429 protein-coding genes, 3 tRNA genes and 2 other RNA genes (1 of these 434 cut by a window edge) are annotated in these 454,006 nt (G+C 47.1%); 246 read left to right on the top strand and 188 right to left on the bottom strand.

Going from position 1 to position 454,006, the window contains the following annotated elements; translation table 11 throughout:
- Positions 1 to 67: the start of a TetR/AcrR family transcriptional regulator gene (locus tag ACFQS8_RS10865; RefSeq protein WP_382167357.1), read on the bottom strand. It extends 578 nt beyond the left edge of the window; the window shows 67 of its 645 coding nt (coding positions 1–67); the start codon lies at positions 65 to 67; its stop codon lies off the left edge, out of view.
- A gap of 336 nt (positions 68 to 403) precedes the next feature.
- Between ACFQS8_RS10865 and ACFQS8_RS10860 the strand changes: the two genes are divergently transcribed.
- From ACFQS8_RS10860 to ACFQS8_RS10845, 4 genes are all read left to right on the top strand, one after another.
- Positions 404 to 1,096: a response regulator transcription factor gene (locus tag ACFQS8_RS10860; RefSeq protein ID WP_382167356.1), complete on the top strand. Its 693-nt coding sequence runs from the start codon at positions 404 to 406 to the stop codon at positions 1,094 to 1,096.
- Positions 1,097 to 1,177: 81 nt separating this feature from the next.
- Positions 1,178 to 2,803, top strand: coding sequence for a stimulus-sensing domain-containing protein (locus ACFQS8_RS10855; protein ID WP_382167355.1), 1,626 nt, complete (start codon positions 1,178 to 1,180; stop codon positions 2,801 to 2,803).
- 78 nt (positions 2,804 to 2,881) lie between these two features.
- On the top strand, positions 2,882 to 3,286 hold the full coding sequence (locus ACFQS8_RS10850) for a PTS sugar transporter subunit IIA (protein WP_382167354.1): 405 nt from the start codon (positions 2,882 to 2,884) through the stop codon (positions 3,284 to 3,286).
- Positions 3,283 to 3,561, top strand: coding sequence for an HPr family phosphocarrier protein (locus tag ACFQS8_RS10845; RefSeq protein WP_382167353.1), 279 nt, complete (start codon positions 3,283 to 3,285; stop codon positions 3,559 to 3,561). The genes ACFQS8_RS10850 and ACFQS8_RS10845 overlap by 4 nt, the downstream gene beginning before the upstream one ends.
- 38 nt (positions 3,562 to 3,599) lie before the next feature.
- On the opposite strand, the gene ACFQS8_RS10840 is transcribed toward ACFQS8_RS10845, so the two are convergent.
- A complete protein-coding gene (locus ACFQS8_RS10840) occupies positions 3,600 to 4,313 on the bottom strand; it encodes a hypothetical protein (protein ID WP_382167352.1) in 714 nt (237 codons plus the stop codon).
- 245 nt (positions 4,314 to 4,558) lie between these two features.
- Between ACFQS8_RS10840 and ahcY the strand changes: the two genes are divergently transcribed.
- The 3 genes from ahcY to ACFQS8_RS10825 all read left to right on the top strand — a co-directional run bounded on the left by ahcY (position 4,559) and on the right by ACFQS8_RS10825 (position 9,202).
- On the top strand, positions 4,559 to 5,956 hold the full coding sequence (gene ahcY, locus ACFQS8_RS10835) for an adenosylhomocysteinase (protein WP_382167351.1): 1,398 nt from the start codon (positions 4,559 to 4,561) through the stop codon (positions 5,954 to 5,956).
- Positions 5,957 to 6,243: 287 nt separating this feature from the next.
- The gene (locus ACFQS8_RS10830; RefSeq protein WP_382167350.1) at positions 6,244 to 6,537 is read left to right on the top strand and encodes a hypothetical protein; all 294 of its coding nucleotides are present in this window, start codon (positions 6,244 to 6,246) and stop codon (positions 6,535 to 6,537) included.
- A gap of 208 nt (positions 6,538 to 6,745) precedes the next feature.
- Positions 6,746 to 9,202, top strand: coding sequence for a sensor histidine kinase (locus ACFQS8_RS10825; protein WP_382167349.1), 2,457 nt, complete (start codon positions 6,746 to 6,748; stop codon positions 9,200 to 9,202).
- A gap of 90 nt (positions 9,203 to 9,292) precedes the next feature.
- Here ACFQS8_RS10825 and ACFQS8_RS10820 read toward each other — a convergent pair whose 3' ends face one another.
- Positions 9,293 to 12,076, bottom strand: a complete 2,784-nt coding sequence (locus ACFQS8_RS10820) for a WD40 repeat domain-containing protein (protein ID WP_382167348.1) — start codon at positions 12,074 to 12,076, stop codon at positions 9,293 to 9,295.
- Positions 12,077 to 12,311: 235 nt separating this feature from the next.
- Here ACFQS8_RS10820 and ACFQS8_RS10815 point away from each other — a divergent pair, with 235 nt between their 5' ends.
- Complete coding sequence (locus ACFQS8_RS10815) at positions 12,312 to 13,502, top strand: hypothetical protein (protein WP_382167347.1); 1,191 nt, start codon at positions 12,312 to 12,314, stop codon at positions 13,500 to 13,502.
- Here the strand turns inward: ACFQS8_RS10815 and ACFQS8_RS10810 are convergent.
- From ACFQS8_RS10810 to ACFQS8_RS10795, 4 genes are read right to left on the bottom strand one after another with little or no spacing between them, the layout of a single operon-like run.
- Positions 13,484 to 13,999 carry a GNAT family N-acetyltransferase gene (locus tag ACFQS8_RS10810; protein WP_382167346.1) on the bottom strand — a complete coding sequence of 172 codons (516 nt, stop codon included), beginning with the start codon at positions 13,997 to 13,999 and terminating at the stop codon, positions 13,484 to 13,486. The genes ACFQS8_RS10815 and ACFQS8_RS10810 overlap by 19 nt on opposite strands.
- Positions 13,996 to 15,084, bottom strand: a complete 1,089-nt coding sequence (locus ACFQS8_RS10805; RefSeq protein WP_382167345.1) for an N-acetylneuraminate synthase family protein — start codon at positions 15,082 to 15,084, stop codon at positions 13,996 to 13,998. The genes ACFQS8_RS10810 and ACFQS8_RS10805 overlap by 4 nt, the downstream gene beginning before the upstream one ends.
- Positions 15,085 to 15,927, bottom strand: a complete 843-nt coding sequence (locus ACFQS8_RS10800; protein ID WP_382167344.1) for an SDR family oxidoreductase — start codon at positions 15,925 to 15,927, stop codon at positions 15,085 to 15,087.
- A 4-nt stretch (positions 15,928 to 15,931) separates the two neighbouring features.
- Positions 15,932 to 16,717, bottom strand: coding sequence for a cytidylyltransferase domain-containing protein (locus tag ACFQS8_RS10795; RefSeq protein ID WP_382167343.1), 786 nt, complete (start codon positions 16,715 to 16,717; stop codon positions 15,932 to 15,934).
- A 181-nt stretch (positions 16,718 to 16,898) separates the two neighbouring features.
- Here ACFQS8_RS10795 and pseB point away from each other — a divergent pair, with 181 nt between their 5' ends.
- Entirely contained in the window at positions 16,899 to 18,056 is a 1,158-nt protein-coding gene (pseB, locus tag ACFQS8_RS10790; protein WP_382167342.1) for a UDP-N-acetylglucosamine 4,6-dehydratase (inverting), read from the top strand.
- Positions 18,057 to 18,066: 10 nt separating this feature from the next.
- Here pseB and ACFQS8_RS10785 read toward each other — a convergent pair whose 3' ends face one another.
- The 4 genes from ACFQS8_RS10785 to ACFQS8_RS10770 form a co-directional block, all read right to left on the bottom strand.
- Positions 18,067 to 18,222: a DUF2218 domain-containing protein gene (locus ACFQS8_RS10785; protein WP_382168600.1), complete on the bottom strand. Its 156-nt coding sequence runs from the start codon at positions 18,220 to 18,222 to the stop codon at positions 18,067 to 18,069.
- A 168-nt stretch (positions 18,223 to 18,390) separates the two neighbouring features.
- Positions 18,391 to 19,050 (bottom strand): MarC family protein, encoded by a 660-nt coding sequence (locus tag ACFQS8_RS10780; protein ID WP_382167341.1) that lies wholly within the window; start codon positions 19,048 to 19,050, stop codon positions 18,391 to 18,393.
- A 186-nt stretch (positions 19,051 to 19,236) separates the two neighbouring features.
- On the bottom strand, positions 19,237 to 23,793 hold the full coding sequence (gltB, locus tag ACFQS8_RS10775) for a glutamate synthase large subunit (protein ID WP_382167340.1): 4,557 nt from the start codon (positions 23,791 to 23,793) through the stop codon (positions 19,237 to 19,239).
- A gap of 99 nt (positions 23,794 to 23,892) precedes the next feature.
- Positions 23,893 to 25,341, bottom strand: coding sequence for an NAD(P)-dependent oxidoreductase (locus ACFQS8_RS10770; protein ID WP_382167339.1), 1,449 nt, complete (start codon positions 25,339 to 25,341; stop codon positions 23,893 to 23,895).
- Positions 25,342 to 25,644: 303 nt separating this feature from the next.
- Between ACFQS8_RS10770 and ACFQS8_RS10765 the strand changes: the two genes are divergently transcribed.
- Positions 25,645 to 26,493, top strand: a complete 849-nt coding sequence (locus tag ACFQS8_RS10765; protein ID WP_382167338.1) for an undecaprenyl-diphosphate phosphatase — start codon at positions 25,645 to 25,647, stop codon at positions 26,491 to 26,493.
- An 88-nt stretch (positions 26,494 to 26,581) separates the two neighbouring features.
- Here the strand turns inward: ACFQS8_RS10765 and ACFQS8_RS10760 are convergent, their stop codons facing one another.
- On the bottom strand, positions 26,582 to 27,586 hold the full coding sequence (locus ACFQS8_RS10760) for a complex I NDUFA9 subunit family protein (RefSeq protein ID WP_382167337.1): 1,005 nt from the start codon (positions 27,584 to 27,586) through the stop codon (positions 26,582 to 26,584).
- Between the two features lie 437 nt (positions 27,587 to 28,023).
- On the opposite strand from ACFQS8_RS10760, the gene ACFQS8_RS10755 reads away from it, so the two are divergent.
- Complete coding sequence (locus tag ACFQS8_RS10755) at positions 28,024 to 28,500, top strand: response regulator (RefSeq protein ID WP_382167336.1); 477 nt, start codon at positions 28,024 to 28,026, stop codon at positions 28,498 to 28,500.
- A gap of 25 nt (positions 28,501 to 28,525) precedes the next feature.
- On the opposite strand, the gene ACFQS8_RS10750 is transcribed toward ACFQS8_RS10755, so the two are convergent.
- The 3 genes from ACFQS8_RS10750 to ACFQS8_RS10740 form a co-directional block, all read right to left on the bottom strand.
- Entirely contained in the window at positions 28,526 to 29,746 is a 1,221-nt protein-coding gene (locus ACFQS8_RS10750; RefSeq protein ID WP_382167335.1) for an EAL domain-containing response regulator, read from the bottom strand.
- A 75-nt stretch (positions 29,747 to 29,821) separates the two neighbouring features.
- On the bottom strand, positions 29,822 to 31,156 hold the full coding sequence (locus tag ACFQS8_RS10745) for a pilus assembly protein TadG-related protein (protein WP_382167334.1): 1,335 nt from the start codon (positions 31,154 to 31,156) through the stop codon (positions 29,822 to 29,824).
- A 131-nt stretch (positions 31,157 to 31,287) separates the two neighbouring features.
- On the bottom strand, positions 31,288 to 32,658 hold the full coding sequence (locus tag ACFQS8_RS10740) for a pilus assembly protein TadG-related protein (RefSeq protein ID WP_382167333.1): 1,371 nt from the start codon (positions 32,656 to 32,658) through the stop codon (positions 31,288 to 31,290).
- A 156-nt stretch (positions 32,659 to 32,814) separates the two neighbouring features.
- Between ACFQS8_RS10740 and ACFQS8_RS10735 the strand changes: the two genes are divergently transcribed.
- Positions 32,815 to 35,649 (top strand): hybrid sensor histidine kinase/response regulator, encoded by a 2,835-nt coding sequence (locus tag ACFQS8_RS10735; RefSeq protein WP_382167332.1) that lies wholly within the window; start codon positions 32,815 to 32,817, stop codon positions 35,647 to 35,649.
- 5 nt (positions 35,650 to 35,654) lie between these two features.
- On the opposite strand, the gene ACFQS8_RS10730 is transcribed toward ACFQS8_RS10735, so the two are convergent.
- From ACFQS8_RS10730 to ACFQS8_RS10715, 4 genes are all read right to left on the bottom strand, one after another.
- Positions 35,655 to 36,851 (bottom strand): OpgC family protein, encoded by a 1,197-nt coding sequence (locus tag ACFQS8_RS10730; RefSeq protein ID WP_382167331.1) that lies wholly within the window; start codon positions 36,849 to 36,851, stop codon positions 35,655 to 35,657.
- The gene (gene mdoH, locus ACFQS8_RS10725) at positions 36,844 to 38,682 is read right to left on the bottom strand and encodes a glucans biosynthesis glucosyltransferase MdoH (RefSeq protein ID WP_382167330.1); all 1,839 of its coding nucleotides are present in this window, start codon (positions 38,680 to 38,682) and stop codon (positions 36,844 to 36,846) included. The genes ACFQS8_RS10730 and mdoH overlap by 8 nt, the downstream gene beginning before the upstream one ends.
- Before the next feature lie 89 nt (positions 38,683 to 38,771).
- The gene (locus ACFQS8_RS10720) at positions 38,772 to 38,930 is read right to left on the bottom strand and encodes a hypothetical protein (RefSeq protein WP_382167329.1); all 159 of its coding nucleotides are present in this window, start codon (positions 38,928 to 38,930) and stop codon (positions 38,772 to 38,774) included.
- Positions 38,914 to 40,563, bottom strand: a complete 1,650-nt coding sequence (locus ACFQS8_RS10715; RefSeq protein ID WP_382167328.1) for an OpgD/OpgG family glucan biosynthesis protein — start codon at positions 40,561 to 40,563, stop codon at positions 38,914 to 38,916. Before ACFQS8_RS10715 ends, ACFQS8_RS10720 begins: the two co-directional genes overlap by 17 nt.
- 626 nt (positions 40,564 to 41,189) lie before the next feature.
- Between ACFQS8_RS10715 and ACFQS8_RS10710 the strand changes: the two genes are divergently transcribed.
- The 11 genes from ACFQS8_RS10710 to ACFQS8_RS10660 all read left to right on the top strand — a co-directional run bounded on the left by ACFQS8_RS10710 (position 41,190) and on the right by ACFQS8_RS10660 (position 51,013).
- Entirely contained in the window at positions 41,190 to 42,254 is a 1,065-nt protein-coding gene (locus ACFQS8_RS10710) for a LacI family DNA-binding transcriptional regulator (RefSeq protein WP_382167327.1), read from the top strand.
- 156 nt (positions 42,255 to 42,410) lie between these two features.
- Entirely contained in the window at positions 42,411 to 43,025 is a 615-nt protein-coding gene (locus ACFQS8_RS10705; protein WP_382167326.1) for a ribonuclease D, read from the top strand.
- 103 nt (positions 43,026 to 43,128) lie between these two features.
- The gene (lptC, locus tag ACFQS8_RS10700; RefSeq protein ID WP_382167325.1) at positions 43,129 to 43,767 is read left to right on the top strand and encodes an LPS export ABC transporter periplasmic protein LptC; all 639 of its coding nucleotides are present in this window, start codon (positions 43,129 to 43,131) and stop codon (positions 43,765 to 43,767) included.
- Positions 43,768 to 43,829: 62 nt separating this feature from the next.
- Positions 43,830 to 44,366 (top strand): lipopolysaccharide transport periplasmic protein LptA, encoded by a 537-nt coding sequence (lptA, locus tag ACFQS8_RS10695; RefSeq protein ID WP_382167324.1) that lies wholly within the window; start codon positions 43,830 to 43,832, stop codon positions 44,364 to 44,366.
- Between the two features lie 64 nt (positions 44,367 to 44,430).
- A complete protein-coding gene (gene lptB / locus ACFQS8_RS10690) occupies positions 44,431 to 45,201 on the top strand; it encodes an LPS export ABC transporter ATP-binding protein (RefSeq protein ID WP_382167323.1) in 771 nt (256 codons plus the stop codon).
- A 9-nt stretch (positions 45,202 to 45,210) separates the two neighbouring features.
- The gene (gene rpoN, locus ACFQS8_RS10685) at positions 45,211 to 46,728 is read left to right on the top strand and encodes an RNA polymerase factor sigma-54 (protein ID WP_382167322.1); all 1,518 of its coding nucleotides are present in this window, start codon (positions 45,211 to 45,213) and stop codon (positions 46,726 to 46,728) included.
- Between the two features lie 139 nt (positions 46,729 to 46,867).
- Positions 46,868 to 47,443 carry a ribosome hibernation-promoting factor, HPF/YfiA family gene (hpf, locus tag ACFQS8_RS10680; RefSeq protein ID WP_382167321.1) on the top strand — a complete coding sequence of 192 codons (576 nt, stop codon included), beginning with the start codon at positions 46,868 to 46,870 and terminating at the stop codon, positions 47,441 to 47,443.
- 60 nt (positions 47,444 to 47,503) lie between these two features.
- Positions 47,504 to 47,977, top strand: a complete 474-nt coding sequence (locus tag ACFQS8_RS10675) for a PTS sugar transporter subunit IIA (RefSeq protein WP_382167320.1) — start codon at positions 47,504 to 47,506, stop codon at positions 47,975 to 47,977.
- Between the two features lie 121 nt (positions 47,978 to 48,098).
- Positions 48,099 to 48,884: a hypothetical protein gene (locus tag ACFQS8_RS10670; RefSeq protein ID WP_382167319.1), complete on the top strand. Its 786-nt coding sequence runs from the start codon at positions 48,099 to 48,101 to the stop codon at positions 48,882 to 48,884.
- 72 nt (positions 48,885 to 48,956) lie between these two features.
- Entirely contained in the window at positions 48,957 to 50,060 is a 1,104-nt protein-coding gene (gene hisC / locus ACFQS8_RS10665) for a histidinol-phosphate transaminase (protein WP_382167318.1), read from the top strand.
- Positions 50,057 to 51,013, top strand: coding sequence for a prephenate/arogenate dehydrogenase family protein (locus ACFQS8_RS10660; RefSeq protein ID WP_382167317.1), 957 nt, complete (start codon positions 50,057 to 50,059; stop codon positions 51,011 to 51,013). The genes hisC and ACFQS8_RS10660 overlap by 4 nt, the downstream gene beginning before the upstream one ends.
- A gap of 12 nt (positions 51,014 to 51,025) precedes the next feature.
- Here the strand turns inward: ACFQS8_RS10660 and ACFQS8_RS10655 are convergent, their stop codons facing one another.
- The 5 genes from ACFQS8_RS10655 to ACFQS8_RS10635 form a co-directional block, all read right to left on the bottom strand.
- Positions 51,026 to 52,075 (bottom strand): DUF2125 domain-containing protein, encoded by a 1,050-nt coding sequence (locus ACFQS8_RS10655; protein WP_382167316.1) that lies wholly within the window; start codon positions 52,073 to 52,075, stop codon positions 51,026 to 51,028.
- Positions 52,075 to 52,833: a lysophospholipid acyltransferase family protein gene (locus ACFQS8_RS10650; protein ID WP_382167315.1), complete on the bottom strand. Its 759-nt coding sequence runs from the start codon at positions 52,831 to 52,833 to the stop codon at positions 52,075 to 52,077. The genes ACFQS8_RS10655 and ACFQS8_RS10650 overlap by 1 nt, the downstream gene beginning before the upstream one ends.
- Positions 52,834 to 52,979: 146 nt before the next feature.
- Positions 52,980 to 53,567: a YdcF family protein gene (locus ACFQS8_RS10645; RefSeq protein WP_382167314.1), complete on the bottom strand. Its 588-nt coding sequence runs from the start codon at positions 53,565 to 53,567 to the stop codon at positions 52,980 to 52,982.
- Between the two features lie 18 nt (positions 53,568 to 53,585).
- Complete coding sequence (locus ACFQS8_RS10640; protein WP_382167313.1) at positions 53,586 to 54,449, bottom strand: cell division protein FtsX; 864 nt, start codon at positions 54,447 to 54,449, stop codon at positions 53,586 to 53,588.
- Complete coding sequence (locus ACFQS8_RS10635) at positions 54,450 to 55,163, bottom strand: cell division ATP-binding protein FtsE (RefSeq protein WP_382167312.1); 714 nt, start codon at positions 55,161 to 55,163, stop codon at positions 54,450 to 54,452.
- An 84-nt stretch (positions 55,164 to 55,247) separates the two neighbouring features.
- Between ACFQS8_RS10635 and ACFQS8_RS10630 the strand changes: the two genes are divergently transcribed.
- A complete protein-coding gene (locus ACFQS8_RS10630; protein ID WP_382167311.1) occupies positions 55,248 to 56,117 on the top strand; it encodes an MJ0042-type zinc finger domain-containing protein in 870 nt (289 codons plus the stop codon).
- Positions 56,104 to 56,640, top strand: coding sequence for a phosphoribosyltransferase (locus ACFQS8_RS10625; protein ID WP_382167310.1), 537 nt, complete (start codon positions 56,104 to 56,106; stop codon positions 56,638 to 56,640). The genes ACFQS8_RS10630 and ACFQS8_RS10625 overlap by 14 nt, the downstream gene beginning before the upstream one ends.
- 42 nt (positions 56,641 to 56,682) lie before the next feature.
- Here the strand turns inward: ACFQS8_RS10625 and ACFQS8_RS10620 are convergent, their stop codons facing one another.
- From ACFQS8_RS10620 to argH, 4 genes are all read right to left on the bottom strand, one after another.
- Positions 56,683 to 59,328 (bottom strand): DUF4175 domain-containing protein, encoded by a 2,646-nt coding sequence (locus tag ACFQS8_RS10620; protein ID WP_382167309.1) that lies wholly within the window; start codon positions 59,326 to 59,328, stop codon positions 56,683 to 56,685.
- A gap of 39 nt (positions 59,329 to 59,367) precedes the next feature.
- The gene (gene lysA / locus ACFQS8_RS10615; RefSeq protein WP_382167308.1) at positions 59,368 to 60,633 is read right to left on the bottom strand and encodes a diaminopimelate decarboxylase; all 1,266 of its coding nucleotides are present in this window, start codon (positions 60,631 to 60,633) and stop codon (positions 59,368 to 59,370) included.
- A 92-nt stretch (positions 60,634 to 60,725) separates the two neighbouring features.
- Positions 60,726 to 60,935 carry an LPS translocon maturation chaperone LptM gene (gene lptM, locus ACFQS8_RS10610; RefSeq protein WP_382167307.1) on the bottom strand — a complete coding sequence of 70 codons (210 nt, stop codon included), beginning with the start codon at positions 60,933 to 60,935 and terminating at the stop codon, positions 60,726 to 60,728.
- Positions 60,932 to 62,359: an argininosuccinate lyase gene (gene argH / locus ACFQS8_RS10605; RefSeq protein WP_382167306.1), complete on the bottom strand. Its 1,428-nt coding sequence runs from the start codon at positions 62,357 to 62,359 to the stop codon at positions 60,932 to 60,934. Before argH ends, lptM begins: the two co-directional genes overlap by 4 nt.
- Before the next feature lie 39 nt (positions 62,360 to 62,398).
- Here argH and ACFQS8_RS10600 point away from each other — a divergent pair, with 39 nt between their 5' ends.
- Positions 62,399 to 62,992, top strand: a complete 594-nt coding sequence (locus tag ACFQS8_RS10600; protein ID WP_382167305.1) for a TlpA family protein disulfide reductase — start codon at positions 62,399 to 62,401, stop codon at positions 62,990 to 62,992.
- A 70-nt stretch (positions 62,993 to 63,062) separates the two neighbouring features.
- Here ACFQS8_RS10600 and ACFQS8_RS10595 read toward each other — a convergent pair whose 3' ends face one another.
- The 3 genes from ACFQS8_RS10595 to ACFQS8_RS10585 all read right to left on the bottom strand — a co-directional run bounded on the left by ACFQS8_RS10595 (position 63,063) and on the right by ACFQS8_RS10585 (position 67,922).
- Positions 63,063 to 64,619 (bottom strand): TadE/TadG family type IV pilus assembly protein, encoded by a 1,557-nt coding sequence (locus ACFQS8_RS10595; RefSeq protein WP_382167304.1) that lies wholly within the window; start codon positions 64,617 to 64,619, stop codon positions 63,063 to 63,065.
- A gap of 162 nt (positions 64,620 to 64,781) precedes the next feature.
- Complete coding sequence (locus ACFQS8_RS10590; RefSeq protein ID WP_382167303.1) at positions 64,782 to 66,941, bottom strand: pilus assembly protein TadG-related protein; 2,160 nt, start codon at positions 66,939 to 66,941, stop codon at positions 64,782 to 64,784.
- Between the two features lie 102 nt (positions 66,942 to 67,043).
- Positions 67,044 to 67,922, bottom strand: coding sequence for a 3-hydroxybutyryl-CoA dehydrogenase (locus ACFQS8_RS10585; protein ID WP_382167302.1), 879 nt, complete (start codon positions 67,920 to 67,922; stop codon positions 67,044 to 67,046).
- A 328-nt stretch (positions 67,923 to 68,250) separates the two neighbouring features.
- Between ACFQS8_RS10585 and ACFQS8_RS10580 the strand changes: the two genes are divergently transcribed.
- A complete protein-coding gene (locus tag ACFQS8_RS10580) occupies positions 68,251 to 68,727 on the top strand; it encodes a hemerythrin domain-containing protein (protein WP_382167301.1) in 477 nt (158 codons plus the stop codon).
- Positions 68,728 to 68,800: 73 nt separating this feature from the next.
- On the opposite strand, the gene ACFQS8_RS10575 is transcribed toward ACFQS8_RS10580, so the two are convergent.
- From ACFQS8_RS10575 to ACFQS8_RS10560, 4 genes are all read right to left on the bottom strand, one after another.
- A complete protein-coding gene (locus ACFQS8_RS10575) occupies positions 68,801 to 69,727 on the bottom strand; it encodes an electron transfer flavoprotein subunit alpha/FixB family protein (RefSeq protein ID WP_382167300.1) in 927 nt (308 codons plus the stop codon).
- A complete protein-coding gene (locus ACFQS8_RS10570; RefSeq protein ID WP_382167299.1) occupies positions 69,727 to 70,473 on the bottom strand; it encodes an electron transfer flavoprotein subunit beta/FixA family protein in 747 nt (248 codons plus the stop codon). Before ACFQS8_RS10570 ends, ACFQS8_RS10575 begins: the two co-directional genes overlap by 1 nt.
- A gap of 144 nt (positions 70,474 to 70,617) precedes the next feature.
- A complete protein-coding gene (locus ACFQS8_RS10565; RefSeq protein WP_382167298.1) occupies positions 70,618 to 71,208 on the bottom strand; it encodes a cob(I)yrinic acid a,c-diamide adenosyltransferase in 591 nt (196 codons plus the stop codon).
- Between the two features lie 67 nt (positions 71,209 to 71,275).
- The gene (locus ACFQS8_RS10560) at positions 71,276 to 71,479 is read right to left on the bottom strand and encodes a twin transmembrane helix small protein (RefSeq protein ID WP_382167297.1); all 204 of its coding nucleotides are present in this window, start codon (positions 71,477 to 71,479) and stop codon (positions 71,276 to 71,278) included.
- Between the two features lie 275 nt (positions 71,480 to 71,754).
- On the opposite strand from ACFQS8_RS10560, the gene ACFQS8_RS10555 reads away from it, so the two are divergent.
- Together ACFQS8_RS10555 and ACFQS8_RS10550 are read left to right on the top strand one after the other, a co-directional pair.
- Positions 71,755 to 73,053, top strand: coding sequence for an ammonium transporter (locus tag ACFQS8_RS10555; protein WP_382168598.1), 1,299 nt, complete (start codon positions 71,755 to 71,757; stop codon positions 73,051 to 73,053).
- A gap of 130 nt (positions 73,054 to 73,183) precedes the next feature.
- Positions 73,184 to 74,917: a PQQ-dependent sugar dehydrogenase gene (locus ACFQS8_RS10550; RefSeq protein ID WP_382167296.1), complete on the top strand. Its 1,734-nt coding sequence runs from the start codon at positions 73,184 to 73,186 to the stop codon at positions 74,915 to 74,917.
- Between the two features lie 10 nt (positions 74,918 to 74,927).
- Here ACFQS8_RS10550 and ACFQS8_RS10545 read toward each other — a convergent pair whose 3' ends face one another.
- From ACFQS8_RS10545 to ACFQS8_RS10525, 5 genes are all read right to left on the bottom strand, one after another.
- The gene (locus ACFQS8_RS10545; RefSeq protein ID WP_382167295.1) at positions 74,928 to 76,679 is read right to left on the bottom strand and encodes an acyl-CoA dehydrogenase family protein; all 1,752 of its coding nucleotides are present in this window, start codon (positions 76,677 to 76,679) and stop codon (positions 74,928 to 74,930) included.
- A gap of 175 nt (positions 76,680 to 76,854) precedes the next feature.
- Positions 76,855 to 77,145 carry a hypothetical protein gene (locus ACFQS8_RS10540; RefSeq protein ID WP_382167294.1) on the bottom strand — a complete coding sequence of 97 codons (291 nt, stop codon included), beginning with the start codon at positions 77,143 to 77,145 and terminating at the stop codon, positions 76,855 to 76,857.
- Positions 77,146 to 77,379: 234 nt separating this feature from the next.
- Positions 77,380 to 78,252 (bottom strand): TerC family protein, encoded by an 873-nt coding sequence (locus ACFQS8_RS10535; RefSeq protein ID WP_382167293.1) that lies wholly within the window; start codon positions 78,250 to 78,252, stop codon positions 77,380 to 77,382.
- Positions 78,253 to 78,400: 148 nt separating this feature from the next.
- Positions 78,401 to 81,124, bottom strand: coding sequence for a midas domain-containing protein (locus ACFQS8_RS10530; protein WP_382167292.1), 2,724 nt, complete (start codon positions 81,122 to 81,124; stop codon positions 78,401 to 78,403).
- A 225-nt stretch (positions 81,125 to 81,349) separates the two neighbouring features.
- Positions 81,350 to 83,317, bottom strand: a complete 1,968-nt coding sequence (locus tag ACFQS8_RS10525) for a DUF885 domain-containing protein (protein ID WP_382167291.1) — start codon at positions 83,315 to 83,317, stop codon at positions 81,350 to 81,352.
- A 202-nt stretch (positions 83,318 to 83,519) separates the two neighbouring features.
- Between ACFQS8_RS10525 and fliQ the strand changes: the two genes are divergently transcribed.
- The 6 genes from fliQ to alaS all read left to right on the top strand — a co-directional run bounded on the left by fliQ (position 83,520) and on the right by alaS (position 92,559).
- Positions 83,520 to 83,783, top strand: a complete 264-nt coding sequence (fliQ, locus tag ACFQS8_RS10520) for a flagellar biosynthesis protein FliQ (RefSeq protein WP_382167290.1) — start codon at positions 83,520 to 83,522, stop codon at positions 83,781 to 83,783.
- Positions 83,784 to 83,788: 5 nt separating this feature from the next.
- Positions 83,789 to 84,544: a flagellar biosynthetic protein FliR gene (fliR, locus tag ACFQS8_RS10515; RefSeq protein WP_382167289.1), complete on the top strand. Its 756-nt coding sequence runs from the start codon at positions 83,789 to 83,791 to the stop codon at positions 84,542 to 84,544.
- 11 nt (positions 84,545 to 84,555) lie between these two features.
- Positions 84,556 to 85,620 carry a flagellar biosynthesis protein FlhB gene (gene flhB, locus ACFQS8_RS10510; protein WP_382167288.1) on the top strand — a complete coding sequence of 355 codons (1,065 nt, stop codon included), beginning with the start codon at positions 84,556 to 84,558 and terminating at the stop codon, positions 85,618 to 85,620.
- Positions 85,621 to 85,708: 88 nt separating this feature from the next.
- On the top strand, positions 85,709 to 88,330 hold the full coding sequence (locus ACFQS8_RS10505) for an ATP-binding protein (RefSeq protein ID WP_382167287.1): 2,622 nt from the start codon (positions 85,709 to 85,711) through the stop codon (positions 88,328 to 88,330).
- A gap of 228 nt (positions 88,331 to 88,558) precedes the next feature.
- A complete protein-coding gene (recA, locus tag ACFQS8_RS10500; RefSeq protein ID WP_382167286.1) occupies positions 88,559 to 89,653 on the top strand; it encodes a recombinase RecA in 1,095 nt (364 codons plus the stop codon).
- A gap of 215 nt (positions 89,654 to 89,868) precedes the next feature.
- On the top strand, positions 89,869 to 92,559 hold the full coding sequence (alaS, locus tag ACFQS8_RS10495) for an alanine--tRNA ligase (protein ID WP_382167285.1): 2,691 nt from the start codon (positions 89,869 to 89,871) through the stop codon (positions 92,557 to 92,559).
- Here the strand turns inward: alaS and ACFQS8_RS10490 are convergent.
- Genes ACFQS8_RS10490 through ACFQS8_RS10480 form a run of 3 tightly spaced genes read right to left on the bottom strand, consistent with a single transcriptional unit; the run spans position 92,556 to position 94,621 of the window.
- Complete coding sequence (locus ACFQS8_RS10490) at positions 92,556 to 93,299, bottom strand: pseudouridine synthase (protein WP_382167284.1); 744 nt, start codon at positions 93,297 to 93,299, stop codon at positions 92,556 to 92,558. The genes alaS and ACFQS8_RS10490 overlap by 4 nt on opposite strands.
- A complete protein-coding gene (locus tag ACFQS8_RS10485; RefSeq protein WP_382167283.1) occupies positions 93,296 to 94,222 on the bottom strand; it encodes a class I SAM-dependent methyltransferase in 927 nt (308 codons plus the stop codon). The genes ACFQS8_RS10490 and ACFQS8_RS10485 overlap by 4 nt, the downstream gene beginning before the upstream one ends.
- A gap of 21 nt (positions 94,223 to 94,243) precedes the next feature.
- Positions 94,244 to 94,621 (bottom strand): nuclear transport factor 2 family protein, encoded by a 378-nt coding sequence (locus ACFQS8_RS10480; RefSeq protein ID WP_382167282.1) that lies wholly within the window; start codon positions 94,619 to 94,621, stop codon positions 94,244 to 94,246.
- A gap of 147 nt (positions 94,622 to 94,768) precedes the next feature.
- Here ACFQS8_RS10480 and ACFQS8_RS10475 point away from each other — a divergent pair, with 147 nt between their 5' ends.
- Together ACFQS8_RS10475 and rarD are read left to right on the top strand one after the other, a co-directional pair.
- A complete protein-coding gene (locus tag ACFQS8_RS10475; protein WP_382167281.1) occupies positions 94,769 to 95,821 on the top strand; it encodes an aspartate-semialdehyde dehydrogenase in 1,053 nt (350 codons plus the stop codon).
- A 163-nt stretch (positions 95,822 to 95,984) separates the two neighbouring features.
- Entirely contained in the window at positions 95,985 to 96,890 is a 906-nt protein-coding gene (rarD, locus tag ACFQS8_RS10470) for an EamA family transporter RarD (protein WP_382167280.1), read from the top strand.
- A 250-nt stretch (positions 96,891 to 97,140) separates the two neighbouring features.
- Here rarD and ACFQS8_RS10465 read toward each other — a convergent pair whose 3' ends face one another.
- The 3 genes from ACFQS8_RS10465 to ACFQS8_RS10455 form a co-directional block, all read right to left on the bottom strand.
- Positions 97,141 to 98,322: a serine hydrolase domain-containing protein gene (locus ACFQS8_RS10465; protein ID WP_382167279.1), complete on the bottom strand. Its 1,182-nt coding sequence runs from the start codon at positions 98,320 to 98,322 to the stop codon at positions 97,141 to 97,143.
- Positions 98,323 to 98,422: 100 nt separating this feature from the next.
- Positions 98,423 to 99,298 carry a bifunctional hydroxymethylpyrimidine kinase/phosphomethylpyrimidine kinase gene (locus ACFQS8_RS10460; RefSeq protein WP_382167278.1) on the bottom strand — a complete coding sequence of 292 codons (876 nt, stop codon included), beginning with the start codon at positions 99,296 to 99,298 and terminating at the stop codon, positions 98,423 to 98,425.
- Entirely contained in the window at positions 99,295 to 99,771 is a 477-nt protein-coding gene (locus tag ACFQS8_RS10455) for a GNAT family N-acetyltransferase (protein ID WP_382167277.1), read from the bottom strand. Before ACFQS8_RS10455 ends, ACFQS8_RS10460 begins: the two co-directional genes overlap by 4 nt.
- A 150-nt stretch (positions 99,772 to 99,921) precedes the next feature.
- On the opposite strand from ACFQS8_RS10455, the gene ACFQS8_RS10450 reads away from it, so the two are divergent.
- The 5 genes from ACFQS8_RS10450 (at position 99,922) to ACFQS8_RS10430 (ending at position 103,534) form a co-directional block, all read left to right on the top strand.
- Complete coding sequence (locus tag ACFQS8_RS10450; protein WP_382167276.1) at positions 99,922 to 100,824, top strand: HpcH/HpaI aldolase/citrate lyase family protein; 903 nt, start codon at positions 99,922 to 99,924, stop codon at positions 100,822 to 100,824.
- Positions 100,825 to 100,915: 91 nt separating this feature from the next.
- Positions 100,916 to 101,263: an ArsC/Spx/MgsR family protein gene (locus tag ACFQS8_RS10445; RefSeq protein ID WP_382167275.1), complete on the top strand. Its 348-nt coding sequence runs from the start codon at positions 100,916 to 100,918 to the stop codon at positions 101,261 to 101,263.
- A gap of 78 nt (positions 101,264 to 101,341) precedes the next feature.
- Positions 101,342 to 102,439, top strand: coding sequence for a MaoC family dehydratase (locus tag ACFQS8_RS10440; RefSeq protein WP_382168596.1), 1,098 nt, complete (start codon positions 101,342 to 101,344; stop codon positions 102,437 to 102,439).
- 88 nt (positions 102,440 to 102,527) lie between these two features.
- On the top strand, positions 102,528 to 102,947 hold the full coding sequence (locus tag ACFQS8_RS10435) for a hypothetical protein (protein ID WP_382167274.1): 420 nt from the start codon (positions 102,528 to 102,530) through the stop codon (positions 102,945 to 102,947).
- 2 nt (positions 102,948 to 102,949) lie between these two features.
- Positions 102,950 to 103,534: a thymidine kinase gene (locus ACFQS8_RS10430; RefSeq protein ID WP_382167273.1), complete on the top strand. Its 585-nt coding sequence runs from the start codon at positions 102,950 to 102,952 to the stop codon at positions 103,532 to 103,534.
- 16 nt (positions 103,535 to 103,550) lie between these two features.
- On the opposite strand, the gene ACFQS8_RS10425 is transcribed toward ACFQS8_RS10430, so the two are convergent.
- Positions 103,551 to 104,213, bottom strand: coding sequence for a hypothetical protein (locus tag ACFQS8_RS10425; RefSeq protein WP_382167272.1), 663 nt, complete (start codon positions 104,211 to 104,213; stop codon positions 103,551 to 103,553).
- Positions 104,214 to 104,239: 26 nt separating this feature from the next.
- The gene (locus ACFQS8_RS10420; RefSeq protein WP_382167271.1) at positions 104,240 to 105,160 is read right to left on the bottom strand and encodes a tetratricopeptide repeat protein; all 921 of its coding nucleotides are present in this window, start codon (positions 105,158 to 105,160) and stop codon (positions 104,240 to 104,242) included.
- A 191-nt stretch (positions 105,161 to 105,351) separates the two neighbouring features.
- Between ACFQS8_RS10420 and ACFQS8_RS10415 the strand changes: the two genes are divergently transcribed.
- The 3 genes from ACFQS8_RS10415 (at position 105,352) to ACFQS8_RS10405 (ending at position 110,155) form a co-directional block, all read left to right on the top strand.
- On the top strand, positions 105,352 to 105,768 hold the full coding sequence (locus tag ACFQS8_RS10415; RefSeq protein ID WP_382167270.1) for a VanZ family protein: 417 nt from the start codon (positions 105,352 to 105,354) through the stop codon (positions 105,766 to 105,768).
- Between the two features lie 125 nt (positions 105,769 to 105,893).
- Positions 105,894 to 107,234, top strand: a complete 1,341-nt coding sequence (locus ACFQS8_RS10410; RefSeq protein WP_382167269.1) for a hypothetical protein — start codon at positions 105,894 to 105,896, stop codon at positions 107,232 to 107,234.
- The gene (locus tag ACFQS8_RS10405) at positions 107,234 to 110,155 is read left to right on the top strand and encodes a polysaccharide biosynthesis protein (RefSeq protein ID WP_382167268.1); all 2,922 of its coding nucleotides are present in this window, start codon (positions 107,234 to 107,236) and stop codon (positions 110,153 to 110,155) included. Before ACFQS8_RS10410 ends, ACFQS8_RS10405 begins: the two co-directional genes overlap by 1 nt.
- Before the next feature lie 37 nt (positions 110,156 to 110,192).
- On the opposite strand, the gene ACFQS8_RS10400 is transcribed toward ACFQS8_RS10405, so the two are convergent.
- The 4 genes from ACFQS8_RS10400 to ccrA form a co-directional block, all read right to left on the bottom strand.
- Positions 110,193 to 110,268 (bottom strand) — tRNA-Arg (locus ACFQS8_RS10400).
- Between the two features lie 93 nt (positions 110,269 to 110,361).
- Positions 110,362 to 110,895, bottom strand: a complete 534-nt coding sequence (locus ACFQS8_RS10395) for a peroxiredoxin-like family protein (protein WP_382167267.1) — start codon at positions 110,893 to 110,895, stop codon at positions 110,362 to 110,364.
- Positions 110,896 to 110,985: 90 nt separating this feature from the next.
- Positions 110,986 to 112,110, bottom strand: a complete 1,125-nt coding sequence (locus tag ACFQS8_RS10390) for a Rieske 2Fe-2S domain-containing protein (RefSeq protein ID WP_382167266.1) — start codon at positions 112,108 to 112,110, stop codon at positions 110,986 to 110,988.
- Between the two features lie 121 nt (positions 112,111 to 112,231).
- Positions 112,232 to 113,473, bottom strand: coding sequence for a crotonyl-CoA carboxylase/reductase (gene ccrA / locus ACFQS8_RS10385; RefSeq protein ID WP_382167265.1), 1,242 nt, complete (start codon positions 113,471 to 113,473; stop codon positions 112,232 to 112,234).
- 225 nt (positions 113,474 to 113,698) lie between these two features.
- Between ccrA and ACFQS8_RS10380 the strand changes: the two genes are divergently transcribed.
- Complete coding sequence (locus ACFQS8_RS10380) at positions 113,699 to 114,298, top strand: hypothetical protein (protein ID WP_382167264.1); 600 nt, start codon at positions 113,699 to 113,701, stop codon at positions 114,296 to 114,298.
- A gap of 43 nt (positions 114,299 to 114,341) precedes the next feature.
- On the opposite strand, the gene ACFQS8_RS10375 is transcribed toward ACFQS8_RS10380, so the two are convergent.
- Positions 114,342 to 114,668 carry a SemiSWEET family sugar transporter gene (locus ACFQS8_RS10375; RefSeq protein WP_382167263.1) on the bottom strand — a complete coding sequence of 109 codons (327 nt, stop codon included), beginning with the start codon at positions 114,666 to 114,668 and terminating at the stop codon, positions 114,342 to 114,344.
- A gap of 219 nt (positions 114,669 to 114,887) precedes the next feature.
- Between ACFQS8_RS10375 and ACFQS8_RS10370 the strand changes: the two genes are divergently transcribed.
- Positions 114,888 to 116,873, top strand: coding sequence for a methylmalonyl-CoA mutase family protein (locus ACFQS8_RS10370; protein WP_382167262.1), 1,986 nt, complete (start codon positions 114,888 to 114,890; stop codon positions 116,871 to 116,873).
- Positions 116,874 to 116,876: 3 nt separating this feature from the next.
- Here ACFQS8_RS10370 and ACFQS8_RS10365 read toward each other — a convergent pair whose 3' ends face one another.
- A complete protein-coding gene (locus ACFQS8_RS10365; protein WP_382167261.1) occupies positions 116,877 to 117,779 on the bottom strand; it encodes a DMT family transporter in 903 nt (300 codons plus the stop codon).
- Between the two features lie 285 nt (positions 117,780 to 118,064).
- On the opposite strand from ACFQS8_RS10365, the gene ACFQS8_RS10360 reads away from it, so the two are divergent.
- Complete coding sequence (locus ACFQS8_RS10360) at positions 118,065 to 118,685, top strand: HNH endonuclease (RefSeq protein ID WP_382167260.1); 621 nt, start codon at positions 118,065 to 118,067, stop codon at positions 118,683 to 118,685.
- Between the two features lie 18 nt (positions 118,686 to 118,703).
- Here ACFQS8_RS10360 and ACFQS8_RS10355 read toward each other — a convergent pair whose 3' ends face one another.
- From ACFQS8_RS10355 to ACFQS8_RS10345, 3 genes are all read right to left on the bottom strand, one after another.
- Entirely contained in the window at positions 118,704 to 119,246 is a 543-nt protein-coding gene (locus ACFQS8_RS10355; protein ID WP_382167259.1) for a demethoxyubiquinone hydroxylase family protein, read from the bottom strand.
- Positions 119,247 to 119,262: 16 nt separating this feature from the next.
- Complete coding sequence (locus tag ACFQS8_RS10350) at positions 119,263 to 119,760, bottom strand: disulfide bond formation protein B (protein WP_382167258.1); 498 nt, start codon at positions 119,758 to 119,760, stop codon at positions 119,263 to 119,265.
- 73 nt (positions 119,761 to 119,833) lie between these two features.
- Complete coding sequence (locus tag ACFQS8_RS10345; protein WP_382167257.1) at positions 119,834 to 120,478, bottom strand: exopolysaccharide biosynthesis protein; 645 nt, start codon at positions 120,476 to 120,478, stop codon at positions 119,834 to 119,836.
- 199 nt (positions 120,479 to 120,677) lie between these two features.
- On the opposite strand from ACFQS8_RS10345, the gene ACFQS8_RS10340 reads away from it, so the two are divergent.
- Positions 120,678 to 120,762 (top strand) — tRNA-Leu (locus ACFQS8_RS10340).
- Between the two features lie 49 nt (positions 120,763 to 120,811).
- On the opposite strand, the gene ACFQS8_RS10335 is transcribed toward ACFQS8_RS10340, so the two are convergent.
- A complete protein-coding gene (locus tag ACFQS8_RS10335) occupies positions 120,812 to 121,543 on the bottom strand; it encodes a homoserine O-acetyltransferase/O-succinyltransferase family protein (RefSeq protein WP_382167256.1) in 732 nt (243 codons plus the stop codon).
- A 248-nt stretch (positions 121,544 to 121,791) separates the two neighbouring features.
- On the opposite strand from ACFQS8_RS10335, the gene sdhC reads away from it, so the two are divergent.
- From sdhC to ACFQS8_RS10305, 6 genes are all read left to right on the top strand, one after another.
- Positions 121,792 to 122,202 (top strand): succinate dehydrogenase, cytochrome b556 subunit, encoded by a 411-nt coding sequence (gene sdhC / locus ACFQS8_RS10330; protein ID WP_382167255.1) that lies wholly within the window; start codon positions 121,792 to 121,794, stop codon positions 122,200 to 122,202.
- 12 nt (positions 122,203 to 122,214) lie between these two features.
- Positions 122,215 to 122,616 carry a succinate dehydrogenase, hydrophobic membrane anchor protein gene (gene sdhD, locus ACFQS8_RS10325; RefSeq protein WP_382167254.1) on the top strand — a complete coding sequence of 134 codons (402 nt, stop codon included), beginning with the start codon at positions 122,215 to 122,217 and terminating at the stop codon, positions 122,614 to 122,616.
- A 51-nt stretch (positions 122,617 to 122,667) separates the two neighbouring features.
- Entirely contained in the window at positions 122,668 to 124,458 is a 1,791-nt protein-coding gene (gene sdhA / locus ACFQS8_RS10320; RefSeq protein WP_382167253.1) for a succinate dehydrogenase flavoprotein subunit, read from the top strand.
- 184 nt (positions 124,459 to 124,642) lie between these two features.
- Positions 124,643 to 125,416 (top strand): suppressor of fused domain protein, encoded by a 774-nt coding sequence (locus tag ACFQS8_RS10315; protein WP_382167252.1) that lies wholly within the window; start codon positions 124,643 to 124,645, stop codon positions 125,414 to 125,416.
- Positions 125,417 to 125,586: 170 nt separating this feature from the next.
- Positions 125,587 to 126,372: a succinate dehydrogenase iron-sulfur subunit gene (locus tag ACFQS8_RS10310; RefSeq protein ID WP_382167251.1), complete on the top strand. Its 786-nt coding sequence runs from the start codon at positions 125,587 to 125,589 to the stop codon at positions 126,370 to 126,372.
- 146 nt (positions 126,373 to 126,518) lie between these two features.
- Positions 126,519 to 127,199, top strand: a complete 681-nt coding sequence (locus tag ACFQS8_RS10305) for a DUF937 domain-containing protein (RefSeq protein ID WP_382167250.1) — start codon at positions 126,519 to 126,521, stop codon at positions 127,197 to 127,199.
- 56 nt (positions 127,200 to 127,255) lie between these two features.
- Here the strand turns inward: ACFQS8_RS10305 and ACFQS8_RS10300 are convergent, their stop codons facing one another.
- Positions 127,256 to 128,353, bottom strand: a complete 1,098-nt coding sequence (locus ACFQS8_RS10300; protein ID WP_382167249.1) for a class I SAM-dependent methyltransferase — start codon at positions 128,351 to 128,353, stop codon at positions 127,256 to 127,258.
- A 2-nt stretch (positions 128,354 to 128,355) separates the two neighbouring features.
- Positions 128,356 to 129,309, bottom strand: coding sequence for a prolipoprotein diacylglyceryl transferase (gene lgt, locus ACFQS8_RS10295; protein ID WP_382167248.1), 954 nt, complete (start codon positions 129,307 to 129,309; stop codon positions 128,356 to 128,358).
- Positions 129,310 to 129,433: 124 nt separating this feature from the next.
- On the opposite strand from lgt, the gene ACFQS8_RS10290 reads away from it, so the two are divergent.
- The 3 genes from ACFQS8_RS10290 (at position 129,434) to proC (ending at position 131,181) form a co-directional block, all read left to right on the top strand.
- Positions 129,434 to 129,682 (top strand): accessory factor UbiK family protein, encoded by a 249-nt coding sequence (locus ACFQS8_RS10290; protein WP_382167247.1) that lies wholly within the window; start codon positions 129,434 to 129,436, stop codon positions 129,680 to 129,682.
- Between the two features lie 121 nt (positions 129,683 to 129,803).
- The gene (locus tag ACFQS8_RS10285) at positions 129,804 to 130,307 is read left to right on the top strand and encodes a type III secretion system chaperone family protein (protein ID WP_382167246.1); all 504 of its coding nucleotides are present in this window, start codon (positions 129,804 to 129,806) and stop codon (positions 130,305 to 130,307) included.
- A gap of 40 nt (positions 130,308 to 130,347) precedes the next feature.
- Positions 130,348 to 131,181, top strand: coding sequence for a pyrroline-5-carboxylate reductase (gene proC, locus ACFQS8_RS10280; protein WP_382167245.1), 834 nt, complete (start codon positions 130,348 to 130,350; stop codon positions 131,179 to 131,181).
- Positions 131,182 to 131,183: 2 nt separating this feature from the next.
- On the opposite strand, the gene ACFQS8_RS10275 is transcribed toward proC, so the two are convergent.
- The 3 genes from ACFQS8_RS10275 to ACFQS8_RS10265 are packed head-to-tail and all read right to left on the bottom strand — an operon-like array spanning position 131,184 to position 133,715.
- Positions 131,184 to 132,512, bottom strand: a complete 1,329-nt coding sequence (locus tag ACFQS8_RS10275) for an ATP-binding protein (RefSeq protein WP_382167244.1) — start codon at positions 132,510 to 132,512, stop codon at positions 131,184 to 131,186.
- Between the two features lie 31 nt (positions 132,513 to 132,543).
- The gene (locus ACFQS8_RS10270; RefSeq protein ID WP_382167243.1) at positions 132,544 to 133,218 is read right to left on the bottom strand and encodes a response regulator; all 675 of its coding nucleotides are present in this window, start codon (positions 133,216 to 133,218) and stop codon (positions 132,544 to 132,546) included.
- Positions 133,215 to 133,715, bottom strand: a complete 501-nt coding sequence (locus tag ACFQS8_RS10265) for a MarR family winged helix-turn-helix transcriptional regulator (RefSeq protein WP_382167242.1) — start codon at positions 133,713 to 133,715, stop codon at positions 133,215 to 133,217. The genes ACFQS8_RS10270 and ACFQS8_RS10265 overlap by 4 nt, the downstream gene beginning before the upstream one ends.
- A gap of 100 nt (positions 133,716 to 133,815) precedes the next feature.
- Between ACFQS8_RS10265 and ACFQS8_RS10260 the strand changes: the two genes are divergently transcribed.
- The 4 genes from ACFQS8_RS10260 (at position 133,816) to ACFQS8_RS10245 (ending at position 137,188) form a co-directional block, all read left to right on the top strand.
- On the top strand, positions 133,816 to 134,697 hold the full coding sequence (locus tag ACFQS8_RS10260) for a branched-chain amino acid aminotransferase (RefSeq protein ID WP_382167241.1): 882 nt from the start codon (positions 133,816 to 133,818) through the stop codon (positions 134,695 to 134,697).
- Positions 134,698 to 135,028: 331 nt separating this feature from the next.
- Positions 135,029 to 136,036: a calcium/sodium antiporter gene (locus tag ACFQS8_RS10255; RefSeq protein WP_382167240.1), complete on the top strand. Its 1,008-nt coding sequence runs from the start codon at positions 135,029 to 135,031 to the stop codon at positions 136,034 to 136,036.
- Entirely contained in the window at positions 136,036 to 136,797 is a 762-nt protein-coding gene (locus ACFQS8_RS10250) for an SDR family oxidoreductase (RefSeq protein ID WP_382167239.1), read from the top strand. Before ACFQS8_RS10255 ends, ACFQS8_RS10250 begins: the two co-directional genes overlap by 1 nt.
- A gap of 4 nt (positions 136,798 to 136,801) precedes the next feature.
- Entirely contained in the window at positions 136,802 to 137,188 is a 387-nt protein-coding gene (locus tag ACFQS8_RS10245; RefSeq protein WP_382167238.1) for a dihydroneopterin aldolase, read from the top strand.
- A 3-nt stretch (positions 137,189 to 137,191) separates the two neighbouring features.
- Here ACFQS8_RS10245 and ACFQS8_RS10240 read toward each other — a convergent pair whose 3' ends face one another.
- Positions 137,192 to 137,725 (bottom strand): SixA phosphatase family protein, encoded by a 534-nt coding sequence (locus tag ACFQS8_RS10240; protein WP_382167237.1) that lies wholly within the window; start codon positions 137,723 to 137,725, stop codon positions 137,192 to 137,194.
- Positions 137,726 to 137,945: 220 nt separating this feature from the next.
- Here ACFQS8_RS10240 and ACFQS8_RS10235 point away from each other — a divergent pair, with 220 nt between their 5' ends.
- Together ACFQS8_RS10235 and ACFQS8_RS10230 are read left to right on the top strand one after the other, a co-directional pair.
- A complete protein-coding gene (locus tag ACFQS8_RS10235) occupies positions 137,946 to 139,526 on the top strand; it encodes an FMN-binding glutamate synthase family protein (protein ID WP_382167236.1) in 1,581 nt (526 codons plus the stop codon).
- A gap of 20 nt (positions 139,527 to 139,546) precedes the next feature.
- The gene (locus tag ACFQS8_RS10230) at positions 139,547 to 140,476 is read left to right on the top strand and encodes a lipoprotein N-acyltransferase Lnb domain-containing protein (RefSeq protein WP_382167235.1); all 930 of its coding nucleotides are present in this window, start codon (positions 139,547 to 139,549) and stop codon (positions 140,474 to 140,476) included.
- Positions 140,477 to 140,491: 15 nt separating this feature from the next.
- Here the strand turns inward: ACFQS8_RS10230 and bfr are convergent, their stop codons facing one another.
- Both bfr and ACFQS8_RS10220 read right to left on the bottom strand, forming a co-directional pair.
- Positions 140,492 to 140,971 (bottom strand): bacterioferritin, encoded by a 480-nt coding sequence (gene bfr, locus ACFQS8_RS10225; protein ID WP_382167234.1) that lies wholly within the window; start codon positions 140,969 to 140,971, stop codon positions 140,492 to 140,494.
- A gap of 142 nt (positions 140,972 to 141,113) precedes the next feature.
- Positions 141,114 to 141,308 (bottom strand): (2Fe-2S)-binding protein, encoded by a 195-nt coding sequence (locus tag ACFQS8_RS10220; RefSeq protein ID WP_382167233.1) that lies wholly within the window; start codon positions 141,306 to 141,308, stop codon positions 141,114 to 141,116.
- 143 nt (positions 141,309 to 141,451) lie between these two features.
- On the opposite strand from ACFQS8_RS10220, the gene ACFQS8_RS10215 reads away from it, so the two are divergent.
- Together ACFQS8_RS10215 and ACFQS8_RS10210 are read left to right on the top strand one after the other, a co-directional pair.
- Positions 141,452 to 142,537 (top strand): CFI-box-CTERM domain-containing protein, encoded by a 1,086-nt coding sequence (locus ACFQS8_RS10215; RefSeq protein ID WP_382167232.1) that lies wholly within the window; start codon positions 141,452 to 141,454, stop codon positions 142,535 to 142,537.
- Between the two features lie 199 nt (positions 142,538 to 142,736).
- On the top strand, positions 142,737 to 144,356 hold the full coding sequence (locus ACFQS8_RS10210) for a lysine--tRNA ligase (protein ID WP_382167231.1): 1,620 nt from the start codon (positions 142,737 to 142,739) through the stop codon (positions 144,354 to 144,356).
- A gap of 57 nt (positions 144,357 to 144,413) precedes the next feature.
- On the opposite strand, the gene ACFQS8_RS10205 is transcribed toward ACFQS8_RS10210, so the two are convergent.
- The 10 genes from ACFQS8_RS10205 to ACFQS8_RS10160 form a co-directional block, all read right to left on the bottom strand.
- Positions 144,414 to 145,034 (bottom strand): S24 family peptidase, encoded by a 621-nt coding sequence (locus ACFQS8_RS10205; protein WP_382167230.1) that lies wholly within the window; start codon positions 145,032 to 145,034, stop codon positions 144,414 to 144,416.
- Positions 145,035 to 145,120: 86 nt separating this feature from the next.
- Entirely contained in the window at positions 145,121 to 145,873 is a 753-nt protein-coding gene (locus tag ACFQS8_RS10200; protein ID WP_382167229.1) for a hypothetical protein, read from the bottom strand.
- Positions 145,874 to 145,887: 14 nt separating this feature from the next.
- Entirely contained in the window at positions 145,888 to 146,166 is a 279-nt protein-coding gene (locus tag ACFQS8_RS10195; RefSeq protein WP_382167228.1) for a hypothetical protein, read from the bottom strand.
- A 329-nt stretch (positions 146,167 to 146,495) separates the two neighbouring features.
- A complete protein-coding gene (locus ACFQS8_RS10190; RefSeq protein ID WP_382167227.1) occupies positions 146,496 to 147,245 on the bottom strand; it encodes a sulfite exporter TauE/SafE family protein in 750 nt (249 codons plus the stop codon).
- A 60-nt stretch (positions 147,246 to 147,305) separates the two neighbouring features.
- A complete protein-coding gene (locus tag ACFQS8_RS10185) occupies positions 147,306 to 147,824 on the bottom strand; it encodes a hypothetical protein (protein WP_382167226.1) in 519 nt (172 codons plus the stop codon).
- A gap of 219 nt (positions 147,825 to 148,043) precedes the next feature.
- Positions 148,044 to 148,568, bottom strand: a complete 525-nt coding sequence (locus tag ACFQS8_RS10180; protein WP_382167225.1) for a hypothetical protein — start codon at positions 148,566 to 148,568, stop codon at positions 148,044 to 148,046.
- Between the two features lie 64 nt (positions 148,569 to 148,632).
- Positions 148,633 to 150,810 carry a M13 family metallopeptidase gene (locus ACFQS8_RS10175; protein ID WP_382167224.1) on the bottom strand — a complete coding sequence of 726 codons (2,178 nt, stop codon included), beginning with the start codon at positions 150,808 to 150,810 and terminating at the stop codon, positions 148,633 to 148,635.
- 99 nt (positions 150,811 to 150,909) lie between these two features.
- Positions 150,910 to 154,122, bottom strand: coding sequence for an efflux RND transporter permease subunit (locus ACFQS8_RS10170; protein ID WP_382167223.1), 3,213 nt, complete (start codon positions 154,120 to 154,122; stop codon positions 150,910 to 150,912).
- The gene (locus tag ACFQS8_RS10165; RefSeq protein WP_382167222.1) at positions 154,122 to 155,609 is read right to left on the bottom strand and encodes an efflux RND transporter periplasmic adaptor subunit; all 1,488 of its coding nucleotides are present in this window, start codon (positions 155,607 to 155,609) and stop codon (positions 154,122 to 154,124) included. The genes ACFQS8_RS10170 and ACFQS8_RS10165 overlap by 1 nt, the downstream gene beginning before the upstream one ends.
- 4 nt (positions 155,610 to 155,613) lie before the next feature.
- Positions 155,614 to 157,032 (bottom strand): efflux transporter outer membrane subunit, encoded by a 1,419-nt coding sequence (locus ACFQS8_RS10160; RefSeq protein WP_382167221.1) that lies wholly within the window; start codon positions 157,030 to 157,032, stop codon positions 155,614 to 155,616.
- Between the two features lie 322 nt (positions 157,033 to 157,354).
- Between ACFQS8_RS10160 and ACFQS8_RS10155 the strand changes: the two genes are divergently transcribed.
- The 3 genes from ACFQS8_RS10155 (at position 157,355) to phoB (ending at position 160,382) form a co-directional block, all read left to right on the top strand.
- Positions 157,355 to 158,764, top strand: coding sequence for a sensor histidine kinase (locus ACFQS8_RS10155; RefSeq protein ID WP_382167220.1), 1,410 nt, complete (start codon positions 157,355 to 157,357; stop codon positions 158,762 to 158,764).
- 198 nt (positions 158,765 to 158,962) lie between these two features.
- Complete coding sequence (phoU, locus tag ACFQS8_RS10150) at positions 158,963 to 159,646, top strand: phosphate signaling complex protein PhoU (RefSeq protein WP_382167219.1); 684 nt, start codon at positions 158,963 to 158,965, stop codon at positions 159,644 to 159,646.
- Positions 159,636 to 160,382 (top strand): phosphate regulon transcriptional regulator PhoB, encoded by a 747-nt coding sequence (gene phoB, locus ACFQS8_RS10145; protein ID WP_382167218.1) that lies wholly within the window; start codon positions 159,636 to 159,638, stop codon positions 160,380 to 160,382. The genes phoU and phoB overlap by 11 nt, the downstream gene beginning before the upstream one ends.
- A 110-nt stretch (positions 160,383 to 160,492) precedes the next feature.
- Here phoB and ACFQS8_RS10140 read toward each other — a convergent pair whose 3' ends face one another.
- Positions 160,493 to 161,038 carry a GcrA family cell cycle regulator gene (locus tag ACFQS8_RS10140; protein ID WP_382167217.1) on the bottom strand — a complete coding sequence of 182 codons (546 nt, stop codon included), beginning with the start codon at positions 161,036 to 161,038 and terminating at the stop codon, positions 160,493 to 160,495.
- Positions 161,039 to 161,297: 259 nt separating this feature from the next.
- On the opposite strand from ACFQS8_RS10140, the gene ACFQS8_RS10135 reads away from it, so the two are divergent.
- The 5 genes from ACFQS8_RS10135 (at position 161,298) to hslO (ending at position 166,544) form a co-directional block, all read left to right on the top strand.
- The gene (locus ACFQS8_RS10135) at positions 161,298 to 162,158 is read left to right on the top strand and encodes an ABC transporter permease (protein ID WP_382167216.1); all 861 of its coding nucleotides are present in this window, start codon (positions 161,298 to 161,300) and stop codon (positions 162,156 to 162,158) included.
- 97 nt (positions 162,159 to 162,255) lie between these two features.
- On the top strand, positions 162,256 to 163,455 hold the full coding sequence (locus tag ACFQS8_RS10130) for an aspartate aminotransferase family protein (RefSeq protein WP_382167215.1): 1,200 nt from the start codon (positions 162,256 to 162,258) through the stop codon (positions 163,453 to 163,455).
- Positions 163,452 to 164,378, top strand: coding sequence for an ornithine carbamoyltransferase (gene argF, locus ACFQS8_RS10125; RefSeq protein WP_382167214.1), 927 nt, complete (start codon positions 163,452 to 163,454; stop codon positions 164,376 to 164,378). Before ACFQS8_RS10130 ends, argF begins: the two co-directional genes overlap by 4 nt.
- 165 nt (positions 164,379 to 164,543) lie before the next feature.
- Positions 164,544 to 165,533 (top strand): cysteine synthase A, encoded by a 990-nt coding sequence (cysK, locus tag ACFQS8_RS10120; RefSeq protein WP_382167213.1) that lies wholly within the window; start codon positions 164,544 to 164,546, stop codon positions 165,531 to 165,533.
- 66 nt (positions 165,534 to 165,599) lie between these two features.
- A complete protein-coding gene (gene hslO, locus ACFQS8_RS10115) occupies positions 165,600 to 166,544 on the top strand; it encodes an Hsp33 family molecular chaperone HslO (RefSeq protein WP_382167212.1) in 945 nt (314 codons plus the stop codon).
- Here the strand turns inward: hslO and ACFQS8_RS10110 are convergent, their stop codons facing one another.
- The 3 genes from ACFQS8_RS10110 to metZ all read right to left on the bottom strand — a co-directional run bounded on the left by ACFQS8_RS10110 (position 166,545) and on the right by metZ (position 169,730).
- Complete coding sequence (locus ACFQS8_RS10110; RefSeq protein WP_382167211.1) at positions 166,545 to 168,005, bottom strand: TrkH family potassium uptake protein; 1,461 nt, start codon at positions 168,003 to 168,005, stop codon at positions 166,545 to 166,547. It lies immediately after the preceding gene.
- Positions 168,006 to 168,014: 9 nt separating this feature from the next.
- A complete protein-coding gene (apaG, locus tag ACFQS8_RS10105) occupies positions 168,015 to 168,422 on the bottom strand; it encodes a Co2+/Mg2+ efflux protein ApaG (RefSeq protein WP_382167210.1) in 408 nt (135 codons plus the stop codon).
- Between the two features lie 102 nt (positions 168,423 to 168,524).
- Positions 168,525 to 169,730, bottom strand: a complete 1,206-nt coding sequence (gene metZ / locus ACFQS8_RS10100; protein WP_382167209.1) for an O-succinylhomoserine sulfhydrylase — start codon at positions 169,728 to 169,730, stop codon at positions 168,525 to 168,527.
- A gap of 63 nt (positions 169,731 to 169,793) precedes the next feature.
- Between metZ and ACFQS8_RS10095 the strand changes: the two genes are divergently transcribed.
- Positions 169,794 to 170,831 (top strand): 2'-deoxycytidine 5'-triphosphate deaminase, encoded by a 1,038-nt coding sequence (locus ACFQS8_RS10095; protein WP_382167208.1) that lies wholly within the window; start codon positions 169,794 to 169,796, stop codon positions 170,829 to 170,831.
- Positions 170,832 to 170,837: 6 nt separating this feature from the next.
- Here the strand turns inward: ACFQS8_RS10095 and ACFQS8_RS10090 are convergent, their stop codons facing one another.
- Positions 170,838 to 171,782, bottom strand: coding sequence for a radical SAM protein (locus ACFQS8_RS10090; RefSeq protein ID WP_382167207.1), 945 nt, complete (start codon positions 171,780 to 171,782; stop codon positions 170,838 to 170,840).
- A gap of 84 nt (positions 171,783 to 171,866) precedes the next feature.
- On the opposite strand from ACFQS8_RS10090, the gene ACFQS8_RS10085 reads away from it, so the two are divergent.
- On the top strand, positions 171,867 to 172,280 hold the full coding sequence (locus tag ACFQS8_RS10085) for a MarR family winged helix-turn-helix transcriptional regulator (protein ID WP_382167206.1): 414 nt from the start codon (positions 171,867 to 171,869) through the stop codon (positions 172,278 to 172,280).
- 2 nt (positions 172,281 to 172,282) lie between these two features.
- Here the strand turns inward: ACFQS8_RS10085 and ACFQS8_RS10080 are convergent, their stop codons facing one another.
- Positions 172,283 to 172,789, bottom strand: a complete 507-nt coding sequence (locus tag ACFQS8_RS10080; protein WP_382167205.1) for an SPOR domain-containing protein — start codon at positions 172,787 to 172,789, stop codon at positions 172,283 to 172,285.
- A gap of 157 nt (positions 172,790 to 172,946) precedes the next feature.
- Here ACFQS8_RS10080 and ACFQS8_RS10075 point away from each other — a divergent pair, with 157 nt between their 5' ends.
- Positions 172,947 to 173,441 carry a GAF domain-containing protein gene (locus tag ACFQS8_RS10075; RefSeq protein ID WP_382167203.1) on the top strand — a complete coding sequence of 165 codons (495 nt, stop codon included), beginning with the start codon at positions 172,947 to 172,949 and terminating at the stop codon, positions 173,439 to 173,441.
- Positions 173,417 to 174,550: a YqiA/YcfP family alpha/beta fold hydrolase gene (locus tag ACFQS8_RS10070; RefSeq protein WP_382167202.1), complete on the top strand. Its 1,134-nt coding sequence runs from the start codon at positions 173,417 to 173,419 to the stop codon at positions 174,548 to 174,550. Before ACFQS8_RS10075 ends, ACFQS8_RS10070 begins: the two co-directional genes overlap by 25 nt.
- A 280-nt stretch (positions 174,551 to 174,830) precedes the next feature.
- Here the strand turns inward: ACFQS8_RS10070 and ACFQS8_RS10065 are convergent, their stop codons facing one another.
- Positions 174,831 to 177,161 carry a S9 family peptidase gene (locus tag ACFQS8_RS10065; protein WP_382167201.1) on the bottom strand — a complete coding sequence of 777 codons (2,331 nt, stop codon included), beginning with the start codon at positions 177,159 to 177,161 and terminating at the stop codon, positions 174,831 to 174,833.
- Between the two features lie 194 nt (positions 177,162 to 177,355).
- Here ACFQS8_RS10065 and ACFQS8_RS10060 point away from each other — a divergent pair, with 194 nt between their 5' ends.
- A complete protein-coding gene (locus ACFQS8_RS10060; RefSeq protein ID WP_382167199.1) occupies positions 177,356 to 177,811 on the top strand; it encodes a TlpA family protein disulfide reductase in 456 nt (151 codons plus the stop codon).
- 16 nt (positions 177,812 to 177,827) lie between these two features.
- Here ACFQS8_RS10060 and ACFQS8_RS10055 read toward each other — a convergent pair whose 3' ends face one another.
- Positions 177,828 to 178,256 (bottom strand): hypothetical protein, encoded by a 429-nt coding sequence (locus tag ACFQS8_RS10055; protein WP_382167198.1) that lies wholly within the window; start codon positions 178,254 to 178,256, stop codon positions 177,828 to 177,830.
- Between the two features lie 232 nt (positions 178,257 to 178,488).
- Between ACFQS8_RS10055 and ettA the strand changes: the two genes are divergently transcribed.
- Positions 178,489 to 180,153: an energy-dependent translational throttle protein EttA gene (gene ettA / locus ACFQS8_RS10050; RefSeq protein ID WP_382167197.1), complete on the top strand. Its 1,665-nt coding sequence runs from the start codon at positions 178,489 to 178,491 to the stop codon at positions 180,151 to 180,153.
- Between the two features lie 62 nt (positions 180,154 to 180,215).
- Here ettA and ACFQS8_RS10045 read toward each other — a convergent pair whose 3' ends face one another.
- Positions 180,216 to 180,710 carry a hypothetical protein gene (locus ACFQS8_RS10045; protein WP_382167196.1) on the bottom strand — a complete coding sequence of 165 codons (495 nt, stop codon included), beginning with the start codon at positions 180,708 to 180,710 and terminating at the stop codon, positions 180,216 to 180,218.
- The gene (locus tag ACFQS8_RS10040; protein ID WP_382167195.1) at positions 180,707 to 182,452 is read right to left on the bottom strand and encodes a cation:proton antiporter domain-containing protein; all 1,746 of its coding nucleotides are present in this window, start codon (positions 182,450 to 182,452) and stop codon (positions 180,707 to 180,709) included. Before ACFQS8_RS10040 ends, ACFQS8_RS10045 begins: the two co-directional genes overlap by 4 nt.
- 363 nt (positions 182,453 to 182,815) lie before the next feature.
- Here ACFQS8_RS10040 and ACFQS8_RS10035 point away from each other — a divergent pair, with 363 nt between their 5' ends.
- Positions 182,816 to 183,676 (top strand): response regulator, encoded by an 861-nt coding sequence (locus ACFQS8_RS10035; RefSeq protein WP_382167194.1) that lies wholly within the window; start codon positions 182,816 to 182,818, stop codon positions 183,674 to 183,676.
- A gap of 86 nt (positions 183,677 to 183,762) precedes the next feature.
- On the opposite strand, the gene ACFQS8_RS10030 is transcribed toward ACFQS8_RS10035, so the two are convergent.
- Entirely contained in the window at positions 183,763 to 184,428 is a 666-nt protein-coding gene (locus ACFQS8_RS10030) for an MlaC/ttg2D family ABC transporter substrate-binding protein (protein ID WP_382167193.1), read from the bottom strand.
- A 36-nt stretch (positions 184,429 to 184,464) separates the two neighbouring features.
- A complete protein-coding gene (locus ACFQS8_RS10025; protein WP_382167192.1) occupies positions 184,465 to 185,205 on the bottom strand; it encodes an MlaA family lipoprotein in 741 nt (246 codons plus the stop codon).
- Between the two features lie 232 nt (positions 185,206 to 185,437).
- Here ACFQS8_RS10025 and ACFQS8_RS10020 point away from each other — a divergent pair, with 232 nt between their 5' ends.
- From ACFQS8_RS10020 to ACFQS8_RS09900, 25 genes are all read left to right on the top strand, one after another.
- Entirely contained in the window at positions 185,438 to 186,451 is a 1,014-nt protein-coding gene (locus ACFQS8_RS10020; RefSeq protein WP_382167191.1) for an ArsR/SmtB family transcription factor, read from the top strand.
- Positions 186,448 to 187,317: a methylenetetrahydrofolate reductase [NAD(P)H] gene (gene metF / locus ACFQS8_RS10015; protein ID WP_382167190.1), complete on the top strand. Its 870-nt coding sequence runs from the start codon at positions 186,448 to 186,450 to the stop codon at positions 187,315 to 187,317. Before ACFQS8_RS10020 ends, metF begins: the two co-directional genes overlap by 4 nt.
- Positions 187,314 to 188,366, top strand: coding sequence for a homocysteine S-methyltransferase family protein (locus tag ACFQS8_RS10010; protein ID WP_382167189.1), 1,053 nt, complete (start codon positions 187,314 to 187,316; stop codon positions 188,364 to 188,366). Before metF ends, ACFQS8_RS10010 begins: the two co-directional genes overlap by 4 nt.
- Positions 188,367 to 188,375: 9 nt before the next feature.
- Positions 188,376 to 188,663, top strand: a complete 288-nt coding sequence (locus ACFQS8_RS10005; RefSeq protein ID WP_382167188.1) for a hypothetical protein — start codon at positions 188,376 to 188,378, stop codon at positions 188,661 to 188,663.
- Positions 188,660 to 191,314, top strand: coding sequence for a methionine synthase (gene metH / locus ACFQS8_RS10000; protein WP_382167187.1), 2,655 nt, complete (start codon positions 188,660 to 188,662; stop codon positions 191,312 to 191,314). The genes ACFQS8_RS10005 and metH overlap by 4 nt, the downstream gene beginning before the upstream one ends.
- A 196-nt stretch (positions 191,315 to 191,510) precedes the next feature.
- Positions 191,511 to 192,098 (top strand): hypothetical protein, encoded by a 588-nt coding sequence (locus ACFQS8_RS09995; protein WP_382167186.1) that lies wholly within the window; start codon positions 191,511 to 191,513, stop codon positions 192,096 to 192,098.
- A 99-nt stretch (positions 192,099 to 192,197) separates the two neighbouring features.
- A complete protein-coding gene (locus ACFQS8_RS09990) occupies positions 192,198 to 192,692 on the top strand; it encodes a YybH family protein (RefSeq protein WP_382167184.1) in 495 nt (164 codons plus the stop codon).
- Positions 192,693 to 192,840: 148 nt separating this feature from the next.
- Positions 192,841 to 193,119, top strand: a complete 279-nt coding sequence (locus ACFQS8_RS09985) for a putative quinol monooxygenase (RefSeq protein WP_382167183.1) — start codon at positions 192,841 to 192,843, stop codon at positions 193,117 to 193,119.
- A 9-nt stretch (positions 193,120 to 193,128) separates the two neighbouring features.
- Complete coding sequence (locus ACFQS8_RS09980) at positions 193,129 to 194,037, top strand: ion transporter (protein WP_382167182.1); 909 nt, start codon at positions 193,129 to 193,131, stop codon at positions 194,035 to 194,037.
- Positions 194,038 to 194,097: 60 nt separating this feature from the next.
- Entirely contained in the window at positions 194,098 to 194,877 is a 780-nt protein-coding gene (locus ACFQS8_RS09975; RefSeq protein ID WP_382167181.1) for a TerB family tellurite resistance protein, read from the top strand.
- 54 nt (positions 194,878 to 194,931) lie between these two features.
- On the top strand, positions 194,932 to 195,303 hold the full coding sequence (locus ACFQS8_RS09970) for a hypothetical protein (protein ID WP_382167180.1): 372 nt from the start codon (positions 194,932 to 194,934) through the stop codon (positions 195,301 to 195,303).
- A gap of 34 nt (positions 195,304 to 195,337) precedes the next feature.
- The gene (locus tag ACFQS8_RS09965; RefSeq protein WP_382167178.1) at positions 195,338 to 196,033 is read left to right on the top strand and encodes an N-acetylmuramoyl-L-alanine amidase; all 696 of its coding nucleotides are present in this window, start codon (positions 195,338 to 195,340) and stop codon (positions 196,031 to 196,033) included.
- Positions 196,034 to 196,073: 40 nt separating this feature from the next.
- An RNA gene (gene rnpB, locus ACFQS8_RS09960) (RNase P RNA component class A) lies at positions 196,074 to 196,464 on the top strand.
- Between the two features lie 551 nt (positions 196,465 to 197,015).
- A complete protein-coding gene (locus tag ACFQS8_RS09955) occupies positions 197,016 to 197,498 on the top strand; it encodes a division/cell wall cluster transcriptional repressor MraZ (protein WP_382167177.1) in 483 nt (160 codons plus the stop codon).
- Positions 197,495 to 198,502: a 16S rRNA (cytosine(1402)-N(4))-methyltransferase RsmH gene (gene rsmH / locus ACFQS8_RS09950; protein WP_382167176.1), complete on the top strand. Its 1,008-nt coding sequence runs from the start codon at positions 197,495 to 197,497 to the stop codon at positions 198,500 to 198,502. The genes ACFQS8_RS09955 and rsmH overlap by 4 nt, the downstream gene beginning before the upstream one ends.
- On the top strand, positions 198,499 to 198,834 hold the full coding sequence (ftsL, locus tag ACFQS8_RS09945) for a cell division protein FtsL (RefSeq protein ID WP_382167175.1): 336 nt from the start codon (positions 198,499 to 198,501) through the stop codon (positions 198,832 to 198,834). Before rsmH ends, ftsL begins: the two co-directional genes overlap by 4 nt.
- Positions 198,831 to 200,510, top strand: a complete 1,680-nt coding sequence (locus ACFQS8_RS09940) for a peptidoglycan D,D-transpeptidase FtsI family protein (RefSeq protein ID WP_382167174.1) — start codon at positions 198,831 to 198,833, stop codon at positions 200,508 to 200,510. Before ftsL ends, ACFQS8_RS09940 begins: the two co-directional genes overlap by 4 nt.
- A complete protein-coding gene (locus ACFQS8_RS09935) occupies positions 200,507 to 201,955 on the top strand; it encodes a UDP-N-acetylmuramoyl-L-alanyl-D-glutamate--2,6-diaminopimelate ligase (protein ID WP_382167173.1) in 1,449 nt (482 codons plus the stop codon). Before ACFQS8_RS09940 ends, ACFQS8_RS09935 begins: the two co-directional genes overlap by 4 nt.
- Positions 201,956 to 203,392, top strand: a complete 1,437-nt coding sequence (locus ACFQS8_RS09930) for a UDP-N-acetylmuramoyl-tripeptide--D-alanyl-D-alanine ligase (RefSeq protein ID WP_382167172.1) — start codon at positions 201,956 to 201,958, stop codon at positions 203,390 to 203,392.
- Entirely contained in the window at positions 203,393 to 204,595 is a 1,203-nt protein-coding gene (gene mraY, locus ACFQS8_RS09925) for a phospho-N-acetylmuramoyl-pentapeptide-transferase (protein WP_382167171.1), read from the top strand. It abuts the gene before it with no gap.
- Positions 204,596 to 204,602: 7 nt separating this feature from the next.
- A complete protein-coding gene (gene murD, locus ACFQS8_RS09920; RefSeq protein WP_382167170.1) occupies positions 204,603 to 206,021 on the top strand; it encodes a UDP-N-acetylmuramoyl-L-alanine--D-glutamate ligase in 1,419 nt (472 codons plus the stop codon).
- Positions 206,022 to 206,053: 32 nt separating this feature from the next.
- Positions 206,054 to 207,190 carry an FtsW/RodA/SpoVE family cell cycle protein gene (locus ACFQS8_RS09915; RefSeq protein ID WP_382167169.1) on the top strand — a complete coding sequence of 379 codons (1,137 nt, stop codon included), beginning with the start codon at positions 206,054 to 206,056 and terminating at the stop codon, positions 207,188 to 207,190.
- On the top strand, positions 207,190 to 208,305 hold the full coding sequence (murG, locus tag ACFQS8_RS09910) for an undecaprenyldiphospho-muramoylpentapeptide beta-N-acetylglucosaminyltransferase (RefSeq protein WP_382167168.1): 1,116 nt from the start codon (positions 207,190 to 207,192) through the stop codon (positions 208,303 to 208,305). Before ACFQS8_RS09915 ends, murG begins: the two co-directional genes overlap by 1 nt.
- Positions 208,306 to 208,372: 67 nt before the next feature.
- Positions 208,373 to 209,797 (top strand): UDP-N-acetylmuramate--L-alanine ligase, encoded by a 1,425-nt coding sequence (murC, locus tag ACFQS8_RS09905; protein ID WP_382167167.1) that lies wholly within the window; start codon positions 208,373 to 208,375, stop codon positions 209,795 to 209,797.
- 142 nt (positions 209,798 to 209,939) lie between these two features.
- Positions 209,940 to 210,875: a hypothetical protein gene (locus ACFQS8_RS09900; RefSeq protein WP_382167166.1), complete on the top strand. Its 936-nt coding sequence runs from the start codon at positions 209,940 to 209,942 to the stop codon at positions 210,873 to 210,875.
- Between the two features lie 11 nt (positions 210,876 to 210,886).
- Here ACFQS8_RS09900 and ACFQS8_RS09895 read toward each other — a convergent pair whose 3' ends face one another.
- Positions 210,887 to 211,336 carry a hypothetical protein gene (locus tag ACFQS8_RS09895; protein ID WP_382167165.1) on the bottom strand — a complete coding sequence of 150 codons (450 nt, stop codon included), beginning with the start codon at positions 211,334 to 211,336 and terminating at the stop codon, positions 210,887 to 210,889.
- A gap of 176 nt (positions 211,337 to 211,512) precedes the next feature.
- Here ACFQS8_RS09895 and ACFQS8_RS09890 point away from each other — a divergent pair, with 176 nt between their 5' ends.
- Positions 211,513 to 212,073: a carboxymuconolactone decarboxylase family protein gene (locus tag ACFQS8_RS09890; RefSeq protein ID WP_382167164.1), complete on the top strand. Its 561-nt coding sequence runs from the start codon at positions 211,513 to 211,515 to the stop codon at positions 212,071 to 212,073.
- Between the two features lie 79 nt (positions 212,074 to 212,152).
- Here the strand turns inward: ACFQS8_RS09890 and ACFQS8_RS09885 are convergent, their stop codons facing one another.
- The gene (locus ACFQS8_RS09885) at positions 212,153 to 212,563 is read right to left on the bottom strand and encodes a hypothetical protein (protein ID WP_382167163.1); all 411 of its coding nucleotides are present in this window, start codon (positions 212,561 to 212,563) and stop codon (positions 212,153 to 212,155) included.
- Positions 212,564 to 212,737: 174 nt separating this feature from the next.
- Here ACFQS8_RS09885 and murB point away from each other — a divergent pair, with 174 nt between their 5' ends.
- A complete protein-coding gene (gene murB, locus ACFQS8_RS09880; protein WP_382167162.1) occupies positions 212,738 to 213,655 on the top strand; it encodes a UDP-N-acetylmuramate dehydrogenase in 918 nt (305 codons plus the stop codon).
- Between the two features lie 25 nt (positions 213,656 to 213,680).
- Here the strand turns inward: murB and ACFQS8_RS09875 are convergent, their stop codons facing one another.
- From ACFQS8_RS09875 to ACFQS8_RS09865, 3 genes are all read right to left on the bottom strand, one after another.
- Entirely contained in the window at positions 213,681 to 214,166 is a 486-nt protein-coding gene (locus ACFQS8_RS09875) for a glyoxalase superfamily protein (protein WP_382167161.1), read from the bottom strand.
- A gap of 213 nt (positions 214,167 to 214,379) precedes the next feature.
- On the bottom strand, positions 214,380 to 216,377 hold the full coding sequence (locus ACFQS8_RS09870) for a TonB-dependent receptor (protein ID WP_382167160.1): 1,998 nt from the start codon (positions 216,375 to 216,377) through the stop codon (positions 214,380 to 214,382).
- A 201-nt stretch (positions 216,378 to 216,578) separates the two neighbouring features.
- On the bottom strand, positions 216,579 to 218,630 hold the full coding sequence (locus ACFQS8_RS09865) for a TonB-dependent receptor plug domain-containing protein (RefSeq protein ID WP_382167159.1): 2,052 nt from the start codon (positions 218,628 to 218,630) through the stop codon (positions 216,579 to 216,581).
- Between the two features lie 413 nt (positions 218,631 to 219,043).
- On the opposite strand from ACFQS8_RS09865, the gene ACFQS8_RS09860 reads away from it, so the two are divergent.
- The 8 genes from ACFQS8_RS09860 (at position 219,044) to ligA (ending at position 230,088) form a co-directional block, all read left to right on the top strand.
- Positions 219,044 to 219,952, top strand: a complete 909-nt coding sequence (locus ACFQS8_RS09860) for a D-alanine--D-alanine ligase (protein WP_382167158.1) — start codon at positions 219,044 to 219,046, stop codon at positions 219,950 to 219,952.
- Complete coding sequence (locus ACFQS8_RS09855) at positions 219,940 to 220,821, top strand: cell division protein FtsQ/DivIB (RefSeq protein WP_382167157.1); 882 nt, start codon at positions 219,940 to 219,942, stop codon at positions 220,819 to 220,821. Before ACFQS8_RS09860 ends, ACFQS8_RS09855 begins: the two co-directional genes overlap by 13 nt.
- Positions 220,822 to 220,824: 3 nt before the next feature.
- Positions 220,825 to 222,120: a cell division protein FtsA gene (ftsA, locus tag ACFQS8_RS09850; RefSeq protein WP_382167156.1), complete on the top strand. Its 1,296-nt coding sequence runs from the start codon at positions 220,825 to 220,827 to the stop codon at positions 222,118 to 222,120.
- A 206-nt stretch (positions 222,121 to 222,326) separates the two neighbouring features.
- Positions 222,327 to 223,739: a cell division protein FtsZ gene (gene ftsZ, locus ACFQS8_RS09845; RefSeq protein ID WP_382167155.1), complete on the top strand. Its 1,413-nt coding sequence runs from the start codon at positions 222,327 to 222,329 to the stop codon at positions 223,737 to 223,739.
- A gap of 214 nt (positions 223,740 to 223,953) precedes the next feature.
- Positions 223,954 to 224,913 (top strand): UDP-3-O-acyl-N-acetylglucosamine deacetylase, encoded by a 960-nt coding sequence (gene lpxC / locus ACFQS8_RS09840; protein WP_382167154.1) that lies wholly within the window; start codon positions 223,954 to 223,956, stop codon positions 224,911 to 224,913.
- A gap of 165 nt (positions 224,914 to 225,078) precedes the next feature.
- The gene (locus ACFQS8_RS09835) at positions 225,079 to 225,891 is read left to right on the top strand and encodes an outer membrane protein assembly factor BamD (protein ID WP_382167153.1); all 813 of its coding nucleotides are present in this window, start codon (positions 225,079 to 225,081) and stop codon (positions 225,889 to 225,891) included.
- Between the two features lie 72 nt (positions 225,892 to 225,963).
- A complete protein-coding gene (gene recN / locus ACFQS8_RS09830) occupies positions 225,964 to 227,685 on the top strand; it encodes a DNA repair protein RecN (protein WP_382167152.1) in 1,722 nt (573 codons plus the stop codon).
- 21 nt (positions 227,686 to 227,706) lie between these two features.
- Positions 227,707 to 230,088, top strand: coding sequence for an NAD-dependent DNA ligase LigA (gene ligA, locus ACFQS8_RS09825; RefSeq protein WP_382167150.1), 2,382 nt, complete (start codon positions 227,707 to 227,709; stop codon positions 230,086 to 230,088).
- A 65-nt stretch (positions 230,089 to 230,153) separates the two neighbouring features.
- Here ligA and ACFQS8_RS09820 read toward each other — a convergent pair whose 3' ends face one another.
- The gene (locus ACFQS8_RS09820) at positions 230,154 to 231,965 is read right to left on the bottom strand and encodes an aminopeptidase P family protein (protein WP_382167149.1); all 1,812 of its coding nucleotides are present in this window, start codon (positions 231,963 to 231,965) and stop codon (positions 230,154 to 230,156) included.
- Positions 231,966 to 231,983: 18 nt separating this feature from the next.
- Positions 231,984 to 232,925 (bottom strand): 50S ribosomal protein L11 methyltransferase, encoded by a 942-nt coding sequence (locus ACFQS8_RS09815; RefSeq protein WP_382167148.1) that lies wholly within the window; start codon positions 232,923 to 232,925, stop codon positions 231,984 to 231,986.
- 165 nt (positions 232,926 to 233,090) lie between these two features.
- On the opposite strand from ACFQS8_RS09815, the gene ACFQS8_RS09810 reads away from it, so the two are divergent.
- Positions 233,091 to 233,309 carry a hypothetical protein gene (locus ACFQS8_RS09810; protein WP_382167147.1) on the top strand — a complete coding sequence of 73 codons (219 nt, stop codon included), beginning with the start codon at positions 233,091 to 233,093 and terminating at the stop codon, positions 233,307 to 233,309.
- A gap of 417 nt (positions 233,310 to 233,726) precedes the next feature.
- Positions 233,727 to 234,149, top strand: a complete 423-nt coding sequence (locus ACFQS8_RS09805; RefSeq protein ID WP_382167146.1) for a YkgJ family cysteine cluster protein — start codon at positions 233,727 to 233,729, stop codon at positions 234,147 to 234,149.
- Between the two features lie 50 nt (positions 234,150 to 234,199).
- Here ACFQS8_RS09805 and ACFQS8_RS09800 read toward each other — a convergent pair whose 3' ends face one another.
- The 3 genes from ACFQS8_RS09800 to ACFQS8_RS09790 all read right to left on the bottom strand — a co-directional run bounded on the left by ACFQS8_RS09800 (position 234,200) and on the right by ACFQS8_RS09790 (position 239,072).
- Entirely contained in the window at positions 234,200 to 234,727 is a 528-nt protein-coding gene (locus ACFQS8_RS09800) for an REP-associated tyrosine transposase (RefSeq protein ID WP_382167145.1), read from the bottom strand.
- A 1,048-nt stretch (positions 234,728 to 235,775) separates the two neighbouring features.
- A complete protein-coding gene (locus ACFQS8_RS09795; RefSeq protein WP_382167144.1) occupies positions 235,776 to 236,681 on the bottom strand; it encodes a hypothetical protein in 906 nt (301 codons plus the stop codon).
- Positions 236,682 to 236,702: 21 nt separating this feature from the next.
- Positions 236,703 to 239,072: an ATP-dependent helicase gene (locus ACFQS8_RS09790; protein WP_382167143.1), complete on the bottom strand. Its 2,370-nt coding sequence runs from the start codon at positions 239,070 to 239,072 to the stop codon at positions 236,703 to 236,705.
- Between the two features lie 200 nt (positions 239,073 to 239,272).
- On the opposite strand from ACFQS8_RS09790, the gene ACFQS8_RS09785 reads away from it, so the two are divergent.
- On the top strand, positions 239,273 to 240,178 hold the full coding sequence (locus ACFQS8_RS09785) for a sialate O-acetylesterase (protein ID WP_382167142.1): 906 nt from the start codon (positions 239,273 to 239,275) through the stop codon (positions 240,176 to 240,178).
- Here ACFQS8_RS09785 and ACFQS8_RS09780 read toward each other — a convergent pair.
- Both ACFQS8_RS09780 and ACFQS8_RS09775 read right to left on the bottom strand, forming a co-directional pair.
- Positions 240,172 to 241,560 carry a chloride channel protein gene (locus ACFQS8_RS09780; RefSeq protein WP_382167141.1) on the bottom strand — a complete coding sequence of 463 codons (1,389 nt, stop codon included), beginning with the start codon at positions 241,558 to 241,560 and terminating at the stop codon, positions 240,172 to 240,174. The two genes, ACFQS8_RS09785 and ACFQS8_RS09780, sit on opposite strands and share 7 nt — an antisense overlap.
- Positions 241,561 to 241,703: 143 nt before the next feature.
- A complete protein-coding gene (locus tag ACFQS8_RS09775) occupies positions 241,704 to 242,822 on the bottom strand; it encodes an NADH:flavin oxidoreductase (protein ID WP_382167140.1) in 1,119 nt (372 codons plus the stop codon).
- Between the two features lie 206 nt (positions 242,823 to 243,028).
- Here ACFQS8_RS09775 and ACFQS8_RS09770 point away from each other — a divergent pair, with 206 nt between their 5' ends.
- Complete coding sequence (locus ACFQS8_RS09770; RefSeq protein WP_382167139.1) at positions 243,029 to 244,219, top strand: hypothetical protein; 1,191 nt, start codon at positions 243,029 to 243,031, stop codon at positions 244,217 to 244,219.
- A gap of 31 nt (positions 244,220 to 244,250) precedes the next feature.
- Here the strand turns inward: ACFQS8_RS09770 and ACFQS8_RS09765 are convergent, their stop codons facing one another.
- Positions 244,251 to 244,436 carry a DUF4169 family protein gene (locus tag ACFQS8_RS09765; RefSeq protein ID WP_382167138.1) on the bottom strand — a complete coding sequence of 62 codons (186 nt, stop codon included), beginning with the start codon at positions 244,434 to 244,436 and terminating at the stop codon, positions 244,251 to 244,253.
- Positions 244,437 to 244,496: 60 nt separating this feature from the next.
- Here ACFQS8_RS09765 and ACFQS8_RS09760 point away from each other — a divergent pair, with 60 nt between their 5' ends.
- A complete protein-coding gene (locus ACFQS8_RS09760; RefSeq protein WP_382167137.1) occupies positions 244,497 to 244,835 on the top strand; it encodes a hypothetical protein in 339 nt (112 codons plus the stop codon).
- A gap of 33 nt (positions 244,836 to 244,868) precedes the next feature.
- Here ACFQS8_RS09760 and ACFQS8_RS09755 read toward each other — a convergent pair whose 3' ends face one another.
- The 3 genes from ACFQS8_RS09755 to ogt all read right to left on the bottom strand — a co-directional run bounded on the left by ACFQS8_RS09755 (position 244,869) and on the right by ogt (position 247,663).
- The gene (locus ACFQS8_RS09755) at positions 244,869 to 245,162 is read right to left on the bottom strand and encodes an aspartate decarboxylase (RefSeq protein WP_382167136.1); all 294 of its coding nucleotides are present in this window, start codon (positions 245,160 to 245,162) and stop codon (positions 244,869 to 244,871) included.
- Between the two features lie 75 nt (positions 245,163 to 245,237).
- Complete coding sequence (locus tag ACFQS8_RS09750; RefSeq protein ID WP_382167135.1) at positions 245,238 to 247,013, bottom strand: acyl-CoA dehydrogenase; 1,776 nt, start codon at positions 247,011 to 247,013, stop codon at positions 245,238 to 245,240.
- Positions 247,014 to 247,129: 116 nt separating this feature from the next.
- Positions 247,130 to 247,663, bottom strand: coding sequence for a methylated-DNA--[protein]-cysteine S-methyltransferase (ogt, locus tag ACFQS8_RS09745; protein ID WP_382167134.1), 534 nt, complete (start codon positions 247,661 to 247,663; stop codon positions 247,130 to 247,132).
- Between the two features lie 147 nt (positions 247,664 to 247,810).
- Between ogt and ACFQS8_RS09740 the strand changes: the two genes are divergently transcribed.
- Complete coding sequence (locus ACFQS8_RS09740; RefSeq protein WP_382167133.1) at positions 247,811 to 249,295, top strand: AlkA N-terminal domain-containing protein; 1,485 nt, start codon at positions 247,811 to 247,813, stop codon at positions 249,293 to 249,295.
- Here the strand turns inward: ACFQS8_RS09740 and ACFQS8_RS09735 are convergent.
- The 3 genes from ACFQS8_RS09735 to fumC all read right to left on the bottom strand — a co-directional run bounded on the left by ACFQS8_RS09735 (position 249,292) and on the right by fumC (position 252,525).
- Complete coding sequence (locus tag ACFQS8_RS09735) at positions 249,292 to 249,843, bottom strand: hypothetical protein (protein WP_382167132.1); 552 nt, start codon at positions 249,841 to 249,843, stop codon at positions 249,292 to 249,294. The two genes, ACFQS8_RS09740 and ACFQS8_RS09735, sit on opposite strands and share 4 nt — an antisense overlap.
- Positions 249,844 to 249,925: 82 nt before the next feature.
- Positions 249,926 to 250,939: a lipid A deacylase LpxR family protein gene (locus tag ACFQS8_RS09730; RefSeq protein WP_382167131.1), complete on the bottom strand. Its 1,014-nt coding sequence runs from the start codon at positions 250,937 to 250,939 to the stop codon at positions 249,926 to 249,928.
- Positions 250,940 to 251,124: 185 nt separating this feature from the next.
- On the bottom strand, positions 251,125 to 252,525 hold the full coding sequence (gene fumC, locus ACFQS8_RS09725) for a class II fumarate hydratase (protein WP_382167130.1): 1,401 nt from the start codon (positions 252,523 to 252,525) through the stop codon (positions 251,125 to 251,127).
- 306 nt (positions 252,526 to 252,831) lie between these two features.
- Here fumC and ACFQS8_RS09720 point away from each other — a divergent pair, with 306 nt between their 5' ends.
- From ACFQS8_RS09720 to ACFQS8_RS09710, 3 genes are all read left to right on the top strand, one after another.
- Positions 252,832 to 253,464 (top strand): PA2169 family four-helix-bundle protein, encoded by a 633-nt coding sequence (locus tag ACFQS8_RS09720; RefSeq protein ID WP_382167129.1) that lies wholly within the window; start codon positions 252,832 to 252,834, stop codon positions 253,462 to 253,464.
- Between the two features lie 138 nt (positions 253,465 to 253,602).
- Complete coding sequence (locus tag ACFQS8_RS09715; protein WP_382167128.1) at positions 253,603 to 254,955, top strand: hypothetical protein; 1,353 nt, start codon at positions 253,603 to 253,605, stop codon at positions 254,953 to 254,955.
- A gap of 124 nt (positions 254,956 to 255,079) precedes the next feature.
- Positions 255,080 to 255,763 (top strand): PA2169 family four-helix-bundle protein, encoded by a 684-nt coding sequence (locus ACFQS8_RS09710; protein WP_382167127.1) that lies wholly within the window; start codon positions 255,080 to 255,082, stop codon positions 255,761 to 255,763.
- Between the two features lie 84 nt (positions 255,764 to 255,847).
- Here ACFQS8_RS09710 and ACFQS8_RS09705 read toward each other — a convergent pair whose 3' ends face one another.
- From ACFQS8_RS09705 to ACFQS8_RS09665, 9 genes are all read right to left on the bottom strand, one after another.
- A complete protein-coding gene (locus ACFQS8_RS09705; protein WP_382167126.1) occupies positions 255,848 to 256,270 on the bottom strand; it encodes a DM13 domain-containing protein in 423 nt (140 codons plus the stop codon).
- 124 nt (positions 256,271 to 256,394) lie between these two features.
- Positions 256,395 to 256,856, bottom strand: coding sequence for an OsmC family protein (locus tag ACFQS8_RS09700; RefSeq protein ID WP_382167125.1), 462 nt, complete (start codon positions 256,854 to 256,856; stop codon positions 256,395 to 256,397).
- Positions 256,857 to 256,943: 87 nt separating this feature from the next.
- A complete protein-coding gene (locus ACFQS8_RS09695; RefSeq protein ID WP_382167124.1) occupies positions 256,944 to 257,291 on the bottom strand; it encodes a DUF2853 family protein in 348 nt (115 codons plus the stop codon).
- A 127-nt stretch (positions 257,292 to 257,418) separates the two neighbouring features.
- Positions 257,419 to 257,829, bottom strand: coding sequence for a hypothetical protein (locus ACFQS8_RS09690; protein ID WP_382167123.1), 411 nt, complete (start codon positions 257,827 to 257,829; stop codon positions 257,419 to 257,421).
- 127 nt (positions 257,830 to 257,956) lie between these two features.
- Positions 257,957 to 258,577 (bottom strand): TIGR02466 family protein, encoded by a 621-nt coding sequence (locus tag ACFQS8_RS09685; protein WP_382167122.1) that lies wholly within the window; start codon positions 258,575 to 258,577, stop codon positions 257,957 to 257,959.
- Positions 258,578 to 258,585: 8 nt separating this feature from the next.
- Positions 258,586 to 259,101 carry an SspB family protein gene (locus ACFQS8_RS09680; protein ID WP_382167121.1) on the bottom strand — a complete coding sequence of 172 codons (516 nt, stop codon included), beginning with the start codon at positions 259,099 to 259,101 and terminating at the stop codon, positions 258,586 to 258,588.
- A gap of 309 nt (positions 259,102 to 259,410) precedes the next feature.
- Positions 259,411 to 260,694, bottom strand: a complete 1,284-nt coding sequence (locus tag ACFQS8_RS09675; protein WP_382167120.1) for an O-acetylhomoserine aminocarboxypropyltransferase/cysteine synthase family protein — start codon at positions 260,692 to 260,694, stop codon at positions 259,411 to 259,413.
- 120 nt (positions 260,695 to 260,814) lie between these two features.
- Positions 260,815 to 261,198, bottom strand: a complete 384-nt coding sequence (gloA2, locus tag ACFQS8_RS09670) for an SMU1112c/YaeR family gloxylase I-like metalloprotein (protein WP_382167119.1) — start codon at positions 261,196 to 261,198, stop codon at positions 260,815 to 260,817.
- Positions 261,199 to 261,332: 134 nt separating this feature from the next.
- Positions 261,333 to 263,606: a TonB-dependent receptor domain-containing protein gene (locus ACFQS8_RS09665; protein WP_382167118.1), complete on the bottom strand. Its 2,274-nt coding sequence runs from the start codon at positions 263,604 to 263,606 to the stop codon at positions 261,333 to 261,335.
- Between the two features lie 274 nt (positions 263,607 to 263,880).
- Between ACFQS8_RS09665 and ACFQS8_RS09660 the strand changes: the two genes are divergently transcribed.
- Complete coding sequence (locus ACFQS8_RS09660; RefSeq protein ID WP_382167117.1) at positions 263,881 to 264,117, top strand: DUF2061 domain-containing protein; 237 nt, start codon at positions 263,881 to 263,883, stop codon at positions 264,115 to 264,117.
- 40 nt (positions 264,118 to 264,157) lie between these two features.
- Here the strand turns inward: ACFQS8_RS09660 and ssrA are convergent.
- Positions 264,158 to 264,516, bottom strand: a transfer-messenger RNA (tmRNA) gene (gene ssrA / locus ACFQS8_RS09655).
- 391 nt (positions 264,517 to 264,907) lie between these two features.
- Here ssrA and ACFQS8_RS09650 point away from each other — a divergent pair.
- The 5 genes from ACFQS8_RS09650 (at position 264,908) to ACFQS8_RS09630 (ending at position 268,307) form a co-directional block, all read left to right on the top strand.
- Positions 264,908 to 265,114: a hypothetical protein gene (locus tag ACFQS8_RS09650; protein WP_382167116.1), complete on the top strand. Its 207-nt coding sequence runs from the start codon at positions 264,908 to 264,910 to the stop codon at positions 265,112 to 265,114.
- A gap of 168 nt (positions 265,115 to 265,282) precedes the next feature.
- Positions 265,283 to 265,987 (top strand): GNAT family N-acetyltransferase, encoded by a 705-nt coding sequence (locus tag ACFQS8_RS09645; protein ID WP_382167115.1) that lies wholly within the window; start codon positions 265,283 to 265,285, stop codon positions 265,985 to 265,987.
- A complete protein-coding gene (locus tag ACFQS8_RS09640) occupies positions 265,962 to 266,675 on the top strand; it encodes a dienelactone hydrolase family protein (RefSeq protein WP_382167114.1) in 714 nt (237 codons plus the stop codon). The genes ACFQS8_RS09645 and ACFQS8_RS09640 overlap by 26 nt, the downstream gene beginning before the upstream one ends.
- A 91-nt stretch (positions 266,676 to 266,766) precedes the next feature.
- Positions 266,767 to 267,561: a thymidylate synthase gene (locus ACFQS8_RS09635; protein ID WP_382167113.1), complete on the top strand. Its 795-nt coding sequence runs from the start codon at positions 266,767 to 266,769 to the stop codon at positions 267,559 to 267,561.
- Positions 267,562 to 267,827: 266 nt separating this feature from the next.
- Positions 267,828 to 268,307 carry a hypothetical protein gene (locus ACFQS8_RS09630; protein ID WP_382167112.1) on the top strand — a complete coding sequence of 160 codons (480 nt, stop codon included), beginning with the start codon at positions 267,828 to 267,830 and terminating at the stop codon, positions 268,305 to 268,307.
- 99 nt (positions 268,308 to 268,406) lie between these two features.
- Here the strand turns inward: ACFQS8_RS09630 and ACFQS8_RS09625 are convergent, their stop codons facing one another.
- The gene (locus tag ACFQS8_RS09625; RefSeq protein ID WP_382167110.1) at positions 268,407 to 269,042 is read right to left on the bottom strand and encodes a VUT family protein; all 636 of its coding nucleotides are present in this window, start codon (positions 269,040 to 269,042) and stop codon (positions 268,407 to 268,409) included.
- A gap of 191 nt (positions 269,043 to 269,233) precedes the next feature.
- Between ACFQS8_RS09625 and ACFQS8_RS09620 the strand changes: the two genes are divergently transcribed.
- A complete protein-coding gene (locus ACFQS8_RS09620) occupies positions 269,234 to 269,734 on the top strand; it encodes a dihydrofolate reductase (RefSeq protein ID WP_382168594.1) in 501 nt (166 codons plus the stop codon).
- Positions 269,735 to 269,774: 40 nt separating this feature from the next.
- Positions 269,775 to 271,022: a DUF4189 domain-containing protein gene (locus ACFQS8_RS09615; protein ID WP_382167109.1), complete on the top strand. Its 1,248-nt coding sequence runs from the start codon at positions 269,775 to 269,777 to the stop codon at positions 271,020 to 271,022.
- 61 nt (positions 271,023 to 271,083) lie between these two features.
- Here ACFQS8_RS09615 and ACFQS8_RS09610 read toward each other — a convergent pair whose 3' ends face one another.
- On the bottom strand, positions 271,084 to 271,929 hold the full coding sequence (locus ACFQS8_RS09610) for a hypothetical protein (protein ID WP_382167108.1): 846 nt from the start codon (positions 271,927 to 271,929) through the stop codon (positions 271,084 to 271,086).
- Between the two features lie 191 nt (positions 271,930 to 272,120).
- Entirely contained in the window at positions 272,121 to 273,356 is a 1,236-nt protein-coding gene (locus ACFQS8_RS09605; RefSeq protein ID WP_382167107.1) for an Mrp/NBP35 family ATP-binding protein, read from the bottom strand.
- A 78-nt stretch (positions 273,357 to 273,434) separates the two neighbouring features.
- Between ACFQS8_RS09605 and hflK the strand changes: the two genes are divergently transcribed.
- From hflK to ACFQS8_RS09580, 5 genes are all read left to right on the top strand, one after another.
- Positions 273,435 to 274,535 carry an FtsH protease activity modulator HflK gene (gene hflK / locus ACFQS8_RS09600; RefSeq protein ID WP_382167106.1) on the top strand — a complete coding sequence of 367 codons (1,101 nt, stop codon included), beginning with the start codon at positions 273,435 to 273,437 and terminating at the stop codon, positions 274,533 to 274,535.
- Positions 274,535 to 275,482 (top strand): protease modulator HflC, encoded by a 948-nt coding sequence (hflC, locus tag ACFQS8_RS09595; protein ID WP_382167105.1) that lies wholly within the window; start codon positions 274,535 to 274,537, stop codon positions 275,480 to 275,482. The genes hflK and hflC overlap by 1 nt, the downstream gene beginning before the upstream one ends.
- A 207-nt stretch (positions 275,483 to 275,689) precedes the next feature.
- Entirely contained in the window at positions 275,690 to 277,183 is a 1,494-nt protein-coding gene (locus ACFQS8_RS09590) for a Do family serine endopeptidase (RefSeq protein WP_382167104.1), read from the top strand.
- Positions 277,184 to 277,259: 76 nt separating this feature from the next.
- Positions 277,260 to 277,583 (top strand): winged helix-turn-helix transcriptional regulator, encoded by a 324-nt coding sequence (locus tag ACFQS8_RS09585; RefSeq protein WP_382167103.1) that lies wholly within the window; start codon positions 277,260 to 277,262, stop codon positions 277,581 to 277,583.
- Between the two features lie 49 nt (positions 277,584 to 277,632).
- On the top strand, positions 277,633 to 279,054 hold the full coding sequence (locus ACFQS8_RS09580; RefSeq protein WP_382167102.1) for an alanine/glycine:cation symporter family protein: 1,422 nt from the start codon (positions 277,633 to 277,635) through the stop codon (positions 279,052 to 279,054).
- Positions 279,055 to 279,065: 11 nt separating this feature from the next.
- Here the strand turns inward: ACFQS8_RS09580 and serB are convergent, their stop codons facing one another.
- Positions 279,066 to 279,953 (bottom strand): phosphoserine phosphatase SerB, encoded by an 888-nt coding sequence (gene serB / locus ACFQS8_RS09575; protein WP_382167101.1) that lies wholly within the window; start codon positions 279,951 to 279,953, stop codon positions 279,066 to 279,068.
- A 58-nt stretch (positions 279,954 to 280,011) separates the two neighbouring features.
- Between serB and miaA the strand changes: the two genes are divergently transcribed.
- From miaA to ACFQS8_RS09545, 6 genes are all read left to right on the top strand, one after another.
- Positions 280,012 to 280,947 (top strand): tRNA (adenosine(37)-N6)-dimethylallyltransferase MiaA, encoded by a 936-nt coding sequence (gene miaA / locus ACFQS8_RS09570; RefSeq protein WP_382167100.1) that lies wholly within the window; start codon positions 280,012 to 280,014, stop codon positions 280,945 to 280,947.
- A gap of 216 nt (positions 280,948 to 281,163) precedes the next feature.
- Positions 281,164 to 282,951, top strand: a complete 1,788-nt coding sequence (locus tag ACFQS8_RS09565; protein WP_382167099.1) for an acetolactate synthase 3 large subunit — start codon at positions 281,164 to 281,166, stop codon at positions 282,949 to 282,951.
- A 23-nt stretch (positions 282,952 to 282,974) separates the two neighbouring features.
- Positions 282,975 to 283,559, top strand: coding sequence for an acetolactate synthase small subunit (gene ilvN / locus ACFQS8_RS09560; RefSeq protein WP_382167098.1), 585 nt, complete (start codon positions 282,975 to 282,977; stop codon positions 283,557 to 283,559).
- A 3-nt stretch (positions 283,560 to 283,562) separates the two neighbouring features.
- Positions 283,563 to 284,687 carry a WecB/TagA/CpsF family glycosyltransferase gene (locus tag ACFQS8_RS09555; RefSeq protein ID WP_382167097.1) on the top strand — a complete coding sequence of 375 codons (1,125 nt, stop codon included), beginning with the start codon at positions 283,563 to 283,565 and terminating at the stop codon, positions 284,685 to 284,687.
- A gap of 29 nt (positions 284,688 to 284,716) precedes the next feature.
- Positions 284,717 to 285,736: a ketol-acid reductoisomerase gene (gene ilvC, locus ACFQS8_RS09550; protein WP_382167096.1), complete on the top strand. Its 1,020-nt coding sequence runs from the start codon at positions 284,717 to 284,719 to the stop codon at positions 285,734 to 285,736.
- A gap of 182 nt (positions 285,737 to 285,918) precedes the next feature.
- Positions 285,919 to 286,155, top strand: a complete 237-nt coding sequence (locus ACFQS8_RS09545) for a hypothetical protein (protein ID WP_382167095.1) — start codon at positions 285,919 to 285,921, stop codon at positions 286,153 to 286,155.
- A gap of 25 nt (positions 286,156 to 286,180) precedes the next feature.
- Here the strand turns inward: ACFQS8_RS09545 and ACFQS8_RS09540 are convergent, their stop codons facing one another.
- Positions 286,181 to 286,735, bottom strand: coding sequence for a hypothetical protein (locus tag ACFQS8_RS09540; RefSeq protein ID WP_382167094.1), 555 nt, complete (start codon positions 286,733 to 286,735; stop codon positions 286,181 to 286,183).
- Between the two features lie 282 nt (positions 286,736 to 287,017).
- Between ACFQS8_RS09540 and ACFQS8_RS09535 the strand changes: the two genes are divergently transcribed.
- The 5 genes from ACFQS8_RS09535 to ACFQS8_RS09515 all read left to right on the top strand — a co-directional run bounded on the left by ACFQS8_RS09535 (position 287,018) and on the right by ACFQS8_RS09515 (position 291,883).
- A complete protein-coding gene (locus ACFQS8_RS09535) occupies positions 287,018 to 287,713 on the top strand; it encodes a rhomboid family intramembrane serine protease (protein WP_382167093.1) in 696 nt (231 codons plus the stop codon).
- Between the two features lie 131 nt (positions 287,714 to 287,844).
- Positions 287,845 to 288,297, top strand: coding sequence for a DUF3617 domain-containing protein (locus tag ACFQS8_RS09530; protein ID WP_382167092.1), 453 nt, complete (start codon positions 287,845 to 287,847; stop codon positions 288,295 to 288,297).
- 125 nt (positions 288,298 to 288,422) lie between these two features.
- Positions 288,423 to 289,163: a TVP38/TMEM64 family protein gene (locus tag ACFQS8_RS09525; RefSeq protein WP_382167091.1), complete on the top strand. Its 741-nt coding sequence runs from the start codon at positions 288,423 to 288,425 to the stop codon at positions 289,161 to 289,163.
- Positions 289,164 to 289,453: 290 nt separating this feature from the next.
- The gene (locus tag ACFQS8_RS09520; RefSeq protein WP_382167090.1) at positions 289,454 to 290,995 is read left to right on the top strand and encodes a 2-isopropylmalate synthase; all 1,542 of its coding nucleotides are present in this window, start codon (positions 289,454 to 289,456) and stop codon (positions 290,993 to 290,995) included.
- A 219-nt stretch (positions 290,996 to 291,214) separates the two neighbouring features.
- Entirely contained in the window at positions 291,215 to 291,883 is a 669-nt protein-coding gene (locus tag ACFQS8_RS09515; protein ID WP_382167089.1) for a YiaD family glycine zipper/OmpA-like lipoprotein, read from the top strand.
- 68 nt (positions 291,884 to 291,951) lie between these two features.
- Here ACFQS8_RS09515 and ACFQS8_RS09510 read toward each other — a convergent pair whose 3' ends face one another.
- Positions 291,952 to 293,178, bottom strand: a complete 1,227-nt coding sequence (locus tag ACFQS8_RS09510) for an MFS transporter (RefSeq protein WP_382167088.1) — start codon at positions 293,176 to 293,178, stop codon at positions 291,952 to 291,954.
- A 405-nt stretch (positions 293,179 to 293,583) separates the two neighbouring features.
- Here ACFQS8_RS09510 and ACFQS8_RS09505 point away from each other — a divergent pair, with 405 nt between their 5' ends.
- The 6 genes from ACFQS8_RS09505 to ACFQS8_RS09480 all read left to right on the top strand — a co-directional run bounded on the left by ACFQS8_RS09505 (position 293,584) and on the right by ACFQS8_RS09480 (position 300,757).
- On the top strand, positions 293,584 to 294,624 hold the full coding sequence (locus ACFQS8_RS09505; RefSeq protein WP_382167087.1) for a rod shape-determining protein: 1,041 nt from the start codon (positions 293,584 to 293,586) through the stop codon (positions 294,622 to 294,624).
- A gap of 83 nt (positions 294,625 to 294,707) precedes the next feature.
- Positions 294,708 to 295,652 carry a rod shape-determining protein MreC gene (gene mreC / locus ACFQS8_RS09500; RefSeq protein ID WP_382167086.1) on the top strand — a complete coding sequence of 315 codons (945 nt, stop codon included), beginning with the start codon at positions 294,708 to 294,710 and terminating at the stop codon, positions 295,650 to 295,652.
- On the top strand, positions 295,649 to 296,155 hold the full coding sequence (locus ACFQS8_RS09495; protein WP_382167085.1) for a hypothetical protein: 507 nt from the start codon (positions 295,649 to 295,651) through the stop codon (positions 296,153 to 296,155). Before mreC ends, ACFQS8_RS09495 begins: the two co-directional genes overlap by 4 nt.
- A complete protein-coding gene (gene mrdA, locus ACFQS8_RS09490; protein ID WP_382167084.1) occupies positions 296,152 to 298,119 on the top strand; it encodes a penicillin-binding protein 2 in 1,968 nt (655 codons plus the stop codon). Before ACFQS8_RS09495 ends, mrdA begins: the two co-directional genes overlap by 4 nt.
- Before the next feature lie 3 nt (positions 298,120 to 298,122).
- Positions 298,123 to 299,262 carry a rod shape-determining protein RodA gene (rodA, locus tag ACFQS8_RS09485; protein ID WP_382167083.1) on the top strand — a complete coding sequence of 380 codons (1,140 nt, stop codon included), beginning with the start codon at positions 298,123 to 298,125 and terminating at the stop codon, positions 299,260 to 299,262.
- A 91-nt stretch (positions 299,263 to 299,353) separates the two neighbouring features.
- Positions 299,354 to 300,757, top strand: coding sequence for a sodium-dependent transporter (locus tag ACFQS8_RS09480; RefSeq protein ID WP_382167082.1), 1,404 nt, complete (start codon positions 299,354 to 299,356; stop codon positions 300,755 to 300,757).
- A gap of 77 nt (positions 300,758 to 300,834) precedes the next feature.
- On the opposite strand, the gene pip is transcribed toward ACFQS8_RS09480, so the two are convergent.
- On the bottom strand, positions 300,835 to 301,812 hold the full coding sequence (gene pip, locus ACFQS8_RS09475; RefSeq protein WP_382167081.1) for a prolyl aminopeptidase: 978 nt from the start codon (positions 301,810 to 301,812) through the stop codon (positions 300,835 to 300,837).
- Between the two features lie 126 nt (positions 301,813 to 301,938).
- Between pip and ACFQS8_RS09470 the strand changes: the two genes are divergently transcribed.
- From ACFQS8_RS09470 to ACFQS8_RS09445, 6 genes are all read left to right on the top strand, one after another.
- Positions 301,939 to 302,574: a hypothetical protein gene (locus ACFQS8_RS09470; RefSeq protein ID WP_382167080.1), complete on the top strand. Its 636-nt coding sequence runs from the start codon at positions 301,939 to 301,941 to the stop codon at positions 302,572 to 302,574.
- A 74-nt stretch (positions 302,575 to 302,648) separates the two neighbouring features.
- Positions 302,649 to 303,812, top strand: a complete 1,164-nt coding sequence (locus ACFQS8_RS09465) for an MFS transporter (RefSeq protein ID WP_382167079.1) — start codon at positions 302,649 to 302,651, stop codon at positions 303,810 to 303,812.
- 65 nt (positions 303,813 to 303,877) lie between these two features.
- Positions 303,878 to 305,020: an MlaE family ABC transporter permease gene (locus tag ACFQS8_RS09460; protein ID WP_382167078.1), complete on the top strand. Its 1,143-nt coding sequence runs from the start codon at positions 303,878 to 303,880 to the stop codon at positions 305,018 to 305,020.
- Positions 305,017 to 305,802, top strand: a complete 786-nt coding sequence (locus ACFQS8_RS09455; RefSeq protein WP_382167077.1) for an ABC transporter ATP-binding protein — start codon at positions 305,017 to 305,019, stop codon at positions 305,800 to 305,802. Before ACFQS8_RS09460 ends, ACFQS8_RS09455 begins: the two co-directional genes overlap by 4 nt.
- Before the next feature lie 14 nt (positions 305,803 to 305,816).
- Positions 305,817 to 306,761: an MlaD family protein gene (locus tag ACFQS8_RS09450; RefSeq protein WP_382167076.1), complete on the top strand. Its 945-nt coding sequence runs from the start codon at positions 305,817 to 305,819 to the stop codon at positions 306,759 to 306,761.
- Between the two features lie 15 nt (positions 306,762 to 306,776).
- A complete protein-coding gene (locus tag ACFQS8_RS09445; RefSeq protein ID WP_382167075.1) occupies positions 306,777 to 307,547 on the top strand; it encodes an ABC-type transport auxiliary lipoprotein family protein in 771 nt (256 codons plus the stop codon).
- A gap of 83 nt (positions 307,548 to 307,630) precedes the next feature.
- Here the strand turns inward: ACFQS8_RS09445 and ACFQS8_RS09440 are convergent, their stop codons facing one another.
- Entirely contained in the window at positions 307,631 to 309,592 is a 1,962-nt protein-coding gene (locus ACFQS8_RS09440) for a coiled-coil domain-containing protein (RefSeq protein WP_382167074.1), read from the bottom strand.
- A 176-nt stretch (positions 309,593 to 309,768) separates the two neighbouring features.
- On the bottom strand, positions 309,769 to 309,906 hold the full coding sequence (locus ACFQS8_RS09435) for a hypothetical protein (protein ID WP_382167073.1): 138 nt from the start codon (positions 309,904 to 309,906) through the stop codon (positions 309,769 to 309,771).
- Between the two features lie 304 nt (positions 309,907 to 310,210).
- On the opposite strand from ACFQS8_RS09435, the gene ACFQS8_RS09430 reads away from it, so the two are divergent.
- Positions 310,211 to 310,582, top strand: a complete 372-nt coding sequence (locus ACFQS8_RS09430) for an Hpt domain-containing protein (RefSeq protein ID WP_382167072.1) — start codon at positions 310,211 to 310,213, stop codon at positions 310,580 to 310,582.
- Here ACFQS8_RS09430 and ACFQS8_RS09425 read toward each other — a convergent pair.
- From ACFQS8_RS09425 to gcvA, 3 genes are all read right to left on the bottom strand, one after another.
- The gene (locus tag ACFQS8_RS09425; RefSeq protein ID WP_382168593.1) at positions 310,546 to 310,833 is read right to left on the bottom strand and encodes a chorismate mutase; all 288 of its coding nucleotides are present in this window, start codon (positions 310,831 to 310,833) and stop codon (positions 310,546 to 310,548) included. The genes ACFQS8_RS09430 and ACFQS8_RS09425 overlap by 37 nt on opposite strands.
- 236 nt (positions 310,834 to 311,069) lie before the next feature.
- Positions 311,070 to 314,660, bottom strand: coding sequence for a hypothetical protein (locus tag ACFQS8_RS09420; RefSeq protein WP_382167071.1), 3,591 nt, complete (start codon positions 314,658 to 314,660; stop codon positions 311,070 to 311,072).
- Between the two features lie 151 nt (positions 314,661 to 314,811).
- The gene (gene gcvA, locus ACFQS8_RS09415; protein ID WP_382167070.1) at positions 314,812 to 315,753 is read right to left on the bottom strand and encodes a transcriptional regulator GcvA; all 942 of its coding nucleotides are present in this window, start codon (positions 315,751 to 315,753) and stop codon (positions 314,812 to 314,814) included.
- A gap of 169 nt (positions 315,754 to 315,922) precedes the next feature.
- Here gcvA and cobA point away from each other — a divergent pair, with 169 nt between their 5' ends.
- The 7 genes from cobA to ACFQS8_RS09380 all read left to right on the top strand — a co-directional run bounded on the left by cobA (position 315,923) and on the right by ACFQS8_RS09380 (position 321,604).
- Positions 315,923 to 316,780 (top strand): uroporphyrinogen-III C-methyltransferase, encoded by an 858-nt coding sequence (cobA, locus tag ACFQS8_RS09410; protein ID WP_382167069.1) that lies wholly within the window; start codon positions 315,923 to 315,925, stop codon positions 316,778 to 316,780.
- Positions 316,780 to 317,100, top strand: coding sequence for a DUF2849 domain-containing protein (locus ACFQS8_RS09405; RefSeq protein WP_382167068.1), 321 nt, complete (start codon positions 316,780 to 316,782; stop codon positions 317,098 to 317,100). Before cobA ends, ACFQS8_RS09405 begins: the two co-directional genes overlap by 1 nt.
- The gene (locus ACFQS8_RS09400) at positions 317,100 to 317,750 is read left to right on the top strand and encodes a glutathione S-transferase family protein (protein ID WP_382168591.1); all 651 of its coding nucleotides are present in this window, start codon (positions 317,100 to 317,102) and stop codon (positions 317,748 to 317,750) included. Before ACFQS8_RS09405 ends, ACFQS8_RS09400 begins: the two co-directional genes overlap by 1 nt.
- Positions 317,751 to 317,752: 2 nt before the next feature.
- The gene (locus ACFQS8_RS09395) at positions 317,753 to 319,408 is read left to right on the top strand and encodes a nitrite/sulfite reductase (RefSeq protein WP_382167067.1); all 1,656 of its coding nucleotides are present in this window, start codon (positions 317,753 to 317,755) and stop codon (positions 319,406 to 319,408) included.
- Entirely contained in the window at positions 319,395 to 319,910 is a 516-nt protein-coding gene (locus ACFQS8_RS09390) for a DUF934 domain-containing protein (protein ID WP_382167066.1), read from the top strand. The genes ACFQS8_RS09395 and ACFQS8_RS09390 overlap by 14 nt, the downstream gene beginning before the upstream one ends.
- Before the next feature lie 23 nt (positions 319,911 to 319,933).
- On the top strand, positions 319,934 to 320,677 hold the full coding sequence (locus ACFQS8_RS09385; protein ID WP_382167065.1) for a phosphoadenylyl-sulfate reductase: 744 nt from the start codon (positions 319,934 to 319,936) through the stop codon (positions 320,675 to 320,677).
- Positions 320,678 to 320,878: 201 nt separating this feature from the next.
- Complete coding sequence (locus ACFQS8_RS09380) at positions 320,879 to 321,604, top strand: hypothetical protein (protein WP_382167064.1); 726 nt, start codon at positions 320,879 to 320,881, stop codon at positions 321,602 to 321,604.
- Between the two features lie 92 nt (positions 321,605 to 321,696).
- Here ACFQS8_RS09380 and ACFQS8_RS09375 read toward each other — a convergent pair whose 3' ends face one another.
- On the bottom strand, positions 321,697 to 322,113 hold the full coding sequence (locus ACFQS8_RS09375; RefSeq protein ID WP_382167063.1) for a TerB family tellurite resistance protein: 417 nt from the start codon (positions 322,111 to 322,113) through the stop codon (positions 321,697 to 321,699).
- Positions 322,114 to 322,350: 237 nt separating this feature from the next.
- Between ACFQS8_RS09375 and ACFQS8_RS09370 the strand changes: the two genes are divergently transcribed.
- The 7 genes from ACFQS8_RS09370 to rimM all read left to right on the top strand — a co-directional run bounded on the left by ACFQS8_RS09370 (position 322,351) and on the right by rimM (position 327,319).
- A complete protein-coding gene (locus ACFQS8_RS09370) occupies positions 322,351 to 323,100 on the top strand; it encodes a helix-turn-helix transcriptional regulator (RefSeq protein ID WP_382167062.1) in 750 nt (249 codons plus the stop codon).
- 443 nt (positions 323,101 to 323,543) lie between these two features.
- Positions 323,544 to 325,046, top strand: coding sequence for a signal recognition particle protein (ffh, locus tag ACFQS8_RS09365; RefSeq protein WP_382167061.1), 1,503 nt, complete (start codon positions 323,544 to 323,546; stop codon positions 325,044 to 325,046).
- Positions 325,046 to 325,354 (top strand): hypothetical protein, encoded by a 309-nt coding sequence (locus tag ACFQS8_RS09360; protein ID WP_382167060.1) that lies wholly within the window; start codon positions 325,046 to 325,048, stop codon positions 325,352 to 325,354. The genes ffh and ACFQS8_RS09360 overlap by 1 nt, the downstream gene beginning before the upstream one ends.
- Complete coding sequence (locus ACFQS8_RS09355) at positions 325,347 to 325,646, top strand: chorismate mutase (RefSeq protein WP_382167059.1); 300 nt, start codon at positions 325,347 to 325,349, stop codon at positions 325,644 to 325,646. Before ACFQS8_RS09360 ends, ACFQS8_RS09355 begins: the two co-directional genes overlap by 8 nt.
- 57 nt (positions 325,647 to 325,703) lie before the next feature.
- Positions 325,704 to 326,129: a 30S ribosomal protein S16 gene (rpsP, locus tag ACFQS8_RS09350; protein WP_382167058.1), complete on the top strand. Its 426-nt coding sequence runs from the start codon at positions 325,704 to 325,706 to the stop codon at positions 326,127 to 326,129.
- 90 nt (positions 326,130 to 326,219) lie between these two features.
- Positions 326,220 to 326,738 carry a GNAT family N-acetyltransferase gene (locus ACFQS8_RS09345; RefSeq protein WP_382167057.1) on the top strand — a complete coding sequence of 173 codons (519 nt, stop codon included), beginning with the start codon at positions 326,220 to 326,222 and terminating at the stop codon, positions 326,736 to 326,738.
- Positions 326,735 to 327,319 carry a ribosome maturation factor RimM gene (rimM, locus tag ACFQS8_RS09340; protein WP_382167056.1) on the top strand — a complete coding sequence of 195 codons (585 nt, stop codon included), beginning with the start codon at positions 326,735 to 326,737 and terminating at the stop codon, positions 327,317 to 327,319. The genes ACFQS8_RS09345 and rimM overlap by 4 nt, the downstream gene beginning before the upstream one ends.
- Before the next feature lie 4 nt (positions 327,320 to 327,323).
- On the opposite strand, the gene ACFQS8_RS09335 is transcribed toward rimM, so the two are convergent.
- From ACFQS8_RS09335 to ACFQS8_RS09325, 3 genes are all read right to left on the bottom strand, one after another.
- A complete protein-coding gene (locus tag ACFQS8_RS09335; protein WP_382167055.1) occupies positions 327,324 to 329,024 on the bottom strand; it encodes a hypothetical protein in 1,701 nt (566 codons plus the stop codon).
- 13 nt (positions 329,025 to 329,037) lie between these two features.
- The gene (locus ACFQS8_RS09330) at positions 329,038 to 329,793 is read right to left on the bottom strand and encodes a glycosyltransferase family 2 protein (RefSeq protein WP_382167054.1); all 756 of its coding nucleotides are present in this window, start codon (positions 329,791 to 329,793) and stop codon (positions 329,038 to 329,040) included.
- A 153-nt stretch (positions 329,794 to 329,946) separates the two neighbouring features.
- The gene (locus ACFQS8_RS09325) at positions 329,947 to 331,719 is read right to left on the bottom strand and encodes a toll/interleukin-1 receptor domain-containing protein (RefSeq protein ID WP_382167053.1); all 1,773 of its coding nucleotides are present in this window, start codon (positions 331,717 to 331,719) and stop codon (positions 329,947 to 329,949) included.
- Between the two features lie 341 nt (positions 331,720 to 332,060).
- On the opposite strand from ACFQS8_RS09325, the gene trmD reads away from it, so the two are divergent.
- The 3 genes from trmD (at position 332,061) to ACFQS8_RS09310 (ending at position 334,966) form a co-directional block, all read left to right on the top strand.
- On the top strand, positions 332,061 to 332,777 hold the full coding sequence (trmD, locus tag ACFQS8_RS09320) for a tRNA (guanosine(37)-N1)-methyltransferase TrmD (protein WP_382167051.1): 717 nt from the start codon (positions 332,061 to 332,063) through the stop codon (positions 332,775 to 332,777).
- An 11-nt stretch (positions 332,778 to 332,788) separates the two neighbouring features.
- Entirely contained in the window at positions 332,789 to 333,190 is a 402-nt protein-coding gene (rplS, locus tag ACFQS8_RS09315) for a 50S ribosomal protein L19 (RefSeq protein ID WP_382167049.1), read from the top strand.
- A gap of 159 nt (positions 333,191 to 333,349) precedes the next feature.
- Positions 333,350 to 334,966: an AbgT family transporter gene (locus tag ACFQS8_RS09310; protein WP_382167048.1), complete on the top strand. Its 1,617-nt coding sequence runs from the start codon at positions 333,350 to 333,352 to the stop codon at positions 334,964 to 334,966.
- 37 nt (positions 334,967 to 335,003) lie between these two features.
- Here the strand turns inward: ACFQS8_RS09310 and ACFQS8_RS09305 are convergent, their stop codons facing one another.
- Genes ACFQS8_RS09305 through ACFQS8_RS09295 form a run of 3 tightly spaced genes read right to left on the bottom strand, consistent with a single transcriptional unit; the run spans position 335,004 to position 336,897 of the window.
- Positions 335,004 to 335,456 (bottom strand): flagellar basal-body protein FlbY, encoded by a 453-nt coding sequence (locus tag ACFQS8_RS09305; protein ID WP_382167047.1) that lies wholly within the window; start codon positions 335,454 to 335,456, stop codon positions 335,004 to 335,006.
- 2 nt (positions 335,457 to 335,458) lie between these two features.
- Complete coding sequence (locus tag ACFQS8_RS09300; RefSeq protein WP_382167046.1) at positions 335,459 to 335,785, bottom strand: rod-binding protein; 327 nt, start codon at positions 335,783 to 335,785, stop codon at positions 335,459 to 335,461.
- A 2-nt stretch (positions 335,786 to 335,787) separates the two neighbouring features.
- Positions 335,788 to 336,897, bottom strand: a complete 1,110-nt coding sequence (locus tag ACFQS8_RS09295) for a flagellar basal body P-ring protein FlgI (RefSeq protein WP_382167045.1) — start codon at positions 336,895 to 336,897, stop codon at positions 335,788 to 335,790.
- 209 nt (positions 336,898 to 337,106) lie between these two features.
- Between ACFQS8_RS09295 and ACFQS8_RS09290 the strand changes: the two genes are divergently transcribed.
- Both ACFQS8_RS09290 and dksA read left to right on the top strand, forming a co-directional pair.
- A complete protein-coding gene (locus ACFQS8_RS09290) occupies positions 337,107 to 337,556 on the top strand; it encodes a flagellar assembly protein FliX (protein WP_382167044.1) in 450 nt (149 codons plus the stop codon).
- Positions 337,557 to 337,692: 136 nt separating this feature from the next.
- Complete coding sequence (gene dksA / locus ACFQS8_RS09285) at positions 337,693 to 338,106, top strand: RNA polymerase-binding protein DksA (RefSeq protein ID WP_382167043.1); 414 nt, start codon at positions 337,693 to 337,695, stop codon at positions 338,104 to 338,106.
- 81 nt (positions 338,107 to 338,187) lie between these two features.
- On the opposite strand, the gene flgH is transcribed toward dksA, so the two are convergent.
- From flgH to flgF, 4 genes are read right to left on the bottom strand one after another with little or no spacing between them, the layout of a single operon-like run.
- The gene (gene flgH, locus ACFQS8_RS09280; protein WP_382167042.1) at positions 338,188 to 338,937 is read right to left on the bottom strand and encodes a flagellar basal body L-ring protein FlgH; all 750 of its coding nucleotides are present in this window, start codon (positions 338,935 to 338,937) and stop codon (positions 338,188 to 338,190) included.
- 35 nt (positions 338,938 to 338,972) lie between these two features.
- Entirely contained in the window at positions 338,973 to 339,722 is a 750-nt protein-coding gene (gene flgA / locus ACFQS8_RS09275) for a flagellar basal body P-ring formation chaperone FlgA (protein WP_382167041.1), read from the bottom strand.
- Positions 339,723 to 339,745: 23 nt separating this feature from the next.
- On the bottom strand, positions 339,746 to 340,531 hold the full coding sequence (flgG, locus tag ACFQS8_RS09270; RefSeq protein ID WP_382167040.1) for a flagellar basal-body rod protein FlgG: 786 nt from the start codon (positions 340,529 to 340,531) through the stop codon (positions 339,746 to 339,748).
- Positions 340,532 to 340,589: 58 nt separating this feature from the next.
- Entirely contained in the window at positions 340,590 to 341,357 is a 768-nt protein-coding gene (gene flgF, locus ACFQS8_RS09265) for a flagellar basal-body rod protein FlgF (protein WP_382167039.1), read from the bottom strand.
- A gap of 302 nt (positions 341,358 to 341,659) precedes the next feature.
- On the opposite strand from flgF, the gene ACFQS8_RS09260 reads away from it, so the two are divergent.
- Genes ACFQS8_RS09260 through ACFQS8_RS09240 form a run of 5 tightly spaced genes read left to right on the top strand, consistent with a single transcriptional unit; the run spans position 341,660 to position 348,109 of the window.
- The gene (locus ACFQS8_RS09260; RefSeq protein ID WP_382167038.1) at positions 341,660 to 342,334 is read left to right on the top strand and encodes a flagellar basal body-associated FliL family protein; all 675 of its coding nucleotides are present in this window, start codon (positions 341,660 to 341,662) and stop codon (positions 342,332 to 342,334) included.
- 12 nt (positions 342,335 to 342,346) lie between these two features.
- Positions 342,347 to 343,474 (top strand): flagellar motor switch protein FliM, encoded by a 1,128-nt coding sequence (fliM, locus tag ACFQS8_RS09255; protein WP_382167037.1) that lies wholly within the window; start codon positions 342,347 to 342,349, stop codon positions 343,472 to 343,474.
- Positions 343,471 to 343,788 (top strand): DUF6468 domain-containing protein, encoded by a 318-nt coding sequence (locus ACFQS8_RS09250; RefSeq protein ID WP_382167036.1) that lies wholly within the window; start codon positions 343,471 to 343,473, stop codon positions 343,786 to 343,788. The genes fliM and ACFQS8_RS09250 overlap by 4 nt, the downstream gene beginning before the upstream one ends.
- A gap of 12 nt (positions 343,789 to 343,800) precedes the next feature.
- Positions 343,801 to 344,532, top strand: coding sequence for a MotE family protein (locus ACFQS8_RS09245; RefSeq protein WP_382167035.1), 732 nt, complete (start codon positions 343,801 to 343,803; stop codon positions 344,530 to 344,532).
- Entirely contained in the window at positions 344,507 to 348,109 is a 3,603-nt protein-coding gene (locus tag ACFQS8_RS09240) for a tetratricopeptide repeat protein (RefSeq protein WP_382167034.1), read from the top strand. The genes ACFQS8_RS09245 and ACFQS8_RS09240 overlap by 26 nt, the downstream gene beginning before the upstream one ends.
- A gap of 26 nt (positions 348,110 to 348,135) precedes the next feature.
- Here ACFQS8_RS09240 and ACFQS8_RS09235 read toward each other — a convergent pair whose 3' ends face one another.
- On the bottom strand, positions 348,136 to 348,432 hold the full coding sequence (locus ACFQS8_RS09235; RefSeq protein WP_382167033.1) for a hypothetical protein: 297 nt from the start codon (positions 348,430 to 348,432) through the stop codon (positions 348,136 to 348,138).
- Positions 348,433 to 348,582: 150 nt separating this feature from the next.
- On the opposite strand from ACFQS8_RS09235, the gene ACFQS8_RS09230 reads away from it, so the two are divergent.
- A complete protein-coding gene (locus ACFQS8_RS09230) occupies positions 348,583 to 350,034 on the top strand; it encodes a catalase (protein ID WP_382167032.1) in 1,452 nt (483 codons plus the stop codon).
- A gap of 66 nt (positions 350,035 to 350,100) precedes the next feature.
- Here the strand turns inward: ACFQS8_RS09230 and ACFQS8_RS09225 are convergent, their stop codons facing one another.
- The 3 genes from ACFQS8_RS09225 to ttcA all read right to left on the bottom strand — a co-directional run bounded on the left by ACFQS8_RS09225 (position 350,101) and on the right by ttcA (position 352,747).
- A complete protein-coding gene (locus ACFQS8_RS09225; protein WP_382167031.1) occupies positions 350,101 to 350,571 on the bottom strand; it encodes a hypothetical protein in 471 nt (156 codons plus the stop codon).
- Between the two features lie 558 nt (positions 350,572 to 351,129).
- Entirely contained in the window at positions 351,130 to 351,786 is a 657-nt protein-coding gene (locus ACFQS8_RS09220) for a hypothetical protein (RefSeq protein ID WP_382167030.1), read from the bottom strand.
- An 82-nt stretch (positions 351,787 to 351,868) separates the two neighbouring features.
- Positions 351,869 to 352,747: a tRNA 2-thiocytidine(32) synthetase TtcA gene (gene ttcA / locus ACFQS8_RS09215; RefSeq protein ID WP_382168589.1), complete on the bottom strand. Its 879-nt coding sequence runs from the start codon at positions 352,745 to 352,747 to the stop codon at positions 351,869 to 351,871.
- A 427-nt stretch (positions 352,748 to 353,174) separates the two neighbouring features.
- Between ttcA and ACFQS8_RS09210 the strand changes: the two genes are divergently transcribed.
- Positions 353,175 to 353,531 carry a hypothetical protein gene (locus ACFQS8_RS09210; protein WP_382167029.1) on the top strand — a complete coding sequence of 119 codons (357 nt, stop codon included), beginning with the start codon at positions 353,175 to 353,177 and terminating at the stop codon, positions 353,529 to 353,531.
- Between the two features lie 257 nt (positions 353,532 to 353,788).
- Positions 353,789 to 355,249 (top strand): M20/M25/M40 family metallo-hydrolase, encoded by a 1,461-nt coding sequence (locus tag ACFQS8_RS09205; RefSeq protein WP_382167028.1) that lies wholly within the window; start codon positions 353,789 to 353,791, stop codon positions 355,247 to 355,249.
- Positions 355,250 to 355,314: 65 nt separating this feature from the next.
- On the opposite strand, the gene ACFQS8_RS09200 is transcribed toward ACFQS8_RS09205, so the two are convergent.
- On the bottom strand, positions 355,315 to 356,199 hold the full coding sequence (locus tag ACFQS8_RS09200) for a LysR family transcriptional regulator (RefSeq protein WP_382168587.1): 885 nt from the start codon (positions 356,197 to 356,199) through the stop codon (positions 355,315 to 355,317).
- Between the two features lie 129 nt (positions 356,200 to 356,328).
- Here ACFQS8_RS09200 and ACFQS8_RS09195 point away from each other — a divergent pair, with 129 nt between their 5' ends.
- Together ACFQS8_RS09195 and putP are read left to right on the top strand one after the other, a co-directional pair.
- Complete coding sequence (locus ACFQS8_RS09195; RefSeq protein ID WP_382167027.1) at positions 356,329 to 356,844, top strand: lactoylglutathione lyase family protein; 516 nt, start codon at positions 356,329 to 356,331, stop codon at positions 356,842 to 356,844.
- A 291-nt stretch (positions 356,845 to 357,135) separates the two neighbouring features.
- Entirely contained in the window at positions 357,136 to 358,620 is a 1,485-nt protein-coding gene (gene putP, locus ACFQS8_RS09190; protein ID WP_382168585.1) for a sodium/proline symporter PutP, read from the top strand.
- A gap of 54 nt (positions 358,621 to 358,674) precedes the next feature.
- Here putP and fliP read toward each other — a convergent pair whose 3' ends face one another.
- Together fliP and ACFQS8_RS09180 are read right to left on the bottom strand one after the other, a co-directional pair.
- Positions 358,675 to 359,376 carry a flagellar type III secretion system pore protein FliP gene (gene fliP / locus ACFQS8_RS09185; protein ID WP_382168583.1) on the bottom strand — a complete coding sequence of 234 codons (702 nt, stop codon included), beginning with the start codon at positions 359,374 to 359,376 and terminating at the stop codon, positions 358,675 to 358,677.
- A 65-nt stretch (positions 359,377 to 359,441) separates the two neighbouring features.
- Positions 359,442 to 359,825, bottom strand: coding sequence for a FliO/MopB family protein (locus ACFQS8_RS09180; protein ID WP_382167026.1), 384 nt, complete (start codon positions 359,823 to 359,825; stop codon positions 359,442 to 359,444).
- Positions 359,826 to 360,063: 238 nt separating this feature from the next.
- Here ACFQS8_RS09180 and flgB point away from each other — a divergent pair, with 238 nt between their 5' ends.
- The 4 genes from flgB to ACFQS8_RS09160 are packed head-to-tail and all read left to right on the top strand — an operon-like array spanning position 360,064 to position 361,851.
- Positions 360,064 to 360,501, top strand: coding sequence for a flagellar basal body rod protein FlgB (flgB, locus tag ACFQS8_RS09175; protein WP_382167025.1), 438 nt, complete (start codon positions 360,064 to 360,066; stop codon positions 360,499 to 360,501).
- Between the two features lie 17 nt (positions 360,502 to 360,518).
- Entirely contained in the window at positions 360,519 to 360,935 is a 417-nt protein-coding gene (gene flgC, locus ACFQS8_RS09170) for a flagellar basal body rod protein FlgC (RefSeq protein WP_382167024.1), read from the top strand.
- A gap of 14 nt (positions 360,936 to 360,949) precedes the next feature.
- Positions 360,950 to 361,264, top strand: coding sequence for a flagellar hook-basal body complex protein FliE (gene fliE, locus ACFQS8_RS09165; protein WP_382167023.1), 315 nt, complete (start codon positions 360,950 to 360,952; stop codon positions 361,262 to 361,264).
- 8 nt (positions 361,265 to 361,272) lie between these two features.
- Positions 361,273 to 361,851, top strand: coding sequence for a uracil-DNA glycosylase family protein (locus ACFQS8_RS09160; RefSeq protein ID WP_382167022.1), 579 nt, complete (start codon positions 361,273 to 361,275; stop codon positions 361,849 to 361,851).
- On the opposite strand, the gene ACFQS8_RS09155 is transcribed toward ACFQS8_RS09160, so the two are convergent.
- Positions 361,848 to 362,861, bottom strand: a complete 1,014-nt coding sequence (locus tag ACFQS8_RS09155; protein ID WP_382167021.1) for a TIGR00341 family protein — start codon at positions 362,859 to 362,861, stop codon at positions 361,848 to 361,850. The genes ACFQS8_RS09160 and ACFQS8_RS09155 overlap by 4 nt on opposite strands.
- Positions 362,862 to 362,948: 87 nt before the next feature.
- Positions 362,949 to 364,232 (bottom strand): adenosylmethionine--8-amino-7-oxononanoate transaminase, encoded by a 1,284-nt coding sequence (locus tag ACFQS8_RS09150; protein ID WP_382167020.1) that lies wholly within the window; start codon positions 364,230 to 364,232, stop codon positions 362,949 to 362,951.
- A 105-nt stretch (positions 364,233 to 364,337) separates the two neighbouring features.
- Here ACFQS8_RS09150 and ACFQS8_RS09145 point away from each other — a divergent pair, with 105 nt between their 5' ends.
- From ACFQS8_RS09145 to ACFQS8_RS09135, 3 genes are all read left to right on the top strand, one after another.
- Positions 364,338 to 365,462: an aminotransferase class I/II-fold pyridoxal phosphate-dependent enzyme gene (locus ACFQS8_RS09145; RefSeq protein ID WP_382167019.1), complete on the top strand. Its 1,125-nt coding sequence runs from the start codon at positions 364,338 to 364,340 to the stop codon at positions 365,460 to 365,462.
- An 18-nt stretch (positions 365,463 to 365,480) separates the two neighbouring features.
- A complete protein-coding gene (gene bioD, locus ACFQS8_RS09140; RefSeq protein ID WP_382167018.1) occupies positions 365,481 to 366,101 on the top strand; it encodes a dethiobiotin synthase in 621 nt (206 codons plus the stop codon).
- Between the two features lie 76 nt (positions 366,102 to 366,177).
- Complete coding sequence (locus ACFQS8_RS09135) at positions 366,178 to 366,645, top strand: DUF1203 domain-containing protein (RefSeq protein WP_382167017.1); 468 nt, start codon at positions 366,178 to 366,180, stop codon at positions 366,643 to 366,645.
- Between the two features lie 102 nt (positions 366,646 to 366,747).
- Here ACFQS8_RS09135 and ACFQS8_RS09130 read toward each other — a convergent pair whose 3' ends face one another.
- The 3 genes from ACFQS8_RS09130 to ACFQS8_RS09120 all read right to left on the bottom strand — a co-directional run bounded on the left by ACFQS8_RS09130 (position 366,748) and on the right by ACFQS8_RS09120 (position 368,335).
- Positions 366,748 to 367,119, bottom strand: coding sequence for a hypothetical protein (locus tag ACFQS8_RS09130; protein WP_382167016.1), 372 nt, complete (start codon positions 367,117 to 367,119; stop codon positions 366,748 to 366,750).
- Between the two features lie 95 nt (positions 367,120 to 367,214).
- Entirely contained in the window at positions 367,215 to 367,667 is a 453-nt protein-coding gene (locus ACFQS8_RS09125) for a group III truncated hemoglobin (protein ID WP_382167015.1), read from the bottom strand.
- Positions 367,668 to 367,759: 92 nt separating this feature from the next.
- Entirely contained in the window at positions 367,760 to 368,335 is a 576-nt protein-coding gene (locus ACFQS8_RS09120) for an NADPH-dependent FMN reductase (RefSeq protein WP_382167014.1), read from the bottom strand.
- 373 nt (positions 368,336 to 368,708) lie between these two features.
- On the opposite strand from ACFQS8_RS09120, the gene ACFQS8_RS09115 reads away from it, so the two are divergent.
- The 4 genes from ACFQS8_RS09115 (at position 368,709) to ACFQS8_RS09100 (ending at position 372,336) form a co-directional block, all read left to right on the top strand.
- On the top strand, positions 368,709 to 369,449 hold the full coding sequence (locus ACFQS8_RS09115) for a DUF481 domain-containing protein (protein WP_382167013.1): 741 nt from the start codon (positions 368,709 to 368,711) through the stop codon (positions 369,447 to 369,449).
- A gap of 422 nt (positions 369,450 to 369,871) precedes the next feature.
- Entirely contained in the window at positions 369,872 to 370,615 is a 744-nt protein-coding gene (locus ACFQS8_RS09110; RefSeq protein ID WP_382167012.1) for a sulfite exporter TauE/SafE family protein, read from the top strand.
- A 52-nt stretch (positions 370,616 to 370,667) separates the two neighbouring features.
- Complete coding sequence (locus ACFQS8_RS09105) at positions 370,668 to 370,976, top strand: ArsR/SmtB family transcription factor (RefSeq protein ID WP_382167011.1); 309 nt, start codon at positions 370,668 to 370,670, stop codon at positions 370,974 to 370,976.
- A gap of 10 nt (positions 370,977 to 370,986) precedes the next feature.
- Complete coding sequence (locus tag ACFQS8_RS09100) at positions 370,987 to 372,336, top strand: pyridoxal phosphate-dependent decarboxylase family protein (protein ID WP_382167010.1); 1,350 nt, start codon at positions 370,987 to 370,989, stop codon at positions 372,334 to 372,336.
- Positions 372,337 to 372,351: 15 nt separating this feature from the next.
- Here the strand turns inward: ACFQS8_RS09100 and ACFQS8_RS09095 are convergent, their stop codons facing one another.
- Positions 372,352 to 372,879 (bottom strand): SRPBCC family protein, encoded by a 528-nt coding sequence (locus tag ACFQS8_RS09095; RefSeq protein ID WP_382167009.1) that lies wholly within the window; start codon positions 372,877 to 372,879, stop codon positions 372,352 to 372,354.
- 169 nt (positions 372,880 to 373,048) lie between these two features.
- On the opposite strand from ACFQS8_RS09095, the gene ACFQS8_RS09090 reads away from it, so the two are divergent.
- The 4 genes from ACFQS8_RS09090 to ACFQS8_RS09075 all read left to right on the top strand — a co-directional run bounded on the left by ACFQS8_RS09090 (position 373,049) and on the right by ACFQS8_RS09075 (position 378,286).
- Positions 373,049 to 373,960: a polysaccharide lyase family 7 protein gene (locus tag ACFQS8_RS09090; protein WP_382167008.1), complete on the top strand. Its 912-nt coding sequence runs from the start codon at positions 373,049 to 373,051 to the stop codon at positions 373,958 to 373,960.
- A 77-nt stretch (positions 373,961 to 374,037) separates the two neighbouring features.
- Complete coding sequence (locus ACFQS8_RS09085) at positions 374,038 to 374,967, top strand: 3-keto-disaccharide hydrolase (RefSeq protein WP_382167007.1); 930 nt, start codon at positions 374,038 to 374,040, stop codon at positions 374,965 to 374,967.
- Positions 374,968 to 375,086: 119 nt separating this feature from the next.
- A complete protein-coding gene (locus tag ACFQS8_RS09080) occupies positions 375,087 to 377,162 on the top strand; it encodes a TonB-dependent receptor domain-containing protein (RefSeq protein WP_382167006.1) in 2,076 nt (691 codons plus the stop codon).
- Between the two features lie 17 nt (positions 377,163 to 377,179).
- Positions 377,180 to 378,286, top strand: a complete 1,107-nt coding sequence (locus tag ACFQS8_RS09075; protein WP_382167005.1) for a PepSY-associated TM helix domain-containing protein — start codon at positions 377,180 to 377,182, stop codon at positions 378,284 to 378,286.
- A 47-nt stretch (positions 378,287 to 378,333) separates the two neighbouring features.
- Here the strand turns inward: ACFQS8_RS09075 and ACFQS8_RS09070 are convergent, their stop codons facing one another.
- Complete coding sequence (locus ACFQS8_RS09070) at positions 378,334 to 380,340, bottom strand: ABC-F family ATP-binding cassette domain-containing protein (RefSeq protein ID WP_382167004.1); 2,007 nt, start codon at positions 380,338 to 380,340, stop codon at positions 378,334 to 378,336.
- Positions 380,341 to 380,885: 545 nt separating this feature from the next.
- Between ACFQS8_RS09070 and ACFQS8_RS09065 the strand changes: the two genes are divergently transcribed.
- From ACFQS8_RS09065 to ACFQS8_RS09055, 3 genes are all read left to right on the top strand, one after another.
- A complete protein-coding gene (locus ACFQS8_RS09065) occupies positions 380,886 to 381,332 on the top strand; it encodes a GNAT family N-acetyltransferase (RefSeq protein ID WP_382167003.1) in 447 nt (148 codons plus the stop codon).
- Positions 381,329 to 382,792 (top strand): RimK family protein, encoded by a 1,464-nt coding sequence (locus ACFQS8_RS09060; RefSeq protein ID WP_382167002.1) that lies wholly within the window; start codon positions 381,329 to 381,331, stop codon positions 382,790 to 382,792. The genes ACFQS8_RS09065 and ACFQS8_RS09060 overlap by 4 nt, the downstream gene beginning before the upstream one ends.
- Positions 382,793 to 382,865: 73 nt before the next feature.
- Complete coding sequence (locus ACFQS8_RS09055) at positions 382,866 to 383,726, top strand: twin-arginine translocation signal domain-containing protein (RefSeq protein ID WP_382167001.1); 861 nt, start codon at positions 382,866 to 382,868, stop codon at positions 383,724 to 383,726.
- A gap of 83 nt (positions 383,727 to 383,809) precedes the next feature.
- Here the strand turns inward: ACFQS8_RS09055 and ACFQS8_RS09050 are convergent, their stop codons facing one another.
- The 3 genes from ACFQS8_RS09050 to ACFQS8_RS09040 all read right to left on the bottom strand — a co-directional run bounded on the left by ACFQS8_RS09050 (position 383,810) and on the right by ACFQS8_RS09040 (position 385,932).
- Positions 383,810 to 384,145, bottom strand: a complete 336-nt coding sequence (locus ACFQS8_RS09050) for a 5-carboxymethyl-2-hydroxymuconate Delta-isomerase (RefSeq protein ID WP_382167000.1) — start codon at positions 384,143 to 384,145, stop codon at positions 383,810 to 383,812.
- A gap of 120 nt (positions 384,146 to 384,265) precedes the next feature.
- Positions 384,266 to 384,604: a 5-carboxymethyl-2-hydroxymuconate Delta-isomerase gene (locus ACFQS8_RS09045; RefSeq protein ID WP_382166999.1), complete on the bottom strand. Its 339-nt coding sequence runs from the start codon at positions 384,602 to 384,604 to the stop codon at positions 384,266 to 384,268.
- A 104-nt stretch (positions 384,605 to 384,708) separates the two neighbouring features.
- The gene (locus ACFQS8_RS09040; RefSeq protein ID WP_382166998.1) at positions 384,709 to 385,932 is read right to left on the bottom strand and encodes an NADP-dependent isocitrate dehydrogenase; all 1,224 of its coding nucleotides are present in this window, start codon (positions 385,930 to 385,932) and stop codon (positions 384,709 to 384,711) included.
- A 257-nt stretch (positions 385,933 to 386,189) separates the two neighbouring features.
- Between ACFQS8_RS09040 and ACFQS8_RS09035 the strand changes: the two genes are divergently transcribed.
- The 3 genes from ACFQS8_RS09035 (at position 386,190) to ACFQS8_RS09025 (ending at position 388,723) form a co-directional block, all read left to right on the top strand.
- A complete protein-coding gene (locus ACFQS8_RS09035; RefSeq protein ID WP_382166997.1) occupies positions 386,190 to 387,203 on the top strand; it encodes a GIN domain-containing protein in 1,014 nt (337 codons plus the stop codon).
- Between the two features lie 54 nt (positions 387,204 to 387,257).
- Positions 387,258 to 387,881, top strand: coding sequence for a class I SAM-dependent methyltransferase (locus tag ACFQS8_RS09030; RefSeq protein WP_382166996.1), 624 nt, complete (start codon positions 387,258 to 387,260; stop codon positions 387,879 to 387,881).
- 83 nt (positions 387,882 to 387,964) lie between these two features.
- Positions 387,965 to 388,723 (top strand): RNA methyltransferase, encoded by a 759-nt coding sequence (locus ACFQS8_RS09025; RefSeq protein ID WP_382166995.1) that lies wholly within the window; start codon positions 387,965 to 387,967, stop codon positions 388,721 to 388,723.
- Here the strand turns inward: ACFQS8_RS09025 and ACFQS8_RS09020 are convergent.
- Positions 388,720 to 389,175: a methyltransferase family protein gene (locus ACFQS8_RS09020; protein ID WP_382166994.1), complete on the bottom strand. Its 456-nt coding sequence runs from the start codon at positions 389,173 to 389,175 to the stop codon at positions 388,720 to 388,722. The two genes, ACFQS8_RS09025 and ACFQS8_RS09020, sit on opposite strands and share 4 nt — an antisense overlap.
- 104 nt (positions 389,176 to 389,279) lie before the next feature.
- On the opposite strand from ACFQS8_RS09020, the gene ACFQS8_RS09015 reads away from it, so the two are divergent.
- Positions 389,280 to 390,686 (top strand): L-serine ammonia-lyase, encoded by a 1,407-nt coding sequence (locus ACFQS8_RS09015; RefSeq protein ID WP_382166992.1) that lies wholly within the window; start codon positions 389,280 to 389,282, stop codon positions 390,684 to 390,686.
- Here ACFQS8_RS09015 and ACFQS8_RS09010 read toward each other — a convergent pair.
- A complete protein-coding gene (locus ACFQS8_RS09010; RefSeq protein ID WP_382166991.1) occupies positions 390,634 to 391,398 on the bottom strand; it encodes a helix-turn-helix transcriptional regulator in 765 nt (254 codons plus the stop codon). The two genes, ACFQS8_RS09015 and ACFQS8_RS09010, sit on opposite strands and share 53 nt — an antisense overlap.
- A gap of 67 nt (positions 391,399 to 391,465) precedes the next feature.
- On the opposite strand from ACFQS8_RS09010, the gene ACFQS8_RS09005 reads away from it, so the two are divergent.
- Positions 391,466 to 392,224, top strand: a complete 759-nt coding sequence (locus tag ACFQS8_RS09005; RefSeq protein WP_382166990.1) for a glutathione S-transferase family protein — start codon at positions 391,466 to 391,468, stop codon at positions 392,222 to 392,224.
- Between the two features lie 62 nt (positions 392,225 to 392,286).
- On the opposite strand, the gene ACFQS8_RS09000 is transcribed toward ACFQS8_RS09005, so the two are convergent.
- Positions 392,287 to 392,979, bottom strand: coding sequence for a hypothetical protein (locus tag ACFQS8_RS09000; protein ID WP_382166989.1), 693 nt, complete (start codon positions 392,977 to 392,979; stop codon positions 392,287 to 392,289).
- Between the two features lie 265 nt (positions 392,980 to 393,244).
- Here ACFQS8_RS09000 and rpsD point away from each other — a divergent pair, with 265 nt between their 5' ends.
- From rpsD to ACFQS8_RS08985, 3 genes are all read left to right on the top strand, one after another.
- Positions 393,245 to 393,862: a 30S ribosomal protein S4 gene (gene rpsD / locus ACFQS8_RS08995; RefSeq protein ID WP_382166988.1), complete on the top strand. Its 618-nt coding sequence runs from the start codon at positions 393,245 to 393,247 to the stop codon at positions 393,860 to 393,862.
- A 135-nt stretch (positions 393,863 to 393,997) separates the two neighbouring features.
- The gene (locus ACFQS8_RS08990; protein ID WP_382166987.1) at positions 393,998 to 394,828 is read left to right on the top strand and encodes a PPK2 family polyphosphate kinase; all 831 of its coding nucleotides are present in this window, start codon (positions 393,998 to 394,000) and stop codon (positions 394,826 to 394,828) included.
- 76 nt (positions 394,829 to 394,904) lie between these two features.
- A complete protein-coding gene (locus ACFQS8_RS08985) occupies positions 394,905 to 395,267 on the top strand; it encodes a hypothetical protein (protein WP_382166986.1) in 363 nt (120 codons plus the stop codon).
- 64 nt (positions 395,268 to 395,331) lie between these two features.
- Here ACFQS8_RS08985 and ACFQS8_RS08980 read toward each other — a convergent pair whose 3' ends face one another.
- From ACFQS8_RS08980 to ACFQS8_RS08955, 6 genes are all read right to left on the bottom strand, one after another.
- Positions 395,332 to 397,692, bottom strand: coding sequence for a DUF4332 domain-containing protein (locus ACFQS8_RS08980; protein WP_382166985.1), 2,361 nt, complete (start codon positions 397,690 to 397,692; stop codon positions 395,332 to 395,334).
- A 364-nt stretch (positions 397,693 to 398,056) separates the two neighbouring features.
- Entirely contained in the window at positions 398,057 to 399,403 is a 1,347-nt protein-coding gene (gene rimO, locus ACFQS8_RS08975) for a 30S ribosomal protein S12 methylthiotransferase RimO (RefSeq protein WP_382166984.1), read from the bottom strand.
- 282 nt (positions 399,404 to 399,685) lie between these two features.
- Positions 399,686 to 400,048 carry a hypothetical protein gene (locus ACFQS8_RS08970; RefSeq protein WP_382166983.1) on the bottom strand — a complete coding sequence of 121 codons (363 nt, stop codon included), beginning with the start codon at positions 400,046 to 400,048 and terminating at the stop codon, positions 399,686 to 399,688.
- 264 nt (positions 400,049 to 400,312) lie between these two features.
- Complete coding sequence (gene grxD, locus ACFQS8_RS08965) at positions 400,313 to 400,645, bottom strand: Grx4 family monothiol glutaredoxin (protein ID WP_382166982.1); 333 nt, start codon at positions 400,643 to 400,645, stop codon at positions 400,313 to 400,315.
- Positions 400,646 to 400,705: 60 nt separating this feature from the next.
- Entirely contained in the window at positions 400,706 to 401,584 is an 879-nt protein-coding gene (locus tag ACFQS8_RS08960) for an aldo/keto reductase (protein ID WP_382166981.1), read from the bottom strand.
- A 38-nt stretch (positions 401,585 to 401,622) separates the two neighbouring features.
- On the bottom strand, positions 401,623 to 401,865 hold the full coding sequence (locus ACFQS8_RS08955) for a BolA/IbaG family iron-sulfur metabolism protein (RefSeq protein ID WP_382166980.1): 243 nt from the start codon (positions 401,863 to 401,865) through the stop codon (positions 401,623 to 401,625).
- Positions 401,866 to 402,063: 198 nt separating this feature from the next.
- Between ACFQS8_RS08955 and bla the strand changes: the two genes are divergently transcribed.
- The gene (gene bla / locus ACFQS8_RS08950) at positions 402,064 to 402,981 is read left to right on the top strand and encodes a class A beta-lactamase (protein ID WP_382166979.1); all 918 of its coding nucleotides are present in this window, start codon (positions 402,064 to 402,066) and stop codon (positions 402,979 to 402,981) included.
- 54 nt (positions 402,982 to 403,035) lie between these two features.
- On the opposite strand, the gene ACFQS8_RS08945 is transcribed toward bla, so the two are convergent.
- Positions 403,036 to 404,892, bottom strand: coding sequence for a M2 family metallopeptidase (locus ACFQS8_RS08945; protein WP_382166978.1), 1,857 nt, complete (start codon positions 404,890 to 404,892; stop codon positions 403,036 to 403,038).
- Positions 404,893 to 405,218: 326 nt separating this feature from the next.
- On the opposite strand from ACFQS8_RS08945, the gene ACFQS8_RS08940 reads away from it, so the two are divergent.
- Complete coding sequence (locus ACFQS8_RS08940) at positions 405,219 to 405,734, top strand: DUF1993 domain-containing protein (RefSeq protein ID WP_382166977.1); 516 nt, start codon at positions 405,219 to 405,221, stop codon at positions 405,732 to 405,734.
- Positions 405,735 to 405,818: 84 nt separating this feature from the next.
- On the opposite strand, the gene purL is transcribed toward ACFQS8_RS08940, so the two are convergent.
- A complete protein-coding gene (purL, locus tag ACFQS8_RS08935) occupies positions 405,819 to 408,029 on the bottom strand; it encodes a phosphoribosylformylglycinamidine synthase subunit PurL (RefSeq protein WP_382168582.1) in 2,211 nt (736 codons plus the stop codon).
- Between the two features lie 219 nt (positions 408,030 to 408,248).
- Between purL and ACFQS8_RS08930 the strand changes: the two genes are divergently transcribed.
- A complete protein-coding gene (locus ACFQS8_RS08930) occupies positions 408,249 to 408,638 on the top strand; it encodes a BRCT domain-containing protein (protein ID WP_382166976.1) in 390 nt (129 codons plus the stop codon).
- Between the two features lie 16 nt (positions 408,639 to 408,654).
- Here the strand turns inward: ACFQS8_RS08930 and ACFQS8_RS08925 are convergent, their stop codons facing one another.
- The 4 genes from ACFQS8_RS08925 to purC all read right to left on the bottom strand — a co-directional run bounded on the left by ACFQS8_RS08925 (position 408,655) and on the right by purC (position 411,083).
- Positions 408,655 to 409,263: a hypothetical protein gene (locus tag ACFQS8_RS08925; protein WP_382166975.1), complete on the bottom strand. Its 609-nt coding sequence runs from the start codon at positions 409,261 to 409,263 to the stop codon at positions 408,655 to 408,657.
- A 47-nt stretch (positions 409,264 to 409,310) separates the two neighbouring features.
- Positions 409,311 to 409,991 (bottom strand): phosphoribosylformylglycinamidine synthase subunit PurQ, encoded by a 681-nt coding sequence (gene purQ / locus ACFQS8_RS08920; protein WP_382166974.1) that lies wholly within the window; start codon positions 409,989 to 409,991, stop codon positions 409,311 to 409,313.
- A 76-nt stretch (positions 409,992 to 410,067) separates the two neighbouring features.
- Positions 410,068 to 410,310 carry a phosphoribosylformylglycinamidine synthase subunit PurS gene (purS, locus tag ACFQS8_RS08915; RefSeq protein ID WP_382166973.1) on the bottom strand — a complete coding sequence of 81 codons (243 nt, stop codon included), beginning with the start codon at positions 410,308 to 410,310 and terminating at the stop codon, positions 410,068 to 410,070.
- Positions 410,310 to 411,083, bottom strand: coding sequence for a phosphoribosylaminoimidazolesuccinocarboxamide synthase (purC, locus tag ACFQS8_RS08910; RefSeq protein WP_382168580.1), 774 nt, complete (start codon positions 411,081 to 411,083; stop codon positions 410,310 to 410,312). The genes purS and purC overlap by 1 nt, the downstream gene beginning before the upstream one ends.
- 280 nt (positions 411,084 to 411,363) lie before the next feature.
- On the opposite strand from purC, the gene ACFQS8_RS08905 reads away from it, so the two are divergent.
- Positions 411,364 to 411,690: a DUF1476 domain-containing protein gene (locus tag ACFQS8_RS08905; RefSeq protein ID WP_382166972.1), complete on the top strand. Its 327-nt coding sequence runs from the start codon at positions 411,364 to 411,366 to the stop codon at positions 411,688 to 411,690.
- A gap of 80 nt (positions 411,691 to 411,770) precedes the next feature.
- Here the strand turns inward: ACFQS8_RS08905 and ACFQS8_RS08900 are convergent, their stop codons facing one another.
- Positions 411,771 to 412,226, bottom strand: a complete 456-nt coding sequence (locus ACFQS8_RS08900) for a TlpA family protein disulfide reductase (protein ID WP_382166971.1) — start codon at positions 412,224 to 412,226, stop codon at positions 411,771 to 411,773.
- A gap of 285 nt (positions 412,227 to 412,511) precedes the next feature.
- Here ACFQS8_RS08900 and ACFQS8_RS08895 point away from each other — a divergent pair, with 285 nt between their 5' ends.
- Entirely contained in the window at positions 412,512 to 412,820 is a 309-nt protein-coding gene (locus ACFQS8_RS08895; RefSeq protein WP_382166970.1) for an ATPase inhibitor subunit zeta, read from the top strand.
- 23 nt (positions 412,821 to 412,843) lie between these two features.
- Here ACFQS8_RS08895 and ACFQS8_RS08890 read toward each other — a convergent pair whose 3' ends face one another.
- Both ACFQS8_RS08890 and purB read right to left on the bottom strand, forming a co-directional pair.
- The gene (locus tag ACFQS8_RS08890; RefSeq protein ID WP_382166969.1) at positions 412,844 to 413,335 is read right to left on the bottom strand and encodes a thioredoxin family protein; all 492 of its coding nucleotides are present in this window, start codon (positions 413,333 to 413,335) and stop codon (positions 412,844 to 412,846) included.
- A 212-nt stretch (positions 413,336 to 413,547) separates the two neighbouring features.
- Entirely contained in the window at positions 413,548 to 414,852 is a 1,305-nt protein-coding gene (purB, locus tag ACFQS8_RS08885) for an adenylosuccinate lyase (protein WP_382166968.1), read from the bottom strand.
- A gap of 362 nt (positions 414,853 to 415,214) precedes the next feature.
- On the opposite strand from purB, the gene ACFQS8_RS08880 reads away from it, so the two are divergent.
- Positions 415,215 to 416,186 (top strand): peptidoglycan-binding domain-containing protein, encoded by a 972-nt coding sequence (locus ACFQS8_RS08880; RefSeq protein ID WP_382166967.1) that lies wholly within the window; start codon positions 415,215 to 415,217, stop codon positions 416,184 to 416,186.
- Between the two features lie 114 nt (positions 416,187 to 416,300).
- Here ACFQS8_RS08880 and radC read toward each other — a convergent pair whose 3' ends face one another.
- A complete protein-coding gene (radC, locus tag ACFQS8_RS08875; RefSeq protein ID WP_382166966.1) occupies positions 416,301 to 417,110 on the bottom strand; it encodes a RadC family protein in 810 nt (269 codons plus the stop codon).
- Positions 417,111 to 417,137: 27 nt separating this feature from the next.
- Complete coding sequence (map, locus tag ACFQS8_RS08870; protein ID WP_382166965.1) at positions 417,138 to 417,977, bottom strand: type I methionyl aminopeptidase; 840 nt, start codon at positions 417,975 to 417,977, stop codon at positions 417,138 to 417,140.
- Positions 417,978 to 418,185: 208 nt separating this feature from the next.
- On the opposite strand from map, the gene ACFQS8_RS08865 reads away from it, so the two are divergent.
- The 16 genes from ACFQS8_RS08865 (at position 418,186) to ACFQS8_RS08790 (ending at position 434,906) form a co-directional block, all read left to right on the top strand.
- A complete protein-coding gene (locus tag ACFQS8_RS08865; RefSeq protein WP_382166964.1) occupies positions 418,186 to 418,962 on the top strand; it encodes a competence/damage-inducible protein A in 777 nt (258 codons plus the stop codon).
- A 312-nt stretch (positions 418,963 to 419,274) separates the two neighbouring features.
- A tRNA-Leu gene (locus ACFQS8_RS08860) sits at positions 419,275 to 419,361 on the top strand.
- A 186-nt stretch (positions 419,362 to 419,547) separates the two neighbouring features.
- Positions 419,548 to 420,738 carry a tyrosine-type recombinase/integrase gene (locus ACFQS8_RS08855; protein WP_382166963.1) on the top strand — a complete coding sequence of 397 codons (1,191 nt, stop codon included), beginning with the start codon at positions 419,548 to 419,550 and terminating at the stop codon, positions 420,736 to 420,738.
- A 115-nt stretch (positions 420,739 to 420,853) separates the two neighbouring features.
- Positions 420,854 to 421,687: a hypothetical protein gene (locus ACFQS8_RS08850; protein ID WP_382166962.1), complete on the top strand. Its 834-nt coding sequence runs from the start codon at positions 420,854 to 420,856 to the stop codon at positions 421,685 to 421,687.
- 114 nt (positions 421,688 to 421,801) lie between these two features.
- Positions 421,802 to 422,011 (top strand): helix-turn-helix transcriptional regulator, encoded by a 210-nt coding sequence (locus ACFQS8_RS08845; RefSeq protein ID WP_382166961.1) that lies wholly within the window; start codon positions 421,802 to 421,804, stop codon positions 422,009 to 422,011.
- Between the two features lie 21 nt (positions 422,012 to 422,032).
- Positions 422,033 to 422,437, top strand: coding sequence for a helix-turn-helix domain-containing protein (locus tag ACFQS8_RS08840; protein WP_382166960.1), 405 nt, complete (start codon positions 422,033 to 422,035; stop codon positions 422,435 to 422,437).
- Positions 422,438 to 422,626: 189 nt separating this feature from the next.
- On the top strand, positions 422,627 to 423,211 hold the full coding sequence (locus ACFQS8_RS08835; RefSeq protein ID WP_382166959.1) for a hypothetical protein: 585 nt from the start codon (positions 422,627 to 422,629) through the stop codon (positions 423,209 to 423,211).
- Between the two features lie 106 nt (positions 423,212 to 423,317).
- Positions 423,318 to 424,871: a class I SAM-dependent DNA methyltransferase gene (locus ACFQS8_RS08830; RefSeq protein ID WP_382166958.1), complete on the top strand. Its 1,554-nt coding sequence runs from the start codon at positions 423,318 to 423,320 to the stop codon at positions 424,869 to 424,871.
- Positions 424,868 to 426,196: a restriction endonuclease subunit S gene (locus ACFQS8_RS08825; protein WP_382166957.1), complete on the top strand. Its 1,329-nt coding sequence runs from the start codon at positions 424,868 to 424,870 to the stop codon at positions 426,194 to 426,196. The genes ACFQS8_RS08830 and ACFQS8_RS08825 overlap by 4 nt, the downstream gene beginning before the upstream one ends.
- Positions 426,193 to 427,077: a DUF6615 family protein gene (locus ACFQS8_RS08820; protein ID WP_382166956.1), complete on the top strand. Its 885-nt coding sequence runs from the start codon at positions 426,193 to 426,195 to the stop codon at positions 427,075 to 427,077. The genes ACFQS8_RS08825 and ACFQS8_RS08820 overlap by 4 nt, the downstream gene beginning before the upstream one ends.
- A gap of 5 nt (positions 427,078 to 427,082) precedes the next feature.
- Positions 427,083 to 430,253, top strand: a complete 3,171-nt coding sequence (locus ACFQS8_RS08815; protein WP_382168578.1) for a type I restriction endonuclease subunit R — start codon at positions 427,083 to 427,085, stop codon at positions 430,251 to 430,253.
- Between the two features lie 183 nt (positions 430,254 to 430,436).
- Complete coding sequence (locus ACFQS8_RS08810) at positions 430,437 to 430,883, top strand: hypothetical protein (protein ID WP_382166955.1); 447 nt, start codon at positions 430,437 to 430,439, stop codon at positions 430,881 to 430,883.
- Entirely contained in the window at positions 430,874 to 431,569 is a 696-nt protein-coding gene (locus tag ACFQS8_RS08805; RefSeq protein WP_382166954.1) for an HTTM domain-containing protein, read from the top strand. Before ACFQS8_RS08810 ends, ACFQS8_RS08805 begins: the two co-directional genes overlap by 10 nt.
- A gap of 105 nt (positions 431,570 to 431,674) precedes the next feature.
- Positions 431,675 to 433,066 carry a M28 family peptidase gene (locus tag ACFQS8_RS08800; RefSeq protein WP_382166953.1) on the top strand — a complete coding sequence of 464 codons (1,392 nt, stop codon included), beginning with the start codon at positions 431,675 to 431,677 and terminating at the stop codon, positions 433,064 to 433,066.
- An 82-nt stretch (positions 433,067 to 433,148) separates the two neighbouring features.
- Positions 433,149 to 433,547, top strand: a complete 399-nt coding sequence (locus tag ACFQS8_RS08795; protein ID WP_382166952.1) for a hypothetical protein — start codon at positions 433,149 to 433,151, stop codon at positions 433,545 to 433,547.
- Between the two features lie 111 nt (positions 433,548 to 433,658).
- A complete protein-coding gene (locus tag ACFQS8_RS08790; protein ID WP_382166951.1) occupies positions 433,659 to 434,906 on the top strand; it encodes a PepSY-associated TM helix domain-containing protein in 1,248 nt (415 codons plus the stop codon).
- Positions 434,907 to 435,024: 118 nt separating this feature from the next.
- Here ACFQS8_RS08790 and ald read toward each other — a convergent pair whose 3' ends face one another.
- From ald to ACFQS8_RS08775, 3 genes are all read right to left on the bottom strand, one after another.
- Positions 435,025 to 436,137: an alanine dehydrogenase gene (gene ald, locus ACFQS8_RS08785; RefSeq protein ID WP_382166950.1), complete on the bottom strand. Its 1,113-nt coding sequence runs from the start codon at positions 436,135 to 436,137 to the stop codon at positions 435,025 to 435,027.
- A gap of 267 nt (positions 436,138 to 436,404) precedes the next feature.
- A complete protein-coding gene (locus ACFQS8_RS08780; protein ID WP_382166949.1) occupies positions 436,405 to 437,061 on the bottom strand; it encodes a TorF family putative porin in 657 nt (218 codons plus the stop codon).
- Between the two features lie 321 nt (positions 437,062 to 437,382).
- Positions 437,383 to 438,015 (bottom strand): nitroreductase family protein, encoded by a 633-nt coding sequence (locus ACFQS8_RS08775; RefSeq protein WP_382166948.1) that lies wholly within the window; start codon positions 438,013 to 438,015, stop codon positions 437,383 to 437,385.
- A gap of 119 nt (positions 438,016 to 438,134) precedes the next feature.
- Here ACFQS8_RS08775 and ACFQS8_RS08770 point away from each other — a divergent pair, with 119 nt between their 5' ends.
- The 3 genes from ACFQS8_RS08770 to ACFQS8_RS08760 all read left to right on the top strand — a co-directional run bounded on the left by ACFQS8_RS08770 (position 438,135) and on the right by ACFQS8_RS08760 (position 439,998).
- A complete protein-coding gene (locus ACFQS8_RS08770) occupies positions 438,135 to 438,770 on the top strand; it encodes an NUDIX domain-containing protein (protein ID WP_382166947.1) in 636 nt (211 codons plus the stop codon).
- A 64-nt stretch (positions 438,771 to 438,834) separates the two neighbouring features.
- Positions 438,835 to 439,671 (top strand): serine O-acetyltransferase, encoded by an 837-nt coding sequence (cysE, locus tag ACFQS8_RS08765; RefSeq protein WP_382166946.1) that lies wholly within the window; start codon positions 438,835 to 438,837, stop codon positions 439,669 to 439,671.
- 123 nt (positions 439,672 to 439,794) lie between these two features.
- Positions 439,795 to 439,998 carry a DUF3126 family protein gene (locus ACFQS8_RS08760; protein WP_382166945.1) on the top strand — a complete coding sequence of 68 codons (204 nt, stop codon included), beginning with the start codon at positions 439,795 to 439,797 and terminating at the stop codon, positions 439,996 to 439,998.
- Positions 439,999 to 440,078: 80 nt separating this feature from the next.
- On the opposite strand, the gene ACFQS8_RS08755 is transcribed toward ACFQS8_RS08760, so the two are convergent.
- Positions 440,079 to 443,012, bottom strand: a complete 2,934-nt coding sequence (locus ACFQS8_RS08755; protein WP_417462173.1) for a M16 family metallopeptidase — start codon at positions 443,010 to 443,012, stop codon at positions 440,079 to 440,081.
- A gap of 263 nt (positions 443,013 to 443,275) precedes the next feature.
- Between ACFQS8_RS08755 and ACFQS8_RS08750 the strand changes: the two genes are divergently transcribed.
- Positions 443,276 to 443,884: a hypothetical protein gene (locus ACFQS8_RS08750; RefSeq protein ID WP_382166943.1), complete on the top strand. Its 609-nt coding sequence runs from the start codon at positions 443,276 to 443,278 to the stop codon at positions 443,882 to 443,884.
- A 190-nt stretch (positions 443,885 to 444,074) separates the two neighbouring features.
- Here ACFQS8_RS08750 and ACFQS8_RS08745 read toward each other — a convergent pair whose 3' ends face one another.
- Positions 444,075 to 444,911 carry a PhoH family protein gene (locus tag ACFQS8_RS08745; protein WP_382166942.1) on the bottom strand — a complete coding sequence of 279 codons (837 nt, stop codon included), beginning with the start codon at positions 444,909 to 444,911 and terminating at the stop codon, positions 444,075 to 444,077.
- A 375-nt stretch (positions 444,912 to 445,286) separates the two neighbouring features.
- Between ACFQS8_RS08745 and ACFQS8_RS08740 the strand changes: the two genes are divergently transcribed.
- Positions 445,287 to 445,814, top strand: coding sequence for a gamma carbonic anhydrase family protein (locus ACFQS8_RS08740; RefSeq protein WP_382166941.1), 528 nt, complete (start codon positions 445,287 to 445,289; stop codon positions 445,812 to 445,814).
- A 4-nt stretch (positions 445,815 to 445,818) separates the two neighbouring features.
- Here the strand turns inward: ACFQS8_RS08740 and ACFQS8_RS08735 are convergent, their stop codons facing one another.
- The 3 genes from ACFQS8_RS08735 to ACFQS8_RS08725 form a co-directional block, all read right to left on the bottom strand.
- Positions 445,819 to 446,409, bottom strand: a complete 591-nt coding sequence (locus tag ACFQS8_RS08735) for a hypothetical protein (protein ID WP_382166940.1) — start codon at positions 446,407 to 446,409, stop codon at positions 445,819 to 445,821.
- Between the two features lie 59 nt (positions 446,410 to 446,468).
- On the bottom strand, positions 446,469 to 447,053 hold the full coding sequence (locus tag ACFQS8_RS08730) for a pilus assembly protein PilZ (RefSeq protein ID WP_382166939.1): 585 nt from the start codon (positions 447,051 to 447,053) through the stop codon (positions 446,469 to 446,471).
- A 199-nt stretch (positions 447,054 to 447,252) separates the two neighbouring features.
- Positions 447,253 to 447,786, bottom strand: a complete 534-nt coding sequence (locus ACFQS8_RS08725; RefSeq protein ID WP_382166938.1) for a PAS domain-containing protein — start codon at positions 447,784 to 447,786, stop codon at positions 447,253 to 447,255.
- A 202-nt stretch (positions 447,787 to 447,988) separates the two neighbouring features.
- Here ACFQS8_RS08725 and ACFQS8_RS08720 point away from each other — a divergent pair, with 202 nt between their 5' ends.
- Positions 447,989 to 448,891, top strand: coding sequence for a hypothetical protein (locus ACFQS8_RS08720; protein WP_382166937.1), 903 nt, complete (start codon positions 447,989 to 447,991; stop codon positions 448,889 to 448,891).
- A gap of 189 nt (positions 448,892 to 449,080) precedes the next feature.
- Here ACFQS8_RS08720 and hfaD read toward each other — a convergent pair whose 3' ends face one another.
- The 3 genes from hfaD to hfaA form a co-directional block, all read right to left on the bottom strand.
- Positions 449,081 to 450,337 carry a holdfast anchor protein HfaD gene (gene hfaD / locus ACFQS8_RS08715; protein WP_382166936.1) on the bottom strand — a complete coding sequence of 419 codons (1,257 nt, stop codon included), beginning with the start codon at positions 450,335 to 450,337 and terminating at the stop codon, positions 449,081 to 449,083.
- Positions 450,338 to 450,406: 69 nt separating this feature from the next.
- Complete coding sequence (gene hfaB / locus ACFQS8_RS08710; RefSeq protein ID WP_382166935.1) at positions 450,407 to 451,432, bottom strand: holdfast anchoring protein HfaB; 1,026 nt, start codon at positions 451,430 to 451,432, stop codon at positions 450,407 to 450,409.
- Positions 451,425 to 451,922 carry a holdfast anchoring protein HfaA gene (gene hfaA, locus ACFQS8_RS08705; RefSeq protein ID WP_382166934.1) on the bottom strand — a complete coding sequence of 166 codons (498 nt, stop codon included), beginning with the start codon at positions 451,920 to 451,922 and terminating at the stop codon, positions 451,425 to 451,427. Before hfaA ends, hfaB begins: the two co-directional genes overlap by 8 nt.
- A gap of 438 nt (positions 451,923 to 452,360) precedes the next feature.
- Between hfaA and ACFQS8_RS08700 the strand changes: the two genes are divergently transcribed.
- Positions 452,361 to 453,203 carry an SHOCT domain-containing protein gene (locus ACFQS8_RS08700; protein ID WP_382166933.1) on the top strand — a complete coding sequence of 281 codons (843 nt, stop codon included), beginning with the start codon at positions 452,361 to 452,363 and terminating at the stop codon, positions 453,201 to 453,203.
- Positions 453,204 to 454,006 lie beyond the last annotated feature (803 nt).

The raw sequence follows: 454,006 nt of genomic DNA, 5'->3' as shown, positions 1-454,006 counted from the left end.
TGGCGGCTTCCAGTAGGCGTGTTTTTGCGCTTTTGCGTTCGGGCTTTGCTTGTGTTTTCGTGCTCATACCAAATAATACCGACTGGTTGGTATGTGTCAAGGAGGCATTATTTGGAGAATAGGAATTTGTAAGTTAAAAATTTGAGAAATGGGAATTGGCTCGAGTTGGAATAGGAGACGAACCATAATTGGCGCTTGTGTGGAATGCGGACCAGATTTGTTCTGAGAAGGGGGGGATTAATAAAAAATACGCACTTCGCGAGAACTCGCCGCACTCTGTCTCAAATCGCCTAAATAAAACCTTATATGCGTCAGGACTTGGCCCAATTGAAGCATGCGTTATAGTATGTGAAACTGATTTGCATTTTGACTCGGAAAAGCAGTCAAAAATAAGGGGACACCCATGACAACCATCGCATTGGTCGATGACGACGAAAACATTGTTGAAAGCCTGAAACTGTTCTTTGAAGCAGAGGGTTATAATGTCCGCGCTTACCATGATGGCGAATCTGCGCTTCAGGGTTTGGCGGAGAACCCACCGGAATTGGCTATCCTTGATGTGAAAATGCCAAAAATGGATGGTATGGAATTGCTGCGCCGTTTGCGTCAGACATCTAACCTGCCTGCGATTTTCTTGACATCTAAGGATGATGAGATTGACGAAGTGGTTGGCTTTAACATTGGAGCGGATGATTTTATTCGTAAGCCATGTTCTATGCGCCTGCTGTCTGAGCGCGTGAAAGCAGTATTGCGCCGTTCGCGTGGTGCCGGCGTTGTGGAAGAGGGTGATAAGAAACCTATCGTTCGCGGATCACTGACGCTGGACCCTAACCGCCATGCGTGTGCATGGAAGGGTGAGGTTGTGCGTCTTACTGTGACGGAGTTTTTGATCCTTCAAGCGCTGTCTTCCCGTCCGGGGTATGTGAAGAGCCGCGATCAATTGATGGATGCAGCTTATGATGACCAAGTGTATGTGGATGATCGCACGATAGACAGTCACATCAAGCGTTTGCGTAAGAAATTCCGCGACCAAGACGAAGAATTCGATTCGATTGAGACGCTATATGGCGTTGGGTATCGTTATAAAGAAGCTTAAATCTTCAACATTTGACTTTGTGCCTCTCGTTAGAAGGGGAGGCGCAGAACAAAGCGCTTGTGAAGTTGAGGATGTGCAATCATGGAGATAGTTGAAAGAGGAAATCTCTTGCAGTCTATCCTGCGCACCGGACGTTCGCTTGTTCGGTCGCGGATTGCGCGGCTTATTCTTGCGTCCAATCTGGCGGGGTTGATGATCCTGATTGCAGGCGCGCTTTTTGTGAACGAAATCCGTGCGGGTTTGGTGCAGGCACGCACTGAATCGTTGGAATCTCAAGCTCTTACATATGAGTCCGTTCTCTCTCTAACAGCGACATCAGGTACGCCGCGCCCCTCTTTGAATGAGGCGCTTTCGCGGGCATTGTTGAAACGACTGCAGGTGCCGGCCAATACGCGGGTGCGGCTGTATTCATCCAATATGGAGCTTATCGCCGATAGCTTTTTGCTGGGCGAATTTATCACTACAGCGGAATTGCCCGAATTAAAGCAACCAAGTTTGCTAGATAAATGGGCCGTTGGGATTTCCAGCAGTGTGTCGGGCATGGTGGGCCACCTTGGTGGAGACACGAATATAAATGCAGCGCGCACATTAGAAGAAGAGTTATCAATTGCTTTGTCGGGCAAGAATGCTGCCGCGCAACGTTTTTCCGAACGCGGGCAAAGGCTCATTTCAGTGTCTGTTCCGGTGCAACATGTGTCTGCGGTTGTAGGTGTGTTGACTGTTGAAGCGAGTGATATTGAAGATATTATCCATGCAGAACGCGCAGCGCTCACACCGATTATTTCTGTAGCTGTGTTGATGTCCTTGGTGACGTCATTTTTGCTTACGGCGGGTATTGCGCGTCCATTGCGCCGTTTGTCGATTGCGGCAGATCGTGTGCGTTCGGGTCAATCGCAGCGTTTGGACTTTCCTGGGATTACCAATCGCAAAGATGAAATCGGTGATTTGGCGAAGGCACTCCAAGGCATGACAGATGCCTTGCATGACCGGATTGAGCTGAATGAACGCTTTGCGGCGGACGTGGCGCATGAGTTGAAAAACCCGCTTACATCTATTCGTTCGGCTGTGGAAACATCTCAAGCGGTGAATGATCCAGTCGTGCGAGAGAAAATGCGTAATGTTATTGCGCGCGATGTGGTGCGGTTGGATCGTTTGATCACGGATATTTCTAATGCATCGCGATTGGAAGCTGAGATTGCGCGAGAAAAAGCAACTCAAGTGGATTTGCAGCGCTTGCTAGATGACCTTGTCTCTATCTGGAAAGATACACGCAAGGATGGTCAGCCGCATGTCAAATTGAGAACGGATACGTTTCTGGGTGACTTGGTTGTAAAGGGACGAGAAGGTCCAATAGCGCAAGTTATTCGAAACCTAGTTGAAAATGCGCGCTCGTTTTCACCGCCTGACGGTGAGGTGACAATTACCGCAACCCGCGAAGCTGACGCTGTCTCATTAGTATTTGATGACAATGGGCCGGGCGTTCCTGAAGACAAATTGCTGACGATTTTTGACCGTTTCTATTCAGATCGCCCCAAAGGAACGCAGTTTGGAAACAATTCAGGACTCGGACTATCGATAGTGAAACAGATTGTTGAAACCCATCATGGCGAAGTATATGTGCAAAATCGCCGTAGCAGCCATGCATCTGACGAAAAGGGTGAGGTATTGGGGGCACAGTTTGTGGTTCGTTTGCCTGTGTTTGGCTAATTGAATACATTTTCACCTTGACCCCGCGTAGATTCAGTCGTCCAATTTCCGTTCGATAAGAATTTTGGAGATTACCGGATGATTGGTGTGGTCGTTGTGACCCATGGTGGGCTAGCTAAAGAGTTTGTAGCTGCGACAGAACATGTCTTCGGGGCTCAAGAAGCATTTGAGGCCATTTGTATTGATGCAGATGATGACATGGAAGCGCGGCGTCAAGAAATAATTGATATGGCAGAGACGTGTAATTCTGGCAAAGGTGTCATAATTTTCACCGACATGTTTGGTGGAACGCCGTCTAATTTGGCAATATCTGTTATGGCACAGTCTAAGGTTGAAGTCATTGCCGGCGTGAATTTGCCGATGTTGATTAAGGTTGCCGAAGTGCGCAAAGATCGTCCTATGGATGAGGTGGCGCTGGCGGTTCAGGATGCTGGCCGAAAATATATCTCTATTGCATCAGTGGTTCTTCAAAAAACAGCATGACAGAAACGCTCACAAAATCCGTAACGATTTGCAATAAGAAGGGCCTACATGCGCGAGCATCTGCAGCGCTTGCAAAAGAAGCCCTTAAACATAAAGCCCAAATTAAAGTGACGCATGAGGGGGAGGAAGCCTCTGGAATTGCAGTCATGGATTTGCTGATGTTGACAGCGTATAAGGGGTGTGTTGTTGAGGTGCATTCCAAGGGTGAAGATGCTGAAATAGCTTTGGATGCGATTGTCGAACTTATCGAAAACCGTTTTGGAGAAAGCGAATAAACCGCTCTCCTGCTTTTAATATCATTGAAAATTAAGCGCTAATTGTGGCTTTTAGGCTGCTCTTCATCTCGTAAGGGGTGGCTGTCTTTGCTGCCCTTTTGAGCTTTGCCGTTTGGGTTGATCAGCATGCTTGCAAACTGGATTTCTGTCTCGTCGGATGTCATATAGGAATTTGCAAGACGGATGAGCCCAGCTTTAAATTCTTCCAGAGTCACTTGGCGGTCGATATTTGTGTCGAAGGTCACAGCATTTGCGAGAGGACCATCATGAGAGCCAACGGCTTCAGCCCAATCTTGTTGTTCAAAGATAGATAATGTGCCGTTTTTACTTGTATCTGCGCGTGCAAAAGCTGCTTCAGCATTAGCTTCTATCTCTGCAATGGTGACGCTTAAAGAGTGATCATCATCAAAACTGGCAAATAAAAGAGCGGCTGGTTTGGCAATGCGAATGCCGCGCAAATCACGGCCACGCCCCACAACACGCTGAGGAATAAGCTCTACTGAACCAGTGCTAGCCTCAGGAGGTGGGGGGTCAGGTGCTTCGATTGTGTCATTTGTATCTTGCGTTTCAGCTTGTGCCGTTTCAACGGTTTCTGGTGGCGCAATACGGTCTGGTTCAGTCTGGAGGACTTGATCTTGTAGGGGCGCGTCAGGTGCCGCTTGCGCAACTGCCATGCGAGTGCTGTCCAACATGAGTGTAGAGAGCGCTGCTAGACTAGCAGTGAATAAAGCAGTTTTAGATACAGTTTTCATGTGTTCTCCAAGCGAACTGACTTTCTACTCTACAATGTTGGCATGGATTGAGGCAATTAAAAGACCTAAAATAAAACTTCAGTCCAAATAGATGACTTAAGCATATAAAGAAATCTTTATATCATTTGCGATTTTTTGTCGTTGCTGGTATAGGCATGAGCATCACAACACACTCGATCTTGTTTGATTGCTTTTTTAAAAGTGCAATTAAGGCGGATCGACAAAGACACTTAGGAAAAGCACGCATGGCTTTCACAGATTATTTGGTCAAAGATATTTCTCTTGCAGAATATGGACGCAAGGAATTGGACATCGCTGAAACCGAAATGCCAGGATTGATGGCTATTCGTGAAGAATTCAAAGATGCACAGCCGCTTAAAGGCGCGCGTATCGCTGGTTCTTTGCACATGACAATTCAAACTGCCGTTCTAATGGAAACATTGACTGCACTTGGCGCAGAAATCCGTTGGGCTTCATGTAACATTTACTCAACTCAGAACCACGCTGCTGCGGCGATGGCTGCTGCTGAAATTCCTGTGTTTGCTGTTAAAGGCCAAACACTTGAAGAGCACTGGGATTATCAGGACCGTATTTTCTTCTTTAAAGAAGGTACTGCCAACATGATCCTTGATGATGGTGGCGACGCGACTTTGTATGTTCTTCTTGGCGCACGTGTTGAAGCGGGTGAAACTGAGCTTCTTGAAAACCCGCAAACGGAAGAAGAAGAAGCCGTTTTCGCACAAGTTAAAAAGCGTTTGGCTGCGTCTCCTGGTTGGTTCACGAAACAACGTGATGCGATCAAAGGTGTTTCTGAAGAAACAACAACAGGTGTGCACCGTCTGTATGAATTGATGGAAAAAGGCCTGCTGCCTTTCCCAGCAATCAACGTGAATGACAGTGTGACTAAATCCAAATTCGACAACAAATACGGTTGTAAAGAATCACTTGTGGACGGTATCCGCCGCGCAACTGACACAATGATGGCTGGTAAAACAGCTGTTGTGTGTGGCTATGGTGATGTGGGTAAAGGTTCTGCAGCATCTCTACAAGGTGCTGGTGCACGCGTTAAAGTTACTGAAATCGACCCAATTTGTGCGCTTCAAGCGGCTATGGATGGGTTTGAAGTCACGACTTTGGAAGATGCTGTATCGTCTGCTGATATCTTCGTTACAACAACAGGTAACAAAGACATTATCCGCATCGAACACATGCGCGAAATGAAAGACATGGCGATTGTGGGTAACATTGGTCACTTCGACAATGAAATTCAGGTTGCTGCACTTAAAAACTTGAAAATGACAAACATTAAAGACCAAGTTGATATGTACGAAATGCCATCTGGTAACCGTATGATCCTCTTGTCTCAAGGACGTTTGTTGAACCTTGGTAATGCGACAGGGCACCCATCATTCGTGATGTCTGCATCTTTCACAAACCAAGTGCTTGCTCAAATTGAGTTGTGGACGAAAGGCGACCAGTACAAAAACGAAGTGTACATTTTGCCAAAACACCTTGATGAGAAAGTTGCTCGCCTACACCTAGAAAAAATTGGTGTGAAGCTTACTCAACTTTCAAAAGACCAAGCAGATTACATCGGTGTGAAACCTGAAGGTCCTTACAAGCCAGAGCACTACCGCTACTAGGGCTAGTGTCATAATTTAAAGCGATAAAAACCAATCCTGCAAATGCGGGGTTGGTTTTTGTTTTTTGGGGGCTGCGCATTGCTTCTGCGAAATTGGCGAAAGGTATGTTAGGGTAGAGCAAGACCACTATTTAGTTTCGTTTTTTCTTCTCGGATTGATTTTAGTTGGTGCCAATGACCAAATTTTATATCGCAATGATATTGTTATATGGGGGTGTCCTTTTAGCCGGACTGAGTGGACATTCCTTGTGGACTATCCCAATATTTTCAGGGATTTTTCTACTCTATATGCATCGTTCCCGTCCCTTGTTGCTGCAGAATGCCATAGGTGTTTTAGGAACGTGGAGCGTGCAGCTTATATTGGTGGCAATTGTCTATAGCGTAGGGTGGGGCGTTGGTCTTCTCATACCGGCCGATATGCAAATCTCGTTTTTTATACCTATTTTGTTGTCTGCATCTGCCATTGCTTATGCTTATATCGCTAATCTTCCCACGGCTGCTGATTTTGAAGAATTGAATGCATTTCTTGATGAAGCAATAGATGACATTGAAGCTATAAATTTAAACAAGGACGAAGATTAGTCCGGGTGAAAATCAGTTTGGTTTCGACGCTGAACTTTGTGCCAATTGTCTCCCGCGCGCGATGAAATAATTTTATAAGCTGCGCGTACAGTATTTTGTTCATATCCATTAACGGTGTATTAAGCCAAAATACGCCATTCCGGAGGGTGGAATAATCCTTTATTAGGGTTATGTTGGGTTTGGTTAACAAGCAAAGAGCGAGTGTCACATGGAAAACGGTATGTTCCAAGTTTTCTCGGCTATGGTATTTGGCGCGGCAGGAATTGCCATCGCTGCATTACTATGGGCGCTACGCATTTCAGATGGGGCACGGGGTGCCGCTAAGAAATATCGTGAACGCGCGCGCGAGCTTGAAGAAAAACTTGCCCGTTCAGACAGTGTTTTCGGGGCGCATCCAGGTGTTGTGCTTGTTTGGGAAGAAGATGAGATACTCGAAGGATCTTGGGGAAAACCAGGGGTTTACGGCTCACACGTCGCTTTGGCAGCAGTGCTTAACTTTACCGATGACTCCATGTCGGCAGACCCTGCGGTGCGTTTGCTTGAAGGTCTGGGTGATTTAGAGGCACGTGATGGGGCAGGGCGAGATGCGACCCTGCGTGAGCGTTTGATGCAGCTTCGCACAGAAGGCGCACCTTTCTCGCTAACGATTATCGGTCCCAATGGTCGCTTCCTTGAAGCTGACGGACGAACAGCAGGTGGTCGTGCTGTGCTTTGGGTTTCTGATTCGACGATTAAAGGACTTGAAGAATCAGGGGCGCGGGGACGTTTGGAAGAAGCGCGTCAAATTATTGCACGTGACCCGACTGCGTTTCTTGAAATGTTGGGCAAGGCCCCATTCATTGCGTGGCGTCTATCTGGCGCTGGACGTTTGCAATGGGTGAATGATGCATATCTAAAAGCGGTTGAAGGAAAAAACCTAGATCACGTTCTGGATCGTCAGATCATGTTGGATCAGGAAATTTCTGCGCAAGCGCAAGCGGTTTTAAACGACAAGGCAGAGTCGCGCAAAACACGTTATATTGTGATTGATGGTGAACGCCGCGCTATGCGTGTATTGATGTTCCCGCTTTCCGGTGGTGTGGCGGGTATGGCTTTTGATGTTTCCGATGAGGAAACAGCCCGCGAGACATTGGACCGTCACCAACGTGCGCATGATGATACACTGAACCACGTCTCTGATGCGGTGGCGATTTTTGGTGCGGACCGTAAATTGACCTTCCACAACAAGCATTTTGAAGAATTGTGGGATTTGGCACCAAGATTTCTTTTAGAGAAGCCATCTCATGGAGAGTTTCTTGACCGTTTGCGCGAGAGCAAGCTTTTACCTGCACAACAGAAATATGCAGATTGGCGCGCTAAAGAGCTGGCCTATGATACAGGCGGAAACCGTCGTTCAATTGATGAAAATATGTGGATGTTGCCTGACGGGCGTACATTGCAAGTGACACGTCAGAAACACCCTCTAGGCGGCATTCTATTGCTGTTTAAAGATATTTCAGACGAATTGACGCTCAAAGCGAATTACAACGCGCTGATCAACCAGCAAAAAGCGACATTGGATAAATTGAATGAAGCTGTTGCTGTGTATGGCAGTGATGGCAGTTTGAAACTGCGCAATGCCTCATTTGAGGAGCTATGGCAGCTTGATCCAAAACTATTGAAGAACACGCCTGACTTTGATGTCGTGGCTGATCTTTGTAGTCCGCTTTTCCATGATAAATCTGTCTGGTCTGCAATTAAAGGGCGTGTGACAAACCCAACGCCAGAAGCGCGCCAGCAATTTCGTGGTGAGATGAAGCGCTCTGATGGGTCGATAGTGACCTTCCTGACGCAACCTTTGCCCGATGGTGCGACATTGATCGCGTTTGTGGATGTGACGGCTGCGCGCCGTGTTGAAGGTGCTTTACGTGAACGTGCAGAGGCTTTCCAAGCGGCTGACCGTCTCAAGACAGAGTTTGTGCAGAACGTATCCTATCAGTTGCGGTCACCGCTAACGACAATTTTGGGCTATGCTGAATTCCTTGATTCTGGAAAACAGGGCACGCTGAATGAGCATCAGAAAGAGCATGTCTCTTCTATTCTGCAAGCCTCAGATCACTTGTCTCGTTTGATCGAAAATATCCTTGATCTTGCAACAATTGAAGCAGGACGTATGGATCTAGACCTTAAAGACCTAGACCTGAAAACACTGATTGATCAAAGCGTAGAAATGGTTGTGGCGAATGCTGCCGATACTAAAGTTTCGATCAAGGTTGATTGTCCAGCATCTATTGGCGGTATGCATGCGGATGAGCGCCGGATTAAGCAGATTTTGTTTAACCTGCTGACGAATGCGCTGCGCTTTACAGCTCCGGGTGATACAATACGTGTGAAAGCTGAAAAGGCTGAGGGCGTTATACGTTTGCAGGTCACGGATACAGGTAAAGGTCTGGCGTATGATCAACAGACCGAAGCATTCGATGCGTTTACAAGCGGAGATAATCGCGGTGCTGGTTTAGGCTTGGCCTTGGTGCGTTCTTTTGTGGAACTACATGGTGGCTGGGTCGCTATCAAATCAAAGCCGAACAAGGGTGCGACAGTGATTTGTTGCTTGCCTGAAGTAGCGTCGCCTAAGAATATGCCGCCAACATTGGAATTAGTGAGCACAAATGTTGCTGCTCAATAGGGCGTTGAAATAACATCGTTAAAACAAGAAAACGGCCCTCAATTTGAAGGCCGTTTTTTTGTGTCTACTTATTGTGTGAAGGGATGAAGATTAAGCGGTTGTGCTGCCGCCTTGAAGGCGTGTGAGGCCAGCTTGTAAATTTGCAAGTTGGGCTGTTTGGTATGCCGTAGCTTGCGTGCTTTTACCCTTTGTCCCGCCATTTTCTAGGGAAAGAAGTGTCGGGTCTTTGATCGCATATCTATATGCCTTACGCAGACCGCGCATTGCTGTGTCTAGCATTGTGGCTAGGCTTTCTTTCTCTTTATCTGTGGTGTCTTTGTTTAGAGTGATTTCTGGTTTCAAGCCAAGTGTGACGAGTGGAGGTGCGTCTGAGGACGAATCTTCATCCGAGTTGACGTCCAGTGCATACAGAACACCTTGGGGAAGGCCGAGGGATTCAAGCAAATCTTGGCCATTGCTTCCTTTTGAAAGTGTGATTTTCACATTTTCGTTTGGCGTAATACGCAGAGTTTGACCATCTGACCCACGGCGCGCTTCGGCCTTTCCATCTAGCACGAGAGCCGCATTGATTTTGAAGGTGAGGGCGCGATAGGTGTCACCGGCTTCAATTTCAATTTTCTTTTTGGAGCCGTCATTGACGGAAATATAGAAGTGATCTCCGGGGCGTGCTGTTGTGCGGTCGGTGACATAGCTAGTGTCACCCGTCGACAATGTACCGTTGGGAAGGCCAAATGCATCCAGATCACTGGCACCATTGGCAGAAAAAGCCATGCCAGCGCTGGAAGATGTGCCATTGCGTCCACTCAATGTTGAGGACCAGTTTTCGCTTCCTGTAGCCGCATTAATAGACGTGACAATTGTGTTTGTTTCATCTGTCGCGATAGACGTCGCGCCAAAACTTTCCCTAGCGGTCCCTGAGAGAAAGACTGTGCCGTTAGAAACTGTAATGCTGGAAGCTGTTTGAGCGTTATCGCCGCCAAATGCAGAATACCACCCTTCGGTCACATTTGTGCCGGCGACATCAAGCTTTATTGCGAAAGCATCTGGGTCAGGCTGCACATTGCCGGAAAAGACGCCTGCTGTACGCCCATCATAGCGTGTTTCACCCGCAGCATAGAGGGAACCATTGTCCCAATCAATTGAGCTGATTGTTCCATCACCTAAAGAGTGAGACCAGTCTGACGCAGTAAATTCAGCACCTGAAACGCTCTGCACAACGGCTTGGTTGTCTGTTTTGGTTGCGACAATCGCTATATCATTGTCATCAATTGTAATTGCTGTGACGGCGTCTTGTTCTGCAGTTCCCCATTGGTTGATCCACATGCGTTGACCAAGGATATCGAGCTTTTCAACATAGGCGTCTTGTTGGCCAGCATTTACTTGCCCGTCCATACTGCCATTTGTTTTTCCGCCCACATACAAGGCACCTGTGGAGTCAAAGGCAAGGGCGGTGACTTCGTCATTATATCGCGTGCCTTGTTGGCGTGTAGATGTCTCAATGCCAGCGGCGCTGAACATCATAACAAAGCCGTCTTTTTCGCCACCAGTTGCAGAGCTTGTGAGGTCGGTATTAGTTGCGCCGCCAATAGCAACACGTCCATCTGCTGCAACGGCCAGAGATGATCCTGTGATTTCACCCGTATTACCGATCATGCGTGACCAGACTTCGCGGCCCGTACTGTCGTATTTTGTGAGAACAAGGTCTTCATCAGAGCGTAGAATTTGCCCGTTAATGCTGCCTTTGGTTTCTGCAAGTGCATATACTGAGCCGTCCGGACCAGCTGCCGTGGCTATGAATTTAGTATCATTGTGCTGAGCTTTTTGAACAGTTTCAGGCACTGTTCCATCTTTATCAGCTAAGAATTTTGCCGCGATGTTTTCATTATCTACCATCGTATCTTCGGCAGATAAAAGTGCAGTGAGTGAACGTGTTGGCGACCCGCTTGCGAGGTCTGTCCATTTAGATAATTGCGCTGTTTGAGCATCAGTCGATCCAGATGCGCCCACAACATATAAAGCGGGTTGGGCAGAGGCAGAGGCTGAAAAAGTGAGCTGTTCACTTTGAGAACCAGAAATTTTCATTCCCCAATCATCGCCGGGTATAACGCCAACTGAATCTGGGGTTCCTATTTTTTGTGGGGCGAAACGTGTTGATCCACCCACAGCTTCTATTTGAGCGTTTATGAGGTCTGTCACGTTCGTCAGGGTGCGCTCATTGTCAGCCAAGCTGGAAAGGTCAACGGTCAGATTGTCTGTCGTGTTTGTACGTTTCAGAGTGATATCAAAACCTGAAAGACCTGCCCATGCCGCAACAGGTTCATCCACGCCGCCTTCATGCAGCATTTTGGTTGTGAAATCATAGGATGTACGCGCAATTGCAACTTCAGAACTTGCAGAGCTGAGGCGCTCTCCTTGAAGGATTGTTGAGGCTTTAATATCGACGTTTCCAAGGAATTCAGAAATTTCAGCTAAGCCCTCATTTAGCCGTTTTTCTGCACGATCATAATAGTGTTCTGGAAGGTCACCCTCTTTGATGGCAGTTGCGAGCGTATGCAGCTTTTCTAATGCTTCATAAGCAACAAAAAGTTTGGGTGAGTCTTCGCTAGATGATTGCGCTTTTCGCAAATCCGATGCTGATATCAGCGAGCCGGATTTTAAGGTGCTATAGGCAATTTTTAAAATGTCGTCTTTGGAAATTTCGTCATTCCAAGGCGGTGTACCAGCAGCTTTTTCTGCTTTAACTTCACTTGAGGAGGCCGAGGTTTGTTGGGTGTTTGTAGCTGCAAAAGTAGACCCGACCAACCGTTGGTTGATCTTGGCATTCATGTAGTCACCCACAAGGCCAAAGTTAATTTGAATAGGTTGCAACGACATTACGATTCATCCATTGACGAAACCCACAGGAATTTCCTATCAGGCAGTACTTCACCCTTGAATATAATCGATTGTCGTGACGAAATAGCTAACAGGAATGATTTGATTTCCATTCAGTCATTTGCCATGATTAATTTTTGTCCACGTGCTGAGTGTCAGGTTGCATATGCGTCATAGAAGAAAGCGACCGCCACCCTTTGCTTGGTTAAGCGCTGCGCTATTCTGGGCGTTATTGGTGCTAACCCCGTTACTGGCTGCGCGTACTGTTTCAGAGACATTTAGCCGACATGGTATGGACTTTGACGTGTCCGCTGCATCTGTTGCAGCCACACGTGATACCATAGATCGCCGTTTTGAATCCCTCATGGCCGGGCAAGAATCGCGTAAGGCAACTTGGTCGCGTTTGGTTTCAGAGCAAGTACGCGGCGGATATCTAAAAACGGCACGTGGATTACTGCTTGCAGCGCCGAGTATGTTGGATGCACAAAACTCAGCGGCGCTTCTTGCGTCCGTGGATGTGCAGGGGCTTGCAGGTGATGATGCAATAGAGGCTGCAGCCTTAAATTATCTTGATGAAGATGTACGCTATGCCTATGAGCACGCTGTGTCACCTTTGCGTGCTATGTGGCGTGCGGCGATTGCTCAACCAGAGGCGGGTGCGAGCCCTGAAGAAGCTGAAACATCTGAGAATCTTCCTCCTTCAGCTGGATTGAATGTGTTGGGGGATGAACGTGACCTTGCCATGCAGGCCGCACGGTGGGTGCGTGGACAAAATATAGATACATTTGCATTTGCGCTGTCTGGTGTGGGTTTGAGCGCTTTAGGCGATAGCGAGCGGGCGGGGGCCTCTATTGTTCGCGCCGCCGACAAAGCAGGTAAGCTTAATCCAGATTTGAAACGGCATATTGAACGTCGATTGTTCAATGTGGCCCCTCCAGAGCGGCTGAAACGCGATTTGACGGTTCGGTTTTCTGGAGCGCTTGGCATTGCAGCGCAAGGTGATGTGGTTCTGGATATTATTCGCGGAGATATTGACCAAAGAGAGTTGGCCGACTTTGAAGAGCAATTGCGTTTTATTCGTGAAATCTCATTGAAGACATCTGCGCCAGCAACGATACGTATTCTGTCTTATGCCCGCAATGATTTGGATTTGCAGCGCGCAAGACTGTTAACCGAAGCAGGCGGCGATAAAGCGCTGGCTTTGATGGCAATGGAAGGGGCAACAGCCCTAACAGCGGCGCAAACACCTGTGCGCTGGACAACACGTTTACGGGTTATGCTGTCATTTCTCGTTGGGATGGGTTTGTCATTGCTATGGTTGACAGCAGATACGTTTATTCGGTCTATGCGTCGGGGACGTTCTGTACGCCGCAGCGCTGTATACGGCCTTGATGAGCGCGAATGGGATTATGACAAAAGGCCGTAAAACAGGCTGTCGACCCATTTTCCTTCTGTGAAATGCGTTTCTTTATGTGTGCCTTCCAGCTTGAATCCGAGGGAGGGTAAGAATTTTTGTTTTGGCAAATCTATAGAATAAATCTCCGCCCAGATGCGATGTAGGTTTAATTCTTCAAACCCGTATTTGATAAGAAGTTTACCTGCGTCTGAGGCGAATTTTTCGTCTATATAGAGATCATCAATTCCCAAATAGATTGAAAAATCCGCATTGCGGTTGATTGGGTCTATATAACACAATCCACACGCGCCCATCAGAGCGTTGTCATGATTGCGTTCTATGGCAAACATCCGCACACGGGGGTCATGCAGGACGCTATTTTCAAACCATTTTTGTTGCATTTCGGGAGATATTTCACGGTATTCACGGAAATAACGACGCATTTGAGGTTTGTTACGCCATTGGCGCAAAGGCTCTAAATCGCTTTCTTGAATGGCGCGTAGAGAGACGTGCTTTCCAACAATCATGCTTTGGCCGCCTTTGTGTTTTCTGGAGTGAGTGCATCTCCAAAGACCATGTCTTTTTTCAAGCTTCTGCCAATAAGTTGGTCGAGGGCATGAGGCTCATAGGCATTGGGCGGAGCGGGACGTAGCGCTTCAATATCGTTTGCGGTGAGGACATGGCCTTTGGGAAGGTCTTGTTTCAGGCGCAGACATCGGCGCTGGACAATAATACTATCGCCTTCATTAGGCTCAACCCGCTTAACGCCATCGCCCAGTGCGGCTTCCAATTCGCGAGTGCGATCCACCATATCGCGCCATGTCGTTGGTGTCATGGAAAAGCCGTGGTCAGGACCCTCACGGTTATTATCGTCTGTGAAATGCTTTTCAATGGCACGAGCACCCAACGCGACTGCACCCAGTACAGCGGCATGTCCGGGTGTGTGGTCAGAAAGGCCAAGCGGCAATCCGGGGAAGGCCGTTGCAAATGCTTTAAGGACATTCAAATTCACATTTGAAAAATTGTCATGGCTGCCGGTGTAGTTAGTATTGCATTGCATGAGGCAAAGCTCGCGGTTCTCAGCGAGAACTGCTTCTGCGGCGCGAATAGATTCTTCCATATCTGATGCGCCTGTTGCGACAAACATGGGTTTATTACGTTTGGCGACTTCAGATATAAATTGAGGCCAGCTCACATCGCCTGAACCAATTTTCCATGCTCCACATAAAGGGTCATTCATCTCAATGGCTTCGACATCATAGGGCGTGGTCATATAATGAATGCCAGCCATTTTGCATTCTTCGGCTAGGATAGGGGTCCAAGCGCGCGGCAGGTGAAATTCGTCGAAAATTTCATAAACAGATTTCTTCCATTTTGATTGATGCGCCATTTGGCCGCCAAGCTGTTTAAAGCCGCGATCTGAAACAATGTCCTTGGCAAGAAAATGCTGGAATTTAGCACATTCTGCCCCCGCTTCTTTTGCTTGCCATATCAAAGCTTTTGCGCGCTCTAAATCCCCATCATGAGATGCAGCAATATCGGCGATGAAGTAAGTTGGTTGATCGAGTGCGATTTCGCGATCATAAATTTTGAAATGGTTGTTATAGCGCATTTATAGAGCCTCGTTCGCGAGTGCATGGGCGGTTTGTTCAAGGGTTGGCAAATGATAGCCAAGTTGTTTTTCAGCTTTTGACACATCCAGCCCCAAACACATGGCGCGCGCCACGTTGAGCTTATGGCCGGAACCTTCTTCGACCCAGTCTGGATTTATGTTCAGTGCTTTTGCGACAGCATAGATGAAATCACCTTTAGAGGAGACTTCACGGGAGGCCACGTTGAAAATTCCAGTGGCTTTGCTTGCTGCAAGGTCAAGAGAGATCTGCGCCATATCATTGACGTGTAGCGGTGATGCATAAAAATCCATAAACAAAGTCATAGGAGATCTGTTTAAAAGACTTTCTTTAACCCAGCGGCCATGGCCCTTTTTCGCACCAATAATATTGGTACGCAGAATAAGAGCATTGGGCGAGGTTAGCGCTAATTGTTCGGCTAAATATTTAGTGCGGGCATATTCGTTGACTAAACGGACTGTAGCTGTCTCTGATTGAGGCTTATTTCCGCCTTCTACAAAATAATGATCCGTAGAGACCTGAAGAAGCGGACGCTGATGCTTTGCGCTCCATGCAGCTAAAGAAGAAAGGGGGCGCGTATTTATAAGATAAGCGTTAGCGGGATCACTTTCACACTTATCGACATAAATATTGGCTGCACAATTTATAATGCCATCTGGATTGATGTCTTCAAGCACTTTGGCCAAAACATCATCATCTGTGAGGTCAAAGTTCACATCGGCTTGTGAGCGGGCTGCAGCAATTGCTTCATCACCGCGTGCCCGAAGTTGAGAGACAAAGCAGGGGCCAAGCAGCCCAGTTGCGCCGAGTATGAGCCAACGCATCTGCCTAAGCTACCATTTCCATAGATACAGGGGAGGTTTCAAAATGTGCGCGCTCAGATAATGCCAGCCTGTTTACATCAATGTGCTTTTTATTGATGTCTTGAATATCAGGGCGCATGAAACATAAGCGGGCATATTCTGCAGCACTCGCGATAGATGCGCGTTCTCCCATTGCTTCATATAAGGCTTGCATGAAGAGGAGGTCCTCTTTGTAATCTAAGGTCCAGCGCAAGCTTGAAAGTGGCTCACCTGGCCCTTGTAGAGATGCACGTCGGATGTTTTTCATCGTGCGGATGTAGGGCGTGACGTGTTCGCGGTCATATTGGCTTTGGGCGTTAGCGTCTGCCTCATACAAGTGTTCAGCAGGGAATACATCGCAGTCTAATCCATGCGGAAAACGCGCTGGCATATTATTGCAAGCATATCCAACATCTGAACTTTTAAGGAGGCGGGCAACGGCACCACATATTTTGGGGTCAATCATCGGACAATCAGATGTCACGCGCATAACGCTCGTTGCGTTGACTTCGCGAGCGGCTTTTGCATATCGCGAAAGCACATCATTTTCGGAACCACGAACAACGCGATATCCCCAACGTTTGGCTGCATCTGCGATGATGTCGTTTTCAGCAGTGTCCGGAACAGCGCACACCACGATATTTGACTGTTCGATGAGATTGCAGCGGTCCAAACACCTTTTTAGCGCGGGAACGCCACCAAGATTTTCTAAGATTTTGCCAGGTAATCTACTCGAATTCCAACGCGCTTGAACAATAATAGCGAGTGTCATGATGTCCTCGGAGGCCTGTAAAGCGGCACATTCTGGGTAGGATACCCCTAATGAGTGGCTTTGATGAGTTGATTTAAACTAACTCAAAGCGCGTAAACCAATGCTTAAGCCTCAGGTGAGAGTTTAGGCGTTAACAAGGCCTTTATTGTTTGTATCAAATCTGTTGGATCGAGTGCATCTCATGACTAAATCATTCTTCCGGGACTTTATGGACCCAGCACCTAATCTGGATGGTAAAACTATTTTGGTGACAGGTGGAACGGGAAGTTTTGGTAAGGAATTTGTCAAGATCGTTTCCCAACGCTGGAGCCCCAAAAAGCTGATCGTATTCTCTCGTGATGAGTTGAAACAATATGAGATGGCCCAGCAATTTCCACAGGCTGACTATCCTTTTATGCGCTATTTCATTGGTGACGTCCGTGACCAAGCGCGTTTGGAAATGGCGATGCGTGGCGTGGACTATGTGATCCATGCAGCCGCGCTTAAGCATGTGCCGATTGCTGAATACAACCCGATGGAGTGTATCCGTACCAATGTATTTGGTGCTGAAAATGTCGTGAATGCATCCATCAAAGCGGGCGTGAAGACGGTTGTTGCACTTTCGACGGATAAAGCTGCCAACCCAATCAACCTTTATGGCGCATCTAAACTTGCTGCGGATAAGGTCTTTGTGGCTGCTAATAATCTTTCTGGTGCAGATGGTACGAAATTCTCAGTAGTGCGTTATGGAAATGTGCTTGGTTCACGCGGGTCGGTGGTGCCGTTCTTTCGCAAATTGATTAGTGAAGGCGTAGACCATTTACCCATTACTGATCAACGCATGACACGGTTTTGGATTACGCTGGAGCAGGGTGTAAATTTCGTGCTCTCCAGCTTAGAGCAAACTCATGGCGGCGAGATATTTGTCCCGAAAATTCCATCCTCCACGATAGGCACTTTGGCATCTGCAATTGCACCTGAAATGCCTCAAAAAGAAGTGGGCATTCGTCCGGGTGAAAAGCTTCATGAAATCATGGTGCCTGAAGATGATGGGCGTTCAACAGTCGAGATCGCTGACCGCTATGTCATCTTACCTGCTGGCCACACGCGACGCTTCAGTGATTGGGCCGACAAGGGCGCAACACCAGTATCTGAAGGTTTTGCTTATTCTTCAGATCAAAATGATGAAGTGCTAGATGAAATGTCTGTATTGGAAATGTTGAGCCTAACATTCCCCGGTGAAAGCTTGAAAACAATGGCGACAACTATGCGCCGCCGAGATGGTGATGCACCAGCTCCACTTGCGGACACAGATTTGGCTGTAACGACACCAAAGCGCAAAGCCCGCAAGCGAAGCTAAACATCAGCAATTAGCTTGTCGTTTTATCATTCCAATTAGAGCTCAATGGGGCTTCGCGAAAAGCGAAGCGATCCAGATGGCTTTGCGCGACATTTTTTAAACCTTCAAGCTGCGCAGGTTCGCTCGCGTTTATCTCACAGATAAGCTGTGCATCCTGCGCGCGCATGCTCAATACACCATCGCCCCTCCAATTTATCCACGGATCTTTGCAGGGAAGGTGACGCGTGCTTTCTCACTGACATGCTCTACGTCGAGATTGTGCGAGCAATGCTAGCATAATTGCAGCATGTATTTGCTGATGGGATAGCTGATTGGCTTACGGCAGAAGCCGCCTTTAGTGCATGCCTGCTAGGCCAAATGCGCCCTTGATACCATCAATCAATAATTGAACTGATAGTGCCGCTAAGATCACACCGAAAATACGTGTAATACCACCTGACACACTATCACCCATTATGCGAATGATTGGCGCAGCCGCGAGAAATACAAGACAGCACAATGCAAGGTTTGCAATAATGGCACCAATAACAATACCTTGCTCTACCACATTCCCGTTTGCATTTTGCATATAGAGCATAGCCGTAGCGATCGAACCGGGCCCGGCAAGCATGGGAATACCGAGCGGAAAGACAGAAACATCATCTAATTCTGTGTGATCTTCTTCTTCTAGGAAAGCTTCAGCGCGCGTTTCACGGCGTTCAGTGCGCTTTTCAAACACCATATCTAACGCGATCAAGAATAACAAAATACCGCCAGCAGCGCGAAACGCATCAATTGAGATATGCAAAGCGCCCAATAGCCAAGCGCCACCAAAAGCAAAACCAATAATAATGATAGCAGCGACCAAGGTCGATTTAATCGCCATTTTGCGAGCAAATTTTGGTCCGCCACCTGACGTCAAAGACGCAAATACGGGCGCGACACCAGGAGGGTCGATCAAGACGAAAAAGGTCACAAACGTGGCGAGGGCAAGGTTTAAAAGTTCATTGGTCATCATTTGCGCATATAGGGGCAAATGCTTAATGGCAACACCCAATCAATCGTGTGGGCGGCAAATTATTATTTCAAATTATATCTATCCTAGAAATTTATAGCGTGTTGGCTTTTGCATTTTGATGAAAATAAAGCGCCGAGTTGCCTCGGCGCTTATGTATTTTCACAAGTGATAAATCAGAAAATTTTATTCTGCTGCTGTAGCGGAAGCTGATTCATCCAAAGGAATTTCCAAGCGTGATAGAAGTTCTTTTGGAACAACTTGCTTGAAGTGTTGCAATTCAGCCTGCCAGTTGGAAAGCAGCGTGCTAGCAAATTGCGAGCGAGTTACTTCCACATGCGCTTCGATCAAGGATTTCAAATCCGCTTCCCAGTGCTTAGATTTGATAGTGTCCCATACGATTGAGTCGGGGTTGGCCATAATGTCGAACTTATCGTTCGGGTCATAGATATATGCCATTCCGCCAGTCATACCTGCACCGAAATTGTCTCCAATAGGTCCAAGAATCGCGACTTTACCGCCTGTCATATATTCACATCCATTGGAGCCACATCCTTCAATAACGGCAGTGGCACCGGAGTTACGAACTGCGAAACGTTCCGCTGCTTGTCCAGCTGCATAAAGGTTCCCAGACGTTGCACCATATAGACATGTATTCCCGATAATTGTGTTTTCGTGTGCGAGGAAACGTGCGCCTGATGATGGACGCAAGATGATTGTCGCACCTGAAAGACCTTTACCTACATAGTCATTGGCATCCCCAATAACTTCAAGGGTGAGACCTTTCACACAGAAAGCACCCAATGATTGCCCCGCAGATCCATCTAGCGTGACCCATAGGCGGCCATCTGGAAGGGGATCATCTGTACCAAATTTGCGAACGATTGCAGAGGAAGAACGCGTACCTATAGCGCGCTGAACGTTGCGAACTTTATAGTCCACTTGCATCTTCTCGCCTTTTTCAAAGAAAGCAGCTGCATCACGTAAGATTTCAGCATCCAATGAATCAGGAACGTCGTTGCGAAGTGTTGGCTTGTATTCAATTTTCTGATCGGCATCCGCACGAATAAGAAGCGGGTTTAGGTCGAGATCATCAAGGAATTCTGATCCACGTGACACCTGTGAAAGCAGATCAGTACGACCAATAACTTCATCAAGTGTTGCAAACCCTAATTCAGCCAGAACATCACGCACTTCTTCAGCGATGTGTGTCATGAGGTTTACCACTTTATATGGCTTACCTGTAAACTTATCACGTAGATCATCGCGCTGTGTACACACACCAACCGGACATGTGTTTGAGTGACATTGGCGCACCATGATACACCCCATTGCAACCAAGGATGCGGTTCCAATACCGTATTCTTCAGCACCCAGCATCGCGGCCATAACAATGTCGCGACCTGTACGTAGACCACCATCAGTCCGCAGAGTGACTTGGTCACGCAAATTGTTGAGCGTGAGCACTTGGTGTGCTTCAGCCAGTCCCATTTCCCATGGTAGACCAGCGAATTTGACGGATGTTAGCGGGCTTGCACCTGTACCACCGACATTTCCTGCAATCAGAATGATGTCAGCTTTGGCTTTTGCCACACCAGCCGCAATTGTACCCACACCTGAACGTGCCACAAGCTTCACACAGACACGTAGTTCTGGGTTGATTTGCTTAAGGTCGTAGATCAATTGTGCGAGATCTTCGATAGAATAGATGTCGTGGTGCGGTGGCGGAGAAATGAGCGTTACACCGGGTGTTGAGTGACGGTTTTTCGCAATAAATTCCGTAACTTTGAAGCCGGGCAATTGTCCGCCTTCACCTGGTTTTGCACCTTGAGCAACTTTGATTTCAACTTCGCGACATTGGTTGAGGTATTCAGCTGTTACCCCAAAACGACCAGATGCAACCTGCTTAATCGCAGAGTTCATATTGTCGCCATTTGCCATTGGTTTATAGCGCTCACGTACCTCGCCGCCTTCACCAGACACAGATTTTGCGCCAATGCGGTTCATCGCAACGTTGAGTGTTCCGTGTGCTTCAGGGCTAAGGGCACCTAGAGACATGCCCGGTGTGACGAAACGTTTGCGGATTTCGTTCACCGATTGAACTTCTTCTTGGCCCAATGGTTTGTTGGGTGAGCGGAAATCCATAAGGTCACGCAATTGAAGCGGGTGTTCGCGGGCTTCTTTTTTCAGAGCTTCAGAATATTTCTTCCACTCAGCATAACTACCTGTGTCACATGCTTTTTGTAGTTGGTGAATAAGGTCACCTGTCAAAGCGTGGCGATCGCCTGAGCGACGGATGCGGTAAAAACCACCCACAGGAAGAGAAATAACTTGTGAGTCCCAAGCTTTTTCGTGCAGCCCACGTGCTTTTTTCGCAAGGCCGTTCAAACCAATACCAGAAATTTTAGACGTCATTCCTGGGAAGTAGTTGTCTACAAGCGCGCGAGACAGACCCAAAGCTTCAAAGTTATATCCGCCGCGATATGAAGATATCACAGAGATACCCATTTTAGACATGATCTTTAATAGACCTGCATCAATGGCTTTCTTGTAGTTTTGACAGGCTTGCTCAAGTGTCAAACCTTCAATGAGGCCACGTGCGTGACGGTCTGCAATTGTTTCCATCGCAAGATAGGCATTCACACATGTTGCACCCACACCGATCAATACAGCGTGATAGTGTGTGTCGAGACATTCAGCAGCACGTACTGTTAGAGAACAGAATGAGCGAAGTTCTTTCTTGACGAGGTGTGAGTGTACAGCACCCACGGCCAAGATCATCGGAATACCTGCACGCTCAGCGTTTTGGAACTCGTCGGTTAGAACAATGTGCTCTTTACCTTGTGAGACGGCATCTTCTGCGGCCTGACAGATTTGGTTCAATGCTTCTTGAAGCGTTGTTCCTGCGTGAGCTGTTGTTTCTGCGTCAAACGTACAATCAACAATGGATACGCCATCGCCTAGCACTTCAAGCAAATTGTTATACATGCCTGTGGTGAGAACAGGGCTTTCCAACAAGAACACATTTGATTGTGCTTCATCATCAGCAAGGATGTTGCCGAGGTTTTTAAAGCGCGTTTTCAAACTCATCACACGGTCTTCGCGCAACGGGTCAATTGGCGGGTTGGTCACCTGAGAGAAGTTCTGACGGAAATAGTGTGACAGTGGACGGTAGTGCTCAGATAGCACCGCGATTGGGCTGTCATCACCCATTGAACCGATCGCTTCTTTTCCATCTTCCATCATTGGCGATAGGAGAAGCTCTGTTTCTTCCATCGAGAAACCAGCGGCTGTTTGGCGGCAAAGCAATTCAGAGCGACTAAATGTTTGCGGCTCTTTGCCTTCAGTAATGCGCTCATCCAGTTCGATGACGTTTTCTAGCCACTCATCATATGGGTGTTGTGCAGCGAGTGCATCAATCACTTCACGGTGTGTGTAGAATTTACCTTCGTCGATATCCACAGCGATCATGCCGCCTGGACCCACGCGGCCACGGCGGTCAATGCTGTCTGGATCAAGAGGACACATGCCTGTTTCGGAACCAACAGCGAGAACGCCATCGGATGTCAAAGCATAACGCATCGGGCGCAGACCAGAGCGGTCCAACCCAGCAACCGCCCAACGACCATCAAAGGCACAGACAGCAGCAGGGCCATCCCATGGCTCCATCACAGCGTTAGCATAGGCATACAAGCCTTGGTGCGCAGCAGGCATAACGTCTTCACGTTTTGACCAAGCGGCGGGGATAAGAAGTGTTTTTGCCATTGTCGCTTTGCGGCCTGCGCGCACGATCAATTCAAAAGCAGCATCCAGCGCCGCAGAATCGGAAGATCCTTGCGGAATAATTGGCTTAATGTCGTTTTCATGCCCACCGAATGTCTCCGATACCATGCGGATTTCGTGGGATTTCATCCAATTGACGTTACCGTTAATCGTGTTGATCTCACCGTTGTGGGCTAACATCCGGAAGGGTTGCGCCAACCACCATTGCGGGAATGTGTTTGTGGAGTAACGTTGGTGGTAAATTGCAACAGAAGAGACAAAACGCTCATCTTGAAGGTCTGGGTAGAAAATATCGATATCTTCAGCGAGGAACATACCTTTATAAATCAAAGCTTTGGCTGAGAAAGAACAGATGTAAAAGCTAGGTATGCCAGCTTCTCTCACGCGCTTCTCAATACGGCGGCGACAGATGTAAAGTATGCGTTCGAGCTCTGCCTCGTCACGGCCTGTTGGGTCGCAGAACATGATCTGCGCTATCTCTGGTCTGGTCGCGTCTGCCTTTTGTCCTATGACTGAAGTGTCGATGGGAACTTGGCGCCATCCATAGATGTGGAAGCCGAAACCAACAACTTCAGTTTCAACAATTGTTCGCGCGCGTTCTTGTGCAGAAAGGTCTTCACGCGGCAAAAAGATTTGTCCGACGCAGATCGGTTGGTCTTTGTTTGGTGCGTGACCTGTTTTAGTAATTTTGTCGTGGAAGAAAGCTTGTGGCACATCCAAACGGATACCAGCACCATCTCCGGTTTTTCCATCAGCATCTACAGCACCGCGGTGCCAAACGTTTTTAAGGGCTTTGATACCCATTTCAACGATTTTACGCTTTGGCACACCATCCATTTGGACCACAAGGCCCACACCACATGCATCATGTTCATCTGCTGGGTTATAGGCGTGTGCATCCATTAAAGCCTGACGTTTGGCTTCATAATCGGCTTTGTAATTATTGTTCTCGTCGGTCATCTTTTTCACCTTGCTTGGTGCGGGAAGGGGAAGCTGTAAGCGACACCCTTCCGAGAATTCTGATTTCAAATACTAACTCGTATTGCGGTCTATAAAGCTTTATTCGGCGGCGATCTGGTTTGCTGCTTTTTGAGCTTTCATATAAGCGTGCATGTGCTCAGCAGCGTCGCGTCCATCTTTAACGGCCCAGACAACTAAGGACGCACCGCGCATAATGTCTCCTGCTGCAAACACACCATCAATTGAAGTCATTAAATTGGCGTGGTTGACTTTAAGAGCGCCCCAGCGGTTTACGACAAGGTCTTCTTCGTTGAAGAGTTTTGGAAGGTCTTCTGGGCTGAAGCCAAGTGCTTTAATCACCATGTCCGCTTTTACTTCGTACTCAGACCCTTCAATCGGCTCTGGTGAGCGACGACCGGATGCATCTGGTAGGCCCAGTTTCATGCGCGTTGCAGTCACTGATTTTACGTCACCTGATTTTTTGGCTACCACTGCTGTTGGCGCTGAAAGCCAGTCAAACTTTACGCCTTCTTCTTCAGCATTGCGCACTTCGCGTTGCGACCCCGGCATGTTGTCGCGGTCACGGCGATACATACATGTTACTGCTTTAGCGCCTTGACGGATGGCAGTACGTACACAGTCCATCGCAGTATCACCACCACCGATCACAACAACGCGCTTACCGTTTGCGTTTAGTTCGCCGCTTTCAAAACGGTCGACTTTATCGCCAAGGCTGAGCTTGTTTGATGTGATCAAGAAATCGAGAGCAGCATGCACGCCATGGGTCTCTTCGCCCGGCATGTTAAGATCGCGTGCTTTATAAACACCCGTTGCGATTAACATAGAGTCGTGTTTCTGGCGAAGTTCTTGGAGAGAAACAGTCACGCCGACATCTGTATTATATACAAATTCAACACCTGAATCTTTTAGGTATTGCTCACGGCGAAGCACGATTTCTTTTTCAAGCTTGAAGCCTGGAATACCGTATATAAGTAGCCCGCCTGCGCGGTCATAACGGTCATAAATCGTAACCTGATAGCCGAGGCGGCGAAGTTGTTCTGCAGCTGCAAAACCCGCAGGCCCAGCACCAATAATTCCAACAGATTGGTCGCGCTCTTTAGGTGGCTTAACTGGTTGAACCCAGCCATTTTCAAACGCAGTGTCTGTGATGTATTTTTCAACGGAACCGATGGTTACTGTACCGTGGCCCGATTGCTCAATTGTACAACTGCCTTCACAAAGACGGTCTTGTGGGCAGATGCGCCCACATATTTCAGGCATGTTGTTTGTAGAAGAGGACATCAGGTAGGCTTCTTCTAGCCTTCCTTCTGCTGTGAGCTTTAGCCAGTCCGGGATATTGTTGCCAAGAGGGCAGTGTTGCTGACAAAACGGCACACCACATTGAGAGCAACGTGAGGCTTGCTCATTTGCTTTTGCATCAATGTATTCCGCATAGATTTCGTGGAAATCTTGCTTGCGGTTTTTAGCGTCGCGCTTTTCGGGCATCTCTTTTTCAATAGAGACGAACTTCAGCATTTTCTCTGGCATGGCTGAACTCTTTATTCTTGGTTTTATTTGAATGGCAGTGTCATAATGCCTAAAAACCAGAGCTGCAAGTATCAAAATGACATATGAGAACCATATGGATTTTAAAAACGCAAACTATGCCGCACAGTGAGAGTTTTTGAGAAGGGTTCGCAAAATATTAAAAACCATATGGATCCAATTAAAACTTGGCTAGAAGTTTGCTTCTTATCATGGTGTAAACGCTTGGCTTATAGAGAAGGTGCTGGAATGGGGCATTTTGAGCATATGGCGCGCCATAATATTACTTATAAGGTTGGGATTTAGATGTCTTACTTACAGCTGGCTTTAATCGCTTTGGTGCAGGGCATAACCGAATGGTTGCCTATATCTTCATCTGCGCATGTTTTGCTTGCAGCGGATTATTTTGGATTGGATGGTCCTGAAGAATTGCTGATAAATGCAATGGCGCATCTGGGGACATTGGGTGCGATTTTAATATATTTCTGGCGCGATTTCGTGCGGGCCACTGTGGGAAGTGTAGAGCTGGTAACTGCACCAGCCACCAAGAAACCATTATCAGAAGGCGCTCATTTAGCTTTGATGATTATAGTTGCAACACCTGTTGCTTTGGCAATTGCTGCGGGATGGGAAATGCTGGCAAGTGATGTAATGAAAGATGGGATGCGCAATGCTTATGTTGTGGCGGGATCTACTATCTTTTTTGGGATTTTGCTGTGGATTGCAGATGTAAAAGGTAAAACCCACCGAAAAGAGAAGGATATGACAATCAAAGATGCGTTTTTGATTGGTATTACCCAGCCTATTGCTGCTCTTATACCTGGGACAAGTCGTTCTGGTATTACAATGACTGCTGCGCGTGCGCTTGGCTTTAGTCGTGATGAGGCGGCGCGGTTCTCAATGCTTATAGGTGCGCCCATGCTGGCGGCTGTTGGTGCCTATGCGTTCTTGGAGTTGTCTAAGGCTGGTGGCAATACGGGTGATGCGACCTTGCTGCATGGTTTATATGTGGCTGGCTTGTCCTTTGTGTCTGGTATTGTGTCTATCGCGCTATTGATGGCGATTTTGAAAAAGATGAGCTTTTTGCCCTTCGTACTTTATCGCTTTGCGCTTGGGGGTGCATTGCTGCTGATGGCACCTCACTTAATGAGCTAAAGGTGAGGCGTTGTGTTTAAAATTTTGGCCAAAGAAAAAACGGGACCGATTGGCCCCGTTTTTTTGTGATCTTTAAGAATGGGTAGATTTAGATATCTACGCGAGACACATCATCTTTTACTTTTACGTGGAACTGACCATATTCGCGGTAACGCCACACGTAAGTTGGAACAATCACCTCTATTGTTTCAAGATTGGTGACACCAAGATCAGCGATTGTGCCGTAATTTTTATCTTTCTCCAGACCAACAATATTGTCAGACTTTAGCAAACGGACCTGATCGCCAGTAAGTGGCGGTGCGTGGAAAGGCCAAAGTTTGAACAAGAGGTCAATTGTCATGCCCTTTAATTCCGCAAGGAAGAAAGGAACTGGGATAAGCAATTTTGGACGGTCAACTGCATCGGTGATAAATTCGAGCAATTGCTTAAATGTGTAAGTGCTTGGGCCGCCGATTTCATATGTGCGCCCCTGCGTATCTTCGGAGGCGAGGGCACCAATGATTGCGTCTGCAAGGTCACCCACAAAAACGGGTTGGAATTGTGTTTTGCCGCCGCCAATAAGAGGTAGGAAGGGCAAGAAGCGAGAAAAGTTGGCAAATTTGTTGAAGAAATCGTCTTCCGGTCCAAACACAATTGAGGGACGTAGGATGGTCGCTGTTGGAACTTTTGCTTTTACAGCGTCTTCCGCTTCTGCTTTTGTGCGGGCGTAATCAGATTTTGAATTTAGGTCTGCACCGATGGCGGACATTTGAACAAATTGTTTGATACCAGCTTGCGCTGCATATTCCGCAATGTTTTGCGCACCGAGTGCTTGGGTGCCGTCAAATGTTTGGCGACCCTTTTCGGATAAAAGACCTACAAGGTTTAGAACGGCGTCTGCGCCATCCAGCGCGCGCACGATAGAAGGGCGGTTGCGTACATTGGCTTGGATAATTTGCACTTGGCCAACTTCACCAGATAACCGCATGTCACCTGCATTCATCGGGTTGCGCACAGCGACGCGAACACGCCATCCTGCTTTGCACAGCGCTCGCACTGCATAACGACCTATAAAGCCTGATCCGCCAAATACTGTGATGAGTTTGCCTGACATGACACTTTGTCCTGTGTTTCATTCGCCTGCTGAGTATAGACGAGTGTGTGCTTAATCAAAATTTGCAGCTTATGTCCATGCAGTTTGGCATGAAAGAGTGTCGCGTTTTGATGAATGGTGCATTTTTATCAATCGATAGTCTCAATATCCAGTTTATATCAAGCAGAAAAAACGAATCACTTGCTACTTAAATGCGAGATCTAAATCCATAAATTGAGTTTCTGAGAAATGTGCGCGTTAACGGGTTGTAAGTAAAATATTTAGAATTCTTAACGCAAAACGGCAAAAACGAGCGTATCTTAACGCAAATGCCTGTGAATATTAATTGTATATTAACTAGAATTTATAGATAGTAAAATTATTGAAGCAAATTGAAGGTGTTTTCTAACCGATTTTAACGAGTGCGTTAAGAACGGATACAATTGGGGAGACTAATCATGGCTATAAGTCTGCAAAGTATTGACTATGATTCTGTGTTCACAGAAGAACCAAAACTTACGCCTGTATCTCAGACTATACGCAGAGTTGCGATCGTGGACGATTGCCGCGTTGATTATCAATTATTGAAATTGCAGCTTGAGAAAGCTGAAGATCATCTACACATTGAGTATTATTCTACACTCGCTGAATTTTTGGACGAAGCGACTTCGTCTCCGGATGCTGTTATTTTGGACCGTCACTTGCCAGAAACGGGTTTGAGTGAAGGGCGCATACGCGAGATACGAGCACGTCACAAAAATTGCGGTGTGATTATTCATACAGGTGTGATGACTCCATCTCTACGCTCGACTGCGAGCCATGAAGGTGCAATTGCTGTAATTGAAAAAGGGACTTTGGATGCCGCAGCTATTGAGTTGTTGATTGAGACAGCTGCTGTGCTTGGTCCGCAAATTCACCTTCCCGGTGAGAGATAAACGAATATCTTATTACAAGAACTGATTAAGCGACGGCTTTTGCGCTCGCTGTTTTTTGGCGTTGCTCCACTTTGCCCATCCATGCGTTGAAGTAGGTGGCATTCATTGGGCGTGCTACAAGATAACCTTGAACTTCATCTGCGCCTAACTTGCGAATATAGTGCAAGCATTCTTTGGTTTCGACACCTTCTGCCACAACACGAAGATCGAGTTGTTTGGCCATTTTTAAAGCAGTTTCAACTGCAATTTTACTAAAAGAATTTGTAACCACGTCTTTGACGAAAGATTGATCAATCTTCAGTTCGTTAAATGGATAGAGACGTAATTGTTCGATAGATGCCGCACCGGTTCCAAAATCATCAAGGGATAAACGAAACCCTTTAAGGCGGAAACGGGACAGGACATCCAGTAATTCAGCCCCATAGGACATGACTTTATTCTCTGTCACTTCAAGTGTGATGAGGCGACGGTCGATGGAGCGGCTTTTAAAAATACGTTCTAGGCGGTCGGGCAACTGAATGTCTGCCAAGCTCATCGGGCTGAGATTGATTGACGCTTTAAGGTGTCGCCCAGCTTTTTGCCAAATATGTAAATCTTCAGCAACTTGTTCGGCAAGGTCTTCGGTTGCGCGCGTGATCCCGCCATAAGTTTCGGCTGCATCTAGGAAAGCCATAGGCGGTTGGTGTTCACCCGCATCATTCAGGACACGAGCGAGAACTTCTACGCTTTCGATGGATTTTGAGATCAAACTAAGCTTGGGCTGGTAGAAAGGGTTGAAGCGGCGTTCATCAATGTATTGGTTGACGCGTTTTCCTGACCATCTTTCTAGGCTGGCACCACCATAGGTAGGGCGCTCTTTTGCTTGGGGCGCAGACGTTAGAACTTTGTTGAGCGTTTCTGCTGTTATGGGTTTTTTGATTGTGCCCAATACATTTATTTTTTGAATTTTTGCGAGACGCGTGACTGTTTCTAGAATGTCCAAGTCTTCGCTGGAAACAATGACCAATGATCCGTGATAATTGAGTTTACCAAGTTCACGAATGAGGGTGATGCCGTCCATGTTTGGCATATTCAAGTCGCAGAATATGATATCTATTTGGTGTATAGAGCGTCCAAGGACTTCAAGCGCATGAAACCCATCATGCGCGATTTCAATGTCTTCAATGCCGCTTGCACGGATAAGGTCCTGTACCACAATATGGAATACAGGATCGTCATCGACAATCAGGGCGTGTTTAAAGTTCATTGAGTCTCTCACCATCTTCTCTAGGGAGAATACCTTAAAAGCTTCTAGCAAAGACTAATAACTATCGGAAAAATGTTACCTTTTAAGCCTGATTGTTACATCTTGTTTGCCGACACCTTCAGGTAGTGGGACATCTGAGAGGTGATAATCCGTGCGGATTACGAGATTGGGCCCATTTTCTAATTGGAAAGAATTTGCAATGATTACAGTGTATTCTGATTGGTCAGATACGGGGTTGTCACCATCAATTAGGAAATCGCCATACGGCATATAAACAGTGCCGACCATGACACGCATGTCATTGCTTTGAATATTATGCTTTTCAGCTTTTACTTCTGGGGTGTCTGTGACGTTTTTTTCTTTAATTTTTTCAGCCTTGGCTTTGGGATCAAGCTCTTCATAAAAAAGCAATCCGGCCATTGGTCCATCCGAAGGGGCGTGCAGTTCGATTGTCGATTCTTTCTTAAAACGAATTTTTGCACCCTCTGCCAATAAAAAACCCACACCATCAGCGATGAGCGTGCCGCCATTATCTACTTTTAGCTCGCCGCCTTTAATTACATAGACGCCCGGTTCTAGTTTTGCCTCTGCGCCCTCAATCTTTAGGCCGCCGCAATAGACACCAGGTTGAAGCGTGCGCGATCCTGAATCTTCATCGATAAGGATGCCTTTGCTCTTTCCATCCACGCAATCGTCAGGGTCGTAAGCAGGAGGCGTTCTATCGCGTAGAGGGTCACCAATTTGCGGGCAATCGGTCACGACGGTGCCGCCAAGTGTTGCAGGATCACCGTCTAGGCCGCCTGCAATACAAACAAAGTCCATGTTGATTTTGGCTTTGTCTTTGACTTTAACAGATTTTTTGTGGGTGGAGTTTGAATAGACTTGGCAATTTTCAGCAGTGAGCCTTGATTTGTCTTTCAAATCTATTGTGGCTTCTCTGTAATTTGAGAGGCTGACTATACAAATATTCCCGCCACCGGAGACTTCGGCCACAGCACGCGCGGAGATGCGTGAGGAAGATGGGTCACGTTTAAGAAGATTGGAGGAGGAGGAGGGCGCAGATACGTGCACTGTGATTGTACCTGCTGTCATATCCAAACTTGCTTTTGTTGTAGCAGTTTGGCCCGTCCAGTTCGCGTTTACATAGCTAGAGGCTGCAGATTGCACACGGTTTGGATTGGCTGCGGAGACTGCCATCTCACGTGCTGCTGCAAGGGCTGCTGCATCCGTTACGGATTGAAGCTCTTTGTGGCTGGATGTTTTGCTTGATACATCAATCGCTAAAGCGATAACGGCGACAACACCGAGAATCATAAAGGCTGATGTGACAGCAACGTTTCCGCTATTTGAGATTTTAAATGAAGATAGAGTATTTGAAATTTGTTCCAATGCTCTGTGAAGGATACCCAATTTCAAATCCTCAGTTTTCAAGTTTATGATCTAAATTAGGTTTTATCTCATAAACTTGAATATTTGCGGAATGAAGAGCCGTTGAATTTAGGGTGCGTATTAATTATCTGTAGGCTGACGAATGCTTCATCTTAACTTTTAAGTCTTATTTTGACATCTCTAGGTCCAACGCCATCAGGAACGGGCACATCGGTTAGGTGGTAGTCTGTGTGAATAACGAGATTAGACCCATTCATTAATTCAAAAGCGTTGGCAATGATTACGGTGTATTCAGACTCATCCGCAATAGGGGCATCGCCATCAATGATGAGATTGCTGTAAGGCATATAGATGGTTCCCACCAAGACACCTGCATTATCGCTTGTAATGCGATGAGATTTTCCAAGAACTGTGCCCACGGTCTTGTTTTGAACGTCACTTAGAAGTGATCCAAGCTTGCCAAGCCCAAGGCTTTCATCGAGTCCATCCGTCAAGCCACCAATTCCACCATCATAAAAGAGTATACCCGCCATTGGACCATCACGTGGGGCGCGTAGTGAAATCTGTGATTCTTTTGAAAAGTTGATCGTTGAAAGGGCACCTGAAAGGTAAAATCCAACACCGTCCCCTTCAACGCTTCCTGTGCTATTAACAACGAGTGGCCCATTTAGAATGACATATTCACCCGGTTCAAATTCAACATTGGCACCATTGATAATCAAGCCACCGCAATAAACGCCAGGTTTTAATGTGATATCTTTGCCGGGATTCACATTATAGCCTTTTGAAAGTCCGCCGACGCAGTCAGCAATACCAAAAGGTGGAGGAGGACGGTCACGCAATGGATCTGTGATGCGGGGACAGCTTGTGATGACATCGCCACCTAAAGTTAGCGGATCACCTTTGAGGCCGCCATTTATGCATACAAAGTCCATTTTGACTTGTGCATAATCTTGCACAATCATTGAGTATTTATCGTTTGAATTTGAGTAGACTTGGCAGTTCGTTGCAGTAATTCTTGACTTGCCCTTTAAATCGAGTGTGCCTTGGTCTTGGTTGGATAGTCCGATCAAGCAGACATTACCGCCGCCGGAGACTTCTGCAACAGCCATCGCGGAGATGGTCTCTTTTGTCGGATCGCGTTTGAGGAGTGAGATAGTAGAGGAAGTTGCCGATACATTTACCGTGATCGTACTTTCCTTGGTGTTAAGAGACGCTTTTGTTGTAGCTGTTGAGCCAGTCCAGTTTGCATCGATATAGCTGGAGGCAACAGATTGAACGCGCACTTGATCGGCTGCTGAAACAGCCATTTCGCGCGCTGCGGCTAACGCTGCTGCATCCGCAACGGCTTGTAATTCGCGGTGGCTAGATGTTTTTCCAGAAATATCAACTGTGGTTGCGATGAGTGCGATTAGTGCTCCAAAGATAAGAGAGGATGTGACAGCGACATTACCCCCATTTGCTTTGCCGTATCTCAGGAAAGCAGTTTGCATAGATTTAATCGTGTCAAAAAATCGGTTCACTTTAGATTCTTAACGTCCCTAACGTTTAAACATGACGATAAATTAACATACGAGGTTGAATATTTAACAAATCGGGTGCTGCGGTTTCGTTGTGATACCTTTATGAATTAGAAACCATAAACGGGCAGTAATATGAGGCATCCATGGAGCCTCTAAATGCAGTCGTCACAGTCACTAAGTTATTTCAAAACAATACGTTTTCGATTGTCCCTATTGATTGGAACAATTATTTTCATCAGTGTTTTGTGCGTATCCGGCTTTTCCAGTTGGCGTGAATTCCATCGCCAAGTTGATGCAAAGCGTGTGTATGTAGAGGGATCGGCGCAAGGGTTTGCAGCCGCGATTGTGGAGCCTCTGCTTGAGGAGGATCGCGCAGGCGTCATGCATGCTTTGCGGGGCATTCGGAATCTGCCGGGAATTGAATTTGCTGATGTAAAAAATGCAGATGGACGTTCTTTTGTATCAATCGGCGCAGGCGCGAGCCTGAAGGGACGCGATGGCGACCCCAACACAATGACAACAATGGAGCTCTTGAAAGCGGATTATCTAAGAGTGAGTACCCCGCTTGTGCAATCAGGCAAAGAGGTGGGATCTATTCACCTTCTAACCGATATTACAGAGTTTCGGAAAAACTTGATTTCTGATCTGCTTTTCATCGTGCAAGTGATGGTATCGGTGATGGTCATTAGTATTCTGGTCTCTCAAATCGCTATAGGCCAATTAATCTCTCCCATCGCTAAGCTTGCTAAGCTCATGAAAGACATTGGTGAGACAAGCGAATTTGGGACGAAGGAAAGTGAAACTCAGCCTCTGGTGAGCCGCCAAGATGAAACGGGACAATTAGCGATCGCCTTCACGGATATGATGGGGAAGATTAAGGATCGCGATACGAAACTCGCTGATCATCGTGCTTCACTAGAGCGGACAGTGGAAGAGCGCACGCATGATTTTCGTGTGGCAAAGGAAGACGCTGAGGCAGCGAATGCCGCTAAGTCTGACTTTTTGGCGACGATGAGCCATGAGATACGTACACCGATGAATGGTCTGCTTGTGATGGCGGAGATGTTATCTGCGGCCAATCTTTCTATGCGCCATAGACGTTATGCTGAAATTATCTCGCGGTCGGGTAAAAGCCTGCTGACCATCATCAATGATATTTTGGACCTGTCCAAGATTGAAAGCGGCAAGCTTGATTTGGAGACGGCACCTTTCGAACCAGACGCGATGGTGGAGGATATTTCGACGCTTTTCTGGGAAAAAGCGCGCTCAAAGAATGTAGAGATCACTACTTATGTATCGCCCAATACGCCTATGCGTATTTTAGGGGATGTCACACGATTGAATCAGGTGATTACAAACCTTGTAAACAATGCATTGAAGTTTACCGAAACGGGCGGTGTGGAAATTCGTGTCGATGCCAAGTTGAGCAAGGATGGCAAAGTGGCTCGACTACGTATTGATGTGACGGACACAGGAATTGGTATCCCAGCAGATCGCTTGGATCAGATATTTGAAGCTTTCTCTCAAGCTGATCAAAGTACGACACGTAAATTTGGTGGAACAGGGCTTGGTCTTGCTGTGTGTAAACGCCTTATGCACGCGATGGGCGGAGACGTGAAGGTTGCATCTGTTGAGGGGAAGGGAAGTTGCTTTACTGCAATGGCTGATTTCCCTGTTGAAGCACCTTATTCATTCGCAAAAATTGACGATCCATCAGCTCTGACAGTCATGATATTGATGGAAGAGAATAAAAAAGGCGAACTGGTGTCGCGGCTTGCATCAAGGGCATTGGCCAAAAGTTTTCAAGATTATGGGGTGGCTTCTAAAGTTTTGCCAGCTTCCCAATTGGATATCAGTAATGTTGAAAAGCAAACCTTACTGATTGCAGCATCATCTTCCATTAAAACGCTAGCTCAATCGCGTAAGAGCGCGTCTTTGCCATCGGACCTAAACTGGGTGTGTTTATCTGATGTGGGTGACATGCAGGCTGACACTTTGGTGAAAGAGGGAGTCGTTGTTGATATTCTGCCTCAGCCCACTGGTCGTCGGATGATTGGGGATCTTGTAGACCGCGCTTTGAGAGGTAAGTTCCGTGGACTTGATGCGCTGAATGCAAATAATGCAGCGCAGGCACATGTTCAGTTTGAAGGCGTTCATGTGCTGGCGGCAGATGATAATGCAGTCAATCGCGAAGTGTTGCGTGAAGCGCTTTCAACATTGGGCGTTACTGTGGATTTTGCGGAAGATGGGCAAGAGGCCTTGGAGATGGTGCAGGGAGATGTGCAAACACAGCGCTATGACCTTGTATTTATGGATGGCTCCATGCCTGTCATGGATGGATTTGAAGCTACAAGGCGTATTCGCGCCGACGAAGAGAATGCGGATCGTCGCCTACCGATTGTGGGGCTTACAGCGCAGGTGCAAGGGCTTGGTGCGGATCATTGGAAAGAGGTGGGCATGGATGAGTGCTTGCATAAACCTTTCACGATTGAGCGCTTGGTGTCGACATTATCTAACTTTGTAAAACCGCCTGCCACAGGTGGCCAACCGGGTGAAACAAGCGCCGTGGAAAAGGCGGATGAAGTGGATGTTTCTCAGATTGGAGACGCTGACATTTTTGATGCTTCTACGCTGGATATGTTTGAAAAACTATCAGCGTCTTCAGGCAGTAATTTGCGAGATAAGGTTTGGCGTATGTTTGTATCTACAGCGCCCACTTCATTGGAGATGTTGCAGAGTTTGGCTGCTGATGAGACGCTTGATTATAATGAGATTGCAAGCGCAGCTCATGCATTTAAATCCATGTGTTTAAGCGCTGGTGCCAAAAGAGCAGCGGATTATTTGCTCGTATTAGAGAAAACATCAAAGTCAGGTAGTGTGCCTAACTTATTGGATTTGATGAATAATATCACAGAAACGTTGAGCCTCACCATGGATGAAATGCAAATAGCATTGGATCAAAATGATGAGAGTGGTGATATAGCTGTTTAAACCAATTAACGAATTAAACCATCATGAATAGGAGCTGGTTTGGCATTTTTAAGTGCACGGTCAGCACCCCTTTTGCGGTTTCCACTGGCATATACAGCGACATAATATTGAACCGCAATCCCGATACTAAACAGGATGATATCGATCAGGAGTGTCGGTGTAATTATCTGTCTGAAGCACTGTAGGAGTATGGAAAGAACCGTACCAACAGCAAACACAGGTAATCCGTGTTTGCCCATAAGCTCTAATCCATTCCATAGGCGTGATGTCGCTATCCAGCTAGGCCATTTGGTATTGATGATCAAATACGCCATTGAGAGCACGTGCAAGAGGCGTGGCAGGGATAGGTAAGATTTATTGAAGTCTTTGAAAATACGCGGTAATTCGTCGTTAAACGGTAGTGCGCCCATGTGCATTTGTATCCAGTAAAATGAGAATAACGTGTAGGCTAGCGCAAGGATGTAGAGCACAGGATGGAAGGGGGCGATCTGCTTCCCTGTACGTGTGCTCATGCCGCCGACGATACCGATCACAAAGATAAATTGCCACGCAAACGGATTAAGAAACCAGCGTCCATCATGGGGCCAGTTTGGCATGTTTATATAGATGCCATTGTAAAATAGTATATGTAATGCAAACCAAACAAAAGCTGATAAGCCTATGAGAAGCCAGTGGTTTTTTACACCTAGCCACAAAAATGCGGGTGCCATCATGATGAGCAGCATATAGAGCGGAAGAATGTTCACATACCCGATTTGGTAGGTGAGAAGAGGCACGCCGATAGAGGCTAAAATGGGGTGCTCTATAAGGGGCTGTAGCGATACGGCGCGTATCATTTTTTGCGTGTCGAAAAAGCCAATAGAAATAGCCAAGATTGCAAAACATGCAGCAATAACAAGAAGGTGGGACCAATATAGTTTGAAAGCGCGCGCCCACATTTTCTTTGCGCCATTCATAAACTCGCCGCGCTGGAAAGTGCCTGTATAGGCTAGGCCAACGGCAATACCGGACATGAGCACAAATGCTTCTGCGGCATCTGAGAAACCCCAATTTCGGGAAGTGAATTTTTCAAATGCATTACCCGGTACATGGTTGATGAAAATCGTGAGAATAGCAAAGCCACGAAAGACATCGAGCCGGCGATCGCGCGATGCTTTGGGGGTGTTTTTTGGCGAGTGAGCAGCCCCAGAGGTATTAGGCATGTGTGGTGCTGTCTATGCTGTGGTCTGGGTCTGAGCCTTGTGTGCTATCGTTCTGCTTTGCATCTGTTGCATCGCTGAGTATCGCGTTCGCGCGCCATTGTTGTAAAATGGTTTCTTGGATCTGCATAATGTGCATTGGGGCGTATTCTGTTGGGGTCCAAAATGCGCCGACGGCTGATGCAAACTTTCCAGTCGATCGAGTTGATGTGATGGTAATGAGAACCGGCGCAAGGATTTGCGGAATTGCAATCGGCATGAACCAATATACAAGTTGCGGCGCTAAAAACCAACATGCTGCCATTATGGCGATACCTGTCAGTGATATCCACCAAGAGGCAAGAAAGCTTTCTTTTAATCCCACGGTATCTGCATCACGGTTTGATGCTGGCCAACCGCCATCTCTGCCTGAAACTATTTCTAGGAAAGCACGTGTTTGAAACATCAACATGATGGGGGCAAACATGGACGACCAAATAATCTCAATCGTCGTACTCCAGAGCGCCGTGAGTGTGCCACCAAAATCTTTGTTTTCGCCCGTGAGCAAACCACGCAGCACGATAAGGAATTTGGGGCCGATGAGCAAAACAAGGACACCTATAATAAGGGTGAGCGCTTGTGTTTCTGCGGAGACAGGGAAGACGGGCCGTTGACCTGGGTTGGGGAAGTAATTGGTCGTTGTCTCCACCAATGTTGGAGCAAGAATGGAGGCAATGATAAACAATGCCCAAAGCGGTGAAGCTAAATAAGCCATGATACCCTGCATGAAGGTAAATCGACACCATAGCGTGAGGCCGGGCGCACCAACGAGGCGAGTATGCTGGAGGTTACCCTGACACCAGCGACGGTCGCGCTTGGCAAAGTCGATTATATTCTCGGGGCCTTCTTCAAATGAGCCTTGAATTTCAGGGTCAACTATGACGGTCCAACCAGCGCGAGATAAAAGTGCTGCTTCCACATAATCATGACTAAGAATGTGACCACCAAAAGGAGGTTTACCCTTTAGGGCTGGTAGACCACAGCTTGTGGCAAATGCATGTGTGCGCACAATTGCATTATGTCCCCAAAACGGGCCTTCCTCGCCTTGTGTGCTGGCGAGCCCGCGCGCAAATGAAGGAGAGAAATAGTTAGCAGCAAATTGTATTGCACGGCCAAACCATGTGCGTGCGCGGATAACTTTAGGTAGGGTTTGTAGAAGTCCAATGTTTTCATTCGCTTCCATACGCTGCACCATATGCACAAGCGTTTCGCCTTCCATGAGGCTGTCTGCATCAAGAATGATGAGATATTCATAAGCAGCACCAGATGTGCGAATGAAGTCTTCAATATTTCCGGCTTTTTTTCCCGTATTCACCTCGCGGCGGCGATAGAAAATGTTGGATTTGTCACCCCATTCATTTGCAAGTTTTTCAAACCATTCCTCTTCCAGAGAAATGATGTCGCTTTTATTTGTGTCAGAAAGGATAGCAAAATCAAAATGGTCTGAAGCATTCGTAAGGCTTAATGAATGCACCATTGCGGCGACATGAGAAAATGTGCGTGATGGATCTTCATTATAAACAGGAACGAGTATCGCTGTACGGCGCGCCTCTGAAATGGGCGGCAGGGGCTGTTCTGGGTTTTTAAGTGGATCCGGTCGGTCGGAGAATAGGCCACCTATCGCCATTGAGCCGCCCCACGCTATCCAAGCGGATGTGATAGCGAGCAGAAAGATTCGAATATAATCGAGAAAATCTATGCCATCAGCGAAAAACACTTCGGCTGAAAGCCGCGTTGCTGCGATAGCAATGATCAACGCGTAAGCAAGGGAGATGAAGCGACTAATAAAAAGCATAGGCTTACCTTACAGTTCCATGCCGCTAAGGGAAACTAGCTAGCTCGGGATGGAACTGAAATAGATGAATTTTGTCGCTTAGGCACGCATTATTTTGCGGCGAGGCGAGCCATAAATGGCAAAACTGAAGTCGTACGACGTGTGCGACGACGCTCAAGCGATTGAGCAGGCATAGCCAAAGGTGCGTTTGGTAGGCCACGCATTGTTGATTTTGATACAGAGTTAGATTTTTCAGTGACGTTTTTCATCGCCAGTTCTCCATTGGTAAAGCCAGATTTCGGACAGACGTTCACCCTTATTTTCAAGGTAAGCGTTCATTTCCATTGGTTTGTCCGAGTTTGTTTTTGCGTCGAGGACTAAGCGCCACACATTTGAATCGCCTATGCGGGACAAAGAAGTGTGTACGAGGTCACCACGACTTATGTTGATGACAGACTTTACGTCTGCGTCTTCTGGAAGGTTCTCAAGTTGTCCTCCTTCAAAATCTACAACAAATTTACGTAACGGGTTTTTGCCTACAGTTCCCGATACACCACCCATGCCGCCACGCAGGCCAATTACACGAGCGAATGTCTTTTTAGTATCTGTTTTTTCAGGCGAAATTGTGTCTGAAACGCCCATTTGCGTTACATCTTGTTCATGATCAGGGCGCTCAATATCACCCCATGATAGGCGGTATGAGTATTCGCGAAACTCTCCCGCTTTAGGGGCGTCTGATGGCGTCCAGAAGGCAACAATATTATCGTTGATTTCCAATTCAGTTGGGATTTCCACCAGAGAAACAGTCCCTTTTCCCCATTCGCCAACAGGCTCTACAAGAAGAGATGGACGGCGCTCATAATGGGCTTCTGCATCTTGATATTGGTTGAAATCACGATTGCGCTGCATAAGTCCGAAAGCTTTTACATTGTTCTCAGCAAAGTAAGAGTTTGCCAAAGTTTGCGGATTGTTGAGGCTGCGCCACAATTCATCACCATTGGCACGGATGATTTTTAGACCATCACTATCATGAACACGTCCGCGGTAATCATCAAAGCGGTGGTTTGAATCAGAATAGAGATACATGCTTGTCAGGGGGGCGACACCTAAACGCGCAACATCTTTGCGGAAATATAAGCGTGCTGTCACATCCATAGTTGTGTCTTCGCCGGGTGTGATTACGAATTTATATGCACCCGTCACAGATTTACTGTCCAAAGCTGCGTAGACTGTGATGTCTTGGGCGTCTTTAGTTGGTTTTTCGATGTAAAAATCTGAAAAGCGTGGAAATTCTTCACCAGCAGCAGTCGCTGTGTTTACGGCAAGTCCACGTGCTGAAAGACCATATAGGCTGCCTTTACCAAGCGCACGGAAATAGCTTGCTCCAATGAAGGATACAAGTTCATCTTTGTAATCTGCCGAATTTAGAGGTGAGGCTAAACGAAAGCCAGCAACGCCTGGCATAACGAAATCTTCAAAATCAGCTGGGTCTAATGGCTCGCGATAAATGAAGTCATCTGAGCTAAAGCCAACAGGCTTTACCTTTTCGTTTGTGACTTCATAGATGCGAACTGTTTCCCAGAAAATCCCACCAAGGTGGAAGGCTTGCATCTCAAATGGAGATTGATCCTTCCAATAAGCTTTCTCAGGGTCATGACGGATGGCGCGGTGCTCATCATATGTCATGCTACTTAGAATTTCTGGAAGTTCATCACGTGATGGCGCTTCATAAGGCGCTTTGGCGCGCGCTTCCATGACTTCTGATAAAAGGTCAAACGAAAATGGAGCGTCCGCATTTGCTACCATGTCACGCGCAGCATCAGGCGCAGAACTAGCTGGCATGCAGGCGAACAATGATAAGATCATCCAAGAAATGAAGAGGGTAATGGACGGGCGGGACATTAACGTATTGTTAACCTTTTGTTTCCCCTAGGGGCGTTGTTTGGGTATGTCGATTTAAGACGACGTTGCGAAAAGCGGTAGAGAGTTGAAACTGATTGTTAAACTCGCGAATAGGATAATCTGCTGGATGAACGCACTAGCGATCGAGATGTTCCATTGAGCGATGAAGGGTCTGTGTTCAGAGTATCAAAATAAGCTGGGTTAAGATTGATCCCGTGAAGATTCGGCGTCCTCCTGTTAACGATGAGCTCTTATTACTCAAATCCAGAAAAGTTTCATGTGAAAAATCAGTAAGCTATCGTTTAAACTTAACCTTAACGCCTTAAAAGCCGCGTATTGCTTGAGATTCTGGCAGTTATGAAAAATTTGTAAGCATTGCGAATCTCTGGCCGTTGGGGTGATTCCCCCACAAAAGTGACCCTCGCAAGTGAGAAGCGGCGCGTTTTTGTGACTTTTGTGAGTGGTTAGACGCGGTGAAAGTGCTAAAATACTGGTGTGACAGTGGGTTAGCTAGAAGATTTGCGGCTTAGTGCTTGTGATTTAAGTTAGTCTCAGCCATTTTCTTATTTTAGCAGATGGTAGCTTCGCGAATCGCTTATGCGCGTGGAGATTGACAGGAAAAAGTTTTGGGTTCGGACAGAGCGCGATCAAAATCTATAACATTGTCTGACGTTGCAAAGGATGCAGGCGTCTCACCGATGACTGTTTCTCGGGTGATTAATGGCGAAGCGAGTGTGCGGGAATCAACGCGTATCTCGGTCCAAGAATCAATCCGGAAGCTTAAATATCGACCAAATATCGGAGCGCGGCGGCTGGCGGGTGCTAAAGTAGCGCGCATCTGCCTGCTTTATGGAAATCCCTCTAGTTCCTATTTGGGCGAGTTATTATTGGGTGCAGTAGAGATGGCTGGGCGGCTTGGGCACCAGCTTGTCGTGATACGCGCAGGGAAAGACTTTTCTGCTGAAACGCTTGCTCAACAGTATGGAGCGCTGTGGGATGGGATTATCTTGCCATCTCCCATGGGAGATGAAGCAGAGACGCGGGCCGTTATTGAGCGTGAGAAAATTCCAGCAGTATTTACGACGGGGCGTGTAAGTTCCCCCCGAAAGAAATTAGCGCATGCGTTTGAGATCGGTATTGATAATAGAGCGGCAGCCAAAACGCTGACTCAAAGATTGATAGCCCTCGGGCATGTACATATTGGTTACATCAAAGGACGCAAAGACCATGCGGGTACGGCGCTGCGGTATCAGGGGTTTTGCGAGGCGATGGATGAGGCGGGGTTGGAAGTGAACCCGCTCTTAGTTGAGCAAGGTGATTTTACTTATCTTTCTGGAATGCAAGCGGCAGAGCGCATGCTTACGTTCGACCCAAGACCTACGGCTATTTTTGCAGCGAATGATGACATGGCGGCAGGTGTATTGGGGGCGGGGTCCCGTCAGGGTTTGATTTTACCCGGAGATTTGTCTGTTGCTGGATTTGATGATTCACCCATCGCTACAAGTATTTGGCCACATCTAACGACAGTTCACCAGCCAGTGTCTGAGATTGGGTCTGTTGCTGTTGAAAGACTGGATGGAATCATTTTCCCAAAGGAAGATGCTGCGAATGCAAGCCCTGCGCATCATCAATGGCTGGATTATACCCTCGTTGAGCGCGCATCCACCTCGTCACCTAATCGACATAGCTAAGTTTAGTGGCAATTGAGGATGAAGTGTGTGTTTTATGCCAAGTTCTCATTTGTTCTGCATGCTATTGTATGAAATAGGGTTGCACCGACATGGAAACCCTACATATCTACGGTAAATAATTGTAGTTTAGTGTCACGAATTGTGAGGAATATGAAAATGGCAATCAGATATCATGAAGGCGATTTGCCAAATGGGTTGAAATTAGGATCCATTATCGCGGTTGATACTGAAGCTATGGGATTGAATTTCCATCGTGACCAGCTTTGTGTTGTTCAACTTTCAGACGGCACAGGTGATGAGCATGTTGTGCGCCTAGACCGGAAAACATTTGATTGCCCAAATTTAAAAGCATTGCTGTCTGATACATCTGTTTTGAAAATCTTTCACTTCGCGCGCTTTGATGTTGCCATGATGAAAAGATGGTTGGGTATAGAGTGTGCGCCGATTTTCTGTACGAAAATAGCATCTAAGCTTGCGCGCACTTATACAGACAGACACGGTTTGAAAGATGTTAGTCGCGAATTGGTTGGCGCAGATATGTCTAAAGCACAACAATCATCTGATTGGGGAGCAGAGGCTTTGAGCGAGGCGCAATTAGCATATGCCGCGTCTGATGTTCTTTATTTACATGAAATCCGTGAGAAGCTGATTGTAATGCTTGAACGCGAAGGGCGTTTGGAATTGGCGCAATCTTGTTTTGATTTCTTGCCTAAGCGTGCCGATCTCGATTTGGCAGGGTGGCCTGAGACTGATATTTTCGCGCACAGTTAAAGAAATACTGAGAAGTGTCACAGTGCGGACAAGGTTCGTCCTTTATTTATGCTAACTTATTCGCCAATATGATAACGACAGAATTTTAAAAACGGGGTCCATTTTGAACGCGCTCACTCACAATAAGATGGACTTATGGGAGCCTCGGCGCGCGACGACCCTTTCACAGGCGCGATTTCGTTCAAGCCTTGTCGGGCTTATTCGCATGCTTTTCATGGCAGGGATTGCGATATCAGCAGGGTGGTTGATCGGGCCTATTATTGTTCATGGGTTTATGTCGGGTAGCAATACGCAAGTAAAACCGGTGAATGGTATTACAATGCTAAACCCGCGCTTTACTGGTCGCGATAATAACGGGAACGCATTCACGCTCACAGCAGGTACTGCAAAGCGACGCATAGATGAGCTTGAAGTGGTAGATCTTCAAAATCCCGTTTTGGAAGATGGTATTGGCGGAATTGTACGCGCAAAAGCCGGCGTTTATGATCGTGAGCGTCAATTGCTCACGCTTTCAGGTGATGTGCATTTGGTTGATGCGTCTGAATATGAGTTACGTACGCAAAATGCGATCATTTATGTAAGTGAAAACCGTGTTGTTGGTGATTATGCGATAGATGGTGACGGGCCTTTAGGTGAGTTTCGTGCAGACAGTTTTGAGGTGATGGAGGGGGGCAAGAAAACTGTCCTCACCGGAAATGTGTGGACTCGTATAGTAAGTGCCGATCAGGAAGCTGCAAATTAAGGGCGACGTTAACCATGTTGAATAGTATGAGTAGAGTAGGCGCAGTGATGAGGAATTACGGCATGTTGAAATTCAAAAACGCAGTTCTTACGAGTATATTTGCGCTTGGCATAATGGTGCCTGCTGCTCATGCTCAACTTGGAAATGATAGTGGTCCAATCGAAATTACAGCAGACCGCTTTGAGTTGGACGACCTGAAGCAAGAAGCCATTTATGATGGCAATGTGGATGTCATTCAGGGGCAATCGCGTATTCGCGCGGATAAAGTTGTCGTCAGTTATTGGGACAAGGAAGCCCAAAAAGAACGTGCAAAATCAACGACAGGCGCTATCGGAGCTCTAAAAGAAATACGTGCGAGCGGTGAAGTTTACTATATTACACCCGTTGAGCGTGTGAAAGCCGAGCGCGGTGTTTATAATGCTGAGAAAGAGCGCATTACACTTTCTGGAAATGTGCTTGTGACGAATGCAGATGGTGTCATTGCGGGGAGTCACTTGGTGATTGATATTCCACGCGGGCGTTATAACATGGATGGCGGCGGTCAAGGTGGGCGCGTGCGCTCCGTCTTTGAAAGTGTTGAGGCACCTTCTGGTCAATAAATTAATGATGTCTGTGAAGATTTGCAGGCATGTTCTAACCTGATTTTAATGGTGTTGAGTTCTAATGAACGGGCAGAAGATTATGCAACCAAGTGATGTAGGGGAAGAAGGCAAGGGTGGCCTTCGAGCGTTGAGCATGGCGAAGGCCTTTAAAGGCCGAAGTGTCGTGAAAGATGTCTCTCTTTCTTTAAATCGTGGTGAAATAGTCGGTCTGCTTGGGCCGAACGGGGCGGGTAAAACCACCTGTTTCTATATGATTATGGGACTCATCGCTGTGGATAACGGACGTGTGGAAATTGATGGAGAGGATGTGACAGCGTTGCCGATGTACCAACGTGCACGCCTTGGCGTCGGTTACCTTCCTCAGGAAAATTCAATTTTCCGAGGCATGACCGTTGAACAAAACATCATGAGTGTTGCAGAACTGACAGAGAAATCCAAAGATAAACGCCTCGAACTTGTGGGCTCTTTGATGGATGAACTGAATGTTGCGCACCTAAAAGATCAAAGTGCAAACTCTTTATCGGGTGGTGAACGCCGCCGTGTAGAGATTGCGCGCGCGCTTGCGTCTCGGCCTAGTTTCATTTTGTTGGACGAACCCTTCGCCGGGATCGACCCATTGGCAGTATCTGATATTTCAGATTTGGTGCGATATTTGAAGCAACGCGGATTAGGCGTGTTGATTACAGATCACCAAGTACGTGAAATGCTCGATATTGTTGATCGCGCCTCCATTATTTATGAAGGTGAAGTGCTCTTTGAAGGCCAACCAGACGAAATTCTGGCCAATAAAGACGTGCGTCGGGTCTATCTTGGGGACCGGTTCGCGGCCTAGGGGGCTCGTATGGCGATTTCACAACGTTTGCAGATGCGGCAGGGGCAATCCCTTGTTATGACGCCGCAATTGCAGCAAGCAATTAAATTGCTGCAATTATCAAATATTGAACTCGCAGAGTATGTCGAAGCAGAGATTGAGAAGAATCCGCTTATTCAAAAAGGCGATGGTTCTGAAGATGTTTCACCAAAGAGTGAGGCTGCAGACACGTCCAAAGAGGGTGATTTTGATATAGGCTCCGGGGAAGCGCAGGGGAATCTTGATGCGCCCCGTGAAGATGCCTATGAGGCTGATAGCCCTTCAGAACAAGTGCGATCAGAAGATGGAAGTGCGTCCATTAGTGGCCCATCTTCTTCTTTAGATTGGTCCGGTGCGGGTAAGGGTGGAAGCTCTAGTTCTGGCGGCGGTGATGATTTCGATTTCGAAAGCAATCTGTGTGAAGATGTGACATTGCGCTCTCATTTAGAAGAGCAGTTAAAAATGTCTGGGCTTCAGGGGGCAGATAAATTTATCGCGCAACGTTTGATCGATGAACTTGACGAGGTGGGCTATATGCGCATTCCTCAAGAAGAGATTGCCCAAGCTTTAGGGACGGATGTATCTGAAATTCAACGTGTTTTGACTGTGTGTCAAGGTTTTGAGCCTACGGGTGTATTCGCAGCCAATTTACAAGATTGCCTTGCCATTCAATTGAAAGAGAAAAACCGCTTTGACCCCTGTATGGCGGCAATGCTGGAAAATCTGGAAATGATTGCAAAAGGCAATTTAAAAGGCCTTGCAGAGATTTGCGGTGTGGATCGCGATGATCTATCGGACATGCTGGCAGAATTGCGTGATTTATCTCCGCGTCCAGCTGCTGGTTTTGCTGGTGATGCTGCAGCAACTGTCATACCTGATGTGTTTGTTCGTGAACTAAGCAATGGTATGTTCGCGGTTGAATTGAACTCAGACACACTTCCAAAAGTGCTGTTGGATCGTTCTTACTATGCGGAAGTCTCTCGTGTGACGCGCACGGAAGATGAGAAAGAATTTGTATCCGAATGTCACGCAAATGCGAACTGGTTGATCAAAAGTTTGGATCAGCGCGCGCGGACGATTTTGAAAGTATCTCAAGAGATTATCCGTCAGCAGGATGGGTTCTTTGTGCGCGGTGTACAGGCTTTGCGTCCACTTAATTTGAAAACTGTGGCTGATGCTGTTGATATGCATGAGTCCACTGTTTCGCGTGTGACATCGAACAAATTTATGTCGACGCCGCGTGGTGTTTTCGAGCTAAAATACTTCTTTTCTGCATCTATTCCGGCAATTCGTGGTGGGGAGGCTCACTCGGCTGAGGCTGTCCGTTATCGGATTAAAGCGATGATTGATGACGAGGCACCAGACGCAGTTCTTTCTGATGATCAGATTGTTGAGCGTTTACGTGGGCACGGAATTGATATTGCAAGACGTACAGTTGCTAAATATCGGGAATCTTTGCGAATTCCTTCTTCAGTTGAGCGCCGTAGGATATTGGCCCGCGCATCATAATGTGCTTCACTATCTAAACTGAGACGGGCTGGTCATTCTGTGCTGTCTTAACAGGACCGCTTATACATGATGGCTTTCAGCCTCAGGGGAGTCTGACGATGTTCGTCAGACAAGTTTTTCGTACTATTGGAGACCCCACATGCAAATTGAAATCGCTGGAAAACAAATCGACTTGGGTGATGCACTTAAAGAGCGTATCGCGTCTGGTCTTGAAGGAAGTGTATCCAAATACTTTGAACGCGCTGGTGAAGCTACTGTTTTTGTATCTAAACCAAGTCGAAATTTTGAAGTAGATTGTTCAGTTCACTTACCCTCCGGTGTAACTTTGCAGGCTCATGGTGAAGGCGTGGATGCGCATTCTGCTTTTGAGGCGGCTTTGGAAAAGATCGAAAAACGTGTACGCCGGTATCACAGGCGTTTGAAAGATCATCACAAAAACAATAAAGACGTTCTGCCAGCAGAAGCGATGATGGAACGTATTATTGCCTCATCAGATGAGGACGATGATGACTCCATTTCGCTTGGAACTGCGCCTGCAATCATTGCAGAATCAAATGCGAAATTAAAAACTATGACTGTTTCTATGGCAGTCATGCAGCTGGAACTCACTGATTCTCCAGCGATTATGTTTAGAAACGCATCACATGGTTCGTTGAATATGGTGTTTCGTCGTAACGACGGAAATGTGGGTTGGGTTGATCCCAGCGTGTCATAGCTGTAACTGGTACTCAAAATACCGTAGTTTCTGATAATTATTGACGAGAAAATATCTAATATGACAGACGTTTTGGACTTGCTTCGTCCTGAAACAATTTCGCCGCGTGCGAAATGGGGCAGCCGAAAGCTAGCTATTTCTGAATTGTCAGAGATTATCGCGGAAGCTTTAAACCTTGATGCGAATGAAATTTTCTCGGCGGTTATGGAACGAGAGCGTCTTGGGTCCACTGGCGTGGGTGAGGGAGTTGCAATCCCTCACGCACGTATAGCTGGACTGAAGGAGCCTATTGGCGCTTTTGCACGCCTAGAAGAACCGGTTGATTTTGAAGCGATTGATGAGCGCGATTGTGATCTTATTTTTCTGCTTCTGGCACCCAAAGAGGCGGGCGTGGACCATTTGCGCGCGTTAGCGAAAGTGTCTCGTGTTATGCGGCAGGAAAAATTGCGTGAAGACTTACGCAAAGCTCTGTCGGTTGATGCTGTTTTAGCTGCTTTCACACAAGCGTCCAAGCCAGAAACTACAGCGGCTTGATGTAATAACAGATTGCTAAAAAACGAAAACGCCTGCGTAATTCAACACTCAGGTGCTTTGAGCCTGTTTGAAATTCGCAATAGCTTCGCTAGATTGCCTATACGAGGCAAGGAACCGGCACATGAATGATGAATACATATTAGCTGAAATCGAATCAGCGGATCGTGCTCTAAGTGAAGCATTTGTACGGCGTTTACGTGCTATCAGCGCACTAAAAGAAGCACGGCATGTCGATGAAAACGAGATATCTGCTGACCTTGCAGCCGATGCAGCACTCATCCGACGATTGATTGGAGAGGCACCTGATGATGTGTCTATTGATGCTGTTGCACGGTTTTGCCGTGCGTTCATTGGGGAGTGTGTGGTTTATCAAGGGGTTAAGGCCGTACGCTATGCAGGGGGCGATGAGGCGCGCCTTGTGGATGCCGCGCGTGGTTTCTTCGGATATGCCGCAAAATTAACCCGTTCAGCTGATCCGCGAGAAGCGCTCGAGGCTGTCGCAGAAGAAGCGGGTGTTGTCGCGTGTTTGCCGTGGCCTGAGCTGGCGGGTGGGGGACAATGGTGGCCAATGATGAATGAAAGTCGTTTTGCTGGCCTTAAAATTTTATCCGGCTGGCCAAACTTGCCGGGGGATGATGCGCCGCCAATGGAGACAGCGATTGTCGCTCGAAAAGCGCTCTCACCTTCGGGTTCGGATGATATGTTTGCAATTGCCCATGATGACATCCATGACGCAAACCGTTTGTTGCGACAGATTGAATTGCCCGGAGAGGTCGTGGCGAGAGTGAGATCTTTGGCGCTGATAAAATTGTCAGGTTACGTAACGGAAGATGATTCACGGGTGATCGAAGCACGTAATGCTGGACTAGATGGCTTTCGGATTATAGGTGTGTTGCCGCGACCATAGAGCAGATGGTAGATAGTGCCATTCTGTGCCATGGAAGCATGGACCTTACACGCCTTTCCGAAAGCAAAACAAATGATAGATAAGCCACGTCCTCAGGCATTAGCGCAAGTTATGGAAATATCGCCATATGTGCCCGGACATGCGCCGACAAAAGGCTCAGGCCCATCATTTAAATTAGCGTCAAATGAGAACCCTTTAGGCGCTTCGCCGGCAGCACGACAGGCTGTAATAGATGTATCTGCGAATTTAGAGACATACCCAGATGGTAGCGCCAGGGCATTGCGTGAGGCGATTGCTCAACGTTATGGATTGGACGCAAATCGCATTATTTGCGGTGCTGGATCGGACGAAATTTTCCAAATGCTTGCAAAGGCTTATTTGGAAACTGGCGATGAAATTATCCAGACAACGCATGGGTTTTTAGTCTACCACCTCGTCGCGCAGCAGTCAGGCGCGGTGACTGTCATTGCTCCCGAAACACAACTGCGTACGGATGTGGATGCGATTTTAGAGCGCGTGACAGCGAAGACAAAAATGGTGTTTATCGCGAACCCCAATAATCCGACGGGAACGTATATCTCTTTTGAAGACGTGCGCCGCCTACACGCTGGCTTGCCGAGCAATGTATTGCTGGTATTGGACGCAGCCTATGCAGAATATGTGCGTGCAAATGACTATTCTTCAGGGATTGAACTCGTATCTGAGTTTGAGAATGTGATCATGACCCGTACATTCTCTAAGATATACGGTTTAGCGGCGCTTCGATTGGGCTGGGGGTACGCGCCAATGCATGTGATTGATGCGCTACACCGTGTCCGTGGGCCTTTTAATGTGTCGGAAACGGCGCAACGTGCTGGAATTGCAGCTATTCAGGATCAAACGTTTATCGAAACTTCTTTAGCTTTGAATGATGCTCAACGTGAGCGACTGACAGATGGTTTGGAGGATTTAGGTCTTGCACCTGTGCCGAGTGTTGCGAATTTTGTGTTGGTGAATTTTCCAGAAAGTCTAGGGAAAACAGCGTCTGATGCCGCTAAATATTTGGATGCTCACGGCGTTTCTGTGCGTGCAATGGCGGCATATAAATTGCCCGATTGCCTACGTATTTCAGTAGGAAACGCGGAGAGTGTAGATGCTGTCCTTAGCCATTTAGCAGACTTTTTGAAGACATCATGATTGAACGATTAGAGACGCATGTATTTGAAACTGTAGCAATTTTAGGCGCAGGATTAATAGGTTCATCCATCGCTCGCGCCTGCGAAGCGAGTGGTGCAGCAAAGTCTGTTCTTATTTATGATGCAAACGAAGCGGTGCGTGAGCGCGCTAAGAAAATAGCGCTTGGCTCTATTTGTGAGACCGTAGAAGAAGCGTGTACGGACGCAGATTTAGTCATTTTATGTACACCCGTAGGCATGATCGAGACCGCTGCTAAGGCTGCGTCCCCCTTCTTGAAGGCGGGTGCTATACTATCTGATGTGGGCTCGGTTAAGGCCAGCGCCCTGAATGATATGCTCGCGGTTGCGCCTTCCTATGCGCACGTTATCGCAGGCCACCCAATTGCGGGAACCGAGCATTCTGGACCCGACGCTGGGTTTGCAAAATTATTTTCTGGACGTTGGTGCATTTTGACGCCGCTAGAAGATCAAGACGAAGCGTACCAATTAGCAACAGCTAAACTCACAAAATTTTGGGAAGCTTTTGGCTCTACCGTTGAGATTATGACTGCTAAAAGACATGATCTTGTACTGGCGATAACGAGCCACTTACCTCACCTGATAGCATATAATATATGCGCGACTGCTGAAGATATGGAGCAAGTCACAGAAGGGGAAGTTGTGAAATTTTCAGCGGGTGGTTTTCGAGACTTTACCCGTATTGCAGCATCTGATCCGACGATGTGGAGAGATGTGTTTTTGAACAATAAAGAGGCTGTTTTAGAAACTCTGGGACGCTTCACAGAAGATTTGGCGGCTTTGCAGCGCGCCATTCGTTGGTCTGACGGAGATCAATTGTTTGAGTTGTTTACGCGTGCGCGTTCTATTCGAAAATCAGTTATTGAAGCAGGACAAGACACGGCAGCACCAAACTTTGGGCGGCGCAATCAGGAAGATGACACACCTGCTGAGTAATCGATTGCGGCTCTAATAGAGCGGGTCCAATTCAGCGACATCTTGAAATAAGATTTTGACTTTTCCGCCCGTGAAGTTGATGGGCAGATAGGCGTCTTCTTGTTTCATCATTCCTTCGGCGAGAGTGAGTGCGGCTTTTTTCTCATCATCAAGTTTGCCAGCTTTCTCTAAGGCATTGCGAAGGTCTGGGATGTTCTCAAGGCGGATATTTAACATTCCAGCGGGTTTGTGCGCTGTATCGACTTTGATGCCTTCTGTTTTTGCTTTGACTTCCAATGGGCCCCATTTGAATTGCGTAATTGGTGTCACAATAGCTGGATCAAATTGTGTGATGAGAAAATCCAGTGGGCCGCCTTGTTCGAGTAACTTCATACCTTGTTTTATAGCTATAGGAGCTGAAAGCGGACCTATATCATTTCCCAGAAACTCGGCATCGGGTATGGGGGAGGACAGGCTTAAAGTGTCAAACCCGATTAAAAGGCGCATATCATCTGCTTGATCGGGCATGGGTGACATATGAAAATGTGGATTGATGAATGAGAGGCTTTCAGAGGCACCATCTTTGGATGATTGCGCCGTTGATTGCATAGATTTCGCGACAATCGAAAGGCGTTTTACCTTGCTATTGCTTTGGCTGTAGGAAGCTGCAAACCCGTCCATTTGGGAAGTGTAGGTGACTTTGTTCAAATGATCCGTGGCGATGTGTTTGCCAGGTGCGTATGCAATATAGTGATTGAAATTATACGACTGCATGACGATTTGGAGTCGGTCTGTTGACCATGTCCATTTTGTATCTGGTGTCGTCACCTTCGGAGATTGTACATTTAATTCAAATCGGTAGGGGAAACCGGCAATACCAACGCCTTGATGCTGTATTTGAAAGCCTTGAGCCTCTTGCTCAGACATCCAATTGAGGACGCCTTTTTTTATGTAGTGTGATGCCACAAACCAGTAAACCGTGAAGAGGATGATAGCGACAAAGAATGTCGCAAAAATTATCCAAAGATAATTAGAAGACTTCTTTGCTGGGCGTGTTGATGCATCTTGCTGTGGCACGTTCATTAAGCAGGCTCTTTTTGAACAGACAGAGGCGTTTTATCGTAAAAGCCGCTCTCGTCTATGAGTGTATTACTTGCTGGTTCAATAGCAGCTTGCAGACGCGACATAAACTCTTTGCGGGGTAATCCAGCTTCGATTGCTGGAAGAATTTTAAATACAACAGTTCCAGGTTTTTTGAGGAAGCTTTTGCGTGGCCAAACATGTCCCGTGAGAAGCGCGACTGGCACACAAGGCTGTTCTAATTCCTTATACATCGCATAGACACCTGATTTATAATCAGGTGCAGATCCAGGTGTTTGGCGTGTGCCTTCTGGGAAAATCAGGACTTGGCGACCTCTGTCAGCTTCGTGTTTTGCCCGCGCCAGCATTTTTTTCAGAGTTTTAACATATCCACCACGGTCAATTGGGATCATGCGTGCTTTCCAACCATACCAGCCGAGGAAGGGATAGAAGAACAACTCTCTTTTTAGGACGAAAGCCGGGTTTTTTGCATAAACAAACGGCATGAGAATATCATATGTACTTTGGTGTTTGGAGGCGATCAGACAGGCCCCTTCGGGCATATTTTCCATGCCTTGAATTTCAGTTTTGATATTGCAAATCCAACGCAGACCAAAGCGTGTTGATAGAGCCCAGACCTTTGCACCAAAAATTGCAGCTTTCTGAGGTAAGAAAAAAGCAGGGATAAACAACACGCCCCAGAAACCCAGTGTCAGATGGAACCAAGCAAAAAAGACAAAGGACCTTAGCCAAGTTATCATATTTGGGCGTCTTTCTTGAACTGAATGACAGGAGGAAAGTTATCGTTTATCGTTTTGCATGCCTGAGCGAACAAAACATATCTGTTTACTGAGTATTGATGCTTCACCTTCTTGGCAAGCGTATCTTGGTGGTAGGTGCAGCTCGTTTAGGTGAGTAAGTCTCTGAATTTGACGACACGCCACTTAAACCATTCTACGAGCATGCGCTTTGCAGAGGTGGGTGTCGTCCACCAAGCGCCAGCATCAATCACGGGAGAGTCAACAGATTGTCCAGCTAGCTCGACATGTGGCATTGAGCGTTTTAGCTCCAGTAGCGCCCGCTCCATGTGGTAGTTGGATGTCACGACGATTAGCCCATCTATATCTTCTTCTTTCGCCCAGTTCGCGATTTCTAGCCCGTTTCCATGTGTGGTGCGCGCATTATAGCCAAGGGTGACACAGCAGTTAAAAAAGACAGGGTCTACGCCAGCAGCAATGGCAACTTCATCGGAGGTGGCGTCTTTATGTACGCCTGAAATGAAGAGAGGAAGGCTGTAGAGTTGAGCGATTTCTGAAGCACGCGCAATACGATTGCGTCCACCTGTAAGGACAACAACGGCATCATATTCGGTGGCGGTTACTTTAGCATCTGCCAGTTTTTCGGCACGTCTCCCAAAATTGGCAAAATCATAGCCCACAAGAAAAATACAAAGCGCAATAATTGCCTTATAAATGTTTTTTGAGGGTTTTTTCATAAGCGTATTGGTTTCTTGTTAGACTAATTCAGCAAGTGATCGAATGACAGTAATGCGTGCGGCCATCATTGCCGAAATGCCTGCAATAATGGGTGTAAATCCTAGAATCACACCATCTATCATGGATAGGGATAATTGTGGCAGAAGCCAGACCTGACCATCGCTTTGTTTTGCCATGTACAAAAGAAAAGCGGCCGCACCCAACGCAAGAACCGCTCCTATAGTGCCCGCTTGTAAACCTAAGCCTAGGAAACGACGTTCAAATATGCCGGCAATAAAGCTGTCTCTAGCGCCGCATAAATGTAGCACATTTACAATCTCTTTGCGCGCTAGCAAATCGGCGTGGGTTGCAAATGCAATAACCGCAATTGCGGTTGCTGCGAGCAATGCTACAGCAAATAGAGCAACGGTACGCGCCGAGCGTGTTGCGCGACGTACATCTGCTGACCAAACGACGTGATCATCAACCGTGGCGGTGATGTGTTCTTCTGAAAACAGCTTTTCGAGTTTTATTCCGATGCCTGTCACATTTGGAAGCGCCTCGGCAGCTATCATTTGGGGCAATGGCAATCCATCTGGAACCCCGTTTTTGCCAAGCCAAGGACTTAGTAATTCTTCAGCATCATCTTTTGTTAGGGCGCGTGCTGAGGCAATTCCGTCAAAGGATTGAGTAATTTGTAAAGCTCTTTCTAAATGCTTTGGCGAGCCTTCGACGCGAATGGTAATTTGTCCGGTGACATCATTAGTCCAGTCATTTGCAGCTGAATATGCAGCACGTGCAGAGAGCGCGGCGAGGGCACCAAGGAAACATAACGCACAAACCACGAAAAAAAGGGCCGCATCGCGCGCATCATCTTTGGGAAGAAGGGAAGAAGAGCTCATTTACAGAATTAGCCCTTTGTTTTTTGAAACTTGATGCATAACGCTTCCATCCGCTAATCGTAGAACTTCACCACCAGCATTGTCCACCATGTTTTGGTCATGTGTTGCGATGAGAACTGTTGTGCCAAGGCGTTTGTTTAATTCCTGAAATAGACGAAGTAAGCGTTCACTCATTTCTGGGTCAACATTTCCTGTGGGCTCATCTGCAATAAGAAGATCTGGCTTTCCAACGATGGCACGTGCGATGGCGACGCGTTGTTTTTCACCGCCGGATAGTGTTTCGGGGCGCGCTTCTAAGCGATCACCCAAACCAACCCAGCGCAGCAATTCGATGACATCATCGCGATAATGTTTTTCAGAATCACCAATGACCCTCAGAGGCAAGGCAACATTCTCATAGGCCGTTAAATGATCCAGTAGTCGAAATTCTTGAAATACTACACCGACACGACGCCGTAGACGTGCAAGTCCAGCACGATTCAGACTGCCAGTATCTACGCCAAATAGGGAGATGCTTCCCATCGTTGGGCGCAAAGCAAGGTAGGCGAGCTTGAGCAAGGATGTTTTTCCTGCACCAGATGGTCCTGTTAGCAGGGTGAAGGATCTTGCATGCAATTCCATCGAAACCTGAGTCAAAACGTCCTGTTCAGGGCCATATGACAGTGTCACATGATTAAATTGTACGGCAGGCTCTTCCAAAGACATGTTTTTCATGGTTACCAAAAGTTTCCAATTTTAAGCGACTATATCAGGTATTGGTTGGACATTGTTAACTGAAAGTGTGTTTTCGATAGCATTATGATTTTGATTTGTCCGTCTTGTCAGACACGATATTTTACGTCTGAGGCTGCTTTAGGGCCCTCAGGACGCAATGTGCGATGCGCAGCTTGTGACCATTCATGGTATGCAAAACCCCCACAAACTCTTGATCCGAACGCGAAGGATAAAGATGATTCTGGACTAACACGCGCACAAGTGGAACGTCTCCGTCAAAAAGCAGTAGAAAATTCTTCATCTGGTTCTGGGCCACATGCTGAACTGCGTGAGCGTCATGCAAAGCGTCGTAACCGTAATCGGGTGTTAGCCGCAAGTGCTGCTTGGATTGTTTCAGGGCTGACATTTGTTGGCATGGCGAGTGCTGCAGTAAGCTACCGTCAAGAAGTTGTTGAGTTCTGGCCTAAAACTGCCTCCGTTTATGCGATGATGGGCATGGAAGTGAACCGATTTGGGCTGGAATTTGGGGAATTGGAAGCGCGCCGTTCGTTTGATGGGACAACTCCCATTTTGACGATCACAGGCGATGCAACTAGCGTATCTGACCGCCACAGAGCCTCTCCTATCGTGCGCATAGAATTGCGCAATGAGCATGGAGAAGTGGTTCATGTTGAACGTGTGAATCTGCTGGATAGTGTCGTTGCGCCGGGACAAACGAGTCCGTTTACTGCGCATATCATATCCCCGCCTATGGATAGTTTTGATTTGCAAGCAAATTTTGAAAGCCCAAGGGATTCAGTGGAAGGCTTTGAAGATGAAGATGCGGAATCTTATGCGGCGGATCATGGCGAAAGTTACGATGAATCACATGATGTAGATAGTCATGCAGAGGATGATCATGCTACGTCTGATAATCATGACTCTGACCATGGGAATACAGATGAGCACCACTAATGCTGCGAATTTCGATGTCATTTTGACAAAAGAAGAGATTGATATCCGTATCGGTCTCACAGCGGATAAGCTTGCCCCAATGCTTGCTGGGAAGTCATGGACAGCGATTGTGATTTTGCTTGGTGCAACACCTTTTGCTTCTGATCTTTTACGTGCTTTAGCAGATCGTGGAATTGATGTTGGCTTTGATGCATTGTGGCTCGAAAGCTATCGTGATGCGCGCGAAAGTTCTGGGCGTGTGGTTGTGCGGGCTGATATTCAAAGATCTATCGCAGGGCGGGGCGCTTTGGTGTTGGATGATGTTTTTGACTCTGGTCGAACGCTTGAATTTGCGTCTCATCATTTGATGGCGAAAGGTGCACGCGAAGTGCTTACATGTGTGTTTGCGCGCAAGCCTGAAGCTGCCCCAACAGGGCTAGATGCGTGGGCGTTTGATGCGCCACCACGCTTTCTTGTCGGCTATGGCATGGATGATGCTGGACATTGGCGTGGATTGCCATATTTGGGCGCAGTACCCGAGTAATATCAATATGTTACAAGTAGTGGAACATATCGTTCCGTTATTTTAGAAACGCTTGAGTAGTCTCAATAAATAGTCCATTTCTTCGTCGGTCAGTCCTGATCTAGCGGAGCGTTCGCGTAGCTCTTCTAGTATTTGGTGTGCACGCTGACGGTCGGCTTCATCGGGTACCTCTACATCATCCCCGCTGCCTGGCACGCCCTGCCCTGAGGGGCGTCCTAGAGGGTCGTCAGAATTTTCTGCTTCACCGTTTGCGCCGCTTGCTTCTCCGCGTATTTTATCGGCAGTTTCTGCCATTTCAGTAGCGGCGCGCGTAAGGGCTTGCTCGGCTTGCTTTTGAAAGCGTGAGGCTGCGTCTAAATCACCTTGCTGTAAGGCTTCCAGTGCTTTTTCTTGGGCTGCTTCAGCCTGTGCGAAAGCATCACCTTGAGGCGATATGCGATAACCTTCTGCGTCCATTTCATAGTCGCCATCTTCGCCTTGTGCCATGCCTTCAGCGTCTGGGCCTTCATCGCCCTGTTGGGAATTTTCTGCTTCACCAGCTAGCCCTGATTGACGGCGGTTTAAGAGTTCTTGCTGTCGTTTTGCAAGGTCTTCTAGGCTTGTGCCCCCTTGCTGTTGACCTTGTGCTTGGCCGCCGCTTGGGCCCTGGGGGCCGTCTGCTGATTGATCGTTTTGTTCTTGCTCGCGGCGTGCTCTATTGGTGTCATCATTAAGGTCACGTTGATCACGCAATTCTTCAGCGAGCTTCTCTAAAGCACGAGACATTGGGCCTTCTTCTTGAGGACCATCACCGCCTTTTCCTTGCTTAAATTCGATGTCTTTTAAATTTTCGAGCAGATCATTCATATCTGACAGAAGTTGACGCGCTTGGTCACGCGCACCAGTTTCGGTAAGCTCTTCAAGGGCTTTCAACATGCGCTCAAGGTCAGAATCTCCAACTGTTGTTGAATCTCCGCCTGTGACACCATCTTCAAGTTCGGATGGACTAATACCGCGGCGTAAAGCTTCGGCGGTGCGCATTTCGATATAATTTTCGACAGCTTGTCGATAGGCTTGCATAAGGCGTTTTATTTCATCCTCGGGCGCACCATCTCTGAGGGCAGATTCTAATGCTTTTCGTGCTGCTTCTAAAGCGCGAGCAGCATCAGCCATCGTGCCGTATTCAGCGCGCATGGCAACCGCCCACAAAACACCTTCTGAGGCATCGGCTTGGGGTTTGGTGTCGGCAGTGGCGAGAATTTCTTTGGCCTGACGTAATCCCAGATAAAGGACGCGGTCATTGAAATAGGTCTCAGGTTTGTAGGTGAGGGCGTCGAGCATAATGGCTGCGCGGCGGATATCCTCTGGAGCGGTTTCTAATTTAGAGGGCGCAACTTTTATGAGGCGACCATCATCCATTAGTTCAGCTATTTGGTTTTCTTCGCTGGTTGGCGTGTAAGTGTCGGTTTCTCGCAATACAACATTACGCACTTCCATAGCGGCGCGAGCCATAGGTTGTAGGAATAGTTTTTCTGGAAGGGGGAATGCTACTTCCCGAGATGCCGATGACTGCCCTGCTGCATCCGTGGCTTTTAAGTAAGCGATAACTTCCATGCCAGCCCATTTATGGCGTGTGAAGTTAATGGCTGTAGCGTCATTTGCTTTACGCGGTTCAATGCCGGGAATTTCCAATGGGATAGCATCGGAGTTCTTGCTGGTGATTGATTTTTCGCTAGATGGGCGCAGGACAAATTCAATTTTTGCCAACCCATAATCATCTTCTGCTTTCCATGAGAAAGCTGCGCGATCATTATCGTCCACTTTGGGATAGGCATCAAATTCAATTTTGGGAGCTTTGTCGTCATTTGTCGCGATGGTATAGGCGGCGCGTTTGCCCCACCAATGAATTTCAGCGCGCACTTCGTTTTTTAGGTCGAGTTTTAGGTGTGTTTCAAAAGTGCCGTCATCGCCGCGCAAAAGAGGGATGGTTTCTTGTTTATCTCCATAGAAGAGATGTAATTTAGGCTTGCCATGCGTTTCAACACGGACTGTAAATTCAGAACCTTCTGGAGCGCGAAATTCTTCGTTGCTGCTGACATCAAAAGGCGCTTGTCCGGTATAAGCGGGCGGCGTGACCCATGCTTGCGCTTTTAGTTTATCTGCGCCGACAATACTTCCAAAGTCGGCGTGAAAGGTAGACTTTAACCGCGATGAAAAATGCTCACCTGCATAGAGGCTAGACGCTAAAATTGCGACAGGCAAAATTAGACGTAGGAAGAGCGGATCGATTGACCTTGCTTTGTCCAGAAGAGATGGCGGGTTTAAGCTAGCCGCTTCTTTTGCCACGCGCAGGCGATGTTCGGCCCATAAGGCCGCAGCTTTGGCGTGAGGGTGTGTTGGATTGTCAGTAAAGGTAGATGCTGGGCGTGATTCTGACAAAGCATCGACATGGCGACGTGCCTCATCCAAGCTTGGGGTTTTGAAACGCTTTATTCCACGCCATATCAGTGCGGCTATGAGCAATATCGCTGTGAGAGTAGAGGCAGCCCGTAATTTGGGAGAAAAGCTCTCAGTGGCACCGGATAATGATAGGATAAGCCACACCGCTAAAATAATTGCGGCTCCGCCGAACGCAGACACATAAGCGAGCCAATGCAGCCGCTTATGCGTGGACTTTATCATCTTAAATATGCGTTGTGCGCCTGTCATGAATTACAGATGCGGTCCTCTACTGTGTTTAGCGTTGGACTAGACTAACCAATCAGGTTGTTTTTCCAACGCAATGATATCGTCATAAGAAGGGCGTGGACGGATCACGCTGTATTGATCGCCGCGCACAATGACTTCTGCTGCTAAAGGTCTGGCATTATATTGTGATGAAAGAACGGCACCATAGGCTCCAGCAGACATAAAGGCGATTTTATCATCTGTTTTTAATTCTGCCATTGGGCGTGCTTTTTGAAAACGGTCTGTTGTTTCACACACAGGGCCAACAAGATCGACAGGTTTATAGTCTGCGTCCGCCGCAGCTTCATTGAGTGGCATCACTTCATGGATGGCTCCATACAGTGACGGGCGTGCAAGGTCGTTCATGCCTGAATCGAGGATCACAAAAGTGCGTCCATCGCGTTCTTTGACATATTCAACATTGGCGAGCATGACACCGGCATTCCCAGCGATCATGCGTCCCGGTTCGAGGATTAGTTCAACGTCAACGCCTTGTTTTACTTCGCGTATCATTTGCGCATATTGAGAAGGTGAATCTGGGTTATCCGCAGGCGAATAGGGGATGCCTAAACCGCCGCCAAGATCCATGCGCTTGATTTCGATACCTTGTTCGCGCAATTCGCGTACCAATGTGACAACCTTTTCAAAGGCAATGCGCATTGGCTCAACATCCATTATCTGGCTACCAATATGCACATCCACACCGATGGGATTAATGCCTTTCATAGAGGCTGCTTTGGCATACATTTGAGCGGCTTCATGCCATGCGATACCAAATTTGTGTTCAGCGCCACCTGTGGAGATATTGGCGTGACCGCCTGCATCAACGTGAGGGTTTACGCGAAATGCGATAGGCGCAACTTTGCCAAGTTCAATCGCTATTTCATTGAGGCGTTCCATTTCAGGGAAGCTCTCGACGTTGAATTGGTGGATACCAGCTTTTAAAGCGGCTGTGAGTTCAGCGCGTGTTTTTCCGACACCTGAGAAGACGATTTTTTCTGCGGGAACACCTGCGTGCAGGGCTTTAGCAAGTTCGCCGCCGGAGACAACATCTGCACCTGCACCGAGTTTGGCGAGGGTTGAAATTACACCAATATTTCCACACGCTTTTACTGAATAAGCGATGAGATATTTGGAGCCTTCAAACGCATTGGCTAGCACATTATAGTGGCGTTCGAGTGTGGCTGTAGAGTACACATAGGTTGGGGTTCCGACCGTTTTTGCGATCTCTTCGAGCGGCACGCCTTCGCAATGAAGGCGTCCATCAACATAGTTGAAATGGTGCATAAGTGTGTGTCTTGTCTTGTATGCCTATGTTTTGCTTTGCGCCTGCGATGGGGCTGACACCGCAGAGCATATAGGCAGGTGTAGGTGTGGTCTTAGTCTAGTGGGCCGCCGAGTAGTTCATCATCTGGTACATCTTGTTCAGGTGTAGGTTTTGATGAAGACACTGGAGGCTCAGCCGGCGCAGGTGCGGGTGGCTGTTCTTTGCGGAAGATAGGTTCTGGGCGTTCAAGATCACCTTTGAGACCACAAGCTGTCACGGAGGCGAGGGCAATAAAGCCCAAAACGATTTTTACCGGTTTCATAATAAGCGTTCCTTCCACAAGGCGATTTGTTCGCGCACACGCACGGGTGCTGTGCCACCATAACTTTGGCGACTGGCAACAGATGCGTCTACACTTAATACATCAAATATCTGTTTTGTAATACGCGGTTCGATAGCTTGAAGCTCTTCTAAAGATAGATCCCACAATTGGACGCCTTTATCTTCGGCGGCTTTTACACTGGCTCCGGTAATGTGGTGTGCTTCACGGAAGGGGATATTGAGTTCACGTACAAGCCAGTCAGCAAGGTCTGTTGCCGTGGAGAAACCACCTGCTGCAGCTGTTGCCAGATTGGCTTTATTGAAAGTGATAGAATCGATCATGCCCGTCATGGCTTGAAGAGATAGGTCGAGGCTATCGAAAGCTTCAAACACAATCTGTTTATCGTCCTGCATATCTTTTGAATAGGCGAGTGGTAAGCCCTTCATAATTGTGAGCATGGAGATTAGCGATCCATTGGCGCGGCCTGTTTTGGCGCGGACAAGTTCCGCAGCATCGGGATTGCGCTTTTGTGGCATGATGGAAGAGCCAGTTGACCATGCATCCGATAACCGCACGAATGAGAAGGGCGCAGACGACCAGATCACGATCTCTTCAGCAAGACGCGAGAGATGTTGTGCGCATATCGCTATGCTTGAGAGGCTCTCAATAGCAAAATCACGTGCTGATACAGCATCTAATGAATTTGCCATTGGGTGACTAAATCCAAGAGCTTCCGCAGTGATGTAGCGGTTTGTTTCAAAGCCTGTACCCGCGAGCGCAGCTGCACCCAGTGGACATTCATCCATGCGGTGAATGGCATCGGCAAAACGTGAAAAATCTCGTGAGAACATTTCCACATAAGCCATTAAGTGATGGCCAACCGTTACGGGTTGGGCTGTTTGAAGGTGTGTGAAACCAGGCATGACCCAATCAGCATGAGCATCCGCTTGTTTTAGAAGCGCCTTCATCAAGCTTTCGATTTGGTCCAATCGGGCTGTGCAAGACGATTTTACCCAGAGACGGAAATCAGTGGCGACTTGGTCATTTCGAGAGCGTGCTGTGTGGAGGCGGCCTGCAGGCTCTCCGATTAGTTCCTTTAGGCGGGCTTCAATATTCATGTGAATATCTTCCAGCGCCACGGAAAACTTAAACTCGCCTGCGCGGATTTCTTCGATAATTTTATCAAGTCCACCTAAAATAGCGTCGCGATCAGCTTCGGTTATGATTTCTTGAGCAGCTAACATGTTTGCATGTGCAATTGAGCCAGCCACATCTTCTTCGGCTAAGCGTTGGTCAACACCGATAGAGGCATTAATGGCTTGCATGACTTCATCAGGCTGTGCGCTGAAACGTCCGCCCCACATCTCTTGTCCTTTAGAGTTGGAGCGCGTATCTGAGCTGGTATTATCTGGCTTCACGGTCATATCTGTTCAAAGTCTCATAACGTTTAGGAGTTTGCGTCCATGCCTAAAGCCATTACTCGTTTTGGCATACCCGCAATGTTGATTGTCGGTGCATTATTTGTCGTTTTTGCGCTGTTTTCAGCGAGTAGTCCGCCAAATGTAGGGGGGACAGGGCTGAATAAGTATGCAAAAGGCGATTTAGAAGCGTTTGAATTCACGTCTGGACAAATGGCACCAGCGGCACGTTTTGACAATGTTGATGGTCAAAGCATGAGCCTTGAAGACTTTAGAGGTCAGGTAGTGGTGCTTAATATCTGGTTTGAGGCTTGCCCGCCTTGTGAAGAGGAAATGCCGTCTTTAGGGCGTTTGCAAACAGCTTTAGCCGATAGTGGCGTGAAGGTTTTGGCGGTCGCTGTGGACCGTGATTTTAACCGTGAAAACTCAAGAAAAGCGCTAGAGCAATGGACGGGTGGTACGCTGGATTTCTTCTTCGATAAAACCTACGGTATTGCCTATGAGACAGGCGCTAAGGGGATGCCGACGACGATTGTTTATGATCGCGAAGGGAAAGAAGTCGGGCGATTATCTGGCGGGGCAGACTGGGCAAGTGAAAATGCTATCGGGCTGATTAAAGCCATTGCAGATGATGCCTAAATGAATGCAAAAAAGGCCCACTATCACATGCGGATATGGGCCTTTTTAAATATGTTGTGCAGGTGTCGGTTTATTCCGAAAGTCGCAGCGCTTTTGATGCTAACTCTTGGAAGGTTTTATCTAATTCATCACCCGTAATGTTGTAGGCGCGGCTTTCTTTTCCAGCACAATCTTTCAGCAGTGAAATAGCGTCCGCATTATAGTAAGAGTGTAGATCAAGCGCGATTGTGTAGAGTTCGACTTCTTCTTTTCGGATAGCTTTACACGCATCTATCATAAGGCCGTCGAGGTCTGATCCAGACAATTCTTCTTTCTCTATACCTTCGGGTCTTTCACAGTCTTTTGTGGTGTGACTGTGATAGCGATAGCCCCAGCGATTATATTTGTAGTGTTTTGTGTAGGTACACCAACCGTAGTAACTATAACCTTCGCTATTTGATGTCGTGTTCTCACCATCAGTCAGCATGATCATTATCTTGCGTGTTTGTAGTGAGCCAAAATCATCAGGCTTTAATGCGTTGTTGTAGCCAAAAAAGCCTACCCAGTTAGCTTTGTTGGAAAACATACGGAAGCCCCACATGAGACCGATGTCTGCGTGTGTATTTCCACCGGGGTTAAGTTGGTTCAGCTTCTTAATGACTTGTGGACGGCTCTGAGACATGGGTAACATTTCACTTGGACAGTGATAGTTTGGGTCCCATCCTGAAACCTTACGAGCAGGCCATTTCATTTTAGAAGGAGGCACGTCAGTGAGGACAGAGATACTGCCTGAGCTTGTTATTTTGCGCTCATCCTTTGTGGCCATGATACAGCCCATCCAGCCATCGCTTCCAAAGTCATTTTTAATGTCTGAATTGCGGTATGTACTATAATCGTTGAATTTTGGTGGGAAGAGATGGTTTGTAAAATCTTGAAGCGGGACGCCAGACTTTGCGCCATCTCCATAATTGGAATTATTGGCAGCAGGGCCGGGAGATGGATCCCATGATAGTGGGCGCTCCACATTGATGTTGACTGTTGCGTTCCACGGGACAACACCAATCTGCACGGAATTCGGGTGTACGGCATTATCAAAAACGCTGTTCACAAAACTGATGGAAGCTTTGCGCAATTGCTTCATTCTGTTGGAGGTGGTCATGGAACCTGAATTATCCAGAACCAATACAATTTCTAGCTTTCGAGAGTCGCCTATGGTTGCTGCGGCGTGAGCTGGGATCGTGTTTTTGTTTTTGCCCATCAAACCACCAAAAATGAGTGTTAAGTCACCTTTAGAATCAGCGGTAATTTCACCATCTGCGTTGAAGGCAAGTTTGATGTCGGTGTTTTTAAAATCAGCATTGAAAGATGCGAGGTTTGCCTGAAGATAATCTTTCGCAACTTTACTTGCGGCAGCCTGGCGTTTGGCAACGTCTTTTTCACTGGTGCTGAGAATATAGGCACGCGCCGCTGCGAGTACTGAGGAGTCTGTCGCTGCCTGCAGGTGTGAACCCGCAGTTTGCATACGACGAAAATCAACCGTGAAACCGACTATGAACATAGTCGCCAAAAATACGACAGCAAACATGGGGGCAATGCCACCTGCTGTATTCTTACAGAATTTACGTATCTCTCGTCTGATCAACTGCACAATATTTCTGCCTCTAACAATAGCGTTGATAGAGGAGTATAAGGTATTGAGATTTAAATTTTACTGGCGAGTGAAGTTTGAATTGCTCAATTCCATTGAGTATTGATTAAGTATAAAATACGGGGAAATGACGCTATTCCCCGTATTAGTTAAAGATAATGATTATTTCGTTAATCTTAGGGCGCCTAAAGCAATATTTTGGAAGGTTTCATCAAGTTGTCCTGAAGAAATATTGAAAGCACGTGCAGAATCATCTGCGCATTCTTTTAATAAAGATATCGCGTTACTTTCATCAGAATTAGTTGCGTCTAAGTCTACAGCAATGGTGTAGAGTTCTACATCTGAATCTCTAATGGCTTGGCAAGCATCCAACATGAGATTGTTGAGAGATTTATCACTCAGGTCGTCAATGCCAGATGAGATGGGGCAATTTCCTGCAAGACCACGCCCATATTCAGGATATCCGGGAACGCCTGTTTCTGTACAGCCATAATATCCTTCAAAATGATAAGGCGCTTCATTTTTCCCATCCGTCAGAAGGATCATCATCTTTTTGGTTGTCATGTCTCCAAAATCATTGGGAGCAGCTTTGGCATCATAACCAAACATTTTTGTCCAAGCGCTTCGTGATGACATCATGCGATAAGCCCACATCAAGCCAACGTCGGCCTGCGTGCCGCCAGGCGCGGGGTACATGTGGTCCAATTTGTCAATGAGCTGTCGGCGATCTCCCGACATACCGAGCATGGCCGTTGGACAGTTTAAATTTGGTCCAGCGATGGGTTTGATATCATCCCAAGGCATGAAATCTTTCGTGGGCAAGCCGGGACAAGCATTGCCGCCTTTTGATATATATTGGAACTCATTCGGGTCGGATGTACACGCGTAGATGTTGTCCTCTTGAATGATTGTTTGTGTGCTGCTGCACGGCATATCGGCGGGCATGTATGTATTCCTCACGCCGTCAAACCCGTGTTGAGTATGGAATGCATCTTCACATGACATAACCTGACACCCATTCTCGCAAATGGAGGCATCTGGCTGCTTGTAGGAGTCGCCAATATTGCACTCTGGCTTGTTGTATATGGAATAATAGTTGAGCCACTGACACCCATCACTGTGGCCGCCATTTGGTTTAACAGGGCTAACTTTCGCAATTCTTTCCAATACATAATCCTGATATGGCGTGGGCGTCATATATGGATACTGACTATAGTCGGGTGAGATAGAAGCCTGACTGCCTACTGGTGGTGGCGGAGGAGGTGGCGGAGGCGGGGGAGGAGGTGGCGGGGGAGTTGGTGTGGGCGTGGAGGTGGAAGAAGGCGTAGGCGTTGGCGTTGGGGTCGGTGTGGGCGTGGTGGATGGGTATTTTACGTATTGAACCGGATAAAATTCAGGTAAAACACGCAGGGCAGGCCACTTCATCCCAGACACGCTGGCATCAGAGAGGGATTTTTTTACGTCACCGTTTGATTTTACTTCGCGCTCACCTTTTGCAGCGCTGATACATCCGCGCCATTCAACAGGGGCGAAATCAGCTTTAATTTGTGAATTAGAATATGAGCCAGAATAAGTCCATGGTGCGGTTAAATATTTGGTGCGGTCTTCAAAAGCACTTTTGGGAATCGTACGGCTGCCCGCATCAGGTACGGTGGTTTTAGTTGCTTTTCCTGGTTTCCATGTGCCGGGTTTTTCCGAATTAATATTGACGGTGGCCGCCCATGGAACAACTCCAATTCTAACAGAATTGGGAAGAGAGGCTTTGTCGAACATGGTATCAACAAAGCCTTTTGCAGCATTGCGCATAATGGTCATGCGGCTGCCCTCAAACATGGAGGCTGAGTTATCGAGCACAAGCATGATTTCAACAGACTCAGTATTACCTGCCTTCACTGCTGAAATATTTTTGATCGTTTGTTTGTTTTTACCGAACAAGTTTCCAAATATCAGGTCTATTTCTGCGGAAGTGTGGCCTATAATTTCCCCATCTTTTTTGAATTCTAAATTGATGTCGGCGCTTGTGAAATTAGCAGAAGTTGCTTGCAGGTTTGCACGCAAATAGTCTGAGGCGATTTTTTGGGCTTTGGCTTTTCGAGCTTCAGGTTTTGCATCTTGGTCAAGCAAATAACCGCGTGCTGCGGCGAGCACTGCAGCATCTGTTGCGTCTTGTGTATGGGTTTTTGCAACTTGCGTGCGGCGTACGTCGACTGTTAAGCCGACAACCATAACAAGCGCAAATACCGACAACCCGATCATTGGGGCAACAGAGCCTGAGTTTGATTTTAGGTATTTGCGAGATTGTTTTGTAGTAGTGCAGACCATTTTGTACATCTATTCCTATTAAGTCGACTCAATAGATGCACAAGAATAGTTTAAATATTGTAGCTTTTATCTTAAAGACTGTGGGCTATCTCTATTTGAGTGTTAACGTGTTGGGACAGGAGTCTCTCCACGGTAGTCATAAAATCCACGATTTGTTTTGCGGCCAAGCCATCCAGCTTCAACATATTTTACGAGCAGTGGGCAGGGGCGATATTTTGTGTCGGCCAAACCGTCGTGAAGGACTTGCATGATGGAGAGGCATGTATCCAATCCGATAAAATCGGCGAGCATAAGTGGTCCCATTGGGTGGTTGGCACCTAGCTTCATAGAAGTGTCAATTGAATCTACCGAACCAACACCTTCATATAATGTGTAAACAGCTTCATTGATCATGGGCATCAAAATACGGTTTACGATGAAGCCGGGGAAGTCTTCTGAGTTTGTCAGGATTTTATCTATTTTGCCGACGATGAACGCCGCAGCATCATATGTTTCTTGGCTTGTCGCTAATCCACGAATGATTTCCACGAGTTTCATCACAGGAACAGGGTTCATGAAGTGAACACCGATAAAGCGATCTGGGCGATCAGTAGCAGCTGCCAAGCGTGTGATTGAAATAGAGGATGTGTTGGTCGCGAGCATCGCAGTATCTTTTAGGTGTGGTGTCACATCTCTGAAGATTTGAGCTTTGATGGCTTCTTTTTCTGTCGCCGCTTCAATTACCATGTCAGCTTCTGATAAGCGTTCAATGGGAAGGCCGGGTTGAATGCGGGCAAGCGCTTCATCCATGTCTTGCTCGGTGATGAGGTCTTTGGAAACCTGTCGCACCATGTTTTTCTGGATCACGTTTAAGGCAGCATCAATGCGGTCTTGTGAAACATCATTCAACAGCACATCAAAACCAGCGAGGGCGCAAACGTGCGCTATTCCGTTACCCATTTGTCCGGCACCAATGACACCGATTGTTTTAATGTTGCTCATGCCCAGCCTTTTCAATTCACTTTACGTCTTCCCCTACCATGAGTTTTAGGTAAGTGGGAGTTTTCAATACATGACTTTAGCAAAAGATATACCATTTGGGAAGCGGAAGCTAAGTCATTCTCGCTACGTTAACGAGAAAGCATACGCTAACACGTTGTTTCTGGTTTTGGAGAGCGAAAAATGCCGCATAAGAGAAGAAATCAAAAACATTAAAAGGCGCAATCCATTTCTTTAACAGGGAGATGCGTTGATAAGGACGATTTTCCTCAGTCATCCGGAACTAAATACTCCTTCATTTCGTTTGTTTATGTGAAAGGAGATTAAATTCATGACGGATATTTATGAAGTGCTTGAGGCAGACCATAATCACCATAGAGAATTGCTAGAGCAGTTGTCGCAGACGTCAGGGGATACATCTCAGCGTCGGCAATTATGGGAAAAATTCTACTTCGATGTGAAGTCTCATGCGGCAGCCGAGGAAGAAACCTTCTACGCGAATTTGATGAAGACCGAAGATGGTCAGTCTAAAGCGCGTCACTCGGTTGCTGAGCACAAGGAAGTCGATGATGTGCTAGATGAGTTAAACGAAATGGATATGTCTTCTAGCGGTTGGTTAAATCGGTTCAATTCCATGCGGCATGATTACGAGCATCATATTGATGAAGAGGAAGAGGACATCTTCCCTGTTGGTAAACAAGAAATTTCAGTGCAGTTAGCACGTGAACTAGCGCAGAAGTTCAAGGAGAGAAAGCGTAAAGAGCGTGATCTCGTAGATGAGAAGACGGAAGAAAAGTTGGTGGAATAGTTTAGGGTGTAACCCAATAAAAAGGCCCGCAACCTGAAGGTTGTGGGCCTTTTTTTATATTGTTTTTAACTGCTTAAAGAGCGTCTGTAAGCTCAGGAAGAACGTTAAAGAGGTCTGCAACAAGGCCGTAATCAGCAACTTGGAAAATTGGAGCTTCTTCATCTTTGTTGATAGCAACAATGACTTTAGAATCCTTCATACCTGCCAAGTGTTGGATAGCACCAGAGATACCTACAGCAATGTAGAGTTCTGGAGCGACAACTTTACCTGTTTGTCCTACTTGGTAATCGTTTGGTGCATAGCCAGCGTCAACCGCTGCACGTGATGCACCTACAGCTGCACCAAGTTTGTCTGCAAGTGGGAAGATGAACTTCTGGAAGTCTTCTTCAGATCCAAGCGCACGGCCACCAGATACGATACGTTTAGCTGAAGTAAGTTCTGGACGATCAGATACTGACAAGTCTTCTGAAACGAAGCTTGACTTGAAAGGACCGGCACCAGCTTCGATTGCTTCAACAGAAGCTGAACCTGTTTCACCCGCTGCATCGAAGGCTGTTGTGCGTACAGTTACAACTTTTTTAGCATCAGATGATTTGACGGTTTGGATCGCATTACCTGCATAGATTGGGCGCTCGAAAGTGTCAGCATCTATAACAGCTGTAATGTCTGAAAGCTGCATAACATCGAGTTTAGCGGCGATACGCGGCGTTACGTTTTTGCCCATTGTTGTCGCGGGAGCGAACAAAGCATCATAGTTTGCCATCAAGGGTGTGATGAGGGCATCCATTGCTTCGGCTAGTTGGGTTTTATATGGCGCGCCATCAGCGTGGAGAACTTTGCGTACACCATCAATTTTGGCAGCAGCTTCGGCAACTGCGCCTGCACCTTCACCAGCTACAAGAATATCAATGTCACCAAAAGTTTTGGCGGCAGTGACTGTTTTGTGCGTAGCATCGTTTAGAGACGCGTTGTTGTGGTCTGCAATAATTAGAACAGCCATTAGATTGCTCCTGCAGCTTTAAGTTTGGAAACAAGTGTTGCGACATCTTCAACTTTTTCACCAGCTTCACGTGCAGGTGGTTCAGTTACTTTCACAACAGATAGGCGAGGTGCAATGTCGACTCCAAAAGAGGCTGCCTCTTTCGTGTCGATTGGCTTTTTCTTCGCTTTCATGATGTTTGGTAGGGAAGCGTAACGCGGCTCATTTAGGCGAAGATCAGTTGTAATAACTGCTGGCCCTTCAAGCGCGAGTGTTTGAAGTCCGCCATCGATTTCGCGTGTAACATTTACTTTGCCATCTTCTACGACGACTTCAGACGCGAAAGTACCTTGAGGCCAGTCTAGCAATGCTGCAAGCATTTGGCCTGTTTGGTTGTTGTCATTATCGATAGCTTGCTTACCAAGTAAAACCATACCTGGTTGCTCTTCATCGACAACGGCTTTCAAGATTTTTGCGACTGCTAGAGGCTCAACATCACCTTCTGCAGTTACAAGAATACCGCGATCAGCACCCATTGCTAAGGCTGTACGCAGGGTTTCTTGAGCTTGAGTTACGCCAATAGATACGACGACAATCTCACTAGCCACGCCTTTTTCTTTGAGGCGTACTGCTTCTTCAACAGCAATCTCACAGAAAGGATTCATGGACATTTTAACGTTCGCTAGATCAACCCCAGTTTGGTCGGGTTTCACGCGAGGCTTCACATTGTAATCAATAACCCTTTTAACGGGTACGAGAACCTTCATCTAGGCGTCTCCGGAAATCTATTGGTTGGTGTGACCGAAGTCACAATATGGGTTTAGTCGAGTATAATCTCGAATATGTTTCAACTCTTAGCCGTAAGGCAATGGTTTAACATGCGTCAAGATCACTTTAGGTTAGTTCAAGGACTACCGGTTTGCGCCGGGAATCCACTTTACGTCTTGGTCTCCATTGCCGTTTGCCCGCCGGGCAGCGACAAATAAATAATCAGATAGTCTGTTTATATATGCGAGTGAGGCTGATGACACAATCTCAAATGATATATCATTTAATTCTACCATAAGTGTTTCTGCTCTGCGAGTAATGGTTCTTGCCATATGCAGATGCGTACTAAGGGCGGTTCCCGCAGGAAGAATGAAACTGTCTAAAGGAGGGATATCTGCGTTCATACGGTCGATTTCGGCCTCAAGCCAATCGACTTGGCTTTGAACAATTCTAAGGGGTTCCCAATCTAGTTTTTTGCCGGATTCTTCGCTGGGTTCTGGTGTTGCTAGGTCTGCGCCCAGATCGAACATATCATTTTGAATTCGTTCAAGAGATTTGCCTAATTGGGCATGATTTCCGACATGGAGGCGGGCAATACCGATCGCGCAATTTGCTTCGTCAGTCGCACCGTAGGCACGTACGCGTAGGTCCCATTTGTTGACGCGCACACCAGTTGCGAGGCCTGTGGTCCCGTTATCCCCTGTGCGTGTGTAGATCTTGTTTAGCTTGACCATCTTGTCTGCTACCTCTGTGTTTCGTGCGACGATGTGGCGCGGAGAAAGGCGGGAGTTTGCATCAGTTTTAGCCGATTACTCCCGATGAAAATCCGATCGCGACAAGTAGAATAATCGCGATGAATTGCACCAGAACGCGAAGGCGCATGAGCTTATTTGATCGAGAGGGTTGTTTGTCAGATTTGGAAAACAGATTCACCAACCCGAATACCAGGATGATAAAAACCGCTGCCATTGCGATATAAAGCAAGATGCTAAGAGGTGTGTTCATAAGGTCAGGTCTAGCTCAAAAATTCACAAATAGCGAGTTATTCATCATGCGACATTAGCGGCAGATATCGCCGGATTAGGAGTGACATTATCACATTTATGTTGCGTTGCAACAATGGGGATGTGCGTAAAATTTGCTCAACTCGCCCAAATTATAAGCATTCTGCGACTTGTTTCTTTCAAAACATGATCTTTTGTTGACGGTAGCGAGAAGTGTGCGTGGGTCAGCCAAACCCTCGACGAAGGGGGAAATAGGGAGGCTCGAAGATGAGCAAGATGAATAACGCGCTACGTCCTGTAGCACGATTGGGAGCTATTGCCCCATTTTTTCTATTCGCTGGATTGCCAGCGTATGCGGACACGGGTGATACAGCTTGGATTTTAACGTCCACTGCACTTGTGCTTTTCATGACATTACCAGGCTTGGCGCTATTTTATGGCGGCTTGGTTCGTAGCATAAATTTACTATCCGTTTTGATGCAGTGCTTTGCTATTGCTTGTCTTATGTCCATTTTGTGGTTGGCAATCGGCTATTCCATAGCTTTTGGCGATGGCAATGGAGTTGCTGAAGGCGCGGGGCAGATATGGGGCGGATTGTCTAAGGTGTTTTTAGCAGGTGTAGATGGTGACACCATGTTTGGAACAATACCTGAAGGACTATTCTTTATGTTCCAAATGACCTTCGCGATCATCACGCCAGCATTGATTGTGGGGGCATATGCAGAGCGAGCAAACTTCTTAGCGGTCCTGCTCTTTAGCGCTGTTTGGCTGCTTATTGTTTATGCACCGGTGACACACTGGATTTGGGGCGGCGGATGGCTTGCTGATCTTGGGGTGCGTGACTTTGCTGGTGGGCTTGTGGTGCACGCAACGGCGGGTATTTCTGCGCTAGTGTTTGTGATGATGATGGGTAAACGCCAAGGTTTTCTAAAGGACATGCACCCTCCTCATAACCCAGCTTTCGTGATGATCGGGGCTGCGATGCTGTGGGTTGGCTGGTTTGGTTTTAATGGTGGGTCTGCACTTGGCGCAAATGGAGACGCGGCGCGCGCTATGCTCGTCACCCATATTTCAGCGGCTACGGCTGCCTTCGTGTGGATGATTATCGAGTGGAAGCAGTTTGGTAAACCGACACTTGTGGGTATCGCTACTGGTATGGTTGCAGGATTGGCTACGATCACACCAGCGGCTGGTTCGGTTGGTCCAGTTGGTGCACTCATTATTGGGTTCTTAGCTGCAATCGTGTGTTACATGGCGGTTATCTTGATCCGTGTGAAAATGAAAATAGATGATAGTCTTGACGTGTTCGCAGTTCACGGCGTTGGCGGAATTTTAGGAACGCTTATTCTGCCTTTCCTTGCTGCGCTTGGGCCAATGGCACCCGGCCTTGATGGGCAGAGCGTTGCAAGTGCATTTGGTGTGCAGTTACTCGGAGTCGTGGTTGTGTGTGTGTGGTCACTCATTGCATCTGTTGTGATCTTGTTGGGTGTAAAGTTAATTACCCCATTGCGAGTGGATGAGTTATCCGAAGAGCAAGGTCTTGATGCCTCAACTCATGGAGAGACGGCAGCTTAGCTTATTTTCGACATTGTGATGGCATAGAATTTGAAAGTCACTTGAAGAAATTTGAGTGACATTCAAATGCATTTTGTTGTCACATTGTAGGAAACGAGGTGGGGTTTCATCTCACCACGGAGAGAGTTGCATGTTTAAAATTGTAAAGTTCAAATTGTCTATGTGGCAATGGAGTGCCGTAGTTGCGGGGCTTATGGGTGTTGCTCTACTTGGCGGGGTTTTGTTTGCGGTTGCATTTGTCCCGTCCTCAATTTCTCAAAAAGTGCAGAATAAGATTGGTGAGCTAACGGCTAAACCTTCTGTTCGTTTTGACAACGTTGTATCAGAATGGACTAAGTTTGAAACAGCCTATCTCACTTTGGAACGAACTGAAGTGATTTTGGGTGAGGTCGATGGAAGCGCAACTGGCGGCGGGATCGATCAATTTGGCGATACGCTTATCTATGCAGCTGCGAATGGTTTGATCGGCTTTCTTGATCTAGCAAGCAATACGATAGAGTACTCGGACGTTCGTGTGCCGATGGACTATGATCATGTGCGCCGCGAATATTTGAATGAGAATTTGTCCTTCAATCAAAATTGGTATCGTGTGACTGATATTCTGGTTTCACCAATAGCGGGGACAGAGCGTGCTTTCTTGTATGCGACGCATCATTTATTCACCCCGGAAGATGAAAAAATTTGCTTATATGTGAGCAGAACTGAAATTGAAAAATCATCCAATGAAATTCAATTTGTATCTGGTGATTGGGAAGTGGTCTCAAAGCTTGATGCATGTGTAAATATGGCCAAGCGTGATTGGAGATTTAATGGTCACATGACAGGCGGGCGTATGTCATTGGTGGATGACACGCAAATGCTTGTGACTGTGGGAACGTTTGGAATAGGTAATTTTGAGGGTGAATGGGATGCTGTGCAAGCAGATTCCGGAAATCACTTAGGTAAGATCGTTGCATTGAATCTAGAGACGCGGGAAACCAGCGTTTATGCAAGTGGATTTAGAAACCCGCAAGGACTAGCTTTTGATGGTCAAGGGCGTCTTTGGGAGACTGAGCATGCTGCCTTGAGTGGTGATGAAGTCAATCTCATCGAGCCAGGTTTAGATTATGGCTGGCCCAATGTGTCCTACGGTTTTGATTATGGTAGCCCGAGAAAAGAACTGGAATTAAATCCTGTTCAAGGTCGCCATGAAGGCTATGCAAAACCGATGTTTTCTTTCGTGCCGACCATTGGGATTTCTCACGTCATTCCGATTGATGGTTTAGAGGGATTTGAACTGTGGGACGGTGATGTTTTAATTCTATCCCTAAAAGAGAAGACTATATTTCGTTTGCGCCCTGATGATGGCCGGATTGTATATGCTGAAGCGTTGTATATGGACCGCCGTATGAGAGACGGTTTGGTGCTGAATAATGGCTGGATTGCAGCACTGACGGGCGCAAACTCTGTTGTGTTCATTCGTCGCTTTGAGGAGGGCAATAGTGCGCAAGCTCAGGCGATTGATATTTCAGGATATGATGCGATTACGCCATTGGAGCAAAAAGCGAGCGATTTTGAAAAGGAATTTAGTTGGGGACGCATGTTGTTCTCTGGCTCCTGTGCGACATGTCACGAGATTAGCGAAGCGGCGAAAGTTGGCCCTGGATTGAAGGGTGTTATGGGTCGACCGATTGGGAAGTTTGGAGATTATCCATTTTCAGACGCTCTAGCCCAGAAATCGGGGAAATGGACGAATAAAAAAATGAACGCGTTCATAGCTAACCCTGATGGCTTTGCAAAAGGCACGACCATGCCGCATGTGAGCGACAATATTGGTAAGTATGAACGCGAAGCGATTATCGAATATCTGCACGAGCTGAAATAGACACCAGCACCTACAAGGACTTCCTTTGTCTTTGTAGGTGTTCTTCAATCGAACGGCGGGCGATGACCATTGCTTGGACTTCGCCTGCACCTTCGAAAATATTGAGAATACGTGCATCACATAAGACGCGGCTAATTTCGTATTCTAACGCAAACCCATTTCCTCCATGAATTTGCAAAGCATTGTCTGCGGCGGCCCATGCGACGCGCGCACCAATGAGTTTTGCCATGCCTGCTTCAAGGTCACACCTCTGGCCGCTGTCTTTCTTGCGTGCAGAATAATAGGTGAGCTGACGCACGCCCACGAGTTCGGCTGCCATCATGACGAGTTTGTCTTGAACGCGAGGGAAATTAAAGATAGGGCCACCAAATTGCTGGCGATCCAATGCGTATTTCAAACCTAGCTCCAAGGCTAATTGGGCGGTTCCAATCGCACGTGCGGCGGTTTGGATGCGTGCACCTTCAAAGGTGGCCATGAGGTATTTAAAGCCCATACCATCGCCGGCTTCGCCGCCAAGGAGGTTTTCTTTGGGGATTTGAAAGCCATCAAAGCCCAATTCATATTCTTTCATTCCGCGATAGCCCAGAACTTCGATTTCACCACCTGTCATACCGTCAGCAGGGAAGGGATTATCGTTTGATCCTCTGGGTTTTTCTGCAAGGAACATTGAGAGGCCGCGAAAATCTTTCGTGTCGGGCTTTGTGCGGGCAAGCACTGTCATTAAGTCCGAACGTGCAGCATGGGTGATCCATGTTTTATTGCCAGTAACGCTCCAATAATCGTTTTTCAAAGTTGCGCGTGTGCGGAGGGCACCTAAGTCTGAGCCAGTATTGGGTTCGGTGAAAACGGCAGTGGGTAGAATTTCACCAGAGGCTATTTTAGGGAGGAATGATTGTTTTTGCGCAAACGTGCCGCCATTGAGAATGAGTTCAGCTGCGATTTCAGAACGTGTGCCTAAAGATCCAACACCAATATACCCGCGCGATAATTCCTCCGATACAACGCACATTGCCATTTTGCCCATACCGAATCCGCCAAACTCTTCTGGAATCGTGAGGCCAAATACTCCCAGCTCAGACATTTCATTGAGAATGTTGATCGGGATAAGTTGATCTTTTAAATGCCATTCATGTGCGTATGGGACGATCTTCTCATCCGCAAATTTACGAAACTGGTCTCGCACCATTGTCAGTGTTTCGTCTAAATTGGTGTTTTCTACTGTCGCTTTGCCTTGTGCCTCTTTGATAAGTTGAGCTGCGCGTTTGCGAATCTGGGACGTGTCGCCAAGGCGTGTAAGTGTTGAGATAGCTGGGTTATTTGCGAAATGGTTGATCAGATCTTGGTCCATTCCAAGGTCTGAAGGGCGCACTATTTCGCACTGCGTCATAGGAATGCCGCAAGTGAGTTGCTTGAGATATTCGGCAAATAAGATTTGACTTAGAAGAGCGTCCGTTTCGCTAAAATTATTGGCCTCTGCTAATGTGTTGGCCCAGTGGTATGTTTGTACCAATGTTTCTACATATGCGCACATCCAACCTAAACCATGCGTCGCGCGTTGCTCTGATTCCATTAGGTTTCTATCTATTTTACCTTGGGGCGCTATGTTGGGTGTAACAGCTTTAAGAGCATGTTCATAATAGGTAGAGGCTGCTTGAGATGCTTGCTTGTAAAGGGGGATTAACTGGCTGATTGCAATGCCGGAAGTGCGCTCTTTTGCGTGAGAGAGGGCATTGGCTTTTTCTTGAATTGTATCTGATGTCATCTCTATAATCCCTATTTATGTTGCGGTGCAATATAGCAGAAAAAATAGATTTGTCGCCCCCCCGATATTTTGGCGTGCGATCCTTTTGAGTTGGCATGGCAAAAAGGGCCAACGTAAACGTGGCCCTTGTATAATAATATGAGGTGACTATCGAAGGCTGGCGTAAGCTGCCTAGCTAGTAGCAGCTTGTATTGGGTCTGATTGTCAGTTCAGAAGCAGATGAATAAAAACACTTTTCCATCTTCTCTGTTGGGGACCCAATATAGGTAATATCGAAGGAGCAATAAAATTTAGCTTTGCCTAAATTATCGCAACTAAGATTTGAGAGGTCTGCAACTGTCTCACCACTTGCCCATTCGGCCATGGCAGCTTTTACTTTTTGACGTGTTGGTTCTTCGTATTCGGTTTTGCATCCAGATAGGACTAGCAGTGAAGCTAACCCTAGTGTCCCCAAAGATAATTTCATTATGCAATTTCCCCTTATGTAATCTTTTGAAGTTATTCAAAGATTAGATGTTGCATTCCCCCGTGGCCTGAAATGTTGCCTTTCAGACATTATTATCGAAACCTATACCAAACCAAGGTTAAAACTAAGTTTAACTTTGAAAGGTGGGTTCGGGAGTATGAAAAGAGGTGTTGAAGAGAAGACTTCGACCTTGGAACAAGAAGGTCGAAGTCTATGTTTTGTGTATACTCTTAATTATACTTTTTTATTGCGCTTTGCGTGTTCTTCATCAGCAATTACTGCTGGGTTTTCTCCACGCAATTCTTTCTCTCTCATCGCCCATAGGCGTTTTTGATAGCTTGTCTGAATAATGTCTGTGATAACCAAGACACCAATAACGAGATAGAAAGTTGATTTAGAGAGGGCTTCAATGTGGTAGCCGAATAATGTCAGGTGAGCTAAGTGACCACCTTCAGATACTAGCAATACACCCACGAGGAAGAGGATAAACAATCCCAACACTTCGTACATGCGGTTCTTCTTCAAGAAATCAGCAACATAGTCAGCTAATACAATCATGAGAATACCAGACGCGATAATCGCAACAGCCATAATCCAGACTTGGTAGTGCGTCGTACCATCTGCCGCTTTGGTGTTGGCGATCGCCATAGCTGATAGGATTGAGTCGAAGGAGAAGACGAGGTTCATCACAACGATCATTGAGATTGCTTGGGTGACAGATTTCTTGCGTTCACCTTCAGAGCTTTCTATGTGGTCCACGATCATCAAGTGAGAGATCTCTTTGATTGCGGTATAGATGATGAAAGCCCCCCCTGCGAGCGTCACAAGGGCTTGCAGATTGAATTCCCCCTCAATGATCCCTGTGAAAGGAATATTGAAGAGGGGAGCCTCTAAAGCGCTGAAGAGGGATACAATGATGATCAATAGAACAATGCGGAAAAGCATTGCCAGACCTATTCCCCATTTGCGTACCATGCTGGCTTTTTCTTCGCCGACACGTTTGGACTCAATAGAGATATAGAGCAAATTATCAAACCCTAGAACGATCTGTAGCGCCAAGAGCATGAGTAAGGTAAAAAAGCCTGAAACGGATAAGAGTTCAGCCATTCTGTGTGTTCTCCACGTTTAAGGCAGTATAGAACTGCCTGTCATTTCAATATCGGTGATAAGGCCGCGATTGCGACATTGGTGGTTTGCAAAGTGGCTGCCCCCAGCCTCTATGTTAATAAGAAAGCCCAGTTAAGGGCTTTCAAAATTAGTATTCAAATTGGCGCAGACGTTCTGAAACTGCTTTTGCAGCGGGTGTTTCAATGGCTTCGGCTTCTCCAAAGCGTTGAAGAGCTAAACGCCATAGCCATTTCGCGCCGCCAGGACGACCAGAGGCAGCGGCGTGATCGCCTGCCAAAGCAGTCAGCTCAGCTAGCTCTGGAGTGTTTTCATCTCCTTCACTCACAAGATGGCGACGTATCTCAGCGAGTAGAGTATCAGCTTCCTCTAGGTTCTTAGCGTCAAGTGCATCTTTAACCGGCTGCAACCGGGGGTGAGATACAGATCCTAGTTTCTGTTCAATGTTCTCGGAAATAGGTGCAGGAGGGGTAATATCGCTTCGTGCAGAGGTGTTGCTCTCTGGAGGCCCAGCCATGGTTGATTGAGCAAGTGCCGCAATATTCATAGGTTCATTTGGTGGACTTGACGCATTAGCAGCTAGGGGCTCTGCTTCTGCTTCTGCTTCTGCTTCTGCTTCTGCTTCTGCTTCTGCTTCTGCTTCTGCTTCTGCTTCTGCTTCTGCTTCTGCTTCTGCTTCTGCTGAAGGTGCGTCTTCTAATGTTGCGGCGTTAGGCTCCAATTCCAAATCTTCCATGTCGAGACTTGGTAATTCGAGTTCTTCCAAAGGTAGGTCAGTGTCTAACTCAGTTGTGACCTGATGAATGTCTTCGAGTTCTTCTTCTAGTTCTGGCTGATTTAAAGCTTCATCAGATGCATCGCTAGTAGGCTCATCTTCTGTGAGTGCGGCAAGCTTAACTTCTTCAAGTTCCACCTCTTCTAGAATAGCTTCTTCTAGGTTTGGCTCATCAATGGCTTCAGCCGCGATTGCTTCTACAGGCTCTAATGTTTCCAACTCAACTTCAGGCAGTTCATCAAGTTCTACAATGTCTAATTGGTCAGTTGCTAGCTCTTCCTCGGTAGAGGCTGTTTCACTGTCGTCGCTGGTGGTGATTACTTTATCATCAGCGATAGTGTCTGAAGGGGCTTCATCGGCTTCTTCAATTTCAGCATCTTGTAGATCAATGCTTGCTAAGTCATCTTCCAATTCAATTGGTTCTAAAGAGATATCTTCAAGTTCAACATCGGGAAGTGCATCGCTTGGCGTTTCTGGGGTCTCTTCTAAAGCTTCGACGACGGTATCAGATCTAATTTGCTCAGAGAGTTCTGGCTCTTCCGCCTGTATAGGTTGAGTATCTTCGATAGTTTCGTCTTGCTCTGCTTCAGCTTCAGTTTCAGTTTCAACGTTTTCGGCGCTTACTTCATCTACAATAGAAAGTTCTTCTTCGAGCGGGAGTTCATCGAGCTCGGTCAACTCTAGTTCGTCAGATATATCTAAATCGAATGAAGGCTCATCTGGCAAAGTGTCAGAAAGGTCAGCAATTTGCTCTTCTTCTTGAAGCTCTTCAGCTTGGTCGGCTGCTAGATCTATCGTAGTTCCAAGCGCAGCTATTTCAGAGTTAAACTCTTCAATATCTTTTGATACATCTATTTGTTCAGTGGTTTCAGAAGTGTCAGCTTGTGCGGGCGCAGGATCGTCTGCCTTTTCATCTGATATGTCGCCAACATCTATATCCAAAGAGTCCAGCTCTTCTTCGATATCCACGAGATCATCCAGCGTGTCTGCAGCGTCAATTTCAGCTAACTCCGTAGTGATATCACTGATTGGAGTTTCTTCAATTTCGTCAACTGGCGTGACCTCTTCTTCAATCTCGTCTGCCAATTCAGGCTCTGCTTCCAGTTCTGGAAGATCAAGATCGCTAAGAGCGGCAGCAGAAAAATCAGGTCGTTCTGTGTCTGCTGGGATAGAGTGCAGAGCTTTGACATTATCTGTCTCAGCTTGCGCAACAGCATTGTCTTCTTCTGGTTCTGCGGGCTGCTCTTCTTCTTTATCTTCTGTTTGAGCCTGGGCAACCAATCCCAACGCGACGCCACTGGCAGCAATAGCAGGCGCGGATGTAAGAGCTTTAAGTTGACGATCAAATTCATCGTCTTCGTCAGTTTCTTCTTCGGTTTCCATGGCCGCATTTGCTGCTTCAAGGGCCATCGTTTCTATGTCTTGCTCGTCAAGTTTTGTATCCATTTCGGATTCAAATTCTTGTAACGCTTTTTCTTCGTCCAGTGGGAAAGCTTCAGGCTCTGCTGAGGGAGCGATTGCGATGTCTGACGGTGTTTCTTGAGGTGTAGATTCAGCACCTTCATCGAATGCAAGTGGCGTTTCGACAAGAGAGATGTTTGAAGTGTCTTCTGCTTGAACGCCAAAGCGGGGACGTTCAAATGGAAGTTCTTCTCTTGGGTATTCAGGTGTGTCGGAACTATCAAAAGCCTGTGATGGCTCTGGTGTAGTAGACTGTGGTGTCGGATCTCTACGGTCTAAAGTATCCGCCGCTTCTTGCAGCCAGCTTGGACGTTCTCTTGTTGGCGCAGGTGTTTCGGGTTGCGCTTTCGCAAATGGCGAAGAGTTTGATAAGTTTAGCTCAGGTGCGGGTTCAGGGTAGCGCCAATTTATTTGCTCTACCTTTGCACGCGGCGATAATCCCATTAAAAATAGGACAAGGCCGAGCAAAGTCAGAACTAGGCCAGCTGCAACAAGCCACAGAGTTTCTGTGTCGGTTACATTGAAGACCCCACCGGGAGAATCTTTGCGTAGCCAGATGAACCAACCTCCGCCAATAGCCAATAATAGGCCCGATAGCAGTTGCAGCGCTCTAATCATGTTGAATCTGCGTCCTTGTCTTCACTCACGTACTTACTAAACACTAACTTCAAAATTGGGCAGAACCAAAGATTTTTTCCACATGAGATGAATAAACCTTTGGTTAACCCATTACCTAATTATGGGCGGATATCAAAGGCCTCATGACATATATTCGCAGTGGTGCACTGAAAACCTCACGTAAATGCCATGAAACCGAGCATCATAGTTGTATTGGGGATATCATCACGATTGTGATGTGGATTCTGAAATCCATTGATCAATGCTTAATTCCAACTCGCTCAGTGGTATTGGCCCACTTGCGAGAAGGATATCATGAAATTCAGCAAGGCTGAAATTTGCTCCCATTGCAGCACGGGCCTTTTCTCTGACTTCTAATATTTTTAGCATGCCTATTTTGTAAGCTGTGGCTTGGCCTGGCATGACGATGTAGCGGTCAATCGCTTTGATGCAATCACCTTCTGGATTGGGAGTATTTGTCATCAAGTATTGTGTGGCCTGTTCACGAGTCCACTTTTTGTCGTGGATACCAGTATCAACAACAAGACGAGCTGCACGCCAAAGCTCCATTGCTAGGCGGCCAAAATCTGAATACGGGTCTTGGTAGAAACCCATCTCTTTTGGTAGATATTCGGTATATAACCCCCAACCTTCTGTATAGGCTGTGTAGCGGCCATATTTACGAAAACGAGGTACGTTTTCTAGCTCTTGAGAGATGGCTAGCTGCATGTGGTGACCGGGGATTCCCTCATGGTAGGCAAGGGCTTCCATTTGGTAGGTAGGCATATCATTCATATTATAGAGGTTGGCGTAATACGTACCCGGACGTGATCCATCAGCGGCAGGTCGCTGATAGAAGGCTTTTCCTGCGCTTTTCTCTCTGAATGGTTCTACACGCTTAACGATGAGGTCTGCTTTTGGGAAAGTATTGAAAGCTGAAGGAAGCTTAGTCTTCATTGTGTCTATCAGCTGGGTCGCTTCTTTGATGTAGCGTTGACGGCCTTCTTCATCGCTACTGTAATAAAATTGCGGATCGGTTCGCATGAATTCGAAGAACTCTTTAAAATTACCTTTAAATTCAACCTTTTGCATGATATTGCGCATCTCGGAATGGATGCGGTCAACTTCCTTTAGGCCGAGCGTGTGAATTTCTGCAGCGGATAAATCTGTTGTCGTCATGGCTGCTAGGCGTTGCTGATAAAAAGAAGCGCCGTCGGGAAGTTTCCATGAACCATCATCGTCAGTTGCATTTTCTAGATCGCTTTCCAGCCATGCACTGAGCTGTTCATAGGCAGGTTGGACGGATGTGATGAGGGCGGCATTCGCTTTCATTATCAGCGTGAGTTTTTCATCGCTGCTAATATCTAGCGCGTTTACTTTTTCTTTGAAGTCATTGAAGAGGGGGCTGTCTTCACCTTCAGAAAAAGGTGCACCTTTCAGTACGTTAGCAATATCTGAGCGGACATATTTATATACAAATTTCGGAGGCCGAATGCCTTTCTCAGCACTCATTTGAGCATTCTTTAGGTGCCCGCCTAAATATTCAGGAATGCCATTCAAACGCTCAATATAAGCGTCTGCGTCAGAGACGGATTTTATGCGATGTTGATTTATGAGAAAGGCTGGAATTGAACTTTGGACACCATTCATTTGGTCGAAAACGTAATTGTGGTGTCGGAAGGGGAATAGAGATTTTTGCTGTAGTGCGTTGTTTTTAAACAACCTATAAGACAGTTGTCCGTCCGGAGTTAGGGCATCATAGTCCACCAACTCTTCCATGAGGCTTGCGGCAGCTTGGTCGAGTTTGAAGTGAGCTATGTCAGCTTCATCTGAGGGATCATCCCACTGATTATAGTTTGTTTTTAGGCCTAAACTGGTTTGGAACATTGGAGAGCGTGCAATGCGTGCATCAAATTGTTCGGAGAAAAACGCGTATAATTTCTCTGTCTCTTCAATGGCTGCTTGCTCTGTGGTTTGGGCTTGCTTGGCGCGTGCTTCTTTGGTGGTGTCTTTAAGGACAGCGGATGCACCTGTAGCTGCCTCCATTGCGGTAGGTGTCTGGACTTCCTCAGCAGGCGCGGCGCTGGTTTGCACCTTTTGGGCAGTCTCAGGCGATGCGATATCACGCGTTTCTGTGCTGCTCGCGCAGGCGGCGACGAGTGTGAGGGCAAGTATTGAAACTGAGTGACGCATATGAAATTAAGCTCCCAAAAATTGTGTGCTGGCATACAATGCCTACTGTATTTCATTCGTCAATTGCAGGACTTTGTTAACCTTTTTGAACCAAGAGTTAATATGAAGGGTGAAATTTTAACTTTCCACTCACTGCGGCTTTCAATATCACAAGGATAGAGAGCGCTGAATTCAAGCTCTTTGTCATTAGAGGTGTAAGTTCATGACCGGCGCTGAAGTGCTTGATCTGGGGCGAGATGCTCTCTGGACAACTGTTGCAATGGCGACGCCTGCAATGGTGGCGGGGCTTGTCGTGGGTGTTGTTATCGCACTCATTCAGGCACTGACTCAGGTGCAGGAAATGACATTGGTGTTTGTACCCAAAATTTTAGCTATCTTTCTAACTTTGCTCTTGTTCATGCCATTGATGGGCGCAACTTTAGCTGATTTTTCTGAATCTATCTTTTCGCGCATAGCGGGGTATTAGATCAGGTGGATGTATTATCTCCATACATTTGGGTAGGTGCATTATTGTTCTGCCGCATTGGGACTGTATTGATGCTTGCGCCTGGTTGGGGTGAAAGTGCGGTGCCGGCGACTTTTCGTTTGGCTGCCGGTTTACTCGCGACGATGGCACTTGCGCCCGTTCTTGCAGATCAAATGCCGCCTCCACCGGCGGTGCTAACTGACGGCCTTTTTCTCATTGTCAGTGAAATTCTTGTCGGGCTTATGATGGGAGCAGGGGCACGCATACTTATGTCCGGCTTACAAATAGGTGGCTCGATCATCGGCATTTCATCCGGTTTGGCAATGGCGCAGCAATTTGACCCGATGGCAGGTGCGTCAGGTGCAGTTCTAGGTGTGTTTATGTCTATGACAGCGCTAGTGCTGATTATGGCGGCGGGTATCCATCGGGATATGTTGCAGGCTGCAGTTGATAGTTATCAATTATTCAGACCGGGAGACCCCTTGCCGGTTGGCGACGCTGCACAGTGGGAGTTGGGTGCATTATCGACAGCATTTAAATTGGGGTTGCAGATTGCGGCCCCCATTCTCGTTGTGGCGTTGATATTTAACCTCGCCATAGGTTTGGTTGCGCGTTTGATCCCTCAGGTTCAAATTTTCTTTATTGCGATGCCGATTCAAGTCATGCTTGGATTGAGTATTATGACCTTTATTTTAGGCGGTGGTTTGCTGGTCTGGCTTGATACGCTAGGGCGGTATGCGCGTCTGGAAGGGCCATTCTAGGGGAGGGATGAATGGCAGAAGACCAAGACGATTCGCAGAAAACCGAAGAACCTACCCAGAAACGGTTAGAGGACGCCCGTAAAAAAGGTGATATTGCCAAAAGTCAGGATGTTCCTGTCTGGTTTATTCTTATGGCAGGTGCAGCACTAATTGCAGCAGCTCAGCCCCTTGCGGGCTCCATTGGCGGTCCTTTGTCTATGCTAATAGACCACCCGCATGAATTTGATTTGTCGAATGGTGGTGCACAGCGCCTGATGGCAGCTATCTTGATGATGTTGCTCGGGCCGATGTCTATCATCTTTGGGATCATTATTGTTTTTGCGATATTTGGTCATGTGATCCAACACATGCCCTTGTGGACTGCAGAAAAGATGAAACCCAAACTCAGCAAGCTTTCGCCACTTGCAGGCGTGAAGCGGATGTTTGGTCCCCAAGGTTTTATGAATTTGTTCAAAGCTGTGCTCAAACTGATTGCGGCAAGTGGCGCTGTTGCGTTTGCGATTTGGCCAAGTCGTCATGAGCTCATGAAGGTAGGCGAGATGGATATTTCCGCTCTGCCTCACATTTTTCAAGACAAAGCCAGCCGCCTATTTTTAGCTGCGCTTGTGGTCGTGGGATTTATCGCTGCGATTGATTTCATATTTCAAAAACAAAGCCATATGAAAAAGATGCGTATGTCGCGTGAAGACATTAAGCAGGAAACAAAACAAAGCGATGGTGATCCTCAAGTGAAAGCAAAATTGGCGGCATTGCGTCGTCAGCGTTCCCAAGGGCGCATGATGGCCGCTGTTCCCGATGCAACGGTCGTGATTACAAACCCTACGCACTATTCGATTGCGCTTAAGTTTGACCCTGAAACCGATGCTGCGCCCATATGTGTCGCTAAAGGTGTGGATGATGTGGCTTTACGAATTAGAGAAATCGCTAAAGACGCTGATGTTCCTCTTGTTGAGAGCCCGCCTTTGGCGCGCGCCTTATTCGCAACAGCTGAAATAGAGCAAATAGTCCCCAGAGAACATTTCGAAGCAGTGGCAAAAGTTATTGGCTTCGTGATGAGAACTGGTAAGAAGAAATAATATTATGGTTAACTGCCAGAAAATGCCGCATACCACCTACGCCTAAAGCACGAAGAATTTATCGTGAAATATAACGGATCGAGCCGCCATGTCAGATTTGAATAATAAAGTCCCAAACCAAGCGCATGAACCTGATAAGAAGAAAGTTGACATTCTTCAAACCATGTTCTGGCTTAGTGTTGCGTGTGCGGGAGGGGCTGCGGGTGTGGCGCTTACTTGGGGTGCTGAGATTGGTTTAGCATCGACAGTGTTGCTCATTGCTTTGGGATGTCTTGTGACTGTGTTGCTTTTGTGGGTGACGCGCGGCGCTGGACGTAAATTAGGTGTCTTCCCTGAACGCGGCGCAGCTGAAGAGGCAGCGCAAAAAGCCATTAAGGGATTTGGTTGGTTAGAAAGTCTAAGTGAGCCTGCGCTCGTAACAGAGCGTGGCGGCGCTGTGGTTACGGCGAACGCTGCTTATAGGCGTTTAGCTGAAGAAACACACGAAATGGGCGAAAGTGGACCTGTGCCAACTGTTGATCGCTTATTTGGCGCAAATCCGGGTTTGGCGGCTCCGATCTTTCGTCTTGCAAAAGCTGTTAAAATGGGCGGCGTGCGGGAAGAGGTTTTGCCTGCGCTTATGTTTGGCAATGATGATCGTCCAACACAATTTATCGCTAATGTGTCTGCATTGGGTTCTAGTCGTGCGCTTTGGCGTTTGCGCCGAACAGATGGAAGTGAAGCGGATAATTCAGCCGTCGATCCTCGTGCGCTTTATGTGGAAGATGCGCCTGTTGGTTTTTTCTCAGCGCGACGCGATGGTCGCGTTGTATATGTGAATGCGGCGCTACGCAAAATGTTGAGCTTGCCTGATGAATTGGGCGGCATACGCATGGATGATTTGATGCGCCCTGAAGGCTTGAAGCTTATGCGCAAGGAAACGCGCGGCGGTGCAAGTCAACGTGCGGATGTTGTTTTGCGTTCGCGAAATGGTGTGGAATTGCCAGCGCTGTTAACGACATCGTGGACAGGTAAAGGTCCTGATGCGTTATCTCGTTCGGTTGTTCATATGGGCTATAGTGCTGAAAATCCGCCTAAGCAGGATAAAGAAGACACAAGTGGTAAATCCATGGTGTCAGCTGGGCAGGTCAGTGATGACACCATGTTTACGGATGCGCCATTTGGTGTGGTGCGCCTTGAAGGTGATGGCGTTGAAACGGCTGTCATGATGGATTTGAACCGCGCATTGCGGGATATGACAGAAGCACGCGCACAGCCGGGGGCGCGGTTTGCCGATCTATTCATTGCTGAAGATGGCGAAGCGGGCCTTGCATCCATGTTGGCTAAGGCGCTGGACGGTGCTGTAGAGCTGAAATTGGCGTCAGATACAATTAAAGACCCCAAAGACGCCAAGACAGTGGATGTGTTCATCGCACTTGATCGCCGTGGACGTCCTGCGGCAGCCTATGTGATTGACACAACCGAGAAGAAAACTCTTGAGCTGCGTCTTGCTCAGGGTGAGAAAATGCAAGCGATTGGACAGTTGGCGGGTGGTATTGCGCACGACTTCAACAATCTACTTCAGGGCATTATGCTCAACACAGATAAATTGCTCATTCGTCACCCGCCGGGTGATCCGTCATTCTTTGACTTGAAGCAAATGTATGAATTGGCGGCGCGCGGTGCCGAGATGATCTCAATGCTGCTGGCGTGGTCGCGTAAGCAAACATTCCGTCAAGAAGTGCTTGATCCATCAGAGATGTTGTCGAGCTATTATGTGTTGCTGCGTCAGATTATTGATGAGCGGATCAAGCTGGATATCGTACACGGACGTGACCTGCCGCAGATACGTGCTGACCGTGGTCAATTGGAAACTGCGCTGACAAATCTGTGTACGAATGCGCGTGACGCAATGCTGGAGAAAAATGGTAGTGGGGAGCTTGTCGTTAAGACTTCTCGCGCCGATGCAGCAATGGCTCGTAAAGATGGATTTAACCATGTGCAGGAAGGCGACTATCTGCTCATTGAGGTGATTGATAATGGTACGGGTATTCCGCCCGAATTAGTGGATGAGATTTTCCAACCATTCTTCACAACCAAGAAACAGGGTGAAGGCACAGGACTTGGTTTGGCATCCGTTTATGGGATTGTGAAACAGTCAGGTGGATATGTTTATCCGGTTTCTAAAGTAGGGCGCGGCACGACGTTTAAAATCTTTATGCCTGCCTATGTTGCGCGTCCAGAAGAGAAATTGGCGGCTGATAAAGCTGCGGCGCGTGCTGCTAGCGAGGCTGAAACTGCTGTACAAGTCAACGAGATTGCAGAGAAGAACCGTCCTAAAGATCTTGCAGGGCGTGGCCGTATCATGCTCGTGGAAGATGAGGATTCGGTGCGCGGGCTTGCATCCCATTTGCTGTCTACCTTTGGCTACCAAGTGATTGAAGCAGCTGATGGAGAAGAGGCTCTTGAGTTGATCCGTGAGAATGCAGGGCAGATAGATCTGTTGATCTCAGATGTGGTGTTGCCGGGCATGGACGGTCCTGCATTGCTCAAAGAAGCTAAGCAATATCTGACGGGGGCACGTATCATGTTTATCTCTGGGTATGCAGAGCGTGATCTAGCAAAAACTTTGGATGAGGAGCGGGAGATTTCTTTCCTTCCAAAACCATTCACATTACGTCAGCTGGCTGAGCGTGTGAAAGATGAGTTGAATATTATTGAGCCTGCATAAAGCTTGTGTGTTCCAAAAATTTTACGGGCCGCTTCCTATATATAGGTGGCGGCCTTTTTGATTCTGACTAAATATTGTGCTTCAGAATAAAAAGAGAACAAAATTGTATTCTCTGTTTGTTCTATCGGAACATTTGTGGTACAAACTTTCCAGAACTGGTGATGGAACTCGTCGCTTCTGCCGTTGCTCAGCAGCGTTCAGTGTGCGACATATGATGGAGAATCAAATATGGCGCGTGCGTCTTTGCAAGTTGTGGAAAATAACGGAATGGATAAGCAAAAAGCCCTTGAAACGGCTCTGGGTCAAATTGAGCGCAATTTCGGTAAAGGCTCTATTATGCGCTTGGGTGATAATGCTTCAATGGATGTTGAAGCTGTATCTACTGGCTCCCTGAGTTTGGATATCGCGCTGGGTATAGGTGGGCTTCCTAAAGGGCGCATCATCGAAATATATGGGCCCGAAAGTTCTGGTAAAACAACGCTTGCATTACATTGTATTGCGGAAGCACAGAAAAACGGAGGTGTTGCTGCGTTTGTGGATGCTGAGCACGCTTTGGACCCTGTTTATGCGGGTAAACTGGGCGTGGATCTTGGTGACTTGCTTGTCTCTCAACCTGACACGGGTGAGCAATCGCTCGAGATTGCCGATACGCTTGTGCGCTCGGGAGCTGTCGATGTGCTTGTGATTGACTCTGTGGCTGCATTGACACCACGTGCTGAGCTTGAGGGTGAGATGGGCGATAGCTTGCCTGGTTTGCAGGCGCGTTTGATGAGCCAAGCGTTGCGGAAACTTACTGGGTCTATTTCAAAATCAAAGTGTATGGTGATTTTCATCAACCAAATTCGTATGAAAATTGGTGTGATGTTTGGATCTCCTGAAACCACAACAGGTGGTAATGCTCTAAAGTTTTATTCATCCGTGCGCTTGGATATTCGTCGGATTGGGGCCTTGAAAGATCGCGATGAAGTGATTGGTAACCAGACTCGCGTAAAGGTGGTGAAGAATAAGGTTGCACCTCCATTCCGTCAGGTTGAGTTTGATATCATTTATGGTGAAGGTATCTCTAAAACCGGTGAGTTGATTGATCTTGGTGTAAAGGCGGGCGTTGTTGATAAGGCGGGGTCTTGGTATTCTTATGGGTCTGAGCGTATTGGCCAAGGCCGTGAAAATGCACGCACTTTCTTGAAAGCTAATCCAACAATAGCAGCTGAGATAGAAGATAAAATTCGTTCTGATGCAGGTTTGATTTCGGAAGAAATGCTAGCCGCAGGTCAGGCCAATATTACAGATGAAGAAGACCCGGATGTGGCTGTAAACGAATAGATTTAGTTTATAGAGGCAAAACGACGTAGAAATACGTGGTTTTGCTCTGAAGAGCATTCATGATTTGGCCAAACCACTTGGCCAAATCATATCAGCACTATATATCGCGGTATGGAATTGATTTGCTCCGCGTCCTGAACAGGCTTTTCTGACAATAAATGTCGGTTTGTTCCTTGGTCGCGTAGCGTTTTATGCACGAATTTAGGAGTGCCCGAATGTCTGATACGACCGCAAGCTTTAAAGCCAACTCGTCAAATAGTGTGAATGGCGTGCGGTCTCAATTCTTGGAATATTTTAATTCCAACGGACATGCGGTTATCCCTTCAGCTCCATTAGTGCCGCAAGGAGATGCAACGCTTCTTTTTGTCAATGCGGGCATGGTGCCGTTCAAGAATTTGTTTACAGGAGCTGAAACACCTTCAAATTTAAGGGCTACTTCCTCGCAAAAATGTGTGCGTGCTGGTGGTAAGCACAATGATTTAGATAATGTTGGTTATACAGCGCGTCACCACACATTTTTTGAAATGCTTGGTAACTTCTCTTTTGGAGATTATTTTAAAGCTCAAGCGATTGAGCATGCGTGGAATGTGGTTACCAAAGTTTTTGGTCTTCCCGTGGAAAAACTCGTTGTGACAGTTTATTCTGAGGATGAAGAAGCTGCAGCACTTTGGAAGAAAATTGCAGGCTTACCTGACAGCAAAATAATTCGCATTTCAACGTCAGATAATTTCTGGTCGATGGGGGACACAGGTCCGTGTGGTCCTTGTTCTGAAATCTTCTATGATCACGGCCCAGATGTGTGGGGTGGCCCTCCAGGATCTCCAGAAGAAGATGGCGATCGCTTTATCGAAATTTGGAATCTTGTGTTTATGCAATTTGATCAATCTAGCGATGGATCACGCGTAAACTTGCCTAAGCCTTCTATTGATACAGGTATGGGACTTGAGCGTATGGCGGCCGTGCTTCAGGGCGTGCACAATAATTATGAGATAGATCTGTTTCAGAATCTCATCGCCGCAGAAGAAGATATTTATAAGCAAAAATCCAATGCCGAGAATATTGGTTCATTGCGAGTTATCTCTGATCATTTGCGTTCATCCGCTTTTTTAATAGCTGATGGTGTTACCCCGTCCAATGAAGGACGTGGCTATGTGTTGCGCCGGATTATGAGGCGCGCAATGCGCCATGGGCATTTGCTAGGTTCGGACCAGCCTACTATGCATAAGCTTGTACCAGCACTCATTGGGGAAATGGGCGCTGCATATCCGGAACTTGCCCGCGCTCAAGCTGCTATAATCAATACATTGGAACAAGAAGAAGGGCGTTTTCAGCGTACATTGGGACGCGGTCTTGCTTTGCTTGAAGACGCCACATCCAGTTTGAGTAAGGGTGATGTATTGCCCGGGGAAACTGCATTCAAGCTGTATGATACTTTTGGTTTTCCTGTAGATCTGACCCAAGATGTATTGCGATCTAAAGGAATAGAAGTGGATGAGGCCGGCTTTGCAGCATCCATGAAAGAGCAACGTGAAAATTCTCAAGCAAGCTGGCAGGGAACAGGTGATTCCGGTGCCTCTAAGATTTGGTTTCAGGTGCGAGATGCGCACGGTGCCACAGAATTTCTTGGTTATAGCGACGAAACATCTGAAGGCGTTTTGAAGGGTATAATTGTCGACGGAGAAATGGCGCAGGAGCTTCGTGAAGGAGATAAGGCCGAGCTCGTTTTCGATAAGACACCATTTTATGGAGAGTCTGGTGGACAGGCAGGTGATCGAGGAGAAGTTCGCTTTGCAGGTGGCGCTGTTTTCCGAGTTTTAGATACTCAAAAGCGCGCAGGAGACGTTTTTGCTCACATTGGTGAGATGGTGACGGGTGATGTTAAGGTTGATGCCAAAGCATTGATGGAAATTGATAGCGTACGCCGCTCCAACATTAAGGCTAACCATTCAGCAACGCATATTTTGCATGCCGCGCTCCGCAATAATTTGGGAGACCATGTCACTCAAAAAGGTTCACTTGTTGAGGAAGACAAACTTCGTTTTGATTTCTCTCACTCTGGTACACTCAGCCAGATAGAGCTTGATAAGATTGAAGCAGAAGTGAACGCAGTGATCCGTCAAAATAATGAAGTATCAACGCGTGAAATGGCTCCTGAGGCTGCAATTGAAGCAGGTGCGATGGCATTGTTTGGCGAAAAATACGGAGATAGTGTTCGCGTGTTGGCCATGGGTGAGGCACTAGAGGGCGGAGACAAAGCCTACTCTGTTGAGCTTTGTGGAGGCGTACACGTCAAGCGCACAGGTGATATTGCTGTTTTTGCGATCACAAATGAATCGGGGGTATCAGCAGGTGTGCGCCGAATAGAGGCTGTTACAGGTGCGGCTGCTCTTGAGTTCTTGAAAGGTAAAGTGGCGATAGCCCGCTCCATTGCAGATAGTTTGAAATCAACTATTGAGAATGCACCGTCTCGCGTTTTGGCGCTGCAAGAGCAAAAACGCGCCTTAGAGAACGAGCTCTCAGCAGCTAAGAAAAAGCTGGCCATGGGGGCTGGGTCTGGTGGCGCAGCTGAGGGGCCGGAAGAGATTAATGGTGTCAAATTACTCGCTAGAATAGCTGAAGGCGTTCCTGCAAAAGATTTGCGCGGTTTGATTGACGATGCCAAAAAGCAATTGGGGTCCGGAGTCGCGGTGTTTATTGCTGTAAATGATGGCAAGGCTGCAGTTGCGACAGGGGTCACCAAAGACCTTACAGACAAGATTAGCGCTGTTGATCTGGTTAAACTTGCAGCAGAGTGTGTGGGCGGTAAAGGTGGCGGTGGACGCCCCGATATGGCGCAGGCAGGCGGTCCCGACGGGGCAAAAGCAGCTGAAGCCGTAGAGGCGGTACGAGCATTCCTAAAAGGCTAAGTGAGTGGGCTAAATATGGTGTTTATGTCTTCATTAGACATAAACCGCCACTGGCCCGCTTTTAAGTCTTCAGGGAGATGTAGGCCGCCAATGCTGAGGCGGTGCAGAGCGTTTACATGATTGCCCTGCGCTGCAAACATACGCCGCACTTGGTGGTAGCGACCTTCATGTAGGGTCAATATGGCTTCTCTGGAGCTGATAACCTCCATTTCTGCAGGTAGAAGAGGTTTATGTTCACTCTCCAGCATAAGAGTTCCGGCCGCAAAAATTTCAACTTCATCACCTTTTAGGTCGCGGTCTAAAATGACGTGATAGCGTTTAGGCGTTTCAGTCTTAGGTGAAGAGACGCGATGGTTGAGTTGTCCGTCATCTGTGAGCAATAATAAGCCTGAAGTATCTTTATCTAGACGCCCTATGGGAGATAGAAGCGGATCTCGTTTGTCCCATCTGGAAGGAAAAAGTTCATTGATGAGCGTTCCAGAGTCTTTGCGGCTACAGGTCACGCCCACGGGTTTGTGTAACATGATGGCAAACCCAGGAAGTGGATCTATAGGGGTGTTGTCAATAGTAAGTCTGTTTTGTAGATTTTCTGAAGGGGGGAGTTTCTCGCTTGCGCTCTTTAATGGTTTTCCTTCTAGGAGTATGCGCCGCGAACGGACAAGGGCATCAATCTCCTTGCGCGTGCCATAGCCCATATTGGCCAGTAGTTTATCCAGCCTGACGGGCTTACTCTTGCTCACTTAATTGCCTCAATTACTTTAAAGCCATGGGAGTCTGCACGTGGTGTAAAGGATTTGAAATGGGTGTTGATGGTGCGTTCATAGGGCAAGTGTCGATTGGCAACTAACCAGCATATTCCGCCTTTACGGAGCATTTGGCTGGCGCGCGCCATGAAGGCTTGGCCAAGCCCATGATCTTCTTCTCCAGCATCATGAAAGGGAGGATTCATTACGATAAAATCCAGTCCTGTGATATCTTTGGGGCCAAGTCGGGCATCTTGCCACAAAAATTTGATGCGATCATCTTGCACGTTTCGGAATGCCATTTCGATGGCCCTGCGATCAATGTCGATCAGGGTAAGCTCTGTTACTTTTTCTGATTGCAGAACATGATGTGATAGGAGACCGAGACCGCACCCAAGATCTGCGCCTCGTCCCGTCAATTCGGGTAAATGCTCCATCAATAGTAGAGAGCCGGGGTCGGGGCGGTTCCATGAAAAAATTCCAGGTTGGCTCCAGAGTGCCAATTCTTCGTTTAATTGTGGCCCGTTTTCTTCGATAGCTGCTTGAATGAGTGAAGGGTCGCTGGGTGGATTGCAGCTAGCAACTTTTTGGTGCTTTTTTGATTCGATGCTGACATTGGTGCAGCCAAGTAATTCCAAATCAGATTTTAACCGCAGTCCACCTTTTTTCTTTGGTGCTATCACACATAATTGTCCTGTAGGTTTTAAGGCGCGTAAAGCATGTGCAAGCACAAAGCGGCGCTCCTGTGTTCCTGCGGGAGCTGCAATGGCAAAATAATCCAGCGTAGAATCGGGACTTTCAGCGATATCCGCACTCTCTGGAATAAGGGGGGAGCACTGTTTTGCATCTGTGGGAATTGAAACAAGTTCAGTGTCCGGTGCGCCATAAACGCCCGCAATAATATGTGTGGTCTGTGTCATATAGTTATATAATTCAGCTGGTTATGAGTAGTCGCAGATGCGAACAATAAGGCCGTTTTCAACTTCAAAAATCGTGGCACCGCGAATAGCGACTTGATCGCCTGGCATTACGCCATCACCTAATTCAGCTAAAGCTGTGCCTGTAAAGACGGTTTCAGCGGCGACGCGATTGCCATCAACAATGATGGAGGCGAGGCGATGGGAGCGATCTTTGAAAGCTGCCATTGTGCCGGCAAGAACTTCGCGGACTTGGTCTTTGCCTTGTAGACGCATAGAGCCACGCGGGTTCATGACCGTCTCAAACATGACATTATTCGCACAGCAGGCTAGTACGCCGTCAATGTCATCGTGATTGCTTAGTGTGACGTAGCGCTCTATCAAATCTGCTATACTAGTCATTGTATCTCCTAATTATTGCTGTGACCTATTTATACCACAGCGTATAACTTCGTCATATATGATGCATCAACCTTTGCATATATGCTTAAAATGCGCTAGATCGCCTCCTCTAAAGCATAATAAGATAGTCTATTGGAGACCCCCCCTATGGCTCTTCGTGTCGCCGTACTCGGCGCAACCGGCAATGTCGGTCGCGAAATGATGAATATTCTGGATGAACGTAAATTCCCAGCAGACAGTGTTGTCGCTGTTGCGTCTCGTCGTTCTAAAGGCTCTGAAGTGAGCTATGGCGACAAGATTTTGAAGTGTCAGGATATTGAACAAGTGGACTGGTCTGAGTTTGATCTCTGTCTGATGTCTGCTGGTGGTTCAGTTGCGAAAGAGTGGGCCCCAAAAATCGCAAATGCGGGTTGTATTGTCATCGACAATTCATCACACTTCCGTATGGACCCTGATGTTCCATTGATTGTTCCTGAAGTGAACGCTGATGCGATTGAGGGTTACACGAAGAAAAACATTATTGCGAACCCGAATTGTTCAACGGCTCAATTGGTTGTGGCATTGAAGCCATTGCATGATGCTGCTGGCATTGAACGTGTTGTGGTATCCACTTATCAATCTGTTTCAGGTTCTGGAAAAGCAGGTATGGATGAGCTTTGGAATCAAACGAAAGGTATTTTCGTAAATGATGCGCCAACGCCTGAGCAATACACAAAACAGATAGCTTTTAACGTTATCCCGCACATTGATGTGTTTATGGATGATGGTTTCACAAAAGAAGAATGGAAAATGTCTTCTGAAACCAAGAAAATTCTAGACCCAAAAATCAAACTTACAGCGACTTGTGTGCGTGTACCGACTTTTGTGGGACACGCTGAAGCTGTGAACATTGAAACTGCAAGGCCTCTTTCGGCTAAGAAGGCGCGTTCGATCCTGAAAGAAGCTGATGGTATCGTTGTTGTCGATCGTCCAGAGGATGATGGTTATATCACGCCAGTGGAATGTGTTGGTGAGTGGGCAACATTTGTGTCGCGCATTCGTGAAGATGTGACTGTTGAAAACGGTTTAGCCTTCTGGTGTGTGTCCGATAACCTTCGTAAGGGTGCTGCTCTTAATGCGGTTCAGATTGCGGAGTTGTTGGTTGAAAATGGTGCGCTGAAACCTGACAGCCTAAAGCCTGGCGCAATTGATAAAGTATAGTTTTCTCAAGGATTGAGAGCTTAATTTTGAAAGGCCGGGCAGAAATGTCCGGCCTTTTTATTTTCAAATCATTGATGTGAATAATCGTCATTAGCCAAGCACGTCTGGTGCTTTGGTTGTGATGGTCATAGGTGGAGATATATGGAAAAAGAGAGATGATGCGATGAACATGAAATCAACATCAGATGCGCAATTTGGTTTGTTTGCAGCTATTGGTGCATACTCTCTTTGGGGTTTTTTACCTCTTTATTTTAAAATATTAGAAAATGTCCCTCCATTGACTATGCTAACCCAGCGCATGGCGTGGTCTGTGCCGACGGGACTTTTACTGGTCGTGCTAGCCGGACGATGGAAAGATTTTGCGTTTATTTTTAAAACGCCGCGCACTCTGGGTTTACTGATCATCTCAGGCGCGTTGATGGGGTGTAACTGGCTTATTTTTATATGGGCGGTTCAGAATGGACGTATTCTGGAAGGTAGTTTGGGGTATTTTATAAACCCGCTTTTCAGCTTTGGCCTTGCTGCGATATTTTTCAGTGAACGTTTTTCAAAACTCCAAATCTTAGCGATTATTCTGGCAGCCATTGGTGTGCTCAATCAAACAATTGTCGTGGGACAATTTCCTTGGGTTGCTATATCGCTATGTGTGACGTTTGGATTTTACGGTGTGATCCGTAAAAATGTTGTGGTTGATAGTCGTGCTGGCTTTCTCTTAGAAGTCTTGTTGTTGTTTCCTTTTGCGATTGCATATCTCATATATGTTTGGACACACGGGGGCGCGCCAATTGCGGACACGACGCGCGACAGTATTTTGGTATCATTATCAGGTGTTGTAACGGCAGCGCCGCTGATTTTGTTTGCTCTAGCAGCAAAGCGTTTGAGATTATCGACTGTCGCGATAATGCAATATATTGGGCCAACAATTCAGTTTTGTGTGGGGCTTTATTTTGGAGAAGCTTTTACGCAGGGGCATGCTGTTACATTTGGCTTCATATGGGCTGGTGTTTTGATATTCTGCATTAGCGCATGGCAAAATGGTCGACGTGCTAAAATTATCGCTGCTGAATAAAGCTGTTTTGAGATAAAAAAATCCCTCGTGCCTCGCTATTCAAGGAGGGACGAGGGATAAAAGGTAGCCATGAAGTTCGCTGCGAAGCGAATTCCCTTTATAGGTTTCAAGTAGCGTGCCAGTTTTCTCGTCATGGGCGAGTGCTAATAGGTCGCAAATCTGGATTATTCCCAGATTTTGGATCGTTTTAGTCTTTGAATGTTATTGGTGCGTATGAATGTGTTCGATTATGAGACAGAAGCGTCTGTTTCTATAAGCAACTGTATAATGCACTGATAAGGCGTTGCGAACGCTCATCTGTTTGCAATTGGTTAGACTGACGATTCATTACATAAGCTGCTGACAGGTGGCGGTCTGGATCGCCAAGCCCCATTGAGCCGCCCCAACCTGCATGCCCTAGTGTATCAATATTAGGGCCGTAAATGCGGTTATTATTGCGCATGACACCCGCTGCAAATTCGATCTCATAGGGGAGGATACGATCTTGCCCAAGGCTGCGGCGTTTTGAAAATGCTTCAAATTGGCCGTCTGCATTGATGATATTGTTATTGCCTATGCGGCCTTCATTCGCGAAAGCAGAATAGAGGCGCGCCACGGCTTTGGCCGTGCCATGACCATTCGCGGACGGGATTTCCATAGTGCGCCATTCGGAACCGCCACGATTAGGGGATGCCCATTTTGTAAGAAAGGCAGTTTTTCGAAATTCGTTGAGTTCACCTAAATCGGGTGCCTTTGTCGGGCGGATAATCTCTGAGACACGTTCATGTTCACTCTGCGGTGTACCGATCCAAAAATCGATAATTTCACGATTAGGGTCTGCGCCGTCAGCATTGGTGATTTTGTTTTTGAGTTGTGTACCTAATGTTTTGCCTGACACGCGCCACACTAATTCAGCGATAAGATATCCCCATGTTAAGGGGTGGTAGCCTGAGCCGGTGCCTAAAGCCCACATGGGAGGCTGATCGGCGAGGGCTGCGGCAAGTGCGTGACTGTCAAACCAGAGGTCTGGATCTATTTCTGAGACAAATCCGGGTAGGCCTGCTTGGTGCGATAGCATTTCACCAATGGTGACATTCTCTTTGCCGTGCGCCGCAAATTCAGGCCAAACCTCTGCAACGCGCACTTCGTATGGATCGTCCAAATGTTCAAAAATTTCCATGCATGCTGTGAGGGCTGCAATTGGTTTTGTGGTTGAATAGATGGGGACGAGTGTATCAGCTGTCCAAGCTTGGGTTTTGCGGCGATCTTTCCAGCCACCTGTCAAATTGACAACAAGTTCATCACCGATATAGGCGGCGAATCCGGCACCAAGTTCTTGTAGGTCAGAAGCGGAACGTTCTGAGCCTGCAGGAAGGTCAGAGAAATTGTGCTCAAATGCGTCCTGAACAGCTTCAAAGCCCGGCGCGACATATCCAGAAATGTTATGTGTCATAATATCTTGTTTCAATGCATTGGCCCTAGCGTCAAGACTTTTTCAAGATTTGACGCTAGATTGAGAATAATGTTGCTTTTTAGTGACTTAATACGCGCGTTCAATGCAGGCGAGTGATCTGTACTTTGTGGGGCGTGCGGATGATATTGCCAGATGCCGCTATTGGGAGGTCTTTCAATTGTTGTGTAGTGGCAGCATCAATCACGCCCAACGTGCCACCGATAGAGCGAGCGAGTGCGTCTTTTGGTTCGTAGTTTTCACAAAGGGCTGCTGCCAAGAGCAAAGTCGCTAAATCGCCAGTACCGTGGGGTATATAGCCTTGGAGTTTCGGGGTTTCACATAGCCAAGCGGCATTGTGTGCTTTTTCAATATAGAGCGAACCTAATCCGATTTTTGTGGGTATTGAGGTTATGAGTGCATCGCATGGCAAAGCATGGCTAGCTTTCCATATGTCTTCTGGCGTGATGAGTGAATGAATATCTGTACGTGTAAGATAGGCAAATTCCCATAGATTAGGAGTGATAATATCGGCGCGTTGGATTAGATCGTGACGTATCGCATTGGCTGTATCCTCCCGAATATAAAGGCCTTTTTCAGTATCTCCCATAATAGTATCAACGATGATGAGTGCTTTAGTGGGCGGAAGCCAAGGTTTTGTGTCTGGACGTTTTGTGGCGCGGACTTTGTCGATCGTGGCTGCGGCTACATGCACTTGTTCAGGAGAGGCAAAATATCCGGTAATTAAGCCTCGGCATCTGTCAAATTCTCCATGCGCTTCAACACCTTCGAGCAAAGATGCAAGCCGATCTGCTGGAACTGCACTGCCGCCCGGGGAGCCTAAACCAGGGTGACGACCAAGCAGAGTTGTGGGTGCTAGTGCGCAGTCAATGCCCAAATGCGCAAGCGTTGCTGGTGCTATAGAACCGCCGACGCTAGATGTTGAAACAAAAGAAGAAATGACGAGAATTTGTGTCATATGAGATCCTTGCGGGCGCTAAAATTTGTAAGGCCCACCCCATTTTTTACGGGGAGGTTTTGCGCCAATATTTTGAAACCACGCTTTTCGAAGAAGGGTCGCGCGACGAGACTTACGTCTGAGGTGATAGCCTGTACGTCGTGTGCTAGGGCATATGTTTCCAGTGTGCTATAGGTCTGCGATGCGGCTCCTTTGCCTGAGCACCGTGGGTGTGTGTAAGCAAAGTCGAGGTGTGCATTGGAGGTCAGTGACATGATGGCAGCTAGCCCAGAATCGTCTGAAGCTGTGAAGAGGATTTGCCCTGCAAAACGCATTTTTGCAGCATCGCCTGCATAGGGTTCAGGTGCCCACGCTTGCAATTGTTCTTTGGAATAATGTGTATGCGCGAGGCCGTGAATGCTATCGAAGATTAATTGCCCGACGCTATCTAAATCTGCGTTTTCTGAGGGAAGTATCTCAATGTGATACGTCATTTTGTGCATCCCGATTTTCATCTGTTCTAACTTCAGTCTACGCAAAAAATGCTTTTCGCAATAGAGACAAAAGGGGCGGTTATAAATTCGAACTTGCTGCACCGCACAATTTTCTGTTAAGCTCGCTAAAAAGATACGGGAAACGATCATATGACTATCAATGCATCTTCACAGTCCGGCATGCGTCCACGTCGCTCATGCCTTTATATGCCGGGGGCTAATGAGCGGGCCTTGGAAAAGGCCAAATCAATTCCTGCAGATAGTTTGTTGCTCGATCTTGAAGATGCCGTGGCACCAGATGCAAAGATTGAGGCGCGTGATCGTGTGTGTGCTGCGGTCAAGGCGGGCGGGTATGACCAGCGTGAGGTCATTATCCGAATTAATGGGCTTGATACCCAATGGGGGATGGATGATTTAAACGCTGCTGTCGCGGCTGGGCCGGATGGTATTCTTGCGCCAAAAGTTTCCACATCAGATGAGGTGCTTGCTTTAGATACTGCTTTGAGTCAGGCGGGGGCTAAACCCGATTTTGCATTGTGGATTATGATTGAAACACCGCTCTCAATTTTGAATTTAAAAGAGATTGGGATGTGCGCACACTCTACAAGGCTTAACACGTTTGTGATGGGTACAAATGATTTAGCGAAAGACATGCGTGCACTTATGACGCCGGACCGTATCGCCTTTCAGGCACAGCTCTCCATGGCTGTGACTGCGGCACGTGCTTTCGGGATAACTGCAATAGATGGCGTATATAATGATATCAAAAATGAAGCCGGTTTGCAGGCAGAATGTGAGCAGGGGCGCGTTTTAGGGTTTGATGGTAAAACTTTAATACATCCAGCTCAAGTTGAGATGTGCAACACAATTTTTTCTCCATCTGAAGCGGACATTACTCAAGCAAAGGATGTGGTTCAAGCTTTCGCTGATCCGGCCAATTCAGGAAAAGGCGTGTTGAAGGTAAATGGTAAAATGACTGAACTTCTACACCTTGTGGAAGCTGAGCGCATAATTGCTATGGATAATGTCATAAAATCTCAAAATCAGGGCTAGCCTAGACCAAAGAGCGCGTTAGTTTGCGGACAATTGAATTTAGGGTTTGGCGTAAATTATAGAATGCGCTGCAGATTAGAGAGATGCTTTGATGACTTATATTCTCATTCATAACCCCGCTTGCTCGACCAGTCGTAAGGGCTTGGCCCTTTTAAGAGAGCGCGGGGTTGAAGTGACAGAGCGCAAATATATGAATGCGTCTGGACACTTATCTGAACCAGAATTACGCGATATTGCCGAAAAACTGGGAAATGTGTCCCCGCGTGATTTTTCACGTCCGAAAAACATTATTGCAGAAGGTTTAGACCCTCAAATGTCGGATGATGAATTGTTTGCGGCGATGGCTGAGAACCCCAAATTTATTCAGCGCCCAATTTTAATTAAAGATGACAAAGCGGTTTTGGGGCGCCCAATCGAGAAACTGCTAGACTTAATCTAGCGATCAAAATTAAACGTCCGCCTTTGAAGGGCAGCGTGATGAGGAGACGATCCAATGAATCAATCACTTAAAGATGCTATGGCGGGCGCTTTTGGGGCAGACCTTGTGCAGAAAATAGATGCACAGTCCAAAGTGAAATCTAATGCAGGTAACTTCTTTGAAGATTTTTTCGTTGGAATGCAGATTATACACCCAACCCCAAAGACGATAACAGAGGGGGATGTGGCGCTGTATACAGGGCTGACTGGGAGCCGGTATGCATTGTTTTCAGCTGACCGTTTTGCGCAGGATTGCGGATTAGAGTCTGCACCGATTGATCCATTGCTGGCGTTCCATGTTGTGTTCGGGAAAACGGTTTCTGATATCTCTTTAAATGCAGTCGCTAATCTTGGATATGCGGATGGCGTGTTTGTGGCACCGGTTTACCCTGGGGATACGCTTCGTTCCGTCTCTGAAGTTGTAGGTGTTAAAGAAAATTCAAATGGGAAAACGGGTGTAGTATATGTGCGTACGTCAGGTGTGAACCAAAATGACGAATTAGTGCTTACATATATTCGTTGGGTTATGGTGAAGAAGCGTGATGAAGGCTTTCCAGCGCCTGAGACGGTTATTCCCGAACTGAGTGATTGTGTGCCTGCTGATAGCCTTGGTATGCCTATGATGGACGCTGAGGGCTGGGATTATCAGCTTGCGGGCAGCGAACACGCATTTGAAGATTATGAAGTGGGTGAAAAGATCGACCACATAGATGCATTCACTGTGGAAGAGGCCGAACACCAGATAGCGACGCGTCTTTATCAAAACACGGCGAAAGTCCATTTTAATCAGCATGAACAAGCTCAGGGCCGATTTGGAAAACGCTTAGTCTATGGGGGAGTTGCAATTTCGCTTGCGCGCTCGATTGCATTCAATGGCTTGGCGAATGCGGCTCAAATTGTTGGGATAAATGGCGGTACGCACGTGAACCCGTTATTTGCTGGTGACACAGTGTATGCTTGGTCAGAAGTTCTTGAAAAGGCAGATGTATCTGAAGGGTTTGGTGCTTTAAGATTGCGGTTGGTAGCGACAAAAGATCTTCCGTGTGCATCATTTCCATATAAGGATGCGGACGGCAAATATCTTGAGAATGTTATTCTGGATTTTGATTATTGGGCAGCCATTCCTAAGCGCACTTAATTTCATAGTTTAAGCTGATAACTTGATTGCAATCGCCTTAGACACAAGGTTAGTGTGACTTTTCTGTTTTGCTTTCAAGGCGTTTTTTATGGATTCATTTACAATAGCGGCAATCGCCATTGCTGTGTTTTTGTCAGCTATTGTGCGCATTATTCGCACAGACGCAGCGTGGAAAGCGGTGGATGAAGGCTATGCAAGCGCTGAACATCTTCAAGATTTAACAGGGATATTGAAACGCTCTGGTTTGCAAGATGTGTTTGGTCCGCCCACTATGGATGGTATCTTCCATACTTCTCGTGACAGTGTGATACAGGCGCGCCGCCTGACAGGTCACCTTATGGGTAATCTCCGCTTTGATGCTGCTTCTATTGTGGTGGCTATATTGGTGTTGGTCTGGAAGCCCTATGGTGGCATGGGGGCAATATTGGATTTAGCTATTTTTTGCGCATTCTTATATCAGCTTGCAGGCTGGGGCGCGACGGCAATGTTGATGAATGATAAGAGCTAGATATGGCAAAACTCTATTTTAATTACGCCGCAATGAATGCTGGTAAATCAACCTTGCTATTGCAGGCAGCATATAATTACGAAGAGCGTGGCATGACGACATTTTTGTTGACGTCATCCTTATATGCAGATGATGAAAATGGAGCGATCTCATCGCGATTGGGGTTTGGTCGAAGTGCTGTTTTGTTTGATAGCGACACATCCGTTTGGGATGTGATTGAGACGCAGCATGGGCAACACGCAATAGATTGTGTTTTTGTGGATGAAGCGCAGTTTCTATCTGCGAAACAGGTTTGGCAATTGGCACGCGTTGCGGATCGGCTAGGCATTCCAGTTATGTGCTATGGTTTGAGAACAGATTTTAAAGGCGAGCTTTTTGAAGGCGCTTCACAATTGCTGGCGATTGCGGATCATTTAAGAGAAATACGAACGATTTGTCATTGTGGATCAAAGGCGACAATGGTGCTTCGCAAAGAAATCGGTGGAAGTATTGTGAAGCAAGGCGAGCAAGTGCAAATTGAAAAGACGCAATATGTCTCTTTATGTCGCAAACATTGGGATGATGAAATCGGGATGGATGCGCATTAAGCGCTGTGGCTCGATTTTAAATGGATGTTAAAGCCCAAAAAAGGGTGAGCGAGTATACGGCCATCATAATGGCAGCTTTCAAGAGCGCTAATCCGGCATGTGCGCGCACAATGGGAACGCTAGCCGTGGCAGCAATTTGAGAAATTGCATCTGCGATCTGGTTGGAAATATCTTCCTGAGAGTAGCGTGATAAAGCAATCCAATACCGCACTTTGGCATCTTTAGTTTGCTCCATGACTTGTTCATAGGCTTTATCAAAGACGTTCGCAGCGACCATTTCGCGAAGCCCTTGGAATAAATTCCATTTGTGAGTGCGGCTGAGCCCCCATATTTGGCTTGCGCTTGGAAATAGTACCCAAGCATCACGTATCAAAAATAAGACGAGGGAGAGCGTTACAATATAGCCAAGTGCTTGGAGGTCATACACGCCCATATAATAGAAGCTAATGATTATCGCGATAAAGCCGACCTTGAATAAAAGATTACGGACAAAGCCGAGTAATTGCTCCGCAATAATGGATTTAACCTGCGTTTCTAGGTCTTCAATCGCGATGTCTTGCGCTTCTGCAATTTTGCTTTCGATTGTTTTTTCTATTCTCTTATCAATTTGATTGCGTGCAATCGCTGCGCCGCCTGTGAGGGCTGCTGCTGCCAGTCCGAATGCGCGAAAAATTGACATGGTAGAATGTGGGTCGCTGTCTCGTTTTATTTAGCGGCGCTACATTCCAGTATATCTTCAAAAACCGGATGACGCGGCGCTAATTGTTGGGCCTTTGTCTGTGCATCCCATGCTTCTTGGCATTTTCCAAGGGCTGCTAGTGTCATTGCTTTATTAAAAAAGATATCGGGGTTCTTGGGGTCTAATTCTAGAGCAGACTCGCAAAAAGAAATGCCTTTTTCTGGCCGCCCCATACGGGTAAGCAGCAAGCAATGGCTGCTTAGAAAAAGAGGATTTTCTGGCTGACCGCTTACAACAGTCGCAGAGTAAATTAATGCAGCCTCAAACTGCTCAATGCTGGCCAAAACACCTGCACGGCGAGCCGCATCCATAAGTGATCCAATGGGCAGTGTTTGGTATCGGTGTAAAATATCATCCGCTTCAGGTAGGTCTAAATGGGCGGAAACTGGCACGAGCACCTCAAGCAAAGGCTCTAGCAATTCTTCATCCAGAGTAATGTTTTTTCCGGCACCGAGTTGGTTTTCTTTGATCCAGCGGTATGAGAATTTGACGTGATTGGCTGCTTTCTTATTTTCACCCACCCGCCAATAAGTGCTTGCCCGTAGAGCATGAGCGTATGCGTCTAAACTATTGGGGCCGCCATCAGCTGGTGTACTCAGATCAAAAAAGCGGGCGGCAGATTGAAAATCACCGTTGAAGTAGGCCTGCGCGCCAATATTGGAATAGGCAAGCATGGAAGCTTGACTACCTGGATCTGCTTGGCGGGCGCATTCGACCCATTTTTCAGGCGCGTCAAAGGCTTCTAAACAGGGTTGAGGAATAGCAGTTGTCGATTCCTCAGTATCGGTTTGGGGTGCTTGCGCCTGTGCAAATGCGCTATGAGGCAGCATATAGGCTGCTATCAAAGACATGATAGCCATTTTCGTTGGACGCAGCACTGCGATCATTTGCAATCTCCAAAACCAAAAGCATGTCGAGCAAGTTAGGTTACACTCAATGTCGACGATTTGATGTGTGATATGAGCATATGTTCCTGCATACAGGCAAAAATGTGTTCGTCACTGCTATTTTAACCGTAAATTTCAGGTGCGCATTCATAAAAAAATCAAATTTGACATGTCATAAGAAGCCCATGTCAATGTCATCACAAACTCTACCTCAATTTCTATTGTTTGCCGCTGGAACAGTCTTCGGTGGTTTAGTCGCGTTCTTTACGTGGGGAATGCTATCTCCGGGTGATCCATCAGCCGCTTTTTTGCCAACGATAGTTCCGCATCAAGATAAATTTTTGCATTTCATCGCGTTTGGAATGATGGCTTTTCCAGCTGGGATTGTCTTGCCTAGACGGTATCTGGGGTTTGTGTTGATGAGCCTTGTGGCATTGGCTGCTGGAATGGAATTTGCGCAAGATGCGAGTCGGTTGGGTCGTCAAAGCTCTTGGGTTGATTTCTTGGCAAGTAGTCTTGGGGCGTTGGTCGCTTGCGCCTTTTTGCTGCTATGTCGTCGCGCCTATGGGCGTAAACGTGACAAGCAGACAATCTCTGCAGCTGAATAGCGCTGTTGCAAGGTTTCCCTTAGGGGAGACTAAATCCTTAAAATACTATTTCTTTAGTTGTCTGCCTCGCCATCATGGTTAATATGGTCCTTAGTATCGTATAAGCTGTCAGGTTGGTGGGACATATGGCCGGCAAGAATCAGACGTATTGTGGATATGATGAAGAAGATGCTGATAGCATCGACGTCATCTTGATAGCACCATACCAGCCCGATGAACGGCTAGAATTTGATCGTTTTCTCGTTGAAGTTATCGGCCCCGCAATTGTGCGTGTGGAGAAAAAATCAGGTCGTACAGTTCAAGTCGCCGTTTTAAATGATTTGCTCGAAAATGAAGATATTAGCCACGAGTTTATTTATCGTGTGCTCCATTTGGCTGATATTGCAATTGCGGATGTAAGCGCAGCAAATGGTGAATTGGATGCGCGTGTGTTGAGCGCGTTTTCCATCCGCCAATCACTCACTGCGAAACCTGCAATTCCATTTACACGAGACCCTCAACCAAGAGATTATCCATTTAATTTGCGTGGGTTAGTCTTGAATGCTGCTTCTGAAAATGCACGTGTAAATGCGCAAGCTGTTTTGTTTTCTCATATTCTTGCCGCCTTTGAAGGAGAGCCCAAAGGTACATATGTGAGTGATGTGTATGCGAGTTTAAGCGCTTTACGAACTGACCTCCGAGGATCACGAGGTAGCGCTGGTGTGCATCCAACATATGAAGAAATTGGATATCAACCCACACATTCGCGTCCCAATGTACGTCCGCCACGTTTTGAAATCGCTATGGGTGATTTGCGGTTAGTCAAAAATGTAGATGTGTGGATCAATCCAGAAAACACACATATGGAAATGGCGCGTGTGTTTGATACATCGATATCGGGTATTGTGCGGCATATGTCTTCAAATTGGACCAATTCGGGGACACGTTCAGATGATTATATTCGTCGAAAGCTTGCCGAAGAAATGAAGGGTGAAGTCGTTGCGCCCGGCGCTGCGCTCATGACTTCATGCAAGGGACAATTGCGTGATGTGCATTTTGTGAAACGCGTTGTGCATGTGGCGGCGGTTGCTGTGAATGATGATGACCCTGGGTGTGGCTATAGTGCGATAGATGATGTTGGCGTTTGCTTGTCGCAAGCTTTGCAACGCATTCAGCAACATAATCTAAGTTGGATGGGACGGGGGCATAACCGACTTGCCAGCGTAATTACGCCGCTTTTAGGCGTTGGATCTAATCCAGAAACAGCGTTTAGAAATGTGCTTTCTATGCTTGCACATGCTGTACGGTTTTTTGATTCAAATCCCGATTGTTTGATCGAGCGATTTATTGTGCTGGCGTATTCTAGTGAAGATCGCCGTCTGATTAGGAAGGCACTTAAACGGATACCACAATTGCAGAATTTATCTGCATCTGGTGGTATGTCGTGTCACATTGGAATGGACGATTTTCCCTCTGGTGGTGCCTAATGAGTATCGCATTTGAGAAAAAAATCGGAAGCGCGAAAGAGGGAGAGATATCTTCTATTGACGCTGAAACACGTCAGAAACAAGCGCGCCGTAAATTTAGAAGACTAAAGTCTAAAAATGACTTGGGCTTTGATATGGAGCGTTCAACATATTGGAGCCGTTGGCTGACAATATGGAATGTGCTTCGTCCGATCTGGCCGTTATTTGTTGCTAATTTCTTTGTCTGCGTCATCGCTTTTGGGACAGATCAAGGTCGTGAAGCTGCTAAGTTTGCTATGACCTATTCGGGGCATTATCCATTTGTGCGTCCTATCGCGACGATGTTGGCTTTGACGTGGTTTGCTATTTCAATGCATGAGGTCTGTTTGCGCGCGATTACGCGAGATTATCCGTTTTCTGCACGTGCAAACCCGATATTGAAGACAAGATTTATCGTGTCTTTCTTAGTGTCGCTTATCACGCCATTGGTGTTTTTTATATTCTACGTCAATACGTTAGTGGATGTATCGGGCAATGATCCAACAATAATGCAGGGGTGGGATTTTGAGAACATTCTCTTTCCCGGCTTCTATATGGATCGGGTTTTAATGGTGTTGGTTGGCGCAATAGCTGTGTCCGCTACTTATGACGGGTTTGGCTATTATTTCAGACACCGCATCGTGCATTTTTCGAGACCGATAGAACGTATCGCACTGAATTTGTTTCCGGTATTGTTGTTCGTCTATCTTGGAATGCTAGCCTGGAATTTTGTGTTTGCACCTGTGTTTTGGTTGCTTGTGGCTATGGTTCAATCTGGGGGGATGATCGAGGAAGCAACAGGCAGGCAAGCGGCACGCACAGGGACAATATTGACCGCTATTTCGCTAGTGGGATCGGCATGTGTGATCAAGGCGTTTCATCGCATTAGTGTGCGTCGGCACTATGCCAATTTCCATCAGTTTGTGGTGTTTCGGCGTTGGCACAATTGGGTGATGGGGACACTTTTTGTGATTTCGCTGGGGATGGCGATTCTATATCTTGTATTGCCGGGCACTATGGCATCTCTGTTTGGGCCAGTGTTTACCTTGCTTGCTAGTGTGGGTTTGTTGGCGGGGATATTCACGCTTTTAGCTATCTTAGCGTCTCACCATCACGGCTTTCCAACGATTATTGCTGTTGTGTTTTTGATGGGGTTAGGGCCTGTTTTGGGGCCGGTGAAGTTTCATAATGTGGCGCTTACTGAACCTGAGGAGGGGCTCAGCATGGCGTCTGATCCCCGTCTGCCTACCCATCCGGACCTGCCGATCATGGAGGATGCTGTGCGTCTGTGGCGTGAGAGCAGGCCAAGTGATGCGCCTGCGGTCGTCGTGTTGGCAGAAGGTGGTGGTATTCGCGCAGCATTACATACTGCAAGCTTGCTCTCCTGTTTGGATGAAACGCTTGGCGGAGAGTTATACGACAATCTTTTCACAATGTCGGGTGTGTCTGGCGGTGCGGTAGGCGTGGGCAGTTATTTAGCCGCGCGGGCTGATGGCCTTGCGCAGCATTCCGTGATGAAGACGGGAGATAGCTGGTATGAAAAAGGGTGTAATTTTGACCTTGAAAAAAGACGGGGCGAGTTTGTTGCGACTGACATCATGTCTGCGCGCAATCTTTCCGAATTTTTGCAGGCAGATTTTTTCTCACCCGCACTTGCAGGATTAGTCTTTCGTGATTTTCCGCAAGACATCTCGATCATTTGTGTCGCGATTGATTGTGGGTTTGCTGACCGTGCCAAGCTGTTTGAAGATGCGTTTATCAAAACCTATCGAATGATGGGCGATAGGCGCAGTATGAAACAAACTCAAAAGGCTTTAGCGCCAGGATATGATGGGGATTGGTTTGCGGCTCCGTTTCTGGATGTGGTGAAAGTTGCCAACCAAAGGGCAAGCGTAACCGAGGGTGGGCCTATCGTCTTTCTCAATTCTTTTGATGCGAAATCTGGGCGACCTGCTGTGGTGTCAAATGTGTCGCTTGAAAGTGATGGATGGGCTGATGAAGCAAATTCCGGCGGGAGTGTTTATGGCATGACCAATTTGCTAGAAAAAATGTGTGGCGGGCAAAGTATTTCACTTGCTACAGCGGCTCATTTATCTGCGAGATTTCCGCTCGTGAGTCCGCCTGGTCGCTTGGAAATTGATGAGTGTAAAACGCGTGCTGAACACGGTGTTGAACCTGTAGAGGGGGAACGCAAAGAGGCTGGAATTGGATTGTATGTAGATGGCGGGTATTTTGATAATTCGGGTGCATCTTCTTCTCAAGCTGCGCTCAAATTGCTCCGCGAACAAGACCGCGATCAATGTTTGAACGATATCGCTGATGCGCAAAATGGTGGCGTGAAGGCGATCCGCAATTGTGTAAGGCCGGTGATCGTGTTGCACATTGTGCACCGCTCTCACGCAGGCAAGGATTTGGAGACGCGTCTCAGTCCATTCTATGAATTTGCGACACCGGCCGAAGCTGTGATGGCGGCGCGCGGCGTTCATGGAGATGTGCCGATCCAACGCCTATGTGAAAGCGCGGCGGGACGGATTAAAGCACCTGTGGGGTGTCGCAAACTCAATGGCTGGCTCGCGGATGAAGATTTAGACGTGACCGAAGAAGAGTATGCGCAAAAGCTGATTTATAACCGTGATGTTGTGTTTGAAACATGGGTCGATGCGGATTCAAATACGGCTGCACCGCGTTTGATTTGGATGCGCTCACCCTTGCAGTTTGCAGCTGATGTAGATGATGTGGGGGTGCGTTTGCCCCTAGGTTGGTTGTTGGGGGAAACAGGGCCGACAATTCTCAAGCGGGTGAATGCGCATGTTGACCGTATGCGAGCAAGCCTTGGATGTTATGTGCGAGATGATTATTCGCCTGATACATTGGTGCAATGTCAGGGCGCTGCGCTGAACTAGGTCGCGGAGATCAGGAAAATCGAGGGTATGAGATACGTGGCGTCCCCGGCAGGACTCTAACCTGCGACCTGCCGCTTAGGAGGCGGCTGCTCTATACTCTGAGCTACGGAGACACGCACGCTGTGTGTCTAACGGATAGTTTCGACGATAGCTAGTTTTCAGCGAAGAAAATTGGTGAGCCGCATTTCTCCGCCGAAAGAGTTAGCTTATTTGTGTGTTCCGCGAATAGGGTAATTGTTCTCTGGATTGCGGATGAATTTGATCCCGCCAGCGAGCGTTTGAAATGATGGACGGGCAAAAGGCGCGTTTGAAATATTCAATACCTGAACATTGCCCTCAGCATTGATGATGAAAACACCCGGTTCTGCAAAAGGTTGATCTGTTTCTTGAGGTGAGCGCGGGTCTGAAATGTAGAGGCCCAGTTTTTTCATATCTGCAATTGAAAGATCATATCCAACTGTGAATTTGGGAGACACGTCTTTCATTTGTATCTCAACTTTTTCTAGCGGGTCACCAGATACTGCAACAACATCAACGCCCAGCTCGTTTAAGGCTTGTAAGTTGTCATTTAATTCTTTGAGATGGGCTGTGCACATTGGGCAATGTTTGCCCCGATATACGACAACCATTTTCCAATCGAAAGGCGCACTTGGTTTGCCAAGTGTTACATTGCCGCCACCGAAACGGGGGACTGTGATGTCTGGAAATTTTGAGCCAGCTTCTAATTTAAAGGCTGTCATAATGAACTCCTGAATATGTGTGGGGTCGTTCATCACATATTGGGAGGTATCTCACTCAATGTAACCAGCTCTCAAAAATGTGATCACTCTCTAGCTTCGCCAGCTTAAAGTGCGCGCTTGAATTGGATTGGTGAAGTCACGTTTTTCCGTGCGACTGGCAGCCCATTCGCGTTTTAGCTGTTGATACCATTTCGCTTGAACGTCGATATCATCAATCCAAAGCATGGCTTTTTGGTATTTCATACCGCGATTTTGCAGATCCACCATTTCCTTATCTTGCAATAAGAAAGTTCGTCCCATGCGTTTCACAATCGGAGAGGCAAGTTTTAGGAGCGGTGCATTTTCTATCCACGTGATTTGGGTAACGCGTGTGCTTTTTTCCTGTTGAGGTGTCAGGCAGGTAAGGGTGAAAAAACGAGCCTTTTCATTCTCAACAACTTCCCAGCGCATGCCGGGGAGTTGAAAAACGATTTCTGTCGTTACTTCGTCACCAAAAACCATTGAATATAGTTTGGAATTTCCAGAAGGTTTGTGGCGTGCAATTGCCCAGCCGCGTGTGCGAGGCTCGAAGGGTTTTTGTTTGATTTTAAATCCTGAAGACGGTGGACGCCACCACCATTGATTATGGACGAAGGGCACGTGTGCAGGGTCCATCAATCCTACAACTGCATCATCCATATGGGCGTTAAAGTCCTCAACGATGACAAAGCTGGGCGCATCTGGCAGTTGACCAAAATCAGGCGGGGCTAATTCGGGTTCTCCATCAAATCGCGGATTGTGGGAGACGTAAATATATACCGCGCCATTGGCTTCATGCAGCGGATATTTGCGCACCTTCACGCGAGATGGTTCTGTTTTGTCTTCAGGCGTGAGTGAGGGCATGTGTTTGCACACGCCATCATTCGTGCCAAAGCGCCAGCCATGATAGGGGCATTCGATTGTGGGGGTGCCGTCAGTGTCGATTTGTTTACCCGAAGAAAGTGGCACAAGGCGGTGAGGACAGATATCACGCAGCGCAAATGCTTTACCATCGCCAGAGCGGCCCAATAGAACGGGTTGGCCGAGAATTTCGCGATTAAGATGTTTACCCGCAACAAGCTCATTCGACATGGCGGCTAAATACCAACAATCGGTGAGCCAGCCTTCTTCTGTAATACCAATTTTCTTTTTGGCAGGAGAAGGTGAAGGTGGAATATCAGTTGTGTCTGCTGGCATGCTCGCGCTCTTTAAACTACGCTAGGGGGTAAGTTTGGGTGTGCGTAGTCTTCCATGCGCTTTTGTGCTGATCAAGGCAAGATGCACATTGGCTAAAAGCGCGAGCATGTCATTTCTTATATCAGTTCATGCCTTCTAGGGTTTTCATGCCTGCGCGTGGTGCGTTGACCAAAACAGCCATATTTCCTGGAAGGTGTTTGTTATCGAGCATTTTTTCATGCGCAGCTGGAATGTCCTCCCATGTGAAGACTTCAGACATGCATGGATCAATGCGCTTTTGGATAACAAGCTCATTTGCTGCGGCAGCTTGTTTTAGATTGGCAAAGTGTGAACCTTGCACGCGCTTTTGGCGCATCCATAAAAAACGTGCATCCATTGTAAGGTTGTATCCAGTTGTGCCCGCGCAAATAACGACCATGCCGCCGCGTTTCACACAGAAGACAGAAACTGGCATTGTCGCTTCACCTGGGTGCTCTACAACAATGTCAACATCCTTACCGTCAGTGTGTTCCCAAATGGCTTTCCCAAATTTGCGGCTTTCGCGCATATAGTCTTTGAATTCTGGTCCATTTACTGTGGGCAATTGCCCCCAGCAATTGAAGTCTTTGCGGTTGATGACGGCTTTTGCGCCTTGGTCCAGCACAAATTGCTTCTTATCGTCGGAAGATACGACGCCAATCGCGTTTGCGCCTGAGATTTTACAAAGCTGAGTGGCAAACGACCCCAATCCGCCAGATGCTCCCCATACCAGCACATTTTGTCCCGGTTGCACTGTGTGCGGTGCATGGCCGTGTAGCATGCGGTATGCTGTGGCAAGGGTGAGGGTGTAACAGGCTGTCTCCTCCCATGTTAGGTGTTTAGGGCGTTTCATTAATTGGCGATCTTGCACGCGGCAAAACTGCGCAAACGATCCGTCTGGTGTCTCATAGCCCCAAATGCGCTGGCTGTCGGAATACATGGGTTCACCGCCATTGCATTCTTCATCATCGCCATCATCTTGGTTACAATGCACAACAACTTCATCGCCAAGTTTCCAGCGTTTTACTGCTGAGCCGACAGCCCACACAATACCTGAAGCATCCGAGCCTGCGATGTGATAGTCTTGATCGTGAACATCAAACACAGATACAGGCTCACCAAGGCCGGCCCATACACCGTTATAATTAACCCCAGCAGCCATAACATAAACAAGCACATCATGCTCGCCCAATTCTGGCGTATTAACAACCTCTAGCTGCATTGACTGATTAGGGCGTCCATGGCGTTCGCGACGGATAGCCCAAGCATGCATCTTCTTAGGTATGTGATAAAGTGGTGGTAATTCACCTAAATCGTAAAGCTCTTTCTTTGGCGTGTCTAACATAAGCTGTGTCCTCAGTTATGGCTGCTTTATGTTGTTTTGATTGGTGCAGCCCAATGTGGAATGTGTTTCCTCTCAGCTCGTTATATTGCGATGCGGCATAAATTGCAAGATGAATATTTGTGCACCGCAATATCGTTGAATTTTGTGCATAGCCTGTTTTCGTGAATTGTCGGAGGCAAGAATTTGCGCAATAAAGGTTTTTCCGTAGAATGAGGAAGCTGATCAATGTCCAATTTAGCGCCAGTCAGACTGATAAACGTATCAATCATAGCAATGATTGGATGGGTAGGAGTTGGGCATGCCCAAATGTCCGACACTGACGAAATGCGGGTTGTGCAGGATGTATTGTCTTGTCGAAGTTTAGCGGATTCGATGGAGAGATTGGTATGTTTGGACCGAGCATTGCCAGCGCTTGCGGAAGCATTCCCTGAATCGGCGCTTTCTAAGCAAGAACGTGAAGAATTATACGCGCGCCAAGCGGAGCAAAGCAGAGCCGCAGCTGAAGAAGCTTTTGGACAATCCATTGAAGAAAAGTCTTCAAATGTTGCTCAGAACAACGATGCTTCTAGGGTTGAAGAAGAGAAAATAACAACTGAATTGAAAGAGTTGGGTTCGGTTGTGAAGGATGTGAAATACACCCCTCGTGGTCGTGCAGTGGTATATTTTGAAAACGGTCAAGTTTGGAAGCAGCTAGATTCTGATACACGCAAGATCCGCGCTAAATCTGCAATAGGCGAGTCTGTAACTGTAAAGAAAAAGCTGATGGGCAGCCACATGATGAAGATTGGGAATGGACGTCTCGTACGTGTCGAGCGGCTACAGTAGGGGCTAACCTACTGTAGCAAGATGATTTTCCAGTAAATTCAGTCTATTCGGCTGCAACAAGTGAAGAGTGCAGGTCGATGCTCTCTTCATTCTGTTTTTCTACCGCCTTGCTTTTGCGGGTGTTGCTTAGCTTTAGCGTAAGAATGCAAGCGGCAAGAAGGAATGTGACAAAGTTGGCGATAATTACAGGCCAGCTTGTTACCAATATCCCATACACAAACCAAAGCGCCACGCCTGTTGTGAAGAGGGCGTACATGGCCAGTGAGATACCATCTGTATTGCGGGTTCTAAGTGCGAGAATAGCTTGTGGCAGGAAAGAGCCTGTTGTGAGGCTTGCTGCGACAAGGCCAAGGATTTCAGAAAAAGGCATACGTCTCTCCCTTTCAAACAAGAGCAGACAATAATCACTGTAATTGGAATTTAGTTATGTCTGAGGTTGGGGGGTATATAACACATATGTTTGCTATGCGAAATAGTATTATTATACATAGATATCCCGCATATATGCATATCAAATACTGAAAACAAGAGGGGCTTGCTGTTTTTGAAATATCTGTCATGCTGCAGTGCAACATGGGAGGAAATAAGAATGGGTGACAAAACCTATCAACATGTCGCAGACAGACCGTGGATCTTCCGGACATATTCGGGACATTCAACGGCTGAAAAATCAAATGCGCTATATAAGCAAAATCTCGCTAAAGGCCAGACGGGGCTTTCCATCGCATTCGACCTGCCCACTCAAACCGCATATGATAGCGACCATATACTATCTAAAGGTGAAGTTGGTAAGGTTGGCGTCCCTGTGGGGCATCTTGGAGATATGCGCACACTGTTTGATGGTATCAGCGCAGCCCAGATGAATACGTCCATGACAATCAATGCGCCTGCAAGCTATATGCTTGCGCTCTATGTAGCGCTCGCGGACGAGCAAGGGGCGGACCGCTCGGCTCTGTTGGGAACCACCCAAAACGACATCATCAAAGAATATCTCTCACGGGGAACTTACGTCTTCCCGCCGGCACCTTCCATGCGTTTGATCTCAGATATGGTGTCTTGGTGTTATACCGAAACGCCCAAATGGAATCCGTTAAATGTGTGTTCCTACCATCTGCAAGAAGCCGGTGCGAGACCAGAACAGGAGCTGGCATATGCCTTGGCGACTGCGTGCGCGGTGCTGGATGCCGTAAAGGCGGGCGCGCAGGTGCCAGATGAAGATTTTGAGACTGTATTTGCCCGCATTTCCTTTTTTGTGAATGCAGGCGTGCGCTTCGTGACCGAGCTTTGCAAAATGCGCGCATTTGTTGATTTGTGGGAAGAAATTGGCCGTGAACGCTATGGGGTTCAATCAGATAAAGCGCTGCGTTTTCGATATGGTGTTCAGGTTAATTCACTCGGGTTAACTGAGCAGCAGCCAGAAAACAATGTCTATCGTATATTGTTGGAATCATTGGCTGTTACATTGTCAAAACGTGCTCGTTGCCGTGCATTGCAATTGCCCGCATGGAATGAGGCGCTAGGGCTTCCGCGCCCTTGGGATCAGCAATGGTCTTTACGTATGCAACAGATTATGGCGTTTGAGACAGACCTTTTGGAGTATGAAGATCTGTTTGATGGCTCGCACGTAGTTGAAGCTAAAACAGAGGAACTCAAAGAGGGTGCACGCGCAAAGCTCGTTAAGATTGATGCGATGGGCGGCGCGATCAATGCGGTTGACTTTATGAAGGGGGAGCTTGTTGCCTCTCAAAAAGAGCGTGTGATGGGTATTGAGGGCGGCGATCAAAAAGTAGTGGGTGTAAACGCCTTTACAGCGACAGAAAAAAGCCCGCTTGCGACGGGTGATGACGCGATTATGACCGTTGATCCTGCTGAAGAATATGCGCAAATTGAACGATTAAAGCAGTGGCGCAAATCGCGTGACAATGATGCATGTGACACTGCGCGAGAGGCATTGTATCGCGCTGCCAGTGAGGGGCAAAACCTCATGCCATCGACAATTGATGCAGTGAAGGCAGGCGTTACAATTGGAGAATGGGGCCAAACATTGCGTGAGGTTTTTGGCGAGTTTCGCGGCCCAACAGGTGTGTCTATTGTTATCTCTACTGACGGAAACGAAAGCATCGAAGCGGTGAAGGCCAATGTCGAGCGTGTTTCTCACATGCTTGGCCGCACACTCACTTATGTGTTGGGAAAGCCTGGGCTTGATGGGCATTCAAATGGAGCAGAGCAGATCGCCACGCGCGCCAGAGCGTGTGGCATGCAGGTCATTTATGAAGGCATTCGTTTCACGCCTGAAGAAATCGTGCAGCAGGCAATCGATAATGATGCTCATATTATCGGCTTGTCTATATTGTCAGGATCCCATCTCGATCTTGCACGTGAGACGGCGCGCATAATGCGTGATCGTGGCCTATCTCATATTCCGCTAGTTGTGGGGGGGATAATCCCTCAAGAAGACGCGATGGCTCTTAAACAGATGGGTATAAAACGCGTGTATACGCCCAAGGATTTCCAGATCACTGACCTTATGGCAGATATTGTTGCACTGGTTGAGGATGCCCATGTGCAAGCCTAGGGCTTATTTGCTTTTTCCAGCAAGCCAAACACCAATGAGAATAAGCGCCGCGCCACCTATTTGTGTGAGTGCGAGCGCTTCATTAAATAGAGGCCACGCCAATAATCCGGCGACGACAGGCTGAATAAGTAAGATAACGCCGGCAATAGCGGGTTTGGTGAGGCCCATACCATAGACGATTAAGCCTTGGCCCAAACTCTGTGCAAAAATTGCAAGAAATATAGCGCCTCCAAATTCACGGATGTGGGGCGGAACAATCGGCTCGCCCATTGTGATTGTAAAAATAAACGCGACCACAATACCTGATGCCGTCATCCAAAATACGGTTTGAAACCCTGTTTTTGTGCGGCGTCCGATAGAAGCAAATAACAAATACCCAGACAGACTAAGAGAGGCGAGAAGCGCCAGACTATCGCCCTCTAAATTTCCAGCACGTGCATTGGGTGCTGAATAAGCCATTACAGCAGCACCTGTTACAGCGAGCAATGCTGCCAGTGGCCACATTAAAGACGGGCGTTGTTTCAAAAATAGCCATGCCCATAATCCAACGGCAATTGCTCCCAAATTTACGATGAAGGTTGCATTCGCCACAGATGTTTTCACGAGGGCTAAATGCCAAATGCAGATGTCCAAGCTCAAGCATGCGCCAGCAAGGAGGACAGCTAAATTGGGGCGACCAATATGTTGTTTGAAAATGCGCGCAGCTAAAAACAGCAGAGGTAATGCGAAAGTGAAACGCCAAAATGCAGTTGCAGACGGCTCCATACTGGAAAAACGCAGTCCGATGGGAGCAAGGCCAATACATATTGCGGCAAGGACCAATATAAATGGCCCCTTCATCGAGGGTGACAAAAACAAAAGACGTGGTTTGCTTTTTTCTTTTGCGCTAGTGGCTTGGATTGTCATGGGAAACTCAAAAAACAGTATTCAAACTTATACAAAGTCAACGCTTAGTATTGGCAGATAGCTCATAGATTTCAGCAAGGTGCAAGCGTCAAATTTGCGAGTGAATTCAAGCCAAAAGAATATGAATTGAAATATTAGTTTGAGCTTTTCTCTTGATTGTCACCGCACTGTCGTAAAGAATCGGGTAGAAGAAGGATGTGAAGTGATATTATACTGCTTCACAATTGGTTTTCGGCTGCTAGCCGCAAAACGCGGCTTAGCGGCCTCTGCTTTAGGAGGATCGTCATGGCTGCAGTATTATCTAAGCAAATAGCTTCCTCGCCAGCGCTGGTCCTGAATGCTGACTTTCGGCCCTTATCCTATTTCCCATTGTCGTTATGGCCATGGCAGGAGGTTGTAAAAGCAGTCTTTTTAGAGCGTGTAGATGTGATTGCTCAATATGATTATGTCGTCAGGTCGCCATCCTTTGAGATGCGCTTGCCGTCTGTCATTGCGCTGCGTGAATATGTCAAACAAGATCGTGCACCGGCGTTTACGCGCTTCAATCTCTTCCTGCGTGATGGATTTGAGTGTGTCTATTGTGGATCACCTGATGATCTTACATTCGATCATGTCATTCCGCGTCATATGGGTGGGCGCACCAGTTGGGATAACATCGTCACGGCTTGTAGTCCTTGTAACCTTCGCAAGGGTGGGCGTATGCCGCGCGAAGCAAACATGCTGTTGGATCCACCTCCGGGTCGTCCAAGCTTGCATCATTTGCAACGTATGGGGCGGAAATTCCCGCCAAACCATCTGCATTCATCTTGGTTGGACTATCTATACTGGGATATTGAATTGCAAAATGACTCATCTCAAATTGACGAGACTCAAGACGACCCCGGAGCTTCATTTCTTTTGGAATGAGGCTCTTTTTGTATCAATTTAGATTTTTTCAGAGATTTTGATTGCTGCGCGACAGCCTGCTTTTATAAATGCTGATAGCAAAGGGTAGGCGGGGGCTTCATGCGCGCCTTCTTCAACCGCGAGGTTTTTGTGAGCGGCTTCTTCGTCTCGAAATTGAGCGAACATGGGTGACAATTCAGTTTCACCTTTTGCTTCAAGCTCTTTTACTTGGTCATCGTAGTGTTTTTCGATCACGGTCTCTACAGCCTCGGTGCAGGCATGGGCCGCCTTCTCACCAAGTAGGGCGGTGGCAACACCCAGACCATAAGCAGCCACACCCCAGATGGGGGTCATAGCGGTAGGACGCACGCCCTTTGTTTGAATGAGTTCGTCAAAGGCTGCGAGGTGATGTTGCTCTTCGGCTTCCATCTCAGTGAGTTGTTCAACGATACCCGACGTGTTGTTTTGCCGTTCAAAAACAGCACGTTGTCCTCGATAAATAGCAACGGCGGCGTATTCCCCCGCATGATCCACGCGGACCATTTCTTGGGTGCGGTTTGGTAAAGGGGCATGACGAGGCATAGAGATAACTCCCTGATTACGCAGTGCTTTTGGTGCTTTTTGTTGCAGTTATAAATGAGCATACCATAAAACACAGAGATGCGAATGCATTCATATTGGCCATAGTTACGCCAAAAATCACGAGTGGCGGCTCGTCGCACTTGCCAACAACCATGGGCTGATCGAGTGATTGAAAATGGGTCGGATCAAATCCTGCACTAGAGCAACCTGTTGAAATCAAACCCATTTCTACCGCTGAATGATATAATCCATATCCCGCGCCATATAGAAAAACCACGCCCAAAATCGCAGAAACTATTTTCAAAACGGGCCAATGAGGTTTGTTGCGGGCAAGTATTAGCCCAGCAATGCTGATTGCAATCGCAGCCCAATATGGCTCTCTTTGTTTTAGACAAAGATCACATGGATACATTTTCCCAAAAATTTCAAAGGCATGCGCTGACGCCAACATAAAAATGCTGACGAGAATAGCGACAAAAGGCCATGTGCGGTGAGATAATAGTTTTGAAATCATAGGCACCATCTGCACGGAAGATTATCAAATATGCAATCCCAAAACGCGTTTCGTGATGAATAGTGATCGCTATTTAAGCGAGCCCAATCAATGTTTTAATCACAGCTGTACCACCTGCGAGTAGGATTGCGATCCAAGTTGAGCCCAGCAATAAGCCGCCTGTTGTTAGAAGTCCGTCTCGTTCCATAATTCCAAAGGAAACCATCGCCACTGCGAAGCCGGGCACAGTGTTGGTGCCGGGGATTGGGGTAAGGATAGAAAGGCAAAACACGACTAAAATCAAACCGATAAGGCGATCTAACTTTGAGCTTGTTAAAAATGTAAGGCGCGGACGAGAGAGTTTTTCAACCCATCCAAAATATTTTCGCCCACCTTTTGCAGTTTGCTCTAGGCCCTCACGTTTGATTTTTCTGCCGGCATATTTGCTTGGAATCCAAGGTTGTTTGCGCCCTAAAACCATTTGAAAAGCGAGTAGCGCCATTGGGACGGCAACTATCTGAGGGACGACATAAAGGAAGGGAATACAACAAGGTAGAGCCAATATGAAAAGAGCCGTTCCGAAAGCCTGATCTCCAAGGGCTGTTGTGAGCTCCTTCAGTGTGATGCCCTCTTCAGGGGCGTCTGCTGCCAGCTTCTCAAGTGCTTCAATCATGCTTGGCTTGTGCTGAGCTTCATCTGATGAGGAGGATGTAAGCAGGTCTTCTGATGGTTGCGTCATCGCCAGATAGTCTTCCGTAAAAAATCAAACCCGCACAAAATTGGTTTGCGCCAGTTCAGGCGTAATACTCTCGACGGAAGGTTGAAAGGAAAAAGCGTAATTTATTGTAAAAAAAATGCACAATGCATAAATTTAAAAAAACTAGAGAAAATAGTTTGACCTTTTCGTGCCTCTCTGCCATTTTCCCGCCTCGCTTAGTGCCTCTGTGGCGGAATTGGTAGACGCGCTGGATTCAAAATCCAGTTTCTAACGAAGTGCCCGTTCGAGTCGGGCCAGAGGTACCAAGCGGAAATCCCCAAAATGTAAATTTCCGCTTCTTGGCTACCGAGCGCGTTATGCTTGAGTATGATGCAGGAAAAATTCCCACATCCATTTTGCAACAAGTTCATTGTCTTCAGGTTTGCTGAGAGATTCTATCGCTGCTTGTACATCTTCATTTATGAGCGATGTCTTTGCTCGAAGTGAGTAGAGCGCTTCAGAATAATCATTGGCAAATTCAGGATGGCCTTGGAATGTTAGCGCTGGCGTATCGGGGTAATAAAGTGCAGCAAAACTGGTGAATTCTGAATGTGCGAGAATTTTGCTGTTTGGCGGTTGGGTTATGACCTGATCTTGGTGGCTAACCGCTAGACTTAGCTGACTTTGAGGTTGCGTCATCCATGCGGGTGTTGTGGTGATCTCATATGTGTGAAGACCAATTCCCCAACCTTTAGGCGATTTTGTTACTTCCCCACCAAGGGCTTGGGCGATTGCTTGGTGGCCAAAGCATATGCCGACCAATGGTTTTTTGCGCGCTGCAGCTTGTCTTATAAATTCAAATAAGGGCTGCATCCATGGCCAATCCTCATAAACACCAGCGGGCGACCCAGTGACGATAAAACCATCATAGTTTTCAATGGCGGGGATATCTGATGGAGTGAAAGCAGAATGGCAAAAGCTGTATGTGTTAAATGTCGGCTCGGTGGACGCTGTCTGAATGAGCTCTTTGATCATTTCAGGGTATGAGGCGAAATCGCTTCTGATTTCTTCGGGAGGTAAGCCTGTCTCGATAATGGCGATTTTCATATATAAACCTATGGCCTGAGGATTTGTGTCTGTTCACTAGTTAGTAAGAGTTGCTGGACAAGAAAAGAGGGGTATTTGTGCGAACCAATTGCAGCTAGCTCTATGTTAGCGCTATATCGCAAAATATAGTGAATACTTATGGGCTGTATGACTTTTAGACACGTTGACACGGTATCGAGAGCGTCTAATTACAGTATGCAAAAAACGAATATATTGTTCGCAGGTTAAAAGGCGGAAAAGGGGCATTCATGGCAAATCAGGTCGAGGCAGACAAACGACCATTGTCGCCACATCTTCAAGTTTGGAAATTTCACCCGACAATGCTGACGTCGATTTTGCAACGCATAACAGGCGTTGGAAATGCGTTGGGGCTCGTGCTTCTTGTGGGCTGGTTGTTTGCGATTGCATCAGGCAGTGAAGTGTTTGAATGCTTTGATGTGTTCTTCACATCCATCTTCGGCAAAATCATTTTATTTGGTTTCACTGTTTCAATCATGTTCCACTGGTCACAAGGTATACGTTTCTTGTTCTGGGATATGGGTAAAGGCTTCTCGCCAAAGATTGCAAATATCTGGTCATATGTGACGCTTGCATTCGCATTGATCGGTGCTGTTGTAATTTGGGTTTTGGCGGGTCTTGTACCTGGCCTGACAGTTTAAGGGAGCGCTGATATGTCTAACTCTTCTATGCGTACACCGCTTGGTAAGGTGCGTGGTCTTGGTTCAGCGCGCGATGGTGCCGGTCACTATATAGCGCAGCGTGTAACAGCCGTTGCACTGATATTTTTGGTACCTTGGTTCTTATTCTCCATGCTTTGCGCAACAAAAGGTGCAAACGCATTAGAACGCTTTGCCAATGCAGAGGTTTGGTTAAGCCAACCATTCAATGCGATTTTGGTCTTGCTCGCTTTTTGTAGTGCTATTTATCACATGCGCCTTGGGTTGCAGGTGGTAATTGAAGACTACATTTCGGGTCACGGCATGCGTATCGCTTTGCTGATGCTCAACACATTTGTCAGTTTTGCGATGATCGCTGTGACAGTGTTTTCCGTTTTTAAAGTTGCAGTAGCATAATATTTATCGCCCCCAGACAATCTGGAGCGGGCGCATGAAAGGCAAGACAAAATGAGCGAATATGAATGGGTAGATCACACATTTGACGTTGTGGTTGTTGGTGCGGGTGGTTCCGGTTTACGTGCAGCGCTTGGTGCTGCGCAAGCTGGATTGAAAACTGCTTGTATCTCTAAAGTGTTCCCGACACGCTCTCACACAGTTGCGGCGCAAGGTGGTATTGCGGCTTCATTGGGTAACATGGAAGGCGGCGATGACTGGCGCTGGCACATGTATGATACTGTTAAAGGGTCTGACTGGTTGGGCGATCAAGATTCTATTGAATATCTCGTGCGCCACGCACCAGATGCTGTGTATGAGCTTGAGCACTGGGGTATGCCTTTCTCCCGTACAGATAAGGGTGAAATCTACCAACGCGCTTTTGGTGGTATGACACGTGAATACGGAAATGGGCCTGCGCAACGTACGTGTGCAGCTGCTGACCGTACGGGTCACGCTATGCTTCACACGCTTTATGGCCAATCATTGAAATATGATGTGGAATTTTTCATCGAGCACTTTGCGATGGACCTCATCATGGATGATGATGGAGCATGTCGCGGTGTAACAACTTGGCAGTTGGATGACGGGACTATGCACCGTTTCCGTGCGCAACGTGTGATCTTGGCGACGGGTGGTTATGGCCGCTCATTCTTCTCATGTACTTCTGCGCACACGTGTACGGGTGATGGTAACGCAATGGTATTGCGCGCTGGTTTACCTCTGCAAGACATGGAATTTGTTCAATTCCATCCGACTGGTATTTACGGATCAGGTTGTTTGATTACTGAGGGTGCGCGCGGTGAAGGTGGATATCTGACGAACTCACAAGGTGAGCGCTTTATGGAGCGCTATGCGCCATCTGCTAAAGACCTTGCCTCACGTGATGTTGTGTCGCGTTCAATGACAATGGAAATTCGCGAAGGTCGCGGTGTTGGTCCAGAAAAAGATCACATTTTCCTTCACCTTGATCACCTTGATCCAGATATTTTGGCAGCACGTTTGCCGGGTATTTCTGAGAGTGCGCGCGTGTTTGCTGGTGTTGATGTAACAAAAGAACCTATCCCAGTGATCCCGACGGTTCACTATAATATGGGCGGTATTCCAACAAACTATCACGGTGAAGTGCTTACGAAGAAGGGTGATAATCCTGATGCGGTTGTGCCTGGTTTGATGGCTGTGGGTGAAGCGGCATGTGTGTCTGTTCATGGTGCAAACCGTCTTGGTTCAAACTCATTGATTGACCTTGTTGTGTTTGGTCGTGCGGCTGGGTTGCGTTGTGGCGAAAAGCTTGAAGTGAATGGGCGTCAGCCTGAGCTTCCTAAGAACGCAGGCAACAATGCACTTGAGCGTCTAGACAAATACCGCAACGCCAAAGGCGGCACTCCAACTGCGAAACTTCGTTTGCAAATGCAAAAAGTTATGCAAGCTAATTGTGCGGTTTATCGTACAGGTGACACGCTTAACGAAGGTGTTGCGAAAATTGCCGAATGTTATGAGGGCATGCCTGATCTGTCAGTGAAAGACACAAGCTTAATCTGGAATACAGATCTTGTCGAAACGCTTGAGATGGACAATTTGATTGCGCAAGCGGCTGTGACAGTTACGGGTGCTGCAAATCGTCAGGAAAGCCGCGGGGCGCATGCACGCGAAGACTTCTCTGATCGTAATGATGAAGAGTGGATGAAACACACACTTGCGTGGTGTGATGATAAAGGGAAGGTGACAATTGATTACCGTCCAGTCCACACTTACACAATGTCAGAAGATATTGATTACATTAAGCCAAAGGCACGCGTATACTAAGTTTCAAAGCGTGTTGAAATAAAGCAAGCCCGTTTTTACCTATGTGAAGACGGGCTTTTTTGTGCTTAAAATTTAAAAAAACCAATGTAATAGGGCAGTGATTGCTGAAATAGAGGGAAAATAAAAACGCAGTGAAGTCTTGAGTATTTATTGACCCTGAACTTAGGCGCGTTAAAATAAATAGATGAATATATGGGGACCAGAAACAGACTTTGGCATGTCAACTGATGATATGCGTGACGCGCTTGATCTTCATCTTGCGCGCCATATTGGTGAGTTTCAGACTGTTTTTACCGATGAAGATGGGTGGGCCGGAAATTCGTCCGAGGACGGCGTACCTGTGGATGTGTTGGTTGTGCTTCCTGAGGGAGAGCGTAAGTTTGCTTATGTCTCTAGCCTTGGGTGTTCCTTTGTACCTCTTTCTTCAGCTCATTACCGCGAGCACAATATTGTTCGGCGTGTTGAGTTTGTGCTTGCTGCTCAGCAAAACGGCAATGAAGAAGAAGACATTTCAGCGCTGAACCTTGCTGCTAATACGGTGCGTCAGTTTGCTAAAATCGTGCATTTAAGCGGTGTTGCTGTTGAGGAGGGGGAGACGGTTACGTTTTCAGAAACTCCAAGACCGGTATTTGATGATGCGGGATTTGCTGGGTTTGGTTTTGTGAAGCCGCAGCTTCCTAATCCGGGGTTTGGTCATATGCATTTGGTCGACGCTGAAGTGAATAGTGACATTCATTTCATTGCGCCTATACCTCTCTTCAAGAACGAAATGGAACTTGCTGCGGAGATTGGTCCCGAAGCATTTTGTGCTGCCTTGCTGAAAGCTGGTGTGACCGAAATGATTGATTTAAAGCGTCAAAGTATTGCGGGCCCACCAGCAGAAACTGTTGAAGTGAAGACGATTTCAAGGGGCCAAATGCTTTGGGCAAAGGTATTGTCATGGGTCGGAATCAAGTGAAAAATCTCAAAAAAACAGGTTTTGGCAAAGAATAAGGGATTGTTACTGCGAATGATTTTCAGTCTCGAAAATTTCTTTGTTTTTTAGCGCTACCAAAACCTAAGCACACTATGCATTTACGATTAGGTCGTTAGATTGCGCTTAAATAAATAAAAAAGGTTGTGGACAACATGGTTCAGCTCACGCTCCCGCAGAACTCTAAAGTTAAAGCCGGAAAGACTTGGTCTTCTCCAGAGAGTGCGTCATCAGGATCACTCAAAACTTTCCGTATTTACCGTTATGACCCTAACTCTGGTGAGAACCCGAGATGGGATACATATAAGATTGACACATCGTTATTTGGCCCAATGGTTCTTGATGCTTTGATCTACATCAAGAATGAAGTTGACCCGACTTTGACATTCCGTCGCTCTTGTCGTGAAGGTGTGTGTGGATCTTGTGCCATGAACATTGGCGGGCAAAACACGATTGCTTGTACGAAAGGTCATGACGAGTTTAAGGGAAATATCACGATTTCTCCTTTGCCGCACCAGCCCGTTATTAAAGACCTCGTGCCGGACTTGTCACAGTTTTATGCTCAACATGCTTATGTTGCGCCTTACCTCAAGACAACAACACCAGAGCCACAACGTGAGTGGAAACAAACACCTAAAGACCGAGAAAAAATGGATGGTCTTTATGAGTGTATCTTATGTGCATGTTGTTCAACATCTTGTCCGTCATATTGGTGGAATGGTGACAAATACCTTGGCCCTGCTGCCTTGCTCCAAGCTTATCGTTGGCTGATTGATAGCCGTGATGAAGCCACAGGAGATCGTTTGGATGACCTTGAAGATCCGTTCAAGCTATACCGTTGTCACACGATTATGAACTGTGCGCAGGTTTGTCCGAAAGGGCTAAATCCTGCGGAAGCAATTGGTAAAATTAAAACAATGATGGTTGAACGTCGCGTTTAACTTCACCCTTGGTTTTTATAATCTAATTAGCCCAGTGGTATGTTCTGCTGGGCTTTTTTTATGGTCTATGTGTTTTGTTCATAGCGTGGTCAGGTTGAACATGTTAACCCTTAGGTAATGAATGCAATTTCTAAGGGGAAAATCCTATGGCTGGTTTAAATTTGATGGACATGCTTGCTTCGGGTGCTGGTCAAGGCGCGCTGAAACAATTGGGTCAACAGTTTGGTTTGGATGAAAGTTCAACTCAGTCCGCTGTGAAAGCGTTATTGCCAGCTATCTCAGGTGGTTTGAAACGTAATGTGTCACAACCAGGTGGGTTAGAAGCGCTAATGGGCGCGCTACAGAATGGAAATCACGCGCAATATCTAGAGCAGCCAGAAACACTCGCGCAGCCGGAGTCCGTTGCGGACGGGAATGCTATTTTGGGTCACTTACTGGGTTCAAAAGAGGTAAGTCGTGAAGTTGCTGCTAAAGCAAGTGAGCGTGCCGGTGTGTCTTCAGATTTGATGAAGAAGCTTTTGCCTATGGTTGCGACTATGGCGATGGGATCGCTTGCGAAGCAATCTAAAGACCCCGATGTTCCAGCTAACCTTATGGGCAATATGGGAAGTATTGCTGCAGCGGTGATGGGAGCTGCCTCGGCAGGCAATTCAGGCAATAAATCAGGTGGAATGCTTGGTGGACTGCTGGGTGGCCTCATGGGTGGCAAGCAGCAACAGGCGTCTCAAAACAGTGGTGCAATGGGCATGATCGGTAATCTGCTAGATGCAGACGGTGATGGGAATGCTGTTGATGATATTTTTGAAATGGTTATGAAGCGTCGTTAGACGAACATACAAATACAGACAGGAAAACCGCCTTGATTATAGGCGGTTTTTTTGTGCTAGAAGCCAATAGGAGCGGGAAGCTTTGGCGAAGATAAGCAAATGGCTTGGAAGCGTTCTCCCATTTGATCAGGAGCCATTATGCGCATTGCACCTTGGGCGATCTCATCGGCCTTTTGAGGATTTTGGTCGATAAGTGCATTTACACGTTCAACGCCGCCAAGGGCATTTAGAAACCAACCTTGAGGCGTTGGGCCGGATACATTTAATCCTTTAGAAACAGCAAATTGCTTCACCTTTGAAAAGTCGACATCGGCCGTAAGGTCCACTTCACCAATTTGGGTGAGCGGATCAATTTGGTCGCCATTTGAATAGGCGCGCAGCGTATCAGCAGGCGTTGCGTTTGCTGGACCATAATCAATGAAGAGCGCACGTGAATGGCCTTGTTTTAGGCGTTCTGCAATGGTGTCAATAAAGGCATCCAGAGCGGTGGATATCTCAACTACGTCTTGTATGACCCCCGTCAGGTCTGGGTGTGCTATATCAGAGCTAGAGGTGTGCTCCTTGGCTATTGGGCCTGAGATTCCCAATTGGAACGCTCCTGTTTGGTCTATGCCGACCTTGCGCTCACACCAAGCACCATCATGTCGAATATATTGACGAATAGGGAGACAGTCGAGAACTTCATTTGCAAGGAGGAGTGTTGGCCCGATTGGAATCTCTTGCAATGAATCGACCCAAATAGGTGTGTCAATTTGAGTGAGGTTTTGTGCTTGAATTTTTCTCAGCGCAGGGGAAGGTTCAATCAAATAGGGACGCGCGGCGTCATGGAAGCCTGCAACCTTGGAGGTGGCGCGCCAAATGTCGCTCATCATAATTCCCCGACCTGGCCCCATTTCAACAAGGTAGAAAGGTGAGGGACATCCCAATTGTTGCCATTCATGCGCTGCCCAAATGCCGACCATTTCACCAAACACCTGGCTAATTTCTGGCGCGGTTGTGAAGTCGGTCCCTAATCCAGGGCGAGTGGCATAATAGCCTTGTTTTCGATCAAACAAGGCTATCTGCATAAATACAGAAATTGGAATGGGTCCGTCTGCCTGAATCATGGCTTTCAGGCGTTCGGTGAGGCTGATCTCTTGAGTAGGCTTCGTCACGATTAGTTAGCAGATTCCGTATTCGGGGTGCGTTTTCCACCATTTGGCTTGAAAGAGCGGCGTATGAGGTAGAGGCCACCAATAACCATTGGCAAGGAGAGCAACATCCCCATGGTGAGGAAGCCGCCCGGTAGGAAGCCAATATGCGCATCGGGTTCACGGAAGTTTTCAACGATGGTCCGCGCACTTGCATACCCGACAAGGAATATACCTGTCGCGAGGCCCGGTTTACGATAAATTTTGAACTTCCAAACTGCGACGGAAATGATTGTGAAAAGCAAAAAGCCTTCAAGTGCAGCTTCGTAAAGCTGACTTGGGTGTACGGGAACTTTAGAGCCTAAAGGTGCGCCCAGTGCATCCTGATAGAACCATTTGTGAATGTTGAAATCAAACACAGGGAAACGGATACCCCAAGGCGCATCGGTTGGGCGGCCATAAAGTTCGCCATTGATGAAATTAGCAATTCGGCCAAGGAATAGAGCGATAGGGGCTGTGGCTGCACCAATATCAGATAATGATAGCAGTGAAAGGCCGCGTTGCTGTGCCGTATAGGCCATGGCGAATGCCACTCCAATCAGGCCGCCATGGAAAGACATGCCACCTTCCCACATTTTGAAAATCATCAAGGGGTCGCTGAAAATGCGGTCTGGCTCAAAGGGGAGTTGGTAGAAGAGGATATATCCAAGACGTCCACCAATTAGCACACCCATCATGGCCCAAAAGACAAAATCATCTAAGTCATCACGTGAGACAGGGCTTTTGCCATTCGCCCCAGACCAAAGTCGATCCTTTGAGATCAAATAGCTGGCATAACGCCATGCCAATAGAAGTCCCACAATATATGCTAATGCATACCAACGCAGTGGAAACGGTCCGATCGAAAAGTCACCTAGCGCCAAAGCTGGGATAGTGAAGACTGCCGGATCAATCTCCGGAAAAGGTATTGCCACAAACATGCTGCACGTCCTTTAAAATAAGCTCTATGAAGAAACGCCTTTGCAAGCGAGACCATAGTCCCCTATGTTGAGTAGATGCAGTGCCACGTGGAAGGCGCTTGGTCCAGAGGCGAGACATTAAGAAATGCAAACAAAGAACCCAATTTTTGATGAAGCGGCAAAATTTGTGACTGGTGCGATGGGTGCAGCCCAAGCAGCAGGCGATGAAGCCAAAGGATTATTGCGTGCGCAAACTGATCGCGTCATCGCGGACATGGACCTTGTAAGCCGTGAAGAATTCGATGTGCTGAAAGCGATGCTGCTTGCATCACAGGAGCGCGTGGAGACCTTAGAGGCGAAGGTTAATGCGCTTGAGGCAAAATTGAGCAAATAAAATTTCTTAATCGGTCCACAAAAAATCTTGTCCGGTTAACTTTACGAGCAATCTATAAGCGCGTAACGCGGTTTGCAGCGAATTAAACGCTTTTTCTTGTCTCCCTATTAAGGATGCCAATATGTCGGCTCTTTCATCCCTGCAATATGATGCCAATGATGATGTTCTCGAAGTTATCGAGCAATGTCTCAATTCAGCTGAATGGGGAGCGGAGCGCAATGATGAGATGAGCGTCAATTGCGCAGCACCAACGCGTTGGGGAGAGTGCGGGGGCATGTTTATGCTTCGCAATGAACCGCGTGCTGTTCATTTTTCTTTATCTGCAGATATGCGTGCTCCGGCAACGCGCCGCGCGGCGGTGCTTGAATTGCTTAGTATGGTCAATGAGCGTTTATGGATGGGGCATTTTGAGCATTGGGCTGAAGAAGGCGTGATTATGTATCGTCACACTTTGCCCTTGCTTGACCGTGAAGCGCCCGAACGTGGCGAAGTGGCGGCGTTGATGAGCGCGGCAGCAGAAGCAATTGAGAAATTTTTGCCAGCGTTTAATTTCGTGATTTGGGCAGGAAAAACGCCTAAAGACGCTTTGAAAGTGGCTGTATTTGATACTTTGGGTGAGGCTTAGGCTATCACCGTGACGCGTTAGGCTTAAACTGGCGTATATAATGACGGGTTCTACGATGAATTTAAAATCAACGGTGACATTGATTGGCGGTGGTCGCATGGGAATTGCGATGGCTAAGGGCTGGCTATGTGATCTTGATGCGGCAGGTGTGGAAACAGTCAATATTATTGACCCCAGCCCTTCGGATGCTCTTAGAGAGCTTTGCGCAAAAAAAGGCGCGGTTTTAAATCCGACTGAAATTGCGCCAGTGGATGTGCTCATTCTTGCTGTGAAACCCCAAGTGTTTTCTAAAGTGGCATCGGATGCTGCTAAATGGGTGAATGAAACAACATTGGTTGTGTCTGTTATGGCAGGTATAACGGTTGATCGGTTGGGAAGTGAAACTGGCGCGACAAAAATTGTGCGTGCTATGCCAAATACACCCGGTGCTGTGGGGGCGGGGGTCACTGCTTTCAGTGTGTCTAGCGCCTGTACGCCGACTGATACACAAATGGTCAATGCGTTGTTGTCGTCTCTTGGGGCTGTTGAAGGGCCATTGGATGAGGCATTGATGGATGCTGTGACTGTGGTGTCAGGTTGTGGACCTGCTTATACATTTTTGCTGGTTGAGGCTATGGCCGCAGGTGGCGTTGCTCTTGGGCTAGAAGAGGGTATAGCGCAACGTCTTGCACGTCAGACGGTGATCGGTGCTGGCGTGTTGATGGATCAAGATCCAACGTCTGCAGAAGATTTACGTAAAGCTGTAACATCCCCGAATGGTGTAACACTTGCCGCCTTGGAAGTGATGATGGCTGAGGGCGGTATCAATGATGTGATGAAGCGCGCGCTTCGTACAGCACGAGATAGGTCCGTGGAATTATCCAAAGATAGCTAAACTTATTTCGGCTCTGCTTTTTGAGCTGATGTGGGTAGGTTTAATGTCGCGCTTAGTCCGCCTAGTTCGGAACGGTCTAAACGCAAAAAGCCACCATGCGCTTGGGCAACGTCGTTTGAGATGCTTAGCCCAAGTCCAACACCGGATTTGTTTTGATTGCGCGAAGGATCTAGCCGCCCAAAGGGCTTCATCGCTTCTTGATATTTGTCTTCATCAATTCCAGGGCCGTTATCTTCCACGCAGATTTGAACGACACCTTGGGTTTGCGTGATATGGATATACACAATATCAGCATGGTCTGCGGCATTGTTCGCAAGATTTGATATTGCGCGTTTTATCGCTAGAGGTCGTCCGCGCATGAGTAGGTGTTCTGGTGCGTTTAGAGTGACCTTTGCGCGCGTAGAGGCTGCGAGATAGGCGTCCTGAATGAGATTAACGGCGTCAAACTCTTCAGTAGGTTCGTCTCCTTCGCCGCGTGCGAATGCGAGATAACCCTCAAGCATTTTTTCCATTTCAGAAATATCTGCTTTCGCCGCAGTAAGATCTACGCCTTTAATGTTTTTCATCAGGGCGAGTTCAAGCTTTAATCGGGTAAGCGGGGTGCGCAGGTCATGGGAGACACCGGCTAGCATTTGCGTGCGCTGGTCTACATATCGCCTGATCCGATTACGCATACGAATAACAGACCGTGCAGCTTGGCGTACCTCGCGGGCACCGGAGGGTTTAAAGTCTGGTGCATCTTCACCGCGCCCAAATGCATCGGCGGCATGTGCGAGATTTAAAATGGAGCGAACATGGTTTCTTAAAAATCCGTGTGCCAAAAGCAGCAGTAGTGCCGAGAACACAAGTGTCCAAAAAATAAAGATATGCGCTGTAATCATCATGACGCGTTTGCGTGGAAATTCGATGATGAGTGTTTCAGCGTTACCCGTTACAGGATGAGTGACGCCATATAGAATACGCACATTGCCATTATCCAACATGCGGGTGATCTCAGCGTGATTGGGGAGCGTCTCCAGTGTGTCTTCCAATACCTCACAGCAGGGATTGCCTTCATTATCTGGAGCTTTAGAGGCAATCCTCGTCTCCATAAGGGCTGCCTTATAATATTGGTCCTGAATTTTTTCAAACAGTGGGCGGTCAGTATTAGCTGTGTTGATGAGGACTTCAATCTCGGAGCCAACAGAGAGGGCAAGGCGGCGGTTCACTTCTTTGACGTGGGAGGCAAAAAACATTGCCGTCATTGCCACGATAAGAAGGCCAATTGGCATGATGACGATCAGGTAGGATCGAACGAGATACCCGCGTGGAAAAAAGCGTGAAAATGTCATCTTAATTGAGAGCCTAGCGGGAGCTGTGGCTCTAGTCTCCAATTAGGCGATAGCCGATGCCGCGTACGGTTTGCAAATGTATCGGTTCGCGTGGGTCTGATTCTATTTTGCGGCGTAAGCGCGTAACTTGCACGTCTACGGAGCGCTCAACACCTGCAGAGGTGAGGTTGGCTAATTCTTGGCGTGAAACAGGTTCTCCATCTCGCTGAGCGAGTATACGCAGGAGTTGTACCTCGTTTTCAGTGAGGCGAACAATGCGACCATCTCTACGAAGTTCACCTTTTTTGACGTGGAATACTTGGTCGGAAAGAATAACTTCTTCTACAGGTTCTGGCGGTGCTGCGCGACGTAAGATCGCGCCAACACGTAAAGATAGCTCTTCTGGTTCAAACGGTTTGGTCACATAATCATCTGCACCGCGACGCAAGCCTTCAATGCGGTCGATTGTGATGTCTTTGGCGGTAAGCAAGATAACAGGCGTGTCTATAGTTTCCCGGATGGAACTGAGAAAACTAAAGCCATCCTCACCGGGCATCATCACGTCCAGAATGATAAGATCAAACGCCATAGACTTCATAATTTTGCGCGCATTTTGCGCGTCAGACGCTGTTGTGACCCCATAGCCTTCAGATACGAGAAAGCGCTTGAGGAGGTCGCGGATACGATCATCATCATCTATTGCAAGAATATGCGCAGTTTCGGTCATTCTTCAGAATCCTTGTGAAGAGGGGTGTCCACGACAGATTGGAGCATTTTCTTTGCATTTGATACAACATCTGGACCCGATGAGCGATAGGCTTCTAGCAGTACGTCACGCCAACCTTTGGCAGCCTTTGTAATAATAGCTTTTCCAGAATCAGTTGTATGCAAAAGGCGACGTCTTCCATCCTTTACGCATGGGATTCGGCGGATATACCCTGCTTGTTCAAGTGCATTTAGATTTCTTGCTAAAGATTGTTTAGGTGCATTTAGGTGTGTTCGTAGCTCCGAAATGTCGCACCCTTCGAGATCTTGCAACTCTATTAATGTATCCAATTCGGCTTCTAATAGATTAGCTTCCTGAGCAACACTATTCACGAGATGTCTGATTTTTCGCGCAGATTGGCGAATAAGAGAGGCACCATGATCCAGATCCGACTCGCGCAAATATAGACGCGACTCATCTGCCGAATTTCCTACGCCTCGCGTTACCGGGCGACTCATGGATTGATTGACTGGTCTAATCACTCTAAGAGAATGGAATGACACTGAGCGGAACTCAAGTCGTTTAGTGTTAGTTTTTCAATTATTCGAGGAATTTCTCATGTCTATGCTGCCTTATGATGATCGTGATGGATGGATCTGGCAGGACGGTGTCTTTGTGCCGTGGCGTGAGGCTAAGGTCCATGTTTTAACGCATTCGCTCCACTATGGTTCTGCCGTGTTTGAAGGTGAGCGTGCGTATGAAGGGCAGATTTTTAAATCTGACGAACACACTAAACGCCTCCACAAATCGGCTGAATATCTGGATTATAAGATTCCCTATTCTGTGGAAGAAATTAATGCAGCCAAACAAGAATTGATGGCCAAGATGGGCTTCAAGGATTGTTATATTCGTGCATTCGCGTGGCGCGGTTCTGAAATGATGGGTGTATCCGCTCAACAAAACACTATTCACCTCGCGATTGCGATGTGGGAATGGGGTAATTACTTTGCCGATAAAATGAAGGGTATCCGCGTGACCATGTCAAAATGGAAACGTCCTTCTCCAGAAACAATTCCATCTGCTGCTAAAGCTGCTGGTCTTTACATGATCTGTACAATGTCAAAGCACGCAGCAGAAAAAGAAGGCTATGCGGATGCATTGATGCTTGATTATCGTGGTTATGTTGCTGAGCTAACAGGTGCGAACGTATTCTTGATTAAAGATGGCGTTATTCACACACCTATCGCTGATTGTTTCCTTGATGGGATCACACGCCGTACCGTGATTGATTTGGCCAAGGCGCGCGGTTTTGACGTTGTTGAGCGCCGCATTAAACCAGAAGAGCTGAGTGATTTTTCTGAGTGTTTCATCACTGGAACGGCTGCTGAAGTCACACCAGTTGCAGAGATGGCGGGTCACACTTACACACCAGGTGAAATGACCAAAGCACTTGTTGAAGATTATGATGCGCTTGTGCGCGGCAAACTGACACTCTCTTAAGGGCGGATCTTCCGTGAATTAGGGAAATAACCATGTTTCGGCAGCTAAACTGCGGAAACATGGTGCGATGCTTATGTGTTTTCATTGCTCTAAGTGCGCGAAAGCATTATGTGTTGTCGCGAACGGTCTTAAATTCACTTTGAGACTGTATATGTCTAACCCTTTAAGTTTTCTTCGGAGCTAATTCTTATGACAGCTGTATACGCACTCGTAGGTACATTCGTTGTGTTCGCAATTTTGAACCTTCTTGAGTACAAACGCCTAGATTAATTCCTTTTAGTATTCGACGTTTTGAGCGGTTCTCGATACTTATTAGGTGTTTCTATCTGACATGATTATGCAAATTATCTGGCTGCTCTGCGGTCTAGCGTTGCTTTTGTTCGCTGGTGACGCGCTTGTGCGCGGCGCCGTAGCTGCTGCTTTGAAAGCAGGGCTTTCACCGCTTGTTGCGGGTATTGTTGTTATTGGGTTTGGGACATCCTTACCCGAAGTTTTGGTGTCTGTAGATGCCGCCTTTAACAATGCGGAAGATTTAGCGCACGGAAATATTGTCGGGTCTAATATCGCCAACATTCTGCTCGTTCTCGGGTTCACTGCGATTTTTGCTCCTGTTGCCACCAATGCTTTTGGAACTGGTCGGTCGATGGCGGTGACATTGCTGGCAACGTTCCTTTGGATATTCGTCACGTATTATTTTGGGTTGAACCCGATGTGGGGGTCTATATTCCTTGCATTATTGGTGGCCTATATCGGTATCATCGTGGTCACGAGCCGTAAAAAGGTTGGTATTTCAGGGGTTCATCATGATGAAATACCCGAAGAAGTGGATGAAGCCGATAAAGACATGCCGATCTGGAAGGTATGTGTATTCCTTCTGATAGGTCTGCTTGGCTTGGCGCTCGGCGCGCGTTTGACGATTAATGCAGGTGTATTCATTGCACGTGAGCTAAATGTCTCGGAAGCGCTTATTGGGCTGACATTGCTTGCAGTCGGGACATCTCTTCCTGAGATCGGGGCAAGCATCGCCGCAGCTATGCGTAAGCATACAGATGTCGTGCTTGGGAATGTTGTCGGGTCGAATTTGTTCAACTTGTTTGCGGCAGGTGGTGCGATTGGTTTAGTGAAAGCGCAAACGATTGGCACAAGCTTCCATGAATATAGTCACTGGGTGATGGCAATCGCGACGCTTGTTATCGCACTGTTTGTTGCTTTCAAATGGAAAATTGGTCGTTTGATGGGGGCAGTATTCCTGCTTGCGTATGTAGGGTATATTGTCGGTCTCGTGAACGGGTTTTCCTTCATGAATATTCCAAACTTGTTGTCAGGAACGCAGGCATAGTGATCCCCAAGAACGCACTTATAACGGGAGCTGGACGTCGGCTAGGCCAAGAAATGGCCACTTGTTTAGGTGCACGTGGATTTCAGGTCGCCATACATTATCGCTCTTCTAAAGAAGGCGCGCAGCGCACTCTGGATGCCGTGCGCGAAGCGGGTGGAGATGGCGTGCTGGTGCAGGCTGACCTGCTTGATGAGCAAGCGCTTGCGGGCTTGGTGCCTGCTGCGACAAAGGGATTGGGTGGGCCTCTTGGTTTACTCGTCAATAATGCTTCTGAATTTTATGATGATGATTTGAAGACCCATAATGTCAAAAGCTGGAATTTGCATATGGGTGTGAATTTACGTGCACCAATTGCGCTTTCTCAAGCATTCGCAAACCAAGTGAGTGATACGGCCAAAGGGTTGATCGTAAATCTGATTGATCAACGTGTATGGAAGCTAAATCCGAATTTCTTTAGCTATACTTTGTCAAAGTCAGCGCTGTTGGCAGCGACACAAACAATGGCGCAGGCGCTTGCGCCAAATATTCGTGTGAATGGGATTGGTCCCGGTCCCACATTGCAGAATGAACGCCAATCAGCAGAAGATTTTCAACAACAAGTCGATGCGACGCTGACGGGCGAGGGGTCTTCCCCTGAAGAAATCGTCAAAGCCTTGCTATATTTTATAGATGCAGAAGCTGTAACAGGTCAGATGTTGGCGGTTGATGGTGGTCAGCATCTCGTGTGGAAAACGCCCGATGTAGATGGGGTTGTGGAATAATATTATGAGTAAAACTGACATTTCAGCTTTTCAATACAATGCCGATTACACGCAGATTTTTTTAAAGCGTTTGACCATCCGTGCACAGTTGGGGGTTTTTACGCATGAGCGTGGTCGCACGCAGCCATTGATTATAAGTGTGCGTGCATGGGCGCGGGTCAAACCAGAGAAAGATGATTTGGTTGAAACTGTAGATTATAATTTGTTTTCTGACACTGCGCGGGATTTAGCTGAAAACCAACATTTCGATTTGGTCGAGACATTTCTCAACACAATGGCGGACGCCATTATGGCGCATCCACAAATCGTAGCTGGCGAATTTGAGGCTGAAAAGCCAGAAGCTATCGAAGGTGCAGAATGTGCGGGTGCTATAGTGTATCGCTGTAAATAAGCGCTATTTGTGCTTCTTGCCTAATTTCTTTTTCGTAGCTTGCTTTAGCTCTTTGGGCGTGACGAATGTGTGCAATTCCCATTGATGCTCTGGTGTTGTGCGACGAAAAACAGCGGCAGCTGATGTGGGGAAACCCATGCGAATACGCACTTCGTTTTCAGTTGATCCCGGCGCGAGGCTAGAGGCTAATAATTGCATGCCTGGATTGTGACCGATGACCAATACGCTCTTACAGTCAGACGTTTGAGCTTTTAGATTTGTATGAGGCAGAATGGTTTGGGATTCTGCTAGATAAAGCTCAGGCGATGAAATTGATGGTGGGTTGCTGAAAGTGGGGGCGATGGCATCGAGTGTTTCGCTACAACGCAGCGCGTCTGAATGGATGATTAGGTCTGGCCGCGCGCCAATGCCATATAGAGATTGCGCAATAAGGCGGGCGTCATCCCAACCACGTTGCGTAAGGCGTCGCTCATGATCGGCTTCACCATGCATCGCAGGGTGAGTTTTCGCGTGACGAAACAAAATTAGCTCAATCATGGTGTGCCTCGTAGTGCCTGCCTGTATTGTGTATTCATGGTATACCCAGTCTTTCACAATTATGGCTAGTATATTCTGCTATTGGGCGACCAATGAATTGCAAAATATGGACTTATTCCCCGCATTAGATGTGTTTTTTCCATGAGAGAGCGTGCATTTGTGTGCACATTCGATATTGATGAGACGCATATTCTCTTAGTTATCGTGAGCTTGGGTCGTCATGAGATTTTTTCCATTCATTATTGTGTGTATCGCTTTAGCTGTCGCTATTGTCGCGAGTTTGTACTCTGAGTGGGCTTGGCTGGCGATTGTTCCGCTTGCCGTCTTATTTTGGTTTGGGATTGCGGACCTTTTTCAAGTGCGGCATGCGGTGCGTCGTAATTATCCAGTAACGGGGCGTTTTCGGTGGTTCTTTTATTGGCTGCGTCCCTTCTTGCGCCAATATATCGTGGAGAGCGAAACGGAGGGGCGTCCTTTCAATCACGAACAGCGTCAATTGGTTTATCGCCGTGCTGCAAATGAAAGTAGTGTGGAGCCTTTTGGGTCGCATGTTGATAACAACACAAACGGTTTTGAATGGATCGCTCATTCGATTGGTGCAGTTGAGCCAGCACCCATAGAGAGTTTACGCGTTATGGTGGGCGGTCCTGATTGCACAAAACCATATTCTGCTAGCGTCTTAAATATATCCGCTATGAGTTATGGGTCGCTAAGTGGTCATGCGATTGAAGCGTTAAATCGGGGGGCTGCTAAAGGGCAATTTTATCATGATACTGGCGAAGGCGGGGTCTCCAAATTTCACAAAGCGGGCAGTGGTGATCTCGTTTGGGAATTAGGATCAGGGTATTTTGGATGCCGAACCGCAGATGGAAACTTCGACGCTCAACGCTTTGAGGAAGTTGCCTCACTTGATCAGATCAAGATGATTGAAATCAAATTGTCTCAAGGTGCAAAGCCGGGGCATGGCGGGTTGCTACCAGGCGCAAAGGTGACACAAGCCATTGCGGAAACACGCGGGGTGCCCGTGGGGGAAACAGTGGTATCACCACCATACCACAAGGCTTTCTCTACCCCTTTAGAGCTTGTGCAGTTTATTGCCAAATTGCGTAAATTGTCGGGTGGTAAGCCCGTTGGCTTTAAATTATGCATGGGGCCTGCGCATGAATTTCTTTCTATTATCAAAGCAATAGTAGAAACTGGCATTAAGCCTGACTTTATCGTTGTTGACGGGGCAGAAGGTGGTACGGGCGCGGCTCCAATGGAGTTTCAAGATCATATCGGATCGCCCTTGCGTGATGGACTTATCCTTGCGCGCAATGCATTGGTTGCAGCGGGATTGAAAGAGGATATCCGTCTTGCTGTTTCTGGAAAAATTGTCTCTGGCTATGGTATGGCGGCAGCAATGGCGCTGGGAGCTGATTGGATTAATTCAGCGCGTGGTTTCATGTTCGCGCTGGGGTGTGTTCAATCCCTACATTGCCACAATAATACGTGCCCAACAGGTATAGCGACACAAGACCCTGGGCGTGAACGTGGATTGGTAATTCCTGATAAGGCCGAGCGTGTTTATCACTTTCAACACAACACCTTGCATGCATTGAGTGAAGTCATAGCGGCTGCGGGGGCCTCCCACCCTTATGAGCTTGATCCAGACCGCTTGATGATCAAAACGGACGCTATGAAATCCGTGCCGGCATCGCAATATTATGATTTGTTGGAGAAAGATGAGTTATTAAATTCGCCCAATGACACCTATCTTGCGCAAGCTTGGGCGCGCGCCAATTCTGCGCACTTTGGATAAGTATCAATGGAGATATCGCTATGGCGGGTTTGATGGATAAGTATTCGCACAAATTGGCGCATATAACTCGCTTATTGCGTACTTATCCCGCTACGAGTGCGCTGATAGCCGTGTTCCTAATTTTGTTATTTGCCACTTTATACGGCGTATCAAGACCCGCAAAGCATGACCGAGATTTCGTCGAGCATTTATCACGCCTGCCACATGTTGAGCTAAGAGAAAAAGCGTTTGAAGTCTCTCCCACGCGCAATTGGAGCTATGATAGGAATGGTCCGCTTGAAAAAATATGGCGGAGTGAACCAGTAGCGCATGACTTTGGTGATTTAAAGCAAGTGTGGTTCCTTGTTGAGCCGCATCCTGGAATGGACGCTATGGCGCATACTCTTGTATTGTTTGAGTTTTCTGATGATAGATTGCTTGGGCTTACGATTGAGGCGCGCCGTGAAGTGGATGAGAAATACTCTGCCTTTGAGGGCAATTGGGGTAAATTTGAATTGCTCTATGTGTGGGCAGATGCACGTGATCTTGTTTTAAGGCGGGCTATCTATCTGGATAAAAATGTTGAAATTTATCCGTTGAGCATCAGCCTTGAACAGTCCATATCCTTTTTGAAGGCTATGTTGGCCCAAACGCGACGCATTGAGAATAAAGCGCGCCTTTACAATACGTTATTCTCCAATTGTACGAATGAATTGGGTAAGCATGGCGGGCTGAAATGGCACCCATCATTTATCCTCACAGGATATGCTTCACAGCATTTACATAAGATTGGAATGATAAAAAGCGACGAACATGATTTTGCATCAGTACGCAAGCGCGGTGACATCACCGCATTTTTAGAAGCACTGGGCCCTGAGCAGCCGCAAATGGAGAGTGTAATGTTTGATAAGGTTTTATTGGCGCATTTGCGCGAGAAATGGTTTAGCTCTGAGCAGGACGCGCAGAGCTAAACAGAATATATAATACTATTCTTTTGCTGATTTGCTTTGCAGTTGAACGTAATTTTGAATGCCCATTTTCTCAATCATTGATTGTTGGGTTTCGATCCAATCAACATGCTCTTCTTCATTATCGAGAATTTTGTTGAATAGGTCTCGTGAAATATAATCGCGGACACTTTCAGCGTACTCGATCGCATCACGAAGGAGTGGGATAGCTTGGTTTTCCAGTTTTAGGTCAGCTTCAAGAATTTCTTCAACATTTTCACCAATACGCAATTTGCCGAGATCTTGCAGATTTGGCAGGCCATCTAAGAAGAGAATACGATCAATCAACCAATCGGCGTGCTCCATTTCTTCAATGGATTCTTTATATTCTTTTTCTGCAAGTACAGATACGCCCCAGTCTTTCAACATGCGCGAGTGCAAGAAATATTGATTGATTGCGGTAAGTTCGTTCTTCAGTGCTTTGTTGAGGAACTCAATGACCTTTGCATCGCCCTTCATGGCTATATCCTTATATTTAAATCTTTCGGTGTTGAAGCAAACGATACTTATCTTCGGCTGCTATGGCAACGAAATTAACGAAAAAATCTAATTTAAACAAAGGCTTTTGAGAATGCATCTTAGTTCGAGATGCAAATGAAAATCATTCAGCAGCAATATCAGTTGATGTTTCAATATCTTGGCTGTTTGAGATCATTTCTGCGATGTCGTGGCGACATTGGCCGCAATTAAAACGAGTTTGATGGTGAGCCATAACAGCAGGCGCAGATTCAGCGCCAGCGTCTATCGCTTCCGATATCTTTTTCTCATTTAAGCGGCGGCAAATACAAATGATCATGAGAACTATTTGCACTCAGTGAGAATGATTGTCAACAACAAAGTCGTGAATTCCTTGCGTCTTATTAAGTTTGGGTTGTTTTTTCTTAATACCTAAATGGAAGAGTGCAGGAAACATTCCAAACATGTGTAAGGCCCCAAACTGTGTTTCAGTCTAAGTTTAAATTTGAAAATCGTCGTCGTGTTATTGCCGCTTTGCTATTAGCGGGAGTGAGCCCTGCTGCATTTGCGGGGGAGAAGGCTAAAGAAGAAAAAGCGGACAAAGACAAAGATGATATCGTCACTTGCGGCAAGGAAATCGTGGGTAATTGGTTGATAGAGTATGATGCGTCCACATGGCGGGTTATGAGCGATACCACAGAGGTTGAGTGGATGATCTCAACCACGATGGATAAGGTCGTGACGGAAGGTTTTTTCATCGAAGCCAATCTGCAGCGGCGTACTGCGGGGGGCTATGTCTATCAGGATGAAACAAGAGTTTGGTATAATGTGCCTGAGATTGAGCTTACGAGCTCACATAACAAGCCTTACGCGGTGTTTGGAAAAACGATGGGACATTCCTACCACCGCACTGTAGGGTTTGGCCCGCGCCGGTATTGGGTTGATAAGAATGAATTTTGGTATCCAGCTGAAGGCAAGTTTAACAGCAAGATGGAGCTAGAAAAGCCAAAGATTGCAAAGGCTTTCATTGCTTCCATGCTGACGAAACATACCCCTTTGCGTTTTGAATTATACGTGCCCAATTGGTCAGATCAAAATGCTATCGCGATAGGGAATATGGTTGATCAAAAAGGACTGGAAGAAGCGGTCAAAATTGCATCTGAACGCACAAAAGCTTTAGCGAAAGAGGGAATGGAATGTTCTATTCCTGATGAACCCGACTTTCTTCCGCCTGAAAAAGAAGGGTGTTTCCTTACCACGGCAACGGTGGGAGCGATTGGCCTGGCAGATGATTGCTGGGAATTGAAAACGCTTCGAAAATTTCGTGATGATGTCTTAAAGCCAACGTTCAAAGGGCGGTCTTTAGTTGAAAATTACTATAGTATTGCGCCGGATATCGTGCGGATAATTAATACGCGGCCAGATGCGGCGCGTATATGGCGGCGCACATGGGCTTTGGGTGTTTTGCCAGCGGCAATTGCGGCACATATCGGATGGAATAAAGCGGCGCAAAGTATGTACAAACACATGACGTCGCGTTTGCAAAAAATAGCCGCTACAACAGTCTGATCCTAGCCGCAGCCAGTAATACGCTGATGCAGCGATGCTTTTAGGCTTATTGGGAAGCAGACGTGTTGTGTTTCCCTGTAAGGTGAAAGCGCGCTTGGTGTTGGATAAATTGCGGGATTAAACGCCATTTGTCCTACGCGACATTGACCAGAAGGGCAGGCGGCGCTAACTGCCATACACCAACTGGAGACAAATTTTTATGACAAACCCTGTTATCCCTACAGATATCCTCTCGCCACTCGCAGAGTCGGCAAAAGCCTGGCCTTTTGAGCAAGCACGCGCTTTGCTTAAACGTATCCAGAAACTTGAGGAAAAACAGGGGCGTTCAAAGGATCAGCCTGTTGTGTTTGAAACAGGTTATGGTCCATCAGGGTTGCCGCACATCGGTACCTTTGGTGAAGTTGTCCGTACAACAATGGTCATGTCAGCTTTTAAACAGTTAACGGCTGGTGCCTATGAGGTACGCTTGATCTGTGTGTCTGATGATATGGATGGTATGCGCAAGGTCCCCCCGCACTTACCGTCTCAAGACATGCTGCTTGAGCACATCCAGCAGCCTCTTACTGTTGTGCCTGATCCGTTCGGTACTCACGACAGTTATGGCGATCACATGAATGCGCGTTTGTGTGCATTTCTTGATAGTTTTGGTTTCGAGTATGAATTTCACTCGGCAACGAAGTTTTACAAAAGCGGGGCTTATGATGCTGCGCTTTTAAAAGCGGCAGAAAAATTTGATGACATTATGAAAGTGATGTTGCCGACTTTGGGGGCGGAACGTCAGGCGACCTATTCGCCATTCTTGCCAATATCTCCTAAAACGGGGCGTGTGCTTTATGTGCCGATGAAAAGTGTGGATGCGCAAAAAGGCGAGATCACATTTGACGATGAAGATGGTACAGAAGTTACGCTTCCTGTGACGGGCGGAAATGTGAAGCTTCAGTGGAAACCCGATTTTGGTATGCGCTGGGCAGCGTTAGGCGTTGATTTTGAGATGTTTGGTAAAGACCACCAAGCAAACGCGCCCGTTTATTCTAAAATATGTCGTATCCTTGGAAATGAGCCGCCAACGCAATATGTCTATGAGCTTTTCCTTGATGATAAAGGCGAGAAGATTTCTAAGTCTAAAGGAAATGGGATCACTGTTGAGCAATGGTTGCAATATGCGCCGCAAGAGAGCTTGGCTCTGTTCCAATTCCAAAAACCGCGCACAGCTAAGAAATTGCACTTTGATGTCATTCCAAAAGCTGTGGATGAGTATCTGACATTCCTTGGTAAGTTTCCTGAGGAGGAGCCAGCAAAGCAGGTAGAAAATCCTGTTTGGCACATCCACTCTGGTAATCCACCAAGTGAAAGCTCGCCAATCTCGTTTGCCTTGCTTTTAAACCTTGTGTCTGCGGCCAATGCAGACACGAAAGAAGTGCTTTGGGGCTTTATTTCTAAATATGCACCAGAAGCGACACTAGAAAATACGCCTTTGCTAGATCACCTCGTTGGTTTTGCGATGGAGTATTACAAAGACTTTGTGAAGCCATCTAAGACCTATCGTGCGCCAACCGAACAAGAGCGCGCAGCTCTTGAGAGCCTTGCTGAAAAGCTAGAATGCTATGATGGCGAAGAAACAGGCGAAGCGCTTCAATCTTTGGTTTTTAGTGTCGGTAAAGAGCACGAATTTGAGAATTTACGTGAGTGGTTTAAGGCAATTTACGAAGTGTTGCTTGGCCAATCTCAAGGCCCGCGCTTTGGTGGGTTTGCTGCCCTTTATGGCGTGAAGGAAACAGCTGCTCTTGTGCGCAAAGGTCTTGCTGGCAAGTTAGGCTAAGCGCTGAAATTGCATTTGAATTTAAAAGCCCGCTTGAGCAATCTAGCGGGCTTTTTATTATTGACTCGCCCAGACGATACGGGCGATCCAGTCGATTGAGGCCATGTCTATTTCTCGCGGCGGGTAGGCGGGGTTGCACGAGATTAACTCCACGCGATTGGCGGTTTTGCGGCCTAATAATTTGGCGAGCACTTCACCTGATTTGGTTTTAGCAACGACGCGATCGCCGCGCCGCACATCCATGCCGGGTGCAACGATGATGCGATCGCCTTCGCGAAAGACGGGCTCCATCGAGTCGCCTGAGATTTCTAAGGCATAGACAGTTTCATCGCCCATATCGGGGAAGTGGATGTCATCCCAGCCAGCACCTACGGGAAAGCCTGCATCGTCGAAAAATCCGCCATGGCCAGCTTGCGCCAAACCAATCAGGGGGATGGTGCGGCCCTGAAGTCCTTGTGCCATGTCTGCAAATTCTTGCCAGCCCGTGCCTACGGCAGCGAGCGCTTTTGAGAGGCTTTCAGTGGAGGGCCAGCGCGGTTTTGCTCCGTCTGGGCTTGCGCGTTTGGATTTATTGAAGGCGGTCGGGTCTAGCCCTGCGGCCCGCGCAAGGGCGGAAACAGATAAATTATGACGCGCCGCCAGCGCATCAATACCATTCCAGATATCGCTATGTCGCATATGTTAAATGTCCTGTCGTCGTGAGATGGTGGGACTATATGCTATATGGTGAGGAAAATAAACCTATTTGCTGAGGTTGGTTACTGTTATGTACGAAAGTGAATTTTTTGAATTTCTAACACTACATTAGTCACAATCTGACTAAGTTGATTTAGGGTTGGCAGTACGGGCATTCCGGCAAATTCATGGTCGCTCGAAAAGCGTAATTCACCTGTGGGGACTCCCTCACTGGTAATTGTAATGTTTGCGTCAGTAGCGATCCCCGAAACGAAATTTCCGTTAGATGCAGACAATGTAATATCTTTGTATTGCCCTTGGTTGCTACATACTGCTTGAATATTTGTCACTTCAGTAATGCTGAAGGTGGGAAGAAGAAGCCGATGTTTATCAGCATTGTCACATTGACTAAGTTCTACCAAAGGGTGCCTTTTTCCAAAGGGTTTTAAAGTGTGTAATATATATTCATAAACTGCTGGAGAAGCTGCAGATAGTACAGTTAGTTTGGGGCTTTTTCTAAATTTTTCTTCAGATGCATCGATTGGGAAGCCAGACCGTTTATCTTTTTTTCCAACGATATCCGATGTCACATGATCTAACGCTGTTCTTAAGTTGTGGAACGTGTCTCCGATATGGGTGGGAAAATTGGGTGGCAACAGAGGGTTCGTTTCCAGCACTATTGCGTTAAGCCCACTTTTATCTTTTTTGACATCTAGAGTGTAGGAGTCGTTTTTTAGGTAGTATTCGAATATATTTTTTAAATCCAAAATGTGCTCGTTGGCTCTGTTAATTTTAATACGAGCGCCAAAGAATTCGTTTGGTTTTGGTGGAAGAATTTTCATGGATTAATTTGTCCTTAACTCGGGTTGAGCAGAGATTTAATCCAGCTGCTGACGCCTTCGACGAGTTGGGTGCCGGCCCAGCCGTGTTTAGGTTTCATTTTTATCACTAGAATGGTGTCGTCTTCATCAAGCAGGCTTTGGACCCATTCACGCACTTCGCTCGTGCTGGCTTGTAGCTCTCCGAGCCATGTGGTCTCCAATATGCGGCCAACATTCTGCTCCTCAAACGCTTCGTAAAGCGCATCATAGTTTCGATCATCGCGCAGATCGTAGGAAATAAGAAAAACCGCCATGTAAAAATCCTTTTGGATGGAAGGGGTTAGATCTATACGCCCAGCATAGGGCGATAGGCAATTGCTTGCATCAGGTATTGCACTTTTGAAGTGACTTTAAATCTCATCATTTTTGTGTTAACCTTAGGACACTCTAGACGAGAATTACGAGCTTCATTGGCTTGGTCGGAGACTGACGGCACTATTGCCAGTGCCCACCTGCTGAGGTGAGAAGTAGGGCTTGCTTACAAGCCATATCCGACGGGATTTTAAAAGCCAATAATGCACCCCGCCAGAGGGATATGCCAGTTTACTGGCAAGGGATCTGACGGGGTGTTTCTACGTTTTGGCTAGAAAAAACCTTCATAAATCAATTTCATACCTAGCAAACACATCAGGATATATATGATGGTGTAGAATCTTTCTGTTTCTACACGTTTTACCAGATAGACACCGAAAAACGTGGCGGCTATGGCGAGGGGAAGTAGGATGGCGGAGGTTTTCAGGTTTTGGGTTGTCATTTGGCCAAGTGCGAAAAAGGCAGGAACTTTGATCCAATTTAGAAAGCCAAAACAGATCGCTTTGGTGCCGACCAATACGTCACGGTGCAATTTTTGTGGAAGCACCCACACATGAAAAGGAGGCCCACCTGCATGAGCAATCTGGCTGGTGAAGCCTGTCACAACACCCGAAATAAGACCTAATCCCGTATGGCCTTTATGTGCGATTTGAGGTTTGCGTTTGCGCTTTTTCCAAAGACTATGCGCCCCAAATGAAAGGGCAATAACACCCACCATCGCCATAATATAATTGCGCGGAAGAGAGCCTGCAAACAGAAATCCCAGATACACGCCTAGCGCCATGCTAGGTAACATAATGAAAACTATGCGTTTATTTATGTTGCGCCAGTAAGAAAAAACACTAATCGCATCCTGCACAATCAAAATGGGCAATAATATTGCTGCTGCTGCCAGCGGGTCGCCTCGTAAACTGAGAAGGGGCATGGAGACAGCACCCACACCAGCAAAACCGCCTTTGGCAAGCCCAGTCATGATGACGGCAATCGCTGCGCATACATAATAGAGAATGTCTGAATCCATTTAAACGCGGTAGCGTCCAATACTAGAGGAGTCAAACCCCATGATATGCGACAAGATGATCTATTCGCGGTCGGGTCTAATGCTTGCGCTTTGGATTAAAGAGGGGGCTGCGAATGCTGCGAAAAACGTCACTTCTGTCGGATTGTTTCGCACGGCAGTATTGTGGTCTGCGAACACTAAAACCGTGTCTTTTGAATGAGTTGGCGTGCCTAAAGTGTCGATAAAGGCTTGTTCAATTGCGGGTAATTCGCTGTCCTCAACATTGATATGTGCAATGGCAAGAGCGCCATCTACGAAGACAAATTCAACATCGCGTTTTGCACCAAAATAAGCAAAGCCTGTACAATCTATTTGGGCTTGGCTTTTTAGACCTGCAAATTGAGGCGGGTCTATTGGATAGCTTTCAAGCGTGTCGCAGCGAGAATTAAGTTTAGATTCAATCGCTTCTAAGGGAGCGCCAAATTCGATGAGCTTTGGCTTTTTAACAGAATTGGGGTCATGCCCCCCACCACACGCGCCCAATAAAGCGCTTGCACAAAGGGTGATAAAGCAGATGCGGAATCTGGTTTTTGTAAGCATGTGGTCTGCCCCGTGTGTAACGTGTTCTCCAGTGGTTGTCTAAAATTATGGATTTAGAATAGCGCGCAATTTCTTAATAAAGCGCGTTAAATATCTAAAAATACACTTTGAGCGTGTGGTGTGGAAGTGGGCTTCTGGCCGCCTGTTATATGTGTGCTAGCTCCGACCTTGCAGCATGGTGAGGCTATGAAGATTGGCTGAATATCGCCTGAGAATGGGTTAGTCCCTGTCAGGTAAGCGGTTGACGCGATCTATCACATAAGGCGCTGCGGTTTCTGAATAATAGAGCGCTTCTGGCGTGTCATTTCGCACGCCTGCAAAATTATGCGCGTAGGCAAGTATTGTATCTTTGGAAAAAGTTGGTTCACCAAAGGTCGTGGTGAAAGCAGATTCGAGGGCAGGGATTTCATCAGCTTCAACCAATATCCAAGTCAGCATAAGAGCATCATTGACGAAAATGAATTCTGCCAAACGTGGTTTGCCGAAATATGGAAATCCTTGGCAATCAATTTGTGACTGGGTTTCAACATCCGCGATAAGGGGTGGCTCTATCTGACGGATTTCCAGAGATGTACACATCCCATTTAATGAGGATTCCATTGCTTGGACGGACGTTCCAAAATGAATGCTATCGGGTTTTTCGACATGCATCGAAATCGGTTCAGAAGGAAGGTCGCACGCAGACAAAGAGATAGCGGCGACGGCTCCTGCAAGGCAGGACCGAATGATGGGCTGTATCAACATTTTGGATAATCCTAAGTAGGGTAAGTCCGCCCTCCGGGAAAACCGGAAGGCGGGAATTTAGGTCTTACCAGATTTTGATGCGTTTCTCTGGTGGAAGGTAAAGTGCATGGTCTTCGGTAATGCCGAATGCCTCATACCATGCATCAAGGTTACGGACTGGCCCGTTCACACGGTAGTAAGGTGGTGAGTGTGGGTCAGTGATAAGTTGCTGGCGTGTGGCTTCGTCACGGTATTTTGAGCGCCAAACTTGTGCCCAAGACATGAAGAAACGTTGATCGCCTGTAAGGCCATCAATGACTTTGTCTTCTGCGCCATTGAGAGAAAGTTTGTAGGCTTTATAGGCCAATGACAAACCACCAAGGTCTCCGATGTTTTCACCGAGTGTCAGCTGACCGTTAACACATGTCTCGCCTTCATCGAGTGGGCAGAAATCATTGTATTGCGCAACCAATGCTTTGGTCAGGCCACGGAAGCTGTTCAAGTCGTCGGCTGTCCACCAGTTGGACAAGGAACCGTCAGCACTAAATTTGGAGCCTTGGTCATCAAAGCCATGACCAATTTCGTGACCAATCACACCACCGATCGCACCATAGTTTACGGCAGGGTCAGCAGAGATGTTGAAGAAAGGTGGTTGCAAAATCGCAGCGGGGAACACGATCTCGTTAAAGAGCGGGTTGTAGTACGCATTGATTGTCTGCGGGGTCATGAACCATTGATCGCGGTCCATTTCAGTGCCTAGCTGAGCAACATTGTCTTTCCATTGCCAGTCAGATGCAGCGATCGCATTGTCGAGTGCATTGTCTGTAACTTGAAGCGTGTCATATGTTTCAAACTCATTCGGATAACCGATTTTCGGGTTGAATGTGTCGAGCTTTTCTTTGGCTTTGACTTTAGTGTCTTCGCCCATCCACTCAAGCTCTTTAAGGTTTTCAGCCATTGCGAGACGCAAGTTTGCAACAAGTGCATCCATCGCCACTTTGTTTTCTTCAGGGAAGTGGCGGGCAACATATTCTTTCCCGATGGCTTCTCCCAAAATATCTTCCGTAGCACCAACAGCACGTTTCCAGCGCGCGCGTTGCTCTGGCTGACCACGCATTGTTTTTCCGTAGAAATCAAAGTTGGCATCATCAATATTGGATGGAAGTACACTCGCGTGATCTGACAAGAAATGTGCTGTCAGATAAGCTTTCCATACATCAAGTGGAGTGTCTTCAACAACTTTGAACGCTTCTGGGAAACCGCCGCCTAATTTTGCTGCGTCTTCTGCTGACAAGCCAGCTTCATCAAGCTCTTCTTGTGTTGGCGGGATTTCGCCCACGATGAGTTCTGATTGCCCCGCAAGGCCGAGACCATCGAGGAATGTGGCGACAGGAAATTGCTTGGCCATACCCTCTAAAGCTTCAACGGAAATTTTGTTGTAGGTGATTTCAGGGTTACGTGAGATGGCGCGATCCCAGTGGGCGGCGGCGATTTTCGTCTCAAGATCCATCACTTTTGCCGCTGCATCTGATGGAGAGTCAAAACCTGCTTCTGTGAGAAGGAATGTAAGGAATTGCACATATTTTGCGCGCTGTTCGACAGACTTCTCATCATCTTTGAAGTAATAGTCGCGGTCAGGCATACCAAGCCCAGAGAGGCCGGCTTGGAAAATGTAGACATCCGTTTCTTTCGGGTCAGCAAAGACATATCCGCCAAAAGGAGATGCAAAGCCCGCTGAAGCGAAAATGTTCGCTAGGTCGTCCAAACTGTTCAATGATTTAATGCGGTCAAGATAGGGCTGAGCCGGTGCTAGGCCCGCAGCATTGATTGCATCTGTATCGGAGAAGGCTTTGTAGAACATGCCAATCTTGCCGGAAGATGTTGAAAGGTCTGGTGTTGATTTTGCGAGATCTTCAATGATCGTGCGCACTTGGATTTCAGATTGATCGGCTAGCAGGTTAAACGAGCCATAACGTGATTTGTCGGCTGGGATTTCAAATGTGTCATACCATTTGCCGTTCACGTGACGGAAAAAGTCGTTTCCCGCGTCAACGCTGTTATCCATTGCGGTCAGGTCTAGGCCAAATGTGCCAAATTCTGGTGTTTTGGGTGTGACGTCAGTTTTGACCTCTTCAACAACTTTAGCGACTTCAGTGACAGTTTGTTTTGCGGCCGTGTCTTCAGGGGCAGGCTGAACGCTTGCGCAAGCTGTTGCTAGAGAAAGAGCTAGCACTGATGTTGCTAGTTTTAGGTGTTTTAGCATGTGGTTCTCCTAAGATATGCGCAAGAGCTAATACGCACCACTCTGAAAAGTAAACAAACGCGCAAGATTAAACTGTGCGTTTGTTTGAATTGTTACCAACTATTGAGCAGGGTGAGGCAGGCTGCGTGCATGATCTGCGGCTTCAGCCTCTGCTTCAGCTTCCCCTGTGATGTCGAGCGTGTCTTCATCGAAGGAGTGTCCGATAGATTGGAATTTTTTGCCTTTGAAAATTCTCGCAAATATACGACTGATCTCAACACCAATTGCATATAGCGAAGGTACAAGAAGTAGACTTAGGAATAAGGCGAAGATAACCGCACACCCAAGAGAGACAACCATTGGCTTAAGGAATTGCGCCTGCATGGAACGATCCATGATCATAGGCAGAATACCGATAAAGGTTGTAACCGATGTCAATAAGATTGGACGGAAACGCGAGACACCTGCTTCAACAATAGCTTGAAGGGCACCGACGCCGTGTTCACGTCTTTTGTTGAGATAATCAATCAACACAAGGTTATCATTGATCACAACACCCGCCGCCGCAGCGATACCAAAGATGGAGAACATTGCCATTGGGACACCAAGAAGGGCGTGCCCAAAGACTGCTCCGGCAAAACCAAATGGGATAGCGGACATGATGAGCAATGGTTGTCCATAGGATTTGAACGCAATGGCCAGCAGGCAATACATCACAAAGAATGCAGCTAATTGTAGGCCGATAATTTCACCAAAGAATTCAGCTTCACGTTCAGCAGAACCAAGCGCACCAGATGTAAGGCCTGGAAATTCTTCCTGAAGTTTTGGAATGAAGTTCTTATTGACGCTTTGAATAATCTCGCGCTGTGATTCACTTGCAACTTCAGCAAATACGGAAACTGATCGCTGGCGCTCACGGCGAAGAATACGATTGATGCCAGGTGCGAATTCGACATTTGCAACTTCCATGAGTGGGATTTCACGGCCATCTGCTGTGCGGATTCTAAACTGGTTCAAACTATCCAATGAACGGCGAGCTTCTTCTGGAAGTTTTACCATTACTCGGACGTCATCACCTTCACGGGGGAGGCGTTGCACCTCTTCACCATAATAGGCTTGGCGAACCTGACGAGATACTTCTCTGAGCGTGAGGCCAAGGCTTTCCGCGCCGGGCTTCATTGTGAGGCGAATTTCTTGCGCTGCTGCAGAGAAGTTATCACCCACATTGTAAGCTTCAGCATAGGTGCCTAAGTGCGCCCGCAATTCATCTGCGGCTTGTCTAAGGACCTCCAAATCTGGGTGGTTTAGTGCGAAACGAAGACGCGGGTCACTATCATTAAAGGAGAAGGCAAATTGTGTTTCTTGTGCGTCTGGGATTTCTCCAGTGAAGGCGCGCAAATCTTCTGCGAGCTGTTTTGTAGACACTTCACGTGGACGGATTTCAGGAGCAGCGAGCCCAATCCATGACATGACTTGCCCTTCAGAAGACACGATGGATGCATCACGGACGATGTCAAAATCAAGTGATGACCATTTCTCATTCTCGCTATCGCGCAAGGCTTGCACACCAAGTTTAAGTTGGTTCTCAACCTGTTTTACGCGGCTGAATGGTGTTCCATCTGGCATGTCGATCTGAACGAAGATGAAGTCACCTTCTGTTTCAGGCTCGAATTTGAACGGCACATAACCATGTTGCACTAATGCGAGGGCAAACATGAAGAGAGCAATGAATGCAGCGGCTGTTGCGTAGCGCATTTGAATCGCAAACTTCAGGATAGGCATGTAAATTGTGCGTGCCACCCACAATAGACTATCCGCAATTTTACGCTGGAAGTTTGTAAATTGCTTGGTCCAACCTTTAGGCTTTTGCTTTTTTAGATGAGCTAGGTGTGCCGGCAGGATAAAGAAGGCTTCAACCAGTGAGAAGGTTAGCGCGGCAACTACTGTAAGTGTGAAGTTCTGTGTGAATTGACGCTCTGGTCCAGATAAGAGGGCCCAAGGTGCAAAGGCGATCATGGTTGTGATCACACCAAATAATACAGGCTTGGCAACGGCTTTGGCACCAACAACGGCAGCCTCGACACCTTCATGGCGTCCGCTTTCTACCTCGGTATGAATGCTTTCCCCGATGACAATGGCATCATCCACCACAACCCCGATTACCAGCAAACAAGCAAAGAGAGACAGGATGTTCAGTGATACGCCCATGATAGGAAGTAGGAAGAAACCACCGGCAAAGGCTGTCAAAATTCCTGCTGCAACCCAGAAGGCAACGATCGGACGTAGGAAAAGAAGTAATACGATGAGGACAAGAAGTGTTCCTGTCACGGCTGAGTTTGTAATGATTGAGATCAACTTGCTCATGAAGTCATAATCTGACCAAAGCAGGTGTAGGTGAACGGATTCTGGGAGTGTCTCGTTTTTCTCTTCCATATAGCTTTTGAGGGCTTTGGAATATTGAGGCAAATTCATATTTTCTGTCGCGCGCATCATAATGAATGCAGCAGACTTTCCTTCAAAGGATGTAGAAAGGTCTTCGTCGACAAAACCATCTATCACGCGTGCAACATTGCCAACGCGGATGACACCGCCATTTTCAGATTGCTTGATAATGAGATTGTTAAATTGCTCAGCAGTATCTGCAAGATTACGTGTTTGAATTGTTACGCTACCTGTATCCGTACGTACTTGCCCGCCGCTACCGTTTAAGGAGCTGCTGCGAATAGCGGATGCGATGTCATCAAAGGTCAATCCATATTGGCGCATAGCGCTTTCGGAAACTTCGATAGTGACCTCTTCAGGAAGTGTACCTTGAACAACAGCAAGCTCACCACCGGGTATACGGGCGATTTCATCGCGAACAGTATCTGTAATGCGTTTAAGTTCACGTGGGTTGACGTCACCGGCAACAACCATCCCGAAATATTCGTTGTTTTGCTTCCACTGTTGGACCTGCGGCCGGTAAGCGGAGGGAGGGAGGTTATTGATCGAGTCGACGCGGAGTTTCACTTCGTCGAGGAATTTTTGAGTATCAACTGAGTTGAGTGCTCGAATGTTGACTGTTCCGCCGCCTTCATAGGCAATGGATGTAATGGTGTCTATGCCATCCACATCGGCGACAGCTTCTTCAAGTCGGAGGACGATTTGTTCTTCTGCATCTTGCGGTGAGGCACCCTGCCAAGCGATTGACACGGAGACACCATTAAACTCTCCGCCGGGAAAGACTTCTTGCTCAAGGCGAGAGAAACCGAATATCCCCCCAAAGATACAGCAGACCATGAGAAGGTTGGCCGCAACAGAGTTGCGCGCCCAGAATGAGATTAGACCACCCATTAGTTTGCTCCGCTTGCTGTATCAGAAGCCAAGGCCAAAACGTCATCTTCTGGAGAGGCGTCTGTTTCGGCTTCATTTGAATCGAAGGTACGCACCCGCATACCAGTCATTGCAGCTTGAACTGGAGAAATAATAACTTTCTCGCCTTCGCTTAGGCCTGAAGAGATATAGACATAATCTTTTGTCGATCTCAGGACATCGACTTTACGAATTTCAAGTGTTTGAACAAACTCAGTTGTTTCTTCAGGTTCTTTATCCGCTGTGCCGTCAGAAGTTTTAGCATCTGATTTTTTGTTCTCTTCGGCGATTTGTTCGTATTTTTTCTCAATACTTTCGATCTTGGCATCCATGGCTTCTTTAGGAATTTTATAGCCAAGCTCTTCTTCAGTCTTTTCTGCTGCTTCGCGCGCTTTCTTTATTTCGTCTTGTTTTTCATTTTCAAGACGCGTTTCGCGGTCGATAATTTCTTCTTCTGTTTCATTGACGACATAGACCGTATCTAGGCCGCGCAGGGCAGAGCGTGGTGTTTGAATGACATTGTTAAGTGTGCGCCCTTCTATCACCGCATCAACGAAGAGACCCGGGGCAAGAGGGATGCCATTGTCGGCCCCTTCACCGAACGGGTCATCCACTTGGCTGAAAATGGAAACGAGGCGTGTTCTGGTGTCTACTGATGCGCCTGTACGTGTGACTGTACCAACCCAATTGTGGGGTTTGCCTCCAATATTAGCTGAGAATGAGACTTTGGGGCCGGGAGTTGATTTTGTTGCATTAAACGCAATTGGAAGGCCTAGATCGCCCATTTCTTCATTCGGGATTGCAAGTTCAATTTCAACGGCATCTTTAGCGAAAACCTGACCAATTGGGCTGCCTGGTGATACGAATTGGCCAAGCTCAACTGATTTTGATTCCACGAGACCATCAAATGGCGCACGTACTTCAGTACGTTGCAATTGTAAGGCTGCATCTTCAGCTTGGGCTTCAGCGGCAGCCAGTGCGGCGCGTGCTTCGGCTAATTGAGGTTCACGTAAAGCAAGAGGGCTTGGGTTTTTGATACCAAGCTCTTGGAGCTCTGTTTTGGCCACTTCAGCTTGTGCCATAACGGTGGCCAGTGCTTGACGTGCGCTTGCGACAGTTGAACTTGCGCGGACAGCTGAGAGTTTGTAGTCGGCGTCTTCAAGGCGGATAAGGACTTCTCCGCGTTTAACAAATCCACCATTTTCAAGATTTGGCGACACGTATTTTACGCGGCCAGATACTTGAGGAGAAAGTTGAACTTGGCGTTTCGGGCGAACGGCCCCTTGTGCCTCTACGGATAAAGATACGTTGGCAAGTGTGGCCTCTTCCGCGAGAACAGCAAGACCGATTGGACCACGTTCCTTCTCCTCGGGAGGAGGCTTCATCGCGCCCAACACATTTCCAACAACGATACCGCCACCAATAATAGCTATGGGCAATACGACTTTGAGGATTGATTTGAATTTCATGGTCTTAATTTCCTGCAGGGGCGTTGTTTGCGGGGGTATTAAGGACAGGAGCATCCCCGCCGCCCAACGCTAGATGATAATTAATACGGTTGATGGCGCGTGAGGCACGCGTCGCTAGAAGCTGACTATTGGCATTGATACGACGGGTTTGGGCGTCGATCAGATTGAATATTGAGATCAACCCTTGTTGATATTGTCTTTCAGCGATTGTTTCAGCGGCTTCGGCTTCATCCATCGCTACTTGCAATGCTAACTCTTGTTGGGCCAAGGAGATGTCAGCAGCGCGCGCGCCTTCTACTTCTTCCCACGCGGAGAGGACTGCACTTGCATAATTCGCAGCGGCAGCCTGAGCCTGGAAGCGAGCGGCTTTAGATTCATTGGCAAGACGGCCACCATTGAATATGGGGGCGGTTAAATTGGCGAGAACACGACCAGCGAGTTGATCAATGTCGAGTAGGTCTTCCACTTCGGTTGATCGGATAGACGCAGATCCAGTGAGGCTTAGCGAAGGACGCATGGCGAGGCGGGCAAGGTCTGCACGCAGGCCTGATGCAGCCATACGGGCTTCGGCTGCAGCGATATCTGGGCGCCGCGCTAACAACTCCATAGGTGAAATATCGGCATTAGGCATGGCCACGAGCCTTGGTGGTGTTTCTGGGGCATTCACTTCTGCTGAAGGATAGCGGCCGAGTAACACTTCGAGTGTGCGCGCTGCATCTTTGACGTTGAGCTGAGAGCGGGCAATTGAAGATTCTGCACTGGCTTCAGCCGAGCGTGACAGTCGGACATCAAGTGTTGTTGCCAAACCAGTCGCGACACGGCGCTCTGTAAGTTCGCGTGCATTTTTGCGTGCATCTAGCTCGTCATTAGCGAGCGCAAGTTGTGCACGGGCATTTGACAGATTGATCCATGCATTCGCTGTGCGACCAGCAATGGAGAGTTTTAAATCTTCAAGGTCAGCTTCATTTGCTAGAAAATCTTTATCGGAAGCGGAAATGCGTTTTGAGACTTGCCCCCACAGATCAACTTCCCAACTTGTGGATAGTCCCAAAGAAAAGTCATTGTAATCTGAACTGCCAGACCCTGAGCTCACGAAATTGCGTTCAGCGCTAGATGAACCACTGAGACTTGGAAGGCGGCTACCGCGGGCGGCGCGTGCAGTTGCACTCGCTGCATCGGCGCGGGCACGTGCTGCAATGAGGCTGGGGTTTGCTTGTAAGGCCTCAGCGATCAAGCTGTTCATTGTTTCTGAATTGAATTGAGAAAGCCAGTCTGTTTGCTCGGCTGGGGCAGGCAGCGTAACGGCCCATTCGTTTGGAACAGTCGTTGTGGCAAGTGTGTAATCGGCCGCAAAATCTCCGCCGCCAATGCTGGCGCATCCACCGGCCAATATTGCAATTGCTGACGCAGAATAATGTTTCATACGAGAGGTGTTCCATTCAGAAAAAGCTTGCATGCATTGCGCATGGTTATGGGGCTATATATTTGACAATACGTAACGATTGTCAACAAATAATTATCGAAAAACAATAATTGCATGAATCTGCAGCTTTTTCTTTATCTGACATGAAAGTGACATTACGTTTAACGTAAAGTGGAAAGACGGGGGCTTTTCTAAGCGCTGGAAAAATAAAAAACCGAAATTGATACAAATTGCAGATAAATCATGCGTAAGATTGGGTTGAATCGATTTTGGTTGCAAAGCGTGGCCCCTGCGATGGGGTGAAGCAGAATAGGATAGGGCGTTGAATTTAGATTTTTGGACCGCGCAACGATCAAATTTTATTTGGACTACTATAAGCGGTGTGGTGGTGTTTGGTGGTCTGAGCCTTGGCAATATGATTAGCCTACCTGCCGCAATTATTGGGATTGTGGCGCTCGTTGTGATGAGTGTGGTGCGCGGCATGTATGAAAGCCGTGATCTCCAACAACAAGAGATATTACGGGCCGCGCGTACAGAGGGTGAGCTCACCAACAAAGAGTTTCGTGCCGTATTGGTGAGCGCTATGAGTGAGCCATGTTTGTTCGTGAATCCTGAGGGGCGTGTGGAAGTTGCAAATGAAGCTGCACGTCAGAATTTTCGATTTGCGGGTGAAATGCCTGTATTGTCTTCTGTTGTGCGGCGTCCTGAGATGTTGGGTGCTGTGGAAGATGCGCTGGCAGATAAAGAGCCGCAGTATTTTGCGTTCGTAGAACGTGGTGAATATGATCGTACTTATGCGTGCGTGGCTGCGCCAGTGACAACGAATGCCGGATTAGGTGTTCTGATTACAATGGAAGACCTAACAGCGGTGAAGCGTGCCGAAATTGCGCGTGCGGACTTTTTGGCAAATGCGAGCCACGAATTGCGGACGCCACTGACTTCGCTTGCGGGGTTTATCGAAACAATGTTGGGGCCGGCAAAAGATGATCATGCGGCTTGGGGGCATTTTCTGGAAATTATGCAAGGCCAAGCAGAGCGCATGCGGCGGCTTATAAATGATCTGTTGTCTCTTTCTCGTATTGAATTGAGTGAGCATAGACGTCCAGCCACGAATGCCGACCTTGCGGCTGTTATTAGTGAGGTATGTGATGCGATGGGGCCGGTCGCGGATGAGCGCGAGGTGAAAATCAAAATTACCGGACCTGAAAACGGCGTGGCCGTTATGGGGGTGCGTGATGAGCTGGCCCAAGTTGCTCAAAACTTGATTGATAATGCGATAAAGTACTCTGAAGGCGGAGATGAGGTTGAAGTAGAGGTCTTTTCTGATCTGAGCCAAGATGAAGCGCTTGAGAAGGCTGGTCGCCGCATGGAAGGGGCTGCGCAATTTTCTATAACAAATAGTCTTGGTCCTTCTGGTACGCGATATGCTGTCTTGAGGGTGTGCGATCAGGGACCTGGAATGGACCGCAAGTATTTGCCAAGATTATCTGAGCGGTTTTATCGCGTGGATCCGGGGCGCGGTCTCAAAAAAGGGACGGGACTTGGTTTGGCTATTGTCAAACATATCGTAAACCGTCACAGGGGCGCATTTCTTGTCGAAAGTGAAGTTGGTGCAGGAACGTCTTTCGGGGTGTTGTTTCCATTATCTCATAAAGATACAGAGGCTTCCGACCTCGATCAATTGCTCGAAGAGCGCGCTTTTCGCCGGACTGTGTCGGCTGAGGCGCGGTAAAGGATAGTGTTCGCAATAGGGTTAAGTATGTACTGCAACAAAATTGTCGCAAAAACATGCTAACGCGGGTTGAGTAAGGCATGTTATCTAATTCTCAGTGTACTGTAGGTTATGGTACGAAGAATTGATTGCTGAATATTGCAATTAGCATGTTTTGTGTGTTTGGGTTTGAGGCAGCAAACATAAATTAAGGGCATTATGAACAGCCAATCTGTATTGAATATTTCCAACGAGCTGGAATTGCTCACAGGTGAACTCGCAGGTATGGGCGGTCTTGTTGAAGACATGCTTAGTGATGCTCTGTCTGCTGTTATCACTTATGATGTTGAACTTGCTTTGGAGGTTGTTGATCGCGATGGTCAACTCGACAAGCTGAAAGCTAAGGTTGAACATAAGATTTTTGATCTTATTGAGCGTCGCCAGCTCAAAGGGCAAGATCTGCGTCAGGCACTTGCTTCCATGAAGGTTGCTGTAGAGCTGCGCCGGATTGGTGGGCTGTCACGCAGTATAGCCAAACGTACATCCCAGCTTAAAGATTATGAGCGCTCAGACCAAACCAAATCTTTGGCACGTATGGGGCGTTTAGTGTCCTCGCAGTTGAAGCGTGTGTTGGATGCATATGGTGTTCAAGACATTGAATCTGCTCTTGATGTGCGTGAGCGCGATGAGGAAGTGGACGAGTTTTACAACTCCATCTTCCGTATTATGGTGACGTATATGATGGAGGATGGTCGCAAGATTGGTGCGTGTGCTCACTTCATGTTCATGGCCAAGAAATTGGAACGTGCAGGGGATCATTGTTCTCAGATCGCTGAGATTATCCATTATTCCGTGACTGGAGAATATCCAGCCATAGAAAGGTCTAAAGTCGATGAGTTATAATTTTGCTGAAAGTACGCGAAGTTCAAGCAACAAACATTCTGCGACAACGCCTTATGCGTTGATTGTTGAGGATGAAGAGGCGCTCGTGCAATTGCTGAAGTATAATCTTCAAAGCGAAGGTTATGAGGTTGGTATTGCGATGGACGGTGAAATGGCTTTGCTCATGGTCGAGGAGCGCCAACCTGATATCGTCTTGTTGGATTGGATGTTGCCAAAGCTCTCTGGAATTGAAGTATGTCGTCGTTTACGTAGCCGTGACACAACAGGTAATTTGCCGATTGTCATGCTAACTGCGCGCACTGAGGAGGCTGATCGTATCCGTGGATTGGATACAGGTGCGGATGATTATGTTGTTAAACCTTTTTCCATGACTGAGTTGAAGGCGCGTATTCGTGCGGTTATGCGCCGTATCCGTCCTGGGTTAACGGAAGACAAGGTGCTTGTGGGCGATTTGGAGGTGGATCGTACCGCGCATAAAGTTGCGCGGGCGGGACAGCAAATCCATCTGGGGCCAACAGAATTTCGTTTGCTGGACTATTTAATTCAGCATCCAGGACGTGTCTTCTCGCGAGAGCGTCTTTTGGATGCGGTATGGGGCTCAGATATATATGTTGAAGCGCGCACGGTTGATGTACATGTGGGGCGTTTGCGCAAGGCGCTGAAGGTTGAGGGCTTGCCTGATCCTATCCGGACGGTGCGCTCTGCAGGGTATGCGTTGAACACAGACGAAACTTAAACTGGTAAGCTTTTTAGCATTTTTCGAGATAGAATATCGCAAAAAAATAGCGGCGCTTCTGGGTGTATGAAGCGCCGCTTTATTAGTTGGGTAAGTTTAAAATTGTTTTATTAGCCTGCTTTACGAACAGTTTGGCCGTAAGTGTCACGACGTTCGCGACTTCTTCTTGATGGCTGGAATGCGAGTTTTGCATGTTCCGAGCAGTATGGAGAGTCGCCATCTGAGGCGTGACCACAGAAACCAAAGTCTGGATCTGCAGGGTCGCCGATTGGCCATTTGCACATAGAATCTTGAACTGTCATCACTGTTACCATGTCGCCATTGCCGAGGCGTTTTGGTTTGACATACGCTGCTGGTGCCATGCGGGACGGCAATGCGGGTGTGGATGCTTCTCTTGCAGGCTTTGGTGTCGCTGTGGTCGTTTTGGTTGCCGTTGCTGCAATGGGTTGGACCACTTGCGGCTTTGGACGCGCCAAACGTGGCGGACGTTTCACAGGGCGCGACGGGGTTGCGCGTCCCGAGAGGCCGAGTCTGTGAACTTTTCCGATCACAGCGTTGCGGGTTACACCGCCTAATTGTTTTGCGATTTGACTTGCACTGTGGCCTTCAGCCCAAAGCTTTTTGAGCTCAGTTACACGTTCTTCTGTCCACGCCATTAGGGTATTCTCCATCAGCCCGAGCGGTAAAAGTAAATCAAGATATTGTTTTGACTCGCCTATACCGCGCCCTTGTTTCCAATATATTGTAGTTAACAAATCGTGAGACACAACATCTCGGTAGGGTTATTCACAGCTGATTCAAGATATAGGTGGGGATAAACCAAATGTTTACCTTTTGATCCATCATTTTTTTCTTTTTGCCCTATGCAAACGCGATTCAAATTCTAAATCAGTAGCTGCAGGGAGGCTGAATGCCATGATTGAACACGCCGCTAAGTCTGAAAATGTTCTGGAAGATACACCAACACCTACCCAAACCAACGCTTTTGTATGCCCGCGCGAGTTTGGTGCATTCAACTGGGTAGGTTTGCAAACGCTGTTTAAGCGTGAGGTAAACCGCTTTTTGAAAGTTGGGATGCAGACTTTATTGGCGCCAGTCGTATCTGCGCTGTTGTTTATGGCAATCTTTAAACTGGCCTTTCCAGAGCGCGGCGCTGTGAATGGGGTCGAATTTGCTGACTTTATCGCGCCAGGCGTGATTATGATGGCAATATTGAATAACGCATTTCAAAATACCTCCTCCTCAATCACAATTGCGAAAGTGCAAGGTAGCACAACAGACTTCCTAATGGCTCCGCTATCATCTTTGGAGCTTACCCTTGGTTTCTTAGCTGGTGGTGCAGCACGCGGCATATTGGTAGGTGGTATCACTATGGTGTGTATTGGCCTCATAGGTGTTGCGAATGTATCCATACATTCTATTCCGGCGTTCATCTTTTATGCGGTGATTGCTTCCTTTATGATGGCAGCGGTTGGCTTAATGGGCGGAATATGGGCCGAGAAATTTGACCATCTTTCAGCGATTACAAATTTTGTGATTTTGCCTCTAACAATGCTTTCGGGTACATTTTATCCGATAACGGTGTTTTCTGAGCCTTTTGAAACGCTTTCTCACTTCAACCCATTTTTCCATTTAATTGATGGGTTTCGATATGCCTTTACTGGAACTTCAGAAGGTTCGTTGATGATAGGTGCGGCAGCATCAGGCATTATTGCGCTTGTTCTTTGTGGTGCCTGTTGGGCGATGTTGCGTTCAGGCTATAAGTTAAAGGCGTAGCTCTTAGATAAATCAGACATTGACAGATAGCTTATGGGCGCTCATAGACCATGGGCTTCCGTAGGCTTTTTCCCTTGAGAGATAAGAGGATACCCCAATGCGCGAAGCTATGATGCCAGTATATGGTCCCCCTGAGGTCGTTTTTGAACGCGGCGAAGGCGTGCGACTATACTCATCTGAGGGGAAAGAATATCTCGATTTTATTGCAGGTATTTCTGTAAACTGCTTGGGGCATGCGCATCCAAAGCTAGTGAAAACATTGCAAGAGCAATCTGAAAAGCTGTGGCATTTGTCGAATATGTTTCGGGTTCCTGAAGGTGAGCGTTTGTCTGAGCGTTATGCTGCGGATACATTTGCGGACCGTGTTTTCTTTACCAATTCAGGTACGGAAGCGATAGAGTGCGCAATTAAGACGGCGCGTAAATATCATTATGTAAACGGCAATGTCGATAAAATCCGCATTATCTCTTTTGAGGGCTCATTCCACGGACGTACATTGGGTGCCGTGAATGCAGGTGCTAATCCAAACTATCGTGAAGGCTTTGGACCAGCAATGGAGGGGTTCACTCATCTCCCGTTTGATGATGTTGATGCTTTTAATGCTGCTATGGGTGAAGATGTGGCGGCTGTGCTTATTGAACCTGTGCAGGGTGAGGGTGGATGCCGCGAAGTACCTGAGGAATTTTTGAAACTTATCCGTAAAAAGTGTGATGAGTTTGGTGCTCTCGTTATTTATGATGAAGTGCAATGTGGCGCTGGCCGGACTGGTAAGTTGTTTGCGTATGAATGGTTTTCTGACGTGAACCCTGACATTATTGCAGTAGCGAAAGGTGTTGGCGGTGGTTTCCCATTGGGCGCATGCCTGACAACTGAAGAAGCCGCCAAAGGCATGAAACCCGGCTCGCACGGATCGACATATGGTGGGAATCCACTCGCAATGGCGGTTGGAAACGCGGTGTGGGATGAGCTTACAAGCGACGGTTTTTTAGAGAATGTACAGCGTGTATCTGCGGTCTTGACGCAGTCTCTTTCTAGTTTGGTGGATCGATACCCTGATCTCGTTGATGGGTTGCGTGGTAAGGGATTGCTGCGCGGATTAGCATTAAAAATTGACCCAATGAAAATTCGTATGAAAGCGCTTGATAAAGGATTGCTTGTTGGTACAGCCGGCGGTCAGGTCGTGCGTTTAGCTCCACCACTTATCGTCAATGATGATGATGTATTCCAAGCGATCAATGTACTGGATACATGTTTGGCTGAGGTGCAAGCTGAATCGCAGAAGGAGGGTTCTGCATGAGTGTTCGCCATTTCTTAGATATTTTTCCAATACCGGCTTCTGAGCTTCGTAGTATTTTAAACAATGCAATCAGCCGAAAGAAGGCGCGATTGGGTTTGCCTAAAGGTAGTGTCGATCAAGATGCTGTGTTGGCTGGCCGTACACTTGCAATGATCTTTGAAAAAAGCTCAACGCGGACACGTTTGTCTTTCGACATGGGTATTCGTCAGTTAGGTGGCACATCTATTGTTTTGAACGCGGCGGACATGCAATTGGGTCGCGGTGAGACTATTGAGGACACATCTCGTGTGTTGTCTCGCATGGTGGATGCGGTAATGATCCGTGCGAATAAACATGCGGATGTTGAAGCTTTTGCAGCAGTGGCAGATGTGCCTGTGATAAACGGGCTCACAAACCAATCTCACCCGTGTCAGATCATGGCTGACCTGCAAACATTGGAAGAGCATGGCCTTGACCTAAAAGGTGCGCGTATTGCGTGGGTAGGCGATGGAAATAATGTGGCTGCGAGTTTTGCGCATGCTGCACCAAAATTTGGTTTTTCATTGGCCGTGGCAACGCCTGCTGGGTATGAGCTGCCGCAAGTGGATGTTGATCGAGGACGCCAAGAACAGGGCCGCGTCGATATTTACAACGACCCCGTAGAAGCTGTTGCTGGCGCAGATGTTGTCGTTGCAGATACCTTTGTTTCCATGGGAGACACGGATGCTGAGCAACGTTTGAAAGATTTGATGCCATTTCAAGTGACGCAAGCGTTGATGGATAAAGCGAATGGCAGTGCAAAGTTTTTGCACTGTCTACCAGCCCACCGTGGTGAAGAGGTGGCAGCAGATGTCATTGATGGCCCAGCCTCTTTGATCTTTGATGAAGCTGAGAACCGCCTACATGCACAAAAAGCTGTATTGGAATGGTGTTTGACTGCTTAACGCCATTGTAAATTAGATATGACTGCTGGGGCGCTGAGAGATCAGCGCCTTTTGCGTATTTAATCTAATGCATAGGTTTAATTGCTTACCCTGTTCAGCGGGTTGTATTCCCTATAAAATGCGCCAAATATAATGGATACACACCCATACAGTGAGGAAGAAACCATGGCTGGCACAAGAGATTATAATGGCGTCACACTCGATGAAGCAGGTCGTGGCCGGATATACGGCTCCATCCTAGAAACTGTAGGCAACACGCCGCTTGTTCGTGTCCCATCGCTTTCAAAGGCGGAGGGGCTTGAGTGTGACTTCCTTTTGAAGCTTGAGTTTTTTAACCCAATGGCAAGCGTAAAAGACCGTATTGCGTTGGGAATGATTACCGACATGGAAAAAACAGGCAAATTAAAACCTGGCATGACGTTGGTTGAGCCAACCTCCGGGAATACAGGTATTGGTCTGGCGTTTGTTGCTGCTTCCAAAGGATATCACTTGATCTTGACCATGCCTGAAAGCATGTCGATCGAGCGTCGGAAAATGTTGACGATTCTTGGCGCTGAAATCGTGCTTACGCCTAAGGAAAAGGGCATGGGTGGTGCAATCGCAAAAGCGGACGAATTGGTCGAAACAATTGATGGTGCGATTATGCCTAGCCAATTTGATAATGGTGCAAATCCAGCCATTCATGAAGCGACAACGGCTCAAGAAATCTGGCGTGACACGGCAGGAGAAGTTGATGCGGTGATTTCTGGCGTCGGTACAGGAGGCACATTCACTGGATGTGCGCGATACTTAAAAGCACAAAAACCAAGTGTTCAAATGTTCGCTGTTGAGCCAGAAGCAAGTCCAGTATTGTCCGGTGGAGATCCTGGACCGCACCCGCTTCAAGGTATAGGCGCTGGATTTATTCCTGGAAACATGGACACATCTTTGATGGACGGCGTTGTGAAAGTGGCAAATGCTGATGCATTAGGGATGGCGCGTCGTCTTGCTCATTTAGAGGGGGTGCCAGTGGGTATTTCGTCTGGTGCAGCCGTTAAGGCTGGTTTGGAAGTGGCAAAGCGCCCTGAAATGAAAGGTAAGACGTTGGTTGTTATTATTCCTTCGTTTGCAGAGCGTTATCTATCTACCGTGTTGTTTGAAACACCTGACGTTTGATATAGATTGCAAAAAAAACTTCACTCACCCCTGCAAAACCGGTGAGTGAAGTGTTATCTGCCCTCCATGATACAATTTTCTTCAAATAATGGATCAGCATTGAACGGTGCTGATACGGTCGCAAGTTTTCAGCTTGAAAACTCTTCTGTGCGTGGGCGAGTGACCAAGCTAGGTGATGCCTCTATCGATAGCATCTTGAAGCGGCACGATTATCCTGCTTGGGCAGCTCAAATATTGGGCGAAGCGCTAGCGCTAGCTGTGATGGTTGCGGCAACTGTTAAGGTTGCTGGGCGTATCATGGTGCAGGCTGAGGGCGATGGGCCTATCAAGCTTCTTGTTGCTGAGGCGCGTACCGACGGTGGTGTACGCGGTTATGTACGTTTAAATGACGAAAAATGGGCGGCATTAGTTGAAAATCATCAAGAAGTTGCGCCATCCGTTCCCGAGTTGATTGGTGAAGGTGTCATGGGGTTGGTTATTGTGCAGGACCAAGAGGGGACGACTCCCTATCAAGGTGTTGTATCTATTGAGGGCAACACGCTGGCTGAATGTGCTCAAACTTACTTCAATCAATCAGAGCAAATTCCAACACGTGTGCGCTTGGCAGTTAAACAGGTTGAAGAAATCGGTGGTACTGTGCGTTGGCGTGCGGGCGGTATGATTATCCAACAAGTTGCCAGTGATAAAGCGCGTGGCGACACAAATGATGAGTGGGATACAGCGCGCGCTTATTTTGATACGCTTTCTGATGAAGAGTTAACTTCCGAGAGCTTGCCTTCGGCGGACTTGCTATACCGATTATTCCACGAAGAAGGAGTGCGGTTGGAGTTACCTTCACAGCTCTTAGATAGTTGCTCTTGTTCTGCCCAGAGATTGACATCTGTTCTTGCAGGCATGCCTAAGGAAGAAGTTATTGATATGGCCAAGGATGAAGGAGAGGTTGTCGCTGATTGCCAGTTTTGCGGCCGTATTTATCATTTGCCCTTAGGGGACATCCTTAAATACATATAGCTAGTTGCGCCAAAAGGATGGAGAGAGGATCACAAAAACCGCGATCAATTCTAGCCGTCCTAGCAGCATTGCGATTGTACACATCCATTTAGCAACGTCTGGCAGGGGCTGATAGGTCCCTGCTGGCCCCACGATCTCACCTAAGCCTGGACCCACATTACAGATGGTTGCAGCTGCTGCTGATATGGCAGTCAGTGGATCTAGCCCTGTAAGTGCTAAGCCACAAGCATGCACTGCAAAGGTTGCAAGAAACAGGAACATGAAAATCATTATTGATTGAAGTGTGGCTTCAGATACTGGCTTGCCTGCATACCGTACAGGAGAAATCTGATTGGGTCGTATCATTTGTTTGGTGTAGGAAATCATGGTTTTCCACGCGATGTGCACGCGGAAGGTTTTTAGACCACATGAAGCTGATCCAGCCGTTCCTCCTAGAAACATCATGAGAATGAAGATTGTCGCTGGAAATGCACCCCATTGGTTGAAGTCTTCTGTTCCAAAACCTGTTCCAGATAGAATAGATACAATATTGAACATGACCATTCGAAATGCACCCTCGGGCCCTATTTCTAGGTTCGGGTGGGTGGCGACAAAAAAGGCTACAACCACTGACGCCGTAATTGCCATGCATATCCAGACAAGAGGTTGGGGGTCCCTGCGGTAGGCTTTCCAATCACCGTGAATTGTTAGAACCAGCAGGGCGAATGGTAGAGAGCAGAGCGCCATAAAGAAGATTGCAACAATGTCAGCATGTCCTTCTACGTAAGGTGCAAAACTCGCATCTGAAGGCGCGAAACCACCTGTCGAAACCGTTGACATCGCCATAACGATTGCGTCGAAATTGCTCATGCCAGTTATGTGATAAAGGCCAGCGCAAATAACGGTTAAGCCGATATATACATAAGTTGTTTGAAGAGCGATTTCCCCGATGCTAGGCAAGAATTTTTCAGTTGTATCTGAACTTTCTAGGTGAAAAAGCTGCATCCCCCCCACACGCAATGAGGGCATGATTGCGATCGCCATCACAATAATACCAATGCCTCCAATCCAATGGAGCATTGCACGCCAAAGGTGAAGGCTTGGCGGATATGACTCAATGTTCGTCATTATCGTCGCGCCGGTGGTGGTCAGGCCGGACATGCTTTCAAAAATGGCGTCGGTAAAACTCATACCAAATCCAATAGAGAAGGGGGTCGATGCAATAATCGTTACAAATACCCACAACAGGACTGTCAGTAAGAAAGCATCATGTGTACGAATTGGCATTTTATCGTGTTGTGAGGAGAGTGCGGTTACGGCACCAATCGTGATGGATGTGATTGAAAGTAGGAAAAAAATCCGCCACTCCCCACGCTCTGCAGCGAGGTCTGCAACAACGCACGGCAACATAAACAGCCCAAGGCCAAAAGTCATCAAACCAGTGGCATATAGAATTGGACGCAGTTTGATTTGAGAGCTCAAGGTAGCTGCTTAATTGGGTCTAGAGGAATCATAGGGGCTATCGAGGGAGAAGGCTGGAATATCAACATACATATCTTCACCGCATCCATTGGAGAATGTAAACTTGCCTTGCATCATGCCCGACGGGGCTGTGAGGGGTGCCCCTGAAGAGTATTGAAATGTTTTACCGGGTTCAATGACTGGTGTTTGACCCACAACCCCTTCACCTTCCACTTCGTGCAGGCCCCCATTGCGATCCGAGATTTTCCAATGGCGTGTCATGAGTTGTACAGCATGATCATTGAGGTTTTTTATCTCAATCGCATATGCCCATACATAGCGGTGTTCGCTGGGGGAAGACTCAGCATCAAGAAAGCGTGGCGTCACGCGGATAATGACGCCATTGGTTTCTCGTTCATATGTGTGAACTTGGCTCATGCCGACGTCACTCCTTCGTAAAGCGGTGAAATTCGCTTCCATTGTATAGCTATTGCACTAGTCATGCCACATAATGTCTTGCCAATCTCTATATGCGAGGCCTTAAAGCGCTGCATTTAGAGCTTTTGAAAAATCAGCGATCAAATCGTCTGGGTGTTCTAGCCCAACGGATAAACGTACCCAGCTATCATTTAGGCCAACATCGGCTTTTTCTTCGTCTGAGAGTGTACGGTGGGTTGTTGTCGTCGGGTGGCAGATCAGTGTTTTAGCATCACCAAGATTATTTGATATTGTAACAATATTCAAATTATTCAGTAGCTTAAACGCACTCTCTTTTCCGCCCTTTAAAGAAATAGCGATGAGAGAGCCACCTTCCGATTGTTGTTTCTGGAAGATATCATAATGAGGATGATCTTTGCGACCCGGATAGCGCACAGCAGCGACTGCGGGGTGATCTGCGATGAAATCTGCGAGTTTGGCAGCTGTTTGATTCATACGGCTGACGCGTAATTCCAGTGTTTCCAAGCCCTTAAGAATAATCCAAGCATTGAAAGGAGAGATCGCTGGACCAGTATGTTTTAGATAGCTATCGAAAATCTCATCCATAGCTTCTTTCTTACCCAGTATAGCGCCAGCAAGAACACGACCTTGTCCATCCATGTGTTTTGTTGCGGAGTAGACGACCCAATCTGCGCCCAGTTCAAGGGGTTTTTGGCCTAGCGGTGTTGCAAAAACATTGTCCACGACGAGTTCTGCGCCTGCTGCGCGGGTTAGGTCTGCTATAGCTCTGATGTCCACGCCCTCTAGCAGTGGATTGGACGGGCTTTCGATCAGCACTAAGCGTGCTGGCTTGCTGAGTGCGGTCTGCCATGCCTCTAGGTCGTTCCCGTCCACAAATTCGGCCTCAATACCGAATTTTGGCATGAGGTTTTTCAAAATCCATGTACATGAACCAAACAAAGCTTTGGCGGCGACAATTCTGTCCCCTTGCTTACAAGGTGCAATAAGCGCTGCAGAAATAGCAGCCATCCCAGAAGATGTGCAGCGGCAACTTTCCGCGCCTTCGATCATTGCGAGCTTGTCTTCTAGCATTTTAATCGTAGGATTTGCATAACGTGAGTATACGAAACCTGGTTCATCACCAGCCATGCGCGCTTGTGCTGTTTCAGCATTGGGGTAGCAATAGCCGGACGTTAAGAACAAACCTTCGGATGTCTCACAATATTCAGAGCGTAGGCGGCCGCCATGCACTAAGTTTGTTGCAAGTTTAGTGGAGTCGAGGTTTGACTTTTCGTTCTTGTCAGCCATAGGGAATATGTTCCTTGTTCAATGGTCTGCATAGGGATCGCGATAATTACAAAGGGTCAAGTCATGACCGACGGCAAAATTAAAAAAACTTCCTTTGGTGTACTTCCGGACACGCAAATCCACGCATTATGTGATGCAGGCGTAATTTCTGCGCAGGATGGGATTGAAATAGATCAGGTTCAACCTGCATCCATTGATTTGCGTTTAGGGGCAAAAGCCTATCGCATGCGCGCAAGTTTTTTACCTGGACCAGAGAAAAGTGTCCGTGATTATTTTGATGATGATCTTGTGATGCACGAATTGGATTTATCCAAAGGGGCTGTGTTGGAGACAGGGTGTGTTTATATGGTGCCTCTAAAGGAGGCTTTGCGCCTTCCTGTGGGGCTTTCAGGCGCGGCAAACCCCAAAAGCTCTACAGGTAGAATAGATGTGTTTGTAAGAATGATTACAGATGGATCAGATCGGTTTGATGCGGCGCGAGAGGGGTATAGCGGACCGTTATATGTGGAGATTTCACCCAGAACTTTCTCCATCCTTGCGCGTGAAGGGGATCGCTTGCTGCAATTGCGCTTGCGAAATGGGCCAAAGGAAACAATCCGCGATGAGATTTTTTCCATAGACCTTAAACCGGGCGATGATGATATTGCTGGATATCGCGCAAAACGTCACTCACGTGTGTTGGATTTGAAAAATATTTCTGGTCATAAAATAGATGATTTTTGGGAACCCGTGCGCCCTTATAACGGTGCATTGGTGCTTGATCCGGGTGAGTTTTACATTCTGGCGTCAAAAGAAAAAGTAGTTATTCCCGTAGATGAAGCTGCTGAAATGGCTCCTATTGCCCCTGAGTTTGGTGAATTTAGAGCTCACTATGCTGGATTTTTTGATCCCGGTTTTGGTGTGGAAGGGCTTGAAGGCAAAGCTGTTTTGGAGGTGCGCTCACGAGAAGTGCCATTCATTCTAACAGATGGTCAGCCTATGGGGCGTTTGGTGTTTGAGCCAATGGTAGATAAGCCGCGCGTGCCTTATGGTGCGGCGGGTTCATTTGCAAATTATCAGGGCCAAGGTCTGAAATTGTCTAAACACTTTGGATCGAAATAGCGCATTTTATGCGGAGCATGAGCCGCCACCTAAAACACAAAAAGTCGCGCAATATGTGTGGTTTAGTGGAACGGCTTTGCGGGAATCTTGTAAAGTTTTTCCCATCTCGAAGCGTTGGTCATAAGGTAGGAGCGTGCAAGGCAATACAGTGGGTGATGTATGGCCCTTGCGTTTTATGACCATGCGTTGGTCAGCACACATGATGTCTTCTGGAGACTTCTTTAGAATTCCCCAGCAGGCTGTTGTGATTTCAGGAGGGTCAGAATCAGGTGTCATTTCGGGGAAAAGGACGAGTTGGGTAGGGTCGAAAGCATCTATCTCGAAAGCATTGCTTTTAAATAGTTGATTGTAATTTTCTCGAGCTGAAATTTCGTCTTCGTTAAACAGAGCGCGACCAGCGATAGCGAGGTTGAAATTGTGTTTAGAAAGCCATTTTAAGCCTTCCATTGCTATATCAAAACTGCCCGCGCCGCGTTCCTTGTCGTGGAATTGCTCAGAAAAATGGTCCAAGCTTACACGCATAATAAGTTTGTTTTGGAAGCGGTTTTTTAGGTCGAGTAAACCAGTTTGAACACGTGGCCGCATCATGGGCTGCATTGCGTTGGTTAGAACAAGGGCAGTGTGTCCATTTTCTAGCGCCGCTTCAATCATGGCAATAGCATCGGGTGCCATAAAGGGTTCACCACCTGTAAAGCCTATTTCGATTTGGCTTTCATTAGCGAGTTTTAACTCTTCAAGATAGGGGAGAATATCAGCTTTGGTGAGATAGACGAGCCTATCATTTGTGGGGGAGCTTTCGATATAGCAATTGACGCATTCGATATTACACAGCGTTCCAGTGTTAAACCATAGCGTTTTCATACGGTTAAAAGGAACATGCGCGCGCGTTTCGCCTTTTGCGGTTATACGCGGGTCATCAAATTTTTTCAGTGTAACTTGGGTATTGCTCATAAATATGTGTTTTAGAGTACGGATTTTATTTGCATAGTCACAATGTTGTTAGAAGTCGTGTGAATGGCAGTTTGAAAGTTAAAAATGGGGAATACCAAAGCACTAGATCTTGCAAAATTACTCGAAGCAACAGCGCGGGCAGTCTATGATGTGCGCGGGCCGCAGCATATGCATCCGGGGCAATGGTCGGTATTGCGTTTCTTAGCTGGCGCGACTGAAAATTTGAGAGATGTGAATGGCGTGGCGGCCCATTTAGGGGTGACGCAGGGGCCAGCCTCCCGCGCAATTGCAACATTGGAAATGAAAGGTTTTGCGGTAGGAGTTGTTCAAGAAAATGACCGACGTAAGCGCAGGATACATCTGACGCAAGCGGGTCAGGATTTGCTAAAAGAAGATCCAATATTGCGACTTAAAAATGCGATTGAGGGATTAGACTCCGAGGCGCAGAACACTCTTGCAGCGGCAATGGCGGAAATTTACAAGGATTTGAATAAATAGACTTATTCTGGGTCTATAATTTTTCCATCTTCCATGCCCGCATCCATTGCAAGCGAGAAAGCTTGGAAAGCTTCAGCTTCAGTTGCCCATGGTCCCAGATAGACACCATAAAAGTCCATACCATTGGCTTGGCGAGGAATGATGCGTGCTGAACCTATTGCATAAAGTTTGGCGTGAAGGCTCTGGGCATTGGCAAAGGAGCGGAATGAGCCTGCTTTGATCATATAGCCAGTTGCGTCTGACGAGAGGGTTTGCAATGGCTCTGCTGTGGGCGCGCTAGGGCTGCTTTCCTTGCGTGCTTCCACTAACGGCCTGCCTAAGGGCGTGCCTGTTTGGTAGCTTGGTTGGTGCTGGGCGATTTGAGCGTTCTGCGCTTGGCGATAGCGCGCTTGAGCTAATTCCTGACGTTCTTCTGCTGGCATGGGAACGGGTAATGATTGAGCATTTGCGCTTTGGAAACCGACAAGAGCAAAGGCGAATGAAAAAATGATTTTCGAGGAAATAGACATGGCATTTCGCCTTTTTAACGATTGGCAGATTTTGCAATAAAAAAGCAGGAATTGGTTAAGCATTAACTTAGATTGGGGCGAGTTCGTGACGAGGTGTTGGTTTTTGCAGAAGACTTGCTATGTAAGCGCTTGATCATTTTTTAAAGGATGCATTTCCATGTCGCACGCGCCTAGCAATTATTCAGCGGATAAAGCCACTCGGTATGATGAGGTGAGCGCCGAAATTTTGTCCGTCGTTGCGGGAGAGACAAGCGTTACAGCACGCTATGCGACAGCGTCTTGTTTATTGGCACAAGCGTTTGCGCCAGTGTATTTCTGGACAGGGTTTTATGTGGTTGATCCGCTAAAAGAAAACGAGCTTGTTGTCGGGCCATATCAAGGAACATTGGGATGTTTGCGTATTCCTTTCGGGCGCGGCGTTTGCGGAGCGGCGGCAGCAACGCGTGAAACACAGGTTGTTGAAGATGTGCATGCATTTCCCGGTCACATAGCTTGCGATAGTCGTTCAAATTCTGAGATCGTGGTGCCTGTGTTGAATGCAGATGGTAGCTTGGCGGCGGTGTTGGATGTGGACTCAGAGCAGCATGCTTCTTTTGATGACATCGACAAAGAGAAGCTAGAAGCATTGTGCGGGAAATTATTGGTGGTTTGATAGAGCGATCTGATTCTATGGATCAATCTGCACATTCTGATGGTGAGGCAGGGCAGACTTTATTGGATGCTTCCCATTGTAGGATATCATTTTTTGATAGGGGATCTGATAAACTCGTCATTACCTTTAATTCGATGGGGCAAATATTAGAGGATGATTTTGGCAGGCATTTTTTTAAGTCGATAAATATTAGCCAGATAAATGTTGCTTGCTCACCCAAGGATTTCTTTCAGAGTTTGTCACGAGACAGCTTTTTGCAGGCTGTAGGTTTCGTTGTTGCGCAGCACACTGATGTTGTAATCTATGGCACGAGTTTGGGTGGGTATGCTGCCATCTATTTTGGAAGCTTATTTAAGGCGCGTATCTTGGCGATCGCTCCGCGCTTGCCGATCCACAGCTATATGGAGGGGCTGCGTTCTTACCATTCTGACATTGAACTTGTGCACACAGACCTTCGTCAGATGAATAGCACTCAAAATGACGTGCTTGTCGTGTTTGACCCTGAAGATGAAGCGGATTCGAAGTTTGTGTCTTGTTTCTTTGCAGATAAAAACAATACCAGATTGATCGCGCTAAATGGGGCAGGTCATTTTATTCTCAAACAACTTCAGATCATCAATATGCTGGGGCCTTGTATTGAGGGCTTTGTGCGGTCGGGTGACTTTGGAGAGGGCGCGATTGATATCAGCGCGTTCACGCAACCGCGCCGCGCTAGGGCGGAGTCAGCTTTGAAACGGGGTGATTTAGCTGTTGCACGCATTGAGATTGAGTATCTGATGAAGGTCAGAACCGGTCATGATCCGTTTATGACGCCATGGGGATTGATCAAACAATATGTTGAGCTGTGCGATGAGATTGATATTGAGTTGCCGCATATTTTGCCGACTGAATATGCCACACTATCGCGCCGCATGGGGCAGCCCTCGACGCCGCAAAAAATGATGGAAGCGATCATCAAACACAATTATCTAACATGCCAATATCAAGCTTGTTTGTCGCTGGCAGAATTGGCTTGTGTTCGTTATCCCGAAAGCCAGATTGCTCAAGCTTATGTTGAGAAGGCAAGGATTGTGGTCGGCAAAATTGGTCCAAATCAATTTCCAGATTGACGCAAATAAAAAGACCGCTTCAATTAAGAAGCGGCCTCGCATTTAAAAATCCGGAGGGGTCTCATAATACCATCAACATATTGCTGAATGAGAATCCGGTTTATGGTTTGCTTATGAAGACTGCCCCATAAGTTTACCATTCAACAAAGACCCAACCTGACCAGTTAAAATGCTCGACATCGGACCACCTCCTTTCAATACGTTAAACCTGTTTTGAGTGTGTCAGAGGTTTTTATTTCTTGCAATAGGCTATTATAAAGTCGGGCAAAAACGTCAGTTTTTACTCTCTCGGTTTCAAATAACGGTCGAAGAAGGCGAGGCGGGTGTTCATGAGGTGGATGCTCATGTCTGTGTCGCGTACACCGTGGCGTTCGCCTGGATAAGTCATCATTTCAAACGGTTTTCTTAGCTTTTGAAGCTCGGCGTAAACGCGAGTTGAATTGTCGAATGTGACATTGTCATCCGCCATGCCGTGGATCATTAACATGGGAGAATTTAGGTTCTTCAAATGCGGGAAAACCGAGGATAATTCATAGCCTTCGCTATTGTCTTGGGGCGTGTCCATATAGCGCTCTGTATAGAAGGTATCATACAAGGCCCAATCGGATACGGGCGCACCCGATACAGAAGCTGCGAACGTGCCTTCGGGAGCTTTTAGTGTGGTCATAAGGGCCATATAGCCACCATAAGACCAACCATTTAGTCCGATGCGGTTTGCATCAATATAGGGCAGTGATTTGAGGTGTTCCACGCCTTGGAGCTGGTCGATCACTTCCACTTCACCTGTGTGGCGGAAGATGACGTCTTCAAACTTTTTACCGCGATTGAATGTGCCGCGATTATCAAGGCGGAAGACGACATAGCCGCGTTGTGCTGTCATGACGTCAGATAGAAGCCATTTTTTGCTAACGCGCTGGACGTGTGGGCCGCCATAGACTTCGACGATTGCTGGGTATGATTTTGATGGGTCAAAGTCATGAGGTTTGGTGATGGAGTAGTGCAGTATTTGGCCATCAGCAGCGGTGAGCGTGCCGTATTCTGGGGTGACGTGCGCATCCAAATAGGCAGCATAGGGATGCGTGTCGTCGAGTTTGTTTTCTTCAACCCACGCAATGCGCTCCCCATCAGCTTTATAGAGGGCTGTTTGAGGCGGCGTGGTTGGGGATTGGAATGTGCCTACATAGCTTTGAGCGTCAGATGCCATATTGATAGACCATTGGCCGCCTGCTTCTGTTATGCGCGTGATAGCTGCGTCGGTGTCTTTGTAAGATGCGCGGTAGAGACTTGTTTCAAGAGGTGTGTCTTTGTTGGCAGTGAAATAGACATAGCCATTTGTCTCATCTACGGCCTGAATAGCGTCAACGACCCATTCGCCTGATGTAATTTGAGTGACTTTACTTCCATCGCTATTGTGCAGTGTGATGTGGCGATATCCGCTTTCTTCAGTGGACCAAAGGAAGCGGCCATCTGAAAGCGCGCGGAAGTCAAAAGATAGATTGATCCAGTTTGGTTGCTCTTCGACATACGCAATAGAAGTGTCGCCTGTTTTTGGGTCTACGCGCAAAAGTTCGATGCGAGTTTGATCGCGGTTGACGCGCTGGACGAAAAGCGTGTTTGGTCCGGCCCAGTTTACGCGCGCAAGATATGTGTCAGGTGATGCATCAAGGTTCACTTGTACGGTTTTTCCAGTGGCGCGATTTTTCACGAAAAGATCTACAATCGCATTTGGCTCACCTGCACGCGGATAACGTTGCTCAATGACGGTGACATCACTGGCGGAAATGTCAAAACGAAGGATGATTGCAACGGGGCTTTCATCGACGCGGGTATATACGACGTGGGCATCATCGGGTGACCACCACGTACCGACATAGCGGCTCATTTCTTCTTGGGCGACAAATTCGGCAACGCCATAGGTGATTGCATTGGCTGGATCAGCACTTGGCGAGATTTGAGTTTCATCACCGCTTGCAAGGTCTATTGCGTAAAGTGCCCCATCGCGGATGAATGAGACTTGGCCGCCATTTGGAGAAATTTCGGCGTTGTATTCAAAACTTTCTGTAGCGGTGAGCTGCGTGACCTGCGGGCCATCTTCGTTTAATTTTACGATGTAAAGATCGCCGCCAATCGGAATGAGGATTTGTTCGCCCTTCGTGTCCCAACTATATGAGACTATACCCGTTGTTCCGGCGATACGTTTGCGTTCGCGGAGCGCTTTTTCTTCTTCGGAAAGTTCAAAACCTTCTGGCTCTAGCAGGGTGGAATCCACAAGCAGGGAGGCTTTGCCACTGGCTACATCATAGGCCCATAAATCTTGACGCTGTTTGTCATCCTCACGTGCCTGCAAGAAAGTGAGTTTCGTGCCGTCAGGAGAAAATTTGACAGCATTGGGAGAAGGACCATTTAAGGAAGGTGATCCGGCGAGGCGTTCAGGGGTGAGGAGGGCCATGCTTACTGCTTCTTGGGTGGAGTTTTGCGCGACATTAGAGTTATTTTTTGCTGCTTCAATAGGTGCTGTCGCCTGTGGGCTGGCATTGCCTGAATCTGGTGTTAAAGCGCACGCACTGGTCAGTGCGAAACTAAGTGCGAAAAGAGAAGTATGTTTCATCATAATGTGAATTGGACCCAAAGATATGCTACGATGTTGTCTTTGACGGGTAATCTATCCCAATCGGTGAGGCGAGCAAGCATTTGAGCCGATTTTACTGAGTTTAGATGGGACTACACGTATTTGTGAGATCAAGTTTAATTTGCTTGCGGGGATTTTGCCTGTAGCAGAAGGATAAGCAATCGGAGTGAGATGAAATGGCGTTTATAAAAAAATATTGGTTCACACTTGTGATGGTCTTAGCTGTTGGTGGCTTTGTGGCGTTTAACGGTGTTGGTTTTTTTGGAAAAACGGCATCTGAATCGAAATATGTCTATGATGGTCGTCCTGAGATATACGCTGTGACATTCTCATCTGCATGGTGTTCGACTTGTAAGATACTCGAACCAAAACTTGCGGAAGTTGCTCCTGATTTTGCCAACAAGCCCGTAAAATTTGTGAAATTGGATTTTAGCCTTGGTCAAGGCGGCGCACCGGAAAAGACGGCGCGAGATTTAAACTTCATGCCTGTTTATGAAAAATATAAAGGCGGCACAGGTTTCACGCTTCTACTCAACGCCGACACGGGCGAAATAGTGGATAGACTTACCGTAAAATTGTCTTCTGATGAAATGAAGCAAGCTTTGGATATGGCGATCAAGCAGGTTATCTAAATCGGGCAGGGTGTGTTTATGCTCTGGCCCATGCTAGCTGTGATCTAAAGTAATCTATAATTGCTCTTCTATGCTTGATGATCAAACGTATCGTGAGGTTGGCACCATAAAGGATGCCATAGAAGAGTAAGCCAATGAACAAACCATGGGCGAGGCTTTTTAAAACGGCCATATTTGTTTTTACAATAACAACCTGATTTTGACTTTGAGTCTCAATTTCCACCTCAGTGAGGTGTTTTTGAAGCCATAGGGGAACACGTGTTTTTATGTTGCAGCCAAATTCGTTGACGCAATTGGGCTGAATATCCGGCGGCATATAATATTGAGGTTGTACTTTGACAGATTGGTAGGCTGCCGGTGTCCCTTTATTGAACCATGTAAATCCGGCGGCGATGACTGCGAGTGTAATGCTAATCGCAATAATGAGTTTTTGAATGCGAGACATTAAAACACGAGCCTAATTTTTCTAATGAAATCAAGTAATATATCGTGCGACTATATATGCTCGAATGTGTTTTACATGTCGTTAAAATGGTGCGGGAGAGTTTTGGTTAACGGGGATTTTCAAGGAGATTTTTGAAATATTGTTTCTGAAGTGCTCCACTTGCTTTCCGCACTTATTTCCGGCATTAACTCTGGTCTCAATTCATCCCCGATTAGAAGAGTTATCAGCGCACATGGCTATTAAATACGTTTACCAGCTTCAAGGTTTGTCCAAGACTTATCCAGGTGGCAAAAAAGTATTTGAAAACATTCACCTATCATTTTTGCCAGACGCGAAAATCGGTGTTGTGGGTTCCAACGGTGCGGGTAAATCTACGCTTATGCGCATTATGGCGGGCGTGGATAAAGAATATGGCGGGGAAGCACGCGCAGCTGATGGTGCGAAAATTGGATACCTTCCTCAGGAGCCGCAGCTGGATAATGGTGACACTGTTTGGGAAAACGTGATCGTTGGTTGTCCGGAAAAAGAAGCTTTTGATAAGTTCAACGAAATCTCCATGAAAATGGCTGAGGAATACTCAGACGAATTGATGGAAGAGATGACGGCTCTGCAAGAGCAAGTAGACCAGATGGATGCTTGGGATATCGATTCCAAAATCGAGATGGCGATGAATGCGCTTTGTTGTCCGCCTCGCGATGCATTGGTTGCGCCTTTATCTGGGGGTGAGAAACGCCGTGTTGCGATCTGTCAATTGCTTCTGTCTAAGCCTGACATGCTATTGATGGATGAACCGACCAACCACCTTGATGCGACCACTGTTGATTGGCTTCAAAACTATCTCATGAATTTCCCTGGCTGTGTTATCCTCGTGACGCACGACCGTTACTTCCTTGACCAGATCACCACATGGATGCTGGAGCTAGATCGCGGCCAAGGTATTCCATATGAAGGCAATTACTCTCGTTGGATTGAGCAAAAAGCCAAACGTATGGAGCAAGAAGCACGTGAAGAAGCGGGTCGTAAACGTACACTGAATAAAGAGCTTGAGTGGGTGCGTTCATCCCCTAAAGCGCGTCAGGCTAAATCTAAAGCACGTATGTCTGCTTATAATGAAAAAGCATCAGCGGCGGAAAAAGAGAAAATTACAACAGCTCAAATTCGTATTCCTCCTGGAGAGCGTTTGGGTAGTGTGGTTGTGGAAGCTGAAGGGCTTTATAAAGGCTACGGCGACCGCTTATTGATCAAAGATCTAAGCTTCCGTTTGCCTCCGGGTGGCATTGTTGGTGTGATCGGTCCAAACGGTGCGGGTAAAACAACATTGTTTAAAATGATCACAGGTAAAGAAGTTCCTGATGAAGGAACTTTCAAGGTCGGTGATACTGTGCAGATGGGTTATATCGACCAATCTCGTGACAGTTTGAATGATGAGAATAATGTCTGGCAGGAAATTTCTGACGGGCTGGATTATATCGACATTGGCGGTGTGGAAATGTCCTCACGTGCTTATGTGTCTGCGTTCAACTTCCGCAAGACGGACCAGTCTAAAATCGTTGGTAAGCTATCTGGTGGTGAGCGTAACCGTGTACACCTTGCCAAAATGCTTAAAGAAGGTGGAAACTTGCTTCTCCTCGATGAGCCGACAAACGATCTTGATGTGGAAACACTACAAGCGCTTGAGGCAGGTTTGGATGACTTCCCAGGGTGTGCTGTTATCATCTCGCACGATCGTTGGTTCCTTGACCGTATGTGTACGCACATTCTTGCGTTTGAAGGTAATAGCCATGTGGAATGGTTTGAAGGTGATTTCTCATCTTACCTTGAAGACAAGAAAAAACGTCTGGGTGAAGAGGGGGCTGCACCTAAGCGTCCAACCTTCCAGAAATTTAGCCGTGATTAGGTTGCTGCTTTAAGTGATATATAAAAAAGGGGGATGTAGGTTTGGCTTACATCCCCTTTTTTTTAATCAAGTAGTATATTGTCAGAAGAAGCGATTTTGGGCGCGAGTGGGGTGTCTTTTGCTGCCCAACTTGTCACTTCACCACTGGCAACGGTTGCGATTGCTTTCCATTGGTCATCAATGTGTTGCAATATATATGTTTGTTCCCATCCAACTATAGCTTCCCCATCCTTGTTGAAACTTGTATCGCGGGTTCTAACGCTAAGTGTTTCGGGAGCTATCTGGAAGATTTCAAAGACAATTTTCTGAACGAGCGTTATTCCAACTGACTTACCGAAATTTCCCATTTTGTTGAGGTTTTCTTCAAATACTTTTCGGTCAGTGAAGGAGAGGCTGTTCTTGTTTGACGTTACAAGGCAGGGAAGAGACCACATTTTACTGACGGTTTGAAAGTCGAATTTAGAAAATGCCTCAGCATATCTATTGAAATAGTCTTGTATTTCGTTCTCAAGTTTCGTGGATATTGTAGGCGTCTGAGGGGTGTTGTCGGTTGTCATTTTTTTGTTTCTTGTGTTGCAAGTTTATATTCTCTGTCCCTCTCATGTGCGATTAAATCTCGGCATGTTTCCCCATCATACCCAAATTCGCGTAGTGTTCGTGAAGCCAACTGAAGGCCTGCTTCAATAGCTTCTGGGACAACGAAATTTGCCCCAGCGTTGTAGAGTTGACGGGCGTGGATTGCATCTTTGGCGCGCACGATGATCGGCATGTCTGTGCGTAACTGCCTTGCGGCTCTAACCATAGATTCAATCGATCCAGCATCATCAAGTGTTAGGACGGTCATAGCAGCTCCCATGACGCCCGCCTTTTCGAGTATTTCTTTACGCGATGCATCACCCAAATATACAGGCCAGCCTTCCCTTCTTAGTATGTTCACGCGTTGAGGCCGATTTTCTAATGCAACGAATTCGGTCTTCTCGGATTTGAGAATGTGACCGACGGTTTGTCCAACGCGACCTAACCCCACAATGATAACATGTCCCTCAAGGGTTGAATAATCACTAAGAGGTTCTGCATCTTCTGGTGTTTGTTTATCAAATCGTTTAGCAAAAAGTTGTCCAAGTGTTGAAAATGCGGGAATGATCATCATTGATATGCTGGCAATGGCGGTAACGATAGTGGCGTCATTTTGTGAAATAACGCTCCCAGCTGTTCCTGCGGCGAGTACAACAAAAGCAAATTCGCCTGCTGGTGCTAATAAAAACGCTGCTTCAAGTGCGGTAGATAGTTTTCCCGTAAAGATGCGGCATGCAATGATTGCGATGATGAGCTTAATTGAGAGTAAGCCTACTAAACCAAGTAGAATGACAGGAAATTGATCCCAAATCGCATGTAGGTCTAACCCCATGCCGATTGTCATAAAGAACAGTCCCAATAATAAGCTTTTGAAGGGTTCTAGATCGACTTCCGTTTGATGTTTGAACTCTGTTTCACCAAGCATAAGTCCCGCGAGTAGAGCGCCTAAAGCCAGTGATAAACCAGCGCTAGCAGTGAGGACGGCAGCACCTACAACGGTGAGAAGTGTAGTGGCAATTAAGAAATCACGTCCGCCAGTATTTGCTGCGAGTCTAAAAAGAGGACGTAGTAAAAAATGCCCAATGAAGAGAATAACAATTATGGCGGATAGACCATTGAATGCAGCTTGAAAGATTGCACCCGATAAGCTGGGGGCGGTGGTGTGTGAGAGGAAGCCTGCAAGAATAAGAATCGGTGCGACAAGAATATCTTGAAATAGTAAAACGCTGAAACCAGTGCGGCCAGCAGGAGAAGCTGCACGGTGCTCTCCAATGAGAATTTGCATGACGATTGCAGTTGAAGACAAAGCAAGGGCAAGCCCAATAAGAGTTGCAGCAGGTGCGCTAAGGCCAAGTAGATATGCTGCGATTGCAATGATCAGTGCACTCATTGCTGATTGAATTGTGCCGGAACCAAACACAAGTCGCCGCATTGCCCAAAGTTTCTCGAAGGAGAGTTCTAACCCGATAAGAAAAAGCAAGAAGAGTACGCCTAGTTCCGCAAAGGGGGCAGCGGCTTTTGACTCGCTCATGGTGACATATTCGAGCAATGGCCAGTGATGCGTAAAGGCACCTAATCCCATTGGGCCGAGGGCGATACCGGCCAAAATGAAGCCTAAAACGGCTGGCACGCGGAAATATCGTAAGGTGGGCACGACAAGCCCTGCGGCAAAGAGAAAAACAATGACGTCCTTGATCAGAATATCTTGCCCGGCATGGTCCATGATTTTTCAGTCTCCAATTATGCCGTTCTTCACTGCATTATGTGAACATTGGAATTTCAGTCGCATTTGGAGAGGAAAGCAAGCGTGTATCTAACTTCATGCTATATCTAATTATTATTGATTAAAATGACGCCTTAGTTTGCTTGCCATCAATTATCTCCTGCGCAGCCTTTGAATTAGGTGGGGGAATGTTGTGGCAGCCTTAAATTGTATCTAGCGCCCGAATGGGTTGGAGAGGTTGAGTTTTCGCCTTTTGATATCGCAAAGTATAACGAATTTTGTGAATTGGTTAGCTCAATATTAGGGCAATCTGGGTAAACTCTGAATCCGAGAGGGCCAATTTGGCGTATGCTTTGGGGCAGAATGATGCAAGCAATTAAGTGTCTTTTACTAGAAGATAGTGCGACGCAAGCTAAGATTATGTCGTCCATTTTGGGGCAGGCTGGTTGCGAGTGCATGATTGCTCTGTCTGTACGCGAATATAAAGGTAAGCCTGAACTGTTTGACGCTACTTTTGATCTTGTTCTGATTGATATCAATTATGGTGGTATCTCAGGCCTTGAGTTGATTGATGATGTGCGTAAACGATGGCCGGAAGCCGTTGTTGGTGTGATGACAGCAGATTCAACGGACAACTATAGTGGTTTGGTTCAGGCGCGAGAACGCGGTGTAAAACTGGTTTTGCGAAAGCCATTTGGGCTTGAAGAAGCAAGGTCTATTGCGGATGATGTTGCGTCAATCCGTGCGGGTGGGGCGGCGAAACTCCACGCTGTAGTGATTGATGACAGCCGGACGTGTGGAAAAGTTGCTGCGGGTGTATTGCGCCCTAATGGGTATCGCGTGACTGTGTTTGATAATGCTCAGGATGCAATTGAGCGCCTTAGCTATGATCAGGTCAATGTCGTTATAACCGATCTCTTTATGCCGGGGACGGATGGCCATGAGGTTATCAAACTCGTGCGAGATGTTTGGCCGCATGTTGCGTTGGTGGCTATGACGGGCGGAACGGATGGTTCTGATATCGCGGGTCGGGAGTTAAAAACAGCGCGCAGCCATGGTGCGAATGCGTTGTTGTATAAGCCTTATGGGGCAGAAGAAATGTTATCTGCTGTACGTCATGCGCTTGAAGAACAGCGCGAGCTGAACGGTGAAAAACCTGAACCCGTTGTGACGCCAAAAGGATCACAAAATAATGGACGCAATCGCGTATACTTAGACGTTTAGAATATCTGTTGATCGAGCCTGATAAAAAAGCCCAACGACTCTAGTCGTTGGGCTTTTTTATAAAAGATGGTTTCGAAAATGAATTATTAGTTCAAGTTCAGTGCTGTTGCTTCTGAATTGAGGTCTTTTTCTGCATTCAGCTTGGCTGTCATTTCATTTATGCGTTGAATAAGTGCTTCAACGCTACCATTAGAGCGGTCGAGCAATGAAACAAACTGTGCTTGCTGTTCTTGAGCAAGCCATATTTGGCTTCCTTCAATGTTAAGCGCCACATCTAGCACGTTATATGTGTCAGAGCCTTTTTCTTGACGTACACGCCATTCGACATTGAATTTTTTACCTGTGTTCGGTGCTAGAATCCGCGTTTTCACGACGGAATCACCAGGGCGCAAATCTACAGATCCAACAACTTCAATTTCTTCACCCCGGAAGCGATCCAATTGGACTTCATACACAGCTAGAGCGTATGTGATGAAAGCTTTCGAATAGGCTTGGAATTCAGCGTCTGTGAATTGGCGTCCATAACGACCAACAGCAAAGCGGGCGACTTTATCCATATCAGCAAATGTATTCATATAGCTGTTAAATTGGGCCGTGCGGTCTTCGCGTGTTAGTGAGGGCTGGTTTAATGTGTGTAGAACAATGTTAGCATTTTTTTCAACATAAGCCTCAGCTTTCTGGTCGGCGAGGGCTGCGCCAGCTAAAAAAGTACTGGCAAGTGCGAGAGCGGTAATTTTTTTAAGAATAGTCATGGAAGCCCTCCTAGAGGCCCTTAACAGTTGGTATCTTTAGTATTCATCATAATTAGGCAAATCTTCGTACGCATTAGGGTCTTCTGCGCCATTTCGAATGGCGGCGTCCCTTGTTTGGCCATAAATTCGCCTTGCTGCAGTATAGGGGTCGGCTTGTTGTTCGCGTAAATCAGCGATGAGTTCTATTAATTTCTCGCGTCCAGATACGACACCTAAAACGCTTCGTCCAATTCTGAACTCTGTATCGCCAGAAAATTGGGCATAATTAAGGGGCTGGAATGCGGAGTCGATTCCTGTTCCGAGCAGATCGCGAGGATTGGTTGATCCTAAAATAGGCAATACCAAATAAGGGCCATCTCCAACGCCCCATTTACCTAGCGTTTGGCCAAAGTCTTCTGACTTTCTTTCAATTCCCAAGCTTCCTGCAACATCAACTAAACCAACGACACCTAAGGTGGAGTTTAGTGCGAAGCGGCCAACGGTGTTGCTGGCATCTATAAAGTCGCCTTGAAGAATTTCGTTGGCGAAGGTGACGGGCTCTTTGAGGTTTGCCAATGCATTTGAAAAGCCTTCGCGCATGTCTTCCGTCGTGACAAAGCGATAGCCTTTGGCTGTGGGTTCAAGAATTGCCTTATCAAGTGTGTTGTTTAAGGCAAACATACGACGGTTAAACCCTTCGTAAGGGTCATACACTGTCCCCGGCGCAGCGACTTCTGTCGATGCACATCCACCCAATCCTAAGATTGTTAAGGCAGAAATCGATGCTATTTTCATCATAAACCAATATTCCCCTCACATTAGGCTGGCATATGTGCCTAATGAGAACTAATTTCAATAGGCTGGGCGATATCTCTTTGTAGGCTGTTTCTAAAAGGTCACAATATCTAATGGCCTGTCGAAACATGTCAGTAGTCTTAGAACATAGAAGTTTATAGATTAATGCTGACAATGGAATGAATACGAACAATTTTGCTTGATAGATCATATAAAGATATGTTTATATGGGAATATGGAGCATTATTGTTTAGATCAAATGGTAGATAGTTTGCGGGCAGCAGGAGAGGCTACCCGTGCGCGCGTGCTTGTCTTATTGAGTCGAGGTGAACTTTCTGTGGGTGAGTTAGCCCAAATACTTGGTCAGAGCCAGCCACGATTGTCGCGTCATATGAAATTCCTAACATCGGCGGGATTGGTTGAGCGCATGCCGGAAGGGGCATGGGTGTTTTACAAATTACCTCGCAAAGGAGCGGGCCGTAAATTAGTGGATGTTATTCTTTCGCTGGTGGACCAAGAGGATAAAGGTGTTTTGCGAGATTTGTCTCGCTTAGATGAAGTCAGAGCAGCGCGTCAGAAAGAGGCTGTTTCTTTCTTTGAGCGATCCGCTGAAGAGTGGGATGCAATTCGCGCATTGCATTACCCTGAAAGCGAGATTGAAGCTGCTGTGTTGAATATTGTTGGCGATGCCACTTTTGAGCGCGTTATAGATATGGGAACAGGCACTGGACGGATGTTGGCTTTGTTCGCGCCGAAGGCTCACATGGCAGATGGAATAGATCTATCGCATCAGATGCTCACGATTGCCCGCTCAAACTTGTCTGGCCCCCAATTTAGTCATGTGGGTGTGCGGCACGGAGATGCCACAAGTACGCCCTTTGATGATGAATGTGCTGATCTTGTTATCATTCACCAAGTTCTGCATTTCCTTGATGAACCTGAGCGAGCCATTATGGAAGCGAGTCGGTTGTTGAAGCCGGAAGGGCGCTTGCTGGTTGTCGATTTTGCGCCTCATGAACTTGAATATCTTAGACGGGATCAAGCGCATAGACATCTGGGGTTTGATGATAGCTACTTTGCAGATTGGTGCGAGATGGCTGATTTGAAGCAAGGTCTTAGCCAGACCTTTGATGCTCCAAAAACATCATTGGATACCCATCAAGAAGGGCTTTCCGTCAATATTTGGACTGCAACTAAATTAGCATTACCTCAAACATCGAATTTGACCCCAAAGAAAGAAACCGCGTGAGCAATCTCAATATATCATTTGAATTTTTTCCGCCGAAATCGGATGCGATGGAGCAGCGTTTGTGGGATTCTGTGCAGAGGCTTGCGCCTTTGGCCCCCAAATTCGTGTCTGTAACATATGGGGCTGGAGGTTCTACTCGGGAACGTACGCTAGATGTTGTTGGTAAGATCGCATCTGATACGGCAAATTCGATTAAAACCGCAGGACACATAACATGTGTGGCTGCAAGCAAGAGTGATGTGAATAGCGTTTTGCAGAGCTATTGGGATAGAGGTGTTAAGAGTGTCGTTGCTTTGCGCGGAGACCCTGTAGAGGGTATCGGGGCTAAGTATGCGCCTCATCCAGAAGGTTATAGCTACGCTTCAGATTTGATAGAGGGTGCCAAGGAAATAGCAGATTTCGACATATCTGTCGGATGCTACCCTGAAAGTCATCCCGAAGCGCGTAGTCTGCAAGATGAACTTACAAATCTAAAACGCAAATTTGATGCTGGTGCAGATCGCGCAATTACGCAGTTTTTCTTCGAGCCTGAAACCTTTTTGCGTTTCCGTGATAAAGCGCAAGCGGCGGGTATAGATAAACCGATTGTGCCCGGTATCATGTTGCAGTCTAATTTTGCAGGTCTCTCACGTATGGCTGATATGTGTGGGGCGTATCTGCCGCCGAAATATGCTGATCTATATGAAGGTCTAGAAGACGATCTTGAGACTAGAGATTTGGTTACAGCACATTTAACTGCCGAGCTTTGCAACAAGCTAGTGGAAGAAGGTGTTAAAGACTTTCACTTCTATACAATGAACCGTGCTGGGCTGTCGCTTGCGACATGTCGATTGCTTGGTGTGAAGCCACAAGAGGCAAAGACATGAACCGCGAGCAAAGATTAGAAAAAATCACCAAGATTGCGGATGAGCGCATTCTGATCCTAGATGGAGCTATGGGAACGGAGCTTCAAACCTTTAAGCTCACTGAAGAAGATTTTAGAGGTGAGCAATTTAAGGATGTGGATCGCTTCTTGAAAGGTAATAACGACCTTCTCAACCTCACGAAGCCTGAAACTGTTAAAGAAGTGCATCGGCGATATTTTAATGCAGGTGCTGACATTGCTGAAACAAATACCTTCTCCGCAACAACAATAGCGCAGGCTGACTATAAACTTGAATCCCTTGCCGCCGAAATAGCGCGTGAGGGTGCTAGATTAGCACGTGAAGTTGCGGATGAGTTTGAGACAGAAGATAGCCCTAAGGCTGTTTGGTCTGCGATAGGGCCAACGAATAAAACGCTCTCTCTTTCACCGGATGTAAATGATCCGGGGTTCCGCGAAGTGACCTTTGAAGATGTCCGCAAAGCTTATTATGAGCAAGTTGTTGCCATGGCTGAGTTTTCGGATGTGTTTCTGATCGAAACTATATTCGATACCTTGAACGCGAAGGCTGCGATCAAGGCTGTAAAAGATTGGGAATTTGATTCAGGTGAGACGCGTCCGATTGTATTGTCGGGTACGATTACAGACGCATCAGGACGCACTTTATCAGGGCAAACAACGGAAGCATTTTGGTATTCTGTACGTCATGCGAAGCCATGGGCGATAGGGCTTAATTGTGCGCTAGGTGCAGATTTGATGCGTCAGTATGTGGCGGCTTTATCGCGTGTGGCAGATACACGTGTGTTGGCATACCCAAATGCAGGCTTACCAAATGAGTTTGGTGAATACGATGTTTTGCCAGACGAGCAGGCAACACACCTTAAAGCGTGGGCAAAAGATGGAATTGTGAACGTGTTGGGTGGGTGTTGCGGCACGACGCCGGCGCACATAGATGCTATTGCCAAGGCTGTGAGAGCAAGTAAGCCAAGGCAAGTACCTGAAATTGATCCAGCTATGCGCTTGGCTGGCCTTGAGCCATTTGTATTAAGCTAGGTGAATTTCATGAGTGATGATCCGTCTAAACTGCTTGAATCTGGTGAAGCGAAAATAGGGCGTTTCTTGCTACGCATGGCGTTGGCTGTGGCGTGGGGGGTGGCTGCTTATATCGTGTTTACGCGTGCTGAGAGTTTGGATATCTCCTACACTATGAAAATTATCCTTGCAGGATTTGCGACTGTAATGGCGATTGTCTCCTTTGTGCAGGCATTGGGTAATTATGGCCCTGATCAAAAACAAAATGATGTCAGTGGAAAATCTGATGCAGATACCCAAACGAAAGACGAAAAATGACCAAACCTACAGCTAGCTTCGTCAATGTTGGTGAGCGCACGAATGTCACAGGTTCTGCCCGCTTTAAAAAACTCATCCTTGAAGGCGATTATGCCACCGCAGTAGATGTCGCGCGCCAGCAAGTGGAGAATGGTGCGCAAATTATTGATGTGAATATGGATGAGGGTATGCTCGATGGCGAAAAGGCCATGATCACATACTTGAATCTAATCGCAGCAGAGCCTGATATTGCGCGCGTGCCTGTAATGATCGACTCTTCTAAATGGAACGTTATCGAGGCTGGTCTTCAGTGTGTGCAGGGCAAGACCATTGTAAACTCTATTTCTTTGAAAGAAGGAGAGGCGCAATTCATTGAGCATGCACGCAAGGTGATGTCTTTCGGGGCGGCGGCTGTTGTGATGGCTTTTGATGAAGTTGGGCAGGCGGATACGGAAGACCGCAAGGTTGAAATTTGTACCCGCGCTTACAAGGTATTGACCGAGAAAGTCGGTTTTGATCCGAACGACATTATTTTCGATCCTAATATTTTTGCTGTCGCTACAGGTATCGAAGAGCACAATAATTATGCAGTAGATTTTATCGAAGCTACGCGCAGGATTCGTAAAGAATGCCCGGGTTGTCATATATCTGGTGGTCTTTCAAACGTGTCATTCTCCTTCCGTGGGAATGAACCGGTACGCCGCGCAATGCACTCTGTATTTCTATATCACGCTATTCCCGCAGGAATGGATATGGGGATTGTGAATGCAGGCCAGCTTGATATTTATGATAATATTGACGCTGATCTACGTGAGGCTGTTGAAGACGTTATCTTGAACCGTCGTGCTGATAGTACTGAACGTCTTGTTGATTTGGCTGAAAAATATCGCGGACAAAAAGGCGCTGAAGTCGTCAAGGATATGTCTTGGCGAGAACAATCTGTAGAGAAGCGGATTGAGCATGCTTTAGTGCGTGGGATTACAGAATTTATCGTTGATGATACCGAGGAGGCTCGCTTGAGCTTTGCTCGTCCTCTGCATGTGATTGAGGGGCCGTTGATGGACGGTATGAACGTGGTAGGGGACTTGTTTGGGGCAGGTAAGATGTTCCTTCCGCAGGTGGTGAAATCTGCGCGTGTGATGAAGGCGGCTGTCGCGCATTTGCTTCCTTTCATGGAAGAAGAGAAAGAAGAGCTGGGCACGCAAGACGAGTCTAACGGTAAAGTTTTGATGGCGACCGTGAAAGGTGACGTACACGATATTGGGAAAAATATTGTGGGTGTGGTTTTAGCTTGTAATGGATATGAGATTATCGACCTTGGTGTGATGGTTCCAGCGGAAAAAATTCTGGAAGAGGCCATCAAACAAAAGGTGGATATTATCGGGCTATCAGGTCTGATTACGCCATCGCTCGACGAGATGGTATTTGTGGCGGCTGAGATGCAGCGACGGGATATTAAATTGCCGCTTATGATTGGTGGAGCGACGACAAGTCCTGCGCACACTGCGGTTAAGATTGAGCCAGTCTTCAACCTTGCGCCGATTATTCACGTTTTGGATGCAAGTCGTGCTGTGCCTGTGGTTGGTCAGTTACTCTCAGATGAAGATCGTCCAGCATTCTGGGAAAACACAAAAGCCAATTTTGCGCGCATTCGTGAACGTCGTTCTGGTGGTGTTGCGAAGCCACGTATGCCGATTGAAGAGGCGCGCACTGATAAAACGAAGATTGATTGGTCTGCATACACACCGCCTAAACCATTAAACCCTGGACTGACAACAATTGAAGATGTCGATCTAGCTGAATTGGCGCGTTATATTGATTGGACACCGTTTTTCATGAGTTGGGATTTGAAGGGCTCTTTCCCAGCGATACTTGAAGACGAAAAACGCGGAGAAGCTGCGCGTACATTGTGGGCCGATGCGCAAGCGATGATGCAGCGTTTGATTGGCGAGCAATGGCTGACTTGTAAGGGCGTAGTTGGCATTTGGCCTGCAAATGCTGACGGGGATGATATTGTCGTTTGGAATTCGGAAGAGCGCGATGAGGAAGCTGCACGCTTCTTTACAATCCGTCAGCAAATGATCAAAGAAAATGATCGGGGTCAGACAGCACTATCAGACTATATCGCACCCAAAGGTGAGGGCGCTGATTGGCTCGGTGGTTTTGTGGTAACTGCTGGGCATGGTGAGAATGAGAAAGCTAAAGAGTTTGCTGAAGCGGGAGATGATTACTCTTCTATACTTGTAAAAGGATTGGCGGATCGTTTTGCAGAAGCATTTGCTGAAATGCTTCATGAGCGTGTGCGTAAATCCATTTGGGGTTATGCGCCTAACGAAGCGTTTGATAATGAGGCGCTTGTGAAGGAAGAATATGATGGTATTCGACCGGCCCCGGGCTATCCTTCTCAACCGGATCACACAGAAAAAGAAACTCTGTTTAAGTTGTTGGAAGCAACAGAGCGTACAGGTGTTGAATTGACAACATCCTTTGCGATGACACCGCCTGCATCTGTGTCAGGGCTTTATTTCGCTCATCCAGAGACAGCATATTTTGCCGTTGGACGGATCGAAAAAGACCAAGTTGAGAGCTATGCGGAGCGTAAGGGATGGGAGCTTCGTAAAGCCGAACGCTGGCTTGGGCCTATCCTGAATTACGACCCTAATGCCCTGTAAATTTGCCGCTAAGGTAGCATAAAACTACCTTGACGTGTTGTTTGAGGTGGTTAATCTTTCCCAAAATTTGTTGGGGAAGATGCATATGAGAATTATGTGGATAGCGCTCTTGAGCATGGCTTGTTCGTGGAACAGTTCTGCTTTTGCGGAGGCTAAAAGCGAATTTGAGGGCCCAAATTGGGCTAAATCAAAGTGTATGAATTTTCGGTCTAACAAGGATGTAAGCCTCGTCGAGCTGGCTCTAAAGCTGGCACATGATGAGAGAGAGTTTTCCAAGGCCCTCACGATCGCAAGCGAATTAATGGATGATAAGCTAGGATGTCAGCAGCGTTATGATATTGCGGACTTTGGGTATAAGTCTGCGGTCGCGATAAGCGATTTTGCCTCCGCTCAAAAATTTATGCCAGTTATGCGGAAGTTCCTTGAGCAAAAAGGCAGAGACGTTGTTTTCTTTGATCAATTGACCCAATGGGTGGACGCTAATCGGGATGCGCATGATGCGTCTATATTCGTGGCTGATAGAGATGCCATTGCGCTACGCGATAGAACGCTTTTCTATTTAAGGCAGGATTTTCGAGGGGGAGATATCCCAAAGTCTAAGTGTGATGTTGTATTCAGTATTTCTGAATATGGGCGACCAATGAACGCAAAGGCCGTCTGCGAGGAAGAAGCGGTTGCAAAGTCTATTGAGAAGCATGTGCCTAGAATGTTATTTGCTCCGAAGGTCTCGGATGGGAAGCCCGTTGTTCAGGAGGTGTTTTTTCTGAAAGTGAATATCCAATAAGGGGAATGATAAAGCTGAGCGCCGTTTTAAAGTGAATGCAGCTAGTATTTTGGTGTGAAATCCGTTTATCCTTGAAATAATTGTGAAGGGGAAGATTTCATGAAGCGTGCATCACTCATCTTGGGTTCGGTTGTATTGGGATTTGCGATATTGGGTGGGTGTGCAACTGCGCCAGATCCAATTTTAGTTGAGCAAGTGCGCGTTGCTGCGTTTAAGAAAGTTCAGAAGCAAGCTGATTTTGAAATTCGTGCTTTGCTGAAACAGCAGAACGCGGCTTGGAATAATGGCGATATAGATGGCTTCATGAAGGGGTATCTTCCTTCGGAAAATCTGCGTTTTGCATCCGGTGATAATATCACTTGGGGGTATGATGAAACACTTAGCCGCTATAAATCGCGCTATGATACACCTGAAAAGATGGGAAAGATTTCCATGGAAATTCAGGAGGTGCGCGTGTTCACTGATACCGATGCTATGGTATTTGGTCGATGGTTTTTGGCGCGTCCAAAAGAGGGGGATGTCGGTGGGTTGTTTACATTGATCCTAGAGAAACAAGCGGGAGAGTGGCTGGTTGTGGCTGATCACACCTCCTAATCCAAAAACGAAGATGATACGAGGTGTTCCAGTTTAGTCTTACATCTTTGTTAAGGGTGGATTGTACGTGAATTTGCTCTAGTTTTTCTGCGTACAATTTTGCATAGTCACCAGCAGGTTTCATTCATGGTAAATTGCGGGGGCTATCTTGTACGGACTCATCGGAAAAATAACTGCCGTCGCAGGCGAGCGTGATGCGCTTGCGCAGATTTTGCGAGATGGAACACGTGATATGCCCAATTGCGTAAGTTATGTGATTGGATTGTGTGCGTCGGATACGAATGTGCTTTGGGTCACTGAGGTCTGGAAGGATGAGGCCAGTCATGTTGCATCTTTGCAATTGCCTTCTGTGCAAGCAGCAATTGGAGCGGGGCGTCCGCTAATTGCTGGAATGGAACGTATCGCAACAACACAGCCTATCGGGTAATTCAATACAATGAGTAGTGTAGATTTGACCAAAGATAAAAAACTATCTGGTGCTCGCAAGTGGGCTATATCCGTTGTTGAGCATAAATGGTTTGCGCCTTTTATCACAGTGATCATTGTGGTGAACGCAATCACTTTAGGTATGGGCACTTATGATGTGTGGCCAACTGGCTGGGTGAGAGCCATGCATGCCTTTGATGGTATTGTGACTAGCATTTTCGTAATGGAAATTGGTCTAAAATTGATTGCGTATCGTTGGGGCTTTTTCAAAAGCGGTTGGAATGTGTTTGACCTTGCGATCGTGTCTATCGCGTTGGTGCCTGGGGCGGGTCCATTATCTGTTTTGCGCGCGATGCGGGTATTGCGTGTGCTTCGACTGATTTCGATAGTGCCTATGTTGCGACGGATTGTGGAGGCATTGCTGCGGGCTATTCCGGGAATGGGGGCGATTCTGGCAGTGCTGGGCTTGATGATCTATGTCGCGTCTGTGATGGCGACTACGCTATATTCAGAAACCAATCCTGTGCTGTTTGGCTCTTTGCCTGCAAGCGCTCTGTCGTTATTTCAGGTCATGACTATGGATGGTTGGCGCATGGAGGTGGTGCAGCCAGTTATGGATGCGGGGCATCCGTATGCGTGGATGTTCTTCCTCACATATATTGTGTTTGTGAGTTTTGCTGTTTTGAACTTGTTTATGGCGTTGATCGTTGAATCTTTGAATGATGATTTTCGCGAAGAGGTTCAGGAAATGGAAGAGGTCGCGGATGATCTTAAAGAGGGTCAAGAGGAAGCTCATCTTGAGCGTGCTGAGCTTGTGATGCTTATTAAGTCCATGCGTGAAGAAATGGCTGAATTGAAAGATGCTGTTGCTGATAATGCCGAGGCATTGCGTGAAACTAAACTGCGACAGAAGCGTTAAACCATCAATATTGCGTGATCGGGTCTTAAAAAGCTCGGAATTTTCGGGCATAGTAACTTTATGAGCATTTGGACTCGATTGGCGAATATCGCCCACACGCTTTTTGCGCCAGTAACTGATGTGCCTGATTCAGGCTCTACAGCGATGGCGCGTGTGCCGAACAGTAAATATGATGTGAGGTCTGGTTGTGGTCGGGAGATTATGCCAGCAGATGCGTCTTGCGGGCCTGATCCCGGAGATGTGAGCTTTACAGCTGCAATCGTCGGGTTGGGCGCAAAGCTTGCAAAAGCTGATGGGTTGGTGACTGAAGATGAAGTGGAAATGTTTTCACGTGTCTTCAGGGCTGCGCCAGAAGATCAAGATTCCGTTCGACGTGTGTTTAATCTCGCGCGTCAAACTGTGCGTGGCTATGAGGCCTATGCTAAGCAGATAGCGCGCCGATATGGGGATCGCCCTTGCCTGCTAGAAGGAATTCTGGACGGCTTGTTTCAGATTGCATTGGCAGACAACATAATGACGCTACATGAATTGGAATATCTAAAATCTGTATCTGAAGCATTTGGTTTCTCTGATGACGATTTTAGGCGCATTCAAGCAGCGCATATGGGAACCGACAAGGATGATCCCTATCAAGTGTTAGGGCTGCCCCATGGGGCGGATTATGATGAGGTACGGCGTACATATAGACAATTAATGATGGATCATCATCCTGATCGTATTGTTGCCACAAAGAAAGCTTCTGATGATTATGAAGGCGTTGCGCATGAAAAAGCAGCGGCCATCACCTCTGCCTTCGCAAGAATTCGCGCAGAAAGAGGAATTCTAATCAGTCCCAATTGACGAAAAGACTTTGAGCACACATCTTAAATTGTATCCCCAACTCAGAGACATAAAATGACCCTATCTGCATCTACACATGATTTCTTTTCACGCTTTGCATTTTATATCCGCCGGTTTAGCGGCTGGATAGCGCGAGCCGGGTTTGGATTTTTCGTGGTGTTTGCGGCAGGTGCTGCGCTTGTCGCGACAACTTTCATTGGTTTATTAATTGCTATGGCAGCGGTTTTCTTGAACTTGGCTGTGCGTGTGACGCGTGGTTCGAGAGGTAGCGAGACAATGCGTGAGTCTGGTGCAGGATTTTCAAGTTCTGCTAAGGCGCATGTATTTGGAGCACAAAAACAAAGCCAATCTAAAAAATCATCATCGGGTGAGACATTAGAAGCCCATAAAACAGCTGATGGCTGGGTTATTGAGCCAGACGCTTAGGCGTTTTTTCTAGTGTGACCTTAGTGGTGCTGTTTTGAAGATAATCCAAACACCAAGTCAAAATTTTGACGAGCGTCGGCAGCCACTGTCGATGCTCGTTTTGCATTATACGGGCATGGAAACTGGTCAAGCTGCATTGTCGCGCATGTGTGACCCTGACGCAAAAGTTGCAGCGCATTATATGGTCGAAGAAGACGGGCGCGTTTTTCAGTTGGTTGATGAGGGTAAGCGTGCTTGGCATGCGGGTGTGGGAAGTTGGTGTGGTCTTGAGGATATAAATTCTCGATCCATTGGCGTGGAGATTGTGAACGGTGGCCATGATTATGGGTTGCCTGACTTTCCAGACGTGCAGATTCTTGCAGTGGTAAAGTTGTGCAAGGAGATAGTGGGGCGTCACGCTATAAACGCTGATAATATAATCGGCCACTCTGATATATCACCGGGGCGGAAGCTTGATCCGGGAGAGAAGTTTCCTTGGAAGAGGTTGGCTGAAAACGAGATTGGCTTATGGCCCGTCTCTGATGAAGGGGCGCTGAGTGTTGGGCATTTGCACATGCTATCGGATATCGGGTATGGCATAAGTGAGCAACCAGACGCGCAAGAAGTGCGAGATTTCATGGTTGCGTTTCAGCAAAGGTGGATGCCCGAAAATGTAACAGGGGAGGCGTGTGTTGATACGTTGGCCCGTGTGTTCCAGATAGCGGACCTTTATCGCAAATTTAGAAATTAGCTGGTCTTTACGCCTGTGCTTTGGTATGTGCGAAGCCTGACTAGGTGGCTGAGCGATCGCTGGCAATTTGTTGCGAGAGGAAAGTCCGGGCTCCACAGAAACAAGGCGGCGGGTAACGCCCGCCCAAGCAAGGTGTATTTATACGCACTGCTTGAGGGATAGCGCCACAGAAAGGATACCGCCGGACGCGCAAGCTGAAGGTAAGGGTGAAAGGGTGTGGTAAGAGCGCACCGCGGCTTTGGTAACAAAGCTGGCATGGCAAGCCCCGCTTGGAGCAAGACCGAATAGGAACAGGGGGAGTTTACTCCACATGCGTTTCTGCGTGCTGTTCGGGTTGGTCGCATGAGGTGATCTGTAAAGGTCATCCTAGATGAATGGTCGCTCATCCGTTTATCGGAGGACAGAACCCGGCTTATAGGTCATCTAGTCAGAATCATTGAAGTGATTTTCCAAATGATATGCCATATCTCGGGCTGACGAGCGGAAAAATAGAAAATTTTCATTAAAATTTAGAATTTATCGGGGGAACACCAAATTCTGTTGGGGATTTTGTGGGAATGGCTTGTTTGTCGGCATTTGTACATAATGTGCCATGCGAGGCGAATACGGTAATTGCTCAATATTTTGTGGTTACTTTTGATTTTGCGTCTATATTCGGTGTTTTTTGGCGATCTTAGGCGGGTTCTGTTGTTGAGGTTCTGAAAATGACAAAAGGTGTCCCGTTTTGGGAATTGGGATGAAAATCCGAGCCGAAATTCTTAATATCCACAGGCTATTAACAGGCAATTTTCCAAGTTCTTATTATGTTTGCTAAATGTTCTCTGCTAAATAAAGTTAATAAATCCTTTAAAGGGTCGACGTCCCATGAGTTCCCATGGTATCCCTAATAATCACTCCGAGGCTGGGCTGTTGCATTTGGGGTGATGTGTAAACGCTCGCGTTTTTGGGCAAAATTATCACTCATTAGGGCTATTAACGGGGCATGTTTCTCTCCACGTACGAAAGCAAAATTGACGCGAAGAACAGGGTTTCTGTGCCTGCGTCTTTTAGGAAAGCTTTGGGTGGTGATGATGTGATTTGTGTGTGGCCATCATTTGGTAAGAGCAAAGATTGTCTAGAAGGTGGGAGTAAGAAGCTGGTGAATGGTCTTTACAAATCCATCCGCAAAATGAAGCCAATGGACCCTCGCCGTCAGGCGTTGGAATACGGTATTTTGGGTGAATGTAAGGAACTACAGTTTGATGGTGCAGGTGGCCGTATCGTGCTTCCACAAAAATTTGTAGATGCGGCTGGTATCACGGGCGAAGTTGCTTTTGTGGGGCTGGGTGAGCGTTTTGAGATTTGGTCTAAGGAACGTCTAGAGGCGAAGCGAGCTGAATTTATGGAGCTTGCTGCCGAGAGCGGTGATTTGATCGAAGCGCTTGATTTTGACTTTGATTTTGATGAAGACGAGGACGCCGCGTGACCACTGAAGGTACTCATATTCCTGTCTTGTTAGAACCTGTTGTTGAGGCGTTGGCTCCAACTGATGGTAGTGTTTATATTGATGGCACATATGGCGGAGGCGGATATTCTCGGGCTGTATTGGCTGTCGCTGATTGTGCTGTAATCGGCGTTGATCGTGACCCAGATGCGATGAGGCGCGCATGGGATCATGCAGGTAAAGATGCGCGTTTGAAGCCGGCTCCAGGGCGTTTCGGTGAGCTTGATCTTGCTGCTCGCGCCGCTGGTTATGAGTATGTTGATGGTGTCATGTTGGATCTGGGGGTCTCCTCCTACCAGATAGATCAGGCCGAGCGTGGCTTCTCCTTTATGCGTGATGGTCCTCTGGATATGCGCATGGAGCAGCGTGGTCCCTCTGCTGCTGATGCTGTGAATTTGCTTTCTGAAAAAGACTTGTCCGCGATCTTCCATTATTATGGAGAGGAGCCGGCTTCGCGCCGGATTGCGAAATTTATAGTGAAGCGTCGTGAAGAAGCGCCTTTCACTCGTACACTTGATTTGGCGAATTTGATTGAATCGAGTGTTGGAGGTCGACGCGGGAAAAAGACCCATCCTGCAACCCGTGTTTTCCAAGCATTGCGTTTATACGTGAATGATGAATTGGGAGAGTTAGTGCAGGCGCTTGTCGCAAGCGAGGAGATTATTAAGGCGGGTGGTCGTCTTGTGGTCGTGACCTTCCATTCATTAGAAGATCGTATTGTGAAAACCTTTCTCCGTGAGCGTGCGGGTGCGATGGGTGGAGGGTCTCGTCATGCGCCTGAGGCACCAGCGGGTTCATTGCCAACGTTTGAATTGATCGCGCGTAAAGCGATTGATCCAACGGATGAAGAAGTATCTGAAAATCCACGATCACGTTCATCAAAATTACGTTGGGCAATTCGTACGGATGCGCCTGCTTGGGGTGAGAAAACGGGATTAAATTCTCGCATTCCAACATTGGATGTATTGGAGGCTCTGCTTCCATGAAAGGGTTGATTGCAATTGCTCTTGTTGTGACGGGTCTTCTCGCGGTGTCGGTATACCGCGCCAAAGAAGGTGCGCAGAATTCTGAGCTTAATATTGTGCAACTCAAGAGGGAAATTGCCGCTGAAAAAGAGGAGTTGCGTGTCCTAAAAGCTGAAGAGGCGCATTTATCTCGTCCTGAACGTATTGGGCCTCTGGCAGCGGAAAAACTTGGTATGGGGCCTGTGCGTCCTGAGCAAATTACAGGCGAAACAGCGCTTCAGAAAAAACTCTCTGACACGCAGAGTGCTGCTGAGGTGATTGGCGAACAAACGCAATCGGGAGGGTGGTTATGAGGCTTGCCCACTCTTTTGTTGGCTCTTTACGTTTTGACGGTGCGGGTGACCGCTGGGCTGCACTTCGTACTGTGAGTGTTGCGGGTGTGGTTGCGCTTGTGTTTGGCGTGGTTACTTGGCGCGCTACGACGATTGCTGTTGGTGGGGTGGCTGAAACGAGTGTTGCATCTCAGCGGGTTCAGACTGCGGCCAAACGTGCTGACATTGTTGATCGCAATGGGGACCTTCTCGCGACCTCTTTGACCATAGATAGTCTAGCTGCTGCACCAGATGAAATTTGGGATGCGCGTGAAGTCGTTGAGGGGCTGGCAACAGTCTTTCCTGATTTAGATGTTGAACGACTTGTTGAGCGCTTGGAAGACCCTGATCGGAAATTTGTTTGGATACGGCGCAAGCTGTCTCCGCGCCAACGTCAGGCTGTTTATGATTTAGGACTCGAAGGCTTGCGCTTTGAAAAAGAAGTGCAACGTATCTATCCTGGTGGTTCGCTTGCTGGGCACTTGATCGGGTATACAAATGTCGATTCAAAAGGCATTGCTGGTATTGAATTAGCTCACCAAGACAGGCTTGCAACGGGTGGAAAGCCTCTACGCCTAACCATTGATACTGGCGTGCAGTTTGCGCTGGAAGATGAGCTGAAATTTGCCGCAGATGCGTACAATATTAAGGGTGGGTCAGGTGTTGTCATTGAGGCTAATACTGGCGCAGTGCGGGCAATCGCATCATGGCCTCCAATAGAGCCTAATAGAGCGGGTGATGCATCTGAAAATGAACGTTTAAATCGTGCTGTAGGTGCTGTTTTTGAGCTAGGTTCTGTTTTTAAACCCTTAACTGTTGCAGCGGCGCTTGATGCAGGTGTTGTGCGCCCTACAGAGACTTTTAATATAACAAAGACAGTGCAAATCGGTTCGATGACGATTAAAGATCATCACCCGATTAGCTCCACGGCGAGTGTTACAGATATATTGGCGCACTCTTCCAATGTGGGAACTGTAAAAATTGAACAATTAGTTGGTTTGAGGCGTCATAAGGAATTTCTTGATAGCCTTGGTTTGTTGTCGCGTCCGCAGGTCGTTTATCCTGGAACGGCTGCACCATTGCTTCCGGCCGAATGGAATGAATTGACGGGAGCCACAATTTCTTACGGGCACGGTCTTGCGGTATCGCCATTGGCTTTAGCAGCTGCCTACACGGCGTTTGCCAATGATGGTGAAATGGTGCGTCCGCGCTTTGTTGAGGCTGAACCAACTGACGAGATTTCTAGAAAGCGCGTTGTGTCTGGTCCAACTGCCCGCGTGATCGCGCAAATGATGCGCGTTACGGTTTCTGAAGGAACGGGAACGCGCGCAGATGTCTATGGATATGAAGTTGCAGGGAAAACAGGCACCGCAGAGAAGCCTGGTCCTAATGGTTATGATGCCGATCGCAATCTTTGTTCTTTTGTGTCGCTCTTTCCTGCGTCTCGCCCAGAATATGTCGTTTTAATCGTATTGGATGAGCCGGAAGCGCTTGCGGGTGAAGGTAAAACCGCAGCGCTAAATGCGGCTCCGGTTACGGGGCGTTTAATAGCGCGGATAGCACCAATGTTAGATGTAGCTCCGGTTCTGGAGAAGCATCCTTCTATTTCCGAACAATCGTCTGGCGTTCGCGCAGTCTCAGATAAGAGGGCGTTATGAAACTGAATCAAGTATTTAATGGTGCACCTGATTGGGAATTTACAGGGATCACATGTGATAGCCGTAAGGTTGCGCAAGGTTTTGTTTTTGCAGCTCTTAAAGGGACGGTTTCCGACGGGCGTGATTTTATTCAGGCAGCAATAGATAAGGGCGCAATCGCAATTCTTACGGATGAGCGTGACGGCCAGTGGGAAGTGCCAGTTATAAAGGTGGCTGAACCGCGGTTGGAATTTGCCAAAGCTGCTGCTGCGTTTTACGGCAAACAACCTGAAACAATGGTGGCTGTGACGGGTACAAATGGAAAATCATCCACGGTCGATTTTTTGCGTCAAATTTGGACTGAGTTAGGGTTTGAGGCAGCATCCTTGGGAACTTTGGGTGCTGTTGCGCCGTCTGGGGCTGTGGAGCTAGGACATACAACGCCTGATCCGGTGGCGATACAGTCGACGCTTGCCATTTTAGCAAATGAGGGAGTGACTCATTGCGCGATGGAGGCTTCTTCGCATGGGTTGGCGCAATATCGGATGCATGGCGTGAAGCTGGCTGCGGGTGCGTTCTTGAATTTGTCTCAAGATCATTTGGATTACCACAAGGATTTAGGCGATTATTTTGACGCAAAAATGAAGTTGTTTTCCGAGCTTCTACCCGAAGGTTCACCAGCCATTATCAACGCTGATAGCGATATGAAGGATAAAGTCCTAGAGGTCGCGAAAAAGGCAAAATTGGTTCCATTTACAGTGGGTTGGCGCGGGGATCATTTGTGGATTGATGAGATAACACCGCGCAATACTGGGCAAAACTTGCGTCTACAGTGGGAAACGGCTGAAGGCGATAAAGAGACAATTGTGAAATTGCCATTGATTGGTGAGTTTCAAGCGCTTAACGCATTGGCGGCGGCCGGGTTGGCAATGTCAATCGGAGCTGACCCAGAGGCTGTTTTTGCAGCGATGGAAAAACTTAAAGGCGTCAAAGGACGTTTGGAATTGGTTGCTGAGACCGCATCGGGTGCTGGTATATATGTAGACTTTGCGCACACACCTGATGGTTTAGATACCCTTCTGCGCGCTGCGCGCCCCCATGCTGTTGGTCGCGTGATCTGTGTGTTCGGGTGCGGTGGTGATCGTGATGCAGGCAAGCGCCCGATTATGGGAGAAATCGCGTCGAAATTTGCCGATGAAGTCATTGTAACAGATGACAATCCTCGCTCAGAAGATCCTGCTGCTATTCGTGCGGCAATTATGGCCGGCGCACCGGAGGCAACAGAAGTTGCTGGCCGTGCTGAAGCGATCAAAGAGGGTATTCGTCGTTTGAAAAAAGGCGATGTGTTGATGATTGCAGGTAAGGGGCACGAAACGGGGCAGACAATTAAAGGTGTGACTTTGCCTTTCTCTGACCATGAGGCTGCTTTGTCTGCTCTCGCTGAATTGAAAGTGGAGTATAAATAAATGCCCCACACGCTCTGGACTTCAAAAGAAATAGCTGAAGCGACTGGTGGAAACGCCAACGGAAAGTGGAGTGTCAAAGGCATCTCCATTGATAGTCGTGAAGTTCAGGCGGGCGATTTGTTTGTTGCGCTTAAAGATCAACGTGATGGTCACGACTTTATTCCCAAAGCTGTGGAATTGGGTGCAAGCGGGTGTCTTGTGTCTCAAGAGAATATGGATGTCGCCAATGTCTGTGTGGATGACACGCTCAAAGGACTTGAGAAGCTTGGCTTGGCTGCTCGCGCAAGATCAAAAGCAATTCATGCTGCGATAACAGGTTCTGTTGGGAAGACCAGCGCGAAAGAGATGATTGCGCAAATTTTCCGTTCCAAGGGTAAAGCGCATTGGAATGTGAAATCATTCAACAATCATTTTGGTGTGCCGCTGACATTGGCGCGTATGCCGCGCGATACGAAGCGTGCTATTTTTGAAATTGGTATGAATACGCCGGGCGAAATTGGCCCTCGTTCAGATATGGTAAGGCCGCAAATTGCGATCGTGACTAAGATAGCGGGCGCGCACCTTGAGGGTATGGGGACGATTGAGGCCGTAGCTGATGAAAAGTCTGATATTTTCTCTGGTCTGGAAGTAAATGGCGTCGCTGTTTTGCCGCGTGAAGATGCCTTTTTTGACTATATGAAGGCGCGTGCTTTTGACCTTCAACCGAAAGCGCAATTGCTTTCTTTTGGCGGTAAAGAAAGCGGTGCGGATGCATGTCTCTTAACGTTTGAAGCTGATGGCGATGTCTCACGCGGGACGGCTGATATTTTGGGTGAAGTTGTTGCGTTTGAGGTCAATGCAATTGGCGCGCATTGGGGAATGAATGCGGTATTGGCGATATTGGTTGGCCGATTGTCGGGTTTGACTGCACAAGAAGCTGCGGATGGGCTGAAAGGGTATGTGCCGCCTGCGGGGCGTGGCGGAGCACAGAAACTGAAATTGCCGGTAGGTGAGATCACATTGCTAGATGATTCCTACAATGCAAATCCAGAAAGCATGCGGGCTGGTCTTGCGGCGCTGGGGCAACGCAAAGGTCGTAAAATCGCTGTGTTAGGTGAGATGCGTGAGTTGGGCCGTGACGCGCAACAATTGCACGCAGATTTGAAAGAGCCGTTGCTCGCTGCGGGAGTTTCCGAAGTGTATTTAGCGGGCGAAGGAATGTTGCCCCTACGTAACTGTTTTAGCGATCAAAAGAACGAACCGAGGATATTCTGGGCGTCAACTGCAAAAGAGCTATTATTAATGGTTAATAAATCGTTAATTTTTGGTGATGTCGTCTTGATTAAAGGCTCGAATGCATCCGGAATAGGGGAAATAGCCAAGACCCTGAAAAATCAGGCTGTAGAGCCGGAAGAAAGAAACGACCAAATGTCCACAATGAAAATAGGAGGTGCATAAATGCTATATCTATATCTTACACCTCTGGCGGAAGATTTTGGTTTTTTCAACCTGTTTACCTATCTGACATTTCGGTCTGGAGTGGCTCTTCTGACCGCGCTTTTTGTGGGTGTTGTTTTTGGCGACATGATGATCAATTGGTTGCGTGCGCGTCAGGGTAAGGGCCAGCCTATTCGTGATTTGTCGCTTGAGGCGCAAATGTCCAAACAGGGCACGCCGACAATGGGTGGGTTCATCATTTGGCTGTCTGTTTTGGTCGCGACTTTGCTTTGGACTGACCTAACTAATCCATATATTTGGGTGGTTTTATTTGTGACGGCGACATTTGCTATCCTTGGATTTCTTGATGATTACGCAAAGGTCGCCAAGCAATCGACAGATGGCGTATCTAGTGTTGTCCGTTTGGGTGTTGAGGCCGTTGTCGCAGGTCTTGCATGTGCGTTTATTATGGCGCTTCACGGCGCGCACACGCCACTAGGGTATGCTGAGTGGGGCCCCTTAAATGATGTGTCTCAACTGATTGCGACATGGGCACCGACAACAAGCGCGGACCCTAACCCTCAAAGTTTTGCTGGTGGCGTCGCTATTCCGTTCGTAAATGACTACTTTTTGCCGCTGGGCGGGTTCTTCATTTTGTTTGGTATTATCGTCATTGTGGGTTCTGCTAATGCAGTGAACTTCACTGATGGATTAGATGGCCTCGCGATTGTTCCGACAATTTTTGCAGCGATGGCTTATGCGTTGATCGCATATCTTACAGGTAACTTCGTGTTTGCGGAGTATTTGGGCATTCAATTCACGCCTGGAACGGGTGAGCTGGCCGTATTGTTGGCAGGGCTTATCGGCGCTGGAATGGGTTTCTTATGGTATAATACATTTCCCGCTAAGGTGTTTATGGGCGATACGGGATCGCTTGGTTTGGGTGGACTGCTCGGCGTTGTTGCTGTGGCTGTCAAATATGAATTTGCGTTGGTTATTATTGGCTTTTTATTCGTTTTAGAAGCGCTCTCTGTGATGATGCAAGTTGGGTATTTCAAACTAACACGTAAACTTACAGGTGAAGGCAAGCGCATTTTCAAAATGGCTCCCTTGCATCACCATTTCCAAAAAGATGGTTGGCCCGAAACGCGCGTTGTTGTGCGCTTTTGGATCATGTCAGCGGTATTCGCGCTGATTGGCCTTGCCACATTGAAACTGAGGTAGCGCCAGCATGATCCCTGTTTCCGTATATAAAGGTAAGGATATCGCACTCTTCGGCTTGGGCCGTACGGGGATATCCGCAGCGAAAGCGTTAATTGCTGGTGGTGCGCGTGTTCATGCGTGGGATGACAATGAGGTCTCCCGTGAGCGTGCCGCTGCCGATGGTTTGACGATTTCAGATATCAATAAGATGGACTGGCAGAAGTTCTCTGCATTGGTGTTATCTCCAGGTGTACCTTTCCGTTACCCAGAGCCGCATCGCGTTGTTAAAATGGCGCAAATGGTCGGCGTTCCAGTTGTTGGAGACATGGAATTGTTTGCCCAGGCTGTGGCGGCATTGCCAGCTCATGCGCGGCCTAAAATTGTAGGGATTACTGGAACAAACGGGAAGTCTACGACAACGGCGTTGATTGGGCACATTCTTGAACGTGCTGGAAAAGATGTACGTGTTGGCGGTAATATTGGTGTAGGTGTTTTAGACCTTAAACCAATGACTGCAAACTCAATCTATGTGCTGGAATTGTCATCCTACCAATTGGATTTGATCGACAGTTTGCGCTGTAATGTTGCTGTTTTCCTCAATGTATCACCAGATCATTTAGATCGTCACGGCGGTATGGCGGGGTATGTTGCTGCTAAAGCGCGTATTTTCCGCAATCAAACGCAAATGGATACAGCGGTTGTTGGTGTTGATGATATGCGTACTCAAATATTGTGCACGCGTTTAGCCGCTGAAAATACGCGTCGAGTATGTCCTGTATCGGCAGAAATGGCCTTGGGGCGCGGTGTATCAGTGCTCGATGGTGTGCTGTCCGATAGTCTATCAGGCCACACAGATACAACTGTTAGCCTTGCGGGTGCGCGGGCACTGCCGGGACAACACAATCATCAAAATGCTGCTGCCGCTTACGCTGCTTGTCAGGCGCTTGGATTAGATGCCGTTGAAATTTTGGATGGTATAAATTCCTTCCCTGGACTTGCGCACCGTCTTGAAAGCGTTGGTAGTGTTGGAAAAGTCGCCTTTGTGAACGATTCCAAAGCGACAAATGCGCAAGCGGCGGAACAAGCTTTGCGGGCTTATCCGGGGGCATTCTGGATTGCGGGTGGACGCGCAAAAGATGATGGGATTGATGCATTATCTCCATACTTTAGCAGTATTCACAAAGCCTATTTGATTGGTCATGCAATGGCTGACTTTGCCAATACGTTGAAAGGTAAAGTTGAGACGGTAAATTGTGAGACTTTGGATGTGGCGGTCGCTGCTGCTTACAGGGATGCACGTGCTTCAGGGGTTGAAAATCCAGTCGTTTTATTCTCGCCTGCATGTGCAAGCTTTGATCAGTTTAAAGATTTTGAAGCGCGGGGAGATGCGTTTAAGGACCATGTTCACGCATTGGAATTAGAGCAAGTGAGCAAAGTTATCGCCTGAAAGGGTGAGGACGAACCCGGAGATGGCGAGACATGACCAGCTTTGCGCGTTCTGATCGGTCTTTATTGGCGGAGTGGTGGCGCACCGTAGATAAAATGATGCTTACAAGCTTATTCCTTTTAATGGGGGTAGGCTTGCTGGTGTCATTGGCGGCTGGACCAGCAGCTGCGGACCGAATTGGTTTTTCTGATCCCTATTATTTTGTGTACCGGCAGGCAGCTTTTATGTGCATGTCGGCTGTGTTGTTGGTGGGTGCTTCTATCCTGACCCCTCCCTGGGCACGGCGTGTTGCGGCGTTGGTGTTTGTGACAAGCTTCTTACTGATGGCTTATGTGCTTTTATTTGGTCATGAGGCTAAAGGTGCGCAACGTTGGATTCGATTAGCTGGTATGACGTTTCAACCATCGGAGATGGTGAAGCCGTCACTGATATTGTTGATTGGGTGGCTACTTGCGCAGAGGGAGCATTTTCCCAATGCACCTTGGACTTTGGTTGCGTTTGTTTTGTTTGTAGCGACTTTGGGTTTGTTGCTATTGCAACCGGATGTCGGGCAATCGGCTTTGCTGACGGCTGGTTTTCTTGTGACGTTTTTTGTGTCGGGCATTACGCTTTGGTGGGTATTGGCTTTAGGGCTGGGGTTTGCGGCGTTGGGCGGTGGTTTATTTGCTTTGTTCCCGCACGTGCGCCACCGTGTGAATGCATTTCTAAATCCATCAGATTATGACACATACCAAGTGGATACAGCACGTGAAGCACTGGAGCGCGGGGGGCTGCTTGGTGCCGGCATGGGAGAAGGGCAAATTAAACATGATCTGCCAGATGCTCATACTGACTTTATTTATTCCGTCATTGGCGAAGAATTTGGTTTGTTAGTGTGTTTAGCGCTGATTATATTATTTGCGTTGATTACTGTGCGAGGGATTTTAACTGCCTCTCGCCATCCAGACCCTTATCCACGGTCTGCTGCAGCTGGGTTATATGCGCTTTTTGGTTTGCAGGCTGCGATAAATATCAGTGTGAATATTGCGCTTATTCCTAACAAAGGGATGACCTTGCCGTTTATTTCCTACGGAGGTTCCTCTTTATTGGGTTCTGCATTAACGCTAGGACTTGCTTTAGCATTAACACGCCGACGCCCTGAAATCTCTATGAGACGGTTTATACCATAATGAAAAATGTGACTTCGAATGCGGATGCCCCGTTAGTTATCATTGCTGCAGGTGGTACGGGCGGGCATATGTTTCCGGCGCAATCATTTGCAGAAGAAATGATTAAGCGGGGCTGGCGCGTGGGGCTGGTGACGGATGATCGTGGATTGCGATATGTGGATAATTTTCCCGCTGAATGGATTGAGCAAGTGAAAGCTGCAACGATCGGGTCCAAGCGGCCTGATAAGTTATTGATGTCCGCGCTAAAGATCCGCGCCGGGATTTCTGCGGCGAAAAAACATATGAAACAAGTAAAGCCAGACCTTGTCGCGGGGTTTGGTGGGTATCCTAGTTTTCCATCCTTATCGGCTGCCAAAGCGCTGAAAGTCCCTATAATCATTCATGAGCAGAACGCTGTTCTAGGGCGTGTAAATCGGGTGTTTGCAAAATCGGCTGTAACTATTGCATCTGGTTTTGGACGTTTGGATAAGATACCCCCTCAGGCAAATGCTCATCGTATTGAGGTGGGTAATCCTGTGCGCGCTCCTATTTTAGCGGTACGAGACGTTCCATATCCGTCATTGGAGAGTGGAAAAGTGAATGTGCTGGTAACAGGCGGAAGCCAAGGTGCGAAAATGTTTGGTGAGGTTGTGCCCGCTGCAATCGAGAAATTGCCGGAACTTATCCGCCGTAACTTGCATATGGTGCAGCAAGTTCGGGAAGATCAAATTTCTAGTGTACAGGCCATCTATGCAGAAGCGGGTGTAAGTTGTGAATTAGCACCCTTCTTTACGGATATGGATAAACGTTTGGCTGCGACGCATTTGGTCATTGCACGTTCGGGTGCGGGGACAGTTACGGAATTGTGTGTCGCGGGGCGTCCGGCCATTTTGATCCCGTTGGGCATTGCTATGGATGATCATCAACGTGCCAATGCTGAAAGCCTTGAGGCTGGAGGCGGGGCTGAAGTGATCCTTGAAAAAGAGTTTAATCCTACATCGCTTGCACATGTGCTAGAAGAGATGTTGGGCCCTCATGGTGATCTAGCCCTACGTGCGGCAGCTGCTCGTGAATTAGGCCCATTGACGGCAGCACAGGAATTGGCAGACATTGCCATAAAAGCGGCGAATATTTAGCGTAATTAATATTCAAACAGACTATTAATTCTATATAAAACAAAACCTAGACCAGAAGAACATTCCTATGAAAAACCCATCACCATTTGATCTTGGCCCTGCTCACCTTGTTGGTATCGGCGGTATTGGAATGTCGGGTATAGCAGAAATTATGCTGACAATGGGCTATAAGGTTCAGGGTTCAGATATGCGTGAAGGACCAAATTTAGATCGTTTACGGAATAAGGGCGCGCAGATTTTTGTCGGTCACACTGCGGAAAATGTGCAGGGTGCTGGGGCTGTTATTATTTCCTCTGCAATTAAGGCTGGAAACCCTGAAGTAGATGCGGCGCGTGCAGCCGGGATTCCTGTTGTACGGCGCGCGAACATGTTGGCCGAATTAGTGCGGTTAAAGTGGACTGTATGTGTGGCTGGAACGCACGGAAAAACAACCACGACAACAATGGTGGCCTCACTGTTGGATGCGGCTGATATTGACCCAACTGTTATCAATGGCGGTATTGTGAACGCTTATGGCTCTAACGCGAAAGCGGGGGCCGGTGACTGGATGGTGCTTGAAGCGGATGAAAGTGATGGGACGTTCACTAAGCTTTCGCCAACAGCCGCAATTGTAACAAATATCGATCCTGAGCATATGGAGCATTATGGCTCTATGGAAAATTTGCGGGCCGCTTTTGATACATTTGTTGAAAACATCCCTTTTTATGGTTTTGCAGTTTTGTGCACGGATCACCCCGAAGTGCAGGCGCTCGCATCGCGCATTATTGACCGACGCCGCATAACATATGGATTTAACCGTCAGGCCGATGTGCGCGCAATGAATTTAACGACTGACTTAGCTGGTTCGCACTTTGATATAGCGTTGCGTCGTCCTGGTTCTGCTGCGCCGCGAATGATAAGTGGTTGTACTTTGCCGATGGCCGGGGATCACAATGTTCAGAATGCGCTTGCTGCTGTGACAGTGGCGTTAGAACTTGGCGCGAGTGATGATCAAATTCGTGTAGGTTTATCTGGATTTGGTGGTGTGAAGCGTCGCTTTACGCCAGCGGGTGAGTGGCTGCCACAAGAGGGGCAAGAGCCGGTGCGCATTATTGATGATTATGGTCATCACCCTGTAGAAATTGAAGCGGTCTTAAAAGCTGCTCGTGCGATGCAGGGGCAAAATGGGTTGATTGCTGTGGCGCAGCCACACCGTTATTCAAGACTGCACGATTTATTCACTGAGTTTTCGACATGTTTTGATAAGGCAGATACTGTGTTCATAGCGCCTGTCTACGAAGCAGGTGAGAGCCCGATTGAAGGTATCAATCACGAGACATTGGTGAGATCTATCCGCCAGCATGGGCACAAAGATGTGCGCATATTGGAAAGCCTTGAGGCTCTGCCAGAAGCTATTCGAGCGTTCGCAAAACCAAGTGATATGGTCGTCTGTCTGGGGGCGGGTGATATTACATCGCACGCCAATGCGTTGGCTGCCAATTTAGAAAAATAGACAATCTATTGAAAGAATTAGCCTATCCTGCTTGCTGAAAAGGTTAACAAATTCGTGCAGGTAAGTGATGAGTTGTGAGATGAAATCCATCTCAATTTAAGGCATTTATGTTTTTATAAGCACTCAGAATTGGGTGTTTATAATGAGTTTGTTGGTTTCACAGTCTGTTGTGTCTTTTTATCGTCCGCCTGTATCGGGTGAGACGCAAAAGCGTGAATCTGTGGCTGAGCCAAAGCAAGACTTAAATGCACTTATCCGCGCGCAATTGAATGCAAAAGAAACACATGCAAAGGCTGCTGAATTAGAGGCACAAGAAGCGTCTAAGGAAGTTCAATCTGATCCTGAAAGAGAAGCCTTGTCGCGCAAGAAAAATCAGGCAAGAGAGTCGCTAGATCGCATTGTTAAGCAGTTTAAAATTATCAAAGCTGTGTGGGCGAACGATCCCAAAGAGATGGCGCGCCAGCTGGGGCGATTAGCGCAAGACCTTAAAGATGCAGTCAAAATATATGCTGACGCAGCCAAAGCTCTGGGCGAGTTATCTAGCGCAGCACCGAATGTGTCTATGGTGAGTGTGGGGAGATTAGCCCCTTCTTCTAATGCAAATGAAGCTGATGAACGCAATGCTGACCAAGATGCTGAAGCGGCTCAAGAAGCGGAACAAGCAGTCTCTGCTAGTGCTGTGGAGGGGGAGAGGTTTGCTGCTGATGGGGAAGAGGTTGAGGCCAGCTATGTGTCTGCCGCAGGTGAGGAGCGCGCCTTGTCGCAGCGTGCTGTCAATGCGTATGGAGATTCAGACACGAAATGGGTGAAAGCAGAGAATTCACCCCAAGCAGCTGCTACACGAGAAAATTTGGAGTTCATCGGCAAGGTGCGTGGTATCGCAAAGAAGATGGAAGATGAGCTAACCTATATGAAAAAGAAAGCCATTGTTTCGGGTGATGGCAAGGCGGACAAAAGTGAGGCATTTCTTGAAGCTGATGAAGTGTTTGATGAGCTGAAGGAAGATCTGACAGATTTTGAAGTCGAAGTACGCAAAGCGACACCGATTGCAGGAACAATGGTGTCGGTGAAGGTTTGATATTTTTGCGACTACTGGCCTTGGATTTGTTCTAGGCTGGTGACAGTCATTTTCTGTTTGAGATCCATATAGACGACGCCTGTGAATATATCGCGTGTTCTAGGCATTCCCGTCATTTCTATGCGGAAGCGGTAATTTAATCCCGCAACGACCTGCACTTCTGCGCTGACCTTATCGACGAGCGCCCGGGTGGGGAATTTTCTGTAGATTGTATCAATCATCAATTCTTTAGCGCGCGTCGCATTCTCATCGCTTAAATCAGCAGGCGCATATCCGCCGGCAATTATATTATGGTCCACATTCTCTTCCAGTTCGTTCGGCGTATTGTCGGTTGTTTCGCTTGGGGCAGTAAATGGTGGTGGCGGAAGGGCGGGAGATTTGGGCATTTTCGTACTTGTTTGATTGGCGCATCCAACCAGCGCGATAATGGGCATGAGAATTGTAAAAGGGGCGAATTTCATAAAGCGTCCTTCCAAACTTGAGCTTATGCCTCATTGTGAAAACAGAGCGTAGATTCAGCGCTACCATAGTTTCTTGAAACAATCACGTAAAAGTGAGGCGTGACACGCTTATGTTCAGGCGTGTACATAACTATATCCAAAGCTGGAGCAATTGCTAACCTATGAGGATAATAGAGATGAGCACCTACACATTACACACACCTGAAACAGCACCTGATGAGGCAAAAGAGATTTTAGCTGGCGCTAAAAAAACAATGGGCTTTGTCCCTAATTTGTATGCGACGATGGCTCAAAGCCCAGAATTGCTGAAATCCTACAAATATCTGGCTGACTCATTTGCTTCCAACTCATTGAATGCAGATGAGCGTAATGTTGTGTGGTTGGTGATCAATTATGAAAACAATTGTCACTATTGTGTGCCTGCTCATACAGGAATCGCTAAATCACAAGGCGTATCTGATGACATCATCAATGCGATCCGTGATGGCAAGACAATTCCGAATGCGAAACTAGAAGCGCTCGCAGAGTTTACGCGCCAAATGCTAAACCAACGCGGTGTTGTGACAGATGAGCAAGTCCAAGCTTTGTTTGCACACGGGTATGACAACACCACGGTTTTGGATGTGATCCTTGGATTGGCACACAAGACGCTATCTAATTACACAAACCATGTTGCGAACACACCTGTGGATGAGGCTTTCTCTAAATTTGCGTGGACGAAACCAGACGCGAAATAGAGAAAATCCGCTCTTGAGTATAGAAAAATCCAGCTTCCAAAATATGGAGGCTGGCTTTTTTGATGATCCAGTATTTTGATTAGCGGCGCGCTTTAAAGGCACCATATGTTACAGCTGCTGATAGTGCGAAAAATACAAGTGCCATAATGAAGAGCATGGGGCTTTTTTCGGCATCGGGTGCAGAACTCATGGGGGTGTATACGCCCAATACGGTGAGGTGCGCCAAAATTGCACCGCCGATTAATGCGAGGGATAAACCGCCGCCAATGAGACGTAGACCAGCTACAAGGATTACAGTGGCAGCTAACTCGCCCAATCCAGTTGCGTATTTGAGCATTGGATCAATAAATGGAAGGGTAAGCCCCCAATCTGCGGCGAGGTTGTCTTCGATAATGATGAAAATAGGCACATCGCCGATGAATTTCTGAATCCCCATAAAGGCCATAAAGGCAGCGAGGACGTATGCGCCCCATTTGCTTACAGCGGTCATATTTTAGTCTCCCAAGCTTTTAAACTGAAAGGAGAGTGAAGTATGGCCTTAGTTTTGTCACTAAACGCTTTGACAACATTTCATCACGCGATTGCGAGGATTGTGTGAGTTGAGCCTTGGGTTCATGCTAGGAAAGGCTAGCAAGATGCATAGAAGCAGGGTATTTGCAGCAATATGACAGATTTGATTTCCAGAATGCCGCCTGTACGCGGAAAATTGCTTGCTGATGCAGAATTAAAACCTTTCACATGGTTTCGGGTGGGTGGAAAAGCAGACGTGCTGTTTTTGCCCGCAGATCCAGAAGATCTGGCTGATTTTCTTAAATCATTGCCAGACGATATTCCTGTGACTGTTCTGGGCGCTGCTTCCAATGTGATTGTACGTGATGGCGGAGTTGAGGGGGTGGTTGTGCGATTGACACCTGCCTTTGGAAAAATTCGCGTTGTCGGCAATGAGGTTGTTGCGGGAGCAGCGGCACTTGATAGTAAAGTGTCTCAAAAGGCGGCGATGTTTGGCATTAGCGGTTTGGAGTTTTTCTCTGGCGTTCCTGGGACTATTGGCGGTGCGTTGCGCATGAATGCGGGATGCTATGAGCAAGAAACTGCTGATGTTTTGGTGGAAGCGGTTGCGCTTACGCGTCAAGGGACATGGGTGACGCTGAAAAACCGTGAGTTTGGGTATTCCTATCGTCATTCAGATGCGCCTGAAGATTTGATATTTGTCGAAGCGGTATTTAAGGGTGAAATTATAGACCCTCAAATTGTGAAAGACCGTATTGAAGCGCTGAAAAAACGTCGCGAAGAGGCCCAGCCTATCCGTGAAAAAACGGGTGGTTCGACTTTCGCAAATCCTGATCCACCGGGCACACCTGATCAACGAAAATGCTGGAAGCTTATTGATGAGGCAGGCATGCGCGGCGCGATGCGTGGCGGCGCTCAAGTCTCAGAGAAGCATTGTAATTTCATGATCAATACTGGCGATGCGACAGCAGCTGACATTGAAGGGCTTGGCGAGGACGTTCGCGCGAAAGTGAAGGCTAATTCTGGCGTTGAGTTGCGCTGGGAAATTAAACGCATTGGCCGCACGCTCTAGGGTAAGAGCGCGCGGGTTGTTTTGATTAAATGACTGCTGAATGCGTTGAGATAATCGTCATATGCGGGTCGCCATCACTCGTGGATTTTACACATATGCCTTCATTATCGAGCAGGGCAGTGACGCGCTGACGATAGGCAGAGAATGAGCTGAAGCTGACCACGTCCACAGGTGAGTCAAAGTGAATGCTGACTTGGAAATGACTGCCTTGATCATAACGTGTGACCGAAACAATTTCTCCGGTGAAGTCTTGTTTGAGATATTTGCCAGTCACGCGATCGCCTATTTGAGGTTCAAATAAGGGGCGATTAGAGAGGCGGGCAGCAGCTATATTCCAATTTGAAAAACCAAGAGCATGGGCAGTAAGCTCAAGAGCTTTGGCGTGCGTGATTGGTGCATTAGCTTCTTTGTGATTGTTGCGCATTGTTTTCGCATAAGCTTTGGCACCTGCGATTGTTTTGGGTAAACGTGCGCGCTTGTTAGAAGTGTGCGTTGTTTTAGCAGAGGTCATTATCAGACTCATCCTTTATAAACGCGGTCATTGTGAATTGGTGCTCGCATTGCCAAAAGACCGCCTGTTTAAAGGCTGTGTTCTGAGAAAAGATCATGCTGCAAAATTTGCAAATTGACCGAGCGATTTACCGTTGAGAATATCCCAGCGAGCGGCAGGCTGCTTCAAACCTTGCGCCGGATATATGATTGAAAAAGTAAAATGTCAAACCGACTAGAAGCTGCCGCGTAAGCTGAAACTGACGGATGTGCCACGGGTGCGCGAGCGGTATTCTGACCTTGAGAGGGCAGCGAGGCGGCGGTTTGGATAGATGGTTTTGGATAATATCTCAGCTTGGTCGCTAAGATTGTGGATGCCTAGGGCGGCATTCATTCCGAAGAAATCTTTGTTTTCTATTGTGATTTGCGTAAATGGTGTATCGACCGCTTTCATTTGCACTTGGCTAATGCGTGGATTAGATGCCCAGCGAGATTTTTGTACCAAGCCCGTTAGCGCCCAATCTGAATTGGGAATGTCATAGCGCAAAGACATGTTCATATCAGACAATTTTTCACCGCCGATGCGGCGTGTTTCATTGGTGACAGGGTCAACCATATTGGAATGACGAGCGGCTAGGAAGTAGTTAAACCTAAGACCATTAATCCCTAATTGAGCAAATTTCACTGAGCCTGACATTTCAGCGCCAAAGCGTTCGGCGTTGTCGATATTGCCCGGAGCTTCAGAAGTTTGGCCGATGGGGATTTGAGCGACGATATCTTCAACTTCCTCTCCGAAAAATCGAAGTCGCGTCGAGCCTAAATTTCCGATTGTCTTTTTAAGGTCGACTGAAAGGAGCCAAGATTTTTCGGGCAATATGCCAGCATTTGTCTCGTTTGCGCTGTTTTCTTCCAAATTTTGAGAGGCGATAAAGTTGAAGAAATTGAACCTGCGTACATGTCGTTGCAGCCGCGTGTTGATACTCATGCCACGTGAAGGGCGGTAGTTTAACGCTGTGAAGCCTTTGGGGTGAAAGAAGTCACGTTCGGATTGACCCGTTCCCATTTGCGAAATGTGAATGAATTCGCCGCCAAATGAAGATTGTAAAGTGACATTTGGGCCAAGTGGGCGACCGTGAAGAATGGCAAATTCAGATTTTTTTTCTGCAACAGTGTCGAAGGTTTCTGTTTTGGGGATATCTTGAAGAGCAAGACTATCTTGCGCTTGTTTCAAGCGGATATTGTGTTTTTCTAGGCTGTTGTAAGCGGTTTGAGCAATGAATTGCCAGTCCTCGTTCGTGTGTGTCGACCAAGTATATTCAGCGCGTGCGACTTGCTCGTTTTCTATGTTGAGGCTGTTGGTGCCTGTTGCGTTTGTGTAGCTGAAATCGGATAGGAGCGTGTGTAATTGTTGGCTGAAGGGGCGATGTTTGGACTGATAAGATCCAATGAGTTTTAAGCGGCCCTCACCCAATGGGAAGTCATAATCACCGCCGACTTCGCCATTCCATTCTCTGCGCTCACTGGTGGAAATACGGACCTTTTCATTCCCCTTCACCGATTGTTGGCGTGAAATTTCTTTGGACGTAATGTGGGGGCGTTTATAGCCAAGGTTGAACGAGCCAAGTTTTCCGTCAGCTGTTTCAAAGTTCACTTGAGTGTTGATTGAAGGAATATCAACGTCGGAGGTTTCTTCCTCGTGACGGTATTCTGTTATGGTATTGGCTTTATTGCGTACAATTTCTAAGCCGCGCGCTCCTTGGCGACGGGAGAGGTTTCGCAATGCAATTTGATATTCGAAGATGTCTTTTTGGCCAGATAAGTTGAGAGAGACGTTTCCAATAGCGCCGGGTCTATGGTCTTGAAAGCGAGGGGTCCAAGACCAATTGCCTGAAATTTTAGAGGTGTTGGTATGTATGTTTGCGACATATCCTTTTAAGCCGTTGAGCTTATATTTTGTTGCATCCTCAATGACAATTTTAGTTACGTCTTTTGCGTTTATCTGGTTTAGCGTGCCGCGAACACTACTGGGTTTGTTTCTGATTGGCTTTCCATTGATCAGAACATTAGTGCCATTTACCCCAATATTGCTTTGCGCGCCGATCGACATTGTGAAATTTGGGAGGTTCTCCACAATGTCGAGCGCCGTGCGGGGGGAATAATGTTTAAACTCAACTGGTGTGATGATTGTTGTGCCAGAAGAGGGAGCTGCTTGCGCGCTTGTGGCCTGCATCATGATGCAGGCGCTTATTAAACTCGTCGCGCTTATGGGTTTAAACCAACTCAACTTGATGCAATCCACCAAACATTAAAATTTGTACATGTTTTGTGAAGGTAATATAATTGGTGAGATTAAAGTCAAGTTAAAGCGTGCGTGTCTAACTGCATTTATACATAAATCATATAATTGGGAACTGTATGGGCAGTAAGTGACTGCTTAAAACTCACCTTTGAGTGAAAAAATGACATATGGCTCATACCTGCGAATGCGATATTCTGTGCGGGCAACGGGGCCATCACGGCGATCAACATAGACTTCTTTAAAGAGGCTTTCTTCTTGATTGCTAAGGTTTCGCACCCCCAATGATGCTTGCATGCCGAAGAAATCTTTGTGCTCAATGGTAAGAGCCGTAAAAGGAATGTCATTATATTGACGAAGGTTTAGGTTTAGGCGTGGATCAAATGCCCAGCGCACACGCTCATAATAGCCTGATACTGCCCAATTAGTATTGGGAATGTCATATCGTAAATCAAGTTCGACATAAGACATTGTCTGCCCACCTATGCGGCGGGTTTTGCCTGTGAGTGGATCTTTCAAACGTGAGTCATTGGCGTTTGCTTGGTAATCAAGTTTGAGCCCTTGAATGCCTAGAGGAGCAAAATTGAATGTGCCAGAAATTTCTGCGCCAAAGCGTTGCGCTGAATCAAGGTTGCCGGGAGCTTCATTGGTTGCATCCAGCGGGACTTGCTCAACAATATCTTCGACTTCTTCTCCAAACACACTAAAGCTGACCGAACCATAAGGACCATGCTGCTTGGTCATTTCAAGAGATAGTTTCCATGATTGTTCGGGCACAATGTCAGTGTTGGTCGCATTGTCATTTCCCTCTGAAATATCACGCGATGCGATGAAGTCTCCAAAATCTAATTGTCCAACTTGACGATCTAATCGTGCGGAGAGGGTTAGGTCTGATTGGGGAACATAGCTTAGGTTTAGGAAGCCTTTGGGCCTGAAAAATTCTCGTTCGGCCTGTCCGCTCCCTGTTTGTGTGATCTGAGAAAACTCACCACCGAGTGAGGTTTGTAGTTTCAGTTGGTCGGTGAGGGGGCGGCCATGCGTGATATTTAGTTCTGCGCGCTTTTCTTTGACTTCATCAAATGAGGCTGTGTCGGCAAGTGCGTTGAAGGCGAGGCTATCTGTTGCTTGCACATATTCTAGACTGTCGCTTTCTAAGCTATTGAATGCTGTTTCTGCAGATATCTGCCACTCTTTGACATTATCGACCATCCATGAATATTCGCCGCGAATAATGGATTCTGCTTCTTTCGCGTGATTGGTGTATGCGCGGCCATTTTCAAATTCGGTATCACTCGTCGCGATATGAACTTGGTTGTAATAGGGGCTATCTTCGACGCTGTGTAGGCCAATCAATTTCATGCGTCCGCCCGCAAGTGCAAATTCATAGTCAGCGTTTATTTCAGCGCCCCATTCTTGCTCGGATTCTGTGAAGATATGCAGATAGGGTGAATTATTATTTGGTTTGCGCTTGGACCATTCGGTGAAGGACCAATCTTCTTTTTCGTAATTAATGTTCAGCGAACCAATGCTGCCGGCAGAATTCTCATAGCCTATATAAGTTGATATTGAGGGGGCATCTTCGTTGTAATGAAAATACTCATCTCTCGTTTCAAATATGCTGCTGTTTCTATCGCGCAAGGTCTCAGGCCCACGCGCATTGTTACGGCGGACTTCGTTTTCCAGTGAAATGTTGAAATTGAAGGGACCCGACTGGCCAGTCATTGTCAGTTTTGCCGCGCCAAGCCAAGGTGAGCGATGATTGCGGAATACCGGGTTCCATTCCCACTGGGTTTTAAATCCGCTCGCTTGAGTTTCTATATTTGCGACAATCCCAGACAAGCCCGGAATATTAAATTGAGACGCATCCTGTACGATGATTTGCACAACATTTGCGGCGGGGATTTGACTTAGAATATCACTCAGATCATTGGATTTTGTCGAAATACGCTTGCCATTGATCAAGACATTGCCGCCGGCTTGACCTAGGCCGCGTTTAGAGTCGGCCTCTACGATATTAAAGCCTGGTATATTAGCGATAAGATCCATCGCTGTTCGCGGTGAAAACTGTTTGAAATCCGATAGTTGGTATGTTGATGTCGAATCTTGGACTGTTGCGGGGGACTGCGCAAAAGCATTCTGTGTTGATAGACATAAAGCGACCAAACTAGCTGAGTATATTAACTTGGACATTCGGCCCCCACGTGGAATTGAGTTATATCGGTGGCGTGTGTGTTACATTTGTAACTTTTGGTGTCAATGGGATGATTATTTAATTTTGTGCCAAATTACAGGTCTGATCTCGTGTGTTTTGTGTGAAAGAGGAAAAATTTAACTTTAGAAGGTTTGCTTTCGTAAAGTTAATTGCGTTTGGAGGAATATTAACCTGCTTGGGCCGAAAATATCAGCAAGAGACGCAATTTATGAAGTATTTCCATAAAAAATGAGATTGTTAAAGGGATGTAATTATCATCTATCATATTGAAAACAATAGCAATAATCTGTTTTCGCTCTGGGGTTGAGAAAATAGATCAAATTTTATGCATTTCTGCGTAGGTTTGTTTAACCTTAAGCGGTCAGAATTAGAGCCTCAAGGAGATCAAAGAATGAAACGCGTAGCAGTCATAATGGGTGGATGGTCATCGGAAAGGGATGTTTCCTTGTCCTCAGGCCGTGGAATGGCACAAGCTGCACGTAATGAAGGCTATGATGTCGTTGAAATAGATGTCACGCGTGATCTCTCCACTCAATTAAATGACGCTAAGCCTGATGTTGTGCTCAATGCGCTGCATGGCCCTTATGGTGAGGATGGTTGCGTTCAAGGTTTATTAGAAATTCTTGAAATTCCTTATTCTCATTCCGGTGTGCTGGCATCTGCTTTGGCGATGGATAAAGCTAAATCGCGTGACGTATATGCGCGTGTTGGACTCATCGTTGCTGAGGGCGGAGTGTACGCAAAGGAAGACGTGGCTGCTGATCACGTGATGGAGCCACCGTATGTGGTTAAACCTATTGCTGAAGGGTCTTCGTTTGGCGTGTTGATTGTGCCTGAAGGAGCTAATCGTCCACCTGCTGAATTATTGGACCCTAAATGGGGGTTTGGGGATTCGGTTTTGGTCGAACAATTCATTCCCGGACGAGAATTGACCGTATCTGTAATGGGAAATGAAGCTTTAGCGGTCACAGAGATCACGACTTTAAGAGATTATTACGATTACTCAGCCAAATATGAGGCTGGAGGGTCGAAACACGTTATACCAGCACAAATATCTGATGCCGTTACACAAGCTGCGCTCGATGCCGCACTTGTTGCACATGACGCATTAGGGTGTCGCGGCGTATCGCGTTCTGACTTTCGCTATGATGACGAGACAAATAGATTGGTAATATTGGAAACAAATACCCAGCCTGGAATGACCCCGACTTCGCTTGTGCCAGAACAGGCAGCGCATAAGGGCATTAGCTATGAGAAGCTGGTACGTTGGATGATAGAGGACGCTTCATGTCACAGGTGAGAAGCAAGTCACAAAAAGGTAAGAGAGCAGCGCGCCCGCAAGAGGCTGTGCCCACTACGATATTGTCCGAGCAATTGTCGACCTATGCTTTTGGAACAGTGACAGCAGGTGCCGTTATGGTAGCTGTTGCTGCATGGATGGGAGGCTCTTTGGCCTCGATCGATGAGCGCATTCAGACAGGTTTGGATGCAACTGCCAAATCAACAGGCTTTACGGTCTCTAAAATTTCAATTGAAGGATTAGATCCACGCACGAAAGCGGATGTGTTGAATGCTTTGGCAATCGAGCCGGGTGAAAACATGTTTCGTGCCGACCCATTTGTCTTAAAAGAACGCATCGAAGAAAAGGTTGCGAACGTATCTGAAGTACGGGTGTTGCGACAGTGGCCTAATGATATTTGGATTCTAGCAGATAATCGTCGTCCCTTGGCACTGTGGCAAACGGATGGTGAGTGGGCTGTTGTCGACCAAGTCGGGAAACCGATGGAAGGTGAAGATCCAACAAAATTTGTAAACCTGCCGCGCGTCGTTGGACCTGCTGCTGGATATGCAGCTCCTGAATTGTTGGCCCAATTAGAATTTCACCCTCAAATTTCTGAACATCTAGAAGTCGCCATGCGCGTTGGTGGGCGCCGCTGGGATTTGCGATTGGATACAGGCTTAGAGATTGCCTTGCCTGAAGATAAACTCGTGGATGCAGCTTTGCTGGCTGTGTATAACCTTGATGAAGCCACAGGCGTGCTTGCCAAGGATTCAGAGGTGACAAGAATTGATGCACGTGACCCAGAGCGTTTTGCTGTGGGGTTGGGTGAGGCGCGCGCTGAATATGAACAAAGTTCAGGCTTAGACAAAAAGTCCGGGGGGGCTTAATCCATGTCATCATTGGCAAGCCGTATAACTATGCGAGAAAAACTTGCCGGCAAGCCGCCATTTTTGGCCGCGCTTGATATTGGCTCGTCTAAAATTGCCTGTTTGATTTCTAAAAACCCCGAAGGGACTAAGAATGTCCACATTGTGGGGGCGGGGCATCAATTATCGCGCGGTGTTAAAAATGGTGCGGTGACGGATATGGATGCGCTAGAGCGCTCTATTCGTGTGGCGGTGGAGCAAGCTGAACGCGCAGCTGGCGCACGTATTAGTGATGTTGTGCTGGGTGTTTCTGGCCCGAATTTGAAAAGTGTTTATCTTCAAGGCGGCGTGAATGTAGGTAATCGTGAGATTACACAAATGCATGTGCGCGATGCCAATAATGCTGCGCTTTCGACATTCCAACAGCCTGATCGCCAGATCTTGCATGCAACTCCGTTAGGGTATGCGCTTGATGGTGCAGGGGGGGTAAAAGATCCACGCGGTATGATTGCGACGCGTCTTACAGTTACGATGCTTGTGGTGTCTGGTCCTGTCGCACCCTTAAAGAATATTGCACAATGCGTGACACGTGCGCACTTGAATCCGGTAGCGGTCGTGGCCTCACCTTATGCGGCAGGCTTATCCGTTTTGGTGGAAGATGAAATTGAGCAGGGCGCAACGGTCATTGATATGGGTGGCGGTGTAACAAGTGCTGCCTGTTTTTATGAAGGTAACTTGATTTATCTTGATAGTGTTCCCGTTGGTGGTGCGCGTGCGTCCTCTGATCTTGCACAAGGATTGGGTACCACATTTGCAGCAGCAGAACGGTTGAAGACTTTGCATGGCGCTGTGGCGTTATCTCAGGTGCATGCATTTGATGTTGTGGATGCGCCAAGGCTTGGCGAGGATGGCCGTCTTGAGGCTGGTACGACATCAAAAGCAGAGCTGACGAATATGTTGCGGCCGCGTTTTGAAGAAATGTTGGAATTGTTGGAGAAGCGTTTATCCAAGGCGTCTGCGCAATACCGTCCTTTGCCGAGACGTATCGTACTTACAGGTGGGGCAAGCCAAATGCCCGGCATGCGTGACGTTGCAGAGGAAGTGTTTAGAGCGCCTGTGCGCATGGCACGTCCATCTCGGACAACTGGGCTGGGTGAGATGTATCAAACGTCAGCATTTTCATCTGCGGCCGGATTGCTGAAATGGGAAATCAATGGCGGTGCAGGTGCTGTCGCGCCCATGTATGGAAAGAGCCGCATGCCTTTGTCGGGGGGCTCTATCTTCCGTAAGGCGACTGATTGGCTGAAAGAGAACTTTTAGTTCCAACGCAATATAGCCATTTTTTTAGAAGATAATACAGATTGTCTCCATTGGGGACTGTAAAAGATATTGCGGATTTACCATGTTGGGTTAACCTGCACTTAGGCATATTTGCATACTAATATCGCTAATACCCTTTTTCCGTTAGTTTGTGCCTTTAATTGGTACGGCTAGTTCTGGCTAAATATCTCACGAGGTGCGGCACCATGCCGGTAGAGTTGAAACCACGCATAATTGTTTTTGGAGTCGGTGGTGCCGGGGGCAATGCCGTCAACAATATGATTCAATCCAAGCTTCAAGGCGTGGAATTTATAGTTGCGAACACAGATAGTCAGGCTTTGCTTCACTCTCAAGCTGATCACAAGGTTCAGCTTGGAATGAAAACAACTGAGGGGCTGGGTGCCGGGGCGAAACCTTCCGTCGGCGCTGAATCAGCTGAAGAGTCAATCGACGAAATCAAAAAGCAGCTTGAAGGCGCACACATGGCCTTTATCGCAGCAGGCATGGGAGGCGGTACAGGAACCGGTGCTGCTCCAGTTATAGCGCGAATAGCCAAAGAAATGGGTGTGCTGACCGTCGGTGTTGTTACCAAGCCGTTTGATTTTGAAGGTAAGCGCCGGATGACGATCGCGGATGAAGGCGTTCAAGAGCTACGCAATCATGTTGATACGCTTATTATTATTCCAAACCAAAACCTCTTCCGTATCGCCAATGCAAATACGACTTTTGCAGATGCGTTCACAATGGCTGATGAGGTTTTGTATCAAGGTGTGCGCGGCGTAACCGACCTTATGGTTATGCCGGGGCTTATCAATCTCGATTTTGCAGATGTGCGGACAGTTATGTCTGGCATGGAGGCTGCGATGATGGGAACAGGTGAGGCCGCAGGTGAACAACGTGCGTTAAAGGCTGCGCAAGCGGCGATTGCAAATCCATTGCTGGATGATGTGTCTATGAAGGGTGCCAAGGGTGTGTTGATTAACATCACTGGTGGCTATGACATGACATTGTATGAAGTGGATGAGGCTGCAAATGAAGTGCGCAAGGAAGTTGATCCTGATGCGCAGATCATTCTTGGGTCTACATTCGATCACTCGCTTGAAGGAAAAATTCGCGTGTCTGTCGTCGCGACGGGTATTTCTTATCAGGCTGCAGGTGGAGATAGCGCTGCTTCTGCGCGTCCATTTGCTCAACCTGTTGTTAAACCGTCAGAGCCTACGGCTGCGGATGCAATTTCTGCTGCGCTTGATGCTGAACCGGCTTTACCTGAAGAAGACCTTGAGACCGAAGAAGTGGCAGCTGAAACAGCAAGTCACGATGAAGACTACGTCGCTCCACCAATTATCAACCGACGTCCTAGTGTGCATGATGAAGAGCCGGAAAGCGCAGTGGAAGCTGAAGATGCTGATGATGACACGCAGTATGCAGTTGAACCTGAAGAGAGTGAGCCACCTCAAGAGGAGCGTTCATCTAAAGGGCGTTCATCTTTATTTGGTTGGGGTAAGGGCGCAGACGCAGATAAAGCCTCTTCAGAAGATGGCCCTAAACTCGATGCAGACGAATATGAAGATGATGAGTTGGAGATTCCAGCATTTCTAAGACGGTCGGCTAACAACTAGAACGTTAAATATGTAAAATTGTTGCAGCTCCGCTGTGTGATGAAAGCGCCCTTAATCATTGAAATGAGGGCGCTTTTTTTGATTTTATCACTGTTTGCAACATCCCGAAACAATCATTTAATTGAGTTTATGGGGCTGGGCTCTCATATTGTAGTTCTTGGAACAGCGGGGAGAGATCCGCGTTTGTAGAGTAATTCCAGAGGACTATTATAGTATGGCGTATCAAAAAACTCTCGCGGGACCCGCAGTATGTGCCGGTGTAGGCTTACACACCGGAGAGCGCGCGCGTTTGGTTTTGAAGCCTGCTGCTGCAGATACGGGTATTGTATTTGTGCGCACTGATATCAAAGACAAAAATAATTCGATCAAAGCTATCGGCACGAATGTGACGACAACACAGCTTGGAACAACACTTGCCAATAAGGCTGGCGTGTCGGTTTCTACAGTGGAGCACTTGCTTGCTGCCTGTGCAGGGCTTTGTGTTGATAACCTCATCGTTGAGATTGATGGTCCAGAAACACCTATTATGGATGGGTCTTCTAGTCTTTATTGTGAGCTTATGTTGCAAGTTGGCATTAAAGAGCAGGCTAAGCCGCGCCGCCGGATTCGTATTCTCAAACCAATTGAAGTTGTTGATGGCGATAAGTTTGCGCGTTTGCGTCCTTTGGAGACTGTGGGGGCACCATTTGAGCTACGTGTACGTATCGATTTTGATAGTGCGGCAATTGGTGAGCAAAGTTATGCATTCAAGTTGACACCAGGTGCGTTCGTGCGTGATCTGGCATTTGCGCGTACATTTGGCTTTACCAGTGATTTTGAGAAGCTTAAATCCATGGGGCTTGCGCGCGGTGCGTCTATGGAAAATGCAGTAGCCTTGGACGGAGATAAGGTTCTTAATCCTGAAGGCTTGCATGTTGAGAATGAATTTGTGCGTCACAAAATTCTAGATGCAATTGGTGATTTGTTTCTTGCAGGTCATGCTATTGCTGGAATTTTTGAGGGTGACCGTCCAGGGCATGCGATTAACAATAAGCTTGTCTGTGCCTTGTTGGCTGATCCGAGTGCGTGGGAAATGGTCAATGATGATGATGCGCGTGCTGCATCTCAATCTACTAAATTTGCATCCGGGTTAAAACGGGTTGAGAGCGAGTTTGCTGCACCTGCGGCTCTATAGGTGTGAAATCTCAAGCCTTGATTTGAGAGATTAACATTAGCTTCAACCAATAATTTCGCCATAAATGGGCGTCATTCCAGAAACTTGCAGACTCTTCGTCGTTGAAAGCTTGGCGTGTGCTCAGCACTAGGCTAGACATTGGAGAATATCGAATGGAGTTTACGGATGGCAATTAAGCGCAATTCAATTTTGCTTTTATCTATCAGCGTATCAGCGTTGGTACTCACGAGTTGTGCGTCATCAAAACGCAAAGCTGATTTGGCATATGTCGAAAAGCCGGTTGAGCAATTATACAATGATGCTTCTATCAGCCTTCAGCGCCGACAATGGGATCGCGCTGCTTTAGAGTTTCAAGAAGTTCAGCGCCAACATCCATATTCTGAATGGGCTCAACGTGCGATGTTGATGACAGCTTACTCGCAATACCGGTCTAAATCTTATGAAGAAGTCGTCGCAAGTGCGCAGCAATATACTGCATTGTATCCGAGTGCGGATGGTGCGGCATATGCTTATTACCTCATCGGGCTGACGCACTTTGATCAGATTACGGATGTCGGACGTGATCAGGGGCGTACCGAATTGGCGCTTGCTGCATTGGAAGATGTTGTGCGTCGTTTTCCGGCCTCTGAGTATGCTCGTGATGCTGAGTTGAAGATTGACATGGTGCGTGATCAGCTCGCTGGTAAAGAGATGGAAATCGGGCGCTATTATCTTAAAAACTCAGAGTTTCTTGCTGCCATAAATCGCTTTAAAAGTGTCGTTGATAATTATGAAACGACAACTCACACACCTGAAGCTTTGCACAGACTTGTAGAAGCCTACTTGTCAATAGGGCTCGTCGGGCAAGCAAATGCAGTAGCCTCGGTGCTTGGGTATAATTATCCTGAAACCGATTGGTACCGAGATAGCTATAAACTTATGCAAAAACATACTATTCCAGCCGCGCAGGCTGTAAAAGCGTCGGTAGACGAAGAGTAGAAACTGACAAAAAGAAACAAAGGCAGAACATTTTTGTTTTGCTTTTGTTCTGTTTGTGCTATCCATGGTCCCATGTTGATAGCACTTTCCATACGTGATTTTGTTTTAGTCCGCGTCCTCGATCTTGATCTGGAAACGGGCTTTACCGCTCTGACCGGTGAAACCGGTGCAGGTAAATCTATTTTGCTCGCAGCTCTTGGGTTTGCGCTTGGCGCAAAGACGGGACGAGGAGCTATTCGAGCGGGGTGTGACTCTGCAACGGTGATCGCAACTTTCGATCCCCCAGCAAACCACCCTGTACGTCAGCTTTTACATGAGAATGATATTGAGCTGGACAATGATGAGGCGATTGTTATTCGCCGCATTCTACGGCGTAATGGGCCAGCAAAGGCTTATCTTAATGATGCGCCAGTAAGTGCGCGTTTGTTGCAATCCATGTCGGACTTATTGGTTGAAGTGCATGGGCAACATGCAGGTCATAGTCTTCTTGATGTGTCGCAGCACCGAAAATTGCTTGATTCCTTTGCTGAGAGCGATGCTGAATTAAACCAGTGTAGCCTCGCTTGGGATGGGTGGCGCGCCGCTGTGGAGGGGCGTAAAGCGGTGGAAGCACGTCTGCTACGTGCGCAAGCTGACCGTGAGTATTTGGAATTTGCTGTGGAGGAGTTGGACAAGCTTGACCCGCATGAGGGAGAAGCTGAAGCGCTTGCGCAGGAGCGTTTAGAGTTGCAATCGGCAGAGCGTGTTGCTGGTGCTGTCGAAGATGCACTCAAGCAATTGGATAAGTCTAATCCGGAGCAGGCGTTGTCGTCAGCTTCACGCGCTTTAGGGCGTGCCGCATCCATGCCTGTTATTATGGATAGTCCTGATGATGCGCCGCTTAAAGTGCAGCTTTTCGCAGCGGCGGATGCTCTTGAGCGTGCATTGATAGAGGCGAGTGAGGCTTATGCGAGTGTGTCACGTTTAAGTTCTGCATCGGACTTTTGTCCAACAGCGCTCGAAAATTCAGAAACACGCCTTTTTGCTTTGCGGGCAGCGGCACGTAAATATGACGTGGATGTCGACCAGCTTGCTGCAGTGCGTGATAGAATGCGGATGCAGTTGGATGAGATAGAGCATTCTGATCAAGCTTTGGCAAAAGCAAAAACAGCGGAAATAGAGGCGCAAAAAGCTTTTGTGAAAGCGGGTAAGGCATTGAGCGCCAAACGGTGTGCTGCGGGCGCTGTGTTAGCGGCATCTTTGAAGCAAGAATTAGCGCCGCTAAAGCTGGAAAAAGCAGAGTTCCGTGTCGTATTGGATCCTATACCAATTGAGGAAGCAGGACCTAATGGATGTGATAAAATATCTTTTGAGGTACGCACAAACCCAGGTGCTGAATTTGGAGCATTACATAAAATTGCATCTGGTGGTGAGGTCGCGCGTTTTGCGTTAGCGCTAAAAGTGTGCCTTGCTAAAGATGGGCAGGCTGGGACGTTGATTTTCGACGAGGCGGATGTTGGTGTTGGCGGGGCGGTAGCGGCTGCGATTGGCCAAAGGATGCTGCAATTATCAAAGGGACGTCAGGTCTTGGCGATTACTCATAGCCCGCAAGTGGCAGCAATGGCTGACATTCAATGGCGTATTTCTAAAGGCGGTGTCCAACAAGAAGATGTTGATGTGGATGCATCATTGGAGACCGCGATTGATGTGCTTAAAGCCAAGCAGCGTAAGGAAGAGATAGCACGCATGCTGGCAGGCGCGGAAATTACCAAAGAAGCGCGCGCGGCAGCGACAAGACTGTTGGCGCGGGCCTAATGACAATAGTATATGGCAGGTATGAGTAATACATCTTCTGATTCTTCACCTGCCATATCAGCAGCTCATCTTAACCTCCAACAAGCGCGGGAGCGGTGGGATGAGTTGTCCCAGATATTGCGTCAGGCCGATAGCGATTATTACGAGCATGATGCGCCGCGTCTTTCTGATGCTGAGTATGATGCTACACGGCAGGAATTACTGGCATTGGAGGCAGAGTATCCTGAGCTCGTAAGTGAGGACAGCCCAAGCCAAAATGTGGGGGTTAAACCGTCTGGTCGTTTCCCGAAAATCACCCATTTAGAGCCTATGTTATCACTAGATAATGCGTTTAGTGATGAAGATGTTTCAGAGTTTTTGGCGCGTATTCGGCGGTTTTTAGGGATAGATTCGAATACAGAGTTGAACGTGACGGCGGAGCCAAAGATTGATGGCTTATCCGCAAATCTTCTGTATGAAAACGGAAAGTTGATTTCTGGTGCAACGCGCGGAGATGGACGTGTTGGGGAAGATGTAACGGCAAATTTGAAAACCCTGCCGGATATACCGCATGAATTAGCAGGAGATGATTGGCCCGAACGCATAGAAATAAGGGGCGAAGTGTATATGTCCCACGCCGACTTTGCCGCGTTGAATGCGCGAGAGGCTGAAGCTGGACGAAAGGTTTTTGCTAATCCCCGTAATGCGGCTGCGGGGTCCTTGCGTCAACTCGATGTCGAGGTCACAAAATCGCGACCATTGAAGTTTTTTGCATATGCTTGGGGCGACACATCTAACGAATTTTCAGCCAATCAGATGGGGGCCGTTGAAGCATTTTCCAAATGGGGGTTTTCAATAAACCCTTTAATGGCACGCGCGCAAAATGTGCAAGACCTCCTCCAAATCTATCACAAAATTGCGGCGGATCGTTCCGGCCTTGGCTATGATATTGATGGTGTCGTTTACAAGGTTGATCGCTTAGATTGGCAATCACGTCTGGGGTTTGTATCGCGTTTCCCGCGCTGGGCTATTGCTCATAAATTTCCTGCAGAACAAGCTATTACCACGCTCAATGATATTGAAATTCAAGTTGGCCGTACGGGGTCGTTGACGCCGGTTGCAAAGTTAGAGCCTGTCACTGTTGGCGGTGTGGTTGTATCGAATGCGACGCTGCATAATGAGGATGAGATAGCGCGCAAAGATATTCGCATTGGCGACAAAGTGGTGGTGCAACGTGCAGGGGATGTCATCCCTCAAATTGTGCGCGTTCTATCGGAAGACCGATCAGTAGATTCTGTCCCTTATATCTTCCCAAAAACATGTCCTGTATGTGGATCACATGCGGTACGAGAGGTTGATGAAAAGGGTGAAGAGGATGCGCGTAGGCGCTGCACAGGGGGACTGATTTGTGCGGCTCAAGCCAAAGAGAGTTTAAAGCATTTTGTATCCCGTAAAGCGCTCGATATTGATGGTCTTGGCGCAAAACAAATTGAATTGTTTTTCGAAAAAGGAGTGGTGACAGCACCTCAGCATATTTTCCAGTTAGAACAACGTATTAATGAGCTAGATCTTGATCCATTAGAGGAATGGGAAGGGTTTGGGAAAACCAGTGCGGAGAACATTTTTGCGGCGATTGATGCCAAGCGAAAAGTGCCATTTGCGCGCTTGTTAAATGGCTTGGGTATACGCCATGTTGGGCAGACAAATTCGGAATTAATCGCTCAAAATTATGGGGATTTTGCGAGCCTTCAAGAAGGGATGAATGCAATTATTGCTGCATGTCCCAGTGAGGCTTATTTAAAGCTGCGTGGCATTGACCGTATTGGCGATACGACGCTGGAAAAGCTATTGGGGCATGTCGAGATAAATGGTTTACCTGAGACTGCGCCTGACACAATTGATGGCAGTTTAGCCCAACAGATAGAGGCATTGCGTATTTCTGGCGTGAATGTAGCGGCTTCTGCGGCATTGGCGAACCGATATCAGACTTGGGCGCATTTTCGTGAAGGCGTGCTTGCTGCGGTTGATGGGAAGCCGGGAGCAGCCTTTAGCGCTATTTCAAATATAGATGGTGTTGGAGAAGTTTTTGCGCAGGCGTTAATTGATTTTTTTGTAGAGCCTCACAATCAGGATATGCTCACGCAATTATTGAATGAAGTTGATGTTGAGCCGGCTCAAGCGGTAAAAACAGATAGTGCAGTTGCAGGAAAAACTGTTGTGTTTACAGGCAGTTTAGAGCTGATGACGCGCGATGAAGCAAAATCAAATGCGCAATCTCTAGGGGCTAAAGTCGCGTCGTCGATATCCAAGAAGACTGATTATCTTGTTGCAGGGCCGGGGGCTGGCAGCAAGTTGAAAAAGGCGCAAGAATTAGGCGTTACCGTCCTTACCGAAGCAGCATGGCTTGAAATGATCAAGCCTTGATTGATATATCATTTGGTGCGGTTTTTTAAATTGGAGATGAGTTAAATCTCCAATTTATATAATAATTACAATTCTTTACAGGCGTTTTTGAGCCATTCTAAATCATCGCCAGTTAGAAGCGGTGTAAGTTCTTTCAACACGCGCTGATGGTAGCGGTCTACCCATATCCATTCATCTGGTGTTAGCAGTCCGCGTTCGATCAAACGTGAGCATAGTGGCGCTAATGTGAGGGCTTCAAATTCCATCATTTGAATATCACCGCCCAAGATATCGCGGGGTTGAGTTACAAATTGAAGGTTTTCAATCCGGATGCCATACCCATCTTCTTTGTAATAGCCGGGTTCGTTAGAGACGATCATGCCTGGCTCTAGCGCAACATTATTGACGGCCTTGGCGATGCGTTGCGGGCCTTCGTGAACGCCAAGATAACTTCCCACGCCATGTCCTGTACCGTGCTCATAGTCTAGCCCTAAGGCCCACATGGGCGCGCGTGCAATTGCATCAATTGCGTGTCCGCTCGTGCCGGCTGGGAAGCGCAATCTGGCCAATGCTATGTGGCCTTTAAGAACGATTGTGTAGCGCTCTTTCATCTCTTGAGTTGGTTCACCAATAGCAACTGTGCGGGTGATGTCGGTGGTGCCGTCGAGATATTGTCCACCAGAATCAACTAGATACAGCGTCCCGCGCTCTAGGGTTTTTACCGTGTCTTCATTGACGCGATAGTGGCAGTGAGCGCCGTTAGAGCCAGCGCCCGAAATGGTTTCAAATGATAAATCTTTTAAGCCTTGCAATTCCTCGCGGCGCATTTCCAATTGCTGTGCTGCTTGAATTTCATTGACTTTACCAGACTGAACTTCACCAGAATCAAGCCAACGCAAAAAGCGTACAATTGCAGCGCCGTCGCGACGGTGGGCATTTTGAGAGCCTTTGATTTCTGTTTCATTTTTGCAAGCACGTGGCAAAGCTGAAGGATCATTTTGCAGCACAATATTTGCGCCCACATCATTTAAGGCCTTGAAAAACCACGCAGATGCAAGATTTGGATCTAGGGATACTGTTTTGCCTTTTAGCTTTTCAAATCGTGCTGAAAGTTGAGAAATTGGACGCACTTCAACATTATCAAGATGGGATGTAAGGGCATCTGTTACTTTGTCTGGATGTAAGAAAAGCTCTGCTTCACCGTTTTTGTGTAAAATTGCGCGACCCAATGGTAGCGGAGAGCATTGCACATCGCCGCCACGAATATTGAATAGCCATGCGATAGAGGCAGGTGAGGTGATGATCACCGCATCGGCTTTCACTTCATCTAGTAACTTACCGACGCGCGTGCGTTTTGAGGCATGGGCTTCACCAGCATATTCTAATGCATGTGGCACGACGATTTCGCGTGGCTCAGGCGGTTGGTCAGTCCAAGCTGCGTCGATGGGGTTTATGTCAACGGCAATAACTTCACAACCAGCCCGTTTGGCTGCGCTTGAGAGGTCTTCAAAAGCTTTTTGGTTTACAAGCTGCAAATCCACCCCGATACGTTTTCCATTAAGGTCTTGTTTTGCAAGCCATTTAAATGGGCCTAGTGTGGTGAGGTCTGCGCGTTCAAATAGAGATGAATCGAGTTGTTTAGCTGCTTGCAGCGTGTAGCGACCATCAACGAAAACCACAGCAGATTTTTGCAATATCATTGCAGCACCCGCAGAGCCGGTAAAACCTGTGACCCATGTTAAACGATCAAACGCTGCGGGTAGGTATTCGTTTTGATAAGCATCTTCATGCGGGATGTAAAAGGCATCCAGATTTTGAGCTTTCATCTGCTCGCGTAGCAATGGAAGATTGCTCTTTCCAATAGCTGGGCCGCCTTTTACTTCAAATGTTTGCCGCATGATGTGACTGCCTTTATTCTACAAGCCGAAAAATTCTGCCATATCTAACTCAAAATGGGTTGGATTTAGCTTTTTAACAGGGGTTGTGTTGGATTTTCTTTGCAATGGCTTGCGATACACTAAAGTAGACCATGCGCCAAGGCGTCGACGGTCAACGAGCGAAAGATTGCGACCAGAAAAGGCAGCTTTTACTTGTGGTTCCTGATGGTGAAGCAAGCCGGAAAGGATAATATAACCGCCTGGTTTTGTGAGTTTCGTGATGTCGCTTGAAAGCGAGACAAGCGGACGGGCAAGGATGTTTGCAAGTACTGTATCATACAGTCCCTGATTGCGGATAAATGCGTTATTTGCGCCATTTGCGACGAGCAAATGAAGCTGGCGCCCCATCTTGTTGTTTTTGGCATTAATCTTGGAAATTCTAATAGATTCAGGGTCTATGTCACATGCAATGGCGCTGTGGGCACCTGATTTTAGGGCGGCAATGGCGAGCACACCAGAACCTGTTCCAATGTCTAATACCTTGCCGAGTTTCTTGCGTTTTGCGACATCCGCCAAAGCTTCAAGACACCCCTTTGTGGTGCCGTGATGGCCCGTTCCAAAAGCGGGGCCAGCTTCGATCCAAATAGGGATCATACCGCCTTCTAAATGGACCAATTCATGGGCGCCTGCAACATAATATGGACCTGCTTTTACAGCTGGCAATCCGCGTAGACTTTCGGCAACCCAGTCCTTGTCGGGGAGTTTTTGGTGTGATGCAGAAACGCCAGAAGCTTCTGATTCTATTATAGAAACACAAGCGGAAGCTTCTTCTTCGCTGTGACAGACAGCGTCCACACGCCATGTCATACGGGTGACTTCCTCGGTTGAGACAGCCGCAGCTGGCGAGGGGTCCATATAGGCTAAAACATCGGAAAGATGTTCAGCGGTGGCGCGGTCGCACGAGGCGCTCACTTTATACATTCAAACAACCTTATTCGGGGATCATAATTTTATTGTGGATAGTGATACTTTATTCCAGTGATTGGGGAAAGAGGCTGCTGCATAAATAGGGTAAAGGCGGCATTTACTTTAAATATTTTCAATGACTTACAGGATAATTTAAGCTGGATGCAGCAAGCTGTGTTTATGAGCGCAATATCATCTTCCATAAGCGGCGTTTTGCATGCAAATGCCATGTTTAATCGTGCGGCGACACAGACGGTTCAGGCTGCCAATACACAAGGCTCTGACCTTGTTGGCGCGATTGCAGAACAGAAAATGGCAGAGCACGCGCTCAAGGCAAATACAGCTGTTTTGCGCACGGCAGATGACATGCAAAAACGCTTGCTGGACATTCTCGTTTAACATTTTTTTTCGCGTCTGCCCTTGCTCTGCTTAGAGGCTGCTGGCGGGCTGGTAGGTGGCTGATGCGGCGCTGGTCGGTGTGCGTTGACAATGCGCGTGCGCCTTGTGTGTCGCGTGGTTGGACTGTGCGGGAAGTGTATAAATTAGCGCTGAGGATAGGCGCGCATTTGTCGTTGTTTCTATTGGGTATTTTTATTCTTAGCCGAAACTTATCCTCGCCCAGCATTTGGGGGTGTAGTCTGCTCTCACATTGAAAACAGCTGATGTGGTGCTGACAATGTGAGATGTTTGACATGTGTAATTACTGGGCGGCTTAAAAAGCAATTGCCAGCATCCCGTGTGTGGATCGGGACTGGATTTTGTTGTTTTTTATTGCCGAAAAAATCGTGATGACGTATTTAGGCGGGCCGCCGACCGATGCGCATTTCGCACAACCGGGCGGTGGAGCTGTATCAAGATTTTATGTCTATTGTGTCGTTCGATTGTGTGTCGTGCGGTGCGTGCTGTTTCAGCCGGAATCCGCGTTATTTGGTTCTGTTTCCTGAAGATGCATCCCGAAATTTACCCCAAGAAAGCCTGTTTGAAGCCGAAGATAAATATGGGGAGATGCAAACCTATATGCGCTTTGAAGGCGGGCGCTGCACCCAGCTTTGCGATGGCGGGCAGGGACGGCGCGTGTGCGGCGTATATGAGGCGCGCCCAGAGGCTTGCCGCGCATTTCGTGCGGGCAGTTTTGAATGCGTAAAAGCGCGCCGCGCCAATGGCATATTGGGCGAACGGGCTGTGCATGATCCGCTGCCACTGCGCGTGGTGCGCGAGCTGGATGATGAGTTTGCGTGAGGGCGGGAGATTTGGTGCATTCGCATGCGCTTAATGCACCCTACGGGCGGCTAATCAGGTTCGCCAAACGTATTTTTTGTGGGGAAAGAGGGCGGCTGCCATTCCTTGCCATAGCTTTCTTTAAAACGATGCCATGAGGAATAGGGCCATGCGTCCATATCTTCAACGAGGCCGTGTTTTACGGGATTATAATGGATGTAATTGATGTGGTTATTTAGGTCTTTATCGTCGCGTATAGCATGTTCCCAAAAACGTCTTTGCCAGATGCCGCGCTCTCCTTTGCGTCGGTTTTTCTCCGTGTCACATGTTGTGGGAAGTGCTTTGGAAAAGCGAGATTTGATCAATCGCCAGCGCGTCGCGAAATCATCATCATCGCCGGGAAGTTGCCAAATACAGTGAAGGTGTTCGGGCAGAACGCAAACGGCAATTGTTTCAAATGGTCTTTCATTTTGTGTTTGTTTCCATGCGGCGCGAAGGGCATGAATATGGTCAACAAGTAGCCTTGCGCGGCGATTGGCCAAATTTACGGTGAAGAAATAAGTGCCTCCGGGCACATGCAAGCGTCGATAATTTGGCATGTGCGCGTCCCCCAACGGTGTGCCGAATTTGAAGACATTCAGATATAGAATGCGTGAAAATTCAAGTAAAAAGAGCCATCAAATCCAATGTAGGGTGTATTAAGCCTTTGGCGAATACACCGTTTGTGGCGGTGCACGTTGTATTGCGGTGATGGGTAATTGGAGTGTGGTGGAGAATGGTGCATTCGCGTACGCTTAATGCACCTTACGATTCTTTGCGCACTTTTATCTCTCGTCCCTCTCTTCGTTAGCAATGTAGGGTGTATTAAGCCTTTGGCGAATACACCGTTTGTGGCGGTGCGCGTTGTATTGCGGTGATTGGTAATTGAAGCGTGGTGGGAGAATGGTGCACTCGCGTGCGCTTAATGCACCTTACGATTCTTTGCGTACTTTTAACTCCCGTCCTTCTCTTCGTTAGCAATGTAGGGTGTATTAAGCCTTTGGCGAATACACCGTTTTTGGCGGTGCGCGTTGTATTGCGGTGATGGGTAATTGAAGCGCGGTGGGAGAATGGTGCATTCGCGTGCGCTTAATGCACCTTACGATTCTTTGCGCACTTTTATCTCCCGTCCTTCTCTTCGTTAGAAATGTAGGGTGCATTAAGCCTTTGGCGAATACACCGTTTTTGGCGGTGTGCGTTGTATTGCGGTGATGGGTAATTGAAGCGTGGTGGGGGAATGGTGCATTCGCATTCGCTTAATGCACCTTACGGTTCTTTGCGCACTTTTATCTCCCGTCCTTCTCTTCGTTAGCGATGTAGGGTGTATTAAGCCTTTGGCGAATACACCGTTTTTGGCGGTGCACGTTGTATTGCGGTTGTGGGTAATTGGAGTGCGGTGGAGAATGGTGCATTCGCGTGCGCTTAATGCACCTTACGATTCTTTGCGTACTTTTATCTCCCGTCCTTCTCTTCGTTAGCAATGTAGGGTGCATTCAGCCATTTGGCGAATGCACCGTTTGTGGCGGTGCACGGTGTATTGCGGAGATGGGTAATTGAAGCGCGGTGGGGGAATGGTGCATTCGCGTGCGCTTAATGCACCTTACGAATCTAAAAGTTTATCCTAAAAGCTTCCGATCTAATGGGAGCATTAAATTCCTGCATAGCTTCTAACACATCATCCACGAACTCTGATGCTGGACCCAACCCGAAAATTTCATTTTCTGAAGTTTCTTGTGATAAATAAAACCGAGCACTATCATCAATGTTTATATGCGAACGAACAATATCATTCATGCGCTCTTGGTTGTTTTTAAGTGTATTTTTGAGTGTTGTTCGGATTTTTGCGTGGATTTTAGAAATGCAGGCTACATAAATTAAGATGGGTTGATGGATGTTTGTGCATACCCCTTGTGTATTAAACATTTTGCTTTGCATTGCTTCAGAAATTAGCGTTTGAGGAAATTTTTTGTCTTTGCGTAACGAGGAGATGTTTATTAAAGCTGAGTATCGATAATCTAATATTGGTTCATCATTTATTTTTTGGGATGAAAACTCAAAAGAAATACCATTAATACCAAGGCCTTTATGTTGATTGTGGTTTCTAAATTTATCGAAAAATTTGTATTCTATCACTGTGTCGTAAAATGAACTCTTTGACGAAGTAAATTCTTTATAGATCGCACCGCTTATCTTTTCTAAGTAGTTTGAGTTTTGATCTAAATACTGACGACAAGAACAAAGCAAATTAGAAATTTTAGGATATATGTTTTGCATTTCAAGAGTAATTGATTTGCGTTTGAGTGTGTATCTTTGTTCTAAAATATTAATGGCAATGCATTTTTCTAGTTCGATTATATTCGAAATAATTGATGAGTAATTTGTTTCACAATTTGAGATTAGAATGTTTTGATCAGCAAGTTCTCTGTATAAAAAGAAGTCATTTTCTGGGATTTCCTTTTTCCCAAATGGGGCTGTTAAAAGCTGTAAATAATATTTTTCAGTTGCACCTTTCATCCCCAACCCTTTCTCTAATCCCTAAGCCGCATCTACGAAACGTTCGACGACTTTTTTGATGCCGGCTTTTTCAAAGTCGACGGTGAGTTTGGTGCCGTCGATTTGTTTGATTTTGCCATAGCCAAATTTGATGTGGAAGACGCGCTGGCCAAGCTTTAGGCCGGAGGCGGCTTCGGGGTCGGAGGTGGCAACGAGGCGGCCGGATGGGTTGATGTCTGGCGGGCGTTTCTTTTGGGGCCAATTGCCATATTGGGATTTGCCATCGGTCGTGTTGCGGGCCGCTTGGGCGCGTTTCCAGCCCGGGCTTTCATAGGTGGAGCCGCCAAAACTTTCATCACTATCAAACCGGCTGACGCCACTAAATCCGCCTGCGGGGGCTGAATTATAACCCGTTTCAGAGACAGCATCGACATGCTCGGGCGGTAATTCGTCTATAAAACGGCTGGGCATGACTGATTGCCAGCGGCCAAAAATCATGCGGTTTGCCACAAAGGAAATATAGCAGCGTTCGCGCGCTCGCGTAATGCCGACATAGGCGAGGCGGCGCTCTTCTTCTAAGGCTTTGACACCGCCCTCATCAATGGAGCGCTTGGAGGGGAAAACCTCTTCTTCCCACCCAGGGAGGAAGACTTGTGGCCATTCCAAACCCTTGGCCCCGTGGAGGGTGAGGATTTGAACTTGATCATCAGATTCATTGCCTTGGCTGGCATCCATCACCAGCTCGACATGCTCCATGAAGGCATTGAGACTTTCAAATTCACCCATAGCGCGGACAAGCTCTTTGAGGTTTTCAAGGCGGGTTTGCGCTTGGGGTGTTTTGTCGGCTTTGAGCATGGCGGTATAGCCGCTCTCATCAAGGATAATCTCCATAATGCGCGGGTGTTCAATCTCGCGGGCTTGGGCGCGCCAACGCTCAAGATCATTGAGGAAAGCGCGGATGCCGGAGCGGGCTTTGCCGGAGACTTCATTACCGCGCAACATGATTTCTGCGGTGACGGTGAGCGGGCGCTGCATCTCACGGGCGACGATCTGAATTTTCTGGATAGAGGTGGCACCCACGCCGCGTTTGGGTTGGTTGACGACGCGCTCAAAGGCAAGGTCGTCATTCTCGGAACGGATAAGGCGCAGATAGGCCATCGCGTCGCGTATCTCTGCCCGCTCGAAAAAGCGCGGCCCGCCTATAACTTTATAGGGAATGCCCAGCATGATGAAGCGTTCTTCAAACAAGCGCATTTGCCAAGAGGCACGCACCATAACAGCGCATTCAGCATACATGCGGCCAGAGGCGCGCCAGCTTTCAATGTCTTCTCCGATGAGGCGTGCTTCTGCTTCGCCATCCCAGAGGCCGCGCACTTTGACTAAATCACCGTCTTCATCAGTGGTGTGCAATGTTTTGCCAAGGCGGTCTTGGTTAGCTTTGATGAGGTGGGATGCACATGCAAGGATGCGGGCTGTGGAGCGGTAGTTGCGCTCTAGCCGGATGGTTTTTGCGCCTGGGAAGTCTTTCTCGAAACGCAAGATATTGTCCACCTCCGCGCCGCGCCAGCCATAGATGGATTGGTCATCATCGCCCACACAGCAAATGTTTCCTGTGCCTTGAGCTAACAATCGCAGCCAGAGATATTGAGCCACGTTTGTATCTTGGTACTCATCGACGAGGATATATTTGAAACGCGCATGATATTCCGCCAACACATCAGGATTGTTTTGGAATATGGAGATGCAATGGAGGAGAAGGTCGCCAAAGTCACACGCATTGAGGACAGCTAAGCGTGCTTGGTAGGTTTTATAAATCTCGATGCCGCGCCCATTGGCAAATTCATGGCCTTCACCTGCGGGGACACGGTCTGGCAAAATCGCGCGGTTTTTCCAGCTATCAATCAGCCCCGCCATAAAGCGTGGTGTCCAGCGTTTCGTGTCGATATTTTCTGCTTCGATGATTTGCTTGAGCAAACGCAATTGATCATCTGTGTCGATAATGGTGAAGGAGTTTTCAAGGCCCACTAATTCAGCGTGACGGCGCAGGATTTTCGACGAGACGGAGTGGAATGTGCCTAGCCAGCTTAACGATTGGGATTCGTCACCGATGAGCTTTTCGGCACGCTCTCGCATTTCGCGAGCGGCTTTGTTGGTGAAGGTCACGGTGAGGGTTTGGGAGGCCCATGCTTTGCGTTGATTGAGGATATGGGCAAGGCGGGTGGTGAGCACGCGGGTTTTGCCCGTACCTGCACCTGCGAGGACGAGGAGTGCACCATCAGTGGTTTCCACAGCTTCGCGTTGCTCTGCGTTTAACCCTTCCAGATAGTCCGCTTCACGCGCTGGCATATTGGGAAGACGGGCCATTGCGCGCTGGGAAATTGGCAGATTATCAAAATCGTCTGAATGGCTCATCTGTGGCTCTTCACGTCTGGGAATATGGGGTGCGACTAACCTTATTGCACGCACAAACAGGGGCAACACGATTCGCATTTTGTTCTATAGTAAACAAGTGGGAAGAATGAGGAAAGGGGGCAAGGGCAGATCAAGGCAGATTGCGCGCATGCTTATCATATGATTATTTGGGCGGGCTACAGCTTTATGGGGAATATGGAATGACTGTTTTCAATTGGTGTCGCCGGCTTGTGTTGAGTATTTGTGTAAGTGCTGCGCTTGCCGGATGTGCAAGCGAAGGTGTGCAGGGTGATCCAGTACAGGTGGTTTTGTTAGGCGGCCAATCAAACATGGTCGGCGCAGGCAATTATGACGAGATTGATGAACAAACACGTGCGCGCATTGAAGCTGTTTCCGAGCGTGTGTTTTATAGTCTTGACCCTGGTCCGGTTCGTCAGCTGACATATACGCCCAATAAGCCGAGTGAAAAATATCAATTTACGAAACGTTTTGGTCCGGAAATTATGATCGGGGTGACGCTGGCTGAAGCATATCCTGATGAGGAATTTCTATTGGTGAAAACGGCACATGGTGGGACCGCTTTATATGGTGCATGGAACCCCGATTGGAGCGCTGAGAAGGCTGAGGAAGTTGAAAACACTAAGCTGAAACGCACCACGCCATTTTATGCAAAACATATTGCCCATGCTAAGAAAGCTTTGGCGTATTTAAAACGATCTGGAAAAGCGCATGAGATTGTAGGTGTTGCATGGATGCAGGGCGAGAATGACGCCGCTAAGGAAGTATCTTCGCGTAGCTATGCTGCAAACCTCAAAAACCTAATTTCCAGTTATCGCAGAGATATGGAAGCGCCGGAAATGGTGTTTGTCGCGGGGCAGATCAATTCTCATTATGGACGTTTTGCCGAAGGGCCAGAAATGGTGAGAGGGGCGATGCTTGAGGTTGAGGCACAGGATAAGAATGTTGCCATTGTGAGAACCCGAGCAGATGCGCCATGGACTGGTTTTCCCAAGCATGATGATCAGGTGCATTACAACACGCAAGGCCAGCTTAATTTAGGAACAGCTTTAGGCGAAAAACTTGTGGCTTTGTTAAACGCTCAATAATTCTGGCGCATGCGCATTTTCACTTGGCGTTCAAACAGGGCACCGCCGCGAGATTGAACGAGCACTGTTGCTAACGAGACAGCGACAAGGGAGGCGGCGGCGGTCTCATAAGATGAGGTCAATTCAAACACGATAAGCGTTGTGGAGACGGGCGCGCCAAGCACAGCGCCTGATACGGCCCCCATGCCGACAATTGTGTAAAACACCATGCCTGATTCGGCATCGCCTGTTATCCAACCGTAAAATGCACCAAAAGCGCCGCCAATCATCGCTCCAACATATATGGAAGGTGAGAAGACGCCGCTACCAAAACGTGCGCCCAGACAAAGAGCTGTTGCGGCAAGCTTTGCAAATACAAGGATTAACATGAAGAGGGCACCATAACCGCCTGCTAGTGCTGCGGCTGTGCTTTCATATCCAACCCCTAATATTTGAGGGAATGCGACTGCGAACATGCCAAGTGCAAGGCCACCAAAAGGAGGCAACACCCAAACTGGAAGTTTGAAATGCTTGGCGAGGTTTTCGCCCGTTTGGGGCGCTTTAGACCATAACCAGATCATGATCATGGCAAGACCCGCAGAGATCAAACCCATAATCGGGGTGCCTAAAAATAGAAAGACGCTGGGGTCTTCTATAATGGTGGACATAAAGACTGGCTGATTGCCAAAATTATCGCGTGCGAGAAGGGCGGCCACGACCGAGGCCACAGCCACTGGACCAATATCAACAATGCGATAACGCTGGAGGATCACTTCACGCGCAAACAACACACCCGCAAGTGGCGCATGGAAAGAGGCTGAAACTGCAGCGGCGGCACCACAACCCAGAAGGGTGCGCACATTGCGCATATCTAGTTGGAGCCAATGTGTTCCCACGCGGGCAAGCATTGCTCCCAAATGGACGGCGGGCCCCTCACGTCCCGTGGATGCACCTGATCCTAGCGCTATTGTAGAGATGGCGACTGAGAGTAGCCCCTCTTTAAGGTTTAGCCCTGATTTTGCGATGCGGTTGGGGTAGCGGCGGGCTTTGATAACGTCAGGAATACCAAATGGACGAGGATTATCGCCCATGCCTATTTTGCTGCCTAGCCATAGCAATAGCCCAACAATACACCCTCCGACTAACGGCGCTGCGATTATGCTGAGAGGAGGTAGGCTGGCCGCAGCCGAAGAGAGGTTTTCATGTTTAGCTTGAAAGAAAACAAACTCACCAAACTCAATCGCTAGGCGTAATCCTATGACAGCCCAGCCCACAACAAACCCTATAATGGCGGCAATAATCCACAATTGCAGCGCAATGGGCCAGCGTCTCCGCAAGAAAATGAGAGCCTTTTTAAAAGGTGATTTAGCTTTTGTGGAAGGAGGCGTATCGGGCTTGGTCATGCAATTAGTTAGATGCACTCAAACTTGCTTGCGTCAACCACTGAGCCTTGCGCCAAAAGACTTTTTTACATTATTGGGGCAATGCCAAGGCTCTGAAGCGGGCTTGTGCCAACAAAGGTTCAGAGCCTTGGATTATGAAAATGCTAGTAAAGCGTTTTCAATGCATCCTTATCAAATGCGAGCAATTGGTTTGCTTGATTGTCCTTAATTTTGCTTGCCCAATCTGGATCTTTTAGGAGGGCGCGCCCAACTGCGACCATGTCAAACTCATCGCGTTCGAGACGTTCAAGCAGGTTTTTCATGTTTGCGGCCCCATCGCCGGCAGTCTCGCCGGCGAATGTTGAGATGAAATCGTTATCCAAGCTGACAGAACCTACTGTGATGGTCGGTAGTCCGGTGAGTTTTTTAGACCAGCCTGCAAGGTTTAGCCCGTCTTTACCGTCAATATCGGGATATTCAGCTTCCCAGAAACGACGTTGGCTGGCGTGAATAACATCAATGCCTGCATCTACGAGTGCGCCAAGGAATTTTTCTAATTCTTGTGGGGTGTGCGCAAGCTTTGCATCATATGCAAAAGGTTTAAATTGGGACCAGCGGAAAATGATCGGCATTTCATTTCCAACAGCGGCGCGTACTTGTTTGATAACTTCGGTCGCGAAAGTTGTGCGACCAACAAGGTCTCCGCCATATTTATCGTCGCGCTTATTTGTTTGATCCCAAAAGAAATTATCAATGAGGTAGCCGTGTGCGCCGTGTATTTCGACGGTGTCAAAGCCAAGTGCTTTTGCGTCCCGCGCTGCATCCGCGTAGGCTGCAACCATGTCGGCGATGTCTTCTTGGGTGGGTGTGTAGTTGAGTTTGGTGCCATCATGCATGATGCCTGAAGGGCTATCGGAGTTTGCTTCAGGGAAATGACCACTTCCTTCCGCGCGCGCGGCACCTTGGTGCCAGATTTGAGGGGCCATTTTACCGCCTTCAGCGTGGACGGCATCAATGACGTTTTTCCATCCAGCGAGAGGCTTTTCACCGTAGAATAGGGGATAATTTTCATTTTCACCTGCACTTGGACGGCGGATAAGCGTGCCTTCTGAGATGATTAAGCCAACATCAGCAGCCGCGCGGCGGGCATAATAGTCTGCCACATTTTGATCAGGGACGCCTTGGGGGCTGAAGGCGCGTGTCATCGGAGCCATGACTATGCGATTGGCGAGGTTTAAGTTTTTGACGGTAAAGGGGCGAAAGAGGGCGGAAGTATCAGTCATTGCAATGATTCCTTTGCGTGTTCTCTAGTCTAAGTGGGATGACGCGAAAGGAAGCCAAGTTTTTAAAGCCAATATAAATTATCACTCAAATTTATTGTGGCTGCGCCTCTCGCTAAAATAGCGTATTCATTGCATGTTCATGTTGCGGGGTGCCTCCTTATAATAAGGCGGCTTGGGAAGTGCTTAGAAACGGCAGGGTGCGGATAATGCTGAAACTTTTGACCAAATGTGCTGGAGGACTGATTGGTGTTCTCGCCTTGAGCAATTGTGCTTCGCCTGGACTGGATTACACCGTCGCCGAACCTGCATATAACACAGAAGCTGCGAAGCTAAGAGATGTGGCTGTGATGGGCTTTGGTGGCCCGCATGGGCATGCATTTACCTCAAGTCTTGATGGCATGCTGCGTGCGGCGACTTTTGAAGGCTATCCGTGGTTTCAGGTTTCTCCCTATCATTCTCAATCTGGCGGCTGGGGTGGCTCCCTTGGTGAGGCGCGCCGCATGGGAAATGATCTAGGCGTGTCTGGTGTGTGGTATGGGGAAGTTGATTCACGTAGCTCAATTTCTCCTCCATTTCGGGAAACTCGCTCTCGATGCGTTGAATGGAATGATGACAAGAAATGTGTCGTGCGCGCCAATTATCACGTGGAGTGTTTTGATATTCGCGCCGAAGTACGTGTGCATGCTTTGCTGGCAGATGTTCGCGAAGGATATATCGCTGCCGATGAACGTATGAGCGATCAAGATAGTGACCGTGTTTGTCGAGAAACTGTGCATTACCAATCCTCTAAGAAGAGGGGAAAAGGTGATCGACGCAACCGCAATCCTTATCCATCTCACTATGGATCTGGATTTGGGGGTGGATATGGCCATGATTTCTGGGAGGCGCAGGAGCGTGGACGCCGGATGGAACGGCGTTTAGTTGTGCAGCAAGCGTCTCGTTTGCGTCGTGTGATCGCACCGTATGAGCGCACCTCACGTGCCTATCTAATGGAAGTGCCGAGCTTGCCTTATATGGATTTGGTCAATGGGTTTGATACTGCGCTATCAGCAGCAAAAAACGGCAATAATCTAATGTCATGTCGTCAATTCGATGATTTGTCAGTTCAATTTCCAGACGATGCGTTTTTGAAATTTAATCTGGGTGCATGTGCGGAAATGTTTGGCGAGTTAGATGATGCTATGCGGCTGTATGAGCAAGCGAATGATCTTGCTGGGCCTATGCCAGATGAGGACTTCACCAAACTTTATCAAAAAGCCTTTAAGCGCGTGAGTGATTTACAGCTCAATCAGGTTTATCTCGAACGTCAGTTGGAAGAAGTCAACGCGCAAGAGGGTTGGCCAGAGGATGATGCGTTTGAGGACGACACTTTAGCCGGCGGTGCTCCGTCGAGTTAGGCGTCAGCTTGCAAATATCAGCAAAGGCATTTTATGATTTTGGATCGTCTAGCTTTTTGTTTTCAAGTTCTTTTTTTGATTTTTCATCGTTCGCTTTTAAGAGATTTTTCTCAGCTTTCGTTGCACCGAACAGGACGCGGTTTTCTTTAGCTTGCTGTTTTTGAGCAGCTTTTGCTTTCTCTTTGCGAAATTTATTGAGGCTGATTGGTTCGACCATTTACAACTCTGAATATATTTGGTGTGATTTGCACTTGCAGTGTGCAAGCGGAGTTGGGGAATGCCAAGCGAAAAATCAAAAAATAATTTTGTTCCAGAGTTTGGACCCAATGGCGCGGTTATGAACAGTCCGCAGATGACGGATGAAGTGCGAGATAAAATCAAAAATCCGGGGCTGGGCCAAAAGGTTGGCGAAGGGCGTACTGTTTTTGCACTGATGTTTATTGCTATTATTTTTACAAAAAACGGCTATGAAATCGCAAAGCGCTATCCAAATGTGAGCGAAGAGCGGGCCGATTTTCTTTTTTTGGCTGCGTGTGCAATTTTGACATTGTTTGGTGCGGCAGAGTTTTGCTGGCGGCGCTATGTGCGTAACAAAAAACGCGCCAATCAAAACTGATCAGCGCGTTTAATTTGTAGCTTAGATATTGCGTTAGCCGTTTTTTTGACGCCAGCGCTCCATTGCTGCGGAGATAGCGAATGTTTCGCGGTATTTCGGGCTGCCGGAGGGGCGAGGTGCACCTTCAGAAACGAGTGCCATGATATCAGCAAGCTTATTGTGTGCTGCACCAGATTGGCCAGCGCCGATATAAGCGTGAAGTTCAACCAAAGCATCTGACAATTGGTCGTGCGCACGAATTACGAAATAGGGCTCGTCTTGTGCAAGATCATCATAGCAGTCAAATTGTGATTTATTGGCTTTTGAGCCTATCGGGGCTTCAGTCATATTGTTCTCTCTTATCGAAAAGGAATCGCTTTGAGATGAGTTTAGGCTGAAAACCCCGGTTTGTTCAGTGGCAAATTAAGCTTCAATGGGATCAAATAGCGTTGCCATTGCGTCTTCCACAAGATTTGCAGGAGCAGACACTGCTTCCATGCGGCCTTGAGCTTGTGTAAGCGTTTCATCTGCAAACACACGGGCAAGGGTAATGGCTTTGGTTTTGAAGTCATCATCGGCTTCCAAAGAACGAATAGCGCTTTGTGCGAGCAAGTATCCGCCAACAACATCACCAGCCAATCGCAGATAAGCAGTTGCACCAGCAAGCGCTACAGCTCTATTGTCAGCCATGCTTTTGAGCATCCATTCGGTCGATTCCTCAAGGTAGGAAACGGCTGAGTAAAGACGGTTTGCAACAATAGCTAAATGACCATTACCTGTGGCGGATGCGTCTGAGACTGTCTTGCGAATATCGGCGATTATGGCTTGCATGCCTGCGCCTTTATCTGAAGACAGCTTACGACCGACAAGGTCCATCGCTTGGATAGCATTTGTGCCTTCATAGATAGGATTAATGCGGGCATCCAGCATGATTTGAGCTGCTTCTGACTCATTCATAAAACCCATACCGCCATAAACTTGTACGGCTAGGTTTGCTAAATCACATCCGCGATCTGTACACCAAGCTTTGGCGATCGGCACGAGAAGGTCTTCACGCTGTTTGAATTTGGCTTTGTCTTCAGCATCTTTTGAATGTTCAGCAAGGTCTGATGCGCCTGCGCATGCATAAACGATGGCACGTGCTGCTTGTGTGGTGGCGGCCATTGAAACAAGTGTGCGGCGAATGTCTGGGTGGTGAATGATGGCTGCATCACCTTCCACGCCTGGCGCTTTACCCTGCTTGCGGTCACGTGCGTAAGCTTCGGCTGATTGCGTAGCAGCTTCACAAACAGACACACCTTGAAGCCCTACTTGAAGGCGGGCAGCATTCATCATGATGAACATGGCGGCGAGACCTTTGTTTTCTTCGCCGATCAACCAGCCTTTTGCGCCATTATATTCCATCACACATGTTGGAGAGGCGTGGATACCGATTTTTTCTTCAAGGCCGATACATTGGTATGTGTTGCGATCACCAAGGGAGCCGTCTGCATTGACGAAGAATTTTGGCACGAGGAAAAGAGAAATTCCGCGTGATCCCGCAGGCGCTTCTGGTGTACGAGCTAGCACGAGCTGGATGATGTTTTCAGCGACATCATGCTCACCCCAAGTGATGAAGATTTTTTGACCTGTAATCGCAAAAGAACCATCGCCATTTGGGACGGCTTTGGTTTTTAAGGCACCTACATCTGAGCCGGCAGTTGGCTCTGTAAGGTTCATCGCGCCTGTCCATTCGCCGGAGATAAGTTTTTCTAGGTAGGTAGATTTTTGTTCGTCTGTGCCTTTTTCAATAAGGGCTTCGATTGAGCCAAATGTCAGCATTGGGTTGAGGCTGAAGGATGGATTTGCACTTTGCATCATTTCCATAACGGCGATTGCGAGTGATTTTGGAAGGGCTTGTCCGCCAAATTCTTCAGGGAAAGGAAGGCCTATCCAACCGCCTTCCGCGAATGTTTTATAAGCTTCTTTAAAACCCGGAGCGGCGGTGACAACGCCATCTTTCAGGGTTGCGCCGTGTTTGTGTCCCTCTGCATTGAGGGGAGATAAAACGTTGGAGGCAAGCTTGTTTGCTTCTTCCAAAACGGGAGCAAGCAAGTCGCTATCATAATTTTCAAATGCGCCAGTTGCACCAGCAGCATCAATGTCTGCGTTGTATTTTAGTGCGTTTTCGATCGCGGCCAAAGGTGCGGAATACGGCATTCAATTCTCCCTAAAAGGTCTACGCCAATGCGTGTAACCTAAATACATTCACTCAATTCAAACAGTTTATCGCAAAATGCGCTGTTTTCAAATAAAAGATATATCATTTGTTTATGTTAGAGCGGAAGTGACGCAGGGATGGCCCCTTCATGCTCCAAAAGCCAGTGTTTCTTATCAACCCCGCTAGCATATCCTGTGAGTTTGCCATTTGCGCCAATCACGCGATGACAGGGCACGACAATGCCAATTGGGTTTGCGCCATTGGCAAGACCAACAGCGCGTACAGCTTTAGGCCTTCCTATCTGTTTGGCAAGATCACCATAGGTAAGGGTTTTGCCGATTGGGATGGTGCGCAAAGCAGCCCAAACTTCTTTTTGAAACGTTGTGCCGCCTGTTTGGGTTTTAAGAGAAGCAATGGCATTTAACTCGCCTTTGAAATAGGCAGTGAGGGCGTGTGCAGCGGTAGACGGTTTTTTGCCTGTGTATTCAACAAGTTCATATTTATTTGCGCCATAATGGCGAGTGAAAAGCTTATGTAACCGCTCTTCAAATGCATCCCATTCCACGGCCCGCAAATTATCTTCTGCATCCGTTATAATGCTGAGTTCGCCGAAAGGACTGCTGATTTTTTCCAGAAATAATTTTAGCATGTCGGGCCTATGGTCTGAATTGAGGTGAAGCGATCATAGCGTGAGTCTTATGAAATTCACTGGCGGTTTTCGGACGTGGTTGCCATGAAGGCATTGAGAGCCGAAAACCGCTAGACGTCAATGCGCGGCTATGTGCAATGTGGTGGTATGGAATTAGATCACGCAGCTTGCTATCGCGCTGTTTCAACGCGCGACACACGGTTTGACGGACGTATTTTTACGGCTGTGAAGACGACGGGGATTTATTGTCGGCCAGTATGTCCTGCACGTACCCCCCTTCAAAATAATGTAGAATTTTATCCTAGCGCCGCTGCTGCGCAGGAGGCGGGGTATCGGCCTTGCTTGCGATGTCGGCCTGAAACCGCACCTGATTTGGGAGCGTGGAAAGGCACATCAAATACTGTGTCTCGTGCTTTGAATATGATTGAATTAGGGGCGCTAGATGATGGGAATGTTGCGCATTTGGCTGCGCGATTGGGGGTAGGTGATCGGCATTTGCGGCGGTTGTTTGCGCAGCATTTGGGCGCATCTCCGATTGCTGTGGCGCAGACGCGGCGGGTGTTACTGGCTAAGCAATTGATTCACGATACGAATTTATCCCTTGCACAAGTAGCGATGGCTTCGGGGTTTGGAAGTATTCGTCGATTTAACGAGACATTCTCAGCTTTATATAATCGGCCGCCGAGCGAAATGCGCCGCAATGAAAAAGATAAGGCAATACAGGATGCTGCGGCGGGTGATGTGGTCGTGCAGCTCAATTATCGCGCTCCATATGACTGGCCTGCAATGCTGAAATATTTCGCAGCGCGGGCAATTGATGGCATGGAAGTTGTGGAAAATGGCAAATATATCCGCGCTATTTCGATCGGCGTTCAGCATGGTGTTGTGACAATTTCTCACTTTGAGGGGAAAAGTGGTTCTGGCCAAACGGGCAAGATAGAAGCGCGTATTCGCTTTCCTGTGTTGAGTGCTTTGCCGCAAATTATTGCGCGTCTACGGCGTTTGCTAGATTTATCGACAGATCCTGAAATGGTGGGCGCGCATTTGGGCGACGACCCATTGTTGAAACCCTTAATTAACAAGCGATTAGGGCTACGTGCGCCGGGGGCGTGGGATGGGTTTGAGTTGGCGATACGCGCAATTTTGGGGCAACAAATTACCATAGAAGCCGCGCGCAAGCTAGGCAATGGCTTGGTGGCTGATTATGGCGAGGTGCTGGGCAGCTTTACGGGTGTTGCGGGTGTGACCCATGCCTTCCCCCTAGCATGCACACTTGCTGATGCGGACTTGTCGGGCTTGCGCATGCCGCGTGCGCGATCGGGCGCGTTAAAAGCGATGGCACAGGCTGTTGTCGATGAGCCAGACTTGTTTTCGATGCGGGCGAGCTTAGATGAGACCATCAAATCGCTAACGGCTCTAAAAGGCATTGGCGACTGGACTGCCCAATATATTGCGATGCGCGCTATGCAAGAAGCCGATGCTTTTCCAGCGGCGGATGCTGCATTGATAAATGCATATGAAAAGCTAACGGGTGAACGATTAAAGCCGAAGGAATTGCAACTTGTCGCGCAAAAATGGAGACCGTGGCGTGCCTATGCAACACAATATTTGTGGGCAAGTTTGGCTGACTAATTATGCTTCATGAGGTTTTGAAGTTCATTGGCGTGGTGACGTAGGCTGATGAGATACTCACCCACTTCAAGGCGAAGATCGCTTGTTTCCAGCTTGCGCAAGCTACGTTGCGTCCAGCCCTTTTCGGGGCAAAGTTGCTCAATGAAGTCTTGGTACTTATCGTTCTCGCTATCGGTAAGGGGTAAACGGCTAGCTGTTTGCAGCAATAAGAGAAGCTCGTGTACAATCAACATACCGCGAAAGGCATCCATAATGTCTGGCAGTTGCGCGGGGTCATTCATCCATGATTTGTCTTTGAAGACTGTTTGCATGAGATGTTGGCCTGCGCCGTGGCAATCATAGCTAGCGCAGCCGCCAAATCCATCTTGTTTTAATGTTGTGTGGATTTTGCACTTGCCGCAATCACTGCCTGCTGTTTCCAAATTGGTGCACGTTTCACCTGCCTCTTTGTCGATGGCAAATTCTTCGGACTTATCAAACGCAAATACCACACAGCAAAGCGCCGCGCATTGGGAGCAATCAGCTTTTAATGAGGGAATTGAAGGCATTTAAGAAGGGTTCGATTGTAACTTTATGGTGAATGTGAGCCCGCATTTTTTGCATATCTTCACGGGCTTCACAACAATAAATCTACAGTTTGATTGACCATCCCAGAGCACCGAATCTTTGCGGGGTTGTTTGCTCTTCAAATTGTTTGGAGCGCTCGACATAGGTTAGGCTGAGTTGAGTGTTGTTCCACTGGAGAACTAGACCTGCTTGCAGATCATGTACGACGCGTTCTGTGTGAATGGAGCGTGTGTCACTGTCATCGAACAAACTTCCATCGAGAATGTAGTCATGGGCTATATATCGCGCTTCTGCACCACCAAACACATACCAGCTAAAATCATCATCAGGTGTAAAATATCCAGCGCCTGCAAGAGAGGGACGCACGCGCGGCGGGCCATAGTCGTTTTTCAAATCATTCCCAAAACGAGCCGTTAGTCCGGCGCGTGCATTGGTGTTGAGTGTACCAAGAGTAAAACCTGCATTGGGGACAAGATCGACGCCATAGTCTGAGTTTCCAAAGTTTGCGAGGGCGCGATATCTGCGATCGTAAATCAGGTCAGCCCCAAATTGTTCACCAACTTGGTTTTCCCAGCCTAATGGGAGGTCGTCACTTATCAGGCTGTGAAACTCTTCTTGAAGCCATTCACCACCGGCCGATTTTCCTACCTGCCCGATACGTACTGAGACTTGATCAATTGCGTTTTCAGTTTCTATCAATGAGGTCGCTTCAAGATATAAGTATCCAGCATAAGGATGCTGATCTGGAATGAAATCTGTTTCGCTGATGTCACTTGGCGTGAAAACGGAATGTCCGACAGCAAATCCACGACGAATGGTGGCAGCTTCGCCTTCTTTGGTGAACAAATTTGCAAGTGCACTATCGACCCATTGCGCATTTTTGGGAGCTGATAAATATCCAAGGCGGAAACCATTTGTGTAGTTTCGATCTTGATCCCCAAACCAGTCATTTTCCAATACAAAAGAGAAGGTGCCTTTTGTATCCTCTGCGGGGGCAGGATCGGAAGTTTGTGACATTGCTGGCATAGCAAATAATACACTCGCGCCCGCAAGCATTGGCATGGCAAATTTAGTCATGGATGTCCCCTAAAAATGAACTGTGATGTAGAAAGGCAAGCCTGCAAGCGCAAAGATTGCACATCGTATCTGTGAAATTTTGAAACGATCAGGGATGGGTTTCGTTCCATTTGGGAATTGAAAATAATAAAAAAGCCGCTCCCCCAGAAAGAGAAGCGGCTTAGATTTGATGATTTTTGACCGTCTTATTTAGGAGTCGGCCCGATCATTTTAGCTGGGACGACGATAGCGTCGAAGTCTTCTTCGGAAATACCCAAAGCAAGGGCTTCGATTTTAAGTGTCGTGCCGTTTTTGTGCGCGTTTTTGGCAACTTTGGCAGCGAGGTCATAACCGTATTTCTCTTTCAGTGGTGTCACCAACATGAGAGAGTTTTCTAGACCCTTTTTGATGTTGTCGTGACGTGGTTCAATTCCGACCACACAATTGTCTGTGAAGGAGATTGCGGCATCAGATAGCAATTTCACTGATTGCAAGAAGTTGTATGCCATCATCGGGTTGAACACGTTGAGTTCAAAATGGCCTTGAGACCCTGCAAAAGAGATTGCTGAGTTGTTGCCGTGAATGTGAGCACATACTTGAGTGAGCGCTTCACATTGTGTTGGGTTCACTTTACCCGGCATGATAGATGAGCCTGGCTCGTTTTCTGGAAGGGCCAATTCACCCAAACCTGAACGCGGACCAGAACCTAAGAAACGAATGTCGTTGGCGATTTTAAAGCAAGACATGGCCACAGTTGTGATTGCGCCATGGGCAAACACCATAGCATCGTGTGCTGCGAGGCTTTCAAATTTGTTTGGCGCTGTTTTAAATGGCAAGCCTGTGATTTGTGCGATTTTGTCAGCGACCAATTCTGCAAAGCCTTCAGGACAGGCTAGACCTGTTCCCACGGCTGTTCCACCTTGTGCAAGCTCTAGGAGTGCAGGCTGGGTTTGCTTGATGCGCTCAATGCCATTTTCAACTTGTTTGGCGTAACCAGAAAATTCTTGGCCCAATGTGATCGGTGTTGCGTCTTGAGTGTGTGTGCGACCGATTTTGATAATGTCTTTATATTCTTGCGCTTTGTCGTTTAGCGCATTGTAAAGTTTTGTCAGCGCTGGCAGCAATGTGTGCTCAATCTCTACAGAACAAGCAATGTGCATGGCTGTTGGGAATGTGTCGTTTGACGACTGTGACATGTTACAGTGATCATTTGGGTGAACGGGAGTTTTTGACCCCATTTCGCCGCCAAGAATTTCAATGGCGCGGTTTGAGATAACCTCATTCGCGTTCATGTTGGACTGTGTACCAGACCCAGTTTGCCATACAACGAGGGGGAAGTGGTCGTTGAGTTTACCTTCAATTACTTCATTAGCGGCTTGAACGATGACTTTACCCAAGTCTTTGTCCATTTTTCCAAGCGCCATATTCGCTTCTGCACAGCCGCGTTTCACAACACCAAGCGCTGTGATGATGGGTTGAGGTTGTTGTTCCCAACCAATTTTGAAATTACCCAATGAGCGTTGAGCTTGTGCGCCCCAATATTTGGAAGAATCTACTTCGATAGGGCCGAAAGTATCGGTTTCGGTACGTGTTGTCTTGTCGCTCATATTTGGCATGTCCCTTATATATCTGGCGCACGAGGGCGTGCTGGGCTGTCTTTGCGATATGGATTAAGCCAATGAGGGTTAAGGATCAACTAGCAAGCATGTGCGAGAAATTGTCCATTTCAAATCAAATGTATGAATCATGATGGTGTTTAGAAGAAAATATAATAGTGTAATCTGTTGAAATTATATGTTTTATTGTGAAATGTTTAGTTGGATAAACAAAAAGCAATGGAACGTATTTGAAGTCTGCTCCATTGGTATTGCATGGGTTCTACAGAGCCTGACGCAATAAAAGGAGATCTTGATATGTTAAATAAACTTATGATGACGACTGCAGCTGCCGCTCTAGCTCTATCTGTATCAGCAACTGCGCAAGAAGCGACAACAACTGAGCAGCTTAACCAAGAACAAGGTGCGATGATCGAAGATACACAGCACGCTGAAGACACTATGCTGCACGATAGCGATGCAGTCGCGAATGCTAAAAAGCTGTATCAAGACGCAATGGATGAAGAAATCGACGAGATGAATGAAGTCGCATCTATTTTGATTGATGCTGAAGAGCTTTATTCCGACGCTTCAAAATTGCCAGACAGTGAAACACCTGTACGTGAGCATTTGATGGAATTGTCTAAGGAGCGCGCACAACAGCGTGAAGAAATCCAGCAATTTGTTGCCAATAAAGGTGCAGAAGCTGATACTTATGGTGAAGCTGTAGGTACAGGACACCGTGCATTCACGCAGATCCGTACAGCATTTGAAAATGATAAAGTGGTTGCCGTTGAAGAAGTATTACGCGGTGAAAAATACATCGTAGATGAAATCAATGAGCGCATTGAATCTAAAGAAATTGCATCTGAAGATGCTGTGAACTTGTTGAAAGACATCCGCGCTGAAGTGGAAGCAAGCATTGCAGAATTGGAAATGCAAAAAAGCTAACACTTTGCTGAAAGTGAAACCTAACAAATAGCATAATAGCGCGTTGTTAGAGTAGAGAAGCCGGTGCCTATAGGGTGCCGGCTTTTTGCGTGTATGCTGGTGTTAAGCTATGGTGCGCTAGCGTGAGGAGAGCATGCGATGGGGAAGCTTACCTATAAGCAAATACTAAAAGCGTGGCGTACACATAGCTTTTTAAAAGCGAAGAACCCGCTGACGGATACACAACGCAAGAAATTGGAAGCGTTGTCCACGCTGGAATTAGCGGCGGCGACACGCAATGGAGATCATACTCTGATCGGGCGAGAAGCTGCGCAAACTTTGCTACGTCAACGCGGCGGACGTTTAGTTGAGGCGGATGTCGCTGTTCCTGGATTTGTGAAGCCGGCATCTGTGGACCAATTGAAGAAACGCTTTTTTGGTAAGATGCGGCAGTTGCGGCGTATATCTGGTTGGCTGGTATTTCTCTTTTTTGCGGCAATGATAGTTGCTGCTGGATATTCAATTGAATCTGAGAATAGCGTCCTACGTGAAGGCGTTGAAGCGGGCCTTTTTTATGAGAGTGATATTCGCGGCTCGGAACGTAATTTGACCGATGAAGAGATTGCAGCCGCGCCTGAAGAGGCTTTGGAAACATTCGCACATGAAACTAGTGTGCGCGATGTGTTGCTCTATAAGGCGAAAGATACGCCTGCGGGCAAGCGGCGTATGTTGGCTGAAAATATAGGTATTTCTCTGGCTGGTTTTACCACATTGAGCTTTCTCGTATGGTTTATATCTACGGTTTTTCGCGGGCAGCCGGCACGCATTTTGTTGTTGCGCAAGTTCAACGATAAAAAAGTGTCCAAGTCGCTTGAGCGGGTCATTTCCGATCAGTTGCGTGTGTTTGGCCATGTTGTAACCTTGTCAGATAAACATGTGCGACGATCTCGTTTTGCAATGATATGGAACGCAATTCCGACCAATTTTGCGCATGCGGCGCTGGTGGTTATTTGGTTTCCTATACGACTTGTGTTGCGCCAATTTAATCGCGCAAAATACGGACCTGTTTGGGTTGGGTCTGCGCGAAACTATCGGGCTTTGGCAAATCGTTTGCGGGATAAGTGGGCGCTGAATTTAGAAGTGGCGTGGGCGCGCAAAGAAGCGTTCATTATCCGCACCCATGATAAATGGTGGCAAGAAGTTGTTGCGCTGGTGATGGGGTCTTCAGATGTGATCGTGACAGATTTGTCGAATGTAACAGCTGGCACGCAGTGGGAGCTGGATAGATTGCATGAAACGGGAAAACTGCAAGAAACGATCTTCATCGCGCATAAGGATGCGCAAGCTAGAGCGAGGCTCGCATTGAATAAGTTTCCCAACCCGCAGCGAAGACGCATCTTTTTTTATGACAATTTGGGTGATTTTGAGGGGGAGGCCCAAGAGAAGTTCCGTGCAGATATGTTGCGAGAAATCGGTAAATCGTCTTCGCCGGAGATGAGTTTAGTAAATTGAATTATATGAAATATTTTATAGGTATCCGAATATAATTAGTGCCGAATTTGAGAAAACTAAGGAACTAAACTCCTTCATGGGTCGTTGTTAGGGAAAGCTTTCAACAGCCAAAAGGAGAATTACGATGTTGAAGAGTATTCTTGCAACGAGCACGGCCTCTGTATTGGCACTTTCAGCCTGCGCCGTCAGTCCAGCAGACACATCAACTGCTAACGCGCCGCCAGCACCCGTGATGAATAATGAGCAGACAATAGGTCAGCCCGCCGACACGCTAATGTCAGATAACACAGGTGGCTTGCACGGCACTGATGATATGTATGTGCTGCCTGGTGATAAAGTGCAGGTGGATTACAAAGAAAAACTTGCGGATGCGCGTGAAGAAGAAGTTGAAATGCTCAATGATGTAACCTCAATCTTCATTGATGCAGAAGCGCTGTATGGCGATGCCTCCAAACTGCCGGATAATGATGACCAAGTGCGCATGATTATTACTGAGATCGCACAGGAACGGGCAGCGCAACGCGCCGACCTGCAAGCCTATGTGAACGAGTTAGGCGGAGAGCCTGACAGTATGGGTGAAGCGTTGGGAGCTGGGCATCGTGCGTTTACGCAAATGCGAACAGCTTTCTCTAACGATTCAGCAGTCGCGCTAGAAGAGGTGTTGCGTGGAGAGCGCTACATTGTCGATGAAATCGGTAAAGTGCTTCAGAAAGGTGATAATCTTTCGGGCGTTTCTATCGAGAAGCTAAATATGATCCGCGCAAATGTGATGGAAGATATAAGAGAGATTGAGACATATATGTCCTAAACCCTCATGCGGGGCTAATGTCTTAATGCAAATGACCGGCCTGCAATTGCCTTTGCAGGTCGGTCTTTGTGCAAGGGGTATGGTTTAAAGCGCGCCGCCGCCCCATAATTTTGAGTATTGCTCACAATGTATCAAAACACTTTTGAAGTCAGATGCATTAAGGTCAGCGGGCAGTTTGTACTCTTGGCTGCCTTTGTTGGAAATGAGTTCACCCAGATTGATGGCACCTTCAATGGCTGTCTTGCCTGTTACCTCTTCGATGGTTTGAGGTGATAGAAACACTTTCAAATCTGGACCATTGCTGGTTTTAAAATCATCATTAAAGCGAATATAACTATCCCCATCACGTTGGATAATTGACCAACCGCCTTTGATTTTTTTATCCTTTTTTACAAAGGAATGCTCGGCGACACTCGCTTCTGCATAGGCTGCATTGACGGGTGCGAGAACATTTATCGCTGTGATGGAAGATAGAACAAGCGCAGAAGAAAGCACAAGAGAACGCATAAGATACCTCGATTAAGTCATGTGTGTGGTGCTAATATGCGCAATGATATGTGAGCTTTCAAATCAAGCTCGTTCACAGCTTCGCGCGCGGGCCACACATTTTTCGTGATATTGCGTGAGCTTACTAATCAGCGATATTTGTTGTGATTATTGTTGTAACTGAATTGGCAATAAAGCAGCGTTCATGTGCAGCATGATGAAGTTGCTCGGATTGAGATTTATCAGGAGTGAGCCCTTGGTATTGCACAGTCGGGTTGAGTGTGACGTGCGTAATGGCCATATGACCCGCGCTGTTTTTCTCTAATATCCCCGTGGCATGATCTTCATACCGCGTGACCACAAATCCAGCATCACGTGCCATGTGTAGGTAAAACAACATATGACAGCTGGAGAGTGAAGCGATGAATGCTTCTTCTGGGTCTATATTTTCTTCCACCGAATAAGGGAGTGGTACAATATGCGGGGAGGAAGAGGCCGGTACTTTTAAGCCGCCATCAAATTCCCATTCATGCGCACGCGAATGGGTGTTGGCTTTAAAGTCACCGCTGCTTAAATGCCATCGTATTATTGCATGGTGGTGTGCCATGAGATTTCTCTAAAAGATTGAGATTAATAATAAAAAAGCGCTAAAGTATGAACTCTAGCGCTTTATCTGTAAGCCTTGCGGTGAAGCTTATTTCTTGTCGTAAATAGCTTCCTTTTTGAAGTGCTTTGCAAGAAGGTAGTATATCACTGCGCGGAATTTGTTGCGCTCTGATTTTCCATATTGCTCGATAACTGCGTTGATAGCTGTGTCGAGATCAGGACCATCTTTGAGGCCTAGCTTCTTGATTAGGAAGTTATTCTTTACAGTTGCGATTTCGTTCGGGTCTGTTGCGGAAACAGTCGAAGAATCTTTGTTGTAGATTGAAGGGCCACAACCGATAGTAACTTTCGTTAGAAAATCCATATCAGGTGTTACGCCACATTTTTCTTTTAGGTCTGCGGCATATTTAGTGATGAGATCGTCGCGTTTGCTCATAATTTTCCCCTCCAAAGTGGAATCAAAATTGCGATTAACCAAGACATTCAATGAATTTTATCCGCTTGGCAACTCTATACTGCAGTTAGGTATCAATCCTAGATCGCACCAAGTGAGATAGGTTGAGCTAGTAAAGGTGGGTTGAGCGAACTTTGATAGGTTTTGGCTGCGGCGGAGGCGCGAGCAGATCGTTTAGAAATGCGCCGATGTCAGGTAATTTAGGGCCGCGTCCTGGCTTGTCATCATCGTCATTATCTTTACCTGCACGTCGCATAATTGCGATGCCCATTTGCACAGACGCAAAGGTGAGACCAAGGAAGAATGTAAGCAAGGCCAAGGCGAGCCATTTTTCAGTTGAGGCGAATATCAATGTGCGCAGATTTGCAATGTTGAAGACAAGGAGGGCACCAGAGAAAAAGGCACCAAAAGCAAATCCTGACAGTGCTTTACCAACCAGCCAACGAATATTTTCGCCTGTTTTGTCCTTTGCGGGGACAGGAGCATCAAGTGGCTCTGAAGATAAATTTTTATCTACCATGAATTTAATATAGGTACGTTTTCTGCGTTGCCAACACGTTTTTAGTTAAAGAAGCAGTAAAAAGCTTCAATATCCAAAATATGTGCAAAGCATATGCCGATTTAGGGGCTGGTGGCGTTTTCTAGCGTTAGACCAGCGAATAATTGAAAGAGATAGATATCCGCAAGTCTTCCCCCATATTGGGCGTGACTTCGTGGCGTAGCCAGCTTTCCCACATCATCACAGTGCCAGGTTCTGGTTTTTCATAAACGAAACGTTTTGCGGACAAAGGCGCGTTTTTGTTGGGGCTAGGCGCGTTCATCATCATGGGAAGGCGTGGGTCTTCTAATTTTAGAGCGCCTGCGCCTTCTGGCGTTTTGACGTAATATGTACCGGATATAACCGAATGGGGATGGATATGGCCCGAATGTGCCGCAAGAGGATTGAGGATATTTATCCAAAAGCTATCCATTTCCCATTTTGCATTGCCAATATCCATATGGCTGGCTTGGGCAAATTCAGCGGCTTTTAAATCGAGTTTGGCTTTTAGGTCGGCAAATGCGTTGGCGCGATTTTCCAGATCATTGAGTGAGGCGTAAGATGTGTAGCCATCATAGCCATTATCTTCACACCATTGCTGTCCGGCTTCATCATCTTCAGCCACTTGCATACATGCTGCTTCTAAATCAGCGTTTAGCTCTGCCCAGTCAGGTGCGTTCGCAAAGCTATCGCGCAGGAGCTGAGTGATGAATAGAGATTGCAATGGCATAGAACGCGTTATTTGCGACGGAATGCATCTAAAGAGACAACCGTGCCTTCTTCACTGTTTTTGCTTTCTGATTCTTCAGAAGGCTTTGATTTGTCTTCATATATTTCAACTTGTTCGCCATCATCAATCAATGCTGCCGTGCCAAGTTCAAAGACAAGACCGTAATTTACGGAAGGGTCAAAAAAGCGAGTAACAGCTGTAAATGGAATAGCGAGGTGTTGGGGAACACCGCCAAATTTTAGAACGATTTCAAAACGGTCGTCATGGACTTCAAAGTCCCAGTATTGGTGTTGAATGACGATTGTCATTTCTTCTGGGAAACGGTCTTTGATAGCGTCGGCCATGCTGACGCCCGGCGCAGCTGTACGGAAGGTGATATAAAAATGGTGATTGCCGGGCATTGCTTCGCCCTTGGCAGCGGATTTCAGGGCTTCGCGCATAACACCTTTTAAGGCGGCTTCTGAAAGCGCCTTATAGCCAATGAGGTCGACTGCGTTGTCTGAGCCTGTACCGTCTTTATTCATAAACCATTCTCCAACAGGATTTATATGCAGCAATTAAGCAGCTTCGCGGCGGCGTCAATAGCGTTCTTTTCGTGGGCGAGCGTGTCTACTTTTGTTCGCGCTTATTGGGAGGAAAGAAATCCCCGCAATATCCACTGATTCTAGCATGCTTTTGTGCGAACTCTAAGTGGCAAAAAGGTATCAAATAATCAAGGATTGCCCCTCAATTTTATTAAATTAGCTTGTCTGCTCCCCTTTAGCTCTCCGTCTGAGCGGGCAGTGCTTGGTAACTGCCCACTCAATGAAGGTGCTTAGCGTGCTGTATATCGTTTATTTGCTAAGCGCTTGCTCAAGGTCTGCAATAAGATCGTCAGAATCTTCAATACCAATTGAGATGCGAACAAGGTTTGGAGCAGCACCGGCTTTGATTTGCTCTGCCTCTGTTAGCTGGCTGTGTGTTGTGGAGGCTGGATGAATGATCAAAGATTTCGCATCTCCAAGATTTGCCACATGGCTGAAGAGTTCTAGATTTTCGATCAGTTTAATACAGGCATCATATCCACCTTTAAGCGCGACAGTGAAAAGGCCGCTGGCACCATTGGGACAAATGCGTGCAACGCGATCATGGTAAGGCGAAGAAGGAAGACCTGCATAGGTGACTTCTTCAACATGTTCGTTTTTCTCAAGCCAAGAGGCGATTGTGATCGCATTTTTGACGTGTTCGCGCATACGTAATGAAAGCGTTTCAATTCCCATGAGCGTGTAGTGTGCGCCTTGTGGGTTCATGGTCATGCCAAGATCACGCAAGCCAATTGCGATGCCGTGGAATGTGAACGCCATTGGGCCGAAAGTGTCTGCGAACACGAGACCATGATAGGCAGGCTCAGGTTGGGAGAGTGATGGGAATTTATCAGAAGCTTTCCAATCAAACTTACCGCTATCGACAACAACACCGCCAGTAACAGAGCCATTTCCTGTTAGGTATTTGGTTGCTGAATGTACAACAAGTGTTGCGCCGTGTTTGATTGGGTTACACAAATAAGGTGTTGCAGTTGTGTTATCTACAATGAGGGGCAGGCCGGCTTTGTCTGATATGGCAGAAATTGCATCAAGGTCTGTGATATAGCCGCCCGGATTTGCGATGGACTCACAAAAGACTGCACGTGTGTTTTCATCAATGGCATTTTCAACTGCTTGTGCATCATCAAAATCAACAAATTTTGCTTCCCAGCCAAAGCGTTTAATTGTGTGCGTGAATTGGGTTAGCGTGCCGCCATATAGACGCGTGGAGGCAACGACGTTTTTACCCGGGGACATGAGGGGGAAAAGGGCTAATAGCTGTGCGGCATGACCCGATGAACAACATACTGCGCCTGCACCACCTTCAAGCGCTGCTATGCGCCCCTGAAGAGCAGAAATCGTTGGGTTTGTAAGGCGTGAATAAATATAGCCAACTTCTTTCAAGCCAAAGAGGTTTGCTGCATGCTCTGCGCTTTTGAAAACAAAAGATGAGGATTGATAAATAGGTGTATTGCGTGCGCCTGTCGCTGGATCAGGTGTTGCGCCTGCGTGGAGTGAAAGCGTGCTAAATCCACGGTTTGGTGTATCGCTCATATCAAATCGCCCTATTCTTAAATTGATTTTGGGCGAAACTATGCGTTACCGAAGGATATGTCCAATCAGTTTTTATGGTGGGGTTAAGAGCTTTTCTAAACTCGACATCCAACGATGAAATTAGGCTTCATATAACTCTAGGGGAAGGTCGTCGGGATCTGCGAAAAACGTGAAACGTTTGCCCGTAAATTCATCTGTACGAATAGGCTCAACTTCAATCTTGTGTGTTGTCAGGTGTGCGATGAATGGTTCCAGAGCGTCTACAACGAAGGCGAGGTGACGTAGACCTTGCGCTTCTGGATAGCTTGGTCGGACAGGGGCATCGGGAAATGAGAAAAGCTCCACTTGCCCACCATCGGGAAGCCCCAAGTCCAACTTAAAAGAATTGCGTGAGTCACGGTAGTTTTCTGCAATGATTTTTAGGCCCAATACATTCACATAAAAATGTTTGGAGCGTTGGTAGTCTGAGCAGATAATTGCAGCGTGGTGGATGGATTTGAGCATGGAGGAGCCTGATAATTTGAATGCTCAAAAGGATAAGATGTCCTCCAAATTATGTCTATTGGAATGTGAATTTCTGGGAATGGTCAGAACCTCAAGACCGAAAGAGAAAATCATTCGGCCTTGAGGGGGGTAGTTTAGAATTGAGTGCGCAAGCCAAACACAATATTGCGTCCGCGTAGTGGCGATTGGTTTTTCACAAAGGACGTGTGAATGAAGGCCAGCTCATCGAGCAAATTGGTTGCACGTATGAACAATTCAGTTGATTGCTTTGAATCTGCGTTGAGCTTGTAAGAGGCTGTAGCATTCAGCATGTTGTAGCCTTCTGTTTGCGTTTCATAAGATGCGACACTGTCTTGTTCGAAAGTGTGATAGAACTCGACATCGGCAATAATCGGACCTTGGTTCCATTCGTAGCGCGCACCTAAGCGGCCGGGAGGGATACGGGGTAAATTGTCATCTTCTTTGGTCATTTCAGCATCAACATAATCACCAAATAGTATTGCACGACCATTTGAAGAAAGATCATAGCTGATTTGTCCATCAATGCCGGTAAATGTGGCATCGGCGGCGACATATAGTAGGTAATTGTGAGGCGCACCTGTTTCACTGTCTGTTTCGATTAGACGCGCAAATATGTAGTCTTCTATGTCTTGGTGGAAGAGGCCAATTTCATACTGTATTGATCCTTGAGTTTTGCGGAAAGTTAGATTGATAGAATCTGTCGACTCCATCACATCTGTTGTGCTCTCAGGGAATCTGGAAGAGGCTCGGCTCGATTGGGATAGTCCGACTTCATAACTATTAGTCGCTAGATTGTTGCCATATGCGTATAATTCGCGGATATTTGGCGCGCGCTCAGAATGAGCAATAGACGCTGCTATTGAATAACTGTCGTTAACATTCCATGTCGCTCCGAGGGAAGCTGAGAGAGGTTCATGTTTTGCGGCTGGATGCCTCTCTTTGAATAATTCAATGTTATCGTTTTTTATAGTTTCTCGCCAGTTTTCTCCATACCATGGAATGAAAATATCGTCATAAACGTCTGATAATTCGGGTGATAATTGGATGCGATATTCCGGTATTGTCACATTGATTTTACGCCAATCTTTACGGATTGCAAAATCCAGATCGACTGCGCCAAATGAACGTGTTTCATTGAGGAATACGCCGAAATTTTTGGTCAGGTGGTATGAGGGGCCGTCAAACCCAAGTCCGTTTTCTGGAAACTCTTTATGCAAGTCATTGACGTTAATTCCGCTAAATTCGCCGTCTGTGTATTGCACGCCAAATGTGCCGGAAAAACCTGCAATTTCCGCATGCGTTAGCTCTAAGCGGGCATCATATACTTCATTGGTATAATTGGTGAAAATGAACGGACCATCAATCTCGTCATGCTCGTAATCTGTGTAGGATAGTCTTACGCGCGTGTGATCTATACCTGGGATTATTTTTTCATAATCTGCTCGAATATCGTAGCGGTCTGCGCGAAGGTTGATTTTGGCTGTGTGCTCGTCTGATGAACCGAACGGGTCTTCGTATGCGCCATGGGAGGCACAGTGTAGGTCTGTTCCGTGTGTGTGGCAGACGGCGTTTTTGTGGGAGTGCCCCGGTAGCCCGTATTCACTATCCAAGCGAGAATAGGCTGCGCCGATATAGCCTTTGGAGTTTATCCAAGATCCACCAATACTATAGCCATCGCCTTCGGAGAAAGAGTCACGAAGTTCATCGCTGCCAAAATCTCTTGGTATGGAATAGTTCTCACTGGAGCGATTGAAGCCTTCAAGGTGAAAAGCGAATTGTCCTATCGAGGCGGTTGCGCGCGCGGCCATGGATGCCTCTTGATCGCCCAAGCCATAGCGAGCTTCTGCGCCGCCTGAAAAGCCACCTTCAGGGAGAGATTTAGGGATTTTACTGTCGATTAGATTTACTGCACCATTGAGTGCATTTCCGCCATAACGCGCTGCTGCTGAACCGCGTAGCACTTCAATTCCATCCAGTAATAATGGCTCGCTGGTGATTGCATGATCGGGTGCAACGGATGACACGTCGAATAGGTTTGCACCATCGGATAATATTTCGATACGCGGGACGGTTTGTCCACGAATAACGGGGCGTGATGCGCCGCCACCAAAATTGTCTAAGTGAACACCGGGCAGTCCTGCTAGAGTTTCACCTAGTCCGCCAAGGCGTCTGTTTGCCAATTCCTCGCCTGATAGCATCATCACTGGCAAAGATGTAATCGTATTTTGGCCTGCAAGCGTGCTTGTTACAACAACAGTGTCGATGCGTTGAGTTTTGCTGGCTTCAGTTTCTTCTGAATTTGTATTGCTAATATCGGCGTAAGCAACACCGCTACCAATCACCGAAATTGCAGTGCTGAGCACTAAATTCTTCCAAAGTAATGACACGTTATTCCCCATTGAGTGAAAATCAGTCTCGTAATGTTATAACGTAACATTGTCAATCAGGAAAACGGTTAAGTTTTGATAGGGGAAGAAGGCGTGCTTCGCATTGTGGCGCGGTAGGTTAGCTACTTAGTAAGAGGAGGTTTTCGCTGTCGAATTTAGAGTATGAAGTGGCGAGAGTGAAAATAAAAACAGCTGATATTTCTGGTAATGAGAATCATTCTCACTATATATACGCTAAGTTCTTTTGTCGGACGGCGGAAAGTGGGAGTTGATGATGAATCGCGATGTTATAAAAACGATATCTTATGGAGTGATGCATTTTACTGTGGCGATTGCTGTTGCTTTTGCGCTGACGCAAGATTGGCGCATCGCTTTAAGCGTTGGCTTGATTGAGCCTTTCGTCCAGACATTTGCTTATTCGATACATGAGCGCGTTTGGCAGCGTGGACAAAAAACAAAATCTGCTAATGAGATGCGTGAACATTTACACGGGCATATAGGGCTTGCGTGAAAAATAGCATAAATGCATCCGCTTATTTTAATATGGAATAAGTGGAAGCTTCTGTTGCCAGGTGCTTCCGGACCCCGCCTAAGGTGCTAAATGTCCCTAGGAGTTTATGCGGTTTGTTCGCACAGCTTACGCTGCGAGAAGCTCACCTTCAGCAAAGTTGTCATTTGCAACTATTTGCGATTGGGCTTCTAACGGGGCCCATTCGAACGAAATACAAGTCTTTACACGTCCGTCGATCCTATTTCGGCCCCAAATCCAACCGCCAAATGAACGGGTTAATATGGTGGAGCCGCCGGGTACCGCCCCCGGGTCCGAGCCGCTTATTACACAAGGGTTTATCGTTATAGTTCCCGAGGGAACAGGTTTAATATAGGGCTGATTGCTTAACAGGAAAAGCGTTTTGACCAAGAAATATCAGAAAGTCTCAGAAAAAATGCGTTTTCATATGAGCGATTAGTAATCCAAGTTTAAATTTGGTAAGTCTTAAAGCGGAATGTGCTGGGTAGAAGTGTAGTTTGTATTCATCACTTGTTGAATGCGCTATGTCTTCCGTTTTTATAAGTTGTGGTAAAGTTTTTTCTCTATGAGGTTGCACTGTTTCCGGTCTGATTTCGCTTTTTACTGATTCTATAGTAAGGTATTTTTCATCAACGTGGACAAATGCCCCATTTGCATGTCCGAATTGAAGCAGAAATTGCTGTTTTTCTGATTTTGAATCGGCTGTGTGGATAAATGAATACACAAATAGAGGGTGTTGAATGCGTTGTGACAAACATTGGAGGAAAAACGAATGAATGGACTATCCAAGAGGCAGGCTAACGAAACTGAAACTCATGCTTTAGCACGCCGCCTCGTTGAACGCTCAGGGCTTAACGAAAATCAAGCAGATCAAGCTGTAGATGACTATCTACACGCCGAAGGTGGCAGCATAGGAGCTGTAGAATCCCCATCACCTAAGGGTAAGGTTGATATGTCTCGCGCGTCTATTCGCGCTTAAATAAATGGTTCTAGTATAGTACGTTTATAAACGTGACGATGGACACTAGCGGGTTCTTGCCTGTTCGTTAGTGCCTGTTGTCACGTTTTTTTTTATTTTGGCGATTTGTAGCTTCGCAAAATAAAATGTGATTGTGTCCCTTACAAATTTGGTTTGGGAGATATTTCAATGAATTTGGAAAATTGGACAGAACGTAATTGGCCTGAAATGCCTTTGTTAGAGGGCAAGTTTGTCCGGCTAGAGAGAATGGCAGAAGGCAAACATATCTCGGACCTATTTAAAACGTGCGCAACTCCAGAAGAAATTGAACGTGCTCACTTTTTGAAAGTAGATGGTGCCGATACATTTGACGGTTTTTCCGATTGGGCTCGAAAGTGTATCAATGATCCATCGCAAGAATTTTACACAGTTATCGATAAAGATTCTGGGGTTGCCTGTGGCCGTCAGGCATTAATGCGAATTGACACTTTCAACGGCAGTATCGAAATTGGAAATGTGCATTGGGGAAATGCAATGGCACGTAGTCCAAAATCGACGGAAGCGTTCTTCTTGATGGCAGATTATGTTTTCAATGGGCTTGGTTATCGCAGGTTGGAATGGAAGTGTGATTCTTTGAACTTGCCATCTCGATCAGCAGCCGAACGATTTGGAATGTCTTTTGAGGGAATATTCCGCAATCACATGGTAAGATACGGTAAAAACCGAGATACTGCTTGGTTCTCTCTGATAGACAATGAATGGCCAGCGACAAAAAAAGCGTTTGAATTTTGGCTTTCCCAAGATAATTTTGATTCAAATGGGGAGCAAAAAGTTAGATTAAAAGAATTTATTATTCGGGAGCGGAGCCATGGGAATTCAGACAAAGTCGATTGAGTATAAAGACGGTGATACTACTTGCGTTGGGGTGCTTGCATGGAATGATGAGGGTGGAAAAAAGCCTTGTGTACTTGTTTCGCCAGACTGGCGAGGACGTACTGAATTTAGTGAAAACAAAGCGATAACGCTAGCCAAACTGGGATATGTTGGCTTTGCGATAGATGTGTATGGCGAAGGTAAGACGGGCAGTAATGCGGACGAGAATAGGGCGTTGATGAACCCATTTGTTGAAGACCGTGAAAAGCTTAGAACACGATTACTTGCAACGATTGAAGCAACGAAAACTTTTGAAGAAGTCGATGAAAGCCAGATCGCGATTATCGGTTTTTGCTTTGGCGGATTATGTGCATTGGATGCCGCGCGTAGTGGTGCAGATCTTAAAGCAGCAATCAGCTTTCATGGCTTGTTTGATGGGAATGGTTTGCCTGAGAACAAAATCAAAGCAAGTGTGCTTGCTCTGCATGGTTATGATGATCCGATGGCGACGCCAGATTCGATTATCGCGCTTGGAGACGAGTTGAAACGCGCTGAGTGTGATTGGCAGATACACGCCTATGGTGGCACGATGCATTCTTTTATGAACCCGGATGCGAATGCGCCGGAAAATGGAACCCAATATAATAGTGTTGCAGATAAGCGCGCTTGGGCAGCCGCGACACAATTATTATCAGATGTGTTTGCCTGATCACTTGTCGGTAGGCATATATAAACTCAAAAAAGAACTGATTCTCACCAGCTGCTTGGGTTGGTGAAGCTGACATGGAAAGTGCTCCCCTATGCGCCAGTATTTAGATTTATTGCAAGACGTTTTAGAAAATGGTGTCGAGCGTGGAGACCGCACTGGTACGGGGACAAAAGGTGTGTTTGGGCGTCAAATGCGCTTTGATTTGTCGACCAATTTTCCGCTGTTGACGACAAAGAAACTTCATCTGAGGTCTATCATCATTGAGCTGCTTTGGTTTCTTAAAGGCGATACCAATATCAAATACCTCCAAGATAATAAGGTAAGTATTTGGGATGAATGGGCGGATGAGAATGGCGATCTTGGACCTGTGTATGGGAAGCAGTGGCGATCATGGGCTGCGCCTGATGGGCGTGTAATTGATCAAATTTCTTGGGTTCTGAATGAAATAAAAACAAACCCAAATTCTCGCCGTTTGATTGTGTCCGCATGGAATCCGGCAGATGTGAATGAAATGGCATTGCCGCCGTGTCATTGCTTATTCCAATTTTTTGTGGCGGATGGGAAATTGAGTTGTCAGTTATATCAGCGGTCTGCTGACGTGTTTCTGGGTGTTCCGTTTAACATCGCTTCTTATGCATTGCTTACAATGATGATGGCACGTGCAACGGGTCTGGAAGCAGGGGAGTTTGTACACTCATTTGGTGATGCTCATTTATATATGAATCATATTGAGCAGGCGAAACTTCAATTGACTCGTGAGGTGCGCGTGCCGCCCAAGATGATACTTGCCCCTACGAAAACTAATCTTTTTGATTGGGATTACGAAGATTTCACACTGCAAGATTATGACCCGCATCCGACAATCAAAGCACCAATAGCCGTCTGATTGGGTTAGAGTTGCGATCAGGATGAACTTATTAAATTCATTATAATACAATGGTTTGTGCTTTGTCTTATGAGGTGTATTTTTGCCCAATTGCGTTTGTTTTTTTGAAGTAAAAAATGGTTTTTCTTCTGCGCTCAAAAATAGTCACCTGTAATAAAGGGTTGATTTTTTCTTAAAAATAATGCGGAAAGTATCCTTCGTGCGAAGGAACCAAATGGTTTTGGGGGTTCCTAAAACACTTGCTTGACCGAAGGGGGTCTATACCGATGAACATGAAATCTAAATTGCTACTCGTTGCTGCTGCTTCTGTGCTTGGCTTGTCTGCTTGTCAAAAAGCTGAAGAAGCTGCAAACAGTGCTGCTGAAGCTGCAGGAAACGCTGTTGATGCAACAGCTGAAGCTGCTGGTAATGCTGTAGACGCAACTAAAGAAGCTGCTGGCAATGTTGCTGATGCAACAACAGAAGCTGCAGGTAATGTTGCGGAAGCTACTGGTGAAGTGGCCAACAAAGCTGCTGCTGCTGCTGGTGATGCTGTAGACGCTACTGTTGATGGCGCTGCTGACCTTGCTGACAAAGCTGGCGAAGCTGTTGAAGGTGCTGCTGATAAAGCTGGTGAAGTTGCAAACGATGCTAAAGACAAAGCAGCTTCTGCTTTGGACGGCATGAAAAAAGACGCTTCTGACAAAGCTGGTGAAGCTGTTGATGCTGCAAAAGCTGAAGCTGACAAGCACACAGACGGTCACTAGATCTGAATTAAAGCTTATTCAGTTTTCTAACTGAATAAGAATTATGAGAGGCGGTTCCTTTTAAGGGAACCGCCTTTTATTTTTGGGTAATTTTGAATTTTAAAATGTGCGGGTTTGAGCATGCGTTTCTCGGGTGCGGACAATGCCGGAGACTATGGCTGCGCCGAATAATTTTCCGATGATGGACATGACCCAGTTAGGGAATGTCAAAAACTTGGCTCCGATCAGAAATATAGTTGTATCCAATGGAGCCGCTATCGCACTTGAAAGCATGATGCGCGTAGAGAGCCTGAATCTTGTGAATGTAAATAGCGCCCAATCTACGAGTTCAGCGATGGCAAAAGCGGTTGCTGATGCAAGCGCGATATTGGGGCTTGCATAATAAAAAGACCATCCGACGCCAATTAACATAGCAAATAAAACGCGGTGTTTCATTTCTTGCTGCGTGAAATCTCGAACGACCAGTACTAAACCCGTAACAATAGTTACTGGGTTGAAACCAAATTCGGGTGCGAAGGGAAGGGAGATATTAGGAGCCCAGCCAAAGCTCCAGTTCACAAAAGGAATGAGCGCCACATAAATCATTGCCCATGCACGCCCGCCTAAACTCCATAAAACAGCGAATGTGAGTGCATACCCCATTAAAACGAAGGCGAGGTGTTCGGGGGAACGGTAGGCGATGGCGCTAATGAGTGTCTCAAGAGGGGTAATGGCCGTAGCTGTCGATAAATCCATGATTTCGGCTTTGAATTTGTTGTTTCATGAGTGTGACTGAATTGTTTTATTGTGCAAACGCTTGCGGGCGTTTAGTCAAGTTATAGTGAATATTAATACAAGTTTAGCAGGCGGATGCACGCAAAACTGATGAGCACAAAACAAAGAGAAGTAATTTGACACACGATTCCTCAACGACACCCAAACTGGCAATGATTGTAGCAAGGGCACGCAATGGTGTGATTGGTGTGGACGGTGATTTGCCCTGGCGGTTGAAAGGGGATTTGCAGTTTTTCAAAGCAACGACTCTTGGCAAACCAGTCATCATGGGACGAAAAACGTGGGAAAGTTTGCCTTTTAAGCCGTTGAAAGGGCGGGCTAACTTAGTGGTATCTCGTCAGCATGAATTTGATGCGGCAGGTGCGCGTGTATTTCCCAGTATTGGTGTCGCTATTGCAGCGGGGCGCACGATTGCCCACAAAACTGGTGCTGATGAAGTGATGATTATAGGTGGTGGTGCCATTTATCGCGCGGCGTTTGAAGAAGTCGATGTTTTGTATGTGACGGATGTAGATGCAGCGCCGGAGGGGGACACATTTTTTCCTCAAATTGATCCTAGTGTGTGGGAGTGTGTTGAGGAAACCCGCCAGCAAGCAGATGCAGATAATGATCATGCCTTTGTAATGAAGAAGTTGGTGCGCAAGTCGAAATAGCTAGAGCTTTGCTTTGGTTAGAATAATTTGAAAGAGAAGTATGCATCGCCTAATCGCTGTTTGGTTCGCTCTAAGTGTGTGTTTGGTATCTTCTGCAATGGCGTTTGTTGTGGAGGGGCCGCGTAAATCGACGGGAAATGCGATCGAAGACCTAAAGCGGGCGTCCAGATGGGCAATGACTACGGGTTCCTTGGTGGAGACGGGGCAGCGCGGCTTGGGCGGTGGTTTAGAATATTCTGTAGATTCAAGTATTTGCACAATAAACTTTGTGGATGATTCAGACTGTGATGATGCAAAGCGCATGATTTCTCAAGCCTTGGCGCGATGGGGTGATGGGCATCCTGTGTTGAGATTTACTGATGTGACGGGGCGGATAAGTCCGGCTTTTCCATTGGCCGTATTAGGAGAAACTGACCAAGGCGCTGAGATAGATTTTTATGCCTCGACCGCGATGGAGTTCCCGAATTTTCGAAATGCACTGATGAATGGATATACGATTTTTTATGATCGGCCGATTGATTACGTCACTTTATCCAACAATGAGCGTTCCACGCTGGTGCGTGACCGTATTGAAAGTGCGGATGTGCGGGTAAACAAAGAGCGGTGTTATTATATTGATGAGAGTTTTGAGATGATGCGCCCAGAATGTGTGCATTTTCCGACACTTATCTTCCATGAAATTGGTCATGCACTTGGTTTAGGACACCCCGAAGAAAAGCCCTCCTTAAACATTGATGCAGACGATATTCCCTATAATCCGATGCCGATAAACTGTATGGCGGCAAGTGAGGGGTTGAAGATATCCCGAAATGTCGCGGGAAGTGCTGTGATGGTGCGCCGTAATGTGCATGCGCCAGGGTTGTGGCGACGTGGCTTAAATTACGATGATGTGGCGGGGCGTGACGCCTTGTATCCCCATTGTGGGATAGAGGTTAAGCCACGCTTTAGTCAGCTCTGGGGAAGTTTTGCGCGGTCTGCTATGGGGGATGTCGGCGTCTCCAAGGGGGCTGATACCCAAGAGATAGCCCAGCAGCTTGCCTTGAGGGACTGTTCTGCAACTGGCCAGCAGTGCGGTGTGGTGCAGGTGTTCAATGGGTGTGTTGCTTATGCGATGGCAAAGGAAGATGTGTTTAACGCACAATCTGCATTTGACGCACGATATTGGGGCATAGCCACAGCACAAGATCCGGTTGCCGCGCGCGTCAATGCTGTGCGTGAATGTAATCTAGAGCGTGGTGTCGGAAATGCGTGTCGTGTGCACACAGAATTTTGCGCCTTCGACGAGTAGATGTATCCATTGCTGGTCAGGTTAAGCTGACGCCATTAAAGCGAGGATTTGATGTAGCAGGCTAAACGTTAAGCAAGTCCATACGGTCTGGATTATATGTGTTGAGCCAAGTGTTGACGATTGGCAAAACCCAATCTCGTGCTTCATTTATGAAAGCGCGCACTTGCACCGGGTCATAAGATGGTAGCGCGGCCATGTCATAGGCGCGTTGAATGTCGTCTTTGTGGTCGGGGTGGTGCAAGGTGAAGATGTCGCGGCGAATATCTAGGTCTTCAGTATAGACTTGTTCGGCAGCCATGACGCTTGCATATCCGGCGGAGACGACAGCGTGGCCTACATTTGCAGATACAGAGCGAATGACGCGGCGGCTATCTGAAAGAAGCGTTTTTTGTTTTGCATCCTGCAAGCGGCTTTCAAAACTCACCAACATTGGGTTCGCAACGGCTTCATTGATGCTGAGTTGTTGAATGAGGCGGGTGATGTTGCGCCCGCCAATACAAATTGAATTGACGCTAAGACGGAATTTTGAAGGTGATGTTTGACCCATTGGGCAGAAAACATCCCGCCATTTTAAGACATGTATATTGAGGCCAAATTTGCAATTGTGTAGTCGGCGTAATTCTTCTGCGGCTGGCAATGCCCAATTATCAATATTGGCAGCTTTTACGTGCGGTGCGAGCACAATCATGATGGAGCCACCACCTGGGCGGTTGCGTGCTGCTGGGCCAGAAAGATAAACGCTGTGTAGATCATCGCCAAAACGTGCATGCGCAACATCGACTGCGCTTTCAGAAAGATTTGACCATAGAAGGTTGAGGTCTTCACGCTTCACGGCAGCATTTAACACACGTCCAAAAGCATCCTGTGGCCAAAATTTTCCACGGATTGGGTAGGCTAAAGACGTCATGGGCTAGGCTCCGTCGAGGCGATATGAAAACGAATATAGCTTTCTGCTAGACCGATACCTCCTGCAATGAAGAGGCCGAACCTGTAGCAAACCCTAAAAAAGGGTTAAAATAAATAGGCTCGGCTTAATATTCTGTGAGAAAATGCACGAATGACGGGAGTTTTTGCACTTAATAGGGTTAATTAGGATGTTTATTCGAAGATGATTTGCGGCGGCGCTTTCCCAAGGGGGGCCTCCAATGAGGCGATTATCTTTTCGGCTAATAGGCGAAAACTGTCTTGGACTGGGCCAGCCTTCAACGCGGCGGGTGTGCCTGCATCTCCTGATTCTCGGATAGATTGCACAATTGGCAACTCACCGAGGAACGGTGTTTCCAATGCTTCGGCAGTACGACGTGCGCCGCCTTCACCGAAAATGTAAGATCGGTTTTTGCTTACAGGATCTTCAAACCACGCCATGTTTTCAATAATGCCAAGTACGGGGGTGTGGGTTTTGTGGAACATTGCAACGCCGCGACGAACATCGGCAAGAGCAACTTCCTGCGGAGTGGAAACGATAATTGCGGCGGTAAGAGGGGCGCGCTGTGCCAGCGACAATTGGATGTCTCCTGTGCCTGGGGGGGTGTCTACAAACAAAATATCTAAATCAGCCCACGCGACATCTTGCATCATTTGATTAATCGCAGAGACGACAACAGGCCCGCGCCAAATCATAGGCGCATCGGTATCGGCAAGATATCCAATCGACATTGTTTTTATGCCGTGTGCTTCTATTGGAATGAGTTTGCCGTCTTTGCCTTGCTCAGGGGATGTTTTAGCCGTTCCAAACATTGTGGGTAGGGAAGGGCCGTATACGTCTGTATCTAATATTCCGACCTTTAAGCCGAGTTGTGCGCATGCAATGGCGAGATTGCTTGTGACTGTTGATTTTCCAACTCCGCCTTTAGCACTGGCAATGGCTATCATGGCATTTACGCCGGGGATTTTTGCGCGTTCAGGAGGGGCCGCTTTAGAAGGGCCACCTGCTGGGACAGGACGTTTTGAATCTTGTGCGGCAACATTATCACCTTTTTGCATGCGTCGAGATGCGCCGGAAGCAAGAGGGGCGTTTTGAGCAGTTTTTTCTGGTGAAGGCGCGCGCGCTTGAGGGCGGTCTGAGTGCGATGTCATAATGACTGTAACAGCCTCAATTCCATCAATATCTAAGACAGCTTTCTCCGCTTTTTGCTTGAGAGAATCAGCTAGGGGAGACGGTCCGCCATCAATTTCGAGGATAAAACCGATCTTTGCGTCGCCGCTTTCTCCCGTTTGGAGGGAAAAACCTTGAACTTTCTGGGAGGATACGAGACCTTTTGCCGTGTCTGGGTGTATAATTTTGTCCAGAACGTCTAGAACTGTCTGCTTGAGGCCAGAATTCGTGTTTGTCACGGTTGAAGCTTTCCAAAGTTAAACGATATTAGATAGTTGATATAGTGCAAACTTATAAATCCGAAAGGAGTGGCGTAAATGCCTTGGAACGATAATAAGGGCGGCAAAGGTCCGTGGGGCGATGGTCCTACAGGATCTGGCGGCGAAGATAAGAGTCCTTGGGGGCGTCCGGGCGATAATGGACAGCAAGGTCCAGACCTAGAGGATAGTTTACGCAAAATGCAAGAGAAGTTTGCAAATCGTCGCAAGGGTGGCGGTCGCGGTGGAAAAGGCGGCAAAGGAAGCGGCGGTGGATTTAATGGTGCAGGATTTGCGCTGTTTGCTGTTATTGCTGCTGTAGGTTGGGTTGCGACTGGTGTGTTTCAGGTGAATGAGCAAGAGCAAGCTGTTGTGCTTCGCTTTGGTGAGTATCATTCAACACGTGGACCTGGTTTTCAATTGCGTTTCCCTGACCCAATTGAGACGCACCAGATTGTACCTGTGAACAAAATCCAAAGTATTGAAGTAGGGTCGGGCGCAAAAGGCCAGATGCTTACAGGCGATGCCAATATTGTGGATATTGACTTTAAAGTATTCTGGAAGGTGTCGAACCCTCAAGATTTCCTTTTCAATGTGAAAAGACCTGTCGATATGTTGCGTGCTGTAGCCGAGAGCTCAATGCGTGAGGTTGTTGGTAAGCGTGATCTTGTGCCGATTATTTCGAGTGGTCGTGATGAAGTTGCCGCGAGTGTTTTGCAATTGATGCAAGATACGCTCGATAGCTATGGTGCTGGTATTCAGATTACTGAAATCAACGTTGCTAAATCTGACCCGCCGGCAGAAGTTATTGATGCGTTCCGCGATGTACGTAATGCGGGACAAGATAAAGAAACAACAATCAACCAAGCCAAAGCGTATGCAAATAACGTTGTGCCGCGTGCACGTGGTGAGGCTGAAAAATTACTTCAAGAAGCTGAAGCATACCGTTCTCAAGTTATCTCTGTCGCGACAGGTGAGGCGGAACGTTTCCGCTTGATCTACGAAGAGTATCGTAAAGCGCCTCGCGTGACACGTGAGCGTATGTATCTTGAGACGATGGAAGAAGTTTTGGGGCGCTCAGACACTATGATTCTTGATGGTGATTCTGGTGCATTGCCATATCTTCCGCTTGATCAGCTTCGTCGTAAGGAGGCAAATTAATGGGTAAGATTTTAGGGCCATTTGCGCTTATTCTTGTGGGTTTAGGTGCGATTATCGCATTCAACTCATTTTACATTGTTCGTGTCGATGAACAGGCGATTTTGCTTCAATTGGGGCAAGCGCAAGGTGTGATCAACGCGCCTAAGCGTGCGTCTTCAGCAGCTGCCGAAGATGGTGCTGTGATTGAATATGATAACCTTGATAAAGCTGACTCTGAGGCTGGATTGCATTTTAAAGTGCCATTCCTTCAAAACGTGGCTATCTTTGACAAGAAAAACCTAGGTTTTGAGCTTCCATCACAGGAAATTATTGCGGCAGACCAAGAGCGTTTGATCGTGGATGCATTTGCGCGTTGGAAAATTGTGGACCCTCTACAATTCTTCCGTTCTGCAAACAATGAGGCAGGTGCAACTGCGCAGCTTCAAGGCATTATGACAGCAGCTTTGCGTGAGGTTTTGGGTGATGTGAAAACGCCTGATATTATCTCTGGGCAACGGGCTGAATTGATGACAGCTATTCGTGACATCTTGAACCGTGGTGCTGAGCAATATGGTATTGAGATTGTGGATGTGCGTATCACACGCGCTGACTTGCCGCGTGCGAACTCTGAGCGTGTGTTTACGCGTATGCAGACAGAGCGTAACCAAGAAGCTGCGCAAATTCGTGCGGAAGGTGAAGAGCAGGGTTTGCGGATTAGAGCGGAAGCTGACCGTAATGCGACTGTTCTTCTAGCTGAAGCAAAAGAGCAATCTGAGATCATCAAAGGTGATGGAGATGCCAAGCGTAACGCGATCTATGCGGGTGCTTATAATCTCGATCCTGAGTTCTTTTCTTTCTACCGTTCTATGGATGCCTATAAAGCAGGTGTGAAAGCGGGAACTCCGATGGTGTTATCACCTGACAGTGATTTCTTTGGCTATTTTAGCAATAAGGACGGAAAAAAATAGTTCAGTCATTTGAGGCTAAATGCCTTTAAGTGCTGACTATTTAGGTCTGCCATGATTTTGCCGTCCGGACCGTGCATGGTTTGGACGGCATTTTTTTTGAATAAGTTATCCCCGTCAGGCAGAATGCGGATATATTTTTGAGATATGATTGAGTTTCCATGCGCAAACGCGTAATCGGAGTCGTGCTGGAATGAAGGAAAGTCGAATATGAGTCACCCCAACTTGCCCAAAACACGTTATTCTACGCCAATAGCCAAGGCGTTGTGGATGAGTGCAAGTCTTGTTGTGTCCGCGACTGGTTCCGCATTCGCTCAAACGGCACCTATTGAAGGTGTGCAAGCTGCGCAATCGCCCAATAATGCACCTGATAGTTTCTCCAAACTTGCTGCGCGTTTAATGCCATCAGTTGTGAATATTTCTACACGTCAGACAATGGGGTCTGGATCAGAAGTAGGCGGGTTTGGACAAGGGTCTCCGCTTGAAGAGTTCAATGAGTTTTTTAACCGCGATGGAGACGGTTTAAAACGCGAGTCTTCACTAGGGTCGGGCTTTATCATTGATGAGAGCGGTTATGTGGTGACGAATAACCATGTGATTGAAGCTGCCGATGAGATCGACGTTGTTTTATCTGATGGGACAGTATTGGCCGCTGAATTGGTTGGGCGTGATGCGGCAACAGACCTAGCATTGTTGAAGGTAACATCCGACGCGGCGCTTGTTGCTGTGCCCTTGGGTGATTCAGATACGGCGCTTGTTGGAGATTGGGTTGTCGCTATTGGTAATCCATTTGGCCTAGGCGGTACGGTAACAGCGGGGATAGTGTCTGCGCGTGATCGTAATATCAATGCTGGCCAATATGATGCATTTATCCAAACGGATGCGTCCATAAATAAAGGAAATTCCGGTGGTCCGCTCTTCAATTTGAAGGGGGAAGTGATCGGCGTGAATACTGCGATTTACTCGCCAAGTGGTGGTGGTGGTTCTGTCGGTGTCGGTTTTTCGGTGCCATCAAATTTAACCAAAGATATAGTCCGTCAGTTGAAAGATAAGGGCCTCGTAGAGCGTGGCTGGTTGGGTGTGCGTGTGCAGGGTGTAACACCTGAGTTGGCGCGTAGTTATGGGCGCGATAGAGCGATTGGCGCAATTGTGATCCATGTGACTGATAAAAGTCCAGCTCAACGTGCTGGGTTGCAAGTTGGCGATATGATTACGCAGTTTAACGGGCTGGATATCAAGGAAACGCGTGACCTTTCAACGATTGTTGCGAGTGCGCCGATTGGAACGCCTGTGGCAATGTCTGTGATACGGAAAAAGAAAGATACGGAACTTTCTGTTTCACTTGAATTGATGGAATCTGACGTTCAATCAAAGCCAGCACCTAGTAATGATACCGGGCCTGAGTTGAGTAATTTATTGGGTGTTGAGCTAACGCGGATAAGCGATGAAGACCGCCGGCGCTATAGAATTCCAGCATCAGTAAATGGTGTGCTGGTAGTGCGAGTTGAGCCAGGTTCAGACGCGGTTGGAAAGCTCGAAAAAGGTGATGTGATCGTTGAGGTGAACTTCCTTGCGGTGAACACACCTGATGAAGCGATAGCAGAGGCTGAAATCGTTTCAGGTCGGGGTGAGCCGGTTTTATTGCAATTTTACCGTGATGGTGACACGACATTTAGATCAATACGCACCCGTCAGGACGGATAAAATTAATAGTAAAATGGGAAAAGAGAATTCCGACGCCATATATTGTGGCGTTGGTAAATCTAGCTATGTTTGATTTATGACAGATCCCAAGCTTCCTTCATGTCCGGTCTCGCGTACTGCCAGTATTCTTGGTTTGCGATGGTCTGCGGAGATTCTCTATGAGTTTCTCGTGCATGAAACACGTCGTTTTCAAGAATTGCAGGATACTTTGGAAGGAATTGCCCCTAACACTCTTTCAAATAGACTGAAATTGTTTGAAGATTATGGCCTGTTAGTGCGCCGCTATTATGAAGAGCATCCACCGCGCGCTGAATATGTGATGACTGAAACGGGCAAAAAACTGGGGCCCATTTTCAAAGCAATGCGGGATTGGGGAATATGTATCCAGCCCAAAGACTAATCTTGGCTCATCTATATATGAATAGATAAGCGGGCAAAGGGGAATAATTGTGTCGATTTCAGAAATGATAGGCAATGGTGTCAATGCTGTGGTGGCACCCGTGTCTGGTTTCCTTGATTCAATCGTTTTTTATTCGGTGATGATTAATGGCACAAAGCTACCTCTTATTGTGGTGTGGTTGATCTGTGCTGCGCTGTTTTTCACGCTGTATTTAGGGGGGATCAATTTTCGTGGTGTTAAGCACGCGATTGAGTTGCTCAAGCGAAAACCTAAAGCAGGGGTTGGCGGTGAGATTTCCGCTGTTCAAGCTCTAACAACGGCATTGTCCGGTACAGTAGGACTTGGAAACATTGCTGGTGCTGCGATCGCCATTTCAATTGGCGGTCCGGGGGCAGCACTTTGGATGGTATTAGCTGGCTTCTTTGGGATGTCGACAAAGTTTGTTGAATGTACCTTGGCAGTTAAATATCGTGATGTGCATGAAGATGGGACTGTGTCTGGTGGTCCCATGTATTACCTGTCTAAAGGTTTGAAGAATAAAGGTATGCCGCGTACAGGGCGCGTATTGGCCGTGATGGTGGCGGTGGCATTTCCTTTTGCATCCCTCAATATGTATCAGGTCAATCAAAGTCATGCCCAGTTCGCGCATGCGACAGGATTAGATCAGCCCTTATTGTATGGAATTGTGCTGTCTGCATTGGTTGGTGCAGCGATCATTGGTGGCATTAAGTCCATTGGGGCTGTGGCGGAAAAAATCGTGCCGACCATGTGTGGTTTGTATCTGATTGGTGGTCTTATTGTTTTAGGCGTGAATGCGGCTGAAGTTCCTCGCGCAATTGGGTTGATTTTCAGTGAAGCCTTCAACCCCACAAGTGTTGGTGGTGGCATTATCGGTGCTTTGGTTGCGGGTGTTAAGCGCGCTGTTTATTCCAACGAGGCAGGGCTTGGTACGTCAGCGATTGCGCACTCTGCTGTGAAGACAGATCAACCGCTAACAGAAGGGTTTGTTTCCCTTTTAGAGCCACTGATAGATAGCTGTATCGTATGTTTTATGACGGCAATTATTGTTGTCGTAACGGGTGCATATTTGGGAGATGGTGAAGGGGTGGTTATTACCTCAAATGCCTTTTCAACAGTGCTGCCATGGTTTCCAATTATTCTAACGGTGTCGGTTATACTGTTTGCCTACACTTCGATAATTAGTTGGTTCTATTATGGTTTGAAAGGCTTCACCTATCTGGTGGGGGAACGCAAAAAAATAATCATGGGATACAAGATTTTCTATTGTATCCAGCTTGCAGCAGCAGCCGTTATTCCTTTGGATAAGATGATAGAACTGGCAGACAGTTTGAACTTTGTGTTGGCGATTCCAAATCTTATCGGTCTTTATTTTCTTGCAGGTGAAGTGAAAAAAGATCTGAAGGAATATTGGCCAAAGCGGGAAAAGTATCTGGCTAGCCATGAGGACTAGCCGAATGCTCATTAGTCGGTAACGAATTCAGACTCTTTATAGCCTTGGAAAAAGAGCGCTGGGATGAGGCTTGGGCCTTTGATTGCCATGTCTGCTTGTTCTGAAACAACTTTCTTAGCGCGGTATGCGATGCCAAGACCTGCCGCTTCGATCATCGCTAAGTCATTGGCACCATCACCGATAGCGAGCGCATCAGCAGATGTTGCGTCAGCAATTGCGGCTTCTTCGTTTAGCGCAATAAGTTTTGCTTCACGGCCAAGAATGGGGCGGCCAACTTCGCCAGTGAGCGCATTGTTTTCTATCAATAACGTATTGGCGCGGTGGTGGTGAAAGCCTGCTAGTTTGGCGACGCGTTCAGTAAAGAATGTAAAGCCACCCGATACGAGGACACAGCGTGCGCCGTTCTCTGACATTGTGCGCACAAGGGTGCGTGCATCATCGTTCAAAGTAATTCGTTGCTCGAAGCATTGTTGAAGGACATCAGTTGAGAGGCCTTTAAGCATGGCGACACGGGTCGTTAGCGCGCCATCAAAGTCTAGTTCGCCGCGCATTGCGCGTTCAGTGATTTCTGAAACTTCATCCTTTTTGCCGGCAAAGTCTGCAAGCTCGTCAATACATTCCTGACCGATAATGGTTGAGTCCATATCTGAGATTAGGAGTTTCTTTTTGCGGTTTTCGTCTGGCACAAATGCAAACTCAGCGGCACAAGCATTGAGTTGAATGTAGACATCTTCGGCTAGGTCTTGCCAGGCATCGTCTTCAATGCTGCGTTCTTTACATTCCCAATTCTCTCCGCCAAGGCTAACAATATCGCCAAAAGCTCCGTTTGCATCTGTAAGAATGCGTTCAATTGCGGTTGACAGGTTGTCAGATTTTTTTGCGGCGATAACAAGTTTCATAAAACCCGTACCCTTCAAGTTAGGAGTAGTGCGGTAAGCTTAAAAGGAAAAGCTCAACGTGCGAACGGCGCCAGCAATACTGATCCACGGCCCAACTGCAAGCGGAAAAACAGATTTATCTATCGCGCTTGCAAAAGAACTTGATGGTGAAATCATCAATGCCGATGCAATGCAGGTGTATAAAGACCTTTCGGTTTTATCTGCAAGACCTTCAGCTGAAGAGATTGCACAAGCCCCCCACCATATGTTTGGTCATGTAGACGGTGCAGAGCGTTATTCTACTGGACTGTGGCTCAAAGACGCATGTGCGCAGATAGAAGATATTCGCCGTCGCGGAAAAGTGCCTATTTTGGCAGGTGGGACGGGATTATACCTCTCTGCTCTGGTGCATGGTTTATCTAAGGTGCCGGATGTGCCCGAAGAGATAAAGCGGGAGGTGCTCGCGAAGGTGGAAGCGGATCGTGCGGCAGCACATGCTGAGCTGGCGCGTGTTGACGCTGATGCGGCGGCAAGGATCAAGCCGTTAGATATACAGCGGCTGACGCGTGCTCTGGAAGTGTATTATCATACAGGTAAACCGATAACGTCTTTTCAAACACCGGAACCTGCTTTTTTGAAACAAAATGAATGGGTTGGCTTTGCGCTGACACCAATACGCAAGGAGCTTTATGCGCGAATTGAGGCGCGGTTTGACCGCATGCTTGAGACCGGTGCACCAGATGAGGCGCGGATTTTGTTTGAACGTAAGCTTCCAGCAGACCTACCAATAATGCGTGCACATGGAATGCCGGGCTTTTGTGAGTTTTTTGAAGAAAAGGTTTCACTTGAAGAAGCGATTGAGCGTGGCAAAAGGGATACGCGGCGGTATGCCAAGCGTCAGTTTACGTGGATCGCACATCAGTTCCCAACTTGGACACGTATTCCATCAAAATGCGTAGAAGTAAGAAAAAAGGTGATATGTTCTATTCATCATGCGATTGACGCGGCCAATTAGAAAGGCTAAAGCCCTTCTCACAGAATTTTGGGAAAGATCATGCGCAACGCATCTATCGTACTACTCGTTATTAGCCCGGCATCCCTCGCTTAACGCGGAAGGGGATGTCGGGTTTTGAAATTGGGGCTCCTAACTGGAGCCCTTTTTCGTAGTTCTGCGTTACCCAGCCGATCGCTTAAATTTATCTTTTAAAACTAAAATTCCGGAGAGATCCCCATGGCTCCCAAGAATAAACCGCCTAAAGCAAAAAACGCAGATGCTAAAACAATCACAGGTGCAGAAATTGTACTTCGTGCTTTAGCAGACCAGAATGTTGATACCGTTTTCGGGTATCCGGGCGGAGCAGTGCTGCCAATCTATGACGCCATTTATAACCAGAATGCTGTGGAGCACATTTTGGTGCGTCATGAGCAAGGTGCTGGGCACGCTGCAGAAGGTTATGCACGTTCAACAGGCAAGTGCGGTGTGGCACTTGTAACCTCTGGCCCCGGTGCGACCAATATGGTGACGCCGATAGCAGATGCGATGCTTGATTCAATTCCTATGGTTGTTTTGACAGGTCAGGTTCCCACGCATCTGATTGGGACTGATGCATTTCAAGAATGTGATACTGTTGGTGTAACGCGCGCATGTGCAAAACATAATTATCTTGTGAAAGATGTGAATGATCTTGCGCGTATTCTGCATGAGGCTTTTTATGTCGCGACAACGGGACGTCCTGGTCCAGTTGTTATTGATATCCCTAAAGATATTCAATTTGCATCTGGTACATATGTTGGTCCTGAGACTATTAAGCACCGTACCTATCAACCGCGCTATGAGCCGAAAGCCCAACGAATAGAGCAGGCTTTGGAACTTATGAAAACAGCGTCTAAGCCTATTTTCTATACGGGCGGCGGTGTAATCAATTCTGGCCCTGAAGCTTCTAAAATTTTACGTGAGTTGGTTGAAGAAACTGGCTTTCCCATCACATCAACCTTAATGGGACTTGGTGCATATCCTGGTGAAGGGGATAAATTCCTCGGCATGTTGGGCATGCATGGTTCATATGAAGCTAACAATGCAATGCATGATTGCGATGTTATGATTTGTGTGGGCGCGCGTTTTGATGACCGTGTTACTGGGCGTCTGGATGCGTTTTCTCCTAACTCCAAGAAAATCCACATTGATATAGATCCATCTTCTATCAATAAGGTCGTGCGCGTGGATGTCCCTGTCGTGGGAGATTGTGGGCAAGCTTTGAAGGCATTGCTTGAGGGCTGGAAAGAGAAAAAGAAGAAAACACCTTCGCTTAAAGCGTGGTGGGCGCAAATTGAACAATGGCGTGCTTTTAAGTCATTTGATTATCCAAGCTCAACTGAGGTAATTAAACCGCAGTTTGCAATCGAACGTTTGTATGAACTCACGAAACACCGCGATGACGTCTATATCACAACTGAAGTGGGTCAGCACCAAATGTGGGCAGCCCAACACTTCAAATTTTCACAACCAAACCACTGGATGACGTCCGGTGGTCTTGGGACAATGGGATATGGTTTGCCGGCAGCTGTTGGTGTTCAAAAGGCGCATCCAGATGCATTGGTTGTGGATATTGCAGGTGAAGCATCAATCCAAATGTGCATGCAAGAGTTTTCGACTGCAGTTCAACACAAATTGCCCGTGAAGGTTTTCATTCTCAATAATGAATGGATGGGCATGGTGCGTCAGTGGCAGCAATTATTGCACGGAGAGCGCTACTCTAGCTCGTATTCAGATGCGCTTCCTGACTTTGTGAAGCTTGCCGAAGCATTGGGCGGAAAAGGGATCAAATGTGATGATCCGACCAAGCTTGATGATGCGCTTAAAGAGATGATCGAATATGATGGTCCCGTATTATTTGATTGTATGGTGGAAAAAGCAGAAAATTGTTTGCCGATGATCCCATCGGGTGCAGCTCACAATGACATGATCCTTTCTGATATTAAGGGTGATGAGATTGATGAAGCTGGAAAGCAATTGGTATAGGCGTGGCTGAGGGAATTACGAAAATGACAGACGCTGAAATTGAAGCCATGCAGGATGCTATGGAGCCTGCTTCCGCTTATGACTTGCACCATGATACCGATGTTATTGAAAAGCGAACATTGGCTGTAATTGTTGATAACGAACCTGGAGTTCTGGCAAGGGTAGTGGGACTATTCTCTGCACGCGGTTATAACATTGAAAGCTTGACCGTTGCTGAAGTTGACCGTGGTTCGCATACATCGCGTATTACGATTGTAAGCAGTGGAACGAACCACACGCTTGAGCAAATTGAAGCGCAATTATTGCGTTTGGTGCCTGTCGCGCGTGTGATTGATATTACCAACTCGAATTCAGGTATTGAGCGTGAATTGGCACTGGTGAAAGTTGCCGGCAAAGGCGAGAAGCGCGTCGAAGCGTTACGTATTGCTGAAATCTTCCGCAGCAATGTGATAGATACAACGAATGAGAGTTTTGTGTTTGAGGTGACGGGTACGTCCAGCAAGATTGATCAATTTGTTGAGTTGATGGAGCCGCTTGGTTTGGTCGAAGTTTCCCGCACGGGCGTTTTATCATTGCAACGTGGTCCATATGCAGGTGCAGGACGGTAGAGTATGCTGATGCAACCTGATCGGTGTGTTTCTGATAGTCGCATGCGCAAGCTTTGGAGTGTCAATGGTGTTGCTATTGATGTTCTGAGTATTGATGAAGCGGTTGCGAATATTGATAACGCAATTGCGACTCGTAAGAGATTGTCATTTGTCACGCCTAATCTTGATTGGCTCGTTGAGGCTTCAAAAGATACTGCTGTTCGTCAGCTTATTAATGAAGCGGATATGAGTGTGGCAGATGGAATGCCTATCGTTAAACTTGCGCAAATGCAGGGCGCACCCTTAACGCAAAGGGTAGCAGGTTCCGATGTGTTTGATAGGTTGCGGAGGCGATCATTGCCAAAAGAGAAACGTGTACGTGTGTTCTTCTTTGGTGGTCGAGATGGAGCTGCTGAACGTGCCCATAATCAGATTAATTCTGAAAACTTGGGTATGGAAGGTGTGGGGTTTATCAATCCCGGATTTGGCTCTGTGGAAGAAATGAGCCGGCCTGAGATTATTGAAGCCATAAATGAAGCAAAACCAGATTTTGTTGTCGTTGCTCTTGGGGCGATGAAAGGACAAAAATGGATATCGCACAATCTTCAGCAATTGGAGGTTCCGGTAATCGCGCATTTGGGCGCAGTTGTTGATTTTGTTGCAGGTACAATTCGGCGAGCACCTGAATGGATGGCTGGCAATGGTTTGGAATGGGCCTATCGGATATATGCCGAGCCTTCTTTATGGAAGCGCTATTGGAAAGATGCGTCTAGTTTGCCACGTTTCCTGAACGAGGCTTTGCAAGTGCGCTCAGCCAATCTAGCTGCTCAATCGGGTGGATATGATGCGTGTGCCTTTGAGGTTGTTGAAGACGGCCTTAAAATTAGCTGGCCTCGACATTTTCAACTCAAACAAATGAACGAGATTATTCAGCAATCAAGTGAATTAGTTGCGGGTCAAAACCTTTATTTAGATATGAAGGATGTGGATCATGTAGGCGGTGCAACGCTTGGTCACTTATTGGTGCTGGAAGCTGAATTAGCTCAACAATCAACGAAGTTAGTATTTATTAATTTAAACTCAGAATTGCGAAGTTTGCTTGTGGTATCCAGATTTGAAAATCTGAATACCGTTGCGCTTCATAACTAGAACACGGATGTTCCAACGGAGAGACGAGAATGAAAGTTTATTACGAAAACGACGCGGACCTATCTTTGATCCAGTCTAAAAAAGTGGCTGTTATTGGGTATGGTTCACAAGGGCACGCACACGTTTTGAATATGCGCGAAAGCGGTGTGAAAAACCTAGTTGTTGGTTTGCAAGAAAATTCACAATCTAAGCCAAAAGCTGAAGCTGAAGGTCTTAAAGTAATGACTCCGGTTGAAGCCACTAAGTGGGCTGATGTTGTGATGATCCTTGTGCCAGACGAAAAGCAAGCTGTTCTTTGGGCAAATGAAATTGAGCCGCATGTTCGTAAAGGTCAGCACATCATGTTTGGCCACGGTTTCAACATTCATTACAATTTGATTCAGCCGCCAAAAGATGTGGATGTATCTTTGTCAGCTCCTAAAGGACCTGGTCACACACTACGTGGTCAATTCCAGCAGGGTTTTGGTCTGCCTGGTCTTATTGCTATCCACCAAGATGCGACAGGTACAGCGCAAGCAGTTGCGCTTAGCTATTCAAAAGCGATCGGTAACACACGTGCAGGAGTGATCGAGACATCATTCAAAGAAGAAACAGAAACTGACCTATTTGGTGAACAAGCTGTTCTTTGTGGTGGTATCGTTGAGCTTATCAAGGCTGGTTATGAGACACTTGTTGAAGCAGGTTATGCGCCAGAAATGGCATATTTTGAGTGTCTTCACGAAACAAAACTTATCGTGGACCTTATCTATGAAGGCGGTATCGCCAACATGAATTACTCAATCTCAAACACTGCTGAGTATGGTGAGTATGTGTCTGGTCCTCGTGTTGTGACGTCTGAAACGAAAAAAGCTATGAAAGCTGTTCTTGAAGACATCCAGAACGGTAAATTTGCGCGTGATTGGGTTCTTGAAAACCAAGCTGGTGCACCGAGCTTTAAATCTATGCGTTCGCGTATGAATGAGCACAACATTGAAGAAGTTGGTGAAAAACTTCGCGGTATGATGCAGTGGAGCAAATCAAATCAATTGGTTGACAAAAACCGCAACTAAGCGGGTTTTTGACGATTAAATCCCACAACTTTTAAAGATGTAGGTTTTGGAAAAGCGCATATCCCTTTTGAAGGGATATGCGCTTTTTTTGTGTGATTGAGCTTTTAGGGCTTGCTATTTAGAAATAGTATTTAATAATGAGAATTATTCGCAATAATGATTTTTAAACAAGTGAGATCCAGATGGCTTTGCCAAAAGTTGATAGTCAGCCGAGTAATCGTCCAAGCTGTTCTTCGGCGTTCCTGCCATTCGAGATGCAGGAAAACCTTTTAAATTGGTTGCGTACGCAGGACCTAATTCTTCAAAAATGGCGCGATGAAGTATTGTTGCAACCCAATGCCGATCTGCGCTTTGTTGAACGGTTAGAAGCGCATCGCTCATGGCTTAAATGGGAAATGCAACAGATCGTTTCTGCTTAGCAATAGGTAGTGAGTTAGATAGGTTTTAGGGAGCAAGAACGGGCGTTAGCGACGCTATGCCAAGTGCTGGCGTGTCAGGTTCTGGTTCGGAAGAAGCTTGAATTAGGCTTTCCATTGGCTTGTTTGCGCAGGGAATACCGCGTGCTAGACCCATTAAGTATGCGCGTCTAATTTGGCCGCGAGTTTCGCCTTCATCTAGCAAACGCGCTTTTTCTTCATCGTTAAATATCGCGCGTTTTGTTTGGAGGAGTGGTTGGAAGGGGCCTTTGACTGTTTCTAAGGCGAAGTCTTTTGCATAGTTTAAAACACGGTCAGAAGCAGTGGCTTCGGGGGCGGGTGCTTCTTCGGAAGTGGTTGATCCAAGACCTGTGTTTAGTGTGTTTATTTCTTCAAAAATGGCGTCGCAACGCTGGCTATTTGCACTCGCGCTAACGGGCATGTCCATTGCTGTTGGTCCATAGAGGTAGGGAATATCTGTTGGAAGAAGTGTGCTGGTTGATGTGCTCGCGCACCCGCTAGTAATCAAACCCGTTACCATCATTGCGCTTAAAAGAACTGCTTTGCCTACGAAATTCGTCATTCTATACCCCTATAAAATCAACACTTTTGACCACACCCCATATACGCTTTTGCGTCATTTTCCTTTGGTCGTTTCCTCAAATTTGATGCTGGCACTTAATATTAAGGAAGGCAACAATTAGCTTTGAAAACAGGTGCTAATTCCATTAGGGCTATTGTTTCTAGCCTGCATACAATCGCCGTATTTTAGGAAGGTGCTTTGCTATTTTAAGAGCCGGAGGCTGTTTATCTGCGTGAATTACCTTACATGTATCACAAGTGAGTTTTGCAGGTGTTTTGAAACATGGGAAATAATATGCCGCCAATAGACGATGAAAATGGCGTACCTTTGCAGCCCAAAAGAGAGCCTATGTTTAATGCGCCGTTGAGTATGGTGTTATTGAGTGGTGGGTTGGTCGCATTGTATTTTTTATACTCAGTGCAATCAGATCAAGTGAAAAACGGGATATTGATTGACTATGCGTTATTTCCTGAGCGTTTTTTTGCGGAAGCGGGTTCCGGATATGCATATGATGGTTGGATAGGAAAAGCACTCCCTTTTATAGGTCATGGACTGTTGCATGCTGATTGGGCGCATGTGCTGATGAATTCTGTTTTCGCGTTGGCTTTTGCATCAGGTGTGGTGCGTGTATTGGGGTGGTGGCGTACTCTCCTTGTCTATGCGGGCGCACAAATCGGGGGAGCGTTGCTTTATCTTTATTTAAGTCAATTGCTTCCATCACAAGCATCCATTGCTGTTGGGGCTTCAGGGGCTGTATCTGGGCTTACTGGCGCGGCTTTTCTATTTATGGCGCAAGGGCATTTTTTATCACGCCAATTTGGAATATATAGCGCTGTTTTCCTTGTGGGGAATGTGATGTTAGCTCTCGCTGGTCCGGCGCTTTTGGGGAGTGCTATCGCATGGGAGGCACATGTAGGAGGCTATATTGTGGGTGCTTTGATGGCGCTTGGGTTTAGTCGTGATGTTGCTGAATCTTAATGTAATTACTGTCAAAACGTATGAAATAAGCCGCTTTGTCGCCGCATTCTCCGGTGAATATAGGCGGACATAATTTTAGATTGAAGACCAAAATAAAGGCTTTGCCTTTGAAGATGGAGGCGGAGCAGACGATGGTTAAACCACTTACAATGTTTGGGGGACTTGCAGCAGCATTTACACTCGCAATGTCAGCGGCACTTGCGGCTCCGAGCGCAAATCAGGAAGGCTATACTGTCCAGATAGAGCCAGGAGCCTGGGAATGGACCCATGAAACCATGATCGGTCCTGCGCCGATAACGTCGACCGAAACTCAATGCGTTACTCCAGAAGATGCTACGATCTCTTTGAAAGATATCGCTGATGATCTTGCTGGGCAGTGTGCAATGGCGGATATTACGAAAAACGCCGATGGCTATGCTTTTAAACTAAACTGTGATGGTGATGTTAAAGGTATTGCAAACGGAAAATTGTCGACGACAGGCAAAACAATCAGTTTAAGCGCGAATGGTGCGGCGTCTCTCTATGGGATGATGGCTCCGTTTACGATTAAAGCCGATGCGAAGCACGTTGGCGCTTGTAAATAAGGCGCGGACTATATCGTCTATAGATGTTTGCAAAACTGCGTCTATTACGCGACAGCTTATCCAATATGATAGCAAGACTCTAAAACAGACTTGACGTAACCGCGCGTGAACGGCAAAGGGCGCGAATGACACCCATATTTTCATTTCTCAATCGCATGGATAAATCAGCTTGGCGCGCCGTGTTCGTCACGGTGGGTTTGTTTCTTGTTGTGGCCGCTATTTTAGCATTTGGAAAACTCGTTCTTATGAATGGTGATCCTAATGAGGGGCTTATGGCAGACATGCAAACATGGCTGATGTCATTGCGTGGAAGTGCATTTGGTTTGCCAGCGCTTATCATCTTGTTTTGTATTATGGCGTTTATAGGTGCCCCTCAGTTTGGATTGATCGGGTTGGCGGTTGTCGCCTTTGGTCCATTTCAGGGGAGTGCGTATGCATGGGTTGCTACAATGGTTTCAATGGCGATGACATTCTGGGTAGGTCGTCTTGTCGGCGTTGAAACTGTTCGTAAGTATGGCGGCGACACAATAAACAGAATGTCTGTTTTCGTTGGGAAGAATGATTTTCTAGCTTCTATGATAGTTCGAAATGTGCCGACGGCTCCATTCATTGTGGTGAATATGGCCTTTGGGGTCAGCCACGCTAAATTTAGTCGTTTCATGGCAGGAGCTGCGATTGGTATTCTTCCAAAAATCGCACTTGTTTACTTCTTTGGAAAAGCCGCAACGGCTGTACTCAAGGGAAATCCGTGGATTGCCGTAGCTGCGGTGGCGGGTTCGATCGTTATTTGGGTGCCATTGATGTTGTTTGCGCGACGTCGTGTAAGCGAACCAACTGAGAGCGTTACCCCGACAGATGTTGAGTAGACTGTCTCACTTTGAGGTGTTTTCTGGCTCTCCGTAGGAAGAAAATCACCGTTTAAGTACTGTTTTTGCAAAAATTGTGTGCGGCAGAGGTTTTCTCTTTCTTGACTTTGTGTGCGGGGACGTGGATATAACGCCAATGACCCTAACTCTTTTATCCTTACTGCGTCTTGCAGGGCTGTCACTGATTAGCCCCTGGACGCGTACGACCTGTAGCTGGTAAATCCAGCGCGCGTTCAGGGGTGCAGATAAGAAAAAATAATCCGCGCCAACTTTTAATCTGAGCGATAGATATGACAGAGAATAACAGCCAAATCCGAATTTTCGACACAACCATGCGTGATGGAGAGCAATCTCCCGGTGCGTCTATGACGTTGAATGAAAAATTAGAGCTTGCCGAATTGCTTGAAAGCATGGGCGTTGATATTATTGAAGCTGGCTTCCCAGCTGCATCCATTGGTGACTTTGAATGTGTGAGCACAATTGCTTCGCGCGCTTCAAAAATTGTGGTGTGCGGTCTAGCGCGTGCGGTGCCTAGAGATATTGAGCGTGCAGGAGAGGCGGTCGCGAAAGCTGAACGTCCGCGCATTCATACATTTATTTCGACAAGCCCGGTCCATATGAAGCATAAACTTAAAATGGGCGAGAATGCCGTGCTTGAAGCGGTAGGACGTTCTGTAAGTCAGGCACGTGGATATGTTGATGATGTGGAATGGTCAGCTGAAGATGCGACGCGTACAGACTTTGACTTCTTGTGCCGATGCGCTGATCTTGCGATTGCGTCAGGTGCAACCACAATTAACATTCCTGATACCGTAGGGTATTCTCACCCAGAGGAGTATCGAGACCTATTTGAGCGCCTTATTAAGAATGTCAGCAATTCGGACAAAGCTATTTGGTCAACGCATTGCCATAATGATTTGGGGCTTGCTGTTGCAAACTCTATTGCTGGAGTTGCAGGTGGTGCGCGACAGGTTGAGTGTACGATAAATGGTTTGGGTGAGCGTGCTGGAAATGCGGCGCTAGAGGAAATTGTGATGGCAATGCGCGTGCGCAAAGACGCCTTTGCCTATCAGACGGGGATTGATGCGACAAAATTATCTCGTGCTTCTAAACGTGTATCTCAGATAACTGGTTTTCCTGTTCAATATAATAAAGCTATCGTTGGTAAGAATGCTTTTGCGCACGAAAGCGGTATCCACCAAGATGGAATGCTCAAGAACAATCAGACATACGAAATTATGAACCCTGAAGACGTGGGTGTGTCTGCAACATCTCTTGTTTTGGGGAAATTATCTGGTCGTAATGCATTTCGTGATAAGCTTGAGAATTTAGGATATGAGTTAGATGCTGACGCTCTAAATGATGCGTTCAAGCGTTTTAAAGACCTTGCAGACAAGAAAAAAGATGTGTTCGACGAAGACATTATAGCTCTTGTCGATGATCAATTGTCAGGTGCTGAAGAGCTTGTATCTCTACATAGTCTAAAGGTTGTCGCAGGGACATCGGGTCCGCAAATTGCTGAGATCGAATTGGCTGTTGAGGGTGATATTAAAGCTGCGCGTGCAGAAGGTAATGGTCCAGTCGATGCTGTGTTTAAAGCAATCAGGTCAATTGTTCAGAATGATTCCGTGTTGGAATTGTTTCAGATACACGCTGTTACAGAAGGTACAGATGCGCAGGCAACGGTATCTGTGCGATTAAGCGAAGACGGTTTGGTGTCTACGGGTAAGGCCTCTGATCCAGATACTCTGGTGTCTGCAGCTAAGGCTTATATTCACGCCTACAACAAGTTGGAAATTCGTCGCAAGAAAAGCACGAATGTTGATGCTTGATGGGGCACGATGAGATATAGAAGATATTGAAAAAGCGGCTCCTTTGGGAGCTGCTTTTTTTGTTTCTGGTAAAATTTCGAAGTTCGCATCCAACGTAAAAAAGAATCGATCAAAAATGGAACTTTAGAGCGATACAGAGCGTTAGTAACATCATGTGGCCGCAATTTGATTAGATGAGCAAAAGGCCTACTTTCCGACTTTCCGCTTTACGGAGTAATCATGAAAAATCTTATAGCTTTCACTGCGCTTAGCACGACCATTCTTGTGGCTGGGTGTCAAACAACTGATCCATATTCTCGCGAGACGAAAACATCTAACACCACAAAAGGCGCTATTATAGGTGCGCTTGGTGGTGCTGTCGTAGGTGCGCTTACAAATACGTCTGACGGTGAACAAGCGGCGAAGAACGCGATGATTGGTGCGGGTATTGGTGCTGTTGCTGGTGGCGCGACAGGGCGGTATATGGACCAACAAGAAAAGAAATTGCGTGAACGTTTGGACGAAACTGGCGTAGGTATTCAGCGTGTTGGGGATACAATTCAGCTTGTTATGCCTGGAGATATTACTTTTGCGACAGGACGGGCAGAGGTAACAACTGATTTTGATTATGTATTACAAGATGTTGGTCTTGTGCTCCAAGAGTTTAACAAGACGATCGTATATGTGGATGGGCACACTGATACAGTAGGTTCTTATCAAAAGAATGCTGAATTATCACAGGCACGTGCAAACAATGTGGCGGCCCGCTTGATGCAAGAAGGTGTTCTGGGTGGCAGGTTGGTTGTGACTGGTTATGGTGAGAGCCGGTTGAAGGTGCCGACTGGTGATGGTGTGAATGAGCCACGCAACCGGCGTGTTGAAATTCGCCTTGAGCCATACACTGGCTAGCAGCATATTTATATTTTTAATCAGGCGCGACATCCATTGGGGAAGGTCGCGCCTGTTTTGGTTTGCGCTTAGATAGGTTTTTCTTCGACATCTAAGTTCTGAGTTTTTCGCATTTCTGGAAAGAGTGCTGCCCAAGAGGCTGCTACGCCGATAGTTGCGAAGCCACCAATAACAACGGCACTGACTGAGCCAAAGGCGTGTGCCATTGTGCCGGCACGAAATTCTCCTAATTCATTTGATGCACCAAGAAAAATCGAATTTACGGCATTGACCCGACTGCGCATATTATCGGGTGTCCAGAGTTGAAGTAGCGTTTCACGGATATAAACGGATACCATGTCAAATCCACCTACAAACATAAGTGCAGGTATTGCGACCCATGCACTTGTGGATAATCCGAAAACGACTGTTGCTGCGCCAAACAGTGCGACACACGCAAATAAGATAAGACCTGCATGATTCCTAATCTGGAATGAAGTTATGATTGCTACCGTGATAAGGGCTCCAATACCCGGTGCCGCCCGCAAAAGGCCTAAGCCTGTGGGTCCAAGCTGAAGAATGTCGGATGCATAAACTGGTAACAATGCTACAGCGCCGCCAAGAAGCACGGCGAACAGATCTAATGATATTGCGCCAAGGATGACTTTTTCTTTCCAGATAAAAACAAAGCCGCCCACAACAGTAGAAAAGGATGTGGGCTCCGTCATCTTCTGCTGGTTGGGTTTAGGAATTAAAAAGACAAGAAGTGTGGCAATGCAGAGCAATATAAAAGACGCAGAATAGGCTGTTGACGCGGACACGCCATAAAGGAGGCCACCTGCAACTGGGCCAACAATAGTAGCAGACTGCCAAGAGGAGGAATTCCATGCGACAGCATTGGAGAAATCTTCCTTGGGAACGAGATTGACCGCTAGAGAAGATGCTGCAGGTGAAGCAAAGGCACGACCTATTCCAAATAGGGTGAGTACGATGAGTACCGGAATAGGGGATATTGTATCGAAAATTGCCATCAACAGGATAATGAGCGCGCACATGCTTTCTGTCACGAAGGCGAGCCCCATCACCAAACGTCTTCCGAATTTGTCAGCAGATAGTCCAGTCACAAAGACCAATAATAGTGCGGGTAGAAATTGTACTAAACCAATCCAACCCAACCATATTGGTTCTTTGGTCAAATCGTATAATTGCCAGCCAATGGCGACAGAAAGAATTTGGACAGCAAATGTCGCCATGAAACGCGCGCCAAAATAGCGAACATAGGATGTGTGCTTAAAAGCTGCGAAGCGTTTGGGCATTCAATTAGCGTCTCCCAATTAGGTGTTGGCATGGGGGGCATATTTCCGTCCAGCGTGAGGGGCACATACCTGATGCGGTCATGTGAATGCTCCCAATTGGAAAGGAAATGGAGAATGCCTACTTATTTAAGGAATTAACCTGATTGGCTAAGAATTAAAGATATATTTGCGCGATTGTCAGTGGTGGAGGCGGTGGTATTTGGAACGATTTTGACGGGTGGATAAAAAACGCTTACAAAACAGTCGCATAAAAATGATGGTACGATATGTACCTATTTTATTTCAATGCAAATGAATCACGCTCTTGCTTTAATCGTTTTGAAACGGCAAACAGGTATAAGGGTGGTAAATTAACTGTAATGACGGAACGGGGCGTTCTGTTTAGTATCGAAAGCGGCGAGATATATGTTTGGTAAACTTCTTGGCATGATGTCGACAGACATGGCCATCGATTTGGGAACAGCCAATACCTTGGTTTATGTCAAGGGGCAGGGCGTGATGCTGGATGAGCCCTCTGTAGTGGCTTATGTCACGCAGAATGGCCGGAAGGTTGTGCATGCGTTTGGTGTTGAAGCGAAACAAATGCTCGGCAAGACGCCTTTTGGCATGGAAGCAATTCGTCCAATGCGAGATGGTGTGATTGCTGATTTTGAAGTTGCTGAAGAAATGATCAAAGCCTTCATCCAGAAGGTTCATAAAAAACGCTCCTTTATCTCTCCTATTATTATCATCTGTGTGCCAACGGGTGCGACACCTGTGGAACGTCGCGCAATCCATCAGTCTGCTCTTATGGCTGGTGCGCGTCAGGTATTCTTGATTGATGAGCCAATAGCCGCCGCTATTGGTGCGAACCTACCGATTGACGAGCCATCGGGTTCAATGGTCGTTGATATCGGTGGTGGTACAACTGAGGTTGCTGTGATGTCCTTGCGCGGAATCGTATATTCGCGTTCTGTCCGTATGGGTGGGGACAAAATGGATGAAGCTATTGTGAATTTCCTGCGCCGCGAAGAGAATTTGCTGATAGGTGAAGCCTCCGCCGAGCGTATCAAGAAAGAAATCGGGACAGCTAAAATTCCTGAAAACGGCAAAGGCATGTCAATAGAAGTGCGTGGTCGCGACCTGATGAATGGTGTGCCAAAGGAAGCTGCCGTATCTGAAGCAATGGTTGCCAAAGCGCTACAAGATCCTGTTACGGAAATTGTTGAAGCGGTTAAACAGGCACTCGAAGCTATGCCGCCAGAATTGGCTGCTGATATTGTGGACAAAGGTATTGTGCTTACTGGTGGTGGTGCGCTGTTACGAAACCTTGATGTTGTTCTGAAAGAGCGTACACAATTACCTGTAACTGTTGCTGACGACCCGCTTAAATGTGTGGTAAAAGGTTGCGGTATTGTTCTTGAAGACTTTGAGAACATGAAAGATATTCTCGCACCTGACGTCTAGGTTTCGGGCAACTCAAAGAGTAATACTTGTAGCGTATTTGGTGCGTGCTTATTGTGCGCCCAAAAAGGAATGGAGGCAGTGTCATGGCTAGGCATGCTCGGCATCGAGTCGGTTCCCCGCGCTTTGCAGCGCGCGCTGGCATTGCAGGTATTGGAATTGCGCTTCTTGGACTATTGATGATCCAATCCTCATCTGACGTGCGTCGCGCACTTCAGCCTTCGCGGGCGAGGATGGATGATATTACTTCTAACATATCCGCCGCTGCAAATAAGCATTTCGCAGGTTATACTTGGCTTTTTGCAGATAAAGCAGCCAAGGCACGAATTAAAGAGCTGGAAAGCGAAGTGCAATCGCTTGAACGTTGGCGTGAGGCGACGCGGACCATGTCCCAACGGATGGTGGAGTATGAGAACATGCTTGACCTGATGGGAGAACCGCAAATTGGGGGCGTAACAGCGCGTGTCGTTGCGGAGACGAACGGTCCGTTTACCAATACTCGCATTGCGAATGCTGGGGATGTGCATGGTGTATCTGACGGGTTCGCGGCAGTAAATGAGCATGGCTTGCTAGGGCGCGTCGTGCGAACAGGACATCGCACATCACGTATATTATTACTCACAGACTATAATAGTCGCATTCCAGTAATGGGGCGAACATCATTGGACCGTGCTTTACTCGTTGGTGATCGTAAAGTTGGTGCGCGTATTTTACATGCAGAGACACCGGATAAAATCGTCGAAGGTGAGGAGTGGGTTACGTCTGGAGATGATGGCGTTTTCGAGCGCGGATTGCGTGTTGGGTTTGCGCATCGTGATAAAGATGGTTGGCGCTTAGATCTTGCTATGCAACGTGATGCAATCGATTTTGTGCGGCTTGTACCGCCGCCAGGCTTTGTGACGCCTGAAGAATTAATGGTTACCGATGGTGTTGGTCTAACTGAAAATACAAATGAAACACTTATTTCTAATCTTCAGGAAAATAGTGAGCAAGGAGCAGCGCCTGTCGCGAACGCTGGAGGACGCCCTTGAGCGGTGCTGAACGCATTCGCGTATTCTTAGGAGCGCTGCTAGCGATATTTATATGTTTGCTAGGGACTACTCCCTTATTGCATCATATGCCGTTTCCATTGACAGACACATGGCCAATTGCTGTCTTCTTATTCGCGTTATCCTGTGCCAGACTCAGCATGTCTATATGGGCAGCGGTATTAATCGTGATGGTCGGATTGGTTCAAGATTTCGTACTTGAAGCGCCTTTGGGTGCGTGGTCCTTTGCTGGGCTTTGTGCCTATGCTGCTGGGCTGATTGCCAAAGATAGCTTTAAAGCTATGGCGGCAACTATTCCAAGCCAGCTTGTATTGCTTGTTGCTGGAAGCATTGTAGGGATTTTTGCCTTGTCGATTGCGGGTGATATTGCGGGTGGAGCAGATGTGTTGGACGCTCCCTTATGGAGTGACCTTGTATTGACTGCGGGACTATATTATTTGGTGACGCCCTTATTTGCCCCCTATAAAGGTGGTTTGTCCTCATGAGTTCCAATCGCGCCAAAGATGCTGAATTTTCACGACGCTCTATTGTGGCGGGTGTCGCAGGTGCTGCGCTGTGGACGGGACTATCGGGGCGATTGGTGCAGTTGCAATTGCTCAAAGGTGAGGAATATGCAGAACTGGCAACAGAAAACCGTATTCGCCTTGACCCAGCCCCGGCACGTCGCGGCGTTATTTACGACAGATTTGGCCAACGTTTAGCATCCAATAAGCGTAATTTTTATGTGTTGGTCGTGCCAGAAGAAACAAGCAATTTGGAAGAGACATTGCGTTTGTTGGCGCGGTATATTCCTATTTCAAACTTAAAGCATCGGCGCATTCTAGCGCAGGCAAGACAGCAAGCAAAATTTGTCCCGATACCAGTGGCAGATGATTTGAGTTGGCAGGACTTTTCACGCATCAATGTTCATGCCCCCGAGTTTAAAGGTGTGTATGCTGAAGTAGGTGAGTTGCGTTCCTATCCCATGGGAACCGCTTTCTCTCATACAATTGGATATGTGGCACGTCCCAATCGAGAAGAGCTTTCTGGGTTGATCGAGCAAGAGATTGCACGTTTGCAATTGGGGCCGGATGACGTGGCTGGTCGCCGCAGAATAACCAGTCGTATGCAGCGTATCTATCGTCACCCTGATATGCGTTTGGGGCGCCAAGGTATTGAGCAGGACTCGGAAATTTACTTACGGGGTACACCCGGTTTCCAGCGCATTGCGGTAAATGCGTCGGGACGTATTGTTGATCGCCTGCCGAGTGATGATGTTGCGCCCAAAGATGGCGGTGATATCGTTCTGAGTTTCGATGCTGAAATTCAAAAATACGCTATTTCTCGTTTTGGCGAGGAAAGTGGTTCTGCCGTTGTGATGGATATAGAAAGCGGTGAATTGCTGGCAATGGTGTCGACGCCAGCGTTTAATCCAAATGATTTTGTATCTGGGATTTCACAAGCAAAGTATAATGACCTTCTTGGGAATAAAAAGTCACCTCTCTACCACAAAGCCTATGATGGTTTGTATCCTCCAGGTTCTACGTTCAAGATGACTGTTGCTGCGGCTGCTCTGGAATCAAAGGTTGCTACGCCACGAGATACAGTGACATGTCGTGGGAAAACACGGTTTGGTGGCCGTGATTTTCACTGCTGGAAACGCGGTGGTCATGGCACGATGAACATGAAAAGTGCGATCCAGCATTCGTGTGATGTGTATTTCTATGAAATTGCACGGCGCATTGGTGTGCAAGGTATTGCTGATATGGCGCATCAGATGGGGTTGGGCACTGTTTATGATCTCGGTATGACTGGCGGTTCGGCTGGTGTCGTTCCAGACCCTGCTTGGAAACAGAAAGCGCTTCGAGAGCAATGGTATGAGGGGGAAACTCTGAATTACGGGATTGGACAGGGGTATCTGACCACGTCACCTTTACAGCTGGCTGTTATGACTGCGCGTATTGCTAGAGAAAATGCTGCACCTGCCCCTAAAGTGATCATTGGAGGTGCGACTGCGCCGCCATCGGGCGCGCCTCCATATGTTCCGTTGAATCAAGAAATTGCTGAGCACCTTCGTGCAGGAATGTACGCTGTGACATCTGAGCCGGGTGGAACGGCATTGCGATCTGGAGATGTTGGTAATGGTCAACGTCTTGCAGGTAAGACAGGTACGGCACAGGTGCGCCGGATTTCAACAGCAGAACGCGCGACTGGGGTTATTAAGAATGATAAACTTCCATGGGAATTGAGAGACCATGGATTGTTTGTCAGCTATGCGCCTGCGGATAATCCTAAATATGTGTGTGTAGTTGTTGTGGACCATGGTGGTGGCTCTAGTGCTGCTTATCCCATTGCAAGAGATATTATGACGGAAACGCTTAAACGCGATCCTATGTCTCGTGAAGTGTTCAAGGTTTCCAGTCCGATTGCGCAAAGTGCCCCATCTTCTCCTGCTAGTGGAGCGATTTAGGCAATGCGGATTATTGCTGAGAAAATGTCAGTGCGCGATAAATTGCTGAACCTTCATTGGTCACTGCTGCTAACGATTATAGCTATCGCAAGTTTCGGGACGGCGGTTTTGGTTTCCGTAACACTTAAAGATGCGAGCATGGCAGATATTCCATGGCAGCATATGACGCGCTTTATAGGTGTACTGGTATTTACGATAGGTATGGCTATTGCACCTCTTCGAGTATGGGCAATGATTGCTTACCCCGCATATTTAGGCTCATTGCTTTTGCTTGTGGGTGTTGAATTGTTTGGAACGGTAGGTGGGGGAGCCCAGCGCTGGTTGGACATAGGGCCAGTGTTGATTCAACCGTCTGAATTCATGAAAATTGCGATACTTCTGGCTCTCGCACGATATTATCATCAAGCGAGCGAGAACAAAGAGTTGAATATAGGCAATCACATTATTGCTGGTTTGATTATTATCATTCCGACGGTTTTGGTGCTGAAGCAGCCAGATCTAGGAACATCATTGATGTTGGCCGCGACTGGGGGGATGGTTATCTTTTTTGCTGGCTTGTCGTGGCGCATTATTATTACCGGGGCAATCGTCGCTCTTTTGTCAATCTGGCCAGTCTACCAATTCGGTTTGAAGGATTATCAGAAAGAGCGTGTGTATACATTTCTTGATCCATCTCGAGATCCACTAGGTGCTGGATATCAATTGCAGCAGGCAAAGATTGCGATAGGATCAGGCGGACTGCAAGGCAAAGGCTTTATGCAGGGAACTCAGTCTCAGAACAATTATATACCTGAACAGCATACTGACTTCATTTTTACGATCATCGCAGAAGAATTTGGGTTTGTGGGATCAATGTCCTTATTGACGGCTTGGGCTGTTGCTCTGATATTTGGATTGTTTATAGCGAATCGATCTACCACAATATTTGGATCGCTTGCGGCAGCGGGAGTGGTTGCAACTCTTGCTTTCTATGTGGTTGTAAATATTGGTATGGTCATGGGTTTAATGCCTGTTGTAGGGGTGCCGTTGCCGTTGATTTCTCACGGTGGGACGGCCATGATGACAGTGATGATTGGGTTTTCAATTCTTCTAATGGTTCATATTCACCGAGATCAGTCACTGGTTCTAAAGGGGATACTGTAGCGCTCATATCTTGATAAGATTGACGTTTGTGCTGTCGTATGTGATTTTGTTAGAATAAATTTGCACTAAAATACAATAATGGAGCAATAAAATGGCAGGCACACCTGCAGGGGGAGTTGGCCGAAAGAGTGACACTTGGGGGTCACGTTTTGGCTTTATAATGGCCGCGGTAGGATCTTCCGTGGGCTTAGGAAATTTTTGGCGTTTTCCATACACTGCAGGTGAAAATGGAGGCGGTGCCTTTATTATCATTTACCTGATTTGTGTGGTTGTGATTGGTTTGCCTGTTCTGATGGGAGAATATTCACTAGGACGCAAAGCTGGGATGTCTTCCGTTGAGGGAATTCAAACTCTAGCCAGAGATGCAGGTAAGTCTGAAAATTGGGGTATTATTGGATGGGTCGGTGTGTTTGCATCAACCTTCATTGTATCCTTTTATATGGTAATCTCCGCTTGGATATTGGCGTTTGTCATTCAAGCGATTGGCGGCAGCTTCGCAGGTATAACACCTGCCGAATCTGGTGAGAATTTTAGCCAAACGATAAATAATCGCGGCACGATAATGGGGCTGTTATTTGTCTTTTTATTAGCAAATGCGATCATTGTTGGCCGTGGTGTAAAGGGCGGTATTGAAAAAGCGGCAAGTATCTTAATGCCAGCTTTCTTTATTATGCTCTTAGGTATTGTCGCTTTCGCTATCACAACGGGTGACTTAAAGCAGACCGTGTCTTTCTTGCTTACACCAGATTGGAAAGCTGTGAATTTTAGCACCTTCCTTGCTGCACTGGGGCAGGCTTGTTTCTCTCTTAGTGTTGGTTCAGTGTTGATGATGACTTACGGGTCTTATCTTTCGCGAGACACAAATATTCCGCGTTCGTCCTTCATCGTTGCAGGTGCTGATACGATGGTTGCGATAATTGCAGGTTTCGCAATTTTCCCAATCGTATTCCAAGCGGGGTTGGACCCAGCGGGTGGTCCTGGGTTGTTCTTCGTATCTTTGCCTGTGGCGTTTGGAAGTATTCCTGGCGGTAACATTCTGGCGATGGTGTTCTTCTCGCTCGCTTTGTTTGCTGCGTTTACTTCATCGATTTCACTGTATGAAGTTTCAGTCTCTTGGCTTGAGGAGCGTCATGGTGTGCATCGCATGGGTGCATCTATGGGTATGGCATTCATCCTGTTTGTAGTCGGTGTGGCTTATGTCTATTCCGGCGACTATCTGGACTTTGTCGACTTCCTAACGGGTAATATTTTATTGCCACTGGGGGCGTTGTTTATCGCGATCTTCATTGGTTGGGTTTTACCTAAGTTGGATCTACTCGAAGAAATCGAAGATAAAAAGCTACACGCAATTTGGTACGGTTCATTACGTTATTTTGTGCCGGTCTTTGTAGGTATCATTTTATTCTTTGGTATCTTTGACGGATTGCAAGATACGTTCGGTGTGCAAATGCCAAGCTTCTTGGAAGGGTTTATTGGGCCTAATAAAGCAATTTAATTGTGCCATTAGACTAAAAAAGCCGCCCCACATCAATGTGGGGCGGCTTTGTCTTAACGGGTTAAATTAGTAACTACTTAGTCTTCAGAAAAACGATCGGCAAACATTTCAGTCGCACCGACGAGTTCATTTACAATTCCCGGCTCCATGCTGGAGTGACCTGCATCACTGATGATTTTGAGGTCTGCGTTGGGCCATGCTTTTTTTAATGCCCATGCTGACGAGAGTGGAGTGACCACATCATATCGTCCATGAACAATTACACCTGGCAGGTTACCAAATGTGGAAGCTTGATCTAACAGCCATCCATCTTTGTCGAAGAAACCTTTATTCCAAAAATAATGACATTCGATGCGTGCAAAGGCATCTACGAATTCTTGCTCCTCAAATTTTGTGGGCCGCATACTTGGGCCACGAATAGAGAGCGTTTCTCCTTCCCATTGTGCCCATGCACGGGCAGCGGCCGCACGTTCTTGGGCATTGCTTCCGGTTAGGCGCGAATAGAAGGCCTGCACGAGATCATGGCGTTCATCTTCTGGGATAGGAGCAAGGTAGCGGTCAAATGCATCCGGAAATAGGCGACTTGCACCTTCTTGATAAAACCATTGTATTTCGGCATGCGTGAGTAGAAATATTCCGCGCAATATCAAAGCTAAAGTGTTGGCGCGATGAAGCGAAGCATAGGTTAGAGCTAGGGTTGATCCCCAAGAGCCGCCAAACACGACCCATTTTTCGACTCCTAATTCCTCTCGGAGCTTTTCCATGTCTGCCACAAGATCCCACGTGGTGTTTTCTTTTAACTCTGAAAAAGGCGAGGAGCGGCCACATCCACGTTGGTCAAAGATAATAATCCTATATCTAGCAGGATCAAAGAACCGCCTCATATCAGGATTGGAGCCTCCACCTGGTCCACCATGCAAGGCAACAACGGGGATACCTTCAGGGTTTCCTGATTCTTCCCAATACAGTTCATGAATGTCAGAGACACGCAGTCGGCCTGCACGATTTGAATCAATTCGAGGAAAAAGAAATTTGCGTGGTCGTTTTGTGTTCATCACTGCTTCACTTGTTTTATTTTATAAAGAATCAAAGAACTCTCGTTAAAAGATATTCACGTTTCCGTAAAAGTGCTATTATATGCATTACGGGTGGGTGAAACGATGTAAAGCGGGGAATGGGTATTGTCGCGTAGATTTTTCGTCGGTTTGATAATCGGCACCGCTTTTCTGTCTAGTGGCTGTGCAACAGTTGCTGTATTTGAAAATGTTACCGAAACAGAAATTCAACTCACAAAGCCGCAATCTCAATTGCGTAAAGCCTCTATAGCGTTTTGTGAAGCCAGTCGCGATGCGGAATGGGCAAGTGGTGAAAGTAATTTCAGCTCGCTCATGCGTATTTGGGGTGGTGAAAATGAGGTTGGCACAGAATATTGGGCGCGCCTTACAAAGTTTGAATCTCCTGTCAGTGAAATTGTTGAACAAATTAGCTATGACGTCGAGCATGCAACTCTTCAATTGAGTGAGTTGAATAAACTTGCTCAAACTCTGTTGCCTTCTCACGGTGCGGAAACAAAACCACGTAATGCAGATGTGCGTGAATTTGAACGAGTGTTAATTCATGCGGGGCAGGCGAGAGAGACATTTGCAATGTCATTTCTGCGCGCACAGGAAGCGAATGAAGGGCAATTAATTATAAAGCCTGCTGCGGTTCTTGAACCTCTTGATCAGGAGCTAGACTTAGCGCGTTCTATCGCTAATGGCCTGGCCGCATCACGGATGTCGGATGCTTTGGCATTGCTTAAAGATCCGCTGTCTTAATTTTGATGTATGCGCCGTGTTGATTGTTTGAGCGTACGCTTTTTTGAGTTGCACAGGCTTAGAAAGAAAACTCCATGAATGATGCATGGCGTGCAACAGCTTATCTAAGCTTATTTTATTATATGTTCGGGTTTCAATTGCCATATCTTCCGGTGTGGCTTGAAAAGGCGCGTGGATTAAATGGTACGCAAATAAGTGCCGTGATATTTGGTGCACTTCTGGCACGGATTATTGTTGGCCCACTTATATCGACATGGGCAGATGCAAAGACATCGCGTGCCGCGCTTACTCTTTTGGCTGTAGGCGGTTTTGTCGGTTATTTGGCGCTGAATTTTTCAAACCATCCGATAATCTTAAGTGCAGTTGGTTTTTGTGTGATGTCTGTCGTGCACGCTATCATGCCACTGTCTGAGGCAAGTCTTGTATTAAGTGTTGGCAAAGGCATACGTCCAAATTTTGGAGAGGGCCGAGGTATAGCATCGGTACTCTTTGTGCTGGGAGTGTTTTCTGGCGGGTTGCTGATGGAGCGCTATGGCGTCGAGTATCTGGTGCCTGCAATCACATGTCTCTTTGTTGCCCAAATTCTTATTGGCTTATGCGCACCACGGATTTCATTGGGTGTTTCGGATAATAGTATTGGCTTTGGTGAACGTTTCAAGCGTGGATTTCGGCAGTTTCGAAAGCCGGTATTGTTTTTACTGCTTATTGCCAGCGCCTGTATTCAGGCCACGCATGCATTTTATTATGGGTTCTCAACAGTCATATGGGAAAAGCAAGGATTTTCGGGGCAACTCATAAGTCTAATGTGGATCACGGGTGTTGTACTTGAGATTGCTTTCCTGACATTTTCAGCACGCTTACTGACATGGTTAACGCCCGAGCGTCTAATCTTGTTGGGTGGTATCGCAGGAGTGATACGTTGGACTGTACTTGGTTTCTCGCCGAGCGCGTTAAGTATTCTTTTAGTTCAAAATCTCCACGGATTAACGTTTGCGGCGACATTTATCGGCTGTGTCACGCTGATTCAAAGAGAAGTTGATAAAGAGAGCCAAGCGCTTACACTTTCCATACTTGCGTCTGTGATTGCAGCTGTTACAGGGCTTTTTGGCCTAATGTCTGGCATTTTATACGACTGGATTGGTGCCATGGGATATTGGTGGATGGCAGGACTAGCAGGAATCGGGACGTTATTCGCCTGCTTGTTGATGTTAAGGATAAGGACTCGCCTTTATCGATAAAGTAGGTGATTTTTAAAGCAATTTAGTGGATTTTAACTGAGAATTGAACGCGATAGGAGCGCTTCTTGGCCGAATCCCAAGCCCGGTTTGATATTACGACAGACCTTTCAGGCCAACGTATAATGGTTCTGGAAGGAGACTGGACGGCCTTTACTGTGGGGGGCGTGGACAAGGCTCTGCGCGAACTTCATACGCATGAGGCGTCGTCTGATATCTTTCTTGATGTATCCCAACTTGAAGAATTGGATACTGCTGGCGCATACGTTATCGATCGCACTTTACGTGAAATAGGTGCCGTTTCCGGTGAAAATGTGAAGTTGCTTGGGGAGCATCAGAGTATTTTGTCATTGTTGACGACGGTCAGCAATGCTCAATTCGAGGCGCCGCATAAATATGTAAGTAAACACCCAATTCTAGACCTACTTGAACGTGTTGGGCATGGGGTTGTTGATGCCTTTAAAGAAGGGTGGGGCATACTGGAATTTATTGGGGAAGCATTTGCCACGATATTCCACTTATGCCTACATCCAAGCAAAATTCGATGGACATCTGTTGTCGCGATAATGGAAGAGGCGGGATTAAACGCTCTGCCTATCGTGTCTATGCTGTCTTTCTTTATTGGAATTGTGGTTGCATTTCTGGGTGTAAATTTGCTGCAATCTTTTGGTGCGCAAGTATTCACCGTGGAAATGGTTGGTTTCCTAATGTTACGCGAATTTGGCTTGGTGCTGACAGCTATTTTGCTAGCTGGTCGTACTGACAGTGCGTTTACTGCAGAAATTGGCGCTATGAAAATGCGTGAAGAAATTGATGCTATGCGCGTCATGGGGCTAAACCCGATGGAGGTGCTTGTTGCACCGCGGTTGATTGCTTTGTGGGTCATGACCCCATTCTTATCATTTTTTGCGATGATTTCTGGTTTGATTGGTGGTCTGCTAGTGATGTGGGGTGTGATGGATATTTCGCCTGCCATGTTCATTCAGCGGATCAATGACACTGTTCCGGGACAAAATTTCTGGGTTGGTATGGCTAAGGCGCCAGTATTCGCAACCGTTATTGCGCTTGTTGGGTGTCGACAGGGCTTGCTTGTATCTGGAGACGTTCAGTCTTTGGGGAACCGCACGACATCTTCTGTGGTGCAGGCTATTTTCCTCGTGATTGTTTTAGATGCCATATTCGCCATGCTCTATATGGAGATGGGATTATGATGCGTATTGAGCCGTCTGATGACCGCCTTGCTATCAAGGTTCGCAATCTTACCAACCAGTTTGGTACTAAAGTCGTTCATAAGGATCTTGATCTTGATGTACGCGAAGGTGAGATTATGGGGGTTATTGGTCCTTCTGGGACAGGTAAATCGGTTTTATTGCGTTCAATTGTAGGCCTGATAAAACCTAAACATGCCAATATCGAGGTGTTTGGAACAGACCTGACAGAGGCAGATCAAGAGGCACGGCGCGTAATCGAACGAAAATGGGGGGTAATGTTTCAAGATGGAGCCCTTTTTTCAACATTGAGCGTTCGTGAGAACGTGATGGCCCCTATGCGGGAGCATCTTAATTTACCACTCAATCTCATGCGTGAACTTGCATGCATGAAAATAAGGATGGTGGGGTTGGAGGCTGATGCAGCACCTAAGCGTCCTTCTGACCTTTCCGGTGGTATGCGCAAGAGGGCGGCATTGGCGCGAGCAATGGCGTTAGACCCTAAACTTTTATTTTTGGACGAACCAACAGCTGGACTTGACCCAATCGGTGCAGGAAATTTTGACCTATTGGTACGTTCTTTGTGTGATGCATTGGGCCTGACAGTTTTTCTGGTGACGCACGACTTAGATTCGCTAAATGCGGTGTGTGATCGTATAGCTGTATTGAATGCGGGACAGGTTTTAGCTGTTGGAACGATGGAAGAGGTGAGAGCAAACCCTCACCCTTGGATACAAGAATACTTTTCCGGGCCGCGTGGACGCGCTGCACTGGGCTTAAGTTAGAAAGGGCGGATCTGATGGAAACGCGCGCAAATTACGGTTTAATCGGAGCTTTTGTTTTGCTGGCAATGGCAGCTTTTGTGCTGTTCGCTGTCTGGATTTCGAAAGTGCAGTTCTCAAAAGAATATTCCGTATTTGATGTGGTGTTTGAAGGTGCTGTAAACGGCCTTTCTGAAGGCGGAGAAGTTCGCTTTAATGGTATTAAAGTGGGTGAGGTTACAGATTTAGGGTTGGATGAAAAAGATCCAAACAATGTTATCGCGCGCATACGCGTGGATTCTAATACGCCTGTAAAAGCTGATTCTCGTGCAGAGCTTGGCTTATTGGGTATTACTGGGATGACCTTTATTCAAATAAAAGCGGGAAGTGCTGAGGAGCCCTTATTGAGCAAAGGTATTCGCCCGTATCCTCCGCGCATAAAGACAGACAAAACTCAACTTGATAAAATTTTTGCGGGTGGAGAAGATTTGATTTCTTCAAGTACTGACACATTGAACCGCGTGAGCCGTATGTTTCGAGATGAGAATGTAACACGTATTTCCAATATTCTTGCAAATATTGAAGAACTTACAGATGTCACAAGTGGTGAGGATGGAATAGCTGAAGATGCAAGACGGGCAATTCAAGCACTTGAGGGAGCAGGAATTGCCATGAATGAAGCTGCTGTGGCTGTAGACGCTGCAAGCGTACAATTTGATGCGAATGTTGCGCTAATGACAGAAGAAACCATGGCCTTACTAAAGGACATGCAGGGGGTTGTAGAAACAGCGGATGGTGCCGTGACTTCTATTGAGGGTGTTCTCATTGATGAGTTGTCTCCTGATGCCCAGCGTGTGATGCGTGAACTGTCTATGACATTGCAAGATGTGCAAATGCTTGTGAAGCGGTTGGACGGTGTCGTGGGTGAGTTAGAGCGAGATCCACGGGAATTCGTTCTAGGCGACGTAAAGCCTTACGAATAAGGGAAAGCATAGAGAATGACGAAAACACATAAATTCACAAAACGTCTGCCACTTCTTTCTTTGGTCTTGGCAGGAAGCTTGGTAAGCGGGTGTATCTCTGTTTTGCCAGAGCCTAATCAACCCCAAGCTTTGGTGCGTTTACCCGTAGAAAATATTCGGGGTGCAAGTACACCTTTACTTACAAATGTTGTTGTGCATACGCCGGATGCTATGGGCGCAATAGCGGGGGTCGAGATCGCCGCTTCGGAAAATCAACGTATTCGCTATATTAATAATGTTGTATGGGCTGATACACCAGCAAACTTGTTTCAAGCGGCTGTCGTGGATGCATTGACCGCATCTTCGGGAGATGGGCAGGCGGTGCCTGTGCAAGTTGGTGCACGTGGGGATTATGATTTACGTCTGAGCCTCTTGGATTTGACCGTCGATAGCATACGCAATGAAGCTGTTTGTGAAATTCGGCTTGTGATGACGCGTGCTGGAGATAAGGCAATTATAACGTCTCACATATTGCGTACAACCCAAGCCATAGATCGGAATGGGTCTATGGAGCGTGCGGAAACGCTTGCGCATGCTATTCGCTCGGCTGCTGAATTGACAGCTGATTTCGTGGCAGAAAACGCTATTCCGTATGATTTGGAAGCAGAGCGAGAAGCTCATCGTATCAAGAGGCGACTTCAAAGGGAACGCGCACAAAAGGAAGTGGATAAAGATACATCTCCTGTGATGCCGCGAGATAAGCCATCTGATTTGCCGCCAGAGTTTAAAATGGAAACAGATGTCTAAACTGTATCAATGCTGCGTGTGATATAAAAAAGTCCACCTTTTAAGGCGGACTTTTTTTTGAATAAAATTATTGGATATTTGTTTTACTTTACCAGAGCAGCATCTAGCAAAAGATAGGCTGCTAAGCGTGGGCCAGCATCTTCACGTGCGCGTTCCGCACGTTGCAAAAACTTCATCGCTTCTTCTTCTTCCAGTGCTAAATAGCTTTCCGCTGCTATCCGTAAATCTTCATCTTGTTGAAGAAGACGCTGGATTTGGGTTAGCTCACCTGGTGCCGCCTGTTTGGTGGCGCGTCGGCGTTGACGTTCACCACGTGATGTTGCTGCGGCGATGCGACGAAGGTCCGATGATCGAATAGCACGTTTTAGTCGTATTCCTGAGCGATCAAGTTGCTCCACAAAAGCAAGAGCCGTTGAGTCGTGCGCACCGTCACTTGTTTCTGAACCAATACCAGAAAGAAGGTCACGCCAAGACATGTCGTTCTGAGTGTCGGTTTTTGCACGTGTGTGGTTGGCTGCTTGCTCTATCGTGTGTGCTTCATGTGCCGCTGCTGCAACTGGGCTAGCAGGCTCTGAAGAGGCAGTTGGTTTTGCTGTACCACGGTCAAAATCAGATGCATGGCGCGCGGTATCGAAAGTTGTATCTTCTTCTTCTAGTGGATCAAACGGAGTAAGATCATGAGATGCGGGTGTTTGCATCGGCTTTGGAGCTTCTTTGGGAGTTGGACGCGGTGGCGTTTCAACAGTTGAAGCACGCGGTGCAGGAGCAGCGATGCGCGGTGATGCAGGTGGATTTTGTGCAGGGGCATCAAATCTTTCGGCTGATGAGATCGTGTCGCTCAACCCATCATTCAGTAACTGGGACGCGCGTTCAATACGTGTGCGGGCACGTTCTAGGCCGGCTTCAGCGGCGTGCGTGGCACGTGTAGCAGCTGTGTACATGTGCTCGCTCATGCGGTCCATGCGTTTTTCTGTTTCTTCTGCTTGCTCGTTTGCAGCTTGCATTGCTTGTTTGACAAGGCCTTCTGCGCGGCTTGCTGTTTGGATCAGGCGTTTCATCGCCTCTTCAGCTTCAGTGTTTGATTTAACAGCTTGTGCAGAAACGTGCTCCGCCGATTGGCGTGCGCCATCCAAAGCAGAGTCCATAGCGTTGCGAATAGCTTCTGCTGTTGCTTTAGATGCTTCTACAGCCATGTCTCCAGCTTTAAGCGCATTATCTACTGTACGTGAGGAGCCTAGCAAATTCTCATTGATAGACATAAGAGATTGAACTAATTGTTGTGCACGCTTTCGGCTCTCAGCTGTCATGTGATCTAGGTTTGCAGCCGATGCAGATAGGTTTTTACCTGTTGTTTCAATATGACTCAGGCGTTCGTCTAATTGCTTACCAGCTTTCTGAACTTCTGCCTGCGCCATTGTCGCTGCACGTGTCATTTTTTCTGCATGCATAGGTATGGCATCAGATAGAGCGGCAGCTTGGGCGCGAATGGTATTGGATAGGCTGGAGAGCTCATCGCGTTCGGCAGCTAATTTGAACTTTAAAGCTTCAGTGTCGGCGCGCACGACTTCTGCAGCTTTCATAGCTGCGTTGGAGCTTTCTTCCATATCTTGGCGGATAACTTGAACGCGCGCTTCAGTTTCATTCAGCGTGTCGTAAATCTCATTAGATTGTTTAGCTAAATTTGCGCCGAGACTATCAACTTCAGCCGAAAGTGACTTGGCTGGTGATAGGAGTGTTTCTGACGCAGCTAGAACAAGTTCGTTGGCGCGAGCTGAGCGTGTAGATTCGCGTGCCATGAACCCTGACATTATGAGAGCCAAACCCGGTCCAGCAGCCATAGCAATACCGCCACCCAGTTCGGCGGGCGGAAGTGCTTGGAGTTCTTCTATACCAAATTTGCCGATGACATAGGCCGCTGTGCCGCCCCACCAAGTAAAGGCGAGGGACGTCGTAGCCCAAGGCATCCATCCGCCTGCTTTACGGGCGTGCGCTAACCTTTGTTCGAGGTCTCTTTTGGTTTGAATAGGTTTTGGTGTGTTGCTCATAACATATAACTATACAGATGACTCTGTCCTTACACAGTCAAAATCTGGGCCATTACATGTCAAATAAACCAATAAAGCGAATTTTTATAAAAAATATTCTCTAAATATGTGAATATTTACGCTTTTTTCTGCAGCTCATTGAAAACTGAATTTCAAAACACTGAGTTGTTTAAGTTTTAAAGAGTGCGTTGAATGCTCGAAGAAGAAAAAGATGTGTCATTTTCTTCCGATTTCTCAGATGTTCCGTCCATACCGGCCCATGTCATTAGAATAGCAAGTATTGAATCACGGATAAGAATGAATAAACCCAGCATGTTTGCCTCCACAGCTTGAGCGTACCCTAAATCAGAATAGTTGAAAATCAAGTTAAACTTTAAAGTCTTCGAAAATTAATATCGGCGCATTGCAAGAAACGATAAAAACATAGCTCTCACAGTAATATTTAGTAAAATACCCCCCCAATGGGACTGAGATATAGTTTCAGATGAACACTTTGTTTGATGGGTGTTTTAAAATGGGACATTGTTGTGGTACGCAAATAATGTAGTGATAAAGCAATTCTTATACTCTTTGGTTACAAAGTAAGGTTGACCTGTAGCAAGGGAAATGAGGACTGTTATGACGAGCAATGTTATAGATTTAGAACATCTGAATGCGATGACGGGAGGGGATGCAGAGCTTGCGAGAGAAGTCTTAGGAATTTTTAGACACCAAAGTGAAATTTGGGGAAGGCTTCTGGTTGCTGATGCGCCCAATGAACAATGGGCCGATGCCGCTCATTCTATAAAAGGCGCGGCGCGAAGTATTGGAGCTATGGCGTTAGGTGACGCGTGTGAAGTTGCAGAAACGCGTGGACGTGCAGGGAATGTTGCTGTAGCGGAGGCTAGTGTTTTGATCAACGCCATCAAAGATCACATGATTGATGCGGTGGAAAACCTCGCAAAGGTTGAGCATCAGCTATCAATGTCAGAGGCTTTCAAAGCATCATAAGCTTCAAATTCATATGCAATAGAGCGCTCGATTAATAACCTCCATACGGGCTCAGCTATTTCTTTTGGAAGATTATGCTGAGGAGCATGTGCCAACACTTTGGAGACGACATCTTCAATTCGAGGATGGTCTACCACCATGTCGCGATCGGGCTTTATCCGGGATGCTGCTTTTATATATGTCGTACGTTCAGCTATAATTTCAACGAGTAGTCTGTCTAAGCGATCTATTTCATATCGCACATCCGTCATTGTTTCGCATTCTGGTCCCGTTTTTTTTCGAGGATCAGATATGTACGCTATTCCGGTCGATTTAGTTGTAGGCGAAGACGGGGTGCTCAATTCTATTTCTCACAAATATGCGAATGACTCTATTTATAAGAGTTATGCTGAACCGAAGAGTGTGGCAAGGAAACATGAATGCAGGCGGCGTTTTCACGCAGCCTGCTAAATCAATTTAATCAGATGTCAAAACTGTATGTCAGGCTCTACCAGAGACTACTTCCGCCCTGAATGTGGTCCAAATGTGCTGTTGCACGAATATCATAGCTATTGCTAGGTTCAACTTCAGCTGTCCACATGCCATTTGGTTGTAGGCAGGCTTTGATTACACCTTTTTCAACTCCAGCAGCATAAGTTGCTGACTGACAATCAAGTTTTGGCGATTCATAAACTTCACCTGAAGTTATTTTAGTTCCTGATTGGTAGCCATCATATAGCTGTCCAGTTCCAGATGCAGAAGATGTGTAGTCTGTACGAACATACCCATATCCTACGCCATTTTGTCCTAGAAGCGTCCAGCTTTCACCAGTTGGTGTTGTGGTAACAGAGATTGCCTCCAAAACATCGCCGCGCATAACAGTATCTGCGTCAGGAACAACTGAACCTGCTGGCTCATTCATCAAGCGGACCTGTCTATTGACCTGAACTAAGCCTGATTTCAGCGTAACATTGCTTGTATTTGCTGTACTTTTGGAGGTGCTCGCTTTTTGGGGAGATGTAAGAGTCCCGAGCTGGCCGTCTGGTGTTGATATGCTAACAGCACTTGCTTGTGAGAAAATTGACCCGATACGTTGGCTTGCAGACCCATGCCCATGACGCGCATCTCTACGCAACGTTTCCGGTTGGAAAAGAATAGCTTCTGCATCTTTTGACAGATCCGTTCTCTGCGGTGTTGCAGAAGACGTAGGTGTAATTGATGGTAAAGGAGATGAAACTGTAGATGTTGTCGGTGGCACTGCGTAAGAGAGGCCGCTGTTCGCACCTTCTTTACTCATCCAGTCACCATCTGGAGTCATGCAAGCAGAATGCATTGAGCCCATGCCGCCGATAGTCATTGTGTAATCACGACAAGGAACACTTACATCAATGCGCTCTATAACGCTTGATGAGATAGATGTTTTAAATGGTTTTATGGTTTGAGTACCGCTGCCTGTGAGGCTGATTAGGCTTTGGCTTGGTACATAACCGATAGCAATACCGTTTTGGCCAACCATCGACCATTGTTCACCGGTTGAGTCGGTGATGGATCCCATACGCTCAACTGTTGTGTTTAGCGGCAGAGATTTTAGTACGGTTTGGTCGTAAGATGTTGGTGCAGCATACAATTTTGTTGGAGTGGACACGCGTGCCCAGTCATCTTGCAACAGCATGTAACGTGGTAATGGTTCAACATTACTTGCACGAGTGACGAAAGTTGGACGAACTTCGTTTTGTGTACTTAGGAAGTGCAGATCAACGCGTGTTCCGTTCTGGGTGGTGATAGAGTTAACTTCACCGTCACGAGTTGTTTTTGCTGCATGACGTACATTGTATGCGAATTGCTTTTGCTCTTTGGATGCCAAGTAGGCTCCGTTAGAAAACAGAGCATCAACAATGGTTTGCGGCATACTGCCAGCACGCATGACGCCATCATAAACGCGTTCACCCATGCTTACTGCGAGTGGTGCGAGGGATTTGACGTTATCAGCGCGGACAATTTTGTTAGATTTTTTACCTGTGAAAAGGTTACCCTTAGCGAGTTTGGGTGCGCTTACTTTAGGTGCGGGCGGCGTTTGAGCACGAGGTGGTGTCGTCGCTTTGGGAGGCGCAAGTTTTACTGGTGCTTTAGCTGCTGGCTCGGTGACTTTCGGCTCAATAGCTTTAGGTTCAGCGACTTTTGGCTCTGCTGCTTTAGGTTTTTGAGAAAGCGTAAGTTCTGGTGCTTTTTCAGTGACTTGAGGCTTGCTGATAGCTGGAGTTTTAAGATCCGGCGTTGCAAGTGTTGTGGTGTTTTGAGTCAATGAACGCGCGTCAGAATTTGCTGCTGTTTTAGGTGCTTCAGGAGTGGAAACTTCTGGTGTTGAAGCGAATAAATCTGCTTCTGATGTGCCAATTGCAGCGTCGTTTTCGACGGCATCGGATGCTTTTAGATCATCAAATACACGTGTGTCATTTAGCGGTGCATCTTGTGCACTAGAGCCTGTCTGCTCTGTCTCTGCTAATGCTGTGCTTGGTGTCTGCGTGTCACGTGTTGTTGTTGTGATGCTAGGCAGAGAAGGTTGCGTTGTGGCATTGGTATCGGCAAGCTGTACATCATCTGATTGGCCTTTCGGCAACATCAAATAAACAGCACCACAAATAGCAGAAATGGAGGCGGCTCCAGCAAGGTAGAGCGCTATTCTGCGTCCGCTGCCGTCAGAGCTATCTTGAGCAGGCACATAATAGCCATCATCATCTTCAAGACCTGGCTCATAGACCTGTTCGGAATTGTCGTAATATGTGGCAGCAGTTCTGCGCGGTGTTACGAATGGGCCATCGCTCTTAGGTTTTGCGATGCGTGTATTGAAGCGTGAGTCTTTGTTCGTTGCATTCGCAGTTGTGTGTGCGGCAGCAGCTCCATCAGAAAGAGAGATTGCGAGGCGTTCTTCTTCTGTCAGACCATCTGTTGAGGATGCAGCTGTGCGCTCGTCTTCAGTGGGTTGAGACGGTTTTCCTTGATGAGGTGGAAACGCAATAACTTGACCCGACCCATGACCATCACGGGAGGCCGTTTGTTCACGTGCGTCTTCATTCCGTGAATTGTGGTCTGGTTTTGTCTCAGCCACTACTTCTTTGTCGCTTTCTGAGTCTGTGTCATTCTCTGGAAACTCTTCTTCATCAAGTTTGTGAGCGGTATTACCAGAAGTGTGTCCACCAGCCGGAAGTATCGGCGGCATTTTGCTTGATGTGGAGGAGGCAGAATTTAATTCTTGGCCTACTTCTTCAGGTTCATCTAATTCCAGAGTTTCCAAACTTGGAGTTTCTAAATCCTTAATTTCTGCGTTCTGTAAGTTAAAACTTTCATCTAAATCTTCAGATGGAAGGTCAGGAAGTGCATCAGGGATTTCCAGATCATCGGTTGATAAATCAGTCTCAGCTTCGCTATTTACATCATCGTTGAAGTACGCGTTTGCGTCAGCAAAAGTGTCTGCTTTATCGTCTTCTTCATGGAAGTCATATTCATCTTCCATGTCGTCTTCATCTTCTTGATCCATAGATAGGTTTTCAAGAGATGAGCTATTGGTAGTTTGAGCTTCGCTTGGCGCGTCGGCGAGCGTATCAAGTGAAGGCATTTCTAAATCTGAATCATCAATTTCTGACAAGTCAGTTTCTGGCAAATCATTCTCAAGCGATGGCACAGGTGGCAAAGCAGATAGAGCTTTGTCAAATTCATCATCAAAAGCAGAATCATCAGGAATTTCAGGAAGATCAGGTATATCTATAGTGTCTTCAGCAGCCTGAATTTCTTCATCAACAGAGAGTTTTTCAGCAGACGGAAGATCTGGCAAATCGTTTTCGTTGGACTTTAGATCGTCGGGAAAAATCTTTTCGACAGCTTGAGTGATTTCATCTTTTGGTGTTTCGAGCGCAGAGTTTGCACTTTCACGCATATTGTCAGAGACATCTGAAAACACATCTTGAGCATCTTTCAAAGATTGCTCACGATCATTTGCAGGCTCCGCATTTTGTGGCTTACGGTCCCAATACGAACTGCTGCTACGCGGACGTACCAGTTTGTCGTTTAATGAATCATTGCTGCCTTGACGCCAAAAAGTCATGGTAACTCGCCCAATAGAATCTATACACTCGCATGTTGTAGCATGAAGCGCTGAGAAGGGTAATCCTAATCAATCGTTAATCCATTGAACCGGATTTCACACAAAATGTCGAGAGTCTATGCATTTCTCGTGCAGCGGGATGTGTTAAATTTTATACACCAACCACTTGTTCTGATTGTGCTTCTTCTTTTACCCACTTAATAAATTCACGTGCAATAGGCGATTGTGTGCGCCCGCGCGGCCAAACTGTCCAATAGGCAAAGTTGATTTCATTTGTGCCGTCGGCGAATGGTGCGATGAGGCGGCCATTCTCTAAATCTCCTGCTGCAATCGCCCGTTTCGCGAGGGCAACTCCGCGACCGGAGGCGGCTGCTTCGACTACCATAGCTGCTTGATTAAAGCGTAAACCACGTGCTGCATCGACATTTTTTACATTGCGAGCTTTAAGCCAACTTGCCCAATCTGGACAGGAAGGGTCGTGTTCGGGGCTTTCATCGTGAAGCAAGGTATAATGCTGTAAGTCTGCAGGTGTACGAAGGGGGTGTTTGCCCTCAAGCAAAGAAGGTGAGCAAACAGGCATGACAGATTCTGACATGAGTTTTTCAACACGAAGACCTTCATAATTGCCACCGCCATAGCGAATCGCAAGGTCAATTTCTGGGCCTGCAAAATCGATCACCGCATTGTCTGCTGAAATCCACACTTCGGCTTCAGGGTGTAGGGCTTGAAAATCTTCCAATCGGTGTGCCAGCCATTTTGCTGCAAAAGAAGGGGCGCAAGAAATCATGAGGCGATTGCGCCTTTTAGGGGCGCGTAAGACATGCGTAGCTTCTAATAATTGTTCAAATGCATTTGTAAGCAAGGGCAAAGTGGCTTCACCAACTTCGGTAAGCAGAACTTGTCTGCCTGTTCGCCGAAATAGAGGTCCACCTGAAAATTCTTCTAAATGACGGATTTGTTGAGAAATTGCGCCGGGCGTGACGTTTAGTTCTTCTGCTGCTTTCGTAAAGGAAAGACGGCGTGCAGCGGCTTCAAAAGCACGCAGGGCATTTAGGGGCGGAAGGCGATCAATTGAATTACTAGAATCAGTCATTGTGAAGGTGCTCTAATGTTTCAGCTTAGCTCAATTACATTGTAACTGGGCGCACTCGGCGCCAATTAGGGGAGGTAACTATGTAATAGGTCTATCTACCTGTCGAAAAAGAATCGTTTTGCGGTTCGCGTACAGACTATGGGCTTGAGCAAAACTAAAGGGTTAAACTATGACGCATTCTCTAAATGCCGACAACCCAGTTTCTCGTCCAGACATATTTGGAGCGGGGAGCTTGGAAAAATCTAAACAGGCTTTCCCTAATGGGTCGGTTTGTTTGATCGGTGCTGGGCCTGGTGATGTGGAGCTTTTGACATTGAAGGCCGTGAAGCGCCTGCAATTGGCTCAAATTGTTTTTTACGACCGTTTGGTTGGGGAAGATGTTTTAGAGCTTATTCCAGCTAATGCGACGCTTGTTCCGGTGGGAAAATCCAAAGGCGATCATTCCGTTCCTCAGACCAAAATTCACGAGAAGCTGATTGATGCAGCACGTCAGGGTTTACGCGTTGTACGCCTTAAAGGCGGAGACCCATTTATATTTGGGCGCGGCGGAGAAGAAATAGAAGCATTGCGAGCCGCAGGTATTGCGTCGGAAGTTGTGCCGGGCATTTCTTCGGCCCTTGGATGTGCAGCAGCGCGGCAAATTCCGCTTACCCATAGAGATCATGCGCAATCTGTGACTTTTGTGACTGGCCATGCGAAATTGGGCGAAGTGCCGGATTTGGACTGGGCTGCGCTAGCGCGGGAAAATCAGACTGTTGTTGTTTATATGGGTGTTGGAACTGCGCCGGTTATCTCTGATCGCCTACAAGAGGCGGGGCGCGGGGCGAGCACACCGGTGGCCGTGATTGAAAACGGTACGCGTGACAATGAGAAAGTCGTGTACGGAACTCTCGGTGAACTGCCGAATTTACTTGAAACAAACAATATCGATGGTCCTGCGCTATTGGTAATTGGTGAAGTGTCTGCACTTGGTTTGAGAGACCTTGCAAACGCCAATGTAGAATTAATTGCTGGGGAGGCGGTATAATGAGCTCAGTACGTCCCAAACTAAAACCTGAAGTGCCCAAAGTCGTTACAGCGTGGAGTGCGCCGCTGGGATATACAGTGTATCGCACCGCATCTGGTGATTGGTCGCAACATATCAAAGATGCACAAGTGTTGACCCATGACGCAGCTGATGAAGCGTTGGCGCTGTCTTTAAAAGACCAAGTGCGCGCCAATGATCCATATCTGATGGAAGTGTCTGAAGACGGGCAAATTACCGGCCGCGAGACATTGCGCGAAAGTATTCGTGCGAATGGCCCAACATGTCACCCTCAATATGGACGTCAGGCGGAAAACAGCTAATGCCAACACGTCAGATAGATAAGCTTACCATATATGGTGACAGTATAAGCGGCAATTGCTTAAAAGTGCGCTGGGTTGCGGAACGCACGCAGACACCTTTTCAGTGGGTTGAAGTTGACCTGCTAAAAGGGGATACGCGCAGTGAGCAATTTTTAGCGATTAACCCCGTGGGGCAAGTGCCATTGGCGCGCTGGCCTGATGGTCGTGTCCTGCCGCAATCAAATGCGATTATGTTGTATTTGGCGGAAGAGGCTGGTTCTGATCTCATTCCTGAAGAAGCATTTAAGCGTGCGCAAATGCAATCTTGGTTGTTCTGGGAGCAATATACGCATGAGCCGTCATTGGCTGTGCGTCGTTTTCAGAAAATCTATTTGAAAAAGTCTGATGATGAGATTGATCCAGAATTGATGGCCAAAGGTCGTCGCGCATTGGGCACGTTGGAAATGCAGCTCAATTATTCTGACTATCTCGTGGGAGAGCAATTGTCCTTAGCCGATATCGCCTGTGTTGCGTATACGCGATGGGCACATGAGGGCGGATTTGACCTGAATGAATTTCCCGCAGTGCGCCGCTGGGTAGCGCGTATTGAAACCGATTTAGGGCTGGAACATGCCCACCAAGATATTTCGTCCGCTGAAGGAGACGCATAACAATGTATCGTTATGATGAATTTGATGAACAAATGGTGCGTGACCGCGTGGCCCAATTTCGAGGACAAGTAGATCGTCGATTGTCTGGTGAACTAGACGAGGATCACTTTAAGCCTTTGCGCTTACAAAATGGTGTGTACCTTCAATTGCACGCATATATGCTGCGTATCGCTATTCCTTATGGTCAACTTTCTTCCAAGCAGATGCGCACACTCGCAGATGTCGGTGAGAAATATGATAAGGGCTATGGCCACTTCACGACACGCCAAAATATTCAGTTTAACTGGATTGCACTAAAGGATATCCCAACTGTGCTTGAGGAATTGGCGAGTGTTGAGATGCACGCCATCCAGACATCAGGAAATTGTATTCGGAACGTAACGACCGACCAATTTGCGGGCGCGACGGCTGAAGAGATTGAAGATTCGCGCCCTTGGTGTGAGATTATCCGTCAATGGTCGACTTTCCATCCCGAGTTTGCGCACCTGCCACGTAAATTTAAAATTGCTGTGACGGCTGCAGAGCATGACCGCGCAGCCATTCGTGTGCACGATATTGGTTTGCACATGAAGCGCAACGCCGCGGGCGAAGTGGGCTTTGAAGTTATTGTTGGCGGCGGTTTAGGGCGTACACCTCATATCGGTACGACGATTAAAGACTGGGTTGCCAAAGACGATATTCTCGATTGGCTCGAAGCTATTATGCGCGTCTATAATTTGCACGGTCGACGTGACAATAAGTACAAAGCGCGTATCAAGATTCTTGTGTCTGAGCTAACTCCTGAGGAGTTCACACGTCAGGTAGATGCTGAATTTGAAGCGCAGCGTGATGAAGAAAAAGTGCGTCTTCCTCAAGAAGAAGTTGACCGTATTTCAGCTTATTTCGCTGCACCTGCGTTTGAAACTTTGCCTGCGGAGTCTGCTGCTTTTGAAGAAGCGAAAGCAAATGATGAAGGCTTTAAAGTCTGGGCTGAAACAAATCTAACAGCACATAAACAGCCTGGATATGCAGCGGTAACGATTTCTCTCAAGCCGTTAAATGTGGCTCCAGGAGATGCAACATCCAAGCAGATGCGCGTTGTCGCAGATTTAGGGAAAGCGTTTTCCTTCGACGATATCCGTATCACCCACATTCAAAATATCGTGTTGCCGCATGTGAAATTGGATGAATTGTACAATGTGTATCTTGCATTAGATGATGCAGGGCTTGGTGCATCCAATGTAGATCTTGCATCAGATCTTATCTGCTGTCCGGGGCTGGATTACTGTAATCTTGCAAATGCACGCTCTATTCCCGTTGCGATGGAGATCCAAAACATGATCTCTAAATACGATCATGATTTGGGTAAATTTCACATCAATATTTCTGGCTGTATCAATGCGTGTGGGCATCACCATGTCGGACATATTGGTATTTTGGGTGTCGATAAAAAAGGTGAAGAATTTTATCAGGTCACCTTTGGTGGGCGCGCTGATGAGAAAGCACGCATTGGTGATATCCAAGGTCCAGGCTTGCGCTATGAGGAAGTGACGCCAGCACTAGAGCGCGTTGCAAAACGTTATCTTGCAGAGCGTAATTCTGCGGACGAGCCATTTATTACAACATTCGAGCGCCTTGGCGCAGAGCCATTCAAGGAGGCGCTTTATGCCGTTGATTAAATACGAAAATGGTAGCGCTAGTGTGGTCGAAGACGCATTTGTATGTGTTGAAGAAGACCAAGCAATTCCTAGTGAAGGCCCTGTTTGCGTGAGTTTGGAGCGTTTCAAGGCTGACAAGGATGCGATCCTTGCGCGCAATGGCGACATTGGTGTGCGTTTGGGGCCTGCTGACGATGTGTTGGAGTTGAGCGATGTGATTGATCGTCTGTCTTTGGTGGAAGTTGCTTTCCCAAAATATACAGATGGTCGCGCTTTTTCTCAGGCGCAACTTTTGCGCCGCCGTATGCAGTTCCAAGGCGAAGTGCGCGCAATTGGTCAGGTGCTTCGGGATCAGGTCAATCAAATGGCGCGCTGCGGCATTGATGGCTTCGTTCTTACGCCAACTTCTGGCGAAGCATCCGAAGTCATTGAAGCGGCGATTGCTGACTTTTCATACGCCTATCAACGCACGTCAGGTGCGCCTGTGCCTATTTTTCAGCGCCGTCATCAGGCCACGAAATAGGTGTCAGATTAAGGAGGCTAATTATGGCCGATACTGAAACGATAAGGTCAAAAGAAACGCGTGAAGAACGATTGTTTCGATTGAACAAAGAATTACGTGACGCCTCTGCGCAGACGATTATCCGCGCGGCACGAAAGCGTGAATTTGGAGACCGTATTTGTTACGTGTCATCTTTCGGAGCTGAAAGTGCTGTCATGCTGTCTTTGATAGCGGATGTGGACCCGTCCTTTCCCGTGTTATTTATTGATACGGGGATGCATTTTCACCAAACGCAACAATATCGCGATGATCTGATTGCCTTTTTGGGGCTTACAGGTGTGCAGACAATTGCACCTGATGAGCAAGAGCGTTTGATGGAAGATCCAAAGAATGATCTTTATAAAACCGATCCAGATGTGTGTTGTGAATTGCGCAAAGTGCGTCCTTTGGAGCCAGCCTTACATGGCTTTGATGCATGGATTACTGGGCGTAAGCGTTTTCACGGTGGTGAGCGTATGCAACTTCCCGTGTTTGAGTTTGCAGCGGGACGCTACAAAGTGAATCCTCTGGCATCTTGGACACCTGAAGATGTGAAGCTTTTCTTCAAGAACCGCAATTTGCCTAAACATCCGCTCGTTGAGCAGGGGTACCCATCAATTGGGTGTTGGCCATGCACGCAACCTGCAGAAGACCCCAATGATGCAAGGTCTGGTCGTTGGGCAGGTATGGAAAAGACTGAATGTGGCCTGCACGTGGAAAAAGGCGGGGGCCGTCAGCGCGCATTTTAAACTTAACGGTGTTGCCTGATTAAGTTGTGATAATAAGACGCTCCTGATTGGAACCAATCGGGAGCGTTTTTGTTATTTAGGTATTCATGGCGCGTTAAGATGAGTTAAGGCTATGTTAATTCCGATGAAAACGGTCTAATGCTACAGAAGCGGCAGTGGGGCGTCGCGCATGAAAACTTTGTCGGCCACGGGGTGAATTACATGAATATTTCTATTTGGTGGGCTATTCCCGCACTCACAGCGCTTGTCGGTGTTCTCATGATTGGTGGCGGATTAGGGCGCTTATTCAGATTTAAAATGTTTTCTGGTTTAAGCCGATTTTTATTTGGTGGAGTGTTCTTGTCAGGAGCGGCTGTTGCTGTGCTTGCGGGGTTGAACCTGCAAACATATGCGCGCTTAACTTATGAGAGACCAGCCGCAGAAGTGACATTGACACAAACTGGCTCTCAAGCATTTACAGCAAGCATTCGAATTCCGACAGCAAAGGGAGAAGACTTTGGCCCGCCGGTGGACTTCCCATTGACGGGTGATGCCTTCCGTATGGATGCACGTTTCCTTAAATGGAAACCTTGGGCGAATGTCACGGGATATGATGCCATTTACCGTTTGGACCGTTTGCAGGGGCGTTATGATGAGGCAACTCAAGAAAACGCAACACCGCCAACAGCATATGATTTGGCACCAGAGGGAACATCAGCTGCGATGGATATTTACGAGCTGTCGCGCAAAAATGAGATATTTAAAAACCTTAAAGCCGTAGATGCCATTTACGGAAATGGTGCTTATGCGCCTATGGTGGATGGTGCTGTTTACGAGATTGTTGCCACCCAATCAGGACTTGTTCCACGTCCTAAGAATGCGGTTGCGAAAGAAGCAGCTATGCAGTGGGGCGCACCAACAGCTCTGAAGACGCCCTCCTTAGAATAGATTTTCTTCCCAATTGGAATACAAAAAAGCCGCTCGGAAAATTTCGTTTCCGCAGCGGCTTTTTCAAAATCTACTGAATGTTTGGGCGCTGATTACGCGCTCAAGCGTTGTGCAAGTTCAAAATTAGGGTCGCCCATTGCGGGACGAATAATGTGAACCACAGATTTTGGAAGATCGAGTGCCTCAGCGGCACTTGCGACGAATTCCTCTTCGGCTTCGTGGATGTGTCCATCCGCTGCAGCCACATGCCATAGAGCCTCCATAAGGTCTAAACGGTCTTCTTCTGGAGAAAAACGCAAAGCCCCTAAAGCCTCATTTAGGCGGTTGCCCGATGTGCGACCCAAAACAGCGTTATCGCCGGGTGCCCACGGGCGCTCAGGCTCATCAGTGCCTAAGTCGTTCAGGTATTTATATGCTGCGTTTACTTCTGCATCATTGATCTCCTGATCAGATTTGATCAAGCCCATGAGCAGGGTAGCGGCAGACATTTTAAATTTAGATGGTAGCATCTAACGGGACCTCAATGGTGTGTGTTCCAATAAAGTCAATTTGCACCAGAGTCTTTAATGCGCGCTTAATCGAAAGAAAAAGAGTGTGAAATTTATCTAGAAAATTTTATAGGCAGGGATTCTCAAATCTGACTCGCCTCACGGCTTTGCTGAATCAATTGTAAATGAAATTGGTGGACTTCTTGGTTTGGATTGTTCACATTGGGGTAGGGTTTGAGGTAGGGTAGGAACCTTGCGATGCTGAGTCAGAATTTTATTGAAGGGTGTGACCGCTTAAATTCTGCGACAACAGAAGCTGAGATCACGACTGCAATTCAGCGCTTTATTGAGAATAAAGGGTTTTGGTCTTTCAACTTGGGATATTTGGATACCGTAAATCATTCGACAAATGATGCACCATTGAAGTGGATATCTACTATGGATTCAGAATGGGAAGAGCATTACATGAACGAAGGCTATGATGCTGTTGACTTTGCGGTTAGAGAATTGCGGAAAGAAAGACCCAGTCCGATATTGGTTGGTTATGAACTTCTAAAGCAAAAGCAAACTCTAACGCCAACCGAAGAAAAATACCTAAAAGAAGCTAGCGAGGCAAATTGGCAAAACGGGGCTGTTATTCCTTTGGGATCGCTTCCAATGGACAATAAACCGCCTGTAGGTATAGGTGTTGCTTCAGACCTGAAGGCGGAGGCTTTTCAAAAAAACTGGAAAGAGCAATCTACTGAAGTTTTGATTTTTATGAATTACATGAACCAAGTTCTATCCCAGTCTATGGCGTCTTTGCTCTATGATATTGAAGCTTTAACGGTTCGAGAAAAAGATTGCCTTGCATTTCTTGCGTTAGGACTGCGGCCAGATGCGATAGGCGATAAACTCTTCATTGCGACGGTGACTGTGAATCTGCATATTAGTACAGCGAGACGAAAGTTGAAGGCGACAACGAATGCGCATGCTGTTGCGAAAGCTATTCGTCTCAATTTAATCTAGAAAACTATCATTTTTGATAGTTGAGCAGTCGGAATTATTCCGCGTATTCTACGCGTTACCTACCATTGGGTTGGGAGGGACACTTGGAAATGCAAAATACTCGTATTTCTGCAATAAGACTTCATAATATTAAGATGTCTGTACGGTCAGTTCTCGGGCTGGCCGTATTTCCTTGACTCTTCCTATCATTTCGGCCTAAAAGCCAACTTCTTTCCGCGTAGCTATAACTGCGCCTTGATCTGGGACGCTCCCATTTATTGGATGAGCCCAGCAGAAGCACCTCCGCTCAGCGCATTGCGCCCAGCGGGGCAAATTTGCTTTGTGCGCGTTTTATACGTGTGATTGAGGGGTAACTGGTTGCAAGGAGGGATGAGTGACGCCATTTTAGCCCTATGGTTAAAAGACCACGCAACACTCACAACAGACGATAAGGAGACTGGCGTATGTTTGACGCGCTGACAGACAGACTTTCGGGCGTATTTGAGGGCCTGACCGGAAAGGGTGCCCTTTCTGAAAAAGACGTGTCGTCTGCGCTGCGCGAAATTCGTGTCGCTCTACTCGAGGCCGATGTTGCACTCGACGTTGTTAAAAAGTTTATAGAAGAGATTAAGCCCAAGGCTGTTGGTGAGAGTGTTATCCGCTCTGTGAAGCCGGGTCAGCAAGTCATCAAAATCGTAAATGATGGCCTTGTAGAGATGTTGGGCGGTAATGAAGACGCCAAAGGTCTGCGTATAGATAATATTCCAGCCGTCATCATGATGGCTGGTCTGCAAGGTTCTGGTAAAACTACCACGACAGGGAAGCTTGCGCGCCGCTTAAAAACACAAGAACGTAAAAAGGTTCTGATTGCCTCCTTGGACGTTTACCGTCCAGCAGCGATGCAGCAGTTGAAAATTCTTGCTGAGCAAGTGGGTGTGGATGCACTGCCAATCGTGGAAGGTCAGCTTCCGGCAGATATTGCAAAGCGCGCAGTAAACGCTGCTAAACTTGGCGGCTATGATGTGGTTATCCTCGATACTGCAGGCCGTACTACGCTTGATGAGCAAATGATGAGTGAAGCAGCGCGTGTCGCTGAAATCTCAAATCCAGCGGAGACTATCCTCGTCGCGGATGCGCTAACAGGGCAAGATGCTGTGGAAACGGCTCGCCGTTTTAATGAGCGCCTTAAACTAACAGGTTTGATCCTTACGCGTATGGATGGGGATGGACGCGGCGGTGCTGCGCTCTCCATGCGTGCTGTGACAGGGTTGCCGATAAAATTCCTTGGTACAGGTGAAAAGTCGGATGGCCTTGAGGTCTTTGATGCGCACCGTATTGCGGGCCGTATTCTTGGTCAGGGCGATGTGGTTTCCCTCGTGGAAAAAGCCGCTGCTGAGATGGACGAGGAAAAAACCAAACGCATGGCCGAGAAAATGGCCAAAGGTGTGTTTGATCTGGATGACCTTGCCGAGCAATTTAAGCAAATGGAACGTATGGGCGGTTTAGGCGGCCTTATGGGCATGATGCCGGGCGCAAAAAAAGCCAAGCAAGCAATGGATGCTCAAGGCTTAGATGACCGTGTGATGAAGCGTCAGCATGGCATTATCATGTCCATGACAGCAAAAGAGCGCGCTAAACCTGCGCTTTTAAATGCCTCACGTAAAAAGCGTATTGCTGCAGGTGCAGGTGTGCATGTCTCTGAAGTGAACAAGGTTCTCAAAATGCATCAGCAAATGGCTGGCATGATGAAGAAAATGGGTAAAGGCGGCATGAAGCAAATGGCCAAGGCCATGGGCGCTATGGGGCAAGGTGGTTTGCCCGGTGGTCAAGCGATGGACCCAGCCGCGCTTCAGCAAATGGCTGGTAAAATGGGCGGCGGACTTCCTGGACTTGGTGGTCCTGGCATGCCAGGTGGAATGGGTGGCCTTCCAGGCCTCGGCGGACCTCGCGGAGGCAAGAAGAAATAGTGACTCAGTTCCTTTGTCAGAAATGCCAACATAATTTGGGTGGTGCTGCGCTGAAAGGCAAATGTCCCAATTGCGGTGCCACGTTCAAAGCTAAGCTTAGCTCTAAACTGATTATATTTAGTGCGATTTTCTTTGGCTTTATGTTTGGGCCGATTGTGGTGACTCCTATGGCGATGGCTAATGGTATTTCTCCGCAATCTATGACGGGCATTATCGTGGGCGTTTTGGGGTCTGCTACAGCCGTGATGGTTATGGGAACTTTATCATTGCGTGCGCTGAAGCATGACTGGGAGGGTGGACATGTCTGATGATACACCAATAGATGCACCGGCTGAATTGTTGAAACTTCGTGCATCAATCGACAATATTGATAATGCGATTATTCACATGCTCGCTGAACGCTTTAAGTGCACACAATCCGTGGGTATTTTAAAAGCAGAACACAATTTACCGCCTTCTGATAAGGCCCGCGAAGCGGCTCAGATAGATCGGTTACGTCAAATGGCAAAGGATGCGGATCTTGATCCCGAATTTGCTGAAAAGTTTCTCAATTTCATTGTGACGGAGGTTATCCGTCACCACGAACAGTTTCGCAAATAGCGGACAGAATATGGTCACTCGACCACATAATATATTGCCAAATCAGGAGATTATCTAATGGCTCTTAAAATTCGTCTTGCCCGTGGTGGTACTAAAAAACGTCCTTATTACCGTGTTGTTATCGCTGACAGCCGTAGCCCACGTGATGGTCGTTTCATCGAAAAAGTAGGTCACTACAACCCGCTTCTTTCAAAAGATGACGAAAACCGTGTTGGTCTAGAAGTCGACAAAATCAAAGAATGGCTTGCTAAAGGTGCGCTTCCAACAGAGCGTGTTGCACGTTTCCTTTCTGAAGCTGGATTGGTTGAGTGGAAACACGGAAACAACCCAAACAAAGCGAAACCAGGTCAAAAAGCTCAAGAGCGTATTCAAGAGAAAAAAGACAAAGAAGAAGAAGCTGCTGCTGCTGCTGAAGAAGCAAAGCAAGCTGCTGCTGAAGCGGCTGCTGCCGGTGAAGCTGCTGCAGAAGCTGCAACTGAATAAGCTAACTCAGCTTAATTCAATTCCGAGTTTGGCACTGACTCCTCTTTCCCTATTTAGGGGGAGAGGAGTATTCACTTGATAGGAGATCTTATGGATTTAAATATCCGAGAAGCACAGCTTGACGATATTGATTGGATCATTGACCTCAATCAAGCCAATGTGCCGGCTGTTGGCCCACTAACACGTGAAGAATATCTTGACCTTGAAGCTATGTGTCATGGTGTGTTGGTGGCGGAAGATGAAGAAGGTCAACGTCTTGGGTTTATTATGCTCATGGCGAAAGGGCGTGATTATGCCAGCCCTAACTATCGCTGGTTCGAAGCTAATCTTGAAAACTTCCTTTATGTAGATCGTGTTGCTGTGTCAGAAAACGGTCGCGGAAAAGGTGTCGGGTTAGCTTTGTATTCTGAGGCTTTGGATATGGCAGAAGCGCATGGTGCTGAAAAGCTTGCTGCTGAAGTGAATATCAAGCCTAAAAACGAAGTGTCTTTGAATTTTCATGCAAAGCTAGGCTTTGTAGAAATTGGACAATTGGAACGTCCAGACCAAGGCAAGGTTGTTGTTATGTTGTCGCGTCCTACGCTTAATCCTGAAATGCAAAACGGATGAGTCAAACTTCAAAGGAATCCGATCTTATCGTTGTAGCACAAATTGGCGGCGCGCACGGCGTGCGTGGTCATGTGCGGGTGCGCTCTTATACGGATTATCCTGAAGATTGTTTTGCGTATGGTCCATTGCTCGATGCCAATGGCAATATTGTTTTCACTGCCAAGAGCTATCAAGAGAATAAAGATGGTTTTGTCGTTTGGCCTGTTGAACACCGTCAGCGTGAAGAGTGGATGAAAATGAAAGGCGTGCTGCTGCATGTGCCGCGTAGCGCTTTGCCTGAACCTGATGAAGACGAGTTTTATTTCACTGACCTTATTGATTGTGAAGTTGTGCACGAAGATGGCCGTAAACTGGGCCGTGTGCTGCAGGTGTATAATTTTGGAGCGGATGATCTGCTTGAAATCAAAAGTCCGCTCGGTTCAGATTATATGCTGCCTTTCACGCGTGCGATCGTGCCAAAGGTGGATATTGTAGGGCGTCTACTGACAGCCCAACCAGAAGAGCAATACCTGCCAGATGCATTGCGCATTGACGATCCCGAAAATGAAGATGACGAGGGCAAACAGTCTGAGGAAGACTAATTGCTTACTTGCAGTTCTTATTAGGCTTTAGGAAGCGATAATATAAGACTGAATGCTTCTCACGGCTATTGATCAAGTTTTTGCGAATAGCTCCTTGAGGGCTCGTATCGACGTCCTGAATACGTATCTCGCTTTTTAAGAAGTCAACGAGATCTGCTGGCATCGCTGCCTGTTCGCGCCAGACCACTAGACAAGCGCCTCTGCCTGCTGTGGCGGGAGGAAAAGCTTTTAAAGGATAGTGAAGGTCAATCATTCGTGCATCGGGAAAAGTCGAGCGCAAATTGCCAGTAAGGTGTGGCTCATTTCCGACAATTGTTCCATCTGCAAAACCTTCGCGCGTCAAGCTTGTCGAAAAATCTGAAATTGGCTGGTATGCGCGGCAACGCGTTTCTGCGCAGCCCATTATGTCTTCGCTCCAATCCACGAAGCGCCCAGCCATTACTAAAACAACTGAAAGCCCAACAATGACGCCAAAGGCCTTCATGGCAATAAAATAGGGACCAGAGCGTTGAACCTGAAAGAATAACCATATCGGAAAAGCCATGAAGACAGGCAGCATCCATGGGGTTGTGAGACTATGGCCGGTAACAAGGGAAATCAGGCAGATAATGATAATGGATAGGCGTAATGTGTAGGAGAATAAGCGCCGCCAAGTGCGTTCAAACGGACCTTCTTCGACCTCTCTTTTGGGAAAAAAGGGATAGATGTAGGCAAACCACATTGGCCAGAATAACATCAGGAATAAAACACCTAACGGCATAGTGAATTTTGCAGCGGACAATATGCTTGTGCGTAGAGCAAGGGTGCGGTCCACCAAGAAGCTTTTTATACCTTCTTGTGTCGTGAAGATTATATCAGGGCCAAAGCCAAAATCAGCGAGGGTGAGGGCATTCGCCGGACCACCATCTTGCAGCAACCACATGCCATGCGCAGTATACACCACAAGGGTAGCAGCTAGGGCAACACCTACCCTGATCCACGTGATCGCAGGGGGGGACAGGCGGTCACCATTGGCATCATAGTGAGGGCGCGTCAGGGACTTCATTCCCATTGCTGCGCAAATCAAGCAAAAAGGGAAAAGTATAAGCTGCCAATGGCTTAAAGCACTGATGCCTGTTGTGATACCGAATGCGACCCACCAAAAATAACCCTTGTTTGTCAGTGCTTTAGTGAGGCATAAAAGCAATAAAGAGAGTGCGGAAAAGTCTAGAATTTGTGGTATTTTATCTTCATGCCCAGCCCAGCCAAGTGTAAAAATAAGAGCTAATGCACCTACAGCGCCTGCTGCCAGATCCAATCTGCGGTGCAAGAAGCCTTCATTGTCCATCCACTCAAAAACGGTCAAAGCTGCTTTATAATAAGCGCATAATCCAACAGCGAATAAGATATATTTGAGTGCAGCGACACTCGCGATACTTATTCCTACAGACGCGTTTAATGCAGCAAAAAACCATGTCAAAAGAGGGGGGTGGTCCCAGCTATAGCCGAGTTGGAAAGACTGGCCTAGAAGTGCAAAGCTTGCTTCATCAAGGGTCAATACCGGTGAAGTTATGAGTCTGATTAAAAAGTGAAGAACACAGTAGCCGAGTATGCATCCATAAATAACTCGCTCTTTGGGATAAATCCCATACGACGCTGATCGTACTGGATCATTATCGCTGCTCTGGGTGTTGAAATTTACATCTGCGGAATAAGACTGTGCCACGGCGCTATCACTCTTATTTATCGGCTCGTGGATCATTCCATTCAGCGGCAATCCCTTGGCCGCCGCGACGCACCAGCCAGATCATGCCCAATAGGTCTACAATACCTGCGCCTAATCTGGATAAAAAACCATATTTTGAAGCGCCATGCCAGCGTTCACGGTCGTTGACGAATTCTTCTCTAACTTCCCAACCAGCTCGTTTAATGAGAGCTGGAAAAAAACGGTGCATACTAGCGAAATAAGGGAGGTCTCTGAAGGCTTGTGTGCGGATGAGTTTAAAGCCGCATCCGGTGTCTTTAGCATCATCTCTAAGGCAAAACCGACGCACGCCATTGGCTATACGTGATTGAAGCCATTTAAAACCACTATCATTTCTGCTCGTGCGTCGACCAGCAATAATACCAAGCTTGGGTGGGGCACCGGGGTGAATTATATCATCCCAGATACGACGTGTATCAGCAGGGTCATTCTGCCCGTCTCCATCGAGAAGCTGCACCCAATCACCCGTAACCGATTTTAGGCCAGTAAACAGAGCAGCAGATTTACCGCTACGTTTAATGTGGGTAAGAATTTGTACGGTATCGGGGTATTTAAGCTGGGCTTCCGCGAGCTCAATTCCTGTGCTGTCTGCGGACGCATCATTCACGCAAATAATTTCAAATGAAATCCCGTCAAGCACCTGATGCACTTCTTCCAACAAAGGTGCGATATTGCCAGCTTCGTTAAAGAAAGGAATTAATACGGATAGTTTTAATGTTGATGACGCCACGACAAACCAGAGCTTACTTTGCGGCTAGGAATATCCGCCTCCAGAATCATTAACACACTTCAGAGGAAGATGAAGGCGGCGGATTGGACAAATTACGTTGATTTCAACAAAAAATGGAATGTGCGGGTATTTCCAAGCCTGATTGATAGGCGGTTAGTATGTCTCACACACAGAGTTTAAGTTAGAAGTCGGCACGGAAAGGTCTGCACGAACTTCATTTAGCAGGCTAATAAGGGAGACGCCTTCAAATGTGTCTGGGTCTGTTTGAGATTGTCCGATGTGTAGGGCGATTATTTTTCCTGTTGTCAGGTTGAATATAGGAGCACCCGTTTCCGGCAGAATTGTTGCGGCGTTATAGCTTATATAGCTAGTATTTTGTTCCGATTTCATTTTTGAAATCTGCAAGGTAGCAAAGGGTTGTGTGTTTTTTAAACCAGAGGAGGCGTGACCTCTAGCTGACGAGAAGCCCTGCTGCGCGGGAGCAAGCGCCATCATTCCGATTGGTTCAAAATCACTTTCAGTATTTGCTGGTAAACTCTGGTCTAGAGATTTTATGCGTGAAAATTTACGACAATCTAGATCACCAAAAGAAAGCGCACGGGCACCTTGGGGTAAAGTATTGCTTATTTCGTGTAGGCTAAACGCAGATTGATTGCCATTTTGAACTTGCGACTCCCATATTGAGTCTTGCGCTAAGAGGCGAGGGTCGCCGTGCAAAGCGGGGAGTTCCAAATTAAATGTATCGTTTGATACGGGCTCGACGGTGGCAAGCATAACACGCTCACTGAGTGTCTCAGAAGCAAGATGAAAATTAGCATTGCTTTTAGGAGTTTGCTGACGAGAGTCAAAATGGGAAGCAATTAAATCGTCTTGCGCCGAGCGATTAAAGGTGGGGGTTAAAATAAAGGATTTGCCTTGATAGGCTTGGCCTAGCAGGTCCCCCGCAACGATAATGCCTGTAAATTGCTGTGCTTGGTTCGCGTTAGTTGATGTTGGCGGGAATGTTATGCGTGCGATGGAGCCGGCATGACTTGCTGCGCGTGGATACCATCCTTGAATATCACTTAGGAAGCTGTCTTCTTCAGAAGAAAGTTTTAAGCGAATATCGGAGTATAGCCGAGTTTGAACATCTTCTAGGTGAGAGTTTTTATTTGAAATAAGGTCTATTTCATTTTGGAGAGACGTTGCGAGCTGATTGGCTCCTTGCCACTTTATACCAATGAATATTGTTATTGCTGCGAGGGCAGAAATAGCGACCATGCTTAACTTGGAAGGGCCTGGTTTTCTGGCTCTTGCAATGGAATCATTAAAAGCTTTTTGGCTGGCTGCGAGGAAGGCTTCTTCAAGTTTTGTGATTGGCGGAAAATGTTTCGGGATGTTTCTAGCCCATGATGTCGCGCGTTGAAGGTCCTTGCCATACATCAGCAATGTTGATGAGCGCCCGTGTTTATTCCACTTGTTAGCGAGAAGCGCGATACGCGTATGCTCTTTGATCCATGGAATGTCAGTTTTCAATTTTGAGACAAGTTGGGACAGGCTAACTGCAAAACTTGTGTCGCCTTGAAAGCTTACAAAAGGCATTTGCAACATCGCATCTGGCGCTTGCGATGAAGATATTTGCCGGATTGGAGCAAGAAAGATGCGCTTACCCATATGGTAGGCCATTTCTAATTCCGTAGTGGCAGCGCCTTCTTGAAGGGCGTCCGGTGATAGAACGAATACGATTGTATCAGAATTGGCGATTCTATCTTCTTGTTCTGCTTTTGAGAGAGCTTCGGGGGAAGGTGGAATATCGGTGGCTTGGTGGGATGTGCGTGCGTCAAAACCGCAAGTGTTTAGACCAGTCATCAGATCGGTCGCGAAACTGAGATCAGCTCGCGCGCAGCATATATATACTCGGAGTGTATGTTCGGGATCGTCTGACATGTGACCCCCTCAGCCCCTAACAAACATCATCAATATTAACTAATTTTGTAAAACTCTATATTTCAAACACAGCAAAGACAATGATTTAGGCTGATAACTTAATGTAGTTGTCAGAGAAAAGTTAACCATATTGTCTATTTGCAACAGGCGCATCATATATCAATTGTGGATATTCAACAGGCCTTACAACTAAATCGAGAACCTACAACCCTGTGAGTTGAATCGATATCTGAATTGGATGATTGGGTGGAAACACTTGATTGTCTAAAGAGGAGACGGCAAAGAGTATGGGCGGCCTGTCTGCATGAAATTGCTCGCTGCAAGTTCTTCGAGAGATATTTATGAGTTTTGACACGACATTTTTGACGCTTTTTCCTGAGGCTTTCCCTGGGATGCTTGATGTATCCATTATTGGTAGGGCGCGGGATCAAGGAATCTGGACGTGTGAAACTGTTGATATACGTGAATTTGGAGAAGGTAAGCACCGCCAAGTTGATGATACCCCAGCTGGCGGCGGAGCAGGTATGGTGATGCGAGCCGATATCATGGCAGCTGCAATTGAGTCTGTAGAACGCAAGAACCGGCCACTTATATATATGTCACCGCGAGGAGCGACCTTGAACCAAGCCAAAGTGCGGCAGTTAGCATCTGGTCCGGGGCTTATCGTTCTGTGTGGTCGATTCGAGGGATTAGATCAGCGCGTTATTGAGGCTTACGACATTGAAGAAGTGTCGATTGGTGATTTTATTCTTGCGGGCGGGGAAGTGGCAGCGCAAACTATGACTGAAGCTTGTGTGCGACTTTTGCCAGGGGTTGCGGGCAATGAAGAGAGCTTAGAACAAGAAAGTTTTGAGACCGGACTGCTTGAGCATCCTCATTATACGAAGCCAAGAAATTGGAAAAATCGGCCGACTCCGGACGTTTTATTGTCTGGAGACCATAAAAAGATAGAAGAATGGCGCCAAGTTCAGTCTTTGGCGTTGACAAAAGCTCGTAGACCAGATTTATACGCCTCCTTCAAGTTAAACGCAGCGACGAACGCGCGACCGAAAGATTAAGAGCTCTACAGATGGCCAACATTATTCAAACTCTCGAAGCTGAAGAGATGCAACGCGTTCTCGGCGACAAAACAATTCCTGATTTTTCTGCAGGTGACACACTACGTGTCAGCGTGAAGATTAAAGAAGGTGAGCGCGAACGCGTTCAGGCTTACGAAGGTGTATGTATCGCCCGTTCAGGCGGTGGTATCCAAGAAAGCTTCACAGTACGCAAACTTTCATTTGGTGAAGGTGTTGAGCGTGTTTTCCCTGTTGTTTCTCCAATGATTGAAAGCATTGAAGTGAAACGTAAAGGTAAAGTACGTCGTGCGAAACTTTACTACTTGCGCGGTCTTACTGGTAAGCGTGCACGTATTGTTGAGCGTACAACTGGACACGGGATTGTTCGTCGCGAGAAAAAAGAAAAAGCATAGTCTTTTTCGGAAGAGCATCTTCCAAGTAGAATTTAAGAAACGCCGCAATATTCAATATTGCGGCGTTTTTTGTTTGAAATCGAAACTTATGCGGTTGCTTCATTTTTGATTCCACGTCTAACCTTACAAATTGTAAATATGGGCGAGATGGAGGCTGGAGTGGCAGAAGCACAGGAAGACGAAAAAGTAGGTGGCTTTCTTGGGTGGATTGAGAGAACCGGAAATAAATTACCTGACCCGGTTGTTATTTTTTTCTATCTTGCACTTGTACTTATTGCGATATCCGTGGTGTGCGCGCTTGCTGGACTGACGGCGCTTCATCCTACGCAGGTTAATGCTGACGGTAATCCGCTCGTTGTTATGTCTCAAAGCTTATTGTCTGGCGAGAATATCGCTAAGTTTTGGGTTGAGATGACAAAAACTTTCTCTCACTTCCATCCTCTTGGTTATGTTCTTGTGGTAATGTTGGGGGCGGGTGTTGCTGAGCGTTCGGGGCTGTTTGGTGCTGCTATGCGTGCGGCGCTAGGCAATGCTCCGAAAGTCATCCTAACGCCGATGGTTGCTTTGATAGCAATGATTGCCAACCACGCTGCGGACGCGGCCTATGTTGTGATGATACCACTTGCGGGCATTATGTTCCACGCTGCGGGGCGTCATCCGATAGCAGGTATCGCTGCGGCTTTTGCAGGGGTGTCTGGTGGATTTTCTGCGAACATTTTGCCAGGGCAGTTAGATGTGTTGCTCTTTGGGATTACTGAAATAGCCGTTGAGGGCTCGCAACTCGATCCGAGTTGGACGATGAATGTTGCAGGAAACTGGTGGTTTATCTTCGTACTTACATTCATCTACCTACCTGTGATTTGGTATGTGACAGATAAAATTATTGAACCACGCCTTGCTAAGACGCCGTTTTCAAATACTGCGTCAGCAGATGAGAGTGTGCAAGATCCATCAGCTAAATTGTCATCGAATGAGAAAAAGGGGCTAAACCGTGCAGGGTTAGCGTTATTGCTGGTTGTCGGGGTGTGGCTCGTGATGACTTTTGGTCCCGGTACGCCTTTGATTGACGAACCGGCGTGTCCTGCGGCTGTTGAAGCTGAAGGTCAATGTGCTGCGGTTCAGCGTTTGGCACCTTTCTTCAAGTCTTTGGTCGGTGGTTTTATGGTCCTCTTTCTTGGTGCAGGTTGGGCCTATGGTTCTGCTGTTGGCACTGTGAAGAACCATAGAGATCTTGTGTCTATGATGGCAGAGGGTATGCGCGATATGGGGTATTACCTCGTGCTAGCCTTCGCTGCAGCTCATTTCGTGGCTTTGTTCAATTGGTCAAATTTAGGGTTGATCTTCGCAATACACGGTGCGGCTGGTATCGAGGCTTCTGGGCTTCCTTTGCCTATCGCGATGGGATTGATCGTACTTTTATCTGCAACGTTGAATTTGTTTGTTGGGTCAGCAAGTGCCAAATGGGCGCTTTTAGCACCGGTACTTGTGCCAATGCTTATGCTTTTGGGTGTGAGCCCAGAAGGAGCGACAGCGATTTACCGCGTTGGAGATGGTGCAACCAACATCATCACACCGCTAATGGTATACTTCCCGTTAGTGTTGGTATTTGCCAGACGTTGGAGCAAAGACTTTGGGCTAGGGTCACTAACTGCGATGATGATCCCATATTCTGTGTGGATGCTTGTCACAGGTCTATTACTGGTGGTGCTCTGGGTGTTCCTTGGTTTGGATTTGGGGCCAGCCGCGCCTATCGCATATAGTCTTCCAGGAAACTAAAATACTTACCCTCTGCTCAGTAAAACTGAGTGGAGGGTTAAACTTTTAGGTTCGTAGCAATTCCTGAGTGTGCTGCGCTACTCTTGGGCTGTGCTACGGTGCCCGCGCGTCCATAACCAGCAGGAGCAGCACGCGAGGTCGCAACTTCCTCTGTAAGAGCTCTTACAAGCCCTTCTGTAACCTCTTTGGAAGCTAGAAGGGCGTTGGCGTGGCGTTCAGAAAGTTCACGAAAAGCTTCAACTGTGTTTTTAAGCTCTTCTTTTTGCGCTTGGCTAGCTTCAGCCAATAAAGTTGGGTTAGCGCGGATATTAGCAATCTCGATACGATAAGCGTGTGCGAGTTTTTCTTTCTCTGCCCAATCTTGAGAAGTTGCATCAAGGCGATTTTCTTGGTGGGCCACGATTTCTTCACTTATCAGCGTGCTAAGGCGTTGGGTAATAGCGATCAACTGATCTGCGCGGTCTGCGCCATCATGTGCTGCAATTGCCATGTTTAATCTTCCAGTCCTTGCATACGAAGTATTTCCGTCAGAACAGATTCAGCAATCCCCACGCCGCCAGCATTGGAGAGTGATTTTGCATATTGTTCCGTGAGCATCGGTCGAAATGCCTCTTCAGCCTGACCGCCGCCAAAAGGGCCATCTGTTTCTATCTGGTTGAAGATCGGTTGCAGCATTTCAGCCAGAAACATGGTCTCAAACTCTTTGGCCATTTCCTCGGCTTTTTCACGCGTTTGCGCTTCTGTGAACTTAAAGTCTTTCTGGAAATTGGCAGATTTAAGTGTGTTTATGTCAAATGGAAGGGAGAGGGAGTCGGTCATGGTTACATCACCTCGATATCAGCTTGCAGTGCGCCGGATGCTTTGAGTGCTTGCAGGATAGAAATCATATCCCGTGGGCTGACACCAAGCGCATTCAAGCCATTCACCAAATCATCTAATGGTACACTGCCACCCACAATCGCGAGGTCTGCAACATCTTCATTCGCGACGATATCTGTCTGAGGCACAACAACTGTTTCACCTTCTCCAAACGCATTAGGTTGTGAGACGGCGGGTTGTTCGGATACAGAAATTGTAAGATTGCCTTGTGCAATAGCAACTTTAGAAACACGCACGTTTTCGCCCATCACGATAATGCCAGTTGTTTCATTGATAATGATCCGGGCAGGCTGATCTGGGTCAACTTCGAGTCGTTCGATCTCAGCAATCAAATTTGACATCCCGCCCGGAAATTCGAAGGGGCGAGCAAGCGACACTGTGCCGGGGTCTGTGGCTAAAGCTGCTGTTGTGCCCAGATAGGCGTTGATGACTGCTGCAATGCGTGTTGCTGTTGTAAAGTCTGGATTGCGTAGTGATAGGCGCAATTTGTTTTGGTCATTTAGCTCAAACGGAACTTCAAGTTCCACAAGTGCCCCATTGGGAATACGACCATTGGTCGGTACGTTACGAACAAGTGCTGTGCCTGAATCTCCAGATGCAGCAAAGCCACCGACAGCCACCGAACCTTGCCCAACGGCGTATACTTCTCCATTGGCGCCCATGAGCGGCGTAACAAGAAGTGTGCCGCCTTCAAGGCTTTTGGCATCGCCCATTGCTGACACAGTAACGTCAATGCGTGATCCTGCTGTTGAAAAAGCAGGGAGGCTAGCAGTAACCATAACGGCGGCTACGTTTTTAGTATTGAGAGTTTCATCCCGCGTATTTACACCAAGGCGTTCTAGCATCGCTTCTAGGCTTTGGCGGGTCATGGGAGAGTTTCGTAAACTATCACCAGAGCCATTCAATCCCACGACGATACCATATCCAATAAGTTGGTTCTCTCTGACGCCTTCAATATCAACAATATCTTTTAGGCGAGAGCCGGCATGGGCAGCCCCTATTGGGAATACCATGTAGAGGGATAATAGTATGGCGCAGATAATGCGACTCATGTTTGCGTCCTCTTGTGTATGCGTCGCGTTATTGGCTCAAGAAAGGCTTTTCTTGGAGACGTAAACTCAACACGCAGATCATTCTTAGGGGCTATTTTCGCGCCTAACCCAAAACAAACACTTAACATTTTCGCTTTTTTTTAATTTTCTATTAGGATGAAATTAACCTTTTGGTAGGATTCTACCCACCTATGCGGGAGCTCCTAATAATGCGCGTTTCACGTCCAGTTTCAGCTAAACCAGCAGCAGGTGTATCAAAGACGAATACATCTAAATCTGCAGGCTTTTCAAATCTTGTTTCCAGCACAAATTCTGCTTCAAGTAGCGAGCATACTGCACCCAATGCAGCTAGCGGTAGCGTTGGCGGGATAAGTGGTGTAGAATCCATTATGGCCTTGCAAGCATTGGATAATTCCAGTGAAAGACGTAACAAAGCTATGCGTAAAGGTCGGCGCATGTTGGACGCTTTAGACCGATTGCAAATCTCGGTTTTAGATGGCCAAACATCAACGGCGCATTTGGGGCTTTTACGCCGTGCACTGAGCGATATGAGAGACGCTACAGGCGATGATGGTCTAGATAATGCATTGAGCCATATTGAAGTGCGAACAGCTGTTGAGATAGCGAAACTAGAACGTCAACAAAAAGAAATGCTCTAGTCTAAACTTCGCGTTGTGAATGCTGTGAAATATTCGGTGTTGTAGCTCAGCACATTGTTCGCTATATGAGCCCTGCCTGAAGGAGGCTTTGTGGTTGATTCCGCAAAGACAAAGGCAGTGAACAGGAGTGTGACGAATGAGCGTAAGTCTTGAAAATTACACACCGTCAGCAGATGAAGAATATATGTGCGAGCGCCACAAAGCTTATTTTAAAGCGAAACTGGAAGCTTGGAAAAAAGATATCATCGACGGTACACGCGAAACTATGGAATCTATGCAGGAAGAGGCTTCCAATCTGCCAGACTTGGTAGATCGAGCATCTAACGAAGCAGACAGAGCGCTTCAATTAAGAACGCGAGACCGCCAACGGAAACTTGTTTCTAAAATCGATGCAGCCCTTCGCCGTATCGAATCTGATGAATATGGTTTTTGTGAAGATACAGGCGAGCCAATTGGTTTGGGGCGTCTAACTGCCCGCCCAACGGCGACTTTATGTGTTGAGGCACAAGAACGTCACGAGAAAAAAGAACGTACTATTCGCGACGATTAGAATTATCACACAGATTTACTGTCCAATTGTAAAAGGCGGCTCCTATGAGCCGCCTTTTCAATATGTGGTGTCATATTTAATTTAGAACGGGTTTACCGCTTCAACAGCGCGTTGAGAAAAGCCTGCGCGCTGAAGGTTAGATAAATCGCCACGCCCTCCATAGGATATACGTGCTTGCGCCAATTGGGTGTGCGAAATGGTATTGGTGGCTGAAATATCCTGCGGACGTATAATCCCGCCGACAAGTAGCTCACGCACTTCGTTATTGACTTTTACTTCTTGAGAGCCAGCGATCACTAAATTTCCGTTTGGCAATTTTTGGGTAATAACAGCAGCCACAGTGAGATTGATCGATTCTGCACGGTTAACTGTACCTGTCCCATTGGAGGTAGAGGAGGAACCAAAATCAGCTCCGGGGGATAGTCCAATACCGCCGGGAATATTGCGGTCGATCAATTCATTTAGACCAAACATTGCGTTCATCTCAGCACTGGTTGAACCAGATTTACTGCGGGATGTCGTGTTGTTGACTTGTGCTTGGTCAGAAATGGCTATGTTCACTGTTAGAATATCACCAATATTTCCAGCACGCTGATCGTCGAAGAAAGAGCGCGCACCTGTACGCCATAGAGAATTTTGTGAATAGTTTTGTGCTAATGGCGCAGGTTGAGGCATGGACACAGGATAAGGTCCGGCCACAACAGCTGGGTTTTGTATAGGTGTAAGCTCAGGAGAGGCCATCTTGTCGGATATGCCTGATGTGGCACAAGCTCCGAGCATTGCCGTCATTGCTACAGTTGCAGCAGTTTTGAGTGTGTGTGTTTCGCTCATATTTATCTCAATTCTTAACGGCTTAATATTCAGGTTTATCGGTCGAGTACGCGAGCTTCACCCGCACCCGATACAATGGCGTCTATTGTTCGTTTGGAGTAATTATTCAGCACGCGAACGGGTGCGCCCATCGCAGCATCCATCAGTGCTTTTCCATCTACTGATAGGCGTAGACCACCTTTGATATAGGTCAGCGTGACAGGATCGCCTTTTTTTATCAAAGCGGGAGTTTCAACATCGCTTAACCGAAAGCTTGTTTGCGCGCGTACAGATCGCAATAATTCCTTACCTATCACATCCGTCTTTTGTGTTGGCGTCCCTGTTGGACGAAGGCCATTTTTAGGTGGCTCAATCCAAATGAGGTCTTTGGCGCTGATAATGTCTCCACGCGAGAAATTATCATTCAAAGCTAAAAGGTGTTTAGGCGTAGGTGGCTCATTGTCAGGTGGAAGCAGGGCTTGTGCAGCGTCGCGTTTTGCTTTCGCTATAGCTTCATTTGAATAGCGTGAGACAACTATCGGATCGGTCTGGTTGCTGGGGAAATACACTCCGTTTTCACGCGCGATATTGCCAACAAATTGAGGGTCCAATTTCATTGTTTGACCAGGGTCGGGTGAAGGCGCAACACGCACATTGGCTAATGGCCCGGATGCTTCTGCTACGTCTCCAAGCGTAATCCATGGGCCAGAGACAGATACTGAAGTATCTGCGCTATCAGCTTTCGCATGCGGCGCACACGCCAACATGGCAGCCAAGAAAGTCAAATGGAAAAGTGTATTACGCATACCGAATGTGTCCGCTTATCTCACTATTTCAATTGTGCTGTTGTTTGCAGCATTTCGTCGGTTGATGTGATAACTTTGGAATTCATTTCATATGCACGCTGCGCGGTAATAAGCGCGGAAATTTCAGTCACTGCATTGACGTTGGAGGTTTCCAGAAACCCCTGCAATATTGTTCCATATCCAATTGCGCCGGCTTGACCACGGTTAGCTGCGCCTGATGCAACTGTTTCAAGAAGCAAGTTGTCTCCGATAGCGTCTAGGCCGGCGGGATTTACAAAGCGTGCAAGCTCTAATGCGCCTAAATCGGTAGGGTCAGTGGCACCAGCTGTCGTTGCTGATACGGTCCCTTGCGCATTGATAGTGATGCTAAGCGTATCTACAGGAACGGTAATGCCTGGAGATACTGTGTAGCCATCTTCTGTTACGATTTGACCGTCACCATTGACCGAGAAATTCCCAGCACGTGTGTATGCATCCCGTCCGTCTGGCAATTGAACGATAAAATATCCATCACCTTGCATGGATAGGTCATACGGGTTGCCAGTTTGCTGTGTGTTGCCGTGTTCCATAATGCGGTACACAGAGCCTGTTTTCACACCGGTACCCACTTGCACACCCGTCGGTACAATTGTGTTCGCGTCAGAAGAGGACACACCCATTTTCTCGACATTCGTATACAGAAGGTCCTGAAATTCTGCGCGTTGGCGTTTAAAGCCGGTCGTGTTCATGTTGGCGATGTTGTTCGAGATTACTTCAACATTAAGCTGTTGAGCTTGCATCCCTGAAGCGGCTGTACTGAGTGCACGCATGAACTAATTCCTCTTACCATTTGCTGGCTGAAGCCAGACTTGAACTTATATGTTTTAACTAGCGGACCTGAGCGAGTTTACGTATCGCTTGCTCTCGCATGTCATTTGAATTTGAAATGAGTTTCGCCACGCTTTGGTACGCGCGAGAAATCTCGATCATTTGAGTCATTTCCACGATAGGAGAGACGTTGGAGCTTTCCAGAAACCCTTGAGCAATTCTCACATCGGCATCAATTGGTTCTTGCTCTCCACGCACGTAAAGATTGTTCCCAACCTTCTCTAGTGCAGCGGGCATTTCAAATGTCTTCAGTTTGAACTGACCAATCTGCGCGCCATCTTGCATGATTGACCCGTCTTTATTTATTACGAGCTCGCCACCCGCAGGATCAATAGCAATAGGGACCCCATCAGCGAGCAGTGTTTCGCCGTCCAATACTTCGCCTTCACCGCGCAGCAAATAGCCATTGCGCGTGACGAGCATACCGTCAGGGTTCATCGAAAATTCGCCATCGCGTGTATAGAAAACGTCACCATTGGGGGCTTCAACTTCGAAAAAGCCATTTCCATCAATCGCCATATCAAGCGGATTACCTGTCTGGGAAAAACTTCCCGTATTCATATCGCGCTGTAGCTGCCAACCTTGGGCGAAGGTGATGTCGTGTGGGTTTTCAGCCGCGCGCGCAGGGCGTTCGGTAATTTCGTGATTCACAAGATGCTCAACCTTGAAGCCGGTCGTATTCATATTGGCAAGATTGTTGGCCGTCACATCCATACGTTTACGCAGTAATTCCTGCGTTGACAGACCAATTGCGAGTGAATTGTCCATTGGACCACACAAACCTGACGCGAGGCTCTGCTATTTTTTCAGAGACTGCGAGTGACGCTTCGCACCACTATAGCGTGGCTAAATTGTCATGCGATCTGCGCTATTTTGCGCGGAACCTATAAGTTTTCAAACTCTAAAATGCCCTCATGATGGTTAACACCCTATTGAGAGAAAGTAGGTCGCTGTGAATTTTTTTCCGCTTTTAGTGGGCAAATACTACCCATCTCCATGAATCGTTAACGAAGTAGGGCGATTTTGCCCAGTATAAGTAATTCACGCGTGAAAAGTATTGAGCAGGTCCCATGGCGAAAGATACAACAAAATCTGAAGACGCTGCAGGCGACGAAGAAAAGCCTGCAAAGAAAAAATTAGCAGGCAAGACAATGGTCTTGTTCTTTGTGATCCCCGCCTTGTTAATTATGGGCGGCGGTGTAGCAGTGGGTATGATGCTTGCTGGCGGCGGCAAAGATGATGCACCAGTAGAACATGCCGCTAAAGATGATCATGGTGATGAAAAAGCAGATGATCACGGCAAAGCTAAAGACGATCATGGCAAGGCCAAGGATGATCATGGGAAAAAAGATGATGGTCATGCTGAAAGCGCTTCGGGCGGCGGCCACGAAGGACCATCGCGCGAGACAGGGACGCTGCAAGTCGGAAACACGGGCGACCCATCCTACTACATCATGCCTGATTTGCTCGTGAACCTTGCTAGCCAAGACGGTGATCGCCAGTTGTTTTTGAAATTAAAACTGACTCTTGAAGCAGAAGACCCAGAGATGTTTGCTGATATTCCCAAAATGCTTCCACGTATTACGGACCAGTATCAAATGTTTTTGCGCGAATTGCGCGTGGATGATTTGAACGGATCAGCTGGAGGGTATCGTTTACGGTTGGAATTGTTGCGTCGTATCAATATCGCCATTGCGCCTTCACGGGTGGATGCCGTGTTGATCGAAGAAATGCTTGTGCAGTAGGAGCATTGATTCATGGCAGATGAAGATTGGGATGTAGATGGCGGCGAATCGAGTAACTTCGATGAAGATATGGCCGCTGCATGGGAAGCCGAACTTGCCAATGAGGCAGAGGCAGACCTAGATCCGTCTAATATGACGCAAAGTGCAGCTGGTTCAGAACGTATTTTGAACCAGGATGAAATCGACTCTCTACTCGGTTTCTCGCTTGAAGATGAAGATGATGGCAAGGGATCTGGTATCCGCTCTATCATCAACTCTGCGCATGTATCCTATGAACGCCTACCCATGTTGGAGGTGGTGTTTGACCGCCTCGTGCGCCTTCTTACAACCAGTTTGCGGAATTTTACCTCTGATAACGTAGAGGTCTCGCTAGATTCAATCGCCAGTATGCGATTTGGTGATTATCTTAATTCCATTCCATTGCCTGCTATTTTGGCAGTCTTCAGGGCCCGCCAGCTAGACAATTACGGGCTAGTGACTGTTGATTCCAACCTCATTTATTCCATTGTGGATGTATTGCTAGGTGGACGTCGTGGTACGGCTGCCATGCGTGTTGAGGGGCGACCTTACACCACGATTGAGCGCATGTTGGTGACACGTCTTGTCGAGGTAATTTTGGCCGACGCTAAAAAGGCGTTCAACCCGCTGACTGAAGTTGATTTTGATTTGGACCGTATCGAAACCAATCCAAGGTTTGCAGCGATTGCGCAGCCAGCCAATGCCGCAATTCTAGTGCGGTTACGCGTCGATATGGAAGATCGTGGCGGGCGTTGTGAATTGATGTTGCCATACGCCACACTCGAACCCATTCGGAAAATGCTGCTTCAAAACTTTATGGGTGAGAAGTTTGGTAATGACAATATTTGGGAAGGCCACCTCGCAACGGAAATCTGGACTGCTCCTACGAATGTGCGGGTCGTAATGGATGAATTTGAGCAACCTTTGGGGCGGATGATGAGTTTGGAAGTGGGAGATACATTGCTCATGAATGTTGGGCAAAACTCTAAAGTATCACTCCGGTGTGGGGATATTTATCTCACGGAAGGCCAAATTGGTCGTATCGGCAAAAAGGTAGCAGTGCGCGTTGAGGCACCGCTCGAAGGCGTTGCAAAGAAACGTCTCGTGGAGAGTAAAATATGACCATCTCACCATCTATGATCGTAGATATTTTTTTAATCGTCTTATTGCTTATAGCGATTGCGTATTTTTGGCGGCTTGATCATCGCTTGAAGGCGATAAAATCGGGGCGTGATACCATGCTTGAGGCCACTAAAGAGCTGGCGTTGACGATCAACCAAGCACAAGAAACCATTGCAGACCTTAAAACATCATCAACTGAAATTGGATCTAAATTACAAACTCAGATTGATGAGGCGCGCGCACTTCATAAGCGTGGTCAAGAAAGTTCTGTACAACATGGCGATGCAGGTTTGCGTCGCCGTAATACATATTAGGAGGCTGGGATTATGGCTAAAACTATTCGTCTTATGCCAGCTTTGATAGCTGTTTCAGTTGGGTCTTTGGCCTTTAAAGCTGTCAACATCGCTGAAGCGGCTACCGATGCTAAAGAGCCTGAACACGCTGAGGCACCCGAACATGCTGAAAATGATGGGTATGATATGCCCGATATTCAGGATGATGAAGGTTTGCATGATTCAAATTCTGATCATGATTCCATGACAGAAGTTGATTTTTCCGATGTGGAAGACTCAAGCGATAGCGCGTGTATGGCTGTGCCAGATTTTTCCGCTGAAACAGGATTATCCCAATACGAAATACAAGTTCTACGTTCTCTCGCAGACCGCCGCATGGAATTGGATGATCGGGCAGAACAACTAGACACGCGTGAACAATTAGCCGCTGCTGCCGAAGCGCGTCTTGATGAACAAATCGCAGAGCTAAAAAACTTAGAAGCGAGTGTGCAGACACTATTGGCGTCGATGGATCAAAAACGTGATGAACGTCTCGAAGGGCTAGTGAGTGTATATCAAAGCATGAAGCCCAAAGATGCCGCACGTATCTTTGAAACGCTCAGTGATGATGTCTTGCTTGAAGTGTCTCAACGGATGAAATACGCGCAGTTGGGTGCCATCATGTCCTCCATGTCTTCAAAGCGCGCAGAACACCTTACGCGATTATTGGCCGAACGTGCAGAATTGCCTGAATCTGCTGATGAATTATTGGCGCAAGCTGGGTAAGTCTATTTTGAAACAAATCCGCACCATATTCTCCTGCATACTCAATACCAAAGCACTGAAACTAGCGCTTTTGGCGACAGCTGTGCCTATGGTTTTGACCCAACAGGCCTTGGCGCAACGAGTCGTGTCACTGACTGCGGATGACAAAGGAGGGTATGCGCGTCTTGTTGCAAAATGGTCGGATGGGGATGAAACCGCACCCCAAATTGATGCAAGCATTCAAAGTCGTGTACTTGTTTTAAAATTCTCTGAACCTGTTGTGCTAGACATGACGCCGGTACGCGAAAATTTGTCCAACTGGGTCGCACTCGCGCGAATGGATGCTGATGGGAAAACAGCGCGGATTGCACTAAAAAAGCAGGACGCAAGATTACATTTATCAAAGTCTATAGATTTAGTGTCTGTGGATATTCTGCCAGAAGATAATAATAGTGATCCTGCTGATGTTATTTCGCCATTAGTTGAAAAGCGTAAAGCGCAGGCGATTGCTGCAAAGATTGCAGAAATACCTCCGCCAGTAGAATTTATAGATGAGCTAACTGTGCGCGCATCAGAAGCGGCGGGACGCACACGAATTGCCTTTTATTGGCCAAAGGATGTTGCATTTTCGGCTGAAAAATCAGGTGATACTTATTCTGTGAAGTTCGATCACCGGGCTAAACCAGATATCGCGCATTTGAATATTGAGCCTCCTGCCGAAATGACTCATGCTGATTTTAGCAATGATGATCTTGGCATGTTGTTCAATTTGCACCTCGCAAGTGATGTTACGCCCAACGTCTATAAAGAAGAAAATGTAGTGGTTGTTGATTTGGCATCGCGTGATGCAATCAATGAAGCCAAAGCAGAGAAGCAAAAGCGTGACGCGATACTAGCAGCTGCTGCGCAAGCGGAAGACGAAGCTAAAGAAGAGGTAAGGCAGACGCATCACACAGAGGTAGCAGCACCCCAGCAGGATGCGCAAAAAACAGTAATTAGTGCACCAGCACCGAAGCCTAGTCCGATGAAATTGGCGCTTCCCGAAGTCAATAAAGAGCCTGAAGCAGCTGTATTTGGATCTTCATCTGAAGCTATGGGGCTTTCTAGAGACGTTAAACAAACGACTACTTTTGAGCCCAATAACGTGTCTCAAGTAAAGGTTGATTCCGATGAGGAATCCCACACGCGTGGTCCTAGGGAAACGTTCTTTAGAGGGGACTGGGCAGAGCCAGCACCAATATCAAAAACGGTTAAGGCAGAAATTGAATCTCTTCCAAATGGTCTAGCAATAACAGTGCCTTGGCAGGCCCCGGCACCCGTTTCTGTGTTTAATCGACCGCCTGCAAGTTGGATCGTTTTTGCCGTTGATTCCGAAATAGAAATTGATCCAGACCAAGTTCCATCTCGCTATAATATTGAGGTTATTCGTCAAAAAGATGTGGTCTTAATGCGGGTAGAAGCGCCAGAAGGAATGGTCGCCTCCGCACAATCGGAAGGCACTGCATGGACTATCACATTCGCGCCAGCCGCCGTCCAACCCGAGCGTTTTTTAAAACCCGTAAGAGAAACCTCTGAAACAGGTCGCTCCAGTATCGAAACACCTCTGATTGGTGCCGCCGGTGTTGTCTGGTTCACAGACCCAATAGTAGGCGATGAGATCGCTGCTGTGGTCGCTTTTGGACCCACTTCAGCATCTACCACCCCGCGCAGCTTCGTTGAAGCTGAAATGCCATCTACAGCGCATGGTTTGGTTGTAATTCCGTTAGCTGATGATGTATCGGTTAAATTGCATGGTGAACGTGTTGTCGTTACATCCTCGCGTGGAATGGCTATGTCCGACGGAGTTGGCAGCGCCTCAGGTTCCTATGCAAAAATGAGCTCTGATACACCTACACCGGCTTTTATAGATTTTGATGCATGGGGCGGACTAGAAGGTAATTATTTCTTCGCTCGGAAAAGTGAATTAACGCGCGCTGCAACGGCTCGAGACCCTTCCTCCAAAGCGGGTGCGGATGTGTTGACTGATTTAGCGCGTTTCTACATTGGTCATGATTTTGGCGCTGAAGCTTTGGGAGTTTTGGGAACCGCACTGGATGGTCGCCCTTTACTCGAGCAAGAGGCTGAATTCCTTGGATTGCGCGGTGCTGGTTTAGTGATGATGAAGCGCTACAAACTGGCCGAAGAAGACTTGTCTAAAGGACCGTTGAGGACTGATAAATCAGCACTTTTATGGCGCGGTTATGCCGCCGCCAAGATGGGGCAGTGGGAACGTTCAAATGACTTTTTTAGACAAGCTGAAGAGCTTATATTTGCCTATACGGGCCGTTGGGCAGCGGAGTTTTATACGACTGCCGCTGAAGCAGCATTGAAAGCAAATGAGCTGGATCGTGCACGCCAACTAGCTGGGCGAGCGGCAGGAACAAGTTATCGTGAAGCTGCGGAAAGTGCATCTTTGCTTCTTGGGCGAATAGATGAAGCTGTAGGTGAGACAGAAAAGGCGTATAATCAATATATTACGCTGACGAACGACGCGAGTGAGCCTGTTGCAGTGCGTGCCGAACTGCACCGACTAGATCTAGGTGCCAAGCTTGGAAAAATTACACCTTCGGAAGCTGCAGATCAGTTGGATACTCTGCGGTATCGCTGGAGGGGGGATGCTACTGAGATGGCAACTGTCGGCATCCTTGCTGATCAGTATATGAGTCTGGGCAGGTTCCGTGAAGCTTTGTTGCTGACTCAATCTGCTGCACTGAGGAATCCCGATGAACCAGGTGCGCGTGAATTACGTATTCGCTTAGTTGAGTTTTTTAGAAAATTGTACCTTGACGGTGAAGCTGAACGCTTAGATCCGATACAAGCCTTGGCGCTATTTTACGAGTTTAAGGATTTAACACCGATTGGTGAAGACGGGGATCGTATGATCCGGAAATTGGCTCGTCGGTTGGTCGCATTTGATCTCTTAGATCCGGCGACAGAACTATTGCAGCACCAAGTAGACAATCGTGTGCGAGGGCAAGGTAAAGCTGTGATTGCTGTTGACCTTGCTTCTATTTACTTGATGGACCGACAACCAGATCGTGCGCTGGCTGCAATTGCATCTTCTCGTCAACCACGTTTGCCACGAGAATTGGCGTTGCAGCGTCGATTGCTGGAGGCTGGCGCATACCGTGACATGGGGCGTTCAGACCACGCAATTGAATTGCTTGAGGGCCTTGAGGGGTTGGAGGCAGCTTCCATTCGTGCAGATGCGTATTGGAAAGGCGAAAAGTGGCCTGAAGCAGCAGAACAATTGGCAACTATGCTGCCGGTCGCTGAAGAGGCCGATAAATCTCACATGGACCTTGCCTTAAAGGCTGCAATAGCTGGTCGACTTGCAAAAAATTTGGGGCTGCTCGATAAACTACACACTGGCTATGCGCATCTGTTCAAAGATACAGCAAATGAGCAGAGCTTTAATCTGATCACATCTCAGACAGACATAACTGGAGCTGCGTTATCGGAAGCTGTGCGTCGAATGGCAGACGCGCCGCGTGTAGATGCCTTCGCGGCGAGCTTGAAACAGCGCTTTAATGGCGAAGACGACACGCCGCCATCATAAGTCATGAGCATGGTTAGTGTGTAAGCCTAATCTGTTGACAGTAACGCAGGATGGAACTTTGCTTTAATGTCATCGTAGACATTTTCTTCTACAGTGTCTGGTGTATTTGGGTGGCGTTCATCATCTGGAGTTTTGACACTTTTGTCTGAGCGCTCCATTTTTCGGGCATAGGGTGAGCTTGGTTTTGGTTGACCATCGTCACGAAATACACCGCGATCTACTTGGACAGCATCTTCTGGCGTAACCTCGTCATAGCCGCGCTGCCTATTTTTCTCGTCAATTTGCTGGGCATCAAGTGGCTTTGTTTTTGAACGATTTTTCATGATTCTCTCCATTGCTTCGTCCAAAATTAACTCATGCCGAGCACCAAAGTTCCTTAAAAGTGATGTACGTTATAAATTCAGATGCAATTGATACGAGAGAAAGAATGGTCATTTATTCGAGCATATCCGTGCATTCCTTTGGAGAATAAAATGACAGACAAATGCCCTTATCAAACAACAACAGCCGGAAACCCCATCTCTGACAATCAGAACTCATTGACTGCAGGAGAGCGTGGCCCAGTATTGTTGCAGGACTATCAATTGATTGAAAAACTGGCGCACCAAAACCGAGAACGTATTCCGGAGCGCGTCGTGCACGCGAAAGGCTGGGGAGCACACGGCACTTTCACAGTAACGCATGATATCAGCAAATATACGAAAGCTAAAATATTTAGTGAAGTGGGAAAGCAAACACCAATTTTATCGCGGTTTTCCACTGTGGCCGGTGAGGCAGGTGCTGCTGACAATGAGCGTGATGTGCGTGGTTTCTCTGTTAAATTTTACACTGAAGAAGGCAATTGGGACTTAGTTGGCAATAATACGCCAGTATTTTTTATTCGCGATCCGCAAAAATTCCCTGACTTTATTCACACCCAAAAGCGTCACCCAAGAACCAATTTGAGAAGCAATACGGCGATGTGGGATTATTGGAGTTTATCTCCTGAATCCTTACACCAAGTGACTATTTTGATGTCTGATCGTGGATGCCCAACAACGCCAATGAATATGAATGGCTATGGGTCTCACACATTCAGCTTCATTAATGCAGACAATGAACGTTTTTGGGTGAAATTTCACTTCAAAACACGCCAAGGCCACACCTTCTATACAAATGAACAAGCTGCAGAGAAAATTGGACAAACGCGTGAAGGCTATCAGGAAGCACTCTTTGGCGGCATTGAAAATGGCAACTTCCCACAGTGGGAGGTGAAGGTTCAAGTCATGCCGGAATCTGATGTTGGTAAGACATGGTATAATCCATTCGACCTAACGAAAGTGTGGCCGCACGGTGATTATCCACTCATTGACGTGGGTGTGATGGAGTTAAACAGAAATGCGGATAACTATTTTGCAGAGATAGAGAACGCTGCCTTTAGCCCATCCAACATTATTCCCGGTGTTGGTTTCTCACCTGACAAAGTGTTGCAGGCTCGTTTGTTTTCGTACGCAGATGCTCACCGTTATCGCTTGGGAACGCACTATGAGAGCTTGCCAATAAATCAACCTAAATGCCCAGTTCATCATTATCACAAAGATGGCGCAATGAATTATCACGGCCCGAAAACTGGCAATGCAGATGCCTATTACGAGCCAAATTCGGTGTCTGGTGCAGCTAAAGAAGCGCCAAGCTTTGCGGAACCGCCGCTAAAATTGAGTGGAGATGCAGACCGGTATAATCACCGTGACGGTAATGATGATTATCGCCAAGTGAAGGATTTGTTTGACTTATTTGACGATGGTCAAAAACAGCGTCTCTTCAATAATATTGCTGACGCAATGGAAGGTGTTCCCGCTGAAATTATCGAGCGTCAAATGGTGCACTTTGGGCGTGTTGATGCTGCCTATGAAGCTGGCGTGCGCGAAGCAATCGCTGCGAAGTAGGGGCTTGTCTTCAAATTACGTAAAATAAAAAGGACTGGCGGTATCGCCAGTCCTTTTTTGTGGCAGTTATTCAGCCTCAAATTTTGTTTCTTGAATCTCAATTGCGCCGATAATCGGCTTGCCGACGAGCGCATCAGTTGGCTCATCAAAACATTCGCCGCGAAGGGCTACCCAGCCTGAAGGAAATGCAGTTTCTGTGAAAATCAGCTTTAAACGGCCCCAGCTTCTGTAGGTATCGCCTTGTGCATCAACAATCCCGACTTCACATGCTGTGCTTGCGCCTGCTATCGGTTCGACCCAATAGCCTTCAAAAGTATGATCACGATTATCGTAATTGCCCGCTAAGTCTTTAATATAGGCAATTCCCATGACATTTTCGCGCATTGTTGGGAAATGTAAGACCGCATATTCGTTTATTTCGTCAGCATAAATCACGTTGCCAATTTCTGTTTTCCAAACTTCATCTGCATGTGCTGTGGAGAAGAAAACGGATGTCAGTGCGACTGCGCTTATAGATATCCAGTTTGAAAGTTTCATATGCTGTCCCTCACGATTAAAATTAATCCCATTTTAGAGTAAGCGCTGAAAATGAGGAAAAAGGAAGGCGATGTGTTAAAGGAACTGCTTCATGAGATGTTTGGAGGCTACCTTCGCGATTATCGCAAATTTGTAATTCTGAATGCCATTTCTTATGTGTCTGTATTTAAGGGAAGCCTATTAAATAAGGTGTGAAAACTCGTTTGGCTTTAAATAAGGTCTCTATTTGTTTTTATCAGTTTTAGGTTCATTAAACACAATGTGATCTTTGATAGGAAGAGTTGTACTTCGAATAGGATCGTCTTCTGAAACGTCCTTGTTTGGACTTTTGCGCAATTCTATCCGATTTGCAAAATATTCCCATTCTCCAATGGGGTCATTTCGCTCGTGTTGAAAAACAGTTAGATATCGAAAGCCACCAACATATACTATATTTTTGTTTTCTGCTTGAAGGGCTTCAATCTCCTTTAAGTCTAGGGGGTATTCTTTTGTCCAGATATAGCCCCCCGCAGGGATATCAATTGAGTGTTCTGTTTGGGGAATTGTGACTTCAATGTCTCATATAGGCTGGCCTTTGTAGACTGGGATACTTTTTACACTTGCAAAAGACTGAAACTTTTTTGCGGGACTGTTTCCAGTGTTTTCTATCGTCATTTTCAATCTTATAGAACCACTGTTTCGATCAATATTGAATTTCAAACCGGTATTGGAGAGCCATGCTCTAGCTTGGGATTCGCCGATGTTTCTTGTTATATCGTTAGTGTCCTCCGCAATCTTAATGGCTTTTGAAGTTAAATTTGTTGCGTTTTTAGCTTCTCGCAGCATTTCCAAACTTGAGCGAAGAGTAAGTCCAACGAGGACGGTACCTACTAAAGCAACAAGCCCCATGAACATAGACCAGAATGCCATTGTCCGTTGTGCTTTTAGGTCTTTTTCTGCTCGATATTCGTCTCGAAATTTATCATGGTCTTCGATCGGGGTGATGTCACCATTGGTGATGACAAAAGGTGCAGATCGACATTGGGTAAAATTGCCAGCTTCACATGCTTCAATCTGTTGAGTTATCGCGCTCTCTGAATTTGGAGTTTCGACACCAAAAATCCAAAAACCAACAACTGTGAGAGCTAGAAAAAGGCCCAATAAGAGGCCGCTACCAAAGCTCCACATAGATTTTTGGGCGACTTCATCTTTGTGTTTTTCGTTGTTGCTTTGCAAAATTTAGCGTCCCCATAACTGTAGGAGACTACAATTAAAGGTTGGTCAGTCTTTGCCAAGTGGATTCATCAACAACGAGAAATTAAAGCCCGTCCTCATTGGGGGGAGTTGGCTTTAGGTCCATAAAGTCGAAAATGGATTTGTCGGCCAGATGGCTGGGGCGTACATTCATAAGGGAGCGGAACATGGTTTGGCGGCGGCCGGGTGATTTTTGTTCCCACTCATTTAGCATTTGCTTCATGGCGTTGCGCTGCAAGCCTTCTTGTGTGCCACATAAATTACACGGGATAATCGGGAACTGCATCGCTTTAGAAAAGCGTTCAATATCGCTCTCAGCACAATAGAGCAGTGGACGATGCACCTTTATGTCGCCTTCATCATTTAGCAAAGTGGGTGGCATAGCAGCCAGGCGTCCGCCGTGGAACATATTCATCATGAAAGTTTCAAGGGCATCGTCGCGGTGGTGACCTAACACTATCGCGTCACACCCTTCTTCTCGAGCTGCATTGTATAGAATGCCGCGGCGAAGACGGGAACATAGTGCGCAGTAAGTGGCTTTAGCTGGCGTCTTCTCTTTGACGATAGAATAGGTGTCTTCGGTGATGATGCGGTAATCCACGCCGATACTTGAAAGGTAATCAGGCAAGATATGTTTTGGGAAACCAGGTTGTCCTTGGTCTAAGTTTACAAACAATAAGTCAACAGGAAGCGCGCCTTGCCATTTAAGGTCTAATAGGGCTGCCATGAGGGTGTAGCTATCTTTCCCGCCAGAGAGGCATACCATCCATTTATAGGGCTTTTCACGAGTGCGGGCATCATCTGGGATGAGCGCAAAATCATCAATGACTTCTTTTGTTAAACGTACAATGGATTTGCGGGTTTTCTTGAAAGTGACCGATTTGGGCGTATTGGCAAATATGGGATGATACGGCTCAAACAATTGCGCGTCTTGGGCATCAATAGAGACCGTCAGTTCTTTATCTTGAACTTCGTCCATTTGGGCGCCGTCAGAGTTTGATTCAGGCTTCGTCGCAGAACGCGAATGTGATATGTTTAGTGTGTGCTCGCTCATTTGCTCAGCGATATCGGTTTGTCAGGATAGAGCAAGTGTAAAATGGATGTTGAGTCGAAATTTCTTACTAAAAAAATCCTACCCTATGCGCCAAATAGGAGAAATATTCGGTCTTTAGGCGGTAAAATTCTGCATTTATGTGACGCTCCTATGCATATGTGACACGCAAAATTGTTAAAATTCAAACAAAAATCACCTATGTATCGTCAATGTATAGACTTTTCTTTTTATTAAATTCAGTTAGTTAGCTATTAGGGTGGTAATTTACCATAATCTGTATAGTGACAAACATAACGCCGTATGTCATAAAAGTGTCATGAAACACGCATCAATCATTCTGTGCGTGTTAGCTGCAAGCGTTATGCCTGTCGCTAATGCGCAAATTGCTGGAGACACACCAGCTCGGGCGTTTGAAATTAAAGTAGAAGGCGCTGTCGCTCCTTCGGGCTTGCACCAACTCACTTACCCATACCTATCGGGTGTAAAGAGTCGTGCTGGTTCATGTGATTTATCTGTGAAAGTAGATAATAACGGCAACATTGGCGCAGTAAGCGTTGAAGCATGTTCGTCTGACGACTTTGCTGCTGAGGCAAGCAAACTTGTTGCACAAGATGATACAGTTGCTGTGGCGCAAGTACACCCACTTCACATTGAATGGACTATGGACAACTAAGTTCAATACAATTTCAGATTCAGCTCGATACTTATCGAGCGTCATATAATTACACCTGTTATGTCTACCCCCAACCCAGACATGACGTGGTGTGAAGCAGCAATGAAGCGGTGTACGACTATAAACGTGCGCCGCTTCATTGTCTTTGGGGTTAATTTTCTCCGCTAAGGGTTTTTAATTGCTAAAATATTGTTAAAGATGTGCGCAAGTTCGTATCGACTCTACAAATGAGCCGAGCGTTTAAACGGGGAAATATAATGCTACGCACATTTATGGGCAAACTAGCTATTGCCGGGCTTACCAGTTTAGTTTGCGTTGCTTGCGCTTCTGCTCAGACAGAACCACAAGAAAAACAGTCATTTCAAATTCCAGAAGAGGTTTCATCAACTGCACAGGCATTAGCCCAAAGTGCGCTGGAAAGCGATTTGGCGTTTGAAATTATCGAAGATTTGACGACATCTGTTGGGCCGCGTCTCGCGGGGACACCTCAAGAAGCGCGTGCACGAGAATGGGCTATGGTCAAGTTTAAAGACCTGAACTTCCAAAATGCGTGGACGGAAGAATTCGAGCTGGATCTGTGGACACGCGGACGTTCAGTGTATGAAGAAGTTGCACTCACAGCACCATACCCTCAACCACTATATGCAATTTCATTGGGCGGCGGCGGCGCAACACCTGAGGACGGGCTAGAAGCAAAAGTCGCGTATTATGAAAGTTATGACGCCTTAAAAGCTGATGAAGGTGCTGACCTGAAAGGGAAAATTGTTTTCGTGGGTGATCGAATGACATCTTCGCAAACAGGGGAAAGCTATGGTTGGGCTAATCGAAAACGTCGTGATGCATGGGTAATAGCCGAGGATCGCGGTGCTGTGGCACTGTTCATTCGCTCTGTCGGGACATCTAATAATCGTTTTGCGCACACAGGAATGATGAATTTTCCTGATGACCGTCGTCCCAAAATTCCAGCGCTTTCAGTATCAAATCCCGACGCGGACCAGATTGAACGCATCGCACGTTCTAGTGAGACTATGAGTATCCGCTTGAAGACTTATGCTGGCTGGCAGGGTAAGTCGATGTCGGGGAATGTAATTGCCGAGATAAAGGGGCGCGAGCTGCCTGATGAAATCGTGGTGATAGGTGGTCATCTTGATAGCTGGGATACGGGCACGGGTGCATTGGATGATGGTGCAGGGGTTGGTATCTCCATGGCAGCGGCAAAATTGATTGCTGATCTACCCAAAGCTCCGCGTCGGACAATTCGTGTTGTGTTGTTTGGAGCTGAAGAGGTCGGTCTTCTTGGGGCGCGTGCTTATCTAGCGGAGCGTATCGAAGATGAGACAGTTGAAAATCATGTCATGGGATCGGAGTCAGACTTTGGTGCACGCCCGATTTGGCGTTTTGGTTCAAATGTGGGGCCGGATGCCGTACCTGCTATGGATGCGATTGCACGAGAAATGGCATTTTTAGGTATCATTCGCGGTAATAATAAAAGCGGCGGCGGGCCTGATATGATTCCGATGATGATGGCAGGAATGCCGGTGGCAAGCCTAGATCAGAACGGAGCGGATTATTTTGAATACCACCACACACCAAATGATACGTTGGATAAAATTGACCCCAAGGAACTACAGCAAAATGTAGCAGCATGGACGATATTTACGTATCTAGCAGCTGAATTGGATGTGGATTTTCGCGCTGGGAGTGGTGACAGCGAATAGAGTTTAAATGTGAGTAGAAAATGAAAGCGGCGCTTGGTGTAAAACTGAACGCCGCTTTTTCGTTGTTAGCAAATGGCTTTGAATAGCTGGTTTAAACGATTATAACGTGCTGGCAGCTGCCTGTTGCGTAGTTTTACAGCATAGAGAGTTTCTTCTACCGCTTTGGTAGACTTAATTACATGCACCAAGTTTTTGTGAGGAAAGCTATCGAGTGCACTGCGTGGTAAAACGGTAAAACCTATGCCTTTTGATATAGGCAAAAGAATTTGGCTAAGTTGATTTACGTAGCCTGACTTGGGCATGCTCTCAGTCTTTAATTTTTTCAAATTTGGATCGCCGCATAGATCAAAATAAAGGTTGATATAATGCGCAGCAGCAGGATGTTGAATAAGGCCAAGGGATTGTATGCTGGCAGCAATGCCATCCTCGAATTTAGCACTTTGGGGAAGAATGAGGCATAATTCTTCGGTGCCAACGGGGGTGATATCAAGTTGGTTTTGAGTTGGGTGTTGAGTCACAACTCCTAAATCAGTTTTACCGTCCAAAACATCCGACAAAATTTTGCGGTTTGGCGCAACTTCCAGCTCAAAAATGAGTTTTGGGTGTACTTTTTGAATTTCGAGGAGGGCGGGATATAATTTTAATGCAAATGAACCAGAGCAAGCCAGCTTGCATATACCTTCATCGGGATTGTCAAAATTTAGTGCTTCTAAAAGCTTCGTTTCATTGGTTTGGAGTTGACTTGCGTATTCAAGGATTTGCCGCCCTTGCTCTGTTAATTCCAAACGTTTGTTGTCGCGCTTGAGTAAGGTGTGGCCACAAGTTTCTTCAAGCTTTTTGATATGCTGACTGACACCTGGTTGAGTCATGTTCAATTTTTCAGCCGTTAAAGTGAAGTGACCGACTTCCATGAGTGTCTTGAAGGTGTTGAGCCAAATTGGATTGAGCATTTTTTTATTTGTCATAAATTTAAATTATCAAAATAAGAATAATAGATAATTTTTTAAAATGCAATTGATGCTCTAGTTTGAAGGTGAGAGTTGGAGAGCCAGCTCATAAACTTCACAAAGGCAGATGCTATGTTTCCTCAAAATAACACAACATACCCTCGATCATTTTCACATATTGGAATTTCGGTGCCGAACTTGGAGGCAGCCGTGAAATTTTATACAGAAGTGCTGGGCTGGTATCTTATTATGCAACCAACACAAATCGTTGAAGATGATTCCGCGATTGGCGAAATGTGTACTGATGTGTTTGGAAAAGGCTGGGAAAGGTTCCGTATCGCACACTTGTCAACAGGGGACAGAATTGGTGTCGAATTGTTTGAATTTAAGAACCAAGAAAACCCAGAAGACAATTTTGAATACTGGAAAACGGGAATATTTCATTTCTGCGTTCAAGACCCTGATGTTGAAGGACTTGCGGAGAAAATCGTCGCAGCAGGGGGTAAAAGACGCATGAAAGCGCCGCGCTATTATTATCCCGGTGAAAAGCCATACCGTATGATTTATATGGAAGACCCGTTTGGCAATATTTTGGAAATTTATAGCCACAGTTACGAACTACACTATGCGGCCGGCGCGTACGCTTAAAAGGTGAGAAAGAAGTTGAGAAAGCGGCGCTCAGTGTAAAACCGAGCGCCGCCTTTCTTGTGCTTGGAGATGTCATTGACGGGCAAAACCAAGAATTGAACAGCTCACTTGATTAATTGCTCAATAAATGCGGAACATGATCGTTAGATTTGCTGCTTGGATGAACCAGTTCTGCTTTTCAGTGAAGTTTAGAATTCTGTGTTCAGAGTTTTCTTTAGGTTTTGACCATGGGATTTTGGTGTGACGATCAGTGTATACGAAATGATTTCTTTAGGTGCCTATTTCGTCTTGATGATGGCGATCGGGTATTATGCGTACCAAAAATCGACCAGCAACATATCTGAATATATGCTAGGGGGACGCCGGCTTCATCCTGCTGTTGGAGCCTTATCTGCTGGTGCTTCTGATATGAGTGGCTGGATGTTGATGGGGTTACCCGGCGCTGTTTATTTATCGGGTGTGAGTGAAGCATGGATTGCGGTAGGCCTCACTATTGGGGCTTATTTGAACTACAGGTTCGTTGCTCCTCGGCTTCGCGTTTATACAGAGCTTGCTAAGGATTCTATTACATTACCCGATTTCTTTGAGAACAGATTTGAGGACGCCAGTCATGCGTTGCGCTTTATCTCTGCGCTTGTGATTATTGTGTTTTTTACGCTCTACACGTCTGCTGGTATCGTTGCTGGAGGGAAGCTGTTTGAAGCTAGTTTTGGGATGGATTATCAGCTGGGGTTGTTTGTAACTGCGGGTGTTGTCCTAGCTTATACGGTGATTGGCGGCTTTTTAGCTGTGAGCCTCACAGACTTTGTTCAAGGCTGTATAATGTTCATCGCGCTTGTGCTCGTGCCTATCGTAGCGTTTGGGGGTGTCGGCGGGTTAGAGGGGATGGAATCGCACATAGCGGACGCTGGCGCGCGTACAACCGGAATGGTTGACTATTTTAGCTGGACGAAGGGTACGTCTCTAATGGGCGTTATTTCTCTATTGGCATGGGGACTGGGATATTTTGGTCAGCCACATATCATTGTACGTTTTATGGCTATCCGGTCGTTAAAAGATATTGCTATTTCGCGATATATTGGAATGTCTTGGATGATTGTAACTGTGACGGGCGCTGTGATTGTGGGAATGGTGGGGCTGGCCTATGTTCAAAAAAGCGGTCTGCAGGCGACGTTCTCTGATCCTGAAACAATCTTTATTCTATTGTCGCAAACGCTCTTTCATCCGTTGATTTCTGGATTTCTTTTAGCAGCTATATTAGCAGCAATTATGAGCACGATTTCTTCACAGTTACTGGTCTCTTCAAGTTCACTAACGGAAGATATTTATAAGACATTCTTTAAACGCCATGCGGCGCAGTCAGAGCTTGTGCTTGTTGGACGTATCGCGACCGTGCTTGTGTGTGGCGTGGCTATAGCTTTGGCCTTTGACCGCTCGAGCAGTATTTTATCGCTTGTCGGGAATGCTTGGGCAGGATTTGGTGCAGCATTTGGCCCGATAATCTTACTGTCTCTTTATTGGCGAAATTTCACCCGCAATGGTGCATTGGCTGGTATGATAGCAGGCGCTTTGACCGTACTATTTTGGTTGTTTGCGCCGATTAAGATTGATGGGCAGGCTTTGTCTTCAATAGTATATGAAATTATTCCTGGCTTTGTAATTTCAACCATTGTGGCGGTAGGGGTGAGCCTAGTTTCGCAGCGGGTGAATGAGATGGATGGAGAGTTTGAGGCAATGGAAAAAGAGATGAAAACGCTGCCAAAATATTTTCTATAAGCCCCCCAATGGAGGCAACTTGCAATGCGCGGTGTCATTTTTAGCTTGGGAAAGTTACCCTGGTGGTCCAGCTACAAAGCTTTCGACGAGGGAGCCTGCGAGTAGACGCCAGCCATCTACCAATACAAAGAAAATCAGCTTGAAAGGCATAGAGATAGTCACAGGCGGTAGCATCATCATACCCATGCTCATGAGGATAGACGCGACAACAAGGTCGATGACGAGGAAGGGCAGGAAGATCATAAAGCCAATCTCAAAGGCGCGTTTGAGTTCAGAGATCATGAAGGCGGGTGCTAAGACTTGAAAGGGGGCAGCTTCTGCGCTTTCAAGTGTATCTATCTTTGCCATGCCCATGAAGAGAGCGAGGTCATCTTCTTGTACGTGCTTGGCCATAAACGCTTTTACCGGAGCTGCTGCGCGTGGGAGGGCGTCTTCTAGCTCAATGGATTCAGCCATAAAGGGTTCGATACCATCTTTGTAGGCAGCTTCAAATGTTGGAGCCATGACGAAAGCGGTGAGAAAGAGTGACAGTGAAATAATTACCGCATTGGGTGGGCTTTGCTGTAATCCCATGGCTGTTCTTAAGAGCGACATCACCACAACAATACGCACGAAACTTGTCGTCATAACGAGTATGGATGGGGCAAGCGAGAGGATGGTGATGACACCTAGCATCTCTACCACACCGCGTGTGAGGCCTTGTCCTGTGCCTAAATCAAATGAAAATTCTTGCGCAATACCAGCAGGGGCAAGCATCAATGTTCCAAACAATAGCAGGGAAACACGCGCGAAGGTTTTAGCAAGGCGATGTGGGACGCGCATTATGATTTGTCCTGCTTGTTGCCGATGTTGAGCTTTGGAAGGGCGGATAAAATTTGCTGCCGTAAAGAGGGCGGTGGTTCTGTTGGTGGGACAGTAGACGTCTGCTGGGGAAGAGGCGTTTCTTGAGGGGGAGGCGCATCACGGCTGGCGATAAGGCATTGGTCAGTTTGGCTAAGACACAGTAAATGCTCTTTATTATCCCAATGTACGACAGCTAATTTGCGCCGCGAATCCATGCCTCGCCACTCAACAATCCGAAGATCAGAACGGGAATTTGTGACATTTGCGCGAGAATTAGCATAGCGACGGCCAAGCCACCCCATGCCTAAAATGAGGGACAACACAAAGATAAGCGCAGCAGTCGCTTTTATAAGTTCTTCCATGATCCGCCCCGTCAATTTGCCAATTGCATTCTGCTTTTGGCGTGGTGTTTAGACTAAATTCAAACGGTTTTGTTAACTTTTCGGTGGTCTTAGTAAATGAGTCGTTAACACGTATGCACAGAATTTTAAAAACTCCTTAACCTAAAGGGTGTTTCCTGCCGAGTAGAGGGCTGTTTTTGCCGAGTGATTTGTTCTCGGTAAGAGTTTTAGGCTCATAACAAGTGAATGGAGATCGCACGTGACGGGCCCGGCAGATATACCACTTTTTGGAATGATGAAAGCCCGCATGGACATGCTGGGTGAGCGTCAGAAGGTATTGTCAACGAACGTCTCTAACGTGTCTACGCCCGGTTATACGCCGTCTGATGTGGATATGCAGGCCTTCAGCGCAGCGCTTGCTAAGGGGCAGGTAGGTGGACGCTCAGGCTCTGCTGGTGGTGTGGGTATGGCGACCACCCAGCCTGGTCATATCGCGGGTGCCAGCCGCGCACCGCTTGTTGCTGGAATGCATATAAAAGATGCCCCAGATTCTGAAACCACCCTCGATGGCAACTCTGTTGTGGTTGAAGATCAGATGATGAAGATTGCGGAAAACCGCATGGAGTTTGAAACAATTGTTGGTCTTTACAATAAGAGCCTGTCGTTAATGCGATTGGCTGCGAAGACACCGCAATAAGGAAGAGGAATTAAGTCATGTCTAGCGATCTAATGTCTGCAATGTCTTCAGCCGCTTCGGGGTTGCGCGCGCAAACTGTGCGTATTCGTGTGTCTGCTGAAAACCTCGCCAATGCAAATTCTACGGGGGATAAGCCGGGCGCTGACCCTTATCAGCGCAAAGTGCCGGTCTTTAAAAATTACTTGGACCGCGAAACAGGAGCTGAGCGCGTGAGGGTTTCTGGTGTCCGTGCTGATACCGCGCCGTTCACGTTGAAATTTGACCCGACACATCCGGCAGCGGATGAAAGCGGCATGGTAAAATTATCCAACGTTTCCTCTCTCGTCGAGATGACGGATATGCGTGAGGCGCAGCGTGCGTATGAAGCTAATTTGAACGTTGTAGAAGCTAGCCGCTCTATGCTGCTGGCTGCCGTTGATATTTTGAAACGTTAGAATAGGGGCTGAATATGGAAATCGGTACAGCAGCCGCAAACGCCTATATGAAGGCCGCACAATCGGCGGTTAAAGTTGAAGGCGGTGCAGACGAATTAAGCGGTATATCTGGTCAACCATTTGGCCAGTTTTTAGATGCTGCAATCTCCAAAACGACTGGAGCTGCCTCTCAAGCTGAAAATGCAATCACTTCAGCAGCAATGGGAAATGCAGACCTTGTGGATGTGGTGACAGCTGTAGCCGCAGCCGAAGCGACTTTGGAAACAGTGGTGGCCGTGCGTGATCAGGTGATCAAAGCGTATCAAGAAGTTATGCGTATGCCGATTTAGGTTGGCTTGTGATTGAAATAGATCAATTAAGCCTAAAAGCCCGAGCTTGCGTGCTGTGCGAGGATTTGCCGCTTGGGCCTAAGCCTTTGTTTAAGGTCGATGAGCAAGCAAAAATTCTGATTGTGGGGCAGGCGCCGGGGCGCAAAACACATGAAGCGGGTAGGCCGTTTTTAGACGCGTCGGGTGTGCGCTTGCGCGAATGGTTGGGCGTGAGTGATGAAGTTTTCTATAATGATCCACGCATTGGAATTTTGCCGATGGGGTTTTGTTTTCCCGGCACAGGTAAAGGCGGAGATTTACCGCCGCGTGCTGAATGTGCACCTGCTTGGCGCAGATCATTTTTGGCCGGTATGCCAAGTGTAGAGCTAACTTTGGTTATTGGCAAATATGCGCGTGATTGGCATTTGCCAGATCGCAAGAATGAAAGCATTACTCAGACAGTATCTGATTGGAAAGCACTTGCACCTGACGTCATTCCTATGCCGCACCCAAGCCCGCGCAATAATCGGTGGTTAAAGCAAAACCCGTGGTTTGAAATAGATGTTTTGCCTATATTGCGAGAGCGTGTGCGGCGCGCGCTAAGCTAGATAGATACAATGTCTGCATGATCATTTAGCCACAAGCCGAGTGCAAATAACCCCACCAATAGAACGGCCCAAACAGCCAAATTTATCCGGCGGGATTTAGCTGCGTTTTGTTTTTGTAGCCAGCGGCGAGGCTGGACGCCTTTCCAAACGAAAACGATTTGTGTGGATAAGAGAACGCAAACCACATTCAGCAAAACGAGGATGGCAGCTATTGCCGCATTTCGGGTATCACCCGCGCCCAAATACATTGCGGATGCAGCGGAGGGAGGTAGCAAAGCAACGGCCACCATAACGCCGACAAGTGAAGATGAGAGGCCACCTGTGAGAGATAAAGCTGCGGCTGCGCCGGAAGCTAAGGCCAGAGCAATTACTTCTGGACTGATATGCGTGCGTGCTATCAATTCTTGACTGTCGAGATTAACAGGAAAGAGGATTGCTAGAAAGAAAACTGTTCCAAAACCAATGGCTAAACCGGTTATGGCTGTACGGGCCGATTGTAACATCATCTGACCCGAGCCAAGTGCCGAGGCAAGGCTGAAGCCAAGAATTGGCCCCAATAAGGGGGCGATGACCATTGCACCGATGACAACGGCAACATTGTTTTCGTTTAACCCAATAGCAGCCACGATCGCAGATAGAACTGTCAGTACGATGAAATCAACTGTCAGTTTACTGCCGCCCATAACCTCTTCAACCAATGTTTCGCGCATGGCTTGTTTGCGAGATTTCTTTTTGTCTTCATCTGAAGTTTCAGAAGGTGGCTTTTCATTGCGCGGAAGTGTGGCTTCGACGTCAAAAAGGGTTAGGCGCCACTGGTCCTTGGATGAAAACATATTCTGTACAGCATCCATAAGAGATTGGCCTTCACCATCTTCAAGCAAGACATGGACGGTTTGGCGGTTTTCGTCGGGTTCTGTATCGCATGACCAATCAATCGGATTGGCATTTTTTACAGCCGTTTCAACACGCTTTTGATAGCTGGCTGGATAGGTGAGCTTGATGTTTTTCATAAAAGAATATGCCCAGATATTGCTTGAAATAGCAGCCCAGCATTGAAGATTGTTGAGGTGAGGTCAATCATAGGAGCTGCGTTACATTTAAGCTTGGCTTTTCACATAATCTACCATTTCGATAATAGCATTGGTGAGGGTTGTAAGCTCTTCTGGTGTCGTGGAATAGGATGGCGTAAGATACATTACATTGCCAAGTGGGCGGATGAAAACACCATTGTCTATAAAGCGTTGACGGATGGCGGCGAGATCAAATCCGTTGACTAATTCCACAGCAGCAACAGCTCCAAGAATGCGTACATCTTTGATGTCGTTTCTGGCTGCCAGTGGGCGTAGTTCTTTTTCAAACTGCGCTTCAATGGTTTTAATACGAGCGAGTGCGCCTTCTTCCTCTAGAAGATCAATGCTTGCCATGGCAACAGCGCAAGCGAGGGCGTGACCTGAGAAAGTAGGGCCATGCATGAGCGCTTTGTTTGGGTCGTTATCGTGGAAAGCTGAATAGACTTTTGTTGTAACTGTTGTTGCCGCTAGGGGTGTTACGCCGCCAGTTAGAGCTTTGCCCATTGTCATAATGTCAGGTGTTACGCCTGCACCATTTGCTGCGAACATATGGCCTGTGCGACCAAATCCAGTGAAAATTTCATCAAAGATCAGTAGTGTATTGTGCTTATCGCAGACCTCTCGCAAGAATTGGAGTGCCTGCGCACTATGCATGCGCATACCGCCAGCGCCTTGGATGAGAGGCTCTATCATGATGGCTGCTATATCATTGCGGCTGGCGAGAATGTCCTCTAGAGCATCTCTGCTTTCTTGGTCTGTGGGAACGTCCAAAATTATCTGTTTATTCAAGGCCGGTCCGAAGAGAGAGTGCATGCCTTCTTCGGGATCGCACACGGACATAGCGGCGAATGTGTCTCCATGATACCCGCCATTGAAGGCGATAAATTTTGTGCGGGTTTTGCCAGTGGTGTTCATCCAATATTGCACAGCGACTTTCATCGCGACTTCTACCGCAACGGACCCTGATTCAACGAAAAAAGAGCGTGTTAGATCCCCAGGTGTAATGGCAGCAATACGCGAGGCTAATGTATACGCAGCTTTATGTGCTAACCCGCCCAACATAATGTGGGGCATGGTATCTAATTGTTTAATCAGCGCTTCTTTGAGTTTGGGATGATTATATCCGTGTACGTTGGTCCACCAAGAGCCGATTCCGTCAACTAATTGTGTGCCATCTTCTAGAAATATGGTTGCGTTTTGGGTATGAGATACGCCTGCTGGTTTAGGGTTGGTTTGCATTTGCGTGTAGGGTAGCCAGATGTGATCCAAACCTGTGTCTAGCCAATCTAATTTGGATGTTTCTGAACGCATTTTATACCACTTTCATATTCTTTGATGCAGTTTGCCGTATCACTCTAACCTATATTGAGGTCTGTCATTTCTCGTAAATCTGCTAATTCTCGCCAAGTTGATGAATTGAACGCATTTGCGCAAGCAAAACTCGACAATCTTCAAGCAAAAGATCTAAAGCGCGGCCTCGATCCCACCTCTCGCGGTGTCGGGGGGGCGATTGTGCGCAATGGAAAAGCGTCTATCTCCTTCTGCGATAACGATTATTTGGGGCTGTCACAAAATCCGCGTGTCGTTGCGGCGGCAGGGGCTGCGGCAATTCGCTATGGTGCTGGCGCGAGTGCATCGCGTTTGGTATCGGGTGATAGCCCGCTAAATCATGAGCTGGAAACGATGATTGCGCGGATGAAGGGGCTGGAAGCCTGCCGTGTATTTGGTTCTGGTTATATGGCGAATATGGGGACAATCCCTGTCCTTGTAGGTAAATCTGATGTCGTTGTGATGGATGAGTTATCGCACGCTTGTATGCATGCGGGGGCGCAGTTGTCAGGGGCTGAAGTGCGCCTGTTCAAGCACAATGATGTGTCTGATGCTCGCCTGCAAATGCAGAGCTTGCCTGCTGGTGCGCGTGTGCTTTTGCTGACTGAAACCGTATTCTCAATGGATGGTGATTTAGCACCCCTACAAGAATTGCAGGCACTATGTGAAGAATTTGGCGCATGGATGATGACGGATGACGCGCATGGGTTTGGCGTTATCAAACAGGATAATCCAGCGCTTATTCAAATGGGAACATTATCCAAAGCAGTGGGTGTGTATGGTGGGTATGTATGTGGACCATCCGCGTTTATTGAATTGCTGATTAGTCGTGCACGCACATTTGTGTTCACAACCGGATTGCCGCCACAAGTTCTAGGGGCTGCATTGGAAGCTGTGAGCATTATTGATCGGGATAAACAGCTTGCTAAAAGTGTGATGAGCAAAACCAAGGCCTTTACAGATGCGCTTGGTCTGCCAGCCCCGACGAGCACAATTGTACCTATATTATTAGGTGAAGCCAAAGTTGCGTTGGATGTGCAAGCTAAATTGCTTGAAGATGGATTTCATGTATCCGCAATCCGTCCTCCAACTGTCCCCGCAGGAAGTTCACGTTTGCGGATTGCATTTTCGGCAGCGCATGAGCTTGACGATATCTTGTCTCTAGCCGAGAGTTTGAAAAAACACCTGCCAAAAGGTGTGCTTCGGACATAAATATCGGGACGGTAAAGCATGAGTAGCGTTTTTATAACCGCGACTGGCACAGATATAGGCAAAACCTATACGGCGTGCCGCATGATTCAAGACTGGCGTGCACAAGGGCTAAAGCCTGCCGCTGTAAAACCGCTTATGAGCGGATTCTCTGAAAATGAGCTTGAGCAATCTGATGCGGGTCAGATATTGGCGGCGCTTGGAGAAGAGGTGACGCCTGAAAACATTAATCGCATTTGTATGCGTCGCTTTGAGGCTGCAATTGCCCCCAATCAGGCGGCGCGTGCTTTGGGGCAACCTTTAGACTATGATGACATTCTCGCCTTTATAAATTCGAGAGTTCTATTAGCAGACGGAGCGCCATTCCTCGTGGAAGGTGCGGGCGGAATTATGTCGCCTGTGACGGATACGAAATTGAACATTGATTTGATCGCAGATCTCGCAATGCCCGCCATATTGATCACGGCAAATTATCTGGGTGCAATTAGCCATACGCTAAGTGCGCTGGATGTGATGGATAAATGGGGCATTCCGATTGAAAAAATCGTTGTGACACGTCCTACAGAGCAACATGGTGCGCCAGAAATTCTGATTGAAGAATTGCAGCGCTGGACGAATGTGGACTTTTTTCAACAGACGTAAATTTAAGGTCCGAAAACAGCGAGATTGAATGTGTGGGTAACGCTATTTGAGTGTATTCAAACAGCGAGGGTTTCTCATGTCATTTCGATTTCACGCACTTTCTCCTGAACCTTTCCAATTTTTGTTCTCATTGTCCGATGAAGCGTTGGTTTCTCATAAGGCTGTGCGTTATACAGCGACGGCTTGTCCGGGTGCGCCATGCCGTGTCAGCCTTGAAGATGCGCGCGTAGGTGAAAGTCTTATATTGGTGCAATATGCGCATTTGCCTGTAAATTCACCCTATGCATCTAGCCATGCTATTTTTGTGAGAGAAGGTGTTGAACAAGCGCAATTGCGTGTTGGAGAAGTGCCGAAATTGATGCGCGAACGCTTGTTGTCTGTGCGTGCATTTTCCCAAGATCATATGATGATGAATGCTGATGTTGTGGACGGAATTAGTCTAGAAGAATGCATTGTTGGAATGTTTTCTCATTCTGATGTGGAATATCTGCATGTGCATTATGCAAAACCAGGTTGCTTTGCTGCGCGCGTATCAAGAGCTTGAGAGAATAGTTTCGGGAAAACAAGCATTATGCCCATTTGGGATAGCCTCTTCCCCCAGTGTTTCAAAATATCGGACAACTCCAATTATATTGATGATGCCGTCTTAATTTGATCGCAGCTGAGTGGCCTTGCGGTTGCACCATAGGGCAAATAAGCCGATTGGTCCGAGCAATACCCATTGTGGTGCGATGAATAGCTCGATTGTGGTTGGGACGAAGACACATGCCCATAGAAAAGCAAGACTAGAGGCAACCCACAACAGGCCAAAGTGGAATGCAGCCGCGCCGCCTTTCCAGAATACGAAGGCTGACCATGCCAGCAACACAGTGACTATGTGCCAGCAGGCATAGAGCACGGTTATTGAAGCGGTGGGTATGTTTGATGTGAGGAGGGGTTTTACAATTTCTTGCCCGCCCGCAAAGAAATGCAATGCAGCGACTGCAAGTGCTAAAATTCCAAGAATATACCGGCTCATCTTAGCTCCTAAATCTGGAAGATATATGCAGAAGACTATGTAAGATGGAGGGGTGGAGTCGTTGTGGTGGATTGTCCCGCGTCAAAGTGGCTGATTTAATCGCGCGGAATTGGACCTGGAATTTTATCGAGACCAAACATAGCCAATTGTAGGCTTTTGCCTATGCGTTCTGCGCGGACATAGAAATAATCTATCGCGGCGGGTGTCGGTGCTATGTCTTCCAATGTCTGACGAAAGAGTTTGAGCCAGATATCAAAATGGGGTGGGCGTGCATCGGTTACGTCCATATGTGCGGGTATGGGGCGGCCTGAATAGGTGCCTGTGTTTAGCGCAACCGAGGACCAAAATTTTTTAAGCGTTGCTAAGTGAGCCGGCCAGTTGTCACCGATTTTGTCATTGAAAATTGGTCCGATTGTGGGGTCTGTGCGCACAGAGTCGTAGAAGGTATCGACAAGGCGGCAGATGAAAGCTTCATCAATACCCATAGCATCAGCGTCAGCTTGGATTTGCGCGCGGCGCTCTTGGGTGGTTCGTTGAATGCGGCTCATGTGCGGGCTCCGTGCAGAATAGGAGCTATATTAGCGTTAAAAGCTTGATCAGCACACGCGACCAATTGCGCCTGTGCTGCCCCTATTTTACTTTAAGCTTTCAATTTGTCGGTTGTATCTATCAAATCTTTGATGACGCTGCCAAAGAGCGCAAGCTGACTGTCGTTTATGAGGGCACCATCTTCATTGAAAGCATTGAAGCCATTTCCTATCGCGGCCTGATTTGGCACGACATGCACACCTAAATTGCCAAGTAGCATGCGCAGAGGCACAAGCACGCGCATACCACCAAGAGCTCCGGGAGATGCGCCAGCGATGGCAGCGACTTTGCCTTTAAAAGGCACCCAATGCGGTGCAGGCTCTGGGCTTGGCCGCGTGATCCAATCAATGGTGTTTTTGAGGAGTGGGGAGTAGGCGCTATTATATTCTGGCGAAGATATAAAAAAACCATCATGCGCATCAAATAGCTGTTTTAGCTTTTGTGCATTTTGCGGCATGCCATTCTCAGCTTCAAAGTCTTCGCAGAAAATAGGAAGTTCATAGTCTTTCAAGTCTATGAATGTCGCGTCTGCGCCCATCTCCTTTGCCAGAATACTTCCATATTTTGCGAGTTTCTTATTGCAGGATTCTTTGCGGGCGCTGCCGGCGAGGAATAGGAGTTTAGTCATTTTAGGTTCCGTTCAGACTGAGGAAGAGCGCCACTAGAAAGCGGGCTGTAAGAAAAGGTCTGTGTGTTGCGCCCTAATATGGGTGAGTTTGCGTGAGGATCAAGCACGTTTTTAAAGGTCAGATCACCCGTTTCATAAACGAAGATATTAATGAGCATATTGGCGTGTTTTGAGGCAAAGATAATAAAAACGCGTAGAAAAAAGTGTGTGGAATATGCCACGTTTCATTGTTTCGTGCAGTAGTTGAAGGCGGTTTTTAGGCCGGAATCAGGGCGATTTGCCTAGCTGACTGCCATATGAATGAAAAGTTAGTTTACCATTCAAAATGTGCTGATAATAGTCCGCGCCTCCTCCCAATATAGGAACGTAGATTATGAAAAAATATTTAGTTTCAATCGCTTTGCTCTCTAGCGTGAGCGCAACAGCATTTGCAGAAGAAGCAAACCAAGGTTGGTCTGGTGAAGGTCAATTAAGTGCCGGTCAGACTTCAGGTAACACTGATACACGTGACATCGGCTTTGGTCTGAAATTGGCTAAAGAGTCCGGCAAATGGACTTATGCGGGTGAAGCATCTGCTGACTATGGTGAGATTGACGGTGTTGAATCTAAAAACCGTATTTTTGCTGCTGCAAACGTGGACCGTTTGATTACAGACCGCATGTTTGGTTTTGGTAAAATTTCACACGAGCGTGATGAGTTTACAGGTTTTGACTCTCGTACATTCGCAGGTGTGGGTCTTGGGTATCACGTGTTTGACGGTGACCGCACAAAGTGGACCGTGCGTGGTGGTCCGGGTGTGAAATATGATGAAGTGAAAGCGATTGTGGTTGAAGGTCAGCCTACAATTCCTGCTGATAGCGAAACATCTTTCTCTGTGTTTGCAGGATCAGACTTTTCACACGCAATCAATGAAATGGTGACATTCTCAAACCTCACAAGTGTGGTTTACGCAGAAGAGTCTACTCAACTTGTGAACACAGCTGCTGTGACATCTAAGTTCAGCGACAAGCTGTCTGGTCGCGTATCTTATGAAGTGCGTCACGACACAAACCCACCAGCAGGATTTGAAGAAACAGATTCAGCAACACGTTTGTCATTGGTCTACGGATTCTAAAACTGACAAACTGCTAATTGTGGTTCTGAAGGACACCGCGTCAGAGATGGCGCGGTGTTTTTTTGTTTAGGTTTGCTGATGTAGGAGCCTTGTTGAGGCGCGCGAATACGGCGTTAGGCAGATGAAATACTGTCAGTTTTAAAGAAAGAAACGCGAGGAAATTTAATTTTTGAAATTAGAAAACTTAAATTTAAGTCAAAAAATGAAGACATGCAGATTGCTAGAAAACTTCAAGTAGGCGGGTGAAAAATATTAGGGGGAGTGGAGGATTGTGTTGCGAGAATAAATGTCTCAGCATCATGATGGACCGCCTCAAAGAGAGACGATTTGAAAGGTTGAAGCGCTGGCTCACCTTTAAAATACGTGCACTGGAAGGGCAATTTTACAGTATATTGCAGTGATGAGTGTGCGCGGAGGGTGCCATGTCTGATGATGTGTTCTTTTGGTTCATCTTAATCGGGTTCGCTGCCCAAATTGTCGATGGAACAATGGGCATGGCATATGGCGTGATTTCCAACTCCGCCATGATCGCGATCGGTATGCCGCCGGCGCACGCAAGCGCAAATGTGCATGCAGCGGAAATGTTCACCACGGCTGCTTCAGGTGTTTCACATGCGCTTGCAAAGAATGTGGATTGGAGCGTGTTTTGGCGTTTGGCCGTGTTTGGCTCAATTGGGGCAATTGCAGGTGCATTGATCGTTAGCCTTGTGCATACAGAGCTTATTCGTCCCTTTATTGCGGCTTACCTTTTTTGCATGGGGATTGTGGTGATTGTGAAAGGTTTGCGGCCTGTCAGCAGTCACGTGCAGATTAAGCGCGTAGGCGTGCTAGGATTGTGCGGCGGTATGGCTGATACGATAGGCGGTGGCGGTTGGGGGCCAGTTGTCGCTTCTAGCCTAATCGCCAAAGGAGGCGATCCTGGGAAAATGGTTGGAACGGTGAATCTTGCTGAGTTTTTCGTGACGGTTGCAGCGTCTATTTCTTTCTTGGCAGTGTTGGGGCCTAGCTTTGGTAAAGCTGCGCTTGGGTTACTGGTCGGAGGTGTTATTGCAGCACCGATAGCGGCTTGGGCAGTTGGGCGATTTCCAAAGAAATGGCTTACACTTGGGGTTGGGTGTGCGATCTGTTTGATTAGTCTTTATAATTTGCACCGCTCAATTTTTTGAAGATGTTGTTTAGGTGTTGCACTATTTAATTTATTTGTTAAATAGTTAAATAATGAGCATTCAAGGACTTCAAATATTAAAAGCGTTGAGCAATGAAAGTCGCTTGCAGATATTGCAATGGCTTAAAGATCCAGAAGCGCATTTTGAGCCGCAAGTAGATGGCGATCTTGTTAAGGATGGTGTCTGCAGCGGTAGAATCGCGGACAAGTTGGGCATTAGTGCGCCTGCGCTGTCAGCACATATGAAGTTGTTGACGGATACGGGATTGGTGCGCGGTGCTAAAATTAAAGGCTGGGTCTTCTATAAGCGTGAAGACGCCCAAATAGCCAAAGCGCTGGCCGATATATCTGACACGATTTAAGGGGTGGGTTATGAAGACAGAGCAGGAATTAGCGCTATTAGCTGATGCTGATGCGCGTGCAGCACGTTATTTAGAAAGCGTTGAAACGCGGCGTGTTTTTCCCGATAAATATGCAATCGCTGATCTTGAGCAATTGGGCGGAGTCTTTCCTGAAACATCAAGTGATCCATCGCACACACTTGAGCTGCTGGATGTTGTTGGCGGCGCGGGGGCCGTTACGTCTAATGGTCCCAATTATTATGGCTTTGTGATCGGTGCGACTTTACCTGTAGCGGCGGCGAGTGACCGACTGGCAGCTGCGTGGGATCAAAGTGCATCTAGCCACTTAAATTCACCTGCTATGGCAAAGATTGAAAAAATTGCGGGCGGTTGGTTATTAGACGTTTTAGATTTGCCGCGTGAAGCGGGTGTCGGATTTGGAACAAGTGCAACAGCGTGCGGAGTGTCTGTTCTTGCAACTGCGCGTGCGGGCTTACTTGAGAAACTGGGCTGGGACATTGCGCAACAAGGTCTTGCGGGTGCGCCACTTATTCGCGTGGTTGTGCCTGAGACAGTGCACGTTACCGTAAAGAAGGCGCTGAAATTGTTGGGCTTTGGGATGCAGAATGTGATTTTTGCACCGGTAGATGATCATGGCCGAATACTGCCAGAGCAATTGCCGGATATTGATGCACAAACCATCCTTTGCTTGCAGGCTGGAGAAGTAAATACAGGAGAGTTTGACCTGTTTGATCAAATTATTCCGGCAGCGAAAGCCAAGGGTGCTTGGGTGCATGTGGATGGAGCTTTTGGAATTTGGGCGCGTGCGTCGAAGCAGAAAAAACATCTGACAAAAGGAATTGAACTTGCCGATAGCTGGACAACAGATGGACACAAATGGCTGAACACGCCTTTTGATAGCGCTGTTGCGATTTGCCGTGATAAGTCTCTGTTGTCGCGTACGTTAAATGCAGATGCTGTGTATTCTTCAGCTGAGGATGATGCGCAAAAGAACATCACTTTGGAGTTTTCTCGTAAAGCGCGCGGTCTTGGCTTTTGGGCAGTGTTGCGCTCCTTGGGGCGGGAAGGTGTGGATGCGCTCGTGGACCAATATTGCGATTTAGCACTGGAGGCGGCCGCTGGTATTCGGGATTTGGGTATTACTGTTCATAACCGCGTCGTACTTAATCAGGTGTTGTGCAGTTTTGAAGATGAAGTGAAGACGAAAGATTTTCTTGCTGCTGTTCAGGCTGATGGTGAGGTGTGGTTTGGTGCGAGTGTTTGGAAAGGTAAGCCTGTATTTCGTATCAGCGTGTCTTCATGGCGCACGCAGTCAAGACACATTCAGGGCTTGATTAAAGCAATGTCCAAACACGCCTAAAAGCGATGTTTGAAGCTATTGCGATGTCTTGTTAGCCAGGCGTTGGATTGCTTGGGTTTTGACGTAATCAACAGCAGGTGCAATCTCGTCTAACTTGCTTTGGTGTGTTCCATTTGCTGTTTCCAGGAATGTAATTTTGGAACCGTCATTTTCTTCTTGAATGGTGATGGTCCATATCACCGTGACAGCCATGTTTTGAAGCGGGCCAAAAGGTGCGTTTAGCGTCAATTGTTTGTTTTCCATGACAGACAAAATTTGACCGTGAGCTATTGATCCGCCCTGCCAGTCTTCGCGCCATAATCCACCCGCTTGTACGTCTAAAGAGAGGTTGGCGCTGCTGCCAGAATATGTGTGATCTGGGTGCCACCATTGCGCTGGATCAATAAGGCGTTGCCATATTTTTTCGGGGGGAAGGCTGGAAGTTGCTTCCTGCTTTATGGTGTAGTGATCGGATTGCTTGTTCAAGATATCCGCCGACGCGGATGTGGCAAAACCCACGGCAAATAGGCTTGAAGCTAGGAATGCACGAGGTATGCAGGTCATATTTATCCTCCTTCGAGTAAAGTCAGATATTATACCAAGATAAGTTTACATCAATGAGTTATGCGAGGTATATATTATATTGGTCCTACCATTTTCGATTATTGGTATTTTAAAGTGGTTGACTGCTCGGGGCGTACTTGCCAAGTTTCCCCTGAGGAGGAAATTTAAGATGCAATATAAAAAGGCCTTTTGTAGAAGCGTTGTTGCTGTTTCGGCATTTTTATTCACTGGGCAAGCTGGATATGCGCAAGAAAATCAAGCTCCATTTGAGTTGATCGACTGGTATTTGGGGTTACCTATTGATGAAAATGGAGACGGGAAGTCAGATACCATCAGTGAAAAAAAGTTAGCAGACGGTTGGACGGATCCACGGTTCTTTTATTATTCTGAAGATGGTGGCATTACATTTCGCGCTCCAGTCCATGGGGCGTTGACGTCTAAAAATACGACATATGTGCGCACTGAGTTGCGAGAAATGCTGAGACGCGGCAATACCAAAATTAAAACATCTCAACCAAGCAAAAATAATTGGGTGTTATCGACGGCACCTCGCAAGGCACGAAAAATGGCCGGAGGTGTGGATGGTGAATTACATGCGACACTTGCGGTTAATCATGTAACGACGACAGGTGAGCCACATGAAGTGGGGCGCGTTATTATTGGGCAAATTCACGGCAAAGATGACGAGCCAGTGCGGATATATTATCGCAAGCTTCCTGAGAATAAAAAGGGGTCACTTTATTTTGCGCATGAGGTGAAAAGCGATGGAGAAGATCGTTTTTTCAACCTGTTGGGGGATCGTGCAAATGATGCTGCAGACCCTGTCGATGGTATCGCTTTGAATGAACGTTTTTCATATACAATCGTCGCGTTTGGAAATGCGTTAGAGGTGAGCATTTTGCAAGATGGAAAGGTTCTTGTGCGGCGTCGTATTGATATGAGTGCGAGCGGATATGATGCTAAAGATGAATATCTATACTTTAAGGCGGGTGTGTATAATCAGAATAAAACGGGCGCAGAGGATGATTATGTCCAAGCTACATTTTACGAACTCACCAACAAACATGCGCGGCCACGTTAGAGTTTAGACAACGTTGACATTTTCAAGCCGCCATTTCAATTTAGCTGTATTGTTAAATAGGGCTGGAGGGTGTTTGCGTGTCTGAGAGTTTTAAAAAGCGAGGCGCTGGCGCTGTGTGTGCTGGTTTGTTGCTGTCTACACTTATTATGGGGTGTGCGAAGTCTTCATCCGATGTCCATGCGCTGGGCGAGAGTTTGCAAGGTGAGAGCCTGCTGGATACAGAGTTATCACATTGGGACCAATATATCAGTTTCAAAATACCCGACACTTACGCTGGAGATGAAATTCTGGATGAGCATGGTGTGCCGGTAGCGCCAATTGGACTGAATCCAAAAGACAATAAGGGTGTTTTTTCAGTTATTGAAGAAGAAGGCGAGCCGGTGCTGCGGGTAAGCGGTGAATATTATGGCGCTGTTATTACGAAAGCCTCTTTCGATAATTATCATCTGCGATTGCAGGTGAAATGGGGAGATAAAAAATGGGAGCCGCGCACTGAAAAATTACTCGATACAGGAATTTTATATCACTCAGTTGGAGCTTACGGAGCTGAGTATTTTCGTAGCTGGATGATGTCTCAAGAATTTCAAATCATGGAAGGCCATATGGGGGATTATTGGAACCAAGCCACTTCGGGCATCCAGATTAAAGCTTATCCGCGCGAATATATCATGAGCCCGATTGCGGATGCGCGGGCTGAATGGCTAGATGCGGGAGGGCGTGAAGGTGAAGAAAAATACGTGATGCGGTCGGCAAATTATGAAAGTCCAATGGGGGAATGGACGACATTGGATTTAATTTGTTTTGAGGGCCAAAGCCTGCACATCGTGAATGGTGAGGTGGTGATGGCTCTGCGTAATTCGCACTATATCGACAAAACGGGACAGGAAATTCCCATGCAAGCTGGGCGCATCCAACTGCAAAGTGAAGCAGCAGAAGTGTTTTATCGCGATATTAGCATTGCACCACTTGAAGAAATGCCGGGCGAATATATGGAATATTTTGAGTGACCTTGGATATTTAAACTAAGCCTAACTAAAAATGCAATTCATTCTCAAATAGTATTGCGAATGAATTGCATTTGTAATAGATGATCCCCATTAAAGTTTAATTATCTGGGGTCTGAGTTATGGCGTTTAACAAATTTACTCTGTCTGTTTCATTGAGTGTTCTAGCGATGGCGCTATCGAATGCCTCTGCGCAAGAGGTGGAGGAGAAGCAGTCTGTACAAGATACAGTTGTTGTTGTCGGAGCGCTGACAGACATTGATATTAATTCTGAAGATTTAGAGCTATTCCAAGCTGCTAGCCTTACCGATGTGTTTCGTTCTGTGCCTTCTGTTAGTGTTGGCGGCGGCGTTGGATTGGCCCAGAAGATATATATTCGCGGGCTTGAAGACACCATGATCAATGTGACGATTGATGGTGCGCCTCAAGGGGGGACGCTGTTTCATCATATCGGGCGCGTCAATATCGAGCCTGAATTGCTCGAGCAAGTACAAGTGCAGACTGGGGCGAGTGAGGCAACATTTGGTTTTGGGGCCATTGCAGGTGCGATACGCTTTAAAACCAAGAATGCGAATGATCTGCTAGAGGAAGACAAATCTTTCGGTGGAAAAGTTAAAGCCACATATCTATCAAATGACGGGTATAAAGGGTCAGCAAGCCTGTATGGACGTATTACTGACGAGATTGGAATTATCGGTACGTATGTTTATTCTGATGCTGAGAATTACAAAGATGGTAATGGTGACGAAGTCTATGGAACGGGCGCAAGTCAAGAACTAGGTTTTGTCAAATTAAGTGGTGATTTTGATAATGGCCATTCTTTCTCCCTGAGCTATGAGCACCGTCAGGAAGAGGCGGATTTAGGAGAGCGTCCCAATTGGCCGGTCCTAGCTGATAGCCTGCTATTTGAATCCGAAGGTACACGGGGCACCGCAGTCGCAAACTATGGATATGAGACTGAGGCAGGAAATGCCGTTCAATTGACTGGTTTTTGGTCCAACACTGAGTTCTTTCAGGGGCGTACAAACCGCTGGGGTGAATACGGCGCTGAAATTGAGACAATTGGTTTCGATATCCGATCAATTTTGAATTTAGGCGGCCATGATATTGTCGCTGGGTTTGAGCATCATCAAGATAAAGTATCTGGTCAATATCTTGCCGATTATGAGACTTGGAGTGCGTGGTCATGGGATCCCAATACGGGATATTTTGAAGAGCAAGGCAGCTTATTTGGAGCCTATATTCAAGATAAGTGGAGACCGTTTGAAAAGCTTCTTCTAACTGCTGGCGCTAGATTTGATTCCTATGATTTGGATATGGAAACTTATGATGAGTCGACGAGAAGTGATGGGTTTAGCTTTAATGGTGGCTTAGACTACGCGGTTTTGGATGGATTGAACTTCAACATTGGGTATGCCGAAGCCTTCCGCGGAAAAGAAATCGGTGATGGGTTTACTTTGGAACGCGGTCCTAATCGTCTACGTCTGCACCCAGACCTTCAACCAGAAACCGTTGGAAATTTCGAGACAGGATTTGTTTATACAAAGGGCGGCTTTAAAGGTTCAATTGCATATTACGACATGCAGATTGATAATGTGATTTTTGATCAAATCGGCAACAGTTCTTTTGCAGAAGACTCGATTTATGCGGATCTTAGACAGGACTCCTTCTTCTACGATAATATCGGGACTTATGACTCGACTGGAATTGAAGTGCGCGCTGAATACCAATCAGGCCCGTTCTACGTTTCTGCATTTTACAACCAAAATGACTCGGAGCTAAATGGTCGTAAAATCGAAGGATATGAAGAAGTGGGTCTTGGAACTTCGGTTGGAGACAATTGGAATTTGACAGCCGGATTTACGCCGAATGATCGGTTATCATTTCAAGCGAGTTTGACCCAATACTTGGATCTAAATGACATTGAAACGCTCTATCGTGCTGTTGAGTTGGGATGGATTGATGAGACACAATTTGTCGATAAGCCGGGCTATACTGTTGTAGACTTGTTTGCGACATGGCAACCGTTTGAAACGGAAATGGTGGAGTTTTCAGCTGCTGTTTATAACCTATTCGATGAGCAATATTTAGCGCATGCAAGTGTGGCTGATTATAACCATATTGCAGGCTGGGAAGGTGTCTCAGGAGTGGCTGAGCGTGGTCGCGATATTCGCGTAACAGCCGCGCTTAAATTCTAATGCAGTTTGGAAGATTTATGCTTCCCAAAGGCCGGACCATTGCGCGTGCATGGCATAAATGGTTCGGCATCCTTATCGGGGGATGGCTTTTTCTGCTCGCTTTGAGTGGATGTGTCATCACTTGGTATGGAGAAATAGATGCTGCCCTCAACCCAGATTGGCGTGTTGCGGTGCAAGAGCACGCGCCATTGGCAGATATAGAGCAGATATTGTCATTAGCGGATGAGAAATTTGATGCGCTTCATATGAAGCTGACGAATTATCCAACCGAGCAGGACAATGTGTTTTTGTCTATTGGCCAAGCTGAACGAGATGGCGAGTCGCTCTCTGTTGAAGTCTTCTCACATCCTTACAATGGTCAGGTTTTAGGGTGGCGCACCTCAGGAGAAATTGACTTTAGCAAACGAAATATCATCAATTTTTTCTATGGACTTCATATAGATTTTTTACTCGGCCCCTGGATGACGACGATTATCGGATTTATGGGGCTGGCTTGGTGTATTGATCACTTATTTTCCATCTATCTATCCATTCCAAAATTGAAAAAATGGAAATCTGCTTTTGCTATCTCGGGCAAGTTGGGCAGTTTGCGGAATTGGTTCGATATGCATCGGTCTTTGGGGATGTGGATGATACCCATTACCTTTACTGTAGCGTTGACGGGTACAGTTTTGGCTATTCCGACACTTAGTCATCATGTGGTGGAGGTTTTCTCAGAGCCAACAGGCCGCCTTCACTATGATTGGAAAGATCCCGCCGTTGAATTAACGAATGGGCGTGTGGGGGAAGTTGTTGAAGCGTCAGGCATCCCTGCAAGGGACATTCATAGTATCCGGTATTTTCCCTACACCGATGCGATTGCTATTCGAACTTACGATGAGAGAGATTTGGATGATCAGGGACGGATGTGGTCATATTACCGAGTTTCAACAGCGCAATACATTGATCAAAGGCATGATAATGGTTCGACGGCTGGCGATGCTTTCTTTGCGTGGCAGTACCCGCTTCATTCAGGCAAAGCATTTGGGCTTACAGGGCGGATCATCGTCTTTGTATCTGGATTAATGACAATGTTTCTCTGCGGAAGCGGATGGTATTTGTGGCTTAAAAGACTACGGAAATGATAAGGTAGATTGATAGGTGCTAGCTCAATTCGCCAACGCCTATAAACCTATCCCGCTTCACTCACTGCCGTTTCATAAGCGTCGAGTGCTTCTAGCCAATCCATTTCGGATGTTTCGGCGATTGCTTCTTGGGCGGCACGCTCTTTCATGAGTTCGACAAGGCGATCGGAAGAGGGAGCAGGGCCGGCAAGCTCTTCGTCGATTTTTGCTATTTTTGCCTGCGCATTCTCTAGTGCTTTTTCGGCTTGCTCGGCTTTTCGCTTGAGGGGAGCTGCGGCCTTTCGGGCTTCAGATGCGCGTCGTTTTTGTTCATCCCGTTCCGCTTTTGTGAGGGCTGCGGGTTTTGTATTGGTAGGTGTTGTTGATGTTGGTTCAGGTTTAGACACGACATTTGTGTTTGGGATGTCAGTCCCGTTTGGCTTTTTTGAGTTTTTGGATTTCTTCTCTGATTTATCGGCGTTGTGGGCAGCAGGCGCGCGATCTGCCTGCATAACTAATTTACGATAATCGTTGATGTCACCATCATAAGGTTTGGCGCGACCGTCCTTTACTAGCCATAGACTGTCTGCTGTAGCCTCGGCCAAATACACATCGTGCGTAATGAGCAGCACAGCGCCTGGGTAGTCGTTGAGGCCGTAAATCAATGCTTCGCGGCTATCTATATCAAGGTGGGATGTCGGCTCATCAAGAATGAGGATATGTGGCGCTTCCATGGCTGTGAGGCCAAGCAGGAGGCGAACTTTCTCTCCCCCTGATAGCTTCTCAACTTTGGTTTCGACTTTCTCGTGCGGGAAACCCATCGCAGCAGCAACGGCACGCTGACGGGGCACGGCTGTATCTTTTGGAAGGGCGTGGCGGATGTGGTCCAACACTGTTTCGCCCATGCGCAATTCATCCATCTGGTCCTGCGAGAAATACCCGATTTGAATGGACTTTGCGCCAATGACGTCACCAGCCATGAGCGGTAAAAGTTTAGCGATAGATTTAACGAGCGTGGTCTTACCTTGGCCGTTAGTCCCGACAATGGCTATGCGGTCGTCAGGGTCCATGCGGAGTGTGACATCGGATAAGATTTTTGCGTCTTCTCCGTAACCAAGATCTGCATCTCGCAATTCAAGCAAAGGCGGTGCAAGTTCATCCTTTGGACCGGGAAAGTTGAAAGGTGCACACCGCTCTTCAATAGGAATTGTGACATCCTGCATCTTCTCTAGCATCTTTACACGAGACTGAGCTTGGCGCGCTTTAGATGCTTTGGCTTTGAAGCGGTCCACGAAGGCTTGTAGGTGAGCTTTGTTCTTATCTTGCTTCGCTTTTTGCGACTGGAGCTGCTCAACTTGCTCAGCACGCTTTTTCATCCATGCATCATACCCACCAACACACAAAGAGAGCTTTTGGTGTTCAAGAGCTATCGTGTGTGTAACACAGCGATTTAGGAGGTCTCTGTCATGGGAAACGATTAATACAGTGTGTTGGTATTTGCGGATATAACCTTCCAGCCACGCGGCACCTTCAAGATCAAGATAATTGGTCGGCTCATCTAGCAGTAGCAAGTCGGGTTCGGAGAACAATACGCCGGCGATTGCAGCGCGCATTCGCCAACCTCCGGAAAATTCACGGGTAGCGCGTGAAAGGTCATCATTAGTAAAACCAAGCCCCATCAACACTTCAGCGGCACGCGATTCAGCGGTCCATGCGTCAATGTCAGCTAGGCGCATATGGATCTCACCAATGCGATCTGGATCAGTGGCTGTTTCGGATTCTTGCATTAGAGCATGGCGTTCTTCGTCACATGCTAGCACGACATCGAGAATGGTTTGGTCGGATGCCGCGACTTCCTGTGCGACCCAGCCCAGACGTGCGCCTTGGTTTAATTTGATCGGACTGTCAGCAGAGGGCTTTGCGATCTCTTCGCGGATAATGCGCAGTAGCGTGGACTTACCTGTTCCATTGCGGCCGACAAGGCCAACTTTCCAGCCGCTTGCGATTAGCGCGTTGGCGTTTTCAAACAAGGGGCGGCCCTGAATGGCGAATGTGAGATCAGAAATTTGTAGCATGGCAAGGGGTGTAGCGCCGCGCACGCAGATAGCAAGAGTTTTATAGCCATGTAGGTGAGGGAAAAGACAATACGGGGCTCGCGCAGACAGCTCGGAGGGGGACATTCAACAAGCTGAGAGGGGGATTTGCGAGCCCCGCAGGGATTAAAGATCAGCCTTAAACGGGGCAGTTTGGGGACTGATCCTCAATTCACTATTGTCCATATATGAGGTGTTTACAGGGGTGTGTATTCCTCATGAATTGGAATATGCGAATGGATTGGGGCATTTTCAAGTCAAAGAAAAATAAGTTGGATCACATTATGTTTATTTTGAATTTATCGCTTGTTGGCGCGTATTTCTGCGGCAAATAAGTGGGGGCATATTTTGCAATATGTGATTGTGAGTATGTAGACTTTATGGTAAATGGGCGACTTGCTTTATATGCAGCTATACTGCGCGCATAAGAGGAAGAAGTTGCTATAAAGCAAGATGCTCCTCTAATTTCCGGTGATTGAGCTATTGATGAGATTAAAGGGCGGCATGATATCCGTGAAAAAGAGCCTATGAGCATTATTATTCGTGAAGCTGGCCTTGATGATATCGCTCCAATTGTTGAACTAGAACAAGGTTTTGCAGCGGAAGATAGGTTTCCTGCGAAAACATGGTTGCGGCTCATGCAGGGGCATAGCTGTGTACATGTGGTCAAGAAAGATTTGAAACTTGTTGGTGCGGCTGTGCATCTTTTTCGTAAGGGAAGCTCCGTTGCGCGCCTTTATTCCATTTCAGTTGCTCCAGAAGCGCGAGGGCAAGGTTTAGCACAACTTTTAATGGCGCATGGTGAAGATGTGGCACGAGAAAAAGTGTGCACGCGTATGCGCCTTGAAGTGCGTGAATCCAATGAGGCTGCAATCTCGCTTTACAAACGATCTGGTTATCGCGTAATTGCGAAAATTGAGGGCTATTATCCAGACGGAGAGGCGGCCCAACGCATGGAGAAAGTCCTAACATGACAGATTGGGTTGTACTGGTTGAATCAGCAAGTGATATTACGCAAGCTGAAACGCCGCATAAAGTTTTGCGGGTATCTGATTATGTGACCAAACCGTCATTATTTGGTGGTCGTCGACCCTATATTTTGAATCTGTCTCGTTCATATGCGTATCAGTCAGAGGGCTATTATGCCTCTTTGCTTGCTGAGGCTCGCGGACATCGGGTTAGCCCGAGCGTTCACACCATGGTCGAGCTTTCAAAGAAAGAGTTGTATCGTCATGCGCTACCAGAGTTAGGGGAGCGTTTGAAAGAAGCGCTTGGTAAGGGTGCGCCTAAAGTCGAGAGCCTATTTATTGCTTTCTCTAAGCCAGAAACGGCAGGGTATGAACGCCTTGCGCGGGAGGCTTCTGATTGGTTTCGTACACCTGCGCTAGAAGTCGAGTTTGATGAGGCTGCGCCACATGGTATTAGCAAGATTAAAATGGTTTCTCCGCACAAGCTAAAAGCGGAGCGCCGTCAGTTCTTTCTCGACTCCATGCAGACTTACACGAGTGGTCGCATTAGCCAACCTAAGACGCGCCTTCCAGCAAAATGGTCATTGGCTGTGCTGGTAGACCCAAACGAGAAGATAGCGCCTTCCAAGCCTGCCTCCATTAAGCGGTTATCTGATGTCGCTGCTAAGATGGGTGTTGAGGTCGAGATAATAGATCCAACTGATTTGCCAAGTTTGGCGGAGTTTGACGCGTTATTTATTCGCACGACTACATCTATCGATAATTTCACCTATAAGTTCGCGCTACGCGCTGAGCAAGAAGGTATGCCAGTGATCGACGATACGCAGTCAATGATACGGTGTACAAACAAAGTCTATCTTAAAGAGATATTGGAAAAAGCACATTTGCCTATTCCTGCAACCGAAATCTTAGATAAAAAATCTGATATGCAAGCTGTTTTTGAAAAGCTTGGAAATCCGGTGATTTTGAAAATGCCCGATGGTAGCTTTGGCACAAATATGCACAAAGCAAAATCTGTGGAAGAGCTGACAAGCATCACAAAGAAATTGTTTGATGACACGGCGCTTGTGATTGCACAGGAATTCATGCCGACTGATTTTGACTGGCGTATTGGGGTGCTCAATGGAGAGCCTTTGTATGCGAGCAAATACAAAATGGCGCGTGGGCATTGGCAAATCATCAAACATGGCGACGGAGGCAAATTCACTGAAGGTGGTTTTGAAACCATGCCTGTCGAAGATGCGCCGCCGGAAGTCGTTGAAGTTGCAGTGCGTGCAGCGCGTTTGATCGGTGAGGGACTCTACGGGGTGGACCTCAAGGAGACAGAGAAGGGCGTGGTTATCATTGAGATAAATGATAACCCATCAATAGATCATGATGTTGAAGGTCAATCTATGAAAGATGAGCTTTGGCGTCGGATCATCTCGTGGTTTTCTACACGTCTTGAGCAGCGGATGAATAGGTAGGTTTCCTCCCCTTACAATTGACAAAAGATATATCATTCTTTCTTGTGGTGTTAACACAGTGGGAGGAATGAAGATGGATAGACGTTCGGCATTAAAACTTTTGGGTGCAACAGCGGCAAGTATGTCGGCTGGCGCGCTGGGAGGCTGTGCGACCACGCAGCCTATGCATACGCCATTTGATGTAAATAACCCTGAAGACCTACATCTCATGCATAGAAAGCTTGCTTATACGCTGGATGATCGGCTGGTGTATTGGAATATAGATGCTGTGAGGATGGGGTTTAGGGATGGGCAACTCACGCCATTTTGGAACATGCATGTAGGTTTGATTTATAAGATCGAAGACATTTCGCAGTTTCGCTATCGCGTGAACTACTTCATGAAAATATTCTATTCAGACCTTAAAACAGGCAAGTTGCTTGAGACATTTGATAATCCATATACTGGCGAGACACGTGAAGTGATGCAGCCAAAGCTTGTGAAATCTAAGAGCGTGTTTGGCTTAAGAGGTATCGAACGCCCTGAAAGCAAGGATGGAGATGAAAGTAAGAACGGTCCTTCCGTACGTCATGATGAGATCGGTCCTGCAAAAGTCATCGGCGATGATGTCTGGCTAAATTCAGATTCCGTGTTTCGTGCAGAAACGCCTAACCGTTTTGGGCATCTTGTGCAGGTTAATGATTGGTCTACATATCATGGGTCAATGCGTCAGATTTCTGACCCGAATGTCATGAGTGCACCTGCCACACATACTTTCAATGATCTCAACACTTTCAACCATGATTGGGTGGGAATGAAAGGGGTGGATGCATGGTCTATTTCACGCGGATTTGGCAGGAAAAGTCACAATGTCGATGGCATGCCAGAGGCTTGGAAAGCGTTTATGGCTAAAAACCATTCGGATATTCTCTCTGATAATCCGGACTTTTCTTGATCTTTATCTGAATAAAAGCGGCGTCACTAGCAGGTGTCGCCGTTTAAGGTTTTGTGTTGATCGTAATATTTGGAATGCTGAGTTTAAAGTAGCTTAATTGCGTATCCTGGACTTAAATCATATGCGTCTGCGCTGATGGCTATGTTTGTAAGTCCAAGTGTACATAGCTCAGAAACGATTGAATCTGATAAGTGCTTTTTCTGAGCGTCAGTTCGCCCTGCGAGAAAACGGATAGTGACGTGGATCACATCTCTATCGGCAGGTAATATTTGATGTTCGATGAGTGTTGCGCGCGTTTTTACTTTTTCAGGATCAAGCAAGCCGCTGTTAATTGCGCCCTGATGTGCTGTTTGGGTAATTTTCTCTACGGAAACTTTCGTGGCGAGTCTCTTGGAATATTCAACAATGCAATCTGGCATGTATTACCTCTATATATATTGCGCCGACTATATTTCGGTCCTACCAAATTTCTAATCAGATGCATACCTATTTGGCGGCATTGGTATAGTATATTGATGTTGGAGTGTGAACGCCAGGCGCTATATAGATGTTTTGGTGTAGGCGGGGTCCAGATCTTTAATATCAACTGTTAGGGTCGTTGATGACAGTTCTAAGGTCTTCAAGTTGGATATCATGGTTTGTGCAAGGTGTTGTCTTTGCTGAGGTGTTCTGCCTGGGAGAATCGCAACTGTCACGTGAATGAAGTCAGGGTTCCCGTCATGATCTGTGTAACAATCAAATGGGAGCGCTCTTGTTTTGACAGTTTCAGGTTTGAACAAGTCAGAAGCAATTGCTGCGGCTTGCACGGTATCTACAAGTTGTTTGGGAGAGATGTGTTGGGCAATCGGTGCTGAATATTCAACGAGACAATTAGGCATTGGGGAGAGTTCTCACAGATGGGTTTTTACAAAAAAACGGCGACGCTATTTAGAGCATCGCCGTTTCTTAATTTGCGATCAAGCAAAAGCTTGAGGCCTGTTCTTTAGTTAACTTTAGACATTGCGTCTTGGAAGTTAGCGGCAACTTTGTCGATAAAGCCTTCAGTTGTCAGCCATGACTGGTCGGCACCAACCAATAGCGCCAAGTCTTTTGTCATGTGGCCAGATTCTACAGTTGAAATCACTGTTTCTTCTAGTAGCTGAGCAAAGTTTGATAGTGCTTCATTGCCATCCATACGACCACGGTGACCAAGTGCCCGTGACCAAGCAAAGATAGAAGCGATAGAGTTTGTAGACGTTGCTTCGCCGCGCTGGTGAGCACGGTAGTGACGTGTCACTGTACCGTGAGCCGCTTCAGCTTCTACTGTTTTACCATCCGGCGTCATAAGAACAGAAGTCATTAGACCAAGTGAGCCGTAACCTTGAGCGACTGTGTCGGATTGAACGTCACCATCATAGTTTTTACATGCCCAAACATATCCACCAGACCATTTCATGGCTGCAGCAACCATGTCATCAATCAAGCGGTGCTCGTAAGTTCCGCCAAACTCTGCGAACTTGTCAGCAAATTCGTTATCGAAGACTTCTTGGAAGATGTCTTTGAAGCGACCATCATATTTTTTCATGATTGTGTTTTTGGTCGACAAGTATACAGGCCATTTGCGTTGAAGGCCGTAATTCATTGAAGCGCGTGCGAAGTCACGGATTGAATCGTCAAGGTTGTACATGCCCATAGCGATACCGGCTTCTGGGAAATCATAGATTTCGTGCTCAATTGTTTCAGAACCGTCTGAAGCTTCCCATTTCATGGTTAGCTTACCTTTGCCAGGCACGAGGAAATCAGTTGCGCGGTACTGGTCACCAAAAGCGTGACGGCCGATAACAACAGGCTTCGTCCAACCAGGAACCAAACGTGGTACGTTTGAAATCACGATTGGCTCACGGAAAACCACACCACCAAGAATGTTGCGGATTGTACCGTTTGGCGAACGCCACATTTTCTTTAGGCCAAACTCTTCAACGCGGCCTTCATCTGGAGTGATGGTCGCACACTTAACAGCAACACCGTATTTTTTTGTCGCTTCTGCTGCGTCGATAGTGATTTGGTCGTCTGTCTCGTCACGCTTTTCGACTGAAAGGTCGAAATATTTAAGGTCGATGTCGAGGTATGGAAGGATAAGACGCTCTTTGATCATCGCCCAGATGATGCGAGTCATCTCGTCACCGTCCATCTCAACAACTGGGTTATCTACCTTAATCACGGCCATGCTTTTGTCCTTCTATCTATTTTTATGGAGAGACGGGTAATCGCTCCGAATGGCATAATTTGCGTTTTGCTATAGCAGAGGGACGACACCCGTCAAAGGAGAAGTGCTAAACTTGTTGAGAAGTGAGACTATTTAGCAGGATTTTGAGGGGTATTTTTGCAAAATCTAAGCGGTCATAAGTGTTGCGATGTTGACTTTTATCGAAAAACGATAAATAACATCTCTAATTTCGCAGACGCTTTTTTGGAGAATGCCCCATGCCCAAATATTTTGCACCCCTTTTTTTATCAACGGCTTGTTTCGCACTTGTTGCAGCATGTTCGGCTTCTGCAGATTCAGACCTCAAGATCAAGGACGATATCCAAGTTGCAGATGCGCAAGGCGTAGCTGACGGTCTTGTAGATATTCAAGACTTCGTTGGAGTGCTTACTGTGCGTACATCCTCTGACGGGAAGTATGATGCGAAACTACAGCAGGGTGCTTTGGTTGAGGCAGGTAAAATTGATGCGATCAAAGTAGATCTTGCGTCAAATGGTGTGCGGGTGACGGGCGATGATGATTTAAAAATTAGTCAATGTAAGTCCAGCAATGGCAAATATCGACTAAAACTAAAGGGCGATAAACTGCGTTCAATTGATGAGTTTCCCCATTTAGAAATCACAATGCCAACCAATTCAAACTTAGATCTTGAATTGAAAAGTGGAGTAGCGCGCATTGGAGATTTGCACTCAACGTCTGTTATCGTGAACGGATGTGGCGATGTGTTTTTGCAAGATGTTTCCGGATTTGCCGATTTTCAAGTAAATGGAAGCGGGGACATCTCTGCAGAAAATATTGGTGAGCTTTCTGCTGAGGTTCGTGGTTCCGGTGATGTGAAAGCAGAAAACATATCTGGAAAAGCTGTTCTCGCCATTAAAGGATCTGGCGATATTAGTTTAGAAAATATAGCAGGTCATTTGTTCGCATCAATCATGGGATCTGGTGATATCTACTCTAAAAGTGCTCAAGAAAAAGCACTGGTTGATATTCGTGGTTCTGGGGACGTGACTGTGGACGGGGGACAATTCCAGTCTGTTGGCGTGAGTGTTTCGGGTTCTGGTGATGTATTAATCGATGGCAAAATTGAAGACTTGAACATTTCTATCAAGGGATCGGGAGATGTTGAGACCGGTCCACTAAGTGGTTCGCTATCGGGTGGAATTTCTGGGTCAGGAGACCTTGTGATCGACGGGCGTCATATTGCTTATGAAAAAGGGCAATGGCAACGCTAAGTAATTGAACTTAATATAAGAAATAGTCTCAATAATTGGAATTATATAGCTGTCATGAAAAATCCACATGTTTTTTGGGATAAAGCTGCGCCCAAATATGCTAAAAAGAAAATTGATAATTTAGCCGGATATGAAGCGACGCTGGCGCGGACAGCAACATATTTATCTGATCAACAGCAGGTATTGGAGATTGGGTGTGGAACGGGGTCGACAGCGCTCTTGTTGGCCAACCGTGTGCGCCATTTTACGGCTACTGATTACTCCGGCGGCATGATTGAAATTGGCGCGCGAAAAGCAAAAGATCAAGGTGTTACAAATATAGCTTTTCTACAAGCTGATGTATTTGATGAACGTCTTGCGCCTGAGTCATTTGACGTGGTGATGGCGCATAATTTGTTTCATTTATTAGACAATCTGCCCAAGACGCTGGAGCGCGTAAGCCAGTTGCTTAAACCCGATGGTTTGTTGATTAGCAAAACGCCTTGTGTGGGGGAGATGGGACCATTTATCAAAATGGTGCTGCCTGTAATGAAAATGATGGGTAAGGCCCCTTATGTGGACACATTTAAAAAGTCCGATTTGGAAGCAATGGTGCGAGATGAAGGCTTTGAAATTCTTGAAAAAGGGTCGTACCCGGAGAAATCTTCAAGCTTGTATATCGTGGCCAAGAAGGGATAGCCCGACCTTTGAGAGATGAAAAAGTCGTTTGAATTCAAGAATAGACTTGACGAAACCCGCATGAAAATGGTTGCCCTTTTTGTATGACACATATTCAAACGACTTCCGAACCAGCGATTATTCTCGTCTCTCCACAAATGGGAGAAAACATCGGCGCGGCGGCGCGGGTGATGGCGAATTTCGGATTGACGGATTTGCGTATAATTAATCCGCGTGATGGCTGGCCAAACTCTAAAGCTGATACGATGAGTGCAGGTGCGTTCGATTGGGGCGTGTATGCGCGGGTGTATGATACACTGGAAGAGGGTATAGCTGATCTAACATATGTGTTGGCAACAACAGCGCGTCCACGTGGAATGGAGAAGCCAGTTTTTAATGTGGACCAAGGAATTGGTGCGCTGGTGTCACGGCCTAATGTGGGCATTGGGGTGATGTTTGGTGCAGAGAAAATGGGTCTGTTAAATGAAGAAGTCACGTTGGCGGACGCAATTTTAACTTACCCTGTGGATCGCTCGTTTTCGTCGCTGAATTTGGCGCAGGCTGTGGGTGTGTTTGCACATGCGTGGGCGGCGAGAGATAATGCGGTGACACCCGAAGAGTTTGCGGGTGTGGGGGATGTTGCACGCCGTGATGAATTAATGCGTATGTTTGAGCATTTTGAAGAAGAGCTTGATCGTGCAGGATTTTTCTTTCCCGAAGAGAAGCGCCCTGTGATGACACAAAACATACGTAGTGCTTTGATTAGAGCGCAATGGACACGCCAAGAAGTGCAGACATTTCGTGGTGCTATTAAGGCATTGGCGGTGGGACGTGGTAAGGCGCGTGTGCAGCGCGAGGATTAAAGCCAGCGGCGTACGCGGGCTTTGTATCTTGTGAAGGCGTCTCCAAATATGCGATGCGCGTCGCGCTCTTCGTGGGGGATGTACCATCTATCTGCAAGTACAAAGAAAATGCCAACAAATACGAATCCACTATATTGATTGATATAGAAAACAGATCCGATCAGTATGATTAGAAATCCTATATAAATAGGATTGCGCGTGAGGCTGAAAATACCCGTTGTAATTAGGTTGTTTGGCTCTCGAAAAGCTTCAATATTGGTGCGGTGTTGACGGAATTTATAAGCAGATAATCCCATTATGAATATGCCGATCAGGGTGAGTGCTACCCATGTGATGGTGCTTAGGTCTTGGGATGTTATCGCTCTGCTTGGCAGGTGCTTACCTGTCAGATACATGCCTGCTAGGCACATGATAAAATGCAGCGGCGGAAGCTTTATAATGTGAAGCATCATATCAAAATCTCACAGGAATTATAATTATATTTGGTATATCATGGCGTTTCGGAGTATAAAAATCTCATAAAAGAAATAAATATAAAAAATCGGGACGAGCAGGCATGTTAAGCGTTTTTGATATCTTTAAAATAGGTATTGGACCTTCTTCTTCACATACAGTTGGACCAATGCGGATCACCAGTCGGATCATGCAGGAAGTTGCTGAACTTGGTTTGATGGATCAGGTTTCGCGTTGCGTGATTGAGCTGCAGGGGTCTTTGGCGCTGACAGGGGTAGGGCACGGATCTGACAAGGCGGCAATTTTAGGATTGATGGGTGCTGAGCCTGATAGCGTTGATCCTGATTGGGCAGAAAAAGCATTTCAAGATGTGAAGGTAAGCAATCGGCTGACACTGCCAAATGGTAAGAGCATCAAGTTTATACCAAAGCGTGACGTGGACATGCGCGGGGATATCGTACCCTTGTTGCACCCTAATGGGATGAAGGTGACAATTTTGAATGCGACAGGCGATTATCTGCTGGTGCGCACTTTCTATTCTGTGGGGGGCGGATTTATCGCAAGTGAGGCTCAGTTAAATGCTCCTGCAAAAGATGATCTAATCTTGGGTACAGGGACGGGAGAATTTAGTTTCCACTCGGGCGCTGAATTGGTTGAGAAATGCCAAGCCAACGATATGACGATTGCACAAGTTTTACTGGCCAATGAAGATGCACAACGCAGCAGAGAAGAAACAGATAAAAAGCTGTATGAAATCTGGGCAGCAATGGATGGCTGTATTGAGCGCGGGATAAGCCAGCAAGGCGTATTGCCGGGCGGATTAAAGGTGCAGCGTCGCGCTGCAAAGCTATATCGCACATTGAAGGAAAACCCTGGCTCGAATGAGCGAGAATTATTGTTTGATTGGCTCAATGTATTTGCCATGGCGGTGAATGAAGAAAATGCGGCTGGCGGGCGTGTTGTAACCTCACCGACAAATGGAGCTGCGGGAATTATTCCCGCCGTTATCAAACATTATTGTGCTGAAGAAGGTTGGGAAGAGGCAGATTGTTATTCTACCGGACGTATTGGAAAATTCCTGCTGACGTCTGCTGCGATTGGCATTTTATATAAACAGCGCGCCTCAATCTCTGGTGCTGAAATGGGGTGTCAAGGTGAGGTGGGGGTTGCGTGTTCTATGGCTGCTGCTGGTTTGGCGGCGGTCTGGGAGGCAACACCGCAACAAGTGAGTGATGCAGCTGAGATCGGCATGGAGCATAATCTAGGACTTACGTGTGACCCTGTGGGCGGATTAGTGCAAATACCTTGTATTGAACGCAATGCAATGGGGGCCGTGAAGGCTGCAAATGCTGCACGTTTGGCATTGCGGGCAGTCGATGCGCCCAAAGTGACGCTGGATCAGGTGATTGAGACAATGCGTCAAACAGGCTTGGATATGTCTTCAAAATATAAAGAGACTAGTTTGGGCGGCTTGGCTGTGACGGTTCCCGTGAATGTTGTGGAGTGTTAGGCGGTTTATAGTTTTCGACGCATTCCTTGCGGCGTAATTCTTGTAACTCTTTCCACTGTTTACGTAATACAGGCACGCGTTGCGTGAATTTGGTTTCCATAATCGCTAGCTTATCGACCCTATCTGTGCGGAAGGTGCGGAAGTCTTCGCGTTTTTCGCACCAAGCGCATATGAAGCGAGCGCTTTCAGAATAGGCCACGAGGAAGGGCCAAATTACGCGTGAGACGGTTTCCTCTTTTTCATTTGTGTAAACAAGATCAAGTTTCTTTTGCTCTCGGATAGCTCGCCGGATTATAGACACATCGCAGGTATCTTCACGCACAAAGGAAAATTGTACTGGCGCAACACCGCTTTCATGTACGATGGATTTTAAACGGTCTGGCATGACGAGCGCGATTTTGGCGAGCAGGTCTTCTGCGCCGCGTTTCAAATCAGGGTCTGAGCGCATAGCCACCCAGCGTGCGCCTAAAACCGCAGCTTCCAGCTCATCGGCTGTCAGCATAAGCGGGGGCATATCGTAATCACCTGATAGCACATATCCAAGACCTGCTTCGCCCTCAACGGGGACGCGTTGGGCTTGTAGCTCGACTATGTCGCGATAGATTGTGCGCAGAGAAGTGCCGAGTTCTTCAGCGAGCTCTTTTCCGCGAACTGGGCGGCGGTTGCGGCGGAGTATTTGAATAATTTGAAAGAGGCGTTCGGTACGGCGCATAATAAATACTCTGATGACAGGCTGCTGACATTTTTTTGCACATTGCTATGTTTTTCTGGTCACTTCAATGACGTTGGGTAAAACATTTGAATATGTTGGGAGAATAATGATGGTGCAGTTGTTTGGATGGGGACCGGCTTTTGGGTGTCATTCGCCTAGCCCCTATGTGATGAAATCTATGATGCAATTAGATATGCTAGGGGTGGCGTATACCACGCATATAGCAGATTTAGAGGAGGCACCTTATCAAAAGGCCCCTTATGTCAAAGTGGATGGAAAGATTGTTGCGGATTCCGCTTTCATTCGGCGCTATTTTGAAAACAAACTTGGCAAAGATTTGGATGAAGGGCTGAGCAAAGCTGAACGTGCTACAGCATGGGCACTAGAGCGTATGGTTGAGAGTGAAATGGGATTGATGCTGCTGCATGAGCGCTGGTTAAAAGACGAGAATTTCGAGCGTGGTCCCGCAATCTTTTTTGCTGATATTCCTGAGGGAATGCGGGCACCGATTATAGAAGATGTGCTGGGCAAATTGGCGATGCGGGTGGATATGCAGGGCTTATCTCGATTTCCTGAAAGTGATCGCGTAATTTTATTTGAGAATGCTGTGCGCGCTTTGTCTGATTTTTTGGACGATAAAGAATATATGTTTGGGGATAGACTGACGGCGGTTGATGCGACCACATATAGCTTTGTGCATAGCTGTATGAGCGATATTTTTGTCTCGCCCATGCGCGATGTAATCTTGGGATATGATAATCTAATCGCATATGAAAAACGCGTAGGTCAGTGCTGTTTCAATACGAATAAATGGGCTGCCGAATAAACCGATTTTGAAAAGATATTTGTGGTGGTGAGGGCTGGGTGCGCCTCACCTCCACGAAGTTATCAGCTGCTAGCCGCAAAGGGTTTGAGGCTACATTTTCCGGCGGCAAAATCAGCAATTTGCTGTGTGCTTTTCTTATCAACCAAGTCAGAGAAAGCACGTAATTTAGCGAGATTAATTCGGAGCTTGAAGGGTTCCCAATGTTCATGACCAGAGAATGAATAGTCTAGGTAATCTTCTTTATTTAGCACTTTGCGATGCGCGTCATGGAGGGTGAGGTCGCATGTGTTTGCGTAGTCACCATCTATTTTTACATTGTCGAGCAAAACATAATTAGGCGTCTCAGCTAAACAGGTATTGTGATACCACATTTTATTGCCCAATAGAGGTAGGGTGAGGCTGAAGCCTAATTTCTCATACTCACCTTTTTTCAGCAATTGCTTATTCTTGAGACTGGATTTTGAAGTCATTGAGAGGGTGGCGATGTATTTCTTTAGCGGTGTTTTAATCGATGGAGGATCATTGAGCACTTCTGCAGGGGTTGCGGTAATCGTCACCGTTTGGCGATGCAGTTCACTGCCGGGATAGTATTCACCAATGCTAATGTTTGCTTGAAATGAGCCTTCTTCGAGGGAAGTTTCACAGGTTTGCGGATTGGCTTTTGAGTCTTCTGCGAATGCTGAGAAGGCAGGTATCGTTAGCATTGTCGCAATCATTAAGCTGGTGCGAAGAATAGGGAAATGTGGAGATTTCATAACTGACCTCAATGCGAAGATTTGTACTCTAATAAGCTTTTGTTTTCTTAGGTAACACAGAATGCTACATGTTAAAGTCAGAACTGAGGCGAATTGGGGATGAGTTTGAGGGCAAATTGGTCCGTTTTGCTTGACATTGGCGACTATTGCTTGTTTATACCGCGCTTCTCACTTTTGTGAGGTATTACGGGTGATGTGTCGCCGCCGTTGTAATCGCGGGCTTCATGAGGAAGTCTGCCGGCTCACGTCTAAATTGAGGTATACTATGTCACGTCGCCATTCAGCGAAGTACAAACTCGATCGCCGCGTAGGCGAAAACGTATGGGGTCGCGCTAAATCCCCAATCAACAAACGTCAATCACGTCCAGGTCAGCACGGTGCCGCTCGTCGTAGCAAGCTATCTGACTTTGGTGTGCACTTGATGGCTAAACAGAAGCTTAAAGGCCACTACGGTGATATCACTGAGAAACAGTTCCGTCGTACATACGATGAAGCTGCTCGCCGTAAAGGTAACGCTGCTGAGAACTTGATTGGTCTACTTGAGTCCCGTTTGGATGCTCTTGTTTACCGCGCGAAATTCGTACCAACTATCTTTGCTGCACGTCAGTTCGTGAACCACGGTCACGTGACTGTAAACGGCAAAAAAGCAAACGTGCCTTCTATGCGTTTGCGTCCAGGTGATGTTGTTCAGATTAAAGAAAAGTCCCGTTCTATGGCGCTTGTTCTTGAAGCTCTTGGTTCTGCTGAGCGTGATATTCCTGACTACATCGACGTTGAGCCTAAAGCTATGACAGCGACATACATTCGCTTGCCAGCTCTTGCAGACGTACCATACGCTTGTCGTATGGAGCCAAACTTGGTTGTTGAGTACTACTCATCTTAATAAATTTAGTCTGACTAATGTGTTGGTCAGATTGATTTATATATGTTTTGATAAAACCCCCGTGGATCATCTGCGGGGGTTTTGTTGTTAAGGGCCTAGACGTGCTCAATCTGTATCGAAATTTATGGGGAAATAATGTTTAACCGACCGAGTATTGAAGAGATTCAAGATGCAACGCTGGCAAAGCCGGGTTCAAAGATTGATCTGAAAGAATATCCAACACACGGGAAGGTTTTTTTTGCAGATAAAGCTGAGGCCAAGCGTTCGCTAAAAGAGGATGCGCTGGCAATAGATGAATTGCAGGAGCGCCTTTATGCTGAGAAGTCTCAAAGCTTACTCGTTGTGTTTCAGGGTATAGATACGTCTGGAAAAGACGGCACGACAAAAGCTGTGTTTTCTCAGACATCTCCATTGGGTATGCGTGTGCACGCTTTTGGGAAGCCGTCCGCAAATGAGCTGGATCGTGATTACCTTTGGCGCATTCATCGCGATATGCCGCGCAAAGGTGAGATTACCGTCTTTAATCGTTCGCACTATGAGGATGTTTTAGTTGGACGTGTGCGTAATCTGGCACCTAAGGATCAAATTGAAGAGCGCTATGAGCAAATCAATAATTTTGAAAAGCATCTGACTCAAAACGGTGTCACAATTATCAAGCTCATGCTGCATATATCACGAGAAACGCAGGGTGAACGTTTGCTTGAGCGTCTGGAAGTTCCTGAAAAACGATGGAAATTTAATCCGGGTGATTTGGAAGACCGCAAATTGTGGGATGATTATCAAGATGCCTATCAATTGGCGGTGGAGCGGTGCTCTACAGAATATGCGCCTTGGTATATCGTACCGAGTGATAGCCGCGCCCGCCGCAAAGCGACTGCTGCGCGCTTAGTGCGCGGTGCTTTAGAAAAAATGGACCCTAAAATTCCAGATCCTGGCTACCGTCCGGAGCAGTTTGATATCGGTTAAGCGGGTTTGGATTAGGGCTTGACGTATTTATTGAAAAACGATATTTGTAGTTATCGTTTTTCAATAAGGTGTGAGTATGAGCATTCTAAAATTCGCGGCTATTTTACCGGTAGCGGTATTGGCGACAGGTTGCATTAATGTGCAGGCTAATGGGCATGGTGATTATGGTTTTTATGATGCTGCTTCAGTGCAGGGAGCAGTCATTGCCAATGACGAAATTCACGTAACTGTTTCTTCAAATGGCTGCACCGATAAGTCATTTATTGATGCAGATGTTGAGCGTGATGGGCGTGATCATTTTGAAGTGGAATTTGAGCGCATTCGTGATGATCACTGCAAGGCGCTAAGGCCAGAGGGCGAAACTTTAACTTATAGTTTTCAAGAGCTTGGCATTCCTACGGGAGCAAGTGTGGAGATTAGAAATCAAGTACGAAAATAGCTAATAGATTTAGATATTTGTACGGAATGACCCTAACTTTACAAGCTGCTTTGAATGTCTGCCTCTATGCAAAAGCAGCTTGTGCTTCTTCTATCCAATCATACACTTCTTCATGATCAAGTGGTCCAGAATTTTGGGCGATACGCGCGCCATCTTTTGTTTTGAGGAATGACGTTGCTGATTGGAATAGGTCTCTTGAACTACTTTCAGCAAGATCCTCAACGCAGCGAATACCCGCACCCACAAGAATTTGCGCATCGTGTACGCGTAGACTTGGCATGTCTATCATGAGAAGGGCTTGATCTTGCCAATCTATCAGCGCAGTAGGGCTCATATACCCGCCGCCCAATTTAGCAGAAAGCTCTTTGGCTTTGGCTGTGATAAAGTCTCCAACTGTGTGAATGCCCACATTTTTCATACGCGCAGCTGTTTTCTTCCCGATGGAAGGTGCATCTACAATGGGGGATTCATTGGTAAGCGGCTCGCGACGAGAGCCGTTTCTTGGCGCATCGTCCTCATCGTCACTGTCATTATTATCAGTAATTTCAACGCTTGAAGCAGACTTATCCTCAAGGTCTTCATAGTCGTTAGCTGTGTAGACAGTTTCTGAGTTGGATGTGTCTGTTTCTTCTTCTTCGGCCCAAGATTGGCGGAGTGCCTCAAGCGCGTCAAAGGATTTTGCGGTTTCCTCTTTAGCGGGGGCGGGCGCGTTACTCGCTGCTTTTACTCTGAATTTTGGTTTCTCAGATTGCGTCGCTTTTGCAGGCTCAGAAGTTTTCCCTGCTTGTGTAGAGGCTTGTTTTTGTTCAGCTTCTCTTTGATTTGCCGTGTTGTGCGCAGCTTCTAAAAGTGCAGCAGCTTCGGCGGATTCAGCATCATTATTTTGAGCGCGTAAGCGTTTCTTTTCATTCTGCTTTTCAGCTTGTTCTGCAAGTTTTGCAGCTTTGGCTTCTTCAGCAGCTTTTAGCTTTTCGGCTTTTGCGGCTTGAGCTTCACGGTCAGTTTTTTCTTTTAATTCAATGGCTTCTAGACGTGCTTTTTCTTCAGCTTCGGCCTTCGCGCGCGCTTCGGCTTCCTTATTGGCTTTGGCTTGGGCTGCGGCTTCTAACTTGGCTTGGGCAGCAGCTTCTTTTTCAGCTTTTGCACGTGCTGCAGCATCAGCCTTTTCTTGAGCAATGCGTTGTTTTTCTGCGGCTTTTGCTTGTTTTGCAGCTTCACGTGCAGCTTTTTTGTCAACTTTCGCAGCAATAGGTGGTGGTGTTTGGGCGAGCTCTGCAATGGCAGCTACGTCCACGTTGGGTGCTTCTGCTTGAGGCGTGTTCGCCGGCTGCGCAGGTGCTGGTGCTTGCGTGCGTGGTGGCTGTTGTTGAGCTGGAGTTGGGCTGTTTGCTACTTGCTGCCGCTCTTGAGGACGCGCGCTAACTGCTTGCGCCATAGGTGCAGGAGAGGAGCCTGTGCGAGCAACATGTTTCTCTCCGATTTTACGCATGCGTTGCGCATCGAGCTCTTTGAGCGGTATGCGCAAAACTTGCTGTGCGTGCAATTTGCGAATTTGCTTGTCATCATCAGGTAATTTTTTGATCACCTTACCCGTGGTGGTCAGCTCTTTATACATGGCAGACACGATGCGGCGATCACTTGCATCCTCTAGCTTGCTGGTGATCCAGCGTATTGGGATGTCCAATGTGGAAAGGAAACCATGTAGAGTGAGGCTAGATTTGGGTGGCACAACGCCTGCTTCTTCAAATGCGCGCGTATAAATAGCGGCAAGGCCAGATGTGGCATAGGCAACAAGATCAGCTATGACATCAAGAAGCGTATCGTCGAGACCTTCTTCAGGTACTTTCGCACCGGCATCTATATTATAGTGGTCTAGAAAAGTTTGATAATGTGGGTGAGATTTCTCTGCACCTGCGCGCACCATGTCAGAGACGAAGCCTGCGCCTTCACCAGTTGGAACAGTGGGGTAGCCCTTAGCTTCAATGCGGCGCAAAATTTCATCGCGTGATTTTGCAATAGACCATTCAACAGCGCGGTGAATTGCGCCTTCTTCTTCGGTTTGACCAGTATGGAAGGGTTGAATGGGATCAGCGTAATAATGGCTCATAACGCCAAGCGCGTAAGCGGCGTCAGACCATTTTTTTGCCTTTAATGCCATAACGGATTTCGCATACCATTCTAGCGCTGCATCGCGTGCGCCACCCCATTCACCTTCGGAGATGTGAAGAACGTGGTTTTTGAAATCTTTAAACTCTGCATCAGGTGCTTTAGCACCTTTGAGCAGGTCATCATGCATGACAAGTAAATGATCATGCCATTCTTGGGCATTCTCGCCTTTTAATAGGGTAAGCGCGCTGATCGCTATGTGATGGTGAGTCGAGCGACAACGATGAGCACTAATGACGCGGAATAAAAGAGAGGTCATATTTGCTTCCCTGACTAAATGGGTAAATCAAGCACGAAATTGTGATAAATTTAGCTATTCTAATTAACCATTTTGGCTGCGATATGGTTACTAGAGCGTAAATAGAGGTGTTAATTTTCGTTACTGAGGGTTAATTTTTGCCATGAGAAAAGTTACAACTCTTAGCTGAAAGATCGTATGCAAAGTGCGAGAATGGGCGTAAATGCGTTGAATTTATTTCAGTGAATACGCTATGAGAGTATTAATATTTCAATGATTGCAATTGCTTGCATGCGTGGTCATGCCATTTGGCACCATACACATGTGTTAAAAAATCCGCTCAAATGAATGAGCGGATTTTTTTAGATTTAACAGGCGTGAAGCCTTAGTGTTTTTCTGGTGGTTTGGCCCAAAGGTCATAAAAGTCCGCATCAGTGATTTCAGCTTTTACAATCTCACCTACTTTTAGGTTCGGGTAGTTTTCTAGGTGGACAATACCATCAATTTCAGGTGCATCAGCTTTGGTACGACCAATTCCTTCTTGCCCATTTGAATCATCCACAATCACATCTAGCGTGCGTCCAATTTGGGCTTCTGAACGTTCGTGCGAGATTTCTTGCTGTAATTGCATGAAGCGGTGCCAGCGTTCTTCTTTCACTTCTTCGGGAACGTGGTCTGGAAGGTCGTGTGAAACAGCACCTTTTACATCTTCGTATTTGAAACAACCTGCGCGGTCGATGCGAGCTTCTTGCATGAAATCCATCAATTGCTGGAAATCATCTTCTGTTTCACCGGGGAAGCCGACAATGAATGTGGACCGCACAGCAATGTCAGGCACATCGCGGCGCCATTGCTTAATGCGCTCTAGCACTTTGTCTTGCTTGGCTGGGCGTTTCATATTGCGCAACACATTGGGAGAAGCGTGCTGGAAGGGGATATCAATATAGGGAAGGATTTTACCTTCAGCCATCAAAGGAATAACTTTATCCACGTGTGGGTATGGGTAGACATAGTGGAGACGTGTCCACATATCCATTTCGCCTAAGCCTTCACACAAATCTTGGAAACGAGAATCATATTCTTTTTCTTTCCAAGTGCGTTTTTCATATTTGATATCCATGCCGTAAGCGGATGTATCTTGAGAGATCACCAATAGCTCATTTACGCCGGCTTTTTTCAATTGTTCAGCTTCACGCAACACATGGTCGATAGGGCGTGAGGCTAAATCTCCGCGAAGGGCTGGAATGATGCAGAAGGTACAGCGGTTTGAGCAGCCTTCTGAAATTTTCAAATACGCATAGTGGCGCGGAGTTAAACGGATACCGCTTTCAGGCACGAGGCTTTGAAAGGAATTATGTGGCTGTGGGCAATGTGTGTGCACAGCGTCCATCACTTGCTCATATTGAGCTGGGCCTGTGACGGCAAGGACATTGGAATACATTGCTTCGATGACTTCTGGTTCTGCACCTAAGCAGCCAGTGACGATGACGCGTCCATTCTCGTTCAGCGCTTCGCCAATAGCTTCAAGACTTTCGTCTCGTGCGGAATCGAGGAAACCACATGTGTTGACGAGGACAAGGTCTGCCCCCTGATAGTCAGGTGAGATCTGATAGCCTTCGGCACGTAAACGGGTGATGATGCGCTCAGAATCCACAAGGGCTTTGGGGCACCCGAGCGAGACAATCCCGATTTTCGGGGCAACGCCACGTATAGGTGCTTGATCGGTGTTCATTGTGTCGTCCTTGTAGAGCGAGATAGGGGTATAGAGAGGGTGTACATAAGGTGTGAAGCGGAGCCTGACTAGGCTGCACATCTCACAACGCAGTAGAACACATTTCTCAATGTGTGCTGATCAATACAGCAAAAGCTAGGTTTGGGGGAGTGCTAACGTTTATTTGAAAAATGGGAAAGCGAATAAATATGGAATTTGCGAGAAACACCGCAAATTATGCAGTTCTCGTGGCTTTAGGGTATCTGATTGGTGAGATGTCGTGGCTTATTCGCGTGTTCAAGATTACATTTGAGCGTCTTCAAGCTCTTCTTGGGGGATATCATCTGCGGGCCTGCGTTGGACAAATTCCAATCCAGCAACAATTCCGTCAACCCAAACAACATTGCAAAGACGCTTTTCGCCGCCCCACATAATGCGAACTTGTTCAGGGAATGAGCGAGCACGTTGGCACGATACGCGTATGCCAGTGGCACTTACATCATTGATGATGCAGGGGTCACTGTCTCCAGCATGATAAAAGATACGAGAGTCACGATATGTAGATTCGCGGTCCGTTACGCGATGCTCTTCTGGCTCGGGTGGAGCCTCTTCAATAGGCTCTGGTGGTTTCTTTGAACCTAGTTTTAGCAGATTCCAGATACCCATAGTTTCTCTCACGATCCTAAGTCTATTTTCGAGCTTTGCGAATAGGCGAGAGATTAACCTCTTAGCCCTAACAAAAGGTAATCATCTATTCACGAATTAAAGTAAGTAGGTTCGTTTTTGAAGTAAATACAGTTAATTTAGGTAAAGAAATGCGATGAATTTTTGAATTATTGTAGGAAAACAGTATATCAAAGAAAAACGGAGCGACCTGAAGTAGAAGGTTGCTCCGTTTATCTGTTAAGGTTTAGCCAATTGTGGCGTGCCTTATGCCTCAGAAGTCAATTCAATGCCTTTTTCTTCTAAGTATTCGCGAAGTTCACCTTGCTCAAACATGTCTTTTACGATGTCGCATCCGCCGACAAATTCGCCTTTGACATAAAGTTGAGGAATTGTTGGCCAGTTTGAGAAGTCCTTAATGCCTTGACGAACTTCTTGGTCCTCAAGCACGTTCATGGAGCCGTATTCTACTCCTAGATAGTTCAGGATTTGGGAAACTGTGGAAGAGAAACCACATTGGGGGAATACAGGAGTACCCTTCATGAAAAGCATGACGTCATTGGAGTTGACGGCGGTCTGGATTTTTTCTTGAGCTGTCATGGGTTTCATGTCCTCAGTGTGAATGTAAGTGTTGTTATTGGAGAGCTAAGTTGATCTTGGTCAAATTTCAAGCGTAGGGGTGCAAGATGCAGCATTTGACCTCAAATGATCAATGCGAGTTGTTGTTGATAGGATAATATCAGCTAAACCGGAGCGGCACACCCATTTTAAGCAATCATCCGCGCTGTATTGCTTTTTCAAGAATGCTTTGCGGTGGGCAATAGCGCGAGCGCTATACCAAAGATCCGCCGGAGCAAGCGAGAGGCGTATACCGCGTGCAGCAGGGGCTAAAGCTTCGATTGCTATAACGCCAAGGTTTTGGGTACGTGCTTTTTCAATGCGGTCTAGGTCTTGTGCGGGCAGGTTTTTGTGAATTGGGGCCATGAGAAGATCGAACACGCCGGATGCAATGGCAGTGTTAAGCTCAGGGCCGCGTCCAGCAATGCCAATGAATTGAAACCATCCGTCGGATTTTAGCTGTTCTAAGTTTTTGAAAAGCTGGGGCGTAAGGTCTTCATTAGATGGACCATGCAGAAAGAAGGCATCTATATGGGGAAGGCGCTCGCGGCTCGCTTTGAGTTGGTGGCTTAGACCTTCTAAGGAAAAGTCTTTCCACATTTTGCGGCCGACACGATGGGTGCCGCCTTTTGTGATGATGAAAGGGCGCGGAAAATGGTGGTCGGCATCACTATGTTTAAGGCCGATCCCGAGGCGTTTTTCTGCCAATCCATTTCCATAGAATGGGGCGGTGTCGAATACACTCACCCCCAATTCGCGGGCGTGTTTGATGAGGTGATTGGCGTGTGCTTCGCCAATTAAAGGCGTTGCAAGTGATCCTGAAACACCATATCCCAAAATGGGTAAGACTGTACCAGTAGCGCCCAATGCTTGCATTGGTAGGTGGAGATTACGGGCGTTATGGTGTGAAGGTATGGACACGTATGACCCTGATCTTAAAGCGCAATTGGTCTGATGTGTTACTTAGGTGCGCGTGTTTTTAGGGCAAGTGCGTGGAGCTGACCATCTGCACCATCCATTGTGCCTTTGAGGGCAGCATAAACAAGTTGGTGTTGGGCAACGCGGGTTTTGCCTATGAATTGCTCTGATACGATTTCCGCTTGCCAGTGATTATTATCACCTGCAAGGTCTGTGAGAATAATCTCCGCGTCGGGAAAACCTTCGCGTAGATATCCGAGCAGTTCATCATGTGCCATAGCCATTTGCATTATCCCTGAAATTTATTCCGGTTTCCTATTCTCATTAGAGCATTGCTGCATGTGTTTACAAGGCTAGAGTGTTGAAGCATCTGCATATTCTAGCTGTGTGTGGCGAAGGGAGGCGTATTGCGCCATATTCGGGCTGTATTCGCAGGATAAATGCTGACTAAATATAGGTTGTTTATTTTGAGAGGGACTGAAATGAGCCAGAAACGAGATACGCACCCAACGTTTTCGCGGCGACATTTTGTGGGTTTTGGGGCTGCTGCTACCGTTCTGCTAGGGTGTAGCCAGCCGTCTGACATAGCTGAGGTATCGGTGCGCACCCCAATAGATTTTGATGCGCTTGAGCTGAGGTCGCAGGGTGAGATAGGTGTGGCGGCGATCAACATGGCGACAGGTGAGGTTTTGTCTCATCGGGGCGATCAGCGCTTTGCAATGTGTTCAACATTTAAGTGGTTATTGGGTGCGCTAATCTTGCGTAAAGTTGATCAAGGCGATGAAGACCTTGATCGTTATATCCAATATGCAAAAGAGGACTTGGTGTATCACTCGCCGGAAACAGCGCCGCACGCGGATGGGGCGGGGATGACGATTTCTCAATTGTGTTCGGCGACCATTCGCACAAGTGATAACACCGCTGCGAATTTACTGATTGCATCGCTTGGCGGGCCGGAAGGTTTTACAGCGATGGTGCGTGAACTTGGCGATGAGGTAACGCGTTTGGATCGGTTGGAGCCCGCGCTTAATGAAAATGCACCAAATGATCCGCGTGATACTACAACGCCATTGGCTATGCTTGGGCTTATGCAAGCCTGTTTGTTTGGCGATGTATTAAAAGATGGATCACGCAAAACGCTGCATGGCTGGATGATTTTGGCAAATACGGGATTGGATCGTTTGCGCGCTGGATTTCCTGCGGGCTGGCTTGCGGGTGATAAAACCGGAACCAGTTCTAACCGTGCAAATAATGATGTGGGGTTTGCAGTGGCACCGGAAGGTTTGGCGCAAGGGCCGATTATTGTTGTGAGCTTTACAAATGTGCCCAACCCAACAGATTCGGCGGCAAATAGCATTCATGCTGCAATTGCAGAAGATGTATGTGGGGCGCTTATTTAGAGGTTTTAAAAATGCTATGCGGCACAGGATTGCGCCGCATAGCATCAATTTAGTTTACTTCCAGCCGCAAGAGCGACCTTCGTTTTCTTCTTTAAGGTAAGTCATCAATGGATCGAAATATTCGATGATGGCAGAACCATCCATTTCGCGAGTACCAGTGAAGGCTTCAAGCGCATCCGGCCAAGGTTTGGATGCACCCATCTCCATCATTGCATTAAATTTGGTACCAACTTCTTTGTTGTTATAGATTGAACAACGGTGAAGCGGTCCTTCCCATCCTGACATCTCACAAGCAGCTTTGTGGAATTGGAACTGCATTACGAAAGATAGGAAATAACGCAGATAAGGTGTGTTACCCGGAATGTGGTATTTTGAACCCGGGTCAAACGCATCCATTGGGCGATCTGTTGGCGGCGTGATGCCTTGGTATTCTTGGCGCAGTTTTACCCATGCATCATTGTATTCTTCTGGTGTTGTTTCACCACGGAATACCTGCCAACGCCATTTGTCGACCATCAAACCAAATGGCAAGAAGGCGATTTTATCTAGCGCCTGGTTCATCAGCAAACCAGTGTCGGCGGATGCATCAGGAATTTCAGACTCTTCAATCAGGCCAATATCTTTGAGGTAGGAAGGCGTGATTGATAGCGCCAAGAAGTCACCAATGGCTTCGTGGAATCCATCGTGTGCACCGTTTTGGTGGAGATAGTCTTGGTTTTTATAGGCACGTTGATAATAGTTGTGACCTAGTTCGTGGTGAACAGTTTGGAAGTCTTCTGAATTCACCTGTGTACACATTTTGATACGGATATCATCTTTGCTATCCAAATCCCAAGCTGACGCATGACACACGACTTCACGATCACGTGGACGGGTGATTTGCGAGCGTTCCCAGAATGTTTCTGGTAGTGGGTCTAGGCCCATGGATGTGAAGAAGTCTTCAGCAACTTCAACCATTTTGAGCGGTGTGTAGCCTTTCTCTTCTAGCTTGGTTGTCACATCGTAAGATGGTCCAGACGCTTGAGGGCCAACGACATCATAAATGTTTGACCATTGCTGCGCCCACATGTTTCCAAGAAGGTCTGCACGGATGAAACCATCTTCGGATTGAACATCGTCACCGTATTTTTCGTTTAGATCAGCGCGAACTTTACAATGCAATTGGTCATAAAGTGGTTCAACTTGGGTCCAAAGACGCTCAACCTCTTTTTCCATATCCGCTGATGGCATGTCATAGTTTGCAAGCCACATGTCGGCCGTGTCTTTAAAGCCAAGCTCACGCGCACCTTCATTGGCGATTTCTACCATGCGGGCATAGTCGTCTTTCATTGGCTTAGAAATTTCACGCCAGCCAGTCCAAACTGTTGCAAGTTCTTCTGGGTCGCGGCTTTCAGCAATAATGTTGGAAAGCTGCGTAAGGTTCAGCTTCTCGCCTTTGTATTCAAATGTGCCTGTTGAATATGTGCTGTCGAGGCGTGTTGTGAGCGTTGCTAATTCATCAGCAGCGCCTTCAGTTGAAGGGGCTGGAATTGTGATGCCTGCCTTCAAGATTGCCATTTTACGTGCAAGATCGGCTGGAAGATCCATGCCTTCAAATTGCTTCGTGCCATTTGCAAGGCGTACAGCTGCTTCAGTTGTTTTTGCGCCAACTTTAGAGACAAGCCAGTTTGAATCAAAATTGATGTTTGTCGCTTGAAGCCAGTAAACACGGGCGGCGTACTCACCCATTTCAGCAAGTTCAGCTTCTGCGCTTTCAATGAAAGCTTGCGCGTCGGCGACTGTGGGTGCTTTTTTCGCCTCAACTTTGCTAGGAGCTGCTTCTGCAACAGCTTCAGTTTTATGCCACGGCGCTTGTGTTGAAGCACAAGCAGCAACCAGAAGAGCGGCGCTTCCGAGTAGAATTTTTTTCATAGGAGTTTCCCCGATCAAACCATTAACAGGTGATTTATAGTGTTAAGAGAGACCGTCAGCCGAACGGGGTCAATAGGTTGAATTTAAATCTATCAAATTGATTTTTGTATGCATTCATTTGGTTCATCTATGTTGAAAGTTGACCGAAATGGGGTAGGGAGTGCGACGAAATTTTGTGTGGTGATGAGGCTTGGCGATAAAATAAAATAGTTAAGTTTAAATCTGTGGTGCCTCTTGAAATCCGGCTGCAGCTTAGTAACTATAGAAAATGAAGTTTATCCTGTGCGCTATTGCACATTGAGGACAAACAGGCGAGGGAGACACAGATGAGCTTGACTATTTCTCAGGTATTGAAAACCACAACGGGGCAGACATTGGGCGCGCTGAAAGGCGTTCTTGCAAAAGCACAGGCACATGCAGAAGCGATTGGTGTGGAAGATAGCGTTTTCTTAAATGCGCGTCTGGCTCCAGATATGTTTCCTATGGTGCGTCAGGTTCAAATTGCGACAGATATGTCTGCGCGTGGCGCATCGCGTCTATCAGGTCGTGATATGCCCAACCTACCTGATGTTGAAACAAGTTTTGCGCAATTGATTGAGCGTTGTGACAAAGCGATTGCTCACATCATGGAAACGCCAGATGATGCAATTAATGCCAATGCGGATACCGTGTTGGACATTCCAGCGGGTAAAGACAAAACAATGCCCATGACAGGAGCAGAATATACTTTGTCATTTGTGGTGACGAATTTGAACTTTCACGCGACGACAGCTTACGCTTTGCTAAGAAGCCAAGGTGTGCCTCTTGGTAAGCGTGATTATTTAATGCCGCCGCAGGCATAAGTCGGAATATGGATTAGAAAACAATAAGCCCCGAAACACTGACTGTTTCGGGGCTTATTTATGTGTGCTTTTTGAGTGAAGCGATTAATTCACGCTGGCCATGTATTCTGGCATCCAGCCTTCATAAGCTGCTCGCAAATCAGCCAGCGTGATGGATTGATCGCCAAGCTGGATGCTTTCACCTGCAAATTGTCCAATTGGAATTAGAGGAATGTTTGCATCAAGCGCTTGCGTCATGACATCTGAGACATTGCCCGGTGAAATTGCGAGCAAATAGCGGCCTTGGTCTTCGCCAAAATAGTGTGCGAGGAGGTCTGCATCATCGTCTAGCATTGCATTATTGAGGGCAACACCTACACCTGAGCCGATACCCATTTCAGCGGCTGCACATGCAAGGCCACCATCGGATACATCGTGACATGCAGTGACAAGCTTACCTTTAATAAGCGAACGCACAAACTCACCGCGACGTTTTTCTGTGGCAAGGTCTACGGGGGGCGGTGGGCCTTCTTCGCGGCCAACGACTTCGCGTAAGTATAAGCTCGCATTTAGGTGGGTTCCGATATCACCCACAAGCATCAACACATCGCCAAGGCGAGCGGATGAGGCTGTTGTGGTGTACTCGATATCTTTAACAAGGCCGATCCCGCCACACACGGGTGTCGGTGGAATGGCGACGCCGTCTGTTTGGTTGTTGAGCGATACGTTTCCAGAAACAACGGGGAAATCAAGCTCTTTACACGCTTCTGCCATGCCTTCGATCGCCTTAACGATATAGCCCATTGTATCAGGCTTGTTTGGGCTTCCGAAGTTGAGGTTGTTTGTGATGGCGATTGGCTCAGCCCCAACCGAGGAAAGGTTGCGGTAAGCTTCAGCGACGGCTTGTTTGCCGCCTTCAAATGGATCAGCTGCTACATATTGTGGGTTACAGTCTGAACAGATGGCAAGCGCTTTTGATGTGCCATGTACGCGCACGAGGGCTGCGTCTCCACCCGATTGTGAGCTGTCGAGTGTGTCGCCCATAACGTGACGGTCATATTGCTCCCAAATCCAGCGCTTAGAGGCCATGTTTGGCAAGGAAAGCATGGTTTTGAGTGTGGCGGCGAAATCTGTCGGTGTTGGGATTTCGCTACGTGGCACGTCTGGCGCAGCAGATGGAGCGTTCCATGGGAGGTCATATTTTGGAGCATCTTCGGCCAGTGGTGGCACGGGGATGTCACAGACAACTTCTCCAAATTGCTTGAGGACGAAGCGTTTTGTATCGGTTGTGACGCCGATGACTTCTGCATCAAGGTCCCATTTGTCGAAAATCGCTTTAGCTACATCTTCACGACCCGGTTTAAGGATCATCAACATGCGCTCTTGGGATTCAGACAGCATGATTTCAAATGCGGTCATTCCGTATTCACGCTGAGGTACGGCATCAAGGTCCATCTCGATACCGATGCCGCCTTTGTCTGCGATTTCAACGGCAGAAGAAGTTAGGCCGGCTGCGCCCATATCTTGAATAGATTCGATTGCGTCTGTTGCCATCAATTCAAGACAAGCTTCGATCAATAGCTTTTCAGTGAAAGGGGCTCCAACTTGAACTGTTGGGCGTTTTTCTTCATCACCTTCTGCAAATTCAGCAGATGACATGGACGCACCACCAATACCGTCACGGCCCGTTTTCGCACCCACATACATAACGGAGCGACCTGGGACCGCGCCTTTGGCGTAGAAGATTTTGTCTTGGTCAGCCAAACCAACAGCCATCGCATTGACGAGGATATTGCCGTTATAGCCTTTATGAAATTGGGTCTCACCAGCAACAGTTGGTACACCGACACAGTTTCCATAGCCGCCGATACCAGCAACAACACCAGAGACGAGTCCGCGTGTTTTGGGGTGGCTTGTTTCACCAAAACGCAATGCGTTGACGAGCGCCACTGGGCGGGCACCCATTGTGAACACATCACGCAAAATACCGCCAACACCTGTGGCAGCGCCTTGATATGGCTCAATGAATGAAGGGTGGTTGTGGCTTTCCATCTTGAAGATACATGCCTGACCATCATCAATATCTACAACACCTGCATTCTCGCCGGGGCCTTGAATAACGCGAGCACCTTTGGTTGGGAATTTTGCCAAATGCATGCGTGAAGATTTGTAGGAACAGTGTTCGGACCACATTTCACCGATCACGCCAAGCTCAACGCGGTTGGGTGCGCGACCGAGGCGATCAAGCAGCACTTTATATTCTTCAGCGTTGACACCGCGCTCTGCTGCGTCTTGTTCATTTTGAACAGCGAGCATGGCATCAAGAATTTTAACCTGAAGGTCGCGGGCGGGGAGGTTTTGTGAGGTATTTTTCATGATGCGCCACTTAGCATTAACTTGCTCAATGCGCTAGCCACAGCTGGCCGCGATAGAGCACAAAAACAAAATCGTATAATTTGCGGTTTAAGCTGCGTTTTTATAAGACACAATAGCGCTTATGAACTAAGCCTGCCTCTAAACCCATTTGGAGATTACATGACTTATACGCCAGACCCGTTTCATATCTTGAGTTTGAAAACTGATATGCCGAATTCAGAAATTGAAATGCTGGATGAAGCTGAGGCATGGATGGCGATTCGTAAGGCGCGTGATTTTCAATTTCAAACGACGGACCCAGAGCAACGCAAGCTGTTAATGTGCGTTGTGGGCTTTAGTCCCGAAGTAAATGAGCAATATGGGGATGAAGCCTATGCTGCGGGATTTGACGTGGTTGGGAATGTCACCAAGAGGTTGGATTTTCTTGTCTGCGGTCCATCTGCACCGCCATCGAAAATGATGACGGCTGAAAAATTTGGAGCAGAATTGCTGACAGAATCAGAATTTAAGACGCTGTATAAAACAGGCGTATTCCCGAAACGATATTAGAAATTCTTGGAATGGTTTAATCGACCATGCGAATTTCGATTTCGCCGCCTTCAGGCATATCGCGAATTTGCTGTGCTAATTCTTGGTAGAAGCTAATTAATTCTACGAGGGGGGCAGCGGCCATATTCTCGACTGTTTCTTCACCTCCGCCCACAAATGGCATTTTAGGAAAAAGGCGGTGACCATCTGGTAAAGGGCCGTGTACATCTTGCCAGTCATGACAAAGACGCCATGCTGTGAGGCGTGAATATTCTTTTAGAATGCGTGCAGCCCAGCCTTCAAGATCCATTGCAACTCGGACAAATTTCCCGGTTTCCAAATCCATTCGCAAAATGCCTTGGTTGGATGTGAAGAAGGGATAACCGATAGCATCCACTGCAAAAGCATGACTGACACCACCCGTTTTAGGGTATTTGCGTGACCAATTTTGGATCTCTGGGTGGTTGTGTCCCGGTATATTTACAAGGCTTTCATCAGAGAAAACCCAAAGAGCGTTTTCAAGAGAGAAGAAGCCATTATGGGTCGCCAACAAGCTCTTTAGATCGTCATCTTTTATGCTGTCAGCATGTGTTTTAGGACCTAGAGGGGGGGTAGAAATCGATAAAAGCTCTTGTAAGGCAGTCATTTATGAATCCTCTAAGTGTTTGAATGTACGCTTTAACAGGGCTTTGCTTAGGCAGAGACGCTCAGGGATTGAACAAGACTGTCAAACATAATCGCACCATCTGTGCCGCCTTCATGGCCACCAATCGCACGCTCTGGGTGAGGCATCATACCAAGTACGCGGCCATTTTTAGACGTTATACCTGCAATATCACGTGCAGAACCGTTTGGATTTTCACCGGCTGCATATTTGAACGGAATACGGCCATTGCCTTCTAATATATCGAGCGTTTTTTCGTCAGCGAAGTAATTTCCATCATGGTGAGCAATTGGCACCATGATTTCATCCTGAGAGCGGTAAAGACGTGTGAAATCAGTATTTGCGTTTTCTACGATTAAGCGCTGCTGGCGGCAAACAAAGTGCAAAGATGCATTGCGCATTAAGGCACCAGGAAGAAGACCGGTTTCTGTTAAAATTTGAAAGCCGTTACAGACACCGAGGATATAGCCGCCGCGATCTGCGTGTTTTTTTAGAGCCTCAATGACGGGTGAGTTTCCTGCAATGGCTCCACAGCGCAAGTGGTCCCCATAGGAAAAACCGCCTGGGACCATTACGAGGTCTGTGCCTTCAGGGATGCTGGCATCCTTGTGCCATACCATTGATGGTTCTTTGCCTGTTGCACGGTGAAGTGCCGTTTGCGCATCGCGGTCGCAGTTTGATCCGGGGAATACAATAACGGCAGTTTTCATTTTCAAAGGCACCTTTTAAAATTAGGTCGGCAAGTTGGGAAGAGAGGAAGGAGCCAGCTTTCACTGGCTCATACGCTTAAGCGAGTTCGATCTCGTATTTTTCTATCACTGTGTTGGCGAGAAGTTTTTCGCACATTTCAGTGACGCGTGCTTGAGCTGCGGAAGCATCAAGGCCGTCTTCAAGCTCAAGTTCAATCACTTTACCCACGCGCACTTCGCCTACTTCATCAAAGCCAAGGCGGGAGAGTGTGTCGGCTACTGTTTTGCCTTGTGGGTCAAGAACACCAGGCTTCAAACTAACATGTACACGCGCTTTCATTATTTATCTCCACCAATAGAAACGATGTCTGCACCGCTACCTGCTTCGTTCTCTTTGATTATGCCCAAACGGCGTGCCACTTCAGAATAAGCTTCTGTTATTCCACCCATGTCACGACGGAAACGGTCTTTATCCATTTTTTCGTTTGTTTCCATATCCCACAAACGGCAGCAATCTGGGCTGATTTCGTCTGCGAGGATAACGCGCACAGTGTCACCTTCAAAGTGACGGCCATACTCCACTTTGAAGTCGATCAATTTGATCCCGATTGCTGCAAACATGCCAGCAAGGAAATCATTGATACGCAATGTCATGGAGATCATGTCATCGACTTCTTGAGGGGATGCCCAATTGAATGCACCAATGTGCTCTTCAGTGACAAGCGGGTCACCCAGTTCATCTTTTTTATAGTAAAACTCGATCAAGGAGCGTGGCAATTGCGTGCCTTCTTCAAGGCCTAAGCGCTTGGCAATTGAGCCAGCTGCAACGTTTCTGCACACGACTTCAAGCGGAATAATTTCTGCTTGTTTGATCAATTGCTCACGCATGTTCAAGCGTTTGATAAAGTGAGTCGGTAAGCCGATACCCGCTAAACGCGTGAAGATAAGTTCGGAAATGCGGTTGTTGAGAACACCTTTTCCATCAAGCACAGCGCGCTTTTCAGCATTGTTCGCGGTCGCGTCATCCTTAAAATACTGAATGATTGTCCCAGGTTCTGGTCCTTCATAAAGGATCTTTGCCTTACCTTCGTAGATTTTCCGGCCGCGCGCCATACGTATGTGCTCCTGATGTTTGCCTGCCATATGCAGACCCCGTCTGGTATTCAATGAGAATGCATAGTCCCCATACAGAAAAAATTCTATACTGGATAGCATGTGCAGAGTCGCGTTCTTTATCACTTATTTTTTGCAGAAACGAAGCTTAAAGGTGAAATAGTGCGAATTTGACTGAAAATCTTGCTTTTATGTCGCGCCAACCATAGCTAAAGACTAGGCTATATATGCTGATGTGCTAACAGATTTGAGTGCATTCTATAATTATCGGAGATCCGCAATGACAACATTTGATAAGCGTGAGCAAGCGTTTGAAGCTAAATTTGCGCAAGATGAAAGCTTGCGCTTTAAAGCGTCAGCACGCCGTAATAAATTGCTGGGTCTATGGGCCGCAGATATTATGGGCCTGACAGGTGCAGATGCTGAAGCGTATGCAAAAGAAGTGATTAAAGCTGACTTTGAAGAAGTTGGAGATGATGACGTATTCCGCAAAGTGCGTGATGACATTGCCGCTAAAGGCATTGACCGTTCAGATCACCAAATCAAAAAGCAAATGGAAGATTTGCTTGCAGTCGCTAAAACACAAATAATGGGCGAAACTGAATAGTTTCTCTTTAATCTGAGTTTTTAAAAGCCTCCCGCCTATGATGAGCGGGAGGCTTTTTTATTGCGAGATATATAAAGTGATTAAGCAGAAGCTTGGTTTAGCTTTTCAGCCATTGCTTTGCTATCGTCAGCTTGTGTGATGACATCGACGATTTGATTGCTTCGCGTGTCAAAGAGGATGACGAGGCCTGTCTTGGGCTTTCCGTCTAAAAATTCACGCAGCTGTGGCTCAACGCCGAGTGCGTCAGCTTGCTCCCAGAAATGCGCTTTCTTTTTGTCTGTGTAGTCAATTGTAGAGAAAGCAATATCGGCAAATTCATTTGCATCTCGTGCAGCAGCCATTTTCGGTGCGATTGCTTTACATGAGGGGCACCAGCTTGCATCAAGTTTTATTGCTTTTAGAGTTGTGTCTGCATGCGCTTGCGCTGGCATCGCTGTCGCGGCTTTAGGCTTTTCACCAGCAATTGCTGTGAGCGAGACTGCGAGCGTGGAAAGTGTAAGGGACGCAGTGAGAGCTGTTTTTAGAAGGTATTTCATTTGTATCTCTGCCTTAGTTTGTTTTGAGGGGCATTCTTTGAATACGCATTGAAATGCTCGAATGCACGCAAACAAATCCTCACCTTCGCTCACTTATGCGTGTATTTGGCACAATTAGGGGCGAGCAGAAGAAATATGGTTAATGGAATATGGCTGCCTATTAAACAATATGCGTGCTTATGAACACGCGCCCTAAATGTATTTGCGCTAATGTGGAAAAATACCAAACCACCCATAAAGAGGTGGCCTGTTAAAACTTAAGTAGCCATTGAGGGAAGACCGCCCATGAAACAATTCCAAGCTCGTGCTCGCGCTGAAGAAGCTGTATATGCGAACAAACAAACATCTGAATTTTTAATTCAAGCGCGAGGCCTTCGCCAATTGGGTGAATGGGCGGCAAAAGAATTGATGGGTGAAAATACGCCAGGCGTTGCAATTTATGCTGAAGCGTTGGTGCGTTCAGGCATTGCTGGAAGTGATGCTTTCAAAGTGGTTGAAGATGATCTGCGCCTAGCGGGACATGCTGAAAGTTCTGCGCAAGTCCCAACCCGTTTCCAAGAATACCTAGAACAAGCCCGTAATCTAAACGCCTAAATCAATAGATTGAAAACGGGTCTTTATTGTGCTGCCTGTACACGCTTGTTTGCTGGTGGGCAGAAAATGGATCCTGTTTCACGTTTGCCGATTGGCGTTGTGCGGACAATCTCTCTTGCAGCCACTATCTGCATCTCGATTGCGTCACTTGTCATAGTGCGATTGACGCAATCAATTTTTTCTCCTGAATCTGCTGATACAAGAACACCAAGACCAGTAAGACCTGCATAATCAGCAAAGACACCCGCTAGAAATGTGCCATTCACCTGCTCATAAGCTTGAGCCATTGTGTCGCCATTGGTGAAATCAAGTTCGACACGCTCAATAGAGCCATCGTTAAAGCGTGTTGCTGCTTCATTTATGCGCGGGTCCAGAATTTTACAATTGGGGCACCATTCTGCTGTGAGATTCACAAGATATACTTCTTGTGCCTGAGCGGGAGGTGATAGCAATGTCACTAAAGACGCGGCAACAAGGCCCATCGCGGTGAGGACGGATAGTCTAATCTTTTTCACGGGTTCTACTCTCATACGGCTATTCTACATATTCCATTGCAGCTGCAAATGGGTTTCAGCAGTTCTCTTACATATGAGTGTCGAACGTAGGGTGAATGTAAACTCACAAATTTGTGTGCAACATAAAGGCGTTGTTTACTAAAAAACACGCCTGTTAACAGGCGTGTTTTCTATTTTAATCATTGGTCTGATATAGACGATTTAAGAGCTTTTTAGCCAAAAACGCGCTTGAAAATGTGATCAACATTTTTGAAGTGATATTCAAGATCAAATAGGCTTTCGATTTTTTCGTCTGAAAGTTTGCTGTTCACATCATCATCACCTTTTAGGTAATTCATGAAATCGCCTTCACCGCGGTTTGGGTTATCCCATACACGCATCGCATTGCGTTGTACGAGGCGGTAGGCATCTTCGCGGGATGTGCCAGCTTCAACAAGCGCAAGCAAAACGCGTTGTGAATTGTGTAGGCCACCAAGCTTGTTAAGGTTGTTCAGCATGTTGTCTGGGTAGATAACGAGGTTCTCGATTACGCCTGCGAGACGGTGCAATGCAAAATCAAGATGGATTGTCGCATCAGGGCCGATACCACGCTCAACTGATGAGTGGGAGATGTCACGCTCATGCCATAGGGCAACATTTTCTAAAGCCGGCGTAACAGCTGAACGCACAAGGCGCGCTAGGCCTGTCAAGTTTTCCGTTAGCACAGGGTTGCGCTTGTGCGGCATGGCGGATGAGCCTTTTTGGCCTGCCGAGAAAAATTCTTCAGCTTCTAGAACTTCTGTACGTTGTAGGTGACGAATTTCTGTAGCGATGTTTTCAATCGTAGACGCGATAACACCAAGAGCCGCAAAGAAAGCAGCGTGACGGTCGCGTGGAATAACCTGAGTAGATACCGGCTCTGCCACCATGCCTAAGCGTTCAGCGACCATTTCTTCTACACGTGGATCTATGTTAGCAAATGTTCCGACGGCACCAGAAATCGCACATGTTGCAATCTCTTCTCTTGCAGCTTCGAGGCGTTTTTTATTGCGCTGCATTTGAGCGTGAAAGCCCGCAAGCTTTAATCCAAATGTTGTTGGTTCTGCGTGAATGCCGTGGCTGCGACCAATTGTTGGCGTCAGTTTGTGCTCAATCGCACGCTTCTCTAATGCAGTAAGAACGCGCTCAACACCTTTCATAAGAAGGTCGGCCGCGTGTTTCATTTGAACAGCGAGGCAAGTGTCTAGTACGTCTGAAGATGTCATGCCCTTGTGTAGGAAACGTGCGTCTTCACCTACGTGTTCAGCTACAGATGTGAGGAAAGCAATGACATCATGTTTTACTTCGCGCTCAATCTCGTCCACACGATCTACATCAAAAGCACCGCGTTCGCGTGCCGAAACAGCTGCTTCTTTAGGGATGTACCCAAGTTCGGCCATTGCCTCTGCGGCGAGGGTTTCGATTTCGAGCCACACGCCATAGCGCGCTTCAGGTGTCCAGATTGCAGTCATCTCAGGGCGAGCATAACGAGGGATCATATCACATGTGTCCTTGGGGAAGCTGAGTTTAATTATCTGACTGTTGTAAAACAGGAGATATTCCAAGGTATCAAGTGCCAATGGGGGGATTTCTGTCATAAAAATATTATGCAACTCAAGTGATACATAAATTTCATGGAAATTTGTGACTAATTTCAAGGATTACTGCTAAAAGCTCTAGCGACGAAGAGCGAATGGGTTATGATGGTTGTAGCTTTGAAGTCGGCTTTAGGGGGCTATGTATTTTGTACATGCCAGGGCAGGCTGCATCCGCCGTTCAGGATTCATTCATGCGGAGGATGTGTATCTAGCTGAGAGGGTAATGTGGCGTGTGCCACGTTTCAATTAGGGGAGAAGTCAAGATGGCTACCAAAACACTTATGCTTTCCGCTGCTGCGGTTGTTGGACTTACAGGCGTTGCTAACGCTCAAGATGCTGGTTACCCGCCAGAAGCTCAACCAGGTCAATGTTTCGCTCGTGTGTTGATTCCAGAAACAACACAAATCGTGACTGAAGAAGTGATCGATCAACCTGAGCGTACTGAAATTAAAGTTATTCAAGCTCAGTACGAAACAGTAACAGAGACTGTTGTCGTTAAAGAAGCAACGACACAATACCGTGTTGTTCCTGCGACATACGAAACTGTAACTGAGCAAGTTATTGTTGAACCAGAGAAAACAGAAAAAATTGTTATCCCTGCAACAATCGAAACATACACAGAGCAAGTTCTTGTGCGTCCTGCGTACACAACTTGGAAACCAGGTGCTGGTCTTTACGGTCGCGGTAACGCTGGCTTTGGTCCAGGCACAACAAACACAACTGCAACAACAGGTGAGCTTCTTTGTAAAGTTGAAGTTCCTGCTGAGTACACAACAGTTACTCGCACACGTGTTGCTACTCCAGAGACAACAGACGTTCGCGTCATCCCTGCGCGTTACGAAACTGTGACGAAGCAAGTTGTTTCCCAACCTGCACAAGTTGTAGAAGACGTGATCCCAGCTGTAACTGAAACAGTTGAAGTTCGCAAAATGGTATCTCCTGCACGTGAAGAAGTTATCGCTATTCCGGCAACTTACAAAACTATCGAGAAGCGTGAAGTTACTGGTGGCGGCGGTGTCGAATGGCGCCAAGTTCTTTGTGACACAAACACATCTTCAACACAGATTGCTGCAGTTCAAAGAGCTCTTACAGATGCTGGATACTCAGTTCCTGCTGATGGTGTGTTCGGTGCGGCAACATTGACTGCTATGGAATCATACCAACGTGCAAACGGTCTTCCAGTGGGTTACCTCACAGTAAGCACTGTTGAATCACTAGGTCTATCTGCAAACTAAAGTTTGCATTAAGCTTCTCCTTAGAGGCTCAATAAATTTAAACCCCGATATGGCTGGCCATGTCGGGGTTTTTTATGACAAATTCTATCAAAGTTTATGCGGGGAGAAGAAAACTTAAATCAGCCCCTTTGCCTTTAAGCTTGTAATTCCGTTTTTTCCGACAATTAGATGGTCATGGATGGAGATCTCTAATGGCTCAAATGCATCCATGATTTCCCGTGTGACATTGATATCTGCGTTGGAAGGTGTTGGATCACCCGAAGGGTGATTGTGCACAAGTATTAAGGCTGAAGCTGATAATTCCAGTGCGCGTTTGGCAAGTTCTCTTGGATATACGGGGGCGTGATTGATTGTGCCCTGAGATTGGCGTTCGTCTGCGATGAGCTGATTTTTGTGATCAAGAAACAGAACGCGAAACTGTTCTTCTGTCTCATGTTGAAGTGCGATTTTTACATGAGATAAAAGGGCTCCCCAATTTGAAATAACTGGGCGGGCTTTTATCTCTTCAAGGGAGACGCGTTGATTGAGGAGGTGGGTTGTATGGATATAGGTTGCGCATGTTTCGCCCACGCCTTCAACTTCGGTTAGTCGCTTAACCGATGCAGCCATAACACCCGAAATGCCGCCAAATTTTGCGATAAGGGCTTTGGCGATGGGTTTTACATCTCTGCGGGGAATGAAAGCGAAAAGCAGTAATTCAAGCAACTCATAATCAGGCAGGCTTGCGCCGTGTCCTGATAGCACACGCTCTCGCAATCGGTCGCGATGGCCATGATAGTGTTTGGTTGTTTTGCTCGCTTTAGGTGTCGGTGAGATGGAAGGAGAAGGGGAAGGTGCATTAAACAAAGAAAGAGTATCTTCAACACTGCCTCCATTAGATTCAGGCGGGGTATGCAGTGCCGATTGAGGCTTTTCTCTATTCATGCGCGTTCCCCCAACACGATAACTTATTTAGGCTTTGGCCTTTTTGACCGTGTGTGGAGTATCCAAACCTTTGGGCGATGAGGTGAAGATTTCATAGCCTGTTTCGGTCACACCGATAGAGTGTTCGAATTGAGCAGTAAGTGAGCGATCACGTGTAACAGCAGTCCAGCCATCAGGCAGGAGCGCTACATCTTTCTTACCAAGATTGATCATTGGTTCGATTGTGAAAATCATGCCTGCTTTCAATTCGGGGCCTGTGCCACGGCGGCCATAATGAAGAATATTTGGTGCATCGTGAAATAGCTTACCCAAGCCATGACCACAAAAAGCCTCTACGACGGAGCAACGTTGTGCTTCAGCATATTCTTGAATTGCAGCGCCAATATCACCTGTTGTTGCACCGGGTTTTACTTCGGCAAGCCCGCGCATCAAACATTCATACGTAATATCCATTAAGCGCGCGGCTTTGCGTTTTGGTTCTCCGGCGACAAACATGCGGGATGTGTCACCATGCCAGCCATCAACGAGTGAGGTAATATCGATGTTAAGAATATCGCCGTCTTTAAGTTGCTTTTTGTGGGTTGGAATACCGTGACAAACAACGTGGTTGAGCGAGGTACAAAGTGAATGGCGATATCCGCGATACATCATAGTAGCGGCGAGGGAGTCGTGATCGAACAAAAATTCACGCGCTAAATCATCCAGATGCCCTGTAGTTACACCGGGCTTTACTTCATCAACAAGCATATCAAGGCAGCGGGCCGATAAGTTTCCGGCCTTGCGCATTCCTTCAAACCCTTCAGGCCCGTGGAGGCGGATAGCGCCTGTGTTGCGAAGGGGCATGGTGTTGGCGTCAATATAATTCATTGCGTGCGTGTTCCGGTGTGGTGTGAGGCTTTTAAATCTTGCAAAATATATCGCAAAATGTGTGTAAAGCCTGACAAATGCATTTCAATATCTGTTAAGTTGCAAGCATAGCATATAAGTTCAACCCCTGCGAAGGTCGTAGGGCTGAATTGTACCGATATAAAACGGCAAATTATTAGAAAATTCGTGCGTCAGATGGGAATTGAATATGACAAGTCAAAAAGAGGCCGTCAAAAAAGTAAGTGCTGCTGTTCTTTTGATTGGAGATGAAATTCTGTCTGGGCGTACGCAAGATGTGAACTTGCAAACGATCGCCCAGTATTTGGCTCCCCTTGGGATTAGCGTAGCGCAGGCGCGTATTATAGCTGATGACGAAGCCACCATCATTGAGGCTGTGCGTACTTTGAGTGCCGAATATGATTATGTTTTTACAACTGGCGGCATAGGTCCTACGCACGATGACATAACTGCTGAATGCGTCGCAAAGGCATTTAATGTGGGAATATCTGTTCGCGATGATGCGCGCAAAGTTCTTGAGGATTGGTACGCGCAATCTGATCGTGAGGTGACGGATGCACGCTTGAGGATGGCGCGAATTCCAGATGGTGCATCTCTCATTGAAAATCCCGTGTCTGGCGCCCCCGGATTCGTAATCAAAAATGTGCATGTCATGGCTGGGGTGCCCCGCATAATGCGCGCAATGCTACATAATGTTGGGCCGACGCTTAAAGGTGGGGCCGTCGTGTACGGTAGAACAGTACGTGCTGATGGAATGCGCGAAGGTGATATCGCAAAAGAATTGGGTGTGGTTGCGGCGCAAATGCCGGATTTGAGTTTTGGCTCTTACCCTTGGTTTACTGATAATGATTCTGGTGTGGCGCTCGTTGTGCGTGGGACGGATACTGCACGATTGAGTGAAGCTGTAGAGCAGCTTATGAAATTAGCCAGAGATAAAGGGCGGGAGCCGGAAGTCACAACGCATTGAATGCGAGATAAGGCTTGGTTACGAGCCGTGATACACAAAAGCGAAAAAACAAAACATGCAATGCTTTGAGTAGGTTTAAGGCGCTTCATATCGTGAATGTGTATGGATTGATGGCTGCTTCGCGTGAATTTTCATGCTCAACACAGTTTTTACGGCTATTTTACTATCCAGAATAAGTAGGTAGAAAGCTGATATAAGGGCGTCAAACCCTTGTTGGATATGATCTATTTCATAAAAATGTGATTTTCTGCATAATTAAGGGCATAAACGGCTTGCAATTGCCTGCTGTGTCTGGCTAACAATGCGTCTGTTGCGGGCGTGGCGAAATTGGTAGACGCGCCAGACTTAAAATCTGTTGGCCGAAAGGCCGTGCCGGTTCGATTCCGGCCGTCCGCACCATTTTATTGTTTTTCTTGATCCGAAATGGTCTAAAAATACTAGGAAAAACAACAATATACACCCTAAAATGAGAAATTGTTAGTCCGATGCTATCCGGCAAAGGGTGTTGGTATCCAGCCTATTTGTTGGTAGAATTGTTGGTATATTCCCAATTCAACGCCGTTTTGAAATAAAATATACCAACAAATGCCCCTAAATGACTTACAAATCAAAAAGTTACGTGCAACCGACAAACAGTTAAAGAAAGCTGATGGTGGTGGGCTTTATCTGGAAGTAAACCCGAAGGGCTCAAAGCTTTGGCGCATGGCTTATCGATTCGAAGGCAAGCAAAAGCTTCTATCGTTTGGTAAATATCCTGAAGTCTCGCTTGCGAAGGCGCGTGAAAAGCGTTTTGAAGCCAAAACATTGCTTGCCGATGGAATTGATCCACAAGCGAAGAAAAACGAAGAGCGCAAGCAGGCAATCGCTGAAACCCAAAACACGTTTAGCAATCTTGCGAATGAGCTTATCGAAAAGAAGATTAAAGAAGGACGCGCGGATTCTACGATAACTAAAATTAGATGGTGTTTCAGTTTGGTTGATGATGCATTGGGGCATAGGGCGGTTGCGGATATTAAATCTCCCGAAGTACTGGACGCTTTGCGCGTTATCGAAGCCAAAGGCAATTATGAGACGGCCCATCGCGTGCGCGGTCTGGTTGGAGAGGTGTTTCGATATGCGATCGCAACAGGGCGGGCGGATTATGATCCGACATTTGCTCTAAAGGGGGCTTTGGTTGCTGTTCAGGTGACGCATAGGGCGGCGGTAACCGATTGGAATGCTTTTAAGGAGCTTTTGGCTGCGGTGTGGTCGTATGAAGGCGCATCGCCTGCAACGCGGGCTGCTTTAAAGCTAATGGCTATTTTATACCCACGTCCTGGCGAATTGCGATTGTCGCGTTGGGATGAATTTGATCTGAAACAAGGTATATGGGAAATCCCCAAAGAGCGCACGAAAATGCGGAGGCCGCATCAAAAGCCATTGCCGCCGCTTGCAATAAATATCCTAAAAGAACTTCACGAATGGTCTGGCGATTGTGAGCTTCCTTTTCGTTCAGATATTGGGCGCGCCAAACCCATAAGCGAAAATACCATGAACCAAGCTTTGCGGCGGTTGGGCTATGGCAAAACGGAAATGGTATCTCACGGCTTTAGAGCGACGGCTTCAACCTTATTGAATGAAAGCGGCAAATGGGATGCCGATGCAATCGAAGCTGAATTGGCGCATGTCGGGTCTGATGAAATCCGCCGCGCCTATCATCGCGGAAAATATTGGGATGAGCGCATTCGCATGAGCAATTGGTGGGCGCAAGAGATTGAGCAAGTTATTCATAGGTAATCTCATTTTGTAAGTACTATTGTTATTAACACAATATATAGTGTTTTCACCTTGCTTTGGCCCAATTTGGACGATCTCATATAAACCCAAGCGTTATAAACCTTGGGAGGCTTCAATGTCTGAAATGTCCGAACCGCGCTCGAAAGAGAAAGAAACTGGAATCAGTTTGACTGGGGCCGCACGGTATAGGGAGGCTAACTTTGAATGTTGGGCCAAGAGGGCGTTTTGGCTACCCGAAGAAATAGCAGCACTGTCTTTGGAAAAAGACCCTTCGTCTTTGAATGAGTCTTCAGTTGGTGAAGTTGCTCTTTCAAATATAGGTTTAGAATTTTTAGAAATCTCTGAGACAGTACGGCGAGCGGTGTTGGGTAAGCAGATACCAGAAAAGTGCCAGCCTGATGTTGCTATTCATTGGATGAAAAAATTTGATTTAAAAGTACCCGAGGCGTTGGAAATTCACGTCAGCTATTTTTATCCTTCTTTTGATTGGAAAGAAGCTTTTCTAAATTTTCATAAGCAGGTTGTTCTAAATTACGATATTTTTTTAGATGAGTTGGGCATTGAGAGAGAGCCGGCAGAGTTGTTTGGTGTCGAACGGTTGGAAAACTTGAGCCAACAGATTGTAGACAAAATAAAGGATATTCCAAATCAGGGTGAACAAATCGAAGAACATGCAAAGCTTGATGCGATTGATCAGTATAACTGTGTCGCGAACGACAACATTAACCCGGATGACAACACCAAGGTTTTCCAATCACGAGACAAACTCTTAGTTGGTATGTTCATAAGTAAATACCACTATGACATCAATGCCAAGAAACAGAAGGCGTTTGTAAAAGTGGTTGATGACCTTCAGAGGTGTGGAATTTCTCTTACATACGAAACTTCAAAGCAACATTTGTTAGAAGCGATAGACAGGGTGAGACCTCCTTTGAGCGATGACAACTAGTTGTTCGAATTCGGTTATTCAAATTCGATTTGCAAATTTATTTTTTCAATTCGAACACAAGCTTTATCGAACATTCCAAGATGATCTCGTCTTTAAATAAACGAGGTTAGACCAATGTACGACACTTACGAATTCCCCCAGACAGGCTACGTACGCCTAAAGCAAATCATCGCGCCATATGGCCCCATACCAGTCTCTAAATCGACTTGGTGGGCAGGGGTCAAAGATGGTCGTTTTCCAAAGCCTCGCAAACTAGGTAGCCGTGTCACCGTTTGGAAGGCGGACGAGATACGCGCTTTGTATGAAACAGACTCGCAAAACTAGAGTGAGAGAGGACATGAGGTTATGTCCCAAGCACTTTACCCAAACAGTCAGCATGATAGACCACATGTGCGTTTGTATGATCATCATTGCAAACATGCCGCATGGATTGGATTATCACCAGTTGCGTTCAAAATTATCTCATTTTTGTTGGCGAGTTATCGTCCTGCAAATGACAATAGTTTTCCAGTTGGAGAGCGGCGGGTAAGTGAGGCTTGCGGTGTTGGCCGTGCTTCTGTGAAAAACGCGATAGATGAACTTATTGAAAAAGGACATTTGAAGCTTGAGCGTAAGGGGCGTTCATTTGGGGATAGTCGAACACGCGAACGCGTAGTATCCTTAACCCGATTTGATACAGTCACATGTGCAGGTGACCCAGACTTGCCATTGAAGGTTTGGCGTAAAATGCACGCCTCAGATAAAAGCTAATCACGCCCTGATTTTGTAGCGTGTGCAAAAGATTTTCAAATAACGAAAACAAAAATATTCTATGTAAATACAGGTTTTAAGGTTGATGAGACTTAAATCTGAAATTTTCACGAACACCCATATATAGTTAGTGTATCTCAGGACTAGTTCATCCACTTTGCACATGATTGCGAAAAAGGAATTGAAAGCATGGGCGGTCTTGGTTCTGGGAATAACAACCGTTGGGCAAACAAGACGGATGCGTTTCACAAGCTTGATCTATCCACCTTCAAAAGAGAGTGGTTTGCGCGGTATCGGTCTGGCGCTATGACATGGTCACGAGGCGGACACAAAATTGCTAGCATCAATTATCATTTGTCGCCTCAATCTATGCGGCTGACTTATGTGTCTGGTTCAGGCGACAATAAGCAATCCATAGATGAGCGCTTTGATCTAGCTTTTACCCCTCAACACTTTGGTGGATTGCGGTGGTGGATCATATGCAAGTCATGCCAGCGGCGGTGTCGTGTGCTGTATGGCGCTAAACTCTTTCGATGCAGACAATGCTATGAGCTAACCTATCCAAGCCAATATGAATTCATTCGCGTCCCCGGCCTTCCAATCGCCGAAACCTTAAAGGACAAATTGGGCGGTGAGGCAGGCTTTGCATATCCGTTTCCCGACAAACCTAAAGGCATGCACTGGAAAACCTATCAACGCTATGAGCGGGTCTATTATGAAGCGGAAGAGCGAATGGAAATGGCGCTGATGGGGCGGTTCGTGAGTTCGAATTGAAAAAAGTGAACTTGTTATCGATGATAAATTCAGCATAGAGATTAGAGGGAAATGATTCGTGGACGCGATACCTACTTAAAACGTTCACGCAGGGGGAATACTTTTTATGAGCCAAGATACTCGGCAATCTGATTTAGATTTCGCTGCAGACCTGTTCAAAGCCGCAGATAAAATGCGTGGTTCGTTAGAGCCATCCGAATATAAACATGTTGCGCTAGGTCTTATTTTTCTAAAATACATATCCGAAGCTTTTCAGGCCTTGCATGATCAACTGTTGGAAGATGAATATGCAGACGCCGAAGAACCTGAAGAATATCTCGCTGAAAATGTGTTCTGGGTGCCAGAATTAGCGCGTTGGAGCTATATTCAGGCAAATGCAAAATCGGAAAAAATAGGCAGTATTATTGACGAGGCAATGGAGGCAATCGAAGCCGAGGCCGCCAATAAAACGCTTAAAGGTGTTTTGCCGAAAAACTATGCACGTCCAACACTAGATAAAACCATGCTGGGGGAGTTGGTGGACCTGTTCTCCAACATCAAAATGCATGACAGCACAGACCGCGCTAGAGACTTGCTTGGCCGCGTTTATGAATACTTTATCTCAGGCTTTGCCAGCGCCGAGGGCAAGCGCGGGGGGGAGTTCTTCACGCCGCGTTCTGTGGTGCGCACACTTGTTGAAATGTTGGAGCCTTACCAAGGCCGTGTCTATGACCCTTGTTGTGGATCGGGCGGCATGTTTATTCAGTCTGAAAAGTTCATTGAAGATCATGGTGGCAACCCGCTCAACTTGTCTGTTTATGGCCAGGAGATAAACCACACTACATGGCGTCTAGCGAAGATGAATCTTGCCGTGCATGGCATTGATGCCGATATAGGCTGGGACAGTGCGGGGAGTTTTCATAAAGATGTACACCCCAGTTTAAAAGCTGATTACATCCTCGCCAACCCGCCCTTTAATATTTCAGACTGGGGCGGGGAGCGCCTGACAGAAGACAATCGCTGGCAATATGGTGTGCCGCCAAAAGGCAATGCCAACTTTGCCTGGATACAGCATATTATACACCACCTTGCGCCGCGCGGTCATGCAGGGGTGGTTTTGGCCAATGGGTCAATGTCATCGCAAACCAGCGGTGAGGGCGAGATCAGAAAACAATTGATTGAGCAAGACCGCGTTGATTGCATGGTCGCCTTGCCGGGGCAGTTATTTTATTCAACGCAAATTCCTGTTTGTCTGTGGATTTTGAGCCGCGATAAATCAGCCAATGGACACCGTGATAGACAAGGCGAAGTCCTGTTCATTGATGCCCGCAAATATGGCCATATGGTCGACCGCGTCAGGCGGGAATTCTCAGCGGCTGATATCGAAAAAATCGCAGGCACCTACCGTCGCTGGCGCGCCAAGCCTGACACTTTGGAAACCAAGGGCTGGGAGGCCTATGCCGACGAGGCAGGTTTTTGTAAATCTGAAGGGCTGGAGACCATCCGCAAATTCGACCACGTGCTGACGCCGGGGCGGTATGTCGGGGCGGCAGATGTTGAAGATGATGGCGTACCGTTTGAGGAGAAGTTTTCAACGCTCAGAGAGAGTTACGGAAATCTAGTTTCGAACGCCAACGATCTCGACGAAAAAATAAAAGTGATGCTGGGAATGGTGGAATGAGCGAAGGTCAAATACGATTTGGCGACACGCTAGACGTCCCCCTCCGAAACGGCATCTACAAACCGAAGCAGTTTCATGGTCAGGGCGCAAAGATCGTCAATATGGGTGAGTTGTTCGCTCATCCTCGAATGCGCGATGTCCCTATGCGCCGTCTGGAAATGTCGGATAAGGAACTCACAAAAGCTAGCCTGCAAAACGGAGACCTAATATTTGCTCGTCGTTCACTAACGGCTGAAGGCGCTGGCAAATGCTCAATTGTTCTAGAAGTAAACGAGCCGACTACATTTGAAAGCTCAATTATTCGCGCTCGATTGGACCAAGAAAACCACTCACCGCTGTTCTACTACTACTTTTTCAATTCTCCCCAAGGGAAAGCAGCGCTTGGCTCGATACTTCGCCAAGTTGCTGTAGCTGGAATTACTGGCAAAGACCTACAAGAGTTGGTGGTCCCCGTGGTACCACCTGCTGATCAAAGTCGCATCGCGGAAATGCTGGGCTCCCTCGATGACAAAATCGAGCTGAACCGGCGGATGAATGAGACGTTGGAAGAGATGGCGCGGGCGCTGTTTCGCGATTGGTTCGTCGATTTCGGCCCCACCCGCCGCCAAATAGAAGGCGCAACTGACCCCGCCGCCATCATGGGCCACGCTTTCCCCCCCGAAAAAGCCGCCACCCTCGCACCGCTATTCCCCGCCAAACTAGGCGACGATGGCTTACCAGAGGGGTGGAACGAACAGTCCGTATCCGAGCTAACTCTATTGCTCAAGCGAGGAGCTGCGCCGAAATATGCGGAGACTGGTTGTTTGGTCGTGAACCAAAAGTGCATTCGGAACAATACCATAAACTACAACCTTGCGCGAAGGAATGACCTATCCCTTCGTGACCCGAAGCTGAAGGAACTTCAGGTTGGTGATGTCCTTGTGAACTCAACGGGTGTCGGCACCCTTGGCAGGGTGGCAACTGTTAGGACGTTGCCAGATAGGGCAATGGCAGACACACACATCTCCATTGTTCGTCCCGACCCAGATATCATTGAGCCTGCAATTGTCGCACTTTTGCTCGAAACGCTCCAAGGGCAAATTGCGGACATGGGGCATGGCTCTACGGGACAAACCGAACTGAAACCTTCAGCAATCGGTGAAATTCATGCAGTAATCTCCGGTCGCGAAGTACAAGAAGCTTTTGGCACAGTGGTTGGCGCACTCAGATCAAAAGTTGATGCAAACCAACAAGAAAACCAAACCCTAGCAGAGATGCGCGACCTCCTCTTGCCCAAACTCATGTCCGGCGAAATCCGTTTGAAAGATGTGGAGGCGGTTCGATGATGCAGAGTCCGAGTTTGGTTTTAACTTTAGTGGAACTTGCTCATGCAACGTCTCAAAATTTGGGGTTTTCGCAAGAAAAGAATGTGCATGTTAGTTACGGCGAAGAAACGATAACCGAAACTAATTTACTTGAATTGCGTCGACGTCATCCTGACCTCATCAAATTGGAGACGTTCTCAAAAAAAGACGAAGCTATAAATGGAGCGGATTGGGAATGGCATATAATAGGTAGTCACTATGTTTTCAGAATGCGTGTTCAGGCTAAACGCCTACAAAAAGATAATAAATTGAAAATCAAACATAAGGTCAAATCCACAGGGAAAGAGCAAATAGATTTACTCATTGCGGACGCAAAAAAATATAATTTAAAGCCTGTGTATTGTTTGTATTCATCCGAAAAGCAGCGTGATTACTGGAAAAAAAAGTCATTTGAGGACGGCGAGACAATGGAGGTGGGATGTCTTTTAGCTTCAGCCCGCGATGTAAAGAAAATAATGCCAACTAAGCTTTCTGCGATAGAGAAAAAGTGTATCCCTTGGCACTATCTTGCAAAAAGGCGTGTTTACATCCCTCTAAAACTGCCGGGAACAATGGTTTGGGATGGCGGTACAGTTTTCTACGCAGGTGAATGGTGGGGGTTTGAGCCTACGGAGACTAAAGCCCAGCCAAAGGGCGTTGCGAATTTTCCAACATTTGAAGACTTGAATTCTAAAAAACGAATAGAGGGCGAGGGGCTAAGCCAAATCAGTCCTCAAGAATATGAGCAATTTTTGCTTAGCTATTCCTCCCAAGATAAGTCAGAAAGTGATACTTACTTGGAGCGAGGAATTATTGGGAAGGTCACGATTGATGTGTCCCGTGGGGGGGGGGCTCAAAGATGAATGACATGCGATATCCAAAACACCAGCCGCGACACTATACTGGCTTTTCCGAAGCCCTGGTTGAGGATGCGACAGTCGATATTTTAAAAGAGCTTGGCTGGCGCTATGAAGACCCTCTTTCTGTTTCGCCAGATGGCACAAATCCGCTTCGCGCGTCTTATGGCGATGTTGTGCTGGATGATTTACTTAAAAGTGCAGCTCAACGTCTGAACCCTAACATTCCTGATGAGATTTTAACGTCCGCTTTAAAGCAGGTTCAAATTTCTGAAACACCGTCTCTGGTTGAAGAAAACCGCCGCATTCATGCGCTTATGGTCAATGGAATTGATGTAGAATACCGCCGCCCTGATGGCTCAATAAAGGGCGACAAAGTGTGGCTGGTGGATTTTGATGATGCCAGCAATAACGACTTTATGGTGACAAACCAATTTACTGTGGTTGAAAGCGGACAGAACCGCCGCCCTGATGTTGTTGCTTTTATAAACGGGCTGCCTGTTGCTGTATTAGAACTTAAAAATGCAGCCGCTGAAAATGCCACGATTGATGATGCTTTCAATCAGCTTCAAACCTATAAGAAACAAATTCCATCCTTGTTTCGCACTAATGCGGTATTAGTCACATCGGACGGCTTGTTCGCGCGTGTTGGCTCTCTAACGGCAGAAGAAGATAGGTTTATGCCGTGGAGGACTGTAACTGGCGCAAAAGATGATTTTACGCCCGAAGGTCCGATGGAGATGGATACTCTGCTTCGGGGTTTGTTTCAGCCTGACGTGATATTGCAGCTCATCAAAAACTTCACAGTATTTGGAGATAAAGGCGACGGCCCCTTTAAGATCATTGCGGGTTATCACCAATTGCATGGTGCCCGCAAAGCGCTTGCAAGTGCGATCAATGCCATCAAAGAAGAGGGTGATCGAAAGGTTGGGGTTATCTGGCATACGCAGGGATCGGGCAAGAGCTTCCTGATGGCGTTTTTTGCTGGGCTATTGGTGCGTGCCAAAGAGCTTGAAAATCCAACAATTTTGGTAGTCACAGACCGCAATGATTTAGATGATCAGCTCTTTGGTACTTTTTCTCTCTGTAAAGACTTAATTCGTCAAACACCAGAACAGATAGAAGATCGTGAAGATTTACGAGATAAATTGGATCGCCAATCTGGGGGCGTGATTTTCTCAACGCTGCAGAAGTTTTCGCCAAAGCCGGGCGAAGAAAATTTTCCTATGCTTTCAGACCGACGAAACATCATCGTTATTGCTGATGAAGCGCACCGTAGCCAATACGGCTTTGACGCCAAGCTCGATAGGTCAACAGGTATCCGCAAATATGGCTATGCTCATTATTTGCGCCAGGCTCTACCGAATGCATCGTTTGCAGGGTTCACTGGAACGCCGATTGAGGCCGCTGATGTCAATACGCCTGCTGTTTTTGGTGAGTATGTAGATGTGTATGACATTAGCCGAGCTGTAGAAGATAAGGCGACCGTTCCAATCTATTATGAGAGCAGGTTGGCTCGCGTTGAGTTAGAGAAAGAAAAACTGCCTGAAATCGACGCCGCCGTTGATGCATTGTTTGATGATGAAACCATAGCTGAACAAGAGAAAGCAAAGTCTAGCTGGTCAAGTGTTGAACGCCTTGTGGGGGCGCCGCCTCGCCTTGAAAAGGTCGCGGAAGATATCGTCAAACACTTTGAGGCACGCCAAGAAGCAATGGACGGTAAAGGCATGATTGTGTGCATGAGTCGTGCAATCTGTGTTGACCTGTACAACAGAATTATTGCGCTTCGTCCAGAATGGCATTCAGACAATGATTTGGAAGGCGTTGTTAAAATTGTCATGACAGGGTCTGCTTCTGATCCGTTAGAATGGCAGCAACATATCGGAAACAAAAAACGAAGAGATGATCTGGCCAAACGCGCACGCGATACTAATGATTCATTAAAGTTGGTGATTGTTCGCGACATGTGGCTCACAGGCTTCGACGCGCCAAGTATGCATACAATGTATATTGATAAGCCTATGCGCGGTCATGGTCTTATGCAGGCCATAGCGCGGGTAAACCGCGTGTTCAAAGACAAGCCTGGTGGTCTGGTTGTTGACTATATTGGCCTATGGCCAAACCTCGAAAAAGCACTACAGAATTACACTGCAACCGATCGAGATCAGACTGGGATCAATGAAGAAGAGGCGGTGGCCGCTCTGCAAGAATTGGTGGAACGCTGCCAGAATTTCTTTGATGGTTTTGACTATTCCAACGGGCTTGATGGTCCACCTAGTGAGCGCCTTCGAACGTTAGCTGGCGCGATTGAGTGGGTGTTGGCGAAACTTAAACTTGGTGCAGATGGTGTTCAAGATGAGAAAGAAAAGAAGAAAGAACTTAATTTCTATGCTGATCTCATTGCCAATTTATCTAAAGCCTTTGCATTAGCATCGGCGAGTGATTATGCAAAAGAAGTTAAAGATGAAGTTGGTTTCTTTCAAGCCGTGAAGGCGGCACTTGTTAAATCATCCCCTAAAACAGGATTAAGTAAGCGAGAGAAAGAGTTCGCGGTAGGGCAATTGATCTCGGCGGCTATCTCGGATGCTAGTATCATTGATGTATTGGCAGCTGCTGGTATGAAAATGCCAGAAATTTCTGTGTTATCAGAAGAGTTTCTTTCTGAGATCAAAGAAATGGAACACAAAAACCTTGCTTTAGAGGCGCTGAAAAAGCTTTTGGCGGGGGAAATTAAAGCCAGGCAATCGAGAAATGTTGTAGAGGCCAAAGCCTTTTCTGCAAGGCTTGAGGAAGCTGTAGCTCGTTACCACGCAAATGCAATCACAAGTCTTGAAATGATCCAAGAGCTGATTGATATGGCTAAAGAACTTAAAGCCTCTGTTGATCGTGGAAGTGATATGGGGCTCAGCGAGGAAGAGTTAGCTTTTTATGATGCGTTGGCTCAAAATCAAAGCGCTGTTGAAGTTTTAGGAAATGAAGAGCTTCGCAAAATTGCCAATGTACTTGTGCAGCAATTGCAAAAGAATGTAACAGTTGATTGGCACTTAAAGGAAAGTGCAAGGGCAAAACTAAGGGTGTTGGTTCGTCGGATACTAAAGAAATTCGGGTATCCACCAGACTTAGCGCCAGTTGCCGTTTCTACTGTGTTGAGCCAAGCGGAAACACTGCTGAAGTGGCGGTAGGAATAATTTTTTGTTGGTATATTTGTTGGTATGTGAAATTTTCATTTGATAAATAATCAAATAAATCAAGCTTTTAATCGGTAAGTTGGATTCCGGCCGTCGCACCATTTTATTGTTTTTCTTGAGTTTAATTCCTGTTGGTTGAGGGTGGCAATTGCGCTTTTTTATGACAGCGTGAGGATCATGATTCAGGTTTTCAAATTACTTCTTCCAGCTCTCATACCGTCATGGCGTTTTTTTGATGTGATTGCGCCGTCGCCCCGGATTGAGTTTTGGGCATATGATAATGCTCAACACATTGAAAAATGGGAAGAATTTCGGCCAAAGCAGAAGAGTATTTCATTTTTAAATACCTTCTTGAATATGTTTTGGAATCCTGTGCGAAACGAGGATTTATTCCTTGTGACGTGCGCGGAACGTTTGATGGAAATGCCGACTACGCATAGCGAAAATGTCATTTTTGAGTGCATTGAAAATGAGATCGTACGCGTTGATAGTAGATTGAATTTGCCAAAGTTTTTGCAATTTCGGCTAATGGTTATAAGCCGTGAAGCGGATGTGATTGAGCGGCGGGTGGCCTATGTCTCTGAGGTTCGTCAGATTGCTGGGCAAGTTGGCACATGCCCTTAGAGAGTGCGTTACGTTTAACTGAAATATTGCTCGCCCTTACATTCGTGCAGCAGGGCCTAGAGCATATGCGCCGCCCAGCGGCTGAACGCCTTCTGCTAGGGCTGCGCTTAGTGCTTGCTCTATTGCTGCTGGGCGGGTTCTATACCCAATGGATATGCCTTGCTCTTGTCGTGCTTGCTTTGTGCATTCTTCATAGGTTTCAGGGGCCATATAATGGCGGAAGTGACCGAATAGGTTTGCTAACTTTATGCTGTTTGACGTTGGCACATTTTCTGCCGAATCAAGAATTAAAAGAATACGCGTTTGGGTATTTGGCGTTGCAATTGGTCCTGTCGTATTTTGTGTCTGGTTGGGTAAAAATTGTAAATCGGGAATGGCGGCAGGGAACTGCTTTACGTGATGTGTTTTTGTTTTCAACTTATCCCGTAAGTGAAAGAACGCGAGGCTGGGTAAATCATCCAAAATTGTTGTGGGTGATGTCTTGGGCGGTGATGTTGTTTGAGATTTTCTTCCCGCTTAGCTTAGTCTCCCATGTGAGCCTTTATATTGGGTTGGCCATTGCTGCACTTTTTCATCTTGCGAATGCTTTGCTATTTGGGCTGAACCGTTTCTTCTGGGCGTGGTTGGCAGCCTATCCTTCCATTATCTGGTTTCAGGCTCGGTTTTTTGATGGTGTATTGGGATGAAATAAAATTGGTCAATTGGGCATATCAAAGCAATAATTTGTGATCTGGGCTTTATTATAGGGTAAATCTCTGCAAGCTTTCCTTTGAAATTATTGGGAGGTTGCTATGCGTTTTATGTCCGTTTTATTGGCTGGGGTTTTACTACCACTTTCGGCATCTGCTGAGGCGGATCGTGCAGGGGCAGTTTCTCAAGAGATGCACGCGCCGGCGAGCGAATATTCGGTTACGCACGAGATGGTTGCTGCGACCTCCGCTGCGCGCATTGAGCATGATATCCGTAAGTTGGCGGGCTTTGGTACGCGCCATACATTGTCAGATACAAAGAGTGACACACGCGGTATTGGGGCAGCGCGCCGTTGGATAGAAGATGAGTTTAAGCGCATCTCTAAAGGATGTGAGCAAGAGCTTGAAGTGGTGACTGTTTCAGACATTGTTCGTCCAGATTTTCGCATCCCGGAAGATACAGAAATTGTGAACGTGATCGCGATTCAACGCGGGTCGCTTGATCCTGATCGTGTTGTGATTATGTCTGGAGATATTGATAGCCGCATTTCAGATGTGATGAATTTTACTGATGATAGCCCCGGCGCAAACGACAATGCTTCGGGTATGGCTGGAACCTTGGAAGCTGCGCGTGTGATGTGTCGGCATGAATTTGCAGGTACAGTTGTGTATGCTGGGTTATCGGGTGAAGAGCAGGGATTGTTTGGCGGCAAAATACTTGCGGAATACGCAATTGAAAATGGCTGGAGAGTGAAAGCTATTTTGAACAATGACATGATCGGCAATATTGAGGGTGTTGATGGTGTGATTGATAATTCAACAGCTCGCGTTTTTTCTGAAGGTACTTTGGTTGATGAAACGGCTGAGGAAGCTAATTCGCGTCGTTTTCGAGGGGGAGAGGTCGATTCGGCGTCTCGTAATTTAGCGCGCTACGTCGATAAGATGGCGGATATGTTTATTCCAAACCTTGATGTGATGATGATTTATCGTCTCGATAGGTTTGCGCGTGGTGGGCATCACCGCCCCTTCAATGATCACAGGATTCCGGGCGTTCGAATTATGGAAACGCATGAGAATTATAATCGCCAGCACCAAGATTTACGGGTGGAAGATGGCATTGCCTATGGTGATGTCGTGGAGGGGGTGAATTTTGATTATGCAGCCAAACTGACAAGTTTGAATATTGCTGCGTTGGCAAACCTCGCCGCAGCGCCGCCATTTCCAACGAATGTATCAATAGAAGGGGCTGTGCAGCCGAATACGACGCTATCATGGACTAAAGCTGATGCTGAAAACCTTGCGGGATATAAAATATATTGGCGTTTAACAGATCAATCCCAATGGCAATGGTCGCGCTTTGTTGGGAATGTAGATAGCTATACGCTGAAGGGCGTTGTGATTGATAACTATCTATTTGGTGTGGCTTCTGTTGCGAAAAATGGTGCTGAAAGTGCTGTTGTTTTTCCCGGATTTTCTGGCAGTTTTGGGGAATAAAGAATTAGGGTAGTTGAGCGCCTTTTGACGCGGGCTTATGCTTTTGCTTGACCAAACATCTAGCGCTGAGTAGGTCGGTTTTGTGAAAACGAAAAGCCGCATAATCGGCCAGCTTTGCTTGGCATTTGTATTTCTGATCCAGACCTTGTGGATGAGTGGTAGTGCGGCTGCGTTTGCGGCAAATGACGATAAGCGACTATTGATTTGTAATCCGTCTGGGCAGGTTAACTCTGCCATGTTTGCCGCAAATGAAAAATTGCTGATAGCGCTTGGTCTAAAAGAGCAATCTCCAGACGACGTTCATGGTGAAAAATGTGCGTTTTGTGCGATTTCACATGCTTTTATTTTTACTCAATTGAGAATTCAAGACGCGCTATGTTTTGGTATTTATATAGAAAAATCAAATATTTATGAGCCTGCTTTTGTGTATCTCCCACAAGGCCCACCCTTAGGCGGACGTGCCCCGCCAAACTATATCTAATCATTTAAATGCATCATGCAGGCATGACGGCTTGCATTGTCTATTGGATATAGCTCCAATCAAAATGGCGTGTGCGTGAGCATGGGTTAGATGGGGCGAATGGGGAACCCCATGAAAAAACAAACATTTTTGAATCAATGGCTATGGAAATGGCACATAATCGCGGGATTAATTACGCTGCCTTTCATGCTTATTTTGGCGATAACAGGCACAATTTATCTGTTTAAGCCCATGTATGAAGCCTCCATTTATGAGGATATTTATAAGGTAAAGCCTGACGGTGAGCCACTTAGCTATGAGGCACAATTTGCAGCGGCGCAGGCTGCCTCCTCTGCACCTGTTAATAGCGTGACCCTGCCGCGCGGGGCGGATGATGCGACCATGTTCCAGTCGGGCATGTGGGCTGGTGCGTCTATGGTGTATGTGAACCCCTATACAGGAGATGTGACAGGCACTTTACGCAATGAAGGTACGTTTATGTCTGGCGTGCGCGAAATGCATGGTGAGCTGTTTTTGTCCAAGCCGGGCACTTATGTTGTCGAGCTTGTGGCGAGTTGGTTTCTGGTTTTGATTTTGACTGGGCTTTATGTGTGGTGGCCTGCACGTGGATGGTCGTTGCGTGGATTTTTTACGATCCGATTAAAGCAAGGTAAGCGGATTTTCTTCCGTGACTTGCATTCCGTGACTGCGTTTTGGCTGTCGACTTTTTTGCTGATTATTCTTGCGGGCGGTTTGCCTTGGACGGATGTGTTTGGAAAACAGTTTCAGCGATTGCAAAATGCAACAGGGACAGGCTTTCCTCAATATTGGGTTCAATCTAACGGTTTGCAGTCGATCAATACGCGAGAAGATGGATTGAGTATTGATGATATGGTGCAGGTGGCGCGGCAACAAAACTTGAAGGGTGATATTACTGTACGCTTTCCTGCCAATGAGAATGGCGTTTTTAGTGTCGCCAATAAATCCTTGTATTTGCATGATCAGAGTGTGCGTCACTTTGATTTGTATTCAGGATCTAAAATTTTAGATTATGCGTGGAAAGATGTCGGTCCGATGATGGCGGGGCGGTTATTCTTTATGCGTTTGCATGAGGGGCAATATGGTTTGTGGAATTGGATCATTTTGCTGTGTGTTGCGCTAAGTTTGATCGTCAGCATTATTGCGGCGCTAACTTCATATATCATGCGTAAACAAAAGGGGAGCTGGAGTATTCCCAAGCCTCCCGAACATTTTAAAGTTGGCTGGGTTGCGGGGGGCGCAATTGTCATTTTAGGGGCGATATTGCCTTTATTTGGCGCAAGCCTGATTTTGCTTTTCTGCATTACGATGATGGGCAAAATGAGAGCGTCTAAAGCGTAGGGATATTATGCGATTAGGCATGTAAAAAAGGCGGCTAACCCGAAGGTTGGCCGCCTTTTTCATTGTAAAACATCGAACGTTTATTTGGCAAATTCGACGCTTCGGGGAGGAGGTTAGTCTAGTTTAGCCATTCAGGCTTTTTATAGGATAGTCCAAGATCAGATGCGACAGTTTCATATGTGATGAAGCCATCAGCAACGTTAAGTCCTTCAGCAAGGTGAGCATCATCGTTTAGCGCTTTTTTCGCGCCTTTTGCAGCGATGGCCAATGTGAATGGCAATGTCATATTGTTGAGTGCATATGTGGATGTGCGCGGCACTGCGCCCGGCATGTTGGCGACACAATAGTGCAAAATGCCATCAACTTCGAATATCGGGTCAGAGTGTGTTGTTGGACGTGATGTCTCAAAACATCCACCTTGGTCAATCGCGATATCAACCAATACGGCACCAGGCTTCATTGTTTTAAGCATGTCGCGCGTAATGAGCTTTGGTGCAGAGGCACCCGGAATAAGCACAGCACCAATGACGACATCAGCTTCAGCAACGGCTTTTTCAACAGACGCAGGCGTTGAGTAAGCTGTTTTCAATGCGCCAGCGAATTGAACATCTAGTTCAGCAAGGCGTGGCATGTGGCGGTCAAATACGGTTACGTCTGCGCGCATACCAATAGCCATTTCAGCTGCGTGTGTACCTGATACACCGCCGCCAAGAATGACGACTTTAGCAGGCGCTACACCCGGTACACCGCCCATGAGAAGGCCGCGTCCACGGATTGTGCGTTGGAGTGCCCATGCCGCAGCTTGAGTGGCCATGCGTCCTGCAACTTGGCTCATAGGCATAAGAAGCGGGAGGCGACCATTGCGGTCTGTCACTGTTTCATAAGCGATACATGTTGCACCGGATTTCATTAGGGCTTCAGCTTGGGGTTTATCCGCTGCAAGGTGAAGATATGTAAAGAGGGTGTGGTGTGGCTTTAGACGGGCACACTCAACAGCTTGTGGCTCTTTTACTTTGACGATCAGTTCAGCCTGCTCGAAGACGGCGTCTGCAGTTGCAACAATGCTTGCACCAGCAGCTTCGTAATGTGCGTCGCTAGCTTCAATACCTGTTCCGGCATTGGTTTCAACGATAACCTTGTGGCCTGCGCGAGTCAGCTCTGACACACTCTCGGGTGTCAGGCCTACACGATGCTCTTCGGCTTTGATTTCCTTCGGGACCCCGATGATCATATTTTTCTCCGATATTTATATTTTTGCGGAATATATACCAAAAAGCGCTTGTATTCCAACTTGTTATTTCGCAATTATGCGATTGTGTGGGAAATATATCTAATTTAATGTGCTATCTTAGGTGATTTAACCGGAATATTTAGCAGATATGTGCAAAGTGACTTGCGCGATACAACAAATGTAAACACAAAAAAGGCGCTGCCAAAATAGCAACGCCTTTCTTTAATTCCCCGAAGGACACTTTGCCTTCAAATCAATTGCTAATTCTTAGAGAGATTTAGCGATTGAGAATACGACGTTGTCGTCAGCACCATCTGCATCATTGTCATACCAGCGAAGGTCTAGGTCGAAACCGCCTGCTGAGTATGTTCCACCAATGTTGTAGTTTGTGTACTCGTCGAAACCGTCAAGGTATTGACCCAAACCAACGCTTGCAGAGAAGAAGTCTGAGAATGCCATTCCAGCATCAGCGTTTGCGTAAAGTGTTTCATTATCTGGGTCGTATGAAAGCATACCAGATAGATCAACTGAGCTGAATGACTTTGAAAGACCAGCGTAGATTTCATAGAAATCTAGGTCACCATCGTCACTGTCTGGGTATGCGTAGTAGATTGCTCCTACGTCAAAACCAAAACCTTCACCAAACTCGCCGCCGTAACCAGCGTAGAAGTCTACTTCTAGGTTTGTGTCAGTTGAATCTAGGAAGTCTACAGAAGATGCCCATGTACCTGCGTAGAAACCTGCATCAGTTGCAAGGTCAAAACCACCTTGAACGGCAAGGTCTTGGTTTGACTGAGACACACCACGCCAGTGGTAGTCTGTTGTCAAAGCAACGTTTCCAGAAAGTTCTACTTCAGCTTGGGCTGTAGCTGTAGTGGCGATTGCAGCAAGAGCAAAAACACTTGCAGAGAAAAGAGTGCGCATGATCGAACTATCCCTTCAGATATGCGATCTCTGACCAAAATGATCAGAGAGTTCCTTCAAAAAGCAACACAGAGTTAAGCTGACCCTGCGTTGCGGATGGGGTAACTACGCTAGAGCGTCGTTAATTGAAAGAACCAAGATCATTACAATTGCGCCATTGTTTCTAACGTTTTGCCGACGAAATAAATGGGCATTGCTTAGTAATAAGGCGTCATTTTGCGCGATTTGCTCGTATTTTATCCGCACTTGGATAGGTTGGCTGATCATTTGGGGTGAATCATTCTAATCACCCTCTTTGATCCCCCGGAGTTTTGTTAAGAACTATTTCTGGTATTTAATCTTTGTGCTGATGTTTGGACGCGGACGTTCGGGTGGATTTTGCATCGCAGTACCCAAATATATGAAGCCAGCGAACTTTTCGGTGTCGCTCAAACCCATTTCGGCATGGAAATCCGCATCAAAGGCATACCATTCAGTGAGCCATGCTCCGGCCCAACCTGCAGCATTGGCGGTTAGCAGTAAGTTCATGCAGAGTGCGCCGGCGGATAATTCTTGTTCCCAAACGGGCGTTTTGTGTGAAGGGTCTGGGCTAGAGACCACTGCGATGCATACAGGTGTGCGCGTGAAACGGGATTTTTCTTCGTCCAACTCTGAGACGGAAAGGTTTGGGCATTTTTTGTGTTTGATCTTTGCGAGCGTTTCACCCGTGCTTTTGCGCGCATCACCTTGGATGACAATAAAGCGCCATGGTTCAAGCTTGCGGTGGTCGGGCACGCGGGAGGCGATTTGTAGAATGGATTCAAGTGTCGCTTCATCCGGGCCGGGGGCTGTCAGGCATTTGATTGGCGTGGATCTGCGGTTTGCGAGGAAGGAAAGTGCTTCGGAACTGGGGTTGGTGGCGGCCAGCACATCGTTGAGCGCGGGGAGAGGTGGGAATTGGGGCGTCTTCGACATGGTTTTCCTCAAAATTTCAGTTTTCCTACATTTAAAGAAGACTTAGTGCGTTCGATTGCATATGTCATCGACCTAAGTGTGAATTAGAAAATTGTTTCCAGAGGGTATGAGGGGCAAGAATGGCGTCATCTAAAGATAAACAGTCTAAGCCGCCTCATTATGCTTTAAGTGGCTGGAAGATAAAATCCTCTCAAACGAAGTATGAAAATGCGTGGATTCGTATGGGGGAATATAAAGCTGTCGCGCCAACGGGTGTGGATGCGACATATGGATTGGTGTCGTTCAAGAATCTGGCGGTTGGCATGTTGGCGCTTGAAGCAGATGGGAGCACATATCTTGTGGGGCAGCATCGCTTTGCGTTGGGGCAGTATTCGTGGGAAGTGCCGGAAGGCGGCGGCCCGATGAATGAAGACCCAATATTGACGGCTAAACGTGAATTATCTGAAGAAATACACATGCAGGCGCGTGAATGGATGACGCTATTTACGAATATGCATTTATCCAATTCTGTGACGGATGAACGTGCTTTTGGGTATATAGCAACAGGGCTTTCACCATGCCATGCACATGCTGCAGATGATGTGGAAGCATTGCAAATATGGCGATTACCAGTGGGACAAGCTGTTCAAATGGTCGTGAAAGGGCAAATAACTGACGCACTCTCCCTTGCGATTTTGCTCAAGGCTGATCATCTATGGCGTACAGGCCAGCTTCCTGAGAATATCGCTGATGCATTTGCAGCAGGGCAAATCTAGGGTCAAACAGGTTTAGAAGAATAGACTGGCGTGTTAGGCGCGTCATCACGAAGAGGGAAATGACATGTCCGAGTCTGAGGTGAAGACCGCGAAAGCAGCAGGTACAGGTGCAGCAGCGCCTGTGTGGCAAAGATTGCGCCTTGAGGCTGCTGAAGCTGCCCGCCGCGAACCCGCCCTTGCTGGCTTTTTCAATGCAGCTGTTCTTAGTCATGACAGTCTTACCCAAGCCTTGTGCTATCAATTAGCGCAAAAAGCGGGCGGTCCAGATATGAACGCGCTGCAAATTAGAGAAGTCTGCAAGCAGGCTTTCCTTGAAGATAAGAATATAATCAAGTGCGTTGAGCGGGATTTGCAGGCGGTGAGTGACCGTGATCCAGCCTGTCGGACTTTGTTGCAACCTTTCTTGTTTTTTAAAGGCTTTTTGGGGTTGCAGACATATCGTGTGGCACATTGGTTATGGCATCAAGATCGCGATGTGCTGGCTTTCTTCATGCAATCTCGAACAAGTGAACTTTATGGGGTTGATATTCACCCAGCCGCGAAAATGGGCTGCGGGATTATGATGGACCATGCCACGGGTGTCGTGATTGGTGAAACTGCGGTTGTGGGGGATGATTGTTCCTTCATGCACGGTGTTAATCTTGGTGGTACGGGCAAAGAGTTCACCGATCGCCACCCCAAAGTGGGCAAGGGCGTTTTGATTGGTGCGGATGCAAAAATTCTCGGCAATATTAAAATAGGTGATTATGCGCGCATTGGTGCGTCATCTGTTGTGCTTGAGGATGTGAAGTGTGGTTGCACTGTCGCGGGTGTGCCTGCAAAAGTTATTGCGTGTATTGATTGTGAAGAGCCTGCGAAGGCCATGGATCACCTGATTTCACCGAGCAAGATGCAAGATTAGTCAGATAATCACCGTAATTCATGGTGCATTGATCTAGATATCCAGAGCGGGCCGCATTAGGGTGCGGCCTTGTTTTTTCGTCTTGTAAAGAAGGCGGTTAGTTTTATTCAAAGGGAGAAGGACATGAGTCCGGAAGAATCCAAGAAAGTCGAAGCGTATCTTAAGAAGACGCTGAACCCGGACATCAATTTGAAAGCACGTCCTAAAACACCTGATTCTGTGGAAGCTTATTTGGGTGACGAGTTTATCGCGCTTATCTACAAGGATGAAGATGAAGGCGAAGTGGCGTATCAATTGAACATGACCATTCTACCTGAAGACATTTAAGCGCTTCTAGAATGAGATGTGATTAAAAAAGGCGGCCCCGTTTTGGAGCCGCCTTTTTTCTTGACGTTGCTATTTAAAGCTTAGTCTAGTTTTGGGCGTTGTGGCGGTGGCACGGGCAAGCCGTCCGTGTCCAATTCCACTATTGGGTAGCCTAGGGCTTTGAGGTCATCTTCGATGACAGCTTTGTCGCCCATAATCACCATAATCATATCATCGATTTGAAGGTGCTTCTTGGCAAGCGCATCAATTTCTTCTTTCGTGATATTTTCTAAAATTTGGCTTTGAGTTTCTGTAAAGCCATCAGGCAGGCCATAGGTTTCCACTTCCGAGAGGAAGCTTAGCTTATCAAATGGTGTTTCATATTCCAGCGCGTCGCTTTGCCCGATAGCGGACTTTGTGAAAGCGAGTTCTTCTTCTTTGATGCCGTTTTCTGCGTAGTTTTTGATTTCATTGACAAATTGCACAATTGAATCTGCCGTCGCATCAGTCCGCACACCGGCTCGCGCTGAGAATATGCCGCCAATGTCACTGCCGGAGAAACCTGAGCGCGCTCCGTAAGTATAGCCCTTATCTTCACGTAGATTGAGGTTTATGCGGCTGTTAAAGGCACCGCCTAGCATGAAGTTCATGATGCGTGCGCGGTAATATTCACCTGTTGCATCATAAGGAAGTGCGCGCTTACCAATGCGAATTTCAGATTGCGCAGCGCCTTCTTTATCTATGAGGTATAATGTGCCCGTTTCCAGCTCTGGGAAGGGGTGAAGCTTGGGAGCTGGGTTTGGATAACCGCTCCATTCGCTAAAGATTGAGAGTTTGTTCTCTAAGACTTGTTCTTCCAAATTGCTGACCGCAATGATGGAAGCTGAACCTGCTGTATAGTGGTCAGCATAGAATTTTTTCACATCTTCAAGCGTGATATTGTTGACGGTCTGCGTCGTGCCAATTTCTGGATGTGCGGATGGGTTGTCATGACCGAATGTGAGCAGTGAGAAAACACCACTTGCAATGGCGGAAGGTTGTGTTTTGCGTTGCTCAATGCCTTGCAGGGTTTGCTCTTTGAGGCGTTTGAAATCTGCTTCGTCAAATTTAGGGTGAAGCAGGCGCTCTTTCACAATTGCCAGCGTTTCATCTAAGTTTTCAGTCAGCGCGTGAACCGTGATACTGGTATAGCGCTTATCTGAGCCTACGCTGATGCTGGAACCAAGTTTGGCAAGGCGGTTGGATAACTCTTCATTTGTTGAAAATTCAGTGGCTTCTCCCAGCATTGAAGCTGTGAGAGAGGCAATACCCATATTTTCCAATGTCTGCTGACGGTCACCCACTTCAATACGTAATTGCAGAGCTGTTGTCGGCGTTTCAGTGTTGACTGCACCCAGAATGTTGACGCCATTCTCCATGCTGGATTTCCAGATTTCTGGTAGTTTAACCATTGGGTTAAAGTCCGCAGCTTTTGGCTGGATCGAACGGTCAAAATCATCTTTTGCATAGCGCGGTTCAAAGTCTGTTGTGTCTTCAGATTCGGGAATTGTGCGCTCATACATTGACCATGTGTCAGGCGCGGCAATCGTTTCAGGCTGACCATTGGGCACAACAGACATAATGACTGCTGGCTTGTCTTTGATATATTGGTGGTAGACGCGCATCACATCTTCTTTGGTGACGTTTGAGTAGCGTTCAATGTCTTTAGATGTGTAGTTGGGGCTACCTGTGAAAGTTTCATAAAAGGCAAGTTGGGATACTTTTCCTGATACGCTTTCAAGCCCATAAATCATGCCGGATACAATGCCAGCTTTGACCCGCTCAAGGTCATCGTCTTCCACGCCGCGCGTTTCAAATTCGGCGATGGATTCGCGCAATATACGGTCTAAATCTGTAAGCGTTGTCCCTGAAGCGGGGTTTGGAAGCGCCGTGAGCGTGAAAGCACAGTGTAGCTCGCGGCAGCCATGACCTGCATTTGCAGCAACAGCGAGACCATCCTTTACCAAATTCTTGTATAGAATTGATGTGCGTCCTTCGCCCATAATTGACATGAGGACATCAAGTGGTGCTTCGTCTGGGTGGCGTGCATAAACTGTCGGGATGGACATATATAATAGAGGCAAGGCCACTTTATCTTCCATTGAAATATAACGGTCTGCTTCGAGCGTAACCGGAATAAATTCAGGAGCTTCTACCTCTGGGCCACGGGGGATGGAGCCGAAATATTTGGCAACCCATTCAAGTGTTTCTTCTGTGTTGAGATCACCGCCAAGGGTGAGTGTAGCGTTGTTTGGTCCGTACCAGCGAGAGAAGAATTTCTTCAAATCTGTGAGGTTTGCCCGGTTTAAATCTTCAATATATCCGATTGTTGTCCATGAATAAGGGTGACCTTCAGGGTAGAGGGCTTCACCAACGCGCTCTGAGACAAGACCATAAGGGCGGTTATCATAGTTTTGGCCGCGTTCATTTTTGACGGTTTCGCGCTGGTTTTCAAACTTTTCTTCTGTCACAGCATCTAAGAAAAATCCCATGCGGTCAGCTTCCAGCCACAGAACTTTTTCCAACTGGTTGGAGGGGATGGTTTCATAATAATTTGTGCGGTCGCTATTTGTTGACCCATTTAGAGTTCCACCCGCTTCTGAAATGATTTTGAAATGCTCTTCATCTGCAACATTTTCAGATCCTTGGAACATCATGTGCTCGAAGAAATGCGCAAAACCAGATTTCCCCATTTCTTCGCGGCCTGACCCGACATGATAGGTCACATCAGCATGTACAAGTGGATCAGACTTATCCTCGTGAATGACGACAGTAAGACCGTTGGGCAATACATATTTTTTGTACGGAATGCCGATTTCACCCTCAGCAGGTGTGAAGGCTTCAACCAATTGCATGCCGCCAGGGAGAGGGTTGGCAACCGTTTCAGCGCTTGGGGATGGGGGTGTTTGGCTAGGGGTAGGCGCATTGCCTGTCGTGTTAATTGTAGCACATGATGACACACTGACCATGAGTGCTGCGATGAGTGTTGAGCGCATTGCCATTGATTGAACCTTAAGTACTTTTATGGCTGGAATTGCAGGGAATCCAGCGCGGTATGGTTAAATTCTTATCGTTTAACGCGTAAAATGGGTTGTAGGCAAAAGCAAGGCTATAAGCCGGTAGACTGCCAAATGAGGGGCGATTGCTGGTTTTTTTAGCGAAACCAAAGAGGTGCCGTTAGGTAAGTTTGTTGCCATCTAAGTTGAATTTTGGGCCATAATTTAATATGGTTTGAATGCAATTGTGGGGGGAGGATGACATGAAAGATAGCTTTAAATTTGGTTTAGCAATGCTTGCTATTTGTAGCTTGGGCCAGTCTGCACAAGCGCAAACATCGACTGCAACCACCCCCGCTGAAATGATAGAAGAATGCAAATCTCTGTCAGTGGAGTTTTTGGCACCGGCAAGAAAGTGCCTCATAGGGTGTCGCGCGGCTGCAAGTGTTAGGTCTACGCCTGAAGCTGAACAACAATGTAAGCTTGCATACGCAGAATTTCGTGAAAAAACACAGCAAGCACCGGTCGTTGGGGAGGTGGCAATTCACGCGCCTCACCATGTCGATAGTTTGGTTGCGCGTTTCTCTGAACGCAAAGGGCGCTTGAATCGCTTTGAACTTGCACCGCCAGAACAGTCGGACGGAGCAAAATTGGCCGCAAAGAAATGTAACTTCAAACTATCACAAACAGCTCTGCAAACCTATGCGAACCGCAATCGACCAGAGAACCGGCACATTATTCAGGATATCAGAGCGCGTGGACAGTTTGAGGCTTTTAAACTTTCAAATATTAATTGGGTCGAAGACGGCACACGCATGACATATGATTGCCAAGTGGAGCATTTGGAAGTTGTCGGCGTGGATAGGTATTGAATTAGCGTTTCAAGGTCTTCTTGATTCTAATTTGCACGGAAACTTATCCACGTCTCTCAAAGACAAGTTATATTAGACATCACCAAAACGAGGATGATGAGCCATTCGGTTTTGTGGATGTTTGATATTGTGAGTTTCAACCCCAAGGCTTCCAGCGCTTCGATTTGAAGCGCCGGAAGGTTTGGAGGTTTTAGAGTGTGTTGAGCATTCTTGCGACAAGTGGGTGACGTACAACGTCTTCCTTTGCCAGACGAATGACAGATATGTCCTCCATCTCTTCAAGGCGTTCTGCGGCAGTTGCTAGTCCTGAAAGTTCCGGAAGCAGGTCAGATTGGGCGGGGTCTCCTGTAACGATCATGGAAGAATTCCAGCCTAATCGTGTGAGCAACATTTTAAGCTGCATATAGGTGCAGTTTTGCGCCTCATCTATTACGACGAATGCGTTATTGAGTGTACGTCCACGCATGAAAGCAACAGGGGCAATTTCAATTAAACCTTCCGCCATCATGGATTTCAATGATTTAGCGGGCAAACGATCTGCCAATGCATCATAGAGAGGACGAAGATAGGGAGCGAGCTTGTCTTCCATGTCGCCCGGGAGGAAACCAATATTTTCACCTGCATCTACCGCTGGGCGACATAGAACAATGCGTCCCACGCGACCAGCTTTGAGGGCTTCAACTGCTTTGGCGATGGCAAGGTAAGTTTTCCCTGTACCTGCGGGGCCGAGCGCTAACACGAGGTTATCTCGGTCAATGGCTTCCATAAGTTTCGCCTGACCGTCTGTGCGCGGAATGATGTTTTTTACGTAACGCTGTTCACGTGTGTGGTGGGTGTGACCATTGGGTGCTTCATTATTATTGTGATGCTTGGGCGTTTTTTCGTGCTTTTTTGCGCGCCTCGGTTTGTCATCAGGGCTCCACTTTCGCTCTAGCAAATCCAAATCAGCAATTTGCCCTGCGTCCTCGAAATAGTCGTTTGCATCAAATTCTGCACTGATACGGCGGATATTAGAGCGCTTAGCCATGGTATTCTCCTATTGGATTGGGCATTGCAAGGCATAAAAAAACCGTAAGGCCACAGGGCATTACGGTTTGGATGAAAATGTGGAGTAGGCAAGAGAGAGAAGGTCGATCGGAAGAGGACAGAGGCACCATTCTCCCGAAAGATTGGCATCTCGCGGGCGGTGGTATGCGACGGGGAGGCGATAGATTTCGCACTCAGCAATCCTCCGGTATGAATTTCACTTGATGACTTTCTGCATCCTCTGACATGAGAGCCTGCTTCGAATCACCACAACGAATCTCTATGCAATTAACATATATCGAAGTTACCATCTTGCTAATGACACTTGTGTGTCGATTGATGTAGCGATGCATTAACCTTTAAGGAGCCTATAAAAATGGCGATATATTCATTGGGTGATAGAAATCCAATCATTCATTCGACAGCTTGGGTTGCAGAATCTGCTCAGGTCATTGGCGGCGTTCAGTTAGAGAAAAATGCGAGTGTGTGGTTTAACGTGGTTATCCGAGGGGATAATGAGGATATCCTAATAGGCGAAAATTCTAATGTTCAGGATGGTACAGTGCTGCATTCTGATATGGGATCGCCGCTGAAAATCGGGAAAAACGTCACTATTGGGCATATGGCAATGCTGCATGGGTGTGAAATCGGTGAAAATTCACTCATTGGAATTGGGGCAACAATCCTTAACAATGCACGTATAGGACGAAACTGCCTCATTGGTGCACATGCGCTCATTCCTGAGGGCAAGGAGATCCCCGACAATTCACTTGTAATGGGAGCACCGGGTAAGGTGGTGAAGGAAGTTACGCCACAGATGGCGGATGTGCTTACAGCTTCTGCAATGCATTATGTTGAGAATGCTGCCAATTATCGGGCTGGGTTGCGCAAAATTGCCGATTGATCGCTTAATCTTCTAATTCACTATCCCATACGCCACGAACGGCAATGTCGGGTTCTGCGCCAAGGTTGAACCATGCCAGACGACCTTTGGATGCGTTTACGATGACAAACTGATCGTCTTTTCCCATAACTGCGGAGAGTTGATTGCGCAGTTGTGGGAGTGTGATGCGGGACCTTAAAACCCACATATTGCTGCCTGCACGAGCAAACTTGCCAGCGCGATTTAGGACTAATTCAAAATTGTAATGCTCTGATACGAGTTTACCGCTGATGAAGTAATTGCATAATTGGGGAGCTTCAGCATCGTTTGCGTTGGCTTCATTTGCGCGGGAGGTGTTTTCGGTGTTGCCGTGAAAATTCCAGCGAATATTGGGGTGTTCGTCGGCGCGATAAAAAGCGTTATCGCTTCCGCAGGCGAGCATTGTGCTGGCGCTTACACGTCCTTCACGTAAGAAATCTATCAGTCTTGAACGCGGATAGGGGCCGTAAACTGTTCCATCGACCTGAACCCGCCATTGAACACGTTTGATTTGGTCGCCATCTTGCGCGTGTGTTGGGGTGTGAGAATTCGCATTGTGAGCAGAAGAAGAGGCCATGATGACGGAGCGTCCTGAAATATTTACAACAATTGTCTAAGGCGTGTTGATAGACAGATTTAGCGATCAATAAATTCTATTGCGAACCCATTATCGACATATCTTGCGCATCTGCCGGTACGTCTACCAACTTGAACACGAGAGCCGATCTCCGGACGTGGCCCCGTAGTGCGTAGGGCAACACCTAGCAAAGAAATGTCGATAACATTACATTGTGCGACAACGCCGCTTTCATATGTTGCGATGAGTTTTTCTGTCGTTGTACGGCGTAGCGAACGGCGTTCATCTTCTAAGCCGAGGCTTTGCTTGTTTACAATCCAAGTGAGTTGATCGACGAATTTTTCACGTTTTTGAGGTACGAAATTAACGCGAACCGCAAAGCCAGCTTCGGTTGGACGAGCTGCATGGCCTGCAATGCGACCAAGCTGGTCTATATAAATAATGATCGGCGCATCGGGTTCAAAAGTTTGATCTGTTTTTAACGAAACACCGCCCGCACATAGATCGACGGTAAGAGCTTCAAACTCCGTCCCATCTTGCCACAGACATCTTGCCGTCGTTTCGTGAATGACGCGTCTGAATTTTCGACGATCTTTATCTGTAACCTTGCGGACTAAGAGCCGTTTTGTAGAGAGATCTGACATAGGCATTCCAACACAATTAATTCACTTGTCGTTCATTTTATCGTATGGATGGTTCACAAAGTGTTTCCAAAAGAACCAAATGTAGCATTGCAGCAGCCTAAAAGTCTCAATTTATAGGTGTGGAATAGCCAGGAATGAAAAAAGGAGATGAATTGCTTCATCTCCTTGAGAAATATACTGAGAAACTATTTTTCAGTTGTTAGCTTACAACGCGCAAAATAGGAGCTGTGCTCTTAGGTTTTGGCGGAAACATGCCGGTTATGAAATGGCGGCAAATCGGGCGACCTTTAAGGGCTGATTCATCCGAGAGAGTTTGGTATAGGCATAATAGGCGTGGGCGCTGTTTATTGCCTGAATCTAGTGGTGAAAACGACACTTCAATATCAATATTGCGGCCATCAAGTGTTTGCGCCGTTGCTTGAATTAAAGATGGACTACCGCAAGATAATGCTGTTTCCATGGCAGTCTTTATAATAAGTCTGTCACTCGTGGTCCATAACGATAAGAAGTTGTGTTCAACAAGCTCTCGCCCGAATAGTTCCTGTATACCCGCGCCAACCATGCGAAGAGAATAATCTTCCACATCTGTGCGTTGAACAATAAAGAGACGACTCACGACGTCTGGGTAATCTTGGGCCATTGGCCCATCGACTAATTGACTGTCTCCCCAAGACAACCGTTTCCAGGCTTCGATGATCGCTCGTGTATTTGGATGTGCTTTTAGCTCTATCATCTAACTGTTCTCTTATTTTTTCAGGCAAATGCCTATTTGCAAACAGTATCGCAAAGACTGGGCCAGTTTTTGTAACGGAATATTTTCCATTTTCGGGTCAATATTGGTCACCTTCAACTGATTGGAGAAATGCAATGCACCTAGGTGATGAATTTGGGCATTCAAATTGCATAATTAAGTTGAAGTTTCGAGGAGTAGTAGAATGACCGTCTCAACTAGACACATGACCTTCAAAGCAGCATTGGTTGCTGGTGTATTTAGTGCCGTAATAGTTGGCGGTAATGCGCTTGCGCAATCGGCACCGATTGTGCGAACTGCGCCTATGACCGGATCAGGAAATAATTGCTGTGATCTTCCAGAAAACCAAGTTGTAAAAGTACCCGGAGTACGCGCCCCAGGAGCGAGCGTTGTTATTGGTGCGGGCAATGCAGGTCGCGGATATTCAACTTATATACAACAAGGCCAAGGCCAGCACGCAGGCGTCTATTATTTTAATAATGGAGGGGGAGCTACTGTTGCTCCTTATGAAGCAAGTGTGTTGAACAATCTTCAAGTTGAAGGTGATATGCAGCGCGTGACAGAAACAGTCACCGAGCAGGTTCCAGTTACTGAACAATATTGTGCACCAGCAGATGTCACAGTTATGGCTCAGCCGGTTCAGGCTGTTTGTATTGATGACAAAGGCGCACCGCACCCAGCATCTCAAGTGTTTGGAGAAGAACGCATTGATGCGACTTATAATGGCGAAGTTTTCCGTTGTATGGCGGGAACGTCTATGCAGGTGACGGTTGGATCATATAACAATAATGATGCATCTTTTGATGGTGGACGCACTTTCTCTTGTAAAAAAGGTGAGGCGCTGACCCATTCTGTTGGTGGTCAACTGTCTTGTGCGCCTGAAGCACCACAACGTAATTGTAATGAGCGCTCATTATTGCGTCGCTATGGGCCTGGTATCAAAACGATCAGCTCGAAAACACCAGCTTGTATTCCAAGTCAACGGACTGTGATGAAGCAAGTGACACGTCAGGTGGAAGTAGAAAAGCCAATCTCAAGTTCTGGACGCATCGTGCTTGATGGTGGTGTGGGCCAAAACGTTTATTGATAGTTTTGAGTACTATTTAAAAATTCTATTTTGGAAAAATCCAGCAGTGCATTAGGCGCTCGCTGGATTTTTTATGTCTAAATTTTAGAATATAAAAAATCCCCAGCTCTAAAAAAGAGAAGGGGATTTCTAGGTAGGAAGCATTCTTAAAATGAATGCCTCTATTTATTCTATTTGAAACTGGACGTTTTAGTCGTGCCCACCTGCATTATTAGTTGAGTAATTGGCTGAGTTACCAATTGCAGCAGCAGACCCATACACATTGCCGCCACCGCGTGCCCAAGCTTGGCCTGTTGAGGTGACATTGCCGGAGTTAGTCTGTGTGAGCGCTCCACCAGGAACTGCGCTTTGACAAGTTGCACAAACATAGCCGGTATATGTGTTACCGATGGCTGTGGAAGATGTGCTTAGATTACCTGCGCCACCATTGCCGCCTTCAAAGTCCGTCAAAGATACAACTTCACCAGAGTTGTTCTGAGCGTAGTAAGCGTTCTGGTCTGAGCCGATATTGGTCTGCATAGCAGAGTTTCCAACACCATAGGCTGAAATTGAAGCATCGCCATCCCAGTCATTTAGGACAATTTCTGTTGTAGCGTTGATCGCAGATGTGTTCGTTTGACTGCCGTCAAGTTGCGAATAACCCCAAGAATTATCCATCACAATGTTGTTTCCCATTGCTTGGGAATTGGCGGATATGTTGTTGCCCTCAGGCTGAGTTAGGCGTGTATTTGCGGTTATCGCATTGCCATAAGATGTTTGTTGTACATTGGCGTAGGCATTTGAATATTCGGATGATGATTGAAAGCTATTACCGACAGCGAGCGTGTTGGCATTAGTATCATCAACGGAACAACAAACTGTCGCGTCGATATTTGCATCGACATCAGCTTGTGAGGTCTGATTTGCGTTGGCGCGCAGTGTTGGGGATTCACCGTCGGGCACAAGGCGACCATCATAAGTCATGTCTTGAATATTTGCAGCAGATGTCGCGCTGGCGTTTAATGTTGTTGCAGAAATATGATTGACTGTCGCAGTTGATGAAATGCGGTTCGTGCCTACAGTTTGGTTCATGCTGTCGGCTTGAAATTGACTGCCTGTTGTAGAGTTGCCATAGGCAGTTGCATCAGCACTTGCTGTTCCAAAAACGCGATCGCCTTCAAGCGTTGCGTTTGCTGTAGAATTTCCAGACATTGTTTGATTAGATTCAACATGGCGAACTGCATCATTGCTACCAAAACCAGAAGCGGCATTGCCGGTGGAAAGCGCAATGGAGCTCACATCGCCAGAGTGATCACCTTCAACAACTACATTCATGTTGGAAAAGGCATCGCCCAGTTGAATTTGAGAATTTAAGACGTCGGGCGCGTTTTGAGCAAATGCTGATCCGGACAGGCTCACCAATAGGGCGCTGATTGCAACGCTGGTTGTAAGTGTTGTACGTTTCATGTCTTAAATCACCTTCTAAAATCAGCAAGATATGTCTCCACTCAAAGGATTGAGTGGAGAATAGGGCTGCTAGTCTTTGCGGCCACGAAGTGCTGCTTTTTTCGCGTCTTCAATCGCTCTATCGCGATCATCGTGCCAGCGAGAGGCTTCAGAGCGCGTTTGCCCATTATTGGTTGGCAAATTGTCATATGCAGGTGTGTAGTTACCTGTGATGGAATTTGTCGTTGGCAGGCCAGCGCCTTGTTGTGCAATTGCTGAACATACGTCAGGGCTTGTGACGCCATATAGGTTGGCTGTCATTTCCAAAACAGCGCGCTCGATAACTGAACGAACGGCAAGTTGGATAGGCTCGAGTGAGCGTTCACCTGCGCCGATGTCAAATACATTGTTATTGGCAAAGTCGAACACACCAAGTGAGATTTCACGGCCAATAATTTGCTTTTGGTAAGAGATAACATCTACGACTTCTAGCGTTTCTGTTTCTACAAGGCGTAGATCTAGACCCACATTAATGACGTACATTTTAGATCCACCATTCCCTTTAGGGTCTTGTGTATCTAAGTCACCGATGAATGCATCAACACCCACGGAACGAATGTTTGAGTTTAGCTCTGTGATACCACCAACAAGGTAGAAGTCTGAACCTGGAATTGAACCCGCTGTAATTTTGCGGAAGTCTTTATCCGCAGAATCGCCGATTAATTTGTTGTTGGCGTATTTTAGCTCAAGTTCGGATACGGATGTATCAAAACGCTCAACTAGACGTGCGCCTGCTTTGGCAAAAGCAGAGATAGCCATAAGTGAGGCACCTTGCGTTACACGGCGGCCACCTTCAAAATCTTCTTTACCTGTGTAGTCAAGGATACGGCCCACAGCAATACGGGGCTGACCAAGGCCAACAGATTGAGCAAAATCACCCATACAGACTAGGCTAGCTGAATAGGGTGTTGGGTTTGCTGTTACGGGAGATCCGCCAATTGGTTTCGTGTAATTCCCAGATTTGGTTGCGATAGGTGACACACAGCCAGTAACCATAAGCGCACTAGCGAGCAGAGCGACTGATTTTTTTGATGATTTGCGTATTGGGCTAGTCATTCAGATCAAGCTCCCCATTAAGAATTACAGTTTGATCGCCGGAATTGTTTTGAATAGAATCGATAACGACAACATTATTGCTGCCATTGGTGATGACGTTGAGTTGGTTACCTATGGCTGTTGAATTGCCCGGCCCAGAATAATTTCCCATGCCTGAACCAGCGCCACGGAAGTTATATCCATAGACACCGCCATAAGATAAAGATGTGAGATCGTCGCCAACGATCATGCGGCCATCTATGATGACACGGTTGTTGTATGCATCACGTGTGTTGGCGTCGTAGGCGCGGTTTTCTTCGCCATATGCGAAACCGTAGGGACGTTCAAATTCGCCCGTGTATTGTCCAGCAGGGTTGCGTTGAGCAAAAGCATTGCCGCTAATTAATAGCGTTCCTGCAAGGCCCAGAATTCCCAATTTTGTTCGACACAAGGTCATTTTTAAGTTCCCGATCACAATTTTATGAGGAACATCAAGCAATGATTGTGCCATGCGTCCCCTTATTCGTTGGAGGGACTATAGACCAAGATGGTTACCAAAAAGCTCAACACTTCTATTCACTTGCACACAATGACTGCATGAAATGGTGTCAATTACAGTTAAACCTTTCTGGAGAGGGAGCGCATATTTACTTTTGAGTGCGCGGGAAGGAATACATGGCGATCCGACTTGAAATTGGGCGTATCAAAAAGAGACGTCAAAGGAGGGGGGGGCAAATTGAATGTCTATCCAATTTTCCTTCTTTAGATTGCCGATCTATATTGAGGAGAGGCGATATAAGTTTGTGCATATGAATGTGAAGTGAGGAACTTCTCGGCATGCCCAAGATTATTCCGTGGAGCTTTGGTGAAAAGGCTCGCTTATAACTTGTGGGTGTGCGATAGCCTGCACGAAGACTTATCCACAGGCGACCTGAGAGGAGCCTAGACTATGAGAAAACTATCCCCACAAGGCGAGCAAGCTGTTGCGGAAATAGCGGGGCGCTATGGAGTAAGTTTTGATGCGATTGCCACCATGCTAAATGCAGTTGCCAATGGTGGTGGCACGATGGCGCAGTTTAGTCATTCGGAATTTGGTGGATCTGGTCAGTGGATGCAGGGCGGCATGACGATGGTGGGCGATATGTTCAACCACGGCCTCAAAGCGCAAGTTGATAATGTATGTTATGAATTGTCGGGCCTGCTGGCCAATAGTCAACCGTTTGCACCTGTGCCGGTGCGACCAGCTTTAGCGAATCAACAGAATCGGTCTTTCCAGTCTCAAAGTCAGGGGAATGGAGCTAGCTTCTATATGACTCAAGGCGGGGCTTGGTGGCCTGAAGAATTGGGGCAACCGTCAGCAACAGGTAGTCAGAATGATATGCAATATGCGTATTTCCCAAATGTTCGCCGTTTAGCGTTGAATGCTTATGGGAGTGTAGGTGTGTATGACACGCTTGATCACAATATCGGTGGCTTTGGACAGCAGCAAAGTGGCGATTCTTCTATTACATTCTCTAGTCAGTATGGAATCGTATCGCTCAATAGCTTGCCGCGTGTTGATAATGTGAAGGGGAATCAGCCTGAGAGTACGCCAATGCCTGCGCCGGCAGAGCCATCTGCACAGAATAATGCGCCAATTCCACAAACGCCTGCGCCTGAGACTGTGCAAGTGGCACCATTAGAGGGCGATGTGTTTGCATTATTGGAGCGCTTGGCAAAGCTAAGAGATGCAAATGTCATTTCTGTAGAAGACTTTGAGTCTAAGAAGAAAGACCTTTTAGCGCGTATCTAGGCATTATTTGTAGTTAATATGTATGAAATACGTGGGCTTAGTCCGAGGGGAGGGGGTAGGGAGTATCCTATTTTGCCTCATTCTGGGGATAAGCCTGTGCAAAAGCTATTTTGTCACAAAAAGGCAGAAAAAGTGGTTGACGGTTCTGGCTGACTTCCATATAGGTCACTGCTCTTCGATGACATTGGAGAATTTGCGGATCTGGCGAGAGTTGGGTGGTAAATTTGTATTGTCTATTTTGTGTGTCTACGGACAGAAATGAAATAGTTCAAATAAGGTGTTGACGATGAGTGATGCGGTCTTTATACGCTGCATCTCTTCGCCGACCACTGAGATTTCTGAGTTGAATTTATTCAGCGTAAGTATTTCAAATTTAAGTATTTTCTTATCTCTTTTGAGGTTTTGGAAATAACAAAAATAAGTGGTTGACGGGGTGAGATGAGGTCTTTATAAGCCGCGTCTCTTCGCCGACCACGGGTTGATCAATTGCTCTATATAGGGTGGTGAAATTGACCGGGTTTTAAATGGTTTTCTTAGGCTCTTTAAGTTTTTGAAAATTACTTAAAATAAGTGGTTGACGAGCTGAGGGTCGGTCGTTATACACCGCCTCTCTCCGCTGAGAACAAACGGTTCTGCGGGCAACTTTAGTAAGTCGCCCACCGAGTTGTTGTTTTTAGTTAATTTCTGGCACTGAGGTGCTCAACTTAGTCTTCGGACGGTTCGGAAATTAATTAAAAAAAGTTCTTGACGGAAACGGTGCTGGACTTTATATCCTGCACCTTCGCCAAACGCTGATGTGGATG

It is taken from the genome of Hirschia litorea (assembly GCF_042665075.1).
GTDB lineage: Bacteria > Pseudomonadota > Alphaproteobacteria > Caulobacterales > Hyphomonadaceae > Hirschia > Hirschia litorea.
Note: the sequence above shows the minus strand (reverse complement) of the source record. Positions and strands in the feature narration are given on the sequence as shown.

What these genes read in the sequence shown, in the direction of transcription:
- ACFQS8_RS09030 (WP_382166996.1), top strand. Translation starts at nt 387,258, where the DNA reads ATGAAAAATCCACATGTTTTTTGGGATAAAGCTGCGCCCAAATATGCT.
- sdhD (WP_382167254.1), top strand. Translation starts at nt 122,215, where the DNA reads ATGTCTAACTCTTCTATGCGTACACCGCTTGGTAAGGTGCGTGGTCTT.
- ACFQS8_RS08845 (WP_382166961.1), top strand. Translation starts at nt 421,802, where the DNA reads ATGTACGACACTTACGAATTCCCCCAGACAGGCTACGTACGCCTAAAG.
- ACFQS8_RS09125 (WP_382167015.1), bottom strand. Translation starts at nt 367,667, where the DNA reads ATGAGCCGCATTCAACGAACCACCCAAGAGCGCCGCGCGCAAATCCAA.
- ACFQS8_RS09800 (WP_382167145.1), bottom strand. Translation starts at nt 234,727, where the DNA reads ATGCCAAATTATCGACGCTTGCATGTGCCCGGAGGCACTTATTTCTTC.
- ACFQS8_RS09865 (WP_382167159.1), bottom strand. Translation starts at nt 218,630, where the DNA reads ATGTCCAAGTTAATATACTCAGCTAGTTTGGTCGCTTTATGTCTATCA.
- ACFQS8_RS08760 (WP_382166945.1), top strand. Translation starts at nt 439,795, where the DNA reads ATGAGTCCGGAAGAATCCAAGAAAGTCGAAGCGTATCTTAAGAAGACG.
- ACFQS8_RS10290 (WP_382167247.1), top strand. Translation starts at nt 129,434, where the DNA reads ATGCAAACAAAGAACCCAATTTTTGATGAAGCGGCAAAATTTGTGACT.
- ACFQS8_RS10540 (WP_382167294.1), bottom strand. Translation starts at nt 77,145, where the DNA reads ATGAAATTATCTTTGGGGACACTAGGGTTAGCTTCACTGCTAGTCCTA.
- ACFQS8_RS08740 (WP_382166941.1), top strand. Translation starts at nt 445,287, where the DNA reads ATGGCGATATATTCATTGGGTGATAGAAATCCAATCATTCATTCGACA.
- ACFQS8_RS09885 (WP_382167163.1), bottom strand. Translation starts at nt 212,563, where the DNA reads ATGACCGCTGTAAGCAAATGGGGCGCATACGTCCTCGCTGCCTTTATG.
- ACFQS8_RS10200 (WP_382167229.1), bottom strand. Translation starts at nt 145,873, where the DNA reads ATGAAAATTCTTCCACCAAAACCAAACGAATTCTTTGGCGCTCGTATT.
- map (WP_382166965.1), bottom strand. Translation starts at nt 417,977, where the DNA reads ATGAATTATATTGACGCCAACACCATGCCCCTTCGCAACACAGGCGCT.
- ACFQS8_RS10505 (WP_382167287.1), top strand. Translation starts at nt 85,709, where the DNA reads ATGTCAGATTTGAATAATAAAGTCCCAAACCAAGCGCATGAACCTGAT.
- ACFQS8_RS09935 (WP_382167173.1), top strand. Translation starts at nt 200,507, where the DNA reads ATGAAACTGAATCAAGTATTTAATGGTGCACCTGATTGGGAATTTACA.
- ACFQS8_RS10415 (WP_382167270.1), top strand. Translation starts at nt 105,352, where the DNA reads ATGTCATCACAAACTCTACCTCAATTTCTATTGTTTGCCGCTGGAACA.
- ACFQS8_RS10590 (WP_382167303.1), bottom strand. Translation starts at nt 66,941, where the DNA reads ATGGTCTGCACTACTACAAAACAATCTCGCAAATACCTAAAATCAAAC.
- ACFQS8_RS09760 (WP_382167137.1), top strand. Translation starts at nt 244,497, where the DNA reads ATGCCAAGCGAAAAATCAAAAAATAATTTTGTTCCAGAGTTTGGACCC.
- ACFQS8_RS10220 (WP_382167233.1), bottom strand. Translation starts at nt 141,308, where the DNA reads ATGATCATTTGTATTTGCCGCCGCTTAAATGAGAAAAAGATATCGGAA.
- lptM (WP_382167307.1), bottom strand. Translation starts at nt 60,935, where the DNA reads ATGAAACCGGTAAAAATCGTTTTGGGCTTTATTGCCCTCGCCTCCGTG.
- murG (WP_382167168.1), top strand. Translation starts at nt 207,190, where the DNA reads ATGAAAAATGTGACTTCGAATGCGGATGCCCCGTTAGTTATCATTGCT.
- cysK (WP_382167213.1), top strand. Translation starts at nt 164,544, where the DNA reads ATGGCTGGCACAAGAGATTATAATGGCGTCACACTCGATGAAGCAGGT.
- ACFQS8_RS10755 (WP_382167336.1), top strand. Translation starts at nt 28,024, where the DNA reads ATGGCTATAAGTCTGCAAAGTATTGACTATGATTCTGTGTTCACAGAA.
- rodA (WP_382167083.1), top strand. Translation starts at nt 298,123, where the DNA reads ATGCGGATTATTGCTGAGAAAATGTCAGTGCGCGATAAATTGCTGAAC.
- ACFQS8_RS08835 (WP_382166959.1), top strand. Translation starts at nt 422,627, where the DNA reads ATGGGCGGTCTTGGTTCTGGGAATAACAACCGTTGGGCAAACAAGACG.
- ACFQS8_RS09750 (WP_382167135.1), bottom strand. Translation starts at nt 247,013, where the DNA reads ATGCCGTATTCCGCACCTTTGGCCGCGATCGAAAACGCACTAAAATAC.
- ACFQS8_RS09730 (WP_382167131.1), bottom strand. Translation starts at nt 250,939, where the DNA reads ATGACTAAATTTGCCATGCCAATGCTTGCGGGCGCGAGTGTATTATTT.
- ACFQS8_RS08900 (WP_382166971.1), bottom strand. Translation starts at nt 412,226, where the DNA reads ATGAAATACCTTCTAAAAACAGCTCTCACTGCGTCCCTTACACTTTCC.
- ACFQS8_RS10630 (WP_382167311.1), top strand. Translation starts at nt 55,248, where the DNA reads ATGATTTTGATTTGTCCGTCTTGTCAGACACGATATTTTACGTCTGAG.
- ACFQS8_RS10770 (WP_382167339.1), bottom strand. Translation starts at nt 25,341, where the DNA reads ATGCCAGAGAAAATGCTGAAGTTCGTCTCTATTGAAAAAGAGATGCCC.
- ACFQS8_RS09630 (WP_382167112.1), top strand. Translation starts at nt 267,828, where the DNA reads ATGAACATGAAATCTAAATTGCTACTCGTTGCTGCTGCTTCTGTGCTT.
- ACFQS8_RS08790 (WP_382166951.1), top strand. Translation starts at nt 433,659, where the DNA reads ATGAAAAAACAAACATTTTTGAATCAATGGCTATGGAAATGGCACATA.
- ACFQS8_RS10170 (WP_382167223.1), bottom strand. Translation starts at nt 154,122, where the DNA reads ATGGGTGGTCTAATCTCATTCTGGGCGCGCAACTCTGTTGCGGCCAAC.
- ACFQS8_RS09045 (WP_382166999.1), bottom strand. Translation starts at nt 384,604, where the DNA reads ATGCCTAATTGTCTCGTTGAATATTCAGCACCGATTGCCCAACACATC.
- ACFQS8_RS09150 (WP_382167020.1), bottom strand. Translation starts at nt 364,232, where the DNA reads ATGCGTTCAGAAACATCCAAATTAGATTGGCTAGACACAGGTTTGGAT.
- ACFQS8_RS09135 (WP_382167017.1), top strand. Translation starts at nt 366,178, where the DNA reads ATGTCATTTCGATTTCACGCACTTTCTCCTGAACCTTTCCAATTTTTG.
- ACFQS8_RS08930 (WP_382166976.1), top strand. Translation starts at nt 408,249, where the DNA reads ATGACTTATACGCCAGACCCGTTTCATATCTTGAGTTTGAAAACTGAT.
- ACFQS8_RS08700 (WP_382166933.1), top strand. Translation starts at nt 452,361, where the DNA reads ATGAGAAAACTATCCCCACAAGGCGAGCAAGCTGTTGCGGAAATAGCG.
- ACFQS8_RS09770 (WP_382167139.1), top strand. Translation starts at nt 243,029, where the DNA reads ATGCTGAAACTTTTGACCAAATGTGCTGGAGGACTGATTGGTGTTCTC.
- ACFQS8_RS10275 (WP_382167244.1), bottom strand. Translation starts at nt 132,512, where the DNA reads ATGACATTTTCACGCTTTTTTCCACGCGGGTATCTCGTTCGATCCTAC.
- rpsD (WP_382166988.1), top strand. Translation starts at nt 393,245, where the DNA reads ATGTCACGTCGCCATTCAGCGAAGTACAAACTCGATCGCCGCGTAGGC.
- ACFQS8_RS10135 (WP_382167216.1), top strand. Translation starts at nt 161,298, where the DNA reads ATGATTGAACACGCCGCTAAGTCTGAAAATGTTCTGGAAGATACACCA.
- serB (WP_382167101.1), bottom strand. Translation starts at nt 279,953, where the DNA reads ATGAAACTTGTTATCGCCGCAAAAAAATCTGACAACCTGTCAACCGCA.
- ACFQS8_RS09955 (WP_382167177.1), top strand. Translation starts at nt 197,016, where the DNA reads ATGTTTCTCTCCACGTACGAAAGCAAAATTGACGCGAAGAACAGGGTT.
- lgt (WP_382167248.1), bottom strand. Translation starts at nt 129,309, where the DNA reads ATGTTTGTGGCAATACCTTTTCCGGAGATTGATCCGGCAGTCTTCACT.
- ACFQS8_RS09940 (WP_382167174.1), top strand. Translation starts at nt 198,831, where the DNA reads ATGAGGCTTGCCCACTCTTTTGTTGGCTCTTTACGTTTTGACGGTGCG.
- argH (WP_382167306.1), bottom strand. Translation starts at nt 62,359, where the DNA reads ATGACCGTGAAGCCAGATAATACCAGCTCAGATACGCGCTCCAACTCT.
- ACFQS8_RS10310 (WP_382167251.1), top strand. Translation starts at nt 125,587, where the DNA reads ATGGTTCAGCTCACGCTCCCGCAGAACTCTAAAGTTAAAGCCGGAAAG.
- ACFQS8_RS08810 (WP_382166955.1), top strand. Translation starts at nt 430,437, where the DNA reads ATGATTCAGGTTTTCAAATTACTTCTTCCAGCTCTCATACCGTCATGG.
- ACFQS8_RS09590 (WP_382167104.1), top strand. Translation starts at nt 275,690, where the DNA reads ATGAGTCACCCCAACTTGCCCAAAACACGTTATTCTACGCCAATAGCC.
- ACFQS8_RS10855 (WP_382167355.1), top strand. Translation starts at nt 1,178, where the DNA reads ATGGAGATAGTTGAAAGAGGAAATCTCTTGCAGTCTATCCTGCGCACC.
- ACFQS8_RS10210 (WP_382167231.1), top strand. Translation starts at nt 142,737, where the DNA reads ATGACAAACCCTGTTATCCCTACAGATATCCTCTCGCCACTCGCAGAG.
- ettA (WP_382167197.1), top strand. Translation starts at nt 178,489, where the DNA reads ATGGCTATTAAATACGTTTACCAGCTTCAAGGTTTGTCCAAGACTTAT.
- ACFQS8_RS08745 (WP_382166942.1), bottom strand. Translation starts at nt 444,911, where the DNA reads ATGGCTAAGCGCTCTAATATCCGCCGTATCAGTGCAGAATTTGATGCA.
- ilvC (WP_382167096.1), top strand. Translation starts at nt 284,717, where the DNA reads ATGAAAGTTTATTACGAAAACGACGCGGACCTATCTTTGATCCAGTCT.
- ccrA (WP_382167265.1), bottom strand. Translation starts at nt 113,473, where the DNA reads ATGTTAGACACGCCAAAGAAAGAGCTTTACGATTTAGGTGAATTACCA.
- ACFQS8_RS09915 (WP_382167169.1), top strand. Translation starts at nt 206,054, where the DNA reads ATGACCAGCTTTGCGCGTTCTGATCGGTCTTTATTGGCGGAGTGGTGG.
- ACFQS8_RS09465 (WP_382167079.1), top strand. Translation starts at nt 302,649, where the DNA reads ATGAATGATGCATGGCGTGCAACAGCTTATCTAAGCTTATTTTATTAT.
- ACFQS8_RS09040 (WP_382166998.1), bottom strand. Translation starts at nt 385,932, where the DNA reads ATGGCCGTGATTAAGGTAGATAACCCAGTTGTTGAGATGGACGGTGAC.
- ACFQS8_RS09815 (WP_382167148.1), bottom strand. Translation starts at nt 232,925, where the DNA reads ATGTATAAAGTGAGCGCCTCGTGCGACCGCGCCACCGCTGAACATCTT.
- ACFQS8_RS10580 (WP_382167301.1), top strand. Translation starts at nt 68,251, where the DNA reads ATGACGGATATTTATGAAGTGCTTGAGGCAGACCATAATCACCATAGA.
- ACFQS8_RS09625 (WP_382167110.1), bottom strand. Translation starts at nt 269,042, where the DNA reads ATGGATTTATCGACAGCTACGGCCATTACCCCTCTTGAGACACTCATT.
- ACFQS8_RS09115 (WP_382167013.1), top strand. Translation starts at nt 368,709, where the DNA reads ATGAAAAAATATTTAGTTTCAATCGCTTTGCTCTCTAGCGTGAGCGCA.
- ACFQS8_RS10550 (WP_382167296.1), top strand. Translation starts at nt 73,184, where the DNA reads ATGTTTAAAATTGTAAAGTTCAAATTGTCTATGTGGCAATGGAGTGCC.
- ACFQS8_RS08830 (WP_382166958.1), top strand. Translation starts at nt 423,318, where the DNA reads ATGAGCCAAGATACTCGGCAATCTGATTTAGATTTCGCTGCAGACCTG.
- ACFQS8_RS09110 (WP_382167012.1), top strand. Translation starts at nt 369,872, where the DNA reads ATGTCTGATGATGTGTTCTTTTGGTTCATCTTAATCGGGTTCGCTGCC.
- cobA (WP_382167069.1), top strand. Translation starts at nt 315,923, where the DNA reads ATGACGCATTCTCTAAATGCCGACAACCCAGTTTCTCGTCCAGACATA.
- ACFQS8_RS10190 (WP_382167227.1), bottom strand. Translation starts at nt 147,245, where the DNA reads ATGGATTCAGACATTCTCTATTATGTATGCGCAGCGATTGCCGTCATC.
- ACFQS8_RS09035 (WP_382166997.1), top strand. Translation starts at nt 386,190, where the DNA reads ATGCCCAAATATTTTGCACCCCTTTTTTTATCAACGGCTTGTTTCGCA.
- ACFQS8_RS10420 (WP_382167271.1), bottom strand. Translation starts at nt 105,160, where the DNA reads ATGATCGCAGTGCTGCGTCCAACGAAAATGGCTATCATGTCTTTGATA.
- ogt (WP_382167134.1), bottom strand. Translation starts at nt 247,663, where the DNA reads ATGCTAAAATTATTTCTGGAAAAAATCAGCAGTCCTTTCGGCGAACTC.
- ACFQS8_RS10230 (WP_382167235.1), top strand. Translation starts at nt 139,547, where the DNA reads ATGGCGGGTTTGATGGATAAGTATTCGCACAAATTGGCGCATATAACT.
- mdoH (WP_382167330.1), bottom strand. Translation starts at nt 38,682, where the DNA reads ATGCTTTTTATTAGTCGCTTCATCTCCCTTGCTTACGCGTTGATCATT.
- ACFQS8_RS09130 (WP_382167016.1), bottom strand. Translation starts at nt 367,119, where the DNA reads ATGAGCCGGTATATTCTTGGAATTTTAGCACTTGCAGTCGCTGCATTG.
- ACFQS8_RS10715 (WP_382167328.1), bottom strand. Translation starts at nt 40,563, where the DNA reads ATGTCCCGCCCGTCCATTACCCTCTTCATTTCTTGGATGATCTTATCA.
- ACFQS8_RS10390 (WP_382167266.1), bottom strand. Translation starts at nt 112,110, where the DNA reads ATGCCAGCAGACACAACTGATATTCCACCTTCACCTTCTCCTGCCAAA.
- ACFQS8_RS09290 (WP_382167044.1), top strand. Translation starts at nt 337,107, where the DNA reads ATGCGCGTTTCACGTCCAGTTTCAGCTAAACCAGCAGCAGGTGTATCA.
- ACFQS8_RS10165 (WP_382167222.1), bottom strand. Translation starts at nt 155,609, where the DNA reads ATGAAATTCAAATCAATCCTCAAAGTCGTATTGCCCATAGCTATTATT.
- ACFQS8_RS10205 (WP_382167230.1), bottom strand. Translation starts at nt 145,034, where the DNA reads ATGCGACATAGCGATATCTGGAATGGTATTGATGCGCTGGCGGCGCGT.
- ACFQS8_RS08725 (WP_382166938.1), bottom strand. Translation starts at nt 447,786, where the DNA reads ATGATAGAGCTAAAAGCACATCCAAATACACGAGCGATCATCGAAGCC.
- phoB (WP_382167218.1), top strand. Translation starts at nt 159,636, where the DNA reads ATGAGTTATAATTTTGCTGAAAGTACGCGAAGTTCAAGCAACAAACAT.
- ACFQS8_RS08895 (WP_382166970.1), top strand. Translation starts at nt 412,512, where the DNA reads ATGAAACAATTCCAAGCTCGTGCTCGCGCTGAAGAAGCTGTATATGCG.
- ACFQS8_RS10860 (WP_382167356.1), top strand. Translation starts at nt 404, where the DNA reads ATGACAACCATCGCATTGGTCGATGACGACGAAAACATTGTTGAAAGC.
- ACFQS8_RS09635 (WP_382167113.1), top strand. Translation starts at nt 266,767, where the DNA reads ATGCGCCAGTATTTAGATTTATTGCAAGACGTTTTAGAAAATGGTGTC.
- ligA (WP_382167150.1), top strand. Translation starts at nt 227,707, where the DNA reads ATGAGTAATACATCTTCTGATTCTTCACCTGCCATATCAGCAGCTCAT.
- ACFQS8_RS09080 (WP_382167006.1), top strand. Translation starts at nt 375,087, where the DNA reads ATGGCGTTTAACAAATTTACTCTGTCTGTTTCATTGAGTGTTCTAGCG.
- ACFQS8_RS10255 (WP_382167240.1), top strand. Translation starts at nt 135,029, where the DNA reads ATGATTATGCAAATTATCTGGCTGCTCTGCGGTCTAGCGTTGCTTTTG.
- ACFQS8_RS09000 (WP_382166989.1), bottom strand. Translation starts at nt 392,979, where the DNA reads ATGAAATCTCCACATTTCCCTATTCTTCGCACCAGCTTAATGATTGCG.
- ACFQS8_RS09520 (WP_382167090.1), top strand. Translation starts at nt 289,454, where the DNA reads ATGACAGAGAATAACAGCCAAATCCGAATTTTCGACACAACCATGCGT.
- hslO (WP_382167212.1), top strand. Translation starts at nt 165,600, where the DNA reads ATGATACAATTTTCTTCAAATAATGGATCAGCATTGAACGGTGCTGAT.
- ACFQS8_RS10040 (WP_382167195.1), bottom strand. Translation starts at nt 182,452, where the DNA reads ATGGACCATGCCGGGCAAGATATTCTGATCAAGGACGTCATTGTTTTT.
- ACFQS8_RS10055 (WP_382167198.1), bottom strand. Translation starts at nt 178,256, where the DNA reads ATGTCTCGCATTCAAAAACTCATTATTGCGATTAGCATTACACTCGCA.
- sdhA (WP_382167253.1), top strand. Translation starts at nt 122,668, where the DNA reads ATGAGCGAATATGAATGGGTAGATCACACATTTGACGTTGTGGTTGTT.
- hflK (WP_382167106.1), top strand. Translation starts at nt 273,435, where the DNA reads ATGCCTTGGAACGATAATAAGGGCGGCAAAGGTCCGTGGGGCGATGGT.
- ACFQS8_RS10360 (WP_382167260.1), top strand. Translation starts at nt 118,065, where the DNA reads ATGGCTGCAGTATTATCTAAGCAAATAGCTTCCTCGCCAGCGCTGGTC.
- ACFQS8_RS09060 (WP_382167002.1), top strand. Translation starts at nt 381,329, where the DNA reads ATGACAGATTGGGTTGTACTGGTTGAATCAGCAAGTGATATTACGCAA.
- ACFQS8_RS09425 (WP_382168593.1), bottom strand. Translation starts at nt 310,833, where the DNA reads ATGACGGATGTGCGATATGAAATAGATCGCTTAGACAGACTACTCGTT.
- fliP (WP_382168583.1), bottom strand. Translation starts at nt 359,376, where the DNA reads ATGCTTGCCCCTGCTGGTATTGCGCAAGAATTTTCATTTGATTTAGGC.
- ACFQS8_RS10045 (WP_382167196.1), bottom strand. Translation starts at nt 180,710, where the DNA reads ATGACAACCGACAACACCCCTCAGACGCCTACAATATCCACGAAACTT.
- trmD (WP_382167051.1), top strand. Translation starts at nt 332,061, where the DNA reads ATGAGTTTTGACACGACATTTTTGACGCTTTTTCCTGAGGCTTTCCCT.
- ACFQS8_RS09450 (WP_382167076.1), top strand. Translation starts at nt 305,817, where the DNA reads ATGGAAACGCGCGCAAATTACGGTTTAATCGGAGCTTTTGTTTTGCTG.
- ACFQS8_RS08800 (WP_382166953.1), top strand. Translation starts at nt 431,675, where the DNA reads ATGCGTTTTATGTCCGTTTTATTGGCTGGGGTTTTACTACCACTTTCG.
- ACFQS8_RS10435 (WP_382167274.1), top strand. Translation starts at nt 102,528, where the DNA reads ATGGATTCATTTACAATAGCGGCAATCGCCATTGCTGTGTTTTTGTCA.
- ACFQS8_RS09980 (WP_382167182.1), top strand. Translation starts at nt 193,129, where the DNA reads ATGAGTAGTGTAGATTTGACCAAAGATAAAAAACTATCTGGTGCTCGC.
- ACFQS8_RS10405 (WP_382167268.1), top strand. Translation starts at nt 107,234, where the DNA reads ATGAGTATCGCATTTGAGAAAAAAATCGGAAGCGCGAAAGAGGGAGAG.
- ACFQS8_RS10335 (WP_382167256.1), bottom strand. Translation starts at nt 121,543, where the DNA reads ATGAAAATCGCCATTATCGAGACAGGCTTACCTCCCGAAGAAATCAGA.
- ACFQS8_RS08855 (WP_382166963.1), top strand. Translation starts at nt 419,548, where the DNA reads ATGCCCCTAAATGACTTACAAATCAAAAAGTTACGTGCAACCGACAAA.
- ACFQS8_RS09735 (WP_382167132.1), bottom strand. Translation starts at nt 249,843, where the DNA reads ATGCCTTCAATTCCCTCATTAAAAGCTGATTGCTCCCAATGCGCGGCG.
- ACFQS8_RS10570 (WP_382167299.1), bottom strand. Translation starts at nt 70,473, where the DNA reads ATGAAGGTTCTCGTACCCGTTAAAAGGGTTATTGATTACAATGTGAAG.
- proC (WP_382167245.1), top strand. Translation starts at nt 130,348, where the DNA reads ATGACGGGTTCTACGATGAATTTAAAATCAACGGTGACATTGATTGGC.
- ACFQS8_RS08825 (WP_382166957.1), top strand. Translation starts at nt 424,868, where the DNA reads ATGAGCGAAGGTCAAATACGATTTGGCGACACGCTAGACGTCCCCCTC.
- ACFQS8_RS09615 (WP_382167109.1), top strand. Translation starts at nt 269,775, where the DNA reads ATGCATCGCCTAATCGCTGTTTGGTTCGCTCTAAGTGTGTGTTTGGTA.
- ACFQS8_RS10095 (WP_382167208.1), top strand. Translation starts at nt 169,794, where the DNA reads ATGACCGACGGCAAAATTAAAAAAACTTCCTTTGGTGTACTTCCGGAC.
- ACFQS8_RS10730 (WP_382167331.1), bottom strand. Translation starts at nt 36,851, where the DNA reads ATGCCTAATACCTCTGGGGCTGCTCACTCGCCAAAAAACACCCCCAAA.
- ACFQS8_RS09325 (WP_382167053.1), bottom strand. Translation starts at nt 331,719, where the DNA reads ATGTCAGACGATCCCGAACATACACTCCGAGTATATATATGCTGCGCG.
- ACFQS8_RS10575 (WP_382167300.1), bottom strand. Translation starts at nt 69,727, where the DNA reads ATGGCTGTTCTAATTATTGCAGACCACAACAACGCGTCTCTAAACGAT.
- ACFQS8_RS10675 (WP_382167320.1), top strand. Translation starts at nt 47,504, where the DNA reads ATGACAGACGTTTTGGACTTGCTTCGTCCTGAAACAATTTCGCCGCGT.
- rpoN (WP_382167322.1), top strand. Translation starts at nt 45,211, where the DNA reads ATGGCGATTTCACAACGTTTGCAGATGCGGCAGGGGCAATCCCTTGTT.
- fliM (WP_382167037.1), top strand. Translation starts at nt 342,347, where the DNA reads ATGGCAGATGAAGATTGGGATGTAGATGGCGGCGAATCGAGTAACTTC.
- ACFQS8_RS08850 (WP_382166962.1), top strand. Translation starts at nt 420,854, where the DNA reads ATGTCTGAAATGTCCGAACCGCGCTCGAAAGAGAAAGAAACTGGAATC.
- gltB (WP_382167340.1), bottom strand. Translation starts at nt 23,793, where the DNA reads ATGACCGACGAGAACAATAATTACAAAGCCGATTATGAAGCCAAACGT.
- ACFQS8_RS10030 (WP_382167193.1), bottom strand. Translation starts at nt 184,428, where the DNA reads ATGACTATTCTTAAAAAAATTACCGCTCTCGCACTTGCCAGTACTTTT.
- hfaB (WP_382166935.1), bottom strand. Translation starts at nt 451,432, where the DNA reads ATGACTAGCCCAATACGCAAATCATCAAAAAAATCAGTCGCTCTGCTC.
- ACFQS8_RS08945 (WP_382166978.1), bottom strand. Translation starts at nt 404,892, where the DNA reads ATGAAAAAAATTCTACTCGGAAGCGCCGCTCTTCTGGTTGCTGCTTGT.
- ACFQS8_RS09070 (WP_382167004.1), bottom strand. Translation starts at nt 380,340, where the DNA reads ATGCTACAAATTTCTGATCTCACATTCGCCATTCAGGGCCGCCCCTTG.
- ACFQS8_RS10005 (WP_382167188.1), top strand. Translation starts at nt 188,376, where the DNA reads ATGAGTGATGATCCGTCTAAACTGCTTGAATCTGGTGAAGCGAAAATA.
- ACFQS8_RS09505 (WP_382167087.1), top strand. Translation starts at nt 293,584, where the DNA reads ATGTTTGGTAAACTTCTTGGCATGATGTCGACAGACATGGCCATCGAT.
- ACFQS8_RS10705 (WP_382167326.1), top strand. Translation starts at nt 42,411, where the DNA reads ATGGCAATCAGATATCATGAAGGCGATTTGCCAAATGGGTTGAAATTA.
- ACFQS8_RS09195 (WP_382167027.1), top strand. Translation starts at nt 356,329, where the DNA reads ATGTTTCCTCAAAATAACACAACATACCCTCGATCATTTTCACATATT.
- ACFQS8_RS09005 (WP_382166990.1), top strand. Translation starts at nt 391,466, where the DNA reads ATGACGTTGGGTAAAACATTTGAATATGTTGGGAGAATAATGATGGTG.
- ACFQS8_RS10235 (WP_382167236.1), top strand. Translation starts at nt 137,946, where the DNA reads ATGAGATTTTTTCCATTCATTATTGTGTGTATCGCTTTAGCTGTCGCT.
- ACFQS8_RS09930 (WP_382167172.1), top strand. Translation starts at nt 201,956, where the DNA reads ATGCCCCACACGCTCTGGACTTCAAAAGAAATAGCTGAAGCGACTGGT.
- sdhC (WP_382167255.1), top strand. Translation starts at nt 121,792, where the DNA reads ATGGCAAATCAGGTCGAGGCAGACAAACGACCATTGTCGCCACATCTT.
- ACFQS8_RS10655 (WP_382167316.1), bottom strand. Translation starts at nt 52,075, where the DNA reads ATGAACGTGCCACAGCAAGATGCATCAACACGCCCAGCAAAGAAGTCT.
- ACFQS8_RS09430 (WP_382167072.1), top strand. Translation starts at nt 310,211, where the DNA reads ATGACGAGCAATGTTATAGATTTAGAACATCTGAATGCGATGACGGGA.
- ACFQS8_RS08955 (WP_382166980.1), bottom strand. Translation starts at nt 401,865, where the DNA reads ATGGCTATGGCACATGATGAACTGCTCGGATATCTACGCGAAGGTTTT.
- ACFQS8_RS10365 (WP_382167261.1), bottom strand. Translation starts at nt 117,779, where the DNA reads ATGACAATCCAAGCCACTAGCGCAAAAGAAAAAAGCAAACCACGTCTT.
- hflC (WP_382167105.1), top strand. Translation starts at nt 274,535, where the DNA reads ATGGGTAAGATTTTAGGGCCATTTGCGCTTATTCTTGTGGGTTTAGGT.
- ACFQS8_RS10270 (WP_382167243.1), bottom strand. Translation starts at nt 133,218, where the DNA reads ATGACCGAAACTGCGCATATTCTTGCAATAGATGATGATGATCGTATC.
- ACFQS8_RS10185 (WP_382167226.1), bottom strand. Translation starts at nt 147,824, where the DNA reads ATGCTTACAAAAACCAGATTCCGCATCTGCTTTATCACCCTTTGTGCA.
- ACFQS8_RS09400 (WP_382168591.1), top strand. Translation starts at nt 317,100, where the DNA reads ATGCCAACACGTCAGATAGATAAGCTTACCATATATGGTGACAGTATA.
- ACFQS8_RS09650 (WP_382167116.1), top strand. Translation starts at nt 264,908, where the DNA reads ATGAATGGACTATCCAAGAGGCAGGCTAACGAAACTGAAACTCATGCT.
- ffh (WP_382167061.1), top strand. Translation starts at nt 323,544, where the DNA reads ATGTTTGACGCGCTGACAGACAGACTTTCGGGCGTATTTGAGGGCCTG.
- ACFQS8_RS09685 (WP_382167122.1), bottom strand. Translation starts at nt 258,577, where the DNA reads ATGCCATTGCAATCTCTATTCATCACTCAGCTCCTGCGCGATAGCTTT.
- lptA (WP_382167324.1), top strand. Translation starts at nt 43,830, where the DNA reads ATGTTGAAATTCAAAAACGCAGTTCTTACGAGTATATTTGCGCTTGGC.
- ACFQS8_RS10565 (WP_382167298.1), bottom strand. Translation starts at nt 71,208, where the DNA reads ATGGTCAAGCTAAACAAGATCTACACACGCACAGGGGATAACGGGACC.
- ACFQS8_RS09555 (WP_382167097.1), top strand. Translation starts at nt 283,563, where the DNA reads ATGCTGATGCAACCTGATCGGTGTGTTTCTGATAGTCGCATGCGCAAG.
- ACFQS8_RS09245 (WP_382167035.1), top strand. Translation starts at nt 343,801, where the DNA reads ATGGCTAAAACTATTCGTCTTATGCCAGCTTTGATAGCTGTTTCAGTT.
- ACFQS8_RS09890 (WP_382167164.1), top strand. Translation starts at nt 211,513, where the DNA reads ATGAGCACCTACACATTACACACACCTGAAACAGCACCTGATGAGGCA.
- ACFQS8_RS09645 (WP_382167115.1), top strand. Translation starts at nt 265,283, where the DNA reads ATGAATTTGGAAAATTGGACAGAACGTAATTGGCCTGAAATGCCTTTG.
- ACFQS8_RS09510 (WP_382167088.1), bottom strand. Translation starts at nt 293,178, where the DNA reads ATGCCCAAACGCTTCGCAGCTTTTAAGCACACATCCTATGTTCGCTAT.
- ftsA (WP_382167156.1), top strand. Translation starts at nt 220,825, where the DNA reads ATGTCATCATTGGCAAGCCGTATAACTATGCGAGAAAAACTTGCCGGC.
- ACFQS8_RS09870 (WP_382167160.1), bottom strand. Translation starts at nt 216,377, where the DNA reads ATGATGCAGGCCACAAGCGCGCAAGCAGCTCCCTCTTCTGGCACAACA.
- ACFQS8_RS08925 (WP_382166975.1), bottom strand. Translation starts at nt 409,263, where the DNA reads ATGACTGCCTTACAAGAGCTTTTATCGATTTCTACCCCCCCTCTAGGT.
- ACFQS8_RS10645 (WP_382167314.1), bottom strand. Translation starts at nt 53,567, where the DNA reads ATGAAAAAACCCTCAAAAAACATTTATAAGGCAATTATTGCGCTTTGT.
- ACFQS8_RS08970 (WP_382166983.1), bottom strand. Translation starts at nt 400,048, where the DNA reads ATGGGTATCTGGAATCTGCTAAAACTAGGTTCAAAGAAACCACCAGAG.
- flgF (WP_382167039.1), bottom strand. Translation starts at nt 341,357, where the DNA reads ATGGACAATTCACTCGCAATTGGTCTGTCAACGCAGGAATTACTGCGT.
- ACFQS8_RS10375 (WP_382167263.1), bottom strand. Translation starts at nt 114,668, where the DNA reads ATGCCTTTTTCTGAAATCCTTGGCCTTGTCGCAGCAAGCCTCACAACA.
- ACFQS8_RS09780 (WP_382167141.1), bottom strand. Translation starts at nt 241,560, where the DNA reads ATGACCAAGCCCGATACGCCTCCTTCCACAAAAGCTAAATCACCTTTT.
- ACFQS8_RS10260 (WP_382167241.1), top strand. Translation starts at nt 133,816, where the DNA reads ATGTCTATGCTGCCTTATGATGATCGTGATGGATGGATCTGGCAGGAC.
- ACFQS8_RS10350 (WP_382167258.1), bottom strand. Translation starts at nt 119,760, where the DNA reads ATGATTTCAAAACTATTATCTCACCGCACATGGCCTTTTGTCGCTATT.
- ACFQS8_RS10160 (WP_382167221.1), bottom strand. Translation starts at nt 157,032, where the DNA reads ATGAAACATTATTCTGCGTCAGCAATTGCAATATTGGCCGGTGGATGC.
- ACFQS8_RS10395 (WP_382167267.1), bottom strand. Translation starts at nt 110,895, where the DNA reads ATGACAGCCTTTAAATTAGAAGCTGGCTCAAAATTTCCAGACATCACA.
- ACFQS8_RS10025 (WP_382167192.1), bottom strand. Translation starts at nt 185,205, where the DNA reads ATGATGAAAATAGCATCGATTTCTGCCTTAACAATCTTAGGATTGGGT.
- flhB (WP_382167288.1), top strand. Translation starts at nt 84,556, where the DNA reads ATGGCAGAAGACCAAGACGATTCGCAGAAAACCGAAGAACCTACCCAG.
- ACFQS8_RS09640 (WP_382167114.1), top strand. Translation starts at nt 265,962, where the DNA reads ATGGGAATTCAGACAAAGTCGATTGAGTATAAAGACGGTGATACTACT.
- ACFQS8_RS10525 (WP_382167291.1), bottom strand. Translation starts at nt 83,317, where the DNA reads ATGCGTCACTCAGTTTCAATACTTGCCCTCACACTCGTCGCCGCCTGC.
- ACFQS8_RS10805 (WP_382167345.1), bottom strand. Translation starts at nt 15,084, where the DNA reads ATGCGCTATAACAACCATTTCAAAATTTATGATCGCGAAATCGCACTC.
- bioD (WP_382167018.1), top strand. Translation starts at nt 365,481, where the DNA reads ATGAGTAGCGTTTTTATAACCGCGACTGGCACAGATATAGGCAAAACC.
- ACFQS8_RS09095 (WP_382167009.1), bottom strand. Translation starts at nt 372,879, where the DNA reads ATGACCTGCATACCTCGTGCATTCCTAGCTTCAAGCCTATTTGCCGTG.
- recA (WP_382167286.1), top strand. Translation starts at nt 88,559, where the DNA reads ATGGCGCGTGCGTCTTTGCAAGTTGTGGAAAATAACGGAATGGATAAG.
- ACFQS8_RS10820 (WP_382167348.1), bottom strand. Translation starts at nt 12,076, where the DNA reads ATGTCGTTGCAACCTATTCAAATTAACTTTGGCCTTGTGGGTGACTAC.
- ACFQS8_RS10410 (WP_382167269.1), top strand. Translation starts at nt 105,894, where the DNA reads ATGGCCGGCAAGAATCAGACGTATTGTGGATATGATGAAGAAGATGCT.
- ACFQS8_RS10765 (WP_382167338.1), top strand. Translation starts at nt 25,645, where the DNA reads ATGTCTTACTTACAGCTGGCTTTAATCGCTTTGGTGCAGGGCATAACC.
- grxD (WP_382166982.1), bottom strand. Translation starts at nt 400,645, where the DNA reads ATGACAGCTCAAGAAAAAATCCAGACCGCCGTCAACTCCAATGACGTC.
- ACFQS8_RS08905 (WP_382166972.1), top strand. Translation starts at nt 411,364, where the DNA reads ATGACAACATTTGATAAGCGTGAGCAAGCGTTTGAAGCTAAATTTGCG.
- apaG (WP_382167210.1), bottom strand. Translation starts at nt 168,422, where the DNA reads ATGAGCCAAGTTCACACATATGAACGAGAAACCAATGGCGTCATTATC.
- ACFQS8_RS10620 (WP_382167309.1), bottom strand. Translation starts at nt 59,328, where the DNA reads ATGACAGGCGCACAACGCATATTTAAGATGATAAAGTCCACGCATAAG.
- ACFQS8_RS10600 (WP_382167305.1), top strand. Translation starts at nt 62,399, where the DNA reads ATGCCTAAAGCCATTACTCGTTTTGGCATACCCGCAATGTTGATTGTC.
- ACFQS8_RS09455 (WP_382167077.1), top strand. Translation starts at nt 305,017, where the DNA reads ATGATGCGTATTGAGCCGTCTGATGACCGCCTTGCTATCAAGGTTCGC.
- hfaA (WP_382166934.1), bottom strand. Translation starts at nt 451,922, where the DNA reads ATGGCACAATCATTGCTTGATGTTCCTCATAAAATTGTGATCGGGAAC.
- ACFQS8_RS09900 (WP_382167166.1), top strand. Translation starts at nt 209,940, where the DNA reads ATGAGTTTGTTGGTTTCACAGTCTGTTGTGTCTTTTTATCGTCCGCCT.
- recN (WP_382167152.1), top strand. Translation starts at nt 225,964, where the DNA reads ATGTTGATAGCACTTTCCATACGTGATTTTGTTTTAGTCCGCGTCCTC.
- metH (WP_382167187.1), top strand. Translation starts at nt 188,660, where the DNA reads ATGACCAAACCTACAGCTAGCTTCGTCAATGTTGGTGAGCGCACGAAT.
- ACFQS8_RS10090 (WP_382167207.1), bottom strand. Translation starts at nt 171,782, where the DNA reads ATGAGCAATACCCAAGTTACACTGAAAAAATTTGATGACCCGCGTATA.
- pseB (WP_382167342.1), top strand. Translation starts at nt 16,899, where the DNA reads ATGACTAAATCATTCTTCCGGGACTTTATGGACCCAGCACCTAATCTG.
- ACFQS8_RS09990 (WP_382167184.1), top strand. Translation starts at nt 192,198, where the DNA reads ATGAAGCGTGCATCACTCATCTTGGGTTCGGTTGTATTGGGATTTGCG.
- ACFQS8_RS09405 (WP_382167068.1), top strand. Translation starts at nt 316,780, where the DNA reads ATGAGCTCAGTACGTCCCAAACTAAAACCTGAAGTGCCCAAAGTCGTT.
- ACFQS8_RS10440 (WP_382168596.1), top strand. Translation starts at nt 101,342, where the DNA reads ATGGCGGGCGCTTTTGGGGCAGACCTTGTGCAGAAAATAGATGCACAG.
- mraY (WP_382167171.1), top strand. Translation starts at nt 203,393, where the DNA reads ATGCTATATCTATATCTTACACCTCTGGCGGAAGATTTTGGTTTTTTC.
- ACFQS8_RS08985 (WP_382166986.1), top strand. Translation starts at nt 394,905, where the DNA reads ATGAGCATTCTAAAATTCGCGGCTATTTTACCGGTAGCGGTATTGGCG.
- ACFQS8_RS09055 (WP_382167001.1), top strand. Translation starts at nt 382,866, where the DNA reads ATGGATAGACGTTCGGCATTAAAACTTTTGGGTGCAACAGCGGCAAGT.
- ACFQS8_RS09855 (WP_382167157.1), top strand. Translation starts at nt 219,940, where the DNA reads ATGTCACAGGTGAGAAGCAAGTCACAAAAAGGTAAGAGAGCAGCGCGC.
- ACFQS8_RS10075 (WP_382167203.1), top strand. Translation starts at nt 172,947, where the DNA reads ATGTCGCACGCGCCTAGCAATTATTCAGCGGATAAAGCCACTCGGTAT.
- ACFQS8_RS09445 (WP_382167075.1), top strand. Translation starts at nt 306,777, where the DNA reads ATGACGAAAACACATAAATTCACAAAACGTCTGCCACTTCTTTCTTTG.
- ACFQS8_RS10370 (WP_382167262.1), top strand. Translation starts at nt 114,888, where the DNA reads ATGGGTGACAAAACCTATCAACATGTCGCAGACAGACCGTGGATCTTC.
- ACFQS8_RS09075 (WP_382167005.1), top strand. Translation starts at nt 377,180, where the DNA reads ATGCTTCCCAAAGGCCGGACCATTGCGCGTGCATGGCATAAATGGTTC.
- ACFQS8_RS10720 (WP_382167329.1), bottom strand. Translation starts at nt 38,930, where the DNA reads ATGAAAAACGTCACTGAAAAATCTAACTCTGTATCAAAATCAACAATG.
- flgG (WP_382167040.1), bottom strand. Translation starts at nt 340,531, where the DNA reads ATGCGTGCACTCAGTACAGCCGCTTCAGGGATGCAAGCTCAACAGCTT.
- ACFQS8_RS10780 (WP_382167341.1), bottom strand. Translation starts at nt 19,050, where the DNA reads ATGACCAATGAACTTTTAAACCTTGCCCTCGCCACGTTTGTGACCTTT.
- ACFQS8_RS09795 (WP_382167144.1), bottom strand. Translation starts at nt 236,681, where the DNA reads ATGAAAGGTGCAACTGAAAAATATTATTTACAGCTTTTAACAGCCCCA.
- ACFQS8_RS09740 (WP_382167133.1), top strand. Translation starts at nt 247,811, where the DNA reads ATGGAATTAGATCACGCAGCTTGCTATCGCGCTGTTTCAACGCGCGAC.
- ACFQS8_RS08805 (WP_382166954.1), top strand. Translation starts at nt 430,874, where the DNA reads ATGCCCTTAGAGAGTGCGTTACGTTTAACTGAAATATTGCTCGCCCTT.
- murB (WP_382167162.1), top strand. Translation starts at nt 212,738, where the DNA reads ATGACAGATTTGATTTCCAGAATGCCGCCTGTACGCGGAAAATTGCTT.
- ACFQS8_RS09660 (WP_382167117.1), top strand. Translation starts at nt 263,881, where the DNA reads ATGAATCGCGATGTTATAAAAACGATATCTTATGGAGTGATGCATTTT.
- ACFQS8_RS10020 (WP_382167191.1), top strand. Translation starts at nt 185,438, where the DNA reads ATGGAGCATTATTGTTTAGATCAAATGGTAGATAGTTTGCGGGCAGCA.
- ACFQS8_RS09525 (WP_382167091.1), top strand. Translation starts at nt 288,423, where the DNA reads ATGACACCCATATTTTCATTTCTCAATCGCATGGATAAATCAGCTTGG.
- ACFQS8_RS09305 (WP_382167047.1), bottom strand. Translation starts at nt 335,456, where the DNA reads ATGGCAATTGCAGCACATGATGGCGCAGACCGCGCAGATCAGTTGATC.
- ACFQS8_RS10315 (WP_382167252.1), top strand. Translation starts at nt 124,643, where the DNA reads ATGAATATATGGGGACCAGAAACAGACTTTGGCATGTCAACTGATGAT.
- ACFQS8_RS08750 (WP_382166943.1), top strand. Translation starts at nt 443,276, where the DNA reads ATGAAAGATAGCTTTAAATTTGGTTTAGCAATGCTTGCTATTTGTAGC.
- ACFQS8_RS10845 (WP_382167353.1), top strand. Translation starts at nt 3,283, where the DNA reads ATGACAGAAACGCTCACAAAATCCGTAACGATTTGCAATAAGAAGGGC.
- ACFQS8_RS10065 (WP_382167201.1), bottom strand. Translation starts at nt 177,161, where the DNA reads ATGATGAAACATACTTCTCTTTTCGCACTTAGTTTCGCACTGACCAGT.
- gloA2 (WP_382167119.1), bottom strand. Translation starts at nt 261,198, where the DNA reads ATGCTCAAATCCATCCACCACGCTGCAATTATCTGCTCAGACTACCAA.
- ftsL (WP_382167175.1), top strand. Translation starts at nt 198,499, where the DNA reads ATGAAAGGGTTGATTGCAATTGCTCTTGTTGTGACGGGTCTTCTCGCG.
- rpsP (WP_382167058.1), top strand. Translation starts at nt 325,704, where the DNA reads ATGGCTCTTAAAATTCGTCTTGCCCGTGGTGGTACTAAAAAACGTCCT.
- dksA (WP_382167043.1), top strand. Translation starts at nt 337,693, where the DNA reads ATGAGCGTAAGTCTTGAAAATTACACACCGTCAGCAGATGAAGAATAT.
- ACFQS8_RS09440 (WP_382167074.1), bottom strand. Translation starts at nt 309,592, where the DNA reads ATGAGCAACACACCAAAACCTATTCAAACCAAAAGAGACCTCGAACAA.
- ACFQS8_RS10430 (WP_382167273.1), top strand. Translation starts at nt 102,950, where the DNA reads ATGGCAAAACTCTATTTTAATTACGCCGCAATGAATGCTGGTAAATCA.
- ACFQS8_RS09375 (WP_382167063.1), bottom strand. Translation starts at nt 322,113, where the DNA reads ATGCTACCATCTAAATTTAAAATGTCTGCCGCTACCCTGCTCATGGGC.
- ACFQS8_RS10475 (WP_382167281.1), top strand. Translation starts at nt 94,769, where the DNA reads ATGGCTCTTCGTGTCGCCGTACTCGGCGCAACCGGCAATGTCGGTCGC.
- putP (WP_382168585.1), top strand. Translation starts at nt 357,136, where the DNA reads ATGATGGCGATCGGGTATTATGCGTACCAAAAATCGACCAGCAACATA.
- ACFQS8_RS10650 (WP_382167315.1), bottom strand. Translation starts at nt 52,833, where the DNA reads ATGATAACTTGGCTAAGGTCCTTTGTCTTTTTTGCTTGGTTCCATCTG.
- ahcY (WP_382167351.1), top strand. Translation starts at nt 4,559, where the DNA reads ATGGCTTTCACAGATTATTTGGTCAAAGATATTTCTCTTGCAGAATAT.
- ACFQS8_RS09535 (WP_382167093.1), top strand. Translation starts at nt 287,018, where the DNA reads ATGGGAAATAATATGCCGCCAATAGACGATGAAAATGGCGTACCTTTG.
- ACFQS8_RS10265 (WP_382167242.1), bottom strand. Translation starts at nt 133,715, where the DNA reads ATGAGTCGCCCGGTAACGCGAGGCGTAGGAAATTCGGCAGATGAGTCG.
- ACFQS8_RS08990 (WP_382166987.1), top strand. Translation starts at nt 393,998, where the DNA reads ATGTTTAACCGACCGAGTATTGAAGAGATTCAAGATGCAACGCTGGCA.
- ACFQS8_RS10130 (WP_382167215.1), top strand. Translation starts at nt 162,256, where the DNA reads ATGCGCGAAGCTATGATGCCAGTATATGGTCCCCCTGAGGTCGTTTTT.
- bfr (WP_382167234.1), bottom strand. Translation starts at nt 140,971, where the DNA reads ATGAAGGGCGATGCAAAGGTCATTGAGTTCCTCAACAAAGCACTGAAG.
- lysA (WP_382167308.1), bottom strand. Translation starts at nt 60,633, where the DNA reads ATGCACCATTTCAACTATGTTGATGGACGCCTTCATTGCGAAGGCGTG.
- ACFQS8_RS10530 (WP_382167292.1), bottom strand. Translation starts at nt 81,124, where the DNA reads ATGATTAGAGCGCTGCAACTGCTATCGGGCCTATTATTGGCTATTGGC.
- ACFQS8_RS10660 (WP_382167317.1), top strand. Translation starts at nt 50,057, where the DNA reads ATGATTGAACGATTAGAGACGCATGTATTTGAAACTGTAGCAATTTTA.
- ACFQS8_RS08770 (WP_382166947.1), top strand. Translation starts at nt 438,135, where the DNA reads ATGGCGTCATCTAAAGATAAACAGTCTAAGCCGCCTCATTATGCTTTA.
- metZ (WP_382167209.1), bottom strand. Translation starts at nt 169,730, where the DNA reads ATGGCTGACAAGAACGAAAAGTCAAACCTCGACTCCACTAAACTTGCA.
- flgH (WP_382167042.1), bottom strand. Translation starts at nt 338,937, where the DNA reads ATGAGCGAAACACACACACTCAAAACTGCTGCAACTGTAGCAATGACG.
- pip (WP_382167081.1), bottom strand. Translation starts at nt 301,812, where the DNA reads ATGAACACAAAACGACCACGCAAATTTCTTTTTCCTCGAATTGATTCA.
- ACFQS8_RS10455 (WP_382167277.1), bottom strand. Translation starts at nt 99,771, where the DNA reads ATGACGTATCACATTGAGATACTTCCCTCAGAAAACGCAGATTTAGAT.
- gcvA (WP_382167070.1), bottom strand. Translation starts at nt 315,753, where the DNA reads ATGACTGATTCTAGTAATTCAATTGATCGCCTTCCGCCCCTAAATGCC.
- ACFQS8_RS09715 (WP_382167128.1), top strand. Translation starts at nt 253,603, where the DNA reads ATGGGGAAGCTTACCTATAAGCAAATACTAAAAGCGTGGCGTACACAT.
- ACFQS8_RS08840 (WP_382166960.1), top strand. Translation starts at nt 422,033, where the DNA reads ATGTCCCAAGCACTTTACCCAAACAGTCAGCATGATAGACCACATGTG.
- ACFQS8_RS09805 (WP_382167146.1), top strand. Translation starts at nt 233,727, where the DNA reads ATGCGCATTTCGCACAACCGGGCGGTGGAGCTGTATCAAGATTTTATG.
- flgC (WP_382167024.1), top strand. Translation starts at nt 360,519, where the DNA reads ATGTCTAGCGATCTAATGTCTGCAATGTCTTCAGCCGCTTCGGGGTTG.
- ACFQS8_RS10445 (WP_382167275.1), top strand. Translation starts at nt 100,916, where the DNA reads ATGACTTATATTCTCATTCATAACCCCGCTTGCTCGACCAGTCGTAAG.
- ACFQS8_RS09015 (WP_382166992.1), top strand. Translation starts at nt 389,280, where the DNA reads ATGTTAAGCGTTTTTGATATCTTTAAAATAGGTATTGGACCTTCTTCT.
- ACFQS8_RS09420 (WP_382167071.1), bottom strand. Translation starts at nt 314,660, where the DNA reads ATGACTTTTTGGCGTCAAGGCAGCAATGATTCATTAAACGACAAACTG.
- rimM (WP_382167056.1), top strand. Translation starts at nt 326,735, where the DNA reads ATGAGTCAAACTTCAAAGGAATCCGATCTTATCGTTGTAGCACAAATT.
- ACFQS8_RS09695 (WP_382167124.1), bottom strand. Translation starts at nt 257,291, where the DNA reads ATGAGCAAACGCGACGATCTCATCACTAAATATGCCGCAGACCTAAAA.
- ACFQS8_RS09785 (WP_382167142.1), top strand. Translation starts at nt 239,273, where the DNA reads ATGACTGTTTTCAATTGGTGTCGCCGGCTTGTGTTGAGTATTTGTGTA.
- ACFQS8_RS09565 (WP_382167099.1), top strand. Translation starts at nt 281,164, where the DNA reads ATGGCTCCCAAGAATAAACCGCCTAAAGCAAAAAACGCAGATGCTAAA.
- ACFQS8_RS10810 (WP_382167346.1), bottom strand. Translation starts at nt 13,999, where the DNA reads ATGATTGTTGGAAAGCACGTCTCTCTACGCGCCATTCAAGAAAGCGAT.
- phoU (WP_382167219.1), top strand. Translation starts at nt 158,963, where the DNA reads ATGAACAGCCAATCTGTATTGAATATTTCCAACGAGCTGGAATTGCTC.
- ACFQS8_RS10085 (WP_382167206.1), top strand. Translation starts at nt 171,867, where the DNA reads ATGGGGAATACCAAAGCACTAGATCTTGCAAAATTACTCGAAGCAACA.
- ACFQS8_RS10485 (WP_382167283.1), bottom strand. Translation starts at nt 94,222, where the DNA reads ATGACACAGACCACACATATTATTGCGGGCGTTTATGGCGCACCGGAC.
- ACFQS8_RS09105 (WP_382167011.1), top strand. Translation starts at nt 370,668, where the DNA reads ATGAGCATTCAAGGACTTCAAATATTAAAAGCGTTGAGCAATGAAAGT.
- ACFQS8_RS10180 (WP_382167225.1), bottom strand. Translation starts at nt 148,568, where the DNA reads ATGTTGATACAGCCCATCATTCGGTCCTGCCTTGCAGGAGCCGTCGCC.
- ACFQS8_RS10425 (WP_382167272.1), bottom strand. Translation starts at nt 104,213, where the DNA reads ATGTCAATTTTTCGCGCATTCGGACTGGCAGCAGCAGCCCTCACAGGC.
- mrdA (WP_382167084.1), top strand. Translation starts at nt 296,152, where the DNA reads ATGAGTTCCAATCGCGCCAAAGATGCTGAATTTTCACGACGCTCTATT.
- fumC (WP_382167130.1), bottom strand. Translation starts at nt 252,525, where the DNA reads ATGAGCGACAAGACAACACGTACCGAAACCGATACTTTCGGCCCTATC.
- ACFQS8_RS09530 (WP_382167092.1), top strand. Translation starts at nt 287,845, where the DNA reads ATGGTTAAACCACTTACAATGTTTGGGGGACTTGCAGCAGCATTTACA.
- ACFQS8_RS09065 (WP_382167003.1), top strand. Translation starts at nt 380,886, where the DNA reads ATGAGCATTATTATTCGTGAAGCTGGCCTTGATGATATCGCTCCAATT.
- ACFQS8_RS09370 (WP_382167062.1), top strand. Translation starts at nt 322,351, where the DNA reads ATGCTGAGTCAGAATTTTATTGAAGGGTGTGACCGCTTAAATTCTGCG.
- ACFQS8_RS09995 (WP_382167186.1), top strand. Translation starts at nt 191,511, where the DNA reads ATGAATTTTCGGTCTAACAAGGATGTAAGCCTCGTCGAGCTGGCTCTA.
- bla (WP_382166979.1), top strand. Translation starts at nt 402,064, where the DNA reads ATGAGCCAGAAACGAGATACGCACCCAACGTTTTCGCGGCGACATTTT.
- ACFQS8_RS09835 (WP_382167153.1), top strand. Translation starts at nt 225,079, where the DNA reads ATGGCAATTAAGCGCAATTCAATTTTGCTTTTATCTATCAGCGTATCA.
- ACFQS8_RS10840 (WP_382167352.1), bottom strand. Translation starts at nt 4,313, where the DNA reads ATGAAAACTGTATCTAAAACTGCTTTATTCACTGCTAGTCTAGCAGCG.
- ACFQS8_RS09610 (WP_382167108.1), bottom strand. Translation starts at nt 271,929, where the DNA reads ATGACGTCTTTAGCCTACCCAATCCGTGGAAAATTTTGGCCACAGGAT.
- ACFQS8_RS09690 (WP_382167123.1), bottom strand. Translation starts at nt 257,829, where the DNA reads ATGGTAGATAAAAATTTATCTTCAGAGCCACTTGATGCTCCTGTCCCC.
- ACFQS8_RS09390 (WP_382167066.1), top strand. Translation starts at nt 319,395, where the DNA reads ATGCCGTTGATTAAATACGAAAATGGTAGCGCTAGTGTGGTCGAAGAC.
- ACFQS8_RS09820 (WP_382167149.1), bottom strand. Translation starts at nt 231,965, where the DNA reads ATGCGGCAAACATTTGAAGTAAAAGGCGGCCCAGCTATTGGAAAGAGC.
- ACFQS8_RS10060 (WP_382167199.1), top strand. Translation starts at nt 177,356, where the DNA reads ATGGCGTTTATAAAAAAATATTGGTTCACACTTGTGATGGTCTTAGCT.
- ACFQS8_RS10785 (WP_382168600.1), bottom strand. Translation starts at nt 18,222, where the DNA reads ATGCGCGCGCAGGATGCACAGCTTATCTGTGAGATAAACGCGAGCGAA.
- ACFQS8_RS09355 (WP_382167059.1), top strand. Translation starts at nt 325,347, where the DNA reads ATGTCTGATGATACACCAATAGATGCACCGGCTGAATTGTTGAAACTT.
- ACFQS8_RS10585 (WP_382167302.1), bottom strand. Translation starts at nt 67,922, where the DNA reads ATGAGCAACATTAAAACAATCGGTGTCATTGGTGCCGGACAAATGGGT.
- ACFQS8_RS09250 (WP_382167036.1), top strand. Translation starts at nt 343,471, where the DNA reads ATGACCATCTCACCATCTATGATCGTAGATATTTTTTTAATCGTCTTA.
- ACFQS8_RS09120 (WP_382167014.1), bottom strand. Translation starts at nt 368,335, where the DNA reads ATGACTAAACTCCTATTCCTCGCCGGCAGCGCCCGCAAAGAATCCTGC.
- ACFQS8_RS09860 (WP_382167158.1), top strand. Translation starts at nt 219,044, where the DNA reads ATGAAACGCGTAGCAGTCATAATGGGTGGATGGTCATCGGAAAGGGAT.
- ACFQS8_RS10240 (WP_382167237.1), bottom strand. Translation starts at nt 137,725, where the DNA reads ATGATTGAGCTAATTTTGTTTCGTCACGCGAAAACTCACCCTGCGATG.
- fliQ (WP_382167290.1), top strand. Translation starts at nt 83,520, where the DNA reads ATGACCGGCGCTGAAGTGCTTGATCTGGGGCGAGATGCTCTCTGGACA.
- ACFQS8_RS09240 (WP_382167034.1), top strand. Translation starts at nt 344,507, where the DNA reads ATGAATTATTGGCGCAAGCTGGGTAAGTCTATTTTGAAACAAATCCGC.
- ACFQS8_RS09675 (WP_382167120.1), bottom strand. Translation starts at nt 260,694, where the DNA reads ATGAGCGATACACCAAACCGTGGATTTAGCACGCTTTCACTCCACGCA.
- ald (WP_382166950.1), bottom strand. Translation starts at nt 436,137, where the DNA reads ATGATCATCGGGGTCCCGAAGGAAATCAAAGCCGAAGAGCATCGTGTA.
- ACFQS8_RS10010 (WP_382167189.1), top strand. Translation starts at nt 187,314, where the DNA reads ATGAACCGCGAGCAAAGATTAGAAAAAATCACCAAGATTGCGGATGAG.
- ACFQS8_RS08880 (WP_382166967.1), top strand. Translation starts at nt 415,215, where the DNA reads ATGGCTACCAAAACACTTATGCTTTCCGCTGCTGCGGTTGTTGGACTT.
- ACFQS8_RS10560 (WP_382167297.1), bottom strand. Translation starts at nt 71,479, where the DNA reads ATGAACACACCTCTTAGCATCTTGCTTTATATCGCAATGGCAGCGGTT.
- hisC (WP_382167318.1), top strand. Translation starts at nt 48,957, where the DNA reads ATGATAGATAAGCCACGTCCTCAGGCATTAGCGCAAGTTATGGAAATA.
- ACFQS8_RS10080 (WP_382167205.1), bottom strand. Translation starts at nt 172,789, where the DNA reads ATGTCTATTTCCTCGAAAATCATTTTTTCATTCGCCTTTGCTCTTGTC.
- ACFQS8_RS10380 (WP_382167264.1), top strand. Translation starts at nt 113,699, where the DNA reads ATGTCCAATTTAGCGCCAGTCAGACTGATAAACGTATCAATCATAGCA.
- ACFQS8_RS09765 (WP_382167138.1), bottom strand. Translation starts at nt 244,436, where the DNA reads ATGGTCGAACCAATCAGCCTCAATAAATTTCGCAAAGAGAAAGCAAAA.
- alaS (WP_382167285.1), top strand. Translation starts at nt 89,869, where the DNA reads ATGTCTGATACGACCGCAAGCTTTAAAGCCAACTCGTCAAATAGTGTG.
- ACFQS8_RS09345 (WP_382167057.1), top strand. Translation starts at nt 326,220, where the DNA reads ATGGATTTAAATATCCGAGAAGCACAGCTTGACGATATTGATTGGATC.
- hfaD (WP_382166936.1), bottom strand. Translation starts at nt 450,337, where the DNA reads ATGAAACGTACAACACTTACAACCAGCGTTGCAATCAGCGCCCTATTG.
- ACFQS8_RS09620 (WP_382168594.1), top strand. Translation starts at nt 269,234, where the DNA reads ATGATTGTAGCAAGGGCACGCAATGGTGTGATTGGTGTGGACGGTGAT.
- lptB (WP_382167323.1), top strand. Translation starts at nt 44,431, where the DNA reads ATGAACGGGCAGAAGATTATGCAACCAAGTGATGTAGGGGAAGAAGGC.
- cysE (WP_382166946.1), top strand. Translation starts at nt 438,835, where the DNA reads ATGTCCGAGTCTGAGGTGAAGACCGCGAAAGCAGCAGGTACAGGTGCA.
- ftsZ (WP_382167155.1), top strand. Translation starts at nt 222,327, where the DNA reads ATGCCGGTAGAGTTGAAACCACGCATAATTGTTTTTGGAGTCGGTGGT.
- ACFQS8_RS09545 (WP_382167095.1), top strand. Translation starts at nt 285,919, where the DNA reads ATGGCTTTGCCAAAAGTTGATAGTCAGCCGAGTAATCGTCCAAGCTGT.
- ACFQS8_RS10670 (WP_382167319.1), top strand. Translation starts at nt 48,099, where the DNA reads ATGAATGATGAATACATATTAGCTGAAATCGAATCAGCGGATCGTGCT.
- ACFQS8_RS10035 (WP_382167194.1), top strand. Translation starts at nt 182,816, where the DNA reads ATGATGCAAGCAATTAAGTGTCTTTTACTAGAAGATAGTGCGACGCAA.
- ACFQS8_RS08865 (WP_382166964.1), top strand. Translation starts at nt 418,186, where the DNA reads ATGACAAGTCAAAAAGAGGCCGTCAAAAAAGTAAGTGCTGCTGTTCTT.
- ACFQS8_RS09205 (WP_382167028.1), top strand. Translation starts at nt 353,789, where the DNA reads ATGCTACGCACATTTATGGGCAAACTAGCTATTGCCGGGCTTACCAGT.
- ACFQS8_RS09395 (WP_382167067.1), top strand. Translation starts at nt 317,753, where the DNA reads ATGTATCGTTATGATGAATTTGATGAACAAATGGTGCGTGACCGCGTG.
- ACFQS8_RS08775 (WP_382166948.1), bottom strand. Translation starts at nt 438,015, where the DNA reads ATGTCGAAGACGCCCCAATTCCCACCTCTCCCCGCGCTCAACGATGTG.
- ACFQS8_RS09090 (WP_382167008.1), top strand. Translation starts at nt 373,049, where the DNA reads ATGCAATATAAAAAGGCCTTTTGTAGAAGCGTTGTTGCTGTTTCGGCA.
- ACFQS8_RS09540 (WP_382167094.1), bottom strand. Translation starts at nt 286,735, where the DNA reads ATGACGAATTTCGTAGGCAAAGCAGTTCTTTTAAGCGCAATGATGGTA.
- ACFQS8_RS10830 (WP_382167350.1), top strand. Translation starts at nt 6,244, where the DNA reads ATGCATCGTTCCCGTCCCTTGTTGCTGCAGAATGCCATAGGTGTTTTA.
- ACFQS8_RS10545 (WP_382167295.1), bottom strand. Translation starts at nt 76,679, where the DNA reads ATGACATCAGATACAATTCAAGAAAAAGCCAATGCCCTCTCTCACGCA.
- ACFQS8_RS10465 (WP_382167279.1), bottom strand. Translation starts at nt 98,322, where the DNA reads ATGACACATAACATTTCTGGATATGTCGCGCCGGGCTTTGAAGCTGTT.
- ACFQS8_RS09680 (WP_382167121.1), bottom strand. Translation starts at nt 259,101, where the DNA reads ATGAATAAAGACGGTACAGGCTCAGACAACGCAGTCGACCTCATTGGC.
- ACFQS8_RS09100 (WP_382167010.1), top strand. Translation starts at nt 370,987, where the DNA reads ATGAAGACAGAGCAGGAATTAGCGCTATTAGCTGATGCTGATGCGCGT.
- ACFQS8_RS08720 (WP_382166937.1), top strand. Translation starts at nt 447,989, where the DNA reads ATGACCGTCTCAACTAGACACATGACCTTCAAAGCAGCATTGGTTGCT.
- argF (WP_382167214.1), top strand. Translation starts at nt 163,452, where the DNA reads ATGAGTGTTCGCCATTTCTTAGATATTTTTCCAATACCGGCTTCTGAG.
- ACFQS8_RS09710 (WP_382167127.1), top strand. Translation starts at nt 255,080, where the DNA reads ATGTTGAAGAGTATTCTTGCAACGAGCACGGCCTCTGTATTGGCACTT.
- ACFQS8_RS10760 (WP_382167337.1), bottom strand. Translation starts at nt 27,586, where the DNA reads ATGTCAGGCAAACTCATCACAGTATTTGGCGGATCAGGCTTTATAGGT.
- ACFQS8_RS10555 (WP_382168598.1), top strand. Translation starts at nt 71,755, where the DNA reads ATGAATAACGCGCTACGTCCTGTAGCACGATTGGGAGCTATTGCCCCA.
- ACFQS8_RS10140 (WP_382167217.1), bottom strand. Translation starts at nt 161,038, where the DNA reads ATGGCGTGGACAGAAGAACGTGTAACTGAGCTCAAAAAGCTTTGGGCT.
- ACFQS8_RS09515 (WP_382167089.1), top strand. Translation starts at nt 291,215, where the DNA reads ATGAAAAATCTTATAGCTTTCACTGCGCTTAGCACGACCATTCTTGTG.
- flgA (WP_382167041.1), bottom strand. Translation starts at nt 339,722, where the DNA reads ATGCGTAATACACTTTTCCATTTGACTTTCTTGGCTGCCATGTTGGCG.
- ACFQS8_RS09380 (WP_382167064.1), top strand. Translation starts at nt 320,879, where the DNA reads ATGAATATTTCTATTTGGTGGGCTATTCCCGCACTCACAGCGCTTGTC.
- ACFQS8_RS09435 (WP_382167073.1), bottom strand. Translation starts at nt 309,906, where the DNA reads ATGCTGGGTTTATTCATTCTTATCCGTGATTCAATACTTGCTATTCTA.
- purL (WP_382168582.1), bottom strand. Translation starts at nt 408,029, where the DNA reads ATGCTCGCTGTTCAAAATGAACAAGACGCAGCAGAGCGCGGTGTCAAC.
- ACFQS8_RS09720 (WP_382167129.1), top strand. Translation starts at nt 252,832, where the DNA reads ATGTTAAATAAACTTATGATGACGACTGCAGCTGCCGCTCTAGCTCTA.
- purC (WP_382168580.1), bottom strand. Translation starts at nt 411,083, where the DNA reads ATGGCGCGCGGCCGGAAAATCTACGAAGGTAAGGCAAAGATCCTTTAT.
- ACFQS8_RS09385 (WP_382167065.1), top strand. Translation starts at nt 319,934, where the DNA reads ATGGCCGATACTGAAACGATAAGGTCAAAAGAAACGCGTGAAGAACGA.
- ACFQS8_RS10355 (WP_382167259.1), bottom strand. Translation starts at nt 119,246, where the DNA reads ATGCCTCGTCATGCCCCTTTACCAAACCGCACCCAAGAAATGGTCCGC.
- hpf (WP_382167321.1), top strand. Translation starts at nt 46,868, where the DNA reads ATGCAAATTGAAATCGCTGGAAAACAAATCGACTTGGGTGATGCACTT.
- ACFQS8_RS09895 (WP_382167165.1), bottom strand. Translation starts at nt 211,336, where the DNA reads ATGAAATTCGCCCCTTTTACAATTCTCATGCCCATTATCGCGCTGGTT.
- ACFQS8_RS09025 (WP_382166995.1), top strand. Translation starts at nt 387,965, where the DNA reads ATGACACATATTCAAACGACTTCCGAACCAGCGATTATTCTCGTCTCT.
- ACFQS8_RS09225 (WP_382167031.1), bottom strand. Translation starts at nt 350,571, where the DNA reads ATGAAACTTTCAAACTGGATATCTATAAGCGCAGTCGCACTGACATCC.
- ACFQS8_RS08735 (WP_382166940.1), bottom strand. Translation starts at nt 446,409, where the DNA reads ATGGCCTCTTCTTCTGCTCACAATGCGAATTCTCACACCCCAACACAC.
- purQ (WP_382166974.1), bottom strand. Translation starts at nt 409,991, where the DNA reads ATGAAAACTGCCGTTATTGTATTCCCCGGATCAAACTGCGACCGCGAT.
- ACFQS8_RS10175 (WP_382167224.1), bottom strand. Translation starts at nt 150,810, where the DNA reads ATGCTAAAACACCTAAAACTAGCAACATCAGTGCTAGCTCTTTCTCTA.
- ACFQS8_RS10635 (WP_382167312.1), bottom strand. Translation starts at nt 55,163, where the DNA reads ATGAAAAACATGTCTTTGGAAGAGCCTGCCGTACAATTTAATCATGTG.
- ACFQS8_RS09480 (WP_382167082.1), top strand. Translation starts at nt 299,354, where the DNA reads ATGGCAGGCACACCTGCAGGGGGAGTTGGCCGAAAGAGTGACACTTGG.
- ACFQS8_RS08940 (WP_382166977.1), top strand. Translation starts at nt 405,219, where the DNA reads ATGAGCTTGACTATTTCTCAGGTATTGAAAACCACAACGGGGCAGACA.
- ACFQS8_RS09230 (WP_382167032.1), top strand. Translation starts at nt 348,583, where the DNA reads ATGACAGACAAATGCCCTTATCAAACAACAACAGCCGGAAACCCCATC.
- mreC (WP_382167086.1), top strand. Translation starts at nt 294,708, where the DNA reads ATGGCTAGGCATGCTCGGCATCGAGTCGGTTCCCCGCGCTTTGCAGCG.
- ACFQS8_RS08780 (WP_382166949.1), bottom strand. Translation starts at nt 437,061, where the DNA reads ATGCGCACTCTTTTCTCTGCAAGTGTTTTTGCTCTTGCTGCAATCGCC.
- ACFQS8_RS09295 (WP_382167045.1), bottom strand. Translation starts at nt 336,897, where the DNA reads ATGAGTCGCATTATCTGCGCCATACTATTATCCCTCTACATGGTATTC.
- ACFQS8_RS10640 (WP_382167313.1), bottom strand. Translation starts at nt 54,449, where the DNA reads ATGAGCTCTTCTTCCCTTCTTCCCAAAGATGATGCGCGCGATGCGGCC.
- purB (WP_382166968.1), bottom strand. Translation starts at nt 414,852, where the DNA reads ATGATCCCTCGTTATGCTCGCCCTGAGATGACTGCAATCTGGACACCT.
- ACFQS8_RS09700 (WP_382167125.1), bottom strand. Translation starts at nt 256,856, where the DNA reads ATGGCACACCACCATGCAATAATACGATGGCATTTAAGCAGCGGTGAC.
- ACFQS8_RS10460 (WP_382167278.1), bottom strand. Translation starts at nt 99,298, where the DNA reads ATGACACAAATTCTCGTCATTTCTTCTTTTGTTTCAACATCTAGCGTC.
- ACFQS8_RS09010 (WP_382166991.1), bottom strand. Translation starts at nt 391,398, where the DNA reads ATGCGCCGTACCGAACGCCTCTTTCAAATTATTCAAATACTCCGCCGC.
- ACFQS8_RS10625 (WP_382167310.1), top strand. Translation starts at nt 56,104, where the DNA reads ATGAGCACCACTAATGCTGCGAATTTCGATGTCATTTTGACAAAAGAA.
- ACFQS8_RS09260 (WP_382167038.1), top strand. Translation starts at nt 341,660, where the DNA reads ATGGCGAAAGATACAACAAAATCTGAAGACGCTGCAGGCGACGAAGAA.
- ACFQS8_RS09790 (WP_382167143.1), bottom strand. Translation starts at nt 239,072, where the DNA reads ATGAGCCATTCAGACGATTTTGATAATCTGCCAATTTCCCAGCGCGCA.
- ACFQS8_RS09970 (WP_382167180.1), top strand. Translation starts at nt 194,932, where the DNA reads ATGACCCTATCTGCATCTACACATGATTTCTTTTCACGCTTTGCATTT.
- ACFQS8_RS09755 (WP_382167136.1), bottom strand. Translation starts at nt 245,162, where the DNA reads ATGACTGAAGCCCCGATAGGCTCAAAAGCCAATAAATCACAATTTGAC.
- ACFQS8_RS09875 (WP_382167161.1), bottom strand. Translation starts at nt 214,166, where the DNA reads ATGACCTCTGCTAAAACAACGCACACTTCTAACAAGCGCGCACGTTTA.
- ACFQS8_RS10795 (WP_382167343.1), bottom strand. Translation starts at nt 16,717, where the DNA reads ATGACACTCGCTATTATTGTTCAAGCGCGTTGGAATTCGAGTAGATTA.
- ACFQS8_RS09235 (WP_382167033.1), bottom strand. Translation starts at nt 348,432, where the DNA reads ATGAAAAATCGTTCAAAAACAAAGCCACTTGATGCCCAGCAAATTGAC.
- ACFQS8_RS10800 (WP_382167344.1), bottom strand. Translation starts at nt 15,927, where the DNA reads ATGCGTTGGCTCATACTCGGCGCAACTGGGCTGCTTGGCCCCTGCTTT.
- ACFQS8_RS09200 (WP_382168587.1), bottom strand. Translation starts at nt 356,199, where the DNA reads ATGCTCAATCCAATTTGGCTCAACACCTTCAAGACACTCATGGAAGTC.
- ACFQS8_RS10735 (WP_382167332.1), top strand. Translation starts at nt 32,815, where the DNA reads ATGCAGTCGTCACAGTCACTAAGTTATTTCAAAACAATACGTTTTCGA.
- ACFQS8_RS10450 (WP_382167276.1), top strand. Translation starts at nt 99,922, where the DNA reads ATGACTATCAATGCATCTTCACAGTCCGGCATGCGTCCACGTCGCTCA.
- ACFQS8_RS08980 (WP_382166985.1), bottom strand. Translation starts at nt 397,692, where the DNA reads ATGACCTCTCTTTTATTCCGCGTCATTAGTGCTCATCGTTGTCGCTCG.
- ACFQS8_RS10850 (WP_382167354.1), top strand. Translation starts at nt 2,882, where the DNA reads ATGATTGGTGTGGTCGTTGTGACCCATGGTGGGCTAGCTAAAGAGTTT.
- ACFQS8_RS09020 (WP_382166994.1), bottom strand. Translation starts at nt 389,175, where the DNA reads ATGATGCTTCACATTATAAAGCTTCCGCCGCTGCATTTTATCATGTGC.
- ACFQS8_RS10305 (WP_382167250.1), top strand. Translation starts at nt 126,519, where the DNA reads ATGGCTGGTTTAAATTTGATGGACATGCTTGCTTCGGGTGCTGGTCAA.
- ACFQS8_RS08730 (WP_382166939.1), bottom strand. Translation starts at nt 447,053, where the DNA reads ATGTCAGATCTCTCTACAAAACGGCTCTTAGTCCGCAAGGTTACAGAT.
- ACFQS8_RS09585 (WP_382167103.1), top strand. Translation starts at nt 277,260, where the DNA reads ATGACAGATCCCAAGCTTCCTTCATGTCCGGTCTCGCGTACTGCCAGT.
- ACFQS8_RS08815 (WP_382168578.1), top strand. Translation starts at nt 427,083, where the DNA reads ATGCGATATCCAAAACACCAGCCGCGACACTATACTGGCTTTTCCGAA.
- ACFQS8_RS10750 (WP_382167335.1), bottom strand. Translation starts at nt 29,746, where the DNA reads ATGAACTTTAAACACGCCCTGATTGTCGATGACGATCCTGTATTCCAT.
- ilvN (WP_382167098.1), top strand. Translation starts at nt 282,975, where the DNA reads ATGACAGACGCTGAAATTGAAGCCATGCAGGATGCTATGGAGCCTGCT.
- ACFQS8_RS10825 (WP_382167349.1), top strand. Translation starts at nt 6,746, where the DNA reads ATGGAAAACGGTATGTTCCAAGTTTTCTCGGCTATGGTATTTGGCGCG.
- radC (WP_382166966.1), bottom strand. Translation starts at nt 417,110, where the DNA reads ATGAATAGAGAAAAGCCTCAATCGGCACTGCATACCCCGCCTGAATCT.
- purS (WP_382166973.1), bottom strand. Translation starts at nt 410,310, where the DNA reads ATGAAAGCGCGTGTACATGTTAGTTTGAAGCCTGGTGTTCTTGACCCA.
- ACFQS8_RS10345 (WP_382167257.1), bottom strand. Translation starts at nt 120,478, where the DNA reads ATGACGCAACCATCAGAAGACCTGCTTACATCCTCCTCATCAGATGAA.
- lpxC (WP_382167154.1), top strand. Translation starts at nt 223,954, where the DNA reads ATGGCGTATCAAAAAACTCTCGCGGGACCCGCAGTATGTGCCGGTGTA.
- rimO (WP_382166984.1), bottom strand. Translation starts at nt 399,403, where the DNA reads ATGAACACCGATCAAGCACCTATACGTGGCGTTGCCCCGAAAATCGGG.
- ACFQS8_RS09180 (WP_382167026.1), bottom strand. Translation starts at nt 359,825, where the DNA reads ATGGAAGAACTTATAAAAGCGACTGCTGCGCTTATCTTTGTGTTGTCC.
- fliE (WP_382167023.1), top strand. Translation starts at nt 360,950, where the DNA reads ATGGAAATCGGTACAGCAGCCGCAAACGCCTATATGAAGGCCGCACAA.
- ACFQS8_RS08820 (WP_382166956.1), top strand. Translation starts at nt 426,193, where the DNA reads ATGATGCAGAGTCCGAGTTTGGTTTTAACTTTAGTGGAACTTGCTCAT.
- ACFQS8_RS09705 (WP_382167126.1), bottom strand. Translation starts at nt 256,270, where the DNA reads ATGCGTTCTCTTGTGCTTTCTTCTGCGCTTGTTCTATCTTCCATCACA.
- rplS (WP_382167049.1), top strand. Translation starts at nt 332,789, where the DNA reads ATGGCCAACATTATTCAAACTCTCGAAGCTGAAGAGATGCAACGCGTT.
- ACFQS8_RS09975 (WP_382167181.1), top strand. Translation starts at nt 194,098, where the DNA reads ATGAGCATTTGGACTCGATTGGCGAATATCGCCCACACGCTTTTTGCG.
- ACFQS8_RS10245 (WP_382167238.1), top strand. Translation starts at nt 136,802, where the DNA reads ATGAGTAAAACTGACATTTCAGCTTTTCAATACAATGCCGATTACACG.
- ACFQS8_RS09775 (WP_382167140.1), bottom strand. Translation starts at nt 242,822, where the DNA reads ATGACTGATACTTCCGCCCTCTTTCGCCCCTTTACCGTCAAAAACTTA.
- ACFQS8_RS09210 (WP_382167029.1), top strand. Translation starts at nt 353,175, where the DNA reads ATGAAACACGCATCAATCATTCTGTGCGTGTTAGCTGCAAGCGTTATG.
- ACFQS8_RS09810 (WP_382167147.1), top strand. Translation starts at nt 233,091, where the DNA reads ATGAGCGCAATATCATCTTCCATAAGCGGCGTTTTGCATGCAAATGCC.
- ACFQS8_RS10195 (WP_382167228.1), bottom strand. Translation starts at nt 146,166, where the DNA reads ATGGCGGTTTTTCTTATTTCCTACGATCTGCGCGATGATCGAAACTAT.
- ACFQS8_RS10535 (WP_382167293.1), bottom strand. Translation starts at nt 78,252, where the DNA reads ATGGCTGAACTCTTATCCGTTTCAGGCTTTTTTACCTTACTCATGCTC.
- ACFQS8_RS10480 (WP_382167282.1), bottom strand. Translation starts at nt 94,621, where the DNA reads ATGACTAGTATAGCAGATTTGATAGAGCGCTACGTCACACTAAGCAAT.
- murD (WP_382167170.1), top strand. Translation starts at nt 204,603, where the DNA reads ATGATCCCTGTTTCCGTATATAAAGGTAAGGATATCGCACTCTTCGGC.
- ACFQS8_RS09155 (WP_382167021.1), bottom strand. Translation starts at nt 362,861, where the DNA reads ATGAAAAACATCAAGCTCACCTATCCAGCCAGCTATCAAAAGCGTGTT.
- murC (WP_382167167.1), top strand. Translation starts at nt 208,373, where the DNA reads ATGAAAAACCCATCACCATTTGATCTTGGCCCTGCTCACCTTGTTGGT.
- ACFQS8_RS09050 (WP_382167000.1), bottom strand. Translation starts at nt 384,145, where the DNA reads ATGCCAGATTGCATTGTTGAATATTCCAAGAGACTCGCCACGAAAGTT.
- ACFQS8_RS09300 (WP_382167046.1), bottom strand. Translation starts at nt 335,785, where the DNA reads ATGACCGACTCCCTCTCCCTTCCATTTGACATAAACACACTTAAATCT.
- ACFQS8_RS08755 (WP_417462173.1), bottom strand. Translation starts at nt 443,012, where the DNA reads ATGCGCTCAACACTCATCGCAGCACTCATGGTCAGTGTGTCATCATGT.
- rarD (WP_382167280.1), top strand. Translation starts at nt 95,985, where the DNA reads ATGAACATGAAATCAACATCAGATGCGCAATTTGGTTTGTTTGCAGCT.
- ACFQS8_RS10285 (WP_382167246.1), top strand. Translation starts at nt 129,804, where the DNA reads ATGTCGGCTCTTTCATCCCTGCAATATGATGCCAATGATGATGTTCTC.